The 324,994-nt window shown below is 63.7% G+C and carries 283 protein-coding genes, 1 rRNA gene and 2 riboswitches (1 of these 286 cut by a window edge); of the genes, 123 read left to right on the plus strand and 161 right to left on the minus strand.

The features are described from left to right. A protein-coding gene (locus tag BM338_RS16945) for an MASE1 domain-containing protein (protein ID WP_255367347.1) crosses the window boundary here: on the plus strand, window positions 1-1,196 show its 3' portion. The gene continues 469 nt to the left of window position 1, outside the view; the window shows 1,196 of its 1,665 coding nt (coding positions 470-1,665); the start codon falls outside the window, past its left edge; its stop codon occupies window positions 1,194-1,196. A 23-nt stretch (window positions 1,197-1,219) separates the two neighbouring features. Here the strand turns inward: BM338_RS16945 and BM338_RS21650 are convergent, their stop codons facing one another. Continuing rightward, window positions 1,220-1,990: a hypothetical protein gene (locus BM338_RS21650; protein WP_177229400.1), complete on the minus strand. Its 771-nt coding sequence runs from the start codon at window positions 1,988-1,990 to the stop codon at window positions 1,220-1,222. Between the two features lie 80 nt (window positions 1,991-2,070). On the opposite strand from BM338_RS21650, the gene BM338_RS16955 reads away from it, so the two are divergent. After that, a complete protein-coding gene (locus BM338_RS16955; protein WP_218156374.1) occupies window positions 2,071-2,901 on the plus strand; it encodes an HAD-IA family hydrolase in 831 nt (276 codons plus the stop codon). A gap of 100 nt (window positions 2,902-3,001) precedes the next feature. Here the strand turns inward: BM338_RS16955 and BM338_RS16960 are convergent, their stop codons facing one another. From BM338_RS16960 to BM338_RS16980, 5 genes are all read right to left on the minus strand, one after another. Continuing rightward, a complete protein-coding gene (locus BM338_RS16960) occupies window positions 3,002-3,721 on the minus strand; it encodes a hypothetical protein (protein ID WP_090452914.1) in 720 nt (239 codons plus the stop codon). A gap of 88 nt (window positions 3,722-3,809) precedes the next feature. After that, window positions 3,810-4,376: a hypothetical protein gene (locus tag BM338_RS16965; protein ID WP_090452916.1), complete on the minus strand. Its 567-nt coding sequence runs from the start codon at window positions 4,374-4,376 to the stop codon at window positions 3,810-3,812. Next, window positions 4,373-4,732: a hypothetical protein gene (locus BM338_RS16970; RefSeq protein ID WP_090452918.1), complete on the minus strand. Its 360-nt coding sequence runs from the start codon at window positions 4,730-4,732 to the stop codon at window positions 4,373-4,375. Before BM338_RS16970 ends, BM338_RS16965 begins: the two co-directional genes overlap by 4 nt. Then, a complete protein-coding gene (locus tag BM338_RS16975; protein ID WP_090452920.1) occupies window positions 4,729-5,421 on the minus strand; it encodes a sigma-70 family RNA polymerase sigma factor in 693 nt (230 codons plus the stop codon). Before BM338_RS16975 ends, BM338_RS16970 begins: the two co-directional genes overlap by 4 nt. 128 nt (window positions 5,422-5,549) lie before the next feature. After that, a complete protein-coding gene (locus BM338_RS16980; RefSeq protein ID WP_143109331.1) occupies window positions 5,550-6,503 on the minus strand; it encodes a leucine-rich repeat domain-containing protein in 954 nt (317 codons plus the stop codon). A gap of 698 nt (window positions 6,504-7,201) precedes the next feature. Here BM338_RS16980 and BM338_RS16985 point away from each other — a divergent pair. The 5 genes from BM338_RS16985 (at window position 7,202) to BM338_RS17005 (ending at window position 9,889) form a co-directional block, all read left to right on the plus strand. Further along, window positions 7,202-8,044, plus strand: coding sequence for a class I SAM-dependent methyltransferase (locus BM338_RS16985; protein ID WP_090452924.1), 843 nt, complete (start codon window positions 7,202-7,204; stop codon window positions 8,042-8,044). Between the two features lie 84 nt (window positions 8,045-8,128). Next, the gene (locus BM338_RS16990) at window positions 8,129-8,404 is read left to right on the plus strand and encodes a hypothetical protein (protein WP_090452926.1); all 276 of its coding nucleotides are present in this window, start codon (window positions 8,129-8,131) and stop codon (window positions 8,402-8,404) included. 106 nt (window positions 8,405-8,510) lie between these two features. Then, on the plus strand, window positions 8,511-8,864 hold the full coding sequence (locus BM338_RS16995) for a VOC family protein (RefSeq protein WP_090452928.1): 354 nt from the start codon (window positions 8,511-8,513) through the stop codon (window positions 8,862-8,864). Window positions 8,865-9,266: 402 nt separating this feature from the next. Then, window positions 9,267-9,545, plus strand: a complete 279-nt coding sequence (locus tag BM338_RS17000) for a hypothetical protein (RefSeq protein ID WP_143109332.1) — start codon at window positions 9,267-9,269, stop codon at window positions 9,543-9,545. Between the two features lie 68 nt (window positions 9,546-9,613). After that, the gene (locus BM338_RS17005) at window positions 9,614-9,889 is read left to right on the plus strand and encodes a hypothetical protein (RefSeq protein WP_143109333.1); all 276 of its coding nucleotides are present in this window, start codon (window positions 9,614-9,616) and stop codon (window positions 9,887-9,889) included. A 164-nt stretch (window positions 9,890-10,053) separates the two neighbouring features. Here the strand turns inward: BM338_RS17005 and BM338_RS17010 are convergent, their stop codons facing one another. After that, complete coding sequence (locus tag BM338_RS17010) at window positions 10,054-10,650, minus strand: GNAT family N-acetyltransferase (RefSeq protein WP_255367348.1); 597 nt, start codon at window positions 10,648-10,650, stop codon at window positions 10,054-10,056. A 153-nt stretch (window positions 10,651-10,803) separates the two neighbouring features. Then, window positions 10,804-11,688, minus strand: coding sequence for an EamA family transporter (locus BM338_RS17015; protein ID WP_090452934.1), 885 nt, complete (start codon window positions 11,686-11,688; stop codon window positions 10,804-10,806). 269 nt (window positions 11,689-11,957) lie between these two features. On the opposite strand from BM338_RS17015, the gene BM338_RS17020 reads away from it, so the two are divergent. Continuing rightward, entirely contained in the window at window positions 11,958-12,851 is an 894-nt protein-coding gene (locus BM338_RS17020) for an alpha/beta hydrolase (RefSeq protein WP_218156382.1), read from the plus strand. Window positions 12,852-13,066: 215 nt separating this feature from the next. On the opposite strand, the gene BM338_RS17025 is transcribed toward BM338_RS17020, so the two are convergent. The 5 genes from BM338_RS17025 to BM338_RS17045 form a co-directional block, all read right to left on the minus strand. Beyond that, window positions 13,067-14,038 carry a TolB-like translocation protein gene (locus BM338_RS17025; protein WP_090452938.1) on the minus strand — a complete coding sequence of 324 codons (972 nt, stop codon included), beginning with the start codon at window positions 14,036-14,038 and terminating at the stop codon, window positions 13,067-13,069. A 130-nt stretch (window positions 14,039-14,168) separates the two neighbouring features. Then, the gene (locus BM338_RS17030) at window positions 14,169-14,933 is read right to left on the minus strand and encodes a LytR/AlgR family response regulator transcription factor (RefSeq protein WP_090452939.1); all 765 of its coding nucleotides are present in this window, start codon (window positions 14,931-14,933) and stop codon (window positions 14,169-14,171) included. Next, a complete protein-coding gene (locus BM338_RS17035; protein ID WP_255367349.1) occupies window positions 14,930-16,105 on the minus strand; it encodes a sensor histidine kinase in 1,176 nt (391 codons plus the stop codon). Before BM338_RS17035 ends, BM338_RS17030 begins: the two co-directional genes overlap by 4 nt. Then, window positions 16,102-17,025 (minus strand): TolB family protein, encoded by a 924-nt coding sequence (locus BM338_RS17040; protein ID WP_090452943.1) that lies wholly within the window; start codon window positions 17,023-17,025, stop codon window positions 16,102-16,104. Before BM338_RS17040 ends, BM338_RS17035 begins: the two co-directional genes overlap by 4 nt. Before the next feature lie 133 nt (window positions 17,026-17,158). Next, a complete protein-coding gene (locus BM338_RS17045; RefSeq protein ID WP_090452945.1) occupies window positions 17,159-19,399 on the minus strand; it encodes a S9 family peptidase in 2,241 nt (746 codons plus the stop codon). A 106-nt stretch (window positions 19,400-19,505) separates the two neighbouring features. On the opposite strand from BM338_RS17045, the gene BM338_RS17050 reads away from it, so the two are divergent. From BM338_RS17050 to BM338_RS17065, 4 genes are all read left to right on the plus strand, one after another. Continuing rightward, on the plus strand, window positions 19,506-20,405 hold the full coding sequence (locus tag BM338_RS17050; RefSeq protein WP_218156375.1) for a LysR family transcriptional regulator: 900 nt from the start codon (window positions 19,506-19,508) through the stop codon (window positions 20,403-20,405). Window positions 20,406-20,412: 7 nt separating this feature from the next. Continuing rightward, entirely contained in the window at window positions 20,413-20,733 is a 321-nt protein-coding gene (locus BM338_RS17055) for a YceI family protein (RefSeq protein ID WP_090452947.1), read from the plus strand. A 69-nt stretch (window positions 20,734-20,802) separates the two neighbouring features. Beyond that, window positions 20,803-21,075 carry a hypothetical protein gene (locus BM338_RS17060; RefSeq protein WP_090452949.1) on the plus strand — a complete coding sequence of 91 codons (273 nt, stop codon included), beginning with the start codon at window positions 20,803-20,805 and terminating at the stop codon, window positions 21,073-21,075. Between the two features lie 98 nt (window positions 21,076-21,173). Beyond that, complete coding sequence (locus BM338_RS17065; protein WP_090452952.1) at window positions 21,174-21,620, plus strand: hypothetical protein; 447 nt, start codon at window positions 21,174-21,176, stop codon at window positions 21,618-21,620. Window positions 21,621-21,632: 12 nt separating this feature from the next. On the opposite strand, the gene BM338_RS17070 is transcribed toward BM338_RS17065, so the two are convergent. The 21 genes from BM338_RS17070 to tviB all read right to left on the minus strand — a co-directional run bounded on the left by BM338_RS17070 (window position 21,633) and on the right by tviB (window position 57,115). Beyond that, entirely contained in the window at window positions 21,633-22,412 is a 780-nt protein-coding gene (locus BM338_RS17070; protein WP_090452954.1) for a polysaccharide deacetylase family protein, read from the minus strand. Then, entirely contained in the window at window positions 22,409-23,197 is a 789-nt protein-coding gene (locus tag BM338_RS17075) for a formyltransferase family protein (RefSeq protein ID WP_090452956.1), read from the minus strand. The genes BM338_RS17070 and BM338_RS17075 overlap by 4 nt, the downstream gene beginning before the upstream one ends. Continuing rightward, window positions 23,182-24,366 carry a hypothetical protein gene (locus BM338_RS17080; RefSeq protein WP_090452970.1) on the minus strand — a complete coding sequence of 395 codons (1,185 nt, stop codon included), beginning with the start codon at window positions 24,364-24,366 and terminating at the stop codon, window positions 23,182-23,184. Before BM338_RS17080 ends, BM338_RS17075 begins: the two co-directional genes overlap by 16 nt. Beyond that, window positions 24,366-25,532: a glycosyltransferase family 4 protein gene (locus BM338_RS17085; protein WP_090452973.1), complete on the minus strand. Its 1,167-nt coding sequence runs from the start codon at window positions 25,530-25,532 to the stop codon at window positions 24,366-24,368. Before BM338_RS17085 ends, BM338_RS17080 begins: the two co-directional genes overlap by 1 nt. Then, window positions 25,529-26,170 (minus strand): polysaccharide deacetylase family protein, encoded by a 642-nt coding sequence (locus BM338_RS17090; RefSeq protein ID WP_090452975.1) that lies wholly within the window; start codon window positions 26,168-26,170, stop codon window positions 25,529-25,531. The genes BM338_RS17085 and BM338_RS17090 overlap by 4 nt, the downstream gene beginning before the upstream one ends. After that, window positions 26,167-27,339, minus strand: coding sequence for a glycosyltransferase family 4 protein (locus tag BM338_RS17095; protein WP_090452977.1), 1,173 nt, complete (start codon window positions 27,337-27,339; stop codon window positions 26,167-26,169). Before BM338_RS17095 ends, BM338_RS17090 begins: the two co-directional genes overlap by 4 nt. 507 nt (window positions 27,340-27,846) lie before the next feature. Beyond that, window positions 27,847-28,971 carry a glycosyltransferase gene (locus tag BM338_RS17100; protein WP_090452979.1) on the minus strand — a complete coding sequence of 375 codons (1,125 nt, stop codon included), beginning with the start codon at window positions 28,969-28,971 and terminating at the stop codon, window positions 27,847-27,849. Further along, window positions 28,968-30,320: a phenylacetate--CoA ligase family protein gene (locus tag BM338_RS17105; protein WP_090452981.1), complete on the minus strand. Its 1,353-nt coding sequence runs from the start codon at window positions 30,318-30,320 to the stop codon at window positions 28,968-28,970. Before BM338_RS17105 ends, BM338_RS17100 begins: the two co-directional genes overlap by 4 nt. Window positions 30,321-30,870: 550 nt before the next feature. Continuing rightward, entirely contained in the window at window positions 30,871-32,121 is a 1,251-nt protein-coding gene (locus BM338_RS17110) for an O-antigen ligase family protein (RefSeq protein WP_090452983.1), read from the minus strand. Next, window positions 32,109-33,221, minus strand: a complete 1,113-nt coding sequence (locus tag BM338_RS17115) for a polysaccharide deacetylase family protein (protein WP_255367350.1) — start codon at window positions 33,219-33,221, stop codon at window positions 32,109-32,111. The genes BM338_RS17110 and BM338_RS17115 overlap by 13 nt, the downstream gene beginning before the upstream one ends. Next, window positions 33,215-34,345, minus strand: coding sequence for a glycosyltransferase family 2 protein (locus tag BM338_RS17120; RefSeq protein WP_090452985.1), 1,131 nt, complete (start codon window positions 34,343-34,345; stop codon window positions 33,215-33,217). Before BM338_RS17120 ends, BM338_RS17115 begins: the two co-directional genes overlap by 7 nt. Before the next feature lie 639 nt (window positions 34,346-34,984). Then, a complete protein-coding gene (locus tag BM338_RS17125; RefSeq protein ID WP_090452987.1) occupies window positions 34,985-39,943 on the minus strand; it encodes a non-ribosomal peptide synthetase in 4,959 nt (1,652 codons plus the stop codon). After that, the gene (locus tag BM338_RS17130; protein ID WP_255367351.1) at window positions 39,940-47,151 is read right to left on the minus strand and encodes a hybrid non-ribosomal peptide synthetase/type I polyketide synthase; all 7,212 of its coding nucleotides are present in this window, start codon (window positions 47,149-47,151) and stop codon (window positions 39,940-39,942) included. The genes BM338_RS17125 and BM338_RS17130 overlap by 4 nt, the downstream gene beginning before the upstream one ends. Window positions 47,152-47,196: 45 nt before the next feature. Continuing rightward, on the minus strand, window positions 47,197-47,475 hold the full coding sequence (locus BM338_RS17135) for a hypothetical protein (protein WP_090452989.1): 279 nt from the start codon (window positions 47,473-47,475) through the stop codon (window positions 47,197-47,199). Window positions 47,476-48,107: 632 nt separating this feature from the next. Next, window positions 48,108-49,043, minus strand: a complete 936-nt coding sequence (locus BM338_RS17140; RefSeq protein ID WP_090452991.1) for a transcription factor jumonji JmjC domain-containing protein — start codon at window positions 49,041-49,043, stop codon at window positions 48,108-48,110. 35 nt (window positions 49,044-49,078) lie between these two features. Next, window positions 49,079-49,798 carry a hypothetical protein gene (locus BM338_RS17145; protein ID WP_090452993.1) on the minus strand — a complete coding sequence of 240 codons (720 nt, stop codon included), beginning with the start codon at window positions 49,796-49,798 and terminating at the stop codon, window positions 49,079-49,081. 352 nt (window positions 49,799-50,150) lie between these two features. Next, window positions 50,151-51,551, minus strand: a complete 1,401-nt coding sequence (locus tag BM338_RS17150) for a TIGR03013 family XrtA/PEP-CTERM system glycosyltransferase (RefSeq protein WP_090452995.1) — start codon at window positions 51,549-51,551, stop codon at window positions 50,151-50,153. Window positions 51,552-52,232: 681 nt separating this feature from the next. Beyond that, window positions 52,233-53,072 carry a 4'-phosphopantetheinyl transferase family protein gene (locus tag BM338_RS17155; RefSeq protein WP_090452997.1) on the minus strand — a complete coding sequence of 280 codons (840 nt, stop codon included), beginning with the start codon at window positions 53,070-53,072 and terminating at the stop codon, window positions 52,233-52,235. Window positions 53,073-53,083: 11 nt separating this feature from the next. Further along, on the minus strand, window positions 53,084-54,760 hold the full coding sequence (locus BM338_RS17160) for a GMC oxidoreductase (protein WP_090453504.1): 1,677 nt from the start codon (window positions 54,758-54,760) through the stop codon (window positions 53,084-53,086). 64 nt (window positions 54,761-54,824) lie between these two features. Further along, the gene (locus BM338_RS17165; RefSeq protein ID WP_090452999.1) at window positions 54,825-55,835 is read right to left on the minus strand and encodes an NAD-dependent epimerase; all 1,011 of its coding nucleotides are present in this window, start codon (window positions 55,833-55,835) and stop codon (window positions 54,825-54,827) included. Between the two features lie 2 nt (window positions 55,836-55,837). After that, window positions 55,838-57,115: a Vi polysaccharide biosynthesis UDP-N-acetylglucosamine C-6 dehydrogenase TviB gene (tviB, locus tag BM338_RS17170; RefSeq protein WP_090453001.1), complete on the minus strand. Its 1,278-nt coding sequence runs from the start codon at window positions 57,113-57,115 to the stop codon at window positions 55,838-55,840. Between the two features lie 884 nt (window positions 57,116-57,999). On the opposite strand from tviB, the gene BM338_RS17175 reads away from it, so the two are divergent. Further along, a complete protein-coding gene (locus BM338_RS17175; RefSeq protein ID WP_255367352.1) occupies window positions 58,000-58,437 on the plus strand; it encodes a carboxypeptidase-like regulatory domain-containing protein in 438 nt (145 codons plus the stop codon). Between the two features lie 87 nt (window positions 58,438-58,524). Here the strand turns inward: BM338_RS17175 and BM338_RS17180 are convergent, their stop codons facing one another. Further along, window positions 58,525-58,998 carry a hypothetical protein gene (locus tag BM338_RS17180; RefSeq protein ID WP_090453005.1) on the minus strand — a complete coding sequence of 158 codons (474 nt, stop codon included), beginning with the start codon at window positions 58,996-58,998 and terminating at the stop codon, window positions 58,525-58,527. Between the two features lie 111 nt (window positions 58,999-59,109). Here BM338_RS17180 and BM338_RS17185 point away from each other — a divergent pair, with 111 nt between their 5' ends. Both BM338_RS17185 and yjdN read left to right on the plus strand, forming a co-directional pair. Continuing rightward, on the plus strand, window positions 59,110-59,406 hold the full coding sequence (locus BM338_RS17185) for a hypothetical protein (RefSeq protein ID WP_090453007.1): 297 nt from the start codon (window positions 59,110-59,112) through the stop codon (window positions 59,404-59,406). A 255-nt stretch (window positions 59,407-59,661) separates the two neighbouring features. Further along, the gene (gene yjdN / locus BM338_RS17190; protein WP_090453009.1) at window positions 59,662-60,090 is read left to right on the plus strand and encodes a VOC family metalloprotein YjdN; all 429 of its coding nucleotides are present in this window, start codon (window positions 59,662-59,664) and stop codon (window positions 60,088-60,090) included. A 430-nt stretch (window positions 60,091-60,520) separates the two neighbouring features. Here the strand turns inward: yjdN and BM338_RS17200 are convergent, their stop codons facing one another. Then, the gene (locus BM338_RS17200; protein WP_090453011.1) at window positions 60,521-61,453 is read right to left on the minus strand and encodes a bifunctional helix-turn-helix transcriptional regulator/GNAT family N-acetyltransferase; all 933 of its coding nucleotides are present in this window, start codon (window positions 61,451-61,453) and stop codon (window positions 60,521-60,523) included. 92 nt (window positions 61,454-61,545) lie between these two features. Next, window positions 61,546-62,352 (minus strand): NAD(P)H-dependent oxidoreductase, encoded by an 807-nt coding sequence (locus BM338_RS17205; RefSeq protein ID WP_090453012.1) that lies wholly within the window; start codon window positions 62,350-62,352, stop codon window positions 61,546-61,548. Window positions 62,353-62,437: 85 nt separating this feature from the next. Here BM338_RS17205 and BM338_RS17210 point away from each other — a divergent pair, with 85 nt between their 5' ends. Next, complete coding sequence (locus BM338_RS17210; RefSeq protein WP_090453014.1) at window positions 62,438-63,331, plus strand: LysR family transcriptional regulator; 894 nt, start codon at window positions 62,438-62,440, stop codon at window positions 63,329-63,331. 108 nt (window positions 63,332-63,439) lie between these two features. Further along, a complete protein-coding gene (locus BM338_RS17215; RefSeq protein WP_218156376.1) occupies window positions 63,440-64,048 on the plus strand; it encodes a DUF1579 domain-containing protein in 609 nt (202 codons plus the stop codon). Between the two features lie 18 nt (window positions 64,049-64,066). On the opposite strand, the gene BM338_RS17220 is transcribed toward BM338_RS17215, so the two are convergent. Beyond that, window positions 64,067-64,966, minus strand: coding sequence for a LysR family transcriptional regulator (locus BM338_RS17220; protein ID WP_090453016.1), 900 nt, complete (start codon window positions 64,964-64,966; stop codon window positions 64,067-64,069). Between the two features lie 121 nt (window positions 64,967-65,087). Here BM338_RS17220 and BM338_RS17225 point away from each other — a divergent pair, with 121 nt between their 5' ends. The 3 genes from BM338_RS17225 to BM338_RS17235 all read left to right on the plus strand — a co-directional run bounded on the left by BM338_RS17225 (window position 65,088) and on the right by BM338_RS17235 (window position 68,151). Then, complete coding sequence (locus BM338_RS17225) at window positions 65,088-66,080, plus strand: aldo/keto reductase (RefSeq protein WP_090453018.1); 993 nt, start codon at window positions 65,088-65,090, stop codon at window positions 66,078-66,080. Between the two features lie 492 nt (window positions 66,081-66,572). Beyond that, complete coding sequence (queF, locus tag BM338_RS17230) at window positions 66,573-67,397, plus strand: NADPH-dependent 7-cyano-7-deazaguanine reductase QueF (protein ID WP_090453020.1); 825 nt, start codon at window positions 66,573-66,575, stop codon at window positions 67,395-67,397. A gap of 151 nt (window positions 67,398-67,548) precedes the next feature. Next, window positions 67,549-68,151, plus strand: coding sequence for a hypothetical protein (locus tag BM338_RS17235; RefSeq protein WP_090453022.1), 603 nt, complete (start codon window positions 67,549-67,551; stop codon window positions 68,149-68,151). 85 nt (window positions 68,152-68,236) lie between these two features. Here BM338_RS17235 and BM338_RS17240 read toward each other — a convergent pair whose 3' ends face one another. Continuing rightward, window positions 68,237-68,629, minus strand: coding sequence for an acyl-CoA thioesterase (locus BM338_RS17240; protein ID WP_090453024.1), 393 nt, complete (start codon window positions 68,627-68,629; stop codon window positions 68,237-68,239). 55 nt (window positions 68,630-68,684) lie between these two features. Between BM338_RS17240 and BM338_RS17245 the strand changes: the two genes are divergently transcribed. The 3 genes from BM338_RS17245 (at window position 68,685) to BM338_RS17255 (ending at window position 72,291) form a co-directional block, all read left to right on the plus strand. Further along, entirely contained in the window at window positions 68,685-69,050 is a 366-nt protein-coding gene (locus tag BM338_RS17245) for an SMR family transporter (protein ID WP_090453026.1), read from the plus strand. After that, the gene (gene mdtI / locus BM338_RS17250) at window positions 69,040-69,372 is read left to right on the plus strand and encodes a multidrug/spermidine efflux SMR transporter subunit MdtI (RefSeq protein WP_255367353.1); all 333 of its coding nucleotides are present in this window, start codon (window positions 69,040-69,042) and stop codon (window positions 69,370-69,372) included. The genes BM338_RS17245 and mdtI overlap by 11 nt, the downstream gene beginning before the upstream one ends. 573 nt (window positions 69,373-69,945) lie before the next feature. Next, entirely contained in the window at window positions 69,946-72,291 is a 2,346-nt protein-coding gene (locus BM338_RS17255) for a S9 family peptidase (protein WP_090453028.1), read from the plus strand. 66 nt (window positions 72,292-72,357) lie between these two features. Here BM338_RS17255 and BM338_RS21655 read toward each other — a convergent pair whose 3' ends face one another. Genes BM338_RS21655 through BM338_RS17270 form a run of 3 tightly spaced genes read right to left on the minus strand, consistent with a single transcriptional unit; the run spans window position 72,358 to window position 75,783 of the window. Beyond that, window positions 72,358-73,254, minus strand: coding sequence for a hypothetical protein (locus tag BM338_RS21655; protein WP_177229402.1), 897 nt, complete (start codon window positions 73,252-73,254; stop codon window positions 72,358-72,360). A 35-nt stretch (window positions 73,255-73,289) separates the two neighbouring features. Further along, entirely contained in the window at window positions 73,290-75,395 is a 2,106-nt protein-coding gene (locus tag BM338_RS17265; RefSeq protein WP_090453032.1) for a M56 family metallopeptidase, read from the minus strand. A 1-nt stretch (window position 75,396) separates the two neighbouring features. Next, complete coding sequence (locus BM338_RS17270; protein WP_090453034.1) at window positions 75,397-75,783, minus strand: BlaI/MecI/CopY family transcriptional regulator; 387 nt, start codon at window positions 75,781-75,783, stop codon at window positions 75,397-75,399. Between the two features lie 380 nt (window positions 75,784-76,163). Between BM338_RS17270 and BM338_RS17275 the strand changes: the two genes are divergently transcribed. The 3 genes from BM338_RS17275 (at window position 76,164) to BM338_RS17285 (ending at window position 78,055) form a co-directional block, all read left to right on the plus strand. After that, on the plus strand, window positions 76,164-76,361 hold the full coding sequence (locus BM338_RS17275) for a hypothetical protein (RefSeq protein WP_090453036.1): 198 nt from the start codon (window positions 76,164-76,166) through the stop codon (window positions 76,359-76,361). 7 nt (window positions 76,362-76,368) lie between these two features. Next, the gene (locus BM338_RS17280) at window positions 76,369-77,238 is read left to right on the plus strand and encodes a prohibitin family protein (RefSeq protein ID WP_090453039.1); all 870 of its coding nucleotides are present in this window, start codon (window positions 76,369-76,371) and stop codon (window positions 77,236-77,238) included. A gap of 184 nt (window positions 77,239-77,422) precedes the next feature. Then, window positions 77,423-78,055, plus strand: coding sequence for a DUF2076 domain-containing protein (locus BM338_RS17285; protein WP_090453041.1), 633 nt, complete (start codon window positions 77,423-77,425; stop codon window positions 78,053-78,055). Window positions 78,056-78,451: 396 nt separating this feature from the next. Here BM338_RS17285 and BM338_RS17290 read toward each other — a convergent pair whose 3' ends face one another. The 6 genes from BM338_RS17290 to BM338_RS17320 form a co-directional block, all read right to left on the minus strand. Then, window positions 78,452-79,477, minus strand: a complete 1,026-nt coding sequence (locus BM338_RS17290) for a ribonucleotide-diphosphate reductase subunit beta (protein WP_090453043.1) — start codon at window positions 79,475-79,477, stop codon at window positions 78,452-78,454. Window positions 79,478-79,533: 56 nt separating this feature from the next. Continuing rightward, on the minus strand, window positions 79,534-79,881 hold the full coding sequence (locus BM338_RS17295) for a DUF4180 domain-containing protein (protein ID WP_090453046.1): 348 nt from the start codon (window positions 79,879-79,881) through the stop codon (window positions 79,534-79,536). Between the two features lie 32 nt (window positions 79,882-79,913). Next, window positions 79,914-82,319, minus strand: a complete 2,406-nt coding sequence (locus BM338_RS17300; protein ID WP_255367366.1) for a ribonucleoside-diphosphate reductase subunit alpha — start codon at window positions 82,317-82,319, stop codon at window positions 79,914-79,916. A gap of 263 nt (window positions 82,320-82,582) precedes the next feature. Further along, window positions 82,583-82,797: riboswitch (cobalamin riboswitch) on the minus strand. Between the two features lie 496 nt (window positions 82,798-83,293). Next, window positions 83,294-83,680 carry a peptidase C13 gene (locus tag BM338_RS17310; protein ID WP_090453050.1) on the minus strand — a complete coding sequence of 129 codons (387 nt, stop codon included), beginning with the start codon at window positions 83,678-83,680 and terminating at the stop codon, window positions 83,294-83,296. A 78-nt stretch (window positions 83,681-83,758) separates the two neighbouring features. Next, a complete protein-coding gene (gene zapE, locus BM338_RS17315) occupies window positions 83,759-84,880 on the minus strand; it encodes a cell division protein ZapE (protein ID WP_090453052.1) in 1,122 nt (373 codons plus the stop codon). Between the two features lie 16 nt (window positions 84,881-84,896). Next, the gene (locus tag BM338_RS17320; RefSeq protein WP_090453054.1) at window positions 84,897-85,583 is read right to left on the minus strand and encodes an alpha/beta hydrolase; all 687 of its coding nucleotides are present in this window, start codon (window positions 85,581-85,583) and stop codon (window positions 84,897-84,899) included. A gap of 57 nt (window positions 85,584-85,640) precedes the next feature. Between BM338_RS17320 and BM338_RS17325 the strand changes: the two genes are divergently transcribed. The 3 genes from BM338_RS17325 to BM338_RS17335 are packed head-to-tail and all read left to right on the plus strand — an operon-like array spanning window position 85,641 to window position 86,879. Continuing rightward, window positions 85,641-86,249 (plus strand): acyl carrier protein phosphodiesterase, encoded by a 609-nt coding sequence (locus BM338_RS17325; protein ID WP_090453058.1) that lies wholly within the window; start codon window positions 85,641-85,643, stop codon window positions 86,247-86,249. 58 nt (window positions 86,250-86,307) lie between these two features. Then, complete coding sequence (locus BM338_RS17330) at window positions 86,308-86,583, plus strand: YlcI/YnfO family protein (protein WP_090453061.1); 276 nt, start codon at window positions 86,308-86,310, stop codon at window positions 86,581-86,583. Next, entirely contained in the window at window positions 86,580-86,879 is a 300-nt protein-coding gene (locus tag BM338_RS17335) for a type II toxin-antitoxin system RelE/ParE family toxin (protein ID WP_090453063.1), read from the plus strand. Before BM338_RS17330 ends, BM338_RS17335 begins: the two co-directional genes overlap by 4 nt. A gap of 127 nt (window positions 86,880-87,006) precedes the next feature. On the opposite strand, the gene BM338_RS17340 is transcribed toward BM338_RS17335, so the two are convergent. After that, window positions 87,007-87,528 carry a c-type cytochrome gene (locus BM338_RS17340; protein WP_090453065.1) on the minus strand — a complete coding sequence of 174 codons (522 nt, stop codon included), beginning with the start codon at window positions 87,526-87,528 and terminating at the stop codon, window positions 87,007-87,009. Window positions 87,529-87,899: 371 nt separating this feature from the next. Between BM338_RS17340 and BM338_RS17345 the strand changes: the two genes are divergently transcribed. The 5 genes from BM338_RS17345 (at window position 87,900) to BM338_RS17365 (ending at window position 96,722) form a co-directional block, all read left to right on the plus strand. After that, window positions 87,900-89,156 carry an efflux RND transporter periplasmic adaptor subunit gene (locus tag BM338_RS17345; RefSeq protein ID WP_090453067.1) on the plus strand — a complete coding sequence of 419 codons (1,257 nt, stop codon included), beginning with the start codon at window positions 87,900-87,902 and terminating at the stop codon, window positions 89,154-89,156. Window positions 89,157-89,263: 107 nt separating this feature from the next. Continuing rightward, entirely contained in the window at window positions 89,264-92,509 is a 3,246-nt protein-coding gene (locus BM338_RS17350) for an efflux RND transporter permease subunit (protein WP_090453069.1), read from the plus strand. A 214-nt stretch (window positions 92,510-92,723) separates the two neighbouring features. Next, the gene (locus BM338_RS17355; protein WP_090453071.1) at window positions 92,724-95,852 is read left to right on the plus strand and encodes an efflux RND transporter permease subunit; all 3,129 of its coding nucleotides are present in this window, start codon (window positions 92,724-92,726) and stop codon (window positions 95,850-95,852) included. A gap of 81 nt (window positions 95,853-95,933) precedes the next feature. Beyond that, a complete protein-coding gene (locus tag BM338_RS17360; RefSeq protein WP_090453074.1) occupies window positions 95,934-96,233 on the plus strand; it encodes a LysM peptidoglycan-binding domain-containing protein in 300 nt (99 codons plus the stop codon). Window positions 96,234-96,245: 12 nt separating this feature from the next. Further along, a complete protein-coding gene (locus BM338_RS17365) occupies window positions 96,246-96,722 on the plus strand; it encodes a hypothetical protein (RefSeq protein WP_090453076.1) in 477 nt (158 codons plus the stop codon). 54 nt (window positions 96,723-96,776) lie between these two features. On the opposite strand, the gene BM338_RS17370 is transcribed toward BM338_RS17365, so the two are convergent. After that, on the minus strand, window positions 96,777-97,271 hold the full coding sequence (locus BM338_RS17370; protein WP_177229403.1) for a cupin domain-containing protein: 495 nt from the start codon (window positions 97,269-97,271) through the stop codon (window positions 96,777-96,779). A 212-nt stretch (window positions 97,272-97,483) separates the two neighbouring features. Between BM338_RS17370 and BM338_RS17375 the strand changes: the two genes are divergently transcribed. Together BM338_RS17375 and BM338_RS17380 are read left to right on the plus strand one after the other, a co-directional pair. Further along, on the plus strand, window positions 97,484-98,536 hold the full coding sequence (locus tag BM338_RS17375; protein WP_090453078.1) for a cytochrome-c peroxidase: 1,053 nt from the start codon (window positions 97,484-97,486) through the stop codon (window positions 98,534-98,536). 343 nt (window positions 98,537-98,879) lie between these two features. Next, a complete protein-coding gene (locus tag BM338_RS17380; protein WP_090453081.1) occupies window positions 98,880-101,114 on the plus strand; it encodes an NADP-dependent isocitrate dehydrogenase in 2,235 nt (744 codons plus the stop codon). 92 nt (window positions 101,115-101,206) lie between these two features. Here the strand turns inward: BM338_RS17380 and BM338_RS17385 are convergent, their stop codons facing one another. Then, window positions 101,207-101,833 (minus strand): flavin reductase family protein, encoded by a 627-nt coding sequence (locus BM338_RS17385; protein WP_343124165.1) that lies wholly within the window; start codon window positions 101,831-101,833, stop codon window positions 101,207-101,209. An 88-nt stretch (window positions 101,834-101,921) separates the two neighbouring features. On the opposite strand from BM338_RS17385, the gene BM338_RS17390 reads away from it, so the two are divergent. Beyond that, on the plus strand, window positions 101,922-102,632 hold the full coding sequence (locus tag BM338_RS17390) for an ArsR/SmtB family transcription factor (RefSeq protein WP_090453085.1): 711 nt from the start codon (window positions 101,922-101,924) through the stop codon (window positions 102,630-102,632). 88 nt (window positions 102,633-102,720) lie between these two features. Here the strand turns inward: BM338_RS17390 and BM338_RS17395 are convergent, their stop codons facing one another. Both BM338_RS17395 and BM338_RS17400 read right to left on the minus strand, forming a co-directional pair. Then, on the minus strand, window positions 102,721-103,644 hold the full coding sequence (locus BM338_RS17395) for a DUF2167 domain-containing protein (protein ID WP_090453087.1): 924 nt from the start codon (window positions 103,642-103,644) through the stop codon (window positions 102,721-102,723). A 148-nt stretch (window positions 103,645-103,792) separates the two neighbouring features. Next, window positions 103,793-104,746, minus strand: coding sequence for a LysR substrate-binding domain-containing protein (locus tag BM338_RS17400; RefSeq protein WP_090453089.1), 954 nt, complete (start codon window positions 104,744-104,746; stop codon window positions 103,793-103,795). Window positions 104,747-105,004: 258 nt separating this feature from the next. Between BM338_RS17400 and BM338_RS17405 the strand changes: the two genes are divergently transcribed. Genes BM338_RS17405 through BM338_RS17415 form a run of 3 tightly spaced genes read left to right on the plus strand, consistent with a single transcriptional unit; the run spans window position 105,005 to window position 109,475 of the window. Continuing rightward, the gene (locus BM338_RS17405) at window positions 105,005-106,120 is read left to right on the plus strand and encodes a DmsE family decaheme c-type cytochrome (RefSeq protein WP_090453091.1); all 1,116 of its coding nucleotides are present in this window, start codon (window positions 105,005-105,007) and stop codon (window positions 106,118-106,120) included. 12 nt (window positions 106,121-106,132) lie between these two features. Continuing rightward, complete coding sequence (locus BM338_RS17410; protein WP_090453093.1) at window positions 106,133-108,736, plus strand: MtrB/PioB family outer membrane beta-barrel protein; 2,604 nt, start codon at window positions 106,133-106,135, stop codon at window positions 108,734-108,736. Window positions 108,737-108,749: 13 nt separating this feature from the next. After that, entirely contained in the window at window positions 108,750-109,475 is a 726-nt protein-coding gene (locus tag BM338_RS17415) for a c-type cytochrome (protein ID WP_090453096.1), read from the plus strand. 106 nt (window positions 109,476-109,581) lie between these two features. Here BM338_RS17415 and dbpA read toward each other — a convergent pair whose 3' ends face one another. The 6 genes from dbpA to BM338_RS17445 form a co-directional block, all read right to left on the minus strand. Then, window positions 109,582-110,970 carry an ATP-dependent RNA helicase DbpA gene (gene dbpA, locus BM338_RS17420; RefSeq protein ID WP_090453098.1) on the minus strand — a complete coding sequence of 463 codons (1,389 nt, stop codon included), beginning with the start codon at window positions 110,968-110,970 and terminating at the stop codon, window positions 109,582-109,584. Between the two features lie 49 nt (window positions 110,971-111,019). Continuing rightward, window positions 111,020-112,441, minus strand: a complete 1,422-nt coding sequence (locus BM338_RS17425; RefSeq protein WP_090453100.1) for a DUF2867 domain-containing protein — start codon at window positions 112,439-112,441, stop codon at window positions 111,020-111,022. A gap of 63 nt (window positions 112,442-112,504) precedes the next feature. Next, on the minus strand, window positions 112,505-112,822 hold the full coding sequence (locus BM338_RS17430; RefSeq protein ID WP_090453102.1) for a metalloregulator ArsR/SmtB family transcription factor: 318 nt from the start codon (window positions 112,820-112,822) through the stop codon (window positions 112,505-112,507). A 93-nt stretch (window positions 112,823-112,915) separates the two neighbouring features. Continuing rightward, window positions 112,916-113,635 (minus strand): pseudouridine synthase, encoded by a 720-nt coding sequence (locus tag BM338_RS17435; RefSeq protein WP_090453104.1) that lies wholly within the window; start codon window positions 113,633-113,635, stop codon window positions 112,916-112,918. Window positions 113,636-113,800: 165 nt separating this feature from the next. Continuing rightward, on the minus strand, window positions 113,801-114,577 hold the full coding sequence (locus tag BM338_RS17440; protein ID WP_090453106.1) for an ABC transporter permease: 777 nt from the start codon (window positions 114,575-114,577) through the stop codon (window positions 113,801-113,803). Further along, window positions 114,574-115,554 carry an ABC transporter ATP-binding protein gene (locus BM338_RS17445; RefSeq protein ID WP_090453512.1) on the minus strand — a complete coding sequence of 327 codons (981 nt, stop codon included), beginning with the start codon at window positions 115,552-115,554 and terminating at the stop codon, window positions 114,574-114,576. Before BM338_RS17445 ends, BM338_RS17440 begins: the two co-directional genes overlap by 4 nt. A gap of 92 nt (window positions 115,555-115,646) precedes the next feature. Here BM338_RS17445 and BM338_RS17450 point away from each other — a divergent pair, with 92 nt between their 5' ends. Next, window positions 115,647-116,393 (plus strand): ferredoxin--NADP reductase, encoded by a 747-nt coding sequence (locus tag BM338_RS17450; protein WP_090453108.1) that lies wholly within the window; start codon window positions 115,647-115,649, stop codon window positions 116,391-116,393. A gap of 199 nt (window positions 116,394-116,592) precedes the next feature. Further along, complete coding sequence (locus tag BM338_RS17455) at window positions 116,593-116,931, plus strand: hypothetical protein (RefSeq protein WP_143109334.1); 339 nt, start codon at window positions 116,593-116,595, stop codon at window positions 116,929-116,931. A 4-nt stretch (window positions 116,932-116,935) separates the two neighbouring features. On the opposite strand, the gene BM338_RS17460 is transcribed toward BM338_RS17455, so the two are convergent. From BM338_RS17460 to BM338_RS17475, 4 genes are all read right to left on the minus strand, one after another. Further along, window positions 116,936-117,892: a fimbrial protein gene (locus BM338_RS17460; protein WP_090453112.1), complete on the minus strand. Its 957-nt coding sequence runs from the start codon at window positions 117,890-117,892 to the stop codon at window positions 116,936-116,938. Beyond that, window positions 117,892-120,663 carry a fimbria/pilus outer membrane usher protein gene (locus BM338_RS17465; protein WP_255367354.1) on the minus strand — a complete coding sequence of 924 codons (2,772 nt, stop codon included), beginning with the start codon at window positions 120,661-120,663 and terminating at the stop codon, window positions 117,892-117,894. Before BM338_RS17465 ends, BM338_RS17460 begins: the two co-directional genes overlap by 1 nt. Next, a complete protein-coding gene (locus BM338_RS17470) occupies window positions 120,660-121,403 on the minus strand; it encodes a fimbrial biogenesis chaperone (RefSeq protein WP_090453114.1) in 744 nt (247 codons plus the stop codon). Before BM338_RS17470 ends, BM338_RS17465 begins: the two co-directional genes overlap by 4 nt. A 121-nt stretch (window positions 121,404-121,524) precedes the next feature. After that, the gene (locus BM338_RS17475) at window positions 121,525-122,064 is read right to left on the minus strand and encodes a fimbrial protein (protein WP_090453116.1); all 540 of its coding nucleotides are present in this window, start codon (window positions 122,062-122,064) and stop codon (window positions 121,525-121,527) included. Between the two features lie 469 nt (window positions 122,065-122,533). Here BM338_RS17475 and BM338_RS17480 point away from each other — a divergent pair, with 469 nt between their 5' ends. Genes BM338_RS17480 through BM338_RS17505 form a run of 6 tightly spaced genes read left to right on the plus strand, consistent with a single transcriptional unit; the run spans window position 122,534 to window position 128,654 of the window. Next, entirely contained in the window at window positions 122,534-123,142 is a 609-nt protein-coding gene (locus tag BM338_RS17480; protein WP_090453118.1) for a hypothetical protein, read from the plus strand. After that, window positions 123,142-123,342 (plus strand): helix-turn-helix transcriptional regulator, encoded by a 201-nt coding sequence (locus tag BM338_RS17485; protein WP_090453120.1) that lies wholly within the window; start codon window positions 123,142-123,144, stop codon window positions 123,340-123,342. The genes BM338_RS17480 and BM338_RS17485 overlap by 1 nt, the downstream gene beginning before the upstream one ends. A 28-nt stretch (window positions 123,343-123,370) precedes the next feature. Further along, window positions 123,371-124,954: an alpha/beta hydrolase gene (locus tag BM338_RS17490; protein WP_090453122.1), complete on the plus strand. Its 1,584-nt coding sequence runs from the start codon at window positions 123,371-123,373 to the stop codon at window positions 124,952-124,954. Next, a complete protein-coding gene (locus BM338_RS17495) occupies window positions 124,951-125,685 on the plus strand; it encodes an ABC transporter ATP-binding protein (RefSeq protein WP_090453124.1) in 735 nt (244 codons plus the stop codon). The genes BM338_RS17490 and BM338_RS17495 overlap by 4 nt, the downstream gene beginning before the upstream one ends. Then, entirely contained in the window at window positions 125,682-126,887 is a 1,206-nt protein-coding gene (locus BM338_RS17500; protein WP_090453126.1) for an ABC transporter permease, read from the plus strand. The genes BM338_RS17495 and BM338_RS17500 overlap by 4 nt, the downstream gene beginning before the upstream one ends. A 48-nt stretch (window positions 126,888-126,935) precedes the next feature. Further along, window positions 126,936-128,654 (plus strand): dipeptidyl-peptidase 3 family protein, encoded by a 1,719-nt coding sequence (locus BM338_RS17505; RefSeq protein WP_090453128.1) that lies wholly within the window; start codon window positions 126,936-126,938, stop codon window positions 128,652-128,654. A 406-nt stretch (window positions 128,655-129,060) separates the two neighbouring features. Here BM338_RS17505 and BM338_RS17510 read toward each other — a convergent pair whose 3' ends face one another. The 4 genes from BM338_RS17510 to hemH form a co-directional block, all read right to left on the minus strand. After that, entirely contained in the window at window positions 129,061-130,938 is a 1,878-nt protein-coding gene (locus tag BM338_RS17510) for an aspartyl protease family protein (RefSeq protein ID WP_090453131.1), read from the minus strand. Between the two features lie 75 nt (window positions 130,939-131,013). Further along, the gene (locus BM338_RS17515) at window positions 131,014-131,820 is read right to left on the minus strand and encodes a helix-turn-helix transcriptional regulator (protein ID WP_090453133.1); all 807 of its coding nucleotides are present in this window, start codon (window positions 131,818-131,820) and stop codon (window positions 131,014-131,016) included. Between the two features lie 44 nt (window positions 131,821-131,864). Further along, the gene (locus BM338_RS17520) at window positions 131,865-132,716 is read right to left on the minus strand and encodes an alpha/beta fold hydrolase (protein ID WP_090453135.1); all 852 of its coding nucleotides are present in this window, start codon (window positions 132,714-132,716) and stop codon (window positions 131,865-131,867) included. Continuing rightward, window positions 132,713-133,759 carry a ferrochelatase gene (gene hemH, locus BM338_RS17525; protein WP_090453516.1) on the minus strand — a complete coding sequence of 349 codons (1,047 nt, stop codon included), beginning with the start codon at window positions 133,757-133,759 and terminating at the stop codon, window positions 132,713-132,715. Before hemH ends, BM338_RS17520 begins: the two co-directional genes overlap by 4 nt. Window positions 133,760-133,870: 111 nt before the next feature. Between hemH and BM338_RS17530 the strand changes: the two genes are divergently transcribed. The 5 genes from BM338_RS17530 (at window position 133,871) to BM338_RS17550 (ending at window position 136,470) form a co-directional block, all read left to right on the plus strand. Then, window positions 133,871-134,560 carry a lipid-binding SYLF domain-containing protein gene (locus BM338_RS17530; RefSeq protein WP_090453137.1) on the plus strand — a complete coding sequence of 230 codons (690 nt, stop codon included), beginning with the start codon at window positions 133,871-133,873 and terminating at the stop codon, window positions 134,558-134,560. Window positions 134,561-134,626: 66 nt separating this feature from the next. Further along, on the plus strand, window positions 134,627-134,860 hold the full coding sequence (gene tatA / locus BM338_RS17535; protein ID WP_090453139.1) for a twin-arginine translocase TatA/TatE family subunit: 234 nt from the start codon (window positions 134,627-134,629) through the stop codon (window positions 134,858-134,860). Between the two features lie 14 nt (window positions 134,861-134,874). Continuing rightward, window positions 134,875-135,249 (plus strand): Sec-independent protein translocase protein TatB, encoded by a 375-nt coding sequence (tatB, locus tag BM338_RS17540; RefSeq protein ID WP_090453141.1) that lies wholly within the window; start codon window positions 134,875-134,877, stop codon window positions 135,247-135,249. Then, window positions 135,236-135,997: a twin-arginine translocase subunit TatC gene (gene tatC, locus BM338_RS17545; protein ID WP_090453143.1), complete on the plus strand. Its 762-nt coding sequence runs from the start codon at window positions 135,236-135,238 to the stop codon at window positions 135,995-135,997. Before tatB ends, tatC begins: the two co-directional genes overlap by 14 nt. Before the next feature lie 5 nt (window positions 135,998-136,002). Beyond that, complete coding sequence (locus BM338_RS17550) at window positions 136,003-136,470, plus strand: cupin domain-containing protein (RefSeq protein WP_090453145.1); 468 nt, start codon at window positions 136,003-136,005, stop codon at window positions 136,468-136,470. Between the two features lie 19 nt (window positions 136,471-136,489). Here BM338_RS17550 and BM338_RS17555 read toward each other — a convergent pair whose 3' ends face one another. Beyond that, window positions 136,490-138,541 (minus strand): TonB-dependent receptor, encoded by a 2,052-nt coding sequence (locus tag BM338_RS17555; protein WP_090453147.1) that lies wholly within the window; start codon window positions 138,539-138,541, stop codon window positions 136,490-136,492. Window positions 138,542-138,653: 112 nt separating this feature from the next. Here BM338_RS17555 and BM338_RS17560 point away from each other — a divergent pair, with 112 nt between their 5' ends. Then, complete coding sequence (locus BM338_RS17560) at window positions 138,654-139,856, plus strand: murein hydrolase activator EnvC family protein (RefSeq protein ID WP_090453151.1); 1,203 nt, start codon at window positions 138,654-138,656, stop codon at window positions 139,854-139,856. Window positions 139,857-140,241: 385 nt separating this feature from the next. Beyond that, window positions 140,242-141,609, plus strand: coding sequence for a S41 family peptidase (locus BM338_RS17565; protein WP_090453153.1), 1,368 nt, complete (start codon window positions 140,242-140,244; stop codon window positions 141,607-141,609). Window positions 141,610-142,034: 425 nt separating this feature from the next. Here the strand turns inward: BM338_RS17565 and BM338_RS17570 are convergent, their stop codons facing one another. Next, window positions 142,035-142,796 (minus strand): phosphatase PAP2 family protein, encoded by a 762-nt coding sequence (locus BM338_RS17570; RefSeq protein WP_090453156.1) that lies wholly within the window; start codon window positions 142,794-142,796, stop codon window positions 142,035-142,037. A 19-nt stretch (window positions 142,797-142,815) separates the two neighbouring features. Beyond that, on the minus strand, window positions 142,816-145,098 hold the full coding sequence (locus BM338_RS17575) for a TonB-dependent receptor (protein ID WP_255367355.1): 2,283 nt from the start codon (window positions 145,096-145,098) through the stop codon (window positions 142,816-142,818). A gap of 397 nt (window positions 145,099-145,495) precedes the next feature. Between BM338_RS17575 and gltB the strand changes: the two genes are divergently transcribed. The 5 genes from gltB to BM338_RS17600 all read left to right on the plus strand — a co-directional run bounded on the left by gltB (window position 145,496) and on the right by BM338_RS17600 (window position 156,539). Beyond that, complete coding sequence (gene gltB, locus BM338_RS17580; RefSeq protein WP_090453158.1) at window positions 145,496-149,941, plus strand: glutamate synthase large subunit; 4,446 nt, start codon at window positions 145,496-145,498, stop codon at window positions 149,939-149,941. Continuing rightward, window positions 149,938-151,350 carry an FAD-dependent oxidoreductase gene (locus tag BM338_RS17585; RefSeq protein WP_090453160.1) on the plus strand — a complete coding sequence of 471 codons (1,413 nt, stop codon included), beginning with the start codon at window positions 149,938-149,940 and terminating at the stop codon, window positions 151,348-151,350. Before gltB ends, BM338_RS17585 begins: the two co-directional genes overlap by 4 nt. Before the next feature lie 544 nt (window positions 151,351-151,894). Further along, window positions 151,895-154,648 (plus strand): TonB-dependent receptor, encoded by a 2,754-nt coding sequence (locus BM338_RS17590; protein ID WP_090453162.1) that lies wholly within the window; start codon window positions 151,895-151,897, stop codon window positions 154,646-154,648. Between the two features lie 228 nt (window positions 154,649-154,876). Then, window positions 154,877-155,758, plus strand: coding sequence for a methylglyoxal synthase (locus BM338_RS17595; RefSeq protein ID WP_090453164.1), 882 nt, complete (start codon window positions 154,877-154,879; stop codon window positions 155,756-155,758). A 13-nt stretch (window positions 155,759-155,771) separates the two neighbouring features. Further along, complete coding sequence (locus BM338_RS17600) at window positions 155,772-156,539, plus strand: NRDE family protein (RefSeq protein WP_090453167.1); 768 nt, start codon at window positions 155,772-155,774, stop codon at window positions 156,537-156,539. A gap of 54 nt (window positions 156,540-156,593) precedes the next feature. On the opposite strand, the gene BM338_RS17605 is transcribed toward BM338_RS17600, so the two are convergent. The 13 genes from BM338_RS17605 to BM338_RS17665 all read right to left on the minus strand — a co-directional run bounded on the left by BM338_RS17605 (window position 156,594) and on the right by BM338_RS17665 (window position 169,265). Further along, window positions 156,594-156,995, minus strand: coding sequence for a YchJ family protein (locus BM338_RS17605; protein ID WP_090453169.1), 402 nt, complete (start codon window positions 156,993-156,995; stop codon window positions 156,594-156,596). A 74-nt stretch (window positions 156,996-157,069) separates the two neighbouring features. Then, entirely contained in the window at window positions 157,070-157,660 is a 591-nt protein-coding gene (locus BM338_RS17610; protein ID WP_090453171.1) for a DUF938 domain-containing protein, read from the minus strand. Window positions 157,661-157,665: 5 nt separating this feature from the next. Continuing rightward, a complete protein-coding gene (locus BM338_RS17615; protein ID WP_090453173.1) occupies window positions 157,666-157,863 on the minus strand; it encodes a hypothetical protein in 198 nt (65 codons plus the stop codon). A 69-nt stretch (window positions 157,864-157,932) separates the two neighbouring features. Then, window positions 157,933-158,511, minus strand: coding sequence for an NnrU family protein (locus tag BM338_RS17620; protein ID WP_090453176.1), 579 nt, complete (start codon window positions 158,509-158,511; stop codon window positions 157,933-157,935). A gap of 73 nt (window positions 158,512-158,584) precedes the next feature. Continuing rightward, window positions 158,585-159,154 (minus strand): HutD/Ves family protein, encoded by a 570-nt coding sequence (locus tag BM338_RS17625; RefSeq protein WP_090453178.1) that lies wholly within the window; start codon window positions 159,152-159,154, stop codon window positions 158,585-158,587. Continuing rightward, window positions 159,151-161,253, minus strand: coding sequence for an ATP-dependent DNA helicase DinG (gene dinG / locus BM338_RS17630; protein ID WP_090453181.1), 2,103 nt, complete (start codon window positions 161,251-161,253; stop codon window positions 159,151-159,153). Before dinG ends, BM338_RS17625 begins: the two co-directional genes overlap by 4 nt. 118 nt (window positions 161,254-161,371) lie before the next feature. After that, window positions 161,372-162,022: a DsbA family oxidoreductase gene (locus BM338_RS17635; protein ID WP_090453183.1), complete on the minus strand. Its 651-nt coding sequence runs from the start codon at window positions 162,020-162,022 to the stop codon at window positions 161,372-161,374. 117 nt (window positions 162,023-162,139) lie between these two features. Beyond that, window positions 162,140-165,052 carry a TonB-dependent receptor domain-containing protein gene (locus tag BM338_RS17640; protein ID WP_090453185.1) on the minus strand — a complete coding sequence of 971 codons (2,913 nt, stop codon included), beginning with the start codon at window positions 165,050-165,052 and terminating at the stop codon, window positions 162,140-162,142. A 348-nt stretch (window positions 165,053-165,400) separates the two neighbouring features. After that, window positions 165,401-165,907, minus strand: a complete 507-nt coding sequence (locus tag BM338_RS17645) for a DUF1993 domain-containing protein (RefSeq protein WP_090453187.1) — start codon at window positions 165,905-165,907, stop codon at window positions 165,401-165,403. Beyond that, entirely contained in the window at window positions 165,904-167,268 is a 1,365-nt protein-coding gene (locus BM338_RS17650; RefSeq protein WP_090453190.1) for a TCR/Tet family MFS transporter, read from the minus strand. The genes BM338_RS17645 and BM338_RS17650 overlap by 4 nt, the downstream gene beginning before the upstream one ends. A gap of 169 nt (window positions 167,269-167,437) precedes the next feature. After that, entirely contained in the window at window positions 167,438-167,776 is a 339-nt protein-coding gene (locus BM338_RS17655) for an EF-hand domain-containing protein (protein ID WP_090453192.1), read from the minus strand. After that, a complete protein-coding gene (gene folE, locus BM338_RS17660; RefSeq protein ID WP_090453194.1) occupies window positions 167,776-168,375 on the minus strand; it encodes a GTP cyclohydrolase I FolE in 600 nt (199 codons plus the stop codon). The genes BM338_RS17655 and folE overlap by 1 nt, the downstream gene beginning before the upstream one ends. 98 nt (window positions 168,376-168,473) lie before the next feature. Next, window positions 168,474-169,265, minus strand: a complete 792-nt coding sequence (locus BM338_RS17665; protein WP_090453196.1) for a hypothetical protein — start codon at window positions 169,263-169,265, stop codon at window positions 168,474-168,476. Between the two features lie 152 nt (window positions 169,266-169,417). On the opposite strand from BM338_RS17665, the gene BM338_RS17670 reads away from it, so the two are divergent. Next, on the plus strand, window positions 169,418-170,233 hold the full coding sequence (locus tag BM338_RS17670; RefSeq protein WP_090453198.1) for a shikimate 5-dehydrogenase: 816 nt from the start codon (window positions 169,418-169,420) through the stop codon (window positions 170,231-170,233). Between the two features lie 132 nt (window positions 170,234-170,365). Here the strand turns inward: BM338_RS17670 and rmuC are convergent, their stop codons facing one another. The 6 genes from rmuC to BM338_RS17700 form a co-directional block, all read right to left on the minus strand. Further along, complete coding sequence (gene rmuC, locus BM338_RS17675) at window positions 170,366-171,814, minus strand: DNA recombination protein RmuC (RefSeq protein ID WP_090453200.1); 1,449 nt, start codon at window positions 171,812-171,814, stop codon at window positions 170,366-170,368. Window positions 171,815-171,953: 139 nt separating this feature from the next. Next, complete coding sequence (locus tag BM338_RS17680) at window positions 171,954-173,156, minus strand: DUF2252 domain-containing protein (RefSeq protein WP_090453202.1); 1,203 nt, start codon at window positions 173,154-173,156, stop codon at window positions 171,954-171,956. Window positions 173,157-173,192: 36 nt separating this feature from the next. Continuing rightward, a complete protein-coding gene (locus BM338_RS17685; RefSeq protein WP_090453205.1) occupies window positions 173,193-174,368 on the minus strand; it encodes a class I SAM-dependent rRNA methyltransferase in 1,176 nt (391 codons plus the stop codon). 148 nt (window positions 174,369-174,516) lie between these two features. Then, window positions 174,517-174,954, minus strand: a complete 438-nt coding sequence (locus BM338_RS17690; protein ID WP_090453207.1) for a hypothetical protein — start codon at window positions 174,952-174,954, stop codon at window positions 174,517-174,519. Window positions 174,955-175,054: 100 nt separating this feature from the next. Continuing rightward, window positions 175,055-176,236 (minus strand): glutathionylspermidine synthase family protein, encoded by a 1,182-nt coding sequence (locus tag BM338_RS17695; protein ID WP_090453209.1) that lies wholly within the window; start codon window positions 176,234-176,236, stop codon window positions 175,055-175,057. Further along, window positions 176,236-176,781 (minus strand): DUF1190 domain-containing protein, encoded by a 546-nt coding sequence (locus tag BM338_RS17700; protein WP_090453211.1) that lies wholly within the window; start codon window positions 176,779-176,781, stop codon window positions 176,236-176,238. Before BM338_RS17700 ends, BM338_RS17695 begins: the two co-directional genes overlap by 1 nt. A gap of 179 nt (window positions 176,782-176,960) precedes the next feature. Between BM338_RS17700 and BM338_RS17705 the strand changes: the two genes are divergently transcribed. Beyond that, complete coding sequence (locus BM338_RS17705) at window positions 176,961-179,963, plus strand: LysM peptidoglycan-binding domain-containing protein (RefSeq protein ID WP_090453213.1); 3,003 nt, start codon at window positions 176,961-176,963, stop codon at window positions 179,961-179,963. Window positions 179,964-179,981: 18 nt separating this feature from the next. Here the strand turns inward: BM338_RS17705 and BM338_RS17710 are convergent, their stop codons facing one another. Beyond that, the gene (locus BM338_RS17710; protein WP_090453215.1) at window positions 179,982-180,935 is read right to left on the minus strand and encodes a serine/threonine protein kinase; all 954 of its coding nucleotides are present in this window, start codon (window positions 180,933-180,935) and stop codon (window positions 179,982-179,984) included. 379 nt (window positions 180,936-181,314) lie between these two features. Beyond that, entirely contained in the window at window positions 181,315-181,755 is a 441-nt protein-coding gene (locus BM338_RS17715) for a hotdog fold thioesterase (RefSeq protein ID WP_090453217.1), read from the minus strand. A gap of 63 nt (window positions 181,756-181,818) precedes the next feature. On the opposite strand from BM338_RS17715, the gene BM338_RS17720 reads away from it, so the two are divergent. After that, the gene (locus tag BM338_RS17720; RefSeq protein ID WP_090453520.1) at window positions 181,819-182,877 is read left to right on the plus strand and encodes a 2Fe-2S iron-sulfur cluster-binding protein; all 1,059 of its coding nucleotides are present in this window, start codon (window positions 181,819-181,821) and stop codon (window positions 182,875-182,877) included. Here BM338_RS17720 and BM338_RS17725 read toward each other — a convergent pair. The 5 genes from BM338_RS17725 to BM338_RS17745 form a co-directional block, all read right to left on the minus strand. Next, the gene (locus tag BM338_RS17725; protein ID WP_090453219.1) at window positions 182,865-183,317 is read right to left on the minus strand and encodes an SRPBCC family protein; all 453 of its coding nucleotides are present in this window, start codon (window positions 183,315-183,317) and stop codon (window positions 182,865-182,867) included. The two genes, BM338_RS17720 and BM338_RS17725, sit on opposite strands and share 13 nt — an antisense overlap. A 16-nt stretch (window positions 183,318-183,333) precedes the next feature. After that, window positions 183,334-183,780 carry a rhodanese-like domain-containing protein gene (locus BM338_RS17730; RefSeq protein ID WP_090453222.1) on the minus strand — a complete coding sequence of 149 codons (447 nt, stop codon included), beginning with the start codon at window positions 183,778-183,780 and terminating at the stop codon, window positions 183,334-183,336. 122 nt (window positions 183,781-183,902) lie between these two features. Beyond that, window positions 183,903-184,280 (minus strand): EF-hand domain-containing protein, encoded by a 378-nt coding sequence (locus tag BM338_RS17735; protein ID WP_143109336.1) that lies wholly within the window; start codon window positions 184,278-184,280, stop codon window positions 183,903-183,905. Between the two features lie 110 nt (window positions 184,281-184,390). After that, a complete protein-coding gene (locus BM338_RS17740) occupies window positions 184,391-184,804 on the minus strand; it encodes a hypothetical protein (protein ID WP_090453226.1) in 414 nt (137 codons plus the stop codon). A 50-nt stretch (window positions 184,805-184,854) separates the two neighbouring features. Continuing rightward, window positions 184,855-185,313 carry a YiiD C-terminal domain-containing protein gene (locus BM338_RS17745; protein ID WP_090453228.1) on the minus strand — a complete coding sequence of 153 codons (459 nt, stop codon included), beginning with the start codon at window positions 185,311-185,313 and terminating at the stop codon, window positions 184,855-184,857. A 610-nt stretch (window positions 185,314-185,923) separates the two neighbouring features. On the opposite strand from BM338_RS17745, the gene BM338_RS17750 reads away from it, so the two are divergent. The 3 genes from BM338_RS17750 to BM338_RS17760 are packed head-to-tail and all read left to right on the plus strand — an operon-like array spanning window position 185,924 to window position 189,121. Further along, window positions 185,924-186,688 carry a uroporphyrinogen-III synthase gene (locus BM338_RS17750; RefSeq protein ID WP_090453230.1) on the plus strand — a complete coding sequence of 255 codons (765 nt, stop codon included), beginning with the start codon at window positions 185,924-185,926 and terminating at the stop codon, window positions 186,686-186,688. Between the two features lie 58 nt (window positions 186,689-186,746). Then, complete coding sequence (locus BM338_RS17755) at window positions 186,747-187,868, plus strand: uroporphyrinogen-III C-methyltransferase (RefSeq protein ID WP_090453522.1); 1,122 nt, start codon at window positions 186,747-186,749, stop codon at window positions 187,866-187,868. Continuing rightward, complete coding sequence (locus BM338_RS17760) at window positions 187,865-189,121, plus strand: heme biosynthesis HemY N-terminal domain-containing protein (RefSeq protein WP_090453233.1); 1,257 nt, start codon at window positions 187,865-187,867, stop codon at window positions 189,119-189,121. Before BM338_RS17755 ends, BM338_RS17760 begins: the two co-directional genes overlap by 4 nt. Before the next feature lie 42 nt (window positions 189,122-189,163). Here the strand turns inward: BM338_RS17760 and BM338_RS17765 are convergent, their stop codons facing one another. From BM338_RS17765 to BM338_RS17785, 5 genes are all read right to left on the minus strand, one after another. Next, a complete protein-coding gene (locus tag BM338_RS17765) occupies window positions 189,164-189,658 on the minus strand; it encodes a hypothetical protein (protein WP_255367356.1) in 495 nt (164 codons plus the stop codon). Between the two features lie 22 nt (window positions 189,659-189,680). Further along, window positions 189,681-191,888 carry a DNA helicase II gene (gene uvrD, locus BM338_RS17770; RefSeq protein WP_090453235.1) on the minus strand — a complete coding sequence of 736 codons (2,208 nt, stop codon included), beginning with the start codon at window positions 191,886-191,888 and terminating at the stop codon, window positions 189,681-189,683. Window positions 191,889-191,951: 63 nt separating this feature from the next. Next, window positions 191,952-195,179 (minus strand): autotransporter outer membrane beta-barrel domain-containing protein, encoded by a 3,228-nt coding sequence (locus BM338_RS17775; protein WP_090453238.1) that lies wholly within the window; start codon window positions 195,177-195,179, stop codon window positions 191,952-191,954. A gap of 786 nt (window positions 195,180-195,965) precedes the next feature. Beyond that, window positions 195,966-196,184 carry a hypothetical protein gene (locus tag BM338_RS17780; protein ID WP_090453240.1) on the minus strand — a complete coding sequence of 73 codons (219 nt, stop codon included), beginning with the start codon at window positions 196,182-196,184 and terminating at the stop codon, window positions 195,966-195,968. A gap of 75 nt (window positions 196,185-196,259) precedes the next feature. Continuing rightward, on the minus strand, window positions 196,260-197,885 hold the full coding sequence (locus BM338_RS17785) for an alpha-glucosidase family protein (protein WP_090453242.1): 1,626 nt from the start codon (window positions 197,883-197,885) through the stop codon (window positions 196,260-196,262). Window positions 197,886-198,361: 476 nt separating this feature from the next. Between BM338_RS17785 and BM338_RS17790 the strand changes: the two genes are divergently transcribed. The 7 genes from BM338_RS17790 (at window position 198,362) to BM338_RS17820 (ending at window position 213,175) form a co-directional block, all read left to right on the plus strand. Next, a complete protein-coding gene (locus tag BM338_RS17790; RefSeq protein ID WP_143109338.1) occupies window positions 198,362-201,256 on the plus strand; it encodes a TonB-dependent receptor in 2,895 nt (964 codons plus the stop codon). A 168-nt stretch (window positions 201,257-201,424) separates the two neighbouring features. Continuing rightward, window positions 201,425-203,002 carry an alpha-amylase family glycosyl hydrolase gene (locus tag BM338_RS17795; RefSeq protein ID WP_090453247.1) on the plus strand — a complete coding sequence of 526 codons (1,578 nt, stop codon included), beginning with the start codon at window positions 201,425-201,427 and terminating at the stop codon, window positions 203,000-203,002. 62 nt (window positions 203,003-203,064) lie between these two features. After that, entirely contained in the window at window positions 203,065-205,374 is a 2,310-nt protein-coding gene (locus BM338_RS17800; RefSeq protein WP_255367357.1) for a glycoside hydrolase family 31 protein, read from the plus strand. 97 nt (window positions 205,375-205,471) lie between these two features. Beyond that, window positions 205,472-207,466, plus strand: a complete 1,995-nt coding sequence (locus BM338_RS17805; protein WP_090453251.1) for a glycoside hydrolase family 13 protein — start codon at window positions 205,472-205,474, stop codon at window positions 207,464-207,466. A gap of 51 nt (window positions 207,467-207,517) precedes the next feature. Beyond that, window positions 207,518-209,713 carry an alpha-L-rhamnosidase-related protein gene (locus BM338_RS17810; RefSeq protein ID WP_255367358.1) on the plus strand — a complete coding sequence of 732 codons (2,196 nt, stop codon included), beginning with the start codon at window positions 207,518-207,520 and terminating at the stop codon, window positions 209,711-209,713. A gap of 283 nt (window positions 209,714-209,996) precedes the next feature. Next, a complete protein-coding gene (locus BM338_RS17815; protein ID WP_090453253.1) occupies window positions 209,997-211,496 on the plus strand; it encodes an MFS transporter in 1,500 nt (499 codons plus the stop codon). 8 nt (window positions 211,497-211,504) lie between these two features. Next, a complete protein-coding gene (locus BM338_RS17820; RefSeq protein ID WP_090453255.1) occupies window positions 211,505-213,175 on the plus strand; it encodes an alpha-amylase family glycosyl hydrolase in 1,671 nt (556 codons plus the stop codon). Window positions 213,176-213,666: 491 nt separating this feature from the next. On the opposite strand, the gene BM338_RS17825 is transcribed toward BM338_RS17820, so the two are convergent. Together BM338_RS17825 and polA are read right to left on the minus strand one after the other, a co-directional pair. Beyond that, on the minus strand, window positions 213,667-214,701 hold the full coding sequence (locus BM338_RS17825) for a LacI family DNA-binding transcriptional regulator (RefSeq protein WP_090453257.1): 1,035 nt from the start codon (window positions 214,699-214,701) through the stop codon (window positions 213,667-213,669). 359 nt (window positions 214,702-215,060) lie between these two features. Next, complete coding sequence (polA, locus tag BM338_RS17830) at window positions 215,061-217,826, minus strand: DNA polymerase I (RefSeq protein ID WP_090453259.1); 2,766 nt, start codon at window positions 217,824-217,826, stop codon at window positions 215,061-215,063. A 168-nt stretch (window positions 217,827-217,994) separates the two neighbouring features. Here polA and BM338_RS17835 point away from each other — a divergent pair, with 168 nt between their 5' ends. Next, on the plus strand, window positions 217,995-218,483 hold the full coding sequence (locus BM338_RS17835) for a DUF2782 domain-containing protein (protein ID WP_255367359.1): 489 nt from the start codon (window positions 217,995-217,997) through the stop codon (window positions 218,481-218,483). A gap of 33 nt (window positions 218,484-218,516) precedes the next feature. Further along, entirely contained in the window at window positions 218,517-218,948 is a 432-nt protein-coding gene (locus tag BM338_RS17840) for an EamA family transporter (protein WP_090453263.1), read from the plus strand. Window positions 218,949-219,357: 409 nt separating this feature from the next. On the opposite strand, the gene BM338_RS17845 is transcribed toward BM338_RS17840, so the two are convergent. Next, window positions 219,358-220,068: a glutathione S-transferase gene (locus BM338_RS17845; protein ID WP_090453266.1), complete on the minus strand. Its 711-nt coding sequence runs from the start codon at window positions 220,066-220,068 to the stop codon at window positions 219,358-219,360. 63 nt (window positions 220,069-220,131) lie between these two features. Next, a complete protein-coding gene (locus tag BM338_RS17850; protein WP_090453268.1) occupies window positions 220,132-221,046 on the minus strand; it encodes a LysR family transcriptional regulator in 915 nt (304 codons plus the stop codon). 96 nt (window positions 221,047-221,142) lie between these two features. Here BM338_RS17850 and BM338_RS17855 point away from each other — a divergent pair, with 96 nt between their 5' ends. Beyond that, a complete protein-coding gene (locus BM338_RS17855) occupies window positions 221,143-222,156 on the plus strand; it encodes a bile acid:sodium symporter family protein (protein ID WP_090453271.1) in 1,014 nt (337 codons plus the stop codon). Between the two features lie 81 nt (window positions 222,157-222,237). On the opposite strand, the gene purH is transcribed toward BM338_RS17855, so the two are convergent. The 14 genes from purH to BM338_RS17925 form a co-directional block, all read right to left on the minus strand. Further along, window positions 222,238-223,848 carry a bifunctional phosphoribosylaminoimidazolecarboxamide formyltransferase/IMP cyclohydrolase gene (gene purH / locus BM338_RS17860; protein ID WP_090453273.1) on the minus strand — a complete coding sequence of 537 codons (1,611 nt, stop codon included), beginning with the start codon at window positions 223,846-223,848 and terminating at the stop codon, window positions 222,238-222,240. Window positions 223,849-223,906: 58 nt separating this feature from the next. Then, on the minus strand, window positions 223,907-224,365 hold the full coding sequence (locus BM338_RS17865; RefSeq protein WP_090453287.1) for a GNAT family N-acetyltransferase: 459 nt from the start codon (window positions 224,363-224,365) through the stop codon (window positions 223,907-223,909). Window positions 224,366-224,428: 63 nt separating this feature from the next. Continuing rightward, entirely contained in the window at window positions 224,429-224,716 is a 288-nt protein-coding gene (locus BM338_RS17870) for a helix-turn-helix domain-containing protein (protein ID WP_090453289.1), read from the minus strand. A gap of 170 nt (window positions 224,717-224,886) precedes the next feature. Continuing rightward, on the minus strand, window positions 224,887-225,684 hold the full coding sequence (locus BM338_RS17875) for a zinc-ribbon and DUF3426 domain-containing protein (protein WP_090453291.1): 798 nt from the start codon (window positions 225,682-225,684) through the stop codon (window positions 224,887-224,889). Between the two features lie 104 nt (window positions 225,685-225,788). Beyond that, window positions 225,789-226,685: a 50S ribosomal protein L11 methyltransferase gene (gene prmA / locus BM338_RS17880; RefSeq protein WP_090453293.1), complete on the minus strand. Its 897-nt coding sequence runs from the start codon at window positions 226,683-226,685 to the stop codon at window positions 225,789-225,791. A gap of 53 nt (window positions 226,686-226,738) precedes the next feature. Continuing rightward, window positions 226,739-227,143, minus strand: a complete 405-nt coding sequence (locus BM338_RS17885) for a hypothetical protein (RefSeq protein ID WP_090453295.1) — start codon at window positions 227,141-227,143, stop codon at window positions 226,739-226,741. 6 nt (window positions 227,144-227,149) lie between these two features. Then, window positions 227,150-228,514: an acetyl-CoA carboxylase biotin carboxylase subunit gene (accC, locus tag BM338_RS17890; RefSeq protein ID WP_090453528.1), complete on the minus strand. Its 1,365-nt coding sequence runs from the start codon at window positions 228,512-228,514 to the stop codon at window positions 227,150-227,152. A 19-nt stretch (window positions 228,515-228,533) separates the two neighbouring features. Continuing rightward, complete coding sequence (gene accB, locus BM338_RS17895; protein ID WP_090453297.1) at window positions 228,534-228,983, minus strand: acetyl-CoA carboxylase biotin carboxyl carrier protein; 450 nt, start codon at window positions 228,981-228,983, stop codon at window positions 228,534-228,536. Between the two features lie 67 nt (window positions 228,984-229,050). Further along, window positions 229,051-229,512 (minus strand): type II 3-dehydroquinate dehydratase, encoded by a 462-nt coding sequence (aroQ, locus tag BM338_RS17900; protein WP_090453299.1) that lies wholly within the window; start codon window positions 229,510-229,512, stop codon window positions 229,051-229,053. 151 nt (window positions 229,513-229,663) lie between these two features. After that, entirely contained in the window at window positions 229,664-230,215 is a 552-nt protein-coding gene (locus BM338_RS17905; RefSeq protein ID WP_343124166.1) for a TlpA family protein disulfide reductase, read from the minus strand. 151 nt (window positions 230,216-230,366) lie between these two features. Then, window positions 230,367-232,571, minus strand: coding sequence for a protein-disulfide reductase DsbD family protein (locus tag BM338_RS17910; RefSeq protein ID WP_090453301.1), 2,205 nt, complete (start codon window positions 232,569-232,571; stop codon window positions 230,367-230,369). A gap of 91 nt (window positions 232,572-232,662) precedes the next feature. Next, on the minus strand, window positions 232,663-233,574 hold the full coding sequence (locus BM338_RS17915; RefSeq protein ID WP_090453303.1) for a DMT family transporter: 912 nt from the start codon (window positions 233,572-233,574) through the stop codon (window positions 232,663-232,665). Between the two features lie 96 nt (window positions 233,575-233,670). Then, window positions 233,671-234,372 carry a glutathione S-transferase N-terminal domain-containing protein gene (locus BM338_RS17920; protein ID WP_090453532.1) on the minus strand — a complete coding sequence of 234 codons (702 nt, stop codon included), beginning with the start codon at window positions 234,370-234,372 and terminating at the stop codon, window positions 233,671-233,673. Then, complete coding sequence (locus BM338_RS17925; protein ID WP_090453305.1) at window positions 234,372-235,289, minus strand: haloalkane dehalogenase; 918 nt, start codon at window positions 235,287-235,289, stop codon at window positions 234,372-234,374. Before BM338_RS17925 ends, BM338_RS17920 begins: the two co-directional genes overlap by 1 nt. Window positions 235,290-235,385: 96 nt before the next feature. On the opposite strand from BM338_RS17925, the gene BM338_RS17930 reads away from it, so the two are divergent. From BM338_RS17930 to BM338_RS17940, 3 genes are all read left to right on the plus strand, one after another. Further along, entirely contained in the window at window positions 235,386-236,855 is a 1,470-nt protein-coding gene (locus BM338_RS17930; protein WP_255367360.1) for a MocR-like pyridoxine biosynthesis transcription factor PdxR, read from the plus strand. A 92-nt stretch (window positions 236,856-236,947) separates the two neighbouring features. After that, a complete protein-coding gene (locus tag BM338_RS17935; RefSeq protein ID WP_090453309.1) occupies window positions 236,948-237,967 on the plus strand; it encodes a TlpA family protein disulfide reductase in 1,020 nt (339 codons plus the stop codon). A gap of 16 nt (window positions 237,968-237,983) precedes the next feature. Beyond that, the gene (locus BM338_RS17940) at window positions 237,984-238,418 is read left to right on the plus strand and encodes a cupin domain-containing protein (protein ID WP_090453311.1); all 435 of its coding nucleotides are present in this window, start codon (window positions 237,984-237,986) and stop codon (window positions 238,416-238,418) included. On the opposite strand, the gene cutA is transcribed toward BM338_RS17940, so the two are convergent. Continuing rightward, window positions 238,382-238,705 carry a divalent-cation tolerance protein CutA gene (gene cutA, locus BM338_RS17945; protein ID WP_090453314.1) on the minus strand — a complete coding sequence of 108 codons (324 nt, stop codon included), beginning with the start codon at window positions 238,703-238,705 and terminating at the stop codon, window positions 238,382-238,384. The two genes, BM338_RS17940 and cutA, sit on opposite strands and share 37 nt — an antisense overlap. A 321-nt stretch (window positions 238,706-239,026) precedes the next feature. Here cutA and groES point away from each other — a divergent pair, with 321 nt between their 5' ends. Both groES and groL read left to right on the plus strand, forming a co-directional pair. Continuing rightward, the gene (gene groES, locus BM338_RS17950; protein WP_090453316.1) at window positions 239,027-239,320 is read left to right on the plus strand and encodes a co-chaperone GroES; all 294 of its coding nucleotides are present in this window, start codon (window positions 239,027-239,029) and stop codon (window positions 239,318-239,320) included. A gap of 129 nt (window positions 239,321-239,449) precedes the next feature. Continuing rightward, entirely contained in the window at window positions 239,450-241,096 is a 1,647-nt protein-coding gene (groL, locus tag BM338_RS17955) for a chaperonin GroEL (RefSeq protein WP_090453318.1), read from the plus strand. An 87-nt stretch (window positions 241,097-241,183) separates the two neighbouring features. Here groL and BM338_RS17960 read toward each other — a convergent pair whose 3' ends face one another. The 3 genes from BM338_RS17960 to BM338_RS17970 all read right to left on the minus strand — a co-directional run bounded on the left by BM338_RS17960 (window position 241,184) and on the right by BM338_RS17970 (window position 244,173). After that, window positions 241,184-241,468 (minus strand): hypothetical protein, encoded by a 285-nt coding sequence (locus BM338_RS17960; RefSeq protein ID WP_090453320.1) that lies wholly within the window; start codon window positions 241,466-241,468, stop codon window positions 241,184-241,186. A 204-nt stretch (window positions 241,469-241,672) separates the two neighbouring features. Next, window positions 241,673-242,074 (minus strand): hypothetical protein, encoded by a 402-nt coding sequence (locus BM338_RS17965; RefSeq protein WP_090453322.1) that lies wholly within the window; start codon window positions 242,072-242,074, stop codon window positions 241,673-241,675. A gap of 197 nt (window positions 242,075-242,271) precedes the next feature. Further along, the gene (locus BM338_RS17970) at window positions 242,272-244,173 is read right to left on the minus strand and encodes an LTA synthase family protein (protein WP_090453325.1); all 1,902 of its coding nucleotides are present in this window, start codon (window positions 244,171-244,173) and stop codon (window positions 242,272-242,274) included. Window positions 244,174-244,387: 214 nt separating this feature from the next. On the opposite strand from BM338_RS17970, the gene glnE reads away from it, so the two are divergent. Beyond that, window positions 244,388-247,249: a bifunctional [glutamate--ammonia ligase]-adenylyl-L-tyrosine phosphorylase/[glutamate--ammonia-ligase] adenylyltransferase gene (gene glnE, locus BM338_RS17975; RefSeq protein WP_090453328.1), complete on the plus strand. Its 2,862-nt coding sequence runs from the start codon at window positions 244,388-244,390 to the stop codon at window positions 247,247-247,249. Here the strand turns inward: glnE and BM338_RS17980 are convergent. After that, the gene (locus tag BM338_RS17980; protein WP_090453330.1) at window positions 247,246-248,241 is read right to left on the minus strand and encodes a mitochondrial fission ELM1 family protein; all 996 of its coding nucleotides are present in this window, start codon (window positions 248,239-248,241) and stop codon (window positions 247,246-247,248) included. The genes glnE and BM338_RS17980 overlap by 4 nt on opposite strands. 125 nt (window positions 248,242-248,366) lie before the next feature. Here BM338_RS17980 and BM338_RS17985 point away from each other — a divergent pair, with 125 nt between their 5' ends. Then, complete coding sequence (locus tag BM338_RS17985; protein WP_090453332.1) at window positions 248,367-248,960, plus strand: malonic semialdehyde reductase; 594 nt, start codon at window positions 248,367-248,369, stop codon at window positions 248,958-248,960. A 57-nt stretch (window positions 248,961-249,017) separates the two neighbouring features. Beyond that, entirely contained in the window at window positions 249,018-249,611 is a 594-nt protein-coding gene (locus BM338_RS17990; RefSeq protein WP_090453334.1) for a YceI family protein, read from the plus strand. 73 nt (window positions 249,612-249,684) lie between these two features. On the opposite strand, the gene BM338_RS17995 is transcribed toward BM338_RS17990, so the two are convergent. Further along, on the minus strand, window positions 249,685-250,950 hold the full coding sequence (locus BM338_RS17995; protein WP_090453337.1) for a Yip1 family protein: 1,266 nt from the start codon (window positions 250,948-250,950) through the stop codon (window positions 249,685-249,687). A 175-nt stretch (window positions 250,951-251,125) separates the two neighbouring features. Here BM338_RS17995 and BM338_RS18000 point away from each other — a divergent pair, with 175 nt between their 5' ends. From BM338_RS18000 to BM338_RS18015, 4 genes are all read left to right on the plus strand, one after another. After that, window positions 251,126-251,332 carry a zinc-finger domain-containing protein gene (locus BM338_RS18000; protein WP_090453339.1) on the plus strand — a complete coding sequence of 69 codons (207 nt, stop codon included), beginning with the start codon at window positions 251,126-251,128 and terminating at the stop codon, window positions 251,330-251,332. Window positions 251,333-251,429: 97 nt separating this feature from the next. Beyond that, the gene (locus tag BM338_RS18005) at window positions 251,430-252,557 is read left to right on the plus strand and encodes a glycosyltransferase (protein ID WP_090453341.1); all 1,128 of its coding nucleotides are present in this window, start codon (window positions 251,430-251,432) and stop codon (window positions 252,555-252,557) included. Between the two features lie 202 nt (window positions 252,558-252,759). Beyond that, window positions 252,760-254,037, plus strand: a complete 1,278-nt coding sequence (locus BM338_RS18010) for an O-antigen ligase family protein (protein ID WP_090453343.1) — start codon at window positions 252,760-252,762, stop codon at window positions 254,035-254,037. Beyond that, a complete protein-coding gene (locus tag BM338_RS18015; RefSeq protein WP_090453345.1) occupies window positions 254,027-254,812 on the plus strand; it encodes a glycosyltransferase family 2 protein in 786 nt (261 codons plus the stop codon). Before BM338_RS18010 ends, BM338_RS18015 begins: the two co-directional genes overlap by 11 nt. On the opposite strand, the gene BM338_RS18020 is transcribed toward BM338_RS18015, so the two are convergent. Both BM338_RS18020 and lpxL read right to left on the minus strand, forming a co-directional pair. After that, a complete protein-coding gene (locus BM338_RS18020) occupies window positions 254,809-255,723 on the minus strand; it encodes a VirK/YbjX family protein (RefSeq protein WP_090453347.1) in 915 nt (304 codons plus the stop codon). The genes BM338_RS18015 and BM338_RS18020 overlap by 4 nt on opposite strands. Before the next feature lie 69 nt (window positions 255,724-255,792). After that, window positions 255,793-256,719 carry an LpxL/LpxP family Kdo(2)-lipid IV(A) lauroyl/palmitoleoyl acyltransferase gene (gene lpxL / locus BM338_RS18025; protein ID WP_090453349.1) on the minus strand — a complete coding sequence of 309 codons (927 nt, stop codon included), beginning with the start codon at window positions 256,717-256,719 and terminating at the stop codon, window positions 255,793-255,795. Window positions 256,720-256,831: 112 nt separating this feature from the next. Here lpxL and waaA point away from each other — a divergent pair, with 112 nt between their 5' ends. Beyond that, window positions 256,832-258,103: a lipid IV(A) 3-deoxy-D-manno-octulosonic acid transferase gene (gene waaA, locus BM338_RS18030; protein WP_090453351.1), complete on the plus strand. Its 1,272-nt coding sequence runs from the start codon at window positions 256,832-256,834 to the stop codon at window positions 258,101-258,103. Window positions 258,104-258,160: 57 nt separating this feature from the next. Here the strand turns inward: waaA and BM338_RS18035 are convergent, their stop codons facing one another. From BM338_RS18035 to BM338_RS18045, 3 genes are all read right to left on the minus strand, one after another. Continuing rightward, the gene (locus BM338_RS18035) at window positions 258,161-259,486 is read right to left on the minus strand and encodes a TolC family outer membrane protein (RefSeq protein ID WP_090453353.1); all 1,326 of its coding nucleotides are present in this window, start codon (window positions 259,484-259,486) and stop codon (window positions 258,161-258,163) included. A 29-nt stretch (window positions 259,487-259,515) separates the two neighbouring features. Further along, on the minus strand, window positions 259,516-260,175 hold the full coding sequence (locus BM338_RS18040; protein ID WP_090453355.1) for a protein-L-isoaspartate O-methyltransferase family protein: 660 nt from the start codon (window positions 260,173-260,175) through the stop codon (window positions 259,516-259,518). Between the two features lie 163 nt (window positions 260,176-260,338). Next, complete coding sequence (locus BM338_RS18045) at window positions 260,339-260,674, minus strand: hypothetical protein (protein WP_090453357.1); 336 nt, start codon at window positions 260,672-260,674, stop codon at window positions 260,339-260,341. An 84-nt stretch (window positions 260,675-260,758) separates the two neighbouring features. Between BM338_RS18045 and BM338_RS18050 the strand changes: the two genes are divergently transcribed. From BM338_RS18050 to BM338_RS18060, 3 genes are all read left to right on the plus strand, one after another. Then, the gene (locus tag BM338_RS18050; protein WP_090453359.1) at window positions 260,759-261,409 is read left to right on the plus strand and encodes a TetR/AcrR family transcriptional regulator; all 651 of its coding nucleotides are present in this window, start codon (window positions 260,759-260,761) and stop codon (window positions 261,407-261,409) included. A gap of 57 nt (window positions 261,410-261,466) precedes the next feature. Continuing rightward, a riboswitch (TPP riboswitch) is annotated at window positions 261,467-261,561 on the plus strand. Window positions 261,562-261,622: 61 nt separating this feature from the next. Continuing rightward, entirely contained in the window at window positions 261,623-263,503 is a 1,881-nt protein-coding gene (gene thiC, locus BM338_RS18055) for a phosphomethylpyrimidine synthase ThiC (protein WP_090453534.1), read from the plus strand. A gap of 144 nt (window positions 263,504-263,647) precedes the next feature. Beyond that, window positions 263,648-264,655, plus strand: coding sequence for a DUF2333 family protein (locus tag BM338_RS18060; protein ID WP_177229405.1), 1,008 nt, complete (start codon window positions 263,648-263,650; stop codon window positions 264,653-264,655). Window positions 264,656-264,675: 20 nt separating this feature from the next. On the opposite strand, the gene BM338_RS18065 is transcribed toward BM338_RS18060, so the two are convergent. Beyond that, the gene (locus BM338_RS18065) at window positions 264,676-265,572 is read right to left on the minus strand and encodes an SDR family oxidoreductase (RefSeq protein ID WP_090453363.1); all 897 of its coding nucleotides are present in this window, start codon (window positions 265,570-265,572) and stop codon (window positions 264,676-264,678) included. A 258-nt stretch (window positions 265,573-265,830) separates the two neighbouring features. Then, window positions 265,831-266,568 carry an SDR family oxidoreductase gene (locus BM338_RS18070; RefSeq protein WP_090453365.1) on the minus strand — a complete coding sequence of 246 codons (738 nt, stop codon included), beginning with the start codon at window positions 266,566-266,568 and terminating at the stop codon, window positions 265,831-265,833. 136 nt (window positions 266,569-266,704) lie between these two features. On the opposite strand from BM338_RS18070, the gene BM338_RS18075 reads away from it, so the two are divergent. From BM338_RS18075 to BM338_RS18090, 4 genes are all read left to right on the plus strand, one after another. Next, window positions 266,705-267,616, plus strand: coding sequence for a LysR family transcriptional regulator (locus BM338_RS18075; protein WP_090453367.1), 912 nt, complete (start codon window positions 266,705-266,707; stop codon window positions 267,614-267,616). Window positions 267,617-267,693: 77 nt separating this feature from the next. Further along, window positions 267,694-268,587 carry an aldo/keto reductase gene (locus BM338_RS18080; RefSeq protein WP_090453370.1) on the plus strand — a complete coding sequence of 298 codons (894 nt, stop codon included), beginning with the start codon at window positions 267,694-267,696 and terminating at the stop codon, window positions 268,585-268,587. 93 nt (window positions 268,588-268,680) lie between these two features. Beyond that, window positions 268,681-270,657, plus strand: coding sequence for a ferritin-like domain-containing protein (locus BM338_RS18085; protein ID WP_090453372.1), 1,977 nt, complete (start codon window positions 268,681-268,683; stop codon window positions 270,655-270,657). 51 nt (window positions 270,658-270,708) lie between these two features. Further along, window positions 270,709-272,088 carry an amino acid permease gene (locus BM338_RS18090; RefSeq protein WP_090453374.1) on the plus strand — a complete coding sequence of 460 codons (1,380 nt, stop codon included), beginning with the start codon at window positions 270,709-270,711 and terminating at the stop codon, window positions 272,086-272,088. Between the two features lie 55 nt (window positions 272,089-272,143). Here BM338_RS18090 and BM338_RS18095 read toward each other — a convergent pair whose 3' ends face one another. Next, a complete protein-coding gene (locus BM338_RS18095; RefSeq protein ID WP_090453377.1) occupies window positions 272,144-272,986 on the minus strand; it encodes a plasmid replication/partition related protein in 843 nt (280 codons plus the stop codon). Between the two features lie 420 nt (window positions 272,987-273,406). Between BM338_RS18095 and BM338_RS18100 the strand changes: the two genes are divergently transcribed. The 6 genes from BM338_RS18100 to BM338_RS18125 all read left to right on the plus strand — a co-directional run bounded on the left by BM338_RS18100 (window position 273,407) and on the right by BM338_RS18125 (window position 277,690). Next, window positions 273,407-273,784: a cupin domain-containing protein gene (locus tag BM338_RS18100; protein ID WP_090453379.1), complete on the plus strand. Its 378-nt coding sequence runs from the start codon at window positions 273,407-273,409 to the stop codon at window positions 273,782-273,784. Between the two features lie 203 nt (window positions 273,785-273,987). Further along, window positions 273,988-274,392 carry a GFA family protein gene (locus BM338_RS18105; RefSeq protein WP_090453381.1) on the plus strand — a complete coding sequence of 135 codons (405 nt, stop codon included), beginning with the start codon at window positions 273,988-273,990 and terminating at the stop codon, window positions 274,390-274,392. After that, window positions 274,373-275,212, plus strand: coding sequence for an AAA family ATPase (locus BM338_RS18110; protein ID WP_218156377.1), 840 nt, complete (start codon window positions 274,373-274,375; stop codon window positions 275,210-275,212). Before BM338_RS18105 ends, BM338_RS18110 begins: the two co-directional genes overlap by 20 nt. Window positions 275,213-275,291: 79 nt before the next feature. Beyond that, a complete protein-coding gene (locus BM338_RS18115) occupies window positions 275,292-275,873 on the plus strand; it encodes a TetR/AcrR family transcriptional regulator (protein WP_090453385.1) in 582 nt (193 codons plus the stop codon). Next, the gene (locus BM338_RS18120) at window positions 275,857-277,272 is read left to right on the plus strand and encodes an apolipoprotein N-acyltransferase (protein ID WP_090453387.1); all 1,416 of its coding nucleotides are present in this window, start codon (window positions 275,857-275,859) and stop codon (window positions 277,270-277,272) included. The genes BM338_RS18115 and BM338_RS18120 overlap by 17 nt, the downstream gene beginning before the upstream one ends. 55 nt (window positions 277,273-277,327) lie before the next feature. Next, a complete protein-coding gene (locus BM338_RS18125) occupies window positions 277,328-277,690 on the plus strand; it encodes a gamma-glutamylcyclotransferase family protein (RefSeq protein ID WP_090453389.1) in 363 nt (120 codons plus the stop codon). 26 nt (window positions 277,691-277,716) lie between these two features. On the opposite strand, the gene BM338_RS18130 is transcribed toward BM338_RS18125, so the two are convergent. Further along, window positions 277,717-278,694, minus strand: a complete 978-nt coding sequence (locus tag BM338_RS18130; RefSeq protein WP_255367361.1) for a DUF2268 domain-containing protein — start codon at window positions 278,692-278,694, stop codon at window positions 277,717-277,719. Window positions 278,695-278,825: 131 nt separating this feature from the next. Between BM338_RS18130 and BM338_RS18135 the strand changes: the two genes are divergently transcribed. Then, on the plus strand, window positions 278,826-279,053 hold the full coding sequence (locus tag BM338_RS18135) for a GDCCVxC domain-containing (seleno)protein (protein ID WP_090453391.1): 228 nt from the start codon (window positions 278,826-278,828) through the stop codon (window positions 279,051-279,053). A gap of 37 nt (window positions 279,054-279,090) precedes the next feature. Next, window positions 279,091-279,276, plus strand: coding sequence for a hypothetical protein (locus BM338_RS18140; RefSeq protein WP_090453393.1), 186 nt, complete (start codon window positions 279,091-279,093; stop codon window positions 279,274-279,276). Between the two features lie 35 nt (window positions 279,277-279,311). Here the strand turns inward: BM338_RS18140 and BM338_RS18145 are convergent, their stop codons facing one another. From BM338_RS18145 to BM338_RS18180, 9 genes are all read right to left on the minus strand, one after another. Then, on the minus strand, window positions 279,312-280,022 hold the full coding sequence (locus tag BM338_RS18145; protein WP_090453538.1) for an rRNA pseudouridine synthase: 711 nt from the start codon (window positions 280,020-280,022) through the stop codon (window positions 279,312-279,314). 114 nt (window positions 280,023-280,136) lie between these two features. Then, on the minus strand, window positions 280,137-281,135 hold the full coding sequence (locus BM338_RS18150) for a transporter family protein (protein ID WP_090453395.1): 999 nt from the start codon (window positions 281,133-281,135) through the stop codon (window positions 280,137-280,139). 162 nt (window positions 281,136-281,297) lie between these two features. Beyond that, on the minus strand, window positions 281,298-281,723 hold the full coding sequence (locus BM338_RS18155; protein ID WP_090453397.1) for a DUF2946 domain-containing protein: 426 nt from the start codon (window positions 281,721-281,723) through the stop codon (window positions 281,298-281,300). A gap of 111 nt (window positions 281,724-281,834) precedes the next feature. Continuing rightward, window positions 281,835-282,704 carry an alpha/beta fold hydrolase gene (locus BM338_RS18160; protein WP_090453399.1) on the minus strand — a complete coding sequence of 290 codons (870 nt, stop codon included), beginning with the start codon at window positions 282,702-282,704 and terminating at the stop codon, window positions 281,835-281,837. After that, complete coding sequence (locus tag BM338_RS21660; RefSeq protein WP_177229406.1) at window positions 282,701-282,844, minus strand: hypothetical protein; 144 nt, start codon at window positions 282,842-282,844, stop codon at window positions 282,701-282,703. The genes BM338_RS18160 and BM338_RS21660 overlap by 4 nt, the downstream gene beginning before the upstream one ends. Window positions 282,845-283,432: 588 nt before the next feature. After that, a complete protein-coding gene (locus tag BM338_RS18165; protein WP_090453401.1) occupies window positions 283,433-283,780 on the minus strand; it encodes an ArsR/SmtB family transcription factor in 348 nt (115 codons plus the stop codon). A gap of 53 nt (window positions 283,781-283,833) precedes the next feature. Then, window positions 283,834-284,325, minus strand: coding sequence for an arsenate reductase ArsC (locus BM338_RS18170; protein ID WP_090453403.1), 492 nt, complete (start codon window positions 284,323-284,325; stop codon window positions 283,834-283,836). A 14-nt stretch (window positions 284,326-284,339) separates the two neighbouring features. Then, complete coding sequence (gene arsB / locus BM338_RS18175; RefSeq protein WP_090453405.1) at window positions 284,340-285,419, minus strand: ACR3 family arsenite efflux transporter; 1,080 nt, start codon at window positions 285,417-285,419, stop codon at window positions 284,340-284,342. Continuing rightward, complete coding sequence (locus tag BM338_RS18180; RefSeq protein WP_090453407.1) at window positions 285,416-285,934, minus strand: arsenate reductase ArsC; 519 nt, start codon at window positions 285,932-285,934, stop codon at window positions 285,416-285,418. The genes arsB and BM338_RS18180 overlap by 4 nt, the downstream gene beginning before the upstream one ends. Before the next feature lie 78 nt (window positions 285,935-286,012). Between BM338_RS18180 and arsH the strand changes: the two genes are divergently transcribed. Continuing rightward, the gene (gene arsH / locus BM338_RS18185) at window positions 286,013-286,807 is read left to right on the plus strand and encodes an arsenical resistance protein ArsH (RefSeq protein WP_090453409.1); all 795 of its coding nucleotides are present in this window, start codon (window positions 286,013-286,015) and stop codon (window positions 286,805-286,807) included. A 3-nt stretch (window positions 286,808-286,810) separates the two neighbouring features. On the opposite strand, the gene BM338_RS18190 is transcribed toward arsH, so the two are convergent. Beyond that, entirely contained in the window at window positions 286,811-287,641 is an 831-nt protein-coding gene (locus tag BM338_RS18190) for a helix-turn-helix domain-containing protein (protein ID WP_090453411.1), read from the minus strand. 245 nt (window positions 287,642-287,886) lie between these two features. On the opposite strand from BM338_RS18190, the gene BM338_RS18195 reads away from it, so the two are divergent. Together BM338_RS18195 and BM338_RS18200 are read left to right on the plus strand one after the other, a co-directional pair. Beyond that, window positions 287,887-288,588, plus strand: a complete 702-nt coding sequence (locus BM338_RS18195; protein WP_218156379.1) for an SAM-dependent methyltransferase — start codon at window positions 287,887-287,889, stop codon at window positions 288,586-288,588. A gap of 104 nt (window positions 288,589-288,692) precedes the next feature. Then, window positions 288,693-290,186, plus strand: a complete 1,494-nt coding sequence (locus BM338_RS18200) for a serine hydrolase (protein ID WP_090453415.1) — start codon at window positions 288,693-288,695, stop codon at window positions 290,184-290,186. 64 nt (window positions 290,187-290,250) lie between these two features. On the opposite strand, the gene BM338_RS18205 is transcribed toward BM338_RS18200, so the two are convergent. Beyond that, window positions 290,251-291,360 carry an S-(hydroxymethyl)glutathione dehydrogenase/class III alcohol dehydrogenase gene (locus BM338_RS18205; RefSeq protein WP_090453417.1) on the minus strand — a complete coding sequence of 370 codons (1,110 nt, stop codon included), beginning with the start codon at window positions 291,358-291,360 and terminating at the stop codon, window positions 290,251-290,253. A 289-nt stretch (window positions 291,361-291,649) separates the two neighbouring features. Between BM338_RS18205 and BM338_RS18215 the strand changes: the two genes are divergently transcribed. Beyond that, window positions 291,650-292,441: an SDR family NAD(P)-dependent oxidoreductase gene (locus tag BM338_RS18215; protein ID WP_090453419.1), complete on the plus strand. Its 792-nt coding sequence runs from the start codon at window positions 291,650-291,652 to the stop codon at window positions 292,439-292,441. 487 nt (window positions 292,442-292,928) lie between these two features. Here the strand turns inward: BM338_RS18215 and ppa are convergent, their stop codons facing one another. The 5 genes from ppa to BM338_RS18240 all read right to left on the minus strand — a co-directional run bounded on the left by ppa (window position 292,929) and on the right by BM338_RS18240 (window position 299,939). Next, window positions 292,929-293,468, minus strand: a complete 540-nt coding sequence (ppa, locus tag BM338_RS18220) for an inorganic diphosphatase (RefSeq protein WP_090453421.1) — start codon at window positions 293,466-293,468, stop codon at window positions 292,929-292,931. 114 nt (window positions 293,469-293,582) lie between these two features. Beyond that, window positions 293,583-294,419: a 2OG-Fe(II) oxygenase gene (locus tag BM338_RS18225; protein ID WP_090453423.1), complete on the minus strand. Its 837-nt coding sequence runs from the start codon at window positions 294,417-294,419 to the stop codon at window positions 293,583-293,585. A 57-nt stretch (window positions 294,420-294,476) separates the two neighbouring features. After that, window positions 294,477-296,534, minus strand: coding sequence for a prolyl oligopeptidase family serine peptidase (locus BM338_RS18230; RefSeq protein WP_090453425.1), 2,058 nt, complete (start codon window positions 296,532-296,534; stop codon window positions 294,477-294,479). Between the two features lie 191 nt (window positions 296,535-296,725). Then, a complete protein-coding gene (locus BM338_RS18235) occupies window positions 296,726-298,279 on the minus strand; it encodes a TIGR00341 family protein (protein WP_090453427.1) in 1,554 nt (517 codons plus the stop codon). A gap of 169 nt (window positions 298,280-298,448) precedes the next feature. Beyond that, the gene (locus BM338_RS18240; protein ID WP_090453429.1) at window positions 298,449-299,939 is read right to left on the minus strand and encodes a MocR-like pyridoxine biosynthesis transcription factor PdxR; all 1,491 of its coding nucleotides are present in this window, start codon (window positions 299,937-299,939) and stop codon (window positions 298,449-298,451) included. Window positions 299,940-300,052: 113 nt separating this feature from the next. On the opposite strand from BM338_RS18240, the gene BM338_RS18245 reads away from it, so the two are divergent. Continuing rightward, window positions 300,053-301,333, plus strand: a complete 1,281-nt coding sequence (locus tag BM338_RS18245) for a hypothetical protein (protein ID WP_090453431.1) — start codon at window positions 300,053-300,055, stop codon at window positions 301,331-301,333. 109 nt (window positions 301,334-301,442) lie between these two features. Here BM338_RS18245 and BM338_RS18250 read toward each other — a convergent pair whose 3' ends face one another. Then, on the minus strand, window positions 301,443-303,491 hold the full coding sequence (locus BM338_RS18250; RefSeq protein WP_090453433.1) for a sodium-translocating pyrophosphatase: 2,049 nt from the start codon (window positions 303,489-303,491) through the stop codon (window positions 301,443-301,445). 204 nt (window positions 303,492-303,695) lie between these two features. After that, a complete protein-coding gene (locus BM338_RS18255; RefSeq protein WP_090453435.1) occupies window positions 303,696-304,076 on the minus strand; it encodes an RcnB family protein in 381 nt (126 codons plus the stop codon). A gap of 291 nt (window positions 304,077-304,367) precedes the next feature. Here BM338_RS18255 and BM338_RS18260 point away from each other — a divergent pair, with 291 nt between their 5' ends. From BM338_RS18260 to BM338_RS18270, 3 genes are all read left to right on the plus strand, one after another. Continuing rightward, window positions 304,368-304,925 (plus strand): MCP four helix bundle domain-containing protein, encoded by a 558-nt coding sequence (locus BM338_RS18260; RefSeq protein ID WP_218156380.1) that lies wholly within the window; start codon window positions 304,368-304,370, stop codon window positions 304,923-304,925. Window positions 304,926-305,055: 130 nt separating this feature from the next. Beyond that, window positions 305,056-305,589, plus strand: a complete 534-nt coding sequence (locus tag BM338_RS18265) for a hypothetical protein (RefSeq protein WP_090453439.1) — start codon at window positions 305,056-305,058, stop codon at window positions 305,587-305,589. A gap of 3 nt (window positions 305,590-305,592) precedes the next feature. Continuing rightward, window positions 305,593-306,360 carry an alpha/beta hydrolase gene (locus BM338_RS18270; protein ID WP_090453441.1) on the plus strand — a complete coding sequence of 256 codons (768 nt, stop codon included), beginning with the start codon at window positions 305,593-305,595 and terminating at the stop codon, window positions 306,358-306,360. A gap of 24 nt (window positions 306,361-306,384) precedes the next feature. Here the strand turns inward: BM338_RS18270 and gcvA are convergent, their stop codons facing one another. After that, complete coding sequence (gene gcvA, locus BM338_RS18275; RefSeq protein WP_090453443.1) at window positions 306,385-307,329, minus strand: transcriptional regulator GcvA; 945 nt, start codon at window positions 307,327-307,329, stop codon at window positions 306,385-306,387. Between the two features lie 103 nt (window positions 307,330-307,432). On the opposite strand from gcvA, the gene BM338_RS18280 reads away from it, so the two are divergent. Then, on the plus strand, window positions 307,433-308,128 hold the full coding sequence (locus BM338_RS18280) for an FMN-dependent NADH-azoreductase (protein ID WP_090453446.1): 696 nt from the start codon (window positions 307,433-307,435) through the stop codon (window positions 308,126-308,128). On the opposite strand, the gene BM338_RS18285 is transcribed toward BM338_RS18280, so the two are convergent. Further along, window positions 308,118-309,389: a 6-phosphofructokinase gene (locus tag BM338_RS18285; protein ID WP_090453448.1), complete on the minus strand. Its 1,272-nt coding sequence runs from the start codon at window positions 309,387-309,389 to the stop codon at window positions 308,118-308,120. The two genes, BM338_RS18280 and BM338_RS18285, sit on opposite strands and share 11 nt — an antisense overlap. Window positions 309,390-309,587: 198 nt before the next feature. On the opposite strand from BM338_RS18285, the gene BM338_RS18290 reads away from it, so the two are divergent. Together BM338_RS18290 and mpl are read left to right on the plus strand one after the other, a co-directional pair. After that, window positions 309,588-310,172, plus strand: coding sequence for an adenylate kinase (locus BM338_RS18290; protein WP_090453450.1), 585 nt, complete (start codon window positions 309,588-309,590; stop codon window positions 310,170-310,172). Window positions 310,173-310,279: 107 nt separating this feature from the next. Further along, window positions 310,280-311,650 carry a UDP-N-acetylmuramate:L-alanyl-gamma-D-glutamyl-meso-diaminopimelate ligase gene (mpl, locus tag BM338_RS18295; protein ID WP_090453452.1) on the plus strand — a complete coding sequence of 457 codons (1,371 nt, stop codon included), beginning with the start codon at window positions 310,280-310,282 and terminating at the stop codon, window positions 311,648-311,650. A gap of 46 nt (window positions 311,651-311,696) precedes the next feature. Here mpl and BM338_RS18300 read toward each other — a convergent pair whose 3' ends face one another. Together BM338_RS18300 and BM338_RS18305 are read right to left on the minus strand one after the other, a co-directional pair. Continuing rightward, entirely contained in the window at window positions 311,697-313,106 is a 1,410-nt protein-coding gene (locus tag BM338_RS18300) for a hypothetical protein (RefSeq protein WP_090453454.1), read from the minus strand. Beyond that, entirely contained in the window at window positions 313,103-314,038 is a 936-nt protein-coding gene (locus tag BM338_RS18305) for an ABC transporter ATP-binding protein (protein WP_255367362.1), read from the minus strand. The genes BM338_RS18300 and BM338_RS18305 overlap by 4 nt, the downstream gene beginning before the upstream one ends. A gap of 114 nt (window positions 314,039-314,152) precedes the next feature. Between BM338_RS18305 and BM338_RS18310 the strand changes: the two genes are divergently transcribed. The 6 genes from BM338_RS18310 (at window position 314,153) to BM338_RS18335 (ending at window position 319,924) form a co-directional block, all read left to right on the plus strand. Then, on the plus strand, window positions 314,153-314,755 hold the full coding sequence (locus BM338_RS18310; protein WP_090453543.1) for an LON peptidase substrate-binding domain-containing protein: 603 nt from the start codon (window positions 314,153-314,155) through the stop codon (window positions 314,753-314,755). Window positions 314,756-314,893: 138 nt separating this feature from the next. Beyond that, window positions 314,894-315,712: an SDR family oxidoreductase gene (locus BM338_RS18315; protein WP_090453456.1), complete on the plus strand. Its 819-nt coding sequence runs from the start codon at window positions 314,894-314,896 to the stop codon at window positions 315,710-315,712. Then, complete coding sequence (locus tag BM338_RS18320; protein WP_255367363.1) at window positions 315,709-316,140, plus strand: HIT family protein; 432 nt, start codon at window positions 315,709-315,711, stop codon at window positions 316,138-316,140. Before BM338_RS18315 ends, BM338_RS18320 begins: the two co-directional genes overlap by 4 nt. A gap of 31 nt (window positions 316,141-316,171) precedes the next feature. Then, window positions 316,172-316,591, plus strand: coding sequence for a VOC family protein (locus BM338_RS18325; protein ID WP_090453458.1), 420 nt, complete (start codon window positions 316,172-316,174; stop codon window positions 316,589-316,591). A gap of 267 nt (window positions 316,592-316,858) precedes the next feature. Beyond that, window positions 316,859-318,196, plus strand: a complete 1,338-nt coding sequence (locus BM338_RS18330; protein WP_090453460.1) for a sigma-54 dependent transcriptional regulator — start codon at window positions 316,859-316,861, stop codon at window positions 318,194-318,196. Window positions 318,197-318,685: 489 nt separating this feature from the next. After that, entirely contained in the window at window positions 318,686-319,924 is a 1,239-nt protein-coding gene (locus tag BM338_RS18335) for an acetylornithine transaminase (protein ID WP_090453462.1), read from the plus strand. A 6-nt stretch (window positions 319,925-319,930) separates the two neighbouring features. Here BM338_RS18335 and BM338_RS18340 read toward each other — a convergent pair whose 3' ends face one another. The 4 genes from BM338_RS18340 to thiE are packed head-to-tail and all read right to left on the minus strand — an operon-like array spanning window position 319,931 to window position 323,402. Then, on the minus strand, window positions 319,931-320,797 hold the full coding sequence (locus tag BM338_RS18340) for an ion transporter (RefSeq protein WP_090453464.1): 867 nt from the start codon (window positions 320,795-320,797) through the stop codon (window positions 319,931-319,933). 60 nt (window positions 320,798-320,857) lie between these two features. Further along, a complete protein-coding gene (locus BM338_RS18345) occupies window positions 320,858-321,472 on the minus strand; it encodes an HAD-IA family hydrolase (protein WP_090453466.1) in 615 nt (204 codons plus the stop codon). 8 nt (window positions 321,473-321,480) lie between these two features. Beyond that, window positions 321,481-322,767 carry a glutamate-1-semialdehyde 2,1-aminomutase gene (gene hemL, locus BM338_RS18350; protein WP_090453468.1) on the minus strand — a complete coding sequence of 429 codons (1,287 nt, stop codon included), beginning with the start codon at window positions 322,765-322,767 and terminating at the stop codon, window positions 321,481-321,483. Then, entirely contained in the window at window positions 322,764-323,402 is a 639-nt protein-coding gene (thiE, locus tag BM338_RS18355) for a thiamine phosphate synthase (RefSeq protein ID WP_090453470.1), read from the minus strand. The genes hemL and thiE overlap by 4 nt, the downstream gene beginning before the upstream one ends. A gap of 90 nt (window positions 323,403-323,492) precedes the next feature. Here thiE and BM338_RS18360 point away from each other — a divergent pair, with 90 nt between their 5' ends. Then, complete coding sequence (locus tag BM338_RS18360) at window positions 323,493-323,690, plus strand: rubredoxin (protein ID WP_090453472.1); 198 nt, start codon at window positions 323,493-323,495, stop codon at window positions 323,688-323,690. Window positions 323,691-323,927: 237 nt separating this feature from the next. On the opposite strand, the gene BM338_RS18365 is transcribed toward BM338_RS18360, so the two are convergent. Further along, window positions 323,928-324,377 carry a DUF192 domain-containing protein gene (locus BM338_RS18365; RefSeq protein ID WP_177229407.1) on the minus strand — a complete coding sequence of 150 codons (450 nt, stop codon included), beginning with the start codon at window positions 324,375-324,377 and terminating at the stop codon, window positions 323,928-323,930. Between the two features lie 465 nt (window positions 324,378-324,842). Here BM338_RS18365 and BM338_RS18370 point away from each other — a divergent pair. Continuing rightward, window positions 324,843-324,994 (plus strand): 16S ribosomal RNA (locus tag BM338_RS18370); the annotation flags it as partial.

The raw sequence follows: 324,994 nt of genomic DNA on the forward strand, positions 1-324,994 counted from the left end.
GCCAGGTTCTGCTCACGCCGCTGCCGCCGGGGTATGTGTTGCACTACGGCGAGGTGGGCGCGCGGCTGGTGTTGGGTAACTTCCTTGGCATCCTGACCATCACGCCGATCAGCCTGGTGTTCCGTCAGCTCTTCATCGAGGCGCAGGGTCGATGGCGGGAATGGGCGCATGAGGTTGTCGAAAGCCGCCTGATGTTCGAAGGCATTGTGCTGACCGTGCCTATGCTCACTTTCCTCGTGTGGTTTGGACTTCACGACCCGCACGCTCAGGAAATCGCGCAAATGGCGATGTTCCTGCCGGTTATCTGGCTCGCCTTGCGCCACGGTTGGCAGGGCGCTGCACTGGGTGGCACATGGGCCAGCTTCGCGATCATGGTGCTGATGCCAGCGCGCAACGACCACGCGACGCTCCAGGCCGAAACGCTGGTTGCCATGGCGATCAGCACCATGCTGCTGGTGGGTGCTCGCATCGCCGCATTGGATCGGCGCGCGCAGCAGGGGCACGCCGACATGCGCCGCGCGCATGCGCTGGCGCAACGCAACGTCCATATGGGTGAGGCGCAGATGCGCGTGACCGCGCAGGCGCTGGATCAGATCCGCGATTCCATCGACGGTGTGTTTTTCAGGATGCTGGGCCGGCTGCGTCACTTGCAACCGGTGGTTGATCATGGTGGTTATCACCGGCAGGCGCTGAACACGCAGGACCAACTGTTTCGCGTGGCCGATAGCCTCTATCCCCTGGGACTGCGCGAGCGCGGCTTGATCGGCGCGTTGCGGGAAGGTGCCCTGGCCCGAACCCTGGCCGAGTCTGGCATCTACTTTTGGTGCGACGTGCGCGGCCCTTTAAGCCTTTTTGCTCAGTCGACCCACGTAGCGATTTATCGCGTCATCGGTGAAGCGATTGCGGAAGCCTGCGCCTTACGTGACGTCTCCGACATCCTCGTGAAAGTGCGATGTGGCGTGAGAGGGAGGCTGTGGGTCGTGATCCAAGTCGACGCTCGCGCTAACCCCGTTCACTTGCCCCATATCCCATGGGACGACCTGTTGCCCCGGCTGCGTCGCAGCACCAGCGGGCTAGGCCGCAAGGCCATCATCGATCGCGCGGCCACGTTCGAGGGCCAGTTACGCGAGCGGACGTTGCGCAAAGGGCGGCGTCTTGTCGTCCAGTTGCTCAACCCGCTCCATCCCGACGACTGACGCCGCCGGGATGGACGCGGAGATCACTGCGCCTTGATGTTGCAGTCAATCGGGTCGCAAGCCACCTGGGCCTGGGTCAGGGCCTGCGCCTTGATGTTGCAGTCAATCGGGTCGCAAGCCACCTGGGCCTGGGTCAGGGCCTGCACCTTGATGTTGCAGTCAATCGGATCGCATACCGTCGTCTGAGCCTGCGCCTTGATGTTGCAGTCGATCGGGTCGCACGCCGTCGTCTGAGCCTGTGCCTTGATGTTGCAGTCGATCGGATCGCACGCCGTCGTCCGAGCCTGCGCCTTGATGTTGCAATCGATCGGATCGCACACCGCTGAGGTCTTCGCCTTGATGTTGCAATCAATCGGATCGCACACCGCCTGGGTCGGCGCTGCGCGCAGCAGGACGGTGCCATCGGTCATGGGCGTTGCCGTTACGGCCGTTGCGCCATCGTTGTAAACCGTGGCCGTTGTGGCGGCAGGCTTGGCACGAGTAGCTATGGCGGCAGGCTGTTGTGGTGTGGCGACCAACTGGGCAAACCGGCCCATGGGCAGCGTGATGAACTGTCCGCCCGCGGTGCCGACGGCACCCAGGACATTACCGTTCATGTCGTTGACCTGAAGGTATCGAATGCCGCCCAGCGTGAACGCGTAGACATGGTAGTTCGGGTGAGCGCTGACATCCGTGGTGTTAGGCCATGCCTGACCCAAACCGGTAGATGGCGTGGATGGAGAAGCCGCGAAAATAGCTCCCGAGATAAACACAGCCAGGGCGGCAAACATGGCACGAGCGAATGACTTCTTCATATGAATCCCCTCGGTTGATGGTGGGTGTAGCACTTTGTTGCGGGCGTCAATCTAGCATCGGACTTTGATTGGAAACGGTGATGGCACCGCGTCTGGAGTGCCCGCTAGTGAAGAAGGCCATATGCCGCGGCGCAGTGATGGTGGAAGCCCGGGATATCATTTCCCGCGACAGGCTCGCTCGCCGACGCAATTCAGACGTTAAAGATCCGTCCCGGGACGATGGCCAGCGTTGCGGCGAGGGGAGGCACCGGACAGGCTTGGCATGTTCGCTTTACTCAATGGAGAACAGGGTGATCAGGACGATTTTCTTTGACTACGACGGCGTGCTCACGACCGACAAGAGTGGTTCGCAGACAACGTTTCGATATCTGAGCGAGGCCAGCGGCATCGCGTTATCAACGATCAGTGCCGCCTTCAGTCCTTATAGCGGAGACCTGTTCACGGGCAAGGTGAGCCACGCCAAGATCTGGCACAAGGTTTGTGAGGCGATGGGCAAAGCGCTGGATATCGACTTGCTCGCTGCGGCATTCGAAAGCACGCCACGGAATCACGGGATGTTCTCGTTGGCTCAAACGCTGAGAGCCAACTATTCGGTGGGGATCATCACGGACAACAACAAAGACCGGATGGACCACCTCAGGAAGCACCAGGCATTGGATGCCCTGTTCAGCCCCATCGTTGTCTCTGCGGAAGTGGGCAGCAGCAAGCATGGCCAGGACATCTTTCTGCACGCGACATCGCGCGCAGACGTGGCTCCTGTCGAAAGCATCTTCATCGACAACAGCGAAGCCAACCTGGTGGTGGCACGTGCTTTAGGCATGCATACCGTCTTCCATGATGATGAGAAGAATGACATCGACGCCTTGACGAGAGCGTTGGAGTCGCTTGGCGTTCGCGTCGGCTGCCACTAAAGCGATACGTTCTCGCATGTTGAATGCCCGCTCTCGAGCCGAAGCGGGCACATAGCAAGGAACAGCGAGAACGGAACCAGGTCGGACTGGCCCACTCTTTCTAGTGTTTGGCTGACAATTCGCCCAACGGTTTGCCGGTTTCATCCAACGTCCGGATAGAAGGCGAACCATCCGCGGCTACCGAAAGGACGATCCGCGGGTGCCCTTTGGTGTCGTTGATCGCCAGTCCTACGCTGTTGTCGGTGCCTTTGCCCAGCACCAGGCGTGTCATGGGGCGCCCTCCGTGCTCATCGAAGTAAGCCATTATTTTTTTCGACTGCTCATCCTTGGGCAGATCTTTGATCGTCGCCGCGTAATCCATGAGCTCACTAAGTGGGAAGTCGGGGCGGTCGGTCAGCCTGAACTCGTTGCGATGGACGTTGCCCTGTTGGTAGGCGTCCAGGCTCATGACCTGATCCTGGTCATAGGCATCAAATGAGAGATGACCATAAGTCTGCCGAGTACCGTCTTTGTCCCTTTCGCCGCCGAAAGCCAGGCCGCCGTTCTCGGAGCCCTCGTCGTTTAGGAACACCATGCCCGCAGTCCGTCGGTCAGGACGTGGGTATTCCTTGTTCTTGTTGTAGTTGCCGGGCGACTTATCAGCGTTGGATATGATCAGGCGCAACGTGCCGTCGGATTCGCGCACATTGATCCGCTGGACGTCCAATTGTTCCAGCGTGAGTTTCTTCGGTGATTGCACAAAGCCACTCAACACCGTCACCGCGAATACGGCGGTCAGTACACCGGAATAAATGATCAGGAAACGCTGGCCTGGATACATCGTCCTTCTCCTCATCCGTCGCGCACCGTAAAGCGAAAGATTGTGGTTATGAAATTGCAGCGACATTGAGTTCGCGCGGGGCGCTGACTTACCGCGCGAAATCCATATTCACTGGCGTGGCGGGGAGCAGCGGATTTGCAGTGCCGGTCAGTGGAACATCCTTGCTCACCACGTCCAGCTTGAAATCGTCGGCCAGCACTTCGCCCTTGTTGCCTTCAAGCAGGAACCCGAACGCGATCGCCTTGGCGTTGTCGGGTATGTCCAGCACGATCTCATAGCGTCGCCACTCAGTGTTGCCGCGTAGCGGACGCGAACTCATATTGTCGAAGCCCACCACCTCTTTGTTGGAGCCGTCGATGCGCATCCACATGGCTGCGCTGATGGCGTCCTTGGTGCGCATGAAGCCGGACAAGCGCAGACGCTTGCCGATATAGGTATCCGCGCGGATGGTTTGCATGAGCGTGCCAAAACCACTGCTTTCCGGTTTGGCACGGATGAAGGCGTTGCGATCGCCGGGGCGACGGTCACCAGCCTGGGTGCCAACGTCGTAGCTCTCGCGTGCGGTGCCGGCGACGAACCAGCCTGTTGGCGTGGCAGCATGAAGCTGGCCGATCAGCAGGAAGGCGGCGAGGGCAAAGGGCAGGCGTTTGATCATGGGGTTTCCTCAGTGGTGGCGATCGTCGGAGCGGTATGTGCGCTTCCGTCGTTACGCAGCAAATAGGCGGTGACCGGGGCAAGGGGAGGCGTGATGTCCATTTGCAGCAGATAGCTTTGCGTGAGGTGGCCGGCGGGCGGCGGCTCAAGGGCGGGCGCGGCGTGGTACACGGTCAGCCATATGGCCATGTTCGCGGCCAGCGCCAGGCCCAGCCAGGGCCACACGAACTTCAAGCGGTGTCTCCACGTGACCTGTTCCGCGGCGTGAAGCACGCGGGCATTCAGACGTCCGGGGGCGACCTCTCGGGCGTTCTGGCGATACAGCGTGACCAGTTCATCCAGTGCCTCGTCAGTCATAGCCATGGCTCCAGAGCTTCGCGCAAGCGCTGTTGCGCGTAGCGCAGTCGGCTCTTGACGGCTTCGTGCGGTACGCCGGTGGCTTCGGCAATTTCCTTCAGGCCGAGACCGCCTTCGGCTTTCATCAGGAAAGCCTCCCGTTGTGGCAGCGGTAGTTTGCGCACGGCATCGAGTAGCGCCTGGCCCAGTGAATCGTTGTGCGCATGCCCCTCGGGCGAGAGCGAGACGGCGGGTAACCTTTGTTCGATATGTTCCATTGCCTCCTGATCTGCCGGGTGCAATCCGTCAGGAGCGTGGCGGCTGAGCACGCGCCAGCGATCGGCAGCGCGCCGGTGGGCGATGGCAAACAGCCACGAAGCGAACGAGGCGCCGGGGAGATAGCTGCTCTTGCCGCGCACCACAGCCAGCCACACCTCCTGAAACACTTCCTCCGCCTCGTTCGGATGGCTCGCCAGTCGGAGCGTGTAGCGGTAGAGCTTGTCGCGATAGCGCACGTAGAGCGCATGGAAGGCCCGGTCATCGCCATCCTGATACAGGCGCATGCAAGCCTCATCCGTCAGTGTGTTGACCTGCGCGGACGGGGGAGAGACCTCGTCGCGTGCGAGCCATGGCCATTGCGATTGTAGAAAACCAATCACATCGGCATTGCCGGGAGTCGAGGCAAAGATAAGGGTGGTGGCACCGGGCATAGGGTCCTTCCTCGTGGCGTTTGCAGAGGTATTCGCCGGAATCTGGCCAATGGGGTTAAACGATGTTGATGCCTACGGGCCGCATGGTGCGTACCTTGTTGACCGAAGAACCTGGTCCGGGCTGTCAGTCAGGTCTTGATGATGTCCGGTAATAACTGCCTGACGGCCTCGTGCACTGGTTTCCTGAGGTTCACCGCCCCTCCGAGGCTGCTCCACAGGCGGAGCTCCTGGAGGCTCGGATGATCGACGAGGCAATGGAAGGCATCGACGTCGAGCTGCGGCATGCCCGAGATGGTGAGCCGGCGCAAGGCGGGTGCCGCAGCTACGGCAGCTAGTCCGGTGAGGCCCTTCATCGTTTCGAGGCCAACTTCTTCGAGGTGCGTCAGCGAGCCCAGGTTCGGCAGGGACGTAACCTTGCGCATCGAATCGAGACCGAGCGTCTTCAGAGACGTGAGCTTCGCCAGGATGGACAGATCGTCGAGCAAGTTGATCCGAAGCAAGTGGAGTGCCTTCAGCTTGGGCAGCTCCGCGAGAGCAGCGAGATCCCGGGTGCCTCCGAACGAAAGACGAAAGCTGGTTAGCTCGCGTAGCGGGGCCAGCATGAAGAGGTCCGGCAGCGTGATGGACCTCAGCCCCAGCGAAGTCAATCGCGTGAGGCGACTGACGCTGGCAATGTCCTTGGTGTGGCCTTCCAAGGAAAGTGTCTCAAGCGCAGGCATGTCCTGCAGGAACTTCAACGAAAGCCGTTTTTGGGTGCGGCCGAAACTGAGTAGCTCAAGGCTGTTTTGCAGATACGAGAATCCGCTGATGTCCTCGAGGTACCACAAGTGCACGCTCAGGCGTCGCACGAAGGGGAAATGCTTGAGGAACTCGAGGTCCGTGCCCGGCGAGCTGTGAAAGTGAAGCGTCACTTCAGGGCGCCCCTCGAGTAGGCGGGCCACTTTTTCCAGGTCCGCGGGCGCCATCGGCAGTTTGACCCCGACCCGCGTGCATTCGGGGCCCAGGGGCTCGAACGAATCTTGGCCGTGACCTAAGAAGCGATTGCGCTCGGTTCTTTCAGCTGTCTTGCGGTTGCCGTCCATCATCCCACCGTCTGCGGAGCGTCAGAAGGATTGCATATGCCTGCGCCGGAAAAGACCCCATGTGCTGCGATCGATAGTACTGAACTTCAAACAGCAAGAAGCGGCAGCGTGGCCAAGATCGCTGCATTGCGATTTCTGTCATCTAGTGAGCGGGCTTGCTCCAAGCTTGAACGCAGTCGCGGCTATCGGCGGACATCTGGCCTGTTCCGTCGGTCTATATCCGGTTACATCTTGGCGTTACAGCTGCCGGCCTGGCCAAGCTGGTGGCCAGCGACGCCCGCCTCCGATCCAAAGCCGTCATTCAAACTCAATAGCGCGGGCGCAAGACGAATTCTGCCAGTACGCCAATGCCGCATGATTGAAAGCCGCCAAGATTCCGACCGACAGACCGCTGATCAGTAGCTAAAGCGGTCCTTACGGTCATGGGTGGAATATTGGGGTATTACGTAGGCGGTTCACTGGGATGGATCTACGTCGGACCAGCAACGCCGAAGGAGGCTCTGGGGGAGTTCTTTCACGGATTGGTTGGCGGCTGCTACTAGTCTTCCGACGTAGCCCGCCCGCAACTCAGAGCACGTCCCACTATCCTGGAAGCCCCGCCGATTGTCGGCTCTCAATCCAAGCAGATACATTGCGCTACCCCATTCGGGTGACGCCTCAGGCGTAATCTCAACGCTCATCCCAGGAAACCACCCACCGTGCCGCATTACTCAGGCCCCCTGCTCACACGTCCCATCGCCGAAACTCTGGTGGCCGCGCGCGATTCCAGCGCAGGCGAGTGGAGCGGGTCATTGGATCTGGGGCGCTCGAACGGCAGTGCGCCGCTGCAGGCGGACGCTTGGCTGTGGAAGGGTCAGCACTACCCGTATCCGCCCAAGCTGAAAGACCGCACGATCTATTACTGGGATGGCGATGAGTTCGCGCCGGTGTCGCGCTTTTCCGGCTCGCTGATCAAGCTGGTGCCCACCGAATGGGGCGCGCCTACTTTCGAGATCGACGGCATCAAGATGCTGCTCACCGCGAAGGAGTCGCCATTCGAGGATGCGCGCCGCAAGGTGGCACTGGTCGAGCCACGGGGCAAAGTATTGCTCGATACTTGCGGTGGCTTGGGCTACTTCGCCGCCTGTTGTCTGGAGGCCGGCGTTGCGCAGATCCATTCGTTCGAAAAGAACCCCGACGTGTTGTGGTTGCGCACGCTCAACCCCTGGTCGCCGGACCCGGACACGCCGGCCAGCGGCGGACGCTTGCACCTCACAAACGCTGACGTATCGCAAGCGATCGCGCAGCTTGCCGATACTTCGGTGGACGCGCTGCTGCATGACCCACCGCGCTTCGGCATCGCCGGCGAACTCTACTCACAGGTGTTCTACGATCAACTGGCGCGCGTACTCCGCCGTAATGGACGCCTGTTCCACTACACCGGCAGCCCCAACAAACTCACCAGTGACCGTGACGTTCCGCGCGAGGTAGCGAAGCGTCTGGAGAAGGCGGGTTTCAAGGCGCAGTTGGCGCTGGATGGGGTGCTGGCGATACGGCGCTGAGCCAGGTGTCGAACAACATTTGCTTGAATCGCTTAGGCCCGCTTTCGACCCGAAGCAGACATCTGCGTTAGATAAGGAGACGACATGGATAGCGGCGACAAGGAAAGGGGCGAACGCGGCGTCGCTTGTAGTCTGTTGAAGCTGTCCGATGGCCGCCTTCGGGTCGTACTGGACGATGTCAGGAATCTCGCGCCCGGTGAGTTGGGGCCATGGCAGCACGAGGTCTTCGTGACGTTCAAGGATTACGAACGGGCAGCGCTGTCTTCGCTGGATCTACCTGAAGATGAGTTGGCGGCATTTGGGCACTACGTTCTGGCGCGTTTGCTCGCGGCAAATGGCTTGCTATGGTCGGAACCGTAAGGTCCGCTTCCGACCTGAAGCGGACACGAGGTGGGGCGGTCTAGAATCTGACCGCGAGTGCATGTATCTCAGGATACAAAGAAAGACCTACACGAGGGATTGCGATATGCAGTCGAGCCTTATTGCCATATTGCCATGCAATGATCTTGATCGTACCGAGGCGTTCTTCGTACGGCTTGGCTTCAAGCGTGAGCACGATAGTTCTGGAGACTATCGAATGCTTGCCGATGGGTTCGGTGCTCAAATCCATCTTAATCAGGCTGTGGAAGGGTGGCTCGTGCCGGGGAGTAATCCATTTGGGCTCTACCTCTACCGCAAGGATGTAGACGAGCTTGCCACTGCATTTCGTGACGAAATCGACGCTGAACCTAGCGACAAACCGTGGGGCATGTACGAGTTCGCCCTGAATGCTCCTGACGACATGCTGGTTAGAGTGGGGTGGCCGACTCATCTCCGCTAGCCGGAACTTAGAGCGTCTTTTAGGTCTATCAGACTGGGGCGCGGCTTCTGCGTTACAAACGGACAGATACTCAGTACGAAGAGCTCGGGCCATTCGGTTTCTAGCTCGATCATGTGAGATATGGCTTTGATTCCGAATGTCCGCTTCCCCCAAAGCAGACATCGTCTAAATTAGGGATTGTTGCCTTTAAGGGGAGAGGGAACTTGTTTCCATTGCAATCTAAGAATTTGCGTCGACTCGCTCAGATTCGCTCGATTCTCTACCTCGTAATGATGGTCGTGGGTTTCGTGTTATTGGGCATCAGTATGCTCAGGAAGCACTGAGCTAAGCGCGCGCCGATAGGCGACTCAAGACGTCCGCTTCCGTCCCGAAGCGGACAGTTCCTGACGGATAGACTGACCGTTGGTGCAAAGGGAGAGGGGCGATGCGAGCTCGCTGGAAGATTGGAACAACGGCTGGGTTGAGATTGAGATGGGATTGTCCAGTTCGGACATCGACCGCCTCATCGGTTTGCTGCAGATGATCAAGGCTGATCCTGACCAGCATTTCCATGCCACCAGTGACTTTGTCGGCAAGGGCGGGATCGGCAAGATCACCTTTTACATCCAGCAGCCGGAAGAGGCTGACAACCTGAGCATTGATGGCCGAGCGCTGGGAGTTGGCGAGTCGATCGCGCTATAGGTGGAGTGTCCACTTCCACCAGAAGCGGACGCGTTTTGGTGTGGTGCCTAATCGATCAACGTAGTGTCTTGGACGAACACAAGGACGCGCCAGTGAAGGTACTGACTACTTTTTGCATATCGTCGCTGATCTCGATGGCTACGATATTGGTGTTAATGCTCATATCCAGCTATTTCGATCCGCACTCTTTCAAGCCGGTGATTGCCCTGGGCATTGCAACAGGTATCGGGCTTGCCAGGGCAATTTCTAGTTGGAAAGAACTGTCGCGGGATATCTCCGCAGTGGTGACCGGTTTCTTAGTCGGGCTTTGCTACTTTCTGTCCGCTCTTTTCAATGGCGGATAAATGTTGCTATGAGAAGAGCTTTCGTTGCAAAGATATCGAAGGTCCGCTTCCGACCCAAAGCAGACATCACGCGTCATGGTGACTAACCCTCGAAGAGCGCGCAAACGAGCTGCGCGTGTGCTCACAACCGGCTAGAAACGTCACCCCGTGCTGTTAGATCACCATCAACGAGAAGCAAGCCGCGCGACGAGCTGCGCCTTCACGCTCGGCCATTCCTCGCGCACGATGCTGTAGAGCGCGGTGTCTCTGGCGTTGCCGTTGGGCTCGATCTTGTCCTTGCGCATGACGCCTTCGAACGTCGCGCCGATCTTCTCGAGCGCACGCCTGGATCTGGCGTTGTCGGCCTTGGCCCGAAACTGGACACGATTCGCACCGAGAGTTTCGAAGCAATGCTCAAGCAGGAGCAGCTTGCACTCGGTGTTGATGCCGGTCCCCCAGAATTCGCACGCCATCCAGGTGACGCCGATTTCGATTTTCTTGTCGTGAGGATGGATATCGAGCAGCCGGGTGGTGCCGATGATTTGGCCGCTGCCGGCAAGGCACATCAGGAGCGGGTAGACCTTGCCGTGCTCCCTATCCCGCAGGGCCGCCTTGAAGTTGGGGTAAAAGATGGCGGGATCGGAATAAGCCACCGACGTGAGTCGCCAGATGTTGGGGTCGCGGCTGACGTTGAAGAGTTCGTCCAGGGTTTCTTCCTCCACCGGACGAAGCTCAACCAGGCGACCCTTGAGGATCAGCGGGTGTTGCAGCCATTGCGTCATCAAAATGCACCTGTGGCGGTCGAGTTCGCACGTCGGTCGGTGCGGGTGGCGTATTACACAACCGACAGCAGACTTTTCAGCGTCGCGATGGAGGCAATTCGGGGCAAGTCCCATCACGGATGGTACGCAGCGACGTCGCTACGCCAGCAACCATCAGTTCGCCAACGGCTCGGTTAGCGTGGGTCGCTGCACACTCAACGCCGTGCCGGCCGCCGCCACGATGATCGCCACGATCGCCAGCCATTGCAGCAGACTGAGTCGTTCGCCCAGCAACGCCACACCCGCCATCGCCGCGACGGCCGGCTCAAGGCTCAGCAAAGTGCTGAAGGTGCGCGCCGGCAGTTTGGTCAGCGCGATCATTTCGAGCGTATACGGCAGTGCCGAGCTGAGCACAGCCACGCCCAATGCAAACGGCAGCAGTGCCGGTGACAGCAGGGCACTGCCGGCATGCGCGACGCCAAACGGAATCGCCAGCAAGGCGCCGATCGAAGTGCCCAGCGTTACGGCATCCGCGCCGTAGGCCGCGCCCGCCTTCTTGCCCAGTACGATGTACAGCGCCCAGCCCACGCCAGCGGCCAGTGCATACATCACGCCCACCGGATCGAGCGCCTGTGCCTGCTCGCGCAGCGGCAGCAACAAGGCCAGCCCGGCGATCACCAGTGCAATCCAGACAAAGTCGAGCAGCCGGCGCGAGCCGAACAGCGCGAGCGCGAGCGGCCCGGTGAATTCCAGCGCCACCGCGATGCCCAGGGGGATCGTGCGCAGCGACATATAGAACACCAGGTTCATCGCACCTATCGAAAGGCCATAACCCCATAGCGCGCGCCAGTCGCGCTGACCGCCCAACCGCCGCCACGGCCGCCGCCATAACAGCAGGATCAGCGCACTCAGCCCTAACCGATAAGCCGTAGCGCCCTGGGCGCCGACCTGCGGGAACAGGTGTTTGGCCAGCGATGCACCGCACTGATACGAAACCATGGCGATCAACAGCACGCCAATCGCAAGCGCGACGGGAGCAACAGCGGAACGTGACGACATGAGTGATGCCTGGGGGAGAGCAGTCCGTACATGATGCCCGCAAGGCGGGACGAAGCCCACCAGGTTGGCCGCCTCATCGTCGCCATTGCTGACAGCCGTTGACAGTAGTGGGTGGTACGACGCGCTTGCCCGAAAAAATCCACGGAAGCGACCGCTGCCAGTCCGAGTCGGCATGCAGGATGAGACAAAGGGGGCTACCTGATTTCCTGTCTCGATCGCACAACGCTGGCCGAGCGCCAAAAGGGAGGAGCGTCATGAAGCTGTGGACCATTGCCGTGTGTCTGCTGGCGATGTGCGGAAGCGTGTATGCGCAAACGACGGTCTGGCAGCCCGCCGCCGGGCACACCCAAATACCGATATGGCCGGGAGCAGCGCCCGGCGTGAAGCCAGCGCCAGGGCCGGAAACCTACACGCGGGGAGCGGCGACCAACGTGACCCAGCCCACGATGACGGTCTATGCCGCCAAGGGGCAGAACACCGGCGCCGCGGTCGTTGTGTTTCCGGGCGGCGGCTTCCAAATCCTCGCCATGGACCTCGAAGGCACCGAGATCTGCGATTGGCTGACTTCCAGAGGCATCACATGTGTCTTGCTGAAGTACCGCGTCCCGAGCGTGCCGTATGTCTGGCAATGCGATTGCCGTCCCCACAATCTGACGACATCGGTGCCGTCATTGCAGGACGCACAGAGAACGCTGAGGTTAGTGCGCTCTCACGCTGCGGAATGGCACATCGACCCACACAAAGTGGGCGTGCTCGGTTTTTCCGCAGGCGGGTATCTGGTGGCGGAAGTGAGCACGCGCTTTAAAGGTCGCCTGTATAAACCGGTAGACGCGGCCGACCAAGAAAGCAGCCGTCCTGATTTCGCCGTAGCGGTTTACCCAGGGCATCTTGTGACCGATAGCGATACGTTGAATCCCAATGTTCCGGTCTCCCACGAGACACCGCCCACGTTCCTGGTGCAGGCGGAAGACGACAACGTGGATGGTGTGCAACAAGCGCTGGTTTACTACGCCGCACTGAAGAAGGCCGACGTACCGGTCGAGATGCATCTGTATGCACAGGGCGGCCATGCGTTCGGCTTGCGGCCGACGCAGTATCCAATTAGCGGTTGGCCCAAGCTGGTCGAGGTGTGGCTGCAGACGATCGGTATCGTCAAGGGTTGAGAGGTTGATTTGAAATGTTTGCTCCCTCCTCTAGATCGTCTCACGAGACTCCCTCGAATCACCGTCATTCCGGCGAAGGCCGGAATCCAGTCGAGTGAGCCGTGCGAAGCACTCAACATAGATTTTGTGTGCTTCGCACGCATGCCTAACTGGATTCCGGCCTTCGCCGGAATGACGGCTTGGAGCTTCATGGAGTGACTGAGGCTCAGGGCTAATCAGTGGATCCCATGCGCCCGCAGCACATCCCCAATATCCACACGCCAGATATTGCGCGACCCATTGAGCGGCCCGCTTAGCCGCTTCTGCAGCGAGGCCGCATCGTCGCGCGGTTTGGGAAAGCGCACTTCTTCCTGGCGGTTGCTGGATACGTAGAGCTCACCGAAGCCCGGCCCCAGCGTGGGCGCGTTCTCCAGGCTCGCGGTGTTCACGTCGCCGCCCAGGTGTTCAGGCTTGCTCCAACTGCCGTCGGTCTGGTGGAAGGCGATGTAGATGTCGGCGCTGCCAAGTGAGTCGCCTTCGTTTCCGGCGAAGAGCAGGAAGCGGCCTTGCGGATCGACGCAGGGATCCATGCGGTTGTGCGAGAGGTCGCCCAGTTCCACGCGCTGCGGTGCGGAGTAGGCGTTGCCCGCAGGGTGCACCACGTAGATCTGGTAGAGCTTGCCGGAGTCGGCGCGATGGGCGGAGAAATAGATGTCGCCATTGGCCGCCACCGAGGGGTTGTAGAGCATGGCGCCTTCGTTGAGTGCGCCTTCCACGTGCACGGGTTCGCCCCAGTGGCCGCCGGTCTGGCGCTCGACATACCAGAGGTTGGTGCCTGCAAAGGTCTGTCCGCCCATCTCGGCAACCACGGGCGCGCCGCCTGCATGCGGCGGACGGTTGGAGACAAAGTACAGGCGCTTGCCGTCTGGCGCGTAGGCGGGTTCGGAGTCGTGCCATTGGCCGGAGAACGAGGCCACTTCCGGTGCCGACCACCCGTTGCCGCGGCGCTGCGAGACCATGATGGTGTCGTCTTTCTCGGCGAAGTCGGAGCGCAGGAAGTACAGCGTCTTGCCGTCCGGCGACAGTGCGGCGGTGGTCTCCTGCAGGCCGGTGGAAATGACACCGGGGCCGAGCAGTTCGGCGGCTTTCACGGGCCCGCTGCAGGCCAGCGCAAAAGCTGTGGCCCAGGCAAAGGTTTTCAACGTCATGCGTGTTCCCTGTCGGTTGACGGATCGATGCGACCTGCCGTCATCATCGGCAAGGCGAACACAGCGCGCTGTGGTTTTGTGATGAACGGTGGTTGTGATGTGGCGAGCGGTCGCTTGCGCGGGCGGCCGGCTAGGCCATGCCCAGCGCGCGCCGCGCATGCGTGCGGAAGCGACGGCTCAGACTGAGGCGGGTGCCGTTGTGCAACACCACCTCGGCGTTGCCCTGAAACAGCGGATGGATTTCGCGGATGCGCTCCACATTGACCAAGGTGCCGCGATGAATGCGCAGGAAGCGCGCCGGGTCCAGCGTATCCAACAGATGCCGCAGCGTTTCGCGATGCAGGTAGCTGGTGCCGCCGACGTGGATCTGCACGTAGTTGCCGTCCGCGCGAATCCAGTCGATGTCGTCGGTGGCGATCACGCGGATGCTCTCGCCGATACGCACGCTGATGCGTTGCGCATGGCCCGGAGCTGGCGGCGCCTGTGGCATTTCCGGTTTGGCGGTGACGTGCGCTTGCATACCTAGCCACTGCTGCCGCACGCGCGCCATCGCCTGATCGAAGCGTGTCTGGTCGATCGGCTTGAGTATGTAATCCAGCGCGTTGGCGTCGAAGGCGCGCAACGCATGCTGGCCGTAGGCGGTGGCAAACACCACCATCGGCAAGGTCTCCGGCTTCAGCCGGTGCAGCAGTTTGAACCCGTCCATGCCAGGCATGCGGATGTCCAGGAACAGCAGCGCCGGCTCCAGCGCAGCGATAGCCTGCATGGCCTCGGCGGCGTTGCCGCATTCGCCCACGATCTCGACATCCGGGTGCGCGGCCAGTGCCTGGCGCAGGGCCAGCCGTGCCAGCACTTCGTCGTCCACCAGTAGGGTGCGGATTGGCGATGGGTTCATGCGGCGGGCTCCGCTACGTATTCGCGAAACGGAAAGCGCAGCTCCACGCGCGTGCCGCCTTCCGCCTTGCGCGCCAGCGCCACGCTGGCGGCTTCGCCGAACAACACCTGTAGGCGCGCGCGCGTATTGCCCAGGCCCAGGCCTTCGGAAACCCCTTCCGGCAAGCCCAGGCCATCATCGTCCACGCGCAGATACAGTTGGTCGCCTTCGCGCCGGCTAACCACCTGCAGCAGACCGCGTTCGGGCTTGTCCAGCAGACCATGGCGCAGCGCGTTCTCCACCAGCGGCTGCAGAATCATGCTGGGCACGGCGGCGCGCACGGTATCCATCGCCACATCCAGATGTGTGCTCAGCCGGTCCTGAAAACGTACCTGCTGGATATCCAGATAACAGCGCAGCAATTCCAGCTCGCGCGACAGCGGCACCTCCAGTGCGTGGCGTTCTTCCAGCGTCAGGCGCAGCAGATCGCTGAGCCGGGCGATCATCAGGCGCGCCTGGATTGGGTCGGCCAGCGCGAGCGCAGAAATCGCATTGAGCGTGTTGAACAAAAAATGCGGCTGCAACTGCACGCGCAGCGTGCGCAGCTGCGACTGCGCCAACTGCGACGCCAGCTGTGCATTGCGCAGGCGTTCGTCGCGCAACCGGCGCTGTGAATCCAGACCGCGCAGCACCGCCAGGATCACCCAGTAGATCAACAGGGCGAAGTGATAGTTGAAAGCGAATTGCATGCCCAGGAAGCCACCGAAGGTGGTTACCGGCGCACGCCCCGGACCGCACGCGGCCCAGTAGATCGCCAGATGCACCAGCACATGCGCCAGCGCCACGCCAAGGCTGGCCGGCACATGCACGGCGGCGAAGTGTCGCCAGCCCCGGCCAGCTCCCGCACGGCCCAGCCACGCGACCAGCGGTACCAGCGCCATCCACAAATAGAAGTCGGTGAAGTTCCACACCAGCATGCGCGACCAGCGCGCTTCCTCGCCTTCGCTGATCGCGGACAGCCCCGAGCTGAGCGTGTACGACAGCGCAATCAGGGTCCAGAACCCCAGCAACAGGGCCGGCATAGCCAGCCGGCGTGGCGTAACGCGTGTAAACACCTCACCCTCAACGGCGGCAGCGACAGGCTTGCGCCGGCGCAGTGTGTGACGGCGGACGCGCGCGGGAAAGTGCCTCACGGCCTGGTTCGGCGCTGTTCCAGCCACGGCGCCAACGACACCTGCCAGATATTGTCGCCCTGCCGGTTCCAGTCGGCCGTTTCGCCAGACACCCGCCGGTCGCTGTAGAAGTAAAGCGTGCGATGGTCCGGGCCAAGCTGCGCACCCATCGCATGCGTGCCCTCATTCACCGCATCGCCGAGATCCTGCGGCGCGCTCCAGCCTTGCGGCGTCGCGAACGCGATCGCCAGTCGATAGGCCTGCTTCGGTGCGCGCTGAACGCTGACCACCATGAAGGATTGATCCGGCGCGACGGCAGGATCGCGGATCTGTGCATCGGCGCCACCCAGTGCGACCAGCTCGGGCGCCTGGTAATGGCCATCGCGCAATGCGGCACGCTTCAGATGCAAGCTGTCGTCCGGTGCGCAGCCGATGTAGTACAGGCTGCCATCGGCGGCGACGCTCGGCGCAAAGCTCATGGAGCAGCTGTTCACTGCATCCGGCAGTCGTACCGGCGAGCCCCAGCCGCTGCCCTGGCGCGCCACGCGCCACAGGTTCATGCCGTGACCGGGCGTGCGGCGTGTACCGCGCACCGCATCGATCGGCGCGCCGTCGCCGGAAGCGGGGCGATTGGAGACGAACACCAGATACGAACCATCCGGCGCCATCGCCGGATCGAGATCGCGCCAGTGGCCGGAGAACGCCGCGGTGCGTGGCGTCGACCAGCGCGTACCGCTGCGGTGCGATTCAAAGATGCTCCCGTCATCGCCCACGCTGCGCATGAAGTACACCGCGCTGCCATCCGGCGTGAAAGCGGCGGCACCTTCATCGTCCGGACCAGAGATGGTGCCCGGTGCAAACACCGTAGGTGTGGCGACCTCGGCGGCGGCAACAACGCCGCCCACAATGAGCAGGAGGGCGAGCATCGGCAAACGGCGCATGGGGTTTCCTCATCGACGGATAGCCGCGAGGCTAGATCAGGTGCATGCCGCCGTCGCGCTCGTTGTGACAACCGGTGTCTGCGTGGGGACGAGCGGCATCGCGGCTTAGGTCAACGGGGCGGGTCGGGCTGGATCATTCGGGGCCGCCCAACGTGCGCAGGAAGAACAGCCTCACGTCATCGTCGTAATAACGACGTGCCTTACCCATGGACGAATGAGTTTCGCCGGGCATCACCAGCAGTTCGAAGCGCTTGCCGGCCTTGATCAGCGCATCGATCATGCGCAGCGTGGTTGAAAACGGTGCGTTGACGTCGGCGGTGCCGTGCATCAATCGCAAGGTGCCGCGCAGATTGGCGGCGATCAGTATGTTGGAGCCGTCGCGATAACTGGCGGGCTGTTGGTTGGGGAGGCCGAGATAGGGCTCGTTGATGATCGCTTCTTCTTCGAATGCCCCGGGCGCGCCCGCATAGCCGGCTTTGAAAAAGTCCGGCGCAGTGAGCATGCCGCGCAGCGCGAAGTAGCCGCCCCAGGAATGGCCGACAATGCCAGCGCGATTCAAGTCCATGTAAGGCCGATGGATCGCGACCTGCTTTAAGGCGGCGACGTGATCAGGGATCTCGGTCTGGCCGATGCGGCCGTAGTTCGCATCCTGAAAGGCTTTGCCCCGACCGGGGGTGCCCCGCGCGTCTAGCACCACCGTCACGAAGCCCATCTGCGCCAGCGCTCCGGCAACGAGTGATTCCACCGAGCCGACCGAACTCCAAGGCACCGCCGTGGTGAATGGGCCGCCGTAAATGCAGTCGATCACGGCGTAGTGCTTCTTTGGATCGAAGTCGTGCGGCTTGTACAGCACGCCGTACAGACGGGTCGTGCCGTCGGCGGCCAGTGTGGTGAAAGGCTCCGGTGGTTGATAGTGAATGGCCGCGAGCGCGCTGGCATCGGCCTCCGCATAACGGAACGCGGTACTTCCATCGGTAGCTATCGCTTCCCACACGCGTGGCTGAGCAATGCTGGAGTGTCCATCCACGAAGTAGCGCCCGGACGGCGACGGAAACAGGCGATGCACGCCGGGTGCGGATGCCAGGCGCAACAGGCGGCTGTCGCTAAGCGAGACGCGGTAAGGAAAGCGCTCATAAGGCGTCTCGGGTTCGGCCGAGGCCTGGATCAGAAGGCTGTCGTGCCCGGGCGTTTCCGCCAGCACCTGATGCACCGGAAAGTCTCCTCGCGTGATCTGCCGCAGCAGCTTGCCGGTGTAGTCATACAGATAGGCGTGCCGCCAGCCGTCGCGTTCCGACATCCACACAAATCGCTTGCCGTCCGCGAGTGGAAGCAGCTGCTGCGTCCACCCTTCCAGGGCGAAGTCGAGTCCAGCGACAAAACTGTGTGGGCGTTCCTCGCGGAGCACCACGCGTGACTTGCCTTCGGCACTCACCGCGACAAGATCGAGCCGTTTGCCATCGCGCGACAGCTGGAGCACCAGCATTTCGCTGCCGTCTGGGCGCCAGGCCGCCATCCAGCTGTAGGTATCGACAGGGAACGTCATCGCCAGTCGCATGCTGCCGCTGGTGGGATCGGCCACATACAGTTCGCGGCGCGGTAACGGCGTGCCGGCTTTGGCGTACGGCACCATCGTCACCTTTTCCAGCGCATTGCCGGTATCGACGATCGGGATGGTGTGCACGTTGCGGTTGTCGATACGCCATACCGCAAGTTTCCGCCCATCCGGTGACCAGCCTTTACCGGGCAGCTCCCAGCCTTCGTCTCTTTTCGCCTCGCGGGCAAGGCGCACTTTGCCGTCGCGATCGATCAGGGCGAAGCCATCGCCACGCGGTATGGCGATGACGCGCGCATCAGGCGACCAGACGCTCTCGCGCGACAAGCCGAGGGCCATCGCATCGTTGGATGAGAGGGCTGCCAAGTGTCCATCGGCCAGGCCCAGCGCAACCACTTGGTTGCCGCTGCGGAAAACGATGCTTTGCTGGTCCGGCGCCAGTACAAAGAGTGGCTGCCTCGGCGGAGCATCCGCCTTGTCGGCGGGCTCGGCCAGTTGGCTTCGCAGTGTGTCGGGCATGGGGATGGGCGTGGATTTCCCGGTGCGCGCATTCACTATCACCCAGTTGCCATGGTGCGATCCCGTCGCAGCCCAGGTCACGAAGCGCTCGCCATCACGCAGCCACTGCGGCGGCAGCCAGGTATCGCGGATGCGTTCCGGATAATGAAAATACTCGTTGGCCGCATCCAGCTTGGCGCGCAATGCGGTGTCTGCCTGCAGGTTCCAGTCGCGGTCGCTCAGTCCGATATCGGCGGCACGGGCGAGTGGTGACAGCCACAGCGATATCGCCAGCAACACGCCGGCGTGGACACGGATATTCATGCGGTAAACCCGGTAGGCGGAGTGGGCGCGTGCGGTGGCCGCGGCGTAGCGTCATGCTAGGTGGCGGCATTGTGTATATCCAATATATCTTTGCGACTCCATCGATATGTATAAGGTCTCGATCATGGAGTTCCGGCAATTGCAGCTGTTTGTCGCGGTGGCCGAGGAACTGCACTTCGGCCGTGCCGCCGCACGCGTGCGCATGGCGCAACCGCCTTTCAGTCAACAGATCCGCAAGCTGGAAGAGGAGCTGGGAGCACGATTGCTCGCGCGCTCCAGTCGCCGCGTGGCGCTGACGCCGGCTGGCATGCAGTTGCTGGAGCACGCACGTGCGTTGCTCGTCAAGCGAGCCGAGGCAGTCACATCGGTGCAACGCGTCGCCGAAGGCGAGACGGGCATGCTGCGTATTGGCTTTGGTGCTTCGTCTGCGTTTGGCGTGTTGCCTGAGTTGATCCGTGGCTTCCGCGAAAAATATCCTGGCATTGCGCTGCGCATGGAGGATCGCGATTCGCTGGATATTGGCCACGCGCTGGCGAACGGCGAGCTTGATGTCGCCATTGTGCGCGCACCATTCCGCTATGCAGGCGTCGATACCGAGTCGTTGCGGCGCGAACGTTTCATGCTCGCTCTGCCGGAAGGGCATCCGATGGCGCAGCGTCGGCGCATCACCCTAGCCAGCCTGGCGAATGAACCGTTTGTCTTGTTTCCACGCGATACCGCGCCGGGGCTGCATGACACCATTGTGAGCATCTGCATCGAAGCGGGTTTCTCGCCCGCGGTGATGCACCAGGCCGTTTCCTGGCCGGCGGTGATCAGCCTGGTCAAGGCCGGCCTGGGCGTGACTATCGCGCCCGCTTCGGCGCAGGCGGTGCTGCCGGGCGGCGTGGTTTTCAGGAACCTGCCGGGTGTGACGATCCAGGCCGAACTATTACTGGCCCATGCGAGGCATGCGCGTTCGGTGGCGGCAGAACGTTTTCGCGCTGTCGCGCTGAGTTCCAGGTTGTAGTTCCAGGGTGGAGGGGAGCGTCCTGCCGGACCGGCTCAAAGTCACCGGCGACCTCAGCGTGCATGGCGTGACCCGGTCGGTCACGCTCGACGTGACCATCAACAAGGTCGGCACCAACCCACGGCTCCGCCTGCCGGCGGTGGGCTTCGAGGCGGCCGGTACCCTCAAGCGCTCCGACTTCGATCTCGGCAAGTTCGTGCCCCAAGTGAGCGACGAGATCACCCTGCACATCACTTGCCGGGCCAACGAAGCCAAGGGTTATGCCGCGTATCTGAAAGCGGATGCGAGAGAAGCAGCGGCAGCAGCCAGGAAGACAGCGAAGAAATAGCCGCGGCTTTCCTTGCAGTGATGTGCGGCGCCCGTCAAGCTAGAACACTTTTAGCCAAATGGGTGCGCCATGTCAGACCAGGAAACCATCATTCAGATCATGCCCGCCACCGGTTGGGTGGCCGTCTATGACGTGGACGGCGAAGAAAGCGCCGAGACCATCGTCTGCTTCGCGCTCGTCGAAAGCATTGAGGACGGTGTGAAGCGCCGCGACGTCCGTCCCATGAGCGTGGACGACAAAATCATCGACTTCGCCGATGAGGCCGAAAACTTCCTGCGTGTGGAAGAGCTTTCGGAGTTCGAGGAAGAAGACGAAGAGGATGAGGAAGAAGTTGGGGCGTAAATAGGGAAAGGCAGCGTCGTTTGCATTACGCTGGAAACGACGCTGCTCTTGCTGAGCAACACCTCGCAAGCGTTCCCCGCATACCGGAGCCTCGTCCGATGCTACCCAGCGAACCCTTGCGTTACCCAGATCACTATCCACCCACGAACCGATGGAAGAAGTTCTTCATCGGGGTGAGATGGCTTGGCCCCGACCTCTCATTCTTCGGGCATCTCCGGCAGCAACAGGCGAGCCGGACGGTGGAGCTGATGGGCATCTGGGGCGGCGGTGAACCCCGGTCGCTCGCGATTGCCGTAGGCGCGATTTTCTCGCGACATCTTCATTGGGCAAGCCCTTACTTCGTTCCCGATGACCCGCTGTCTGTGGTGGCGGGTGGCCCCAGGTTTGGAGCGATCGATAGCGACCTCGATGTCAGCGATGCACTTGGCGAGATCGAGGAAATGCTGGGCGTACCATTGGGTCCCGTGTTCTGGCGGGATGCTGCGGGGTGCACGATGGGCGAGTTAGTCGAGCGTCTGCTGCAAGCGGCTTCGCAGAAGCCGTAGCAAAGTTAGCGTTCAAACCTCCCCAAGCCACCTTCTCCGCACCAACCGATAAAGCGGCCGCGCCCCGCGCTTCAACGGCTTCTTGAGATTCCACGTCAGCCATTGCCGCTGGCGCAATGCATCGGTGCCGAGTGCCAGCGAGAGCGCGTTGGCGGATGGCATGTCGCGCCATAGCGTGTAGCGGCCCAGTACCAGGCAGCCATCCACGCGATGCGTACGGATGGTGGGTTCGGAGGTGAAGAGGTGGCGGATGCCGGCGCGAGCGGCGGCTTGCACCACGCTGCGCGAATAGAAACCGCCGGGGATGGAGGCGACGGTGATGGGCTCGCCGAGGATCTGTTGCAGGCGGTCCACACTCTCGCGCCATTCCCGGTCCAGTGCCGCTGTGTCGAGGCGCGAGATTTCCGCGGGGTGGGTGTGGGAGTGGCTGCCGATGACATGGCCTTCGGCGCGCAGCGCGCGCACGTCGTCAGCGCTGACGAAACCCGGCGTGCCGATGCGCGCGGTGGTGATCAGGAAATGGCCGGTCATCTGGCGCGCACTGAGTTCCACGCCGACGGATAGCGCGCTGACGCCGCCATCGTCGAAGGTGAGCAGGCAGCAGCGTGTGTCTGGCCATGGCGCGGCGTTGACGGGCACGAAACGCAGGCCGCTGTTGGCGAGCTCGCCCAGGTGCCGGAAGAACTCGCCGGTCTCTAGTTTGTAGTGCGCGGCGGCGGCGCCGGGAAAGCCGCTGTCGTCGTCGCGGCCTGGCGCAACGACGTCGTGGTACATCAGCGCGGCGATGTTCATGGCGCGGCCATTCGCGCGGCGGCGTGTTGCCAGTGCAGGTAGCGGGTGAACCAGGGCTGGCCCCAGCAGGCGCTGGCGCGATCGTGGGTGTCGAGCGGCTGCGCGCTGCCGTCGGCGATCTCGGCGAAGCGCGTGGCGAGGGCACCGAGGTTTTCCATCACCACGCGGTACTGAATCACCACGTGCGATTCGTTGAGCTCGTCGAAGGCATAACGGTAGTAGCCATAGACGGGACCGGTGTCGACCCCGGCATCGACTTTCAGCAAAGTCATGCCGACGCGATCCAGGTCGCGCTGCGCGAGTGCCCAGAAGCAGCCGTGCGCGTTGCGGTATTCCGGACAGATACCCGGATGCAGCACAAAGCAACCCACCTTTGGCAACGCAATCAGTTTCTTCTTGAGCAATTGCTTGCAGCGCGCCAGCACCAGATCGGGTTTGGCCTGGCGCAGGAAGGCAAGCACCTTAGTGTCGTTGACGTCGGTCGCGATGATCTGCGGTACGTCGGGCGTCGGGCCGTAACGCCGCCGCAAGATCGCCAATGCCTGCTTCAGCCAGGCGCGGTCGCGTCCCGCCAGCGCGATGTGCTGGTAGACGCGCATGGCGACCACGTCGACAAAACGCAGCAGGCCGACACGGCGCAATTCACGCCGCACACGCGCACGCCGCTGCGTGCGGGTTTCATCCAGCACCACTACGCCGACGAGTTCGGTGAAGGATGCCAGCCATGCGGCCAGCCCTTCGCGATCGAACGCATCTGCGGCATGGCAGATCAGCACACTGCGCATGATCGTTCCATCGCGAGACAGGGTGGCGGCTGAATCTCGAAATCGCGCCACTCCCCCGGGTTGCCGCGCTTGCCCGCCTCGGCGGCCTTGGCGATGTTGTACATCTCGCGCGCAGTGACGTAGTGCAGCATGTAGCGCTCGCCGTCGTTGTAGGCGCGTTCGAGATGGTCGTGCATCGCGTGCATGGCCGGACCCAGCAAGGTATCCATGTCGCGTTCCTGCGTGCCATGCGTATGCACTTTGACGAATACCCACTCCGGGCGGCCTTCGACATGGATGCCGGTGCGTACCCATGCATCCACGCGCGCTGGCGTAGGCGGGCAGGCGCGGCGCACATCGGCGTTCTCGATGCGCGGGATCAGGCCAAAGCGCCGCTCGCGCCAGTTCAGGCCAAGCGGGCCCTGGATAATCATCAGGTCACCGCTGGGCTGGCCACCGACGCGCACCGGCACACCATCGTCGTGCGAGCGCGGTTGGCCGGGCTTGTCGGCGGCGTAATAGATCGAGTTGACCCTGCGCGTCTGCGTGTCGCTGGGTGCGGAGGGCAGGGTGAAGTCGGCGTAGCAGCCGAGCTCGCGCAGCAGCACCAGCTCGTTGTTGATACCGCACCAGCGGCCGTCCGCGCGCGAGTTGCACAGGCTCCAGTTGCCGTGGATGAAGCCGAAGCGCAGTTGGCCGGTGCGTGGGTCGCGTGACAACGCGCCATGCTTCGCGTGCAGCAGCTGGTTGAAGCGCTGCAAGGTAGCGACGAAATTCTCGGCATAGTCATTGTCGTGGTGCAGGTGAATCTCGACCTCGCCATAGCCATCCGCGCATAGCGCCGACACTTTCTCCAGATGCTCCTCGAGGTATTCCTCCTCGGGATAGAAAAACGTGTGCTGCGGCGGGCAGCCATCGGCATCGCGATGCACCGCGGCCAGCGCGCGGTAGTCGTGGCACCAGCGGTCCACGCGCTGGCGCTGCGTGGCCAGATCCACGCGGCCCCAGGCCGGCTCAAAGTGATCGACAAAGCAAAACATCACATGCACCGGGCCGGCGACTTTCGGCGGCCGGCGCCGGCGCAGATAACTGCCCAGCCAGATCTGCATATGACGCGCGCGGATCGCCCAGGCAAGCAGGGCGCCGGCCGCGCATACCAGCAGCAGGAAGGCCAGGGCGAGATAGAGCATCACGACGAACCTCCCGCCGGCACCAGGGTCAGCAGCTGCTCGGCGTTGTTGCGCCACTGGCGCTCGCGCACGATGTAGTCGCGCGCGGCACGGCCAATGCGGCGGCGCTCGTCCTCGTGCGCCGCGAGGTCCAGCACGCGCTGTACGCACAGCGCAGTCTCGCCGCGCGGGAACAGCCAGCCGGTGCTGCCGTCCTCAATCACCTCGGCGACTGGCGCGTAATCCGGCGCCACCACCGCCACGCCCATCGCCATCAGCTCGAACAGCTTCATCGGCGAGCCGTACTGATTGGAATCGGGCAACACGGCGTAGTCCATGCAGGCGATCCAGCCGGCGATCTCGTCGTGCGGCACGCGGCCCGGCAGCAGCACGCGATCCGACAGGCCGCGCTGCGCCACCAGTTCGCGCACGGCCGGCAGGGTGCGGCCGTCACCGACAAAGACCAGGGCCAGCTCCGGTGCTTCGGACAGCCGTGCGGCGATCGCTTCGACAAAACCGTCCACGCCATGCCAGTGCGCGAATACGCCGATATGTCCGCACACCACGCGCCCTTCCAGTCCGCGCTCGGCGCGCAGGCGGGCGTGATCGAACTTGTCCGGATCGAAGCGAGAGAGATTCGCCGCGTTGGGCGAAATCACCGATGGCGCCAGTGCGCCATACGCCACCTCGGCGTGGTCGCGGAAATAGTTGGAGATAAACACCAGTCCCGTAGCGCGGCGAAGGCACCAGCTTTCGATGCGTCGCGCCAGTTTCTTCAGGCGCAACGGGCGCACGCGCTGCACCAGCGCGGAATCGTTGATCTCCAGCACCAGCGGTATGCCGTGCCGCCGAGCCAACCACACCGTGGCAAACAGGAACAGCGAATAGCGCTCGTAGATCAGTTGCGGCCGCAGGCGGCGGATCGCCGTGCTCAGGCGCAGCAGCGTCACCAGGTTGTAGCCGAGCTCAAGGACTTCAAACAGCACGCCGGGCAGCCGTGCGATAGCGCTGCCGATCCGGCCGCGTTTCGCGTTCACCTGCACTACCGGTTCGTGTTCCGGATCGGCGCCGGGAAAAGAAATCACCGTGACCTGATGGCCCAGCTCGCGCAGCGCATGCACGATGCCGCGAATGTGCACGCCCTCCACATGCCGGCCCTGCGTGCGGTGGTGATAGATGATGTTCATGGCATCACCGCGGGCAATACGCGGAATCGATAGCCCGCCGTCAGCCACTCCGGCAGCACCGTGCGCAAGGCGTTGGATGCCTTGTCGCTGTCGTCGTGCATCAGCACGATGTCGCCGGGCTGTGGCGGCATCGTGCGCAAGCGTGCCAGCAAGGCTTCTTCGGACGCTTCCTGATAATCCAGGCTGTCGTACGACCAATGCACCAGCAGGCGCCGATGGGTGGCGAAGTACCACAGCAACGATGGCGCCATATCACCGCGCGGCGGACGCATCGGGTGATGGCGCAGGCCGTCGAAGGGGTAGAGCAGCTCGTCGGTGTGATTAACCTCGTACAGCTTCTTTTCCAGCGACATCGGCCGGAACGAGTAGTGGCTGTACGAGTGATTGCCCAGCCGATGGCCCTCGGCCACGATGCGCTCGACTAGCGCGGGGTGGCGCTCCACCTTCTCGCCGATCAGAAAGAACGTGGCGTGCACCTGATGGGCGGCAAGCAGATCGAGCAGGCGCGGCGTGTGCGCCGGCTCGGGACCATCGTCGAAGGTGAGGTAGCGTGCTCCGCCCGTGCGCGGGCCGCGCACCATCACCAGCGACTCCGGCAGCAGACCCAGCAGCTGTTGTTTTTTCGGCCTCATGTTCATGCGGGCGCACCGATAGAAGCAGCGGCTGGCGTGATGGCCTGTTGCAGGATGCCGGCCAGCCGGTTGACGTTGTCTTCCCAGCGGAAAGTTGAGGCATGCGCGGTGATCGCGGCGCTGTCCCATGCGCGTTCACTCGCTTCCAGCAGGGCAGCGGACAAGGCGGCGCGGTCCTTCACCGGCACCAGGATGCCGGCCTGCGCTGGAACCACTTCTGGAATGCCGCCCACGCGTGTCGCTACCACGGGCGTGCCACAAGCCATCGCTTCCAGCACCACGTTGGGTACGCCTTCGTTGTGGCTGGGCAGGCACAGCAGGTCGGCGGCGCGGAACCAGTCGCCCAGCGCGTCGTGTTGAATCGCGCCCTTCAGTTCCACGCGCTCAGCACAGCCCAGCGCGGCAGCACGTTGCAGCAGTTCCGCGCGGCAGGGGCCGTCGCCGATGTAGAGCAGGCGCGCCAGCGGTTTCGCGGCGAGCAGGGCAGGGAAGGCTTCGAGCAGATCGATACAGCCCTTGCTGGCTTTCAGGTTGCCGACGTAGAGAAGCAGGGGCGCGTCTGCCGGAAGCTGCAGGCGTTGTCGCGCTTCATCGCGTGGGCCGGGCGCGAACAAGTGGTTGTCGACGCCGTTGTAGAGCACGTGGACATGCGCTGGATTCGCGCCGAGTGCTATCGCTTTCTCCGCCAATGCACGGCTCACCGCGACTACGCCGTTGGCGTGACGCAGTGCCGAGCGGATCTGCATCCGGCGCAGGGCGAAGGCCGCCTGTACGTTGATGTCGCTGCCGTGCAGTTTCATCACGTAGGGCACGCCCAGTTTGCGCGCGAGCCAACTGACGGCAACGGCGTCGGGGTAGGCCCAGCTGGCGAGCAGGCAGTCGTAGTGGGCGTTGCGAATCTTGCTGCCGCGCTGCCAGAGCAGGGAGAGTAGCCAGCAGATGGCGTGCAGACTGCGGCCGACCAGTGGTGGGTAGACGTAGATGAAGTGGTCGGTGTGGAGGTGGGCGATGTTTAGGTCGCTGCGCTGGTTGGATAGGCGCTCGCGGAAGTCGACGGCGGTGAGGGTGTGGACGTTATGGGTGCGGGCGAGGCGTTCGAATTGTTGGCGGTTGAAGGGGGCGCGGTTGGGGGCCCAGGGGGTGGGAAAGAGGTTGGTGAGGGCCAGGATTTTCATGGCGCCACCTGACTCGTCATTCCGGCGTAGGCCGGAATCCAGTGGTGTTGTCGCTCGGCTGTCGCGTTGTTGCGCACGGGTTCGCCTGCGGCGGGCTTTCGAACCGTTGCCGCGGTCCGAGTTACTTTTCTTTGCTTGCCCAACCCCCCGAGGGGGCCTAGAGAAAAGTAACCAAAAGAAAAGGCACCCCGGTTGCGCGCCCTCCGGCTTCGCCTGCGGGTCCGTGAGGGTTGGCCGGGCTTTTCGACAGGACATCCATGTCCTGTCGAAAAGGCATCGACGTCCTGTCGATGCCCCCTTCGGGGCCTGATCGTCCAACCCTCACCGCTCCACAGGGGACCCGTTACGGGCTCGCTTGCGCATCGCCCAACACGAGCAATAGCGACCGCTCCCTCTCCCCTCCGGGGAGAGGGTTGGGGTGAGGGGTGGGTGCTCGGGATCGCGTTGCTACTTCGCGGGCTTTGGTAAGCACCCACGAATTCGAGCGTCGCCGCATTGGTCAGCCACCTACCCATGCTGCCCCCTTGCCACGCCGCCTTCATAAAGCTGCGCATAGCGCTTCGCCATCGCTTCGAGCGAGCCATGCTGTTCTACCCACGCGCGTGCGGCGTGTCCCCAGGCGGTGGCTTGGCCCAGTTCGTGGAGCATGCCGAGGATGGCGTCGGCGAGGGCTTGGGAATCGTTGGGGGGGATGATGCGGCCGGTGCGGCCGTCGTGGACGATTTCGGCGTTGCCGCCGACGTCGGTGGCGATGATGGGAAGGGCGACGGCACAGGCTTCGAGCAGCGCCATGGAGTAGCCCTCGGTGATGGAGGAGAGCACGAACAGGTCGAGGCCTTGCAGCAGGTCGTGGACGTCGTTGCGGTCGCCGAGGAAGTAGACGCTGTCGGCGACGCCTTCGTCGTGGGCGCATTGCTGGAGTTCGGCGCGCAGTTCGCCGTCGCCGATCAGCACCAGGGCGGTGTCGGGGCGTTGGGCGTGGACGTGGCGGAAGGCGCGGATCAGGCCGCTCTGGTCTTTGGTCCAGTTGAGGCGGCCGACGTTGCCGATCAGGCGGCGCTGCGGCGGCAGGCTGAGGGCTTGCAGCAGGCGGTGGCGCATGTCGTCGGTGGCGGGCTGGAAATGGTCGACGCGGATGCCGTTGGGGACCACGCGGGTTTTTTCGCGCGGCAGGATGCCGCGTGCGATGGCGTCGCGTCGCGAGGCTTCGCAGACAGCGACGACCGTGTCGGTGCCGGCGAGTGCGCGGCGATACAGCCATTCGCGCCGGCCGGTGTGGCGATTGCCACCCATGCCGTGGCGAGTGTTGAGTATGTGCTTAATACGCAGGCCGACGCTGGCCAGCACCGCCTGGTAATGCGCCACCGCGTTGTGGGTGTGCAGTACGTCGGTGCGGTGATGGCGGATGCAGTGACGCAGACGCAGCAGTACGCGCAGATCGAGACCATCGCGCTTGCCGCAGGCGATCACCGGAATACCCAGCGCCTGCAGCTCGCCGGCCTGCGCGCCGGCATCGAACAGACACACCACCTGGCAGCAATGACCCTGGCGCTGTTGCAGCTTGGCCAGCTCCAGCACCATGCGCTCGAGGCCGCCGCGGTCCAGGTTCTCGACCACATGGGTAATGTTCATGACGGCAGCTCGGAGACGGTGACGCGCAATTTGCCGCTTGGCGTCAGTGGAATGTCGTCGACGAAATGGCAATGCAACTCCATCCGCCCACCCAGCACCTTGCCGGCTTCGCGGCGGATATACGCCAGCGAGTCGTCGTTGAAGGCGCGGCCGCGCACGATGGAAAGATCAAGACTCTCTAGACGCCGCTGCACCAGCTGAAAGCGCTCGATACCGGCGACATCCTTCAGCATGTGCGGGAAAAACTCGCCCGGCAGGTAATGCCCATCCGGTGTGCGGATGGCATCGAGCACGCGCCCGTCCACCCGCTTCAGCAGCGGCAGGCCACGACCGCAATCGCAGTTATGCGCAGCCGCGGTCGCCATATCGCCATTGAGATAGCGCAGCAATGGCATGCCGTAGTTGAACAGATCAGTCAGCACCACCTCGCCCGCCCGCGTGCTGCCAGCATCCGGCTTGAGCAATTCCACCACCAGATGATCCGCATTGATATGCAGCCCCTGCCGATGCTCACACTCCGCCGCTATCAACATCACCTCGCGGCAGCCATACGTGTTGTACGCCGGACAACCGAACGCCTGTTCCACGATGCGCCGCTGAAACTCATGCAACGCCTCCGCGCCGCCAATGATCGCGCGCGGCCGATGGATCTTCCGCCCACTATCAATCAACCACTGCGCCAACCGCACCAGCGGCCCGACATAAGCCACGATGATTTCCGGCCGATAACGATCAATGGCATCCGCATACTCCGCCATATTCGTATCAGTCATATGGAAACTGTTGAGCACCCGCCGCGCAAAAGCCGCGTTAAACACCCGCTCCTTCCACTGATGCACCCGCGTCGGCTCCCCCACCGCTCCGCCCCACAAATACAACGTGCGCCGCCCCATCCGCGAACCGGCCCACTCATAACCCCGCCACATCACCGCCGTGCGGCGGTCATTGCTTTCGCGGGTATAGCCGAATCGCACGGGTTCGCCGGTGGAGCCGCCAGTGGCTTTGTATAGAAGACGATCGCGCCAGGACTGCGCTTTCAATGCGTCGAAGTGATTGCGGATATCCGCCTTCGTCAGCACTGGTAAGCGCGTGTAGTCATCAAGGCTGCGGATATCGGCGGCGGTGACGCCGAGCTCGCGCCAAAGATTGCGGTAGAAGGGGACCTCGCGCTCACAGTGTTCGAGGAGCCGCTTGAGACGTTGCCATTGCAGCGCGGCGATTTCATCTGACGACAACCACTGATCGTGTTGATAGTCGGCGAGATAGGCGAGTGTGTGACGACGGCGGAGACCGCTTTCATAAGCGGGATAGAGCACGCGCTGGAAGGCTGTCTCGTACCAGCCGCTCATGGCGTGATACTCCGTGCAAAACCATCCAAGCTACGTAGCTGCGCTGTCTCGAGCACCCACACCCCACCCCGGCCCTCCCCTGCAAGCAGGGGAGGGAGCAGTTGCTCATCTAGGCGATGCGAAGCGAGCCAGTAACCGGGTCCCCTATGGAGCGGTGAGGGTTGGACGATCAGGCCCCGAAGGGGGCGGCGGCATGGATGCCGACGCCTTTTCGACAGGACAGGGATGTCCTGTCGAAAAGCCCGGCCAAGCCTCACGGACCCGCAGGCGAAGCCGGAGGGCGCGGAAGAGGGGTGCCTTTTCTTTTGGTTACTTTTCTCTAGGCCCCCTCGGGGGGTTGGGCAAGCAAAGAAAAGTGACTCGGCCTCCGGCAGGAGGACGAAAGCCCGCCGCAGGCGGACCAGAGCACGCAGACGCGACAACCCAGCGACAACACCACTGGATGATTCGCTTCGCTCACCCCTCCGGGGCCGCCCTACGGGCGTTCTTCGCGCTACGCGCTCGTCCTGCCTACACAGGGATGACGACTCTGTAGCGTGGATGCGAATCATCACTTCGCCGTCCTCAACAAAATCGCCGCCAACACATACAACACCGTAATACTCCCCATAGAGGCCGGCACCCACCTCCACCACCCTTCCGCCAAACTGAAAGCCGGCAACGCAGCCTCCCGCTGCCGCGCCCCCACGTAATACCCAGTCACCATCGCCGCAATCAGATAAAGCACGATCATGTAACTGCGGCTAAGGAAAAACGCCGCAGCAAACAAACCGCACAAAGACAGCAGCAAGGTAAGCGCCATACGCTTTTCGGTTTGGGTTTCCACAGTGGACACGGGCGGTTGATAACGCAGCACACCCAGCATCATCCAGAAGCTGTAACCCACGAAAGCTAGCCAAAGGAAGTAGCCGACAAAGCCAGTCTCGGCCAGCACCAGCACAAAGGAGTTGTGCGCCGTAAGTTCGTTGTACTCGGTGAAATTGCCCGCGCCCACGCCAAACACCGGGTTGGACAGGAACATGTGCAGACCCTCGTACCAGGCCTCGACGCGGCCATTGGCGGATTCCTCGCCGGCATCGAGTTCCTGCATGCGCGACGACAGGAACTGCATGGCGACCAGGCCGACCGCACCAAGGCTGGCGGCGGTGAACAGACCACGGCGATACCACACATAACCCCCAGCGACGATCAGCACCGCCAGCAGCGCGCCGCGCGAGTTGGTCAGGTACACGCCGTACAACAGCAGCGCCGCGCCGGCATACCACAGCAGCTTGCCGATGAAGTGGCTGCGGTTGGCCAGGAAGCAGGCCATGGGCAGAGTCGCCACGAACAGCAGACCGAGGTCGTTGGGGTCGTTGAAGATGCCGACGTATTGGATGCGCCCTTCATCGCCCAGCGGTATGCCGGTCCAGCCCACGCCGGTCTGCACCTGGCCTATGCCATGCAGCGCGAGCAACACCGCGCACAGCACGAATACTTTCATCGCGGTCACCACATGGCGCTGAGTAGTGCAGCCGGCGGCGAACACAAAGAAGGCGATCACGGCAGGACCGAAGCGTTCGAGCTCGTCCAGCGCACCGCCGCTCCAGCCGTTGGTCACCTGCGAAATCATCAGGGTGACCAGGAACGCGGGCAGCAGCAGGAACTGCGGGGCGGCAAAGGTCTTGGCGCTGGAGAACAGCCAGCTAAGGAACGCCAGCCCCAGCACCGCGGGTAGCAGCGGCACGCCGGTCAGCGCCGGGATGTAGTCCTGCGGGCGCACGATGGTGAGCACCACATAGAGCAGGATCAGCGGGAACATGTGGGCGCCTCGTCGATCGAGTGCGTGCGGTGGACGGTGGGATAGCTCATCAGGTGCGGCATGGTCAGCATCGCGGCGAACCAGCCCAGGCCCATATTGCGTTCCACCGGCAGACGGTTGAGCGCGTAGCGGTTGCTCTCGGGGTGCGGGTTGGTGCCGGAGATATACGCGCAGGCCAGCTCGTAGCCGGCGGCGCGCGTGGTTTCGATCACCCGGGCATTGAAGGCGCGGTCGCCGCCCACCGGGTAGGACATCAGCATCGGCGACGGGCCCAACTCGCGGTCGAGCGTGGCTTTCGAGTGGCGCACTTCATAGGCCAGCTCGGACGGCGGCAGCTTGGACAGCATGCGGTGGTGCACGCCATGCGAACCGATCTCGAAACCCGCCGCATGCATCTCGCGCACCTGCGCCCAGCTCATCGGCAGGCAGTCGGCCGGCGCGGTGCCGGAGGGCATCTGCCACTCGTCTTCCAGCCGTGCGATCAGCGCCGACTGCGCGATGGCGTCCAGTTCCTTCATATACGTCAGCACGCTGCCGGCCAACGCGCGGCGTTCCGTGCGCGACGCCGGCAGCGGCATGTCGATGCCTAGCTCCGGCAGCCGTAGCCGTTCGGCGCGGGTGCGCAGGATCATGTGCACCACCCAGTCGTAGGCATACGGGCGGCCGCTGTCGATATGACCGGTGGAGACAAAGAACGTGGCCGGCACGCCGAGCTCGCGCAGGATCGGAAAGGCGATGCGGTAGTTGTCGATGTAGCCGTCGTCGAAAGTCACCACCACCGTGTCGGCGGGTACTTCCTTGCCGGCGTTGATCAGTGCAGCGACATCGCTGAGCCGCATCGGCAGGTAGTGCTGCTTGAGCCACTGCATCTGCTGGCGGAATTGCTGCGGTGTGGCGCTGATCAGTTCCAGGTCGAAATCGAAATGCTCGGGGTCGGGCAGCTCCATCACGCGGTGGTAAGCCAGGATGCGCAGATCCTTGCGCCACCACGAGCGCATCCGCTGCAGCGAATGCAGCAGGCCGCTGCTGTAGCACAGCTCGCCCAGCCGCCCACGCAGGCCGGCCGGACGTCCACTGTCTTGCGCCTGGATCATCACCATAAATGCAGCCCCCGGTTGCGGGCGAAGGCGATCAGTGCCTGCGCGGCGAAAAGGTTGAGGTAATAGAACGCCATCGCCAGGCGCACCGGCAGCCAGCGGCCCAGCATCGGCAGCAGGCGGCCGGCGATCACCAGCAAGGCGCCGGCGATCAATGCGGCCAGCGTCAGCGCGCACACCAGATGGCGCGTCACCAACAGCGCGGAGGTCGCGGCCAGACCCAGCAACAGCCACGGCGCCAGCAGGCGCAGTAGCTTGTGGCTGACAAAACGGAACCACAGCGGATTGCGCCACGGCGACAACAGCCAGGGCGCCAGCTGGATCAGCTGGCAATTGCCGGCGAGCGTGCGGATCTTGCGGCGGCGCTCTTCCATCGGCTGCTGCGACAGCCGGTCCCACGCCAGCGCGCGCGGCTCGAACACCACACGGCGGCCGCTCGACACCACATGCATCGGGATCAGCACATCGTCCAGCACTGTGCCGTGCGGAATCGGCCAGTACAGTTCGCGCCGCAGTGCGTACAGCGCGCCGCTCACGCCGACGGTGGAGCCGGACTGGCTTTCGGCGTAGCGGATCAGTTTCTCGTAGCGCCAGTACGCATCCACCCCGTGCGCGAAACCGGTCCGCGCATCCGCCAGCAGCAATTCGCCGCTGACCGCGCCGACGTTGGGATCGCCGAGGTTGGCGACCAGTTCGCGCAAGGCGATTGGGGCCAACTTCTGGCGCACGTCGGTGAACAGCAGCACCTCACCTTGCGCGCTGGCGATGGCGTCGTTGAGGCAGGCCGCTTTGCCGCGGCGCGCAACGTATTTCAGTACGCGTACGCGCGGGTCGCCGAAGCGTTCGGCGAGGCGCGCGGTGGCGTCGCGGCAGCCGTCGCAGGCGATGATGATTTCGATGCGGTCGCGCGGGTAGGCGAGGGTGCCGAGGTTAGCGAGTTTGGCCTGGATGTAGTGAGCGCCGTCGTGGACGGCGATGACGATGGAGACGGTGGGGGTGATGGGTTGTTTGTTGATGGGTTGTGGGCGCAGGCGGGCCTGGAGCCAGATCCATGCGGGGTAGCCGATGAAGACGTGGAGGAGGAGGAGGGTGCAGGTCCAGTAGGTGGCGTAGGCGAGGGTGCTCATGGGCTGCACCTCTCTGTTTTGCTCCCTCTCCCCTTGGGGGAGAGGGGAGGGGTGAGGGGTGGGTGCTCGCGACATCCTTTCCTACTCGTCATCCCTGCGTAGGCAGGATGAGCGCGTAGCGCGAAGAACGCCCGTAGGGCGGCCCCGGAGGGGTGAGCAAAGCGAATCATCCAGTAGTGAAGCGCTTCGATGTTCGCGTTGTTGCAACCGGGTTCGCCTGCGGCGAGCTTTCGTCCTCCTGCCGGAGGCCGAGTCACTTTTCTTTGCTTGCCCAAAGAAAAGTAACCAAAAGAAAAGGCACCCCGGTTGCGCGCTCTCCGGGCTTCGCCCTCCGAGTCCGTGAGGGTTGGCCGGGCTTTTCGACACGACGTCCCTGTCGTGTCGAAAAGGCGCAGGCATCCCTGCCTGCGCCCCCTTCGGGGCCTGATCGTCCAACCCTCACCGCTCCACAGGGGACCCGTCACGGGCTCGCTTGCGCATCGCCCAACACGAGCAACAGCAACTACTCCCTCTCCCCTCCGGGGAGAGGGTTGGGGTGAGGGGTGGGTGCTCGGGATAGCGTTACAACTGTGCAACCCAAAGTTGGCAAGCCAACTCCTGCGTGTATCGGCCATCCCCCATGGCATTGAGCGGCTCATCTCACCGCCTCCCGAACAACCCGCGCAGCTTCTGTCCGAGTGATTCGCCTTTGTCTGTTTTCGCCGGTGCGTTATCCAGCTCGGCCGCCAACGTACCGAGACTGCCGTTGGCGATGTCGAGGAGGTTGAGGCGGATGCCGGTCTCTTGCTGGACGCGGGTGGCCATTTCCACGGCGAGGAGGGAGTGGCCGCCGATGTCGAAGAAGTTGTCGCTGGTGCGGATTTGGTCGACGTCGAGCAGCGTCTGCCAAATCGCGGCGAGGCGCTGTTCGCTTGTGGTTTTGGGTGTGGCGGCGACGGGTGACGCGCTGGCGGCCGGTTCGCTTTCCTCGTCGGAGGTGATGAGGCGGTTGCGAAGGGTCTGGATACCGGCTTGGGTATGCAGCGTTCCGATGGTCTGCTGTGGGTTCTCGCCGATGCGGGTCATAAGGCTGAGGTAGTTGTCGCGCAGGAGGCGGGCGGTGTCGGCTTCGAGGATGTCGGCGTTGTAGGTGACGCCGCCGAGCATGCCCTTGGTGTTTTCCAGGAACCACAGGCCGAGGTCTTCGGTGGCGCCGCTCTGGAACAGCAGGATCTGTTCGTGGCGCAGGCCGCCCCAGTCGACGATGCGCTGGCGTGCGTCCTGGAAGGAGAACAGGGCCTGGTAGAGCACGGCGCCGTTGCCATGCTCGCTACGCAGTTCGCGCTGCAGGTATTCGAGAGGGACGTCGGGGTAGCCAAAGCTTTCGATGGCGGCGGCTTTGACCTGGCGTACGAAGTCGATGAAGGGCAGTGCCGGGTCGACGCTCATATGCAGCGGCAGCAGATTGTTGAAGTAGCCCATGACGGACTCGACTTCGGTCTGGTTGCGCGCACGCACGGGTGTGCCTACCACCAGGTGTTCCTGGTCGGCGACGCCGCTGAGCAGTACGTAGTACAGCGCCAGCAGGGTCATGTTGAGGGTGGCGTCGGCCTGGCGCGCGACCTCATGCATGGTGTCGGTGACGGCCTTGTCCACGCGGATCCATTCGGTGCGGCCGACGCCGGACATGCCAGGGCGGCGCGGATGGTCGGTGGGCAGGGCGCGCGTGGTGGCGACCTGGGTCAGGCGTTCGCGCCAGAATGCGAGTTGTTCCTGGAACTGCGGGCCTTGCAGCCACTGTGCGTGCCATGCGGCGAAGTCGCCGTAGCTCACCGGCAGCGGCGGCAGCGGCGAGGGTTTGCCTTCGGCGAAGGCGCGGTAGATCTGCGACAGCTCGGCGTAGAGGATGTCGAACGACCAGCCGTCCCAGATGATGTGGTGCGGCATGAAGAAGAACACGTGTTCATCGGCCGCCATGCGGAACATGCGTGCGCTGAACAGCGGTGCGCGGGTGAGGTCGAACGGGGTGTCGGTGAGCATGCGCAGGCGCTGCATCAGCACCGTCTCGCGCTCGGTTTCCGGCAGCGCGGAAAGATCCTCGGCCGGGAACAGTTGCAGATCGACCTGCTCGTGCACCACCTGCACCGCTTCATCGCCATGGTGCTGGATCGAGGTGCGCATGCTGGGCTGGCGCTGCATCAGTTCCTGCATGGCGCGCTCGAACGCGGCTTCGTCCATCGGTCCGCTGAGGCGGTGCGCGGAGGGTGCGTTGTAGGTGACGCGGCCGGGCTGCAGTTCTTCCAGCGCCCACAGGCGCTGCTGCATCAGCGACAGCGGAGCACGGCTCTGGTTATCGCGACGCAGGATTGGCGCGGCGACATTGGCCTTGCCGCTGGCGCGTTGCTGGTCGATGGCGACGGATAGCGCTTCGATGGTGGGCGCATCGAAAAGGGTGCGGAAGGACAGAGTGATCTCGAACTCGCGGTTGAGCCGCGCGGTGAGCTGCGCGGCCAGCAATGAGTGACCGCCCAGCGCGAAGAAGTTGTCGCGCACATCCAGCTCGGGCAGTGCCAGTACGGTTTCCATCGCGGCGGCGACGCGGTGCTCGGTGTCGTTGCGCGGCGCCAGGCGCTCGCCGCTTGCCGCGACCGATTGCACCGGCGGCGCAGGCAGCGCCTTGCGGTCGATCTTGCCGTTGGGCAGCAGCGGAATCACCTCCAGCATCATCAGGTGCTGGGGCAGCATGTATTCGGGCAGGCGCTGTTTTAGGCGCGCCTGTAGTTCGTTCTCATCCAGACGGGCGCCGTCGCGCGGTACTACGTAGGCGACCAGACGCACGTCGCCGGAGCGGTCTTCACGCGCCAGCACGACGGCGCGTGCCACGCTGGGGATGTCGGCAAGCACCGCTTCGATCTCGCCGAGTTCGATGCGGTAGCCACGCACCTTCACTTGGAAATCCAGCCGGCCCAGATGTTCGAGCTGGCCGTTGGCGAGCCAGCGGCCGCGGTCGCCGGTGCGGTACATGCGTGTGCCGGGTGTGGTGGCTAACGGATCAGGCAGGAAGCGTTCGGCGGTCAGTTCCGGGCGATTGAGATAACCCAGCGTGACGCCGGCACCGCCGATCACAATTTCGCCCGGCATGCCGAGCGGGCACGGCGCCTGCCGCTCGTCGAGGATATGCACGGTGGTGTTGGCCACCGGCTTGCCGATAAAGATGCCCGCGCGCGGTTCGGCCACGCGCCAGTACGTCGAATACACCGTGGTCTCGGTGGGGCCGTAGCCGTTCCACACTTCGCCGCAACGCTGCAGCAGGGCTTCGGCCAGATCCACCGGCAGCGGTTCACCACCGGAGACGGCGCGGAAACCCGCGCGGCCGTTCCAGCCGGATTCGACCAGGATGCGCCAGCCGGCGGGCGTGGCCTGCATCATGCTGGCGCCACTGTGTTCCACCAGCGTGCGCAAGGCTGCGCCGTCGCGCACGTCGTCGTGATCCGCCACCACGATGGCGGCGCCCACGCTCAGCGGCAGCATCAGTTCCATAAAGGCGATGTCGAAGGACAGCGTGGTCACCGCCACCAGGCGGTCGTCGGCACCGATGCCGGGCACGCGCTGCATGCTGGTGAGGAAGTTGGAGGTGCTGCGGTGAGGCACGCGCACGCCCTTGGGGCGGCCGGTGGAGCCGGAGGTGAAGATCACATAGGCGACGGAGTCGGGCGCGGCTCCGGTTTCATCGCGCGGCAGGCGCACGTCGCCGGCGGCGTCAATCTCCGCCGCATCGCGTTGCAGTGACAGCACGTGCGAAGCTGGATAGTCGAATGCCGTGGGCACGACATCGTCCACCACCAGCGCAGCAAGCGCGGCGTCCTGCGCCATGAAGGCCAGGCGATCGGCAGGGAAACAGGGGTCGAGCGGCACATAGCCCGCACCGGCTTTCAGCACGGCGAGTACGGCGGCGACCATATCGGCACCGCGCTTTAGCGACAGACCCACCAGTGCGCCGCGACCCACGCCGCGTGCGCGCAGCACGTGGGCGAGGCGATTGGCGCGCGCTTCCAGCGCCGCGTAGCTCATGGGCGTGTCGCGATGGATCACCGCGGTGCGCGCGGGTGTGAGGTCGGCCTGCTGTTCGAAGTACTCATGCGCGAGCTGCAGCTCGGGATACGGGGTGGGTGCCGCTTGCAGGGACTGCAGCGCATCACGCGCTTCCGCGGACAACAGGCCGAGCGCATAGGCAGCTTCGTCCGGCGTCGCGATAGCGCTGCGTAGCAGAGTCTCGTACGCATCCAGCCAGCCGCGGATGGTTTCCGCGCGGAACAGATCGCAGTTGTACTGGCACTCCAGCCGCACGCCGCCTTCCACCTGCACGGCGTTGACGAACAGCTCGAAGTTTTCGAACGCGCGTGGATTGCCGGCGAACTCGAAGCTCAGTCCCGGGAAGGTCACCGTGCGCTCATCCAGCGCCTGATCCAGATTGAACAGCACGCTGACCAGCGGCAGCCGGCTCGGGTCGCGCGGCAGTGCCAGGCGGGCGAGCAGGCTGCCTAAGGTGTACTGCTGATGCTCAAAGGCATCGAGCAAATCACCGCGTACCTGCTTGAGCGCATCGGCGAACGGCGCCTGCGCGTCGATCGACACGCGCAGCGGAAGCACGTTGACGCAATGGCCGACCAATGCATCGTGACCGCCCGCGGCCTGACCGGCGGAGGGAATGCCGATCACCACATCGTCCTGCCCACTCAGGCGCTGCAGCAGCAGACCGAAACCCGTCAGAAGACTGGCGTAGAGGCTGGTGCCGCGTGTGGCGCCCATGCGCTTGAGCTCGCCGATCAGCGCGGCGTCCAGCGTGCGGTCTTCGCGTTGAGAGGCGAAGCTGCGCTGGCGCGGGCGGACGCGATCGGTGGGGAGGTCCAGCGACGGACTGCAGCCGCCGAAGCGCTGCAGCCAGTACCGCTCGGCGGCGCGGCCGTCGGTGCTCTGTGCATGCGCGGCCTGGTCCAGTGCGAACTGGGAGAACGGATCGGCCGGCGCAGGCGCGTCGCCATGGCTTCTGTGCTGCGCATAGAGCGCGGCGAGATCGCGCACAATCACACCGAACGACCAGCCGTCGCAGATGATGTGGTGCGCGGTGAGCACCAGCAGATGGTCCTGCGCGCCGAGGCGCAGCAGTTCGGCGCGCAGCAGTGGGCCGGCTTCCAGATCGAATGGTTCGGTCACGACGCGTTGCAGGGTGGCGGCGATGTCGGCATCGCGCGCCGTCTGATCGAGCGCACTCAGGTCGCGCAACGGGCAAGGCAGGTTGAGCTGGGCGGCGATATAGAGTTCGTCGCCATCTATGCTCAGGGTGGAGCGCAGTGCTTCGTGGCGGTCGGCCAGCCCCTGCACTGCGGCCTGCAAGGCGCTGACATCCAGTGGGCCGTGCAACCGCAGCGAGATCGATTCGTTGTAGGCCAGCGACGCTTCGCGTTCGAGTTTGGCGGCGAGCCAGATCTCGCGCTGCGGCGCCATCGCCGGCACCACGCGGGCCAGCGTCGCACCAGCGAACGGGTCGTAGTCCACCGCTACCGAAGACGGCGCCACGGCAGATGGTGCCGCTGCGCCCGACATCTCATGCGCGCTCATGCGCTCACCCTCATGTACTTGCCCGGCGCTTCCGGGTTCGGCACGAACCAGGCCGGATGGCCCTCGGCGTCCTTGCCGAGGCGCGCACCGGTAACTGGCGGACGGCTGGCGTCGAACGCCAGCGCTTCGACGTTCTTGTGGCGCGGCAGGAATTCGGCTTCCTGCAGTTCAAGTACGGATTCGCGGAAAGCGTTGGTGATCGCGGCGAAGTCCTGCTCGCTATGCGCGGTGGTGAAGAAGCACGGGAAGTTATCCAGCACGTGGATACCGCGGCTGCGCATCATGGCGAACAGCAGCTCTTGTAGCGGATGGTCTTCGGTGAAGCCGACCTTCCACACCGAGGCGAAATGCACCAGCTTGATCGGCGCACCCACACTGGCGCAGAACGCGTTGAGCCCGTCGATGAACGCACCAGTGCGCGCGTTGAGCCGCTCCTGAAGGGCCGAACCGTTGGCCTTGAGATGCGTGAGTACCGCATGCGCGGCCGCGAGAGCCAAGGGGTGGCGCACGAAGGTGCCGGCGAAATAGGTGACACCCACCGTCGGAATGGAGGCATCGCCGTACTGCCAGCCGCCACCGTCCAGCGCATCCATGTATTTGCGCTTGCCGGCGATCACGCCGATCGGGAAACCGCCGCCGACTACCTTGCCGTAGGAGGCGAGGTCGGCGTCGATGCCGAGCACCTGCTGCGCGCCGCGCGGATGCGAGCGGAAGCCGGTGACCACTTCGTCGAAGATCAGCAACGCACCGGCGTCGCTGGTGATCGCACGAAGTTCCTTGAGGAATTCGCGCGGCTGGAAATCCGGCCGGCGGCTCTGCACCGGCTCGACCAGCACGGCGGCGATGGTATGTGCGCGCTCGCGGATGATCGCCAGCGATTCCGGTGTGCCGTAATCCAGCACCAGCACGTTCTCGGAGGTGTTGCGCAGGATGCCCGGCGCGGCCGGCACCGAGTGCAGCTTCTTGGTACCGCGCACGATCACTTCGTCGAAGATGCCGTGATACGAGCCGGTGAAGATCACCAGCGTGTCGCGCCCAGTGACGGTGCGTGCGATGCGCACGGTGCCCATCACCGCTTCGGAGCCGGTGTTGCACAGCGCAGCGCGGTCGAAGCCAGTGAGTTCGCAGATCTGCTCGGCGACTTCGCCGGCCAGCGGATGCTGCGGGCCGATCTCGTAGCCGGCATCCAGCTGCTGGCGCACCGCGTCGAGCACAAAGTCCGGCTGCCAGCCGAACAGATTCATGCCGAAGCCGTTGAGGGCGTCGACGTATTCGTTGCCGTCCAGGTCCCACACGCGCGAGCCCTTCGAGCGCTCCACCACGATCTGGTAGATCATTTCCTTCAGCAGCGGGCGGAAGCCGTTGACCACGCGCGGGTCGGCCAGGTGTCCGCGATGCTTGGTGGTGTATTCCTTGGAGCGCCGCGTGCGCTCGATATAGCGGCGCATGAAGGCATCCAGCCGCGCGCGCTGGCGTTCGCTCAGTTCGGTCTGGGTGGAATGGATGCGCGCGATGGCGCCGAAGGCTTTCTTGACGTCGTAGGTGGTGTGCGCGAGCGCGGCTTCCTCGTCCTGCGTGGGAGCTTCAGCCGTCATAGCAGTTGCAGCCGGCGCGGCGGAAGGTACGGGTGCCGCAGGCGCAGCGGCAGCCATGGCCGGCATGGGTGCCGCTGGCATCTGCATGCCCGCACCGGCAAGCAAGGCCAGTTGCTGCTGCATGATCAGCATCTGCTGCTGGATCACCTGTTGCATCGCGCTGCCGCCGGCCATCGCCATCATCGGCATGGTGGCGGCCATCGGCACTGCGGCCTGAGTAGGTGTGGCAGGGGCGGCCGGTGCGCTAGTTTCCGGCGGCAACAGTTGATCGATATGCATGGCGAGTCGCTCGAAAGAAGAGAAGGACTCCATCAGCTCGCGGAAGGTGATCTTCAGCGCAAAGGTCTTTTGCAGCTGCAGGGCCACCTGGGTCAGGGCCAGCGAGTCGAGGCCGAGTTCGACGAAGTGGGCGGCGGGATCGGTCCCGGCGAACTCGGTGCCGGCGACGTCCTCGAACAAATCGGTGAGCTGGACGATCAGGCGCCCGCGACGGTCATTGCCGGCGCTGGCGCCGGAGAGGTTGGCTTCCATGGGGCTCTCCGCAGGAGGTGCTGGTGGTGCGAGGTAGGTGACGGTGGCGAGCGGCGCCGCCGTGATGGCAGGGGTCTCGATCGCAGCAGTGACGCCGGGGCGGGCGTCGATCCAGTGGCGCTTGCGCTCGAACGGATAGGTGGGCAACCGCACGCGCAGCTTGCGCTGGCGATGGTCGAGCGCGGCAACATCCAGTGGCGCGCCGAGACTCCACAGTTGGCCGGCCGCATCCAGCCACGCGGCGTGCTCGCTCTCAGGCGCATCGGCCAGCGAAGGCAGCGCGATGCGGCCGCGGCTTTGCGGGTGCTGGCGTAGCAAGGTGGTGAGCGCGGCGCGCGGGCCGACTTCGAGGAACGCGTGTGTGCTGCCGTCGAGCAGTTGCGTGACGGCGGACGAGAAGCGCACGGTGCCGCGCAGGTGACGGGTCCAGTAGTCGGCCGAGGTCGCTTCCGCGTCGCTGAGCGGGTTGCCGGTGAGCGTGGAGATGATGGCGATCGACGGCGCGGCCAGCGTGATGTCCGCGACTTCGCGGCGGAACGGTTCCAGCGCGGGATCCATCATCGCGGAGTGGAACGCGTGCGAGGTGTGCAGCAGGCGGCTGGCGATGCCGGTGCCTTCGAGCTCCGCGCGGAAGGCCTCAACGCGCGTGGTTTCGCCGCTGACCACGCAGGCGTTTGGCGCATTCTCGGCGGCCAGTTGCAGGTAGGCGGGCAGGCGCGCGGCCAGTTGGTTGGCGTCCAGCCGCACCGACAACATCGAGCCGGCCGGCAGTGCCTGCATCAGGCGTCCGCGCCGCGCGACCAGGCGCGCGCCGTCGGCGAGGCTCATCACGCCGGCGATTACCGCCGCTACGAATTCGCCGACGCTGTGGCCGACCATCGCCACCGGGCGGATGCCCAGGCTCATCCACAGTCGCGCCATCGCGTATTCGATGGCAAAGGTGGCGGGTTGAGTTAACGAGGTCTCACGCAGCGCATCAGCGTCGTCGGCGAACAGCCGCTCGCGCAGGTCGAAGCCCAGTTCACCGGCCAGGGTCGCCGCGACGTCGTCCAGGGCGGCGTGGAACGCGGGTTCGGCGGCGTACAGTGCGCGGCCCATGCCGGCGTACTGCGAACCTTGGCCGGGGAACAGGAACGCGATGCCGGGCGCCGGTTGCGCCGCGGCGCGCACGGCAGGTGCCGCGCCAAGTTTTTCGATGGCTTCTTCAACGCTGCCCACCACCACATGCAGGCGCTGCCCGAAAGCTTTACGGCCGGCGGCGAGGGTATGCGCCACGTCGGCGAGATTGACTGTCGGTTCGTCGGCGAGGTGCTGGCGCAGTCGCGCAGCAGCGTGCGCGGCGGCTTCCGGCGAACGTGCCGACAACAACAGCAACTGTCCACCGGTGGCTTCATCGGAAGCGGTGCGGCAAGGCGCTTCTTCCAGAATCACATGCGCATTGGTGCCGCCCACGCCGAACGAACTGATGCCGGCACGCAGCGGACCTTCTCCGTCCGGCCACGCGCGCAGGCTGTCGTTGACCACGAACGGCGAATGCGCGAAATCGATCTTGGGGTTATGCGCGCTGAAGTGCAGCGACGGTGGCAGCTGGCGTTCGCGCAGCGACAGCGCGGTCTTGATCACGCCCGCCACGCCCGCGGCCATTACCGTATGGCCGACATTGCTCTTCACCGAGCCCACCGCGCAGAAACCGCAGTCGTCGGTGTGCTGGCGGAAGGCCTGGGTCAGGCCTTCGATCTCGATCGGATCGCCCAGCGGCGTGGCGGTGCCGTGGGTTTCGACATAGGAAATGGAGCGCGCGTCGACACCGGCATTGTCCAGCGCCATGGTGATCACGGCGGCCTGGCCGGCGCTGCTCGGCGCGGTGAAGCTGGCCTTGATGCCGCCGTCGTTGTTCACCGCCACGCCGCGGATCACCGCAATGATGGCGTCGTCGTCGCGCTGTGCGTCGCTCAAGCGCTTCAGCAGCACCGCGGCGGCGCCATCGCTGAACACGGTGCCGCGCGCATCGACATCGAAGGTGCGCGTGTGGCCGTCCGGCGACAGCATCGAGCCTTCCTGCGACAGGTAACCGCTGCGCGGCGGACAGCTCACCGACGAACCGCCGGCCAATGCCATGTCGCACAGCCCTGCGCGCAGCGCCGCCACCGCCTGGCAGATCGCCACCAGCGAGGTGGAGCAGGCGGTGTTCATGCTGATTGCCGGCCCGGTGAGGTTGAGCTTGTGCGCTACACGCGTGGCGAGATAGTCCTTCTCGTTGGCCAGCATCACCTGGAACGCACCGAACTTCTCGATCAGGTCCGGCCGCGTGCTGAGATGGCGCTGGAAGTAGGTGGCGTTGTGCATGCCGCCGAACACGCCGACCGGCTGCTGCTGCGCATCCGGCACATAGCCGCCGCGCTCCAGGCATTCCCAGCACAGCTCCATGAACAGGCGTTGCTGCGGGTCGGTCAGCTCGGCTTCGCGCGGTGACATGCCGAAGAAGGCGGCGTCGAACAGCTCGACGTCGTCGATCACGCCGCGTGCGGCCACATAGTCGGCGTCATGGCGTTCGGTCAGCGCAATCGACGGATCGAGTCCATCGTTGCCGAAGAAGGTGATCGACTCGCGACCCTCGCACAGGTTCTGCCAGAACGTTTCGACATCGCGGGCACCCGGCAGGCGCGCGGCGGCAGCGATGATGGCGATGGGTTCGGCCTGGTCGGCGCCTTTGCCGCGCCCGATGCGCGCAGCGAGTGCGGCGCGGCGATCGGCCTTGCCTTCGATAGCAGCGGCCAGCGCGGCCGGGGTGGGGTCGCCGAAGAACAGCGGGATGGTGGGAATCGTCGACAGCTCGGCATGGATGCGCGCTACCGTCTTTACCGCCAGCAGCGAGTGGCCGCCGAGGTCGAAGAACTGATCGTGGCGGCCGACCTGATCCAGTCCCAGCATGTCGGCGAACAGCGCGCACAGGCGCTGCTCGAGCGCGCCTTCCGGCGGGACATAGGCATCGGCGAGTTCGGGTCGGCGGCGGTCCGGCGCCGGCAGTGCGCGGCGGTCCAGCTTGCCGTTGGTGGTGACCGGCAGCGCGTCGAGGCGCAGGTAGATCGCCGGCACCATGAACTCCGGCAGCGCCTGCGCAAGCTGCTCGCGCAGACGGCGTGCGGTGACGCTGTCGTGCTCGGCGACGTAGTAGGCGACCAAACGCTTCTGGTCCGGCCGATCCTGTCGCGCCAGCACCGCACAGGCGCGCATGCCGTCGAGGCGTTGCAAGGCGGCTTCGATTTCGCCGAGCTCAATGCGATAGCCGCGGATCTTCACCTGATGGTCGGCGCGACCGATGAATTCGATCACGCCTTCCGGCAGCCAGCGCACCAGATCGCCGGTGCGGTACAGGCGTTCGCCGTCGGCAGTGAAGGGTGCCGGCACGAAGCGCTCGCAGGTCAGCTCGGGACGGCCGAGATAACCGCGCGCCAGGCCCGCGCCGCCGATATACAGCTCGCCCGCCACGCCGACCGGTACATGTTCGCCACGCGCGTTCAGTACATGCAATGTGGTGTCGGCGATCGGGCGGCCGATCGGCACCGAGCGCAGCCCCTCAGCCAGCGCGCGCGGAATGGGATAGGTGGTGGAGAACGTGGTGCATTCGGTCGGACCGTAGCCGTTGAAGATGGTCACGTCGGGCAGGGCGGCATAGGCCTTGCGCACATGCGCCACTGATACCGCCTCGCCGCCGATCAGCAGCTGGCGCAGGCCGCGCAGCTTGCTGGCGTCGTCGTCGACGATGGCGTTGAACAGTGCGGCGGTGAGCCAGGCGATACGCGCATCGTGCGTGCCGATAGTGCGCGCCAGGCCGCAGCCGCTGGGAATTTTTTCGTCGTGGATAATGCAGGTGCCGCCGTTGAGCAGTGCGCCCCAGATCTCCAGCGTTGACGCGTCGAAGCCCAGCGGTGCCGCATGCAGCAGGCGCGGATGGTCGTCGAGATCGACGTAGTCGACACCGCACACCAGGCGGATGATCGCGCGGTGCAGGATCTCGGTGCCCTTCGGCGTGCCGGTGGAGCCGGAGGTGTACATCACATAGGCGAGCGCGCCGCCGTCCAGCGTGGGGGGCGATGTCAGCGGCTCGCCCGACGCCAGTTGCGACATCGTCAGCGTCGGTACGTCGATACCTTGCAGCGTGGCTGCGCCTTCGGGCGCGATCACCAGTGCGGCATGCGCGTCGTTGATGGCGAAGGCGAGGCGTTCGGCGGGGTGGCTGGCATCGAGCGGCAAGTACGCTGCACCCGTCTTGAGAATGCCGAGAATGGCAACGATGGCTTCCGCGGAGCGCTCCAGCAGCAGGGCCACCGGCGCACCGATGCCGACACCGGCGGCGAGCAGACTGGCAGCGACGCGGTTGGCGCGCGCATCGAGTTCGCTGTAGGAGAGCGATCCATCGCGCCATGTAATGGCTGTGAGATCAGGATGCTGCTGGACGCGGGCGGCGAACAGACCATGCACGGTGTCGCTTGCCTGACGTGGAACGGCAGTGGCGTTCCAGTGATTGAGCAGCTGGTCGCGTTCGGCGGGATCGAGGATGTCGATGGTCGCCAGCGTTTCGTCGCCCGGCGTTGCGAGTGCGATCAAGGCGCGCTGCGCGCAGCGGGCGAACAGGTCGATGGATTCGGCGTGGAAGGGCGAGCGGAAACGCACATGCAGGGTCTGCCCCGCGAGCGACCAGATACTGGCGCTGTCGTCGTCCGTGATTCCGGTGTCGTCTGCGGTCCATGCATGGCGGCAGCTTGCTTTGTTGCCGCGTGCATCGCGTAACGCAGCCAGCCATTCCGCGCGCGTGGCGTTGCGCGGCACCGTGACGAGTGTCTGGGTGATGTCGTCGTTCACGCCACGCGTCGCGACGACGGTGTCGGCTCCCGTGAGCAGCGATTCGGTCAGTGCGAGCGCGGCATACAACAGGTCATGGTTCAGCGCGTGCACGCGGTCGAGTGCGTAGTCGCGAGATTGCCAGCCGGCATCGGTGATGTCGGTGCGGGTCGGCAGCACATCGAACAACCGCATGGCGGCAGTCTCGACATCCTGGATTTCGGCCATGCTCGCGTTCATCGCTCCTCCGCGCTCGTCGGTGAGGGTCAGGACCTGGTCATGCGGTCAGTTCCTCACCGCAGGGCCCGCGCCGCGCGAAGGCGGTAGCGCGAAAGGTAGGTTGTCCATGCGAAGGCATTCGCCGGATGCGTCGTTGCGTGGTTTCAGGCTGACGGTGATCGACGGCGTGCCGTTGGTGTCGATCATTTCCGGTGAGGGCAGCAGGATCCGCGCGGTGCCGTGGTGGATCTGCGCGACGACGGGTTTGCGATGTTCGTGCCGGGTGCGCGACAGGGTGCTACCTGTCGATACCGATAGGGTGAGTGTGGTTTTGCTGGCATGCATGACGTCCACCCTCCCCACGTGCGGCGGAACTGGCCGGTATTGGATTCCGTGCCCCTGTGTTTGGTGCGAATCGCGGCATGGCGGCGAGGCCGTTATGTCTGGGATTCGGCTTGGATTGTGGGCTATTCGGGGTGGGATTCCTTTACGGCATACCGGCTATGCCCGGACCTATTTCTTTCTGCCTATGGGGTGACTTTTTTTCCTCCCTCTCCCCTTTGGGGAGAGGGTTGGGGTGAGGGGTGGGTGCTCGGCTTACCGTCTCTACTTCGTCATTCCGGCGAAGGCCGGAGGCGCTTCACAACAGCGAAGCTGGTCATCCAGTGCCTTATCGCTCGGTTGTCGCGACTGCGTGCCCTGGCTCGCCTGCCGCGGGCTTCCGAACCGCTGCCGCGGTCCGGGTCACTTTCTCTTTGCTGGCCCAAAGAGAAAGTAACCAAAGAGAAATGGCCTGAAGAGCAGGCGGTGCGCTTTGTAGCTGCGCCTTTTCCAGTGTCAGGCGTCGGAATGATTTTCTTCTAGGCCTGATCATCCAGCACTCACCGTCGCACCGCGCTTTTGCTCCCTCCCCTGCTAGCAGGGGAGGGTTGGGGAGGGGTAATGGGTGCTCGGGAGAGCGTTGCTACGCAGCGCTTTCAGGCGTCGGCTTCTACGGGCGCCAGCATGCGGTGTACACGCTGGCCGATTCGCGCCAGATTGCATTTGGTTTGGTCGATGAGTGCGCTTTTGCCGATGGGGCGTGGGTGTAGGCCGAGTTTGCGCAGCCTTGCATTAAACCGATGCGCATCGGTCCACATGTCGGATTGTCTGGTGCGGAAGGTGATGGCGAGGGAGATGGAGAGGTTGGGGCCGGTGTGGACGCGGTGGGGGGCGATGAAGGGGTGGTGGACGCCTAGGCCGGGAGCCAGTTGGTAGGTCATGGCTTTGGCTTCGAAGTCGGGGCTGTAGCGGGGGCGGCTGCCGATGCGGGAGAGGAGCAGGTCTTTTTGTTCGGGGCTCATGATGTCGTCGTCGTCCTGGTCCCACAGGTGCACGGTTTTGGCGCCGCGGATCTGCAGCAGGAAGTTCATTTCGCGGTCCATGTGGTACGGCGTGACGGCGTCGCGGGTGGAGATGAAGATGTAGGTGGAGTACCAGCTGATCCACGGATCCATGGGGTCAATCTGTGCGGCGACTTCGCCGAGCAGGCCTTCGATGATGGGTTGGTATTCGGGATCGCGCTCGGGGTTGTTGATGCAGATGTAGGCCTGGCGTTCCACGAAGTGGTCGAGGGTATCGGCGAGAGTGAGGTCGCGTTTGTAGCGGTCGTAAGAGGTTTCGAGTTCGGCGTCGCCGGGGATGTTGCCGACGCGGAACAGGATCTGTTCCTGCGGCATGCGGCGGCACAGGGTGAACAGCGAGTCCAGCGAGAACAGTGGATGGGCGGTGAGCTGGTGTTGGACCAGGAACGGTTTGCGGTTGTAGCTGCTGCGCATCACCTCGGGTTCGAAATGCAGCAGGGCGGCGCTGCGGTGCTGGCCGCGCGCGAGCAGTTCGGTGTAGTTCTCGGCGGAAACGAATCGGCCCAGCATGTCGCTCTCCCTGTATTGCGGGTGTGCGGATCAGGTTATTTGGCCTGGAAGGCGAAGAGCCAGAGGATGGCGCCCTGGATCGGGGAGCCTACCCAGCTGACGTGATAGGTGCCGGCAGTGGTGACTTGCCGGGAGGCGACGGCGACCTGCACGCCGCTGTTGTCGGGCAGCAGCAGGTAGCTGTCGATCACGGTGAAGTCGTTGTCGGGGCGCGCGGTCATGTGCTTTACGCCACCGTCGCCCCACCACACCGCGATCAAGGTGGCGGGGCCGGTGGTAGTGACGTTGCCGCTGGTGAGTACCAGGCCGGTCTCGGGGTAGTTCTGCGCCACGTCCTGCAGCACGCCGGCCTGCTTTACCTCGATAAAGGGCACGGAGATTTCGCCGCTCGCATTGCCAGGTTTGTCGATGCGCACCGTGTGCTGCGCGCCGCCCTTGGCATTTAGTGCGACATAGGCGCTGACGTTGAAGCTGCCGCCGTAGCCGTTGTAGTAGACGCTTCGCCCCAGCTGTTTCCAGCGGTTGGCGTAGCTGTCGACCGGGCGAGCGTCGTTGCTGGCGTAGCCGCCGTTGAACACGATCAGCGCGCTGCCGCTGGGCTGGGTGTCGAGCGGTTCGGTTACCGCCGGGCTTTTGCCCATGCCTTCGGAATGGGTGAGCAAGGTGTGCGCGCCGAGCACCGGCGCATCCATCGCGTGCGCGGCGGCGGAACCGGCGAGCAGCAGGGCGACGATGGCGTGACGGCGGATCGGCATGCAGGATTCTCCACTGGTTTCTGCTCCCTCCCCTGCGTGTCCCACGGGGACTACTTCGGTCGTAGCAGGGGAGGGTTGGGGTGGGGTCGAGCCCCTCAAGTTTTGTAGCGGTATCGCAAGGGTTTACCCCCTCCCAGCCTCCCCCTGCGAGCAGGGGGAGGAGTAAATCCATGCTTCTCTACTCCTCTCCTTATTTTGAAAGGGAGGGGCAGAGCGAAAGAGCGACAGGTGAGTAGCGAGGGCGCCGGAATTCTGCTCGGCCGGTTCACCGACAGGAGCCTAGCCACGCGCCATGGGCTGACTGTGCACGCACAGGCTTGTGCCCTCGTTACTCGCCTCTCGCTCCTCCTGGTTATCGGGCACCGCGTCCGAACAGAACGACTTCCACGGTCTGGATCAGGATCAGCAGATCGAACAGCAGGTTGTGGTTCTTCACGTAGAACAGGTCGTATTTGAGTTTCTCGGCCGCCTCTTCCACCGAAGCGCCGTAGGGGTAGCTGATCTGCGCCCAGCCGGCGAGGCCGGGTTTGAGGCAATGGCGCACGCTGTAGTAGCGGATCTTGTCGGTGAGGTCGGCTACCAGCTGCGGGCGTTCCGGGCGCGGGCCGACAATGCTCATGTCGCCCTTGAACACATTCCACAGCTGTGGCAGTTCGTCGATGCGCAGCTTGCGGCTGATGCGGCCGACGCGCGTCACGCGGTCGTCGTTCTTGCAGGCCCAGCGCACCACGCCATCGCGTTCGGCGTCGGTGCGCATGCTGCGGAATTTCAGCAAGGAGAATGTCTTGCCGCGCTCGCCGACGCGTTCCTGCCGATACAGGATCGGCTGACCGGCGCCGGATTCCAGGCGGATCGCCAGCGCTTCCAGCAGCATCAGCGGCCAGCACAGCAGCATCAGCACGACGGCCATGGTGAGGTCGAAGCAGCGTTTGCTCAGCCGGCGCAGCGGCGTAGCGTTGAAGCCGCCGGAGAACACCAGCCATGACGGCTCCAGCAAAGTCAGCTGCACGCGGCCGGATTCGCGTTCGAAGAAAGTGGTGAGATCGGTGATGGTGATGCCGAGCTGGCGGCACTCCAGCAAATCGTCCATCGGCAGGTGGCCGCGGCGGTCGTCGACGCCGACGACGACTTCATCGATCGCTTCGCGCTGTACCAGCTGCGACAGCGGTGCCTCGGCGGAAAGCACGCGTTCGTTCTCGACGACGATGGGCTCGCCTTGCCGCGGCAGATAACCCACCACATTGAAACCACGGCGGTCCGAACGGCGGCGCATCAAATTATGGAACTGCGCCGCGCGCATGCCGGCGCCGAGAATCAGCACGCGCCGCTTCAGTGCATCCAGTTCGACCAGGCGCATGAACAGGAGGCGGAAGGTAGTGACGGCGATAAAGCCAAGCACCAGCGCGATGCCCAACACGCCGCGTCCCACATAGGCCTGCGGCACCACGTAGTACGCCACCACCAGACCCAGTCCGCCCAGCACGAACGCCACGGCCTGATGCGCGAGCAAACCGAAACGCGTCATGCGCATATGTGCCTGGTATTGGCCCAGTGCGACCATCGCGAGCACGATGATCAGGGCGAACACCAGCGAGCGTTCCGGCATGTGCGCGGAGAACTCGGTCAGTTCATCGGTAGAGCGGAAATAGCGCAGCTGCATGGCGAGATTGAGCGAAGCCGCCAGTAGCAGCAGTTCGCAGCCACCGAGCAGAAGCAGCCAGCGCGCAGCTTGCCGTCGCAGGAAATGGAGCATCCGACTTCCCCTTGTGTTCGACCCGGATGCGGCGAGAGATCCGTCCGGCATGGTGAGGCTATGCCGTTGGGTTCTTGGGTGTCGATGTAACTTAGGTAAGAGTTGGGGTAGGCCGTAGGGGGGTTGCCATGTGGGTGTTGCGGGGGTGATACATGTTTTGTTTTTTTCTCTCGCCCTCTGAGAGAGGGCTGAGGTGAGGGTTCGGTCTTGAGCCAATCCCTCCTACTTCGTCATTCCGGCGAAGGCCGGAGGCGCTTCACAACAGCGAAGCTGGTCATCCAGTGGCGTTATCGCCTGGCTGTCGCGCCTGCGTGTCCTGGCTCGCCTGCCGCGGGCTTCCGAACCGCTGCCGCGGCTCGGGTCACTTTCTCTTTGCTGGCCCAAAGAGAAAGTAACCAAAGAGAAATGGCCTGAAGAGCAGGCGGCGCGCTTTGTAGCTACGCTTTTTCCAGTGTCAGGCGTCGGGATGGTGTTCTTCGACTTGATGGTCTGTCTCGCCTTGAAGCGCAACATCTCCCTCTCCCCTCCGGGGAGAGGGTTGGGGTGAGGGGTGGGTGCTCGGGATAACGTTGCTATGGAGCGTCGGTAGGAAGGCACCCTGTGCGCGATCCATGCCGGCAAGGCGATGGGAAGAGCGGTCGCCCACAGAGCCTGCCCCGAACTTGATTCGGGGGTGGGCTCCTACATTTCTTCCAGCACGTGCACCTCAAGTCGCTGCACCGCTATCGGCATCGCTACCGCGCCTACCAACCCCGGCGGCAACTCCAGGTCACGCACGCGGCACGGTGGTTGTGCGGCGGCGCTCAGGGGTGGGGTGATGGGGGTGTTGGTGGTGATGGGGAAGGTGGAGGGGGCAAGGGTGAGGCCGACGCCGAAGGCTTTGAGGGCGGCTTCTTTGCGGGTCCATAGCTGCAGCAGGGCGCGTTCGCGTTCGCGGCGGGGGAGTTCGCGCAGTTCGCGGGCTTCGGTGGGGGTGCAGACGCTGGTGAGGAGGTCGTCGAGGGTGAGGGTGGAGAAAGTGCGTTCGATGTCGACGCCGATGCTGCGTGCATTGGCGATGGCCACGGCGACCCAGCGGCCGCTATGGCTGAGGCTGGTGGCGAAGTCGGTGCCGGGGAGCAGGGGTTGGCCGATGGGCGTGTTGGTGAGGGGGACGTCGGCGGGATCGACGTCGAGGCAGAGGCTTAGCAGCAGGCGCCACATGGCGTGGGCGAGGACATAGGTGACGTAGTCGTGGCCGTGGCGAAAGCGTGCGGCGCGCATGCGTTCGCGACTGTCGAGCAGGGCGTGGGCGGCCGCCGTGTGGGCGCGCCAGTGGATGCTGTCGAACACCAGCACGCGGGCTTCGCCTTCGGCGGGTGCGGTGAAGGCAACGCGGGCGATGGCGAGATCGGCGGCGTGTTCGAAATGCCATGGCGTGACGGCGGTGTCGGCAGGTGCGGCAGTGGCACTCGCACCGATCATGGCATCGATGATGCGGCCGAGGTGTTCGTTGGGCGGCGGGGGTTTGTATTCGTACATGGCGGGCGGCCTTACAGAATGCCAGTGGATACAGCGCTCATCAGCGCGCCGCGCAGGTGTTCGGCCAGGCGCAGGCTCAGCGCGACGATGGTGAAGGTGGGAAACGCCCAGCCGCCGGTGGGAAATACCGAGCTTCCGGCGATGTGCAGGTTATCGATGCCGTGCACACGGCAGTGGCGGTCCACCACGCCGCTGCGCGGGTCGTCGGACATGCGCGTGGTGCCGATGTGGTGTGCGGTGCCGCGCATTAGCGGCGGTGTGTCTTCGGTCACCCACGGTTCGGGCTCAAAGCGGCCGCCGCAGGCTTGCGCCAGTTCGCTGCCGAACAGCGCCGCGGCGGTGCGGTAGGTGCGCAGGTCGAGTGGGGTGAGCCGCCAGTCGACGCATACTTTGCGTTGGCCCAGCGCATCGAGTTCGTGGCCAAGCGTGATACGGCTGTCGGGATTGGGCGCCTGTTCGAAGTAGCCGATCAGGTCGACATGGCTAGCACCCACCGTGGGTTTATCGGTGAGTTTGTGTAGAAAGGCTTTGGCGATATCGCCGGCACCGAGGCCGAGGCGCAGCACCAGGGTGCCGAGACTTTCCACTGGCGCGGCGGTGACACCGTCGAGGCGCGTCGAGCCGTTTTTCATTGCGGCGCACAGGCGAGCTTCCAGTAGTGAGCCCTCGTCCTGCACCGAAGGGCGCAGTGCGGCGCGCAGGTCGCGCAAAGCGCGGATGCCATTGGGAATCGGGCCTTCGACGGCAAACGGATGCACGCGGCCGTTCAAGAGTTTGTGCGTTTTCTGCGCTTCATGCGCCAGGCCGATTTCAGGAAAAGTCGGTCGCGGGCCTTTGCCCAGTTCGCGATCGTAAGGGCGGGTGAGGCGATGCGGTTCGTCGGTATGCACCGTGCCCAGCTTGCCGCTGGGGTGATCCATGAAGAAGCGGCCAACCAGATCGTGCTCATTGCCCAGCCCCTGCGGCACAGAGCTGTCGGAAAGCAGCAACAGGCGCGCATTCTCGATGCCACCGCATGCCAGCACGTAATGCCGCGCCCGTACCGTGCCGCGATGGCCGTCGAGCGAGGCGATGTGCGCTTCGCGCACGTAAGACCCGCCGGGCGAGGCTTCCAGTTCGAGCAGATTGGTGTGCAGCAGGACCTTGATGTTGTCGGCGCGCTCCAGCTCCGGGCGATACGCCTCGCCGAACAGGATCGGGCTGCGCGCAAAGATCTGATTCACCAGCGTGCCGTCATCGAAGGCAAGTGGCGGTCGCGACAACGGCGTGAGGAAGGAGCCATCGTCGAAGTCGTGGCTGTCGATCTGGCAGAACGAGCGTGCGCGCGTGTAGTACGGCTTGAGCTCGCCGTACGATAGGGGCCAGCCACTATGCGGCACCCACTCGCGCTCGCTCAGGTCCTGCCGGCTCAGCGGAATGCAGCCGCCACCCCACAGGTTGCAGCTGCCGCCGAATACGCGCATGCGCGAGGTGCCGGGATCGAACGGCGTGGAGCCGACCGAGCTGCCCTCGTACAGTTGCTGGTTGCGTTGTTCGCCGGACAGGCCGCCGCTTTCGATCATGCACACGCTTACCGGCGTGCCGATGAAGGTGCGCGCGATGGCGATGCCGGCGGCGCCGGCGCCGATGATGCACAGGTCGGCTTCGATGCTGTCCGGATGGCTTCCACTTAAGTAGTCGATGATCACGCCATCCCCCATCACCTGCGCATTGTTGTTGGTTGTGCTTCGGTGCTTGCCTGGCGTGTGGATGTCACGCGCCGTAGTAGTCGAGGTACCAGCGTACGAAGTTGGCTATGCCGGTTTCTATCGAGACCTGCGGCCTATACCCAACGGCCTGTATCAGGCTTGTTACATCCGCTTCAGTGTCCGGCACATCGCCGGCCTGCAGCGGCAGCATCTCCATGGTGGCCTTGCGGCCGAGACACTGCTCCAGCACTTCGATGTACTGCATCAGCTCCACCGGACGTTCGTTGCCGATGTTGAAGAGCCGGTACGGCGCCACGCCGCTGCTGGCAGGGTCCGGCGCCAGGCTGTCCCAGCGCGCGTCTTTGGTCGGCACCGCGTCGAGCGTGCGCAGCACGCCTTCCACGATGTCGTCGATGTAAGTGAAGCTGCGTTTGTGTCGCCCGTGGTTGAACACCTTGATCGGCTCGCCCGCGAGGATCGCCTGGGTGAACAGGAACAGAGCCATATCCGGCCGGCCCCACGGGCCATACACGGTAAAGAAGCGCAACCCCGTGCACGGAATGCCGTACAGATGTGCGTAGCTGTGCGCCATCTGCTCGTTGGCCTTCTTGGTAGCCGCGTAGAGCGTGAGCGGATGCTCAGCGGAGCGATGTTCGGAGAACGGCATGTCGGTATTGGCACCGTAGACCGAGCTGGTGGAAGCGAACACCAGATGTTCCACCAGATGCTGCCGGCAACCCTCCAGCACGTGCAGGAAGCCGGTGACATTGCTGCTCGTGTACACATGCGGGTTTTGCGCGGCGTAGCGCACGCCAGCCTGCGCGGCGAGATGTACCACGCGTTGCGGCCGGTAGGTAGCGAAGGCGTGTTCCATCGCGGCACGATCGGACAAATCAATCTGCAGGTGCGTGTAATGCGGATGCTCGAGAAAGCGCGCGAGCCGCGCGCGTTTCAGGGTGACGTCGTAATAGTCATTGAGGTTGTCAATACCGATCACGCGCTCGCCACGCTCCAGCAGGCGCTGCGCTACATGGGACCCGATGAAACCGGCGGTGCCGGTGACCAGCACACTCATGACTACAATCTCCCGTCCACCTCGTTGCGCGGCAGCACGTACTTCACGTCGTAGATCACTGCGCCCGGCTTGCCGTAGGCGCGGATGCCGACTGCGCCCAGCGCGACAAACTCGCGATGGCCGACGGCGACGATCACGGCGTCATAGCTGCCGGCCTGCGGCTGCGCGACCGGCGTGATGGCGTACTCGTGTTCCGCCTCGGCAGGGTTGACCCACGGATCGTGTACGTCGATCTCCGCGTTGTAGCCGCGCAGCGCCTGCACGATGTCGACCACGCGCGTATTGCGCAGGTCTGGGCAGTTTTCCTTGAAGGTGAGGCCGAGCAACAGTACACGCGCGCGCACCGGGTTGATGCCCTTGCGCACCATCAGCCGGATCACCTCGCCAGCGATGTATGGACCCATGCCGTCATTGGTGCGGCGTCCTGCGAGAATCACATCGGGGTGATGACCGACTTCCTGCGCCTTGTGCGTGAGGTAGTACGGATCGACGCTGATGCAGTGGCCGCCGACCAGGCCGGGGCGAAACGGCAGGAAATTCCACTTGGTACCTGCCGCCTGCAGCACTTCCAGCGTGTCGATGCCGAGCTTGTTGAACAGGATGGAGAGATCGTTGACCAGGGCGATGTTGAGGTCGCGCTGAGTGTTCTCGATCACCTTGGCCGCTTCCGCCACCTTGATGCAGCTGGCCCTATGCGTGCCGGCGGTGATGATCGAGCCGTACAGGCGATCGACGAAGTCAGCGGTCTCCGGCGTGGAGCCGGAAGTGACCTTGAGAATGCTGGTGACGCGGTGTTCCTTGTCGCCCGGGTTGATGCGCTCCGGGCTGTAGCCCGCGAAGAAATCGCGGTTGAACACCAGGCCGGAGCCCTGTTCCAGGATCGGCACGCACACTTCCTCGGTGCAGCCGGGGTAGACCGTAGATTCATACACCACGATGTCGCCGCGCTTGAGTACCTTGCTCAGCGATTCGCTGGCGCGGATCAGTGGGCGCAGGTCCGGCCGTTTGGCCGCGTCGATCGGCGTGGGTACGGTGACGATGTAGACGTTGCGGTCGCGCAGATCGTCCAGCGCGGCGCTGAAGCGCAAGTGCGCGACCGAGGCCAGTTCGGCGGCATCCACTTCCAGCGTGCTGTCGCGCCCTTTGCGCAGTTCGTCGATACGCGATTGGTTGATGTCGAAACCGACGGTGTCGTAGTGCTTGCCAAATTCCACGGCCAGCGGCAGGCCGACATAGCCCAGTCCGACGATGGCGAGTTTGGTGTCTTCCAGGTTCCGCATACGAACACCCTGTTCGCGGGTTGGACTGCTGGGCGGTTGTTGCCGGACGGCGCCCGGTTGGGGGCGGCTGTGCGTGGTGGGCAAAGGCTAGCAGGGTGGGGGGTGGATGCCTGATAGGCCGTAGGGGGTTGGCCGGATGGCCGATCCGTTTTTCTCTCTCTCCTTTCCCTGCCGGGTGATCCGATGCTCCCTCTCCCTTTGGGGAGAGGGTTGGGGTGAGGGTTCGGCTCTTGCGATATCCCCTCCTACTTCGTCATCCCTGCGCAGGCAGGGATCCAGTAGTGAAGCGCTTCGATGGTCGCGTTGTCGCGACCGGGCTCGCCTGCCGCGGGCTTCCGAACCGCTGCCGCGGTCCGGGTCACTTTCTCTTTGCTGGCCCAAAGAGAAAGTAACCAAAGAGAAATGGCCTGAAGAGCAGGCGGTGTGCTCTGTAGCTGCGCCCTTTCCAGTGTCAGGCGTCGGGATGACTTTCTTGCGGACCTGATCTTTCAGCACTCACGTCGCACAGGGGCTCAGAGATCAAGAGCCATACCCAGAGCAAAACGCGTCTTCCCCTCCCCCTGCTTGCAGGGGGGGCGGGAGGGAGCCAACAGCTCACAGCCGAGATTCGACGCCAATCAGGTCGGCTTGAGAGATGGGAGGCATCTCTATGCCTATCGGCACGGGCTGGCTTTTGACACTTGAGTGGGTTTCTTTCTTGCTGCTAGTTTCCACGACCATCCGCGGGCTGGTTGATGACGCCAGCGGTATGGGGGATCGGTCCAGGTGATCGGTCGAGAGTGACAAGGCAGTTGATTCCGGGGTGCCTGACTCCGGTGCACAGGGGATGTGGGGATTGATACCACAGTCGTTTTGCATCGCCGGTCAAACGGACGGCTGGACCGTTGGCGGAGCCAGCGGTTTTTATTTTCTTTGATGAAATCGGGGGAGATTCCATGAAAGGTTTTGAACGCTTCAAGATCGGCAGCCATGCGCGTCGCGCCAGTTTCTCCAGGAGCGTCGCGATGGTGACCCTTGGTCTTTGTGGTGTGGCGGCATTTACCACGGCACAGGCGCAAGGCACCACGGCATCCATTTTTGGCCAGGCGCCCGCCGGTGCAACCGTCACCGTGAGCAGTGTGACGGGTCTCCATCGTCATATCACCGTGGATGCCAAGGGCCGCTACAAGCTTGCGTTGCCGGTCAGCGTTTACTCGGTGATGCTGGAGAAGGACGGGAAAACTGTCGACACGCGCGCGAATATCCCGCTGACTGTGGGCCGGGGCATGGAGATCGATTTTGCCTGCCCCAACGATCAGTGTGCGGTGTCTGAGGGCGGTTGAGCCTGCCGGTTACGCTTAACTCGTTATCGCATCCGTCTACAACATGCCCGGTACTGAAAAGTGCCGGGCATGTTGTTTTCCGCATCATCAGTTCGCGGCGGCGGATGTCTTCGGTACGTTGGTATCGATCCATCCGGTAATGAAGTCTTCGAGTGTCACGCGCGGCGGTATTTCGATACCGGCCTCCCGTACGAACGCAGCGGCGGCCTTGAGGAAGGATTGCTTCGATATATTGGAGGCTTGCCGCGCGGCAGCCTGCTTCTGCCGCAGCTGGACAATATGCGGCGATGGCTGTCCCGGTTTGGCAAACTTCTGATAGCGGCGCAGCTCGTCGGCCGCCAGCTCCGTGTCGAACGCGGCTTGCAGTCGCGCCTGTTGTGCCTTGAGTAGTTGGATCAACCAGCCGGCGGCCTCTGTCAGGGGCCTGGTTTCATCCGACGTCAAAAGTAGGCGGGACAATGACGGCGACAGTGACGCGACTGCAGCGGCAGGTGCGGAATCGGCGAGCAACTCAAGCTGGCTAAGAAAGCCTGCGTGAGGAAAGGGCGTCTGCGTTGCCATGGGGAGCCTGATGCGGGGGAGTGCGAACGATAGGTCTTACCGAGGCATGTCGCCAGCCATGGTGTGCAGTACCCTCGGCGCGACAGACCGTCCGCAACGGAGGTTCGTGACATGCGCGCACCAGCCGGTTCGATCGTGGGACTTTGTGCAGCCTCCGCCACCATGTGTGCGATAGGCATGGCGTTTCTGGGTTATTGGGGAGTACACGAACCCTCGCCATGGCACTGGAACGAGGTGTTGGTGGTCATCCTGGCTTTCGTAGGTTTTGCGGTGCTGGCCTCGACACCGTGGATCGTCACCACGCCGGTTGAGGAGGAGAGCGCCGAGCGTGTCGTAACTGCGAGGCGCACTTTTGCTATCGGGACAGCTTTGATCTGGCTGGCTGCGTTGGTGGCTGTTTTTGGGTAGTCGTTGGGTGGAATGCGAAGACCGGCCTGTTATGGATGTGTTCGCTGCGTGACTCTTGCCCGTTCGAGGGCGGCCGGAAAAATCGAAGCGACCTTCATCGCGTGTTCGTATATCAGGATGCTTTCGTGGAATGACAGCCGATGGTGGTCGTTGAGATCAGATTGGAATTGTCTCGTATCGCGCGTGGCAACGGTTCACTAGGCTTCTCCCGTTCCGTATCCGGAACATGCCTCTTCCATTCCCGGAGTATGTGTTATGGAAATTCAGCCCTACCTCTTCTTCAATGGCCGCTGTGAAGAAGCGATCGCCTTCTACCGAGAAGCGCTTGGCGCACAAGAGTTGATGAAGATGCGCTTCAAGGATGCGCCTCCCGGCGACGGCTACCAGCCATCGCCCGAGGTCGCCGACAAGATCATGCACGCCACGCTGGCTGTCGGCAGAACGCATCTGATGATGTCGGACGGCCAGGGCGGCGAAGCCGAGGTGGCGCATTCCGGCTTCAGCCTTTCGATTACTGCGGCAGACGTGGCTTCCGGCGAAAAATACTTCAATGCCATGGTGAAGGGCGGCCAGGTCACTATGCCGTTCCAGAAGACCTTCTGGACCGACGGCTTTGGCATGCTGGTGGACAAGTTCGGTGTGCCATGGATGGTGAATGTGCAGCACAAGGGCGACACCGCATAAGCGGTGCTGAGGCAGAAAGAGACTGTCGGTTGCGGTGGCGCATGCGCCACCGCAGTGTTTATGCGGCGATTGCCGCTCGGCAACGGCGGTGCCGAAGCGCATCGGATGCTCGGTGATCCAGTTATCCGGAGCAGAGGTCCACATGAATGCCAGTGCTTTGATGTGATCGGGAATGCCTCGGGTGGTGTGGTCGTCCGGGTAGTGCACGAGGATGTCTTGTGCGTGACTCTTGTGAAGGTTCTCCCACTGCTGGCCGGTGTAAACGTGGAAGTCGAGGTCGTCGAAGTTGGCCAGCTTTTTTGGCAAGCGTTAGCGGCCCTTGCCGGGCCGCTAGTCGGACGCGGAGGCATTTGGGCCTCCTGCGACATCGCATCAGACCCGAACCTGCATTGACTGCACGTGCAGCCCGGGTGCTTTTATCGGCAGCGCTTCAAAGATCCCGCTTCCAGATCTGCCCCACCAGATCATGACCAAAGCTGTGGTGACGCTCTTCCTTGACGAGTGCGAAACCGGCACCTTCGTAGATGCGGCGGGCTGAGGTCAGTACATCGTTGGTCCATAGCAACATGCTGGTGTAGCCGGCGGTTTTCGCGAAGGCCAGGCATTCGTCGACGAGGCGTTTGCCGACGCCGAGGCCACGCCCTTTCGGATCGACGAGCAGACAGCGTAGTTGCGCGATGGTGGGATCTTCTTCGTTGCGAACCACGAAGACGCAGCCGACGCGTTCGCCATCGACTTCGGCGATCCAGCAGCGCTCCGCGTCGGGATCGTGCTTGGTGGCGAAGCGCGCGAACAGGGTGGCGACCAGGGCTTCGAAGTCGTCGTTCCAGCCGAATTCGTCGGTGTAGATGCGGGCATGGCGTTCGATGGCCCAGCCGATGTCGCCGGCACGGTGTGTGCGAATGGTGAGTGTGCCGTCACCGGCTTCGTGTGACAGGGTGCGCTGGAGGTCCTGCATCAACGTCAGCGCGCGCGCGCGGCGCGGCGTCGATAGTCCTGAAAGATGGGACGCTGCGACGGCATGGGATTTCTTATCAAGGTCCCGGAACACCTTGCGCCCTTCGGGGGTGAGGGAGAGCACGATCTGGCGGCCGTCATCGGGCGAGGACTCGCGCCGGATGAGCCCTTGCGAAGCGAAGTTCTGCACGATGCGGCTCAGGTAGCCGGCATCGAGACCGAGGACGTCGCCGATCTCGCGCGCCGTCACCGCTTTGCGGATGCCCAGCTCGAACAGCACCCGCGCCTGCGTCAAGGTAAACGGGCTGGCCAGGAGTCCTTCGTCGAGCACCCCGATCTGCCGGGTGTAGAACCGGTTGAAGCCGCGAACGGTTTCGGCCTGTGAATTCAGCAAATCATCGGTCATGGCGCACCTCGTGACGGCGAGGCGCTAGTTCACCCCATATAATTGACTGAGTCAACTATATGGGGTGAGGGATGGACGGCCCCCGGGTTCTTTCAACCCTTCGCTGCGATACGAAGCGCGGGCTGCGCGACGTGTGCGGCGAAGCCGACTTCACCCGGCGCGATGTCGGCGCGCAAAGTGCATTCGGGGATGTCGTAGGCGCCGGTGTTCTGCGGGTAGAACGGAATCGGCTGCGTCTTCCACAGGTCATCGAGACGTTGGCCGAGCGCGTCGCGGATGTTTGAGAAGCGCGCCTCGTCGGTGCGGCTGACACGGTAGACCACGAACGGCGGCAGCACGTCGAAGCCGGGGTAGTAGAGGATGCCGTGCTGGATGGGGAACAGCAGATCGTCGATGGGGCCATTGATGCCGCGTGGGCCGTAATGCGATTCCCAGCCGCCGGCGGTGACCATCAGCATCGCGCGCTTGCCCGCCAGCGTGCCTTCGCCGTAGCGGTTGCCCCAGCGCGTGTCGGAGTGTTCGCCCACGCCATAGCCGAAGCCGTAGGCGTAGACGCGTTCCACCCAGCCTTTGAGGATCGCCGGCATCGAGAACCACCACAGCGGAAACTGCAGGATGACCGCGTCGGCCCAGCGCAGCTTGTCCTGTTCGAGCGCGATGTCCGGAGTTTGCAGGCCGTTCTCGAAGGCGTACTTGGAGTCGCGCTCTGGATGGAAGGGTTCGCTGTCCTTTCGTTCCAGTACGTCGTCAGCGTCGAGCGCCGCTTTCCATTGCATGGCGTACAGGTCGGAGACCTGGACGGTGTGGCCGGCGGCTTCGAGGCGCTTGACGGTGAAATCCTTCAGCGCGCCGTTCAATGACTTGGACTCGGGGTGAGCGTAGACGAGAAGCACATGCATGGTGGGGCCCTCAGACTTGGATGAGGGCAAGCTAGGGTGCCGGCAGGTATATTGGAAATGAATTTCTAATATTCCAGGTATTGCCATGAATAATCTGCGTCGGCTGGATCTGAATCTGCTGGTCACGCTGGATGTGCTGCTGTCGGAGCACAACGTAACGCGTACCGCACAGCGCCTGAATTTCTCGCAGCCTTCGGTAAGCGTCCACCTTGCCAAGCTGCGGGATATTTTCGGGGACCCGCTGTTGTTGCCGGGGCCGCGCGGCATGCGGCCCACGGCACGGGCCGAGGCGTTGCGCGAACCGTTGCGGCTGGCGCTCGATGCGCTGGAAAACGCGGTGTCGCCCGCAAGTCCCTTCGACCCGGCCAAGGCCAGTGATATCTGGCGTGTCGCTGCGTCGGACTATGGCGAGTCGACCATTGTGCTGCCGGTCTTGCGCGGATTGCGTTCGGTGGCGTCAGGTACTCGATTGGCGGTGCTGGAACTCGCGCCACGGCGCATCGCCCGACAGGCAGAGCAAGGGGAGATCGATCTCGCTTTTCACACCACGGAGGGAGCGCCCCCTGGCATGCGGCGCCGGGCGTTGTTTACGGAGCGGTATGTACTGGTGGGGCGTGTGGGTCATCCGCGACTAAAAAGACGGCCGACGCTGGCGCAGTTCTGCAAGCTGGACCATGTGATGGTGTCGCCAGATGGCGGGGGTTTCCACGGTGTCACGGACGAGGCGCTCGCCAAGGTCGGTCTGACGCGGCGGGTGGTGCTTTCGGTGCCGCACTTTCTGTTCGTGAGATCAGTGCTGGCCACTACCGATCTGGTGGCGATGTTGCCTGCACGTCTGGTTCGCGATGTGAGCGAGCTACAGGTGGTGGAGCCGCCGGTGGATGTGCCGGGTTACCAGATGGCGATGCTGTGGCACGAACGCTCCCATCGCGATCCGGCGCATCAGTGGTTGCGGGAGTACATCGCCGGAGCGGTGTGATCTTGCGGTATGGCAGGAAGTGGCCCAGGACAGGGCGCGTAAATGGCTCTTCCCGCCTTCGCTACCGAGGTGCACTTTTTGCGCTGGCTTCCGATGGAAGGTGGGCGCATGGCTTTCTCCTGTTCGCTGACGCGTTGTGGTGCGTTGATCGGAGTCTTCGTTGGTATTAGTGCCGGGTGTTTGCTGGCGGTGCCGGCGCATGCCTTGCCGGCGGGCGGTGCGGTGACCAGGCCGGCGGCGGCCGTCGATCACGTGCATGACTTCGATATGTTCTTTGGTACCTGGCATTCGAAGCAGCGGCGTTTGAAGGAGCGGCTGGCGGGGAGCACGGCGTGGGAGGAGTTCGACGGCACCCAAGTGGTGCGCCCACTGCTCGACGGGCGCGGCAATATGACGGAGAACGTGTTCACCATGCCGGATGGGACGGTCCATCGCGGGGTGACGTTGCGCGCGTTTGATCCCGAGTCACAGCGATGGTCGATCTGGTGGCTGGACGGAAACCATCCGACCAGCATCGATGTGCCGGTGGTCGGTAGTTTCGAGAATGGGGTGGGGACGTTTTATTCGGACGATACGTTTGACGGCAAACCCATCAAGGTGCGCTTCCAGTGGTCGCACATGACGCACACCACCTTGCAGTGGGAGCAGGCGTACTCGCCCGATGGCGGCAAGACCTGGGAAACGAACTGGGTGGCGTATTTCACCCGGACGCGATGAAGCGTACCGCGCTGTCGCTCAGCGGACGTCCTTCATCATCTCCGCCAGCCAGTCAATAAACACACGCAGGCGCAACGATTGCTGGCGCTGGCGCAGGTACAGCACGTTCAGCGGCAGTAAGGGCGGCGGTGATGCCGGCAACAGTTCGCGCAACTCACCGCGAGCCAGTGCCTGGCGGATGCGGTAGCGCGGGAACTGCGCTATGCCAAGGCCCGCCTCGCAGCAGGCGATGTAGGCATCGGAGCCGTTGACCGTGACCTGGGACGGCATGGTCACTTCGCGTAGCTTGCGTCCGACCATGAATTCCAGCGGTGTCGAACGACGCGTGTTGGGTGACGCCCAGTTCACCGCGACATGCCCTTCATGCAGCGCGGCCAGCGTCTCCGGCATGCCGTGCTTCTTCACATAGGCCGCGCTGGCCACGGTGACCTGTTCCAGCACCGCGACGCGGCGCGCGACCATGCTCGAATCGCTCAGTTCGCCGGAACGCAGCACGCAGTCGACGCCTTCCTGCACCAGATCCACGAAGCGGTCGCTGGTGCCTATATCGAGTTCGATGTGCGGATAGCGCGCAAAGAATGCCGGCAGGGCCGGCGCCAGCAGATGTCGCGCCAGCGTAGCCGGTACATCCACGCGGATGCGTCCTTTCGGTTGTATGGCCGCTTCGCGGAAATCCGCTTCGACTTCGTCGAGGTCGGCCAGCAGGCGCACGCAGTGGCTGTAATACCTCTCGCCATCGCGGGTGGCGCGGACGCTGCGGGTGGTCCGCTGCAGCAGGTGCGCGCCCAGGTGTGTTTCCAGCCGCTTGATGGTGTGGGTGAGGGTGGCGCGCGGCAGGCTGAGGTCGTCGGCAGCGCGGGTGAAGCTGCCGAGTTCGACGATGCGCGTGAAGACCCGCATGGCTTGGAGCTGGTCCATGGCACCTGCCTTTCCAATTGTTGGTTAATTTGAAACAGATATGGCGATTATTGAGCATTTATCCACAAGGCGCACAAGCGCAGGATGTGCTCACTTTCCCCACCCACCAGGAACTTCTGTCATGCAAACGCGATTGCTTGGCCGTAACGGCCCCAAGGTTTCCGCCCTCGGACTGGGCTGCATGGGTATGAGTGAGTTCTACGGCGTGCGCGACGACGCCGAATCGATCGCCACCATCCACCACGCGCTGGAGCGCGGCTTCAATCTGCTGGACACGGCCGATGTCTACGGCCCGCACACCAACGAAGTCTTGGTCGGCAAAGCGATTCGCGATCGCCGCGACCAGGCGTTTATCGCCACCAAGTTCGGCATCGTGCGTAAGGAAGACAATGCGCAATTTCGTGGCGTGAACGGCAGCCCCGACTATGTGCGCAGTTCCGTCGAAGGCAGCCTGCAGCGGCTGGGTATCGACCATATCGATCTGTATTACCAGCACCGCACCGACACCAAGGTGCCGATCGAGGAAACCGTCGGCGCCATGGCCGAACTGGTGGCCGCCGGCAAAGTGCGCCACCTCGGCCTTAGCGAAGTCTCCGCCGCCAACCTCGAGCGTGCGCATGCGGTGCATCCCATCGCCGCGGTGCAGAGCGAATTCTCGTTGTGGACGCGCGACCCGGAAGAGAACGATGTACTGGCAACCTGCCGCCGTCTCGGCATCGCCTTCGTCGCCTATTCCCCGCTGGGGCGCGGCTTCCTCACCGGCGCCATCACCACGCCCGACGATTTCGAAGCGGATGACTACCGCCGCACCAGTCCGCGCTTCCAGGGCGAAAACTTCGCCCGCAACCTGGCGCTGGTCGATCGAGTCAAACAGCTCGCCAAGGACAAAGGCTGCACCGCTGCGCAGCTCGCCCTGGCCTGGGTGCTGGTGCAAGGCGACGACATCATCGGCATCCCGGGCACCAAGCGCCGCGACCGTCTCGACGAAAACCTCGGCGCGCTAGAGGTGAAACTCAGTGCCGCCGAACTCGCCGCCATCGACGCCATCTTTCCGCCGAATGCCGTAGCAGGTCCTCGCTATACCGAGGCGATGTTGAAGCTCCTCAATGCTTGAGTTTGAGGGGTATCGCAAGAGCGTTACCCCTCCCCAGCCCTCCCCTGCGAGCAGGGGAGGGGGCAAGAGCATGGTGCAGCGGTGAGGACTGGACGATCAGGCCGAAGAGAATTATCCCGACGTCTGACACTGGAAAAGGCGTAGCTACAAAGCCCACCGCCTGCTTTCAGGCCATTTCTCTTTGGTTACTTTCTCTTTACTCCGGGCATCCATGCTCTCCGCCCTTCGGGCCAGCTGCGCTGTTCGCACCCGCTCCTGCGGGTGCGTGGGCCAGCAAAGAGAAAGTGACTCGGACCGCGGCAGCGGTTCGAAAGCCCGCGGCAGGCGAGCCAGCGCACGCAGACGCGACAACCGAGCGATAACGCCACTGGATGACCAGCTTCGCTGTTGAAAAGCGCCTCCGGCCTACGCCGGAATGACGAAGTAGGCAAAGGTGTCGCAAGGGCCGAACCCTCGCCCCACCCTCTCAGCGCATTCCACTAAAATGCGCCCATGACCACCCCAGAACACTCCCCCCTAGGCAAAACCACCCCCTACGCCGACCACTACGATCCCAGCCTGCTGTTCCCCATCCCCCGCAGCATCAAGCGCGAAGAGATCGGCATCAGCGAGCCACTGCCCTTCCACGGCGTGGACATCTGGAACGCCTACGAACTGTCATGGCTGGATGCGCGCGGCAAACCGGTGGTGGCGCTGGCCGAGTTCCGTGTGCCGGCGACGTCGCCGAACATCATCGAATCGAAGTCGTTCAAGCTTTACCTCAACGGCTTCGCACAGGAGCGCATCGCGAGTGCGACGGAGATGATCGATACGCTGAGCCGCGATCTCTCCGCCGCAGCCGGCGCAACGGTGGATGTGCTGCTCAGTGCCGCCAGCGAGCAAGGTCACGCCATCGCCGATCTGGATGGCGAGCTGATCGATATGCTGGAGATCGACATCGACGATTACGGCCCGCCGAAGGCAGAGCATCTGCGCACCGGTGCGCCGGGCGATGTGGTGGAAGAAACCCTGGTATCGAATTTGCTTCGTTCCAACTGTCCGGTGACCGGGCAGCCGGATTGGGGCAGTGTGCAGATCCGCTATCGCGGTGAGCGCATCGATGCGTCGGGGCTATTGCGTTATCTGGTGTCGTTCCGCAACCACAACGAATTCCATGAACAGTGCGTGGAGCGCATCTTTGTGGATGTGATGGCGCGCTGCGCACCGCAGGAGCTGAGTGTGTACGCGCGCTACACGCGGCGCGGCGGGCTGGATATCAATCCGTTCCGCAGCAGTGTGGATATGGTGCCGGGTAATCCGCGCGGCGCGCGTCAGTAAGCTGAATTGGCGCGAACGCATTCGTAAAGGCCATGTCGTTGCGGACGCTGGGCTAACCATAACTTCATGCTTGGGGTCCTAGTTTCTGTGACTTGGGGGCGATCGGTGCTTGTTCCGGTCGCTAGTGACTCATCGACTAAAGGATGCCGCCATGAAATCTTCCATCCCCCACGTCGCCCTGTATGCCGCGACGCTCGCCGGCCTGCTGATGCTCAGCGGCTGCGGCAAGCACGAAGAGACGCCGCCGGCGGCGAATGCGCCCGCCGCGCCAGCAAGTACACCGGCCACCACGCCGCCCGCGAACCCTGCGCCGAGTAGCACCGCGCCCGCACCGAGCAGCACGACCAATTCACCCGCAACGAAGCCGGCCACCACTGGCACATCGCCGACGACGGCGGTGCCCGCCAGCACGGAATTTCGCATTGCGGCGGTGACAGTCGGTAACCAGGTGGCCGACGATCATCGCGTCAGCGAGGCGAAGAATCATTTCGCGCCGAACGACAAAGCCATCTATGCCAGCGTCGCCACCCAGGGCAATACCAAAGGCGTCACACTCAACGCCACTTGGACCTATCTGGAGGGCCAGGCGCGACCGATCACTAGCACTAGTCAATCGATCGCTACCGATGGGCCGGCCGTAACGACGTTCGAGGTACGCAACCCGAGCCTGTGGCCGGCCGGCAAATATCAGGTGGTGATTTCCCTCGACGGCAAGCCGGTAAGTACACAGGGATTTGACGTGGCGAAGATCTGAGCAGAGCGGATCGATAGCAAAACGCCGCAGGCCGGGGCTGGCCTGCGGCGTTTTTTATGCGCGGCGTTTCAGTCCCGGCACGCTCCTACGCGGTTAGCGGGGGGATGTGGGTGGGCGAGCCGTTGGAATCGAGTGCCACCATCACGAAGCGGCCGGTGGTGCAGACACGGCGGTCGCCGGTGAGCGGATCTTCGGCGGTCATTTCCACTTCGACATGCATGGAGCTGCGGCCGACGCTGACGATGCGCGCCACCAGTTCCACCAGCTGGCCGTTGCCTACGGGCACGCGGAAGTTCACTTCCTCCGAGCGCGCGGTGACTACGGTGCGTCGCGCGTGGCGCGAGGCGACGATGAAGGCGGCCTTGTCCATCCACGCCAGTGCCTGGCCGCCGAACAGCGTGCCGAGGTGGTTGGTGTGGTCGGGGAAGACCATTTCCAGCAGGCGGGCTTCGGGCAAGGGGGTAGTGGGCTCGGTCATGGGGGTCCTGGAGATGTGAGCGGTTACGATGGCCGAAACGCAAAAGGAGCATGCAATGCGTCACTGGCTTTTCATGGCGGTCGCCATTTTGACCGAAGTCGCTGGCACCTTGGCGATGAAATACGGCGCTCATCACGACACTCGCACGGCGGGGCTGGCGGTGATGTACGTGATGCTGGTGCTCTCGTACACCACGCTCGCGCTGGCGGTGAAACGGATTCCGCTGGCGGTGGCCTATGGTGCGTGGGAGAGCTTGGGGCTGGTGCTGATCACCCTGTGCAGCGCGTGGCTGTTTGCCGAGTCGCTCAACCTGACCAAGGTGGTGGCTATCGCGGTGATCATCACTGGCATTGTGTTGCTGGAGCACGGTACTGAGGAGGCGCCGCGCCGGCCGGGCGAGGGTGGGCATCATGCTGCCTGAGTTCGCGCCTATCCATTTGTTGTATCTCGCTATCGCCATTGCGCTGGAGGTGGTGGCGAATGTGTTGATGAAGTTGTCGCACGGGTTTGAGCGCAAGGGGCCGGCGTTGGCGGCGATTGGTTGTGCGCTGGCGGCGTTTACTGCGTTGAGTTATGCAATTGAGGGGATTGAGTTGTCGGTGGCTTATGGGGTGTGGGGTGGGGTTGGGTTGGTTGCTACGGCGGTGTCTGGCATCGTGATGTTTCACGAGCGATTGCGGCCTAGTGGGTGGCTGGGGCTGGCGCTGATCATGGCGGGGGTGGTGTTGATGAAATTTGCTTGAAGGGGGAAGAAGCGTGCCCCCCTTGCAAAGAGCCTTCCTACTTCGTCACCCCGGCGTAGGCCGGGGTCCAGTGCCTTATCGCCGGGTCTTAGCGTCTGCGTGCCCTGGCTCGCCTGCCGCGGGCTTTCGAACCGCTGCCGCGGTCCGGGTCACTTTCTCTTTGCTGGCCCACGCACCCGCAGGAGCGGGTGCGAACAGCGCAGCTGGCCCGAAGGGCGGAGGGCATGGATGCCCGGAGTAAAGAGAAAGTAACCAAAGAGAAATGGCCTGAAGAGCAAGCGGCGGGCTTTGTAGCTGCGCCTTTTCCAGTGTCAGGCGTCGGGATGGTTCTCTTTGAGGCCTGATCGTCTAGTCCTCACATGGCGTCGCGCTTTTGCTCCCTTCCCTGCTAGCAGGGGAGGGCTGGGGAGGGGTAAGGCCCTTGCGCCAACCCCCATGTCCCCATCAGGGACTTCTGGCAGGGGTCGCCCCATGACCTCCGGACTACGATCGAAGGGTTTGGACTGATCGGCCATGGCCGGCTTTCGCTGTAACGCTCCGGTGTGTCCGGGGTTTTTCCTTGGGGAGTAGAGCATGGGTTTGAAGATGGACGGGTCGCGCCTGTTGGGTGCGCTGGTGTTGAGTGCGCTATCGGCGGGTGTTGCCGCGCAGACGACGACGTTGACGGCGGATGATTACGCCAAGGCCGAGCGCCTGATGGGTTACAACACGGTGCCGCTGGTCGATCACGTGGTGCAGAACGTGACGTGGCTGGACGATGGCCATTTCGGTTATCGCGAGCATGACGCGGGTGGCGATCACTATCTGCGTATGGACGCCGCCACCGGCAAGGCCGAGCCGGCGTTTGATCAGGCCAAGTTGGCGACCGCGCTTACTGCCGTCCTCAACAAGCCGGTGGATGCCAAGAAGCTTGGCATCACTGATTTCAGCATGACCGCCGATGGCCGTCTCGATGTGAATCTGCGCGGCAAGCACTATCTGTGCGACCTGAAGGACAAAGGTGTGTGCGTTGCCGGCAAGGGCGCCAAGGAGAAGGCTGGCGCGAAGGAAGGTAGCGAGCCGGGTGTGCTGTCGCCGGACAAGAAGACGGAAGCTTTTATCCGCCATTGGAATCTGTGGCTGCGCGACGTTGCCACCCGCACCGAGACTCAGCTCACCACCGACGGTGTGGAAGATTTCGGCTACGCAACCGACAACGCCGGTTGGAAGCATTCGGACGAGGCGATTCTGGTGTGGTCGCCGGATTCGAAGCAGATCGCTACGTTCCAGCAGGATCAGCGCAAGACCGGCGAGATGTATCTGGTCACCACCAATGTGGGCCACCCCAAGCTGGAGAAGTGGAAGTACCCGCTGGTAGGCGACGAGAACGTCACCATGATCGAGCGCGTGATCATCGACGTGCCGGGCAAGAAAGTGGTGCGCCTGAAGATGGCACCGGATCAGCACCGCTCCACTTTGTGCGATGACGTGAGCTGCGGCCGCGATGGCGGCTGGGACGACGTGCAGTGGGCCGGCGACGGTAAGACGCTGGCGTTTGTGTCTTCCTCGCGCGATCACAAGCAAGCGTGGTTCCGCATTGCCGATGCCACGACCGGCACGGTGCGTACCGTGTTCGACGAGAAAGTGCCGACCTACTACGAGAGTGGCAACGGCAAGGTCAACTGGAGCTATCTGCCGGAGACCAACGAGGCGATCTGGTTCAGCGAACGCAACAACTGGGGCAACCTTTACCTGTACGACCTGAAGAGCGGCAAGCTCAAGCGCGCGATCACCACCGGCAACGGCAATGTCACCGAGGTGCTGCGGGTCGATCCGAAGAGCCGCACGCTGTGGTTCCGCGGCGTAGGCCGTGCCAATGGCGTGAACCCGTATTACCAGCAGTTCTGGAAGGTGAGCCTGGACGGTGGCAAGCCGACCTTGTTGACACCGGAGCCCTCCGATCACACCGTGATGCTGTCGCCGGATGGACGTCTGTTTGTGGATACCTATTCCACGCCGACCGTGCCGCCGGTGACCGTGCTGCGTTCGTCCGCTGACGGCAGTACCGTGGCCGAGATTGCGAAGGCTGATATCAGCCGCTTGGTTGCCGCGGGCTGGAAGGCGCCGGAGCCGTTTACGGTGAAGGGCCGCGACGGCAAGACCGATCTGTACGGTCTGATGTTCAAGCCGACGCATTTCGATGCCAGCAAGAAATACCCGATCGTCGATTACGTGTATCCGGGCCCGCAGACCGGTTCGGTCGGTACGCGCAGCTTCACGCCTGCACGCGGCGATCATCAGGCACTCGCCGAGCTGGGCTTTATCGTGGTTGCCATCGACGGCATGGGTACGCCGTGGCGCTCCAAGGCGTTTCATGATGCGTACTTCGGCAACATCATCGACAACACGCTGCCGGATCAGGTCGCCGGTTTGAAGGAGCTGGGCAAGCGTAATGCGTGGATCGAAATGGATCGCGTGGGCATGTGGGGCCACTCCGGCGGCGGCAACGCCACGGTGGGCGCGATGTTCATGTATCCGGATTTCTTCAAGGTCGGTATCGCTGAGAGCGGCAATCACGACAACCGCAACTACGAAGACGACTGGGCCGAGAAGTGGCAGGGCCTGCTGGTGAAGGACAAGGACGGCAACAGCAATTACGACAAGCAGGCCAACCAGGTCTATGCCGACAAGCTCAAGGGGCATTTGTTGCTCGCCCACGGCACCATGGACGACAACGTGCCGCCGTATCAGACCCTGCTGATAGTGGATGCGCTGATCAAGGCCAACAAGGATTTCGATCTGTTGCTGATCCCTAATGCGCATCACGGCTACGGCGATGCCAGCTTGTATATGACGCGCAAGCGCTGGGATTACTTCGTGCGCAACCTGATGGGTGGTACGCCGCCGAAGGAATACGTGTTGAAGATGCCGAAGGACTGACCGGCAAGAAGGTAAAAAAACGGCGGCCTCGATGGCCGCCGTTTTTGTTGATGCCTGCGTAGCGCGTCAGTTCGCGCTGACCGGTTGCGCCACGCCCTGGGCCTGGGCCTCGGCGATCAGTTTCCGCAGCTGTTCGTTGGCCTGCTCGGTGGCGCGTTGCTGGTGCTTGCCCAGGGCCTCCTGCTCAGCACCCAGCGCTTCCTGCTGCTCGCCGAGCAGGGCTTGCTGGTGGCCGAGCGCTTCTTGCTGGTCGCCCAGCGATTTCTGCTGGGTTTCGAGTTCCGCCTGGGCGGTGGCAAGTTGCTTGCGTCCCGCCGCGATATCGCTAGCCGGCTTGCCCTGGGCTTCGAGGGATGCGAGTTCGGCTTCGCGACTGGCGAGCATGGCCTGCTTGCTGGCCAGTGCGCCCTGGCGCGAGCCGAGCGCGCCTTGTTCGGCGCCGAGCTTGCCCTGTTGTCCGCCGAGCTTGCCTTGCTTGCCGCCGAGTTTGCCTTGCTCGTGGCCGATCGCTTCCACTTCGGCATAGGCGGCCTTGGCTCGCGCAAGGTAGGCGGGATCGCGGATCACCCACGCTTTGTCGCCGCGACGGAACCACAGGAAGGCGGATTGTTTGCTCTGCAACAGGCGGATGGTGTTCACGTCCTGCTCGGAGCCATCGATGGTGACCGAGTCGCCGTCGACCAGCGCAAAGCCATCGCTGGCGCCATGGGTATGGATGGAAATGTGGCGGCCGGTGAGCCCCGCCGTATAGGCCGGCGGCGCTGGCGGTGCCAAAGGTGCTGGCGGCGGAGGTGGTGGCGTGGGTGGTGTAGGTGGTACGGGCGGTGGTGGCGGCACATCGGTGTGCTGGCCGCCGGACGCACTGGCGCCGCTGACGGGCATCACGCAGAGCAGGGCGGCGAACATCGCCGGTATCCAGCGCGCGCGGGACGGCGAACGGAGAGACAGGTAGCGCTGCGGCATGGCAAGGAATCTCCTGACAAAAGTGGATGGACTGCTCAGCGGCTGCCCGCGGGTTGAGCGACGCCCTGGGCCAGTGCTTCGTTGAGCAGCTTGTCCATCTGCTCATCCTCACGAAGCGATATCTCGCCCTGGTGTTTGGACATCTCCGCCTGCTGGCGCGACAGATCGGCTTGCTGCCGGTTGAGCTCGGCCTGTTCGCGTTGGATGTCGGCCTGCTGGCGATCGAGATCCCTGAACTGGCTGTCGATGCCGCTCAGGCGTCCATCGATCGCGGCGTTCTGGGCGTCGATGTTTGCTTCGCTAGCCCCGCCACTGGCTAGCCGCGCAAGGCGCAGACTTTCGCGCTCCCGACTGATGGCGACGCGGCGCGTATCGAGTTCCACGCGTCGCGCGGAAAGCGCGCCCAATCGTGCGGACAGTCCACCCTCGCGGCCTGCCAGCTCGCCTTGCCTGCCGGCCAGTTCACCCTGCCGTTGCGCCATCTCTTTGGTTGGCGCGTAAGCGGCCTTCGCGCGCTGAATGAAGTCGCGGTCGCGCACTACATACGTGTCGCTGCCGCGCCGGAACCACAGCATGGCTTCCGAGGACGAGCTGCGCAGGCGCTTGGCGATTTTCAGATCCTCGGTGTCGCCGTTCATGGTGATGCTGTCGTGGTCGAACAGCGCGAAGCCACGCTCGGCGCCGGTATACACATCGATATCCACGTGGCGCGCGTTGCCCAGGTCTGCGGCATAAGGCGCGGCCGGTGTCGGCGGCGTGGGAGGGGTCGGCGGTGTGGGAGGCGTTGCCGGTGTGGCTGGAGTAGCTGGTGTCGCTGGCACAGGCGGCACCGCGGGTATCGGATAGGGCCGCGGTGTCGGGGTGGCCGCTATAACCTCGCGCGGCGCGGAGGCCGGCCTGGGTGCGATGGCTGGTGCAGGAGTCGGGGTCGGTGCTGGATGCACCGCGCCGCGCGGCGGCGGGATATCCGGCATCGGTGGAGGCGGCGGCACTTCGTCCGTCGTCGTCGCAGTGCTGTCGGTGGCGCGCTTGGCTGGCGTCGCGTCCTGCGCATTTTCACCCGCGCTTTCACTCATGCCGGGATTGACGTTGCTGTTGTTGATTTCCATGCCGCGTGCAGTGACGCGGTAGGGCAGCACACCGGCCGCCGCCACCAGCACCACCAGCAGCCAGCCGCGCACGCGCGGCGTGGTGTCGTTGACGGAGTGCTGCAACATGAGCAGTCGCCTTTTCAGGTTCTGGAACGTGGGCGATGCGCCAGCCAGGCCGGAGGGCACCGGAAAAGCCACACCGAGGCGCAGCAGCAGGCGGCCGTAGTCTTGCGGTTCGGCACGCGCCTGCTGCAATACCTGTACATCGCAGGCGGCTTCGCGATGGAACGCGTACTCGCGCATCGCCCATCCCACCAGCGGATGGAAGAAGAACACGCGTTGCGCGATAGCCGGCACCCAACCAAGCCACAGATCGCCACGACGCAGATGGGCCAGTTCGTGCGCGAGTGCCATCGCCGCTTCTGCCGGGGCCAACGTGTGCTCCGCCGGCAGCAGCACCAGCGGTCGCCAAAGGCCGGTGACCTGCGGCGACACGATGGCATCGGACTGGCGCAATTCGGGACAGCGGCGCAGGCCGAGTACGCGTGCCTGCTGTGCGCAGAGCGTGTGCAGGGTTTCATCGTGCAGCGATGTCGAGTTGCGGATCACGTCGCGCGTTTCGCGCCACTGACGCAGGGCGAGCAACAGTTGCATAGCCATGCCGAGCAACCACAGCGCCATCAGCGTTTCGCGCCACGGCAACGGTGCGGCTGGGGCGTCGTGAGTCGCGATCACGACAGGCGAAGCGATCGCTGTGGTCTCGATGGGCTGGACGATTTCGGTGCGATCGCGATGCGCCACGGCAACATGGGTGACGTCGGGCAAGGCGGATGGCGGTGCCAGCAGCGGCAGCTCCACGGGTTTGGCCAGCAGCAGGCCGAGCAGTAACTGTAGTGCTACCAGCCACCACATCATGCAGCGCATGGCGGGCGACAGGCGCGGTATGCGGCGGCCGATCCACCACAGTGCCGCGATCAGCACGGCGGCCTGGATGGACGTCCAGACTAGGCGAGGGAAAACGGCGTTGGCAAAAACGCTGAAGCTATCCATGTCAGTTCTCCTTGCGCCGCGATTGCAACTGGTTCACCAGCGCTTCCAGCTCGGCCAGCTCGTGGTCGCTGACTTCGGCCTTCTCCGACATCCACGCCACGAATGGAGAGACTGAGCCGGACAACGTGTTTTCCACGAACTGCCCCACGGCTTGCCGCATGGCTTCGCCGGGGCCGGTGGAGGTGCTGTAGCGATACATGCCGCTGGCCTGGCGCCGGCGCAGATAACCCTTGCTGCGCAGGCGTTCCATCATGGTCAGCACGGTGGAGCGCGCCAGGCCGCGCGGTTCGCCGAAGCCGCTGGCGACCTCGCCCACGGAGGCGGGTTCGTGTTCTGCCAGGTAGTGCAGCAGCGCGAGTTCCTGGTCGCCGATGGAAGGCTTGATCATGGCGGGCATCCTTGTGACTACAGTTGTAGGCACGCTACGCCTGACTACAGGTGTAGTCAATAGGTCGGGCGGCAGGGCAAGGCGGCAATGTAATTACGTTGCAGATTTGCGCCGGCGGATTTTTTCGGGAGTAGAATCCGCGGCCGTCGTCACCCACACAGCGCGCACTGAGGTGCGCTTATGAAGACTCTCGACGTTCGTCGCTTGCTTCGTTGTCCACGCTGCGCACCGCAGCGGACCTTTGCCCTCATCGGACCCGCGACCACGGCCTAGCCGCTTCCCGCGTACACCGACACCACGCTTGCACCGTCTCTCCGGCCATTGACCGGAGCAGCGCGCGGCCGCGTCCGTCACGCACGAATCACTCCTGGAGTTACGCCATGAATACGTTCTTCGAGCGAGTAGCACGCAGCCCGTGGCTGCTGGCGCTATGCATCGCGCTCTACATCGGTTTTATCGGACCGCAACTGATCTCCGCCACGAATACGTTCGCCGTGATCGTCGGCTTGATTCTGTTCGGCCTGCTTGCGGCATGGAGCTATCGCTTTCTGCGCCGCGTTCTTAGTCATAAGGAATGATCGAACCATGAAACGCCCGTTGATGATGTGTCTCGCGCTTTCGACCCTGATGCTCGCCGCCTGCGACAAGGTGCCGGCGGGCCATGTCGGCGTGAAGTTCCAGATGTACGGCGACGGCAAAGGCTCGCTGCAGGAATTGCCGCCCGGCCGCTATTGGGTGGGCTGGGGTTACGAGATGTATACGTTCCCCACCTTCACCCAGACCTATACGTTTACCCGTTCGGCGAATGAAGGGCGCCCGGTGGATGAGTCGCTGAGCTTTCAGACCGCGCAGGGCCTGATCGTGAACGCCGATGTCGGTATCACCTATCACATCGATCCGGCCAAGGTGACGCTGATCTTCCAGAAGTACCGCAAGGGCATCGACGAGATCACCGACATCTATCTGCGCAACATGGTCCGCGATGCGCTGGTGAAAGAAGCCTCCGGCCTGGAGATCGAATCGGTCTACGGCAAGGGCAAGGCGCGCCTGATCGATGCCGTGCAGCAAGACGTCGCTGCGGAGGTGGCGCCGGTCGGCATCGTGGTCGAGAAAATCTACTGGGTCGGCGAACTGCGCCTGCCTGACAACGTAGTGCAATCGATCAACGCCAAGATTCAGGCGACGCAGATGGCCGAGCAACGCCAGAACGAAGTGGCGCAGGCGCGGGCCGAAGCACAGAAAGTGGAGGCTGAAGCGCAAGGCAAGGCGCAGGCGCAACTGACCATCGCGCAGGCGGACGCCAAGGCGATCTCGCTGAAGGGCGAGGCGCTGCGGCAGAACCCGAACGTGGTGCAGATGTCGGCGATCGAAAAATGGGATGGCCACCTGCCGACCTACAACGGCAGTGGCGCCTTGCCATTCGTGAACCTCACGGCGCATGAAGCGTCGAAGTGAAACCGGCGGCGGGGCGTGCGCGCTCCGCCGTCATCAGAAGCTGAGCCGCATGAAACGCAAATTCTTGTCGAGCTGAACCGACGATCCCAACTAAAGGCAGGGTGACCTTGATCTCATCCGCCGCAGGCATACATCCGGCTCTGACGTGCCATCGAACCACCCCATCCCCACGAGGTCGCTCCCCATGAATCCCCAGGAACAACAACTGCTCGAAGATTTCCTGCAGCGTCTCGCCGCTGTGCGCGGCGTCGCCAAAGACCCGCAGGCCGACGCACTGATCCAACAGCGCCTCGCCAGCCAACCCGACGCGTTGTACCTGCTGGTGCAACGCAGCCTCCTGCAACAGCAAGCGCTGGATAACGCCAAGGCGCAGATCGCGCAGCTACAGGCACAGCTTGGCGGGCAGGGTGGCAGCAGTTTTCTAGGGGGCCAGGCGGGTGCGTGGAACCAGCCGCAAGCCGCGACGCCACCGCCGCAGGCCCAGGTACCGGGCTGGCGTGAGCGCCTGTTCGGCGGCGGCGCACCGGCGCCTCAGGCACAACCCACCAATGGCGCCCCCAGCTTTCTCGCCAGCGCCGTCACCACCGCAGCCGGTGTCGCCGGCGGCATGTTCCTTTTCAACGGCATCGAAAGCCTGATGGGCGGCCACCATGGCAGCGGCCTCTTCGGCGACAACCAGCCCAACGTGGTGGAAAACATCACCCAGAACAACTTCTACGACGACAACGCGTCACAAAACGACAGCGACCAGGACTTCGCGCAGACGGATAGTGATTTCAATGACGACGTGGGATTTGATGACAACAGCTGGGCGTGATGGATGGCGTGGCTTGGCTATGGATCGATAGCCACGCGATCTCGAGCACCCAACCCCTCCCCGGCCCTCCCCTGTCCCACGGGACTAGCTTCGCGTCGCAAGCAGGGGAGGGAGCAGAGCTTGGTGTGGCGGTGAGGTCTGGACGATCAGGCCGAGAAGAAAGCCATTCCGACGCCTGACACTGGAAAAGGCGTAGCTACAGAGCATACGACCTGCTCTCAGGCCATCTCTCTTTGGTTACTTTCTCTTTGGGCCAGCAAAGAGAAAGTGACCCGGACCGCGGCAGCGGTTCGGAAGCCCGCGGCAGGCGAGCCAGCGCACGCAGACGCTAAAACCGAGCGATAACGCCACTGGATCCCTGCCTGCGCAGGGATGACGATGTAGGGAGGCGCGCGGCTAGAAGGACATATCGAAGGCGACTTCGCCTTCCACGCCGACCTGATACGCAGACACGCGACGCTCAAAGAAGTTGGTCACTTCCTGCACGTCCTGCAAATCCATGAAGTCGAACGGGTTCTTGGCGCCGTACTTCTTCGGCAGATCAAGCTGAGTCAAACGCTGATCCGCGCAATACTCAAGATACTGACGCATCTCCTTAGCCGAGAGGCCAGCGACACCCCCCGACAACACATCCTCAGCAAACTGCGTCTCGCAAGCGATAGCGTCCTCCAACATCTGCTCCACCTGTACACGCATGCTGTCATCAAACAGATCAGGCTCCTCCGCCCGCACCGTGCGCACCACCTCAAACGCAAAGCCCATATGTCCGGACTCGTCGCGGAACACCCAGTTGGTGCCCGACGCCAGTCCATGCAGCAAACCGCGCGAGCGCAAGAAGTACACGTAGGCGAACGCAGCGAAAAAGAACAGGCCTTCGATGCACGCTGCGAAGCAAATCAGGTTGAGCAAAAACTGCCGCCGATGCTCACGTGTTTCAAGCCGCTGCAAGTTCTGGATGGAGTCGATCCACTTGAAGCAAAACTCACCCTTCTGGCGAATCGACGGAATGTTCTGGATCGCATCGAACGCCTTGTGGCGTTCCGTGGGATCGGGAATATAGGTGTCCAGCAGCGTCAGATAGAACTGCACATGCAGCGCTTCTTCATACAGCTGGCGCGACAGATACATGCGCGCTTCCGGCGCGTTGATATGCTGATACAGGTTCAGCACCAGATTATTCGACACGATGGTGTCGCCAGTGGCGAAGAACGCGACCAGGCGATGGATCAGGTGGCGGTCCGCGTCCGACATCTTCGACTTGAGGTCGGTGACGTCGAGCGAGAAGTCCACTTCCTCCACCGTCCAGGTGTTCTTGATGGCGTTGCGGTACATCTCGTAGAACTCGGGATAGCGCATGGGGCGCAGGGTGAGTTCGAAGCCGGGGTCGAGGATGTGCTGGTTGCGTTCGGGTTGAGTGGACACGGTGGTTCCCGATAGATGTTCTAGTGGGTATATCGGCGGCTGGCGCCAGGGGCGCGCTAGGCCGGCGACCGGGAGGTCAGCCACTCGACCGCATCGGCGGTCGAGTGGACGAAACGGACAGAAGGATGTGTTGCATGCTCGCGGGCCAGCTCCGCGAACCGTTCGCCGTAGGACGAAAAATCCTTGATCACCACGGCGACGGGAATGCGGTAATTGGTGAATTTCTGAAACAGCTCGCCAGCCAGCCCGGTGCTGAGCACGAAGAAATCCTTCGACACGTCGTCTTCCGTCACCACCAAGCCGTCCGAGCCAAAGCTGGCGCCCACGGCGTCGGCGATATCGCCGCGCGAGTGGATGGACAGCGCTTGTTCGGCAGCGATGATGATCGATCGCTCCAATGTCATGACTTCTTCTCCCGGATCTGGCCGGCGATGGTTTACTGGCAGGCCTCGCAGTACTCGGGGTTTTCCAGCGAGCAGAACACGGCCGCCGTGGCCTGATCCTGATCGACCACCGGTGCTTCCACCTTCGCCGTCGGTGCGGACACGGTCGTCTTGGTGATCTTCGTCGCCGGACGCGAGCGCAGGTAGTAAGTGGTCTTCACCCCCGACTTCCACGCATACATGTACATGGAGCTGAGCTGGCCGATGTTCGGGTTTTCCATGAACAGGTTCAGCGACTGGCTCTGGTCGATATACGCGCCGCGCGCGGCGGCGAGGTCGATCAAGGCTTTCTGCGGCAGTTCCCACACGGTGCGGTAGATCAGGCGCAGGCGTTCCGGAATCGCGGGGATACCCTGGATGGAGCCTTCGGCCAGCTTGATCTGGTCGCGAACTTCCGGCGTCCACAGACCGAGCGTCTTCAGCTCGTCGACCAGGTGGCGGTTCACCACCAGGAAGTCGCCCGACAGCGTCTCGCGTTTGAACAGGTTGCTCACCTGCGGCTCGATGCACTCATAGCAGCCGGCAATGGAGGCGATGGTGGCGGTCGGCGCGATGGCGATCAGCAGCGAGTTGCGCAGGCCGTGCTGCTTGATACGTGCACGCAAAGCTTCCCAACGTGCCGTGTCGTGCGGCGTAGCCTGCTGCCAGTAGTCGAACTGCAGTTCGCCGTTGGCGGCGCGGCTCTCGTCGAAGCCGGGATGCGCACCGGCCTGCTCGGCCAGTTCGTTCGACATCGACAGCGCATTGAAATAGATCTCTTCGGCGATGCGCGTCGACAGCGCCAGTGCCTCAGCGGAGTCGAACGGCAGGCGCAGTTTGAAGAACACGTCCTGCAGGCCCATCACGCCCAGGCCGACCGGGCGCCACTTGCGGTTGGCGGTGGCGGCGGTGTCGATCGGATAGAAGTTGAGATCGATCACGCGATCCAGCTGACGCACGGCGGTGCGTGCGGTGGAGGCGAGCTTCTCGAAATCAAACACGCCATCCACGACATGGCGCGCGAGATTGATCGAACCGAGGTTGCACACCGCCGTCTCGCCTGCGTTGGTGACCTCGAGGATCTCGGTGCACAGGTTGGACAGGTGGATGACGTTCTCGGCCTTCGCCGTCTGGTTGCTGGTGGCGTTGCTGCGGTCCTTGAAGGTGATCCAGCCGTTGCCGGTCTGGGCCAGGGTGCGCAGCATGCGGGCATACAGCTCGCGTGCCTTGACCTTCTTCGCGGCAAGGCCGCTGGCTTCGGCGTCACGGTAGGCGCGCTCGAAGGTCTCACCCCAGCTGTCGACGAAGTGCGGCACGATCTTGGGATCGAACAGCGACCAGTCGCCATCGCTCTCCACGCGGCGCATGAATTCGTCGGGGATCCAGTTGGCCAGGTTGAGGTTGTGCGTGCGGCGCGCTTCATCACCAGTGTTGTCACGCAGCTCGAGGAATTCCTCGATATCCGCGTGCCACGGCTCCAGATACACGCAGGCAGCGCCCTTGCGCTTGCCGCCCTGGTTCACCGCGGCGACCGAGGCGTCCAGCGTTTTCAGCCACGGCACCAGGCCGTTGGAATGGCCGTTGGTGCCCTTGATCAACGAACCGCGCGAACGCACGCGCGAATATGCCAGGCCGATACCGCCGGCGAACTTGCTGAGCTTGGCCACGTCGCCGTACTTCTCGTAGATCGACTCCAGTGAATCGGTCGGCGAGTCGAGCAGGAAGCAGGAGCTGAGCTGCTCGTGCGCAGTGCCGGCATTGAACAGCGTGGGCGAGCTGGCGATGTACTCCAGTGAGGACAGCAGGCGGTACAGCTCGAGCGTCTCGCCGATCTCGTTGCCGCCCAGTGCGCAGGCGATGCGCATGAAAAAGTACTGCGGCGTCTCGATCACCTTGCGCTGCTGCGGATGGCGCAGAAGGTAGCGGTCGTACACGGTGCGCAGGCCGAAGTATTCGAAGCGGCGCGTGGCGTGCACATCGATCGCGTCGTTGAGCTTGCGCGCGTTGGCAACGACGAAATCGCGCAGACGATTGTTGAGAATGCCCAGCTCGGCGCCGCGTGCGATGGATTGCGAGAAGCTCTGGATTTCCTGGCCGCTCACTTCCTTGTCGATGTACGCACCGAGCAGGCGCGCGGCGAGCTGGCCGTACTCGGGTTCTTCGGCGGTGAGCGCGGCGGCGGTGCGGATGGAGAGTTCATCCAGCTCGCGCGTGGTGGCGCCGTCGTACAGGCCGCCGATGGTTTTCAGCGCCACGCGCAGCGGATCGACCGCGTGCAGGCCTTCGCCGGCGCGGGTGACGGCGCGCACGATCTTGTTGACGTCCACCACTTCCTGGCCGCCGTTGCGCTTGGTAACGCGCATCTGGCCAGGATTGTGCGGCGGGGTGAGGGCAAACGGGGTTTCCGCGATCGCTTCCATCGCCGCGGGCTGGTGGGTGGCAGGGGCCGCCTCGGCGGCAGGGAAAGCGGATGCGTCCGCGCGGTCGTCAGTGCGCTCGCGCGAGTCGGTATCAATAGGTTGCATGGCGGCATCGCTCCAGGCCAGGAAAACGTTCATCAACTACCTGCTCCCGCGCGCAGGGGCTGAGACGATGGTGGTTTGCGCGGACGGTCGATCGGCAGGGCGATGGCCCCGCGCCACGACGCGCTTCCCCGCGGAAGCCGCCATCACTCACCGCGAAGCTCAGTTCGCGATGTGCCGGCAGGTCTTCGGACTCGCAGACATGGGTCTTGTGACCCGGCCTACTTGCTCCCGCTTCCCAGCCTGTGAGGGCCAGTGCGATGGGGGCTTTCGTTTCTGCTTACCGCTGCGGGGCAGTTCCGGATTTGCACCAGATTCCCTATTAAGCCAATCCGACCGTGGGTCTGAGAGTGGCACCGACGGGGCACAACATATCGGGTGGGATGGGGTGGGTCAACCCAATGGGTTGTGCATAAGGCGGTGGATAAGTGGGGTGGGGCGGTATGGGGTGTGGGGTTGGCGGGGGTCGGAATTTTTTTAGTGGGCTTCGATGGCCGGGGTCGGCTCCCTCTCCCCTCCGGGGAGAGGGTTGGGGTGAGGGGTGGGTGCTCGGTTCATCGCTCCCTACTTCGTCATCCCTGCGCAGGCAGGGATCCAGTAGTGAAGCGCTTCGATGGTCGCGTTGTCGTGACCGGGCTCGCCTGCCGCGGGCTTCCGAACCGCTGCCGCGGTCCGGGTCACTTTCTCTTTGCTGGCCCAAAGAGAAAGTAACCAAAGAGAAATGGCCTGAAGAGCGGCGGTGTGCTGTGTAGTTGCGCCTTTTCCAGTGTCAGGCGTCCGGATGGTTTTCTTCTTGGCCTGATCGTCCAGCCCAAACTGCCGAGCAGAGGGCATTACTGGCTCGCTTCGCATCGCCGTGCTTTTAAGTGCGCTTAGTGGGTGATGGTGAAGTCCACTTCGATGGGATACGGCGCGGGGCTGCTTGGCGGCGCTGGCAGCTTCCAGGTGGCGAAGCGGCTTAGTAGGCAGGTGGCGACGTCGGTGGTGGGGCGGACTTCGACGCGGGTGAGGTTGCCGTCGGGTTGTACGTCGGCGACGAGGGTGAAGGGGGCTTTGTTGGCGTTTGGCAAGGAGCTGATGCAGCCCTTCAGCGCGTCGGTGGTGGGGTTGCCAATCTGGTCCCACAGCTGTTTTTGGTAGGCGGGGCCGGCGGCGCTGGCTTCGGTCAACTTGGCTTGCGTGACACGCGTTGTGAACTCGTCGCTGGGGGTGTCCGCTACGGCGGCGGTTAGCAGGGCCAGGATCAGCAGGCTGGACATGGCGGGCTCCGGTCACGGGGAAGGGCGCCACGTTAGCAGTATGGCGGGGTGCGCTCCTACCGAATGGCGTGTGGGTGTTTAGTCGGCGCGGTGTTCTGAGGCGAGGTATTCCTCGCTCTGCATTTCGATCAGGCGCGATTCGGTGCGGCCGAATTCGGCGCGCAGACGTTCGCCGTCATACAGGTCGGTGATCGGTGCGGCGGCGGAGAGGATCAGCTTGACGTGGCGGTCGTAGAACTCGTCCACCAGCAGCACGAAGCGGCGGGCCGAGTCGTCGGTGTAGATGCTGAACTGCGGCACGTTGGCGACGATCACGGCCGGGCCGGCGTTGGCGAGGGCGATGTAGTCCGCCACGGCGCGCGGGCCTTCGCACAGCGCGTCGAAATCGAACCAGAAGATGTTGTCCGCACGCTTGCGCACCGGAATGGGGCGATCATTGATGATGATCTCGCCGCCCTCGATCACGTCGCCCTGCGCCTGGATTGTGAAGATGCGCGACAGTGAGCGCTCGGCCTCGGCGCTGGGTGGGGTGAAATACACCGGCGCCTGGGTCAGTGCGCGCAGGCGCCAGTCGCGCGAGGAAATCATTTCCACCACGCGGCAGTGTTTTTCGATCAATGCGATGGCAGGGAGGAAGCGCGCGCGCTGCAAGCCATCCTTGTACAGGTTCGCCGGCTGCGTATTGGAGGTGGTGACCAGGCTCACGCCGCGCGCGAACAGCGCGTCGAGCAGGGTGCCGAGGATCATCGCGTCGCCGATGTCGTTGACGAGGAACTCGTCCAGGCACAGCACACGGCAGCGCGCAGCGAGCCCATCGGCGACTTCGAGCAACGGGTCCTGTCGTTCGCCGAGCTCGCGCAGGTGCTCGTGCACTTCGCCCATGAAGCGGTGGTAGTGCCGGCGCAGTGCCACGTTATGCGGCAGGCTAGCGACGAACAGATCCATCAGGAAGGTCTTGCCGCGGCCGACGCTGCCCCACAGGTACAGGCCGGGCACGGCTTCGCGCGTCTCGTTACCGAGCAGGGATTTCAGCCGTCCAAACAGACTGCTGCCGTTTGAGGTCGGCGTGGCGCACAGCGCGGCATGCATGCGATCGAATTCGGGCAGTACCGTGAGCTGGGCCGGGTCGGATTCCCAGCGGTGCGCGGCGACGCCTTCGTGATAGCGCGCGCTGGGCGCGATCGACAGGTTTTCACTCATAGGAGCAATCGGTGGCTCAGCCGCGCGGCGGCGGCAGCCAGCCCAGCACGTCGTGTTTGATCGCGCCGCGCAGGTCCATCAGGCGGCGGTGGAAGAAGTGGCCGGTCTCGGGCATGCGCACCAGCTTGGGCGGCTGCTCCAGGCTGTCGATCCAGTCGAACACGGTCTGCGGGTCCACTACTTCATCTTCCTCGCCCATCACTACCAGCCACGGACAGGTGGGGATGGCGATGGTTTCGAACGACCAGCGGCCGGCGGGCGGCGCGATGCTGATCAGCGCGTCGGCCTTCAATGCCACGGCGTTGCGCAGCGTGACGTAGCTGCCGAAGGAAAAGCCGGCCAGCCATACCGCGTCGCCCGGGCGTACCTTGCGCACCCACGCGACCACGGCGGCGAGGTCGTCGCTTTCGCCGATGCCGTTGTCGTAGCTTCCTGCCGATTCGCCGGTGCCGCGGAAGTTGAAGCGCACCGTGTCCAGCCCGGATTCGCGCAGGCTGCGCTCGACCATGGTCACCACCTTGTTGTGCATGGTGCCGCCCTGCACGGGGTTGGGGTGACAGATCACCGCCACGCCACGGCGCGCTTCGGCGCGCTCGGCCACATCGGTGATGGTTTCGAGCTTGCCGGCGGGGCCGCTCAGCGCGAAGCTGGCCTCCTGCTCGGGAAAAGCGCTCGGGTCGTTGAGAAGCTCAGTGGGATTCATGCATAAGATGATAACCGCCGGAACGCATCGCCGCCCGTCAACAGGCGCGGGGACGCCATGAACCATCTTGCGCACGCCTTGTTGTCGGGCGATGACGACTGGCTGCGGCTGGGCGGCATGATGGGCGACTTCGTGCATGGGCAACCCGATCCGGCGCAGCTGCCGGCGCGGGTCATCGATGGCATCCGCCTGCACCGGGCCATCGATGTGTTCACCGACAGCCACCCCGAAGTGCTTGCGGCCAAGGCGCTGTTGCCGGCGCCGTATCGCCGCTACGGCGGCATCCTGATCGATATGTGGTTCGACCATGCGCTGGCGCGCGATTTCGGGCGTTGGAGCGGACAGCCGCTGGAGCGGTTCTCTGGCGAACTGCGCGAACTGTTGCATCGGCATGACGCATTGCTGCCGCCCATGCTGAGGCGCTTCCGCAGCTATATGGATGCGCACAATCTGCCGGCGGGTTATGCGGAGGTGGGGGAGATGGATCTGGCCTTCCACGGCCTGTCGAGCCGGCTCAAGCGCGAGAATCCCGTGGACACCGCCGTGCCGCTATTGATGGCGCACGATGCGCCGCTGCAAGCGCATTTTGAGGCGTTCTTTCCGCAGCTGCAGGGTTTTGCGGCGGACTGGATCGCGCAGCACGGAGCCGCCCCTTCGGTGTCGTAGCGGTTCCGGCTCGGACGCTGTGCTAGCATGTATAGCAATCGCTACACATGGTGCCGCCATGAAGACTGCCATCATTCCGCCACTGCGCGTGGCGCCCGAATTCCGCGAAGAAGTGACAAGCGTACTGAACGAAGGCGAGAGTTTGTCCGCTTTCACCGAGGCGTCGATTCGGGCCGAGGTCCGCCGTCGCACGCTCCATCGTGAATTCATCGCGCGGGGCCTGGCTTCCGCCGAGAAGGCTCGCCGCACCGGGCGTTATGCCGATGCCAGCGAGGTGATCGACAAGCTCGCCACCAAGTTGAAGGCCGCCCGCCCGCGAAAGGGCCGCGAGTGAGCTATCAGGTCCGTTTCACGGAAGAAGCGGAAGACGATCTGGCCCGCTGCTTCGATGTCCTGCTGCTCAAGGATTGGCACGCCGCTGAGCGTGCGTTGGCAGCGATCACCAAGGCGATGGATGTGCTGAGGGAATTTCCGTTCGCTTGTCGCAAGGCGGATGCCGCCAATCCCTTTCTGCGCGAGCTGGTGATCAGCTTTGGCGACTCGGGGTATGTCGCGTTGTTCGAAATTGCCGACGACACCACGATCAACATCGTGGCGGTACGCCATCAGCGGGAAGACGATTATCACTGAGGTGCGATCGAGCGGTGTCTCGAGCGCCCGTCCCTCATCCCAACCTTACTTCTCTGCCAGGGAGAAACGGCCAACGAAAAACGCCGCCCCTCGGGCGGCGTTTTTTTTAACTGAATTGAAGCTGGGCTTACTTGGCCTGATCGACGATCCAATGCACTGCGTTCTTCACCTGCTCGTCCGTCAGCGACGGATTGCCGCCCTTGGCCGGCATGAAGTTGCCGTCCGGGCCCTTGTAGCCGTCGGTGGCGTGCTTGACCAGCGTATCCAGGCCCTCGGCGATACGCGCGGACCAGGCACCCTTGTCGCCCAGCTTCGGCGCGCCAGCGATACCGGCGGTGTGGCAGCTGTGGCACAGGTTGTCGTAGATGGTTTTGCCGTCGGTGGTGCCGCCGTAGGCGACCTGCGCGGCAGCGGCCTTGGCGGCGGCTTCGGCGGCCGCCTGCATGGCGGCGCGGCCGGTGTCGCCAGCGTAGACTCCGCTGGCTGGCGCGATGCGTTCGGCCACCTTCTGCGCTGCTTCCGGGTTCACTTCTTTGGGTTCGGCGTCGTAGATCATCCAGGCGCCGACGATCAGCAGCAGGGTCAGCGCACCCAGGCCAGCGATCAGCAGCGAGAAGCTGCGCATGAAGCTCTGGTCGGATTTGGTCATGGAACCGCTCACGCAAGTACTCCAGTTCGGTGGACGAACCCGGGTCCTGGACTGGCCGGGTTCAGGCAATAAGCCGCGGATTATAGACGAAGCAGGCGGCAAGTATCAGGCGTGGAGATCGTGAACAGGCTCTTAGAAGGGGAACCTGCCCGATGGACGGTGGTCTTTCTGCGGATGACTGTGGAGCGGGCTTTTTGCCTGATGTGGCGGCGGTTGGCGGCCTCCCTGCCATCGGTCATGCGCTACCCCTGTCAACTGGCATTGTCCAATTTCGTTGATCTGCCCCTATCCTTTCATCCGTCGTACAAGTCTGGCGCGCATGCTGCGCCCGGTGGGGTCGGGTGGCCCGCCTTTGAATCCAGGAGTTTTTCATGTCGCGTTTTTGGAAGATCGCGCTGATCGTTATCGCCGTGATCGTGGTGGGAGCGGTCGGGTTTCGCCTGATGCACAAGCCGGGTGCGGCTGCCGACGCTTCGGCCCAGGCGGGTGGCAAGGGGCAGGGCAAGGGCGGTGATGATAAGGACACCCCGCCGGTGCCGGTCACGGTCGAACCGGTGGTCAAGAAGGATGTGCCGGTCTACCTGACCGCGCTCGGTACTGTGCAGGCACTTAATACGGTCACGGTGAACCCGCAGGTGTCCGGTCAGCTCATGACCCTGAATTTCACCGAAGGCCAGGAGGTGAAGAAGGGCGACGTGCTGGCGCAGATCGACCCGCGCACGTTCCAGGCCAACTACGAGCAGGCCATGGCCAAGAGGCAGCAGGATCAGGCGCTGCTGGCCACCGCGCGTGCCAACCTCGAGCGCAGCCAGAACCTGGCGCCGCAGGGCTATATCTCCAAGCAGGACCTGGACACGTTGCGCAACACCGTGTCGCAGTACCAGGCCACCGTGGCTGCGGATGCTGCCGCGATTGATAGCGCCAAGGTGCAGCTGGACTTCACCAAGGTGCTGTCGCCGACCGATGGCGTCACCGGTATCCGTGGCGTGGATCCGGGCAATCTGGTCACCACGACCAGTAGCATCGTGACCATCACCAAGATCCATCCGATCAACGTGATGTTCACCCTGCCAGAGCAGAACCTGGACTTGGTGCGCAACGCGGCGCGCGGTGACGATCCGCTGGAGGTCACAGCACTGGATCGTGTGGACGCGCACGCCATCGCCGATGGCGGTGTGCTCAAGGTGATCGACAACCAGATCGACACCACCACGGGCACGTTCCGCCTGCGCTCCGAGTTCAGCAACGACAAGAACGATCTATGGCCGGGCCAGTTCGTCAACGTTCGGCTGAAGGTGCACACGGTCAGCGGCGGTCTGGTGATTCCGGCGCAGGCTGTGCAGCGCGGCCCGGATGGTGATTACGTCTATCAGGTGCAGGGCGACAACACGGTCAAGATGCAGCCTGTGAAGGTGGCCGGCGAAGTCGGCGATAGCCACGTAATGATCGGCGCGGGTCTCAACGTGAACGACCAAGTCGTTACCGAAGGCCAGTTCCGCCTGAAGCCGGGCAGCAAGGTCAAGGCGCTCAAGCCGGGTGAAGTGCCCGCCGCGCCGACGGCCGAGGAATTGCAGAAGGCCGGCAAGAAGGGCGGCCAGGGCGGCGGTCGCCGCGGTGGCGGCAACTAAGTCGAACGTCCGGGCGGCGAGTGTCTACGGCGCCGCTGCCCGGTATCACACGCAACGCATTGACGTGTTTGCGCTCTAGTACTTAACGGACGGCTCTCCAGGTACCCATGGGATTCTCGACGCTATTCATTCGCCGGCCGATCGCTACCTCGCTGTTGATGGTGGCGGTGCTGCTGCTCGGCATCCTGGGCTATCGCCAGTTGCCGGTGTCGGCGCTGCCGGAAATCGATGCGCCCAGCCTGGTGGTCACCACGCAGTATCCGGGTGCCAGCGCCTCGACCATGGCGGCACTGATCACCACGCCGCTGGAGCGCAACTTCGGCCAGATCTCGGGCCTGTCGATGATGACCTCGGACTCGTCCGCGGGTCTCTCCACCATCGTGTTGCAGTTCGCGATGGACCGCGACATCGATATCGCCGCGCAGGACGTGCAGGCCGCGATCAGCCAGGCCAAGGGCACGCTGCCCAACAACCTGCCGTATCCGCCGGTGTACAACCGCGTGAATCCGGCTGATGCGCCGATCCTCACGCTCAAGCTCACCTCCGACACGCTGCCGCTGCGTGACATCAACAACATCGCCGACTCGATCCTGGCGCAGAAACTGTCGCAGGTGCAGGGCGTGGGCCTGGTGTCGATCGCCGGCAACGTGCGCCCGGCTGTGCGTATCCAGGTGAACCCGGCGCAGCTGTCCAATCTCGGCCTGACCATGGAGGACGTGCGCAGCGCGCTCACCCAGGCCAACGTGAACGCGCCCAAAGGCACGCTCAACGGCAAGACCCAGAGCTACAGCATCGGCACCAACGACCAGCTGGTCGATGCGGCCGAATACAAGAACACCATCATCAGCTACAAGAACGGCGCGCCGGTGCGTCTCTCCGACGTGTCGAACGTGATCGACGGCGTAGAGAACGACCAGCTCGCCGCGTGGGCCAACGGCAAGCCGGCGGTGCTGCTCGACGTGCGCCGCCAGCCGGGCGCCAACATTGTGCAGACGGTGGAGCACATTCGCTCGATCCTGCCGGAGCTGCGCAGCGTGCTGCCGGCCGACGTGCATCTGGATGTGTTTGCCGACCGTACCATCACCATCCGCGCCTCGGTGGAGGACGTGCAGTTCACCCTGATCCTCACCATCTTCCTGGTGGTGGCGGTGATCTTCGTGTTCCTGCGCCGCCTGTGGGCCACCATCATTCCGTCGGTGGCGGTGCCGCTGTCGCTGATGGGCACTTTCGGCGTGATGGCCTTCACCGGCATGTCGCTGGACAACCTTTCGTTGATGGCGCTTACCGTCGCCACCGGTTTCGTGGTGGACGATGCGATCGTGATGATCGAGAACATCGTGCGCTACATCGAGCAGGGCAAGGACGGCAAGGAAGCGGCCGAGATCGGCGCCAAGGAAATCGGCTTCACCGTGCTGTCGCTGACCGTGTCGCTGATCGCGGTGTTCCTGCCGCTGCTGCTGATGCCCGGTGTCACCGGCCGCCTGTTCCACGAGTTCGCCTGGGTACTGACCATCGCCGTCGCGATCTCGATGCTGGTGTCGCTGACCCTGACGCCGATGATGTGCGCCTACCTGCTCAAGGCCGACGCACTGCCGGAAGGCGACGATGCGCATGAGCGCCACACTGCCGCCGGCAAGCGCACCGTGTGGTCGCGCACGGTGGATCTGTACGACCGCACCCTCGGCTGGGTGCTCGATCACCAGCGCCTGACCATGATGGTTGCGGCGATCACCGTGGTGGTCACCATTTTCCTTTACATCGTGATTCCGAAGGGCTTGCTACCCGAGCAGGACACCGGCCTGATCACCGGCGTGGTGCAAGCCGACCAGAACGTCGCCTTCCCGCAGATGGAGCAGCGCACCCAGGCCGTGGCCGAGGCATTGCGCGCGGACAAGGCGGTGAGCGGCGTAGCGGCTTTCATTGGCGCCGGTTCGATCAACCCCACGCTCAACCAGGGCCAGCTCAGCATCGTGCTGAAGGATCGTGGCGAGCGCGGTGGCCTGGATGAAATCCTGCCGCGCCTGCAGCATGCTGTTGCCGGTATTCCGGGCGTGGCGCTGTACCTCAAGCCGGTGCAGGACGTGACCCTGGACAGCCGTGTCGCCGCCACCGAGTACCAGTACTCGCTGTCCACGGTGAACTCCACCGAGCTCGCCGGCTATGCCACCCAGATGACGCAGGCGATGCGCCAGCGGCCCGAACTGGCCGACGTGGACAACAACCTCGCCGACAGCGGCAACGCGCTCAAGCTCACCATCGACCGCGAAAAGGCCAGCCGCTTCGGCGTGCCGGTGCAGACCATCGACGACACGCTGTACGACGCCTTCGGCCAGCGCCAGATCTCCACCATCTTCACTCAGCTCAACCAGTACCGCGTGGTGCTGGAAGTGGCGCCGGAATTCCGCACTAGCCAGGACCTGCTCAACAAGCTCACCGTGCGTGGTAACGGCAACGGTGCGCTGACCGGCAGCAACGCGACCAGCTTCGGTCAGCTGACCTCGAGCAATTCGGCGACGCCCGCGGGCATCGGTAATACCGGCAACGTCGGTTTCCAGGTCGGTGGCGGCGGCACGATTCCGATCGCCTCACTGGCCAGCGCGGAAATGACCAATGCGCCGCTGGTGGTCAGCCATCAGCAGCAGCTGCCGGCGGTGACGTTGTCATTCAACGTGGCGCCGGGCTACTCGCTGTCGGATGCGGTCACCGCCATCCATGAGGTGGAGAAGCAGCTCAATTTCCCGGCCCAGGTGCGTGGCCAGTTCATCGGCAAGGCGGCGGAGTTCTCCTCCTCGCTGGGCGATGAAGTGCTGTTGCTGCTCGCCGCCATCGTGGTGATCTATATCGTGCTGGGTGTGCTGTACGAGAGCTACATCCACCCGCTGACGATCATCTCCACCCTGCCACCGGCCGGCGTGGGCGCGTTGCTGGCATTGATCCTGTGCGGCATGAGCCTGTCGGTGGACGGCATCGTGGGCATCGTGCTGCTGATCGGTATCGTGAAGAAGAACGCGATCATGATGATCGACTTCGCCATCGAGGCGCAGCGCACCGGCATGAACGCGACCGACGCGATCCGTCGCGCCTGCCTGCTGCGCTTCCGTCCGATCATGATGACCACCGCGGCCGCCATGCTCGGTGCGTTGCCGCTGGCGCTGGGCAACGGCATCGGTGCGGAGCTGCGCCGTCCGCTGGGTGTCTCCATCGTGGGTGGCCTGCTGCTGTCGCAGCTGGTCACGCTGTACACCACGCCGGTGATCTACCTGTACATGGAGCGCTTCTCCGAATGGCTGCGGGTGCGCCGCGAACGGCGCGCGCTGGAGCGCGCCGCCACCGGTAACGGCGCCGCGGCGTAATGCGACGACGACCGGGCAGCGCGCCAGGCGTGCAATATCCAGGGGGCGGGGCCGCAGGGTCCCGCCCCTTTCGGCGTCCTGAGACAGCCATCTGCGAGACGGCCATCGGTGCCGGCTTGAATCAACCTCATCACCTCTGGTGCGTTGAAGCAGAGATTCCCTGCTTCACGCTTCCTGCGCGCAGCCCAGGTTGCCAACGGACTACGCTTAGCTCATGAACATCTCCGGCCCGTTCATCCGCCGCCCGATCGGCACCTCGCTACTTGCCATGGGCGTGTTCGCGCTGGGCCTGATCTGCTATTTGCTGCTCGGCGTGGCGGCGCTGCCGAACATGCAGTTCCCGGTGATCTTCGTGCAGGCCAGCCAGTCCGGCGCCAGCGCGCAGACCATGGCCTCCACCGTGGCTGCGCCGCTGGAGCGCCATCTCGGCCAGGTGCCGGGCATCGACACGCTGCGTTCGAACAGTTCGCTGGGCCAGACCCAGGTGTTCATGATGTTCAACACCGGGCGCGATCTGGATGCCGCGGCGCGCGACGTGCAGGCGGCAATCAATGCGGCGCAGACCGATCTGCCCTCGGGCCTCAACAGTCCGCCGAGCTATCAGAAGGCCAACCCCAACGATGATCCGATCATCGCCTTCGCGCTCACCTCCGACACGCAATCCAAGCGTGATCTGTTTGATGTCGCCGACTCCATCCTGGCGCAGCGGTTACGCCAGCTCGAAGGCGTGTCTTCGGTGGATATCCAGGGTGCCGCCACGCCGGCGATTCGTGTGGATGTGAACCTGCGTTCGCTCAGTTCGATGGGGCTGTCGCCCGATCAGCTGCGCAATGCACTCACTGCCGCCAACGTCACCTCGCCGCAGGGGTTCCTCTCCGACGGCAAGACCACGACTACCGTCACCGCCAATGATTCGCTGCACACCGCCGCGGATTTCGCGCAGTTGGTGATCGCTTCGCGCAACGGCACACCAGTGCGTCTGTCGGATGTAGCCAAGGTGTATGACGGCACGCAGGACGCCTATCAGGCTGCCTGGTTCGACGGCAAGCCGGCGATCCTGATGTACGTGTACCGGCAGTCCAACGCCAACATCATCGCCACCGTCGATCGTGTGAAAGCCGAGGTGCCGGTGCTGCGCGAGTATCTGCAGCCGGGTACCACGCTCACGCCGTATTTCGATGGCACGCCGACTATCCGTGCGTCGCTGCATGAAGTGCAGGCGACCTTGGTGATCAGTCTGCTGATGGTGATGCTCACCATGGCACTGTTCTTGCGCCGCCTCGCCCCCACGCTGATTGCCACCGCCGCGGTGCCGCTGTCGCTCGCCGGTGCGGCGATTGCCATGTACGTACTCGGCTTCACCCTCAACAACCTCACCTTGCTGGCGCTGGTCGTCTCGATCGGCTTCGTGGTGGACGATGCCATCGTGGTAATCGAAAACATCGTGCGCCACATCGACCAGGGCATGACGCGCATGGAGGCCGCATTGGCCGGCGCGCGCGAGATCGGCTTCACTATCGTCTCGATTACGGCGTCGCTGGTGGCGGTGTTTATCCCGCTGCTGTTCATGGGTGGCATCACCGGCATGTTCTTCAAAGAGTTCACGCTGACCCTGGTGGCGGCCATCGTGGTGTCGGCACTGGTTTCGCTCACGCTCACGTCGTCGCTGTGCGGACACTTCCTGCAGGGGCACGAGAACGACAAGCCAACCACGCGCCTGGGCCACGCACTCGAGGCCTTTCAGGCCGGCATGTTGAAGATCTACACCAGCGCGCTGGATTTCTCGCTGCGCCACGTGCTCGCCTTCGCGCTGTCGCCGCTGGCGCTGATCGTGGTCACCATCTTCCTGTTTGGCACGGTGAAGACCAGCCTGTTCCCGCAACAGGACACTGGCCTGATCCGCGGCCGCGCCACTTCCGGTTCCACGGTGTCCTTCCAGGATTCCGTCGCGCGCCAGCAGCGCCTGCTCGATATGTTGCTGAAAGATCCCGATGTGGCCACCGTGGGTTCGCGCCTCGGCAGCAGCCGTCAGGGTGCCGCTGGCACCTTCGACATCGAGCTGAAAACCCGCGCGCAGGGACGCAAGGGCGACACCTTTGAGGTGCTTTCGCGCTTGAGCGCAAAGGCTGCGCGCTATCCCGATCTCAACGTGCGCCTGCGCCCGATCCAGGATCTGCCGAGCTTCGGCGGTGGCGGTACCAGCCAGGGCGCGCAGTATCAGGTCTCTTTGCAGGGCGACAGCTCGGACCAGTTGCAGGAGTGGCTGCCCAAACTGGTGGCCGAGCTGAAGAAGAATCCCAAGCTGCGCGACGTCGGCAGCGATATCGATGACGCCGGCCTGCAGCAGAACATCGTGATCGACCGCGACAAGGCCGCGCGCCTCGGCGTCTCCATCGGCACGATCGATGGCGCTCTGTACGACTCGTTCGGGCAGCGCTCGGTCGGGGTGATCTATTCCGATCTCAATCAGTACCGCATCGTAATCAATGCGCTGCCCAATCAGACGGCCACGCCTGAGGCGATCAATCAGATCTACGTGCGCAGTAACGGCGGCAAGATGATCCCGATGTCTGCCTTCGCGCGGCAGGAGCCCGGGCTCGCACCGACCCAGGTGCAGCACCAGGACCAGTACACCACGATGAGCCTCAGCTTCAATCTCGCGCCGGGCATCACCATGGGCGAGGCGCTGCCGATCATCCAGAGCACCGCGAGCAGCATGCGTCTGCCGGGCGATATCCGCATCAATCTGGGCGGTGATTTCCGGCGCTTCCAGCAATCGCAGAGCGGCATGCTATGGCTGCTGCTCGGGGCGATCGTCACCGTCTATATCGTGCTCGGCATGCTGTACGAAAGCCTGATCCACCCGATCACCATTTTGTCTACTTTGCCGGCGGCGGGCGTGGGCGCCTTGCTGGCGCTGTGGGTGACCGGCACCGAGCTTTCGATCATCGCGCAGATTGCGCTGGTGCTGCTGATCGGCATCGTCAAGAAGAACGCGATCATGATGATCGACTTCGCCCTGGTCGCGCAGCGCGAACACGGCAAGGAGCCGCTTGCCGCGGTACGCGAAGCTTGCATCGTGCGCTTCCGTCCGATCATGATGACCACCATGGTGGCGATCCTTGCCGCCCTGCCCATTGCCATCGGCCTGGGCGAAGGCTCCGAGCTACGCCGTCCGCTAGGTATCGCGATGATCGGCGGCCTGATCTTCTCGCAGAGCCTGACCCTGCTCAGCACGCCGGCCTTGTACGTGATCTTCTCCTGCCTCTCCGCACGCTGGAGCAGCTGGCGCGCTCGTCACCGCGCAGCCCGGCGGGTGCAGCCGGCGCTGCCCCACGCCTGAACCGGCGCCCTCGCGACATCACAACTCGTTAACCATCGAGCCGGAACACTGATTGTCCCTTTCGGGACGGAGGAGTGTTCGATGGGCAATGAAACGGGCAAGCCCGATTTCTCAAACGTGCAAAGTGATGTCAAATCCACGGCGCCCGATGCGCCCAAGGCTGACTTCAGCAATGTGGAGAGCAAGGTCGTTTCGACCGCGCCGGATGCGCCGGAGCAGACCTACACGGTCCAGTCTGGTGACAGCCTTTCCAAGATCGCCAAGCAGTTCTACAGCGACGCCAACGCCTGGCATCAGATCTTTGACGCCAATCGCGATCAGTTGGACAACCCCGACCGGATCAAGCCCGGTCAGGTACTGAAGATTCCCGCCAAGGCCTGAGGAGGGCGACGCATGAAGCTCAACCGTATCTCGTACGTGATGGCACTCTCGTTGACCGCTGCCCTGGCGCTCAGCGCCTGCGGCAAGAAGGAAGAAGCGGCCGCACCGCCCGCCGCAGCCACACCACCGGCAGCCCAGCCGGCTCCCGCCGCGCCAGCACCGGCCGCGGTCAGCGTGGCTTCGATCGACCTCGGCAGCGCGGTTGGTGCGGACCAAAAGGTCACCATGGCCACCACCAGCTTCGCCACCAAGGACACGATCCATGCCGCGGTCAGCACCACCGGCAGTGGCACCGCGACCCTCGCCGCGAAGTGGACGTATCAGGATGGCCAGACGGTGAAGGAAGACAGCAAGTCCATCGCACCGACCGGCCCCTCCACCACCGAGTTCGAAATCAGCAAGCCGGATGGCTGGCCGGTGGGTAACTACAAGGTTGAGGTGTCCTTGAATGGACAGCCGGCGGGGAGCAAGGATTTCTCCGTCAAGTAACGCCAGATGATGGCAATGACAAAGGGCGCGGCACTGCCGCGCCCTTTGTCTATGTTATTTCCGGCCCAGTAAGGTGCGGCAAGCGGGCACTTGTCGCGCTGGCTCCGGATCTACGGGAAAGACATCCGGCACTGTGATCTGGCCGCCGGCATGGCCGGCATAGAACACGATCAAGGTCGCAGCCTCATCGCCGGTATAGCCGCGGTGCACCTGATCCACGAGTTCGGGCAAGACATCTCCGGCGGCCAGCGAGCAAATATCCAGTCCGCCTGCCGCGTGGTTGTGCTTCTCCACCACCAGCGAGCCTTGCTGCACATAAGCCGCATTGATCACCGGATGGTGATGCCATGCGAGCGCGCTATGCGGTGGTATCACAACGCGCAACACAGTGATTTCTGGCTGCCCCGACGGGTAGGTCGGATAAAGGGTGCCATCCCATGAGCGCGTGGTCTTGAGCAGGACCGTACTTTCGGCGGCACCTGCGGGTGCGACGCCGAGCACGACCCAAAAGACAAAAGCGACGAGCAGACAACGGTGATGTACGGACATGATGACCTCGTATCGCTGATGCTCAGAAACGTTTAGGCAGCGTAGCGCGCAGATACGCGTTGCCGGAAGTATCGACGCGTCCGGCTTTCGTAGAAATCTGATTGAACGCATGGCGCCCGCCGACAAGGATGTCGTGCCGAGGCGCGCGCTACATTCGTAGGCCGAAACCTTGGACTCACACCTTCTATAGCCTCGTCCAAGGAATCGACGATATGGATCGCTTATTGCGCGCAAAGTACGCAGTGTCCGTGGTGCTGACCATGGCAGCATTCAGTGCAGGAGCGCAGGCCGATGAACTGCAGGCCCGTGCCAACGCCCTGTTCAAGCCGATCCCGGCCCAACCACCGGCATTGCCTGGAAATCAGGCGACCGCTGCGCGTGTCGCACTGGGCAAAGCGCTGTATTTCGACAGGCGGCTGTCGAAGAGTCAGCAGATCAGCTGCAACTCCTGCCATGACGTCGGTACAGGCGGTGCCGATCAACAACGTACATCGATTGGCCATAACTGGCAGCGCGGCCCACGCAACTCACCCACGACGTTCAATGCCGCTTACAACTTCGTGCAGTTCTGGGACGGCCGCGCCAAGGATCTCGCCGAGCAGGCGGGCGGGCCGATGCAGAACCCGTTGGAGATGGCGAACACGCCGGATGCCGTGGTCGCGACCTTGAAGAGCATTCCGGACTATCTGCCGCGCTTCAAGGCTGCCTTTCCCGGTACGGCCGACCCCATCACTCTGGACAACGCGACCAGTGCCATCGCCGTATTCGAAGCCACTCTGGTCACACCGAATGCGCCGTTCGACAAATACCTGCGCGGCGATGCGAACGCACTCACCCACGAACAGAAGGAAGGCCTGCGCACTTTCATGGACAAGGGGTGCATCGCCTGCCATCGCGGTGTCAATATCGGTGGTGAGATGTATGCGAAGTTCGGACTGATCAAAGCGCCGGGCAGCGACATTCGCCCCGCCGCGGACAAGGGGCGTTTCGCCATCAGCAAGTCGTCTGGCGACGAATTCGTCTACAAGGTGCCGACCCTGCGCAACATCACCCTGACCGCGCCGTATTTCCACAGCGGCCAGGTGCGCGATCTGGGTGAGGCGGTAAAGATCATGGGCGAGGCACAGCTCGGTCAGAAACTCAGCGACACGGACGTGAACAACATCGTGCTGTTCCTCGGCTCGCTGACGGGCGCGCAACCCAAAGTGGACTACCCCGTCCTGCCGCCGTCCGGGCCGGACACGCCGGCTCCTCCGTATCCCTGATCGCGTGGGTGTGTCGATATCACCAGGAAAGGCACGGCGGCGACCGTGCCTTTTTTATTCTGCAAGGCACGCCGCCCTCTGGGGCCCATGTGCCGCCCCGCCGATCCTCGCGATTGCCTGATCCTCCAGGCTTAATCCACGCCTTGCCCATACGAAGCCGTACGCCGATCCCACCGACCACGGCAATCGGTATGCCCGGCCTTGAAAACTCCCCTCTCCGCTCCGAGCTTGGCTTTTCCCCATAGGGCGAACACGCCACAATGGGCAGCTTTTGCGGGCGGCGGGCCGGTCTGGCCGCCCATTCCAAATATCTGTCGTTGCAAGAGAGAGGTCACCGCACACCATGTCGAACGCTCCGAAGATCATCTACACGCTCACGGACGAAGCTCCTTTCCTTGCCACGCATTCGCTGCTGCCGATCGTGAAAGCCTTCACCCAGCCTGCGGGCATCGCGGTGGAAACGCGTGACATCTCTCTTGCCGGCCGCATCATTTCGCAGTTCTCGGACGTGCTGAAAGACGAGCAGAAAATGGCCGACGATCTGGCCGAGCTCGGCCAGCTGGCCACCACGCCGGAAGCGAACATCATCAAGCTGCCCAACATCAGCGCCTCGATGCCGCAGCTGAAGGCGGCGATCAAGGAACTGCAGGGGCAGGGTTACGCGCTGCCGGAGTATCCCGAGGCGCCGAGCGATGTCAGCGACTGGAACGTCCAGGCGCGCTACGACAAGGTCAAGGGCAGTGCGGTGAACCCGGTGCTGCGCGAAGGCAATTCCGATCGCCGCGCGCCGCTGTCGGTAAAGAACTATGCGCGCAAGCACCCGCACAAGATGGGCGCGTGGAGTGCCGACTCCAAGACGCACGTGGCGCATATGGATGGTGGCGATTTCTACGGCAGCGAAAAGTCCGTGCTGGTGGAAAAGCCGACCGAAGTGAAGATCGAATGGTTTGGTAAGGACGGCAGCCAGACCGTGCTCAAGGAAAAGACCGCGATCTCGGCCGGTGAGCTGATCGACGCCGCAGTGATGAGCAAGAAGGCGCTGGCCAGCTTCGTCGATGCGCAGATCGAAGATGCCAAGAAGCAGGGCGTGCTGTTCTCGCTGCATCTGAAGGCGACCATGATGAAGGTCTCCGACCCGATCATGTTTGGCGACGTGGTCACCGAGTTCTATAAGGACGTGTTGGCCAAGCACGCCGGCACGCTCAAGAGCATCGGCTTCAACCCCAACAACGGCATCGGCGACCTCTACGCGCGCATCGGCTCGCTGCCGGCCGACAAGCAGGCCGAGATCACCGCCGACGTACTGGCCGAATACGCTAAGCGCCCAGCGCTGGCGATGGTGAATTCCGACAAGGGCATCACCAATCTGCACGTGCCCAGCGACGTGATCGTCGACGCTTCGATGCCGGCGATGATCCGCGACTCCGGCAAGATGTGGAACGCCGAAGGCAAGCTGCAGGACACCAAAGCGCTGATTCCAGATCGCAGCTATGCCGGCGTCTATCAAGTGGTGATCGAGGACTGCAAGGCGCACGGCGCCTTCGATCCGGCGACCATGGGCAGCGTGCCGAACGTGGGCCTGATGGCGCAGGCGGCCGAAGAATACGGCTCGCACAACAAGACCTTCCAGATCGCTGCCGACGGCGTGGTGCGTGTCAGCGACAGCAATGGCAGCGTGCTGCTGGAGCACAAGGTGGAAGCCGGCGACATCTGGCGCATGTGCCAGACCAAGGATGCGCCGATCCAGGATTGGGTGAAGCTTGCCGTGAGCCGCGCGCGTCTCAGCAACACGCCCGCCGTGTTCTGGCTGGACCCGGCGCGCGCCCACGACACCCAGGTGATCAAGAAGGTCGAGCGCTATCTGAAAGATCACGACACCAGTGGTCTGGACATTCGCATCCTGTCGCCGGTGGAAGCCACGCGCTTCTCGCTGGAGCGCATCCGCAAGGGCCAGGACACCATCTCGGTCACCGGCAATGTGTTGCGCGACTACCTCACCGACCTGTTCCCGATCATGGAACTCGGCACCAGCGCCAAGATGCTTTCCATCGTGCCGCTGATGGCCGGTGGCGGCCTGTTCGAAACCGGTGCCGGCGGCTCCGCGCCCAAGCACGTGCAGCAGTTCCTGGAAGAGGATTGCCTGCGCTGGGACTCGCTGGGTGAGTTCCTGGCACTGGCCGCCTCACTCGAACACCTGAGCAATCGCTACAACAATGCCGCGGCCGGTGTGCTGGCCAAGACCTTGGATCAGGCAACCGGCAAATTCCTCGACAACAACAAGTCCCCGGCACGCAAGGTCGGCGAACTCGACAATCGCGGCAGCCACTTCTACCTCGCCCTGTACTGGGCACAGGCCCTGGCCGCACAGGACGAAGACGCCGCGCTGAAGGCCAAGTTCGCGCCGCTGGCGAAAGCGCTGACCGAGAACGAGGCGAAGATCATCGCCGAGCTCAATGGCGCACAGGGCAAGCCGGTGGATATCAAGGGCTACTACCGCCCGGATACCGCGCTGGTCACCAAGGCGATGCGTCCGAGCGCGACGTTCAACGCGGCACTGGATGCCTTGGTTGCTGGATGATTCGTCATCGCCAAGGCGAAAAAGAATGGGGCGCTTCGGCGCCCCTTTTCTTTGCGTGCTCCAACTTCAGTAAGGCCGCATACCCTGCAAGCTCATACTTCAGCCTTGAACGTCTTGCCCAGCGCCGCACCTCGCCCCACGTAGTGCCGGAATAAATAGAACAGCGGCTGATAAGCCTGCGGATCGATGTGCTGGGTGCCAGGGACCACCACGTCAGCGTGTGCATGCACATGAATCACTTCGAGCTCGAAGATTGCGTAGCCTTCAGCGCTGTCGCACCAGGCGTCCAGTGGGCGAAAGAACTCCAGGCGAACGCGGGCCTCCAGTTGCAATGGACATTCGGCGATGCGTGGCGCGTTCACCGCACGCGCCTGTATCGCGTGCAGGCCGCCCAGGGCGAACTTGTCCGCTTCATGCCGATAGCCGTGTTTCCACGATGGCGGAGGGTTGCGTCCGGTGGTGGGCGCCAGGCGCTCAACGGCTTCATGCATGTCCTCGCTTGCGAGATTGAGTACGCATTCTCTTTCGCGCCTTAGATTGGCGAGCCCCTGGCCGCCGCCACTGAGGCCGATCACCACGCGGTCCGCCAGCGCCCACGCCGAGGACATCGGTGTGATGTTGGCGGAGCCATCGGGATTGCGCGTGGTGATCAGCACCACCGGCGTGCCGAAATAGAGAATGGAAGGGTGAATGACGAGCGTGTCGGGCGTGCGATACATGTCCATGCCGACAGTGTGGTGCGCGGCGTCGCCCGATGTTTTGATACGGAGCGAAACGTTCTTCCAGCGCGCGGATTAGACTGTGCACATGAGAGACGCGACCTCATTGAATCGCTATCAGCTCGCCGAGGTGGGTGCCTTGCTGGCCGAACCCGCACGCGCCGCGATGCTGCTGTCGCTGTCGGATGGCACCTCGCGCCCCGCCGGTGAACTGGCCCGGGCAGCGGGTGTCGGTGCGGCGACGGCAAGTGCGCACCTCAAGCGACTGCTGGAAGGCGGTTTGCTGGCGCTGCATGTGCAGGGGCGACATCGCTACTACCGGCTGGCCGACGACGATGTCGCGGCGATGCTCGAAGCCATGGCGATGCCGCGCACGAGTGGCGCGTCATTGCGTCCGGCCGGCGGCGGCCCCGCGGTGCGACGCGCGCGTACTTGCTATCGCCATCTCGCCGGCCAGCTAGGTGTGGCTTTCTGCGATGCCATGCTGGCGCGCGGTTATCTGCACGCAGCGAGTGAAGGTCTGCAGTTGTTGCCCGCGGGTGAGGAGGTTCTGGTTGAAGCAGGACTGGCGGTTGAAGGTGTTCATCAGTTGTCCCGCCTGCATGGACGCGGCTGCCTGGACTGGACCGAACGTCGCCTGCATATCGGCGGTCCGCTCGGCGTGGCGATGACGGCGGCGATGCTGGATGCAGGTTGGCTAAGGCGTGCCTCGCAGGGGCGGGCGCTGGTGCCGAGCGCGGATGGCTTGCGGCGCTTGGCTGGGCTGGGCGTGCGGCTGGGTGAGGCGGCGTTGCGCTGAGTGTGTTTTCTGGCGAGGCTGTCGCGAGCACCCACCCCTCACCCCAACCCTCTCCCCGAAGGGGAGAGGGAGTAGGCGGGTTATCTTGTTACTGCGTCTTCTTGCGCCCGAACAGCTTGGAAATCGCGGCGCCAATCGCGGCGATACCGATGATCACAAACTTCTTCAGCGCGAACAGCAACGCGCCGAGTTTGGCGAACAGGCCGGCCTTGGCCGCGATGCCGCCGGCGACCAGCGCGCCGATACCGTAAGCGGCGAGTTTGTCGGTGCTGGCGTTGTAGTCGGTGTAGCGCTGGCCCGCATCGAACTCGGTCATCTCCAGTACCTTGGGCATGTCCGCGCGCACCTGGGCCAACTGATCCACGGGCGCTACCGCATTCAGCGACAGGTAGCCGCGGCGGCCGAGCACGCGGATGTCGTAGTTCAGCGAACCGGCTTCGCCCGCGCCGTCGGCCTTCTTGAAGCGGAGATTGCGCGCCCAGTACAGCTTATGGCTGGTCGAGTCGTAATGCGGCTGCTCGGCCCAGCCCACCAGTTCGATGGCGGGATAGCCTTGTTTGGCGCGTTCGGCGTTCTCATCCTTGGTCGACGCCTGCATGTCCTTGAGCATGTCGTCGTAGTTGATCTTCGCGGCGTCGGCGTCGGAAACGTAGCCTTCGTCGACGAAGGTCACCACCACCGCCCAGGCCTTGTCGTCCAGCAGCACGTGCATGTCAGTACTGGGCAGGATCATGCCGAGGACATCTTTGTCCGGCGGGTTGTTCCACAGACCGGAGAGCACACGCTGCGCGTCATTCGCGGAGAGGAAGCTGTAGCCCGGTTCGAGCTTGAGTGTGGCCTGCGCGCCGGGCACGGTGACGGTGCCGGTGGCGGGATGCAGCGCTTTGAGAAAAGATTCCGCGCTGCTGGGTGTCTCGGTGGCTGCGGGTTCGTCGGCGGGTGCGGCGAAGGCCGGCGTGTTCCATGCGAAGGCCGCCAGCAGGCCTAGTGCTGGCCATAACTTGCTTGTCATAGTGAGTCCCTGAGTGTCGTCCGTGGATACGCGCTGTTGGATGGGGCGCGGACCGCCGTTCCCCCAATGGTGCGGCGGGTCAGGGGGCGTTTTATCAGGAGGGGTGGGGTTACGCCAGTCCTGGGTAGCGGCTTGATGCGCGGGCCCGCTATGCCACGGCGAGCAGCGGCTTCACATCACCGCTCGGCACGCCGCGTTGCGCATCGGCCAGCATGCGCGGCAGATGCTCCGCGACATAGTCGATAAAGCTGCGCATGGCCGGTGTGTGGCCGTGCCGCGACGGGTAAACCGCATGCACATTGCCCGGGGGCAGGCTCCACGCCGGCAGTAGCGGCACCAGTTGGCCGCGCGCGATCGGCTCGCGGCAGATGAAGCGTGGCATCTGCGCTATGCCAAGGCCACCAGTCACCGCCTGATACAACACCTGAAGATCGTCGCTGATCAGGCTGGGGTGATGCTCGACGCGCTGCGCGTGACCGCTGGCATCGATCAGCGTCCAGAAGTGGCGACCCTCGGCGGAAATCACGCCGACGCTCGGCATGTCGCTCAGGTCGGCGGGCTGTTGCGGGGAGGCGATCCGGCGCAAGAGTTCGGGGCTCGCCACCAGCATCTGCGGGTCCATGCCAAAGCTGCGTACCACCAGACTGGAATCCTGCACCGAGGCACGCACGCGGAACGCGATGTCGTAGCCATTCGCCACCACATCGACCTGGTGATGACACAGATCCAGATCGACCTGCACGTCTGGATGCTGGCGCAGGAAACCCACCAGCACCGGCGCCAACAATAGCTGCGCAAACATCACCGGGCAGGCGACGTGGATGCGCCCGCGCGGGATCGCCTGCGCGTCGTCGATCACCCGCTGTGCGCGATCGGCGGCAGCAAGCATCAGCCGGCATTGATCGTAATAACGTCGGCCGATTTCGGTGACATGGGAGCGACGGGTGGTGCGCTGGATCAGTCTCACGCCGAGATTTTCTTCCAATCGCGCGATGCGAAAACTCAATTGGGATTTGGCTACGCCTAGCGCGCGACTGGCTGCGGTGAAGCTGCCGTGCTCCACCACTTGAACGAAATAATGAATGTCGTTGAGGTCCTGCATGTCCCTGGTCCCCTTGGCGATATGCCGCTTTTTTCAGGCTACTCCAAGCTTTGGCGGGCTGAATGACGCGCCGCGACATATCGCGATTGTTCTCTGATCCTGGACATTCATTTTCAAAGACAGGGCTTATTCCGCCTCTGACAAGGGTGAATACTCCGACGAGGTGCTGTGCCGACATCGGTTGCAAGGTGGATCGCCGGTGAGGGGCGATGAGGTCGACACAGGCGCCTCTTCACGCTAGCCAAGGGGTTTCAAGCCATGCGTGCGAAGTCAATCTGGCTCGCCCCGCTGTCGTCTGCGGTCTTGCTGTTTGTCGCCATGTGCCTGGTGTGCTGGTCGCCGGTGATGTGGGCGCAGCAGACGGCGTCGAGCAGTTCGAGCGGCCTGAGCCAGAGCGATATCGCGCGCATGCTGCCGGCCACCGACATGGGCGCGAACGATGCGCGCAACCGCGACCCGCATCTGCGGCCGGTGAGCGACAACCCCGCCACGCCGTTTGATGCCGCAACGGTGCCGAAGAACCCGCTCGCGCCAAACGCGGATGCCGTTGGCGCCAAGACCTGTATCGCCTGCCACGCACTGGAGAATGTGCAGGCCTCGCACTCTTTGCACGTCGCTTCGTTCCGCGCCGGTGCGGCCAACACGGGTCCGCAGGCTGCCTGTGAGAGCTGCCATGGCCCGGGCTCTGATCACGCCAAGAACCCCACGGCACCGGGTTCGATCATCGCTTTCACCCATGACGCCAAGACGTCCGCACAGACACAGACTGCGGTGTGCCTGGGCTGCCATGCCGGCGGTGCGCGGCAGCACTGGCTGGGTTCGGTGCACGAGAACCGCGGTATGTCCTGCACCGATTGCCACAACCCGATGGCGCGGCAATCGCCGGAGGGCGCGCTGGCCAAGCCCTCCATCAATGAGGTCTGCGCGAGTTGCCACCAGGACATCCGCGCCAAGTTCAACCGCCGCTCGCATATGCCGCTGCCGGAAGGGCAGATGGCCTGCACCGATTGCCACAACCCGCACGGCACCATCACCAAGCCGCTGCTGAAGACCGATACGGTCAACGAGACTTGCTACACCTGCCACGCCGAGAAACGCGGGCCGTTCCTGTTCGAGCATGCGCCAGTGCGGCAGAACTGCCTCAACTGCCACGACGTGCATGGCTCCAATCAGCAGACCTTGTTGGTCGCGCCGGTTCCCATGTTGTGCCAGCAGTGCCACACCATGACGCGGCACCCGAACGATCTGCAGACCACCAACGGATTGGGCACGGGGATGTCGCCCGACGAACGGATCATGGGGCGCGGCTGCCTGACCTGCCACACCAACATCCATGGCTCCAACAACCCCTCCGGTCCCAAGTTCCACAAGTGAGGGAGAGGGAACATGAGCAAGCGCCAGCTCCAACTCCTTCCCTTGATGCTGCTGAGCCTGGCGCTCTCCAGCATGGCGGCCGCACAAGTTGCCGATGGCAGCGACACCATGCGCGTGGGCGACATGCAGTACGGCAATGCACTCGACCCGCGCGGCTGGACGCCAGTGATGGCACCTGGGCAGGAAGGTTTCTCGTGGTTGCATGCGGGCATGCTGCGCACGCCGACCGGCGCGCTCTACCCCTATCCGCGGGACGCCAGTGAGACGCCGCTATCCGCGGGGAGCGACTGGACCTACTGGGGCCTGCTGCAACTGGGCTACATCCATCTCAACGGCGACAAGAACGCTGAGTTCTTCCGCCAGTACAGCGACTGGAAGAGCGGCTTCGCGCTCGGCTACTTCACACTGAACTTCGATAACCGGCGCACCGGACAGTACGTGGAATTCCGTGGCAGCCGCATCAGCGACAACGACCAGTACTACCGCTTGCGCGCCGGCAAGTACGGCAGTTACAAGCTGGAAGCGTTCTATCGCGACATGCCGCATACGGTGTCGACCAATGCGTACCCGATCTGGAACGGCATCGGTAGCACCAACCTCACCTTGCCGGCCTCGCTCACACCGGGCGGCAGTACGCCGGCGCAGATTGCCGCCGCGTCGGCCGCGGCACCTCGCCGCAACATCGGGCTCACGCGCACCCGTACGGGTCTGTCGCTGGAAGGTGAGCTGTATCGCGGCTGGGTGGGTTCGGCGGCGATCAGCAATGAAGAGCGCAAAGGTACGCGGCTATGGGGCGGGCCGATGTTCTTCGCCTTCGGCGGCCTGGCCGGCGGCGTCAACGAGACGGTACGGCCGATCGATTTCTCCACTACCGACATTAATCTGAGCCTGCGCAAGGTCGGCAAGGTGTGGCGCTTCGTGGGCACCTATAACGGCTCGTTCTTCCGCAATCACAAGGATCACCTGGACTACCAGAGTCCGTTCCAGCTGCAGAACGTATTGGGCCTGCCGCAAGTGGCCAATATCTATCAGGGCGAGTACTCGCTAGAGCCGAACAACGACTACCACAACCTGCGCCTGGACCTGTCGCGCGAACTGAAATGGAACGGCCAGTTTAACGTCGCCGCGGCGTGGGGCACCATGCGCCAGAACGATGCGCTGCGTCCGCCGGTCACCTGCAGCGGCGTGATAGGTATCGACATGACGCCGATCGGCGGCCCCAACTACACCGTGCCCTGCGGCAACTGGAACACTACCGCGGCGCTGTCGCAGAAGAATGCCAACGCGCGCATCGACACTGGACTGTTCGACGCGCGGGTGAATTTTCATCCGAGCACAAACTTCGGCTGGCACGCCGGCCTGCGCTGGTACAAGGAAGACAACAAGACCCGTTATCTCGCCTACAACCCGCTCACTGGTCAGTACGGCTACATCTCCGAGAACGGCTCGCAGGGCAGCATCGTGCCGGGCGAGACTGGCATCTTCGATCCGCGCAATCCGCTGTACTGGTCGTCCAACGTCACTGTGCGCAACGTGCCGTATGGCTATACCGACACCTTGTTCGAACTGGGCAGCGACTGGCAGTTCGGGCGGCACGACAGTCTCGGTGTTACCTACACCTTCGACTACAACGAACCGAAATACCGCGAGCGCAAGCGGGTGGATGAACATCGCATCAAGATCGCCTGGGTATCCCGCTCACTCGGCGATGCCACCATCCGTGCCAGCTACGAATACGCGCAGCGGCGAGGTGGCCACTACAACTACGACCCCTACACACAGTTTTTCTCCGAGTCGCTGCCGGGCTTCGTCGACCCCGCCACCGGCCTGCCGGCGCATACCGTGGCCGACATGCGCAAGTACGATCTCTCGGACCGCAACGAGAGCAAGGCGCGAGTGATCGTGACCTATCCGTTCGGCGACGCCACCACGGTGTCAGCCACGTTCTACGGCAATCGCGACAACTACAGCACCTTGATCGGCCGGCAGAACACGCAAAGCACCGGCTCCACTTTGCAGTGGGACTGGCAGCCATCGCCGCGCACCACCGCCAGCGCGTATCTCGGCATCGAGACCTCGCGCATGGGTATAGCCAACGTGGGCGACTCCGACGCCGCTGATAACGGCGCCGGTCTCGGCACGCCAGGCCAGACCAACCCGAACCTCGGTGGCCCGCTGTATCCGTATGCCAACCAATGGTGGGAGTTCGACCGCGAGCGCAACACCAACGCCGGTTTCACGCTCACTCACGACTTCGGCCGCGTGCGCACGGACCTCAGCTACAACTACAGCGGATCGCTGGGCCATGTCGGCTACAACTACGCCACCATCGGTGCGCTCGCCTATCGCGGGCCCGGCGCTGCGGCGGCCGCTGGCGATGGCTTCCCCGACAACAAATATCGCAGCAACACGCTCGACCTGGGCATCAACTTCGACTTCACCCGCCGCTTCGGCATGCGCCTGTTCGGCCGCCACGAAACCGGCAGCTTCACCGACTGGCATTACCTGGGCCTCGACCAGACGCTCAGTTACGGTTCGCGGATCTACACCGACAAGGGGCCGCAACGCAGTTACAGCGTGACCCTGCTCGGTGCCATGTTCAACGTGAAGCTATGAGGAGGGTGCCGGCATGACTCGCTTCCGTCCGTTTGCCCTGCTCATCACCGGTGGGCTGCTTGCAGGCTTCGTCATGGTCGACGTGCGTGCGCAGGATGCGCCAGCCTCCGCCGCGACTGCCGCAGCACATCCCGTGCCGATGCTCGACTTGCGCAAACAGGCGCCTGTGCAGGGCAACCCGCAGGCTGGTGCCGACAAGGCGGCGGTCTGCGGTGCGTGCCATGGGCCACAGGGCATCGCCATCGCGCCGAACTTTCCGAATCTCGCCGGGCAGTCCCCCACCTATCTGTATGTGCAGTTGAAGGCGTTCAAGGAAGGGCAGCGCAGCGATCCCGTCATGACCGGCCAGGCGGCACCGCTGAGCGATGAAGATATGCGCGATCTCGCGGCGTACTACGCATCGCTCCCCGCCAAACCTGCCGGCAAGGCCGACGCCAGTTCGCGTGGTGGGCAGCTTTATCTAAGCGGCGATCCGGTGAAGGGCATTCCACCGTGCCAGGGTTGCCACGGACCCGTTGGGCAAGGGCCGCAGCCGAGATGGAGCAGCGCACCGCAGCCCGCGTGGCACACCTTCCCGCGTCTCGAAGGCCAGTCCTCGATCTACGTCGGCAAAGTGCTGGGCGACTACAAAAGCGGCACGCGCGGCGGAAGCACCAACGGCAAGGTAATGCAGGGTGTCGTCGAAAGTCTCGACGACACGGACATCCAGGCCCTGTCCACCTACATCAATACGTTGTAGGAGCGCACCCTGTGCGCGAAAGCCCTGCAAAGCAGGGCCTCTTTGTCATGAACACGGCCAGGAAAACAGCCCTGCTCTGCAGGGCTTTCGCGCACAGGGTGCGCTCCTACAGAGGGCGCACGCGGAAGTTGCGGCCTTTGATCTTGCCGACGCGCAGGCGCTCCAGTGCCTTGTTTGCCAGATCACGCTGGATGGCCACATAAGCGCGCGTGGCAAACACGTCGATCTTGCCGATGGTCTCGGCCTTCAATCCCGCGTCGCCGGTGAGCGCGCCGAGGATATCGCCGGGGCGCAGCTTGTCCTGGCGGCCAGCGTCGATCACCAGCGTTTTCATCGGCGCCAGGTGCAACGTCTTGCCGCGCGGCGCACCGACTTTCAGCGGATGCCAGGCCAGCGGCTTGCCGGTCATCTCTTCGATATTCGCGGCTTTGGGTCGTTCGCGCGGCGTGCATAGCGTGATCGCCAGGCCGGGCTGGCCAGCACGGCCAGTGCGGCCGATGCGGTGCGTATGCGTATCCGGATCATGCGCGATGTCGTAGCTGATCACCTGCGGCAACGCGGTGATATCGAGACCGCGCGCGGCAACATCGGTAGCGACCAGGATCGAGCAACTGCGGTTGGCGAAACGCACCAGCACTTCGTCACGATCGCGCTGCTCCATGTCGCCGTGCAAGGCGAGTGCGGAGAAACCGCGCTTGTCCAGTTCTTCCGCCACGGCATCCACATCGCGGCGCATATTGCAGAACACCAGAGCGTGGCCGGCCCGCTCTTCGCCGACATGTTCCTTCACCAGCAGCTGCGCGAGCGCGTCGATCTTCTGTGCGGGATCGACTTCGTGGAAACGCTGCTCGATGGTCACCTCGTCATGCGGCGTCTCCACCGTGACTTCGACGGGTTCGTTCTGCATGCGCTGACTGATCGCGCGGATCTCGTCCGGATACGTCGCCGAGAACAGCAGCGTCTGATGATGCTTGGCGATGCGGCTGACGATGTCTTCGATGGCTTCAGAGAAGCCCATGTCGAGCATGCGGTCCGCCTCGTCCAGCACCAGTATCTTGATGCCGCCACCATGCAGACTGCCGCGCTTCAGATGCTCCTGCACCCGGCCCGGCGTGCCCACCACGATATGCGGATCATGCGTCAGCGACGCCAGCTGCGGCCCCAGCGGCATGCCGCCGCACAGCGTCAGCAACTTCACATTGGGGATATTCGCGGCCAGCTTGCGGATCGCCTTGCTCACCTGATCCGCGAGCTCGCGCGTGGGGCACAGCACCAGTGTCTGCAAACGGATGGTGTCCACATCCAGTGCCTGCAACAGCCCTAGCCCGAACGCCGCTGTCTTGCCGCTACCCGTGCGCGCCTGTGCGATGACGTCGCGCCCTTCCAGGATCGGTGGCAGACTCTCGGCCTGTACAGGCGTCATATCCGCATAGCCCAGGGTTTCCAGGCTGGCAAGCAGGGCGGGTTTGAGGGGGAGGGTGCTGAAGGCGGTCATGCGACATGATCGCATCTGTGGCGTGAGAAGTCTTGGCGAGCGGGGGTTGTCACGTCGCCAGAATCCGCAGATCCAAGTCCTGTCGCGCAGCCGTGTGCACAAAGGCGTGTTCAGCCGCCATACGCAGCATCGCCGGGCTGACGTGATGCCGGTGTACGCGCTCGATCAGGGCGATATACACATGGCCAAACAGATTCGTGCAGTGCACCCGCGTGCCGAGCGTCAGTTCGATACGTCGTCCGTCGACAATGCGCACACCAATGCAGGAACGGAAGCGCAGATGCTTGTCGTCTGCCCCCAGAATCACCTGTGCATGATGGCCACTCTCGTCGATCATTTGCGCCAGCACAGGGAAGCGTTGGTCGAAGCGTTCGCATACGCGAGACGACAGCAGCGAAGACACCGGACAACCCAGCGTCGACGTGCGCAATCCGAGCGGTCTGACCAGCGTGTTGCGCAGCGCCATCAGCCGGGACACGCTCGAAGGTGGATTGAGCAGGAAGCCGTCGAGTAGCGCACTCAACAGGCGAGTCGCTCCCTTTTTTGCCAACGCCGGGTCGCTCAGTTCGAGCTGGAACATATCTTCGTGCTGATAAGCGTCGGCGAGCTGGCTGCGTAGCAGCGAATCGTCAGGCAACTTCGCAAGCGGTTGTACGGGCAGTCGGGTGCCCGTCTCGCTGAGAAAACCGCCCGCGCGGCGCCATTGGCTTGTGAAGCTGCGAAGGCGGCCAAGCCCGCCGCGTATCCGCTTGCATAGCGCGCTCTGCAAGGAGTCGGGGCGTACATTGAGTGCGAGCGAAACGGTAGGTACATCCGCGAGTCGCGGAGCGGCTTTCGCCAGCCACGCCACGACGTGTTCGGGCAGCAGTTCGGTCAATAAAGGGATGGAGGCTTCGCCAGCCAGTACGTGTTGCCGGGTCGCCTCGGCCAGTTCGCCGCCGAGTTCATTGGTATGGCAGGAAAGGGCAAACAGCGCGGGATGACGGCCTGACGGATCGCGCGGAGCGAACTGGTGCCAGGTCTCGCCGTTGAAGCGCACAGTGAAAAGGCAATCCGGAGGAACGTTCACATGGTGAAGTGCGCGGACGAACTGTGCCGGGTCGTCCGCGAGCTCATCCGGCGTTGCGGTGGAGAAGCGCAGTTGCGCGCCGCTGCTGCCCGAGACCGCCGTGAAAACGCGATGACCGGCATGACGGTGGAAAGGGTGTCCCTGCGGTCCCACCGAGAACGTATAGAGCGCCGTGGCATCGCCTTTCGCGAAGTCCGTGCCGCCCAACTGAGTGGATGGCTCGTCGAGGGCATCGATGAAGGCAGGATGCGCGCGCTGCCGCGCACAGGCGCTGGCATACATCTGATCGCCGACGCCGTGGCCAAGCTGGGCGATCAGGGTCACTTCCACCGGGACACCGCCCGACGCGGGCACGATGCGCGTGCTGGGAAACGTTGCGACGGTCCTTGCCTTGCCCGACATGGCGCACCTCTCCTGCGGCAGCGCCATAGCGTCGCCGGTTGGACTAGCGATGATGTGTTTCCCTCAGCCCGGCTTGCGTGAGGCCAGCCGGCGGGATTCGCGTTTCAGCGGGCCGGCCGTGGGGCAGATCTCGAAGGCAAAGCCGGTGAGCGTATTCACCAGATTGTCCTTGTTGATCCGGTACACCACGTACTGCCCGCGCCGTTCGCTGCTCACCAGCCCCGCGCCTTCCAGCAATGACAAATGGCGCGAGATCGCCGGTGCGCTCATTTCGAAACGGCTGGCGATCTCGCCGGCAGTCAGTTCCTGGGCCGAGAGATAGGCCAGGATCTCGCGCCGTGGGCGGGAGGCAAGTGCTTCGAAGATAAGGTCAGCGGCCATCAGCTTTTAAGCAATTAAGATATTAGTTAAATATATAAACCTGGACACCGGTCAAGTCAAGCGGTCGACGCGGCTTCGCTCAAGGGCGAGCTGTCACCACTGGGTGCGATGGGGCAGTAGCCCTTTCAATTCCGCATCCGTCAGATTGCGCCACTGCCCCAGCTTCAGATGGCCCAGCTTGACGTTGATGACGCGCACGCGACGCAGCTGGGTGACGCGGTAGCCGAAGGCAGCGGCCATCAGGCGGATCTGGCGGTTGAGGCCCTGGGTCAGCACGATGGCAAAACCGAACTTGGCGATCTTGCGAGTGCGGCAGGGCTTGGTTATCTGGCCATGGATGCGCACGCCCTTGGCCATGCTGGCGAGGAACTCGTCGGTAACGGGCTTGTTCACCGCCACCAGGTATTCCTTCTCGTGGTTGTTCTCGGCGCGCAGGATTTCGTTGACGATGTCGCCGTTGCTGGTGAGCAGGATCAGGCCTTCCGAATCCTTGTCCAGACGGCCGATCGGGAAGACGCGCTGCTGGTGGTCGACGAAGTCGACGATGTTGCCGGAGACGGTGTGGTCGGTGGTGCAGGTGATACCCACCGGTTTGTTCAGCGCGATATAGACGGCGCGCTTGGCGGCCGGCGTGGCGGCGAGAACGCGCGCCTTGACGATCTCACCATCCACGCGCACTTCATCGTCTTCCAGCGCCTTGGCGCCGGTGCTGACGACTTCGCCGTTGATGGTGACCCGCCCGGCCAGCAGCAGATCGTCCGCCTCGCGGCGGGAGCAGATGCCGGCTTCGCTGATGTATTTGTTGACGCGCATGGCTGATCGAAGGTATCGCTTGTTTAAACGTATCGGAACACCGTCATTCCGGCGAAGGCCGGAATCCAGTGAAGTATGCGTGCGAAGCACACAAAATCGTTTTGAGTGCTTCGCACGAGCTATCCAACTGGATTCCGGCCTTCGCCGGAATGACGAACAAAAGCATTACGAGCGCAGACCGATGCCGCGCTTGAGCAGGTGCAGCGCAATCGCCGACAGACCCACCACAAACAGCAGCATCACCCCAAACGCCACGCCGATCTGCACGTCGCTGACACCCAGCACGCCAAAGCGGAACGCGTTAACCATGTACAGGATGGGGTTGACCCGCGAGATGCTCTGCCACGGCTCCGACAGCATGTTTACCGAATAGAACACGCCACCGAGATAGGTGAGCGGGGTGAGCACGAAGGTGGGTACCAGCGCGATGTCATCGAACTTCTTGGCGTACACCGCATTGACGAAGCCGGCCAGCGAGAAAATCGTGGCGCCCAGCAGTACCGAAGCAAAGGTGATCAGCGGATGCACCACCTGCAGGTGGGTGAAGAACAGCGCAATGACCAGCACCAGCGCACCCACAGCTACGCCGCGTGCCACGGCGCCAGTGACATAGCCAAGCAGGATCACCCAGTTCGGCATCGGCGACACCAGCATTTCTTCCACCGCGCGGCTGAACTTGGCGCCGAAGAACGAGCTGGAGATGTTGCCGTAGCTGTTGGTGATGATGCTCATCATCACCAGGCCCGGCACGATGTACTGCATATAGGTGAAGCCACCCTCGATGGTGCCGATGCGGCTGCCAATGAGCTTGCCGAAGATCACGAAGTACAAGGTCATCGTGATTGCGGGCGGGATCAGCGTCTGCGTCCAGATGCGCATGATGCGCATGATCTCGCGGCGGACGATGGTATGGAGTGCGACGAGATTGCCGGAGGCGTTCATGCCGCTTTCTCCGCAGCTTTCTCGTTGCGATCCTGCTCGTTTCGGCCTTGTTCGACGAGGCGGACGAACAACTCTTCCAATCGATTGGTCTTATTACGCATCGAAGTGACCGTGATGCCGTGCGCGGACAAGGCCGTGAACAGCGAGTTGAGGTCGTGGGCGCGGGACATTTCCGCTTCCATGGTGTGATCGTCGACGCGGCGCAGGGTGACCCCCGGCAAGCTGGGCAATTCGCCCGGCACGTTACTCACGTCGAACACGAAGGTCTCCACATCCAGCGTGGAAAGCAGGCGCTTCATCGTGGTGTTCTCCACGATGGTGCCGCGATCGATGATCGCGATGTTGCGGCACAGCTGCTCGGCTTCTTCCAGATAGTGCGTGGTGAGGATCACCGTGGTGCCGGCGGCGTTGATGTCGCTGACGAACTGCCACATGGAGCGGCGGATCTCGATATCCACGCCGGCGGTGGGCTCGTCGAGGATCAGCAGCTTCGGCTCGTTCATCATCGCGCGGGCGATCATCAGGCGGCGCTTCATACCGCCGGAAAGCATGCGGGCCTGGTGCTGCGCCTTGTCCCACAGGCGCAACTCCTTCAGGTACTTCTCTGCGCGCTCCACTGCGATCTTGCGCGGGATGCCATAGAAGCCGGCCTCGTTCACGCAGATATCGAACGGCTTCTCGAACTGATTGAAGTTGATCTCCTGCGGCACTAGCCCGATCAGCTGCATGGCCTTGCCACGCTGCTTGTTCACGGAGACGCCGAACACCTGCGCGTCGCCGCCGGTGGCGTTGACCAGCGAGGAGAGGATGCCGATCAGGGTGGACTTGCCGGCGCCGTTGGGGCCGAGCAGGGCAAAAAAGTCGCCGGGCTGCACGGTCAGGCTGATGCCCTTGAGGGCTTCAACGCCGTTTCCATAGGTTTTGCGCAGGTTGTCGACGACCAGGGCGGGGGCGGAAAAGGAAGGCTGGGTGGGCATGGGCTGCACCGAGGGGGCTAGCCTCTTATTATAGCGGGCTAGCTCCTGCCGGCCGGTTCAGCCGGGCGTACTCACTGTTTCCCGGAATTTCCATGGCCGACCATTTCACGCTCCGTCTCGTTGCTAGCCACATGTTGGCGCCCGCCGTACGCCACCTTGTGTTCGAGCGTGCCGACGGCCAACCGCTGGCCTTTGTGCCCGGGCAGTTCCTGCAAGTGCATTTCCATTACGACGATGGCACCGCCACCAAACGCAGCTATTCCGTAGCCACCGTGGGTGACGGCAGCTCGCCGGTGCAACGTATCGAGATCGCGGTGAGCTATGTGGACGGCGGCGCCGCCACCAAGCTGCTGGGCAACCTGCAGCACGACGAAACCATCGAAGCCAGTGGCCCGTATGGCCGTTTCTGCCTGCAGGCGGGGGATGCCCATCCGCGTTATCTGTTGCTGGCCACCGGCACCGGCGTCACGCCGTATCGCGCCATGCTGCCCCAGATCCGCGAGCTGCTGGCGAAGGGCGATCGCGAAGTAGTGCTGCTCTACGGTGCACGCAACGAAGGCGAACTGCTCTACGGCGAGGAATTCGAAGCCTTCGCCCAGGCGCATCCCGGTTTCACCTTCCACGGCTGCCTCAGCCGCGAGGCCCGTACTGTGCCGCGGCCCACCGATCGCAGCGGCCATGTGCAGAACGTGCTGGCCGAATTGGCGCCGAGTGCCGAGCGCGATATCGCCTATCTCTGCGGCAACCCCAATATGGTCGATGCCGCCTTCACCACGCTGAAGGAATACGGCCTGCCGGTGCCGCAGATCCGCCGCGAGAAGTACGTCTCCTCGCGCTGAGCTCGGGGCTTACCCCTAAGTTGCTGATCGGCCAAAGGATATAGCCGTGCCTTCATGTGATGTGCGTCACATTTTTATGTGATGCGAATCACATTTCGAGCACATCCCCGGGAATTCGATTAAAGCCTCGCCGGCAACTGCCGACAGAACCTGAAAGCGCCCATCCGTTGTGCGGGCGTAGGAGGGCGGTATGCGGGGCATGATTCGCAAGACGCTGGCAGGATGCGCGATCGCTTTGACGATGGCGTCGCTCCCCGTGTGGGCCGATGGCGGCCTCATCACCTTCTCCGGTGCAATCGTGGAGCCGACGTGTTCTGTCGGTTTGCAACGCATCGATGCCGCCGAAGCTTCGGCCCACCCGTCACAACGCTACAGCTGCTCGGAACGAGCCGGTACCACATCTGGACTGGCAGCTCAGTCTTACGCCTTGTCCGTGGGCACGACGAGCGAAACGCCACTCGCCTCAGATCCCTTAATCGTCTACTTCGCGAATTACTTGAATGTGCAGCCCAAGCTGGTGACGCAGACTTACGAGTAAGCGTTTATTGGTAGGTGAGCGTGAAGGTCGCGGTGGCGCTAACGGTGCCAGCAGCCACTGGGGTGGCGGTCTGGTAGTAGCGCGCGTAATAGGTAAGGGTGAAAACCCCGTCCGGTGTGGTACCGACCAGGGAGGGTGAGCCAAATGTCACTGGGGTGAAGTTCTGGTTGGTGAGCTGCACGCCGATATTCTTAGCCCGTCCTGCACCGGTTGCCGGCGCGATGACGCTGGTGGTCCCGCTTTGCGGCGTTGCCGTGTCGAATTGAATGGACAGCTTGCTGCCCGCGGTGCAGTTGAGTGAAATCGGCACCACGGTAGCGCCTGCCACGGTGCCCACGCCATTGAAGGCCGTATTGGACACCGTGGGAAGCGTGACGTTGATCGTGCTGGTGTTGACCGAGCAGGCCGTTACGAAGGTCACCGGGCTGGAGAGAACGAAGTTCTCCACCCGCAGGCCCGAATCGAATTGCCAATAACCCAGCGTGCCGGTATTCAACATCGAGCCATTGGCAATAGGGCCGGTCTTCACCAGTTCAAAGCCAGACGTCACCGACAGATTGTACGAACCCGAAGCGATCGAGCCGCCGCCGAAGGCGGTGAGGTAGGTCGACGAATTAGGGTGAGTGACGCGATAGCCAACGCCGCTGATGCCCGTGGGGAAGATCGTCGAAGACGTTGAAGGCTGGCTACCCACAGAGTTGATGACGCCGGTCCGTGTGCTGCCGCTGCAGGAGACCGCCGACGTACCTCCGGAGGAATTCACTGGCGAGAACTGACTTGAACTCACCAGCGTATCGCCAACCTGAGCGTTGGGATTGATGATGATCGTGCTGCTGGCAAAACTGATGTTCACGTTCGCCACACCACCGCTGGTAAAGCTGCATGCGGCGCGCGCCATAGTCGGCAGCAGTCCAAGCGCCATTAACAACAGCAGTGCCGTGAGGTGGCGGCGGACGAGCATCACGAATCACTCCCGGCAGCTGGTGTGCAAGTCGCCTCGATCTGCTCATAAGTATCGGTCTTGCCCTTCGCAGGCGCTGACAAGCGGTACGGGAAAGAACACATCATCGGCTTGTCGTCCTCGGTCTTCCACTGCACGGTGAGCTGGCCACTGTCCTTGGCGCCGCGCACCAGAATACGCCCGGCCTGTCCGACCACACCCAGGGCCTGGTTGTGTTCGTCGACCACCTCGGCGCCGAACGGCACGGCCTTGCCATCACTCTGGCGCACGCGCGCGATCACCGAGCGGCCGCTGCTGGTCTTGAACTTCACCAGCACTACCGCGCCGGCGTGCGGCGCCACCTGTGCGCTGGTGGTATCCAGCTCCACAGCCAGCGGCAGACCCTTGGGATCGATCTGCACGGTGTTGAGGTTATAGGGCGTGAGGTAGGGCACCAGCGCGTAGCCGGAATGTCCAATGCGCACCCCGGAGGCATTGATCACGCGCGCACCTGCTGCATCGGGTGCTGCCACGATCGCCACGGTGTCGCCCATCGGCTGGCCGAACGTGATGCCGCCCGCGTGCGCCACGACCGAGCCGGCCACGCTCAGCGAACCTTGCGAGTAGCCGTTGCCGCCGCCAAAGCTGGCGTTGAGCTGTGCGTAGGGGCTGCGGTAGCCACCATAAATGGTACCGGCGTTGCCGTTGCTGCTGCCGTTGTTGCCGCCGCTGTCGTGCGACGCCGTCGCGCCGTAGCTGAACTGGTTGTCGACGCCGGCCGTGCCGCTCAGCGTGGCCTGTTCCAGCGTGTGGCCCGAGCCGTCGCGATTGATATTGGCGCCGAACATCGGCGCGTGCAGGCTGTCACCCAGCGGCAGGGTGAAGCTGGCGAAAAACTGGTTGGTGTAGCGGCCGTAGCTGTCGCGCACGCGCGTGGCCGACAGGTTGTAGCTGAGTCGGCGGAAGGTGTTGTTGTAGCCAACCTGGAACTGCACGTCGGTACCGTTGCGATTCCAGTATTCCACTGCTGAGCCGGTGGCGTAGATCGAACCGCCGTGATCGCCCAGACGCTGGCTTACGTTGACATCGAAGCGGCTGCGCTGGCGATCGAGCTGGCTGGTGTAGGCGGTGAAGTTATTAGAGTTGCCACTGATAAGCGCTTTGCGCTGGTCTGGCGTCAGCACATTGTTCACCGTCACGCCGTCGATGGTGGTGACGGTGGTGGGATCGACGTAGCGATAGCCGCGCGCCATGTCGCGCGCCAGCATGGCGTCGCGCAGGCCCAGATAGCCGCTGGTGGAGTAGCGATACGTGGCCAGCGTGAACGAGGTATCGCTGTTCGGCAGAATTTTGCTATAGCTCAGGCGCACGCTCTGCCCATTCTGCGTGGACTGCCCCGGGATCTCGGTGCGCGCTGCGGTGATGTCCATGGCGAACGCGCCGTAGCGCGTGTTGAGTGCGCTGCCCATCAGTACCGCGCCGTAACCCGACGAGGCTACCAGGCCGGCGTAACCCGTCAGCAGATTGCTGAAGCCGCGCTGGATCGTGGCCTGCGCGAGCGCCGGGTGGGCGTGCAGCGAGGCATCCTGCAGCTGGCCGGCGACCACCGAGAAACGGGTGACGCTCGGGCGCAGCAACTGCGGCACCGAGGCATAAGGCACGGAGAACGTACGCACGCGGCCGTCGGCCTCGGTGACGCTCACGTTGAGGTCGCCGCCGTAGCCGGTGGAATACAGATCGGAGATGGTGAACGGGCCCGGCGCCACCGTGGTTTCGTACAGCACCACGCCGTTCTGGCGGACGGTAACCTTGGCATTGGTCTCGGCCACGCCGCGCACGGTCGGCGCGTAGCCGCGCAGCGAATCAGGCAGCATGCGGTCGTCGGTAGCGATCTGCACGCCGCGAACCTTGACGCTGTCGAACATCTCGCCGCCGGTGTAGGAGTCGCCGATGGTCATCTGCGCGCGCAGCGAGGGCAGATCGCGACGCAGATAGGTATCCAGGTTCTGCCAATGTTTGCGGGTAGGGCTACCGGCCGCACCGGACTGCATCAGCAGCGTGGAGTTGTGGCGCAGCTGCCAGCCACCCAGATTCAGGCCTGCATTGAGGCCCAGGAACGACGAGGTCTGGCTGACGCCATGGCTGCTGCTGCGATAGCTGTTGAAGTTGTAGTTCAGTAGGCCGGCGTTGATGCCGCGGTCCCAGTTCTCCGGGTTGACGTAACCGCGTGCGCGGGTGCCGAGCCAGGCCTGCGGAATGCTCACGTCGAGCCGCAGGTTGGGCTGGTCGAAGGTCATCGTCGCCGCGGGAATCACGCTGCCGATGTCCACGCAGCCCTGCTCGCCGGCCAGCTTGGCCTGCTGCTCGGCAGAAAGTTTCTGCAGCGGCAGGCCAAGCTGGTCGAACATCGCCTTGGTCAGGCAGGGAATGGCGTTGGCGTCCGGTGTGGGCGAGGCGAAGCGCACATCGGTGTGGCCCACCCATGAGCCATTGAGAAAAATGTCGGTGCGGTAGACGCCCGGCACAATTACTGCGCCGCGCTCGAAGCGCGACAGGTCGCCCGTGTTGCGCCCGGCGCCGGAAAGCAGGTTGCGGTCGAAGCTGGCGTCGAGGGCGGCGGAGGCATCCGCGCTGGAAGGTGCTGCGCCGCCAGCCGCCGCGGCATCGGCCGCGGACGATGAAAGAGTCCAGCCGCCGAGCGCGCCGGCGATCGCCACACACAGCAGCACCCGACGACAAACGGCACGGCCGTTGTCGCGAGCGCCGCCATGGCTGGCGCGCACGGAGTTCACGGCGCGATGGTGCCCGTGTAGGTGGCAGCCGCACCGTAATCGTTGATGGCGGTGAAGTTGACCGTGCTACCAGAAGCTGGCTTCTGCGCGGCGTCATGCAGCGGCAGATGCAGGTCGGACAGCGGTGCGGCCATGCCGAGTTCGGCACTCACCGTCTTGCCGCCGGCATTCACCGAGATCTCGGAGATGGTGACGTGGAACGGCGTGGGGTTGTGCGCGACCAGCGCGTAACCCTTGCCTTCGGACACGAGCTTCCACGTCAGGGCAGCCGGCGCCTTGAGCGGATCGCCCTGCAAGCCTACGGGGCGGTAGAACAGTTTCAGCCGCGAGCGCAGCGCGAGCTGCAGCAGGTTCTGGCCTTCGGCCTGCGGGCCGGTCGGTTTCGGCGGCACTTCAAGCACGTTGAGCCAGAACAGCGACTCGCGGTCGGCCGGCAGTTGCTCGTGCGTGTAGACGATGCGCAGGCTCTGTTCTTTCTTCGCTTCCATGCGGAACAGCGGAGGCGTGATCAGAAACGGCACATCGACGGATTCGGGGGTGGAATGCACGTCGCCGCGATCGATCCAGGATTCGACCAGGACCGGGCGATCATTGTCATTGGTAAGGCGAACGGTGACTTCACCGTCCTTCGCGGGGAACACCACACGGGTACCGCCGATCAGCACATTGGCCTGCGCCTGCGGAGCGCCAAGGCATAAGGCCAACAGGCCCGCGCCAAGGGCGCAGACAAACTTCCTCATGGGATTTCCTCGCTATGACCAGGGTCGCTGCGGGTTGCAGCGGTGCGCCGGAACCGGTGCGGTTCCGGCGCTTACTTGCCACTTACTACTTACTTACGACTTGCCAAAAAAACTTCTTTGCTTACTGGTACAGCATGGTGAACTGCACGCTGGTCGACACGGTGCCGGCGCCAGCGGCGGCGGTCGCGAAGTACTGCGCGTAGTAGTTCAGGTTGCCTGCGCCGGTGGTCAGCGTGGTCTGCTGCGAAGCCTGGGTGGTGGAGGTACCGGCCAGGTTGATGTTGCTGAAGTCGCTGTTGAGCAGCTGCACTTCGACGCCCGTGGCGGTGCCCGAAGCGTTCTTCAGGTTGCCGTCGGCCATGATGGTCGGGCCCGGCTCAAAGAAGGTCTGAGCCTTGGTCAGCGAACCGCAGTTGGTCAGGTTGAGCGCGAAAGCGGTACGGCCCGCAACGGCGCCGGCGGCGCTGAGCGAGGTGGTCGACACGGTCGGCAGTGCCACGTTGATGGTGGCCGGGCTGGCGCCACCGTTGATCTTGCAGGTGGAAGCGTTGACGGTACCGGTGATGTTGATGGTGCCGTCAGCCGCGGAAGCCGAATTCGGAGCCAGGGCGGCGAAGCCGAAGGCGGCGATCAGGGCGGTGGTGATAAGGGTCTTGGTCATTTGCCTTTGTCCTTCAAACGTCTTTGTTATGGGTGGTTGCAACGGGTGCGACGCAGTCATCTGGACGCGGGCTCGTACTTTTCTCCCCCTGCGTCTTGTCGGCTCTTTGAGGGGGCAGACGTTGCTTGTGGTGCCCCTCAGATCGCTTGCGGGGGGCATAAGCAGAAGTCGTGCCAAGCCAGAACAGACTGTGATGAATCTCACAGTTTGCTATGAGAACTATCTCACAGAATGTTTTGACGACTTGTTAACAAGCGTCAAGAAACTGACGCAGTCGCAATCGGGTCCAAAAGTGACTCTCTACGGCCAAGTGCTTGCCCTAATTAACAAAACTGCAGTTAAACGGCTTGGATCGAGTCAAATTGTCAAGGATGCTTGACAGGTCGGCGGGTCGCGCCTAATCTCTCTGTCAAGTTTGCTTGACATGACGTGACGGCATAACGCGGGGAGGCGGCCGATGGAGGGGATCATGGAAAGCCTGACCAGGCGCGTGGCCGGATGGCCAGCCTGGCGGCGCTGGGGGTTACTGCTGGTGGTGGTGGCCCTGTTCTGGGGCACGCTGTTGATGAGCCTGCACACCACCAACCTGCCATTGCGATTGCTGCTCGTCGCGATCGCCGTCGCGACGATGCTCTTCATGGCCTATGTGGGCCGGGCGGTGACTTGCGAAGGCCGTGACCCGATGCGCCGCGAGGATCGCCGCTACGTGCGCGAGTTCACCCCGGTCATGGCGGCCTACTTTCTGATCATGTTGTTTGTGTGGCCGCTGCACAAAGAGGCCGGGCCGTTGTGGCTCAAGGGGCTGATCGCCTTCACTCCGGCCATTCCGGTCGCGCTGATGATCATGGCCATGGTGCGTTACGTGCTCGGTAGCGACGAATTCATGCAACGCATGCATTTTCAGGCGCTTGCCGTCGCCGCCGGCGTGGTGGGCTTCGTCAGCATGGCACTGGGTTTTCTCGCCGCCTCCAAGGTGCTGACTGTCGACGGCGCCACGCCGTTGCTGCTGGTGTTTCCCGCGCTGTGCCTGACCTACGGCGCGGCGCTGTTCTGGTGCAAGCGGCGCTACCGCGGCTGATGGAAAACCGGGTACGCGAACTACGTGGCGAATGCAGCTGGTCGCAGGCCGACCTGGCCGAGCGGCTGGATGTGTCGCGCCAGACCATCAATGCCATCGAGACGGGCAAGTACGACCCCAGCCTGCCGCTGGCTTTCAAGATCGCGCGGCTGTTCGGGCTGCCGATCGAGGCGATCTTCGAACCGGGCAAAACCGAGTGAGGCGGACCCACATGAGAGCGAGCGAGACATGAGCATCAAAGGACGAACTGCCGTGCGGATCGGAGCCGTCGTCATCGGGCTCGGCGCATTGGCATGGAATCACTTTCATGCGTGGCCGAACGCGGATGACGCCGCCAAGGAAACGGTGGCAGAAAGTGCGCCCATTGCCGCGCCCAAAACGCCAGCCAAGCCGGAAACCTGGAAGCTCGGCTCGCTGACGTTGACGCCATGCGAGCTGGGCCAGCCCAACAGCGGCCTCTCCACCGCCGCGTGGTGCGCGCCGTTCGAGGTGCCGGAAAACCGCGACGATCCGCGTAGCCGCAAGATCAAGCTGAAGTTCGGCGTGATCCGCAGCAGCGCGCAGCTGGCGAGCAAGGACATGGTGGTCTTGCTGGCCGGCGGCCCCGGCCAGGCGGCCACGGAAAACTGGCCGGCCGTGGCGGGTGCCCTGCAGCCGCTGCTGGCGCACCGGCATGTGCTGTTGCTCGATCAGCGCGGTACCGGTGGCTCGAATCCGCTGATTTGCAAGGCGGAGGAAGCGCCGGCAGGCAATCACGACGACGAAAGCCACTTCGACGCCAACAAGGTGCGCGACGAAGCGTCACGCTGCCTCAAGCAGCTCGATGGCAAGGCCGATCCGCGCTACTACACCACCACGGTGGCGGTGCAGGATCTGGAGGATCTGCGTCAGGCGCTGGGTGCACCGAGTTTCGACCTGGTCGGCGTTTCCTACGGCACGCGCATGGCGCAGCAGTACCTGATGCGTCATGCGGATGCGGTGCGCAGCGTGATCCTCGACGGCGTGGTGCCGAACGGGCTGGTCTTGGGTGAGGACTTTGCGCAGAACCTGGATGCCGCGCTCAAGGCGCAGTTCGCGCGCTGCACCTCCGATGAGGCGTGCAAGCAGCGCTTCGGTGATTCGTACCAGACTCTGTACCAATTGCGCGATGCGCTGCGCGCCAATCCACACAAGGTCAGCTTCCGCGATCCGCAGAACTACCAGACCGTACAGCGCGTACTGAGCGAATACTCGCTGGCCAGTGTGGTACGCATGTTTGCCTATTCGCCGATCACCGCCGCGTTGCTGCCGGTGTCGATCGACGCTGCCGCGCACGGCGACGTCGGCCCGCTGCTGGGGCAGGCCAAGCTGCTGTCGGGCGATCTCTCCGACACCATGAATGGCGGCATGCAGTCCTCGGTGATCTGCAGCGAGGACGCCGACCTGCTGACGCCGCGCCCGCAGGATGCTCACACCATTCTCGGCACGCGCATGATCGATGCCTTGCAGGCAGTGTGCACGGTATGGCCCAAGGGCACGCGCCCGGCGGATTTCCATGAGTCGCTGAAGAGTGACAAGCCGATCCTGCTGCTGTCGGGCGAGTACGACCCGGTGACGCCGCCGCGCTACGGCGACGAGGTGCTCAAGGGTCTCGGCAATGCGCGGCATCTGGTGCTCAAGGGGCAGGGTCACAACGTGATCAATGCCGGCTGCGCGCCTGAGCTGGTCAAGCATTTCGTGGAGGATCTCGCACCCGCGAAGCTCAATGTGAAATGCCTGGATCGCCTGCACGCCACACCGCAGTTCATCGATTTCAATGGAGCCGCGCCATGATCGAAGTCAGGGATTTGCACAAGGCGTTCGGCGCGGTGAAAGCCGTGGACGGCGTCAGCTTCAAGGCGCGCGACGGTGAAATTACCGGCCTGCTCGGCCCCAACGGCGCCGGCAAAACCACCACGCTGCGCATGCTCTACACGCTGATGGCGCCGGATCGCGGGCAAGTGCTGGTGGACGGTATCGACGCCGCTACCGACGCACTCGCCGTGCGCCGCCAGCTCGGCGTGTTGCCAGATGCGCGCGGCCTGTACAAGCGGCTGACCGCGCGCGAGAACATCGACTACTTCGCGCGTTTGCACGGGCTGCCGGAAAACGAACTGGCCACGCGCCGCGAAGCGCTGATCCAGGCGCTGGAAATGGACGACATTGGCGACCGCCGCACGGAAGGTTTCTCCCAGGGCCAGCGGGTGAAGACCGCCATTGCACGTGCGCTGATCCACGACCCGCGCAACGTGATTCTCGATGAGCCCACCAACGGACTCGACGTGATGGCCACGCGCGCCTTGCGCCAGTTCATGCAGAAGCTGAAGGCGGAGGGCCGCTGCGTGCTGTTCTCGAGCCACATCATGCAAGAGGTAGCTGCGCTGTGTGATCGCATCGTGGTGATCGCGCATGGCCGCGTGGTGGCCGACGAGTCGCCGCAGGCGCTGCGCGAGCAGACTGGCGAGCACAATCTGGAGGACGCGTTCGTGAAAATCATCGGTAGCGAAGAGGGCCTGGCCGCATGAATGCTGTAACCGCCAGGGCCAGGCGCGCCAGCGCCTTCCTCACCGTGTTCCTCAAGGAAGTGAAAGAGAACCTGCGCGATCGCCGCACGCTCACCAGCGCGCTGCTGACGGGTCCGCTGCTCGGCCCGCTGCTGTTCGTGATGCTGATCAACGTTGCGCTCAATCGCGAGTTCGAGAAAGCGGAGCAGCCGCTGAAGGTGCCGGTGATCGGTGCCGAGTACGCGCCCAACCTGATCGATGCGCTGAAGGCCGGCGGCGTCGTACCGCAGCCAGCCATCGCCAATCCGGAACGGGCCGTGCGCAAACAGGACGCCGATGTGGTGGTGCGCATCAGTGCGGATTACCCGAAGGCCTGGCGCAAGGGCGAGCCGGTGCAGGTGGAAGTGATCCACGACTCCTCGCAACGCGACACCGCTACCGCGGTGGAGCGCGTCAGCCGACTGGTGGAGGGCTACGCTCGCCAGCAGGGTGCGATGCGGCTGGTGGCGCGCGGGCTGTCGCCCAGCACCGCGTGGCCGATCGCGGTCGCGCGGCGCGACCAGGCAACGGCGCAGGCGCGCGGCGTGCTGATGTTCGGCATGTTGCCGTACTTCTTTGTGATCACTATTTTCCTGGGCGGCATGTATCTGGCGATCGACCTGACCGCGGGCGAACGCGAGCGACAGTCGCTGGAGCCGTTGTTCGCCAACCCGGTAGCGCGCTGGAAGATCTTGTTCGGCAAGCTGGCGGCGATCTGCGCGTTCTCATGCATGAGCCTGCTGATCACCCTGGTGGCGTTCGCCGTGATCGGGCCATTCGTGCCCACCGAGAAGCTGGGCATGGAGTTGAACCTGGGCCTGCACTTCGGTGCGCATGTGTTCTTGCTGATGCTGCCGCTGGTGCTGCTGCTGGCTGGGTTGCAGTCGTTGGTGGCGGCTTTCGCCAAAAGCTACCGCGAGGCGCAGACCTATCTGTCCCTGCTGATGATCGTGCCGGCGCTGCCCAGCCTGTTGCTGTCGGTACTGCCGATCAAGGCGCAGGGCTGGATGTATGCCGTACCGCTGCTGGGCCAGAACCTTGGCGTGATGCGCCTGCTGCGCGGCGACGGCATTGAGCCGCAGCAGTTGCTGTATTGCGTGGCCGGTACGCTGGCGGCGGCGGCCTTGGTGATCCTGGGCACCGCCCAGTTGTACCGCTCCGAGCGGCTGGCCATTTCCGCCTGAGGTTCGACAGCCGATACCATGGGGTCTTCCGTTTGCGAGGAAGACCCCATGCGTCGCCATCTGCTTGCCCTGAGTCTCGTTGCCGCCCTGGCCGGTTGTAGTTCGTCCCATCAGGAGGCCGCGGCGCCGGCTGGCGAGGCCAAGCCCGCTCCGGCCAGCACGGCTGCCGCGGAACCACCGCCGGCTTCGACCGACGCCGAGATGGCAAAGAAACGCATGGCCGATTACGCCACGGTCAAGCTCACGGCCGACCTGTCGGCATTCGACGCGCAGCAGAAGCAGATGATCGCGTTGCTGATCCAGGCGGCCGACGTCACCAACAGTCTCTATTGGCAGCAGGCGTGGGGTGACAAGGCCGCGCTGATACAGCGCATTCCCGACGAGGACACCCGCCGCTTCGCCGAGATCAATTACGGCCCCTGGGATCGTCTCGATAACGATCAGCCTTTTGTCGCCGGCATTGGTGCGCGTCCGCCGGGTGTGCAGTTCTACCCGGCCGACATGAGCAAGGAAGAATTCGAGAAGGCCGATCTCAAGGACAAGACATCGCTCTATACCGTGCTGCGCCGCGACGCGCAGGGCAAGCTGGTGACGGTGCCGTTCCACGAGGCGTACAAAGCCGATCTGGAAAAGGCCGCGGGCCTGCTGCGCGATGCCGCCAAGCTTTCCGCCGACAAGGACTTCGCGCATTACCTGAAGCTGCGCGCCGATGCCCTGTTGAGCGACGACTACCGTCCCAGCGATTTCGCCTGGATGGCGATGAAGAGCAACCCGGTTGATATCGTCATCGGCCCGATCGAAACCTACGAAGACCAGCTGTTTGGCTACAAGGCCAGCTACGAGAGCTACGTGCTGGTGAAAGATCAGGCCTGGAGCGCCAAGCTGGCGCGCTTCGTGAAGTACCTGCCGGAACTGCAGCGCGAGTTGCCGGTGGGCGCCAAATACAAAGCCGAGAAACCCGGCTCCGATGCGGACCTCAACGCCTACTTCGCCGTGTACTACGCCGGCGACGCCAACGTCGGCGCCAAGACCATCGCCATCAACCTGCCCAATGACGAAGAAGTGCAGCTGAAGAAAGGCACGCGCCGCCTGCAGTTGGAAAACGTCATGCAGGCCAAGTTTGACAAGATCATGCTGCCGATCGCCAAGGAACTGATTGCCGACGACCAGCAATCGCATCTCACCTTCGACGCGTTCTTCGAGAACACCATGTTCCACGAAGTAGCGCACGGCCTGGGCATCAAGCAGACGTTGACCGGCAAGGGCATGGTGCGCGGCGCACTGAAGGATCAGGCATCGAGCTTCGAGGAAGGCAAGGCCGACATCCTCGGCCTGTACATGGTCAGCAAGCTCGCGGAGAAGGGCGAGCTGGACAAGGCGAAGTTGATGGACAACTACGTCACCTTCCTCGCCGGCATCCTGCGTTCGGTGCGCTTCGGCGCCAGCGATGCGCATGCGAAGGCGAACATGGTGCGCTTCAACTTCTTCAAGCAGCAGGGCGCGTTTTCACGCGATGCGGCTACGGGGCGTTATCGCGTTGACTTCGACAAAATGACGGCGGCGATGAATGCGCTGTCGGCGAAGTTGCTGACGATCCAGGGAGATGGCGATTACGACGCGGCGAAGCAGCTCACTGATGGGATGGGGAGTGTGGATGCGGAGTTGGCTGGGGATTTGAAGCGGCTGCAGAGTGCCAGGATCCCGGTTGATATTACGTTTGAGCAGGGGGCGGATGTATTGGGGGTGGCGGGGGCTGGGCAGCATTGAGCTTTTGGGTTTTCTCCCTCTCCCTTCGGGTGAGGGTTCGGTCTTGAACCATTCCTCCCTACTCGTCATCCCTGCGCAGGCAGGGATCCAGTGGCGTTGTCGCTCGGTTGTCGCGTCTGCGTGCGCTGGCTCGCCTGCCGCGGGCTTCCGAACCGCTGCCGCGGTCCGGGTCACTTTCTCTTTGCTGGCCCAAAGAGAAAGTAACCAAAGAGAAATGGCCTGAAGAGCAGGCGGTGTGCTCTGTAGCTGCGCCTTTTCCAGTGTCAGGCGTCGGGACGGTTTTCTTTTCGGCCCGATCCTCTAGTCCCACTGCCGTGCCGAGCTCTTGCTCCCTCCCCTGCTCGCAGGGGAGGGCTGGGGAGGGGTTGGGTGCTTGAGAAAGCCTTGTTGCGAAGCCCTGTAGCTCCTACTTCGGCGCGATATCCCGCAACTTCATATCCAACACTCGCCCATCCCCCAGCGTCAGCTTCAACGGCGTTCCTTCAGGCAGGTTCATGCTCGCCTCGCGTAGTTCTCCAAGGCCGATGCTGCCTGCCGGTTTGCCGTTCACGGCGACGATCGCATCGCCTTTCTTCAGCCCGGCCTGTGCTGCGGGGCTGCCTGGTGTGACCCAGACGATCTGATAGCGATCGGGTTGTTCGGCGTTTTTGTCGGCGCGGAAGCCGGCCAAGGCGTAGTGATGTGTGGTGGTTTTGGCGCGGGGTATCAGCACCATCTGCTGGCGGCGATAGTCGAAGTGGACGTTGTAGCGGGAGAGGATGTCCTGGCCGATGTTGCCGGCTTCGCTGGGGTTGCCGGTGGCGCCAGCGTCGTTGCGGGTGAGCATGGCGACGACGTTGTCGAGTTTCTGCGCGCCCAGCTGCAGCGATTGGGCATGGGCGAAGTGGGCCATGTATAGGCCGCCGACGCCGCCGGTGGGTGAGGGAGTGCCGTTGGCGTAGCGTGCGGCGATGCCGGCGCGTTCGGCCCATTGCGGGAACAGCAGGGTGAGGCCGGAGTTGCCGGTGTCGATGCCGAACACGCCGGGATGTCCATCGAGTTCAGCTTCGACCAGTGGCATGTCGTCGGTGAATCGCAGCGGCACGACGGTGCCCTGGCGTGCGGCGGGTGCCTCGCCTTGATCGTAGGGCTGCAGCACGAGTTGCTGGTGGTCGTAGTCGAAGGTGACGGCGAAGCGCTGGAAGATTTCCAGGCCGAGAATGCCGGCGATCGGTTCGCGTCCGCTGCCGCGCTCGTAGAAGCTGTGGGGGTAGGGCATGACCAGGAAGGTCAGGTCGCGGATATCGGCTGCGCCCATGCCGAGATGATCGACACGCGTATAGGCTGTGCTCATCGAGCCGGGGCCGGAGCCGGTGCTGACGCCCTGGCCCTGGGTATTGAAACCGAGCTTCTTCGCGGCGTCGGTGGTGAGGATGGCGTGGCCCCCGGTGTCGAGGATGAAGGGCAGCGGTCCCTTGCCGTTGATGCTCACGTCGACCAGCAAAAAGCCGCCTTCGAAATGCATCGGCGCCACGGCCTGATGGGCGCCGTTGGCCATGCTCACATCGCGCACTTTGTTGTCAGGGCGCTGCAGTGCGCTGGCCGGTGCAGTGTCCAGCCATTGGTAGCGTTCGATGATGTCGGTGCTGGCGTTGTCTTCGCCGCCCGCCACGGTGGCGGCACTGCTGGTGATGCGGAACGGCAGCTGCACACCATCAACGGGGCGGTAGTCGCTGTAGCGCTGAGTGAAGTTGAGGAAGCTGCTTTGCCAGGTGACGTGATCCAGGCGATGCGTGGTGGGATCGATCCACAAAGTCATGGCGCGGCCGCGCGCCGGCGTGGCTTCGAGGCGCGCATAGGAGCGGCCCTGTTGCTTCGCGTCCGGCAGGCGGCGGTAAGTCACGTTGTCCGGCTTGGGCGAGAGGAAGCCTAGGCGGCGCAGCCAGTTCTCGCTGATGGCGACGGCTATGGCTTCGTCCGAATCGTAGGGATGTACCAGACCCGTGATGTCCTGGTGCCAGCGGCCTTGCGCGTCATAGCCGTCGGCGCTGGCGAACACGCTGTTGCGCGCACGCTCGGCGTAATAGCCGTTGCGGAGGTTAACGCTGAGTTGCCATGGGCCGCTGAGGCCATCGGCTTCTTCCTTGCCTTCGGCGGTCAAGGCACCGTGACGCGCCAGAACGCTGGCGCCATGGGCTTGCTGCAGTTCGCGCAGCAAGGCACCGGCGTCGTCCGCGGCGGCAAAGCCGGGAAGCAGCAGACTGCCGATCAGCAACAGATGGGGAAGGGGGCGAAGCTTGAGCATGCGGGCGGTTCCTTGCGGTAGGCGAGCTCATGCTGCCCGACCCTCGCACCGGCGGTCTAGGACGCCTTTGATGCTTTAGGACGCACGTTGCAGTTTGTGCCGGAAGTCACGTGGCGTTTCGCCGGTCACGCGCTTGAACACGCGCGCGAAGTGACTCTGGTCGGTGAAGCCGGCGGCGACGGCGACATCGGCGATGGATGACGCTTCCTGCGCCAGCGTTTTGCAGGCAAGGCGGATGCGCAGCGCGCGGCGGTAGTCGCCGACCGACATGCCCTGAGCCTGCTGAAAGCGCCGCGCGAGATGCGCGGGATGCACGCCGGCAAGTGCGCCGAGTTCCTGCAGCGAGAGATTCGCCAGTGGATCGTCGTGCAGTCGTTCAAGCACGCGCGTCAGCCATGCGGGTTGCTGCTCGTCCTTGCCGCTGCGACAAGCTAGCGCAATCAATTCGAAGATCGCCGACTGCAAGGCCAGTGGCGCCGCATCATCGGTCGCTGCCAGTTCGCGTTCAATGCGTGCGAGCAGGCGTGGCGCTTCGGGCAGTGTGAGCGCGCGATGGTCGCCGAGCAGGCGCTGCATACCCTCGCTGGCCGCGAATTCATGCGAAGGAAAGATGCTCAGGCAGCGCGCACCCTGCGGCGAAAAGCGATTGGCGTGGCGATGCCCTTCGGGATGTACCAGCAGCAGGCCGGTCGCGCAGTCGGTGTCGCGTCCGCTCGCTTGCTGCACGTAGGCGCCATCCGCGACCAGGCAGAGATACGCCTCGTCATGCTCGTGCAGTGGCAGGTGGCCGTCGCCAGCATAGCGTGTGGTGGACACCAGCATGCCGCCGATCGAGCGGAGCTGTTGCGGCGATCCGTAGTTGGCGCGGCCGAGATGTTGCATGGCTGCAGTTTACGCGGCGCTGGCCGGCTTCCACGTGCCGTAGGTCAGGGATGGCCGAGATGCGCGGTGGCCCAGTCCGCTACCGCCTGCGGATGTTCCAGGTGCAGATGGTGTCCGCCATCCAGATGGCTCACGGCGATATCGTCGACACAGGCGGCGCGCAGCTCCATCGGGTGGCTGGGCAGATACGAGGTTGCCGGTCGTGCCAGTAGCAGCGCGGTCGGCGCGCGGATGCCGCGCAATAACGCATGGATCTGGCTTTCGGCGATGCGCAGTGGGGAGGTGCGGGTCAGGCGCGGGTCGCTGCGCCAGCACCAGCCGTCGGCGACTTCCAGCAAGCCACGCTCCACAATGGGTCGTGCCAGCTCGGCGCGCAGACCGCCGGCGATGGCGCGCGCGGCAATGGCTTGCTCGACATCGCGGAATACGCGCAGCCCCTTGTTGTTGACTGGTGCGGCGATGCCGTCGCGGAAGCGTTGCAGGGTATGCGAGCCATCGTCGCCGAGCGGACCCAGGCCTTCGATCAGCAGCAGTTTCGCGATGCGTTCCGGCGCGGCGGCGGCCAGCATCGCGGCGATGCCGGCGCCGAGCGAATGGCCGAGCAGGTCGAAGCGCTGCAGGCCGAGAGCATCGGCGGCAGCGAGCGCGGCGCGGACGTAATCGACGAAGTGATAATGCGTACCCGGCGGCAGATGATCGGAATGGCCATGGCCGGGCAGTTCCAGCGCGATCACGCGCCAGCGGTTGGCCAGCAGTGGCGCCAACCGTGCATAGCTGCCCGCGTTGTCCAGCCAGCCATGCAGCGCCAGTAGCGGCGGTGCATCGTCCGCGCCCCAGACCTGTGCGCGCAGGGTGAGCTGCGGCAGTTCGATGGAGCGTTCAATGGGGGCACTCATGCGCCGGCTTCCGGCCAGCCCTGCATGTGGCGCAACGCCAGCGCGGCGAGGCTGCTGACTTGGCCGGCGCTGTCGTTGAGCGCCGGGATGTAGCGCAGCTCCTGTCCGCCCGCCTCGATAAAGAAATCGCGGTTCTGCATGGCGATTTCCTCCAGCGTTTCCAGGCAATCGACGGCGAAGCCGGGGCAGGCGACGTCGAGCCGCTTCACACCCTGTGCTGCAAGTTCGCGCACGGTGGCATCGGTATAGGGATGCAGCCAGCGTTCGCGGCCCACACGCGACTGGAAGCTCAGCAGCAATTGCGACTCGTCCAGCCCCAGCCGTTCGCGCAGTCGCCGTGCAGTGGCCTGGCATTGCTGGAAGTAGGGGTCGCCCGCCTGGACATAGCGCTCCGGAATGCCGTGGAAGGACAGCAACAACTTGTCGCCGCGGCCGTTCGCCGCCCACCAGTGCTCGATACTTTGCGCCAGCGCTTCGATATGGCCTGGATTGTCGTGGTAGTCGTTGATGATGCGCAGCTCCGGTGGCCAGCGCAGGGTTTTGAAACTGTCCGCCACGGCATCGATCACCGAGCCGGTGGAGGTGGCGGAATATTGTGGATACAGCGGCAGTACTACTAAGCGACGGACGCCGTCGCGCTGCAGTTGCTCGATCTGGTGTGCCACCGACGGCTCGCCATAGCGCATGGCCAGGGCAACGCGGATCGGGCCGGGTGCGCGCTGGTCCAGTTCCGTCTGCAGGCCTGCGGCCAGTGCTTCGCTGCCGACCCGCAGCGGGGAACCTTGGGGGGTCCAGATGCGTCCATATGCATGCGCCGAACGCGGCGGACGGATACGCAAAATCACCCCGTGCAGGATCAGCTGCCACAGCCAGCGCGGATACTCGATAACCCGCGGATCGCCGAGGAACTCCGCAAGATAGGGACGCAATGCCTTCGCGGTCGGTGCCGCGGGTGTACCGAGGTTGACCAGTAGCACACCGGCCTTAACCGGCTGGTCATCGGAAACGCCGGTCAGGCCGGTATAGTGGCTGCTGCGTGGCATGGCGGCCGTCGTGGCGAGATCAGTCACGAAGTCTGCCACAAGCCATCCGGGGCGCCGCATGACCTGCTGTCGCAGCGTGCCCTTCAACGAATCCGGAGACAGGAACCGCCCATGTTCAAAGCATCGCTGCATCGCCTCTTGCTCGCCGCGCTGGTTCTGCTGCTGCCTGCCATGTCCGCCCACGCCGAAGATCCGCCGCTGGTGCGCGCGCAGAACTCGGTGCGCGTGCTGAAGGAAATCATGGAGGCGCCGGACAAATCGATCCCGGTCGACCTGCTGAAGGAAGCCCACGCGATCGCGGTGATTCCGGACATGATCAAGGCCGGTTTCATCTTTGGCGGCCGCCGTGGTGAAGGCCTGATTTCGGTGAAGGGCCCCGACGGCACCTGGTCCAACCCCAGCTTCGTGACGCTCACCGGTGGCAGCGTCGGCTTCCAGGCCGGCGTCTCGTCGACCGATGTGATCCTGGTGTTCCGTACCCAGCGCGGCGTGGATTCCATCGTCAATGGCAAATTCACCCTGGGCGCTGATGCCGCCGCCGCGGCCGGTCCGGTCGGCCGCACCGCCACGGCATCGACGGACAGCCAGTTCAAGGCCGAGATCTACTCGTACTCGCGCTCGCGCGGCCTGTTCGCTGGCGTGGCGCTGGACGGCTCGGCCCTCCGTATCGATTACGATGCCAACGAGGCGATCTATGGCAAGGGCATTACCCCCCGGCGCATCTTCGAGGGCGGGGTGAGTAATATTCCTGCTCCGGTGGTCGATTTCCGCGACCGCCTGGAGGAGTACACTCAGCGTTGAGTCGGAAAGGCCGGCGCACGGCGTGCGAACGTTTTCCGGTCACTATTCCGCTTTTGAGGCAAGCCCATGAGCATTACCCATCTCATTCTTCTGTTGGTTGTTGTGGTGCTGATCTTCGGTACCAAGAAGCTGCGCAACATCGGTGGCGATCTCGGCGGCGCCGTGCGTGATTTCAAGAAAGGCCTGGATAGCGCTGGCGGCGACGACAAGTCCAAGGACGAGGAGCGCCTGCAGGCCGATCCGCCGGCCTCTGGCAGCAACACCACACAGAAACAGCACGACACCACCGAAACCAAGTAAGCGGCGCGCAGGCGATGATCGAGATCAGCTTCGGCAAGCTGGTATTGCTCGCGCTTATCGCGCTGATCGTGCTCGGCCCGGAGAAACTGCCGGGCGCCGCGCGCACCGCCGGCGCCCTGTTGCGCCGCGTGCGCACTGGCTGGGACAGCGTACGGGCCGAGGTGGAGCGCGAGCTGCAAGTGGAAGAAATCAAGCGGCAGGCGCGCGAAGCGGCTGCGCATGCCGAGGCTGCGCAATCCGAACTGGATGCCACCCTGCGCAAGGTCCGCGAGACCGGCGCCGATGTGATGCAACCCAAGCTCGCCGACAAGCCGGTCGAGACACCGGGCGAAACCACCGCGGCCACGCCCGCCACGCCACCCAGGGAAACACCGCATGGCGGCGCCTGAGCAAGAAGACGCTGACAGCCTGGAGCAGGGCCTGTTCTCGCATCTGATCGAACTACGCTCACGCCTGCTCAAGGCGGTGGTGACCGTAGTGCTGGTACTGCTGGTGCTGGCGCCATTCGCCAATCGTTTGTATACCGAGCTGGCCGCGCCGCTGGTGGCGCGCCTGCCGGAAGGCGCGCACCTGATCGCCACCGAAGTGGCCAGCCCGTTCGTGACGCCGCTGAAGCTGGCGTTCTACGCGGCGCTGTTCATCAGCATGCCGATGATCCTTTATCAGCTGTGGGCCTTCGTCAGCCCCGGCCTGTACAAGCATGAGAAGCGCCTAGCGCGGCCGCTGCTGGGCGCGGCACTGGTGCTGTTCTACACCGGCGCCGCGTTTGCCTACTTTCTGGTGCTGCCGGCGGCGTTCCGTTTCCTCACTGCGGTGACACCGCAGGGTGTGGAGATGATGACCGACATCACGCATTACCTCGACTTCGTGATGCTGATGTTCTTCGCCTTCGGCCTGTGCTTCGAGGTGCCGGTGGCGGTGGTGATCCTCGCCGCGATCGGCGTGGTCAATCTCGAACAGCTGCGCGGCGGTCGCCGCTATGCCATCGTCGGCGCGTTCGCCATTGCGGCTTTCATCACACCGCCGGATATCACTTCGATGGTGATGCTGGCGATTCCGATGTGCTTCCTCTATGAATTGGGTGTGCTGGCGGTGCGCTGGCTGGTGAAGCCGGCACCTGCATCCGCTGCTGATTGAGATCCATGCCAACCCATCCGCGCGCCGCAGAACTGATCGCCACCCTTCAGCTGCAGCCGCACGTGGAGGGTGGGCACTACAGGCGCTTTCATACCGCCGCCGCTCCGGATGGCGTCCGCCCGCCGCTCAGCGCCATCCACTTCCTGCTGGCCGACGGCGAGATCAGCGACTGGCATGTGGTGGATGCGGACGAGGCCTGGCATTACGTGGAGGGGGCACCTGTCGAGCTGCTGGTGTATCACCCGGCCGAAGGTCGCCTGGAGCGCCGCCGTCTAGGATCGCTCGCCGATGGCGGCACACCCGCGCACGTGGTGCCGGCGCATGCATGGCAGGCGGCACGGCCGCTGGGTGACTACACTCTGGTCACCTGCATCGTGGCGCCCGCTTTCGAATTCGCCGGCTTCCGCCTGCTCGACGACAGCGATGCCTTCGCCGCGCGACTGCGCCCGCTGCTCGCCGAAACGTCCATGTAGGAGCGCACCGGGTGCGCTCCTACAGTTCCAGTTGGGCGCCGAACATCATGCTGCGTCCTGGCGCCGGCTCGTAGAAGCGTCCGTTGGATTCGTTGACGATGACCGAGCCGATGACATGGCGGTCGAAAAGATTGTCGACGCGTGCGCTGAGGTGGAGGCGGGTAGCGCCAAGATCGATGCCGTAGCCAAGATCGACACCGGTCAACAGATACCCGGCTGCGCGTGCGCTGTCGCGGTCATCCACAGGAATTGCGCCGACGCCTTGCCATTCCACACCCATGCGCCAGCCCAGCGCGCTGCCGCGCTCGATGCGCAGCGAGCCGTAGTTTTCAGGCACGCCGGGAATGCGCGAGCCGGCGGGTACGGTGACAGTGGGGCTACTGGTGCGGAAGCTGCTGAGAAAGCGCGCCTGCACATGCGTCGCGCCAAGTAGCACCCGCCAGCCATCGCCGAGGTCGCCGCGCAGCGACGCCTCGATACCCTGTCGCCGGCTGCGCCCGATATTGCGATAGCTGGCACGGCCGCCGGTGTTGTCGGCAACGGCCAGTTCGTTGCGGCTATCGGCGCGGAATAGGGCGGTATCGAGTTCCCAGTCACTAGCTGGCTGCCAATTCGCACCGAGCTCGCCTTGCCGGCTGCGCGAAGGACGCAGATTGAGGGCGAGGCCGGCGCCGCCATCGGCGCGATAGCCGAGCTCGGCGAATGTCGGCGTTTCAAAACCTTCGCCGTAGCTGGCGTAGAAACGCAGCTTTTCTCCAGGCCGGTACTGCAGGCCTAGCACGGGCGTGGTGGCGCCGTAGCTTACCTGTCCGCTGTCGTCGGGATTGCCCGGCGCGATGTAGCGATCACGCGAACGGAAATGCACCTCGCTATGCCGCACCCCGGCGAGCAGCGACCACTGCGCAGCGAAGTGCCAGTACAGCTGGGCGTAAGGGTCGAGATTCCACACGCGATCGTCTTCATCGCGACGCAGGCGGCCGGTGACGCCGAGCACATTGCCGGCGAAGTTCTCGTAGCCGCGGCGATGCTGGTCCTGATCGTCGTAACTGAGCCCGAGCACCAGCTCCAACGGACGACCGGCGAAAGTGGCGCGGCGAGTCCAGCGCGTGTCGAGGCCGCCGTAGCGGGTGTCGAGATCGACCACCCCACCGGCGTTGAGTGGGTTGCGCTGCGCGACGACCGGCACAGACAGCATCTGCTGCACGCCGCGCTGGCCGTAGTAGGCCATCACGCGCCACTGCGTCTGCCCATCCGGCGCGAACTCATAGACCGCGCCGCCCTGGGTCTGGTGCACGCTCTTGCGCGTATTGAATTGATCCGCCGCAGCGGGTGCCTGCCGCGGATCGGCCGCGACTTGGGCGCGGGTCAGCCCAAGCGGATCCTGCGCCTGCGGCAGCGCCAGGGTGCTGAATACCAGCGTGAGATGTCCCGCCCTGCCCAGGTCGAAACCAAGCCGCGCGTTGCCGGATTCCCGCTGCGCGCGGCTGTGGTCGCGATAGCCGGCGGTCTGGAAATGCGACAGAGCCAGGTTGTAGTCGAACGGGCCATCCGCACCACGCGTCGACAGGCCAAGCCGCATGCTCGCGTTGCTGCCAGCGAACAGGCCTACCCGCGTCTGCGCCGGGGTACTTCCCTCGGCACTCCATAGCTGCACCACGCCGCCGGAGGCGTTGCCGTACAGCGCGGAGAATGGCCCGCGCAGCACTTCCACCCGTTCCGCCGCGTCCAGGCTGAAATGCGAAAGCTGTCCCTGGCCATCGGGCATGGTGGCGGGAATGCCATCGGCATACAGCCGCACACCGCGCACGCCAAACGTGGAGCGCGCGCCGAAGCCGCGCAACGACAACTGCTCGTCCTGCGCATAGTTCTGCCGGTCGCGGGCCAGTACACCGGGCACGCCGATCAAGGCCTCCGAGAGATTCACGCCCGGCTTGCCGCTATCCGCCGGTGCCACGGTGACCACGCTGAGTGAGGCAGGGAGATCGAACGGGGGGATATCGAGCCGCACGGCGTTGACCTGCACCGCCGGCAGGGTGGTGTCGGCCGCCCAGCCGGAGACGGCGAACAGCATGCATGCCACCGCAATCGTCCCGCCCCTGACCGCGCTCATCCGCCGTCCCATAGATGACTGAGCTTTCGATGGTAGCGGAGACTTTAAAGAAGCTCTTAGGGATAATCGGCCGATGCCAAGACACCAGCATTCCGCCCGTCGTTGCGTCCGCGGCCTGATCGGTGCCGCGATCCTCCTTGTGGGTTTCGCCGCTGTACCCGCCATGGCGCAGGACGCCAAGACCAAAGCGGAACAAGCCGACGCGCAGAAGAAACTCGCCGACGTGCGCAGCAAGATGGAAGCGCTGGCGAAGGAGCAGGCGGAAACCGCCGCCAAGCGCGACAGCGCCAGCGCTGAACTATCCAAGCAGGCCAACGCCGTGGCCGGCGCCGCGCGCGCGGTGCGGCAGACCGATAGCGATCTGACCGCCAAACAGCGTGAGCTGGACAAGCTCCAGCAGCAGCGCGCCGAACTGCAGAAGAATCTGGATGGCCAGCGTGCCGCCATCGCCGACCTGCTGCGCGCCACCTATACCCTGGGTCGTGGCTCGGACCTGCGGCTGCTGCTGGGCGACGAAGATGTGGCACGGGTCGCCCGTGCGCTGGCTTACTCGAAGTACTTCCAGGAAGACCGTGTGCAGCGCGTGCAGAAGCTGATGGGCGATCTGGCCCATCTGCAGGATCTCGAAGCGAAGATCACCACCGAGCAGCAGGCACTGCAGGCGACCAAGACGCAGCGCGAACAACAGACCAAGGCGTTGGAGCAGCAGCGCGCGAGCCAGGCCAAGCTGGTGGCGCAGACTGACGCGCAATACAAGGACCAGGCCGAGCGCCTGGCCGCGCTGAAACAGAACGCGCAATCGCTCAACAGCCTGGTCGACAAGCTGCAGAAGGCCATCGACGAGGCGGCGAAGGCCGCCGCGCGTGCGGCCAAGGCGAATCCGACCGAGCCCACCGCGCCGGCCGGCAAGGGCAGCGCAAATATTCGCGGCAACCTGCCGTGGCCGGCCAATGGCGTAGTCAACACCTACGGCAACGGTGTGCTGATCAAGGCCAACGGCGGCAGCGAGGTGCGCGCCGTGGCGCGCGGCCGCGTGGTCTACGCCGCCTTTCTGCGCGGCTACGGCATGCTGCTGATCCTCAACCACGGCAGCGGCTGGATGAGCATGTACGGCAACAACGAAAGCCTGCTGCACGGCGTGGGCGACCAGGTTGAGGCGGGGCAGTCCGTAGGCACCGCCGCAGCGCCCACGGGCGTCAACACCGGGGTTTACTTCGAGCTGCGCCAGAACAACAAGCCGGTCGACCCGCGCAGCTGGCTCAGCCGCCAACGTTGACGTCACACATCCGGCACCGCAGGCTAAGGACGCTCCGAGCCATTCTACGCAGCCGTCACCGGCTCTGCCCGCCCGCAGATGCGTGGTGCGTTGGCGACGGCAGACTGGCCGTCTTCCTAGTCAGCGCGCCGCGGAGCTGTGGGCGGGCAGAGCCGGCCCTCACAATATTGAATTTGAATGACAGGGTGATGTGTGGGAGGTCCGCAGGGTGTGGCCCACGTCTAGGCAAGGCAGCCAGCCTTGCCGTCGCCGCGCGCCACACCCTGCGGACCTCCCACACATCATGACGGCTGCGTAGAATGGCTCGGAGCGTCCTGTCATTGAATTCCGGCGCTTCATGGCGGTCCAACCGCGGCGCGCCCTTTCGCTTTTCCGGAGTACGTTCATGCGGTTTCCCACCCTGAGTCTGATCGCCCTGTTGCTGGCGGCGCCCATGCTGCAGGCCCAGACGGCCCCCTCCGCCAGTGCGGCCAAGCCCGCCGCGCCGGCCAAAGCCGCATCCAGCGAAGCGCCGGACGCCGTCGATCTCGACGACATCCGCAACTTCAGCCGCGTCTACGAAATGGTGCGCCAGGCCTACGTAGAGAAGGTGGACAACAAGACCCTGATGAAGGCCGCCATCAGCGGCATGCTCACCGGCCTCGATCCGCATAGCGAATACCTCGACAAGGAAGGCCTCGCCGAATTGAGCGAGGACACCACCGGCCAGTACGGTGGCCTCGGCATCGAAGTGCTGCAGGTCGACGGGACCCTGCGCATCATCGCGCCGATTGACGACACTCCGGCTTCGCGTGCCGGCATCAAGCCCGGCGACACCATCATCAAGGTAGACGGCAAGGCGGTGGAGCCGGAGAACATCGACGAGATGTTCAAGAAACTGCGCGGCGATCCAGGCAGCAAGATCGTGCTCACCATCCTGCACGAAAAGAGCGACAAACCGATCGATATGACCCTGGTGCGCGAGCGCATCTCCGTCACCAGCGTGAAAGTACGCGAGCTGGAACCCGGTTACGCCTATATCCGCATCAGTCAGTTCCAGGACGATACCGCGGCTGATCTGGACAAGAAGCTCAGCGAACTGATCAAGAAGAACGGCCCGCAGCGCGGCGCCATCCTCGACCTGCGTTCCAATCCCGGCGGCCTGCTTACCGCCGCCGTCGGTGTGAGCGACGATTTCCTCGACAGCGGCACCATCGTTACCACCAAGGGCCGTTTGCAGGACGCCAACCTCAATTTCTCCGCGCACCCCGGCGACCTGCTCAACGGCGCGCCGATGGTGGTGCTGGCGGACAACGGCACGGCCTCCGCCGCGGAGATCGTCGCCGGTGCGCTGAAAGACAACCACCGTGCGCTGATCGTCGGCCGCCGCACCTTCGGCAAGGGCGTGGTGCAGACGGTGCTGCCGCTGGATGCGGAGCATGCGGTGAAGATCACCACGGCGCGTTATTACACGCCGAGTGGCACGTCGATCCAGGCCGAGGGCATCAAGCCGGATATCGCGCTGGCGGATCTGGCGGTGAACAAGGCCGACACTTCGGCCACCCTGATCGCTTCGGAAGCGGATCTGCGCAATCACCTTGCCAATGAGGATGGTGGCAAGGGGAAGGACATCGATAACGATGGCAGTGCGGAGAATGCGAAGTTGGCCACGCAGGACTATGCGTTGTCGCAGGCGCTTAATGTGTTGAAGGGGTTGGCGCTTAATCGCGGTGGGGTGGTGGCGCCGGGGGCGGCTGGCGCTTCCAAGCACTAAGCTCTTTTCTCCCTCTCCTTCTGGGAGAGGGTTCGGTCTAGAGCCATATCCACCTACCTCGTCATTCCGGCGCAGGCCGGAATCCAGAGTGGTGCGCTTCGGTTGTAGCGTTTGCGTGCCCTGGCTCGCCTGCCGCGGGCTTCCGAACCGCTGCCGCGGCTCGGGTCACTTTCTCTTTGCTGGCCCAAAGAGAAAGTAACCAAAGAGAAATGGCCTGAAGAGCAGGCGGTGCGCTCTGTAGCTGCGCCTTTTCCAGTGTCAGACGTCGGGACAATTTTCCTCAAGGTCCGATCGTCTGCCCTCTGCGACTGGCAACATCTCCCTCTCCCCTCCGGGGGAGAGGGTTGGGGTGAGGGGTGGGTGCTCGGGATCGCGTTGCTACTTTACGGGTTGAGTCGAATGACTCAACTCAACCCGCATTCTGCTTACTGCACCATCGCCGCTTTCGCTTCGCCCATCGGTGCTGTCAGTCCGGCCGCTGTCAATTCGGCTTCCGCGGCTTCCATATCTTTCTGCAGCGCCGGATTGGCAAGGAACGCTGCTGCGAGGGCCTGACCAAACACGCGCCCGGCAAAGATGTCTTGCGGTGTGTGCACGCCGCGCACTACGCGGCGCCAACCCACATCACGTGCGTAGCCAGCGAGGGCGTCGGTGCGTTGTGGCATGAGTTTGCCGAGCAGGACGGCGAAGACGGTGGCGCGGGTGCTGTGGCCGCTGGGATAGCCGTAGCTTTTCTTCTTCAGGTTCTTTTCGTCGCCCTCAGGATCCTTGTGGCAGGAGTCGAGGGGGCAGGGGCGGTCGCGTTGCCAGTGGTTTTTGGCTTCTTTGACAGCCTTGGCGGTTTCTTTCTGCACTTCGGTGAACAGAGCTGCGGTGTGCGGCAGTTTGCTGGCGTCGAAGCCGGGGCCGAGGACGCGGGCGAAGGCGAAGGCGTCGAATTCCTCTTCCTTCTTAGCCAGTGCGGCTTCGTCTTTGCCGCGGGCGGCGGCGTAGGCGCGGTCGGTGACGGCGCGGTCGGCGCGGTCTTCCGGCGAGCCGGGGACGGAGGGCGGGGCGATGATGGTCTGCAGTTCGTGCAGTTTGGCGTCGTCGAGGTAGCGCGGGGTGTCGTCAGCGTGGGCTGCTGCGGAGACGAGCAGGGTCAGGCCGAGCAGGGCGCTTTTGAGGCGCAGGGGCGAGATGTTCATGAGTACGTTCCTGTCGAGATCAGAAGGCCAGGGAGATCGAGCCGAACCAGCTGCGGCCTGGCAGCACGAGGTAGTACGGGGTCGTGCCCTTGATTGCGTCGATCACCTGCTTGTGCTCGTCGAACAGGTTGTCGACCTGCAGGCGGATCTTGTAGCTCTTGATCACCGAGCCGCTGAGGTTCTGGCCGTAGCCAAGGCTGAGCGCGGCCTGCCACCAGCCGGTGCTGTGGCCAGTGGCCTTTACCGACGAGGCAACGTCCGGGCTGAAGTCGCTGTTGTAGACACGCTGGCCGCCGATGTACTTCTCGGTCAGCGAACCGAAGAAACCGTCGATGTCGTAAAGGAAGCCGAAGGCCGCGGTGCCCGACGGCACGGTGGGCATGCGCAGGTTGGAGTTCTTGAACTTGGCGTCGATCAGCGAGCCGTTGGCGTAAAGACTCACGCCCTCGCCCATGTAGTAGGTCGCTTCGGCTTCGGCGCCGCGCATGGTGGCGCCCTTGGCCATCGCGTAGATCGGGTCGTGGGTGACCGGATCGACCGCGGTCAGCGGGAAGTTCTGGTAATCGATGTAGAACACATCGGCGTCGGCGTTGAAGCGGTCGGTCTTGTAGACCGTACCGAACTGGTAGTTCATGGTCTTCTGCGGCGCGACCTTATTCTCGCCCGGATTCGGCACGTAGAACTGGTTGAGGTTGGGCGTGAGGAAACCCTGCGCTGCCTGGCCATACACGCTCCACTCGCTGGTGAGCATGTAGTTGGCAGTGAGCGAGCCGAGCGGCTTGTCCCAGGTCTGCTGATAGTAGAGCGGCAGCTTGGTGGTCTGGTTGATCGGCGCGTCGATATAGCGGGTGGCGCGGTCGTACTTGATGCCCGGCGTCAGGGTGAACTGATCCGTCACGCGCCAGGCGTATTCCGCATATAGCTGCGTGGTGCGCAGGCGGTCGATCATCGTGTACTTGTAAGCGCTGCTGTCCGGCTTGCCCTTCTTCACGTCGTGGATGCCGCCCAGGCCGTAGTCCAGCGCCACGCTGTAGCGGGTGTTGTCGATGTATTCGTACCAGGCGCCCAGGCGCAGCTGGCCGTGTTCGTCGGTGTGCGTGGTTTCCAGCGTGTCGCCCCACGCGCGGTAGTTATTGATCTTGTTGTAGCCGCCCAGGTTGGTCTTGGCGGCGGCGGTGCCGACGTACGGGCTTTCGTGGCTGTCGTTGTTGTAGGCGTAGGTGTAGAGCTTGTTGTCCAGCTGCCAGGTATCGCTCAGCGCGCTGCTGACGCCGATGTATTCCAGGTCGGTCTGCTTGGTCTGGTAGTTGTAGCAATAGCAGTCGGTGCTGGTGCGGTCGCGGTTGAGGCCGAAGTTGCGGCCCAGCGTGTCGATCTGCTGCTGGGTGAGGTCGGTCTTGTCCGGGTTGTTGAAGCGGATGTAGTTGTAGTTGCTGAGGAAGGTAATTTCCGTGCTGCTGCCCACCGGCTGCACATACTTGATGTAGCCGGTCTTGCGGCTCATCGGCGAGTTGGTGCGGAAGGTGTCGGTGTCGTTGTACTGCGCACTGGCGATCAGCTTGCCGCCGCCAAGGCTGTCGATGCGGCCGCTGTTGAGTTCGAGATGGGTCAGCGTGGTGTCGTAGCTGCCGTAGCTCACCGTCGGGATGAACGAGAACTCGTCGCGCGCATCCTTGGAGCGCAGCGCCACGGTGCCGCCGAAGGTAGCCTGGCCGATCTGGCTGGCACCGCCCGGGCCGCGGTCCACCGTCACCTGGCCGATCATCTTGGCCGGGAAGTAGCTGCTGGTGTGGTGGCTGAAGTCGTTGGTATCGCCGAACGGGATGCCGTCGTAAGTGACGTTGTACTGATTGTCGTTGAAGCCGCGGATGGTCATCTGCTTGGCTTCGCCCAGACCGGGGCCGCTGAGGCCGATGGTGGACACGCCCGGCGCGATGCCGGCGATGGCGGCGTAGTCGGCGGTGGGTGCGACGTGGTTGCTGATGTAATCCAGCCCGATCACCGACTGCGGCTGGGTGATGGTCAGGTCGGCCTGGGTCGGCGCCTGGGTGATGGCCGAGGTCGCCGTGTTGGCATGGACTTCCACTTCTTCCAGCTGCTTGGCCGAAGCGGTCGTGGCCGCCGGCGTCACTGGTGTCACCGGCGTGTCAGTGGCGGCAGCGGCACCGGCGATGCAGAAGCTGGCGGCGAACAGCAGCTGCACAGGCAGGCGGCGCAGGCGGATGCCTGCGGCGAGCGCGCTCAGTGCAGGTAGGTCCATCTTGCCGCTGCGGGAGCGGAGCTTGCGGTTCGGATTGGGCATGTCGGGCGCCGGTGTGTTGAGAAGGAGTTAAAGCGCTGCATGCTGGGCGGCTTTCTTGACGGTTCCGTGGCACTTTGATGACGGTGGCAAAGAAACTGGTATGGCCGTATGGCCGCCCAAATGAAATATCGCAGTTTCATGCGAGGCGGCACGTGACACTTAGTAGTTGCTTAGATTGCGCGGATCGGGGCCCGGCTGCGTCGCGGATGGTGCGCGACAACTGGTATGGCCCATCGGGCGATGGTTACAAAAGACACCCATTATTTAGCCGTCCGAATCGCTTTGACGCGGCGCACCAACTGTGTTCTAGTCGAAGCCATACCCACGCATGTGGCAGTGGCGCCTCCGGCTCCGCTGGGCTTGCGTGTCCCGCAAATCCGTCGGCCGGGGAGGCAAGATGGCTCGAGCAGGAACACCGGCGCTGTACGACGCCGCGTTTGAACATGACAGTTGCGGCTTTGGTCTGGTAGCGCAGATCGACGGCCGTCCCAGCAGTTGGGTTGTGGATACCGCCTTCGCGGCACTCGCCAAACTTTCGCACCGCGGCGGCGTGAATGCCGACGGCGTGAGCGGCGACGGCTGCGGCGTACTCATTCACAAACCACAGGCCTGGCTCGCCGCGATGGCGGCCGAGGCCGGACTGTCACTGAGCAAACGTTTTGCGGCGGGTCTGGTGTTTCTCGATCCGGCAGGTGGCGAGCTTGCTGCCGCCACGCTGGAAGCCTTCCTGCGCGAAGAAGGCCTGCATGTGGCGGGCTGGCGCGACGTCATCGTGAATCCCGAAGCCTGCGGCCCGCTGGCCGCCGCCGCGCGTCCGCGCGTGCGCCAAGTGTTCGTGGATGCGGCCGAGGGAAGCAGCGACGACGATTTTGAGCGCGCACTGTTTCGCGCCCGCCGTCGCGCCGAAACCGCGCTGGCCGATGAAGAACATTTCTATGTGGTGACCTTGTCGGCCCAGGTGATCGGCTACAAGGCCATGGCCGCACCGGGGCAGCTGCGCAGCGTCTACCCCGATCTGCAGCATCCGGCGCTGGTGGCGGACGCGGTGGTGTTCCACCAGCGTTTCTCCACCAACACCACGCCGCAGTGGAGGTTGGCCCAACCGTTCCGGCTGCTGGCGCACAACGGCGAGATCAACACCATCCGCGCCAACCGGCGCTGGATGCAGGCGCGCGAAACCATCCTGCGCTCGCCGCTGGTGGAGCTGTCGGATCTTGGGCCGCTGGTGCGCCAGACCGGCTCCGATTCGGAAAGCCTGGACAACGCGCTTGAGGTGCTGACCGCCGGCGGCCTGGATCTGATCGCCGCCATGCGCGTGCTGGTGCCGCCGGCCTTCGCTGCGCGCGAAGGCATCGACGAAGACCTCGCCGCGTTCTATGAGTACTACGCGCTGCACAGCGAACCCTGGGACGGCCCCGCCGGCCTGGTGATGTGCGACGGCCATTACGCCGCGTGCACGCTGGACCGCAACGGCCTGCGTCCGGCGCGCTGGGCGCTGTCGGAAGACAATCACCTGATCGTCGCTTCCGAAGCCGGTCTGTGGGATGTGCCTTCCGCGCGCGTCATCGCCAAGGGGCGTCTGGCCCCGGGCGAGATGATCGCCGTGGACTTCGCCAATCAGCGCCTGCTGCGCGATGCCGACATCGACGACATTAACCGCCGCCGCGCGCCGTATCGCGACTGGCTGCGCGCCGGTGTCAGCTATCTCGAATCCGACCTGATCGATCCCTCGCTGGCGGCCGAGCCGCTGCCGGCCGATCAGCTGCGCTGTTACCAGAAGCTCTATGGCCTCTCGCGCGAAGAGCGCGAGTCGGTGCTGAAGGCGCTGGCCGAGCTGGAGATGGAAGCGACCGGTTCGATGGGCGACGACACACCCATCGCCGCGATGTCGCGCCAGGTGCGTCCACTGTTCGATCGCTTCCGCCAGGCCTTCGCACAGGTTACCAATCCGCCGATTGACCCGTTGCGCGAAAAGTTGGTGATGTCGCTGGTGACGCAGATCGGGGCCGAAGGCAATGTGTTCGACCTGCGCGCGGAGAACGCAAAGCAGATCCTGATCAACTCGCCGATCCTGTCCCAGCGCAAACTGCGTCAGTTGCTGGCGATGCCACAGTTCGTCAGCACGCCGCGCTTCGACCTGATGTATGCGTCGGAGGAAGGGCTGGAAGCGGCGCTGCGCCGGCTGTGCCGCGAGGTGGCGCAGGCCGTGCGCGAAGGTTGCGCGCTGGTATTCCTCAGTGACCGCTATCCCGAACGTGGCCTGCTGCCGATCCATTCGCTGCTGGCTACCGGCGCGGTGCATGCGTTTCTGATCGATGAAGGTCTGCGCTGCCAGTGCAATATCGTGGTGGAGACGGCCACGCCGCGCGATCCGCATCAGTTCGCTTGTCTGATCGGCTTCGGCGCCACCGCGATCTATCCGTGGCTGGCCTACCAAAGCCTGTTCGAGCTGGGTCGCGAAGGGCATATCGCCGACGACCGTTTCGAGATCGGCCGCAGTTACCGGCGCGGCATCCGCAAGGGCCTGCTGAAGATCCTGTCCAAGATGGGTATCTCCACCGTGGCGGGCTATCGCGGTGCACAGTTGTTCGAGATCGTGGGGCTGGCGCCGGACGTGGTGGCGCTGTGCTTCCCCGGCACGCCGTCGCGCATCGGCGGTGCCAGCTTCGCCGAACTGGAGCACGACCAGCGCCTGCTCGCTGCCGAGGCGTGGAACGAGGCGCAGCCGCTGCGTGCGGGTGGCCTCTATAAGTATGTGCACGGCGGCGAGTACCACATGTACAACCCCGACGTGATCGCCAGCCTGCAGAAGGCGGTACGCACCGGCAACGCGTCGGACTATCGCGTCTACGCCGATTTCGTCGACCACCGTCCGCCCTCCGCGCTGCGCGATCTGCTGCAGCCGCGCGAAGCGGAGCAGCCGTTGTCGCTGGATCAGGTGGAATCGGTGGAGAGCATCCTCCGTCGTTTCGATTCCGCCGGCATGTCGCTCGGCGCGCTGTCGCCGGAAGCGCACGAAGCGCTCGCGATCGGCATGAACCGCCTCGGCGCGCGCAGCAATTCGGGTGAGGGCGGCGAAGATCCCGCACGCTATGGCACCGAGAAGACCTCCAAGATCAAGCAGGTCGCCTCTGGCCGCTTCGGCGTCACGCCGGCCTATCTGGTCAATGCCGAAGTGCTGCAGATCAAGATCGCGCAGGGCGCCAAGCCTGGCGAGGGCGGCCAGCTGCCCGGCCACAAGGTGGATGCCACCATTGCGCGGCTGCGTTATGCCAAGCCGGGTATCGGTCTGATTTCGCCACCGCCGCATCACGACATTTATTCCATCGAAGATCTGGCCGAGCTGATCCACGATTTGAAAGAAGTGAATCCGCAGGCGCTGGTGTCGGTGAAGCTGGTGAGCCATGCCGGCGTCGGTACCGTAGCTGCAGGCGTAGTGAAGGCGGGTGCGGATCTGATCACCGTAAGCGGCCACGATGGCGGCACCGGTGCGAGCCCGCTCACCTCGATCAAGTACGCCGGCACACCGTGGGAGCTGGGTCTTGCCGAAACGCAGCAGACGCTGCGCCGCAACGATCTACGCGGACGCGTGCGTCTGCAGACCGACGGCGGCCTGAAGACCGGCCTCGATGTGATCAAGGCCGCCCTGCTCGGCGCCGAGAGTTTCGGTTTCGGCACTGGCCCGATGGTGGCGCTGGGCTGCAAATACCTACGCATCTGTCACCTCAACAACTGCGCCACCGGCGTAGCGACCCAGCATCCGGTGCTGCGCAAAGAGCACTTCATCGGCCTGCCGGAGATGGTGATGCACTACTTCCGCTTCATAGCGGACGACGTGCGCGCGCATCTCGCGCGCCTGGGCGTGCGCAGTCTCGCGGAGATCATCGGCCGCACCGAGCTGCTGGCGCAGGTCGAAGGTTCCACTCCGGTGCAGCACAAGCTGGACCTGCGGCCGCTGATCGACGGTTCCGGCCTGAGTGCGAGTGTGGACTCCGCCTGCACCCTGCCGCGCAACCCGATGCGCGACGATGCGGCGCTGGCGATGCGTATCGAGCGCGATACCCGCGAAGCGGTGGCGACGGGCAGTGGCGGTATCTTCAGCTATCCCATCGTCAATACCGATCGTGCGATCGGCGCGCGTCTTTCCGGTGACGTGGCCCGCCGCCATGGTGATCACGGCATGGATGCAAACCCCATCGTGTTGCGCCTCGAAGGCGCGGCCGGACAGAGCCTGGGTGCGTGGAATGCCGGTGGCGTGCATATCGACCTTACCGGCGAAGCCAACGACGGCGTCGGCAAGGGCATGGCCGGTGGCCGCATCGTGGTGCGTCCGCCGCTGGATTCGCCGTTCGCCACGCAGGATGCCGCGATCATCGGCAACACCTGTCTGTATGGCGCGACCAATGGTGAGTTGTTCGCGGCGGGTCGCGCCGGTGAACGCTTCGCCGTGCGCAACTCTGGCGCGCTGGCAGTGGTGGAAGGCGCAGGCGATCACTGCTGCGAATACATGACGGGCGGCGTGGTCGCGGTACTGGGCAAGGTCGGCCTGAATTTCGGTGCCGGCATGACCGGTGGCTTCGCCTATGTGCTCGATCTCGAGCGCGATTTCGTCGATTGCTACAACCACGAGTTGGTCGACATCCTGCGTATCTCTCCGGAAGGCATGGAGCACTACATGCAGCACCTGCGCGGCCTGGTGGCGCGTCACGTCGAACTCACCGGCAGCGACTGGGGGCGGCAGATCCTGCGCGACTTCCGCGGCCTGCAGTACAAGTTCTGGCTGGTGAAGCCGAAGGCGGCCAGCCTTTCCGCGCTGGCGGAAGAGCTGAGGAGCGCGGCATGAGTGACAAGACCTTCCAGTTCCTCAACGTCCAGCGACAAACCCCGCGCACGGTGCCAGTGGCGATCCGCGTGCTGGGCTATGGCGAGATCGCAGGCGATTTCGGTTCGCCGCAGGCCGGTACCCAGGCGGAGCGTTGCATCGATTGCGGCAACCCGTATTGCGAGCACGCCTGCCCAGTCCACAACTACATCCCCAACTGGCTGAAGCTGGTGCAGGACGGCCGCATCATGGAAGCGGCGACCCTGATGCACGAAACCAATCCGCTGCCGGAAATCTGCGGCCGTGTGTGTCCGCAGGATCGTTTGTGCGAAGGCGCATGCACGCTGGAGCAGACGGCGTTCGGCTCCGTCACCATCGGCAGCATTGAGCGTTGGGTGACGGACGAAGCGCTGCGTCAGGGCTGGCGTCCGGATCTTTCCGCGGTGCGCGAAACCGGCAAGCGGGTGGCGATCATCGGTGCGGGCCCGGCGGGTCTCGCCTGTGCGGATCGTCTGCGTCGCGCTGGCATCGCTGCTGACGTCTACGACCGCCAGGAAGAGATTGGCGGCCTGCTGACCTTTGGCATTCCGCCGTTCAAGCTGGACAAGGGCGTGGTGCGCACGCGCCGCGATGTACTCGAAGGCATGGGCGTGCGTTTCCTGCTCGGTCATGAAGTGGGCCGTGACGTTGAGTTCGGCCAGCTGCTGGACGATTACGACGCTGTCTTCGTGGGCACTGGCGCGTATACCTATGTGGATGCCGAGCTGCCGGGGCGCGAGCTTCATGGCGTGCACGATGCCCTGCCGTTCCTCATCGCAAACACCGAACGTTTGCTGCGCGACGAGCCGGTGCCGCATGCCTTCGACTTTCGCGGCAAGCGCGTGGTGGTGCTCGGCGGTGGCGATACCGGCATGGACTGCAACCGCACAGCCATCCGCCTGGGCGCGACTTCCGTTACCTGCGTGTATCGCCGCGACGAAGCGAACATGCCGGGTTCCGCGCGCGAGGTGAAGTACAGCCGCGAGGAAGGCGTGGAGTTCCTGTTCCAGCGTCAGCCGCTGGAAATTCTCGGCGATGCGGATGGCAAAGTTCGCGCGGTGCGTGTCGTCGAGACTGCATTGGTCGACAGCGGCGATGGCCGTGCGCGCCCGCAGAACGTCGAAGGCACCGAGTACGAGATCGAAGCCGACGTGGTGATCCAATCGTTTGGTTTCCTGCCGAGTCCGCCGGACTGGTTGCGTTCGCACGGCGTGGCGCTGGAGCGGTCTGGCAAAGTCGCCACCGGCGTCAACGGTGCGTTGCCACTGCAGACCAGTCACCCGCGCATCTTCGCGGGTGGCGACAACGTGCGCGGCGCCGACTTGGTGGTGCGCGCGGTGTATGACGGCCGCGAGGCCGCAGGCTCGATCGCCAGCCTTTTGCTGGCGTAATCAAGGCGCCGCCTTTCCACTTGCGGAAGGCGGCGTGCTGCCGATTTCAGGCGCGGCGTGTAAAAAGTACGTAGAGACGCCCTCGGCGTACGTGCCCTTATGACGGTCCTCGTAAAGCGTGGAATGCAGCGCAGCTCTAGTGCTGCCGGCATTTTCTTGCGTCATCAGAGCGTGCGCTGAGAAGCGGTATATCCGCAGGCACAGTGAAAATAGGGCGCATATAACCCGCTTTTTCACGCGTTATTCGCATGCGCAAGTAATCACTGTTTTATTTAGATCGTTATAAAAAGCGCATTTTCACCATGATTATCGATGTCCGCTTTTGCTGCTGGAAGGCCACGGTTGCTCGCCTTCAGACCGGTCGCAAAATGTTTCGATGATCAATGACTTATGACTAAAGTCATGGAACTTGTGAAGCCAACCTTAAAGTGGAAGACTCCACCCCGCCAGCATTCAGCGAGCGCTGTCTATCAGCGCATTCCCCCACGCATCGCTGAGGATTAACTGGCTTATTGCAGGCCCTTTACAAAGAGAGGCTATCCCCATGAAGCGCAACAAGCTTGCCTTGGCTCTGGTCGGATTAATGCTCGCTCCCGCCAGCGCGGTATTCGCTCAAAGCACGGCCCCCGCACAAACGTCCAATCCGCCGCCGCCGGAACAGGCGAAGCAATTGCAGACGATTACGGTGACGGGTTCGGCGATTCCACGTATTGACGTGGAGACGCCTTCACCGGTGACTGTGATTACCGCCACGCAGATCGCGCGCAGCGGTCTCACCACCGTATCGGATGTGGTGCGTTCGATTTCTTCCGACAACAGCGGTTCGATCCCGAATGCCTTCGCCAACGGCTTTGCGGCCGGCTCTTCCGGCGTCGCGCTGCGCGGCCTGACAGTGAACTCCACCCTGGTCCTGGTCGATGGCCATCGCCTCTCCAGCTATCCGGTGGCGGATGACGGCCAGCGTTCGTTCGTCGATCTGAACTCCATTCCGCTGGCTGCGGTGGAACGCATCGAAGTGCTGAAGGACGGCGCTTCGTCGCTGTACGGTGCCGACGCGATTGCCGGTGTGGTCAACATCATCATGCGACCGAGCTTCAAGGGTGTGATGGGCACGGTCGACATCGGTACCTCGCAGCACGGTGGTGGCTTCACGCGTAAAGCCACGTTGCTGGCCGGTGGTGGTGATCTGGATAAGGATCGCTACAACGCCTACATGAGCGTGCAGTACCAGAAAGACAACCCGATCCGGACCAGACAGCGTGGTTTCCCGTTCAATACGGGTGACCTCAGCTCGCTCGGCGGGCCGGGCCTGGGTGGCCCTGCCGCGCGCAACGGTGGCCCAAATGGCGCGGTCAGGCCGGATACCCCCGGTTCGCTATGGCAGCCGCTGATGCCCTGTACCACGGGTCCCCTGATCACCGACGATACTGGCAGCTACTGTCGCTTCGACGGCGTGAACAAGTTCGGCACGTTGCAGCCGGCGATGGAGCAGGGCGGGGTGTCCGGGCGCTTCACCGTCAAGTTGAATGACACCACCAAGGCGTACATGGACGCCAGCTTCATGGAGACGAAGACCTGGGCGCCGGGCGGGCCTAACCGGATCCAGAACGGCACGCCGAACAACACCAACAACATCACGCTGCCGGTAGGCAACCCGTCCAATCCATTCGCGGTGCCGGCGCGCATCAGCTACAACTTCGGTGACATTCCCTCGGGCTTCAACTACAACAATCACGCCGCACGCATCATTGGCGATGTGTCCGGTCAGGTTGCCGACTGGAACTATGATGTCGCCCTGGTGCTCAACCACAGCTGGTTGAACACCACGCAGTACGGCTTCATCAGCTATACCGCATTGCTCGATGCGGTCGCCAAGGGTACGTACAACTTCGCCAACCCGGGCAGCAACTCCTCAGCCATACGCTCAGCCTTGGCCCCGGGCTATAACAAGACCTCGACGTCCGACATGGACACGCTGGACCTGAGCGCCAGCCGCACCCTGTGGGATATGGCCGGTGGCCCGATGGGCGTTGCCATGGGCGCCCAGTTCCGCCACGAAGCGCAGAACGATCCCACGCTCAACCCGAACTTCGAGTTCCAGGGGCTGGGCAACGCGCAGACCAAGGGTAGCCGCCAGGTGAGCGGTGCCTACGTTGAGTTCGACATGCCGCTGCTGCAGCAGTTGGAAGTGGATGCGTCGGGCCGTTTCGACCATTACACCGATGCGGGCAACAACTTCTCGCCCAAGATCGGCTTCAAGTACAAGCCGTTCGACTGGGTCGCGTTGCGCGGCACCTACTCGAAGGGTTTCCGTGCGCCGGCCTTCTCTGAGAATGGGTCGAGCTCCACGCAGGGTTTCGTCACCTATACACCGCCGCCCGCCTTCCAGGCGCTACACGGCGGCAGCCCCTACGTGACCATTCCGTATGCCTTGTCGGAATTCACTACGGCGAACAAGAACATCAAGCCGGAGAAATCCAAGAGCTTCACCTTCGGCTTAGTGTTCCAGCCGACCAGTTGGCTCAATGCTTCGTTCGACTACTACAACATCAAGAAGTCGAACCTGATCGTCCAGGCCGACACGGCGGCGGCGCTGGCCAACTACTACGCGGGTCTGCCGCAGCCTCCGGGCGTGACCGTGACTCCGGATCTGCCCGACCCCGATCATCCGAACGCCCAGCCGCGTCCGTCGGAGCTGATCGGTTCGTACCTCAACGCGCAGCAGTTGAAGACCACGGGCATGGACGTGGACGTGCAGGCGCACTTCGAATTCGCCAACAACCTGCACTACATCACCGAGCTGAGCGGTACCCAGATCTTCCAGTGGGCACTGACCTTGCCCGACGGCACGAAGCAGACCTATGTGGGTACCCAGGGACCGTACAACCTGTCCTCGGGTGCCGGTACGCCGCGTAGCCGCGCCTCATGGGCGAATACGGTGGAATATGGTCCGCTCACCGTCACTGGCACGCTGTACTACACCAGCGGCTATCGCGAAATCGCCTCGGACGTGGGCATCAATGGCATGTTCGATGGCGACTGTCTGACCACCACACCTGCCGGTACCAACTTCCCGGCAAGTTGTAAGATCCACGCGTTCTACGACTTCGACCTGACCGGCAGCTACATGATCAACGACAACTTCACCATTACGGCGTCGGTCATGAATCTGTTCGACCGCAAGGCGCCGTTTGACCCGGCGAACTACGCGGGTGCCGGTGCGAACTACAACCCGACCTGGTCGCAGGCCGGCGTGGTGGGTCGCTTTTACAACCTGGGTGTGAAGATGAAGTTCTGAGCCTGACGTTCCATCGCCCGCTGCAGGTGTCGCAGCGGATGACAGGCTGAAGCCAAGCAAGTACTGCACGGAACGGCGCGCCGAGTGATCGGCGCGCCGTTTTGTGTTGGATGCCTCTCCCATCGAGAAGGCTGTGCTGAATTACTTGTAGTGCGGCCTCTTTGTCGCCATCGTTGTGGCTCCACCACCGGCTTGCCGGTTCTTTGGATGAGCTTCAGGGGAAACCGCATGCGCATGGGCCTGGCCGCCAACTATCTTCACCACAGCCACGATGAGGCAGCGCTGTTCCGCTGGCTGCGCGCGTGTGGGCAGGGCATCCGCGAACTCGGCATCAGCCTGCATGCGGTGGGTCGCACCTACGACGCGATTGCCAGCACCGACCTGCTCGCCGGCTATGCCGGCTTGGTGCGCTATCCCTACGGGCGCGAGGGTGGCCTGATGAAACTGGTGGCGGAAGTGGTGGGCCTGCCGGAGTCCGGTCGCGTGCTGGATGGCGCGATCTATCTGATCAACCCGGTCAACCCGTCCTCGATATTTCCCGAGGCGGTGGCGCTCAAGCGCCAGTGCGTGATCCATCAGAAGCCATTTATTTCCACAGTGGCGTCTGCCTGCGATTGGGTGGAGCTGGAGCGCATCCGCGCTGGCTTCGCACCCGATCCAAACGCCGACGGTTTTCACGCGCTGGAGGCACAGACGCTGGCGCTGATCGCGCATGATGCGATGAAGCCGCAGATGCTGACTTACGCGGCGGAGCATTTCGATCTGCTCTCGCGTTTCGCGCATCGCGTCGCCACCGGTACCACCGGCCAGCGCTTGAACGAGCTGGCCTGGAGCCGCGGCTGGCCGGCGGAACGGAACTGGGTGCATCGCTACCAGAGCGGTCCGATGGGTGGTGATGCGCAGATCGCAGACCTGGTGCTGGAGCGGCGTTGCCAGCGTGTGCTGTTCTTTGAAGACTCGCATGTGGCGCGCCAGCACGAGGCGGATATCCAGCTGTTGGAACGCGCTGTCACCACCGTGACCGACGACGCGGTGTGCATCACCAGTCCGGTGGTGGCGAAACGCTGGGCGGAGGCGGCCATCCGGCGCGCAGCGAGCCGGCCATGTTGAGCGGGAGTCACACATGTGCCTGATCGGCTTTGCCTGGCAGGCGCATCCACGCTGGCGTTTGGTGCTGGCCGGCAATCGCGATGAATTCCATGCGCGGCCAAGTGCGCCGCTGGCACGCTGGAACGACGCGCCCCTGATCGGTGGGCGCGATCTGGAAGCCGGTGGTACCTGGCTTGGCGCGACCGACGACGGGCGCTGCTGCGTGGTGACCAACGTGCGCGATCCGCGGGATCCACAGCAGGGTGTGTCGCGAGGACTATTGGCCACCGACTATCTGCGTGGCGAGGCCGGCGCTTCAATGCACGCAACGTCGCTGCTGCAAACAGCCGCGGACTACCGGCCGTTCAACCTGTTGACCTTCGATGCAAGCGACGCGTTCTATCTCGGCAACCGTCCGGCGCCGAAAGCGCAGCTCGTCACGCCGGGCGTGCACGGATTGTCCAACGCCGACTTCAATACGCCCTGGCCGAAAACGCACGCCTTGATCGGGCAGTTGCAGGCGTGGCTGACGTCGACGCCGGACGATGGCGATTTCGCAGCGCTGTTCACGGCGCTGGCAGACGAGCATCGTGCGCCGGATGAAACGCTGCCGGATACCGGCGTGGGTCTGGAGCGCGAACGCTGGTTGTCGTCGGCGTTTATCCGCGGCGAACACTACGGCACACGGGCAAGCACGGTAGTGGCGATCGGCCATGATGGCCGGGGCGTGATGATCGAGCGGCGCTTTGGGCCGAATGGACGGGTTGAGGGGGAGACGGCGTTGAGTTTTGGAGTGGCCTAGATCGCATTGTCGCGGCGGGCGTCATTCCTTCTCCCGGAGGGAAAGGGTTAAAGCTCAGACGTCCGGGAAGCTTCCGTCGACGTAATACCAGCGTCCTGCTTCGCGCGCAAAGCGGCTGATTTCATGCATGCGCTGCGCCTTGCCGCCGCCATAGCGCAGGCGCGCCACGAACTCCACCACCGCATGATCGCCATCGCTCTCATGACGTTGCACCGTCAGGCCCAGCCAGGTGGGTGCGGGCTGCTGGGAGCCGAGCTTCAGCGTGGTGGGCCGGGTGCTGGCGTGCCAGGTGGCCAGCAGATAGTCCTCACGCTTGAGCACATACGCGCTGTAGCGCGAACGCATCAACTGCTCTGCGGTTGCCGCCAGCGCACCCTCGTGTAGTGGCCCGCAGCAGCGCGCATAGCCTTCGGCGTTGCCGCAGGGGCAGGGGGTGAGCGTGTCGATCGCTTGCATCAGCGGCAGAGTGGGCGCAGGGCGAGAGAGGTCCTCGCCATCATGCCACCGCTACGCAGGCTTGGCACCCAATGTCAGCCGCGCTGCCAGATCCGGCAGCGATTGTGGGCCGGCATGGCGATGTCGGCGATCAGATTGAAACCGGACTTCGCAGCCAAGGCGTCAACCGCCGCCGCGTCGCGGATGCTCATGTGTGCGCCGCGAGCCTTCAACGATTGATCGAAAGCGGCATTGCTGTCGCTGGTATAGCGGCCGTCAATATTGAAGGGCCCATAGATCGCCAGCCGCGCATCCTCGGTGGTGATCTGCGGCAAATGCGCGAACAGCGCCTCCACTTCGTCCCAGGCCATGATGTGCAGCGTGTTGGCGCTGAACACGGCGTCGTAGCGCTGCGCGGGCCAATGGCTGCCGACATCGAGCTCAAGTGGCTCTGGCGTGTTGGGCAGCGCCGCTTCTTCCAGCCACATTCGAATGCCGGGGAGATGCTCGGCGCGATCGGAACACTGCCAGCTCAGCTGCGGCATCGCTCCGGCAAAGTACACCGCATGCTGTCCCGTGCCGCTGCCGATCTCCAGCACCCGCTGCCGGTCGGCGAATTGCTGGCGAAGCACCGTAAGAATGGGGTCGCGATTGCGTTCGCAGGCCGGAGCGAATGGTTTCACCACGCCGCTCAGGCAGGTTTGCCGCGCAGTACGCGGGCCGGCAGCATCAGCAGGGCGCCCAGGAACGAGAACACAGCGGTAACCGTGATGCCGACCAGCCGCAGCGGCAGCGAGATCAGCCACACGATCGGGTAGAGCACCAGTGCCAGCAATGCCAGCGGCCAACAGAACACCAGTAGCAACAGCCAAAGCAGAAAGGCGGCCATGAGAGGTCCTCCCGGGTCAGATGCCGGCGACTTTAGCGCGCGCCGGCGTCGTGCTGTAGATGACTCCCGTCACCCCATTGGTTTCACGCCGATCAGCCAGGCATGCAGCGCGAAGGCGAACACCGCCCAACCCACCAGGCCGGCCAGCACCGTGATGGCGTCGCCACGCACCGTGCCCGCTGGATAAACCGTGCCGGCCAGGCGATCACGCCGGCGCGAGACCACGAAATCCAGCACCGCCCACAGCAGGAAGGCGCCGAACAGCACCACGTCATGCAGCATGCCGGTCGCCAGTAAGTGGCCGAACGCCCAGGTTTTGACGCCGGCCAGCATCGGATGACCCAGGCGAGCCTTGAAATGGTTGTTCGGCACGTACGCGGCGGCGATCAGGATGAACGCGATCAGGGTGAACAGTGCATTCAAATGCCGCAGCCACATCGGCGGCACGTACAGCAGCACCGGTTGCAGGCGCGCCTGCCCGAAGCCGTAGATCAGCAGCACGAAACCGATGATGGAGATGACGGAGTAGAGGCCCCTCCACTTCTTCTCACCAAGCCGGGCGAACTGCTGATCGCGCCAGTCGTTGGCAAAGATGCGGATGGAATGCACACCGAGAAACAGCACCAAGCCTAGGATCAGCAGCCACATGACGGATTGCCTCCGGAGTAGGTGGACGGAGTATAGGCGGCCTAGCTGGGGGTGTGATGTCAGTCGAGGGAAATTACGATCCGCTGCGCAGTTCGACGGACACGGCGAGTACGACGGTGCCGTCTCTCAGCTCAAGCTTCGTGCCCGGTCGAGGCGACAACAGGGCATCGCCAGCCTGCAGCACACCATGGGTGGTTTCTGCTTCGCCACGAGCGCAGTAGATCAATACGACATCGTCGCCTGGCATCTCATGTGCGGGAGCAAGCCACGTATCGATCCGGCCCACCGCCTGTCCGCGCCGCAGCATCAGATTGAAGTCGCGCGTGGCACCGTCGATCAGCGACACCGTAACAGAGGCTTCACCCGGAAACGCAAACGGCACATAGGGGCGATCCAGCTGATGCTTATGTGCCCCGTTGAGCGTCATGCTGAAACCCGCGCCGTCGAGCAAGGCGATGTGCCGGTCGACGCCGGGAAAGACGGAGAACGGCGCGGCGCTATCCACTTCGGCCACGCTGATGCGCCACAGGAAGCTCGCCATGTCCGCACCCGGCGGAAATGCCGCGATCTCCCGCGTGCGGCCCATGCCGTTCTTCCACGGCTGCGGCGGGCAATCTGCTGCGCGGATGATGCGCGGACTCATGCGGCGCGTTCGATCACGCGCGTGAACGGCGGCAGGGCATTGAGCATGCGTTCGCCATAGCGCTTGAGCACCACGCGGCGATCCAGCAGCACGATGCGGCCGTGGTCGGTTTCGGTGCGGATCAGGCGGCCACAATACTGCGTGAGCAGGCGCGTCGCTTCAGGCACGGTGACTTCGATAAATGGATTGCGGCCACGCGATTCCAGCCATTCCGCATAGGTGGCGCCGACCGGATCGGTGGGCACGGCGAACGGCAGCTGGGTGATTACCACCGTCTCGCACAACTTGCCGGGCAGGTCGAGACCTTCACCGAACGAAGCGAGACCAAACAGCGTGCTGCCTTTGCCCGCTTCGATATCAGCGATGTGCTCGTTGACCAGCTGCGCCTTGCCCAACGAGCCTTGTGCGCGCACCTTGCGCACGTACTCGATCGGCAGTTTCTGCAGCACACGATCCAGTTTGGCGCGCGAGGTAAACAACACCAGGTTGCCGGCATCCCAGTCGAGGTTGGCGGCCAGCCAGTCGGTGATTTCCTGTGCATGTGCTTCGCGCGCATCGGGCAGCGCGTTCAACGCAGGGACTTCCAATCGCGCTTGTACGGCGAGGTTGAAAGGCGAGGGCAGACTCAGCGTCACGGCTTCGTCGGGCAGGCCGACCGCATCGGCGAAACCGCGGAAATTGCCGCCCGCGCTGAGCGTGGCCGAGGTCATCACCACCGCGCTCGCATTGCCCCACAGCACGCTGCGCAGCAGCGCGCCGGCGGAAACCGACGAGGCATGACAAACCAGCTGTTGATCCGCGGTGAGCGTGACCCAGCGCGCCAGCGGCGGCGCGCCGTCGCGATCCTCGCTGGACCACGCGCGCCAGGTGCGCAGCTGGCGGTCGATGCGTTCCAGCGCCATGCCGAGTTCGCGCGAAAGCGCTTCGTTGGTGGGACCGCCTTCGGTCATTTCCAGCACGGCGCGACGCACGGCACCGATCCAGCGCTCCATCTCGCCGGTGAACACGTAGAGCGCGCGCGCATGCTCCACCCACGATTCCGGTAGCTGGCCGAGCGAGCCGCGGTACATCGGCTCGTCGTCGTCAGGCGAAGGCAGCCAGGCGAGGCGGATGTCTTTCTCCAATTCCTCGAGCGCGTCGCTCAATTCCTGCAGCTTCTGGTCGCCGGCGTCCAACGTGAGTTTGCCGATCACTTCCTTGTCGGTGAGCGAATACGCCGCATGAATCTGCCGGCCGAGCCGGCTGAGCTGGCGCACCGCCACATTCATATGCACGTCGGCGGCGCCGCGATCGATGGCCTTGGACGGTACGTGATGGCCCTCGTCGAAGATGTAGAGCACTTCGTCCGGCTTAGGCAGAATCACGCCGCCGAAACCATCTTCCTCGCGCGGCATGGTGAGGTCGGCCAGCACCAGATCCTGGTTGGCCACGATGATCTCCGCGTCGCCCACCGCGCGGCGCGCGGCAAAGAACGGGCAGGCCATGAACTGGCCGCATTTGCGCCCAGTGCAACCACCCGCGCTGGTGGTGATCATCGCGCGCAGCATGTCGCCGGGCGTTTCGGGCGCGTTGTCGATGTCGCCATCCCACTCGGCGCGATCAAACGCACCGGCGAGCTTGGACAGCACCTGCTTGTCGCGCTCCGCCGGCGGCTTGGACCACAGGGCCAGATCGGCATCGAAGCCGAGGCCCATCTGCCCGGAGTCCTGCACGCTGTTGCGCGCCATCGCCAGGTTGCGCGGGCACAGATAGCGGCCGCGGCCTTTGGCCAGCGCCACCTTCGCCTCGCGCCCGTTGAGCTTGAGATAGAGCGGGATGTCGCGCTGTACCAGCTGCTCCTGCAGCGCCACCGTTGCCGTGGCGATCAGCAGTTTTTTCTTCTGCGCGCGCGCCACTTCCACGCCCGCGATGAGATAGGCCATCGATTTGCCGGTGCCGGTGGGCGCTTCGATCACCGCCGCGCCACCTTCCTGCGCCAGGGCCTTGGCGACTTCCGCGATCATCTTTCCCTGCGACGCGCGCGCGCGAAAGCCGGGCAGGCCTTCCTTCAGGCGCGCATAAGCGGCGCGGATCGATTCCTTGGTGTCGTCGGTAAGCATCGGGCCGGCGGGGAGCGTATCGGAGGGGCGCCCGGTCGCCTGAAGGGCGGGGCGCGGTCCGGCCATTGTAAGCGGCCGGGCGGCATCGCGCCCGGTCGGCGGGAAAACCCAGGCCTGATCAGCCTTCCGCGGCGATCTTGCGCAGGGTCTGCTCGAATACTTCCGGCGGCTGGCCGCCCTGGATCAGGTAACGGTCGTTGATGATGACCGACGGCACGGCGCTGATGCCCTGTGCCTGGAAGAAGCGCTCCTGCTCGCGCACCTCGTCCGCGAAACGGCCTTCCGCCAATACCGCCAGTGCTTCGTGGCGATCGAGTCCAACCTGTTCGGACACGTCGGCCAGTACTTGATGGTCGCTCACATTCTTTCCATCGGTGAAATACGCACCCAGCAGCGCATGCTTCAGCGCCGCCTGCTTGCCCTGCAGCTCCGCCCAGTGCAGCAACCGGTGCGCATCGAAGGTGTTGTAGATGCGGTCGCGCTTGTCCATGTTGAAAGTGAAGCCCACGGCTTCGCCGCGCTGGCGGATCGCTTCGCGGTTCTGCGCCATCTGTTCCGGCGTGCTGCCGTACTTGTGCGCCAGATGCTCGGCAACACTCTCGCCTTCCGGTGCCATCTTTGGGTTCAGTTCGAATGGCTGGAAATGCATCTCGACAGCCACGTTGCCATCGAGCTGGCGCAGCGCCTGCTCCAGCGAGTTAAGGCCCACGGCGCACCAGGGGCAGACGACGTCGGAGACGAAGTCGATTTTGAGTTGCTTGGAGGTCATGTTGATATCTGCCTTGCCAGAGTCGATTGCCCTCAAATGGGGATTGAATATCCGGACGCAAGCACAAAAAGGGGCCGGCAATGCCGGCCCCGGTGAGGCTTGAAGTCAGCCAAAGCGTTAGAACTTGTAGTTGAAACCTGCGTAGTAGCTGCGACCGAGCGCATCGTAGAGCGCCGAGCCGAAGCCGGTGCCGAACAAGTTCACTGGCGGGTCGCGATCGAAGACGTTGGTGATGCCGGCATAAATCTGCCAGCCGCTGTTCTTGATCGAATAGCTGGCGCGTACGTCGTTGAAGAAGCCGGCACCGGCCCGGATCGGTGTGATCTGCATCGGATTGGATTCATAGCTTTCGTTGCCGACCCGGAGCATGCGCGAGAAGTAGCGGCTGTTCCAGTTGAACGCCCAATTGTTCAGCGTATAGGTCGCACCAAGGGTCGCTTTCCACTTAGGAAAGCCCAGCGTTCCATTGTTCTGATAGCCGACCTCCGGATTGTCCTGGAAAGGACGGTCAACATAGGAGATGACTTTGGTGGCGTTGATATTCCAACGCATCTTGCCGGCGCCCAATGCGTGCGAGTAATAGGCGCCGATGTCGATGCCCGAAGTGCTCAGCGCCGAGATGTTCTGCGCGACGGAGCGGATGAACACGATCTCATTGGTCTCGGGATCGCGCATGGCATTCTGGCAATACACGTTATTGATGCCGCCCGGTGAGTCCACGCACTGATTGGCAATATCTCCACCACCAGGTGAGCTGATGGCGTTGGTCAACCTGATGTTCCAGTAGTCCAAGGTCAGGCCGAAGTCCCTCAGGAACTGTGGAGTGATCACCATGCCGGCGGTCCAGGTCCGGCCTGTCTCCGGTTGCAGGTGAGGATTGCTGCCAGAGATGCCTTCGATCGTGGCTTTGCTGGTGGAGGTCCATCCCTGTGGAACGCCCAGGGCAAGGCAGTTGGCCTGACGTACCGCAGGGTTCGGCCCATTCTTGATCTGATTGGCCGAACATGGATCGGTTACCGAAAAGTAGTTCTGCGTCTGTCCGCTGTACAACTCATCGATATTCGGCGCCCTTACGGCGCTGGAAAGCGTTCCGCGCAGACGGATGTTGTCATCGATGGCCCAATCCAGACCCCAGCGCCACGCCTTGGTATGGCCGATAGTGCTGTAGTCGGAAAAGCGGACGGCAGCATCGATCGACAAGTTCTTGGCAAAAGGGCGGTTGGCGAGCAGCGGTACGCCGGTTTCGATGTAGCCCTCCTTCACGTCATAGGCACCACCCGACGGGGGAATGGCATTGAGGAAAGTCAGGCCCGCGACATCCAGCGGGTCGGTATCCTGGCGACTGGTTTCGCGGCGGAACTCGGCGCCCACGGCGAGACTCACGGCACCGGCATCGCCGGGCATCTGGAACAGGTTGTTGTTGGTGATGCTGCTGCCACCAACGAACTGAGTCAGTCGGGACTTGGTGGTCGTGGCGGCATTGAACCACTGCGCGGCGGCAGGGTTGATGGCGCCGTCGCCAAAGATGCTGGTAGGGATGCAGCCGCCAAGCGCAATCGGATTAAGTACAAAGCCATGGCTCGGGTCGGCATTGGGATTGGGCGCGCCAGGATCGATCGATGAGCGACAGACGATATTGCCGGTTGCCGGATCGCGCACGGCATCAACCGATGCCGCGAAACGGTCATTGATGCGGTTGTTGAGGTTATGCCGGGTTTCATCCGTCACACCATAATTCAGTGAGGCGTCGTATTCCCAGTCATTCGCGATCACGCCATTCGTGCCGAAGACTGCGCGAGTGGTGTTGCGCTTGGTGTCTTCGCCGCGACGACCAGCATCAACGTCATTGCGAGTGACATAGATACTGTCCAGCCCGTTCTGGTCCATAAGCTCTGCCAGACTGGGTGAGATGTAGGCATTGTCGCGAGTAATCGTGTAGGTGCCGAAGGCCGGCGAACGGAAATCCTTGACGTCGACATGCGTGTAGTTCCCTTCGAAATAAAGCCGATGCTCGGGCGTGATGTCGAAGGTGGCAACGCTGCTCAGCGAAGTGCGGCCGTAACGAGGTTGGAGCTCCTGCGTCTGGTTCGCGTCCAGGCGATCGCAATCGGAGCAACGTCCGGCGTCATCATAGATGCCGTCGAAGCGCTGCGGGCGCACGCTGCCATCCTGATTGAATACGTAGCGCTTACTGATGTCAGTCAACTTGCCCAGCGAGAACGTGCCGCCATTGGTGTAGAAGTAGCTGCCGGCGTTGTTGAACAATACCGTGTCCGTTGGCCCGTTCGGTGTTTTGATGGAGCTGTAGGACTTGTGGCCAAAGCGATCGCGAAATTCAAGCGATCCCTGGTTGCTGTGTTCCACCGATACCGCAATATTGCCGCGGTTCTGCGCGAAGTTCGTGCCACCTGTCAGTGTGATGAGCTTCTGATCGAAGCCGCCATGCTCGGACGTACCGTATTGCACATTCAGCTTCGCGCCTTGATAGTTTTTCTTGAGGATGAAGTTGACCGCGCCGGTTACCGCATCGGCGCCATACACCGCTGATGCGCCACCGGTGATGATTTCGACCCGTTCTATCCATTCCACCGGAATCATGTTGATGTCAACGGCGGTGCTGCCGGCGCTTGCGCCTACAAAACGCCGTCCATTGACCAGCACCAAGGTACGCTCCGGGCCTAGGTTGCGTAGATCGAGCTGCTGCACCCCGGCCGTCCCAATGTACTGCGATGAATTGCCCATGGTGAAGGTAGTGGCCAATTGCGGGAGTGTCGTCAGCAAGTCGCCAACGTTGACCGCGCCGGTGGCTCTGATGTCGTCGGCTGTGAGCACATTGACCGGCGTGGGCGAGATGACGTTGGGATTAGAAATGCGCGTGCCGGTGACAGTGATTGAGCTCAGGTTGGTGGCCTTGCTTTCGTCGGCTCCTGTCTTCTGATCTTGAGCGAGGGCTGGTGTGGTGCCGAGCGCCGCAAAGCAGGCGAGTGAAAGCAAGTTGCGCGCGCGTGCGCCAGATCCATTGGTCTTCATGTTTCTCCCCAAAGAGAAGTGACTTGGTTGGTGCGATGTCGTCCATCGCTCTGAGACTTCGACACTGTTGGCTTATGAATCGCGGCGTCGCGACAGCCGTGTCCTCTGACGAAACTTTTGCGAATCGCCATCACGTAAATAGTTGGGGTGCTCGTGCTCGAGCAATCAGACCGGTCTTAAAGCAATCGGCGATGATGAGAAATCGCGCTGGGCCGGCTTTCAACGCAAACGCGTTGCGCGTGTTGCGTAGGTGGTATCCGGTAGATGGTGTAGCGAACTTGTAGGGGAGGTATGGGGCGGACATCGGCTGGACGGATCCAGCCGATGCGCATGCTTAGTCGAAGGTGCTCAAGCCTTCCCTATATAATCCACCTTCCCCAACTCCGTGCCCGACATGCGCAGGATGTTGTAGGCGGTGGTGCAGTGGAAGAACAGGTTGGGCAGCACGAAGTGCAGCAGGTACGCCTGGCCTTCGAAGCTTTGCTCGCCATTGCGCGTCTTGATCGTGACGGTACGCCCTTCGCTGCCGTCGATCTGCTCGGACTTGAAACTCTTGATGTAATCGACGGCGCGCTCGATGCGGGCGTGAAGCTGCTCGAAGCTGGTTTCAGTGTCTTCGAACTTCAACGGCTCCACGCCGGCGAGGCGGGCGGTGCCGTTCTTGGTCAGGTCGGTGGCGATCTGCACCTGCCGCACCAGCGGCAGCATGTCGGGGATCAGTCGCGTCTGCAGCAACACTTCGGACGCGACATCTTTGGCCTTCGCATGCGCTTCGCCTTTCTTCAGCACATGGCTGAGGTTGCTGAGTGCGCGCAGAAATACAGGGACAGACGCCTGGTACATGGAAAGGGTCATGGGGATGGCTCCGTGGGATTAACCGGTGTGGGATCGACAGGACGGGTGACGGCGATCGGTGAGAGATCACCGGGAACAGTGGCCGCACACGGCGCGGGTTCCTCGCCGTGATGCGTAGCGGGGTCGGTGATGTGGCGGGTAATGCGCGCGGCAATCACGGTGCCGATCAGCAACAGCACGGCGGACACCACAAAGGCGAGGCCAGGCAGGTGGATCGGTGACTGTGGCGAGATCGAGAACGCAAAGATCTGCGCGAACAGATACGGCCCGAAGATGCCCGCGAAGCTACCCAGGCTGGCGATGGCGCCTTGCAGTCGGCCTTGCTCAGTGGGGTCGACCTGGTGCGTCATGATTGACTGGATGGGTGGCCCGGACAAACCCCACAGCGCCATCAGCGGAATGCCGAGCAGGAACACCCAGCCGGTGTCCGCCAGGCCCATCAATAAGAAAGCACCGATGCCGCACAGCATGCCGGCGATCAATACCCGCCGCTCGCCATAGCGCGGCGTGAGCCGGCCGGTGAGGAAGGCCTGCACCGAGCCGTCGCAGGCGCCGACCAGCATCAACACGAAGCCCACGGCTTGCGGTCCCCAGCTGTAGCGGTAATCGGCGTACAGCACGAACGTCGTCTGCAGCACGTAATGCGCGAGGTAGACCAAGAACATCACGACGGCCAGGCCCAACACTTGCGGGTAGCGGCGCAGCAGTTTGAGTGCACCCAGCGGATGCGCGCTGTGCAATTCGAAGCGTGGTGTGCGGCGCTCCTTCGGCAGCGACTCCGGCAACACGAGCAGGCCGTACAGGAAATTGCATAACGCCAGTCCCGCCGCGACCCAGAACGGCAGACGCAGCGAGATGTCGCCAAGGAAACCGCCCAACCCTGGGCCGATGATGAAGCCCAGGCCGAACGCGCCGCCCAGCATGCCGAAGGCTGCGGCGCGTTTTTCCTTCGGCGTGATGTCGGCGATATACGCGTTGGCGGTAGTGAAGCTGGCTGCCGTCATGCCCAGCACGATGCGCGCGACAAACAACAGCCATAGCGTCGGTGCCAGCGCCAGCACCATGAAATCGACCGCCAGGCCGAGGTTGGAAATCAGGATCACCGGCCGCCGCCCGAAACGATCCGACAGTGCGCCCTGCACCGGCGAGAAAGCGAACTGCACGATGGCGAACACCGTACTGAAGATGCCCACCCACCACGCCGCATTGGCGATGCCGCCGCCGGCCAGCTGCTCGATCAGATGTGGCAGCACCGGAATGACGATGCCGAACGCCAGCATATCGAGCAGCACGGTGACGAAGATGAAGGCGACCGCCGCGCGGCGGCGCGGTTCGGAGACATGCGTAACGGGCTGGTCCATGTGGGGAGCGGAGCCGGGGATGGGAAGAGCAGACGATAGCGCAACCCGTGTATCGGGATAGCGACAGCCGTTGCCGCAGCGCATCACGTGTAGGAGCGCACCCTGTGCGCGACAAACCGGCAGGACTGCCGGTTTGTCGCGCACAGGGTGCGCTCCTACACGGGGAGGCTCAGCCTTGCGGCGGCGCCGTCAGCTCTTTGGCGTTGAGAAAGCCGTCATGGTTGCGGTCCAGTTTGTGGAACTGGCGCCGCAGGTTGTCCTGGTAGTGCTGCAAGGTAACGGGCTTGCCGCGGCCGCCGGGCAGTTCGTCCGCTTCCAGCACGCCGTCGCCGTTGGTATCCATGCGGCGGAAGCCGGCGCTCATGTACTCCACGTACTCGGCTTCGCTGATCTTGCCGTCGCCATTGGTATCCATCAGCTTCAGATACTCGGCCGGCGTACCGGGATAACCCTGGGCCGCCGCCAGCAGCGGCAGCGTCAGCAGCGCGACAATCAGGAAAGCGCGCATCAACGTCCGCCGCGGATGCCGATGAACTGCAGGAACTCCGCGCGGGTACGCGCATCGTCGCGAAACGAGCCCAGCATCTGGCTGGTCACCATCGACACACCGCGCTTGTGCACGCCGCGCGTGGTCATGCATTCGTGGCTGGCGTCGATCACCACCGCCACACCGGCCGGCCGCAGGTTCTCCTGGATGCACTGCGCGATCTGCGCGGTGAGCTTTTCCTGCACCTGGAAACGACGAGCATAGGCATCGACCACGCGGGCGAGCTTGCTGATGCCTACTACGCGGTTGGTGGGCAGGTAGCCGACGTGCGCGCGGCCGACAATCGGCGCCATGTGGTGCTCGCAATGGCTTTCGAACTCGATATCGCGCAGCACCACCATTTCGTCGTAGCCGGCCACTTCCTCGAAGGTGCGGCGCAGGTATTCACCCGGGTCCACCTGGTAGCCGCTGAACCAGTCGCGATAGGCCTTGACCACGCGCTTAGGGGTGTCGAGCAGGCCTTCACGCGTCGGGTCCTCGCCGGACCAGCGCAGCAGCACGCGTACGGCTTCTTCGGCCTGCTCGCGGGTGACGTCGGTCGGGTGGGCGTGATCGCTCATGCGGATTCCTTCGGCTAAGACTCAGGCGTATCAGTGTAGCGCCTGCGTCAAGACCCTTCGGCGCGCTAGCCCTGTCGCGCCGAAGGAGTGGGAGAAAGTCATGACGGGTCAGGCACAAAGCCGCCGGGAAATGGTTCCGGCCGACCGCGCCGAGGTGGGGTGGTAGGCACCACGCCCTGCGCCACCAGATGGTCCCAGGTGTCGTAGTACAGCGTGATCACTTCGTCGGGAGTGTCGCTGACGCGCTTGAAGTCGACGTAGTTCACCGCCGAGTACTCGCGCTCGCCATGTCCGGTGCCTAGCGGTGCATCGCTTTTCGCCCGGGCGGTAAGGGCTTGAGCTTGCGGTGCGGCGGGGACCGGCGCATTGACTTCGGCGGCGGCGGGAGCCGATTCCATCCGGTCAGCGGCGCGCGCCATTGGCATCGGCATCGGAACCGGCATGGGCTGGCGGCGGAACACGGCGACGCCGATCACGCCCACGTTGTCCGGCCGGCCGGTGCGCACGGCATAGCTTTGCTCGAAATCCGCGAACACGAAATCGGCGACATGGGTCAGGCTCTTGCGCCAACCGAGCACATCAGTAGTGGCATAGGCGTCGAGCACGTAGCCCGTCTGCGACCACTGCGCGGTTTCACCGGAGATCGCATTAACCGCGTCTACCGAGAGCACCGCCAGCACATCGTCGCCGCCACGGTTACGCAGGCTTACCTGATAGCGATGACCCGGCTGCCCAGCGATGTAGTAGCGGCCATGGTGCTGGTACACCGGCAAGCTGCGCTGGCTGGTGCGGTCGTACACGCTGAGATCCAGCAGGCGACCCGTCGCCGCAGCGTGCCCGGCATGGGCGAGGCCGGCGACCAGCGCCAGCGTCATCAACAAGGTTTTCATGGGAGCGGCTCCGGCAGGCATCGCGTCTCGATGCATGAGGTGAAACGCACCCCCGGCCCGAACGGGGTTGAACACGGGCCGATTCATGGCAGGCTGGAGCTGATGTGCCGCCGCCTCATCGAACCGGCGGCCGAAAAACCAAGGAGTACCGCATGACTCTCCGTATCAATCGCAACACCCAGCTATGCATGTCGCTGTCCGGCCGGCCGGGCAACTTCGGCACCCGTTTCCAGAACTATCTTTACGAGGCGCTGGGGCTGGACTACGTGTACAAGGCGTTCACCACCCGCGATCTGCCGGCGGCGATCGGCGGCATCCGCGCACTGGGCATACGCGGCTGCGCCATCTCCATGCCGTTCAAGGAAGCTTGTATTCCACTGGTCGATGAGATCGATGCCTCCGCGGCGGCGATCGAATCGATCAACACCATCGTCAACGACGGCGGCCATCTGCATGCCTACAACACCGACTACATCGCAGTCGCGAAGTTGATCGAGCAGCACAAAGTGTCGCCGCAAACTACGCTGGCGCTGCGCGGCAGCGGCGGCATGGCGAAAGCGGTGGCTTGCGCGTTGCGCGATGCCGGCTTCCGGCATGGCCATATCGTGGCGCGCAATGAAGCGGCGGGACGCAAGCTGGCCGAGACCAGCGGTTTTGCATGGGCGCCGGATATGCAAGGTGTCGAGGCGGAGCTGCTGATCAACGTCACGCCATTAGGTATGGAAGGCTCCGAGGCAGAGACGCTGGCTTTCACCGAGCAGGAAGTGGAGCGTGCGGGCGTGGTGTTCGATGTGGTGGCGCTGCCGTCGGAAACGCCGTTGATTCGCCTGGCGCGTGCCAAGGGCAAGCCGGTGATCACTGGCGCTGAGGTGATTGCCCTGCAAGCGGTGGAGCAGTTCGTGCTGTACACCGGGGTGCGACCGGATGATGCGTTGATTGTGCAAGCCGCGGCGCATGCTCGCGGATAGGTGTTGGCTACAGGGAGCCTCGAATAACCTAGCCTTACTCGTCATTCCGGCGTTCGCCGGAATGACGAGCTTGAAAGTCAGTTATTCGAGGCTCCCTACGAGTCGCCGAAGAGAGAGTGGCCCAAGCGTCAATCAACCCGGCGCTTCGTCTTCTTCTTCCTCATCGCCATTCACCGGCGTCTCGCCCAGCAACTGCTGCACCTGCTCCCCCGGCAGCGATTCCACATCGCGCAACTTGCGCTCGATCGCGCGAGTACGCACACCCGCCTGATCGATCACATTGCTCGCCTCGGTGAGCTTCTTGCGCGTCTTTTCCAATACGCCGGCGAACTTGCCGAACTCGGTCTTCACCGCTGCCAGCAACTGCCACACTTCGCTGCTGCGCTTCTCGATCGCGAGCGTGCGGAAGCCCATCTGCAAGCTGTTGAGCAAGGCGGTCAGCGTGGTCGGGCCGGCCAGGGTGATGCGGTAGTCGCGCTGCAACAGGTCCGACAGGCCGGGGCGGCGGATCACTTCCGCGTACAGGCCTTCAGTGGGGAGGAACAGAATCGCGAAATCGGTGCTATGCGGCGGCGCCACGTATTTGCTGTGGATGCGCTTGGCTTCCTCGCGCACGCGCACTTCCAGCGCGCGGCCGGCGACCAGGGCGGCATCCACATCGGCGGCTTCCTGCGCATCCTGCAGCCGCTGGTAATCCTCGATCGGAAACTTGGCGTCGATCGGCAGCCAGACAGGCTGGTCGCCGCTGCTACCGGGCAGGCGGATGGCGTATTCCACGCGTTCCGCTGAGCCGGGGACGGTCGCCACATTGGCAGCGTACTGCTCTGGAATCAGGATCTGTTCCAGTAGCGCGCCGAGCTGCACTTCGCCAAAAGTGCCGCGTGTCTTCACGTTGGTCAGCACGCGCTTGAGATCGCCCACGCCGGTGGCCAGGCTCTGCATTTCGCCCAGACCGCGCTGCACCGCTTCCAGCCGTTCCGACACCAGCTTGAACGACTGGCCCAGGCGCGTTTCCAGCGTGCTCTGCAGTTTCTCGTCCACGGTGGCGCGCATCTGTTCCAGTTTTGCCGCGTTGTCGTCCTGGATCGCCTTGAGCTTGGTCTCCAGCGTGGCGCGCACTTCACCGAGGCGCTTTTCATTGTCGGCGGTAAGCGCGGCCAGACGCTGCTGCTGCTGTTCACCGAAGCGATTGAGCGTCAGCGTGACTTCCTCGCGACTCTTGCGCGCGTCTTCGGTCAGCCGTTGTGCGAGTGACTGCAGTCCGGTATCCGTGCGCTCCGTAAGCAATTCGAGTCGCTGGCCGAAACCGCCGATACGCTCCTGCTGCTGGTCGCTCATGGCGCCAAGCTGTTCCTGCACCAGTCCGCGAAACTGGCCCAGCGTCTGCGTCAGCTCGCCGCGACCGGCGCGCTGTTCCTGGACAAGCGCATCACGCAGGTGGCGGTTGTCGTCTTTCAGTGCATCCAGTCGCGCGGTGAGTCCGCCGTCGCCGCGACTGCGCAACAGCGCCATCACTTGCAGCACGATGACCACCAGCACGGCGATGGCGAGGACGGTCAGCAGGATGTCGGTAGTGGACATGGGGTATTCCGGATAGCGCAGGGCGCAAGTGTACGCGGTGCGATCTCAAACACTGAGAAAAGCCTTCATTGGCTAGGGTGATTTCCCGCGACGCATAGCTATCCCGAAGACGTCGACTCTTTGCCGGAGTTCGAGCCAGTCAGTCAGCGAACGCACCCTGATCGTAGGCTTTGGCGAAGGCCTTCCAGTCGCGCCGCACTTGCCTGGTGCAGTCGTTGGCCAGCTCTTGCAGTTGGGCGGGCCAGCGGCGCTTCTCGCCGAAGGCGATCAACTCGTCCGTAGTCGCCGAGCCGTCGCGGCCGCTGCTGCGCAGATGGGTCCACGCGACGAGTTGGCCCATCGCCTGCAGCACGCCTTCAAGTCGTTCCAGCTTGCCGTTCCATTCGCTGAGCGCGACACGGTCTTGCGTGGGTTGCAGACCGCGCAGCACATACGATTTTCGGCCCATGTTTATGGGCCTCAGGAACGCCGGTGATATGGCCTGCATGCGTCGCTGTACCGCCACCACGCGCTCGGCTTCGCTGCGCCAGTCCGGCTGGACAAGTTTGAGGTGCGGTATCAGCGAGGAGGGCACCGCCTCCTTGAGATCCAGCAGGTAATTGCCGTCGGGCGAGCCTTTGCCCTCGATCAGGATCACGTAGCGATCAATGCCAAGGCTGCCCGTGCCGGCGATCCGGCGCGCCACGTCGAGCACGCGATAGAACGCCGGGTTGGGCTCATGCGTGGCCATGGCTTCGATCAATGCCGTGACTTTGTCGCGTTGCTTGCGAGTGACTGGCAAGGCCTTCTTGCCATCGGTACGCAGCGTACGCCGCTTGCCTTTGCGCTCGGTGCGACTGTCCAGGAAAGGCGGACGCAGCCGGCCGCGCAGGCCGTGCAACAGATCGCCCACCATGCCTTCGGCGATATCGCGTTCGATCCAGCGCGCCTTGCCGTTGCAAAGGGAGGCCCGGTACGCATCCAGAAAGATGCGGCACAAGCCCTGGGCTTGAGAAGGTTTCAGCTTCAGGCTGTCGGCGCCGATCTGCACGCTGGTCAGCAGCCGCACCAGCTCCCAGGTGCAGGGAGCCAGGGCCGCTTCGTCGAAATCGTTGAGATCGAAATAGACCAGGCGATTGTCGCCCTTGTAGCTGCCGAAGTTCTCCAGGTGCAGGTCGCCGCAGACCCAGGCCGGCGGCGCCTTGCTCAGCACCTTGGCGGCGGGCAGCTGCGCATAGAACAGATGGCAGGCGCCGCGCAGGAAGGTGAAGGGATCGCGCCGCATGGCCGCGTACTTGCGCTGCAGGCGTTCGGACTCGCGGCCGGCGTTGTAGGTGCGGATAGATTCGACGACATCGACCATGACCCGTTCTCCTTCAGGAGTGCTACATCACGACGGTTACATCACCCGGCAGAACACGGCTTTCAGGTAACGCCCTTCCGGCACATCACTGCGCACCGGGTGGTCGGTGCCCGCCCCGCGTACTTCCAGCACCTGGATCTCGCGCCCCGCGTTGAGCGCCACGCGGCGCAGCATTTCCAGGAAATCTTCTTCGCTGACCAGTCCGGTGCACGAACACGTCAGCAGCAGGCCGCCGGGCGGAATCACATCCAGCGCCAGCCGGTTCATGGCGAAGTATTTCTTCAGCGCGTCGATGACCTTGCTGCGGTCGCGGGTGAGTTTGGCCGGGTCGAGCACGACGGCATCGTATTGCTCGCCGCGCGTGATAGCACCGCGCAACCAATCGAAGATGTCGGCCTGCTCGAATTTGGCGTCGAGCTGGTTGGCAGTGGCATTGGCGCGGGCGACTTCCAGGATGCCCGCATCCATATCCACGCCGGTGGCTTCTTTCGCACCGGCGGCCAGCGCATGCACGGCGAAGCCGCCGGCGTTGCAGCACAGGTCGAGTACACGGCGGCCGCGTGCGAGTTCGGCGAAGCGGCGGCGGTTGTCGCGCTGGTCGGCGAAGAAGCCGGTCTTGTGGCCGGAGCCGGGCGCGGCGTGGAAGCGCAGGCCGTGCTCGTGAACCTCCACCGCGGCGGGTGCCTCGGCGGCGCGGCAGTCGAAGGATTCCTGCTTTTGCACATGGCTTTCGGCGAACCAGTACAGGCGGGCGCCGGGGAAGTGGGTGAGCAATGCGGCGTGGATCGCCTCGCGGAATTTCCACATGCCGGCGGCGAAATACTCGATCACCAGGATATCGGCGTAGCGATCCACGATCAGGCCGGACAGGCCATCGCCCTCGCTGTGCACCACGCGCCAGGCATCGCTGGTGTCGTCGAGCTGCAACAGCTCGCGGCGCAGTTCAACGGCGCGCGCGATGCGGGCGGCGATCCAGTCGGCGTCGATCGGTTCTGCGGGATCGTTGGTCAGCAGGCGCAGCGCGATGCGCGCATGGCCGTTCCAGAAGCCGCGGCCGACGAAGCGGTCCTTGGCGTCCACCACATCCACCACGCTGCCGGGCGGCAGGCGGGTCTCGGGCTTATGCACTTGCGCGGACCACACCCAGGGATGGCCGGGCATGCGGTCGGATTTGAGGCGAATGACGGGGAGGGCAGATGCGGGGGTATTCATCCGCCCATGATAGCTGGTTGCCTAACTCCTCCCCCTGCTCGCAGGGGGAGGATGGGAGGGGGTGAGCTCTTGTGATTGCGCTACACGTTGAGAGGCTTGACCCCACCCCCGACCCTCCCCCGCTGCACGCAGGGGAGGGAGTGGACGCTTAGCGCATCCGCAGCGCCAACCAGGACAGCAGAGCCAGCAGGTTGATGCCCAGGCGGGACACCGCCGGGCCAGCCACGGCCAGCGTGAAGCCCTGCGAACCCACGTGCCAGTCCAGGCCCAGCCGTGGCGGCATCTGCAAGGTGGCGAACACGTTCACGAAAGCGCCGCAATGCAGCGCATAGCTCAGCACCGGCGTCGCGATCAGCGGCAGCTGCATCAGCTGCGCGACGCGCGACAGGGTGACGCCGCGCTCGCTGCCTTCCATCAGCAGTACGCCGGCGATCAGCACGAAGCCGTAGAACAGCAGGCCGATCAGCGCCAGGATCGCGTCATGGGTAGAGCCCAGCGGCAACAGCCGGCGCAGCATGGTCAAGGCACCGTAGAAGCCGCCGGCGATTTCGAGGATGCCGATCAGGCGGAACAGAAAATTGCGCACGCGGAGACCCGTTCAAAAGAGGCAAGCTTAGCCGAGCCGGCGCGCTACGAAACGACGATCCGCCATCAGTCTTCAGCGGTGATGTAGGTGCCGTTCGGAATCAGGCCATCAACACGCTGCGCGGTTCTTCCACGATGGCGTGCGGCACGAAATGCGCGGTGTCCTGGGTCACGAGCGAGCGGTCCTCGCGGATACCCATGCCGCAGGCGCGGTCGCCCACCACCCAGCTGCCCAGCAGCGCATGCCGGCCGTCGAAGGAGGCCAGCGGATGATAGGCCTGCCGGATGCACGGGCCATCCCGATAGGGGCCGTCGGTCGTCAGTAGTTCGCCGTCGGGCAAATGCATGGCGATATTGGCGCCCTCGCGCGAATGGATCGGCTTGCGCACCCAGCCGCGCGGCAGCTCGCCGCCATCGTCGAACATGGCAGGCAGCAGGTTGGGATGGCCGCTGTGTTTGTCCCACAGCAAAGGCAGGATCCCCTTGTTGCTCAGCACGGCCTTCCACGGCGGCTCGATCAATTGCAGGTGCGAACCGGGCAGGTGGCGGCCGAAGCTTTCGCGGAACATGTCTTCCAGCGGGTACAGCTTGAACAGGCAGCCGATCACGCGATCTTCCATATCGGTGAAACGGCCGTCCGCGCTGATGCCGATGTCTTCAATCGCCATCGCGTCGCATTCGATGCCCGCCTGCAAAGCGCAATCACGCAGATAGGCGATGGTGCCCTGGTCCTCGGTGGAGTCGCCCACGGCCGCGAACAGGAAAGGACGCGCGGTATGCCGTGCGATCGTGCCGAAGGCTTCGACCAGCGATTCGTAGATCGAATTGAACTGATCGGCGCCAGCCGGCAGGCGGCTGCGCGTGAGCTGGTCTTCCAGCCATTGCCACTGGAAGAATGCGGCCTCGAACAGCGAGGTCGGCGTGTCGTAATTCAGTTCGTAGAGCTTGGCGGGACCACTGCCGTCGTAGGCGAAATCCATGCGGCCGTAGAGATGCGGCTGGCGCTCGCGCCAGCTGCGCGCGATCCAGTCCCAGTACGGTTCCGGAATCGCCAGCTGGCGCATGCGCTGTTCGCTGCCCACAATCTCGTCGACCAGATCCAGCGCCATCGCGTGCAGCTCTTCCGTCGGCGCCTCGATGTCTTCCTCGATCTCGCGCAGGGTGAAGGCGTAGTACGCCGATTCATCCCAATAGGGCGCGCCGGCGATGGTGTGGAAGTGGAAGCCGGATTCGGCGGCCCGGTCACGCCAGTCCGGGCGCTCGGCAATCGCGATGCGCCGCATCAGCTGCCGCCGCGCGCGCCGCCGAAACCGCCGCGGCTGACCGTAACGGCGCGATCGGGTGCCGAGGTGACCGGCACCATGGCGGGCGATGCGCCGCTGCGATACACCCCAGCGCCGGCATAGCCGCTGCTGCTGCCCGGGTCCGGCCGCTTCCACTGCCCGTTGGCGTCGCGGAAGGCCGGGCTACCGGTGAAACCGGCCATCGGCGAGCCGTTGCGCAGCATCTGCGACAGGAAGAAGCCGGTCATCATCGGCCCGAAGAAGGAGTGCCCGCTGCTATCGCGGCGTTCCTCGCAGCGATCCCAGTCGTAGCCGCCGGCGGCGCACTCTTCGCGGGTGGCGTAACGGGGGCCCTTCTCGGTCGCATCCTGCTTGGCCTTGTTGGCGGCCTGCTCGCAGGTGACGCGGTCCTGGGTCTGCGCGACGCAGGCATCCACCGAGGTGTACAGGCCCTCGCGGGTGGCTTCTTCGTCGCCGCTGCAGGCAGTCAATGCCAGGGGCATGGCGCCCATCAGCAGCAGTACGGCGGTCCTCGAACGCTTCACGGGCCATCCTTGTAACGGTGATTCGGACAAGCATGCCCGCAACCACGCGCGGAAGGAAAGCGTGACGCGCCACCCGCTCCGGCGCTTTGGCCGCGGCAGCCTAGGGATAGCCCTAATAGGCACCGCCCGTCGCGCACCGTCCAATAGCGGTCTCCCCCCAAAAATCCAGGGCTGCGACCATGGCGATTCCGCGCGAGATCGGCATTACCGACCTTCCCCCTCAGCTCCCGCCTCCGCCGCCACCGGTGGACAAGCCGCAGCCCTACCGCGTGCAGCGCAATGACACGCTGGAAGGTATCGCCGCCCATTTCGGCACGACGCCCGAGGCGATCCAGAAGGCCAATCCGGGCATCAGCAATCCGGCGCAAATCATGGCGGGCGATGTGCTGACCATTCCGCCACGGGACAACAGCGTGACTACCGCCTCGGCGCCCGCGGCAGCCCCGACACCCCAGCAGCAGGTCGACAAGGCGCTGGCCGATCTCCACGCCGCCGAGCAGACCAAGCCGCGCAACCGCATGGATGCCATGGATCTGGCCGACTCGCGCGCCAGTCTGCAAGACCAGTTGAACAAGGCCGTGGATGCCGAAGTGCAGGCACGCCTGCAAGAGAAGCCGGACAGCTCGCTCACGCCGCAGCAACGCAAACAGCTGGGCGAGCCGCTGCCTTCGCAGAGCGAGCGCGCCACGCAAATCCGCAAGGAGATCGCAGGCCGCTATCCGGGCGATGCGGATATCCAGAAGGCAGTGGACCAGCAGGAAGCGAACACCTTGCTGGCCAATAACGACAACGCCGGCTACACCTCACCCAAAGACAAGCTGCTGGGGCTGGATACCGCGCTGAAGAACGCCTCGTCTGATCAGGTGCGCACGCTGGCCACCAACCAGCCCTCGTATATCAAGACCGTGCAGGCCGCCGCCGACTGGGCCGCGCAGCCGTACAAGGACACGCGGCTTACCGATAGCCGGCAGATCGAGCCGGCAGCAAAGCAGGCGGAAGAGTCCTCCGGCCGCTACGTGGAATTGCTATCCGCGATGTCCTCGCCGGAAGCACGCGCGCGCCTGATCGCCGATGCGCAACCGCAGCTGGAAAAGATCACCCATTTCGCTTTCCTCTACGACAACGAGCAGAAGCACTCCACCGATATCCTCACCAACCTCTCCAGTGTGGTGGGCAGCTTGCGCCAGACGGATCCGTCCGCCGCGCAGTCGTTGGCTAACGATCTGGCCAGCCAGCTGCCTGACCGCCGCATCATGTCCGGTTCGATGAACACGGAGTCGATGCTCACCTATATGACCACGCAGTCCGGCGATCCCACGCTGGCGCTTACCTTCGTGGATCACGTGCGCGGCGACGGCAAGGATCGCCTGGTCAACCCATGGTGCGACCAGACCATGGCTTCGCTGTTCAAGACGGTGACGGATACGCACCAACGCGTGGATAGCGACACCGAGTCGTACGTGAAGCTCACCGGCGAACTCAACAGTCTGATCGCCAAAGAAGGCGCGACGATGAGTTCAGACCAGCTCAACGCGGCCATCGACAACTACAAGAAGCTCAAGGGGCCGGGCTGGGAAAAGAGCGTGGCCGACGCGCAGAACCAGCTCGCCGCCGACGGCAAGATGCTGCTCTCGCAACAATCCGCGCTGGGTGATTGGGTGGCCAATCACCCTGGTGACAGCAAGGCGGTGGGCGATGCGCTCAACAAGATGCTGGGCAGTCAGAACAATCAGGCCGCGATCCAGCTTGCCGTGCAGAACGATCCGACTGTGCTGACGGGCGAGCAGGGCAAATCGCTGATCAATCTGTGGGCGCAGCAGGGCAAGGTGGTCGACCAGGGTGGCCGCAAACTGTTGCAGGAGTTGGGCACCAACTACGTCAAGAGCCGTATGGATACGTTGCGCGGCGAACTGGGCGCGAGCAACGACGTCGCCAGCCGTACGCGAGTGATCAACGAGCTGAGCGATCTGGGCGACAACAAGTCGCTGGCGACCCTGCTCGGCATGCGCGACGGCAAAGTGGTGGATCTGAAGGCCGCCACCGAAGTGCTCAAGAGCAACATCAACGACTTCAATGCGCTGGCCGACGCCAACAAGACACCGGATGCGTTGAGCAAAGCGCTGCAAGACGGCCTTAAAGATACGCAGGGCAAGATCGGTGCGATCAAGGGTTTTGAGAGCGGCACGCCGATCAGCAATGTGTTCCGCGCTTTCAGCGTCGGTGCGGCCGGCCTCAGCCTAGCCAATTCGGTAGACAAGCTGGGCACCGGCAAGAACGGCGAAGAAGAATTGCGCAACGACATGTCGGCGCTGATCGGCGCGGCCGGCTTCAGCCAGAAAACTGCCGGCTTCGTCACCAGCATGGGCTGGGCACCCTCCGACAGCGCCTGGGGCACGGTGGGCAAGCGCGCGGTGGATCACTGGGTCAACATCCTGTCCGGTGGCATTGACCTGTGGAAAGCCGGCGATGCCTTCAACAAGGGTGACGGCACCGAAGGCGCGCTCTACGCCACCACTGGCGTTGGTTCGATCATGTGGGCTGCGGGCAATGCCGCTGTTTCGGGCGAGGGCATGCTGGGCGCGGCACTCGGCGGTGCGGCGGAAGCCGGCAGCTGGGCCGGCCCGATCGGCATCACTATGGTGGCGCTGGGCACGGTGGGATTGATGGCCTACCAGAGCAAGAAAGACAACGACAACGCGGTACCTGGGCGCGAAGCCTTCCTGCAGGGGCTGGGTTACAACGAGGGCGCATCCAAGGCGCTATCGGCCTGGCACAGCAAGGACGACACGCCTGCCGTGAACATGCTGCTGCGCTATGGCGAACTGCACGGCATGAACACCGCGCAGACCATGACCTGGTTCAACGGTCTCGGCCAGGATCAACAGAAGACCTTCGCCGGCGCGATGGTCTCGGCGCTGAATACGGTCGGTGGCGATCCCAGCAAGTTCAACCGCACGGATCGCAACGACGGCAACTGGGATGACATGGCGAAGCACAACAACTTGCTCGCCGGCAACGTGGATCACGGTTTGTTCGGCAGCGGTCCGGGTGTGGTGCTCAACGGCGCGTCGATCGCCGGCAGCATGTTCCCGGTGAATGCCGAAGAGCAGCCGGCTTCGGCGCATCAGCTGGATGTGGTGCTGCAGAGCGTGCTGGGCGTGAATCCGCCGGCCTATCCGTAACTATGGTGAGGGCGCCGCTCAACCGGCGCCCAATCCATCCGCGAGTTCGTGCAGATCGTCCACATGCTGTTCCCACCAGCGCGATTCCGCCGCAAATGGAAACGCCGCGGGAAAGGCTGGATCGTGCCAGCGCGAGGCGATCCAGCCTGCATAGTGCAACTGGCGCATCGCGCGCAGGGCCGGCACGAGGGCAAGTTCGCTGTAGTCGAATTCGCGAAACTGTTGATAGCCGGTGAGCACGGCGTCCATCGCCGGCTCGTCGCCAGCCAGCATCCATAGATCCTGCACCGCGGGGCCCATGCGTGCATCGTCGAGGTCGACGAAATGCGGGCCGTCGTCCGTCCACAGCACATTGCCCGGATGGCAGTCGCCATGCAGGCGCAATGGGCGCACCGGACCCACCGCTTCAAAACGCTGCGCCACGGCTTCATCGACGCGTTGCGCGGCAAGGCGATAACGCGCCTGCAGTGGTGGCGGCAACAACGACGAGGCGAGTACGGCTTGTATCGGCTGTTCGATCAAGGTCGCGCGATCGATACGCCCGCGATGTACGAACGTGGTACGCGCGCCGATCAAGTGCATGCGCGCGATCAATCGCCCCAGCCATTCCAGTTGCTCAGTTGACTCCAGCGAAGGTGCGCGGCCGCCGCGCCGTGGGGTGAGTGCATAACGGAAACCGTCGTGATGCAGCAGGGTGCGTCCGCCGAACATCAGCGGGGCTACCAGCGGCAACTCCGCCGTAGCCAGCTCGTGCGCGAACGTGTGCTCTTCGAGGATTGCCGCGTCGCTCCAGCGATTCGGGCGGTAGAACTTCGCCACTACGGGCGAAGTATCTTCAAGGCCGACTTGCCATACGCGGTTTTCGTAGCTGTTGAGGGCGAGCAGGCGGCCGTCGGGCCAGAGGCCGCAGGCGGTGACGGCGTCTAGGACATGGTCGGGGGTGAGGTTGGCGTAGGGGGCTTCGGCGCTCATTGGTGCGCCCTCGCACTCATCTCCTTGAGGGCTAGGGTAAGAGTTGGGTTCTTGCGACATTCTTTCCTACTCGTCATCCCTGCGTAGGCAGGGATCCAGTAGTGGTGTGCTTCGGTTGTCGCGTTATCGCGACCGGGCTCGCCTGCCGCGGGCTTCCGAACCGCTGCCGCGGCTTGGGTCACTTTCTCTTTGCTGGCCCACGCACCCGCAGGAGCGAGTGCGAACAGCGCAGCTGGCCCGAAGGGCGGAGGGCATGGATGCCCGGAGTAAAGAGAAAGTAACCAAAGAGAAATGGCCTGAAGAGCAGGCGGCGGGCTTTGTAGCTGCGCCTTTTCCAGTGTCAGGCGTCTGGATGGTTTTGCTTTGAGGACGGATGCGCTCACTTCGGGCCAACGACGCGTGCGGGAATCACTGCCATGGTGATTCGCGAGATGCACACGAGTTCGTTGGCTTCGTTTTCGATGCGGATTTCCCATACTTGCGTGGTGCGTCCGATGTGCAGCATGCGTGCGGTGCCGGTGACGGTGCCACTGCGTACGCCGCGGATGTGGTTGGCGTTGATGTCCAGGCCTACGGCTACTTCCTGTGCGGGGTCGAGGGTGAGCATGGCGGCGCTGCTGCCCAATGTTTCGGCCAGTGCCACCGAGGCGCCGCCGTGTAGCAGGCCGTAGGGCTGGTGGGTGCGATGGTCTACTGGCATGGTGCCTTGCAGCCAGTCATCGCCGATGGCGGTGATGTGGATGCCCAGGGTTTCCATCATGGTGTTGGCGCTCCAGCCATTGAGGCGGGCGAGGTCGGTGTCCTGTTTCCAGATGGCCATGGTTGATACTCGTAAGGAGAGGCCGCATTGTCGGTCGACTGTAGTCGCCGCCACAATGCGCTTGTGTTTACCGTAACCCTGAAAAACTCCGGCCGCCGGTTTCCGGTCGATGCCGGCGAAACCGTGCTGGAGGCTGCGCAGCGCGCGGGCATTGCACTGCCGTATTCCTGTCGTGCCGGCGTGTGCGGCAGCTGTAAGGCCACCCTGCTCGAAGGTCATTGCGACTATCCGCGCAACCCGCCCCTGGCCTTGAGCGGCATTTCGCCGGGCCGGCATGCGGTGCTGTTGTGTCAGGCGGTGCCGCGTAACGATCTGGTGATCGAGGCGCGCGAAGTGACTTCGGTGGAAGACTTTGTGCGTCGCCGGCTCGATGTGGCGGTGACAGAAAAGCGTGTGCTGGCGCCTGATGTGGTCGGGTTGCATCTGCAGCCAGCAGCCGGCGAAGCCAACCTGAACTGGCTGCCCGGGCAGTATCTCGATGTCCTGCTGGACGAGGGCCGGCGCCGTCCTTTCTCCATCGCCAGCGGTCCGCGCGCGGACGGCGCGATTGAGCTGCACGTGCGTCACGTGGCAGGCGGTGGCTTCACCTCGTGGGTCAGCGATGGACTGAAAGCGGGCGATACGCTGTGTATCGAAGGGCCGCTGGGCACCTTCGTGCCGCGCGAGGATTCGGAGCGGCCGATGGTATTCATGGCCGGCGGTACCGGTTTTGCGCCGGTCAAGGCGATCGTCGAGCACTTCATTGCACTCGGCACGCGCCGCCCGATGCAGGTGTATTGGGGTGCGCGCGGCGCAGCCGACCTGTACCTGCGCGAGCTCGCCGCAGGCTGGGAACGCGCGGCGCATGCGCTGCGCTTCCATCCAGTGCTGTCCGATCCCGAACAGGCCGCGCAAAGCGGCCTGCGCATGGGGCTGGTGCATGAAGCAGTACTGGAAGATCAGCCGGATCTATCCGGCCACGACGTCTACATGAGCGGTCCGCCCGCGATGATCGACGCCGGCCGCAAACTGTTCCTCGATGCCGGCCTGCCGGAAGACCGGCTCTACTACGACTCGTTCGATTACGCGCCGGATGTGCTGGCGCAGATCCTGGCAGGGCGCGCGGGCCTTCAGTCGGCCTGAAGCGCTTCGGCCCATTGCCTGAAGTGCGCCAGCCGACGGGTCATGTCGCGCCGGTAGTAAAACCCGATGAAGGGCTCAAGCAGCCAGCGCAGCAACCAGGGCCGCGTCCGGAAGTTGTAGGTGAAGCCGACCAGGGTATGGTCGTGCGCCTGCGCCTTGAAGTTCCAGGTGCCGTGGAAACTCTCCAGCACCCACGGCCCTTTGAGCATAGCCACGGCTGCGGCGTGTGGCGGCTTGTACGAGATGTAGCGCGAGATCATCACGGATCCGGCCTTGCTCCTGCAGTAGGAGTCGACACCCAGGCCGGGTTGTCGCGCCGGTTCGATCAGATAGGCCTCGGACAGAAAGCTGTCCCATTCCGTGCGGCGCGCATAGTTCTGCGATAAGCCAAACAGCCGCTCCGGTTCGCCGCGGACCATGGTGCCGACGGCGATCTTCACGGCATCGCGCCGTCGGTTACTTGTTGCCCTTGGCCACCGGCAACTGTGCCTGCTGCCACGCGAACACACCGCCGCCCAGCGTGAAGACCTTGCTGAAACCGGCCTTGACCAGGCGCTGCGCGGCTTTGTCAGAAGCGCCGCGGCCGTCCTTGTCGATCAGCACCACCGGCAGTTCCTTCGCCTTGGCCAGATCCTTGTTCTCCGGATCGAACTGGCTCATAGCCACATGCTTCGCACCGGGGACGTGGGCCTTCTCGAAGTCCGCGTACGCGGAAAGGTCGATCAGCAACGGGCTTTCGCGGTTGATCAGCAAGGTGAGGCCGGCCGGAGTCAGCTCCTTGTACTTGCGGAACAGTCGCATGATTTCCATCACCACGATTGCCAGCAGCAAGGCCAGGAACAGCGCGGCAAGCGCGAGATGGTTGCCGAGGAACTCAGGCAGCTTGTGCAGGACATCGCTCATTCGAAAGCTTCCGCAGGCGCGGGCCGGCCGCGCGGTGGATAAAGAACCGGAGATTATACGGGCTGCGGCAGGCGGGCGGGGCTAAACAGGGCGGCCCCCTCTCGGGGGCCGCTCGCTGCGCGTTACTTATGATTGGCAAACATTTGCGGCGGCGGCGCGCGATCCTGATGGATATTGGTGGCGTTGTTCACCCCCCGGCTGCACTCGGCGCTGCCTTTGCGCTCCTCGGGGGTGCAATCGTTGCTGCTGTTGCCGATCGAGGACAGAAAGGTCGTGTACTCGGCCTTGTCGATCCGGTGATCGTGATTGAAATCGTATTCCTGGAAATGGTCGTGCAGGCCGTGCAGTTCCTTGGGTATCTCCGAGCGGGTAAGCAACCCGTCGTGATGGACATCCAGCTCTTCGAAACTGGGCGGCCGCTTTCCGCTGTCTTGCGCCATAGCTGCCGTCGATAACACGAGAACCCACGCCGCTACGGCGGCGAGCTTGATCCTTTTCATCGCTGACCCCCTTGCCTGGACACGCTTGACTACGACAGATTTGACTACGAGATCCAACCGCGCGGTTGTAGTCCAAGTCAGGTCTGGCCGCAATGGGACGGGTAGGGCGCTTACTCGGTATCGATCTTCGGCAGCCCGCTGGTCAGCCACCAGTGGTTCTTTTCGGGGTCGTAGCGCCAGGTCTGGCGGTCGATCACGGTGCGTTCGGCCTGGGTGTTGATGTTCACCAGCCCGATCTGGGCGACCTGGCGCACCTCGTTCTCGCCGCTCGCCGCCGGACCCTGGCCGTCGTCATAGCCGCTGACCCGAAACTGGGTGTAGCGCGACATTTCCAGCGGGGTCGGCGGGTGTTCCGCGCGCACCTTGGGGTCGACGAACTGCAGCGCGGTCTGGAAATCGCCCCAGCGCACCGTGCTGGCATAGGCGTTCAGGGTGGTGGTGAGCGCTTGGTTGCGCCGGTCGGAGGCGCAGCCGGCCAACAGCAGGACAGTCAGCAAGGCGAGCAGGGTCAGCAGACGGCGCATGGGTGGTTTCCCCTTGAAAGACCCGGCCATTCTGCCGCAAGCCGTTGCCTTCAGTCGCGGCGCTTTGCCACGAAACGCGCGCTCAGGGTGGCGGCGGGTTTGTCCGGATTCTCGCTGGGCACCTGGCAGGCCACTTCGATGCGGGCGCGGCCGCGCGCATTCAGGGTGTGGAAGAAGGCATTCCAGTCGGCGTGCGGGCCGAGGCGCGCCTCGCTGAGCAGGTCCTCCCACACGGGCGCCAGGTAGTGCACGGTGGATTCGGCTACGAACACATCGCAATCGAAACCTCGCTTGCGCAGTTCCAGCTCCACCAGGCTCCAGCCGCTCAGTGTCATCAGGCTGACCAGGCTGCCGCCGAAGGCGCAGCCTTTGTCGTTGATGTTGGGTGTTAGCGGGGCGGCGATGGCGATGTGGCTGTCGTCGTGGCTGTGGAGCTGGAGGTCCATGCTGTGAGCCAGGGGGATTTCATCGCGGATGAATTGGATGAGGGTCTGGGCGGGGGTGCTCATGAGGTGGTGGGGTTCTTTGGGGTGGGGCGGGGAACCGGGGAGTTTACGAGGTTGGGGTTGGGGTTGGCTTTTGCCAGAAGTTGGGGTGGTTCTACTTTGTCGTCTCGGCGCTCCAAAGGGGCGAGAGTCCGGCTCTTGCGATATCCCCCCATTCGTCATTCCGGCGAAGGCCGGAGGCGTACTTCAACAGCGAAGCTGGTCATCCAGTGGCGATGCGCTTGGTTGTCGCGACTGCGTGCCCTGGCTCGCCTGCCGCGGGCTTCCGAACCGCTGCCGCGGTCCGGGTCACTTTCTCTTTGCTGGCCCAAAGAGAAAGTAACCAAAGAGAAATGGCCTGAAGAGCAGGCAGCGGGCTTTGTAGCTGCGCCTTTTCCAGTGTCAGGCGTCGGGATGACTCTCTCCGGCCTGATCGTTCAGTCCTCATGGCCCCCAAGAGCTGACGGGCTCGCTTGCGCATTGCTTTTCTCCCTCCCCTGCTGGCAGGGGAGGGTTGGGGAGGGGTGATGGGTGCTCGGGATAACGTTGCTATCTCGTGGGTCGAGCTGAGCACCAGTCCACTCAAACCAACGGGCTACACTGCCCGCGGTTTTCGCGATGGCATTGGTGACGCGTGCAGTCCAAAAACGCCTCTTCCACAAACTCACTCAACGGCCGCGTCGTAGTGATCACGCGGCCCGCAGGCACCGCGTCGTCGCTGGCGCGCCAGGTGCGTGTGCGTGGCGGCGTGCCGTTGTTGTTGCCGGGTTTGTCGTTGCGCGGTGTGGATGATGCATCGGTGGCGGGCGCTGCGTTGGGTGATGCGTTGAAGGATGAGGTGTTGGTTTTCACCAGTCCGGCGGCGGTGCGGTTTGCTGCGCGTCTGCGTCCGCTGCGAACGCGTGCGGTGGTGTTTGCGGTGGGGCAGGGTACGGCGCGGGCGTTGCGGCGGCATGGGGTGGTGGCGTTGGTGCCGGAGGAAAGGCAGGACAGTGAGGGTCTGCTTGAGCATCCGGCGCTGTCGAATTTGCGTGACCGGCGCGTGGCGTTGATCGGTGCGCCAGGCGGACGTGGGGTGTTGCGTGAGCAGTTGGCGGCGCGTGGCGCGCGGTTGCGCGAGTTGCATGTGTATCGGCGAGTGGCACCGCGGTTGCTGCGGCGACATGTCGCGGCGGTGATGGCGTTGCCGTCCTCGGCGCGGGTGTTGCTGTCGAGTGCGGAGGCGCTGGAGCATTTGCGCGCGCAGTTGCCGCCGGAGGCGTTGGCAAGGTTTTGCGCGGCGACGGCGGTGGTGAGCAGCGAGCGGCTGGCGGAAGCGGCGCGGGCTGCGGGTTTCCGGCGTGTACTGGTTGCGGCTTCGGCGTTGGCGGCGGATTTGCTCGCCACGGCAGCGAAATAAGCAGCTTTCACAAAGACTTGATGCGAAGGCCGCGGCGTGGGCTGGTAGCATGGCGCGCATGAGCCAGGACAACGCTACGTCAGATACCGCCGCCAAGACGGCGACCGCCAATAACCTGCCTTCTCGCAAGGCTTCGTCTGCGCCGCAGCCGCATCGCGGTGGCGGCAGCCTCGCCTTTGCCCTGCTGCTGTCGCTGGTCGCGGTCGGCGGTGCGGGCTATGTGGGCTGGCGCCAGTATGTGCAGGAAACCGGGGTGCGCGATGCCGTGCATGCCACCGCCGGCCTGGATACCCGCGTGGCGAACATGGAGCACACGCTGGAGACCATCGACAACGAGCGCAACCTGCTGCGCCAACGCTTGGGTGATGCGGATCAGGTCAATCGTTCGCTGCGCGAGGAATTGCTTGGACAGGCCGAGCGCACGCGCAATCTCGAGGACGCGGTGGCGAAGCTGTCGGAGAAGACGCTGTCGGGTCACGACGGCATGCTGCTCGACGAAACCGAATCGCTGCTGCGCATGGCCAAGGAGCGCTATGCACTGTTCCATGATGCGCAAGGCGCGGCTGCTGCTTATGCATTGGCCGACCAGACGCTTGCCGCAGTGAACGACGGCGCGTTCTCCGGCCTGCGCCAAAGCCTCAACGCCGAGCGCGAGGCCTTGAGCAAGAGTCAGCCTGCCGCGCAGTCGGCGGCGCTGGATGCGCTCACGCAATTACGCGCGGCGACCACCGAGCTGCCGCTGAAACCGCTGGACACACCGGCGGACGCTGCCGCCACCGATACCTGGTCGCGTGTCCGTCGCGCTCTGACCGACGTGATCCGCGTGCAGCGTGTCAACAGCGCGCCGCTGGCCGTAGCCGACGCACGTTTCGCCCGCGAGCTGGTGGCGCTGGATCTGGCGCAGGCACAGTCGGCCCTGCTGGCCTATGACAGCGCCGGCTATGCCGCCGCGCTCAAGCGCGCCGATGCCAATCTTGCCGCGCAGTTCGACACCCAGGCGCCAACCGTGCAGCAGGTGCGCAGCAAGCTCGCCACGCTTGCCGCGCAGTTGCCGTCGTCCGCGCCGGTGGAGCTGGGGGCGGCGCTGTCGGAGTTGCGCAACTTGCGCTCGGTGCATGCGCTCAAGCCGCCGGCCGCTGCTGCTGAAGCCGCCAAGCCGTCGTCCGGGGCTAAGCCATGACGTTGTGGCGCTGGATTCTGCTGTTGGTGATCGTGGCGGCGCTTGCCGCGTTCGGCTGGCATTGGGTGGCTGAAGATCCCGGCTATGTGCTGGTGCAGTTGCGCGGCTGGCAGGCGGAAACTTCGGTGATCGCCGCCGTTGTCGTGCTGCTGGTGGCGTGGGGTGTGCTTACTGCGCTGTGGCGTCTGGTGCGCTGGCCGTTCGGCGCGCTGTCACGTCGCCATCGCCGCATCAGCCACCAACGCTTGGGCGATGGTTTGGTCGCCTTGATGGAAGGACGCCATGGCGATGCCGAGCGCGATCTCAACCGCGCCTCGCGTATGGACAGCCTGCGCGGTCCGGCCTTGCTGGCTTCCGCCGAAGCCGCCTCGCGCCGCGGCGAACAAGGCCGTGCGCTCGAAGCGCTGAGCGAAGCCAGCCAGTCCGCGCCGCGTGCTGCGCGCGTGCTGCGCGCACGCGTACTGCGTCGCGACGGCAAGGCTGCCGAAGCTGTGGCACTGCTGGCGCCGGAGGCTGATGCCGGTACCTTGAGCCCGGGCGGTTGGCGCGAGCTGGCCATCGCGGCGCTGGCGACGGGCGATCATCGCCGCGCCCGTGAAGCCTTGGAGCCGTTGCAGAAAAGTGGCGCACTCGGCACCCGTGGCTATGTCGCGCTGGAAGGCCAGGTGCTCGCCGCTTCGCTGAAAGCCGCGCCCGATGGCGCCGCGCTCAACCAGTTGTGGTCGCAGTTGCCGAAGGCACAGCGCCGTGCTCCGGCAGCCATCGATGCTTACGCGCGTGCCGCCGCCGGTTTCGGCATGGCGCTGCCGGCGATGGACGAAGTGGAATCCGCGCTACGCCGCGAATGGTCGCCGCAGTTGATCGAAACGTACGGCGTGCTCGGCGACGACAATCTCGATGCGCGCCTGCGTCGTGCCGAAACCTGGCTGGACACACATCCCAACGACGCCAGCCTGCTGCTCACGCTCGGCCGCATGTGTGTACGCCTCAAGCTGTGGGGCAAGGCGCATCAGTATCTGGAGCGCTCGCTTGCCTTGAAGCCATCGGCCGCAGTGTGGGAGGCACTGGGCGATGCCTATGCCGGCCAGAGCGATGCCGACCTCGCGCAGCTCTGCTATCGCAACGCGCTGGCCTTCGGTCGCGATGGCCTCATCACGCCGCTGCCGCAGGAAAGCCGTGCCTCGCGGCTCGATACGCGCCCGGTCGCGGTCGAAGAGCGCAGCGAACACGGCGTACCGCGTCTGCGCGAGTAAGTCGCAAACGACGAACACGCGGGCCGGTCCCGGCCTGCGCGTTCAGTGCGCCGATACCGCCCAGGTAATGAAGCCCGCATTGACCGTGGTCAGCGTCAGCGCGAGCAGGAACAACGCATCTGAAACGCGTTCGAGCCGGTGATTGCGCTGCACATTACGCGTGCGCAGCGCCCAGTACGATGCCAGGCAGGCCATCAGGTAGAGCAGGGTGTTGAGGGCAAGCAGGTCGTTGCCGATCACGTCGGCGCGATGCAGGGCGACCACCACGCGCAAGATCCCGATAACCGTGATGCACACACCGACCATCGCGGCCGAGGCGGAAAAGATGTGGACGCAGATATCGCGGTCGAGCGGATTGCGTTGGGTGTTCCAGTTCATGGGGGCGACGGCCTGATCGGTGACTCTGAGCAGACCCTGGTCATGTCGCGCAGGTTGCCACGGCAGGTTCTTGCGTTCAGCCGGCGCCTGGCCACTTTGTAGGAGCGCACCCTGTGCGCGATGGCTTTTGGCGATACCGCTGCAAGAGCCATCGCGCACAGGGTGCGCTCCTACAGGGGTATTACAGCGGCGTGAGCTTGGCGTAGGCCGCCACCAGCCACTTGCTGCCGGCGCCTTCAAAGTTGATCTGCAGGCGCGTATGCGCGCCGCTGCCTTCCGCACTCACCACCACACCCTCGCCGAAGCTGGGGTGGCTGACGCGCTGGCCGAGTTTGACCGGCAGGTCTTCCTGCAGCACCGGCGCGCTTTCGGTGAAGCGGCCGGCGTAGAGCGGGCGGCTCACCTGCACGCGCGGGCGCACCTCGTCGATCAGCTCCGGCGGAATCTCCGACAGGAAGCGCGATGGTCGCGCCAGCATCTCCACGCCATGCATGCGGCGCGATTCGGCGTGGGTGATGAACAGCTTCTCGCGGGCGCGCGTGATGCCTACATAGGCAAGGCGGCGTTCTTCTTCGAGGCGGCCTTCGTCTTCTACTGAGCGCTGGCTTGGGAACAAGCCTTCTTCCATGCCCACCAGGAACACCACGGGGAACTCCAGACCCTTGGCCGAGTGCAAGGTCATCAGCTGCACGCAGTCGTCCCAGGCCTCGCCCTGGCCTTCGCCAGATTCCAGCGCGGCGTGGGAAAGGAACGCGGACAGCTCGCTGAGCCCGGCGTTGATATCGTCCTGAGTCGGCTCGAAACGGCTAGCGACGTTGACCAGTTCGTCCAGGTTTTCTACGCGCGATTCGGCATTGCCGCGGCTGTCCTTCTCGTAGAAGTCGCGCAGGCCAGTATGGGTAATGGCGTGCTCGATCTGCTCGGCCAGGGCGAGGCTGGTGGCCTGCACGTCGCCATCGGTGGTGCCGGAAAAAGTGCGGCTCATCTCGTCGATCATGGTGAGAAAAGCCTTCACTGCATTCTTCGCGCGCCCGGCCAGCTCGCTACCGCTGCTCAGCTCGCCAAGCACCGCCTCCCACATCGATGTGTTTTCGCTGCGTGCGCGCCGGCGCAACACATCCAGCGTGCGATCGCCGATGCCGCGCGGCGGCGTATTCACCGCACGCTCGAAGGCTGCATCGTCATGGCGGTTCGAGCACAGTCGCAGATAAGCCAGCGCGTCCTTGATTTCCGCGCGCTCGAAGAAGCGCTGGCCGCCATACACGCGAAAGCGGATATCGCGCTGCATCAGCTGTTCTTCAAAGTTGCGTGACTGAGCGTTCGAACGGTAAAGAATCGCGCAATCGCGCGCATGGCCATGCTCCGCGATGTACTCGCGGATACGCTCGATCACAAAACGTGCTTCATCCTGCTCGTTGTACGCCGCATACAACGCAATGCGCTCACCATCCTCGCCAGCGGTCCACAGCTGCTTGCCGAGACGGCTGCCATTGCGTGCGATCACGCTGTTGGCGGCCTTCAGGATGTTCGAGGTGGAGCGGTAGTTCTGCTCCAGCTTGATGGTCTTGGCGCCGGGGAAATCGCGCAGGAACTGCTGCACATTCTCCACCTTGGCCCCGCGCCAGCCGTAGATCGCCTGATCGTCGTCACCCACCACAAACACCTGGCCGGTGGCGCCGGCCAGCACGCGAATCCACGCGTATTGCAGCGTATTGGTGTCCTGGAACTCGTCGATCAGCAAATACTTCCAGCGTTGCTGGTAATGCTCCAGCACCGCCGGGTTCTTCAGCCACAACTCGTGCGCACGCAGCAGAAGCTCAGCGAAATCGACCAGGCCTGCGCGACGGCAAGCGTCTTCGTAAGCCTGATAGATCTGCACGAAGGCACGCGTCACCGGATGATCGCGATGCTCGATATTCTCCGGCCGCTTACCCTCATCCTTCCAGTTGTTGATCTGCCACGTCGCCTGCCGCGGCGGAAACTTCGCCTCATCCAGGCCCAGCCCGGCGACCACGCGCTTCACAATGCGCTGCTGATCGTCCGCATCGAGAATCTGAAAACCTTCCGGCAGCCCGGCTTCGCGCCAATGCCGCCTCAGCAGACGATGCGCAATGCCATGAAAGGTGCCGACGGTAAGCCCCTGCGTCCCGCCCGGAATCAACTGATCCAGACGCGCCCGCATCTCCCCCGACGCCTTATTGGTAAACGTCACCGCCAGAATTGCCCATGGCGGCACCCCCTCCACCTGCGTCAGCCAGCCGATGCGATGCGTGAGTACACGCGTCTTGCCCGAGCCCGCGCCAGCGAGCACCAGATAATGGCCAGGCGGAGCGCAGACTGCTTCACGCTGCGCGTCATTAAGCTTGTCGATCAAATGCGAGACATCCATCCCACCTATTGTAGCCGGGTGGGTCTCAGGGACCGAGTTTCTCAGGGATCGAGTGTTGCCACGCTAGAAGCGCACGCGGACACCCGCGGCGGCGCGCCATCCACCAGCCAACGCGTCTGTCCTGGACGCATGTCCTGCCTCGATGAACGCGCTCCATGCCCCGGCTGTCACGCGTCCGCCCAAGGCCACCTCATGCGTTGTAGCGTGCCGCGTGGGTAGCACCACCGGCAGCGAGCCACCATCGAGGGAAGCTGTGACATCCGGGCGGTCGCCGACCGTGTGAACCACCGATAGGCGCGTATAGACGTCGCCGATGGCGGTCGGCGACAGGAAGACCGTCTTGCCGAAGAGTACGCCGGCCCGTGCGAGGAACGTGTGGTTGCGGTCCACCGCGAAACGCACCCGGTTGCTGGCCGTGTACGCGCTGGCGCCGACCGAACCGTACGCAGCCTGCACCTGCGGTTCAATGTAGACGCCATGCTTTCCCTGGAAGCGCCGGCCCGCGCGCACCGCGACACTCGCCGCGCGTGCGCGGTTACGCCCGGAGGTCATGCCGGACATGTCATGCGACGTGTCGTTGTCGCTCAGGCGGCCGACGCGGGCTACCGCATCGGCGAACAGGCTCTTGCCGGCGTTCCATATACCGTAAAGACCGATGGAATCACCCCGCAGGTCGGCGGTTCCGTCCTGCAGATTGGCGTGGGATTGCGTGTGCGTATACACCAGGCCCACGGCGCCATGTCCCTGGTCCATATCAGTCCGCCACTCCGTGCCGGCCGAGGCGCTGGTGGTGTGCTGCCGGTAGGTGCGTTCTTCGCCGCCATGGCCTTTCAGGTCGCCGCCATCCGTGTCGACCCAGAACGTTGAGCCTTCAGCCGCCTCCACGCGCATCGCTTCGCTGCGGCGGGATACCGCGCGCTCGTCGATCTGCCAGAGGTTGGAGAGAGCGAGCGCCGCGTCGCCCGCCACCAGCACTCCGGTGGAAGGTGCGATGGCAACCGTGCCGCCGGCGATTGCGTCGCTCCCCGTAGTCGGGTTGTCGGCCGTCGAGGAGACGCCGGTACCCGATGTTGTTCCGGTCCCCGATGTTGTCGAGGTGCCGCCTGCACCGGTCTGTGCACCGGTACCTGTATCCGTACTGGTGCCCGTGCCACCTGCCGGCGCCGTGCTCGATCCGGCGCCGGGAATATCGATGCCGGTCAGCAGAATCTGTTTGCCGTCGGCACTCAGGCGGATCTGTGGCACATAGGAGAAGCGCACCAGTGCGTTCTCATAGGTGCCGCTCCACTGGCCGGTCAAACCCGACGCCGCCAAAAAATGCGCCGTGCCGCTCGCCGCAGCGCTGGCGTCGACGATCACGATGGGGTTGGATGCCGCAATCGATATGCCCTTCTGCAGCGCGGTGGTAGTGATCCAGGACGTGTCGCTCAACACTGGGTCATAAGCGATGCGGACGTTTTGAGTGCCCTGTGCCTGGAACGACGCGATGCCGCTGCCGAACACTACTTTGTCCGCTTGTGCGCCGCGGATATTGCTGATCAGCGTAAATACCGCACCGTCGGCGAGATTCACCGAAGCGCCGCCGATCGCGCTGCTGCCGACCTGCAAGGTGCGCATGCTGTAGGAAGGCACACTGCCGGGAGTAAACGCGCCCCAGCCAGCTGCCATATCGATCGAGCCGCCGGAGCCCATGTTGAGGTCGCCCGAGCCGAAATCGGCAGACACGGTACCGGCGCCGCTGACGATCCAGCTTGCTCCGTTGCTTGCCGTCATGCTGGCCTTGCCTACAGAGCCATCGGCGTCGGCAAGCACGAGGCCATTGAGCCAGGACCTGGACGTATCCAGATTGAGATTCAAGGTGCCCGTATATCCGCCGCTATTCGATCCGGTCAGCACGTCGCCTTGAATGGTGATGTCGTTGCTCTTGCCCTGATTGATGTCGGTGGTTGCAGACGATGAAGCCGACGGGCGGGTGACCACACCGTAATGGACTGCAGCCGTCGAGTCCGCTGCCTTGGCAATGGAGAGGCCGCCACTGAAACTCGCCGCGCCAGTATTCATCACGCCATAGGTGGTGCCGGCTACTTCGGAGACCGTGATGGCGACATCGCTTGCCGACGCAAACGACAACGTGTTCCTGATGCCGTATGCCGAGTGGCTGCCTTGTGTGCCGGTCGCCTGAATGCGGGTGGTGGTGCCAGCCGTGGCCAGCGACATCCGGCCGGCATTGTCCAGGCCAATGACATCCGAGTCGCCTTCGAACGTGCCATTCCTGGCGGTAACTGTGAGATTGCCATCGAACGCCATATAACCGTTGCCGCCATTGCCACCGAAGTTGTAAGCGCCAACCGTGCCGCCGAACGTATTCACGCCACCCTGCGCCGAAAGCGTGGCATCGCCATGAAACTCGGTCTTGGACAAGCGGTGTCCGGCATTGACCGCGAATGCGGAGCGATTGCCCGTCGCCGTGATAACGGTGCCGCCGCCGATATTGATGTTGCCGTTGTTGCGAATACCCATCACCGTTGAGCCATGGGCAATGGCAAACAGATTGAGGTTGCCGTCAATTTCAGTACGGGCCGAAACGCTAGGGTTCCAGATGCCGTTGACGTTGTCCGAGGGATACACACCATTCGCTGTCAGGTCGACGTTGCCGGTGACTTTCAGCACGCTGCGTCCATCGCCTTCGATCGCGTAATTGGTGCTGTTGCTATCCGATTCGGCAGTGAGATTGCCGTTGATGGTGACTCGGCTGCCATTGCCGGTGAGGTAGATGACACGCCCATACCCCGGCGTCGATGCCTTCAGTGTGGTATCGCCGTTGATGGTGATGGCGCCATAGTCGTCGGCCCATAAGGCATACGCGTTGCCGTAGACCATCCCGCCGACACGCTTTGTCCACGAATTCCGGTCGACAGCGCCGACGCTGATCGGACCATTGATCGTCACGGATTTCGGATCGTTCTGCGGACTGGATACGTAAACACCCACCGCGCTGCCCGCATTGGTGCCTGAGGCCGGCACATCACGGGTCGCCGCGATCGATACGCCACCGGCCGTTGCATCGATGACCGATGACGATGACGACGGAGTGACAGCGACCCCATACACCTGGGGATCGGAGGACTCGACCTGGATGGCGTCGCCTTTTAGCAGTGCGTAGTTGGCCGTGCCGCTGTTTCCGGTTACCGCATACCCCGGGTTGTAGCCGCCGGTGCCGCCGGGAGCGTCATGACTGACCACGCCAGTCATGGGTTGCGTATAGACCGTGGCGCGCGTTTGCGACGGCATGACCACGCTTGTGAGTGCAACGGCAACCGACAAGGCGAGTTCGTGTTTTCGCGCATGGAGCGGCGGCCGGCGTCTATCCGGGTAGGCGTTGCTCTTCGGAGTGTGGTTTGCGGGTCGCAACGTAAGTTGATGCATTTGTTTTCACCTGTTTCATCCAGCGCTTTCCCGCGGCCACCGGTCTCGGGAGAGAACCCACTCGGGAATAAAGCGTGGGATAAAGCGCGCCCGTGGCCGGCACATCAGGCCGTCCCATGGTGTGGATTCTTTGCGGACAGCACCGCGCGGGTGCCGCGTTTCTTCGCTGCCAACGCTTGCCCTCGCGGGCGAACGGCACGTCCCCTGTAGAACGCGATCGATACATCAATCAGCGAATGCTTAGTAGCACATCGCCCTTGAAAGGTTGCGGTGGATTGGCGGGGGCGTGATTCGAGTCACGCGGTAGTTTTTGGTGTGGTGATGGAGCGCACGTCTCACGCAAAAACGTAATTGCGATGATGGATATCTGAATCGCGTTTGGTGAATGGGCTCTTTCGCTTCCCCGGCGCAAGCCGGGGTTCAGTGCCTTGCCGCTCGGTTGTCACGTTATTGCGTACAGGTCGCCTTCGGCGACTTCCGTCCTGGGAGAGCGGTCGCCCACAGGGTGGGCTCCTACATGATGTAACTGGACATCCGTCGCCGCGTAAGGCGCATAGCTTTCTGCGCGTCCAATCCACGCCGCTCCACAGGGACCCGAAGGTCAACAGCCATATCGAGCGCGTGGCTCGCTTAGTATCGCGGTGTGTTTGGTCAACTCTTCTTGAAGAAGCCACCGATCGCAAGCAGTGCGCCAACCGCGATGCCAGCGATTCCTATCCAGGATGGCACGGGTTTATCGTGCGTGGCGGTGATTTTTGCGGAGCCGAGTTGGACCAGGGTGTCGGTGGCCTGGTAGTTGGCATGCCCGCTGAGCGCCCATATGCCTGCAGCGACGAGGATGAGACCGACGAGGATCAGGATGGCGCGCATGAATCTCTCCAGGTTGACGATGCGCCGATCATAGGCGGCGCGGCATCACGGAGAAAGTCATGCGCGTTATGGCAGTCAGGCGGCAGTTTCCACGCGGGCGAACAGCAAGCCGTGTGGGGGCAATTGCAAGCGGCCATTGCTGAAAGTGCCTTCCGCTAGACCATGGCCATTGATGTACTGGGCCTTGCCGGACAAGGGGAATGTCAGATCCACTGGCTCGGCGCCCAGGTTGAACGCGGCCAGCACGGTTTCGCGGTGATCGGTGCGAGTGAAGGCGAGCACGGGCTCTGGTGTATCGAGGAACGCGATATCGCCCCAGCGCAGCGCGGGTTGGGTGCTGCGCCATTGCATGAAGCGGCGGAACCCGTGCAGCGCCGATGCCGGGTCGGCCTCCTGCTGCGACACGGCGCGCGCGCGATGGTCGGCGGGCACCGGCAGCCACGGCGTGCCGCTGCTGAAACCCGCGCTGGTTTCGTTGTTCCACGGCATCGGCGTGCGGCAACCGTCGCGGCCCTTGAAGTTCGGCCAGAAGGTGATGCCGTAGGGGTCCTGCAGCGCTTCGTAGGGTACGTCCGCTTCGGTCAGGCCCAGCTCTTCGCCTTGGTAGACGCAGACCGAGCCGCGCAGCGAACACACCATCGCCGTGAGCATGTTCGCCAGCTGCTCGGAGGCGTGGCCGTTGCCCCAGCGGCTCAGCACGCGCTCCACGTCGTGATTGGAAATGGCCCAGCACGGCCAGCCCTCGCGCATCTGCGCTTCCAGGTTCTGCACCGTGCCGCGGATATACGCGGCGCTGAAATCGTCGGTGAGCAGTTCGAAGCTGTAGCCCATATGCAGACGACGGCCGCTGGTGTACTCGGCCATGGTCGCCAGCGAGTCCTCGGACGAGATCTCGCCGAGCGCGGCCACATCGCGGTACTGATCCAGCAGGCGGCGCAGCTCGTCGAGAAAGGTGAGGTTTTCCGGCTGGGTGTTGTTGAAATAGTGGTACTGGAACGCGTATGGGTTGTCCGGGCTGAAACCGCGGCCCACGCGCTGCGCTTCTGGCTTGGGCGGGTTGTCGCGCAGCAGCTTGTCGTGGAAGCAGAAGTTGATCGCGTCCAGGCGCAGGCCATCCACACCCTTGTCAAGCCAGAACTTCACGTTGTCCAGCACGGCGCGCTGCACATCCGGGTGGTGGAAGTTGAGGTCGGGCTGTGAGGTCAGGAAGTTGTGCAGGTAGTACTGCCCGCGTCGCGGTTCCCATTGCCAGGCCACGCCGCCGAACAGCGACATCCAGTTATTCGGTGGCGAGCCGTCCGCTTTCGCGTCGGCCCACACGTACCAGTCGGCCTTGGCGTTGTCGCGACTGGCGCGGCTTTGCTTGAACCACTCGTGCTGATCCGAGGTGTGGCTGAGCACCTGATCAATCATCACTTTCAGGCCAAGGCGGTGCGCCTTCGCCAGCAGGTGATCGAAATCGTCGAGCGTGCCGAACAACGGATCGACCGCGCGGTAATCGGCGATGTCGTAACCGAAATCGGCCATGGGCGAACGGAAGAACGGCGCGATCCAGATCGCGTCCACGCCCAGGCTGGCCACGTAGTCGAGCCGGTCCACGATGCCGGGCAGGTCGCCCACGCCATCGCCGTTGGTGTCCAGAAAACTGCGTGGGTAGATCTGATAGATGACGGCTCCGCGCCACCAGGGTGCTTCACTCATGTCCCGTATCCCGAGGATTCAAGCGCGCACGTGTCTGACAGACCGCGGCGTGCGGGGCAGCTTAATCGCTGCATGCGACGCGCATGCCGTCACTGCATACGTATTCAAAAAATGCCGATATTGCGACGCAGCAGCTGTTTTGCAGGCGTGCGTGCGCGCTCTGAAAGCAGCGCTTCCGTGCGTTGAATTAGATCGAGGAAAGTGAGTATTCGCAGCGATTCCCGGCGAACGATGCCATGCGCGTACCGGTGTGACGTTTCCGTCGGCGAGTAATGGTGGCAGTGCGCGACTTTTGTCACGACTGCACAAAAAAACGCCCCAATGAATACGTATGCATAGGTCTGTTCGCTTCGGGGGGCGGCTCTACCATGCGCCCCACGCGAAAGCGCTATCCAACAACACATCGCTGCGCAGCTCTTCCCGGGCTGTAAACAAATGCAGCCATAGCAACAGACAGACCCTGGGGAGGGGACAAGGTGATACTGAAACGTAATGTGATGGCCTTGGCGCTGGCTTCGGCCGGCTTGTGCTTCACCGTCGGCATCCATGCGGCTCCGGCCGGTACGGATAACGCCACGGGAAGCGCTGCCCCCGCTCCCACCGGCCAGGATGCGCAGACGACGGCGCAACAGAGCGCCGACAAGAAAACGTCTGATAAGAGCAGTGGCGAAAAGACAACCCAGCAAGCGCAGCTGGCCAAGAGCCTGTCCACCATCACGGTGACCGGCTACAACCAGGGCATGGAAAAGTCGATCGACTATCAGCGCTACGCCGATACGATCCAGAACGTCATTACCTCTGCCGACATCGGCGGCTTGCCCGACCAGTCCATCGCCGACGCACTGACCCGCCTGCCGGGCGTGTCTGCCGAGCGCATCGCTGGCCAGGCGTCGCAGATCAACATCCGCGGCCTGTCGGGCAACTTCATCCAGACCACGCTCAATGGTCGCGAGCAGCCGTCCACCAGCGGCAGCAACTACATCCAGTTCGACCAGTACCCGTCCGAGCTGATCAACATGGCCACGGTGTACAAGTCCTCGCAGGCATCGCTGGTCACCGGCGGCGTGGGCGGCACCATCGGCATGCAGACGGCCAATCCGCTGGATGCGCCGAAGGAGCAGAACCTCAACGTCGACGCGCGCGGCAGCTACAACAGCCGTGCGAACGATGTAGCGGGTGCCAATACCACCGGCTACCGCCTCAGCGCTGCCTATCAGGGCAAGTTCCTGGACAACACGCTGGGCGTTGGCCTGGGTGTGGCGCAGATGTACCAGCCGCATGTGGCTGAGCAGTTCGTGGGCGAGGCTTCCGATGGCAACCTCACTACGTTGTCGGACGGCCGCAAGGCGTACCTGACCCAGGGCCTGCAGTTGCAGCAGAACGGCGGCACCGAGCGCCGCACCGGCGAGATCGCCACCGTGGTGTGGAAGCCCACCGACGAGCTGCAGATCTCGGGTGACGCGTTCTACTCCAAGTTCAAGAACAACTCATTCGGCTACGGCTTCCGCACGCAGAACATCTACGGCAGCAACGCGCAGGTCAGCAACGCGGTACTTGGCCCGTTCGGCACGATGACCGGCGGCACGGTGAGCGGCAACGGCAGCACCCAGTTCTCCAATGAGACCACCGCGGACAACTACACGACCAACACCAGCGTGTTTTCCAGCGGCATCAACGCGAAGTGGAATCACGACCGCTGGCACATCGACGCCGACGTGTCGCTGTCGCGTGCCTCCAGCAACGAGATCAACGTGGACACCACGGCCGATCCCTACTCCGGTCTCGGCGCGGCCAGCCCGCAGTTGATGGCGCAGTCGGCGACTTACCAGTTGCGCGGACGCCAGATCGGCTCGGTGTCGTACGCCAATCCGGGGCAGTACACCGACTTGAGCAAGATGGGCCTGTCGCGTTACGGCGTGTATCCGTACATCTATCACGACAAGATGAAGGCCTTCCGCACCAGCGTGAAGTACGACCTGCCCAACAGCTCGTGGCTGTCGGCGCTGGAAGCCGGCGTGTACATGAATAATCACACCTACAACGCGGACCGCGAGGTATACGTCTACGGTTCGGAGTGGGGTACCGACAAGACCAACGGCCTGCCGCTGAGCATTCCGTCCAGCGCCGCCAAGGTCACCTGCTGGAAGGGTAATTTCTCGGGTCTGCCGTGCTTCCTGCAGCTCAACGGTTCGGCCATTCTTGCCGCGCACGGCATCACCGCGAATCCGGTGAAGGACATCCATAACAACAGCTGGTCGATGATCCAGAGTGGCCAGGTCGACGAGAAGACCCGTGACCTGTTCTTCATGGCCGACATTGACGCGCAAGTGTTCGGGCATGAGCTGACCGGAAATGCCGGTGTGCGTTATTCGCACCAGTCGCAGTACAGCCATGGCCTGCAGCAGGTGGGTAATGGCGCCGGCGTGCCGATCACCGACGGCAACGGCTACACCAGCACCGACTACGCACCGCTCACGGTGGGCAAGACCTACTCCGACTGGCTGCCGTCGATGAACCTGGTCTATCACGGCACTGACGACGATCAGGTGCGCTTCTCGGCCGCCAAGGTGCTGGCGCGTGCCCCGATCAACCAGATGATGGCGGGTTCCGGTTCGTGGGTGTCGAGCGGTCAGTACAACGTATGGGGCGGTACCAGCCCGCTGCTCGATCCGCTACGCGCGACGCAGTATGACCTGGGCTATGAGCACTACTTCGACGACTCGACCGGTGCCATCAGTGCCGGCGTGTTCTACAAGAAGATCAAGTCGTTCATCCAGGCCGTCACGTATCACAACTTCGACTTCGCCTCCGCCGGCATCACCGTGCCGACCGATCCGACCACGGGCAAGCCGTACTTGAACGGCGACTACCAGACGGCCTACAACGCCAAGGGCGGTGAAGTGCGCGGCTTGGAGCTGTCGTTCTCCAAGAACGGCTTCCTGCCGGGCATGTGGAAGGGCCTGGGTGTGCAGGGCAACTTCGCGCTGACTTCCAGCACGGTGAGCAACCCGACTAACTTGGGTGGCGCGATCTCGTCCATCGGCCTGCCGGGTCTGTCCAAGCGCGTGGCCAGCCTCGCGGTGTTCTACGACAACGGTCCGTTCTCGGCCCGCGTATCCGGCAACTATCGCTCGAAGTTCGCCTCTGACACGCAGATGTCGGTGACCAACCAGATGGTCACGTTCGCTGCGGAAACCGTGTACGACTTCCAGGCTTCGTACGAGATCAGCAAGCAGTGGAAGGTGGTCTACCAGATGTTGAACATCAACGACCAGCCGACGCGCACCTACTTCGGCAGCGACCCGTCGCAGACCGGCACGATCCAGTACTTCGGTCGTACCAGCTACCTCGGTGTTGAGTTCAAGCTGTAAGCAAGGAACGAATGATGAGAAGTGGGAAACGAGAAAGAGCGGCTATGGCGGTTCACTCGTTTCTCACTTCGCTTCACTACCACTGATTCACGCGGAGGCCCGGCGTAGCGGTCACCGGCTTCGGCGATCCGATCCGTCGAAGGTCTCCAGCCTCGAATGGAGCTAGGGATGTCGCCGTACCGTAATCGCCTCAGGTCTCTGGCCTTCCTCTTCACCCTGGCACTCGGCCCGGGTGTCGGCATCCTCCCCGCCGCACTCGCGGCCGAGGGGCCTCCATCGGCCCCGGCCACCGCACAGTCTGGCTCGGGCGTCTGGTACGAAATCTTTGTGCGTGCCTGGTACGACACCAACGGCGACGGCATCGGCGATCTCAACGGTGTCACCGCCAAGCTCGATTACCTGCAATCGCTCGGCGTCAGCGGCATCTGGTTGATGCCGATCAATCCTTCGCCCAGCTATCACGGCTACGACGTCACCGATTACGAAGGCATCAATCCGCAGTACGGCACGATGCAGGACTTCGAGCGTCTGGTGCGCGAGGCGCACAAGCGCGGCATTGAGGTAATTATCGATCTGGTGATCAACCACACCAGCGACCAGCATCCGTGGTTCAAGGCGGCGCTCGATCCGGCCAGTCCATATCGCGGCTGGTATACCTGGGCCAAACCCGACACGGATCTGAAGGCACTGAGCGCTGCCGGCGGTGTGGCCTGGCATCGGAACGGCCAGCAGTACTACTTCGGTGGTTTCACCGGCGCCATGCCCGACCTCAATTACGACGATGTCGATGTTCGCCACGAGATGGTGAAGGTCGGCCAGTTCTGGCTGGCGAAGGGCGTGGACGGCTTCCGCCTCGATGCGGCGCGCCACATCTACGACGACCTGCGCACAGATACCGGCAAGCCAGAGACCGTGCGCAAGAATGTCGCGTGGTGGAGCGAATTCCGCCACGGTCTGCAGGAGCGCAAGCCGGATGTCTATCTGGTTGGCGAAGTCACTGCGCCCTCGCCAGCCGCGCTGGCGCCGTACCTGAAGCCACTGGGCTCAGTGTTCAACTTTCCGCTGGCCGAGCAGTTGATCGCCAGCGCGCGCAAGGAACGCGATGGCGCGCTCGGCGATCTGCTCGCCACGACCTACAAAGCGTTCCGTGACGCTGCCGGCGATGCTTTCGTGGATGCGCCGTTCCTGTCCAACCACGATCAGGAGCGCGTGCTCAGCCAGCTCAACGGCAACACGCAGCACATGCGCATGGCGGCGGCGCTGCTGCTGACGTTGCCGGGGCGTCCCTACGTCTATTACGGCGAAGAGATCGGCATGCTCGGCCGCAAGCCCGACGAGAACCTGCGTGAACCCATGCGCTGGCAGCGCGACCCGCAGGCCACCGGCGAGACGCGCTGGAAAGCTTCCACGGCGAAGCAGGGCGGTGAAGTGTCGGTGCAGGCCGAGCAGGACGATCCGTCCTCCTTGCTGAACTTCTACCGCAGCTTGATCCACTGGCGTGCGGAAGTGCTGGCACTGCGCGACGGCGATATCCGCGTGGTACCGACGCACAACGACCATTTGCTCGCCTATGAGCGGAATACCGCCGACAGCCATGTGCTGGTGGTGCACAACCTCTCGGGCCAGGCGCAGACGTTCGTGCCGGATGCGAAGTTCAGTGATGTGCATCTTCACACCCAGCCAGGTGTGATTCTGACCAAAGGCAAGCTGGTGCTGCCGGCTTATACGACCGTGGTCATGCAATGACAGCGTCGCGTTATCTGTGTGGCGGACTGGCCGCCGCGTGCATGCTCTGGGCGGGGTTGGCCATGTCGACGTCGGGTACGGATAGCGCATCGATCACGGAACCGGTGCCAACACAGGGCGATGTGACGGCGCGCTTCCTGACGCCGAACATCGTCGAGCTCAGCTACACGCTGAAGAACGCTGCGCCGATCACACCCACGGCGGTGGTCGACCCAGCGCTACATCTTCCGCCATGCAACGTACCGGTGGCGGCACAGAATAGCGCCGAGTGGTCGCAAACCTCTGGACAGGCCACTCTGCGCAGGCAGGCAAAGGCCGGCAAGCTGGTCCTGGAGAACGCAACACATCGTGTTCTGCTGCAGATCGATCTCGCTGCACTGGCGCGCGGCGAATTGATCGCGCAACACGGCAAGCAAGACGCGTTGTATGGCATCCACGGCTATGACGCGTTCGAGCGTGCCGATGGCGGGCTGCAACGCAGGGGTGCGCAGGTAGCGAAGGCTGGCGAACAAGGTTTTGCCGGGGCACCTTTTGTATGGAGTACTTCGGGTTATGGCGTGCTGGTCGATGCGGAGCGGGTGAACTTCAAGCTCGCCGATGGTCGTGTGTCGGCACAGAGCAAGCATCAGCGGATCCGGCACGTTTATCTGTTTGTCGGTTCGCCTGCCCAGTTGTTTGCGGCGCTGGCGACGATCAGTGGCCACACGCCGCTGTTTCCGAAGTGGGCGATGGGTTTCACCAACAGCCAGTGGGGCATCGACCAGAAGGAACTGCTGGACATTGTCGATACCTATCGCGCGAAGCAGATCCCGCTCGACAATATGACCCTGGATTTTGACTGGAAAGCCTGGGGCGAAGACAACTACGGCGAGTTCCGCTGGAACCCGGTGAAGTTTCCCGACGGTCCCAGCGGCAAGCTGAAATCCGTGCTGGATGCGAAAGGGGTGCGCATCACCGGCATCATGAAGCCGCGGGTGCACCTGGATACGGTGGAAGGTCGCTATGCCACTGAGCACGGCCTCTGGTCGGTGGCAAGCAAGCCCAGCCCGGACTACTTCTCGAACAAGACCATCCGCGAAGTAGATTTCGACAAACCCGAGGCGCGTGCGTGGTTCTTCAACGACGCGCTGAAACATTCCTTCGACACCGGCGTGGTCGGCTGGTGGAATGACGAGGCCGATAACCTCGACAGCGACACGCAGTTCATGAACATGCAGCGTGCGCTGTATGAGGGCCAGCGTGCGCATGGCGATCAGCGTGTGTGGTCGATCAATCGCAATTTCTACCTGGGCTCGCAGCGCTACGCCTACGGTCTGTGGTCGGGTGACATCCATACCGGTTTCGCCAGCATGAAAGGGCAGCGCCAGCGCATGCTCAGCGCGATCAACGTTGGCGCGATGCAGTGGGGCATGGATGGTGGCGGGTTTAAGAAGGACACGTCCAAGAAAGGCGACATCAGGCATGGCGCGCCGACACCGGAAAATTACGCGCGCTGGATCCAGTTCGGCGCGTTCACGCCGATCTTCCGCGTGCACGGCGAGTTGGGGCAGAAGCGCCAGCCCTGGATGTATGGGCCCGTGGCCGAGAAGGCGGCTACGGAGGCGATCCGTTTGCGCTACGCGCTGCTTCCGTACATCTACTCCTACGAATATCAGCGCCGGCAGACCGGCGTAGGCCTGGTGCGTCCGCTGCTGTTCGGCTGGCCGGACGACGCCAATGTGCGCGAAGACATCGATGCCTGGATGTTCGGCGACGCGCTGTTGGTGTCGCCGGTGGTGGAGCAGGGCCAGACTGTCAAGGACATTTATCTGCCGGCGGGCCATTGGGCCGATTACGCCACGGGCAGAGTTTACGAGGGTGGCCAAACCATCCACTACGCGATCGATAGCAAGACCTGGTCGGATATGCCGCTGTTCGTTCGCGAAGGCGCGATCATTCCGATGCAGGCACCGATGAACTACGTGGGCGAGAAGCCGCTGCGCGAGGTCGATGTCGAGGTGTTTCCGGCCACGTCGCGTCGCACCTTCGAGTATTACGACGATGACGGTGTGAGTTATGGCTACGAGCGCGGGGCCTACTTCCTGCAGACGCTAGCCGCGCAACGCCAGGGTGACACCGTGAGCTTCGAGACCGATGCAGCCACCGGAAGCTTCCATCCGGAGCTGGCGTATTACCTGGTGAAGATCCATGGCATTGCGGCGACGGCGGTGAACAATGTGGATAAGGCGTGGAGCGAAGCTGCGAATCCGGACGCTTTGCGCGCTACCGCCGATGAAGGTTGGGCGAAGAGTAGCGACCGCTTCGGGCCAATCACCTGGCTAAAGGTGAAGGCAGGTCAGTCACGCAAAATCGCTTTGGGAATGTCGCATTGACTGATTGAGTTTAGATTGCGCGGAAGCTCCAGTCGGGGATGGGAGCGAGCCGTGCGGTATTGGGCTGTTCCATCCATCTGACGAGAGGAGTGGCAACATGGAATTGATGCATCGGCGCGCGTTGGCGGTGGCATTGACGTTGTGCTGCGTGGCCTTGCCTTATGGGCAGGCGAAGGCGGCGAGCAACGATAACAACGTAGAGTGGGCTGGCCTGTTCCATGATCAGGGGCCGCTGTACGACAGCAGCCCCGAACCTACCTCCGGTCAGGCCGTCACGCTGACCTTCCGCACGTACAAGGGCGACATCACCAGCGCCAATATCAAGTATTACGACAGTGCCGATGGCGCGTTCCACTGGGCGGCGATGCACTGGGTGTCGAACGATGCGACCGGCAACTTCGACTACTGGCAGGGCACCGTGCCGGCCAGTTCCTCCGAGAAGTATTACCGCTTCCAGATCAACGACGGCACCGCTACCGCCTGGTACAACGCGGCCGGCGTGACCAGCAGCGAGCCATCGGCTGGCGACTTCTTCATCATTCCCGGCTTCAAGACCCCGGACTGGATGAAGAACGGGGTGATCTATCAGATCTTCCCGGACCGCTTCTACAACGGCGACACCAGCAACGACGTGCAGACCGGCCAGTACACCTACGGTGGGCAGTCCACGCAAAAGGTGGCCTGGGGCGGCAGTCCGTTCGCGATCAACGGCGGCTCCAACAATCTGGTGTTCTTCGGCGGCGATCTGGCCGGCGTGGACCAGAAGCTGGGCTATATCAAGCAGACGCTGGGCGCGAATATCGTTTATCTCAATCCGGTGTTCACTTCGCCTACCAACCACAAGTACGATACCGAGGACTACTACCACGTCGATCCGGCATTCGGCAGCAATGCCACCTTGCAGCAGTTGATTACCGACGTGCATAGCAGCAGCAACGGGCCAAAGGGCTACGTGATCCTGGACGGCGTGTTCAATCACACCGGCGATACCAGTCAGTGGTTCGATCGATACAACTGGTGGAGCACGCTTGGCGCGTATGAATCGACCAGCAGCCAGTGGTACGGCTACTACACGTTCCAGCAGTGGCCTGGCACGTATTCGTCATTCTTCGGCTATTCCAGCATGCCCAAGCTGGATTACGGCAGCACGGGCTCGGCGGTGCGCAACCAGATCTATGGCAGCAGCACCTCGGTAGTGAAAACCTGGCTGTCGTCGCCTTACAGCATCGACGGCTGGCGCCTGGATGCACCGCAGTACATCGACGCTGGTGGCAACAACGGCAGCGATGCGGTGAACCATCAGGTGATGGCCGAGCTGCGCACGGCGGTGAAATCGGTCAACGCACAGGCTGAAATCCTTGGCGAGTTCTGGGGCAATGCGAATCCCTGGACCAGCAACGGCAAGGAATGGGACAGCGCGCTGAACTACGACGGCTTCACCCAGCCGCTATCGGAGTGGATCAACGGCTACGACTACAGCGGCAACGCCGCGTCGATCCCGGCCAGCCAGTTCGACAGCTGGCTGCATGGCACGCGGTCCAATTACCCGACCAATGTGCAGCAGACCATGAGCAACTTCCTGACCAGCCACGACATCCAGCGCTTCGCGCAGCGTGCCGGCGGCGATATCTGGAAGACCTATCTGGCGCTGATCTTTCAGATGACCTACGTGGGCACGCCGACGATCTACTACGGTGACGAGTACGGCATGCAGGGCGGCAACGATCCGGACAATCGCCGCAGCTTCGACTGGACCCAGGGCACCACCACCAACGCGGCGGTGGCGCTGACCCAGAAGCTGATCGCGATCCGCAATCAGTACGCTGCCTTGCGCACCGGCTCGTTCATGAGTCTGCTGACGGACGACACCAACAAGCTCTACAGCTATGGCCGCTTCGACCAGAATCACCGGGTCGCGGTGGCCCTGAACAACGACAGCGCCACGCACACGGTCACCGTACCGGTGTGGCAGTTGAGCATGACCAACGGCAGCACGGTCACCGACCTTCTTAGTGGCAACACTTACACGGTGAGCGGCGGTAACGTGACAGTGAGCGTCAACGGCCATTACGGGGCGATCCTGGCGCAATGACGACATACGGCGGGAGTACTTGATGCAGGTTGAATTGATCGCGGTAAGCACATGCTGATGCTGGGTGTGCTCGCGGGTGCGGTGGCGCTGGGTCAGGTTGCCGCGCCTGCGGACTGGCATGACCAGCTCGAATGGCAGGGCAAGGTCGCGACGATGGAGGTCGTGCCCGGTGGTTATGTGTTGCACATGCCGGCCGGCGAGCGACGGATAGGGACGCAAAAGCTTTCAGTGAAGACGGCCAGCCCATTGTTCGACGGCCTGTTCGCGATGGCGCAGGACGATCTACGCCTGGACTCGGTGGCGGCCATCAAGGACGACGCATTCGATCACGGGAAATCGATTCCCTGCGCCTGTTTCGAGACTGGCGAAAAATGGCACTACGTGTGGACGCGCGACCTGTCGTACGCGGTTGATCTCGCCCTGTGGCGGCTCGATCCGACGCGTGCGAAAGCCTCGTTGCGCTTCAAGCTTTCGGACGTGCGCGAACCCTCCGCGCCGGCTGGCGCGTCTGTGATGCAGCACTATGTGATGCAGGACACTGGCTCCGGCGGCAGCTGGCCGATCAGCACGGACCGCATCGTGTGGTTCCTCGCCGCGCGCCATCTGCTCGACGACAAGGTTTTCGCCGATGAGGTGTACCGGGCATTGACCGATACGCTGGCGCAGGACCGGTACTACATCTTCGATGCGCAGCTGGGCTTGTATCGCGGCGAGACGTCGTTCCTCGACTGGCGCGAGCAGAGCTATCCCGGCTGGACGGCCAAGGAGGTGACGTTCATCGGCCAATCCTTCGCGCTCTCCACCAATGTGCTGCATTACCAGGCGCTGCAGCTGGCCGCGCAGATGTCCGAATCACGGGATGCCACCAAGGCGGCTATCTATGCGGCGCAGGCGCAGACATTGAAAACGGCGATCAACGCGCGCTTCTGGCGTGCCGATCGTGGGCAGTACATGAGCTACATCGGCGGTGCCGATCATCCGGTGCCTTACGAGACGTACGACCTGCTTGGCCTGTCGCTGGCGATCACCAGTGGGGTGGCCGATGCGGCGCATGCGCGGCAGGCGCTGGCGAACTACCCGGTGTGGGAGGCCGGCAGCCCGGTGATCTGGCCGGAACGCGCCGACGTGCCGATTTATCACAACCGCGCGATCTGGCCGTTTGTGAGTGCGTACGCCTTGCGTGCGGCGCGCGCGGTGGACGACCCCGAGCGCATCGCGCACGAGCTGCGTTCGCTGATGCGCGGCGCCGCGCTGGCCGGGTCGAACATGGAGAATTTCGAGCTGACCACGCAGGCCGTGCACGTGGACGATGGTGCATTGAGTGGGCCGGTAGTGGATTCGCCACGCCAGCTGTGGTCGGTGGCGGGCTATCTCGACATGGCGATCGAGGGCGTGTTCGGCCTGCAGGCGGATGGACACATCCAGCCGAAGCTGCCGGCGTCGCTGGTACCGATGCTGTTTGGCGACAAGGATCGTATCCAGCTCACGTTGGGCGATCGCGACATCATGCTGCTGCGTCCGGCCAAACTGGATGGCAACCTGCTAGTGGCCGAGCGCGAGCGTCGTGAAGGTGCGCATACGGTGGTGAGTCTGAAGGCGATCAAGGTGGCGGCCTCGCCGTTGCGCACGAATGCGCCCTTGTTCGCGCCCGCCACACCGGATGCGCCCACCGTTTCGGCGGAAGGCACCTCGTGGAAGGTCGCCGTGAAGGGCGAGGCTGTGCTCTACATCAACGGCGTACAGGACGGCACGATCCGCGGCGGCACGCTGGTTCCGAAGTTGGCAGCGCAGCAGTGTTTCAGTGTGACGCGCACGGGCGACAACGGCGTTGAGTCGCTGCATAGTCCATCGGTCTGCATGGGCAACGCCGCGCGCCCTGCTGGCGAGTGGCCGCGCGAGTGGAAGGCATCGGCCACGGGTCGCTTTCAGTTGGCTCTGGACTACGCCAACGATCATGGCCCCATCAACACCGGAATCACCGCCGCCGTGCAGGTGCTGACGGTGCGTTGCGAAGGCGGCGAAGCGCAGGCGGTGCCACTGGTGCTGCCGCACAGCCTGGGCCAGCAGCGTTCCACCAGCGGCAGTTTCATCGCACACGCCGGCGCGCTTTGCCGCTTTGCACTGGAGCCGGGCTTCAACATGACCTACCTTCGGCATTTCGGGCATTACACCGGCGGCAAGGGCGGGATCGACGGACCGTTGAATCAGGCCAGGATCGGCGACCTGCTGGTGACGCCATTGCCTTAGAGCCTGTTTATGATCTCCCCGTGGCTCGCGTTGCTGTTGAATGGCTGTCAGGTGGTAGCGCGTGGCGCAGCACCTGGCTGGCTGCCAGATCAAGCCGCGCGCTGCCGCATGGCGGCCATTCAACAGCAACCCTCCGGGCCGGGTCTGTTTGCCCGCAGGCCGGCGTCATCACTCAGTCGTGTACGGACGTACACTCCTTCACTCTTCCTTGGCCTGCGCGCAAACAGATCCCGGCGCGGGCCACGGGGAGACCATAAACAGGCTCTTGGGAAGCCGCGCAGCCATGAACAGAAAACCCGCCCTGTCGTTCTGGCAGATCTGGAACATGTGTTTCGGCTTCCTGGGCATCCAGTTCGGCCTGGCGTTGCAGAACGCCAATGTCAGCCGGATCTTCCAGACCCTCGGCGCCGATATGAGCGACATCCCGATCCTGTGGGTCGCGGCGCCGCTGACCGGCCTGATCGTGCAGCCCATCATCGGCCATTATTCCGATCGCACCTGGACCAAGCTCGGCCGTCGCCGTCCGTATTTTCTGGTCGGCGCTGTGCTGACCACGCTGGCCCTGCTGTGTATGCCCAACGCGCCGATGCTGTGGGTAGCGGCGGGGCTGCTGTGGATTATGGATGCATCGATCAATATTTCGATGGAGCCGTTTCGCGCCTTCGTCGGCGATCAGCTGCCCACGCGGCAGCGGCCGCTGGGCTATGCGATGCAGAGCTTTTTCATCGGCATCGGTTCGGTGGTGGCGTCGATGCTGCCGTGGCTGCTGACGCGCATGGGGGTCAGCAACGATCCCGGCGCAAGCGGCATTCCGGACACGGTGAAGTACGCCTTCTATATCGGCGGTGCGGTGGTGCTTGGCGCGGTGTCGTGGACAGTGATTTCGTCGCGCGAGTATCCGCCGGATGCGCTGCGCGCCTTCGATATCGAGCGGCCTGCCGACGCTGCGCAGGTGGACAAAGGCTCGGCCCATCGCAACGGCCTGCTTTGGCTGGGTGCGGGTATGGCCTGTACCGCGCTGGTCGCGTGGCTGCATCTGGAGCGCGAGCTTTATCTGCTTACCGGCGGCGTCGCGGTCTATGGCGTGGCCCTGCTATGGCTGAGCCGCTCGAGCCGCACCAGCATGTTCACCCAGGTGATGGGCGACATGTATGCGATGCCGGATACGATGCGGCGGCTCGCATGGGTGCAGTTTTTTTCATGGTTCGCGTTGTTCGCGATGTGGATCTACACCACGGCCGGCGTGACCCAGGTGCATTTCGGCAGCAGCGACACGCATTCGGCGGCTTACAACGAAGGTGCCAACTGGGTGGGTGTGCTGTTCGCCGCCTACAACGGTTTCGCGGCGCTGGCAGCCATCGTGATTCCGTGGATGGTGAGGCGCTGGGGCTTGCGCATCAGTCACCTGATCAACGTGTGGCTGGGTGGTGCGGGACTGTTGTCGTTCCTGCTGATCCGCGACCCGCACTGGCTGATGTTGTCGATGGTGGGCGTGGGTTTCGCCTGGGCTTCGATCCTGTCGCTGCCATACGCGCTGCTGTCGGACCACCTGCCGGCGCAGAAGATGGGCGTGTACATGGGCATCTTCAATTTCTTCATCGTCATTCCGCAGCTCATGGCCGCCAGTGTGCTGGGCCTGCTGTTGAGGATGTTTTTCCACGGCCAGCCGATCTATGCGCTGGCCCTTGGCGGCGCCAGTCTGTTCATTGCCGGCCTTTGCGTATTGCGTGTGCGTGAGCCGGTGGTGGATGCGGCGCCGGCCACCGCTACCACCGGGAGTTAGCGCGGATCATGAAGTCCCTTATGTTGGGCATTACCCTCGCTCTGGCGGCGGGGCAGGCCGCTGCTGCGCAGACGGAGTTCTACGGCACTGATAAGCCGTTCGCCTCCAACGCGATTTATTTCGTGATGACCGACCGTTTCGTCAACGGCGATCCCTCCAACGATCACCGCGACCAGGGCGGTGCGCATCACACCTTCGACATTCCGGTGCAGGGGCCGAATGGTGAGACCGACAACATCGGCTATCTCGGCGGCGACTTCAAAGGCGTGCTCGACAACGCCAAGTACATTCGCGGGATGGGGTTCGGCGCGGTGTGGATTACCCCGATCGTGGACAACCCGGATGAGGCTTTCACCGGTGGCGATCAGGTGACCTGGGGTGCCTCCTTGGCCGACCGTGGCAAGGCGGGTTATCACGGCTATTGGGGCGTGAATTTCTACAAGCTCGACGAGCATCTGCCGAGCAAGGATCTGGACTTCGCGCAGTTCACCAACAAGATGCGCGCGCAGGGGCTGAAGACCGTGCTCGATATCGTCGCCAACCACGGCTCGCCGGCTTTCGGCATGCCCAAGGCGCAACCGCAGTTCGGGCAGATTTTCGACAGGGACGGCAAGTTGATTGCCGATCACCAGAATCTGCGTCCCGATCAGCTCGACCCAGTGCGCAACCCGCTACACCGCTTCTATCATTCGTACGAGGATCTGGCGCAGCTGTCGAACAACGACGACGAGAATCCGGCGGTGCTGGATTACTTTGTGGGTGCCTATCAGCAGTGGATCGACCAGGGCGCCGATGCGTTTCGTATCGACACTATCAGCCATATGTCGACGGACTTCTGGCGGCAGTTCTCCGCGCGCATCCGCGCGAAGCATCCTGGGTTCTTCATGTTTGGCGAGGCGTTCGATTACAGCCCGGACAACATCGGGCAGTACACCTGGGAGCGTAATGGCGGCATCAGTCTGCTCGATTTTCCGCTGCGTCAGCGCGTGGCTGAGGTGTTCGAGCACCCGCATAGCGATTACGCGCGTATTGCCGAGCGCCTGTATCTGCGCAATGGGCCGTATGCGAATCCGTATGAATTGGTGACGTTCTACGACAACCATGACATGGCGCGGCTCAATGCCACCGACGATGGTTTCATTGACGCCAACAACTGGTTGTTTACCGCACGTGGTATTCCGGCGATCTACTACGGTTCGGAAGTGGGTTTTATGCGTGGGCGCTCGGAGCATCAGGGCAACCGCAATTATTTTGGGCAGAAGAGCATTGACGCCGCGCCACGCAGCAAGATCTATCAACAGCTCAAACGCATCGCGCAGTTGCGTGAGAAGTTGCCGGCGTTACAGCGTGGGTTGATGTTGCCGGTGCGCATTGAGGGCGATCAGGCGGTTTTTTATCGGGTGTACCAGAAGGGAGCTTCGCATCAGGTTGCGCTGGTGCTGCTCAACAAAGGCGATGCGGCGGCGGATATCGAGGTGAGCTCCTATTTGCAGGCTGGCGAGTGGAGGGCTGCCTTGGGCGGGGCGTCGGTGGTGGTGGCTGAGGGTGGCTCGCTGAAGGCTCGTGTGGGTGCGCATGACGCGCAGGTCTATGTGCTGGATGCGGTGGCGGTGCGGACCGATCTTGTGGCCGAGCTGACTCGTCTGATGGTGGAGAAGGGGCATCCCGTAGCGCGTTGATGCTTTTTTTCCCCGCTCCCTCGAGAGAGAGGGGCGGTTCTTGCGACACAGTCTCCACCTCGTCATTCCGGCGTAGGCCGGAGGAGCTTTTCAACAGCGAAGCTGGTCATTCAGAGTGGTGCGCTTCGGTTGTCGGGTCTGCGTGCGCTGGCTCGCCTGCCGCGGGCTTCCGAACCGCTGCCGCGGTCCGGGTCACTTTCTCTTTGCTGGCCCACGCACCCGCAGGAGCGGGTGCGAACAGCGCAGCTGGCCCGAAGGGCGGAGGGCATGGATGCCCGGAGTAAAGAGAAAGTAACCAAAGAGAAATGGCCTGAGAGCAGGCGGTGTGCTTTGTAGCTACGCCTTTTCCAGTGTCAGGCGTCGGATCGTTTTCTTCGAGGTCTGATCGTTATTCCCCGTCGAAGCGCCACATCTCCCTCTCCCCTCCGGGGAGAGGGTTGGGGTGAGGGGTGGGCGCTTGGGATCGCGTTGCTATCTGGACGGCTGACGTTTCAGCGTCCGCGCACGCTGGATTTCCGCACGATGAGGTTCACCGGAAGCATGGCGCTTTCCGCGGGTTCGTTGCGGATCAGGCGTAGCAGGTTGTCGACCAGGGCTTCGCCGGCTTGCTGAGTGTCTTGGCGGACGGTGGTGAGTTGGGGGTTGATGAAGCTGGCCGTGGGGATGTCGTCGAAGCCGGCGACGGCGATGTCGTTGGGGACGGTTTTGCCGTGGTCGGCGAGGGCGCGCATGGCGCCGATGGCGATGAGATCGCTGGCGGCGAAGACGGCGTCGAAGGGGATTTGGCGGTCGAGCAGGGTTTCGAGGGCGGTGTAGCCGGATTGTTCGGTGCTTTCGGCGTTGACTTGCAAATCCGGGTTGGCGCTGAGGCCGGCTTGTTCCAGCACTTGGGCGTAGCCGTGGTAGCGCTCGAAGAATTCGGGGTAGTGGCTCGAGGCGTCGCCGAGGAAGGCGATGCGGCGGCAGCCCTGTTCCAGCAGGTGCGCGGTGATGTCCTTGCCGCCGCGCAGGTTGTCGCAGCCGATGGAGGTGTCGGGCTGGTCGGGCAGCACGGCGCCCCAACGTACGCAACGGGTGCCCTGGGCCACCAGTTTTTCCAGTTTGTCGCGGTAGGCGAGGTAGTCGCCGTAACCGAGCAGGATGATGCCGTCAGCCTTGCGGGTGTCGGCGTAGTCGGCGTGCCAGTCGTGGGAGAGTTGCTGGAAGGAGACCAGCAGGTCATAGCCGCGCTGGGCGCAGGCGCGGGTGATCGAACCCAGCATGGAAAGAAAGAACGGGTTGATGTGCGAATCGTCGGCCGTCGGGTCTTCGAACAGCAGCAGCGCCAGGGTGCCGGAATGGCGGGTGCGCAGGTTGGAGGCGTTCTTGTCGACTTTGTACTTCAGCTCGTCGGCGGCGGCCTGGATGCGCTGGCGGGTTTCCTCGCTCACTAGGGGGCTGCCACGCAATGCGCGCGATACCGTGGACTGGGAGACCCCCGCCAGATGGGCGATGTCGAACGAGGTGGCTTTGCCTTTCTTCTGCACCGTGATCGCAACCTTTCGCGAATAGCCGGCCGGGCCGGCGCGACCGGAGTGGGCAGCATGCTAGCCGCTTTGACCGTCAGCCGTCTTTCCCGGGGCGCGGGCAAAAAAAATGCCCCGAGGGTTAGGGGGGAACCCTCGGGGCGGGGTGGAAGCGGGACCCAGGGGAAGGCCCGCTTACCGGATGGCTCATCCAGGGAGGTGGTGAGCCGCGGACGCCGTTGCGTACGTCCGAGAACTTAGAACGTGCGAATTGAGAAAAGTTGCACAAGGCTGACGAAAAAAATTTAGGGGCGATTCATTTGACGAAAACTCAACGAATTAGACGTCTAATAATGAGGTAAGGCCGCAGGTGATGAGGTTCAATGTGCCTCATCCCAATTCGCGCCGACGCCGGCTTCGACCAGCAACGGTACGCGCAACTCAGCAGCGCCGGACATGCGCTCAACTACGGCGGCGCGCACTTCTTCCACGGCATCCTGGCGCACTTCGAATACCAGTTCGTCGTGCACCTGCATCAGCATGTGCGCGTCGTCGCGAGGCTTGAGCCACTCCGCTACGGAAATCATTGCGCGCTTGATGATGTCGGCGGCGCTGCCCTGCATGGGTGCGTTCACCGCGGCACGCTCGGCGCCGGCGCGCAGTGCCTGATTGCGCGCCTTGAGGTTTTCCAGATACAGGCGGCGGCCGAAGATGGTTTCCACGTAGCCGTCGCGATGCGCCTGTTCGCGCGTGGCTTCCATGAAGGCGTGCACGCCCGGGTAGCGGGCGAAATAGCGCGCCATATAGTCGCTGGCTTCGCCGCGATCCACGCCGAGCTGGCGCGCCAGGCCAAACGCGCTCATGCCGTACATCAGGCCGAAGTTAATCGCCTTGGCTGCGCGGCGCTGGTTGGCGCTGACTTCCTCCGGCTTGAGCCCGAACACTTCCGCCGCGGTGGCGCGGTGCACGTCGCCGCCTTCCTGGAAGGCGCGCATCAGACCTTCGTCACCGGACAGGTGGGCCATGATGCGCAGCTCGATCTGAGAGTAGTCGGCGGCCATTACCGCCCAGCCTTCCGGTGCGATAAACGCTTGGCGGATGCGTCGGCCTTCCTCGGTGCGCACCGGAATGTTTTGCAGATTCGGATCGGACGACGACACGCGCCCGGTCGCCACCGCACCCTGGTGATAGCTGGTGTGCACGCGGCCGGTGCGCGGGTTGACGATCTCGGCCAATTTTTCGGTGTAGGTCGAGCGCAGCTTTGCCAGGCCACGGTAGTCGAGGATCAGGCGCGGCAGCGCGTGGTCCTCGGCGATCGCTTCCAGTGCTTCTTCGTTGGTGGATGGCTGGCCGGTGGGCGTCTTCAACTTCGCCGGCAGGCCAAGTTCGTCGAACAGCACGGCCTGCAATTGTTTGGGTGAGTCGAGATTGAAGTCGTGGCCGGCGGATTTCCATGCCTGCTGCTGGAGCTCAAGCATGCGCTTGCCTAATTGCTGGCTTTGCATGCGCAGGTTGTTGACGTCGATCAGCACGCCGCGCTGTTCCATGCCGGCCAGCACCGGTACCAGCGGAATTTCGATGTCCTGGTACACGCTGCACAGGCGCGGCTCGGTCTGCAGCAGTGGCCATAACGCGTGATGCAGGCGCAGGGTGATGTCGGCATCTTCGGCGGCGTAGCGGCAGGCCGTATCCAGATCCACCTGTGAGAAGGAAATCTGCTTGGCGCCCTTGCCGGCGACTTCTTCGTACTTGATGGTTTCGTAGCCGAGGTACTTTCTGGCCAGCGAATCCATGTCGTGACGCGTTGCGGTGGCGTTCCACACATACGACTCCAGCATGGAGTCGTGCTTCAGCCCCCGCACCACGATGTTGTAGTGCGACAGGATGTTGATGTCGTACTTGGCGTGCTGGCCGAGCTTGGCCTTGTTCGGGTCTTCGAAGATTGGCTTGAGCGCGGCGAGCACCTTGTCACGCGGGAGTTGGGCGGGCGCGCCGGGATAATCGTGCGCCAGCGGGATGTAGCAGGCCTTGCCCGGCTCCACCGACAGGCTGAGGCCGACGATGTCCGCCCGCATGGAGTCGATGCTGGTGGTTTCGGTATCGAAGGCGATCAGCTCGGCGTTGGCGATGCGCTGTAGCCAGTCGTCGAACTGGGCCTGGGTGGTGACGAGTTCGTAGGTTCCCGGTGCGCTGAGGTCAAAGCCTTGATGTAGGGGCGCACCCTGCGCGCGATCTGGCGCTGGAGCGGTGGCGATTTCCTCGGATGCCTGGTCGCGTACAGGGTGCGCTCCTACGGGGGATTCGTTGCTCTCGAGGTCTTTCAGTGCGGCTTTGAATTCGTAGCGGGTGAACAGTTCGCGTAGTTGCTCGATGTGCTTGTCGCGCAGGGTCAGGTCGGTGACGGTTTGTTCCAGCGGCACATCCAGCTTGATCGTCACCAGTGCGCGCGACAGCGGCAGCTGCGGCAGCGCGGCGCGCAGGTTCTCGCCGATCTTGCCGCCGACGTGGTCCGCGTTGGCGATCACGCCGTCCAGCGAGCCGTATTCGGCCAGCCATTTGGCGGCGGTCTTGGGGCCGCACTTGGGCACGCCGGGCACGTTGTCTACGGTGTCGCCGACCAGGGTGAGGTAGTCGATGATCTGGTCCGGCCGCACGCCGAACTTTTCCATGACCCCGGCGTTATCCATGGTGGTGTTGGTCATGGTGTTGATCAGGCTCACGCCAGGGCGTACCAGCTGGGCTAGATCCTTGTCGCCGGTGGAGATCACCACCTCGATGCCCTGGGCATGCGCCTGCTCGGCCAGGGTGCCGATCACATCGTCGGCCTCTACGCCCGGGACACGCAGGATGGGAAAGCCCAGCGCACCGACGATGGCGAGCATCGGGTCGACCTGTGCGCGTAGGTCATCGGGCATCGGCGGGCGCTGTGCCTTGTACTTGTCGTAGAGCTCGTCGCGGAACGTAGGGCCGGGTGCGTCGCTGACGAAGGCCAGGTATTCCGGCTTCGCCTTCAGCGTCGAGCGCAGCATGTTGACCACGCCGAACAGCGCCCCGGTGGGTTCGCCCTGCGCATTGCTCAGCGGTGGCAGCGCGTGGAAGGCGCGGTACAGGTACGAGGAGCCGTCGATCAGGATGAGCTTGGACATGGGGAGCCGTAGGTCTGTGTGTGGCGGGAACGCCAGCAGGCGCATTCGCGGGCATGGAGAGTGGGGAGTTTATGCCGATACGCCGTGTGGCGTGGCGTCATCGTGTCGCGCTTCACGGAGCGTCGCCGGGGCGCTGCTATGCTCGGCTCTTCTGAGGAGGTTGTGATCATGAAACCTGTCGCCTTGCTCGCCGCTCTTGGTGCCTTTGTTGCCCTGCCGGCTCTTGCGCAATCCCAGTCGCTGCCACCGGCGCCACCGCCGCCGGGCATGAACGATCCGGGTGTCAAAGCGGTGGAGCCGCCAGCCACCAAGAAGCCGGCCAAGCCCGCCAGCGGGCAGGCCATCAATAGCAAGGCACCGGTTCTTCCGGCCATGCAGGACAGCGGCCCGCGCGATGCGCGCGGCGAGCCGCCGCCGCAGGTCACCGTGCGCAAGCAGGGTGAGGAGACCATCCAGGAATACCGCCGCAGCGGCATGCTGTACATGGTGATCGTGACGCCCAAGACCGGTATTCCGCAGACCTATATGGTCGACGCCAACGGCAATTACCACGCGCAGAGCGGCCCACAGGAGCCGGTGAAGCCGGTGATGTACAAGGTGATGGAGTGGGGCAAGAGCAAGCCCGCGGAAGCGGAGTCAGCTGGCGACGGCAAGTAAGCCGGCCCGCATGCCGATGACGCGGGTGCTCCGGTGAATCTGCGCGAGAGCTGGCTGCTGTTTGCGCTGGGCTCGGCGTTCTTCGCCGCGCTCACGGCGTTGTTCGGCAAGATCGGTGTGGCGGGGATCAATTCCAACCTCGCCACGTTCATTCGCACCATCGTGATTCTGATGGTGACGGCCGGGATTCTCAGTTTGCGTGGCGAGTGGGCGAAGCCTTCGGGGTTGCCGTGGCATAGCTGGGTGTTTCTGGTGTTGTCGGGTGTGGCGACGGGGTTGTCGTGGCTTTGTTATTACCGGGCGTTGCAGTTGGGGCCGGTGAGTAAGGTGGCCCCTATCGACAAGCTGAGTGTGGCGTTTGTGATTGTGCTTAGTTTGTTGTTTCTTGGGGAGCAGGCTAGTTGGCCGGTGTTGGTTGGGGGTGGGTTGATTTTGGCGGGGGCGTTGGTCATCGCGATGTTTTAGGTTTTCTCTCTCTCCCTTCGGGAGAGAGTTCGGTTCTTGCGATATCCCTTCCTACTCGTCATCCCTGCGAAGGCAGGGATCCAGTAGTGGTGCGCTCCGATTTTTGCGTCTGCGTGCCTTGGCTCGCCTGCCGCGGGCTTTCGAACCGCTGCCGCGGTCCGAGTCACTTTCTCTTTGCTGGCCCAAAGAGAAAGTAACCAAAGAGAAATGGCCTGAGAGCAAGCGGTGTGCTCTGTAGCTGCGCCTTTTCCAGTGTCAGGCGTCGGGATAGTTCTTTTAGGGTCTGATCGCTCATCACAGGTTGGCTGCGCATAGCCTTTGCTCCCTCTCCCCTCCAAGGAGAGGGCTGGGGTGAGGGGTGGGTGCTCGGGATAACGCTGCTATTTCGTCGCACAGCGTGCAGCATGCTTTAGCGCGCCGCATCCAGTTCTGGATAGCGGCGGAAGATGCCGTCTTCGTTGAAAGGAATGCGCCGCGGCGATGCCAGGTATGCGGCGAGTCGTGGGCGGGCGGCGACGCGTTCGGTAAGTGCGTTGAGGTTAGGGAGTTTGCGGCGTAGGCGGCGCATGGTGTTGGGGAAGGCGTAGTTGAGGCCGCTCATGACCTGAAACAGGGAGAGGTCGACGTAGGAGTGGCGTGCGAGGGGATGTTTGCCGTTGCTTTGTTCGATGATGTCCTCGAAGTAACCCAGAAATTTCGGCATGCGGTGTTGGCGGAAGTCGGCAGCGCGTTCTTTCGCAGCGCTGCGCTGGTCTTCGTAATAGAGGCCGCTGGCGATCGGATGATGGGTGTCGTGGGCTTCGACGATGAAGTCGGAGATGGTCAGTTGCAGCTGGTGTGCATAGAGCTGCGTGGCTTCGCTCTTCGACACAAGGCCGAGACGCGGACCCAGGTAGAACAGGATGGCGGCTGTCTGGGCGATGACAGTGCGGCCGGCTTTGAGGAAGGGTGGGGCGAAGGGGCGTGCGCCGGGTTGATCGCCGTGCAGGAAGGGCATGATGGCGTCGTCGCCTTTTTTTCGGGCGACGTCGATGTAGTCGGCGCCAGCGTCTTCCAGGGCCAGCCGCACGAATTCGCCGCGGCCTTGGATGCCGGTCCAGTAATAGAGCTCGTAGCGCATGGCGGTCTCCGGTGTCGAAGCGACGACCGTAAGCGCTGGAGGTTCAAGGCGGCGTGGAGAGGCTCAGCGCGTTTTGCTCTTGCGCGGCGTCTGGGTGAGTTGCGCTGCGGTTTCGCGGATGCGTGTCCACACCAGTTCGGCGACCGGCGATAGCGAGCGATGCCGGCGCCGGATCAGGGTGATGGCGCGATAGGCGACAGGGGTCAGTGGCCGCGTGATCAACGTTTCGGGAACGGGCAGCGAGAGTCGGGGAGTAATGCTGATACCGAGCCCGGCTTCGACCATGCGGAATGCGGTCAGGGTGTGCCCGGTCTGTTGCACGACCGGTGCCTGGATGCGCAGTGCGGCGAGTTGAAGATCGATCAGGCGGCGACTGCCGGAGGCGTGGTCGAGCAGTACCAGCGGCTGACCCTTCAGTTGCTTCCACGGCACGTCGGGCAGCGACGCGAATGCATGATCGCGCCGGCATACCAGCATGAAAGGGTCTTGCAGGATGGTTTCGCTGTCGAAGGATTCGCGGTCGGCGGGTTCGATCGCCAGGCCGAAGTCCACTTCGCCGCCGCGTACGCTGTCGAGCACCAGCGTCTGCACTTGATCGTGCAGTTGCACCGTGAGTTCGGGATAGTCGCGGGCGCAGGCGGCGATGCATGCGGGCATCAAGCCGGCGGAGAGGGTGGGTACGGCGGCGACGCGTACTTTGCCGCGCTGGCGTTCGCTTTCCGAATGCACGTGGGCGAGCACACCCTCCAGTTCGTCCAGCACGCGTTCGACGGCGCTCTGCAGATAGCGGCCGGCCTCGGTGGGGACTACTTCGCGGGTGTTGCGATCGAACAGCCGCACTTCGAGTTCGGCTTCGAGCTCGGCGACATGCCGGCTTACCGCGGGCTGGGTCAGGTGCAGGCTTTCGGCCGCCCGCCGGAAATGCCGCAGGCGGGCGACGGCCAGGAAGGCGCGAAGCTGGCGCAGACTGATATTCATGCGCTTATCCTATCAATGAATAAGATAAAACGATTTGATTTATCAATGCTGGCACGCTGCAATGGCGGCCTCTTCTGAGTTGCCCGATGTCAGGCCATGTCACTGCGCCGCTTTCTGCCCGACCGCTTTACCTGCGCACTGATCGTCACCGTGGTGACGGCCAGCCTGTTGCCTTGTCGTGGCGCGGCGGCCTCGGTGTTCAACGTGCTGACCGATGCGGCGATCGCGCTGCTGTTCTTCTTGCATGGCGCCAAGCTCTCGCGTGAGGCGGTGCTGGCGGGCATGACGCATTGGCGGCTGCATCTGACGGTGCTGGCCAGCACCTTTGTGCTGTTCCCGTTGCTGGGTGTGTTATTGCGACCGTTGCTGGCGCCGCTGGTGACGCCGGACTTGTACATGGGTGTGCTGTTTCTGTGTGCGCTGCCTTCCACGGTGCAGTCGTCGATCGCGTTCACTTCGATGGCGCGCGGCAATATTCCGGCGGCGATATGTGCGGCCTCGGCGTCGAGCATGCTGGGCATTTTCATTACGCCGCTGCTGGTGGGGCTGATGATGGAATCGCATGGGCAGGGCGGGATGACCTGGGATGCGCTCGGTGCCATCGTGTTGCAACTGTTGGTGCCGTTTGTCGCAGGGCAGGTCGCGCAGCGCTGGATCGGCGACTGGGTCAACCGTCATCGCGGCATGCTGGCCTATGTGGACCAGGGCTCGATCCTGCTGGTGGTGTACACCGCTTTCAGCGCCGCCGTGCTGCAGGGCCTGTGGAAGCAGACGCCGCTGCCGGTGTTGGGTGGCTTGCTGGTGGTCAACGTGATTTTGCTGGCACTCGCGTTGCTGGCGACGCGCTATGGATCGCGCGCGCTGGGCTTCAACCGCGCGGACGAGATCACCATCGTGTTCTGCGGCTCCAAGAAGAGCCTCGCCAGTGGCGTGCCGATGGCCAAGGTGCTGTTTGCAGGCCATCCGCTGGGCATGATCGTGTTGCCGATCATGCTGTTCCACCAGATCCAGCTGATGACTTGTGCGGTGTTGGCGCGCCGCTATGCGCGGCCGGTTGAGCTGACGCGGCACGCGGAGGCATCGACGGTAACCGTGCGCTCGACGGAATGAATACGACGTCATTGGATTGAGGCAAACAAAAGGCCGATGCCATGAGCATCGGCCTTTTGTCGTAACGCGGTACGGGTTCCGTCAGTGGCGGAAGTGGCGCATGCCGGTGAAGACCATCGCCATGTCGTGCTCGTCGGCAGCGGCGATCACTTCGGCGTCGCGCATCGAGCCACCAGGCTGGATCACTGCACGGATGCCCGCGGCGGCGGCGGCATCGATGCCGTCGCGGAACGGGAAGAACGCGTCGGAAGCCATCACCGAGCCGCGCACTTCCAGCTTCTCGTCAGCCGCCTTGATGCCGGCGATGCGCGCGCTGTAGACGCGGCTCATCTGGCCGGCACCGATGCCGATGGTCTGGCGGTCGCGGGCGTAGACGATGGCATTGCTCTTGACGTATTTTGCTACCTTCCAAGCAAAGATCAGGTCGTGGACTTCGGCTTCGGTCGGCGCACGGCGGGTGACGATCTTCAGATCCTCCGCCGTGACCATGCCGCGGTCGGCGCTTTGGATCAGCAGACCGGAGCCTACACGGCGACAGTCGTTGCCCGGATGCGCATCGATCAACAAGCTATCGGCCGGCAGCGGGATTTCCAGCACGCGCACATTGCCCTTCTTGGCGAAGGCCTTGAGCGCATCTTCGGCATAGGCCGGCGCCAGCACCACTTCAACGAACTGGCGCTCGACGATGGCGCGTGCGGTGGCGCCGTCAACCTCGCGGTTGAACGCGATGATGCCGCCGAAGGCCGAGGTGGGATCGGTCTGGTAGGCCAGGTCGTAAGCGCGGCCGATGCCTTCGAGGCTCACCGCCACGCCGCAGGGATTGGCGTGCTTGACGATGACGCAGGCCGGCTTGGTGAAGCTGCGCACGCATTCCCACGCGGCGTCGGAGTCGGCGATGTTGTTGAACGACAGCTCCTTGCCCTGCAGCTGGCGGAAAGTGGCGAGCGTGCCGGGCGCGGGATACAGGTCGCGATAGAACGCGGCGTGCTGGTGCGGGTTCTCGCCGTAGCGCAGATCCATCAGCTTCACGAAGCGGCCGTTGGCCTGGGCGGGGAAGCGATCGTGGCCGGCGATGGCGTCCTGCGTGTCGTTGAGTTGCAGGCCGGAGAGATAGTCGCTGATCGCGCCGTCGTAGTTGGACACGCGATTGAATGCGGCCACCGCCAGCTTGAAACGCGTACCTCGGGTCAGCCCGCCTTGTTGTTCGATTTCGGCGATGGCTTCTTCGTACTGGTCGGGCGAGGTGAGCACACCGACGTCGTTCCAGTTCTTCGCTGCGGAGCGCAGCATCGCCGGGCCGCCGATATCGATGTTCTCGATGGCCTGCTCCAGCGTGCAATCCGCGCGCGCCACGGTGGCTTCAAACGGATACAGGTTGAGCACCAGCAGGTCGATCGGCGCGATGCCGAGCTCGCCCATCACGGCGTCGTCAGTGCCGCGACGGCCAAGCAGTCCGCCGTGCACTTTCGGATGCAGTGTCTTGACGCGGCCGTCCATGATTTCAGGAAAGCCGGTGACATCGCTCACGTCTTTGACGGGGACCCCGGCATCGCGCAGCGCCTTGGCACTGCCGCCCGTGGAAAGCAGCTCCACACCCTTGGCGGCCAGCCGGCGGGCCAGGTCGATCAGGCCAGTTTTGTCGGAGACACTGAGCAAGGCACGGCGGACCGGTGCCGGAGTAGCTGCGGACATGACGCGGGTTCCTGCGGGAAAGCTCGCGATTATAAGCCCTGCGCGGGCTGGGGGCGTTTTAGCGGCGCAGAACCAGATGCAGCAAGGGGAAGGGACGCCCGCTGGGGTCCAGCTCGGAGCGCCCGATCTGCACGAAGCCGTAGTGTTGGTAAAAGCGTGTCGCCTCAGGGTTCTGCTCGTTCACATCGACCTTCCAGGCAACGCTGGGAGCAGTAGCGATGACGTGGTCGAGCAGGCGTCGGCCGATGCCACGGCGATGTTGGTCAGGCGCGATGAACAGGGCCTCGATGTGATGACCCGAGATGCCGATGAAGCCAACGACGTGCTCATCCTCCTCCGCGACCCAGACGTTTAGCAGTCCAAATGCCGAAGGCAGGCAATCGCGGAAGAACAGGATGTCTTCTTCGGCGAGAAAATGATGAGTAGCGCGTACGGCAGCCTCCCAGACGCGGATCAGATCAGCGTGGTCGGACGAGGCGGCGGATCGAAGCGAGACGGACGGTGCGAGGGCGCTCATGAGACATCCTTGTACGTGCAGATGCCGGACGCCCTCTCTACCGGCTTTGCGGTATGCCTTTGCTCAGAGCAGGCCGTGCGCGGCCAGCTTCTTGCGCAAGGTGGCGCGGTTGATGCCGAGCACAGCCGCGGCGCGGCTCTGGTTGCCGTCGTGCCAGGCCAGCACTTCGCGCAGCAGCGGGCCTTCGACTTCGCGAATGACCAGCGCGTGCAAGCCTTCGTCACACTCGGTATCGCCGATGTCGGCGAGATAGCGGCGGACGGTGCGGCTGACGCATTCGCTCAACGCGCTCTGCGACGAGGTCTCTTTCGCGGCCTCGGAAGCAGGCAGTCTGACGGCGTTCACAGGCATTTCCCTCACGTTCTACGCAGCGGCTGCATGGGTCGCTGCATGTTGCTTTGGCTGATACCGCGGGCGGCGGCTCGCATGGAACGCCGGGTGCAGCAGGACGAAGGAGTGAGTTTACCCTTGCGTAGGAAGAATTTTAAGTACTGTGTTTCTTAGTCGGTTAGGACCGGCGGTCATTCGAAGCTGAACTCGAAGGCCACGGCCTTGTTGCCCGGGTCCTCCACTTCCAGCACCACGGCGGTGCTGACGCCGGCTGGAAGTCCGCGTTGCAGCGCGGTCGTATCGCCCAGGTATTCGCTGGGGCGCAGGCGGCGCATAGCTACATGCTTGCCGTCGACATCGGAGAGGGTGATGACAACGACCGGCCAGGGCTGGTCGAAGTCGGCATCGTTGCGCACGGTGGCACTGATCAGCAGTGCGCCGGGAACCGATGGGTGTGCCTGCACATCGCGCGCCAGCAGACGCAGATGCTGCGTGTCCTGCACCAATGGCAAACGACAGCCAAGGTTGTTACAGGCCTGGCGCAACAACGTGCCTGCGGTCGGGTCGGCGACCAGCGCATCGCGTTTGGCCCATGCGAGCTGGGCACACAGCAAGAGCAGCAGGATCAGGCAGGCCAGCACCCACGGCCAGCGTCGTGCCCGGTTTTGGTGCGCGGGTCGTGCGAAGCGCGGCGAAAACACCAGGTGGGAAAAATCTTCGCTTTCCGTGGCGGGTGAGGCCGCCGTGTCCGCTGCGAACGTACTTTCTTGCCGCGGCCGATACACCGCCGACTCCACCTGCGGTGGCAGGCCTGACGACTTACGCTCCGGCAACTGCTGGAATGGCTCGGGCGGCAGCTGGCTGCTCAGGCTGGCAAGCGCATCGAATTCGGTCTGGCAGTGTCCGCACACGACCTGGCCGCGCGCCTGCGCAAGCGTCTCCGCGTCCATCGAGAACACGGTCAGGCAGTCGGGACATTGGGCGTACATGCGGCAAGTAGAGTCGGTCGCGGTGCGACCTGTAAAGAGTAAGCGGGGAAATACGCGCCGAAGTGGAACAGCGTCGTGCTTTCGTATGCGTGTTGTGTCGCCGCTCAGCGACGCCTGCCGCTGATGCGCACCCAGTCCTCGCGCGTGTCGACACGCAGATCCTCGAACCACTCCGCGTAGCGATGCAGCAGTTCGTCTTCTTGACCCTTGAGGATGCCGGAGATTGCAAATGGCGCGCCGGATTTCGCGGCCGCCGCGAAGGTGGGGGCCAATTCGCCCAGCGGGCCGGCCAGAATGTTGGCGATGAAGACTTCGGCGGGCTCGGCGTCGAGATCGTCGGGCAGGAACAAGGCCAACCGGTCGGCGACTTCGTTGCGTTCGGCGTTGTCGGCCGAGGCGGTGAGCGCCTGCGGGTCATTGTCCACGCCAATCGTGCTTGCTGCACCGAGCTTTAGCGCGGCGATGGCCAAGATGCCGGAACCACAGCCGTAATCGATCAGCGTCTTGCCCGCGAGCTCCTGGCCATCCAGCCATTCCAGGCATAGCGCGGTGGTGGGATGCGTGCCGCTGCCGAAGGCCAGGCCCGGGTCGAGGCGCACGACGACGCTGTTGTCATCTTCTGGTGGCTCGATGTTCCACGGATAGATCCACAGGCGACGGCCGAAGGCCATCGGCTTGAACTGGTCCATCCACGCGCGCTCCCAATCTTCGTCGGCCACGTCGCGATAGAGCATCTGGTCCGGCTCCAGCCATGGCAGCAGCTCGCTCAGGGCTTCGCTCAGGCCGCGCCGGTCGGTGTCGGCATCAAACAATGCGTTGAGCGTGATGGTGGGCCACAGCGGCAACTCGCCCACGCCCGGCTCAAAGATGGCCTGTTCGTCCGGCGTCTCCGCATCCGCGTCCTGCAGGGTGATCGACAGCGCGCCGAGGTCGTCGAGCGCTTCTTCCACGCGCGGCTGCTGCTCGGCGCGGACGGTGAGGGAGAGTTCGAGCCAGGGCATCGGTTCGGTGTTCCGCAGGAAGGTGGTGATGGTCGTTGATCGCCGGGACGCGATCAGTTGATCGGCGTTGAGCCTAGAAAGACATCGTGCCGATCGTAGTGATCGAGCGCGATGGCGAAATCGGCCACATCGGAAAGCGGCTGTTGCTGTCTCTGCATGCGCAGCACGTCGGCGAAGGCCGTGGCCTCGAGGTAGTGATGCAGCCGATGCTCGGCGGCGAACAGCGGCAGTGCCTCGCCATCCTGATCGACCAGCAGATCTTCCTCGTCGGCTGCGCTGGAGAGGTAGAGCCGGCACGACGGCTGGGTGATAACGCCATGGATGTAGACCCAGCTGTAGCGATCCCAGCCGTCGCCTTCGTCGCAAGCTGCGGTGATGGCCTCGATGGCTTCGTGCAGGGTCAGTAGTTCGGACATATCGCAATGCCGCATCGGCGCGCCGTCGAAACGGCGCGCCATGATGGCTTAGTGCGCGGGCGGGTGCTCTTTCTGCTCAGCCATGCGCTTTTCCAGGTAGTGGATGTTCTGTCCACCGTGCTGGAAGCCGACGTCGGCCATGATGCGCTGCTGCAGCGGGATGTTGCACTTCACGCCTTCGATCACCGTTTCGGCGAGCGCCAGGCGCATGCGCGCGATGGCGGTTTCGCGATCCGGGCCGTGCACGATCAGCTTGCCGATCATCGAATCGTAGTTCGGCGGAATCTTGTAGCCGTCGTACAGATGCGTATCCACGCGTACGCCGGGACCACCCGGGGCCTCGAAGCGTTTCACCGTGCCGGGGCTGGGCAGGAAGCTGTCCGGATCCTCGGCGTTGATGCGGCACTCGATGGCGTGGCCGCGCAGCACGATGTCTTCCTGCTTGATCGACAGCTTCTCGCCACCGGCGATCAGCAACTGCTCGCGCACCAGGTCGATGCCGGTGATCAGCTCGGTGACCGGATGCTCCACCTGGATGCGGGTGTTCATCTCGATGAAGTAGAAGTGGCCGTTCTCGAACAGGAATTCGAACGTACCGGCGCCGCGATAGCCAATGCGCAGGCAGGCATCGACGCAGACTTTGCCGATCTCCGCGCGCAACTCAGGCGTGATGCCCGGCGCCGGCGCTTCTTCCACCACTTTCTGATGACGGCGCTGCATGGAGCAGTCGCGTTCGCCGAGATGAATGGCGTTGCCCTGGCCGTCGGCGAGCACCTGGATTTCCACGTGACGCGGATTTTCCAGGAATTTCTCCATGTACACCTGATCATTGCCGAAGGCCGCCTTGGCCTCCTGCTTGGTCATGGTGATGGCATTGCCCAGATGCGCTTCGGTGCGCACTACGCGCATGCCGCGTCCGCCGCCGCCGCCCGCCGCCTTGATGATCACCGGGTAGCCGATCTCGCGGGCGATGCGGATGTTTTCATCCACGTTGTCGCCCAGCGGGCCGCCGGAGCCGGGCACGCAAGGCACGCCCGCGGCCTTCATGGCGCGGATCGCTTCCACCTTGTCGCCCATCAGGCGGATTACATCGGCGGTGGGGCCGATGAAGATGAAACCGCTCTGCTCCACCTGTTCGGCGAAGTCGGCGCGCTCGGAAAGGAAGCCGTAACCCGGATGGATCGCCTGGGCGTCGGTGATCTCCGCCGCTGCGATGATGCGCGGGATATTGAGGTAGCTATCGACCGACGGCGCCGGGCCGATGCAGATCGCTTCGTCGGCCAAGCCGACATGTTTGAGGTTACGGTCCGCGGTGGAGTGCACCGCCACGGTCTTGATGCCAAGACTGTGGCAGGCGCGCAGCACGCGCAGGGCGATTTCGCCGCGGTTGGCGATGACTATTTTTTCGAGCATGGGCATGGTCGCGGGCCGCTCAGGCGATCACGAACATCGGCTGGTCAAACTCCACCGGCTGGCCGTTGTCGATCAGGATGGCCTGCACCGTGCCGGCAACATCGGCCTCAATCTGGTTGAACATTTTCATCGCCTCGATGATGCCCAGCGTCTCGCCGGCCTTGACCTGCTGACCGACCTTGACGAAAGCCGGGGCGCCCGGGCTGGCCGAGGCGTAATAGGTACCGACCATCGGTGCTTTGACCACGTGGCCAGCCGGCAATGCGTTGGCGGCCGGAGCGGCCTCCACGGCGGCGGCTACAGGTGCAGCCACCGGTGCTGGCGCGACGACGGGCGCGGCGGCGAGGGTGACGCCGCCCTTGGGCACGCGCGACAGGCGGACGACCTCTTCGCCTTCCTTGATCTCGAGTTCCGCGAGGTTGGATTCCTCAAGCAGGTCGATCAGCTTCTTGATCTTGCGCAGGTCCATCGTTCAAACCTTTTCGTTGTTGCCGCGATGGCGGCAGGAAGGGAAAGTCGGGGCCGCAGGGCCAGAATCAGGGGGCGATGCCCGGAGCGGGCCGGTCCAGGCGGCTGATCGCCGCCTCCAGCGCCAGCCGGTAACTGTCCGCGCCGAAGCCGCAGATCACGCCTACAGCGATATCCGCCAGATAGGAGTGGCGGCGGAACGGCTCACGCGCATGCACGTTGGACAGGTGCACCTCGACAAAGGGAATCGCCACCGCTGCCAGCGCGTCGCGCAGGGCGATGCTGGTGTGGGTGAAGGCGCCCGGGTTGAAGAGGATCAGCGCGGTCTGCTCATCACGCGCTTGATGGATACGCCCGATCAGCTCGTGCTCGGCATTGGACTGGAACCAGACCAGCTCGTGGCCGGCGGCCTGGGCGCGCGCGGCGAGGGCGGTGTTGATATCGGCGAGCGTGGTGCGGCCGTAAATGTCCGGTTCGCGCACGCCCAGCAGATTGAGGTTGGGTCCGTGCAGGACCAGGATCTTCGCCACGCCGATACCTTCATCGCGGCCGGGGTGCCCCGGCGACCGGCGGCAGTGTGCGCGCTGTCGGGAATGTTGTCCAGTTCGGCGCAGTTCGGCGATGTTTGAAGGAGAAGTGAGCGTTAAACCGTGCGGCGCCGTATGTCTGGGCCAGCCCGCGTCAGCGCGAGCCCGGTGGCGCCAGCCATTGTTCCAGCGTAGCCGCGTCCAGCGCGCCGCGCCGGGTTGCCAGCACGCGGCCTTCCGCATCCAGCAGCACGCTGTAAGGCAGCACCTCGCTGGTGTCGCCCAGACGCAGGGAGGTGCTGGGGCTGTCCAGTCGACCGATCAGGATGGGATAGCTCACCGGGTGGGAGGTTAGGAAGGGGCGCACGTGGCCGGGATCTTCCATCGCAACGCCGACGACGATCACGTCCTTTTCGCCGAACTTGGCCTGCGCACGGGCCAGGGCTGGCATCTCGTCCAGGCAGGGGCCGCACCAGCTTGCCCAGAAGTTGAGCAGCACGCGCCGGCTGCGGTATTCCGACAGGCGGTGCTCCTTGCCATCGAGATCAAGCAGGGCGAGGTCGGGGCGCAGATCGCCGACGTTCGCGACATGCACGCCTACCGGGACTTTGGCGAGCCGGCTCTGGTGCTGCAGCCAGCCGCCAACGCCGGCGACCAGCACGGCAACGGCGAGGATGGTCCAGTTGGCGCGGCTCAGCATGGCCATTGGCTCCTCCCCCTGCTTGCAGGGGGAGGCTGGGAGGGGGTGAGCTCTTGCGATGAGCGCCACGATAGGTGAGGGGCTTGACCCCACCCCAGCCCTCCCCTGCTGCACGCAGGGGAGGGAGTTGGCTGTTGCGGGCTCGTGCAGTGATTCCTCACCGCGCGGCCTCGGTCAGCGCCTGCTCCACCAGCGAGGATGTCAGCACCGTGGGCAGCTGACGACCTTCCTCGCCGTTCTTCGGGAACACCACATAAAGCGGTACGCCGGGTGTGTGGTACTGCTGCAGGAAGGCCGTGATGGCGGGGTCTTCGTTGGTCCAGTCGCCTTTCATGTACACAGCGCCGGTCTGCTTGAGCAGAGCGCGAAAAGCGTCGGTGCTGAGCACGGTGTGCTCATTAGCCTTGCAGGTGATGCACCAGTCGGCGGTCATATCGACGAACACCGGCGTGCCAGCCTTGCGCAGCTCGGCCAGTTTTTCCGGGGTGAACGCCACTACGCCTTCGGTCGAGGCGGTGGCGCTGGCGACCGCGGCCGGCATCTTCGCCAGGTAATACAGCGGAGCGAGCGCCAGCAGCGCCAGCACCAACACCAGGCCGCGTGCGAAGCCGCCGCGAGAGCGGCTGCGCTCGAACCACCACAGCGTCATCGCCACCATCACCGCGGCCACCAGCAGCAAACCCACCGCATCGGCACCGCGTTGGTTGGCCAGCACCCAGGCCAGCCACGCCGCCGCCAGATACATCGGGAAGGCCAGCACCTGTTTGAGCGTTTCCATCCAGGCTCCGGGGCGCGGCAGCAGGCGCGCCAGCGCCGGGACGAAACCCACTGCAAGGAACGGCAGCGCCAGGCCCAGGCCCAGTGCAACGAAGACCAGCAGCGCATGCAGGGTCGGCGCGGCAAAGGCGTAGGCCAGCGCCGTGCCCATGAACGGCGCGGTGCACGGACTCGCCACCACCACCGCCAGCACGCCAGTGAAGAAGTCGCCGGCAAGACCCGAACGATTGGCCAGCGCGCTGCCGGTATTGCCCAGCGAAGCGCCGAACTGCACCACGCCCGACATCGACAGCGCGACCGCCAGCATGATCAGCGACAGTACGGCCACCACTATCGGTTTCTGCAGCTGGGTGCCCCACGCCGCCTTCAACGAGATGATCAGCAGGCCCAGCGCGACGAAGCTCAGCAGCACACCTGCGGTATAGGCCAGGGCGTGATTGCGGCGGCGCGTGGGATTCTCGCCGCTCTCGATCAGCCCGACCGCCTTGATCGACAGTACCGGCAGCACGCACGGCATCAGGTTGAGTACGAGGCCGCCGCCCAGCGCGAGCAGCAGCGCGGACCACAGCGTGGCACCGAGTGCGTTCTTTGCATTGGCCGGAGGCATTTCAGGTGCCGGACCCGCCACAGCTTCGCCGGTCGCGGTACCGCCACCGACAAGGTCGATGTTCACCGCGCGGGTCATCAGCGGATAGCACACGCCACCGTCCTGACAACCCTGGTAGCTCGCTTCCAGTTCGACCTGCTTGCGCTGCCCGACATCACCATCGATGGCAACCGGCAGCTCGACCTGGTCGAAGTAGACGGTGACGTTGCCGAAATGCGGATCCTGCTTGGCTACGCCTTCCGGCCACTGCGGCTTGCCGAGGGTCAGGCCTTCAGCGTTCTTCAGGTGCAGCGCAGTCTGGTCGCGATAGAGGTAGTAGCCCTTGGGCATGGTCCAGCGCAGCAGCAGCTGATTCGGCGAGCGGGCAAGCGCTTCAAAGCGGAACGCCTGCTCGGCGGGCAGCGGCACCGCATCCATGCCAGCGCTGGATGCGCCAGGTGATGACTGGCCACTGAGCTGGTTGAGCGCGGCGCCCAGGGTCTGCGGTGTTTCGGTGGCAGCCGTGGGCGCACCGGCCGGCAACGGCAGGTCGAGCTGCTCGGTATGCGGCGGGTAGCAGATCTTCGGCTCGACCTCGTGGCAGCCCTGATAGCGCACCGCCAGCTTCAGCCGCTGCGTGCCCGGCGCCACGGTATAGGGTAGGGTGGCGTCGACGCCGTGGTGATAGGTCTCCACGTCACCGAGATATTCGTCGTGATGCTTCTCGCCGTCGGGCAACTGCGCTTCGCCGAGTGTTACGCCCTCACCGGCCTTGAAGTTCATGCGGCCGCGGTAGAGGTAGTAGTCGGGTGCGATGGTCCAGTGCAGCTTCAACACGCCCGGCGTGGAGGTGTCGGTGCTGAGTTTGTACGCTTCGGTGACCGGCAGCAGGCCATCGTCGCCATCCGCATTCTGGGCAAATGCAGTGGCGCTGCCCAGCAGCAGGCCGAGCAAGGTCAGCAGCAACACGGCCCAGTGGGCAGGTGAGTTCAAACGCATGACAACTCCAGCATGGGGGCTCACGCCGCGGCGCGAGCATCATCAAGGGATTATGGCGCAGCTTGGGCAGGCGTCTGCGTCGAACAGGCTCTTAAGCCTGTTCGAAGGCCGCCGCTTCGGGGTTACCTGTGGGCTTGCGCGGGCGGATCAGCCCGGTGGTCAGCGCCACACCGAGCAGGATCACTGCGCAGCCGCCGGCCATGGCGAGCGTCACCGACTCGTGCAGGAAGAGCAGCCCCCACAGCACGCCGAACACCGGGATCAGGTACAGCACGGCTAGGGTCTGCGTTGAGCCGATGCGCGCCATCAGCCGGTAGAACAGCACGTAGGCCAGCGAGGTGCAGGCTGCGGCGAGTCCAAACATGGCGAGCCACGCCGGCACGCCCGGCATCTTTGCCGGCCACAGCCACACCGTGAAGGGCAGCAGCGCCGCGGCGGCCACGATCTGGCTGCCGACCGCCACCGTCAGCGGCGATACGGTGCGTACCCGCCGCTGGCTGTAGTGCGCGCCGAAGGTGTAGCAGACATTGGCGCCGACACAGGCGGCCAGCGCCCAGCCGGTCCCGCTGCCACCGCCGAAGCCGGCGCTGCCGGCGATCAGCCAGACCACGCCGGTCAGGCCGATCACCAGTCCGCTGGCGCGTGTGGCGTTGAGCTTCTCGCCCAGCCACAACCAGCCGGAGGCTGCCACCAGCAGGGGAGCAATGGCATCAGAGATCGCCGAGACGCCGGCCGGCAGGCTTTGCGCCGCGTACGAAAACAACGCGAACGGCAACGCCGAGTTGGCAAGGCCGACGATGGTGATGGAGCGCCAATGCTTGCGCATCTCTGCCAGCCGTTCGCGCGAAGCCAGCAACGGCAGGAAGCAGATCGCCGCGCCGATCGCGCGCATGCCGGCCAGCGCCATACTGCCGAACTGATCGGCACCCATGCGCATGAACAGGAACGACGCGCCCCACAAAGCACCCAGCAACAACAGCGCGGCGATGTCGGATTTCTTCACGGCGATGGACTCATGATGGCGATGGACTCATGGAAGATGGCGATGACGCTAAAACAAGGCAGTACCAGAACCTGTCAGTAGTCGTGCTGGCGATGCTCAGGAAGCAGCAGGACTTGCGCTCTGGCCGAACAGCACCTGTCGCTCTTCATCGGAAAGACTCTGCTTGGGCGCATACGCGTTCTCCACGCCCTCATAGGTGCGCTGCGTGGCGGGACGTGCCGACATCGCCACGAACCAGCGCTCCAAGTGCGGGAAGTCGGACAGCGTCTGGCCATGCGCCTGGTGCGGCACGATCCAGGGGTAGCAGGCGATGTCGGCGATCGAGAATTCGCCCGCGATGAACTCGCGATCCGCCAGCTGCCGGTCGAGCACGCCGTACAAGCGACTGGTTTCGCGGGTATAGCGGTCGATCGCGTAGGGCACTTTCTCCGGCGCGTAGACGTTGAAGTGACCGATCTGGCCAGCCATCGGTCCGAGTCCGGCCATCTGCCAGAACAACCACTGCAGCACTTCGGTGCGACCGTGAATCTCGGTCGGAATCAAGCGGCCGATCTTCTCCGCCAGATAAAGCAGGATCGCGCCGGACTCGAACATCACCACCGGCGCGCCGCCGCCAACAGGCGCGTGGTCGACAATGGCCGGAATCTTGTTGTTCGGCGAGATGGCGAGGAATTCCGGGTTGAACTGCTCGCCCTTGCTCAGGCTGACCAGGAACACGCGGTACGGCAGCTGCGCTTCTTCAAGGAAAAGTTTGGCTTTGAGGCCGTTGGGTGTGGCGGCGAAATACAGGTCGATCATCATGCAGCTCCCATCATGGCGGTGTTCGAGGCGGCGCGAACCCCGGCGACGAACTGCCGCAGGGCCAGGCCTATTTCGAAGGGCGCATCTTCCTGGATGTAATGGATGCCGGGAACCGTGACTTCATGCTGATTCGGCCAAGTGCGACAGAACGCACGGGCGCGGCCGGTAAGGACGGCGCCTGGCTCCGCCGAGATAAACAGTTTTGGCAGCGATGACTGCGCCATCCATTGGCCGTACTGCTCGACGGCGGTCACCACGTCGGCCGGCTCGCCCTCGATCGGCAACTCGCGCGGCCAGACCAGCGTAGGCAGGCGCGACTCGGACGTGGCGAATGGCGCGCGATAGGCCGCCATGTCCTCGCCGTGCATCGGGCGCAGGATGCTCTTGGGCAGTACCGTTTCGATGAAGAAGTTCTGTTCCATCACCATTGCATCGCCCGCGGTCGAGCGCAGAGCGCGGAACATAAGATCGCGGCCGGCTGGGAAATCGCTCCAGAGGCGAGGCTGCACGATCGCTTCCATATAGGCGATGGCCTGGATCTGTTGCGGGAAGCGGCGGGTGCGGTGGAAGCCCAGCGCAGAGCCCCAGTCGTGCAATACCAGCACCACGTTGCTCTGCAGTCCCAGCGCGTCGAACCAGGCATCCAGGTAGCTCGAATGATCGGCGAAACGGTAGCTGCCTGTCGGCGACGGCACGGAACGGCCCATGCCGACCAGGTCCGGTGCCAGGCAGCGCCCCAGGCCGGAGAGGGCGGGAATGATGTTCCGCCACAGGTAGGACGAGGTGGGGTTGCCGTGCAGGAACACGATGGGGTCGCCCCGGCCTACGTCGACGTAGCTGATTTCGCTGTCCAGCACGCGCACGCGGCGGCGCGGATGGGGATCGTGGCTCGGGATGCTGGCTGGCTGTGGCATGGCGCGGGACTCGTTCCGTTTGGAATGCGCACAGCCTAGGTATCGCGATGGTCTGGCAAAAGAACCACAATAGGGTAATTATTAGGGTCCACTTATTTGCCGGCGTTGATCGTGATGGAGCACCCGTTCGAGTTTCCGCTGGACCTGCCTGCCCGTGGTTCGCGTCAACGCTTGAGTGCCCTGCACGGTCAGTTGCGCGCGGCGATCCTCGACGGACGCCTGAAAGCAGGACTGCGCCTGCCTGCGACCCGCGAGCTGGCGCAAGCACTCAAGCTTTCCCGCAATACGGTGGTAGCTGCTTACGACTTGCTGTTGAGCGAGGGTTACGTGGTGGCGCGTCGGGGGGCGGGCAACTTCGTCGCCGATCTGCTGGCGCGGCGTGGCGCGCATCGCGCGAGTGCGGCGGAGCAGGGCGGGGATCGCCGACTGGCACCCTACTGGCGTTCGATGAAGCTGCCAGCGGTGCCAATGCAGGTGGGCTCCTATACGCATGACTTCCGCGTCGGCGTACCGGACAACACGCAGTTTCCGTTTGAGGTGTGGCGGCGCCTGTCAGCCCGCGCATTGCGCGGCGTGTCTAAGTCGCCGCCGCTTTATGGTCAGTCACAAGGCCGGCCGGCATTACGCGAGGCGATCGCACGGCATGTGTCGTTCGCCCGCGCGGTGGCTTGCGAACCGGATGACGTTGTTGTCACCAGCGGTGCCCAGCAGGCGTTTGATCTGCTGGCGCGCGTGCTGGTGGCGCCTGGCAAGACGGTGGTCGCCGTGGAGGATCCGGGCTATCCGCCGCTGCGCGCAGCGTTTGCCGCGGCGGGCGCCAAGGTGGTGCCGGTGCCGGTCGATGCCGAAGGTTTGGTGGTGGAGCAACTGCCGGCGGATGCACGGGTGATCTATGTGACGCCATCGCACCAGTTTCCGCTGGGCATGTCGATGTCGCCCCGGCGACGAGCAGAACTGCTGTCGTTCGCTGCCGCCAGGCACGCCGTGGTGATCGAGGATGACTATGACGGCGAATTCCGCTACGGCGGACGTCCCTTGGATGCCTTGCAGACGCTCGATCGCGACGGTTCGGTTTGTTATGTGGGTACCTTCTCCAAATGCCTGTTTCCGTCGCTGCGGCTCGGTTATCTGGTGACGCCGCCCTGGTTGCGCGCGGCCCTGGCCTCGGCCAAGGAGTTGACCGACTGGCATTGCGACGTGGCGGCGCAGGACACGCTAGCCACCTTTATCGCGGAAGGCCATCTCGTGCGCCATGTGCGCAAGATGCGCCATGTCTATGCGGCGCGGCGCGAGGCTTTGCTCAAAGCGTTGGAAAGCTATGGCGAGGGGCGTCTTCAGGCTTGGTCGTCGGACGCCGGCCTGCACTTGGCGGCGCGTTTGCCCCGCGCGGTAAAAGCGGGCGCCTTGATCGAGCGCGCCGCGGAGCAGCGCATCCGTCTGGAAGGGTTGAGCGGCTACGCACTGAATCGTCCCGCGCCAAATGGCCTGGTATTCGGCTACGGCATGATCGAGGCCGAACGCATCGGCGAAGCCATTCGGCGGGTCGCGAAGCTGCTGGAATACTGAGGCGTGGTTCCATCAAATTGTCGAAAGGTGGCTCTTATGGCGCGGGCCGGTCGGCGCGAGGATGCTCGCCTCTCCCTTGCACCGAGTCAGCCATGCGTCGCCTTCTTGCTTTAGTCCTCGCACTCTCTTTTATGCTGCTCGCCACGCCGCTGTGGGCGCAGTCGGGCCAGCAACGCGCCGAAGCAGCCGGGCACAGCCTGATCGGCACGCCGGCGCCACGGCTGAAGCTCAAGACCATCGATGGCCAGACCATCGATCTGGCCAGCCTGTACGGCAAGAAAGCCGTCTACCTGAAGTTCTGGGCTACCTGGTGCGTGCCATGCCGCGAGCAGATGCCGCACCTGGAACGCACGTTCGAACAGGCCGGGCCGGATCTTGCGGTGATCGCGATCGACGTCGGCTTCGACGACAGCGTGGAAGAAGTACGCAAATACCAGCGCGCTGTGGGACTGGGCATGCCGATCGTTTTCGACGGCGACGGCTCGCTGGGCGAGGCCTTTCATCTGCGCGTGACGCCACAGCATGTGGTGATCGGACGCGACGGACGCGTTCTCTACATCGGGCACGAAGCGAATGCCAAGCTCGATGCGGCGCTGCTGGCGGCGCGCAGCGCGACTCCCACCGCCATCGCGCAGGCTGCGCAGCCACCGAAGGATGAGCCGCACTACGACGTTGGCGATAGCGTGCCGGGCTTCACCGCGAAGACGCTCGACGGCAAGGCGTTCCCGTTGCTTGATGCAAAACGGCCGACCGTGCTGGCCTTCCTGTCGCCGTGGTGCGAGTCGTATCTCGCCACCAGTCGGCCCGGCCTGGCGCAGAGTTGCCGGGCGATGCGTGAGCAGGTCACGGCCCTTTCGGGCAACTCGCGCGTGCGCTGGCTAGGCGTCGCTTCGGGTCTATGGGCCAGTCGCGACGATCTGGCGAAGTATCGCGATGAGCATCACATCAGCATGCCGCTGACCCTCGACGACTCCGGTGCGCTGTTCCGCCGCTTCCGCGTCACGCATGTACCGACCTTGCTGCTGCTCGATGCACAGGGACGTATCGTGCGGCGCGTAGAAGAAGCAGGCCCGTCGCTGGGCGATGCGCTGAAAACCTTGTCTGTCCGTTGATTGAAGGAACCGCACCATGATCCGTCGTGAGCTTGTGTTGTGTATGAGGTGGGTAGGTTTGCTGATCGCTGGGAGCGTCGCCGCCGTTGCATCGGCTGCCGAGGAGCATCCGCTGCTGAAGGCACCGCTGACGCAGGCGCCTGGCCGCCAGTTGATGGCGCTCACGGTGACTTATGCGTCGGGGCAGTCAACCCGCCCGCATCATCACGGGGGCGATGCCTTCGTCTATGTACTCACCGGCCACATCCGTAGCCAGGTCGAGGGCAGTCCCGAGCGCGTCTACGGTCCCGGCGAAAGCTGGTTCGAGCCCGCCGGCGCTCACCATGTGGTGAGCGGCAACGCCAGCGCGGAACAGCCGGCCAGCATGCTGGTGGTCTTTGTTGCCAAGCCGGAGGCCGAGCTGACCGCGATGGATCAGCCGCCGCTGCCGGCCCGCACCCAGTCCAGGTAGGCGGTGTGGCCGTGCGCCACCGGCACGGCAATCAACTCGGGCAGTTCGTAAGGGTGCAGGGCCAGCAACCGGGACTTGAGCGCTTCGAAACGGGCGGCCGTAGTCTTGATGAGCAGGAGTTCTTCCGTGTCCGTGGCGACCTTGCCCTGCCAGCGGTAGGTCGAAATGACGCCGGGCAGGCGGTTCACGCAAGCTGCAAGTGATTCATCCACGAGGGTTTCCGCCAGCTTCTGGGCGCTGGCGGCATCGGGGCAGGTGCAGTAGCAGAGCAGGACCGGATCGGACATGCCGGCCAGCCTAACGCGGCCTCGAGCCCCGCGAAACGCCTTGTAGGAGCCCAACCTGTGGCGACCAAGCTTTGCTCGGGCGGCTGGGTCCCGGGCCGGTCGCCCACAGGGTGGGCTCCTACAAAAACGGGCTGGATCGCCCTTGAAAGGCCCCTGCCACTCCCCCACTAGCTTGCTTAGTCAACGGATCGGCCCCCTTGCAGGGGATTGTTGCGTCGCTAGAATTGGCACTCACCCAGGTGGAGTGCTAGCAAGCGCCAACGCGCGGCCGCTCCGGGGTCCATTTTTGTTCAACCACCCAAACCAAGCTGGAGCCAACCCATGAGCAAACTGCGTCCGCTGCACGATCGCGTCATCGTCAAGCGTCTCGAAGAAGAGCGCGTCTCCGCTGGCGGCATCGTCATCCCCGACAGCGCCACCGAAAAGCCGACCCGCGGCAAGGTCATCGCTGCCGGCAACGGCCGCATCCAGGAAGACGGCAAGGTCCGTCCGATGTCGGTGAAGGAAGGCGACATCGTGCTGTTCGGCAAGTACGCCGGCCAGGAAATCAAGATCGACGGCGAAGAGCTGGTCTTCTTGAAGGAAGACGACATCGTGGCAGTTATCGAAGGCTAAGCACTCAAGGGGCCGTGACTCGCTGAGCGCGATCAAGAGCGCGCACGCCAGTCGCCTTTGGCTCCTTCTTGTACCGCTTTCGGAACGACAGAACCGTACCTAATTCAATTTTTTTGAGGCAAAAAAATTATGGCTGCTAAAGAAGTCCGCTTCGGCGAAGATGTCCGCGCACGTATGCTCAAGGGTGTGAACACCCTGGCCAATGCTGTGAAGGTGACCCTGGGTCCGAAGGGCCGCAACGTCGTGATCGAGAAGAGCTTCGGCGCTCCGACCGTGACCAAGGACGGCGTGTCCGTCGCCAAGGAAATCGAACTCGCCGATAAGTACGAGAACATCGGCGCGCAGATCGTGAAGGAAGCTGCGTCGAAGACGTCCGACGTGGCCGGTGACGGCACCACCACCGCTACGGTGCTGGCGCAGGCGTTCATCCAGGAAGGCCTCAAGGCTGTGGCCGCCGGCATGAATCCGATGGATCTGAAGCGCGGTATCGACCAGGCCGTGTCCACCGCCGTGGGCGAGCTGAAGAAGCTCTCCAACCCGACCGCTGACGACAAGGCGATTGCCCAGGTCGGCACCATCTCGGCCAACTCCGACGCCAACATCGGCGACATCATCGCTACCGCGATGAAGAAGGTCGGCAAGGAAGGCGTGATCACGGTTGAAGAAGGTTCGGGTCTCGAGAACGAGCTCGACGTGGTCGAAGGCATGCAGTTCGATCGCGGCTACTTGTCGCCGTACTTCATCAACAACCAGCAAAGCCAGCAGGTTGAGCTGGATGACCCCTTCATCCTGATCCACGACAAGAAGGTGTCGAACGTTCGCGAACTGCTGCCGGTGCTCGAAGCCGTTGCCAAGGCCGGCAAGCCGCTGCTGATCGTGGCTGAGGAAGTCGAGGGCGAAGCCCTGGCGACCCTCGTGGTCAACACAATCCGTGGCATCGTGAAGGTTGCCGCCGTCAAGGCGCCGGGCTTCGGTGATCGCCGCAAGGCCATCCTGGAAGATATCGCCATCCTGACCAACGGCCAGGTGATTTCCGAGGAAGTCGGCCTGCAGCTTGAGAAGGCCACGATCAACGATCTGGGCCGCGCCAAGCGCGTTGTCATCACCAAGGAAAACACCACCATCATCGATGGTGCTGGTGAAGCCGAGCGCATCCAGTCGCGTATCGCTCAGATCAAGGCGCAGATCGAAGAGACCTCTTCGGACTACGACCGCGAGAAGCTGCAGGAGCGCGTGGCCAAGCTGGCCGGCGGCGTGGCCGTCATCAAGGTCGGTGCCGCTACCGAAGTCGAGATGAAGGAAAAGAAGGCCCGCGTCGAAGACGCCCTGCACGCGACCCGCGCTGCGGTGGAAGAAGGCGTGGTGCCGGGCGGTGGCGTGGCGCTGATCCGTTCGCTGAAGGCGCTGGACGGCCTGAAGGGTGCCAACGCGGACCAGGACCTGGGCATTGCCATCACCCGCCGTGCTCTGGAAGCCCCGCTGCGCGCCATCGTCGCCAATGCCGGCGACGAGCCGTCCGTGATCCTCAACAAGGTGAAGGAAGGCAACGGTAACTTCGGTTACAACGCGGCCACCGGTGAGTTCGGCGACATGATTGCCTTCGGCATCCTGGACCCGACCAAGGTGACCCGTTCGGCCCTGCAGTTCGCCGCCTCGGTGGCTGGCTCGATCATCACGACCGAAGCGGCCGTGACTGAAGTGCCGAAGAAGGACGAAGGTCATTCGCACGGCGCGCCGGGCGGTGGCATGGGCGGTATGGGCGGCATGGACTTCTAAGTCCGCGCTACCACGCTGTATCGAAGAAAACCCCGCCTTGTGCGGGGTTTTCTTTTGGCCTGGTGATAGGTGGCGAAACGATACGGCTCAGTCTTCGCCGGGCACGTCGTCGTCATCGGCTTTCTCTTTCTTGGCCGGTGCGACGCGTTTTGCCGGCTCGCTTTTTGTCGCGGACTCGAGCTTCTTGTGATCAGGGAGATTCGAGGCGTTGGGATTGCGGCCGGTAATCACGTGCCCGTCGATGTGCGGGGTGCCCGCAGGGACTTCGATGGACTTCGGCGGATCCTGCTGCGTCGGGGCATCTTGTGCGCACAGGGGAAGTGCCAGCAAAGAGGCCGTACCGATACAGGCGGCAAGCATGAGGTTACGCATGATGGAATCTCCTAGGTGGGGGGAGCCATGAACGTCGCTGTCCGTGGCAGATCGAACCTAGTTGGCGGCTGCTCGCCATGTACTGAATAAATCGGCTTTCGGCTGATTTTCAGAAAATGCGCAGCGCACGACACGCGTCGATGCGCAACAAAAAAGCCCCGGGAGTTTCCTCCCGGAGCTTTCTTCACTGCCAGAAGCGAGTGCTTAGTGACCCTTGGTGGCGTCGAGCTTGGCATCGGCCTTCGTGTCGACCTTGGCGCCCGCGGCACCAGCATCGACTTTGGCACCGGCGCTCACGCCGGCAGAGCCGTCAACCGCGCCCGTGGCGGCACCGGCTGCGTCGCTGGTCGTGGCTTCGGTCTTGTCCACGATCTTCTTGCCGGCGTGCTTCGCCTTGTGCGCGGCCTTGTGCACCACATCGCCAGCCGTGCTGGTGGTCTGGTCGACGGTCTTGGTGGCGTCCTGTACCGCAGCGCCAGTACTCACGCCGGCTTTGACGCTGGCGTCCGCCTTGGTGGTGGCGCCGGCAGCGGCGTCCTGGGCGAAGACGGGGGCGGTCAGCACGGTGGCCGAAACGATGAGAGCAGCAAGCAGGGTCTTACGCATGGGTAAACCTCCGATGGGGGATGTCGCGACGCAACGTGTCGCGGCGGAGATCACGCTAGAGGCTGTTTGCCTACTGCTTCCTGAATTTTCCTAAGTGCCTTTAACCGGCAGACATGTCGATGAATCGCGAGTGTTTGGACGTCTAAAATTTTCGTTGGACGTACTTGTATTCCGCGAAGTGCAGACGGTTCCGGCACTTATTGCGGTACGCCGGCCGCTACGTCCGTGGCAGGGTGCGATTCTCCGTTGGCGAGGCTGCCCGCGGCTGGCGAAGCATTGGATCGAGGCAATAGACGATCCAGCTTGCCCTTCATGCGCAGCAGAGCGACGCTGGCCATGGCTTCATCCGTGTGTTGCTCAACGTTGTCTTCGACCTGCGGCGGCGCGCCGGGTGCGCGGGTCAGGCTGGCGAGTTGCGGCGCCAGCACTTGGGTAAGTGCGAAATAGGCATCGTCGTGGATGCCGGCGCGTTCCAGCAGCTTGCCGGGGAGCATCCACGAGGCCAGATCCTCGCGCACCGGCGCTGTGCCATTGCGCGGATCGACCAGCAGCCAAGTGCCGGCCTGGCTGAGCATATCTTTGCCATCGACGAAGCCGAGCGTTTCATACGTGCCGGCAAGTGCCGGCAAGTGATCGCCGTAGAACAGCAGCAGGGTGGGGCGGTCGCGCTTGGCCAGCAGTTCCGCGAGACGGCCGAGTTCTTCGTCGGCGTGCTGCATGTGATAGAGATAGTTCTGCAGCTCGCGCTTGTCCTCTCCCGCGACGCCGTCCGGCACCGGCATCGCATCGCGCGCGGCGGCATCGGCCGGGTTTACGTCGTAGGGGCCATGCGCCTCGATGCTGATGGCGAACAGGAACTGAGGTGATCCGGCGTCTTTCAGCTGCGCCATGATTTCGTCGGTCATCGCGCGGTCGGCCATGTACTGGCCATCCATGTCGGCATTCTTGGGAAAGGCACTCTGCGATACGAAGCGATCAAAGCCGATAGCCTTGAATGCGGTATTGCGATTCCAGAAGGCGGGGTTGTTGCCATGGATGGCCACGGTTTCATAGCCGTGCGCGCGCAAGGTGCGCACCATGCCCGGCACCACCTTGGTGTTGAGCTGCAGATAGGGAAATTGCAGATCGTCGAAGTAGCGCAACGACAGGCCGGTCAGCACTTCGAATTCGGTGCGGATGGTGCCGCCACCGAAGGTCGGTACATGCAATGGGCCGCTGCTGCCCTGGCTGGCGAGACGGCGCAGATTCGGCGTGAGGTCGCTGTGCTCGTACCCTTTCATAATGGTGGGATCGAAGAACGACTCGCTCTGTATCACTACGATATCCGGCATCGCACCGGGATCATCCCGCGGCGTCTGCATGCGCTGGCGCAGTGCGTCATCGGCCTGACCGATCAGTTGCATGGCGGCATTCGGGTCGGCCTTTTTGCGTTCCTGGCCGTAGTGCAGATGGAACATCAGCAAAGAACTGACGAGGCCGGAATGCTGTGCAGTCGACGAGGCCGACCACGGTTCCATCCATAGCGTTTCGCCGTCGTAGAAGCGTGCCCACGCCGGCATGCCGCCCAGTAGTGAGCCGAGCACCAGCAGCACGGTGGTGCCAGCCAGCAGGCGCTTGCCGTGAGTGCGACGCCGGAACAGGGTCGGCTCCAGTCGCCAGGCCAGTGCCACCAGGGCAAGGCCCACCACTAGTGCGAGATAAGGCCAGGGCGTGGCTGGCAGATAGCTGCCCAGCAAATGCATGCCGCCTTTGCGCAGCTGGCCGACCATACGGAAATCGGCCGGCATCAACGGCGTGCTGAGCTGTTTCAGCTTGAGCGCATTGATGCCGTACAGCAGGGCCTGTAACAGAAAGGCCAATCCGTAGGAAAGCAATGGACGCCGACTGACCACCAGGAACAGCGAAGCGAGCAACAATCCCGGCAGGGCGTTGGCGAGCAGAAAGAGCGGCTGGGTGAACAACTGGTCGGGCGACACCCCTTCGCCACCATCGATCCACCCCGTCAACAAGACAAAGGCGAGATTCAGCGCCAGCAATAGCGCGGCATGACGCATGAACTGGTGCGAGCGATAGGTTGGTGGCGTGGACGACGGGGTCATGGCAGTTCCTGTTGCGCTGTCATGGCACAGACATCGAAATGTAACGATGCCGGCATGAACTATTTGTTGGCTGCGGCCGCCAAACGGCGGACATTCGTCACAAAGCAACGCCATAGCCGGAAATTCCGTGCACGACGCCGATGGCCCATGCGGCACCGCACCGTCATCTGGCAGTCATGTTCGGCCGGCGCGCCGTCTGCGGCACAATGGACCGATGTCTAAAGAATCCCCGGCGCTGCGCGCCCTGATCGACGACCGCTACGCCGAATTGGCCGCCCGCTGCCGCGCCGCTGGCGTGCCTTTGCACGACGACGCCGGTGTGGCCGAACGCATTCGCCGTACCCTGCTGGCCAGCGATTTCGCTTACGACACCTGGTTCCGCCAGCCTCAATTGCTGGCGCCGCAGGGTCTAGAGCGCCTGCGTGCGGGCAGCGATGCCAGCGCACGTATCGATGCGCTGAAGCTGGATCAGGACGAGGCGGTCTGCATGACTGCGCTGCGCCGCTTCCGCCATGCCGAGGCGCTGCGTTTGGTGTTTCGCGACGTCAACGGATTGGACGAGCTGCCGGACACACTGTCCGCGACCAGCGTGCTCTATGAAGTGCTGCTAGCCGCGGCACTGGCTTGGTCCGAACAGGCGCTGGCCACGCGCTACGGGCACAGTCGCGGGCACGATGGCGAGCTGCAGCGCATGGTGGTGGTGGGCTTCGGCAAGCTGGGTGGCAGCGAGCTGAACTTCTCTTCCGATATCGATCTGGTGCTGGCTTATCCGAGCGGTGGGCAGAGCGATGGCGCGCGTGTGCTCGATAACAGCGAGTACTTCGTGCGCATGGGGCGGCAGCTGGTGCGCCTGCTCCATGAGCCCACGGTGGATGGCATCTGCGCGCGCGTGGATCTGCGCCTGCGTCCGTTCGGTAATGCCGGGCGTCTCGCGTTGCCGTTCAGCGCGATGGAGCAGTACTACCAGAGCGAAGGCCGTGATTGGGAGCGCTATGCCTGGATCAAGGCGCGGCCGGTGGCTGGCGATCGCAATGCCGGCAAGCAGTTGCAGGAGCTGCTGCGCCCGTTTGTATATCGTAAATACCTCGACTACACCGCGTTCGCCGGTCTGCGCGAGATGAAAGCGCTGATCGATGCGGAAGTAGCACGCAAGGATCTTGCAGACAATCTGAAGCTCGGTCCCGGCGGCATCCGCGAAATCGAATTCGTAGTGCAGTTGACCCAGCTGATCCGCGGCGGTCGCGAACCCAGCATGCGCGTGCGCGGCCTGCTGCCGGCACTGACCGCGTGCGAAGCGCGTGGGCATATCAGCGCCGCGCGTGCCCGTGCGTTGCGTGAGGCTTATATCTATCTGCGCCGAGTAGAGAATCGCGTGCAAATGCTGCGCGACGCGCAGACTCACGATATTCCCGAAGACGCACTCAGCCGCGAGCGCATCGCGCTGGGCCTGGGCAAGGCGTCCTGGGAGGCCTTGTCGGAGGAGTTGGCGCATCACCGCGCCATCGTCAGCGAAGAATTCGCGGAAGTGTTGATGCCGCAAGGTGGACGCACGGCCAGCGCGCCGGTGGAAGACGTGGCTCTATGGCAGAAGGTCTGCGCCGAGTCGCTCGATCCGGGCACGATGGAGGCATCCGGCTTCGTGCCTGGCGCGGAAGCCGCAGAGGCGCTGCTCAAACTGCCACAGGCCGCCGCTGTACGCTCTATGCCATCGCGCACGCGCGAGCAGCTCGATCGCCTGATGCCGCAGTTGCTGGCACTGGCGCGCGAAAGCGCCGCGCCGGTGCCATGTCTGCTGCGTTTGTGCCGGTTGGTGCAGGCGGTCGCGCGGCGCTCGTCGTATCTGGCGCTGCTCGAAGAGCAGCCGGCTGCGCGCCGGAGGCTGGCAAGCCTGTTCGCAGCCAGCGCCTTCCTCGCCGAGCGCGTGATCGCCCAGCCTTTGCTGCTCGACGATGTGCTCGATCCGCGCATTGACCAGCTGCCGCTGAAGCGTGCCGATATCAGCGCCGAGATCAGCCGGGTGCTTGGCACACTGGATGAGCGTGAGGCCGAGGCGGAGCTGGAGCGCATCAACGAGTTCAAGGCGAGCACGGCGTTCCGTCTTGGTCTGGCCTTCAACGATGGGCGTGCCGACGCAGTAGCCACAGCGCGCCGCTTGGCTGCACTGGCCGAGTCGGTAGTGTTGGCGGTAACCGCGATGGCGGAGCGTGAACTGGTTGCGCAACATGGTCATTTGCCCGGCGAAGGCTCGGGTTTCGCGGTGCTCGGCTATGGCAGCCTGGGCGGCGAAGAGCTTGGCTTCGCCTCCGATCTCGATCTGGTCTTTGTCTACGACACCCGTCGCGCGCATGAGATGAGCGACGGTCCACGACCCATCGAAGGCTCGCGCTGGTATCAGCGCCTGGCGCAGCGCGTGATGAACTGGCTCACCGTGCTGACCCGTGCGGGACGCCTGTATGAAGTGGATACACGTCTGCGCCCGGATGGTTCCAAGGGTCTGCTGGTCAGCAGCCTCTACGCTTTCACCGAATACCAGAAGAGTCGCGCGTGGACCTGGGAGCATCAGGCGCTGCTGCGCGCGCGGCCGGTAGCTGGCGACGCGGCATTGAATGCCAAGCTGACGGAGGTACGTCGCGGCATCCTCGCCGTGCCGCGCGACGGTGGTGCCGTCATGCTGGAAGTGAGCAGCATGCGCCAGCGCTGGCGCGCCGAGCGCGACCGTTCCGACGAGCGGCAGTTCGATCTGAAACAGGGATATGGCGGCCTGCTGGATATCGAGTTCGCCCTGCAAGGGCTGGTGCTGGCCCACGCGGCCGAGCATCCCAGCCTGCTCTCGTCGACGGCCAATGCCGCGCTGATCGAGGCCTGTCGCCAAGTGGGGCTGCTTGATACGGCACAGGCCGACGTATTGACGCGGGCGCATGGCGAACTGTTGCGTCGCGCGCTCGCCTGCACCCTGGATTTGCGTTCGCGTATCGCGCCAAGGGATGAAGTGATCGAGCAGCTATGCGCCGAGGTCGAACGGGTGACGCAGGCGCTGGGTTTCGACTTCCGCGTGAAAGCCAAGGACAACAGCTAGCGGTTTCGCTCCCATGGCGCCTGATGTTCGGCGATGCGCAGCCGCAGGGAGCTCGTCAGCGCGACCGTTTCGCGCAGCGGTAACTGGCGTTGCCGTGATAGGGGCTCATCAATGTCGTGAAGCAGCCCGGCGTCGCGCAGCGCGCGATGGAAGCGCTCGACCTTTGCTGGCAACGGCCGCGCGACAAAGGTCTGCACCGGACAGCCGACGGCGCAGGCCTCGGACAGCATATTCACCGAATCCGGCGTGACCACCAGACCGTCAGCCCAGCTAAGTACACCGGGATAAGGATTTGTGCCGTCCTCGCGGTTGCTCCAGATCACACCGGGAACCCCCGCCAGACGGCGACGCATCACTTCCATCACTGCGTCCGGCGTACGCCGCGAAGCCAGCACCAGCAGGCTGCCGCCCTCCTGCCGATGTTGGGTGAGCAGGCGGTCGGCAAGCTGCTCCGCATAGGCAGGGTCCATCGGCATGCCCTTGCGCGGTCCGCCGAGCAACACGCCTACGCGTGGCTGCGGCAATTCGCCGAAGCTCGGGCAGATATCGCGGCCATCGGCCAGCCAGTTGTCATCCACCAGATTGAGCGAGCCCAGAGGGTGCAGCACGTTCGGGCCGCTCAGCCGATCGTGCAGGGGAGCGATAACGGTGTCCCAGTGGAGCGGATCCATGCGTGGATCGAGGATCTGCACGGTATAGGTGTGCCCTTCCGAAAGCGTGCGCAGCAGCCGGGTATACAGGGCTGCCGCACGGCCGCAGCCGATTGCCACGCTGGGCCAGGGCGGCACCAGGGTGCCGCGCCGCTGTTCCGCGGGCAGGGCAAGTCGCCCGCCCAGCATCAGGCGGGGTGCGAACCAGGACCACGGCGCGCGCACGCCCAGCACCAGATGGCGGAAGGGCAGGCCCAGCTGTTCGGCAAGCGCCAGCGCCTGGCGGTCGTTGCCGGCACGGCCGTCGGTGATGACCCAGCAGTCGCCATGCAATTTCAGCATGCGGCCACGATTGTTTCGATTCTCGCCACAGTACGTTCCATCCGACGGGGTCCTGCTGGCCTGCGTGCGCCCTTACACTTGCAGGCTGTTGCGCCACGCAGGGCGCGTTTCCTTGAAGGATACCCATGAGCGAGTTGCTTTCCGAGACCGCCCTCGACCAGCTGTTCCGCGAGGCCCGCACGTTCAATGCGTGGCTGCCGAAGCCGGTGAGCGACGAGCAGCTGCACCAGCTCTATGACCTGGCCAAGTTCGGTCCGACCAGCGCCAACTCCTCGCCGATGCGCGTGGTGTTCGTAAAGTCGAAGGAGGCGAAGGAGAAACTGTCGCCGTTTATGTCCGAAGGCAACCGCGCCAAGACCATGGCCGCGCCGGTTACCGCGATTGTCGGGACCGACCATGAGTTTTACGAGAAGCTGCCGCAGCTGTTTCCGCATGCCGACGCGCGCAGCTGGTTTGCCGGCAACCAGCCGCATATCGATACCACTGCCTTCCGCAATGGCAGCCTGCAGGGTGCCTACCTGATCATGGCGGCGCGCGCGGTTGGCCTGGATTGCGGCCCGATGTCCGGCTTCGACAATGCCGGCGTGGATGCGGCCTTTTTCGCCGGCACCTCGGTGAAGTCCAACTTCCTGATCAATATCGGTTACGGCGACGCCAGCCGCGACCTGTTCCCGCGCAGCCCGCGCCTATCGTTCGACGAGGCCTGCCGTATCGCCTGACCGGGCGTTACGTTTTTCTCGCCCATTCCGTATTTCCCTTCCACTGGAGGCATACCCATGCGTGCACTTCGTTATCTCGTTCTTGCCGGCCTGATCGGCGCCGCCGTCACCGCCCAGGCGGAGCCGGTTACCTACAAGCTCGACCCCGGCCACACCAATGTGCTGTTCAGCTGGAACCACTTCGGTTTCTCCAACCCCACCGCCAATATCGGTCTGGGCGACGGCACCCTGGTGTTCGACGAGAAGAACCCGGCCAAGTCCTCGGTGGAAGTCACCCTGCCGCTGGCCAACCTCGACACGCATGTGACCAAGCTCGACGAGCACCTGAAGAAGCCGGACTTCTTCGACGCCGACAAGTACCCGACGGCGACCTTCAAGAGCACCAAGGTGCAGGCCGTCGGCGGCAACAAGTACAAGATCACCGGCGACCTGACCGTGCACGGCGTGACCAAGCCGGTAGTGCTCGACGCCACGCTCAACAAGAGCGGCGTGCATCCGATGATGAAGGTGCAGACCGTGGGCTTCGATGCCACTGCTACGGTGAAGCGTTCGGACTTCGGTATGGGTGCCTACGTGCCGAATGTCAGCGACGACATCAAGATCCGCATCACCACCGAGGCTTCGGTGCCGAAGGCCGATGGCGCACAGTAAGCGCGGCCGTTGAAATGAAAAGCCCGCGCCGGTGACGGCGCGGGCTTTTTTTGGGTGGGTGACGGGCGGTGTTTCAGTGCTTGCTCACGCCTTCGTTTTTCAGCGATTCCAGCTTGTCCAGGTCCACGCCGTTTACCAGGTTCTTGAGCTGATCGATGTTGTCGGCCGGGCCGGAGGCCTTGACCGAGAAGCGCTGGCCGACGACTACCCCGTACTCGCCGCTCTTGCTGGTGTTGTCCCAGGCTTCGTGGATCAGGCGATTGTTCTGCGTGTAAGTCTTCTGGTAGCCGTGGTCGGTCTGCTGCTCGCTTTCCGGCGCCATCGCGCTGGCCATGGCCATCATGCCTTTCATGCTGCCGGTGTCGCCGACTTCCAGATCTACGTTGCGACCGTTGCCGTCGCCGTACTGGCCGCGCGCGGTGGTGATCTGCACACCCATGGTGTTGCTGCGTTCGGCTGACAGGCTCTCGCGTTTCAGTCCGGCCACGCTGTCAGGCAGGAACGTTTTCACCTGGTCGGCGGACAGTGATTGCACGTTGCTGTCGTTGCCCATGGCGGCGCCCATCATCTTGCCCATCGCGGCCTGTTGCGCGTTGGGGTCGCCGGATTTCTGCGCGGCTTCGAGGTCCTTGCTGGCCTGATCGGCGCGCTCGCCCATGGCGGCGAGTTTGCCCAGGGCGCTGTCCTTGTCCACTGTGACCGTGCTGCCGTCGGAGCTGGTGATCGTCGCCGTATGCATGGCGCCGCCTACCATGATGCCGCTCAAAAAGATGGCGCCCACAATGGCGCCCACGATCAGCGACAGCACGACGCCGATGATCACGCTCACCGCGGTATAGCCGGCGGCTTTCTCTTCCGGGCATTTCATGGTGTGCGGCAGACCAAGGAAGAGCAGGTAGATGGCGTAGACCAGGCCGGCGATGCAGATCAACCCGCCGATCCACGGCAGGATCACCGCGATGCTCGCCACCCAATAGGCGGTCCACGCATAGGCGACCGCCTTGAGTGCCTGCACGGTGTCCTTCTGACCGCCGAAGCTGGGTGCAAGCGCACTGACGATCAGCGCGAGCACGTACAGCACCACCAGGCTCAATAGGTAACCGAGCACCATCACGCCAATGCCCGCACCTACCGGTATGCGCACCGTTACGCCGAGGACGCCGGAGCCGAGCAGGCTGTCCTTGATGAAACGGGCGATGGCCGGCAAGGCGGCGAGGATGAGGATGTAGCCGGTATACAGGCCCTGCGTGGTGGCCGGCTCGGCCGCGATGACTGGCCACTCAGTCTTGGGTGTACTCAGAATGGCTTTGACGCGCGCAATGATCTTTCCGAAATCCATGGTGATCCCTCAAGGATGGATGGCCTGACAACCGCAGGCGAATGGTGAAGCTGCCGCGTGACAATCTGAATTGACTGTTGGGCTTATATCGTTCGCCGGGCGCGCCTTCCCCCGCAGCGCCTGGGCGACGCAGCCTGCTACCATTGGCGGCCCGATGTCCAGTGTGGAGTTCCCCATGTCGCAACCCTCCGCGACGGCGAAATCGATCCCGGCCAATGCCGAAAATCGTTATGAAGTGACGCGCAAGGACCTCCCTCTGTCCTGTCCGATGCCCGGCATGGCGCTATGGAACTCCCATCCCAAGGTCTATCTGCCCATCGTCGATGACGGTGGGGAGTCCACCTGTCCCTATTGCGGCGCCCATTACGTCCTGAGCGACTGACCGAGCTTCGGGCCGCACCGGCCCTAATGTGACGTAGCGCAGCTTTCGGCACGATTGCTGCTTGTCTCCAAGGATGAAGGCACTCATAGAACCGACCATGTCCGCTGTTGCCGCACCCGCCCGGTCGCTGACCGTTGTCCAGCTGATCCCGGCCTTGCAGTCGGGTGGAGCGGAGCGGTCGGCACTGGAGGTGGCGCGCGCCCTGGTGCAGGCGGGTCATCGGTCGGTGGTGATTTCCGCCGGCGGGCGCCTGGTCGGGCAGCTGCAGGCTGAGGGTAGCGAGCACATCACTCTGGATATCGGCAGCAAGTCGCTGCGCACCCTGACCCGGGCCGGCGCGCTGCGCCGCATTCTGGCCGAGATCCAGCCGGACATCGTGCATGCCCGTTCGCGCCTGCCGGCCTGGCTGGGCTGGTGGGCGATGAAAGGGCTGAAGAACAAGCCGCATTTCGTGACCACCGTGCACGGCCTCAATTCGCCGGGCCGCTACAGCGCCATCCTGCTGCGTGGCGAGCGGGTGATCGCGGTCTCGCAGACCCTGCGTGACTACGTGCTCAGTCACTATCGCTGGCTGGAGCCTTCACGCGTGCGAGTGATCCCGCGCGGCATCGATCCGGAAGCCTTTCCCTATGGGCACCGGCCGGATGACGCCTGGCAGAAGGCGTTCTTCGCCGAGTTTCCCCGCCTTGCCGGCGCACCGCTGCTGACCCTGCCGGGTCGCGGCACGCGGTTGAAAGGCCATCACGATGCGGTCGAATTGGTCGCCGAACTGAAGCGCCGCGGCATCGACGCGCGCCTGCTGTTGCTCGGCGTGATCGAGCCGGGCCGCGAAGCCTATGTGGCCGAGTTGCGCGAGCTGATCCAGGCGCGCGGGGTCGAGTCGCAGGTGGTACTCACGCCGCCGCGCAACGACGTGCGCGATATCTACGCCATCTCCGCGCTGATCCTGCAGCTGTCCAACAAGCCGGAGTCATTTGGCCGCACCGTGATCGAAGCCCTGTCGCTGTGCCGGCCGGTACTTGGCTATGCGCACGGTGGCGTCGGTGAGCTGCTGGCCGAGCTGTATCCCGCCGGTCGCGTGCCGGTGGGCGATCGCGAGCGGCTGGTGGAGCGCGCGGCCGAGCTGTTGCGCGTGGCACCGCCGATCCCGATGCTGCAGAGCTATCGCCTGTTGGATATGCAACAAGCCACGCTGGCGCTGTACGACGAAGTCACGACCGCGTAGGAGCGCACCCTGTGCGTCACGGCCCGCCAGGGCCGCTGTTTTACAAGACAAAAGCGCAGCCCTGTCGGGCCGTTTCATTCGGGCCATCCATGGCCCTCACCTAAAGGCGGCTTACGCCGTGCAACCCAGCAATCCTGCCGGTTTGTCACGCACGGGGTGCACTCCTACATACAATGCCCGGGCCTCCTCACCGGTTTCGTGCATGCCTCCCATCGTTTCCTCATTGAAGGCCGCGCTGCGTTCGCCGCTGTTGCCGTTCTGGCTGGTGATCGCCTTGCTGCCATTCGGGCGCAGCTCGGAGCTGGGTACCTTCCTGTGTCTGCTGGGCAGCCTGATGCTGTTCCTGCGAAGGCCGCGAGCCTTGAGCGACCACGCCGGCGCACGGCTGCTGCTGTGGTTGCTGGCGGCTTACATCGGCGCTGCCCTGTTCTCCGCTGTCGACGCGATCATGCCCGGCAAGAGCTGGTCCACCGTGGCCGCGTTATTGCGCTATATCCCGCTGGGTTTGTATGCCTGTTACGCGATGCGCTGGGACTCGAAGCTGCGCGCCATGTATATGGCCGTGGCCGCCGTGCTGGCCTTGTGGGTGCTGGATGCATGGGTACAGGCGCTGACCGGCTGGAGTCTGGGCGGGCATGCGGAAGCGGAACGCCTGTCCGGCATTTTCGGTGCGGGAAATTTGAAGTTGGGGCCGAGCCTTGCGGTGCTGTCACCGTTTGCGCTGTGGACGGCGCGACAGCGTTGGGGGCTGCGTGGTCTGGTGCTCGCGGGCCTGCTGCTGCTCGGCCCGATCCTGTTGGCGGGTTCACGCGCGGCCTGGCTGACTTACGCATGGGTGATACTGGCTTTCGCCTGGCACGAAGCCGGCTCGACGCGGCGCTTCCTGCTCGCTTGCGGCGCTGGCGTACTGGTTGTGGCGGTAGCGGGAGGCATCGCATGGAAGACCTCCGAGCGATTCCATGCACGCATGGAACACACTCTGGTAGCGCTCAATGGTTCGGACCAGGCGGTTGATGCCGCGCTTAGTGGCCGCCTGGATATCTGGCGCACCAGTCTGAAGATGTTCGCCGCGCATCCGTTCAATGGCGTTGGCGTACGTGGTTTCCGCTACGCCTATCCGCAGGTGGCGCCAGCCAACGACCATTTCGTGGTGTCGGGCGAAGCCTGCGGTGAGGGCGAAGGGGCCTGCCATGCGCACCAGCTAGTGCTGGAGGTGCTGACGGAGACCGGCTCGATCGGTCTGTTGATGTGGCTGGCCGCCGCCGGGCTGGCTCTGTGGCATGCATGGAGGGTGGGGCCGGCAGCGCGAAAGCGAGCCTTTCCTGTCAGCGTAGCGCTGGGCGTAATGGTGTTTCCGTTGAACACGCATCTGGCCTTCTATTCCGCCTGGTGGGGCTTGCTGTTCGCCTGGTTGCTCGGGCTGTGGTGCGCGGCGCTGTATGTGTTGCCGGACAGCAAAGGAGCGGCGCGTGGCGCGTGAACCCTTATCGGTGGTGATCACCACGTACAACAGCGCCGCCACGCTGGATGCTTGTCTGGCCAGCGTGCGTTGGGCGGACGAGATCGTGGTGCTCGATTCCGGTTCCACCGACGCCACAGTGGCGATCGCTACCCACTACGGCGCACGTGTGTCGACCCAGCCATTCGCAGGCTATAGCGCGCAGAAGCAGGCCGCGATCGATCTGGCCGGCCACGATTGGGTGCTCCTGCTGGATTCGGACGAAGCTTTGCCGGATGGCGCTGCAGAGGTGTTAGGTCAAGTGCTCGATGCGCCGGCACACGCTGGCTATCAGGTCTGGCGGCGCGAATGGATTTTCTGGCAGTGGCAGTCGCCGCGCAGTCGCCTCAATCACTACGTGCGCCTGTTCGATCGTCTCCGCGCACGCATGAGCGCGCATCAGGTACATGAGGAAGTACAGGTCGACGGTTCGATCGGTGTGCTCAACCTGGTGCTCGATCATTACGGCGAGCGCGATATCGCCGGGCGTGTGGACAAGGCCAATCGCTATTCCAGCCTGCAGCTCGCCGATCTGGCGGAGCGTCGCGGCACGGGGTTACGCCTGCGCTTGCTGACCAATTCCATGGCCGCGTTCTTCCGCTACTACGTACTGCGCGGTCACTACCGCTCGGGCTGGGCGGGCTTTATCGCCGCGCGCATCCACGCGTTCTACGCGTTCCTGAAGTACGCCAAGCTGTATGAGGCGACCCGTGTGACCCGGCACGGCGAACGCCTGCCCGGGCAAGAAGACGGCTAGGCGGCTTTTTCCAGCGGCAGCTCACCGCCGCGCAGAGCGTTCATCAGCAGCTCGCAGGCTTCGCGGCGCAACGCCTCGCGCTTGCGGAAGGCCGAGCGGTGCTTGCTCTCCACCTGCATTTCGTCGCGCACCGGTTCGCGCGCCGGCAGGGCATAGAACCCGTCGGAGAGCGGTTCGCCCCGGCATTCCTGCCAGAAGCTGTCGTAGTCGGCCTTGATCTTGTCCGCCTCGCCGGCAAACGGGTGCGCCAGATTGCTCACGCCACGCACCTGTTTGCACTGCGCCACTTCGGCGAAGGCCAGCAGCAGCGAGAACAACAGGTTCTTCGGGCGCAGGCCATGGCACTGCTTGGTCAGTTCGCGCACCGCGTCGCGACCCAGATCCGCCGCGGCGCCTTGCAGGCAGCCGATCAACAGGCTGCGTCCTTCGTCGGCGATGCTGAAGATCACCGAGGACAGTAGTTGTCCCTGAGCGTTGGCTAGGCAAAGCGACAGCTCGCCCTCACGGCTGCGGCCGGTGGGACGGCGCAATTCAATCAGCAGTTCGCTGCCGTCCTTGAGCACCAGCGAGCCGAGCTGGTGGCGTCCTTGCAGGTACACCGCATCCACCATCGCCGCAGGCAGCTGCGAGAACACGAAGCGGTAATGTGCGCTGATCACCGCCATGCGGCGCGTACGCCCCATCTGGCGATTGATGTAGTGGTGATGCCAGCGCTCCAGCAGGCGAGGGTCATGCCCAAGCATGGCCGTCAGTCGCGGCGAGCTATACAGCTCGCTCAGCCACGCCGATTGGCGCTGCGCCATGCGGGCGCTGCGTGCAACGTATTTCAGGGCACTGGCGAGACGCTTCGGGGAAGCACCGCGCCAGTCATGACGGTTGCGCAGTGAGCGCAGAAACAGCCGGATGGACATAGCAGACAGGTGTCGGGGATAGCACAACAGGCCTTGTACGTGAGCTGTCTGTCGTTTGGCTGTCGCCGCCTAGTAAACGTCGGGGCCGCCCGGCGGTCTGGTTTTGAACCGTTTATGTACCCACAGGTATTGCTCGGGCGCTTCGCGCACCATCTGTTCGATGGAAACATTGATGCGGGCGGTATCGCCCAGGGCGTCCTTGCTCGGGAGGTCCGCCAGCGGCGCGCCAAGGCGCAGCGCATAACCGTCACTGTTGGGCAGGCGCCGGTGGAAGAACGGAATGACCAATGCGCCGGACATGCGCGCCAGATGATGCGTGGCGGTAATGGTGGCTGCCGGCACGCCGAAGAACGGCACGAATACGTTGTCTTTGCTGCGCATGTCCTGGTCCGGCGCATACCAAAGAGTGCCGCCGTTGCGCAGGTACTTCACAGTGCCGCGGATGTCGTCCTTGTCGAACATGGCGTCGGCATAATCCAGACGTGCACGCAACACCGCCCATTCGAACACAGGGGCATCCATGCGCCGGTACATGCCGGCGATGCGGATGTGCCGCGACACCAGCCGCGCGCATAGTTCCAGATGCGAGAAGTGGCCGCCGACCAACAGCACGCCCTTACCCTGCGCGCGCGCGGCCTCGAGATGCTCGAGGCCTTCGAGTGTGATGGGCGTGCGCGCGATGGCGCGATCGCTGCCCATCCAGCCGAGCGCGAACTCCACCATCATCAGGCCGATATCGCGCAGATGCGCGTCCACCAGTTCGGCCTGCTCTTTCTTGGACAGCTCAGGGAAGCACAGCCCGATATTCACCTCGGCGACGTGCCGGCGTTGCGAGGGGAAGTACTGGATCAGCACGCCGAGTCCGCGCCCCAGCGCCATCAGCAGGCCGCGCGGCAAGCGCGCGATCAACCGCAACAGGCCTACGCCGATCCAGGCCGGCCAATGGCTTGGAGCGAGCAGGGAGCGCTGAAATGAGGGACGGGGTGCACCGGGCATGGGGTGCGGATTGTAGCAAGGGCTTACCTCTTAGAGCCTGTTCAAAGACTGCGCGTGGTCCGCGCTCCGGCCCCACTGGCTATACTGCCGCGCCTGACTGAAGGGTCTGCCGTTGCGCTATCTCTACACCCTCGCCATGTATCTGGTGACGCCACTAATCGTGCTGCGCCTGCTCGCGCGCGGCGTGCGCTATCGCGACTATCACCGCCGTTGGCGTGAGCGCTTCGGGTTTTATCAGGGGCCGCTGCCGCTGGTGCGCGGCAGCCTGTGGGTACATGCGGTGTCGGTGGGCGAGGTGAATGCCGCCGAGCCGCTGATCAAGGCGCTGCGCGAGGCATATCCCAACGCGCCGTTGGTGGTGACCACGGTGACGCCGACCGGGTCGGAGCGTGTGCGCCAGCTGTTCGGCGACAGCGTGTTTCACGTCTACCTGCCTTACGACCTGCCGTTCGCGGTGTCGCGTTTCATGAAGCGGGTGCGGCCGCAGCTGGCGATCATTGTCGAAACCGAGATCTGGCCGAATCTTTATTTCGCCTGCAAGCGCCGCGGCATTCCCTTGATGATCGTCAACGCACGGCTCTCCGAACGCTCGCTGCGCGGTTATCGTCCGCTGCAGGGCATGGTGCGTTCGGCGCTGGGCTGCGTATGGCAGATCGCCGCGCAGTCGCGCACCGATGCGGCACGCTATCGGCTGCTTGGTGTGGATCCGGCGCGCATCGTGGTCAGCGGCAATCTGAAGTTCGACATGCCGGTGCCGTATGACGCGGTTCCCGCCGGCGAAGCGTTGCGCAAGCAGTGGGGGCACCTGCGTCCGGTGTGGATCGCTGGCAGCACGCACGAGGGCGAAGAGCTGCCGGTGCTGGAGGCGCATCTGCAAGTGCTCAAGCGCTTGCCCGATGCGCTGCTGCTGATCGCACCGCGCCACCCTGAGCGCTTCAAGATGGTGGAGAACTCCGTGCGCAGCCTCGGCTTCTCCGTCGCTACGCGCAGCGTGGATCGCGTGCCGTCGGCGGCGCATCAGGTGTTCGTGATCGATGCCATGGGCGAGCTGATGCAGTTCTATGCGGCGGCCGACCTGGCTTTCGTCGGCGGCAGCCTCGTGCCTATCGGCGGGCACAACGTGCTGGAGCCGGCGGCGCTGGCCAAGCCAGTGCTGGTGGGGCCGCACACTTTCAATTTCGAAGAGATCACCCTGACCCTGATCCGCGAAGGCGGCGGTGTGCGCCTGGGTGGTGTCGAAGATCTTGGTAACGAAGTGCTGCGGTTGCTGCGCGACAAACCCGGGCGCGAAGCGATGGGCACAAGAGCCCGGGTCGTGTTCGACAGCGAGCGCGGCGCCGTGCAGAGAGTGATGTCGCTGATCGACAAACAGCTGCAGGAATGACGGAAAGCAAAAGGCCGGGCAAATGCCCGGCCTTTTTTTGATGCCTGATGCTGCGCTTTACTGCAGCAGCGTGTTCACCGATTCCAGATCCTTCAGGTCGATGGTGCCCGAGGACTGCTTCAGCTGCAGCTTGTTCAGAATGAACGTGTGGCGTGCCTGCGAGTAGCTGCTCTCAGCCTGGGTCAGGGTCTGAATCGAGTTCAGCACGTTGAGCATGGTCTGCGTGCCCACGTCGAAACCGGCACGGGTCGCTTCCAGCGCTTTCTGGCCCGACTCCACCGACGCCTTGGCCGCCTGCACCTGCAGGATGCCGGCGCCGACCGAGCGGTAGAAGTTCAGCGTATCGCGGGTGACCTGGCGGCGCTGAGATTCCAGCGCATCTTGCGCAGCATCGCGCTGATAGATGTTCTGACGCACGCGCGATTGAGTGGCGCCGCCGGCGAAGATCGGCACCGACAGAGTCAGGCCGGCGGTGGTGCCGAGGCGGCCGTTGCCGGGACGGTTGTAGCTGCCGTTCTCCAGCCAACTGCTGGTTTCGCCGCGGGTGACCGTGGCGTTGATGGTCGGCAGATGGCCGGCGCGAGCAGCACTGATGCTGTGCTCGGCGGCTTCCACGGTGTACTGCTGCGAGAGCACATTGGGGTTGTTCTTCAACGCTTCCTGCACCCAGGTGTTCGGGTCGTCCGGCGACGGTGCATCCATCGGCAGGTCTTCGCGCAGCTTCTTCAGTTCGCCGGTCGGCTTGCCGGTGATCTGGGTCAGCGCTTCGCGGGAATCATTGAGCGTGTTCTGCGCGGCGATGGTCTGCGCCTTGGCCAGCTCGTAGTACGACTTGGCCTGGTACACATCGGTGACTGCGGAAAGGCCGACCTTGAAGCGCTGGTCCGCCTGCTCGTAGGACTGCTTGTACGCGTCCTCGTTGGCCTTGGCATAGGTCAGCGAATCCTGCGCGGTGAGCACGCCGAAGTAGGCCTGGGTCACGCGCACGTACAGTGCCTGCAGCGCGGCCTGGTAGAGCTCGTTTTCGGCATCCGACTGCGAGCGGGCGGTCTTGAGGCTGGCCCACTTGCTCAGATCCAGCACGCTCTGGTTGAGCGTGGCGGACACGTCGCGGCTGCGCGAGTGGCCGCTGCCACCCGCTGAGCTCGCGATGCTGTTGTTGCCGCTCGCCTGGCTGAAGGTCAGGCCGGCATTCAACTGCGGCAGCAGCAGCGCACGCGCCTGAGTCACGCCTTCACCGGTGGACAGGCGGCTGGCATCCGCCTGCGACAGCACCGGATCGTTGGCGCGTGCTTCTCGGTATGCATCCAGCAAATCCTCGCTGTGGCCGGACAGCGGAAGTACCGTCAGGGCCAGGGCGAGGGTCAGAAGCTTCAAACGCATGGGTTGCCTCATGGGGTGTGAATCGGGGATCAAAAAACGAACTGGCGCGGCGGCGCGGCATGCGCCAGATAGGGCAGGTCGGTCTCGAGGAGGCTTTCCTCGCGATAGCGGTCTGCGCCTTCCTGGGTCAACAGCACCATCTGCTGCACCGGCGACTCGCCGCGCACCGCCAACAGGCGGCCGCCCGGCTTGAGCCAGCCAAGGAAACGCTGGGGAATCTCATACACCGCACCGGTTACCACCAGCACGTCGAACGTCCCGGTCGGCTGCCAGGCCTGGATGGCTTCGCCCACGTCCAGCTTGATGTTACCGATGCCGGCCTGTGTCAGGCGCTGGCCCGCGGCTGCGACGAAATCGGCATGGATATCCACGCTGGTGACGTGCGCCGACAGGCTGGCCAGACAGGCAGTGAGGAAACCCGAGCCCGTGCCGATCTCCAGCACCTGCTCGGTGCCGGCAAGTTCGAGCGCCTGCAGCACGCGGCCTTCGAGTACCGGCTTCATCATCACTTCGCCATGGCCGAGCGGCAGGCTCAGGTCGGCAAAGGCCAGCTGGCGATGCTCGGGGGCGACGAAATCTTCGCGGTGCTGGCGGCTGAGTACATCGAGTACGCGGCTGTCCAGCACCTCCCAGGGGCGTACCTGGTTTTCCACCATGTTTTGCCGCGCCTGTTCGAAGTTCATCGCCATCTCAGCCTACGTCCCGTGCAAATCGAAAAAGGTCAAAAAGGATAAGCGCTTAGGCCTGTTCCGACAATGTGCAAAGCCTGCGGGTTGCCTGCTTGCCCACGAAGTGCCGGAAGTCACCGAGCCGAGCTGACGGAAGTCATGCGTGGCGCGGTGTCCGCGGACACTACGCAGTCAAACGTCGAGTCCGCGTCTGCGCGCCAGTCATGCTCGAAGGCAGGCGCGCGAGCGCATCAGCCACAGCCTGATGCAACGAGGCATCGAGGTGCAGGATGCGGCTCTGCGGCGTCGCCTTGCCACGGCTCTGCGCGGCTACCGCCAGCCAGGCCAGCCAGCGGGCAAGCTGGTGGCGCTCCGGCGCATTCAATGCGGCCAGGGCGATGCGGGCGGCGAACGTGCGACGGCGTGCAGCGGCGTGCCCCTGCTCAAGCCACGCGGCCAGCGTGCGCTGGGCATGGCGATAAGGGCCGCTGAGAGCGAGTTCTGCGATAGTAGAGGTCATAGGTAGCCGTTCAGCACGGCGGTGGAAAATAAGTAAACCGGCTCGTATAATAAACCCCGGTTATTCCTTTGTGAAGGTGTAGGCATGAACACGATCCCGCAAACCAAGCCCCAGGGTCCCGGTCGCCCGAAGGACATGGAGAAGCGTGCGGCGATCCTGGAAGCGGCCAAGGCCCTGTTCATCCGCAACGCTTTCGCCGGCACCAGCATGGACGCCGTGGCGGCCGAAGCGGGCGTTTCCAAGCTCACCGTCTACAGCCATTTCGGCGACAAGGACAACCTGTTCCGCGAGGTCATCCGCGCGCGCATCCAGGATCTGCTGCCGGAAGATACCTACCACTACGAACCCCAGGCGAACATCAGCGACGTGCTGATGAACATCGCCATGATCCACGCCCATATCGACTGCGATCCGCAGAACGTCGGCACCTTCCGCGCCATTCTCAGCGACTGCCGCCAGGGCAATCCCCGCTACGGCAAGCTGCTGTGGGAAGAAGGCCCCACCCGCACGCACAGACTGCTGGAACGCCTGCTGCAACAGGCCGTTGACCACGGCCAGCTGGAAATCGAGAACGTGCCGCAGGCCAGCATTCAGTTCTTCGCGCTGATCAAGGGCGATCTCGTCCTGCGCCGCATGTTCGGCTGCGACGGCTGCCAGGACGCCTTCGCCACCGAGATGGAAGCCAACGCCCGCGCCGGCGTGGCCACTTTCCTGCGCGCCTATCTGCCGCGCTAAGACCGGCCTCTGGGCGGCATACTCGCCCGTATCCCGCTTTCATGATTGAATAGTCGCTTCTGGAAGCGGGGGTGCCGACCACAGTCGGCTGAGAGAGTCCCTTCGAACCTGATCCGGTTAGCACCGGTGTAGGGAGCTTCGCCGCACGAACCCAGCCCTTCGTGCGTCCGGCGCCATCGCTTCGTCCCCCGCCTCTCGAAGGACGTAATGCCGATGAATGCCCAGCCCTCCGATCTCGCGCGCGCCGCGCAGGAACTCTCCGAGGCCGTGACCCGGCCGATCCCCGGTTCGCACAAGATCTATGTGCAGGGCAGTCGCCCCGATCTGAAGGTGCCGTTGCGCGAAATCGCGCAGGCGCAGACGCCGACCCTGTTCGGCGGCGAGACCAATCCGCCGATCACGGTTTACGACACCTCGGGTCCGTACACCGACCCGAACTACCGCGTCGATCTCGCCGCCGGCTTGCCGGCGTTGCGTGCGCAGTGGATCGCCGAGCGCGGTGACGTGGAGCGTTTGTCGGACCTCAGCTCGCGCTTCGGCCGCGAGCGCGCCGCTGACGCCAAGCTGGACCCGATCCGCTTCGGCCATCATTTGCGTGCGCCGTTGCGCGCCAAGGCCGGCGCCAACGTCACGCAGATGCATTACGCGCGGCGCGGCATCGTGACGCCGGAGATGGAATACATCGCCATCCGCGAAAACCAGCGTATCGAAGCGCTGGCCAACAGCGCGCTGCGCAACCAGCACCCAGGCCAGTCCTTCGGCGCAGCGCTACCGAAGCTGATCACGCCGGAATTCGTGCGCGACGAAGTCGCCCGCGGCCGCGCCATCATCCCCGCCAACATCAACCATCCGGAAAGCGAGCCGATGATCATCGGCCGCAACTTCCTCACCAAGATCAACGCCAACATCGGCAACAGCGCCGTGTCGTCGGGTATCGCCGAAGAAGTCGAAAAGCTGGTGTGGTCGATCCGCTGGGGCGCGGACAACGTGATGGACCTGTCCACCGGCAAGCACATCCACGAGACGCGCGAGTGGATCATTCGCAACTCGCCGGTGCCGATCGGCACGGTGCCGATCTACCAGGCGCTGGAGAAGGTCGGCGGCGTCGCCGAGGACCTCACCTGGGAGTTGTACCGCGACACCCTGATCGAACAGGCCGAGCAGGGCGTGGACTACTTCACCATCCATGCCGGCGTGTTGCTGCGCTTTGTGCCGCTCACCGCCAAGCGTGTGACCGGCATCGTCTCGCGTGGCGGCTCGATCATGGCCAAGTGGTGCCTGGCGCATCACAGAGAGAATTTCCTCTACACGCACTTCGAAGACATCTGCGAAATCATGAAGGCGTACGACGTGTCCTTCAGCCTCGGCGACGGCCTGCGCCCGGGCTGCATCGCGGACGCGAACGACGCCGCGCAGTTCGGCGAGCTGGACACGCTGGGTGAGCTGACCCAGATCGCGTGGAAGCACGATGTGCAGACCATGATCGAAGGCCCCGGTCACGTGCCCATGCATCTCATCAAGGAGAACATGGAGCGCCAGCTGGAGAAGTGCCAGGAAGCGCCGTTCTACACCCTGGGGCCACTGACCACCGACATCGCGCCGGGCTACGACCACATCACCTCCGCCATCGGCGCGGCGATGATCGGCTGGTTCGGCACCGCCATGCTCTGCTACGTCACGCCGAAGGAACACCTCGGCCTGCCCAACAAGCAGGACGTGCGCGACGGCATCATCGCCTACAAGATCGCCGCGCACGCGGCAGATCTGGCCAAGGGCCACCCCGGTGCGCAAGTGCGCGACAACGCCCTCAGCAAGGCGCGTTTCGAGTTTCGCTGGGACGACCAGTTCAACCTCGGCCTCGATCCGGAAAAGGCCAAGGAATTCCACGACGAGACCTTGCCCAAGGACGCGCACAAGTCGGCTCACTTCTGCTCCATGTGCGGCCCCAAGTTCTGTTCGATGAAAATCACCCAGGACGTGCGCGATTACGCCGCCGAGCACGGCACCGATGAAATCACCGCGCTGGACGAAGGCATGGCCGAGAAAGCCGCCGAATTCCGCGAGCAGGGCGCCGAGGTCTATCACCGCGCCTGATGCCGAATCAGGCAACAAAAACCGCGCGTGGAAGCACGCGCGGTTTTTTTGTGTTCGTTGCAAGCTCCGCGCAAGCTATCTCGCCATGTCATCCCGCGCTACCTTTAGCGCGTTGATACCGGATCGATGCCCAAGGAATCGAGCATGCCAGCCACTGAGTCCAGCGCCAGACCGAACCACACTCTGTTGCGTGTGGTGCTGGTATTGCTGGCGGTGCCGCTGCTGCTGGCCTGTATCGCCATATGGTGGTGGGACCGGGAGCCCGACCTGCTCGATCCCGCCGCGCCGCCGCGTACCGAGCTGACCGCCATGCGGCGCCCGGTGACCCCCGGAGCGGCCACCACCATCAGTGTGATCCGTTCGGTGCAGGCGCTGGTGAACAGGCACGAAGCGCATGCCAAGGGACACAAACATCCCTCCGTGCTCGCGATGGAGGCGTCGCCTGCGTGGCAGCGCGGTTCACTCATCGCCACGCGCGATCTGCTGCATGCCCTGCGCAGCGCCTTCGCCCGTCCCGAAGCACCGTTGCTCGAAGACAAGGACCTGGCCGATGCCGACGGTCTGCTCGCCGGCCGAGGTGGCCGCTGGCCGTTGCGCAATGCCCAAAGCCAGTACCGCAAGGTCGGCGACCATCTGCAGGCCTATCTGGACCGTCTGACCGACGACGATCCGGACAACGCCTTTTTCAGTACCAGCGCCGATCACCTCGCCGACTACCTGGACGTGGCCTCGGACCGGCTCGATGCGCTTGAGCAGCGCCTCGCTTCCGGCGTGGTACCTCCGCGTCCCGGCGAGTTCTCGCCACCGCACTGGCCGGCGGTGGTGTCGGCCATGGCCCTGCGCAGAGGCAATGCACCGTGGCGGCGCGGCGATGACACCTTCTACGAAGCACGTGGCTACACCACGACCCTGCTGATGCAGATGAAAGCGTTCCAGCACGACTTCGCACCGGTGCTCAAGGACCCGGCGGCGCAAGCCGACCTGCAAGAAGCCATCCATGAACTGGAGGCCGTGCAGGCACCCGGTAGCCCGCTGGCGCTCAATGGCGGTCCGTCACCAAAGTTCGCCAATCACTCGCTTGCGTTGGCAGACTACGTCTCGCGCATCAATGCCGCCGTGACCGACCTGCGCGATCAGCTGCGTCACAGCTGATCGCTTTTGGCAAAAGTCGCTCAGCTCACCCGCGGCGACAACAGATCGCCTACGCCGACACGCCGCAGAAACTCCACGCGAATCCGGTCCGCCACCGCGGCGACCACGGCGGCGCCATCATCGGACGGATCGATATGCACGCGGAATGGCCGCTGTCCGTGCGGACGGTTCACGATGTCGACCATGGCATCCGCCACAGTCGCTACATCCGCATCCGCCGGTTCGCACGCCGCCAGGCCGCGCAGGATTTCGTCCTCGAAACCGGCGTACGGACCCTTGGCGTATTCCTCCACGCGCGCGGTGTCGGCCGGTTTGCCTGAGTGGGTGAAGTGGTTGGTGCCCTTGGTGAATGCGCCCGGTACCACGATGGACGTCTCGATCCCCCAGCGCGCCAGTTCGCCGGCATAACTCACCGCCACGGAATCCATCGCCGCCTTCGCCGCGAAGTAGGGCGCGAGATAAGGCGGTGTGCCGCCACGCGTGCTGCTGCTTGACACCCACAGCACCAGACCCTTGCGCTGCCGGCGCAACTGCGGCAACGCGGCGCGATTCACGCGCTGCGTGCCCAGTACATTCACGTCATACAGCTGCGCGAACTGCTCCGGCGTGAACGCTTCCGCCGGACCGAACACCATGTGCCCCGCGTTATGGACCACTACATCCAGGTGATCGTGCGCAGCCGCGATCTGCGCCACGGCAGCATCGGCCGAGTCTTGGGAAAGCACATCCAGTTCGATCGCACGCAAATCCACTGCCTGTTCCCTAGCGTAGTTATGCAAGGCCTCGACCTGTGGCGCGTTGCGCCCCTGCGTTTCGCGCATGCTGGCGTAGACGGTGTGGCCGGCGTGCGCCAACGCGCGAGCCGCAAGTGCGCCGAAACCACTGGATGCACCTGTGATCAGGATGATCTGTTTCATTGGACTATCTCCGAAGAAGCTTGATTAGCGTCGAGTCTCAGCTACGCGAATTCTTGGCTCCCTCCCCTGCTTGCAGGGGAGGGTTGGGGAGGGGTGAGTACTTGAGAAAGCGCGTCCATGTGAGTTTTTCGCAAGGGCTTACCCCCTCCCGACCTCCCCCCTGTCCCACGGGACTAGCTTCGCGTCGCGAGCAGGGGGAGGAGAAAAGCGCGCGTAGCTGAGACTCGACGCCAATCAGGCGAAGAATAGGGCGGCGCTTTACGCCATGCCGCCGTTGACGCGGACGACCTGCGCATTCACCCAGCCGCCGTCGGGACCGACGAGGAAGGACACAGCTTTGGCAATGTCATCGGGCGTACCGATGCGCTCGAGTGGCGCAAGCTTGCTGATCTGCGCGATCTGCTCGTCCGTCTTGCCGTGGAAGAACAGCTCCGTGCCCACCGGGCCCGGTGCCACGGCATTCACCGTGATGCCGCGTCCGCGCAGCTCATTGGCGAGTACATGCACCAGTCCTTCCACGCCGGCCTTGGAAGCCACATAAGCGCCGTAGGTGGGAAAGGCCTTGGCGATCACGCTGGTGGAAAGCGCGATGATGCGGCCGCTGCTCTGCATGGTTTCCGCGGCCTTGCCCAGCACCAGAAAACTGCCACGCAGATTGGTGCGGATGATGCGGTCGAATGCATCGACATTGCCGCCCGCGATGGGGAAGTTGGCCATGATGCCGGCGCTATGCACCACCACATCCACGTTGCCGGAAAGCTCGCCGGCCGTATCGAATATCCGCGCCACATCCTGCGCATCGGCGATGTCGCCCTGCACGGCGAGGGCACGGCCGCCAGCCTGTTCAATCTCGGCAACCACCTCGTTCGCCTTGGCCGGGTTGCCGGCGTAATGCACGGCGATGGCAAAGCCGTCGCTGGCCAGGCGCAAGGCGATGGCGCGGCCAATACCGCCAGAGGCGCCGGTGACCAGGGCGGTCTTGATCTGCTTGTTCATAGGGAATGCTCCAGTCGTTGAATGAGGCCCGTGGGTGGGCCGGTCTTTACGTGGAAAGCATTCTTTCCGTTGATGTTGACTGGATAAATCACCTCAAACTGGCAAGTTAATTCGCTCCTATTGAATAATCGGCGCCATGGATCGCCTGGATGCCCTGCGCCTGTTCACCCGCATCGTCGAGCTCGGCAGCTTCTCCCGAGCCGCCGGCGAGCTGGATATCCCGCGCGCCACCGCCACCTACGCCATCAAGGAATTGGAAGCCCGGCTCGGCGCGCGCCTGCTCGAACGCACCACCCGCCAGGTGCGCACTACCCTGGATGGCCGCGCCTACTACGAGCGCTGCGTGCATCTATTGGCCGAGTTGGAGGACGCCGAATCGGCGCTCGGCACCGCGACCTCCAACCCGCGCGGCACCCTGCGGCTGGATCTGCACGGCACCCATGCCACCAGCATCGTGCTGCCGCGGATCAACGACTTCCGCAACCGCTATCCGCACATTGACCTGGTCGTCAGCAGCGGCGACCGCTTGGTGGATCTGGTGCGCGAAGGCATCGACTGCGTGATCCGCGCCGGCACGCCCAAGGATTCCTCACTAGTCGCGCGCCGCCTCGCAGTCATGCCGGAGATCATCTGCGCCAGCCCCGACTATCTGGCGCGCTTCGGCACGCCAATGCACCCCGACGAACTCGCTAATCATCAATCGGTCGGCTTCTTCGCCAGCAGCCGCGACATTGCCTATCCCTTCGAGCTCATCGTGGACGGCCGGGCGCGCGAATACAGCTTGAGCAGCTGGATCTCCGTCAACGATGCCGGCAGTTATCTGGTCGCCGCGCTGCAAGGCTGCGGACTGGTACAACTGCCGCGCTACGCCGTTGAGCAATCCCTGCACGATGGACGTCTGGTGGAAGTACTCAGCGATTGGGTCTCGCCAGGACTGCCGGTATCAGTGATGTATCCCTACCATCGACAGCTGTCGCCACGGGTGCGGGTTTTTATCGACTGGGTGACTGAGCTTTATGCCGAACGCTTCAGCGCGGTAACGGGTTAGTTTCGCCAGTTGATGCTCCAACCAAACATGCATCTGCCTCAAAGCAGAACCAACTTTTTTCATTCCAAGAATTCTTCATGTCACCTGATACCAACAACACGTCAACCCTCGAACTCTCCCCCATCGTCGCCGGTCTGTGGCGCATCACCGACTGGCATCTCAGCGTGCAGGAGCGCGTACGCTGGATCGAGCAGGCACTCGAACTCGGCATTACCTCGTTCGATCACGCCGATATCTATGGTGACTACCGGGCGGAGGCGCTGTTCGGCGAAGCACTGAAAGCGATGCCGGCGCTGCGCGAACGCATGCAGCTGATCACGAAATGCGGCATCCGGCTGCGCTCCGCCCAGCGTGACTACCGGGTCAATTACTACGACACTTCGGCAGTGTACGTGCGCACGCAAGTGGAGCAGTCCCTGCGCAACCTGCACACCGAGCACTTGGATCTGGTCCTGATCCACCGTCCCGATTACCTGATGGACGCAGCCGCACTGGCCGACACCTTCGCCAGCCTTACCCGCGAGGGCAAGGTGCGCCACTGGGGCGTCTCCAACCACAGCACCAGCCAGTTCGCGCTGCTGCATCAGCGGCATCCATTGCTGACCAACCAGGTCGAGCTGTCCCCGCTGCAGATGGATGCGCTGGCCGACGGCACCCTCGATCAGGCTCAGCAACTGGGCCTGCGCCCGATGATCTGGTCGCCACTCGGCGGTGGTCGCCTGTTCACCGGCCAGGACGAACAGGCCGTCCGCGTGCGCGAGCAAATGACCGCCATCGCCGCGCACCATGACATCAGCCTCGCCACGCTCGCTTTTGCGTGGGTGCTCCGCCATCCCTCCCGTCCTCATGCCATTACCGGCACCGGCCGCATCGAAGGATTGCGCGAAGCCGTCGCTGCATTGGACGTGCAGCTCGATGCTGAAGACTGGTATGCGATCTGGACGGCGAGCAAGGGTCATTCGGTGCCATAAACGCACGTCACATCCAGGCCAACCTGGCCTAGGGTTTGTCTTGTGGACGGTGTACCTTCGGGCCTTCTCGAAATACCACCTGGGGAGCCAGCCATGGCCAGCCATAACCCGGTCGATGTCGTGCCCAGTCGCGAGCAGTTGTTGCATGCCTTGTACGAGGCGGCGGAGCTCGAGCACTGCCTCATGTGCACCTATCTCTATGCCGCCTTCTCACTGAAGTCGTCGCTGGATGAAGGTCTCACGGCCGAACAGCTCAATGCCGTCACGCGCTGGCGGCGCATGATTGTGGAGATCGCCACCGAGGAGATGGGGCATCTGGCGTCGGTGTGGAATATCACCGCGGCGCTGGGCGGAGCGCCGCGCGTCGGGCGCTCGAACTTCCCGCTCGACCCCGGCTACCTGCCGGCCGGCGTGGTGGTGAAACTGGCGCCCTTCAACCGGGCGACGCTGCAACATTTCATCTATCTGGAACGGCCTGCCGATTCCACCGAGATGGATGGCGAGGGCTTTGCGCCCGAGCGCGCCTTCGTGCGCGGTGTCGATGGCCCTCGTCTGACGCCGATGGGCATGGACTACGACACCGTGGGCGCGTTCTACGAAAAGCTCGGCGAGAACCTGCGCAAACTCGCCGACGCACAGGGCGAAGCCAATGCCTTATGCGGCGATCCGGCGCTGCAGCTATCCGACGCCGATGTCTCCCTGCCGGGTGCGAAGCGCGTGATCTGCCTGAAGACGGCGCTGATCGCGTTCAACGCGATCGTGACCCAGGGCGAAGGCGCGCAGCAGAACGCCGAGGGTTCGCACTATCAGAAATTCGCGGCCATCCGCGAGGAATACCAGACGCTGCTCGAGGCCGATCCCTCTTTCGTGCCGGCCTTCCCCGCGGCCACCAATCCCGTACTGCGCCGGCCACCGCGCCCGGAAGGCCGCGTGTGGATCGAAGACGCCAGAGCCATCGCCACCGTCGATTTGGCCAACAGCGCCTACGGTTTGATGCAGCGCTTGCTCGCTTACACCTATGCCGTACCCGCGCCGGATCCGGACAAGATGCTGGCGCTCGATCTGTCGATCGGTCTGATGCACGCACTGGTGCCGCTGGCCGAGCGTGCCGCGCGGCTGCCGGCCGGTCCGTCGAATCCCACCTGCCACGCAGGCGTTACCTTCATTACCTTGCGCGACACGGCAGCGCTGCCGCCTGGCCCAAGCGCGCGCCGCTTTTTCCGCGAGCGTATCCAGCAACTGGCGGATGCCGCGGTACGCATGAATGAGGGCGGCGATGCCCGCACCGCTGCCGCGGCTTCGATACTGTCCCGGCTCGCGCAAAACGCGGTGCAGAACTTCGATCTGGCCAGGCCTGCGCCTTCGGCGGCAGCGCCGGCCGTCGCACCAACCGCGCCGCCTGCTCAACCAGCGCCACCGACCTCCGTGCAGGACGGCATCGAACAGGTCGAGGGTGAGAAATTGACGCTGCTGTTCGAAGCCAAGCGCTGCATCCACGCGCGCTTTTGCGTTACGGGTGCGCCCACGGTCTTCCTCGCCAACGTGCAGGGCCCGTGGATCCATCCCGACACCATGGATGCGGAACGGCTGGCGGATATCGCGCATGCCTGTCCCTCCGGCGCCATCCGCTACAAACGGCGCGACGGTCGCCCGGACGAAACCGCGCCGCCGGTGAATCTCGCCGCTACACGCGAAGCCGGGCCGTACGCATTCCGCGGCGATCTGCGCTTGAACGGCGTGCCCGCCGGTTTTCGAGCCACGCTCTGCCGCTGCGGCGCTTCCAAGAACAAACCGTTCTGCGACGGCTCGCATCACGACATCGGCTTCAGCGCCACTGGCGAACCGCCGACAGGAACAGCGACGGATGCGCTGGCGGTACGCGACGGCCCGCTGCATATCGAGCCGCAACACAACGGACCATTGAAAGTACGCGGCAATCTCGAGATCACCAGCGGCACCGGCCGCATGGTGGCGCGAGTCGCCAGTGCCTTTTTGTGCCGCTGCGGCGGCAGCCAGAACAAGCCGTTCTGCGACGGCACACACGCCAAGATCGGATTTGTGGCGGACTAAGTCGACAACGGTCTTCGTAACATCAACCAAGCCATTCGTATCGGGACACCTATGCACACGAACGAACAAGCGTTGAAGCGCGGCCTGCAGGAACGCCACATCCGCCTCATGGCGTTGGGCTCGGCCATCGGCGTGGGGTTGTTTTTGGGTTCGGCCAACGCGATCAAACTCGCCGGGCCGGCGATCCTGCTTTCCTACATCATGGGCGGCATCGCGATCTTCATCATCATGCGCGCGCTGGGCGAAATGGCCGTGCACAACCCGGTGGCCGGTTCCTTTAGCCGCTACGCACAGGACTACCTCGGTCCGCTGTCGGGCTATCTCACCGGCTGGAACTATTGGTTTATGTGGCTGGTGACCTGCGTGGCCGAAATCACCGCCGTCGGCATCTACATGGGCATCTGGTTTCCGGACGTGCCGCAATGGATCTGGGCTTTGGCGGCGCTGGCTGCGATGGGCGCGGTGAACCTCGCCACGGTCAAGGCCTACGGCGAGTTCGAATTCTGGTTCGCCATGATCAAGGTGGTGACGATCGTGCTGATGATTATCGGCGGCGGCGCCATGATCCTGTTCGGTCTCGGCAACCATGGCGTCGCGACAGGCATCAGCAATCTGTGGGCGCACGGCGGCTTCATGCCTAATGGCGCACAGGGCATGTTGATGGCGCTGCAAATGGTGATGTTTGCCTATCTCGGCGTGGAGATGATTGGCCTCACCGCCGGCGAGGCCGACAACCCGAACAAGTCGATTCCCGACGCGATCAACTCCGTGTTCTGGCGCATCCTGATTTTCTACGTGGGTGCGCTGTTCGTGATCCTGTCGATCTACCCATGGAACGAACTGGGCACGCACGGCAGCCCCTTCGTGATGACTTTCGAACGCCTCGGCATCAAATCCGCCGCCGGCATCATCAACTTCGTCGTGCTCACCGCGGCACTGTCCTCGTGCAACGGCGGCATCTACAGTACCGGCCGCATGCTCTACAACCTGGCCCAGCAAGGTCAGGCGCCGCGCATGTTCGCGGTGACGTCGAAAGGCGGCATACCGCACCGCGCGATCCAGGTGTCGATTGTCGCGTTGTTGCTCGGCGTGCTGCTCAATTACCTGGTGCCGGCAAAAGTGTTCGTCTGGGTGACATCGGTCGCCACCTTCGGCGCCATCTGGACCTGGGGTGTGGTACTGATCACGCAGATGAAGTTTCGGAAGAGCCTGAGCGACGCCGAACGTCAGCGGCTGGTCTTCCGCATGCCGTTCTATCCGTATGCGTCGTGGCTCGCACTGGCGTTCCTGGTGCTGGTGATCGGGTTGATGGCGCATTTCCCCGATACGCGCGTGGCGCTTCTGGTCGGGCCGCTCTGGCTCGTGCTGCTGGCGGTGCTGTATTACGTGTTTGGATTGGGTAAGCGCGAGCTCGCCAACAGCGCGGGCTAGGTCAGGCCTACCCGAGCGCCCTAGCTGTAGCTACGGCGCTCGGGTGACATGGCTTTCAGGCTGACGTGGAAATCTGGTCTTGCAGTTCCGCGAGCTGACGTCGCAACGTTTCGTTCTCGGCGGTCAGCTCGATCACTCGCTGGCGCAACGCGTGAAGTTCACTTTCCTCCATCGTGCTCTGCGGAGGTGCAGCTTCATCGCGTGGTTTGCGCTTTGCCTCGCGTAGGCGCTTGGCAACTTGCTTGAGTTCGTCACCGCCGGCTTCCGCCGCAGCGCGCTGTTCTTCAACCGGCAAACTCGCCACGGCAGCCGCAGCGTTGATCGAAATTGTGCCGGCTTTCACCGCGGCCACCACTTCTTCCGCAGCCTGCTTGTGAATCTTTTCGATCATGCCGACCTGGCTGTTGCTGAGGCGGGCTTCACGCGCGATGGCGACGCGGCTGGGCAAGGGTTCCGGCTTGGGTGTGTCGATGGTGGCGGCAGTGACCGGAGCGGCGTCCTCATGCGTGTCGCCGGCGGCTTCCGTTGCGGCCTGTGCCGGTACCTGACTATCGACCTTGCGCGCACTGGTGCGCCGTGCCGCCAGGATTTCCCGCTTGCGCAGGGCCAGTACGCCGCGCTGGAAAGGAGAAACGCTGCGGCGGCCCAGGTGCTGGTCGATCATCCACAGATGGACATCGTCCATGGAGCGGAACTGAGTGTTCTGCATGGTCTGGAAGGGCAACTCATGCTTGCGGCAAACGCTGTAGCGGTGGTGGCCATCGACCAGCATGTCGCCCCATAGCACCAAGGCATCGCGGCAGCCCTCGGCCAGGATGCTCCGCTCCAGCGCTTCGTACTCCTCCGGCGTCATCGGGTCGATATAAGCCTTGAGTTCTTCATTGACGACAATGTCCATGCACGCGAAAACCGGAGAGCGAAAAGGGGGCGCATTGTAGAGAGAGCGGGTCGACTTGACGACCGCTCGCGATGCTCAAGGCACGTTTTACCCGGCTGGCATCCATCCACCATTTGCATGATTGACGCCCTTTCTGCGGGCGCGTAGCGTCGATCGGGTGTCCGAACGGTTTCGTCGGAACACCGGCATCTGATCCATCGATGGCAAGCGTGCGCTGTGCAGCCTCCGCCCGAGCACCAGCGCCGCCATCGGAACTTCATGGAGCACGATGCCGCTCGTTGCCGCTGGTTGTCATGCCGCGGCGTCGGGATGGGCGGAGCAAGCCCGCCGCCTGGAATGGGAGCCCACATGCTGGGCGCTGATCGCGTGATCAGCAGTCAAGGACCCTGGACCACCTCAACGTAGTGCGGAGGATATGTCATGGCAATCGCAATGCATCGAAACGCGAAATGGGTGTTGATCGCGCTGGCGTGTGTCTGCGCCGGAACCGTGATGGCGCAGGATATGGCGACCGTAGCGCCGAAGAACACCAAGGTGCTCGTCGACAACGCGCAGGTAAGAGTGATGGAAGTGAATGTGAAGCCGGGCGAGACCATCGGCATGCATTCCCATCCGGGTAGCGTCGTGTACTTCGTCACGTCGGGCAAGACCAAGACGACGCTGGCGGATGGAAAGGTGACCGAGACGGAACACAAGGCGGGAGAGGCCACGTGGAGCGAGCCGGTGACGCATAGCAACGAGAACGTGGGCACGACAGCCGCGAAGGTGGTCGTGGTGGAAGTGAAATCGGCTAAGTAGTAGGGGTCAACAGTTTGAAGCCCTCGGCTATGCCAAGTGCTGTTGCATACGCGGAAGGGATGGGAGAACGGAGGTAGTTGAGCTAACTGGCCCCAGTCGATCGCATGAAGCGCTCTATGAGCTGGCTACCTCCGTTCCAGTTGATGCACCATGGATAAGGCAGGAGCGATTCCCTGTTTCCCTGGCTTATTCTGAGGTGCTTCATGTCCTCCCAAACAGCTTCCTGTTCCTGTGGGCAACTGCGCATTGAAGTCGAAGGCGAGCCGCAGGGGATCGGTGTTTGTCATTGCTTCGCCTGCCAGCGAAGGACGGGTAGTGTTTTTGCGGCCCTGGCCAGCTACGCCACGCCGTTCAAAGTCTCGGGTGTCGCCACCGAGTACGTTCGCATCGGTGATCAGGGCGCCAAGTTCATCTTCAGGTTCTGCCCCGTCTGCGGAACGACGGTCTTCCACACGGAAGAGGGCGACGACGAATCGGTAAGCGTCGCGGTAGGAGCCTTTTCCGACAGTGGTTTTCCGCCACCGCAAGTCTCCGTCTACGACAGCCGCAGGCATCCGTGGGTCTGCTTGCCGCCGGGTATAAAGACATTTGAGAAAGACCCGGTGTAATCAGGCGCGCATCGAGCAGGGATCAGGAAGTGAGACGGCTCCGTCCTATGATGAATATGGTCGTTTTCAAGAAAGGACGCATGTCGTGACGCTCAAGGAAAAGCCCTACCTACAGAGCGCATCGTTCAGTAGCGATGCGGACATCGACCATCGCACTTATCCATACAGCATCCCGGCCGTAAGGGATCTGGCGAAGTTGAGCTTCCATCCAGATGTAACGTTCTTGGTGGGAGAGAACGGCACGGGGAAATCAACCGTGCTGGAAGGCATCGCGCTGGCGCTGGGCTTCAGTCCCGAAGGCGGCACCAAGAACTTCCAACTGTCCACGACAACGTCCACGTCCGAACTGCATCGCGCCTTGCGCCTCCGGCGTGGCTTCCGTCGTCCCAAGGACGGCTACTTCCTGCGCGCAGAAAGCTTCTTCAATGTGGCTACCTACATGGACGAGGTCGGCTATCTGGATGGCTACGGCGGCAAGTCGCTGCACCAGAGGTCACATGGTGAGGCCTTCATGTCCCTGCTTACGCACAAGTTCCAGGGGAAAGGGCTTTACCTTTTGGACGAGCCCGAGGCGGCTCTCTCCCCTGCTCGCCAGTTGGCCGCACTCTCCGCCATCCATCAGCTGGTGCAGGACGACTCCCAGTTCATCATCGCCACCCATTCGCCCATCCTGCTGGCCTACCCGAACGCGCAGATCTGGCAGTTCGATCCCGATGGCATTTCGGAAGTGGCATACGAGGACACCGATAGCTTCGCGGTGTCGCGCGATTTTCTGAACAACTATCCGCGGCGGATCGAGCAGCTGCTGTCTGATCTCTAGTTCGGCCTTCAAGGCGTCCTTTTCGACCCCTGACTTGTGGCCTTTGCATCGCTGCAAATGTCATGTATACACTGTATACATGACTCGCCTGACGACCGCCGAGAAGATCCTTCGTGCCGCGCATCGATTATTCGATAGCGACGGCGCCGAAGCCGTAACCATGCGCCGCGTAGCCGACGCGGTGGGCATTACGCCCATGGCGATCTATCGTCATTTCCCCAATCGCGATGCTTTGCTGAAGCGGCTCTCCGACGACAGCTTCAATGCCGTCGCGCACGAATGGAAGGCGCGCACGCGCAGTCCTGATCTGCTCAAACGGCTGATGGCGCTGGCAGATCCTTATCTCGATTACGCGCTGACGCATCCGCATCTGTTTGATCACGCCTTTTCGGTGCGCCGCGACGATGCGCGGCGCTATCCCGAAGATTTCCGCGCCGGCCTCTCACCCACGTTCAACGTGGTGGTCGACGCGATCATCGAAGGCATGGCCAAGGGTGTGCTGAAGCAGGACGACCCGCACGACGTAGCCATGGCGATATGGGCGCAACAGCACGGCCTGGTCGCCCTCTACCGCGCCGGACGCTTCACCTATGACGAGGCGCAGTTCCGCGCCTTCTACAAACAATCGCTGGGGAGATTGATCGATGGCATCAAAGCCTGAAGGTTTCGCGCTGCCGGTCTGGCTGACAGCGACGGCATTGTCCGCGCTGGGCTGGTGGTTTGGCAGTGGATTACAGCCGGTGTGGTGGTTGACCTGGCTCGCGCCGCTGCCCGTGCTGTGGCTCGCGCCACGGGTCCGCGCACCCTGGGCGGCGTTGGCTGCTTTTGCGGCGTACACGCTCGGCGGGCTCAATCTGTGGACTTATGCGCATACGTACATCGGTCTACCTATCCCGGTGATCGCTGTTTTCATCAGCGTACCCAGCCTCATACTGATGCTATGCGTTCTGTTGTACAGGCGGCTCTTGCTACGCGGTCGTGCGCTCGCGGCGGCGTTGTCAGTACCGACGGTGTGGGTTGCCGCTGAATACATCTACAGCCTGCTTTCGCCGCACGGCACGTTCTTCAACATCAGTTACACGCAGATGGACGCGCTGGCGATCATCCAGCTCGCTGCCGTCACGGGCATCTGGGGTGTCGGTTTCCTCGTTCTGCTCTTTCCCGCAGCGTTGGGTGTACTGACTACGCCGAAGATCGCCAGGCACAGCCGCGCATGGGTGGCCGCCATCGCCGTGTTACTCATCGCGGGTACCGCTGCTTATGGCGCCTGGCGGTTGCAGGCGCCGGCCACTACCACGGTACGCGCGGGGCTGGTGTCGTTGGGACACGGGCAGCCCGCGTTGAGCGAGCCCAAGGGGCAGGCGGTGGAGGCGCGTTACGTAGAGGCGTTAAACCGTCTGGCAAGTGCAGGCGCACGGGTTGTGTTGATCCCCGAAACCTCGTTTTCGACGGCTGATGCCACCATCCCAGCATTCGCGGAGCTGGCGAAGCAGCGTGATCTGACCGTGGGTACTGGTGTCGATTTCAAAGGCGATCCGCAAGGTCGGCGCAACATGCTGATGGTGTTCCAGCCGGGTGCCATGTCGCCGGCAACGTATAGCAAACACCATCTGCTCATCGGCCTGGAGGACTACACACCGGGCGACAGTTACACCGTGCTGGAGGGATCACCGCGAACCGGGCTGGCCATCTGCAAGGACCTGGATTTCCACGACACCGGCAGCGCCTATGCCACGCGCCATGCACAGTTGCTCCTGGTGCCGGCCTCGGATTTCACCGTCGATGGCTGGCTGCACAGCCGCATGGCGATCATGCGCGGCGTGGAAAGCGGTTTCGCCATGGCGCGCGCCGCCCGCTCCGGCCGTCTTACGCTGAGCGATGACCGTGGCCGCGTAGTTGCCGAGGCATCCAGTGAAAAACAGGACGCCGAACTAGTGGGCGATCTGCCGCTACGTGAAACGCAAACGCTGTATGCCCGCTGGGGTGACTGGTTCGCGTGGCTGGATCTGATCGCCCTGGGCGGATGGTTGCTGCTGGCCTATTTGCCGCACCGTCGGTAGATCTGGCGCCATGGCGGCTACCCTGGACATTCCACTTTGCTCTAACGGTAGTCGCATGCCTCATCTCTTTTCGTATGGAACGCTTCAGCAGGAAGGCGTGCAGATATCGACTTTCGGCAGGCTCCTTGCCGGCACGCCCGATCGCTTGCGCGGGTTTCGGCAATCCCTGGTGGAGATCGACGATCCCGAGGTGGTGCGAACCAGCGGTATGACGCACCACCCCATTGTGATGTTCACCGGAATCGATGCCGATGAAGTTAGCGGTGTCGTTTTTGAGATCACGGGTGACGAGCTGATGCGTGCGGACACCTATGAAGTGTCCGCCTATATCCGTGTGCGGGTAACGCTAGCTTCCGGCATTTCTGCATGGGCCTATGTCGACGCCCGTTTTGCGCCGCCGGAAGCATTTCATCAATAGGAATGCGGATAAGCCGCGCCTATCGGTCAATCGAAGTAGCCCGACTTGTCCACAAAGGTTTTCACGGCTTTCTTGTCGGCAAAGTCCAGCTCGATCATCTGTTTGATCGCCGCATGCTTATCAGGTGCCTGCTGGTAATACGCCTGGCTGATGGCGTAGCCCACGTAGTAACCGAGGTCGCGCACACCGAATGGGTTATTGGTGTTGTTGTAGAGCCAGCCGCTGGTGTCTTCATCCTCCATGTCCTTGACGAAGGCGGCCTTGATGGCGCTGTCGTTCTTCGGGCCGTACTCGATGTAGGGCAGCTGCGGCTTGCGGCCGGTGACCTGTTCCGCAACGAAATCGGCTACGCCTTCGTATACGGCCTGGCCCAGCAGGTTCTGGCCCGGGCCGCGTTCCTGCGTATGCACGAACTCATGCACGGTCAACAGCACCATGTTGTCGAAAGGGCGGCTGCGGAAATAGCCGGTCAGCCAGGTCTGCATCTTTGGTGGCATTTCGGAGATGTCGACGCTTTCGTCGCCGGTAGCCAGCTCGGCACCGATGAGGACTTTGTCGCCTTGCGTCGTGCCGCCTGACTTCAGCGCGCCGATCGCGAAATAGATGCTGGCGGGCCGCAGCTCCGGGTAGATCGCCTGAAATTTGCGCAGCTCCGGCTCCAGTGACGCGATAGCCGATGGCGCGCGCAGAGTGTGCGACCGAATGGATGCCCAATAACGTGGGTAGGTGCGAATGGCATCCACATAGGACTGGGCAGTGTAGTTCTTGGCTTGCATAAAGGCCTGCAACCCCGGTGTGCCGCGGTCGATATACAGGCGCTGCAGGATGGCGCGCTGCTGGGCCGGGTCATCCACTTTGACGGCCGCGTCATAGGCTTCCCAGAAATGCCCGATGTCCAATGAGGACACGGTCGGACGGTAAGTCGCTTCCGCGGCAGCGGCGATGGTCATAGGCGAAAGCAGGCAAAAGGCCACCGTAGTGGCAAACAGGCGCATGAATGTCATATCGAAATCCCCTTTCTGAGTGGACATGCCGTAGCGCGGTCTATCCGGCCTTGGATGCCCCGGATCGGGATTGGGTTTACATGGCTCGGCCGGTTGTTGGGGCAGGGCGGGGCTATGGGTAAGATGGGCGCATGCCGAACGAGCTCATGCTGGAAAGCACGCTGACCTGTCCGCATTGCGGCTTTCAAGCGGTCGAAACCATGCCGGTCAATGCCTGCCAGTTCTTTTACGACTGCAAGGGATGCGGCGAATTGTTGCGGCCGGAACCTGGCGACTGTTGCGTGTTCTGTTCATACGGCAGCGTGCCGTGTCCACCGATTCAGCAGCAAACGTCCTGCCGCGCGAAGCACCCGACATGATGCGCGGCAAAACGATTCCCTTTCCAAGGATTCACTGATGAGCAATCCATCCAAGACAGGTGCCGAAGAAGGGCAGGGTGCGGGGCCGACATCGGCCGTGCCGCACATGGGCTCGCATCATTCGCCGGCAGAGCGGTTGATCGACAGCCTCGATATCGCGGAGAGCGATGAGGTGCAGCATGAGTCGGCGTTGCGCGATTCGGCGTTGCGGGCACCTAAGTAGGGCGTGCCAGCCGGATCGGTGTTGAGCCGAACGGGTCAGAACCGATCGGTACTTGCCAGATAACGCCATTGTCCGGGCGGCAGGCGCGACATCGGGATGCGGCCGATGCGGATGCGCTTGATCGCCAGCACCTTCAGTCCGACCGCATGGCACATGCGCTCGATCATGGCGGGCGAGATCCGCTTCAAAGCGAACCGAAGGTTGTTCTCGTTCTGCCAGCTCACCTTGATCGGTGGCAGCGCGTAGTTGTCAAAGCTGAGTCCGTGATTGAGCAAAGCCAGCCCGTTCGGCGCGAGCGTGCCGGTCACTTCGACAACCACTTCTTGCTCAATGCGATCGAAGTACTCTTCAAGATTGCGCTTCACCCGCCAATCCTGCGTAAACACCAGCAGGCCGCTGGCGTGATCGGGTAGCGGCAAAGGCGATTCCAGCCGGGCAAAGTGACGTTTCAGAAGGCGCACGCCGGAAGCGTCGTCCTCCGCGTGGCTCGCCATGCTGATCAGGGCACGCGCCTGATCAGCGGTAATGCCGGCTGGTTTATGCAGCACGAGCGTGGCGGGTTCGGCAGGCACCAGCTCCGCATGCGGGTCGATCTCGACGCGCTGGTCCGTCACCTTGAACTGAGGTTCTTCCACCGTCTCGCCATCCACCCGCACCCAGCCGCCTTCGATGTACATCTCGGCTTCGCGCCGCGAGCACTGGGTCATTTCGGCGACGCGTTTGGCGAGGCGGACAGGTTCGGTCATCGACGTGGCCAGAAGGAGGGATGCGGGCATTGTATGCGGCATGGCGGAGGCCGCAGGCGAATTCCGAAGAGATCGCCTGCGGCTAGCGGCTGCGCCGAGAGCTTGAACAGGCTCTCAGAACCGATACTGTGCACCCACCGACCACAACCGCCGCGGCTCCAGCTGCAGTCCATTGACGTGCTGGTAGACCGGCAGCTGCACGAAGGCAAACGCATCGAGCCGCGGGGTGATCTTCACGCCGATACCAGGGCTGAGATACGCCAGCACCGCGCCGCTGTTCGGGCGATCCGCCTGCCCGCCGCTCTCGCGCTGTTCGCCATGCAGGTTCAGCTGCAGCTGCGGGGTGAAACGTCCGGCATCCAGATAGCGCAGGCCGAAGTTGAGATTGAGCGAGTTGCCGGGACGGAAGTGGTCGCGTGACGTCATGGCGATCTGCGCCATGGCCTGGCCGAAGTAACCAATTGATTCGGTGACGTAGCCGAACTTGTATATGCCAAGCAGCGCGTCCGTGGTGCCGGTGCCCAGTTGCAGGCCGCGGTCGAGCAGCGCGCCGGCCTGTGGCCCCGATGCGAAGTCCTGTTTGAAGCGGCCGGTCGGCAACTTCAGCCCGAATTGCAGGCCGATGCCTGCGTCTTCGCTCAGTCCCTGGTAGCGCGCGACCGCGCGCAGGTCGCCGATGCCGTGGGCGTCGGAGGTGGAGACGTCGGTGTCGCCCGCGGCAATGGTCTGATGATGGCGGTCGGTATACGGCAGTTGCACCGACAGGCCCCAATAGCGCGAGAAGTTGTAGTCGGCGCCGAGCAGCGTGGTGCGGTTGATGGTCTTCTGCTGCACTTCCTGATCATTCGGAAACGACAGCGATGAACGGTGCACAGTATCGCTGCCGCTGATCAGCTGGGATTGGTCGAAGTAGTCCTCACGCACGCTCAGATGCAGACCGGTGCTGGTGGCATAGCCCTGACTGGACCAGTCGGAATTGAGCGAGCAGCCGCAGGTGGAACAAGCCTGTGCAAGCTGGGGTACGAACGCTGCGGCGATCAGTGCGCCGGCGGCGAGGGCGCCCGGCAGGCGCTTTGCGCTCTTGTCCGTGGCGAGAAGGGAAAGGAGAGGCATCGGTAGTCCCCGGGAATCGATGATGCTTGTAGAAAGCCGGTGTAACGGGCGTGACGCCCGTCCATGGCAAGCGGAGGGTCTCTGTCCGTCGGCGCAGTTCAGCGGCCGTGGGGCCGAAGGTGTGCGCGAACGCGGCGCATTGCGCCGTCGAGACCGGATCGATCAGGTGTGTGCGAACGCCGGGGGACCGCGCGGCGCGGCCGCAAGTGTTGCCAGCCGCGTTGCCGGCAGGGCGCGCGGCAGGTTGGCCGGTACGGCGGCGACGGGTGGCAGGATCGGCGGCAGCCAGATCGCCCCGGGCAGCATTGGGCTGTAGCCGAGCAGCCCGCAGTAACCGCACTTCTCCAGCGCATGATCATGCGGCGGCGAAAGAGGCGGAGTCTGTTCGGCATGTTTGCCGCAGCCGGCACCATGGTGCATCGCAGGCGCATGCGTAGCCGGCAGCACGGTCTGCGAGATCACCGGCGCAACGATGGTGAGCCACATGGCGGCGATAGCCAGCCATGCAATCCACCGTCGATGGGTGTGCCAACGAATCACTCGGAATCCCGCAAACAGACCGGCCCAGTTGCCGGATCGCGGGATCATCCCATCCACTCATCCCAGGCGCGCTGCGACACAGCGTCGCGCCGAACAGCGTCAGGAAAACGTAAGGCAACGATGGCCCGGGCAAAGCGTGCTTCGCCCGGGCGCTTCCTCTTATGCGCTGGCGTTGGCCCAGTGCGCCTTGAGTTCGCGATTGAACTCGCCGGGCCGCTCTTCCGGAAAGAAGATCCGTGCCTCCTTGAACTCCACGCGCTTCCGGGTGCCCGGAATGGTCTGTTGCAGCCAGTGCGACCACTGCACGTCGAAGTAGATATCGTCCGTACCCCACGCGATCAGTGTCGGCGCCTGCAGCAGGCGCAGGCGATCTTCGATGCCGACGGTGTGACGGTTGTCGAAGGCGTTGACGAAACGCTCGATGTCGCGCGTGCGTTGTGCATTGCGCAGATGCGGTTGCAGGTAGGTGTCGATGGTGTCGTCCGTCACTGCCTCTGGTCGTTCATAAGCCGGGCCCAGCGCCTGCGGCGAGCGGTAAATGGTCTTGTCGGTCACCATCGCTTGCAGGGTCTGCGGCAGGCCGCCGGCGGCCACCATTTCCACGAACGGCTTGAAGGCTTCAGGCGGCCAGTTGTCATGCGCATCGCAGTTGGTCAGCGCCAGGCTGCGGATGCGCTCGGGATAAAGCGCCGCGAAGATCTGGCAGATGCCACCACCGCTGTCGTTGCCGACCAGATCCACTTGGTCGATATGCAGTGCATCCAGGAATTGCGCCAGCATGTGCGCGTTGGCCGTTACCGAGACGTCCTGGTCAGCGGCGATTTCCGTATCGCCGTGGGCCAGCAGGTCCACGGCGATGCAGCGGCGAAGATCGCCAAGTTCCGCCAATTGGTGGCGCCACAGATAGCTGTTGAGTAGTACACCATGTACAAACAAGGCGACCGGTCCGCTACCGTGTTCCACGTAGCTGATGGTTCCCGAGGGCGTGGCGATCTGGCGCCGATCTGCGTAGAAGGCCTTGCCGCTCATGGTGCCGGCTTCTCGCTGGCTTCGCGCAGCTTCTGGGCGCATTCCTCGCAGCAGACTTCGACGGTGCGGGCGCCGATTTTGACTTTGATGGTGTTTTGGTCGAGGGGGTAGTCGCAGACGGCGCAGGTTTTCTCGTTCATGAGGTGTCTCCTTGGGTGGTGCGGTTTGGGGTGTGGTTAGGAGACGCTTTTGCGGGTTGTCGCGCTGTCGAAATCTTTAGTGGTTTTTCTCTCCCTTTTGGAGAAGGGCGGGATAAGGGTTCGGCCCTTGCGATACTCCTCCCTACTTCGTCATTCCGGCGTAGGCCGGAGGCGCTCTTCAACAGCGAAGCTGGTCATCCAGTGGCGTTGTCGTTCGGTTGTCGCATTGTCGCGACCGGGCTCGCCTGCCGCGGGCTTCCGAACCGCTGCCGCGGACCGGGTCACTTTCTCTTTGCTGGCCCAACCCCCCAAGGGGGCCTAGAGAGAAAGTAACCAAAGAGAAATGGCCTGAGAGCAGGCGGTGCGCTCTGTAGCTGCGCCTTTTCCAGTGTCAGGCGTCGGGATAGTTTTCTTCAGGCCTGATCGCTCAATCCTCACCGCCTATCAAAGCAACATCTCCCTCTCCCCTCCGGGGAGAGGGTTGGGGTGAGGGGTGGGTGCTCGGGATGGCGTTGCTACGTAGCGTTGTTTTTTTTGGCGCGGGGTGCGCCGGCTCGCTGCGTTGGATGCTTACCGCACTCTCTGACGCTAGGCCGTGCGCTTTCGCGAACGCGCAACCTTACTCGCAACCGCCGGCGTACAGGATTTCCCCGTGGCGCCACAGCAGTTTTCGGTGAGGTAGCCCACTAATTCGTCCATCGCTTCAAGGACGGGTGAGTAATAGATGAAGCGTCCGTCTTGCCGGCTGGTGATGAGTCCGGCGTGGACGAGTTCTTTGAGGTGGAAGGAGAGGGTGGCGTTGGCGAGGCCGAGGTGTTCGGCGATGGCGCTGGCGGCCAGGCCATCGGGGGCGTGTTCGACGAGCAGGCGATAGACGGCCAGTCGCGACTCTTGGGCGAGTGCGGAGAGGACGGCGATGGCTTGTTTGGTCTGCATGTTCGGGCGATGGATGTCGGGATAAATGTGGGCAGTGTAGGAGGAAAGGCTAGTCAGGTCTGTCCGATGGCGGAGAGGTGGCTGCCGAGTGCCAGACGATCAAGCGCCTCCATGCGCAAGTTGATCAGCAGGCTGATGCGTTGCTGCAGCAGGTTGCGGGCGAGCAGAAAGGCTTTGTAGGTGGCTTCGTTGTCGCCCACGGCTTTGGCGGGGTCGGGAATGCTCCAGTGCGCGGTGATGGGCGCGCCAGGCCAGGCGGGGCAGACCTCGCCGGCGACTTGATCGCAGACGGTGATGACGAAATCCATCACCGGCGCACCGGGACGGGTGAACTCTTCCCAGCCCTTGCTCCGCAACGTATCGATAGGCAAGTCGACGGCGCGCAGCACGTCGAGGGTTTGCGGATAGATGTAGCCCTTGGGTTGACTGCCTGCGCTATAGCCGTGAAACCGACCTTCGCCGAAGTGGTTGGTGATCGCCTCAGCGAGGATGCTGCGCGCCGAGTTGCCGGTGCAAACGAACAGGACGTTGTAGTGACCTTGCATGGCGCTCTCTCCACTCAAACCGTGCGTGCTTCGTACCAGTGTTTGCTGACCGTGACGATGCGCACCACCGACAACATCACCGGCACTTCGATCAGTACGCCCACCACGGTGGCCAGCGTAGCGCCGGATTGCACGCCGAACAGGCTTACGGCGGTGGCGACGGCGAGTTCGAAGAAGTTGCTGGCGCCGATCAGGGCGGAGGGCGCGGCGACGCAGTGCGGTACGCCAAGCCGGCGGTTGAGCAGGTAGGCCAGGCCTGAGTTGAAGTACACCTGGATCAGGATCGGCACGGCGAGCATGGCGATGACCAGCGGCTGGGCGAGGATCTGCTGTCCCTGGAAGCCGAACAGCAATATCAGGGTCAGCAGCAATGCGCCGAGCGAGATCGGACCCAGGCGCGCAAGCAGGTGCTGGAGTGCCGCCGCGCCGCCATGAGCGAGCACGGCGCGGCGCAGGATCACGCTGATCAGCACCGGCACCACGATGTACAGCACAACCGAAAGAATCAGGGTATTCCACGGTACGGTGATCGCGGAGATGCCAAGCAGCAGTCCGACGATCGGCGCGAAGGCAACCACCATGATCGCGTCGTTCACCGCAACCTGGCTTAAGGTGAAGTTGGGCTCGCCACCGCACAGATTGCTCCACACGAACACCATCGCGGTGCACGGCGCGGCGGCGAGAAGAATCAGGCCCGCAATGTAGGAATCCAGTTGCGCCGCTGGTAGCCACGCGGCGAATACGTGGCGGATGAAGATCCAGCCGAGCAAGGCCATCGAGAACGGTTTGACTGCCCAGTTGATGAAGAGGGTGACGCCGATGCCTTTCCACTGGCGGCGCACGCCGGCCATCGCGCTGAAGTCGATCTTCAGCAGCATGGGAATGATCATCAGCCAGATCAGGCCCGCCACTGGCAGATTGACCTTGGCCATTTCCATGTGGCCCAGCGCTTCGAACGTGCCCGGCAAGGCATGGCCCAGCAAGGTGCCGACCACGATGCACAGCACGACCCATAGCGTGAGGTAGCGCTCAAAGAAGCCGATACGGGCCGCTTTAGGTGGTGTTGCTTTGACGGCGGTCGCGGTCTGGTTCACGCGGCATCCTCGTTGTCATCTTCGCCAGTCAGCGCGCTGATGCCATCGAGCGCCCACTTCAGTTCTTCCTGGCTCATGGTTTCCACCGGCAGCTTCAGCAGTGCCATGAGGCGATAGGTGATCAACATATGCGCCTTGCGGAAGGCCTCGTTCATGACGACCGGGCTGCCTTTCACCGCGGCGGGATCAGGCAGGCCCCAATGCGTGCGCACGAAATCACCAAACAGCACGGGACAGGGCTCGTTCGCTGCGCTGTCGCAGACGGTGATCACGATGTCCAGCGGCGGCGCGTCTTCGCCGACGAAGCGGTCCCACGATTTGCTGCTCAAGCCTTCGATCGGAATGCCGGCGGTCGCGAGTTCTTCGAGCGCGTAGGGATTGACCTGTCCGGTTGGCTTGCTGCCCGCGCTATAAGCCTCGAAGCGGCCTTTACCCAAATGATTGAGGGTGGCCTCCGAGAGGATGCTGCGGGCCGAATTGCCCGTGCAGATAAACAGGACGCGGCAGGGGTTCATGGTGAGTGCCTGGGCTTGACTTCGATATTTCCATGATGGTCGAATTATGGAAACACTGCAACAGGTGCCCGCATCGCCATGACGACCCCGGATCTACCGCATATCGCTTCCGATCTGCTTGATACGCCCAGCCTGGACAAGCTGGCCTTGCCGGCGGGCGCCACGCATCCGCCGCGCATCCTGATCCTGTACGGCTCGCTGCGTCCGCAATCCTTCAGCCGCAAGCTGGCGCTGGAGGCGGAGCGCATTCTCCAGCGCTTTGGCGCGGAAGCGCGCGTGTTCGATCCCCACGACCTGCCAATTCTCGACAGTGTGCCGGCGACGCATCCCAGGGTGCAGGAATTGCGCGCGCTCTCCTTGTGGTCGGAAGGCCAGGTCTGGGTGAGTCCCGAGCGCCACGGTGCGGTGACCGGCGTCTTCAAAAATCAGATCGACTGGCTGCCGCTGGAAGACGGCAGTGTGCGGCCCACCCAGGGACGCACGCTGGCGGTGATGCAGGTGTGCGGTGGCTCGCAGTCGTTCAATGTGGTCAATGCGCTGCGCCTGCTGGGCCGCTGGATGCGCATGGTGACCATCCCGAACCAGTCATCCGTCGCCAAGGCCTGGCAGGAGTTTGACGAGCACGGCCGCATGAAACCGTCGCCGTTTTATGACCGCGTGGTCGACGTGATGGAGGAGTTGTTCAAGTTCACTCTGATGGTGCGCGATCGCAGCGACTATCTGGTCGATCGCTACAGCGAGCGCAAGGGTGCCGCGGAGGCGCGTGCGCTGGCCGCAGCGGCGAAGGTAGTGGAAGTCGTCGAAGCAGCGTCTGTTGCGGAGGCCGCCGTGCCGGTCAAAGCGCGCACTTGTTGTGCGAGCGGCGCCTGCTGAGCCTCAGGCGCGCCGCGCGGATTGCTTGAACTCGGTCGGCGACCGGCTATAGGCCTGCTTGAACGCAGCGGTGAAATGGCTATGGCTGGAGAAGCCGAGTTCGGCGGCGAGGGCGGAAAGATCGTCGTACTCGCCCAGCAGATCCAGTGCGCGGGCGAGGCGCAGGCGCAAGTGGTAGCGGTAGAGCGGCAGGCCTTCGACTTGCTGGAAAACCTGGGTCAGGTAGACCGGCGAGCAACCCATTTCTGCGCCGATTTCAGCCAAGGTCCAACGGCGGGCGAGGTCGCTGGCGAGCAGCACTTTGACGCGGTCGGCAAGGCGCTGGCGCGCGTGGGTCGCGACGGTGGCGTGGGAAGTGCGTGGCCCCAGGCTGCGGGCGACCAGGGTCAGCAGCAGGCCTTCGGCTTCGAGCGGTTCGATGCTGTTGTTTTGCAGGCTGTGGCGCAGCAGGGCGACCAGGGCCTGGGCGCGTGGGTCGATGCGCAGATGCTGGCGCAGGAAGCCGAGTTTTCCGCCGCTTTTCAACATGGTGCTGGGGGCGAGTTCGTGCAGCAGCGGTTCTGCCAGTGTCAGCGACAGGCTGGCGTCGCCGCCTTCGATCGGATGGCTGACCTGGTAGCCCTCGTCGGCATTGAAGAACAGCACGTGGTTGGCATCCGCCACCGCTTGGTCGCTGCCGACATGGCGCATGTAGACGCCGCGATAGGGAAAGACCAGATATGTAGTCGCCGCGCATTCTTCCGCGCTGCGATGACGGCAGGTACCGCTGCAGCGGACCGTGCGCACCGCGACGGTGTCTGTATCCAGCAGGCGACTGACGTCGAACTCAGACATGGTGGAAGGGCCGGATAGCCGCGTATCTCTCGGGTCGGCCGGAGCTTATCATGCGCTCGCCCGAGCCACCGTGGCCCGGATCCGCATAGCGACTCTGCATGCCTTTGACGTTGAAAACCTTGATCGAAACGATCGGGCAGGCCCCTGCGCTGGACGAATCCGGGTGCCTGCGCCAACGCCTGGATAGGCTGGATGAACTCGACACCTGTCTCATGCGGGCCGGCGATGCAGGTTCGGCGGAGGACATGGCACTCCAGCTTCACGCCGAGGCGATTCGCACCGAATGGGAGGCACTGAATACAGCGTGCTACGCCACCATGCGCGAGGAGATCCGCCGGGGTGTCGCGCCTACCGGGTTGTTGCGCTGGATGAAGGATGCGGCGTTCGAGCCCGGCGACGCCTACGACTACCGCGACGAACTGCTCAGTGGCGTGCTGGCGTTCGATGAGCCGGATGCCAGCATCGCCGAACTGCCGGACGAGATGGTGTTCTATCAACCCACACCGGCGCGGCATATCGTCGACATGATCGAGCGCGTGGGCTTGGGCGATCGCGATGTGCTGGTCGATCTGGGTTCTGGTCTGGGACACGTGCCTTTACTTGCTGCCATCTGCACGGGGGCTCGCTGCATCGGCATCGAATTGGAGCCCGCTTATGTGCACGCTGCACGACGCTGCGCACAGGCTTTGCATCTCGATCGAGTAAGTTTCGTCCAGCAGGACGCGCGCACGGCCGATTTATCGGAAGGCACGGTGTTCTATCTGTACACGCCGTTCGTCGGATCGGTGTTGAGTGCGGTGCTGAATGCGTTGCAGTCGAAGGCCGCTTCGCGCGCCATTCGCATCTGTACCTTCGGCCCTTGCACGGCGACGGTGGCGAAGCAGTCCTGGCTGAAGGCGGTCGATCCGCCGGAGCCTGGACGTATCGCTGTATTCCACGCTCGCTGAAAGCGCGCGAGGCCATGCCGAAAGCCACGTTGTAGCTGCCTGGGGCGGTGGGTAGAGTCACCCCTGTCGCACTCACCCTTTCCCTCTTTTTGCAGGAGCAAGCCATGCGCCGGTCGTTGGCTTCAGTAGTCGTTGGTGCGGCCTGTCTTCTCACCGTATCGGGTCTCATCGCGCGCGATGTGGTGCCTGTTCCTGACGAGCTGGACCGTATGGTCCAGAAAGAAGGCGAGGCTTTCATCAAGGCCGGAGGGGCGGACGGTCTTTCGATCGCCGTGGTGCGCGATGGCAAAGCGCGTTTCTTCAACTTCGGTACCAAGGTGCATGGCAAGGCGCAGCCGCCGGACAAGAACACGGTCTACGAGATCGGTTCGATCAGCAAGACCTTCACCAGTCTGCTGCTGGCGCATGCGTTGATCGAGAAGAAGGCCGCCGCTTCGGATGACATGCGGCGCTACCTGCCGGGCTCGTATCCGAATCTGGAATATCAGGGCACACCGGTCACCTTGCAGAACCTGGCGGCGACGACATCGGCATTGCCCGACAACCTTCCCGATCTCAACGCGGTGTTCAAGAACGCGGATCCAAAGAAGGCATTGCCGATTGCGGCTGGCATGCTGGAGCGCTATTCCAACCAGGCCTTCTTCGAGGATCTGCACAAGGCGTCCTTGATCGACAAGCCCGGCACCGCGCCACGGCACTCTAACGTGGCCGCCGCGCTGCTTGGCAACATCGTGGAGAAGATCTACGGCAAGCCCTACGACGATCTGTTGGCGCAATACATCGAGAAGCCGCTCGGCATGCAAAGCGGTGTTTCGAAAGCGCGTCTGTCGCAGGCGCCAACGGGCTACACCGGCGATGGCTCGGTGGCCCCGGCGTTTAACGCGCCATATCTACGCGCTGCGGGCGGACTGCGCTACAGCTCCGCGGACATGGCGCGCTACATCACTGCGCAACTGGATGCGACCGATCTGGCGATCAAACTTACCCAGCAACCGGTGTGGGGTGATGTGGATAGTCAGGCTATCGGCTTCAACTGGGTCTTGGCGAAAACCGTGGACAGCCAGCGGCATCTGAGCCACAGCGGCGGCACCTTTGGCTTTGCCAGCTTCATGGATCTGTATCCGGATGCGCATTACGGCATCGTTTTCCTGGTCAACCGCAGCGGTCCCATGACGCAGGGGCAATTGCAGACGATGTCCGAACGCATCCAGCAGGATGTCTTCGGCGAACCGGCTGCGGTGACCGCGCTGGGGCAGGCGCTGAAGCAGGGCGGCTACAAGGATGTGGACGCCACGGTGAAGCACGTGCGGCAGACTCATCCCGAGCTCCACCTGTCGGAGGCCTACGTCAACGCCTGGGGCTACCGGTTATTGCAGGGCGGGCGCGCGAACGACGCGGTGGGCGTCCTCGAATACAACACGGTGCACTACCCGAAGAGCTGGAATGCCTACGACAGTTTTGCGGAAGGGCTGGAGGCCACCGGCGATATCAAGCGCTCGATCGCGAACTACCGGCGCTCGCTCGAACTGAACCCCGAGAACGCGCATGGCAAGGAGCGGTTGGCCAAGCTGGAGAAGCCGGGCGAGAGCGGCAAATAGCGGGATATGATCCAACACAAAAAAGCGCGCCACTGCGATGGCGCGCCTTTTTCATTGATAGCGATCAGAAGTGAATCACCGTGCGGATCGACTTGCCTTCGTGCATCAGCTCGAAGGCTTCGTTGATGCGGTCCAGCGGCAGGTTGTGAGTAATGAACGGATCGAGCTTGATCTCGCCGTGCATCGCCTGCTCCACCATGCCCGGCAACTGGGTTCGTCCCTTCACGCCGCCGAAGGCGCTTCCGCGCCACACGCGGCCAGTCACCAGCTGGAACGGACGGGTGCGGATTTCCTGGCCGGCACCGGCGACGCCGATGATTACGCTTTCGCCCCAGCCCTTGTGGCAGCACTCCAGTGCGGCGCGCATCACGTCGACATTGCCGATGCACTCGAAGCTGAAATCGACGCCGCCGTCAGTCATCTCGACAATCACGTCCTGCACCGGCTTGTCGTGTTCCTTCGGGTTGATGCAGTCGGTGGCGCCCATGCTGCGCGCGAGGTCGAACTTGCCGGGATTGGTGTCGATGGCGAGGATGCGCCCGGCCTTGGCCTGCACCGCGCCCTGGATCACCGCAAGGCCGATGCCTCCGAGGCCGAACACCGCTACCGTGTCGCCCGGCTTGACCTTGGCCGTGTTGTGCACGGCGCCGATGCCGGTGGTGACGCCGCAGCCGAGCAGGCAGACCTTCTCCAGCGGTGCGGCCGGATTCACCACCGCCAGCGAGATCTCCGGCACCACGGTGTATTCGCTGAAAGTAGAGCAGCCCATGTAGTGATGGATCGGCTGGCCGTTGTACGAGAAGCGCGAGGTGCCGTCCGGCATCAGGCCCTTGCCCTGTGTCGTGCGCACCGCCTGACACAGATTGGTCTTGCCGGATTTGCAGAATTTGCACTCGCGGCATTCGGCCGTGTACAGCGGGATCACGTGATCGCCCGGTTTGACGCTGGTGACACCCTCGCCGACTTCGACCACGATGCCGCCGCCTTCATGACCCAGTACGGCGGGGAACAGGCCCTCCGGATCATCGCCGGACAACGTGAAGGCGTCGGTATGGCAGACGCCGGTGTGGGTGATCTTGACCAGCACTTCGCCCTTCTTAGGTGGCGCGACGTCGATCTCGACAATTTCCAGCGGCTTGCCCGGCCCAAAGGCAACGGCGGCTCGTGATTTCATGGTGTTCTCCAGCAAAAGTCAGGTGCCAGTCGGCGCATCTGTTCCAAAAAGGAAAGGCTGCATCTCCTGGCCGCGCATAAATGCGCGGAGTCCGGAAAGTTAGCATGAAGGCCGGTTCTTCAAGGCCATTGCTTCGCGCATGCCCGTACGTTGTATCGGGCAAGCCGAAGATATCGCCAACGCCGTCGTCTACCTCGCCGCGACACCATTTGCGACAGGATCGACCGTCTTGATGGATGTCGGCGGCGCCATTGCCTGAACTTCGCTATTTCGCTCAGAGGACATGCACATGCAGATCGATCTTTCCGGCAAGAACGCCCTGGTTACCGCCTCCACCGCGGGCATCGGCCTCGCCATCGCCACCGGGCTCGCTGCCGCCGGCGCCAACGTGATCATCAACGGCCGTCATCCCGATACGGTGCAGAAGACGGTGGAGAAGCTGCGCCATCAGTTGCACGGCGCGAGTCTGCAAGGCGCGGCGGCCGATCTTTCTACGGCGGAAGGCGCGGCGGCGCTGATCAAGGCGGTGCCCAGCGTGGACATTCTGGTCAACAACGCTGGAATCTTTGGGCCCAAGCCGTTCTTTGAAGTGGATGACGCGGAGTGGGAGCGCTATTTCCAGACCAATGTGATGTCGGGAGTGCGGCTGTCGCGCCACTACATGCAAGGCATGTTGCAGCGGAACTGGGGGCGGGTGGTGTTCATCTCTTCCGAGTCGGGACTCAACATCCCGGCCGACATGATCCATTACGGCTTCAGCAAGACGGCGCAGATATCTGTCGCGCGCGGGCTGGCAAAGCTGGCGGCAGGGACAGGTGTCACCGTCAATAGTGTGTTGCCGGGGCCGACGTTGTCGGATGGCTTTAAGGATATGGTGCGAGAGACGGCGGAGCGCGAGGGGAAGAGTTTTGAGCAAGTCGGCAAGGAGTTTGTGATGGCGCACCGGTCGAGTTCGATCATCCAGCGTATTGCGACTACGGAGGAGGTGGCGAATATGGTGGTGTACGTGTGCTCGACGCTGGCTTCGGCGACGACGGGAGCGGCGTTGAGGGTGGATGGGGGTGTTGTCGATACGATTTGAGCTGGTTGCTTTGCTCCCTCTCCTCTGGGGGAGGGCTAGGGTGAGGGTTCGATCCTTGCTGCCCTCCTCCTACTTCGTCATTCCGGCGAAGGCCGGAGGCGTACTTCAACAGCGAAGCTGGTCATCCAGTGGCGTTATCGCCTGGTTTTAGCGTCTGCGTGCCCGGGTTCGCCTGCCGCGGGCTTTCGAACCGCTGCCGCGGTCCGAGTCACTTTCTCTTTGCTGGCCCAAAGAGAAAGTAACCAAAGAGAAATGGCCTGAGAGCAGGCGGTGCGCTCTGTAGCTGCGCCTTTTCCAGTGTCAGGCGTCTGGATAGTTCTCTTTTGGTCTGATCGTCTATTTTCCCATCGAAGCCCAACATCACCCTCTCCCCTCTGGGAGAGGGTTGGGGTGAGGGGTGGGTGCTTGCGATCGCGTTTGTTGTTCGCCGAAAACAAAAACGCCCCGCATGGCGGGGCGTTTTTGTTGTGAAGCCTCAAAGGCAAGATCAGGCCTTCTGGTCTTCCTTGTAGCGCTGCTGTCCGGCGAGGATTTCGGCCTTGGCTTCGTCGGCGCCGACCCAGCCTTCGAGCTTTACCCACTTGCCCTTCTCCAGATCCTTGTAGTGCTCGAAGAAGTGGCCGATGCGCTCGAGCCAGTGGGCGGAGACTTCCTTGATGTCTTTGATGTGGGCGTAGCCGGCGAAGATTTTCGCGACGGGGATGACCACCAGCTTTTCGTCGCTGCCGGCTTCGTCGGTCATCTTGAGCATGCCGACGGGGTGGCAGCGGATCACCGAGCCGGGGACCAGCGGCAGGGGCAGGATCACCAGGGCGTCGAGCGGGTCGCCGTCGCCACCGAGGGTGCCGGGAACGTAGCCGTAGTTGCAGGGGTAACGCATGGGCGTGGACAGGATGCGGTCGACGAAGATCGCGCCGCTTTCTTTTTCCACTTCGTACTTGACCGGCTCGGCATCCTTGGGGATTTCGATGATGACGTTGATTTCGTTCGGCACGTCGCGGCCGGCGGAGACGAGATGCAGACCCATGGTGGTTCCTTGCTGAAATGCGGGGGGGAAAGCCGCCAAGGATACGGCAAAGCCTGCTGCATCGCAGCAGTATGGGCGGCCAAAGTTCAGGGCGGCGTCAGTACGCGGGACAGCTCAGCGCTGATACGGGCGCTCGCGCAACCACTTGGTGGCTATCCATTTTTCGCCCTTATCGACGGGCAGGCCTGCGTGCAGGGAGCTTTGGTCGCCGGTGTCGTAGGCGAAATAGACGGCTGAACCGCGCAGGGCGGTGACGGTGAGGCCGACGGCGGGAAAGGCGGTGCCGCCGCCTTCGTCGGGGGTGTTGAGGTACATCACGATGCTGGCGACGCGCTGGCCGCCGCGCGCGGTGACCGCGGTGAAGCCGGGCTGGGCAGGGTCGAACCAGTCGAAATGCGGCTCGTATTCCTGGCCGGGCAGGTAGTGCAGGATTTGCAGGCCTTCGCCGTGGCTGACCGGGATGTCCACCAGCGCGGCGATGCGTTGTTCGATGCGCTGGATCAGCGCCGATTCGCCGATGCGGAAGAACATGCCGTTGCTGGTGCGGCGCTCGTCGGTCTGGTGGCGGCCGTCCACGTCTACGGTGAGCGAGCGCTGCAGGCGCGGGCGCGCCTGTTCAATCAGATCGTCGCATTCCGTGCCGGTGAGCAGGCCTTCGAGTACGCGCACGATGGGCGTGTCGACGCTGGTGGTGACACGCACGGCGTGCTCGCCCACGCTCATTTGCGGCGCGGCAGGGTGGCGCGGCTGTTTGCTGCCGGCGCGCGGCGCGGTGGCGTTGAGTGCGGCGAGCGGAATATCCAGCACTTCGGAGACGGCGCGGCGACTCTGCGGTGCGTCGTAGCCGGCCTCTTTCATCAGGCGCAGTACGTCCATCGGGCCGTGGCCGGCGCGGGTGGTGGCGAGAATCCACTCGCGCAGTTCGGGGCGTGTCTTGTGGAAATGCTTCATAGGCAAGGCGCGGGGAGCGTCATCGGGACACTCCCCGCTGATGGGCGGAGATACCGCTTACTTTACGTGGTCCCACAGGTAGGTGTACTCGAGCGCTTTCATGAAGGCCGACTGCTTGTTGTCCGCCGCGCCGCCATGGCCGCCTTCGATGTTCTCGTAGAAGCTGGTGTCGTAACCGAGCGCAGCCAGCTTGGCGTACATCTTGCGCGCGTGCACCGGGCCGACGCGGTCGTCGCGGGTGGAGGTGGTGAACAGCGCGGGCGGGTATTTCTGCCCGGCCTTAGCGTTGGTGTACGGCGAGAAGGTTTTGAGCCATGTCCACTCGGCCGGCTTGTCCGGGTCGCCGTATTCCGCGATCCACGACGCGCCGGCGGAGAGGTGCGTATAGCGCTGCATGTCGAGCAGGGCTACCTGGCTGACGATGGCGCCGTACAACTGCGGGTACAGCGTGAGCATGTTGCCCATCAGCAGGCCGCCGTTGCTGCCGCCCATCGCGGCGAGGTGCTGCGGCGAGGTGATCTTGCGCTTGAAGAGATCCTCTGACACCGCGGCGAAGTCCTCATACGCGCGCAGGCGATTGGCCTTCAGCGCGGCCTTGTGCCAGCGCGGGCCGTATTCGCCACCGCCACGGATGTTGGCGATGACATACACGCCGCCTTTGTCCAGCCAGGCGCGGCCCATACCGCCGCTATAGCTGGGCTGCAACGAAATCTCGAAGCCGCCGTAGCCATATTGCAGGGTGGGGTTCTTGCCATCGGCTTTGAGGCTCTTCGGCGCGATCTCGAAGTAGGGCACGCGGGTGCCGTCCTTCGAGGTGGTGAAGTGCTGGCTGACGTCGTACTTCGCGGCATCGAAGAAGGCCGGGCTGTGCTTGACTGCCTGCGGTTCGCCTTGATCGATGCTGCCGTAGTACAGCGTGGTCGGCTGCAGGAAGCCGCTGACGGTGAGGAAGTAGTCGTCGCTGTCGTCGGCGTCGATGCCGGCCGCGGCGATGGTGGAAAGCTTCGGCGCGCCACCCAGGCCTTCGCGCTGCCATGCGCCGGCCTGCGGCGTGAGCACTTCCAGCTTGTTTACCACGTTGTCCATCACGTTGAGGATCAGGCGATGACGCGTCCACGAATAGCCGTCGAGCGCGGTGCTGTCGGTGGGCTCGAACAGCACGGCGAATTCGCGCTTGCCGGCCATGAAGTCGTCGAACTTCGCCGCCAGCAGCGAGCCGGCTTTGTAGGGCTTGCCGCCGACGCTCCAGTCGCTGCGCGGTTCGATCAGCAGCCATTCGCGATGCGCGCGGACGTTGGCATCGTTCGGCACGTCGATCTTGGTGAGCTTGCCGTCCTTGCCGCGGACATAGGTTTCGCTGTCGTAGAAAGCGATCTGGCGCGTGACGAAGTCGCGTTCAAAGCCGGGCGTCTGGTCGCGGAAAGCGCCGATGCTCATGTCCTCCGGCTTGCCTTCGTACACGGTGACGGCGCTGTTCAGCGGCGTGCCGCGCTTCCATTCCTTGACGATGCGCGGGTAGCTGGAGGTGGTCATCGAGCCAGGGCCGAAATCGGTCGCGACATAAAGCGTGTCGCGGTCCTTCCAGGTCACATTGCTTTTCGCTTCCGGCAGCGTAAAGCCATCTTTCACGAACTGTTTGCCGGGCAGGTCGAACTCGCGCACCACGTCGGCATCCGCGCCGCCGCGCGACAGCGAGATCAGACAGCGCTGATAGTCGGGCTTGAGGCAGTCGGTGCCGTGCCATACCCAGTTCTCGTTCTCTGCCTTGGATAGCGCGTCGAGGTCGATCACGGTTTCCCACGTTGGCTGGTCCTTGCGGTATTCCGCCAGCGAGGTGCGGCGCCAAAGGCCTTTGGGATGATCCTTGTCACGCCAGAAGTTGTAGTAGCGATCGCCGATCTTTTCGACCATGGGAATGCGCTCGTTGGAATCGAGCACTTCCAGCAGGCGCGTGTCGAGTTGCTTGAACTCGGGCGTCTGCGCGTATTTCTTCACCGTCTCGGCATTGTGCTGCCGGACCCAGTCCAGCTGCTTGTCACCACTGATGTCTTCCAGCCAGAGGTTGGCGTCGGCCGGAGCATCGGCCTTGGGGGGAGGGGTAGCTGCGTGAGTCATGCCTGCCATCGATAAAACAAGAAGGAGTGCGAACGGGTGCGTTTTCACGGGCGAGTTCCCTGTCAGAGCTTCCTCAAAAATCTCAGCCAATCCATGTAGGAGCCCACCCCCGGATCGAGTCCGGGGCAGGCTCTGTGGGCGACCGCGCGCTTGCCAGGAGCACCGCGCACCTACATGGTCCATCTATCCATTCAATCAGCCTTGGCCGCATCCGTCACCTGCAGGAACACACTGCGGAACGCGTCGATGCCTTCATTCGCCTCCACCTTCGACTGGTCGGGCAGTGGGTAACTGGCGCCCAGGCTCACTTGCAGGTGGTGTCGCTCCAGCCAGTCGCGCGCGTTGGCGGCGCGCTGGACGGCCAGTTCCGCGGTGCCGTGGCCGTCGCTGCTGGCGCGGCCTTCGGCGACCAGATGCTGGACGTTCCAGCGCTGCGCGGCCCAGGTCACCAGCTGCAACGTCACGATCTGGTCCGGGCCGACCTCTGCCGAACCGCGGGCAAACAACACGGGTGGCAACGGCCGTGGCGGCGGCACGATATGCACCTGCCACCCGGCGAGGCGGGCTTCGAGGGTATCTTCCATTTGTTTCAGCGAGACCAGCGGTGCATGAGCGGTGGGCGCGATGGCCAGGGTCAGCGTCTTGGTCGAGGCGTCGACGCCGGAGCTGAGCAGGGGTAGCGGGAAATGCGTCGCCACCTCGCTGGCTTCGTCGGCGGGTCCTGGCGTGGCTGGCGCATTCGCCAGGTTGGCGCTCAGGGCAGAGCGGGACAGATCGGCGCGCGCCGGGTCGGCCATGATCACCGGCGACAGGCGCAGGGCCAGGTTGGCTGGCAGGGCGGCGCTGAGCGCTTCGCGCAGATGGGCGTCGTCTTCCAGGTCGTAGTGCTGCGCCGCGAAGGTGACGTCGAGCGCGCTGCGCGTGTCGTCGAGCTGCATGTCCAGCACACGCACGGTCTGTGCGCTGAGCGCACTGGTGAGCGTGCTGCGCACGGTACCGAGCAGGCGCGTCTGACTGGCGATATCGCCCAGCGCATGGGCCAGCGGCCAGCCTAGTGGCAGCAGCACCGCAAAACCGACTAGCACTTGCCAGGCCACTGCAGCGCGAGTGCCGCGGCCGCTGAAGCCGTACCAGGTGCACATCAGAGTGGCGCTCAGCGCGATGGTGGCCAGGTTGGTGGTGAATAGCAGCAAGGAACCTTCGGCTATGCGCCACTGGGCCACGGCGATGCCGAAACCCACGACCGCCATCGGCGGCATCAGCGCGGTGGCGATGGCGACGCCGACGATGGTGCCGCCACGCTGGCGGATCATGGCGTAGCCACCGGCCAGGCCGGACAAAGTGGCGGCGATCATGTCGAACAGGTTCGGCGTGGTGCGCGCGAGGATTTCCGGCGTGGGCGTGCGCAGCGGCGACAGGCGCACGATCAGGATCGCGATCAGCAAGGCCAGGCCCATGCCGGCGAGCAAGGTGCCGAGTGCGCGGAACACGCGGCGGATATCCAGCGTTGCCATGCCCAGGCCCAGCCGCACGATCGGCCCCATCAGCGGCGATACCAGCATGGCACCGATGATCACCGATACCGAGTTGCACAGCAGGCCGATGGTAGCGATGCCTGAGGCCATCGCACACATGAAGAGATAGCTGCCTTCCAGTTCGCCGTTGTCGTCGATTTCTTGAGCGATCGCCTCGCGGTCGACGGTGGCCGCCTGACGTTTCAACCAGCGACGGATAGTGGTGAGCATGCTGGGCCTCGATGGTGCAGGGGAATGCAACGGACCGAAGGGACGAAAACTTCCCCATGCGATCCAACCGAAAGCGGAACGCACATGCACAGAACAACGGATAGGGCTGGCGTCCTTGCCGTCGCGCGATTCTCAACTGCCGCCGGGCAACTAGCCCGGAGCGGACGCATTATGTCGCAACCGATGACACGGAAAGCGAGGCCTTTCGCATCTGCTGGCCTAGCGCGCGGGCCATGCGGCGGGTGGCTTCGTCTAGTTCGTTCTCGTCGTGATAGGTAAAGCCCAGGCGCAGGAAGGGCTGGGTGCGCTGCTGGAAGTCGTAGCGGCGGGCGTCGAAGAACAGCACGCCTTCGCGTTCGGCGTCACGCGACCAGCGGGCCACGTCGATGCCTTCGTCAGCGCGGGCCCATAGACCCATGCCGCCTTCTGGCACGCGGAACGTCACCGCGCTGCCGAGATGCCGCGTCAGTGCGGCAGCAAGCGCATCGCGGCGCGAGGCGTAGGTGCGGCGCATGCGTCGTACATGACGCAGCAGCTCGCCATCCTCGAACAGTTCGGCGATGGCGCATTCCATCGCGGCGTCGCCACGCGCATCGCTGGCTGCACGCACGCTCTGCAAACGCGCGAACACCGACGGCGGCGCCACCACGAAGCCGGTGCTCACGCCCGGCGCGAGCAAGTTGGATAGCGAGCCGACATACACCACGTTGGCGCGCCCGGTGCCCGCTGCGATTGGCAGGATCGGTTTGCCTTCGTAGTGGAACTCGTGATCGTAGTCGTCCTCGATGATGGCGAAGCCGTGACGCAGCGCTAGTGTGGCCAGCCGCGCGCGCCGCGCCGGCGACATCACTGTAGTAGTGGGGAACTGGTGATGCGGGGTGAGGAATACGGCGCGGATCTTTTGCTTGAGCAACACCGCTTCCAGCGCATCCACATCGAGACCGTCGCTGTCCACCGCGATGGGCAGCAATTGCGCGCCGGCCAGTTTCAGCACACTCCATGCCGGCGGGTAGCCGAAGGCTTCGATGACCACGATGTCGCCCGGACGGATCAGCGTACGCGCGACCAGATCGATGCCTTGCTCGATGCTGCGCGTGACCATCAGGTTGTCGGGCGTGGCCTGCAAGCCGCGTGTACGGATGAGCATGGCGGCCAGTTCGCTGCGCAGGCGGATATGCCCGCACGGGTGTGGCGTCGCCAGCAACATGCGGCCGCGCCGTTCGATGGCGCGACGGAACGCGCGCGCCAGTTCGCGTGCTGGAAACAGACGCACATCCGGCGCGCCGTTCGCCATCATCAGCGTGCCGGGCGCGGGCGCGTGGCCGCTCGCGGGCAAGGGCAGCGGCGGCATCAGGGCATAGGTAGGCGTCTGTTCGGCCACCGCAGGCGCGGCGGGTGGCGGTGATGCCGGTTGGGTGATGAAGGTGCCGCCGCCGACGCGTGTACTGACGAGGCCTTCGGCCATCAGCTCGCCATAGCCGGCGACAATGGTGTTGCGATTCACGCCCAGACGCTGCGCCAGTTCGCGCGAACCGGGCAATGCCTCGCCGGGTTTCAGCCGTCCGTTGCGAATGTCGTCGGCAATCGCCCCCGCAAGCTGCAGGAATAGCGGCAGCTCGCGTCCGGGGTCGAGTGCGATGGCAAGCTCCCAGCGGCGCATGGCCGGGATTGTAAGCACAACCGGACCAGCCGGAATGTGAGAAGTGGAACTCCCGGTGGCCTGCTGCCGGCACCACCCTGCGGACCTCCAGCATCACCACAAAGGAGGGTCGTATGCGCCGGTTTTCACATCTTGTTCTTTCCATGGCCTGTACCGCAGCGTTGCCTGCGCTGGCTTGGGGCCAAACCTCGTACCGCGTTTCCCAGCTGCCTGCGCTGGGCGGCACCTTCAGCTCGGCCAACAGCATCAACGATCTTGGCCTGGTCAGTGGCGTGGCCAATCTGGGCGGCGATCAGGCCGGACACGCCACGCTGTGGTTGAACGGCACGGCCTATGACCTCGGCACGCTGGGTGGTCTCAATAGCGATATCCAATGGCCGGCCAAGAACAACTTCGGGCTAATCGCCGGTATCGCACAGACCGGCAAGCCCGATCCGCTGGGTGAAAGTTGGAGTTGCTCCGCGTTCTTTCCGGGGGCGACGGCGACCAGCAGTACTTGTCTGGGTTTCGTGTGGGCCTGGGGCCATATGCGTGCGCTGCCCACGCTGGGCGGCAACAACGGTTTTGCCGCCGGCGTGAACGATCTGGGCCAGATCACCGGCTGGGCCGAGAACACGATTCACGATCCCAGCTGCGACACGCTGCATAGCGGCCAGGTGTTGCAGTTCCGTCCGGTGGTGTGGGGTCCCGGCCCGAATCAGCTGCGCGAATTGCCCTTGCTGGATGGCGACAGCTCCGGTGCGGCGACTGCGCTCAATGACAAAGGCCAGATGGTCGGCATCTCGGGTACTTGCGACCAGGCCGTCGGCCGCTTTACTGCGCGCCATGCGGTGCTGTGGCAGAACGGCAAGGTCATCGATATCGGCAATCTTGGCGGGGTTGCCTGGAACACGCCGATGGCGATCAACCTGCAAGGCCACGTCGTGGGCTTCTCCAACGTATCGGCGGGCGATGGCGGAGCGATGCATGAACACGCCTTCTTGTGGACACGCCGTGGTGGCATGAAGGATCTCGGCACGCTCTATCCCAACGATGTGCACAGCCAAGCATTCGCCATCAATGTGCGTGATCAGGTGGTGGGCTTGTCGTGTACTGCGCACTTCGCCAGCTGCCACGCCTTCCTGTGGGAAAACGGCCACATGACCGACCTCAACCTGCGCGTGCCCGGCTACGACGGCCTGCTGGCGCAGGCGCTGGATATAAACGACGAAGGTGTGATCACCGGGCTGGCGGTTGATGCGGCGACGGGAAATCAGGTGGCCTTTGTTGCCACGCCGGGTGGTGAATTCGGCAGCCGCGTGTCACTCGCGGTGCGTCATGCAGTGATGCCGGATGCAATGCGTGGACGGGTCCTGCGTCGCCTGAAGCTCGAGCATGTTGCCGATCTGCCGTAGCAAGCCGTTCTTCTTCCACCGTCCCCAAAAGAAGAAGTCGCTGTAGAACTCTTGTGAGTGTTCCGTTGGAAACCGGGGCGCATGTTCTGCTCCCCGGTCTTTGATGCCATCAAAGCAGCGGAATCAACAGCAGCGCCACGATGTTGATGATCTTGATCAGTGGGTTCACTGCCGGACCGGCGGTGTCCTTGTAGGGATCGCCGACTGTGTCGCCGGTGACGGCGGCCTTGTGTGCGTCGGAGCCCTTGCCGCCGTGGTGGCCGTCCTCGATGTATTTCTTGGCGTTGTCCCACGCACCACCACCGGTGGTCATGGAGATCGCCACGAACAGGCCGGTGACGATGGTGCCGATCAGCACACCGCCCAGCGCCTGCGCGCCGGCTTCCGCACCGCCGAGCCACTTGAAGCCGAATACCACGATCACGGGCACCAGCACCGGGAGCAGCGAAGGCACCAGCATTTCCTTGATCGCCGACTTGGTCAGCATGTCCACCGCGCGCGAGTAATCCGGCTTGGCGGTGCCTTGCATGATGCCGGGGATGTCGCGGAACTGGCGGCGCACTTCTTCCACCACGGCACCGGCGGCGCGGCCCACCGCTTCCATCGCCATCGCACCGAACAGATACGGAATCAGGCCGCCGATGAGCAGGCCGATGATCACGTAGTGGTTGGAGAGGTCGAAGCGAAAGTCGGTGATGTTGAGGTGCTGGCTGAGGTTGTGCGTGTAGTCGGCGAACAGCACCAGCGCGGCGAGGCCGGCCGAACCGATCGCATAGCCCTTGGTCACCGCCTTGGTGGTGTTGCCCACGGCGTCGAGCGGATCGGTGACGCCGCGGACCTCCGGCGGCATGTCGGCCATCTCGGCGATGCCGCCGGCGTTGTCGGTGATGGGGCCGTAGGCATCCAGGGCGACGATCATGCCGGTCATGCTGAGCATCGCGGTGGCGGCAATGGCGATGCCGTACAAGCCGCATAGGGCGAAGGAGCCCCAGATCGCCGCGCATACTGCCAGCACGGGCAGCGCGGTGGATTTCATCGACACACCGATGCCGGCGATGATGTTGGTGGCATGGCCGGTGGTGGACGCCTGAGCGACGTGCTGCACCGGTGCGTACTCGGTGGCGGTGTAGTACTCGGTGATCACCACCATCGCGCCGGTCAGCGCGAGGCCGATCAGTGCGCAACCGTAGAGATGTCCGACGCCGTAGGCCGATTCGCTCATCAGCTGGCTGGTGATCGGCCAGAAGGCGATGGCGGCGAGGATGGCTGACACGGCCACGCCGGCGTACAGCGCATTCATGATCTTCGGGCCGCGCGCCTTCACGAAGAAGGTGCCGATGACCGAGGCTATGATCGAGGCGCCGCCCAGCACCAGCGGGAATAGCACGCCGTTGCTGCCGGTCTGCTCGGCCATCACGCCGCCGAGCAGCATGGTGGCGATCAGCGTGACCGCGTAGGTCTCGAACAGGTCGGCGGCCATGCCGGCGCAGTCGCCCACGTTGTCGCCGACGTTGTCGGCGATCACGGCGGGGTTGCGCGGGTCGTCTTCCGGAATGCCGGCTTCCACCTTGCCGACCAGGTCGGCGCCGACGTCAGCACCCTTGGTGAAGATGCCGCCGCCGAGGCGGGCAAAGATCGAGATCAGCGAGGAGCCGAAGGCCAGGCCGACCAATGCATGCAGCGCGTGCATGCTCTCGTAGCCCAGATGACGGAGTACGGCGTAGTAAGCCGTGACGCCGAACAGCGCCAGGCCGACCACCAGCATGCCGGTGATGGCGCCGCCGCGGAAGGCGACGTTGAGCGCCGCGGCGAGCCCGCTGCGCGCGGCCTCAGCGGTGCGTACGTTGGCGCGTACCGACACGTTCATGCCGATATAGCCGGTAGCACCGGACAATATCGCGCCGATCGCGAAGCCGATCCCGGTGCCCCAGTCCAGCGCGAAGCCGATAATCAGGAACAGCACCACGCCTACCGCGCCGATGGTGGCGTATTGCCGGTTGAGGTAGGCCCGCGCACCTTGCTGGATCGCCGCGGCGATCTCCTGCATGCGTTCGTTGCCCGGTGATTTTGCCAAGATCCAGCGCACCGAGAGCGCGCCATACAGAACTGCCACGACCGCACATGCAAGCACGATCCACAAGCCAAACTGCTGCAGCATCGGAGCCTCCCCATCGGTTGTTAGCTTTCTATGCGGTGTTGCCGCCGGCTTCACCGCGATGGCCGCCTGTTGCGGGCGGTCCCCCGAGTATAGGCAGAGGTTGGCGACCGTTTTGTTGTGCGACGCAACGCATCGGTGCATTCCGCGCATAAAAAAGGCGATGCCGGGGAGGCATCGCCTGTATGTGGAACACCTTCGCCGGGATCAGCGAATGGCCATGTCGAGAATGATGCCGGTGGCAATGCCGACTAGCAGGTAGTCGCTGTTGTCACGCACCCAGTGGTAGCCGCGCGGCGGCGGACGCAGGCGGTAGTAGCCATAGTCGCGCACGATGTAGGTGGGGCCGTAGTAGCGCTCGCCGCGCGCCCAGTAATGCGGGCGGTGGTGATAGCCGTAGTAGCGCCGGTCGTCGCGGTAGTAGTGGCGGTCGTAACGGCGGTCGTCGCGCCAGCGGTCGTGACCGCGGCCATGGTCGCGATCGTGGCCGTGTCCATGGCCACGGCCGTCATCGTTGTCGGCCAGCGCCACGCCACTGCCGGCGAGCAGGGCGAGGGCAACAAATAGTTTGGAAAAGGTCTTCTTCATATGCGCTCCTCGGGCGCCCGGTGGCCGATGGCCAACCGCGGGTAGGACAAATCGTAGGAAATCACGTCTGAATGGAAGGCCTTTCGCCAGGCTGTCTGTTTAAGCTGCGGCTCAGCTGTCATCGCCTCGACATGGCTTGTTTATTTTATTGAAGCATATGATTTAAAAGGTAATTATCTCTAAAGCCTGGCTGGGGGCTGCCGATGCAGGGGCAGGTTCCCCCGTATTCCCCCAAGGTTCTGCATGCGCCCATTTCGTGATCTGGACCGCCTTTGGCGGTCGCTGCCCCCGTTGTCACTTCGTGTCCGCCTGATCCTGCGTCTGGCAGGCCTGTTGCTGCTGATGTTGCTAGTCGGTGGTGCGGCCATCGCCTCCCTGCTGCGCGCTGACCAGCGCATGCGCGCACTGGTGACTGACTCGCTGAGTCCGGTCTCGGATGTAGGGCGCATCCAAAACAACTACAGCGACAGTCTCAACGCGTTGACTCACGCCGGCCTCACACGCCTGCCTTCCGCGGTGGAGGAGGCCAGGACGCTGATCCAGTCGAACAGCCTGGATATCGAGCGCCGTTGGCGCGAATTACAGGCCAGCGGCCTGGGCCGCGAACAGACGCAGTTGCTGGCGCTGGCAGACACGCATCGCAAGGCCGCCGAGCAGGTGATGAAGGAAGCGATCAGGCAGCTCGACGCGGAGCAGTACGACCTGGCCCAGTTGCAGATTGCCTCGGACGTGCAGCCTTCGTTCGCGCTGCTGCATGCGGACTTCGCCAATCTGTTCGCCAAGGCTTTGCAGGCCGGCGACGATGCCGCGGCAGCCGAGCATGCCGCGAGCCGGCGCACGCTGGCGTAAGCAGGCGGATGTGTTGCTGAGGCAGGTGGGATTCTTTGACTTGCCTGCCGAAGCAGCGACCTGAGGTTTGGCCGAAAGGCTTACTGGCTAGCGCAGGACCTTGTGGCAAGCTGCGTCAGTCAAGAGGGGCATGCCGATGCGCAAGAGCGGATGGCCGATAGCTTTGGGGTGGCTGCTGCTGGGCTTTCCGCTCGGCCTGCTGCACGCCACGGCTTTGCCACCCGAGCGATTGGAATGGCATGGCATGACCTACAGTCTCGCGACGCAACCTTTAGATCAGCGTTATACAGGCGGACAAGTGCGTCCACACTTCATGCGTGCTCCTCTTGTGGAAGCCGATGGCGATCGCGGTTACATCGGCCATTGGCAGTTGGAGGACGATCGGCTCTATCTATTGGATATCGAATCCTGGCTTTGCAGCGATGGCGCCGCGCTCAAGACGGACTGCCGCAAAGTGACCCTTGATGATGTATTTGGCGTCAGCACGAAGGCACCGGTATTCGCCGAGTGGTTCAACGGAGATCTCGTTTTGTCCAGCCAGGAATCGATGCATGAGGCAGCCTATCGGCACGCCATCCGCATCACCCTGAAGGCGGGCAAGGTGACCCACATCGAGACGGTGGACAATATGCGCACGTCAATTTCGTCTGAAAGAGCTCGTTGACGCATGTTCTGGCGCGTGATCGCAACGATGGCGGCGTTGGCGTTTCTGTTCTATGCGGGTTGTTGCGCCTTGCTCTACTTCAATCAGCGACACATGGTGTATCACCCGGAAGCAACCTGGCGCCTGCACCACCCTCCCGACTTCACGCTGGTTCATGAGGGTTTGACTCTGCGTGGTTGGGTGATGAATCCAGGACAGCCACGGGCGCTGCTGTACTTCGGAGGCAATGGCGAGCGCATCGAGGATGCGAGGGAAGACTTTGCGCGATGGTTTCCACAGCGCACGATCTATCTTCTGCCTTATCGCGGTTACGCCCGTAGCGATGGCGAGCCGGATGAGCGTGCACTGGTATCTGACGCGCTGGTGCTGTTCGATCAGGTGTCGCCGAAGCACACTGAAGTAGCGGTGATCGGGCGTAGCCTGGGCAGTGGCGTGGCAATCCAGCTCGCGGCACAACGACCCGTGGAGCGGCTGGCGCTGGTGACACCTTTCGACAGCATGGTGAGAGTGGCGCAGTCGTTCTATCCGCTGATGCCGGTCAACTGGCTTGCGCGGGAACGCTTTGAATCCTGGCGCTATGCCTCCCGGGTGCGCTGCCCCGTGCTGTTGTTACGCGCAGGAGAAGATCAGCTCGTTGCCGCGCAACGCACTGCGGTATTGGCAGCCAGCTTCACCGCGCCGCCGTCACAGCAAGTGGTGCCCGAGGCCGATCACAACACCATCCAGGAATACTCGGACTACCGCGTTGGACTAAGCCGTTTCTTGCAGTGAAGCCATGTTGCACGACATCGGTTGCTACGTGGATTTGCGCAGCCGTTTGCGTGCGACAGCACGGCTGGGTGCCGGTTGCGCCGACACGATCTCCCGCAGCCAGGCGCGCAGTGCATCGATAGCGGGATCGCCCAGTGCATGCGCCGGGCGGACCAGGTGGTAATCGAAGCCGTCGAGTTCGGGGCCGAACGGCATTACTAGTGTTCCGTTGGTCAGGTCATCCGCGACCAGGGCGGTATTCAGCAGTGCTACGCCTTGTCCCGCGATGGCGGCATCGATCGCATGAGTCTCGTCGCTGAAGGTGACGCCGCGATGGAAGCCCGCGGCGGCTTGTCCGGCATGTCGCGCCCACGCGGGCCAGTCGGGCGGCTCCGGCAAGGTGGGCTGCCACTGGAAATGCAGCAGCGGATGCCTGGACAGATCCTTCGGCGTGCGCAACGTCAGGCGCGGACTGCACATGGGGGCGAAGCTGGTGTGCAGCAGTTGCTCGCTGTGCAGGTCGCGATAGTTGCCCTTGCTATAGCGGATGGCGGCATCGATCTGCTGCGCGGCGAAGTCGACAACCTGGGTCGAGGCGTGCAGGCGCAGGTCGAGATCAGGATGGCGCGCCTGGAAATCCGCGATGCGTGGGATCAGCAGGCGTGCCACGAAAGCCGGCGTGGCGGATACGGTCAGCATGCGTCGGCGCTTGGGTTGCAATAGCGGGGCGACGGCCACGGCCATCGCGTCGAAGCTGTCGCGCAGCGCCGGAAACAGGGCGCGGCCTTCGGCGGTCAGGGAGACCTTGCGCACCTGTCGCTCGAACAGCGGCACGCCCAGCAACGCTTCGAGCTGGCGGATCTGATGGCTGATCGCGGTGGCGGTCACCGACAGTTCGGCGGCAGCGAGGCGGAAGCTCTGATGTCGCGCCGCCGCTTCGAAGGCGCGCAGGGCGGATAGCGGCGGCAGGCGTCGGCGGCTGGATTCCATGGATGAATTCTACTGAGGTATGCGCTGAGAAAAGATCGTTTTTCAGCGAAAGGTGTTGCGATCAGCATGTGCCCATGAAATCAACTCATGCATGGGAGTACACATGACCACCTTGCTGCACCTGGACGCTAGCGCTCGCGGCGGTCGCTCGGATCTGCATCGTTTCGGTTCGCATACACGCCGCCTCAGTGCGCGCTTTATCGAACGCTGGCACGCGACGGCCGGCGATACCTGCCTTTATCGGGACCTTGGTCATTGCCTGCCCGCGCCAGTGGATGGCGCGTGGATCCATGCGGCCTTCACGCCGCATGCGCAGCGTATGCCGTGGATGCATCAGCGTCTGGCCGAGAGCGATGCGCTGGTGGATGAGTTGATGGGCGCCGACGTGATCGTGGCTGGGGTGCCGATGTACAACTTCGGCGTGCCCAGCGGATTCAAGGCCTACATCGACAACATCGTGCGGGTCGGGCGCACCTTCGGTTTCGATCGAGGGCGGGCCGGCCAGTCGTATTGGCCGATGCTGGCGGGGCAGGGGCGCACCCTGGTGTTGTTGAGTTCGCGCGGCGACCACGGTTATGGCGAGGGCGGTCGCATCGCAGCCATGAATCATGTCGAGGCTTCGGTGCGCACGGCCTTCGCCTATATCGGTATCACCGATCTGCGCACGGTGGCGGTGGAGTACGACGAATACGGCGGCGACGCGCTGGCCGAGTCCCTGCGCAATGCCGAGGTGGCGGTCGACCGCCTGGTGGATGCGATGCTGGCCGAACGCGCCGCCGTCGTGCCGGTTACGGCTTGAACGAAGGCAGCTTGCGTTCCACCGCGAGGTTCTTCAGTTGCACATATTTAGGGAGTCCGTCCTTGCCGTAGGGCAAGGGCGCCTCGCCCTGGATCAGCGGTGCGAGGTAGCGGCGCGCGGCGGCGGTGATGCCGAAGCCGTCGCGGGTGAGGAAGCTGTTGGGCAGCTTCTTTTCGCGGTTGGCGATCTTGGTGAGTTCTGCCGGCTCGATCTTCCAGCGATACGGCGCATCGCTGCTGCGCACGATCACCGGCATCACGGCGTTCTTGCCGGCCAGGGCGTAGTCGACAGCGGCTTTGCCGACGGCGTACGCCTGTTCGGCGTCGGTTTTCGAGGCGAGGTGGCGGGCGGAGCGTTGCAGGTAGTCGGGCAGCGCCCAGTGGTATTTGTAGCCGAGCTTTTCCTTCACCAGCGAAGCGAGCACCGGGGCGACGCCACCTAACTGGCTGTGGCCGAAGGCGTCGCGGGTGCCGGCTTCGGCGAGGAACTGGCCCTCGGTGTTGCGGATGCCTTCGGAGGCGACCACGGTGCACCAGCCGACACGCTCGACGGTGGCTTTCACCTTGGCCAGGAAGGCGGCCTCGTCGAACACGCGCTCGGGGAACAGGATGAGGTGCGGCGGGGCGTCGGCGCCTTCGCCGGCGAGCCCGGCGGCGGCGGCGATCCAGCCGGCGTGGCGGCCCATCACTTCCAGGATGAAGACCTTGGTCGAGGTATCGGCCATGGAGGCGACATCGAGGCTCGCTTCCAGCACGGACACCGCCGTGTATTTCGCCACCGAGCCGAAGCCGGGGCAGCAATCGGTCACGGCCAGGTCGTTGTCCACTGTCTTGGGCACGCCGATGCAGCGGATGTCGTAGCCCATGGCCTTGCCGAGCTGCGAGATTTTCAGTGCGGTGTCGGCGGAGTCATTGCCGCCGTTGTAGAGGAACCAACGGATGTCGTGCGCGCGCAGCACTTCGATCAGGCGCTCGTACTCGGCGCGGTTGGCTTCCAGCGACTTGAGCTTGTAGCGGCAGGAGCCGAAGGCCCCGCCGGGCGTATGGCGCAGGGCGGCAATGGCGGCAGTGGTTTCCTTCGAGGTGTCGATCAACTCTTCGCGCAGCGCGCCGAGGATGCCGTTGCGCGCCGCGTACACCTTTACGCCCTTGGCACGGGCCGCCTCGATAACACCGGCGGCGGTGGCGTTGATCACCGCGGTGACGCCGCCCGACTGGGCATACAGCAGGCAGCCGGCGGCGGGGCGTGATTGAGGCTTCATAAGCGCGTGCTCCGAGGGGTGGCTGATGCGGTGCGACATTTTGTGACAGGGGAAGACTGCTTGCACAACAGTGACTTGGCGCCTGATACGGCTTTTTCCGGTTTGACGGCACCCCCCGCAGACGCTACTTTGATTGCTCTTTTCTTGCATCCAGCGACCGCGGCAACGTGCGGCGGCCCGCGGACTTCGTGGAGCATTATGCGACTCGTCCTACTCGGCCCGCCCGGCTCGGGCAAAGGCACTCAGGCGGCGATCCTGAAGGAAGCTCTTGGTGTGCCGCACATCTCGACCGGCGACATGCTGCGCGCGGCGGTGAAAGCGGGCACGCCAACCGGCCTCAAGGCGAAGGCCGTGATGGATGCGGGCAACCTGGTTTCCGATGACATTCTGCTGGCCATGCTGGAAGAGCGCCTGGCGGAGGACGACGTCAAGAACGGCTTCATCCTCGACGGCTATCCGCGCAACCTGGCGCAGGCCAGCGCGCTCGACGGCCTGCTCGCCAAGATCAGGCAGCCGCTGGATGCCGTGGTGAAGCTGGATGTGCCGAACGAGGACATCATCGCCCGCTGCGAGATCCGCTTTGAGAAAGAGCACCGCAAGGACGACGATCCGGCCGTGGTGCGCGACCGCCTGAGGGTTTACGCCGAGCAGACCGCTCCGGTGGCCGACTTTTTCGAGAAGCGCGGCAAGCTGCAGGTGGTGAACGGTGTGGGCAAGCTGGACGACGTCACTGCCCGCATCAAGCAGGCGCTCAAGCAGGAATCGGCCACCGTCAACGGCTGATCTCCACGGGCCGCGACTCAGCGGCCCGTTGTTTTATGGGTGGCCGCCATCGAGCGGCCCGTTCTTTCTGGGCGGCGGCCGCCGCATACAGCTAAAACAGGTTTTCCATGCGTCTGCATATTCTCGGCATCTGCGGCACCTTCATGGGCGGCGTCGCCGCGCTGGCGCGCGAACTCGGGCTGCCGGTCGAAGGCTCCGACGCCAACGTCTATCCGCCGATGAGCGATCAACTCGAAGCGCTGGGCATCGGCTTGATGCAGGGCTACAAGGCGGAATACCTGCAGGCTTCGCCGGGACATGACAAGCCGGATCTGATCGTGGTTGGCAATGCCATGGTGCGCGGTAATCCCGCCGTCGAATACATGCTCGACGAGCAGCTGCGCTACGTCTCGGGTCCGCAGTGGCTGGGCGAGACCTTGCTGGCCGGTCGCGAAGTGCTGGCGGTCGCCGGCACGCATGGCAAGACCACTACTACCAGCCTGCTGGCGCATCTGCTGGAAAGCGCTGGGCTGGCGCCGGGTTTTCTGGTCGGTGGCGTACCGGGCAATTTCGGTATCTCGGCGCGGCTGGGCAAGGGCCGTCACTTCGTGATCGAGGCGGACGAGTACGACAGCGCGTTCTTCGACAAGCGCTCCAAGTTTGTGCACTACCGGCCACGCATCGCGATTCTCAACAATCTCGAATACGACCACGCGGATATTTTTCCCGACGTGGCGGCGATCCAGCGCCAGTTCCACCATCTGGTGCGCACCGTGCCGGGGAATGGCCGGTTGATCGTCAATGCACATGACGCCTATCTCGCCGAGGTGCTGGCGATGGGTTGCTGGACGCCGGTGGAGACCTTCGGCATTGGCCAGGGCGACTGGCAGGCCACGCTGATCGAGGCCGATGGTTCGGCTTTCCGTGTGCATCGCAACGGTGAATTGATCGGCGAAGTGCACTGGCCGCTGCTGGGCAACCACAGTGTGATGAATGCATTGGCCGCGCTGGCGGCGGCGACAGCGGCAGGCGCGGATCCGCACTCGCTGTTGCCGGCCTTCGGCAGTTTTGAAAGCGTCAAGCGCCGCATGGAGCTGGTCGGCGAAGTGAATGGCGTGCGCGTGTACGACGACTTTGCGCATCACCCTACGGCGATCGCCACCACGCTCGCTGGCCTGCGCGCCAAGGTCGGCAAGGCGCGCATTCTGGTGGCGCTGGAGCCGCGCTCTAATTCCATGCGCCTGGGCGCGCACGCTGCCGGGTTGGCCCCGTCGCTGACGAACGCGGATGCGGTGGTGTTTCTGCATCGTCCCGAGTTGTCGTGGGATGCGAAGCGCGTCACTGACGCACTCGATGGGCGCGGCGCGACGGCACCGACGGTGGATGCCTTGATCGGTTCACTACGTGAGCAGACGCAGGCCGGCGACCATGTCGTGTTTATGTCGAACGGCGGCTTTGAAGGCGCGCCGCGTCGTTTTGTCGAAGTGCTGCGCGGCTAGGGATCCTCTGATCTATGACGCCTACGCGGAATAGATCAGAGGGTCCCTAGACCAGCGGCGCGTCGAAGCAGGGTGTGCGGCGTTGATATTCGCGCTGCGCGGCATACCACACGCCGCCACCGAAGCTGATGGTCACCACCGCCAGCGTGATACCGCCGATCGCATAGCCGATCGCGCCAATCAGCCAGTAGCCGCCCCAATACATCGCCATCGAGCCGAGTAGCACCACCAGATTGATAGCGGCGCGACCGAAGCTGCCCTCGGGGCCGATCAGATGGACCGCCAGCGCTACCAGGCTGGCTGAGGAGGCGACGATGGCCGCGGTCAATAGCATTCGTCCAGGCTCCGCGGCATGCACCAGCACGCTGCCGAGCAGGGTGTAGGCGAGAGCGGTGAGCACGCTGATTGGCACCAGGATCAACAGCGCGTCCACCAGCATCTTCTGGTACTCGGCATGTGTCCTTGGCGCCAGGGTGAGATAGAGGTCGGCGAGGTTTGGGCGCATACGCAGCATGCCGCGCCCAAGCTGCGGAAAGCGGGTCATGGTTAGCAGGATGGCGTAGGCGCCCACCACGGCGGCGTTGAAATGCTGCCGATGCATGATCACGAAGAAATAGATCGCGACCATGCCGGCGACCAGCAGCAGTCGCAGCGCGATGGCTTGCGGGTTGTCGTGTGGTAGCAGCAGGCGGCGTACCAGCATGAGTTTATGCGGGGCGGTCGGGCGTTCCCTGTAACGCCGCAACGCAAGCTCCATGGCATGTTGCGCGACGTAGTCGAACAGCCCTGCTATGCGCTTGCCGATGGCGCCGCGCGGCTGCGGTGTGCCGTCGACAGTGGCGGTGCGGCCGAGGTTCGCGTTCTCCAGCGGAGATGGCTCTACCTCGCGATCGTCGATATGGAGCAAGGGGAGCAAGGTCATGCGCAATAGCAGCACGGTGGCTAGGATCAGCAGTGGCGCTGTCCACGGCGAGATCAGTGCGACCTTCACGATCTGGCCCGCGAGTTGAGGCATCCAGCCTGCTGCAATGAAAACCACCCAAATCAGCAGGCCCACGCGTCGGCCGCAGCCAGTGGCCAGGCCCATGGCTGCAACGAACAGCAGCGCGGCGGCGATCAGAATGCCATGCGTAGGTGCAAACAGGGCGGCCAGCAGGGACGGCAGGATCACCCATTGCAACACGCTGATCGCGCCCAGCCAGGCGAGTCGTCGCTGAAAGTCGGGCAAGAGAAAACTCTCTGGCCTGCACAGGCCGCGCAGGGCCTGTCCCTGGCCGATATGCCAGAACCAAGAGGCAAACGCCGAGAGGGCCACGCCGACAAAAACCGATCCTCGGTAGTGATACGGATTCATCACAATGAAAATCAGGCCGCCCAGCCACATCAGGATGGCGAGCACGACCAGCACCGGCATGCGCTTCCACAACTGCAGCCACAGTTGCCACACCGCTCTCATGCGAGCTCCACGAAAAGGTCTTCCAGTGATGGCGTTTCGATGCGCAGGCTGGCGCCGAGCGAGGCGGCCAGCGCCTGCAGGTCATTCGCATCTGGGTCTTCGAGCAACAACTGCAGGTCGGCGCCGCTGGTGCTGGCTTTGAGTAGGCCGGCGATGGAGGGTGTGCTGCTCCAGCCCTCCGCACGGTTGAGCACGGCGCGCAGGAAACGTTCGCGCAATTCCGCCAGTGGCCGCGTGAACTGGATGCGTCCGTCGCGCAGCAGCGCGATGTCGGCGCCCGCGCGTTCCAGGTCGGCGGTGATGTGGGTGGAGAAGATCACCGTCTTGCCGGGCCTGCGCATCAGGTCGAGCAGTTCGGCCATGAAGGCGCGGCGCGCCTGCGGGTCCAGGCTCGCCACGGGTTCATCGAGCACGAGCAGGTCGGGTTGCGGTGCGATGGCGCGCACGATCGCCAGCTTCTGGCGCTGACCCTGCGAGAGCTGGCCGATCTTTTGTTTGGGATCGAGTTGCCAACTGTCGAGCAGGCGTGTGACCAGGGCGTGATCCCAGCGCGCATAGAACGCCGCGGTGAAATCCAGATAGGCGCGCACCCTCATCCACGGAAACAGATCAAAGGTCTGCGGCACGAAACCGATGCGATGCATACGTTCGCCGCCGGGTTCCAGCATCGGCTCGCCCAGCAGCTCGACCCGTCCACTGTCGATGGGCGAGAGGCCGAGCAGGCAGCGCAGCAGGGTGGTCTTGCCGGCGCCGTTACGGCCCAGCAATCCAATCACACGCCCGGCAGGTACGCTCCAGTCAAGCGACTGCAATACCTCGCGCTTGCCGAAGGATTTGCGCAGCGCCTCCACGCGTAGCACGGGGCCGGCGTGCGTTCCCGGCAGGCTGACGGGATCGACGAGGGTGATCGGCAGATCGGCGGACATGGACATCCCTGATGGCTCCCTGGATCGTTATGACAATGTGCGGCGGACGGAGCGGATCGTCCAGTGATGCCTGTCACCTACTGGATGCCTGCGCGGGACGGCTTGGCTACACTGACCGGCATGGCTGCCCAGCCCCCGCGTTCCGCACTACCGCTATTCCCGCTCGCTACCGTGCTTTATCCGCAGGGGCAGTTGCAGCTGCGCATTTTTGAGCGGCGTTACCTGGACATGGTGCGTGATTGTGCACGCGCTGGCAGCAGTTTTGGCGTCTGCCTGATCCTGCAGGGTCAGGAGGCTGGCGCGCCTGCGGTACCAGCTGCGGTGGGCACGCTGGCGCGGATCACTGACTTCAGCAATCGCGAAGATGGTCTGCTCGGCATCGTCGCCGAAGGCGGTGGGCGCTTTCATGTATCGCGGACCCGCGTGCGTTCGGATGGCCTGGTGACGGGTGAGGTGGAGTTGTGGCCTGAAGAGGCTACGCAAACTGTCCCGATCGAGTTCGCCCTGTTGCAGACCATTCTGGGGCGCTTGATCGAAAACATGGCACCGCAGTGGCGCCATGCGTCGAGCAGCGATTACGAGAACGCGAGCTGGGTGGGCTTCCGGCTCGCGGAACTGTTGCCCCTGCAGATAGAGGAACAGCAGCGCATGCTGGAGCTGACGGACCCGGTGCGCCGCCTGGCCGAGTTGCGCGACATTCTTCCGCGCTTTCAGAAGGCCTGATGCCGATGTGCCTGGGCGAGTGACGGCTTGCTCGTTTCTCTGGCGGTCCATGCTGCAGATAAGCCGCGACACTGCTCCGGCTTTTCGCGCACAGGGCGCGCTCCTACACTGTGTGCTTTCTATTGAAGGCCAATAGCCATGGGCAGCTTGAGCGGCAAGACCTTGTTTATCACTGGTGCGTCGCGTGGCATCGGTCTGGCGATTGCGCTGCGCGCTGCGCGCGACGGTGCCAACGTCGCCATCGCGTCCAAGAGCAGCGTGCCCAATCCGAAGCTGCCTGGCACCATCCATACGGCGGCGGCGGAAGTGGAGGCGGCCGGCGGCAAAGCGCTGGCGCTGAAGTGCGACATCCGCGAAGAGGATGAGGTGAAGGCCGCGGTGGCCGCGACGGTGGAAGCCTTTGGCGGCATCGATATCCTGGTCAACAACGCCAGCGCGATCTGGCTGGCCGGCGCGCTGGATACACCGACGAAGCGCTTCGACCTGATGCAGCAGGTGAATGCGCGTGGCAGCTTTCTGTGCGCGCAGGCCTGCCTGCCGCATCTGCTGAAGGCGGCCAATCCGCACATCCTGACCTTGGCGCCGCCGCCCACGCTGGATCCGAAATGGTGGGCGCCGCACACCGGTTACACCCTGGCCAAGATGGGCATGAGCTTCGTTACGCTGGGGCTGGCCGGTGAGTTCGGCCCTAAGGGCGTGGCGGTGAATGCGCTGTGGCCGCGCACCATCATTGCGACGGATGCCTTGAACATGATTCCGGGCGTGCCGATCGAGCGCTGCCGCAAACCGGAGATCGTCGCCGATGCCGCACATGCGGTGCTGACGCGTCAGGCGGCCGGCTTCTCGGGCCGCTTCCTGATCGACGAGGATGTGTTGCGCGAAGCAGGCATCAGCGATTTCGCGCTGTATGCGATGGATGCCTCGCAGTCGTTGCTGCCCGATCTGTTTCTGGGATGAGTGCGGTGGACTGTCCGTTCTGCGCCATCGTCGCGGGGCATCTGGAAGCGAGTGTGGTGGCGCAGACCGCATCAGCCGTTGCGTTCATGGATTTGCGGCAGGCGGTGCCGGGCCATGTATTGGTGGTGCCGCGCGAGCACGTGGAAAACATAGCGGCGCTGGAACCCGCGCTGGCTGGTGAGTTGATGGCGCTGGCCACGCAGGTGGCCAAGGCGCTGTATGCGAGCTTCGATCCGCCGGGCCTCAACCTGTGGCAGTCCAATGGCGAAGCCGGCGGGCAAGAGGTGCCGCATGTGCACTTGCATGTGCAGCCGCGGCTGGAGGACGACGGGTTGATGCGCGTCTATCCCCATGGCGTACCAGAGCCGGCGGATCGTGCCGCACTGGATCGGCTGGCCACTTTGATTCAAAGGCACGTGCGGCTTTGAGCGCGTGCCGTTTCACCGAGAGAGGAAGGTCATGAAATACCTGCATAGCATGGTCCGCGTCCGCGACGTCGATGCCAGTCTCCGTTTCTTCTGCGAGGGGCTTGGCTTGAAGGAAACGCGCCGCATCGAGAGCGAGGCCGGCAAGTTCACGCTGATCTATCTGGCCGCGCCGGAGTCGCCCGAGGCCGAGGTCGAGCTGACCTATAACTGGGGTTCGGAAGAGGATTACGGCAGCGCGCGCAACTTCGGCCATCTGGCGTTCCAGGTGAAAGACATCTACGCCACCTGCGCGCATCTGCAGTCGATGGGCTACACCATCAATCGCCCGCCGCGCGACGGGCACATGGCCTTTGTGCGCTCGCCCGACCTGATTTCGATCGAGCTATTGCAGGACGGCCATCTGTCGCCGCAGGAGCCGTGGGCATCGATGCCCAACACCGGCGTGTGGTGAGTACTGCCGGCCACCACCGCAGTGGCGGCCGGCGCATGTTTTTACGGTATTTCCGGCCGTTTTCCCCGACTTCCGGCCTCGAACTTCTGGCCGAGTCGACCCACCCATTTGTCGGGTGCCTGTCATTGGCGCAGATGTATATTGTGTGATGCATATCACCATTCTGTAGCAGCCAAGGGGGTGGCCGCCTGCGGAAGTGACCGCCCGGTGCAGCTGGATGCGTGCACCTAACCGTCCAAAAACCTGAGAGCAGGTGGGGAGGGCTCGATGGCTGTGACGAAGGGGGACACCAGACGTTGCATCGTCTGGTTTGGTCAGCCAGCAGGAAACGAGCGTGCACGCCTGACCAAGGCGGGTTGGTTCATCCGCGTCGCTGAAGCGGGTAGCCATGGCGGCGTGGGTATGCGCAACGGTAACACGGTGGTGGCACTGGCCGATCTGCGCCAGGGCGACGCGGCGAGCATCGAGGCAATGGAACGCATGATGGCCGATCACCCCGGCTTGCCGTGGCTGTCATTGATCGCGCCGGATATGCCGGCGCAGGAACCCTCGGTCAGCCGGATCCTGCAGGCCAGCGCCGATTTCTTCACGGAGCCGGTGGATCTGCAACGCCTGCTTGATTCGCTGGCGCAGCTCGGCGGTGAGGTGCCGACTCTGGAGCCTGGCGATGTCGGCATTACCGGCCACAGTCAGGCCACACGCGCGGTGACCGCCAGCGTGCGCAAATACGCACCCGTAGAGTTGCCGGTGCTGATCACCGGTGAAACGGGTTCTGGCAAGGAAGTGGCCGCGCGCGCGCTGCATGGTCTTTCCATGCGTAGCGAGCGCCCGTTCGCAGCGATCAATTGCGGCGCCTTGCCGCCGAACCTGGTGCAGTCCGAATTGTTCGGTCATGAGCGCGGCGCTTTCACTGGCGCCAATGCGCGGCGTATCGGCCACTTCGAAACCGCCGCGGGCGGCACGGTTTTCCTGGACGAAGTCGGCGACCTGCCGATGGATGCGCAGACCAGTCTGTTGCGCTTTCTGCAGGAGGGCACGCTGGAGCGTGTCGGCAGCAGCCAGTCGATCAAGCTCGATGTGCGGGTACTGGCGGCGACACATGTCGATCTGGAGAGAGCGGTGGAGCAGGGGCGCTTTCGCGAAGACCTGTATTACCGCCTCAACGTATTGCGCCTGCATATGCCCGCGCTGCGCGAACGCGAAGACGATGTGGTGCTGCTGGCTCAGCACTTCCTCGATGCGTTCCGCGAACAGCACGCGACGCATGCGCGTGCTTTCAGCAGTGCGGCCCGGCAAGCCATGCGCCATTTCGCCTGGCCGGGCAACGTGCGCGAATTGCTCAACCGTGTGCAGCGTGCGGCGGTGGTGGCCGAGGATGCGCTGATCACCGCGGCCGATCTTGATCTTGCCGATGTGCCGCACCTGCTGGAAGCGCGCACCAGCCTGGGCAGCGCACGCGTGGCCGCCGAGCGCGACGCGGTGATCAATTGCCTGCGCGAGTGCCGCTTCAATATCAGCGAATGCGCCCGCCGCCTGAAGGTGTCGCGGGTCACCATCTATCGCCTGTGCAAAAAGCACCGGCTGGCGCTGGACGATCTGCGTTAGGCGATCGTCGTTCTCCGGGACAAAAAAGACGGAGGGCCCCGGCCTACAGGGGGCGGCCGGGGCCTCCGTTGGTGCCCGGCCACAGGGGTTGCCGGGTTACCGCCCACATGGCCGTCCTGCGACGGCGCAAAGCTGAGTCGGAATCGCTGATATCTGGAGCAAGCGCCGTGCCAGTGGCTTGCCATGTCGCGATGGCAGTCATTTCAACAAGTTGCCGATGGGATGGCAGCGGCCTGGTGTTTCATCGTTGTGCCGGGACCCGGTATGCCATGTCGCGCGGAGGCTGATAACAGCGGGCTTTTCCGTGGCATGCGGGGGCTGTAAACCTGGCGATACAGTGCATCGCAGGAGTGAACAACGGCCGCGCATGGAAAAGGCGGGGCGCAGGTTCTACGATGCATGCACCGCGCTGCGAGCACACGCCGCTGGCGCGGCCCATTCCCCGATCCCTTTGATGGCGTTGCCGAACGGCCATGCCAGGAGTCTTTCATGCACCCGCAGGATTCGAAGCCTTCCTCCCTGATCGATCTCGGCAAGCGCTACTGGCTGCCGGTGTACCGACCGCGCGAGGTTGTACTGGATCATGGCCGAGGCGCGCGGGTGTGGGATACGGAAGGGCGCGAGTACGTGGATTTCAGCGCGGGCATCGCCGTGAGTGCGCTGGGCCATCAGGACCCGGACCTGGTCGAGGCGCTGACGGCACAGGCCCACAAGCTCTGGCACAGCAGTAATGTGTTCTATACCGAGCCGCCGCTGCGATTGGCCGAGGAGCTGGTGACGGCCTCCGGTTTTGCCGAGCGCGTGTTCCTGTGCAACTCGGGCACGGAGGCGAACGAAGCCACGATCAAGCTGGTGCGCAAGTGGGCGGCCTCCAAGGGCCGTCCGCCGGAGCAGCGTGTGATCGTGACGTTCCGCGGCTCGTTCCACGGACGCACGTTGGCGGCGGTCACCGCGACGGCGCAGCCGAAGTATCAGGAGAACTACGAACCGCTGCCCGGCGGTTTCCGCTATCTCGATTTCAACGATGTGCCCGCGCTCGAGGCCGCCTTCGCGCAGGGTGACGTGGCTGCGGTGATGCTGGAGCCGGTGCAGGGCGAGGGCGGCGTGCTGCCGGCGGCGCCGGGCTTTATCCAGCGCGTGCGCGAGCTTTGCGATCAGTACGACGCTTTGCTGGTGCTGGACGAGATCCAGTGCGGCATGGGCCGTACCGGCACCTTGTTCGCGCACGTGCAGGACGGTGTAAAGCCGGACATCGTGACGCTGGCCAAGGCACTGGGCTGCGGCTTTCCTATCGGCGCGATGCTGGCTGGCCCCAAGGTGGCCGAGGTGATGCAGTACGGCGCACACGGCACCACGTTCGGCGGTAATCCGATGGGTGCCGCGGTGGCGCGCGTGGCGCTGCGCAAGCTGTCGTCGGCGGCGTTGATGGCGAACGTCAAGAAGCAATCGCAGGCGCTGCGTGATGGCCTGGCGGCGATCAACGCGGAGCTGGGTTTGTTTGCCGAGGTACGCGGCCGCGGCCTGATGCTGGGCGCGGTGCTTGGCGAATCCTACAAAGGTCGCGCAGGCGAGGTGCTGGATTACGCGGCCGCGCATGGCCTGCTGCTGCTGCAGGCGGGTCCTGATGTACTGCGTTTCGTACCGCCGCTCAGTATCACCGATGAAGATGTGGCGGAGGGGCTGGCGCGCCTGCGTGCCGCGCTGCAGGACTTTCCGCGCGAGAAGTGAGCCTGCTCAGTCGGCACCGTGTTCCAGCGCGGTGCCGCAGCGGCGACAGAAGTGCGCGTCGGCTTCATGGTCGTCCAGCCGGCAGGAAGCGCAGCGGATACGCCGCCGCGCTTCGCGCATGCCCGCCGCGAGTTCCGCGGCGAAGATGCCGGTCGGCACCGCGATGATGCTGTAGCCGACCAGCATGATCACCGAGGTCAGCATCTGGCCCAACATGGTGTGCGGCGTGATGTCGCCGAAGCCCACCGTGGTCATGGTCACGATGGCCCAGTACATCGATTTGGGAATGCTACTGAAGCCGTTGCCGGGGCCTTCGATCAGATACATCAGCGCACCGAAGATCAGCACCAGGGTGAGAATGGTGCTGACGAAGATCAGGATCTTGTGCCGGCTGCGTACCAGGGTGGACCACAGCAGATTGGACTCGTCCACATATCGCGTCATCTTCAGGATGCGGAAGATGCGCAGGATGCGTAGAGCACGCACCACCAGCAGGTATTGGCTGCCGACCAGGAGCAGGCTCAGATAGGTCGGCAATACGGCGAGCAGATCGACGATGCCGAAAAAGCTGCGCATGTAGGCGCGTGGCTTATTCACCACCGCGATGCGCATCAGGTACTCCGCAGTGAAGGCGATGGTGAATACCCATTCCAGCACGTAGAACAGCTGCGACGCGCGGTCGTGCAGATCGGACACCGAGTCGAGCACGGTCGCTAGGATGCTAGACAGGATCGCGACGATCAGCACCACGTCGAACAGACGGCCGGGTGCATCGTCGTGGCCGAAAATGATGTGGAACCAGCGGGCCCTCCAGGGTGCCCCCGCCGCGGGACGGAAGGGCAGCGTGATTGTGCTGTGTGGCGTTCTGCTCATGCGGCGCTCCTGAAGCCCTTGCCGATGCTGGCCGGCAGCATAGCTTGGCTGGAAGGGGATTCAGGGCAGGTCGAATTCGGCCAGAGCCTGCTTCATGTCTTCAAGTGACTGGTAGTGATGGGCATGCAGCCCAGCCCGCCGCGCGCCTTCCACGTTGGCGATGCTGTCGTCGATGAAAAAGGTGGCGGCGGGCGTCGTGCGCAGGCGCTCAAGGCAGCCGAGGAAGGCAGCGGCCTCTGGTTTGGCTGCGCCGAACTGCGCGGCGGCAAAGGCTCGGCCGGCAAACAGAGGAAACAGCGCCGGCACAATCTGCGGCAGGGTGTCTGCCATCAATTGGCCGTTGTTGGTCAGCAGGGCGACAGGTATGCGGCTGGCTACCGCGTAAGCGATATCGAGCACCTCGGGGCGAATCCTGGTTGCGGCACGGCGCGCCGCAACCCAGTCTGCCGCTGTCACTGGACACCTCAGATAGGTGCTGAGGGCGTCCAGATAGCCGGCGGTATCGAGCGCGCCGCTATCGCCGGCTTCTTCGATGCCGGACATATAGATGGCGGCGTGCACTGCTTCCGCAGTGCGGCCGATGGCGTGCGCGAGGTGTTCGATCCGTGTTTGCTTGTCGTAATCGGCCAGCACGCCATCGAGATCGAACAGTACGCAGTGCAGCGCCGGCTTCATCGGTAGGTTTATCCGGCGCGGATTGCACGCAATGTCTGGCGGGCAGCTTCCAGGGTGGCGGCGAGGTCGTCGTCGCTATGCGCGCTGGACAGGAAACCGGCTTCGAACGCCGACGGCGCCAGATACACACCGCGCTCCAGCATGCCGTGGAAGAAGCGATTGAACATAGCGGTATCCGCTGCAGTGGCCTGGGCGTAGCTCTCTACCTTCTCGTGGGTGAAGAACAGGCCGAACATGCCGCCGACGCGATTGGTGCTGAATGCCACTCCTTCGCCGTCGGCCACGGCTTGCAGGCCATCGGTAAGCAGACGCGTGCGAGAGGCCAGCGTGTCGTAGAAGCCCGGTGCCTGGATCAGTTCCAGCATGGCCAGGCCGGCTGCCATGGCTACCGGGTTGCCGCTCAGTGTGCCGGCCTGATAGATCGGGCCGGCTGGAGCGATCTGTTCCATCAGGTCACGGCGGCCGCCGTACGCGCCCACCGGCATGCCGCCGCCGATGATCTTGCCGAAGGTGCTCAGGTCGGGTGTGATGCCGTAATGCGCCTGCGCGCCGCCGAGTGCGACGCGGAAACCCGTCATCACTTCGTCGAAGATCAACAGTGCGCCGTGGCGCGTGCATAGTTCGCGCAAGCCCTGCAGATAGCCTTCCTTGGGAGGAATGCAGTTCATGTTGCCGGCGACCGGCTCGATGATCAGGCCGGCGATGTCGCTGCCGTGTTCGGCGAACAGGGCTTTGGCGGCATCGAGATCGTTATAGGCCAGGGTGAGCGTGAGGTCGGCGTTTGCCTTCGGCACGCCCGGCGAGGTCGGCACGCCGAAAGTCAGCGCGCCGGAGCCGGCCTTCACCAGAAAGCTGTCGCCATGGCCGTGGTAGCAGCCCTCGAATTTCACGATTTTGCTGCGCCCGGTGGCGCCGCGGGCGAGGCGGATGGCCGACATGGTGGCTTCGGTACCCGAATTGACCATGCGCACCATGTCGATCGACGGCACCAGGCGCGTCATGGTTTCCGCCATGGTGATTTCAGCTGGGCAAGGTGTGCCGTAGGAAAGGCCATTCTTCACCGCGCGCTCGACGGCTTCGCGCACATGCGGATGGTTGTGGCCGACGATCATCGGACCCCACGAGCCCACATAGTCGATATAGCGCTTGCCTTCCACGTCCCACAGATAGGCGCCATCCGCGCGGGCGGTGAAGAACGGTTCGCCGCCGACCGACTTGAACGCGCGCACAGGCGAATTCACGCCACCCGGCATCAGCTGTTTGGCGCGCTGGAAGAGTTCGTGGTTGGTCGTCATCGTGCGATTCCGGAAGTCGAGGTGTAAAGGTCGGTGAAGCGTTGGGCCGCGGCGCGTATGTCGGTAGCGCCGAACACCGCAGAGATCACGGCGAGGTAATCGGCGCCGGCTTCGACCAGGGAAGCGCCATTGTCCGGCGTGATGCCGCCGATCGCCACTCGCGGTAGACCCAGCGCGGCGCTCTGCCGCAGCAGCTCAGGCGGCGCGCGGCGCGCGTGAGGTTTGGTTGGCGATGGGAAGAAGGCACCGAACGCGATGTAGTCCGCTCCGGCCGAAGCCAGCGCGCGGGCGCGTTCCAGCGAGTCGTAGCAGGAGACGCCGATGATGGCGTTGGCGCCGAGCGCGGCGCGCGCAGCGGCCAGGTCGGCATCGGTTTCGCCAAGATGTACGCCATCGGCGTCAACCGCCGCGGCCAGGGCGACGTCGTCATTGATAACTAGCGGTACGCCGTGGCTGGTGCAGAGCTGTCGGAGTGCGGAGGCTTCGGTGTAGCGCCGGTCTCCGTCAGTGGTCTTGTCCCGGTATTGCACCAGGCGAGCGCCGCCGGCGAGCGCCTGCGTTACCGCGGCCAGAAGGTCGTCGCGCGGCCCGTCGGTGATGACATACAGGCCGTGATGTTGAAGTTTGGGATGCATAAGCTGTGGTCTGTTGCCGCCGTACGCTTTCGCACGGCCTATGGAGTTGCGAGAATGCGACTCTTGTTCCCTTTATCAAGCAGCGCACCGATGAGTCAGAGCTCCACCGAAACCGGCAACTTGCGTAAATGGATGTGCGTGGTCTGCGGCTTTATCTATGACGAGGCCGAAGGGCTGCCCGAAGAGGGTATCGAGCCAGGCACCCGTTGGGCCGACGTGCCAGATGCCTGGACGTGTCCCGATTGCGGCGCAACCAAGGACGACTTCGAGATGGTCGAGATTGACTGATTTCCTCCCGACTTCGTCCGTAAGCGGCCCGAATTTGCCATTTTCTTGACCGAGCCGTGTGTTGTGATGGTTCTGCGCCCCCCCTGAAGGAGGGGCGCAGCAAGCAGGGAGTCATCACATGCAGCAATTCATACCGTTCGAAGACGATTGGGATGCTTTGGCCAGCCTGCATCCCGAGTCGCTGATCCCCTATCGCGTCGGCGTGCCTTGCGCGCATGACCTGGCCGCAGCAGACACTCACTGCACCGTGCCGACGGCGCCCTCCACCGTCAATTCATCGCCGATCGATGCGCCGATGCGCTTCGTTGTGCCGGCAGGCAGTTCCAGGACATAGCGCGCGGGCGCGTCGCTGGGATAGCTCGGACAGGGGTCTGCCTTGCATGGGGGTACATCGAGCTGCATCGAGACCAGTTTGTGGTTGGCGTCGAAGTAAAGAATGTCCAGCGGGATGAGCGTGTTCTTCATCCAGAAGTAACGCTGGTCGATATCCGGAAAGACGAACAGCATGCTATGATCGGCGGCCAGCGCGGTGCGCATCATCAGGCCGCGGGCGCGCTCGGCGTCGGTGGTGGCTAATTCCGTAGAAAAGCGCTGCCCGTGTAGCGTTACGGCGGGTGCGGAAGTATGCGATGCGGCAGTGGCGCATCCAGCGATGGCGAACAACAACGGCGCTAGCAGGCGTTTCATTGCTTATCGGCTCTGATGAGTGAGGGTGGCGCGAGTGTAGCGTCCACATTGAGTGTCATCGTGCTGAAAAATTTTAGGGCCAACCCCTTCCCAGCTTCTTGGATGGGCGCTATGATTCTCGCCCCTTCGACGAGACGCCCTCCGTTGAAGGTTCCTCGGCCACCGACGCGTTGAAAAATCTTTCGCATCGGGTGTTGACGGACAGAAAGATCGATGTAGAATGGGCGGCTCACCCGGGGCGAAACGTCTCGGGGCGATCGAGAAGAAACGGTCGCAAGTGATTGATCTTTGACAGTGTGCGCAGGTGACTTGTGTGGGCGCCTTGCGGTGGATGGTAACTCTGTCCATATATGCAAGCGTCTAACCTAAGAGTCAATTCAAAAGCTTGACGTTTTATGGTTAGGACTAACGCTTCAGAAAGATAGATCAAGTTCCTGCCTTCGGGTGGGGATGCGGTCGAAAACTTAAGTGAAGAGTTTGATCCTGGCTCAGATTGAACGCTGGCGGCATGCCTAACACATGCAAGTCGAACGGCAGCACAGCAGTAGCAATACTGTGGGTGGCGAGTGGCGGACGGGTGAGTAATGCATCGGGACCTGCCCAGACGTGGGGGATAA

Origin of the sequence: Dyella sp. OK004, from assembly GCF_900114495.1 — a bacterium.
Taxonomy (GTDB): Bacteria; Pseudomonadota; Gammaproteobacteria; order Xanthomonadales; family Rhodanobacteraceae; genus Dyella_D.

Bases quoted from the DNA above. Each gene is read 5' to 3' on its own strand.
- groL (WP_090453318.1), top strand. From the start codon at position 239,450: ATGGCTGCTAAAGAAGTCCGCTTCGGCGAAGATGTCCGCGCACGTATG.
- BM338_RS17120 (WP_090452985.1), bottom strand. From the start codon at position 34,345: ATGAGCACCCTCGCCTACGCCACCTACTGGACCTGCACCCTCCTCCTC.
- BM338_RS18315 (WP_090453456.1), top strand. From the start codon at position 314,894: ATGGGCAGCTTGAGCGGCAAGACCTTGTTTATCACTGGTGCGTCGCGT.
- BM338_RS17450 (WP_090453108.1), top strand. From the start codon at position 115,647: ATGGCCGACCATTTCACGCTCCGTCTCGTTGCTAGCCACATGTTGGCG.
- BM338_RS17865 (WP_090453287.1), bottom strand. From the start codon at position 224,365: ATGAGCGCCCTCGCACCGTCCGTCTCGCTTCGATCCGCCGCCTCGTCC.
- BM338_RS17295 (WP_090453046.1), bottom strand. From the start codon at position 79,881: ATGACATTGGAGCGATCGATCATCATCGCTGCCGAACAAGCGCTGTCC.
- BM338_RS17370 (WP_177229403.1), bottom strand. From the start codon at position 97,271: ATGTCCGTACATCACCGTTGTCTGCTCGTCGCTTTTGTCTTTTGGGTC.
- BM338_RS17570 (WP_090453156.1), bottom strand. From the start codon at position 142,796: ATGAACATCTCGCCCCTGCGCCTCAAAAGCGCCCTGCTCGGCCTGACC.
- BM338_RS17705 (WP_090453213.1), top strand. From the start codon at position 176,961: ATGGCGATTCCGCGCGAGATCGGCATTACCGACCTTCCCCCTCAGCTC.
- BM338_RS17125 (WP_090452987.1), bottom strand. From the start codon at position 39,943: ATGAGCGCGCATGAGATGTCGGGCGCAGCGGCACCATCTGCCGTGGCG.
- BM338_RS17110 (WP_090452983.1), bottom strand. From the start codon at position 32,121: ATGTTCCCGCTGATCCTGCTCTATGTGGTGCTCACCATCGTGCGCCCG.
- BM338_RS18155 (WP_090453397.1), bottom strand. From the start codon at position 281,723: ATGATCCCGCGATCCGGCAACTGGGCCGGTCTGTTTGCGGGATTCCGA.
- zapE (WP_090453052.1), bottom strand. From the start codon at position 84,880: ATGAGTGAAAACCTGTCGATCGCGCCCAGCGCGCGCTATCACGAAGGC.
- BM338_RS18360 (WP_090453472.1), top strand. From the start codon at position 323,493: ATGAGTCAGAGCTCCACCGAAACCGGCAACTTGCGTAAATGGATGTGC.
- BM338_RS17650 (WP_090453190.1), bottom strand. From the start codon at position 167,268: ATGGACCAGCCCGTTACGCATGTCTCCGAACCGCGCCGCCGCGCGGCG.
- BM338_RS18160 (WP_090453399.1), bottom strand. From the start codon at position 282,704: ATGAGCGGCAAGGCCTTCTACGCAGATCGGCGCCAGATCGCCACGCCC.
- BM338_RS18165 (WP_090453401.1), bottom strand. From the start codon at position 283,780: ATGCAGACCAAACAAGCCATCGCCGTCCTCTCCGCACTCGCCCAAGAG.
- BM338_RS17775 (WP_090453238.1), bottom strand. From the start codon at position 195,179: ATGCCGTCGCAAACGCGCGCCACGGTCTATACGCAACCCATGACTGGC.
- BM338_RS17805 (WP_090453251.1), top strand. From the start codon at position 205,472: ATGGAATTGATGCATCGGCGCGCGTTGGCGGTGGCATTGACGTTGTGC.
- BM338_RS17495 (WP_090453124.1), top strand. From the start codon at position 124,951: ATGATCGAAGTCAGGGATTTGCACAAGGCGTTCGGCGCGGTGAAAGCC.
- BM338_RS18090 (WP_090453374.1), top strand. From the start codon at position 270,709: ATGCACACGAACGAACAAGCGTTGAAGCGCGGCCTGCAGGAACGCCAC.
- folE (WP_090453194.1), bottom strand. From the start codon at position 168,375: ATGAGCGATCACGCCCACCCGACCGACGTCACCCGCGAGCAGGCCGAA.
- BM338_RS17105 (WP_090452981.1), bottom strand. From the start codon at position 30,320: ATGAGCGGCTGGTACGAGACAGCCTTCCAGCGCGTGCTCTATCCCGCT.
- BM338_RS17730 (WP_090453222.1), bottom strand. From the start codon at position 183,780: ATGAGCGATGTCCTGCACAAGCTGCCTGAGTTCCTCGGCAACCATCTC.
- BM338_RS18085 (WP_090453372.1), top strand. From the start codon at position 268,681: ATGGCCAGCCATAACCCGGTCGATGTCGTGCCCAGTCGCGAGCAGTTG.
- tviB (WP_090453001.1), bottom strand. From the start codon at position 57,115: ATGCGGAACCTGGAAGACACCAAACTCGCCATCGTCGGACTGGGCTAT.
- BM338_RS18135 (WP_090453391.1), top strand. From the start codon at position 278,826: ATGCCGAACGAGCTCATGCTGGAAAGCACGCTGACCTGTCCGCATTGC.
- BM338_RS17075 (WP_090452956.1), bottom strand. From the start codon at position 23,197: ATGCGCAGTGTGCTGATCTGCCATGCCGCAGATGCGTTCGATCGCGAA.
- BM338_RS16990 (WP_090452926.1), top strand. From the start codon at position 8,129: ATGGATAGCGGCGACAAGGAAAGGGGCGAACGCGGCGTCGCTTGTAGT.
- BM338_RS17795 (WP_090453247.1), top strand. From the start codon at position 201,425: ATGTCGCCGTACCGTAATCGCCTCAGGTCTCTGGCCTTCCTCTTCACC.
- BM338_RS18345 (WP_090453466.1), bottom strand. From the start codon at position 321,472: ATGAAGCCGGCGCTGCACTGCGTACTGTTCGATCTCGATGGCGTGCTG.
- BM338_RS17565 (WP_090453153.1), top strand. From the start codon at position 140,242: ATGCGGTTTCCCACCCTGAGTCTGATCGCCCTGTTGCTGGCGGCGCCC.
- BM338_RS17135 (WP_090452989.1), bottom strand. From the start codon at position 47,475: ATGCATGCCAGCAAAACCACACTCACCCTATCGGTATCGACAGGTAGC.
- BM338_RS16970 (WP_090452918.1), bottom strand. From the start codon at position 4,732: ATGACTGACGAGGCACTGGATGAACTGGTCACGCTGTATCGCCAGAAC.
- BM338_RS18200 (WP_090453415.1), top strand. From the start codon at position 288,693: ATGCGCCGGTCGTTGGCTTCAGTAGTCGTTGGTGCGGCCTGTCTTCTC.
- lpxL (WP_090453349.1), bottom strand. From the start codon at position 256,719: ATGCCCGGTGCACCCCGTCCCTCATTTCAGCGCTCCCTGCTCGCTCCA.
- BM338_RS18180 (WP_090453407.1), bottom strand. From the start codon at position 285,934: ATGAACCCCTGCCGCGTCCTGTTTATCTGCACGGGCAATTCGGCCCGC.
- hemH (WP_090453516.1), bottom strand. From the start codon at position 133,759: ATGCCACGCAGCAGCCACTATACCGGCCTGACCGGCGTTTCCGATGAC.
- BM338_RS18100 (WP_090453379.1), top strand. From the start codon at position 273,407: ATGGCAATCGCAATGCATCGAAACGCGAAATGGGTGTTGATCGCGCTG.
- BM338_RS17430 (WP_090453102.1), bottom strand. From the start codon at position 112,822: ATGGCCGCTGACCTTATCTTCGAAGCACTTGCCTCCCGCCCACGGCGC.
- BM338_RS17820 (WP_090453255.1), top strand. From the start codon at position 211,505: ATGAAGTCCCTTATGTTGGGCATTACCCTCGCTCTGGCGGCGGGGCAG.
- BM338_RS18300 (WP_090453454.1), bottom strand. From the start codon at position 313,106: ATGAGAGCGGTGTGGCAACTGTGGCTGCAGTTGTGGAAGCGCATGCCG.
- BM338_RS17680 (WP_090453202.1), bottom strand. From the start codon at position 173,156: ATGGTCGATGTCGTCGAATCTATCCGCACCTACAACGCCGGCCGCGAG.
- BM338_RS18115 (WP_090453385.1), top strand. From the start codon at position 275,292: ATGACTCGCCTGACGACCGCCGAGAAGATCCTTCGTGCCGCGCATCGA.
- BM338_RS18255 (WP_090453435.1), bottom strand. From the start codon at position 304,076: ATGAAGAAGACCTTTTCCAAACTATTTGTTGCCCTCGCCCTGCTCGCC.
- BM338_RS17815 (WP_090453253.1), top strand. From the start codon at position 209,997: ATGAACAGAAAACCCGCCCTGTCGTTCTGGCAGATCTGGAACATGTGT.
- BM338_RS17095 (WP_090452977.1), bottom strand. From the start codon at position 27,339: ATGAAAATCCTGGCCCTCACCAACCTCTTTCCCACCCCCTGGGCCCCC.
- BM338_RS18120 (WP_090453387.1), top strand. From the start codon at position 275,857: ATGGCATCAAAGCCTGAAGGTTTCGCGCTGCCGGTCTGGCTGACAGCG.
- BM338_RS17165 (WP_090452999.1), bottom strand. From the start codon at position 55,835: ATGAGTGTGCTGGTCACCGGCACCGCCGGTTTCATCGGGTCCCATGTA.
- BM338_RS18035 (WP_090453353.1), bottom strand. From the start codon at position 259,486: ATGCGTTTGAAGCTTCTGACCCTCGCCCTGGCCCTGACGGTACTTCCG.
- tatB (WP_090453141.1), top strand. From the start codon at position 134,875: ATGATCGAGATCAGCTTCGGCAAGCTGGTATTGCTCGCGCTTATCGCG.
- BM338_RS17360 (WP_090453074.1), top strand. From the start codon at position 95,934: ATGGGCAATGAAACGGGCAAGCCCGATTTCTCAAACGTGCAAAGTGAT.
- BM338_RS17695 (WP_090453209.1), bottom strand. From the start codon at position 176,236: ATGCGGCGCATCGCGATTGCCGAGCGCCCGGACTGGCGTGACCGGGCC.
- BM338_RS17060 (WP_090452949.1), top strand. From the start codon at position 20,803: ATGTCAGACCAGGAAACCATCATTCAGATCATGCCCGCCACCGGTTGG.
- BM338_RS18250 (WP_090453433.1), bottom strand. From the start codon at position 303,491: ATGCTGCAGCAGTTTGGCTTGTGGATCGTGCTTGCATGTGCGGTCGTG.
- BM338_RS18230 (WP_090453425.1), bottom strand. From the start codon at position 296,534: ATGACTCACGCAGCTACCCCTCCCCCCAAGGCCGATGCTCCGGCCGAC.
- BM338_RS17965 (WP_090453322.1), bottom strand. From the start codon at position 242,074: ATGCGTAAGACCCTGCTTGCTGCTCTCATCGTTTCGGCCACCGTGCTG.
- BM338_RS17655 (WP_090453192.1), bottom strand. From the start codon at position 167,776: ATGCGCGCTTTCCTGATTGTCGCGCTGCTGACGCTGCCGCTGCTGGCG.
- BM338_RS18130 (WP_255367361.1), bottom strand. From the start codon at position 278,694: ATGACATTCATGCGCCTGTTTGCCACTACGGTGGCCTTTTGCCTGCTT.
- BM338_RS18070 (WP_090453365.1), bottom strand. From the start codon at position 266,568: ATGAACAAGCAGATCAAGACCGCCCTGGTCACCGGCGCCTCTGGCGGT.
- BM338_RS17715 (WP_090453217.1), bottom strand. From the start codon at position 181,755: ATGGCCATCTGGAAACAGGACACCGACCTCGCCCGCCTCAATGGCTGG.
- BM338_RS17425 (WP_090453100.1), bottom strand. From the start codon at position 112,441: ATGTCGGGCAAGGCAAGGACCGTCGCAACGTTTCCCAGCACGCGCATC.
- BM338_RS17270 (WP_090453034.1), bottom strand. From the start codon at position 75,783: ATGATCAAGCCTTCCATCGGCGACCAGGAACTCGCGCTGCTGCACTAC.
- BM338_RS18125 (WP_090453389.1), top strand. From the start codon at position 277,328: ATGCCTCATCTCTTTTCGTATGGAACGCTTCAGCAGGAAGGCGTGCAG.
- BM338_RS17970 (WP_090453325.1), bottom strand. From the start codon at position 244,173: ATGACCCCGTCGTCCACGCCACCAACCTATCGCTCGCACCAGTTCATG.
- BM338_RS17645 (WP_090453187.1), bottom strand. From the start codon at position 165,907: ATGACCCTTTCCATGTACCAGGCGTCTGTCCCTGTATTTCTGCGCGCA.
- BM338_RS16975 (WP_090452920.1), bottom strand. From the start codon at position 5,421: ATGCCCGGTGCCACCACCCTTATCTTTGCCTCGACTCCCGGCAATGCC.
- BM338_RS17685 (WP_090453205.1), bottom strand. From the start codon at position 174,368: ATGAATACCCCCGCATCTGCCCTCCCCGTCATTCGCCTCAAATCCGAC.
- BM338_RS17145 (WP_090452993.1), bottom strand. From the start codon at position 49,798: ATGCCGATCCGCCGTCACGCCATCGTCGCCCTGCTGCTCGCCGGTTCC.
- glnE (WP_090453328.1), top strand. From the start codon at position 244,388: ATGTCTAAAGAATCCCCGGCGCTGCGCGCCCTGATCGACGACCGCTAC.
- BM338_RS17205 (WP_090453012.1), bottom strand. From the start codon at position 62,352: ATGCATGTGCTTCTCGTCTACGCTCACCCCGAGTCCAAGTCATTGAAC.
- BM338_RS17180 (WP_090453005.1), bottom strand. From the start codon at position 58,998: ATGGCAACGCAGACGCCCTTTCCTCACGCAGGCTTTCTTAGCCAGCTT.
- BM338_RS17280 (WP_090453039.1), top strand. From the start codon at position 76,369: ATGAAACGCCCGTTGATGATGTGTCTCGCGCTTTCGACCCTGATGCTC.
- BM338_RS17015 (WP_090452934.1), bottom strand. From the start codon at position 11,688: ATGTCGTCACGTTCCGCTGTTGCTCCCGTCGCGCTTGCGATTGGCGTG.
- BM338_RS17050 (WP_218156375.1), top strand. From the start codon at position 19,506: ATGTATAAGGTCTCGATCATGGAGTTCCGGCAATTGCAGCTGTTTGTC.
- BM338_RS17910 (WP_090453301.1), bottom strand. From the start codon at position 232,571: ATGCGTTTGAACTCACCTGCCCACTGGGCCGTGTTGCTGCTGACCTTG.
- BM338_RS17780 (WP_090453240.1), bottom strand. From the start codon at position 196,184: ATGCGCGCCATCCTGATCCTCGTCGGTCTCATCCTCGTCGCTGCAGGC.
- BM338_RS17595 (WP_090453164.1), top strand. From the start codon at position 154,877: ATGCGCATGGGCCTGGCCGCCAACTATCTTCACCACAGCCACGATGAG.
- BM338_RS17415 (WP_090453096.1), top strand. From the start codon at position 108,750: ATGACTCGCTTCCGTCCGTTTGCCCTGCTCATCACCGGTGGGCTGCTT.
- BM338_RS17485 (WP_090453120.1), top strand. From the start codon at position 123,142: ATGGAAAACCGGGTACGCGAACTACGTGGCGAATGCAGCTGGTCGCAG.
- BM338_RS17600 (WP_090453167.1), top strand. From the start codon at position 155,772: ATGTGCCTGATCGGCTTTGCCTGGCAGGCGCATCCACGCTGGCGTTTG.
- BM338_RS17755 (WP_090453522.1), top strand. From the start codon at position 186,747: ATGAGCCAGGACAACGCTACGTCAGATACCGCCGCCAAGACGGCGACC.
- BM338_RS18280 (WP_090453446.1), top strand. From the start codon at position 307,433: ATGACCACCTTGCTGCACCTGGACGCTAGCGCTCGCGGCGGTCGCTCG.
- BM338_RS17255 (WP_090453028.1), top strand. From the start codon at position 69,946: ATGGGTTTGAAGATGGACGGGTCGCGCCTGTTGGGTGCGCTGGTGTTG.
- BM338_RS17875 (WP_090453291.1), bottom strand. From the start codon at position 225,684: ATGTACGCCCAATGTCCCGACTGCCTGACCGTGTTCTCGATGGACGCG.
- BM338_RS18225 (WP_090453423.1), bottom strand. From the start codon at position 294,419: ATGAAGCATTTCCACAAGACACGCCCCGAACTGCGCGAGTGGATTCTC.
- accB (WP_090453297.1), bottom strand. From the start codon at position 228,983: ATGGACCTGCGCAAGATCAAGAAGCTGATCGACCTGCTTGAGGAATCC.
- BM338_RS17490 (WP_090453122.1), top strand. From the start codon at position 123,371: ATGAGCATCAAAGGACGAACTGCCGTGCGGATCGGAGCCGTCGTCATC.
- BM338_RS18150 (WP_090453395.1), bottom strand. From the start codon at position 281,135: ATGCCTCTCCTTTCCCTTCTCGCCACGGACAAGAGCGCAAAGCGCCTG.
- BM338_RS18320 (WP_255367363.1), top strand. From the start codon at position 315,709: ATGAGTGCGGTGGACTGTCCGTTCTGCGCCATCGTCGCGGGGCATCTG.
- ppa (WP_090453421.1), bottom strand. From the start codon at position 293,468: ATGGGTCTGCATCTCGTCTCCGCCGGCCGCGACGTGCCGAACGAAATC.
- BM338_RS17285 (WP_090453041.1), top strand. From the start codon at position 77,423: ATGAATCCCCAGGAACAACAACTGCTCGAAGATTTCCTGCAGCGTCTC.
- BM338_RS17225 (WP_090453018.1), top strand. From the start codon at position 65,088: ATGCAAACGCGATTGCTTGGCCGTAACGGCCCCAAGGTTTCCGCCCTC.
- BM338_RS17070 (WP_090452954.1), bottom strand. From the start codon at position 22,412: ATGAACATCGCCGCGCTGATGTACCACGACGTCGTTGCGCCAGGCCGC.
- BM338_RS17140 (WP_090452991.1), bottom strand. From the start codon at position 49,043: ATGCTGGGCCGATTCGTTTCCGCCGAGAACTACACCGAACTGCTCGCG.
- BM338_RS17405 (WP_090453091.1), top strand. From the start codon at position 105,005: ATGCGTGCGAAGTCAATCTGGCTCGCCCCGCTGTCGTCTGCGGTCTTG.
- BM338_RS18005 (WP_090453341.1), top strand. From the start codon at position 251,430: ATGTCCGCTGTTGCCGCACCCGCCCGGTCGCTGACCGTTGTCCAGCTG.
- BM338_RS18265 (WP_090453439.1), top strand. From the start codon at position 305,056: ATGCCGATGCGCAAGAGCGGATGGCCGATAGCTTTGGGGTGGCTGCTG.
- BM338_RS17980 (WP_090453330.1), bottom strand. From the start codon at position 248,241: ATGCTGAAATTGCATGGCGACTGCTGGGTCATCACCGACGGCCGTGCC.
- BM338_RS18270 (WP_090453441.1), top strand. From the start codon at position 305,593: ATGTTCTGGCGCGTGATCGCAACGATGGCGGCGTTGGCGTTTCTGTTC.
- BM338_RS17665 (WP_090453196.1), bottom strand. From the start codon at position 169,265: ATGAAAACCTTGTTGATGACGCTGGCGCTGGTCGCCGGCCTCGCCCAT.
- BM338_RS17200 (WP_090453011.1), bottom strand. From the start codon at position 61,453: ATGACCGATGATTTGCTGAATTCACAGGCCGAAACCGTTCGCGGCTTC.
- polA (WP_090453259.1), bottom strand. From the start codon at position 217,826: ATGTCCAAGCTCATCCTGATCGACGGCTCCTCGTACCTGTACCGCGCC.
- BM338_RS18240 (WP_090453429.1), bottom strand. From the start codon at position 299,939: ATGCGCCGCTGGGAGCTTGCCATCGCACTCGACCCCGGACGCGAGCTG.
- hemL (WP_090453468.1), bottom strand. From the start codon at position 322,767: ATGACGACCAACCACGAACTCTTCCAGCGCGCCAAACAGCTGATGCCG.
- BM338_RS17115 (WP_255367350.1), bottom strand. From the start codon at position 33,221: ATGGTGATGATCCAGGCGCAAGACAGTGGACGTCCGGCCGGCCTGCGT.
- BM338_RS17850 (WP_090453268.1), bottom strand. From the start codon at position 221,046: ATGAATATCAGTCTGCGCCAGCTTCGCGCCTTCCTGGCCGTCGCCCGC.
- BM338_RS17935 (WP_090453309.1), top strand. From the start codon at position 236,948: ATGCGTCGCCTTCTTGCTTTAGTCCTCGCACTCTCTTTTATGCTGCTC.
- BM338_RS17615 (WP_090453173.1), bottom strand. From the start codon at position 157,863: ATGGCCGCCTTTCTGCTTTGGCTGTTGCTACTGGTGTTCTGTTGGCCG.
- BM338_RS16955 (WP_218156374.1), top strand. From the start codon at position 2,071: ATGGCACCGCGTCTGGAGTGCCCGCTAGTGAAGAAGGCCATATGCCGC.
- BM338_RS17590 (WP_090453162.1), top strand. From the start codon at position 151,895: ATGAAGCGCAACAAGCTTGCCTTGGCTCTGGTCGGATTAATGCTCGCT.
- BM338_RS17090 (WP_090452975.1), bottom strand. From the start codon at position 26,170: ATGAACATGAGGCCGAAAAAACAACAGCTGCTGGGTCTGCTGCCGGAG.
- BM338_RS18170 (WP_090453403.1), bottom strand. From the start codon at position 284,325: ATGCAAGGTCACTACAACGTCCTGTTCGTTTGCACCGGCAACTCGGCG.
- BM338_RS17925 (WP_090453305.1), bottom strand. From the start codon at position 235,289: ATGCCACAGCCAGCCAGCATCCCGAGCCACGATCCCCATCCGCGCCGC.
- BM338_RS17520 (WP_090453135.1), bottom strand. From the start codon at position 132,716: ATGAGTGCCCCCATTGAACGCTCCATCGAACTGCCGCAGCTCACCCTG.
- BM338_RS17080 (WP_090452970.1), bottom strand. From the start codon at position 24,366: ATGCTCTATCTCGCCCTGGCCTTCCTGCTGCTGGTATGCGCGGCCGGC.
- yjdN (WP_090453009.1), top strand. From the start codon at position 59,662: ATGGAAATTCAGCCCTACCTCTTCTTCAATGGCCGCTGTGAAGAAGCG.
- BM338_RS17155 (WP_090452997.1), bottom strand. From the start codon at position 53,072: ATGTACGAATACAAACCCCCGCCGCCCAACGAACACCTCGGCCGCATC.
- mdtI (WP_255367353.1), top strand. From the start codon at position 69,040: ATGCTGCCTGAGTTCGCGCCTATCCATTTGTTGTATCTCGCTATCGCC.
- BM338_RS17275 (WP_090453036.1), top strand. From the start codon at position 76,164: ATGAATACGTTCTTCGAGCGAGTAGCACGCAGCCCGTGGCTGCTGGCG.
- BM338_RS17235 (WP_090453022.1), top strand. From the start codon at position 67,549: ATGAAATCTTCCATCCCCCACGTCGCCCTGTATGCCGCGACGCTCGCC.
- dinG (WP_090453181.1), bottom strand. From the start codon at position 161,253: ATGCTTACCGACGACACCAAGGAATCGATCCGCGCCGCTTATGCGCGC.
- BM338_RS18330 (WP_090453460.1), top strand. From the start codon at position 316,859: ATGGCTGTGACGAAGGGGGACACCAGACGTTGCATCGTCTGGTTTGGT.
- BM338_RS17800 (WP_255367357.1), top strand. From the start codon at position 203,065: ATGTCGACGTCGGGTACGGATAGCGCATCGATCACGGAACCGGTGCCA.
- BM338_RS18000 (WP_090453339.1), top strand. From the start codon at position 251,126: ATGTCGCAACCCTCCGCGACGGCGAAATCGATCCCGGCCAATGCCGAA.
- BM338_RS17325 (WP_090453058.1), top strand. From the start codon at position 85,641: ATGAACCATCTTGCGCACGCCTTGTTGTCGGGCGATGACGACTGGCTG.
- BM338_RS17760 (WP_090453233.1), top strand. From the start codon at position 187,865: ATGACGTTGTGGCGCTGGATTCTGCTGTTGGTGATCGTGGCGGCGCTT.
- BM338_RS17380 (WP_090453081.1), top strand. From the start codon at position 98,880: ATGTCGAACGCTCCGAAGATCATCTACACGCTCACGGACGAAGCTCCT.
- BM338_RS18190 (WP_090453411.1), bottom strand. From the start codon at position 287,641: ATGTCTGAGTTCGACGTCAGTCGCCTGCTGGATACAGACACCGTCGCG.
- BM338_RS17455 (WP_143109334.1), top strand. From the start codon at position 116,593: ATGATTCGCAAGACGCTGGCAGGATGCGCGATCGCTTTGACGATGGCG.
- BM338_RS17735 (WP_143109336.1), bottom strand. From the start codon at position 184,280: ATGAAAAGGATCAAGCTCGCCGCCGTAGCGGCGTGGGTTCTCGTGTTA.
- BM338_RS17240 (WP_090453024.1), bottom strand. From the start codon at position 68,629: ATGACCGAGCCCACTACCCCCTTGCCCGAAGCCCGCCTGCTGGAAATG.
- BM338_RS17585 (WP_090453160.1), top strand. From the start codon at position 149,938: ATGAGTGACAAGACCTTCCAGTTCCTCAACGTCCAGCGACAAACCCCG.
- BM338_RS17150 (WP_090452995.1), bottom strand. From the start codon at position 51,551: ATGCTCCATTTCCTGCGACGGCAAGCTGCGCGCTGGCTGCTTCTGCTC.
- BM338_RS18020 (WP_090453347.1), bottom strand. From the start codon at position 255,723: ATGTCCATCCGGCTGTTTCTGCGCTCACTGCGCAACCGTCATGACTGG.
- BM338_RS17510 (WP_090453131.1), bottom strand. From the start codon at position 130,938: ATGCTCAAGCTTCGCCCCCTTCCCCATCTGTTGCTGATCGGCAGTCTG.
- BM338_RS18105 (WP_090453381.1), top strand. From the start codon at position 273,988: ATGTCCTCCCAAACAGCTTCCTGTTCCTGTGGGCAACTGCGCATTGAA.
- BM338_RS17605 (WP_090453169.1), bottom strand. From the start codon at position 156,995: ATGCAAGCGATCGACACGCTCACCCCCTGCCCCTGCGGCAACGCCGAA.
- BM338_RS17365 (WP_090453076.1), top strand. From the start codon at position 96,246: ATGAAGCTCAACCGTATCTCGTACGTGATGGCACTCTCGTTGACCGCT.
- BM338_RS16960 (WP_090452914.1), bottom strand. From the start codon at position 3,721: ATGTATCCAGGCCAGCGTTTCCTGATCATTTATTCCGGTGTACTGACC.
- BM338_RS17395 (WP_090453087.1), bottom strand. From the start codon at position 103,644: ATGACAAGCAAGTTATGGCCAGCACTAGGCCTGCTGGCGGCCTTCGCA.
- queF (WP_090453020.1), top strand. From the start codon at position 66,573: ATGACCACCCCAGAACACTCCCCCCTAGGCAAAACCACCCCCTACGCC.
- BM338_RS17385 (WP_343124165.1), bottom strand. From the start codon at position 101,833: ATGTATCGCACGCCCGACACGCTCGTCATTCACCCTTCCATTCTCTAT.
- BM338_RS17670 (WP_090453198.1), top strand. From the start codon at position 169,418: ATGACTCTCCGTATCAATCGCAACACCCAGCTATGCATGTCGCTGTCC.
- tatA (WP_090453139.1), top strand. From the start codon at position 134,627: ATGAGCATTACCCATCTCATTCTTCTGTTGGTTGTTGTGGTGCTGATC.
- BM338_RS17555 (WP_090453147.1), bottom strand. From the start codon at position 138,541: ATGCTGTTCGCCGTCTCCGGCTGGGCGGCCGACACCACCCTGCCGGCG.
- BM338_RS18340 (WP_090453464.1), bottom strand. From the start codon at position 320,797: ATGAGCAGAACGCCACACAGCACAATCACGCTGCCCTTCCGTCCCGCG.
- BM338_RS17210 (WP_090453014.1), top strand. From the start codon at position 62,438: ATGAATAATCTGCGTCGGCTGGATCTGAATCTGCTGGTCACGCTGGAT.
- rmuC (WP_090453200.1), bottom strand. From the start codon at position 171,814: ATGTCCACTACCGACATCCTGCTGACCGTCCTCGCCATCGCCGTGCTG.
- BM338_RS17010 (WP_255367348.1), bottom strand. From the start codon at position 10,650: ATGACGCAATGGCTGCAACACCCGCTGATCCTCAAGGGTCGCCTGGTT.
- BM338_RS18080 (WP_090453370.1), top strand. From the start codon at position 267,694: ATGTCACCTGATACCAACAACACGTCAACCCTCGAACTCTCCCCCATC.
- BM338_RS17345 (WP_090453067.1), top strand. From the start codon at position 87,900: ATGTCGCGTTTTTGGAAGATCGCGCTGATCGTTATCGCCGTGATCGTG.
- BM338_RS17640 (WP_090453185.1), bottom strand. From the start codon at position 165,052: ATGAAGACCAATGGATCTGGCGCACGCGCGCGCAACTTGCTTTCACTC.
- BM338_RS17515 (WP_090453133.1), bottom strand. From the start codon at position 131,820: ATGCAACATCTCGGCCGCGCCAACTACGGATCGCCGCAACAGCTCCGC.
- BM338_RS17215 (WP_218156376.1), top strand. From the start codon at position 63,440: ATGGCTTTCTCCTGTTCGCTGACGCGTTGTGGTGCGTTGATCGGAGTC.
- BM338_RS17185 (WP_090453007.1), top strand. From the start codon at position 59,110: ATGCGCGCACCAGCCGGTTCGATCGTGGGACTTTGTGCAGCCTCCGCC.
- purH (WP_090453273.1), bottom strand. From the start codon at position 223,848: ATGTCCGCAGCTACTCCGGCACCGGTCCGCCGTGCCTTGCTCAGTGTC.
- BM338_RS17550 (WP_090453145.1), top strand. From the start codon at position 136,003: ATGCCAACCCATCCGCGCGCCGCAGAACTGATCGCCACCCTTCAGCTG.
- BM338_RS17100 (WP_090452979.1), bottom strand. From the start codon at position 28,971: ATGAACATTACCCATGTGGTCGAGAACCTGGACCGCGGCGGCCTCGAG.
- prmA (WP_090453293.1), bottom strand. From the start codon at position 226,685: ATGCCCTGGCTCGAACTCTCCCTCACCGTCCGCGCCGAGCAGCAGCCG.
- BM338_RS17310 (WP_090453050.1), bottom strand. From the start codon at position 83,680: ATGTCCAGCCTGCTGATCCTGGCCCTGCTAACCGCCGCCGTAGCGGAC.
- BM338_RS17625 (WP_090453178.1), bottom strand. From the start codon at position 159,154: ATGAGTCCGCGCATCATCCGCGCAGCAGATTGCCCGCCGCAGCCGTGG.
- BM338_RS17785 (WP_090453242.1), bottom strand. From the start codon at position 197,885: ATGAGTGAAGCACCCTGGTGGCGCGGAGCCGTCATCTATCAGATCTAC.
- BM338_RS21660 (WP_177229406.1), bottom strand. From the start codon at position 282,844: ATGAACGAGAAAACCTGCGCCGTCTGCGACTACCCCCTCGACCAAAAC.
- BM338_RS18050 (WP_090453359.1), top strand. From the start codon at position 260,759: ATGAACACGATCCCGCAAACCAAGCCCCAGGGTCCCGGTCGCCCGAAG.
- BM338_RS17445 (WP_090453512.1), bottom strand. From the start codon at position 115,554: ATGCCCACCCAGCCTTCCTTTTCCGCCCCCGCCCTGGTCGTCGACAAC.
- BM338_RS17350 (WP_090453069.1), top strand. From the start codon at position 89,264: ATGGGATTCTCGACGCTATTCATTCGCCGGCCGATCGCTACCTCGCTG.
- BM338_RS17410 (WP_090453093.1), top strand. From the start codon at position 106,133: ATGAGCAAGCGCCAGCTCCAACTCCTTCCCTTGATGCTGCTGAGCCTG.
- tatC (WP_090453143.1), top strand. From the start codon at position 135,236: ATGGCGGCGCCTGAGCAAGAAGACGCTGACAGCCTGGAGCAGGGCCTG.
- BM338_RS18325 (WP_090453458.1), top strand. From the start codon at position 316,172: ATGAAATACCTGCATAGCATGGTCCGCGTCCGCGACGTCGATGCCAGT.
- BM338_RS18285 (WP_090453448.1), bottom strand. From the start codon at position 309,389: ATGAAGCCTCAATCACGCCCCGCCGCCGGCTGCCTGCTGTATGCCCAG.
- accC (WP_090453528.1), bottom strand. From the start codon at position 228,514: ATGCTCGAAAAAATAGTCATCGCCAACCGCGGCGAAATCGCCCTGCGC.
- BM338_RS16965 (WP_090452916.1), bottom strand. From the start codon at position 4,376: ATGATCAAACGCCTGCCCTTTGCCCTCGCCGCCTTCCTGCTGATCGGC.
- mpl (WP_090453452.1), top strand. From the start codon at position 310,280: ATGCGTCTGCATATTCTCGGCATCTGCGGCACCTTCATGGGCGGCGTC.
- BM338_RS17480 (WP_090453118.1), top strand. From the start codon at position 122,534: ATGGAAAGCCTGACCAGGCGCGTGGCCGGATGGCCAGCCTGGCGGCGC.
- BM338_RS17810 (WP_255367358.1), top strand. From the start codon at position 207,518: ATGCTGATGCTGGGTGTGCTCGCGGGTGCGGTGGCGCTGGGTCAGGTT.
- BM338_RS17400 (WP_090453089.1), bottom strand. From the start codon at position 104,746: ATGCAGGACCTCAACGACATTCATTATTTCGTTCAAGTGGTGGAGCAC.
- BM338_RS17885 (WP_090453295.1), bottom strand. From the start codon at position 227,143: ATGGCGCGCCGTTTCGACGGCGCGCCGATGCGGCATTGCGATATGTCC.
- BM338_RS17845 (WP_090453266.1), bottom strand. From the start codon at position 220,068: ATGCGCTACGAGCTCTATTACTGGACCGGCATCCAAGGCCGCGGCGAA.
- BM338_RS17855 (WP_090453271.1), top strand. From the start codon at position 221,143: ATGTCACTGCGCCGCTTTCTGCCCGACCGCTTTACCTGCGCACTGATC.
- BM338_RS17745 (WP_090453228.1), bottom strand. From the start codon at position 185,313: ATGAGCACCCCCGCCCAGACCCTCATCCAATTCATCCGCGATGAAATC.
- BM338_RS17045 (WP_090452945.1), bottom strand. From the start codon at position 19,399: ATGAATATCCGTGTCCACGCCGGCGTGTTGCTGGCGATATCGCTGTGG.
- BM338_RS18365 (WP_177229407.1), bottom strand. From the start codon at position 324,377: ATGAAACGCCTGCTAGCGCCGTTGTTGTTCGCCATCGCTGGATGCGCC.
- BM338_RS18060 (WP_177229405.1), top strand. From the start codon at position 263,648: ATGCCAGCCACTGAGTCCAGCGCCAGACCGAACCACACTCTGTTGCGT.
- groES (WP_090453316.1), top strand. From the start codon at position 239,027: ATGAGCAAACTGCGTCCGCTGCACGATCGCGTCATCGTCAAGCGTCTC.
- BM338_RS17375 (WP_090453078.1), top strand. From the start codon at position 97,484: ATGGATCGCTTATTGCGCGCAAAGTACGCAGTGTCCGTGGTGCTGACC.
- BM338_RS17440 (WP_090453106.1), bottom strand. From the start codon at position 114,577: ATGAACGCCTCCGGCAATCTCGTCGCACTCCATACCATCGTCCGCCGC.
- BM338_RS16995 (WP_090452928.1), top strand. From the start codon at position 8,511: ATGCAGTCGAGCCTTATTGCCATATTGCCATGCAATGATCTTGATCGT.
- BM338_RS17065 (WP_090452952.1), top strand. From the start codon at position 21,174: ATGCTACCCAGCGAACCCTTGCGTTACCCAGATCACTATCCACCCACG.
- BM338_RS17960 (WP_090453320.1), bottom strand. From the start codon at position 241,468: ATGCGTAACCTCATGCTTGCCGCCTGTATCGGTACGGCCTCTTTGCTG.
- BM338_RS18095 (WP_090453377.1), bottom strand. From the start codon at position 272,986: ATGGACATTGTCGTCAATGAAGAACTCAAGGCTTATATCGACCCGATG.
- BM338_RS17220 (WP_090453016.1), bottom strand. From the start codon at position 64,966: ATGGACCAGCTCCAAGCCATGCGGGTCTTCACGCGCATCGTCGAACTC.
- BM338_RS17990 (WP_090453334.1), top strand. From the start codon at position 249,018: ATGCGTGCACTTCGTTATCTCGTTCTTGCCGGCCTGATCGGCGCCGCC.
- BM338_RS18205 (WP_090453417.1), bottom strand. From the start codon at position 291,360: ATGAAATCACGAGCCGCCGTTGCCTTTGGGCCGGGCAAGCCGCTGGAA.
- BM338_RS17560 (WP_090453151.1), top strand. From the start codon at position 138,654: ATGCCAAGACACCAGCATTCCGCCCGTCGTTGCGTCCGCGGCCTGATC.
- BM338_RS18335 (WP_090453462.1), top strand. From the start codon at position 318,686: ATGCACCCGCAGGATTCGAAGCCTTCCTCCCTGATCGATCTCGGCAAG.
- BM338_RS17085 (WP_090452973.1), bottom strand. From the start codon at position 25,532: ATGAACATCATCTATCACCACCGCACGCAGGGCCGGCATGTGGAGGGC.
- BM338_RS17390 (WP_090453085.1), top strand. From the start codon at position 101,922: ATGAGAGACGCGACCTCATTGAATCGCTATCAGCTCGCCGAGGTGGGT.
- BM338_RS17330 (WP_090453061.1), top strand. From the start codon at position 86,308: ATGAAGACTGCCATCATTCCGCCACTGCGCGTGGCGCCCGAATTCCGC.
- BM338_RS17710 (WP_090453215.1), bottom strand. From the start codon at position 180,935: ATGAGCGCCGAAGCCCCCTACGCCAACCTCACCCCCGACCATGTCCTA.
- BM338_RS17500 (WP_090453126.1), top strand. From the start codon at position 125,682: ATGAATGCTGTAACCGCCAGGGCCAGGCGCGCCAGCGCCTTCCTCACC.
- BM338_RS18305 (WP_255367362.1), bottom strand. From the start codon at position 314,038: ATGTCCATGTCCGCCGATCTGCCGATCACCCTCGTCGATCCCGTCAGC.
- BM338_RS17905 (WP_343124166.1), bottom strand. From the start codon at position 230,215: ATGGCCATGCTGAGCCGCGCCAACTGGACCATCCTCGCCGTTGCCGTG.
- BM338_RS17025 (WP_090452938.1), bottom strand. From the start codon at position 14,038: ATGACGTTGAAAACCTTTGCCTGGGCCACAGCTTTTGCGCTGGCCTGC.
- BM338_RS18140 (WP_090453393.1), top strand. From the start codon at position 279,091: ATGAGCAATCCATCCAAGACAGGTGCCGAAGAAGGGCAGGGTGCGGGG.
- BM338_RS17940 (WP_090453311.1), top strand. From the start codon at position 237,984: ATGATCCGTCGTGAGCTTGTGTTGTGTATGAGGTGGGTAGGTTTGCTG.
- BM338_RS17245 (WP_090453026.1), top strand. From the start codon at position 68,685: ATGCGTCACTGGCTTTTCATGGCGGTCGCCATTTTGACCGAAGTCGCT.
- BM338_RS17435 (WP_090453104.1), bottom strand. From the start codon at position 113,635: ATGCGCGTCAACAAATACATCAGCGAAGCCGGCATCTGCTCCCGCCGC.
- BM338_RS17030 (WP_090452939.1), bottom strand. From the start codon at position 14,933: ATGAACCCATCGCCAATCCGCACCCTACTGGTGGACGACGAAGTGCTG.
- BM338_RS17635 (WP_090453183.1), bottom strand. From the start codon at position 162,022: ATGACCTCCAAGCAACTCAAAATCGACTTCGTCTCCGACGTCGTCTGC.
- dbpA (WP_090453098.1), bottom strand. From the start codon at position 110,970: ATGACCGCCTTCAGCACCCTCCCCCTCAAACCCGCCCTGCTTGCCAGC.
- BM338_RS18065 (WP_090453363.1), bottom strand. From the start codon at position 265,572: ATGAAACAGATCATCCTGATCACAGGTGCATCCAGTGGTTTCGGCGCA.
- BM338_RS18045 (WP_090453357.1), bottom strand. From the start codon at position 260,674: ATGACCTCTACTATCGCAGAACTCGCTCTCAGCGGCCCTTATCGCCAT.
- BM338_RS18245 (WP_090453431.1), top strand. From the start codon at position 300,053: ATGCGCCGGTTTTCACATCTTGTTCTTTCCATGGCCTGTACCGCAGCG.
- uvrD (WP_090453235.1), bottom strand. From the start codon at position 191,888: ATGGATGTCTCGCATTTGATCGACAAGCTTAATGACGCGCAGCGTGAA.
- BM338_RS18290 (WP_090453450.1), top strand. From the start codon at position 309,588: ATGCGACTCGTCCTACTCGGCCCGCCCGGCTCGGGCAAAGGCACTCAG.
- BM338_RS17355 (WP_090453071.1), top strand. From the start codon at position 92,724: ATGAACATCTCCGGCCCGTTCATCCGCCGCCCGATCGGCACCTCGCTA.
- BM338_RS17040 (WP_090452943.1), bottom strand. From the start codon at position 17,025: ATGCGCCGTTTGCCGATGCTCGCCCTCCTGCTCATTGTGGGCGGCGTT.
- BM338_RS17300 (WP_255367366.1), bottom strand. From the start codon at position 82,319: ATGGAAGCGATCGCGGAAACCCCGTTTGCCCTCACCCCGCCGCACAAT.
- BM338_RS21650 (WP_177229400.1), bottom strand. From the start codon at position 1,990: ATGAAGAAGTCATTCGCTCGTGCCATGTTTGCCGCCCTGGCTGTGTTT.
- BM338_RS17505 (WP_090453128.1), top strand. From the start codon at position 126,936: ATGCGTCGCCATCTGCTTGCCCTGAGTCTCGTTGCCGCCCTGGCCGGT.
- arsH (WP_090453409.1), top strand. From the start codon at position 286,013: ATGACGACCCCGGATCTACCGCATATCGCTTCCGATCTGCTTGATACG.
- BM338_RS18040 (WP_090453355.1), bottom strand. From the start codon at position 260,175: ATGGCGATGAACTTCGAACAGGCGCGGCAAAACATGGTGGAAAACCAG.
- gltB (WP_090453158.1), top strand. From the start codon at position 145,496: ATGGCTCGAGCAGGAACACCGGCGCTGTACGACGCCGCGTTTGAACAT.
- BM338_RS18195 (WP_218156379.1), top strand. From the start codon at position 287,887: ATGGCACTCCAGCTTCACGCCGAGGCGATTCGCACCGAATGGGAGGCA.
- thiC (WP_090453534.1), top strand. From the start codon at position 261,623: ATGAATGCCCAGCCCTCCGATCTCGCGCGCGCCGCGCAGGAACTCTCC.
- BM338_RS17475 (WP_090453116.1), bottom strand. From the start codon at position 122,064: ATGACCAAGACCCTTATCACCACCGCCCTGATCGCCGCCTTCGGCTTC.
- BM338_RS17740 (WP_090453226.1), bottom strand. From the start codon at position 184,804: ATGCGCCGTCTGCTGACCCTGCTCGCCTTGCTGACTGTCCTGCTGTTG.
- BM338_RS17265 (WP_090453032.1), bottom strand. From the start codon at position 75,395: ATGGATAGCTTCAGCGTTTTTGCCAACGCCGTTTTCCCTCGCCTAGTC.
- BM338_RS17575 (WP_255367355.1), bottom strand. From the start codon at position 145,098: ATGCCCAATCCGAACCGCAAGCTCCGCTCCCGCAGCGGCAAGATGGAC.
- BM338_RS17920 (WP_090453532.1), bottom strand. From the start codon at position 234,372: ATGATCGACCTGTATTTCGCCGCCACACCCAACGGCCTCAAAGCCAAA.
- BM338_RS17530 (WP_090453137.1), top strand. From the start codon at position 133,871: ATGTTCAAAGCATCGCTGCATCGCCTCTTGCTCGCCGCGCTGGTTCTG.
- BM338_RS17470 (WP_090453114.1), bottom strand. From the start codon at position 121,403: ATGAGGAAGTTTGTCTGCGCCCTTGGCGCGGGCCTGTTGGCCTTATGC.
- BM338_RS18075 (WP_090453367.1), top strand. From the start codon at position 266,705: ATGGATCGCCTGGATGCCCTGCGCCTGTTCACCCGCATCGTCGAGCTC.
- BM338_RS17620 (WP_090453176.1), bottom strand. From the start codon at position 158,511: ATGTGGCTGCTGATCCTAGGCTTGGTGCTGTTTCTCGGTGTGCATTCC.
- gcvA (WP_090453443.1), bottom strand. From the start codon at position 307,329: ATGGAATCCAGCCGCCGACGCCTGCCGCCGCTATCCGCCCTGCGCGCC.
- BM338_RS17985 (WP_090453332.1), top strand. From the start codon at position 248,367: ATGAGCGAGTTGCTTTCCGAGACCGCCCTCGACCAGCTGTTCCGCGAG.
- BM338_RS17340 (WP_090453065.1), bottom strand. From the start codon at position 87,528: ATGACCAAATCCGACCAGAGCTTCATGCGCAGCTTCTCGCTGCTGATC.
- thiE (WP_090453470.1), bottom strand. From the start codon at position 323,402: ATGCATCCCAAACTTCAACATCACGGCCTGTATGTCATCACCGACGGG.
- BM338_RS17320 (WP_090453054.1), bottom strand. From the start codon at position 85,583: ATGAATCCCACTGAGCTTCTCAACGACCCGAGCGCTTTTCCCGAGCAG.
- BM338_RS17995 (WP_090453337.1), bottom strand. From the start codon at position 250,950: ATGGATTTCGGAAAGATCATTGCGCGCGTCAAAGCCATTCTGAGTACA.
- BM338_RS18215 (WP_090453419.1), top strand. From the start codon at position 291,650: ATGCAGATCGATCTTTCCGGCAAGAACGCCCTGGTTACCGCCTCCACC.
- BM338_RS21655 (WP_177229402.1), bottom strand. From the start codon at position 73,254: ATGCCGCAGCGCTACCTGTCTCTCCGTTCGCCGTCCCGCGCGCGCTGG.
- BM338_RS18010 (WP_090453343.1), top strand. From the start codon at position 252,760: ATGCCTCCCATCGTTTCCTCATTGAAGGCCGCGCTGCGTTCGCCGCTG.
- BM338_RS18235 (WP_090453427.1), bottom strand. From the start codon at position 298,279: ATGCTCACCACTATCCGTCGCTGGTTGAAACGTCAGGCGGCCACCGTC.
- cutA (WP_090453314.1), bottom strand. From the start codon at position 238,705: ATGTCCGATCCGGTCCTGCTCTGCTACTGCACCTGCCCCGATGCCGCC.
- BM338_RS17460 (WP_090453112.1), bottom strand. From the start codon at position 117,892: ATGCTCGTCCGCCGCCACCTCACGGCACTGCTGTTGTTAATGGCGCTT.
- BM338_RS18145 (WP_090453538.1), bottom strand. From the start codon at position 280,022: ATGACCGAACCTGTCCGCCTCGCCAAACGCGTCGCCGAAATGACCCAG.
- BM338_RS17835 (WP_255367359.1), top strand. From the start codon at position 217,995: ATGAAACCTGTCGCCTTGCTCGCCGCTCTTGGTGCCTTTGTTGCCCTG.
- BM338_RS16980 (WP_143109331.1), bottom strand. From the start codon at position 6,503: ATGGACGGCAACCGCAAGACAGCTGAAAGAACCGAGCGCAATCGCTTC.
- BM338_RS17130 (WP_255367351.1), bottom strand. From the start codon at position 47,151: ATGAACGCGAGCATGGCCGAAATCCAGGATGTCGAGACTGCCGCCATG.
- BM338_RS17870 (WP_090453289.1), bottom strand. From the start codon at position 224,716: ATGCCTGTGAACGCCGTCAGACTGCCTGCTTCCGAGGCCGCGAAAGAG.
- BM338_RS18310 (WP_090453543.1), top strand. From the start codon at position 314,153: ATGGCTGCCCAGCCCCCGCGTTCCGCACTACCGCTATTCCCGCTCGCT.